Consider the following 461,373-nt stretch of genomic DNA (forward strand, 5'->3'; position numbering starts at 1 on the left):
TCTGCAAGCCCTGTAGAGGGTGAAGACGATAGCGAGCCCGAACAAGAGTAATCTTGCAATGTGATAAAGGGGCCTAATGGCCCCTTTTATTTGGCTTAGTAAGGACTTATTACAAAGGGCGATGAGCAAAATCGCTTTGATTTAACCGCCTAGCGGTGTAAAAGGATCTCTTTATAATAAGGCTTTATTTAGACATTAATGCCGCGACCTAGCGCATCTGCTGGCTAAGGCGAGCCATTAATAAATATATCGATAATTCGCAAATAGGATAACGCAGGGAAATGGCAAACATGGTTTATAACTTCAGTGCAGGCCCGGCTATGTTGCCGGTAGAAGTCATGAAGCAGGCACAAGCTGAGTTTCGTAATTTTAACGGCTTAGGTGTCTCTGTGATGGAGCTCAGCCACCGTAGCAGTGACTTTATTGCAGTGGCCGCGGCTGCCGAGCAAGACTTGCGCGATTTAATGCAAATTCCTGATAATTATAAAGTGTTGTTTTTACAAGGCGGTGGCCGTGGTCAATTTGCAGCTGTCGCCATGAATTTGTTAGGAAAAAATGCCAAAGCCGATTATATCGTGACCGGTCAGTGGTCTAAATCAGCCATTGAAGAAGCAGCCAAATTAGGTGAAATTCGCACGCTCGATGGCTTTGCTGAGGCTGAACAAGGACCGCGTCCTTTGGCGACCAGCTGGGATCTCGACCCAAGTGCCGCTTATGTGCATTATTGCCCAAACGAAACCGTAGATGGGATCGAATATCACTTTGTGCCCAAAACCGGTAACGTGCCCTTGGTGGCCGATATGTCATCTACTATTTTATCGCGCCCCATTGATGTTACGCAGTTCGGTCTGATTTATGCCGGTGCCCAAAAGAACATCGGGCCATCAGGCTTAGCGGTAGTGATAGTGCGCGAGGACTTACTTGACCAAGCAGTGCCACAAACCCCGGTTATTATGGATTACGCGGCTATGGCTAAGGCCGACTCTATGGTGAATACGCCGCCCACCTATGCTTGGTATTTAGCGGGATTGGTTTTTAAATGGTTAAAGCGCCAAGGTGGCTTAACCGCCATGGGTGAGCGCAATAAAGCCAAGGCCGACTTATTGTATAATTACGTGGATGCCAGCGATTTTTACAGCAATAATGTGCATCCTAAAGCGCGCTCTTGGATGAATATTCCCTTTCAGCTGCGTGATGAAAGCTTAAATGAGGCGTTCTTAAAGCAAGCGAAAGCGGCCGGTTTAGTGGCGCTAAAAGGCCACCGTTTAGTAGGCGGCATGCGTGCCAGCGTTTATAACGCCATGCCGATTGAAGGCGTACAGGCGCTGGTGGACTTCATGGATAAGTTTGCCAAGCAACACGCTTAAACCTAAGTCGTCAGTTAAAGATAAAGAACTTTTTGCCACGGAATACACGCAAAAATACAGACAAAAAAGATAATTGATACAGGCATATATTTTATAAGACTTACCTTAGAAGTGTGTGTTTAATTGATGTCTACTTTCAGTGTCATTTCGTGGCGAGAAATCTTTAAGTTTAAAAAGTTAAAGGAATTTTTGTGAGTATTAATTATCTGGCTTTAGCCAACCCAGGCGTGGATAAGCTACACCCTTATCAGCCGGGCAAGCCTGTTGAAGAATTAGAGCGCGAGTTGGGGATCACTAATAGCATTAAGCTGGCTTCTAATGAAAATCCACTGGGTTTAGGTCCTAAAGCTCGCGCGGCCATTGAGCGAGCACTGCCTGAGCTGGCGCGCTATCCTGATGCGAATGGTTTTGCCTTAAAGTCGGCGCTGGCTAAAAAATTAGGGGTAGACACTGAGCAGTTGATTTTAGGAAATGGCTCAAACGAGCTAATTGACTTGGTTTATCATACCTTTGTCAACGCTGAGCATGAGATTGTTTACTCGCAGTACACTTTTATTGTCTATGCACTGGCGACCCAAAGTCATGGCGCTAAAGCCACAGTAGTGCCTGCTAAAAACTTAGGTCATGACTTAGAGGCCATGGCTGCGGCGATTACCGAGCGCACTAAGCTGGTGTGTATTACTAATCCTAATAATCCCACCGGTACTTTTTTAACTAAGTCTGAGCTCAGTACTTTTTTAGCCAAGGTGCCACGCCAAGTATTAGTGATTTTGGATGAGGCTTATACTGAGTATGTCAGCGAGGAGGAGCGCCATCCTTCTATTGACTGGTTGGCACAATATCCTAACTTAATCGTGTCGCGTACTTTCTCTAAAGCTTATGGCTTGGCGGGGTTGCGTGTCGGATATATGGTGGCACATCCGGAATTGATCAGTGTGCTAAACCGAGTTCGCGAGCCTTTTAATTGTAATAGTTTGGCGCTGGCAGCAGCAGAAGCGGCATTAGATGACGAAGCTTATCTTGAGGAAGCGGTTAGCTTAAATCGGCGTGAAATGGCGCGATATGAGCAATTTTTTGATAAGCAGGGGCTGCGTTATGTCAAATCACAAGCAAATTTTATTACGCTTGATTTACAGCGCGATGCCAGCGGCGTTTATGAAGCCTTGCTGCGTGAGGGCGTGATTGTACGTCCCATTGCTGGATATGGTCTGCCAAGTTGTTTGCGTATTAGTATTGGCTTAGAGCATGAAAATCAGCGCTGTATTGCGGCGATTGAAAAAGTGCTGAGCCAAGGCGTATAACGCCCCCTTAAAGGATCACTATCAGCTAAGTAAGCGCTTAGCGTTAAGCGTGGGTGAAAACAGGGCTGCTGTGGCTAAACTTGCCCAAGTTCCGCCGCCCTGTTACCGTCTATTAGTGCTATTGTGTTTATTCTTACCTCTAGGAATCATATGGAAAGCCTTAAACTATCTCCCATTGCTCGGGTGGAGGGCACTATTAATCTGCCCGGCTCTAAGTCTTTATCAAACAGAGCATTGTTGCTAGCCGCTCAGGCTCAGGGCATCACGCACCTGACTAACCTGCTCGACAGTGATGACACGCGTTATATGCTAGATGCGCTTAAGACGCTGGGGGTGCGATATGAGTTATCTGCAGATAAAACAGAATGCACAGTTCAAGGACTGGGACGTGCTTTTAGTAGCAGTGAGCCACATTCACTATTTTTAGGTAATGCAGGGACCGCCATGCGCCCATTATGCGCCGCTTTATGCTTGGGCACCGGTGAATTTACGCTAACTGGTGAGCCGCGCATGTGGGAGCGCCCAATTGGGCATTTAGTGGAAGCGTTGCGTGAAGCCGGCGCTGACATTAGCTATTTAAAAGATGAGGGCTATCCGCCGGTATTTATTAATGCCAAAGGCTTATGGGGCGGCGATGTTTATATCGATGGCTCTGTGTCGAGCCAGTTTTTAACAGCATTGTTAATGGCGGCCCCCATGGCGGCAGGCGATACTCGCGTGCACATTAAAGGCGAATTAGTATCTAAGCCCTACATTGATATTACGTTGCATACTATGCGCCAGTTTGGCGTTGAGCTAGAGCACGATAACTACCAAACCTTTTATATTAAAGGGAATCAAACCTATGTATCGCCAGGGCAATTTTTAGTCGAAGGGGATGCTTCTTCGGCCTCTTATTTTCTAGCAGCAGGCGCGATTAAAGGGAAGGTGCGTGTTACTGGCGTGGGGCGTACTAGCGTACAAGGTGATGTGAAATTTGCCGATGTACTAGAAGCTATGGGAGCTAAAATCACCTGGGGTGAGGATTTTATTGAAGCACAACATGTCGGGCCACTCACCGCAGTGGATATGGACATGAATCACATTCCTGATGCGGCCATGACCATTGCTACTACGGCCTTATTTGCTAAAGGCGTCACTCGTATTACTAATATTTATAACTGGCGGGTAAAAGAAACGGATCGTTTATATGCCATGGCGACCGAGCTCAGAAAGCTGGGTGTAGAAGTAGAAGAAGGGGAAGATTATATTGTAGTGACGCCTAGCGCGCATTTACAAGAAGCTGAAATTGCGACTTATAATGATCATCGAATTGCCATGTGCTTTTCGCTGGTGGCGTTAAGTGATACGCCGGTGGTAATTTTAGATCCTAAGTGTACTGCGAAAACCTTTCCTGATTACTTCGAACAATTAGCGAGCATTAGCCATTAATAAGTGAGGAGTGAGGCGTAAAGAGTAGCGGCTAAATACGGCTCACTCACGTTTAATACCTCGCTCCTCATTTTAAGATTAATGGTGCTTCATCTTTTCTAGGGTGTCGCGAGCTTTGATCTCGGCGGCATCGAGCTCAGCCAGCACTTTAGTAATATCTTCTTGCTGTTGGCGAAGACTGGCACGCTTTTCGGCTATCATGGCAACCATAGAATGAAGTTGGGGGCGAGTTCGATGCTCGGCATCGTAGAGCTCAAATAGCTCGCGCATTTCTGCCAAGCTAAAGCCTAACCGTTTGCCTCGTATGGTAAGAGCCAACCTGAACTTATCTTTATGGCTGTAGATACGGGCATTACCTTTGCGCTTGGGAGATAATAGACCCAGTTCTTCATAATGACGTAAAGTGCGGGGAGTAATTTCAAACTCATGAGCCAACTCAGAAATACTAAAGGTCACTTCCACATTGGGCATGACAACACTCCTTACTCACTATCTTGCTGCAGATGAGGGCAGACCATACACCTATATTAAGAGGCTGTGAAGCCCGACTTAACTTCATCGAGGATATTACGCTAACTAGGCTATTGCCGACAATAGGGGAAGAAAGGTGTTTATATTCAAGGTTCAAGGTATCGACGGTGGACAAGCAGAAATCCGTATTCAAGCGCTAGATTGGAGCGAGCAGGGCAGCACCCAGTTTAGTTGTGATAACGATGAACTGGCGGTGATATTGCTGAGCCAATGTCGCTCAGGATCGGGTTTTTTTGATTTATTAGCCGGTACGCGCCCTATGTATGTAGAGCAGTGGTTAGAATATTTACAAGAAGCGAAGCGGATAAGCAAAGTTGAAGTAAATATTTATAGTCCGCTAGAGGAGGGGTATGCCCAGTTATGTGGCCTAGACTCAGAGCAAATTAAAACCCTACTTAACTTAGTCTATCAAGTAGGGGGCTTTAATCGCTTACAAATTATGCGCTATCTTAAGCATCGGCATAGCCCAGCCAGTATGTCGACACATTATAATGCGGATGAGCTCACCCGCTATCGTTATTTAGGGCAACTGATTAATCAATTAATCCGTTTTAAATCCCCCACGCCGTAAAACTTATAACGCCTTAAAATCTGCGAAATCCATGGGCTTAGCAATTAAGTAGCCTTGGATACCATCGATGTGCATCGACTCTAACAGTATTTTTTGCTCTGCAGTTTCCACTCCCTCAGCAATCACCGCACAGCCTAAGCGCTGAGCGAGATCCACTATCATACGGGTAAACTGCTGGCTGGTATGATCTTGGGCTAATTGCCGTACTAAGGCGCCTTCAAGCTTGACGTAGTCGGGTTTTATTTCTTTAAGTAAACGAAATGAGCCATATCCTCGGCCAAAGCGACTCACCGCATAGCGCGCACCACAACTACGTATCACATCTAACAGTCGTTTGGCGGTGACTAATTGATGCTGTAAGACCTGCTCATCGAGCTCAAATACCAGCTTAGAGGTAATAGCTGGGTCTTTAAGTAAAGTACGCTCTAGCCAAATTAAGAAAGAATTAAGCTGTAAACTAGTAGGGGTTAAGTTAATGGCCCAGCGCTGCTCGGAAAGAGTACTCTGGCCAATTTGGTGTAAGATCCGTTCAATAATTTTTTGCTCAAAAAGCATCGACATATTAAGGCGTTGCAGCATAGCAAACACAGTGCTGGCAGGATAAGTGCCGCCGCTGGCGTTAGGAAAGCGGGTATAAATTTCATTGTAACCAGGCATTTGTGGCTTATAGATATGCACGGGTTGTACTTGAAGTAGCACTTGATTGTCATCGAGCATGGCCTGTAAACGCTGGCGCCACTGGGTTTCACCTAAGCTGTCTTCGTCTGCTTGGCGAAGAACTAAAGCCCAACTATTTGGCTCGTCACTTTGTGCTTGGGCAAGTGCTAAGTCAGCACGGGTTAAAACGTGTTCCGCTTTTTGTCCAGCCAGTACTTGAGTAAAGCCAATATAGGCGGCACAGGCTAATTCATGAATGTGTTGATAGTGAGACAGCTCTTGTTTTAAGCGCTCGCCGAGGCGTTGGGCTAAGGGCTCACATTGACCATTAAATAACACCGCAATATCAGTGCCACTTAAGCGATAAATTTGGGCGGTAAGCTCGGACTGGGTAGTTTTGCGGATGATTTTTACTATGTCTAATAAATACTGATCGCCGGCTTGAAAACCATGGCCAATATTAATGTCTTGTAAGCTGGCGGCGCGCACTATCATCAGCGTATGACTGGCTAGCTGATTTTCCCCATTCAGTAATAATGCTAAGTCGCGACTAAAGGCAAAGCGATTGCCAAGTAAGGTGAGGTTGTCTTGAAAACTTTGTTGCTGAGCAATGTGCAACTGCTGTTTAACTGTATCTAGCTGATGCTTAAAGTCGTGATGTAGGTCGAGTACTAAACCTGCCAGTGGATGAGAGTGAGAAGTAGTGGCAGCGTTAGGATCAAGAATAATGCGTCTTAAATGGCCACTTTCTGCATGATAACCTCGAGCAAAGCGTCGGTATAAGGCGCCAAATAAGATAAGGGTGACTAGCATTAACGGCACTGAGATACTTAACCAAAGCACCGTAGCGGGGCGAGTAATGAGTCGATAATAAAGCTCGGTATCGCCTTGGGAATAATGCTGGTTACCTGCAAGCTGGCCGTACCACCAAGCATGAGTCTCATGAGGTAAAGGCGTAGTGCTCACCGTGCTAATAAAGGGTGTGCTGTTATCAAGCGTGGGGGCGGCGGAAAGCGTTAATTGGGTGTGCACTTGTTGCGCTTGTTGCTTTAAAACCCCATAGCTGCCCCACCAAGGTAATAACAGGCTGAGCAACAGCATAATAAAACCGGCTAACAATATACTTTGGCTAAAGGGATGGTGTTCCCGCATCATCACAATCCTTGTTAAAACGGGCGAGATAAAGAAGTTAAGAATATCACTAAGGGAGTCATAAGAATATATTTACCCTAATGAAACAAGAGGTAAGAACAGAATAGTGTACAGAAGAAGTTGGCTCCCCCTGCTGGACTTGAACCAGCGACATACGGATTAACAGTCCGGCGTTCTACCGACTGAACTAAGGGGGAATAAACAGGTGGTGTATCTGGCTGATTAGGCCGAAATTGGCTCCCCCTGCTGGACTTGAACCAGCGACATACGGATTAACAGTCCGGCGTTCTACCGACTGAACTAAGGGGGAATAAAACGGTACTGCTCTTGGCTTGTTAGGCCGAAATTGGCTCCCCCTGCTGGACTTGAACCAGCGACATACGGATTAACAGTCCGGCGTTCTACCGACTGAACTAAGGGGGAATAAAACGGTACTGCTCTTGGCTTGTTAGGCCGAAATTGGCTCCCCCTGCTGGACTTGAACCAGCGACATACGGATTAACAGTCCGGCGTTCTACCGACTGAACTAAGGGGGAAGTGCACTGTTTGAATGCGAGGCGAATGTTAATAGCTGCCCTCTTAGCTGTCAACACTGAAAATGGCTTTGAGCATGATTTACACCCGTTTGCTGCAAGAGTAGCCAAAAGTCGGCCAAATGTGCAGCAGTCATGTGATTTTTGAATGCTAGGCGAAAAAACTGACGATAGGGCTAAGTTAAATGACGCTCTCAAGTGAAGCGCTTATTAAAGAGGGCTATCTCAAACGAAGTAGGGTTTTCATGAAAGGTGCTTAATCTCAGTTGCGAGTGAGCTTGAATGGCAACAATGTGCTTATAAAGAGGATAAAGCTTGTTGGTAATCGAGCAACGCTTTGCTAGCCGAACAAGATGACTTCACGTAAATTATGCCTAAGTTATAGCTTCTTATTATCGTCTTTCACCAAGCGGGGTAGAGGGTATTAATCCCTAACTAATATCAAAGATTAGCATTACCTATATTAACACTTATTTATTAACTGACTGTTGATTTAGGGTGGTTTAAATTAGCTTTTGTTTGCTTATCTAGCTAGCGTCTATTTAGTGTAAATATTCTAATTATTAAAAATCTACTAGCTAATGTTATATCCTAAAAGAAGCTTAAAAATGTATATAAACTTGACTTAACTTAACAAAGTTTAGCGGGAGCTACTGAATTTAATAAAAAGCAATTAACTATTTCATTTATTAGCAAACTAAGACTATAGTAACGCGATTGTTTTATTCTAAATAACTGACTTTAAAGTCGGTTATTTTTAAAAGTAATACCTAATTAATAACGGCTTAGTATGGAACTAGAGCCGTGCAACACCAAAACAAGGAGTGATTTGATGAAAGGCCAAAAAATTGTACTGGTTACCGGCGCCGCTGGCGGAATTGGTACAGAAGTGTGTCGTATGTTTTTAAGCGAAGGCTATAAAGTCGTTGCGACGCACCGTCCAGGGAAGGAAGAACAAGCTAAGAATTGGTTAGCCCAAGAAAAACTTGAAAGCGGCGATATCCAGTTATTAGCGCTAGATGTGAGTGATCATAAAGCTGTGAGCGAAGTATTAAGTGAAAAACTGCGCGAACTGGGCCAAATTGATGTGCTCGTTAATAATGCGGGTATTACTCGTGACACGACCTTTAAGAAAATGTCGTGGGAGCAGTGGCAAGAAGTCATGGAAACCAACCTTAACAGCTTATTTAGTGTGACCCAGCCAGTATTTAATCAAATGTGCGAGCAAGGTTCTGGTCGAATTATTAATATCTCTTCAGTCAATGGCTTAAAAGGTCAATATGGCCAAGTGAACTACTCAGCGGCAAAAGCCGGCATGATTGGCTTTACTAAAGCTCTGGCCGCAGAAGGCGCACGCTTTGGCGTGTGTGTGAATGCTGTCGCCCCAGGCTACACCGCCACCCCTATGGTGACCGCAATTCGTGAAGATGTGCTGGACTCAATCAAAGCAACTATCCCCCTCAAACGACTCGCAACCACGGAAGAAGTTGCGGGTGCCGTATTGTACTTAGCAGGCGAGCATGGCGGTTATGTGACAGGTGAAACCTTGTCCGTAAACGGTGGTTTGTACATGCAATAAGCAGTTATCTGCGGCGTTATTTTATCAATGGAGTGAAAATTATTTATGTCTGAACCTGTTTATATTGTTGCAGCAAAACGTACCCCTATTGGTAGTTTTTGTGGTGCATTAAAAAGCGTTCCCGCGGCTGAGCTGGCAGGAATTGCGATCAAAGGCGCGCTTGAGCAAGCGGGCTTAAATCCTGAGCATGTTAATGAAGTGATTGTGGGTAACGTAATCAGCGCTGGCCAAGGCATGGGTGTAGGTCGTCAAGCTGCGCTAGCGGCGGGTATCCCCGTAGGCATTCCTGCCTATAGCTTAAACATGGTATGTGGCAGTGGCATGAAAACCTTAATGGATGCCTGTGCTCATATTAAAGCCGGTGATGCAGATGTAGTGGTCGCCGCTGGCTGTGAAAACATGTCACAAATTCCGTTTATTGCTAAAGGCGATTTGCGCAATGGCCACAAAATGGGTGACATGGCGCTAAGTGATTTGCTGATTAATGACGGTCTTACCGATGTGTTTAATAACTATCACATGGGTGTCACCGCAGAAAACGTGGTTGAACAAGAAAACATTAGCCGTGATGAGCAAGATGCACTGGCCGTAGCTAGCCAAACTAAAGCGGTGGCTGCTATTAAAGCCGGTAATTTCAAAGATGAAATTGTTGCCGTTGAAGTGAAAGGTCGTAAAGAAACAGTGACCGTAGATACCGACGAGTATCCTAAAGAGGGCACTAGCGTTGAGTCGCTAGCGCGCTTGCGTCCTGCTTTTAAGCGCGATGGCTCAGTAACAGCCGGTAATGCGTCGGGTATCAACGACGGTGGTAGTGCTATTATTGTTGCTAGCAAGTCAGCCGTAGAAAAGTATGGCTTAACGCCGTTGGCAGAGGTGGTGGGTTATGGCCAAGGTGGTCTTGATCCTGCTGTGATGGGCTTAGGTCCGGTGCCGGCGATTAAGCAGGCTTTATCACGTGCCGAGCTAACGCTGGATCAAATGGAGCGTTTAGAGCTAAACGAAGCCTTTGCCGGTCAAGCGTTGGGTGTGGTGAAACAGCTGTCTCATCAGCATGACATTGCAGAGCAAGCCTTGTTAGATAAGACCAACGTTAATGGCGGTGCTATTGCACTGGGCCATCCGTTAGGTGCCTCTGGCAACCGCATTCTGGTTACTTTGCTCTATGAATTGCAACGCAGTAAAACTGAGCTAGGCTTAGCTTCACTGTGTGTGGGTGGTGGTATGGGGACGGCCGTTATTCTTAAACGCGTTTAATCACCGCCTTTAACTCGTTTCTTTAACAAGGAATAAAGCAATGTATAGCAATATGTTTCAGAATTTTAATGAACACGCTGAAAAAACTTTTGCCCCCGTGTTTAAGTTCAATCAGTTAGTGGCTAATAATTTCACCGCACTGACTAATTTACAATTAGACGCTGCTCGCCAGTATGCAGATATTGGCTTAGCGCAATTTCAAGCGGGCAATCAAATAAAAGATATCCAATCTTTAATGAGTGTGGGCAATAAGCAATTAGAAACCATGACTCGTATTAGCCAGCAAATGATGGAAGATGCTAATAAACTAAGTCATCTTGCTCAAGAGTTTAAAACTGGCTTAGAAAGCTTAGCGGCCGACGCGAAAAAATAATTCGGCTTAAGGTTAACCCTTCAGCTAACTATATTGTAGGGAAGGTGCTTCACGGTGCCTTCCCCTTATTGTTGTAGGGTGTATGCAATCTCTATCAGGGAACAGCAATGCAACAAAATACCTTTAATAATCACGATCCCATAGGGCAGTTTTTTAATTGGAATGAAACTATGTGGTCTGAAATGCAAAAGGCCAAGTGGGGCGATAATCCCGTTAGTCGTGCCTTATCTCAAGTTAACTCTGACGATTTACAGTTATTTTATCAGGCGATCTCTAACAACCCAGTTTTGCTACTCGATATGCAAATGCAGTGGTGGCAAGGTCAACTCGCTATTTGCCAAAATAGCATGTTAAAAAGCCTAGACAGTGACTCGCCAAGCATAGTGCCAGACCCTCCGGGTGAAAGACGCTTTAAACATAAGGCGTGGAAAGAAAATCCACAATTTGATTTTATCCGTCAATCTTATCTGCATTTTTCCAAATCTTTAACCGATATGTTAGAGGTAGTGGAAGGCGTGCCAGAGTCGGTGCGTGAGCGGTTAAAGTTTACTTTTCGCCAAACCATTAATGCTTTGTCACCGACTAACTTCATCTGGAGTAATCCAGACGTCTTACAACGCACTATGGAAGAAAAAGGTGCGAATTTAGTTAAGGGTGTCGAATTATTTCAAGAAGACATGGCCGCCAGTGCCGATATGTTAAAGATTCGTATGACCCGCCAATCGGCATTCACCCTAGGTGAAAATTTGGCGGTCACCCCAGGCGATGTGATGTTTAAAAATGAAATTTTTGAACTCATTCAATATGCGCCTAGCACGAAAACCGTACATAAAACGCCGTTGTTGATTATTCCGCCCTTTATTAATAAATATTATATTCTTGACTTAACTGCACAAAACTCACTGGTGGCGTGGCTAAGAGATCAAGGACATACGGTATTTATTATGTCGTGGCGTAATCCTGGTAGCGAGCAGGCTAAAGTTAGTTTTTCTGATCTGGTTGAGTCTGGCACCATGGCCGCTTTGCAAGCCATTGATAAAGCCACTGGCGAGAAAGAAGTTAATGCCATTGGTTATTGTATTGGTGGCACTTTGTTAGCAGCGACTCAAGCGTTATATGCCGCCAAGAAAATAAAATCACCCGTTAAGAGTGCGACTTATCTCACGACGTTACTTGATTTTACTCAGCCTGGTGAAGTAGGGGTGTTTATTAATCCGCCAGTGATTAATGCCATGGAGCAAGTAAACCAAGCGCAAGGCTATTTTGATGGCCGACAAATGGCCGTTACTTTTAGTTTGTTGCGCGAAAATAGCTTGTACTGGAACTACTACATTGATAACTATCTGAAAGGCCAAGAACCTTCAGATTTTGATATCTTATACTGGAACAGTGATAGCACGAATTTAAGTGCTAACTGCGCTAACTTTTTACTGCGTGACTTATATCTTGATAACAGCTTGAGCCAAGCTAATGCAGTAAAAATAGGTGAGACTGCTATCGACTTAAGTCAGGTCGACACCCCTTGTTACTTCTTATCTACCAAAGAAGATCACATTGCGCTGTGGGATGCTACTTTTAAGGGCTCTCGATTACTTGGTGGCAATAAAACATTGGTGTTAGGTGAGTCAGGACATGTGGCAGGCGTAGTTAATCCGCCCAGTAAAAATAAGTATGGCTATTGGCTGAATGAGGCTGACTTTGAAAGCCAAGAGCAGTGGTTAGCGTCAGCTAAGCGCGAGGATGGCTCTTGGTGGCCACATTGGCAACAGTGGGTGACGCCATTTTTGGGTGAGAAAGCGGTACCAGCGCGTACCGTAGGCACTAGCATTATGCCTGCACCTGGCAGTTACGTTACTCAAACGTTACCAGTGACGATAGCAGAGACGGCGTAAAGCCGTGCTAAAGTAAAAAGCCGCCATAAAGGCGGCTTTTTTATGAGCGCCCAACTGCGCTAGCGCAAGGTCGGCGCTAACAAGTTCAACTAGAATCAATTATTATGCGCTGCTACTTGAGCCAGGGTCATAGATCATGGATCATAGCCTTTTAAAAATGCCATTCCACGTTCGAGGTGTATGAATGAGTCAGGTGGACCCCAGTCCTAACAATTTTATTCGCCAAATCATTAATGAAGATTTGGCGAGCGGTAAGCATCAGTCGATACAGACACGCTTTCCGCCAGAGCCCAATGGGTATCTTCATATTGGCCACGCCAAATCCATCTGTCTTAACTTTGGTATCGCACAAGATTATCAAGGCAAGTGTAATCTGCGCTTTGATGACACCAATCCTGAAAAAGAGAGCGTCGAATACGTTGAGTCCATTCAGCGTGACGTACGTTGGCTAGGATTTGAGTGGAGTGGAGACATCCGCTATTCGTCGGATTATTTTGAGCAACTTTATGGTTATGCCGTTGAATTAATTGAAAAAGGCCTAGCTTATGTTGACGAGCTCTCGCCTGAAGAAATCCGCGAGTATCGCGGCACCTTAACCACTCCAGGGCGTAATAGCCCGTTTCGTGAGCGGTTACCTGCCGATAGCTTAGTTATTTTTCAACGGATGCGCGCCGGTGAGTTTGCCGAAGGTAGCGTGTGCTTGCGAGCAAAAATAGATATGGCATCGCCTTTTATGGTGATGCGTGATCCTGTGTTATATCGCGTGCGCTTTGCTCACCATCACCAAACCGGCGATAAGTGGTGCATATATCCTATGTATGACTTCACGCATTGTATTTCTGATGCGCTAGAGGGCATCAGTCATTCATTATGCACGCTGGAGTTTCAAGATAACCGTCGCTTGTATGATTGGGTATTAGATAATATCAGTATTGACTGCCACCCTCGTCAATATGAGTTTTCTCGGCTTAATCTCGAATATACGGTGATGTCTAAGCGCAAGCTTAACCAGTTAGTCGCTGAAGGCTATGTACAAGGCTGGGATGATCCCCGTATGCCTACCATTTCTGGTATGCGCCGTCGTGGATATACCCCTGCTGCAATGCGTGAGTTTTGCACCCGCATTGGGGTAACTAAGCAAGATAACATCATAGAAATGGGCATGTTAGAAGCCTGTATTCGTGAGGATCTTAACGAAAATGCTCCGCGCGCCATGGCCGTTTTGCAACCGATACGCTTAGTTATAGAAAACCTAAGTGAAGAGCATGAAGAAATTTTACACGCACCTCGCCATCCTAATAAGCCTGAGATGGGCACACGCGAGTTACCTTTTAGCCGTGAAATTTGGATTGATGCTGCGGATTTTCGTGAAGAAGCCAATAAAAAATATAAGCGTTTAGTACTTGGAAAAGAAGTACGCTTGCGTAATGCCTATGTCATCAAAGCTGAGCGGATTGAAAAAGATTCTGCAGGCCATATTAGCACTATCTATTGTAGCTATGATCCACAAACACTGGGACAAGACCCAATGGATGGTCGCAAGGTAAGAGGTGTTATTCACTGGGTGTCTGCTCGCCACTGTGTGCCTGCAGAAGTGCGCTTATACGATCGTTTGTTTAATGTGCCTAATCCGGGCGCTGTAGAGTCGTTTGAAGAGGTACTTAACCCAGACTCACTAAAGGTGCTGATAGGCGCTATGGTAGAGCCTTCTCTAGCCGAGTCTCAGCCTGAGCAAGCGTTTCAATTTGAGCGAGAAGGCTATTTCTGTCGTGATAATAAAAGCGATAAGTTAGTGTTTAACTTAACGGTGGCGCTGCGTGACTCGTGGGGTAAAGAAGAGCAAGCTTAAGAGTTTATTACGCACAGCTGAGCAAGTAACCTCCCGCTTAATCACTAAATGGGGGTTATGGCTCACTTAGCGCTTTAAAATTAGGTATAAAAAAAGCCGCACGAGTGCGGCTTTTTTAGTATAGCGAGTTTATCAGTCTTCGTCGTTATGACGACATGGCTTATCATGGCAGTGGCCATAGAGATATAAGCTATGGTTGGTCAATTTGATATTATATTGACTAGCAATCACGTGTTGGCGTTCTTCGATAACTTCATCATGAAATTCAATTACTTTGCCACAATCCAAGCACACCAAGTGATCGTGGTGTTCTTGAGTTGCTAATTCAAATACAGACTTGCCGCCCTCAAAGTGGTGGCGAGCTACCATACCTGCATCATCAAATTGGTTAAGCACACGATAAACGGTCGCTAAACCAATTTCTTCACCCTGATCCAGCAACATTTTGTATAAGTCTTCAGCACTAACATGTTCTGTGTCGGGATGTTGAAGCAGTTCAAGGATTTTTACGCGGGGCAGCGTCACCTTGAGGCCTGCTCTTTTCAAAGCTTGATTGTTGTCAGCCATAAGAATAAAGTTTCGCAATTCGTGTGTTTATTAACTTCATTGTGCGTCTTCTTCGCCTTAAAGGCAACTGCAATCTAGTTTTGCTTGATGCTGCCATGATCTAGCGCAAATACCCTGATAGTGTTGGTTTTTTTTGCTAATATTCATCCTTATTCATGCTGGTCGGATGAGATATATGCAACGGCTTTTTGCCCGCCCTCGATTACTTAAAACGCTAATGAATTGCTGGCCGCCTTTTTGGGGAGCAGGCATTCGAATTGAACAACTCAGTGCGGATTATCGATTTTGTCGTATTGCTTTGGTGCTGCGCTGGTGGAATAAGAACGCCAACCGTACTCAATATGGCGGAAGTTTATTTTCGATGACAGATCCTGTCTACTCGATGTTATTAATGGGAATTCTCGGCGATGACTACTATATATGGGATAGGGGGGCGAAAATCACCTTTTTGAAGCCCGGTAGAGGTCGCGTTTATGCAGATATCCATTTGAGCCAAGAACAGCTAAGTGAGATACTTAACGCGACCCAAGATGGTCTTAAGCACTTTCCTCAATTTCGTATTAATATTATGGACGAGGGGGAGCACTAATAGCTGAGGTGGAACGAACTCTCTATGTGCGCAAAAAAATTGCTAACTATGATAGTTAAGAACCTTAAGCAAAATTTCCTAACGTCATGGTTTGTAAAATAATTTGCAGTTATAGGGGAACTTCGTCCATACTTAGCATGACTAAGTGGTCTTTCTGACTATCATAGAAACTAGGAGCATGTAATGCGCAATAAAATGATGTTAGTAGCAGTAGCCGGTACTTTGATGTTGGCTGGTTGTGGTTCAAAAACTGAGTCTTCAACTCAGTTAGACGGTATTGCACAAGACGTTCAAGCAATCCAACAGGGTCAGCAAGCTAACTCTGCAAAAATCGATCGTTTGGCTGCTGACGTTGCTGAAGCTCGTGCTTCTGCAGACCGCGCTAACTCTCGTCTGGATCAGATGGGTCGTTACACCAAGTAATTTTATTGGTGCAGCTAAAAAGCCTGACTTCGGTCAGGCTTTTTTTTTAGCTAACTGTTAGTCGCCGAATATTATTATGCGCTTTACCCACTACTAGTTTTATTCGCTAGCCCAATCCAAACCTGCACTAGGTACGCAGAGTACGCGACACATCACCAATACTGTCCAGCTTATGCTGCGATATTGGTTAATGAAGGCAAATTTTATCGCTGCGTTTTGGTAGCGTACTCTTCCAGCTTTTTTAATATATCGAGCTCCAGTTCAGCGCGCTCTAGCTTTTTCTTAAGGCGCTTATTCTCTTGCTCTAGCTGACGAAGGCTTTTATCTGGCCCTTCATTTTTAATGGGCTTATCTCGTTTCGAATCAGATTTATCCATTATCCACTCTCGACGCCAACGGCTTAGTATGTTCGGACGCCCCCCTAGCTCACTGGAAATTTCAGCTAATGTTTTTGGGCGATGAAACAGAGAGCTTAACGGCTTCTCGTTTAAATTCATTACTAAATTTACGTTTAGTTCGGTATTGCATACCCTTCCTCATTCTGAAGAAGGGTCTACTTATTCGGGGCCACTCCAACTCTAATCCCTAATTCCTAACCCTTAACTCTAATCAGGTATCTAGCGGCCATAAAAAAAGCCCAGCTAGAAGCTGGGCTATTTATTAAATCAAAAACAGACGATTTAGTTACTCAATTTGACCGGCTAATTGCGGTGTGCCGCGCTGATGGCCAATAATTTCTCGGATAGTTTGCTCATTGAGCCCTTGAGTCAGTAAAGGCGTTAAATCGCTCATGTCTAAGGGGCGTGTATCGGCATTGCCTTCGGTTGTTAATGGCTCATGAGACTCAACAAACACTTGGCCAAATTCATCGGTACTGACTTTCAATGATTGGTTAATAATTTGTACCGGTGTGCCTTTATCCACTTGAGCAAATAACCACTCTACGTGCTCTGGATACATGCGAATACAGCCAGCACTGGCGCGCAATCCTACATCGAGCGGATCATTAGTGCCATGAATTAAATACTCACCGCTGCCATAGGCTAAGCGCATGGCGTATTCACCGAGTGGGTTATCAGGTCCAGCAGGAACCACGGCGGGTAAGGGTTTTCCCATTTCTTCATATTCGCGGCGGGTATTAGCAGTGGGCGTCCATGTAGGATTTTTGCGCATTTGGCTAATACTGGTCGTCGTTAGTGGTGTTGCACGACCAACGCGGCCAATACCGATGGGAAAGACATACACAGCTTGTTCATCTTCTGGGTAAAAATATAATCTAAGCTCAGCTAAGTTGATCACAATGCCTTTATGAGCCGCTTTCGGTAACAGGAGTTGGTTAGGGATCACCACTTGTTGATTCGGTTTAATCAATAATAAGTCATCATCTGGATTTGCCGCCATTAGCAAAATAGGGCTAACGCCATAATAGCGCGCCAAACTGGCTAAGGTGTCACCTTCTTGAGCGGTGTGTAGCAGTAACTGGCCCACTGGATGTCCTTTATCTTCTGGTAAAGGCAGCGGCGTGATATTGGCCATGACGGTAGTGCAGGGCAGTAGTAGGAGTAATAATGAAATCGCTATCTTTTTCATACTAAATTCTCATTATGTTGGAGTGTCAACATGCTCTTAACGTGGCGTCGTAATAAGTATTGCACTGGATATAAAAAAGGGACGCGCCTTGCATCCCTATAAGACCGAACCGGGTGGATTAAGCTTCCAGCTCTTTTAAGCACATTTCTTCATATATTTGTTTACACCAGTCTTTAACTCGAGCTTGAGTTAACTCTGGCTGGCGATCTTCGTCGATGCCTAAGCCGATAAAGTGCCCATCATCAACTAAGGCGCGAGAGGCTTCAAAGTCATAGCTGTCAGTCGGCCAGTGACCGATAATGATGGCCCCTTTAGGCTCAATAATTTCGCGCAGCGTACCCATGGCATCAAGAAAATACTCGGCATAGTCTTCTTGGTCACCACAGCCAAAAATAGCGACTAACTTATCGTTAAAGTCGATTTCTTCTAGCTCTGGGAAAAAATCGTCCCAGTCGGCTTGTGACTCGCCATAGTACCAAGTTGGAATACCAAACAGTAATAAATCAAAATCGGCAATCTCTTCTTTGGTACTTTTTGCAATATCTTTGATTGCAATAAGGTTTTTACCCAATTCTTTTTGGATCATCTTAGCAATAGCTTCGGTGTTACCGGTATCGCTGCCAAAAAATAGACCTACACTTGCCATAATAATTATATACCTGTCGTAATTGTGAGTGGTTAGGCCTAAGGCCTATTGACTGTCTTGCAGCCCCAGTTGTTGTAGTAATAGGGCGTTAATCAAATCGGCACGACTCAGCTTAAGCTCTGCGGCCAGTAAATTTAATTTGTGGAGCATAACTTGATCCACTTTAAGCTCTATTCTGCTTAAGCCTTTCGCTTTATCGCGTTTTAGCTGGTTGCGCTTATTAAACTTAAGCTGCACTTGGCGTGACAGAGGGTTGGTTTTCGGTCTGCCAGGACTGCGAATATCTGCAAACAAGTCCAAGGTAGTGGTATCTGTTTCTTGCTTTGCCATTGTCTAGCCGACTCCAGCGCCTTCCCACATGGCTTCGATAATGCCTTTAGCAATGAACCCTGAGCAGCCTAAAAAGAGCACGGCCCACACTACATAGCGCCCAAACTTAGGAACATTTCCTCGTTTAAGTACATCTTGAATGGCAAGTCCAATCAAGAGAAAAATGGCGATAAAAAATAATTTAAGACCCCATGTTTCCAACAGCTCGATCTGTGCTAATGACATACTGCTATCCGATCATTTTAAATTTTTGCCACTATAGCATAAAGCAAATGCAGCTGTTAACTGACCTAGTTTAAGAAATCCATCACTAAGCGATTAAACAGTTCAGGCTTTTCAGCATGCAGCCAGTGCCCAGTGTTGGGGATCACTTTAGCGGTGGCTTTAGGAAATTGCCTAAGCACCTGAGGTTGATATTCGGGCAATAGATAATCTGACTCCCCACCTTTAATAAAAAGCACAGGTTTATTAAAAGCAGGGTCAATGCCTGGCCAAGCCATAATATGGGCATAGTTATCTTGTAGCGCCTGCACATTAAAACGCCAACAGTCTGTTTGCGCCTCTGAATGAGGAATGAATGATTTAAGCAAAAATTGGCGAACTTCTGGCATAGTGATGTGCTGGGCGAGCACGGCATCTGCTTGCTTGCGTGTGGTAGGATTGGTTTCCATTACCGCCGTTAATCCTGCAAACACCTCAGTATGCCTCGGCTTTGGATAGGCAACGGGAGCCATATCGGCAATCACTAAGCCAGTCACTAAATGAGGAGCAAGTCCGGCGGTCATCATGGCAATTTTTCCACCCATTGAATGCCCAATAAGCCAGGCTTGGGACAGCTTAAGTTGTTCGATGAGTGTCACTATATCTTGAGCCATTTGCGGATAGTCCATTTGCTCTGTGCGCGGTGAACGCCCATGATTGCGCACATCAACGCTTATCACGTCATAATGTGCAACCAGCGTTTTAGCGAGGGTGTTTAAATTATCTAAGCTGCCAAATAAACCGTGAATCAAGATAACGCTAGGACCTTGTCCTTGGCGTTGGTAGTTCAGTTTCATTATGTAATTCCAGTAGTGATGACTGGGGATATTGTTGCCTGTGCGGCCTTAGGCTGCAACTCACTTGGGCACTTAGACTGAGACATGTATAATCAAATCTCGTCGTCGGGAGTGGACATGCCAAAAAATATGATGAAAACCATAGAGGTAGATGAAGAGCTTTATCGCTACATCGCCAGTAACACACGCCATATTGGTGAAAGTGCTTCAGATATATTAAGGCGCTTGTTACACATTGAGCAGGCGCCGCTCAGCAGCGAAGCGGTCAATGAAGAGGCAAAAGCAGAAGCTGCTCCTCAACTAGGAATAGGTGTGGAGCAGATGCTTAAGGGCGAAGAGTTTGCCAGTCAAGAGTCTGCCATAGACCGCTTTATGCATATTTTGTCGGTGTTATATCAAGAAAACCCCAGCGCCTTTTCCCAAGCTAACGATATAAAAGGGCGTAAACGAATTTATTTCGCCGATGATGAAGCCGCATTATTGGCCAGCGGTAATACCACTAAGCCAAAAGCGATTGCCGGTAGCCCGTATTGGGTGATAACCAACACCAATACTGGGCGCAAACGCAACATCATTGCCCAATTAATGGCGGCCATGGGGTATGGGCATGGTTTAATTGAGCGGGTATCACAAAGTATTTAATACGGATTTATTAAAAGGGAACCTAATGAGCACACACCCCAGAGCGGGTCTGCAGGCAAGCGCTTGTGATCTAATTAATGTGCCGCGCCTTATGGCGGCTTATTACCAATTAACGCCAGATGTAAATAAAGTAGAACAACGCGTTACTTTTGGCACCTCCGGCCATCGAGGCTGTGCACTGGACTCAAGTTTTAACCACGCTCACATACAAGCCATTTGCCAAGCAGTCAGTGAATATCGCCAAGCGCAAGGGGTAACGGGTCCTTTGTATTTGGGTATGGATACTCATGCTTTATCAGAAGCTGCGTGGGGAAGCGCGCTGGAAGTGCTCACTGCTAATGGCTTAGAAGTGCGTATTCAAAAAGACCGTGGCTATACGCCCACGCCGGTTATTTCTCATGCTATTTTAAACCATAACCGCGCCCATCCTCAGCAGCTTAGTGATGGCATTGTGATCACCCCCTCTCATAATCCTCCCCGCGATGGAGGCATTAAATATAACGGGGTCGATGGCGGGCCTGCTTCCAGTGAAGCAACTCGTTGGATTCAAGACCGAGCCAATCAGTTGCTCAGCGAAAAAGGGGAGGGTATTCGCCAAAATGCCTTTAGTAAGGCAGTAGCGCTTGCCAAAGAATTTGATTATATTGAGCATTATATTAGTGAGCTCAATGATGTTATTGATATGGAGGCCATTAAAAAAGCAGGTATTCGTATTGGTGTTGATCCACTAGGCGGCGCCGGTCTTGCTTATTGGACACCGCTTGCTAAGCGCTATGGACTTGATATTACGCTAGTTAACACCAGCCAAGATCCTAGCTTTTCTTTTATGCCTCTCGATCACGATGGCAAAATCCGTATGGACTGCTCGAGCCCTTTTAGCATGGCCAATTTATTGGCGCTTAAAGAGGACTTTGATATTAGCTGTGGCAATGACCCCGACTATGACCGCCACGGCATTGTAGACAGTCAGGGCTTAATGGATCCTAATCATTACCTAGCCGTCTGTATCCACTATTTATTTACCCATAGAACGCACTGGCCTCGTGAGTTAGCCGTAGGTAAAACGCTGGTGTCTTCGTCGATGATAGACAGAGTGGCAAGCTTATTAGAACGGCAGTTAATAGAAGTGCCGGTTGGTTTTAAGTGGTACGTTGAAGGATTAATTGAGGGCAAGTTAGGTTTTGGCGGTGAAGAAAGCGCCGGTGCTACTTTTGTGCGCAAAAATGGCCAAGTGTGGAGTACCGACAAAGATGGCTTTATTCCCTGTCTGCTGGCTGCAGAAATTTTAGCCGTTACTGGGCTGACGCCTCATGCTTATTATGCGAATTTAGTTGAGCAACTCGGTGAGCCTGTGTACCGACGCATTGATGCGCCGGCTACCTTAGCCCAAAAGCAAGTGCTGGCAAACCTAGACCCTGAGACGATTGAAGCCAGTACCCTAGCTGGCGATGCTATTATCGCGCGACTCACTCGCGCGCCAGGCAATGATGCAGCTATCGGTGGCTTGAAAGTCGTGACCGAACAGGGCTGGTTTGCAGCTCGCCCCAGCGGTACTGAAAATGTCTATAAAATTTATGCAGAAAGCTTTCGTGGTAATGAGCATTTAGACTTGCTGATGATAGAAGCGCAAGCGCTAGTAAATCATGCCTTTGCTAAGGCCGGCGTTTAGCTAAGCTGCCAGCCAAGAGTCTGATAACCGTACAATGCGGAAGCCCACCCACAGCGGTGGGCTTTTTATTTTCAGCAATATTCGCCCTTTAATGCGAATTCTGTAATCTTAATGGCTGTGACTTTCGCTCTGCATTTGGAGACCAAATGAATACTGGTCAGCTTACTGATTTTTTAACCATTAGCCGTGCTAACCCTCATGGACTTGCTCCCTCTCAACATCACTTAGCGTGCGGGAGTCGCATTGAAGTGTGGGACAGCGGCGTCCTGTATCTTGAGCCCGCTAGCTCCCAGGATGTGAGTAGCAATAAAGATATTATTATCTCTTGCGGTATTCATGGTAATGAAACCGCCCCGATTGAGATGTGTGAACGGCTGCTTAAACAAATCGTCACCGGCCAATTAGTCTGCCAGCAACGATTGCTGCTTATCTTTGGCAATTTAGAGGGCATGAATTTAGCGGTACGTGAAGTAGATGAAAACCTTAATCGCTTGTTTTGTGGCGAGCACGCTAAAGGCCAGATCTCTAATAATGAGCGCAGACGGGCAGCCAAGTTAGAACACTATGTGAGTCGATTTTATCAAGCACGCAGTACCGCTATACGGCTGCATTATGATTTACATACCGCCATTCGCGCATCAAAATATGAGCAGTTTGCGGTTTATCCTTATCAAGCAAGCAATACTTATTCACGCCGCTTGTTGGCGTTTTTGGCAAACGCCGACATTAAGACTATTTTGCTGTCTCACGCCCCCGCTACCACTTTTAGCTGTTACAGTGCCCAGTACTTTGCTGCCGAGTCATTAACCATCGAATTAGGGAAAGTTGCCCCTTTTGGTAAGAATGACTTAAGTCGCCTTGCCTGCTTACACGCAAGCTTAAAAAATGAGCTAAATGATAGTGAGTGGCAGCCGCAACCATTAGCGCTTAATAAGCTTCGCGTGTTTAAAGTGTGCCAAGAAATTATTAAGCACAGTGAACAATTTTGTTTACATTTTTCAGAAGATGTAGCGAATTTTAGTGCCTTTGCCCCTAATAGCTTGCTCGCAAGTGACGAGCACAGATGCTGGTGTGTGGGCGCCCAAGAAGAAGTAGTGATCTTTCCTAATGCCGCAGTGGCAGTTTCTCATCGGGCCGCCTTGATGGCGGTAGTCACTGAATTAACTGACAAAATGCTTAATTAATCTTTTAAACTGACGAGGGGAGTTAGACTTAAAAAGCTTGCGCTAGATCACGTCCTGTCACTTTGTCGTCATTATTCATAAAATTTTGTGAACAAAATGTAGCTTTTAGGTGTCGCTTTGTGGCACTATTTTCGTGTCTTAAGTTAAACAACAAGTTACAACTAAATGCACGCTGCTGACGCCGTTAAATATAAAAATCAGGACGTCACGTTAATTTAAAGAAAGGGAATCACGAATGAAGCAAATTAGTAAGCGCATTTTAACCGTCTCTGCACTGGCCATGGCCGTTGCCGCTCCTCATGTTAGCGCTGCTAACTGGTCTGATACCTTTGTGGGCTATCGTTACGGTTCAAACTTCACCGAACCGTATAACGATAGCAAAATCAAAAAAAATGTACTGGGGCTAACTCACGCTAGCGGTTATGACTACGGTCAAAACTTTTTTAACGTAGATCTACTACAATCTAATAGCCAAGACCCAGCCAATGGCGACGATAAAGGTGAAGGTGACGGTGCATTTGAAGCTTACGTGACTTATCGTCATCAGCTGCATTTAGGTAAAGTTTTCGATGCGGACATGAGCTTTGGCCCAGTTAAAGAAGTAGCATTAACTGCTGGCTTTGATGCCAACACCAAAAATACAGAATTTGCACCCCGCAAACAGATGTTAGTAGTGGGTCCTACCTTGAAGTTTGATGTGCCAAAAGGTTTTGTCGATTTCTCAGTACTTTATGCACACGAGCGGAATCACAGTAATTCAGGAACACCGTTAGTAAGTAAAGATGTAACCTTTAACGATTACACCATCTACAACCTGACTTGGGGTGTGCCATTTGATTTAGGTGCAGTACCGATGAAATTCCAAGGCTTCGGTAACTGGGCAACGCCTAAAGGTCAAGGTACTACCGATGAGCGCTTAGTACGTACCTCACTAATGGTTGATGTGGGCCAGTTGGCATTCAATAAAGACAACACCTTCTGGTTAGGTGTGGGCTACGAATACTGGCGCAATAAGTTTGGTAACGATGTGAAGTCGTTCCCGAATGGTGATAAAGGTCTAGATACCGATGCCTTTACTGTTAACGCAGAATGGCACTTCTAAGCTAGTGTAAGCAAACTGGTAATTTAGAATGACATTAAAAAGAGCGCTTAGGCGCTCTTTTTGTATTTATAGCTCAGCGAAAAAACCGACCTGAAAGCCAGTTACGGTGCATAAGCTAAGCCATGCAATTCATCCCGATTTATCTTTTATAAGTATTCTGCGCTTAATAATTAGCCACTACATGGCGCTTTCATCATCATCTCCCCTCACTCAAGTCATCATTACCTCTCAGATCAGACCCAGCTTGTGAAGTTCGAAACTTCAAGTTCTTACTTAGCAGACACAGGACAAATTGACTATCACGTTAATTAAGTATGAATTTATCTTAGCTATCTAATTCAGCTAGCTCTCTGTTAAGCGCACTGTTGACTTAGGTTTTAGCCTTAATGATCCTTAAAGAGCCGGCTAGAAAAATCCTTGCTCTGGGATTTCAACCTAGTCGAAATCCTGTTGCAAAGACCAGCTGTGATGAAATTAATGTTTGATGAGCTTCATTATTTTCCCAGTTACCTTAATTTGGCATTCTTGGTCGCGGCGAGCGGCGCCAGCTTAGTGATTGCTTATAATGGAGGCTTAGTTAGGGGTAGTTAGGGATAGTTACGCGTGGGTCGCTTGAGGAAAACGCCAGCGGATAAAGAAGGGAGGGATGGGGGTAACCCCATCCTACTCAAGATTAGTGACTTAACAGGCAGTTAAGAGGATTCATTAATACGGCTTTTAACGGCGGCGGTATTGGCTACTTTAGGCGCCTTTGCTTTATTAACTTTGGCCACTTTGGGACCAAAGGGGTAGCGTCTGTGAGTAAAAATATAGTGATACATACTGGCAAAGCCGACCATAAATAAGGTGCCAAACAGCGTGGGCAAGATAAAGTCCATTGGCACTAGCTCAGGATCAGCAAGATAAATCAAAATGGGGTTGGCGCCCGCTGGTGGGTGCAAGGTATCGGTCAAAACCATGAGCGTAAAGCTTAAACCAAAGCAGATAGCCAAACCTAACATGGGGTCGGGAATAAACTTTAAGCCGATAATGGATAAGATAGTAGTGAGCAGGTGACCTAAAATAACATGCTTAGGGCGAGAGAGAGGTGCTGAGGGCAATAATAGTAATAATACTAGTGTGGCGCCTAAAGGGGCGCTGAGCACCATAAAGTGCGTCCAGTTCTTAAGATAGCTCAGCACTATAACGGCTGTGAACGCGGCTAAGCCGGCAAGAGTCGCATCGCGCAGTCGATGTTTAAAGTGCATATAACCTCATTAGAAAGTACAGATAGGGTACAAGTTGAAATAAAATTGTATGCAATGTCCGCTTAAATTAAAAGTAATGACTAGAATTCTAATGCTATAAGTTAGTGCTTCTAGCAATAAAGCTTAAAGTTGTCGTCAACTGCTTAAATTTTACACTTTAATAAAATGCTAACGGTTAACTTTGTGTGGTAGCAATGACTTATCGGTACGGTGCTTTGGCTTTATAACAATTTAATTCTTCTATAAAGCTCATAGATAGCATTTTTTGCAGCGCGCATTTGCTAAATCAGCACCTGAGTGGTGAATTTATCGGCAAACGCACCGTTAGCTATTTACAGCAGTCTTAACTGCCAGTACTATGCATCTCGTTCGGAGGGGTGGCAGAGTGGTTGAATGCACCGGTCTTGAAAACCGGCATGGGTTTATAGCCCATCCAGGGTTCAAATCCCTGCTCCTCCGCCAAATAAACGAAACTGGCCTTACTGCAAAGTAAGGCCTTTTTCGTGTCATTAATTCGCCATACTTGATGGCCAAGAAGACAGCGTGAGTAAGCGTTGTTTAGGTACTGATTTACGGCTTAACGCTTGCGATTTGCGCAAGATTTTTAGTTTTAAATGTTGGTGTTATTGTTCATTAACTACCATAGTGCCGCTTACCTCGGATCTATGACCTAGCTTAAGCGGCGTTGTCGGTTTATGAGTAGTGTGGTGGACTAGCGGTTGTTAATAGCGCTAATCATGCGATCCAGCGCTTCTTCTAACATGGCTTTAGGGCAACCAAAGTTAAGACGAATAAAGTCACTTCCACCAAACTGGCCTCCCGGCGATACGCCCACCCCAGCTTGCTCAAAAAAGCCGATGGGATCTTCAAGCTCTAGCGCACTAATATCAATCCAAGCTAAATACGTTGCTTCTGGCGAGAGTACTTTTACGTCTGGCACTTTATTTAAGCGCGTGACCAGTAAGTCGCGATTATGGCGCAAATAGTCTAACTGAGCCGCTAGCCAGTCATCCCCCTCGCGATAAGCCGCCTCAGCAGCGACAAAGCCTAATAAGTTAACATCTGCCATAATACCACGAGCGGCGCGGCTAAATTGCTGGCGTAACTTAGCGTTGGGGATAATGGCAAATGAACAGCATAAACCGGCAATATTAAAGGTTTTACTCGGTGCCATTAAGATAATACTGCGCTCGGCGGCATCTTTGCTTATTGCGGCATAAGGAATGTGCGGTTTGCCTGCATCAAGTAATAAATCACAATGAATTTCATCGGAGCACACCACCACATTATGACGCTCGGCTATCTCATTAATGGCTAATAGCTCTGCTTGGGTGTAAATGGTGCCACCTGGATTGTGTGGGTTACATAATAAGAATAAGTCACTGTGTTTGGCTTGTGCTTCTAATTGCTCTAAGTCCAGCAGCCAGCGGCCATCCACTTCCACCATATCCACGTAGGCGGCTTTGCGGCCATGAAAGCCTGGGGCGTGTAAAAACGGATAATAAATGGGTTTAGCGGTAATAATATTGCCATTAGGCTCAGAGAAGGTATCACAAGCTAAATTAAGGGCCGGGACTACGCCTGGCATATAGACTATCCAGTCGGCTTCAATCTGCCATTGATAGCGCTCAGCCATGCGTTTAATAATAAGCGCAGTGAGCTCAGGACTGGGGCGGCTATAACCAAATATGCCATGCTCAACGCGATCCTTTAGGGCGGCAATCACGCTAGGTGGGGCTTTAAATTCGGTGTCGGCTACCCACATTGGCAAAATATCGGTGCCTTCGTATTTTAACCATTTTAGGGCGCGAGTAGGGCGACGGTCTATGGACTCATCAAAGTCAAACATATGGGGTCCTTATCAATAAGAAGGAAACTAGCATAAGCAAGCACTAAGAAGCTGGCAAGCGGGCGCTTAAATAGCACAGGCGCCATAGTGTTTACGGATTAAAGATAATAATAAGTTAGCGGCCGGCCCCACGGGGCGTGAATGAGGCGTGACTAGATAAGAAAAACGCTGGCGCCTCGCTTGAGTCGAAAGGGGTAAGCGCACTAAAATATTGGCTTCTAATAAAGTCATTACCGCTTCTTCTGGTAGCCAAGAAAAGCCTACGCCACGGCGCAATAGCGATAATGTATCGTGCAAATGATTAATATACCAACGCTGATCGGCGCGTTTCCAGCCTTTCTCTGCTTCTTTATTTTCCGACAAAATTAGCTCAAGTTGATTTTCTAAATCCAGTGCACTCACCTCGTTTAATTGTGCTAACGGGTGGGCGGGCGCGCAAACTGGCACATAGACGGTGGTGCGCAGCGCTAAACTATGGGTGTCTGGCGTGACTAAGCTTGTGATAATAAAATCTGCAGCTTCTTGTTTAATCACCGCCTGACAGCCTGCAGGTTGAGCTTCTAAAAGGTGTACCCGACAACCCCGAGAGGCACTCGCAAACTCACTTAAGGCATTATATAAGGGCTGGCGGGGCAAGGAGGCTTCTACCACAACGCGCAGCACCGCCTCCCAACCAGAGGCTAAGACATCTGCTAAAGATTCTAATTCTTTAAAATTATGAGTGATTTTACGAGAGCGATGTAAAAATACTCGGCCTTCATCCGTTAAATAGGCTTTTCGCCCCTGTACCTCTAACAGCGCTACTCCCAAGCTTTGCTGTAACTTAGCGACAGCGTGATTAAGCGATGATTGGCTTTTATTGAGTTTGTCTGCGGCCTGGGCATAGCCACCTTCATCCACCACCGCTTGAAATATTCGCCATTGTTCAATCGTACTTTTGGGTCGATACATATCGAACTATTCCTTGTTGCGATTAAGCTAATAGAGCAGTAAAGGGAGTCAGATAAAGTCATTTATACAGTACTTGCTGGGTATTTAGCCTTGACTGCCAGCAAGTACTAACGCGCTATTTTATGGCCTGCGCATCTATTGATTGTCCGTTGACTTTAAGGCTGTCGTGACCCATTAAATATAAGTAAAGCGGCATAATCTCTGCGGGTGTGCGCAAGGTATTGGCGTCTTCGCCAGGATAAGCACGCGCGCGCATATCGGTACGCGTAGCGCCAGGATTAATGCAATTAACACGAGTTGAGGTGTTGCTAAGCTCATCGGCGAGCACTTGCATCATGCCCTCAGTCGCAAACTTAGAAATAGCATAGCTACCCCAATATGCGCGGCCTTGCTTGCCCACCCCTGAGCTGGTGAAGATAATAGAAGAGTCTGCGGTGGCTTTTAATAATGGCAATAGCGCCTGAGTTAATAAAAACTGTGATTTAAGGTTAACTTGCATCACCTCATCCCATTCCTCTTCGCCAATCATCTCAAAAGGGCCCAGTACACTAAAATGACTGGCATTAAATAGCACGCCATCTAAGCGACCAAACTGCTGCTTAAGGGTGGCTGCCAGATCTTGATAATGGGTTTTGGTGGCGCCGTTTAAGTCCAGAGGAATAATCGCCGGCTCTGGACTGCCTTGGGCTTGCAATTCATCATAAACGGCTTCTAGTTTTTTTACGGTTTTGCCAAGTAACACTACAGTCGCGCCATGGGCGCCATAATGCAAGGCGGCCTCACGGCCAATGCCATCGCCGGCACCTGTGATTAAAATTACTTTTTCGGCTAATAAATTAGGGGCTGCATGATAATCGAGCATTAGGACTGAGTTCTCTGTAAGTTTTTGATAATAAGCAGATCAAACCAGACTCTTAGGTGGTATGCCAGTACTAAACACTAAAAATGCTCGCTCAGCCGTTGCCACCAAAGTGAAAGTGGGCTGAAAAGAGTCATAAAGTAAAATGACGGTTGGTGTTCTTGGCTAACACTTTTACAATGGCTCCTTAAGCGCTATGTCTGTCTCAAGGAAACGTCATGCTAGATTTTTTTTACTTCTATGGTCTTTTTGCTGCCAAAACCCTGACCTGGGTGTTAGCGGTAGCTTTTATTATTGCGTTAATTACTAATGCTGCCAGTCGACAAAAACGCACCGCTAACCGCTTACAAGTTACAGATATGAGCGCTAAGCTTCGCCAACAACAGCAAAGTTTACAGTTAGACTGTGCGATTAATGATGCACAACGTAAACAGTTAAAACAGCAATATAAACAACTCGCTAAAGCCGAAAAAAAAGCAGGGCACGATAAAGCACGTCTTTATGTCCTTAATTTTAATGGCAGTATGGATGCCCATGAAGTTAGCGGCTTGAGCCGTGAAATTACCGGCATTCTACAACTGGCTCAACCAGGGGATGAAGTGTTAGTACGCCTTGAGTCAGGAGGCGGAGTGGTTCATGGTTATGGCTTAGGTGCAGCGGAGTTGGCTCGCTTAAAAGCCCATGGCTTAACGCTGACTGTGGCCGTGGATAAAGTCGCAGCCAGCGGAGGCTATATGATGGCCTGTGTGGCACAGCGCATTATCGCTGCTCCTTTTGCTATTGTGGGCTCCATTGGCGTGGTGGCACAAATGCCTAATTTTAATAAATTCCTTAAAAATAAAGACATCGATGTTGAGCTGCACACAGCCGGTGCGTACAAGCGCACGCTCACTTTATTTGGTGAAAATGACGATGTGGGACGGGCTAAGTTTCAGCAAGAATTAGAAGTTATTCACCAGCGTTTTAAAGACTTTATTGCAGAAAATCGCCCTAATCTAAGCCTAGAGAAAGTGACTACCGGTGAGCATTGGTTAGGTACCGATGCGCTGGCGCTTGGCTTAGTCGATGAACTATCGACGAGCAGTGATTATTTATTAAGCCAAAATGCTCATAAACAAGTGATCAGTGTGCATTACCAACCTAAGAAAAATTTAAAAGATAAGTTGAGCCAAGCCGTGGAGTTAGGGATCAGCCGCGCGGTATTAAAGCTTATCGCCAATGCATCGCGCCCCTTTATGTAACACCGAGGTGGCTTAGCTAATTATTGCTGAAATGGATACACACTGCCTAGCGCCAATAATTGGCTAAGTTCACATAACGCGCGGCGCGACTCCATTAATAAGGCAGGGTCTCGTAAGTCGTTGACACTGAGCTGGTCTCGATAATGCGTATTCACCCATTGGCTGAGCTTAAGATATAGCGCTTCATCTAATAAACACGCTTGGTTGGTCGCGGCCAGCTCGGCGGGAGTTAACACCACGCGCAGGCGCAAACAGGCGGGACCGCCGCCATTGCGCATGCTTTGATTAACATCCAAATATCGTATCCCTTTAAGGGGGTGTTTGCGCTGAGCAGCTCGGTTAAATAGGCTTGAATACTGGGTGTGTGTGCACATTCTTTAGGTGCAATTAACAGCATATCTCTACAGGCAAGCGTGACAATTTGGCTGTTAAATAAATAGCTGCTAATCGCGTCTTGCAAGGGTACTTGCGCCTCGCTCACTTCAATAAAATGCAGTTTTGTGTTGGCTAACTTTTGCTGAATATCTGCTTGAAGGCGTTGGGGTTGTGCAAATGCCGCTTGGTGGTAGAAAAATAAATTTTCATTACCCACGGCAATGACATCATTATGAAAGACTCCGCGATCAATGACCTGCGGATTTTGAGCAACGAATAAGGTATTGGCATCGGTTAAGCCATGCAGCCTAGCTATGGCTTGTGAGGCTTCTTTGGTTTGTCGTGCAGGATAGCGTTGCGGCTGAACCGCTGAGTTATTAAAAGCGTGGCGACCATAAACAAATAACGCTAAGCCAGGCTGCTGGTGGGCACCACATAAGCGCGTGTGATTAGCCGCGCCTTCATCGCCAAAAGCATCGTGGTTAGGTAGCGCTAGGTGATGACAAAAATGCGCTTCGTCACTAAACACGCGACCTAATATTTTTCCGGTAAGAGGATGCTCAATAGAGCGGTGAAATTTGTTATTTAAATTAGCCGGTGTAAAGTGCACTCGTTTATCAGGGGTATCAAGACTGGATGAGACGGTGGCCGCATTAGCAGCCCACATGCTAGAAGCAGAGCTGCAGGCAGCTAATAAGTTAGGATCATAACGATAGACCTTTTCTAGCACCTGTGCATCAGTGCCGCTAAAGCCAAGCTTGCGCAAAGTGGTAATAGCGGGCCTATCTTGAGGGGCAAGAACGCCTTGATAAAGTCCTAAATCGTGTAGGCTTTTCATTTTTTGTAAGCCTTGTAAAGCGGCCTGTTTTGGATTTGAGTGGCTTTGTGCGCTACCTTGAGAAGCAAGATTGCCATAAGCAAGGCCAGCATAATGGTGAGTCGGGCCTACTAAGCCATCGAAATTGACTTCTACCGCTGATGTTAGAGGTGCGTTGCTGGTCATTTATGCCTCCATAGTAAGGTGTTCGCAAGCCACTCAGTAGGCCGCTCAAAGAGTATAGGCGTTGAGAATGAGCTAATGAGGCCTAAATTGAGGACAGTTAAGGCGATAAAATCAGCGCAAAACGGTCACTTTTGCAGTTTACGCTATTAGAGGTGGCTTTCTGTAGTTGATGTAACTTAACATTAACAACCAACACTATATGTGACTGCTTAGGCAAAGTGGTGCATAAAAAGCGCCCGAACAAAACGCCAAACTAAAAAACCGATTGCTTCCCGTTGGTTTCAAGGTGTTAATAAGTAGATAAAAATTCAATTCATTTTCTGCAGGCAAGTTTGCATTTCACGGCATTTTTACTTATACAGCCGTATACCTTGCCGCCGAGCCCCGTTAGGGACAGACCTGAAGGATAGAAACGCGCTCTATGAGTAAATCGCTGGTAATAGTCGAATCGCCTGCCAAGGCAAAAACCATTAATAAATATCTGGGCAAAGAATTTATCGTTAAGTCCAGCGTCGGTCATGTGCGTGATTTGCCCACTTCAGGCTCGGCGGGCGCTAAAAAAGCTCCGGCTAAAAAAACAGACACTAAATCACTCTCTGCTGAGCAAAAAGCCAAACTTAAGGCGCAAAAGGATCAGAAAGCGCTGATTGCTCGAATGGGCATTGATCCCACTAACGGTTGGCAAGCGAATTACCAGATTTTGCCCGGTAAAGAAAAAGTGGTGAATGAATTGCAAGCGCTGGCCGAAAAAGCCGATACCATTTATCTGGCAACGGATTTGGACCGCGAAGGGGAAGCTATTGCATGGCATTTAAAAGAGCTAATTGGGGGTGATGATGCTCGCTTTAAGCGGGTGGTATTTAATGAAATCACCAAAAGTGCCATTCAAGAGGCGTTTAGTCAGCCCTCAGAGCTTAATCAGTATCGAGTTAATGCCCAACAAGCCCGGCGTTTTTTAGACCGGGTGGTAGGATATATGGTCTCGCCTTTATTATGGAAAAAAGTGGCCAGAGGCTTATCCGCAGGGCGAGTGCAATCGGTAGCGGTGCGCTTGTTGGTAGAAAAAGAGCGTGAAATTAAAGCCTTTGTGCCCGAAGAGTATTGGGATATTCAAGCACAACTGGCTAATCAAGATAAGTTAGCCTTATCCATGGCGGTGGCTAAATATAAAGGCAAAGAGTTTAAGCCTGATAATAAAAAAGACACCATGGACGCCGTGGCAACGCTGCAAGCCAGTCGCTTTGAAGTGGTCTCTCGGGAAGATAAGCCTACCCAAAGTAAGCCAAGTGCACCCTTTATTACTTCTACTTTACAACAAGCTGCCAGTACTCGTTTAAGCTTTGGTGTGAAACGGACCATGATGTTAGCGCAGCGCTTATATGAAGCGGGCTACATTACTTATATGCGTACCGACTCCACTAACTTAAGCCAAGAAGCGGTAGTGAGTGTGCGTGAGCTTATTGAGCAGCAATATGGCAGTGATTATTTGCCTAAAGAGCCGCTGGTTTATAGCGCCAAAGCCAATGCTCAAGAAGCGCACGAAGCCATTCGCCCATCAGATGTAAGCCTAATGGCAGAAAGCTTAGATAGCATGGAAGCCGATGCTAAGCGCTTATACGACTTAATTTGGCGCCAATTTGTTGCTTGTCAAATGACACCTGCGTTATATGACAGTACCACCCTCACGGTACGAGCCGATGACTACGACTTAAAAGCACGGGGGCGGATCTTGCGCTTTGCCGGTTGGACTAAGGTACAAGAAGCAGCCAAAGGGCGTAAAGGCGAAGATACGGTGTTGCCAGCAGTACAAGCAGGGGAAATCCTTGAGCTGATCGAATTAGATCCCAAGCAACATTTTACTAAGCCGCCAGCACGCTTTAGTGAAGCCGCGTTGGTAAGAGAGCTTGAAAAACGCGGCATTGGTCGTCCTTCTACCTATGCATCTATTATTTCTACTATTCAAGACCGTGGCTATGTGAAAGTCGAAAGTCGTCGTTTCTACGCCGAGAAAATGGGCGAAATTGTCGCTGATCGGCTGCAAGAAAGCTTCGCTGAGCTCATGAATTACGACTTCACCGCGCAGATGGAAAGTAAACTCGATGAAATTGCCGAAGGGGAGCTAAATTGGACGCAAGTGCTGGATGCATTTTTTGCCGAGTTTAGCGAGGATCTCGCCAATGCCGAGCGTCCTGCAGAAGAGGGGGGATGCGCGCTAATGAAATGGTGTTAACTGATATTCCTTGTCCTACCTGTGAGCGCCCTATGGGGATCCGCACCGCCAGTACCGGCGTTTTCTTAGGGTGTTCGGGATATGCATTACCGCCAAAAGAGCGCTGTAAACAAACCATAAACCTAGTGCCGGGTGATGAGTTTGTATTGGCTAATAATGAAGAGGCAGAAACCGACGCGCTACGTGCTAAGCATCGCTGTGAAAAATGCGGTACTGCGATGGATGCTTATATTATTGATGAGACGCGCAAGCTCCATGTGTGTGGCCAAAATCCCGATTGCGATGGCTATGAGCTAGAAAAAGGCGAGTTTAAGCTTAAAGGCTATGATGGTCCTGTAATTGAATGTGATCGTTGTAGCGCTGAGATGCAATTGAAAAATGGTCGCTTTGGTAAGTACATGGCCTGTACTAATGAAGACTGTAAAAATACCCGAAAGATCCTTAAAAATGGGGAAGTGGCTCCGCCAAAAGAAGATCCTGTGCATTTGCCAGAGTTGCCTTGTACTCAGTCTGATGCCTATTTTGTACTGCGTGATGGCGCGGCGGGTATCTTTATGGCGGCCAGTAATTTTCCTAAATCACGCGAGACCCGAGCGCCGTTAGTAGAAGAGCTGGTGCGTTTTAAAGACCGTTTATCACCTAAGTTTCTCTACCTTACCGAAGCACCGATTACCGATCCTAATGGCAACAAAGCAGTAGTACGCTATAGTCGCAAAAATAAAGAACAGTATGTAATGACTGAAATAGAGAAAAAAGCCACTGGGTGGACTGCTCATTATATCGATGGCAAATGGGTACAAAATCAAAAAGGTAAAAAGTAGCTGTTAAAGGCCAAGCTAGTTTGGCCTTTAGCTAAAAAGCTGTACCACTTTTAACTGCATAAACAGCGGCGCCTAGTAGGCTGCAAAGTTTAGATGAGGAGTGAATATGGATATTCAGCAGTTAAGACCGGGAATGATTTGCTATACCGCTGAAGGAGCAGGGTATGTGCTAGAAGTGGATACAGTGAGTCAGCTGGTATTATTACAGCGAGAAGATGAGACCATTCCGTTTCAAGTCCATCTTAGTGAGTTGCTTGAAGAAAGGCCGACCCTAGAAGACTAACAAAGTGTCACAGTAAAAAAAGGCAGTTATCAGTGATAACTGCCTTTTTTATTTATGCGGGGAGTAGGCGTTGATGCAAGGTGTCAACGACGCGCTCGGCATCGGCTTCTGGTACTAAGAAGCATAAATTATGAGCGCTGGCGCCATAGCAAATCATGCGCACGTTGACATCTGATAAAGCACTAAACACCTGAGTGCCGGTGCCACTGATCTCACTCATTCGATTACCAATTAAGGCAATTAAGGCCAAATCTTGCTCTACCTGTAAATGGCAATGTTTAGCTAACTCGTCACGCACTTCCTCTGTTAATACCTCTGCGCCTGAGTCTAAAGTAAGCGAGACACTAATTACTGAGGTGGTAATTAAGTCTACGGAAATTTTATGTTTAGCTAAAATGCCAAACACTTCTGCTAAAAAGCCATGCACTTGAAACATACTTTGATTAGTCAGTGTCAATAGCACCTGATTACGGCGCAGCGCAATGGCTCTAAAGAGCGGCTGGCTATCAGTTTCATTTCGGATCCAAGTGCCGCCCGCTTGTGGCTCGCGGCTAGAGCCCACAAACACGGGAATTTGCTGGCGCACAGCAGGTTGCAGTGTTGCGGGATGTAAGACTTTAGCGCCAAAGGTGGCCATTTCTGAGGCTTCACTAAAGCTAATTTCTGGTAGCGGTCGCGCCGTGCTCACTAAGCGAGGGTCTGTGGTGTAAATGCCTGGCACATCGGTCCAAATTTGCACGGCTTGCGCTTTAAGTGCTTCAGCTAATAATGCGGCGGAAAAGTCACTGCCGCCTCTGCCTAAGGTGGTAGTACGCCCATCTTGTGCTGATCCAATAAAGCCTTGAGTGATGACTAATTGATTAGCGCAAAGGGGGGCAAGCTCTTTTTCAACTTCAGCTGTTAAGTGGGTTAAGTCGGGGGTCGCACGGCTAAATCGATCATCAGTGCGCATTACTTTTCGTACATCAAACCATACCGCTGGGGTATCGCGACTGCGCAGCAGCTCTACAAATAAGCGGGTGGACATTAACTCGCCTTGAGAAACGATTTCGTCATGCAGTGCTTTAGTAGGGCTAATGGCAGCACTGTCTGAAAGCTCTTTAATGTGAATTAAGATATCTTCAATATGGCGAGTCAGCATTTCTGGCTTACCGAGACTGTCGAGAATGCCTTGCTGAATTTGGGTTAATTGGGTAAGTAAGGTGGCACGGGCTTCAGGCAGTTGCTCACCTGATGCCAGTGCTACTAAGATATTGGTGACGCCTGAGCTTGCGCTTAATACCGCAACGCGTGTGTCTGGGTTTTGCTCAAGAATGAGGGCACAACGACTCATGGCCTCGGCGTCAACGACGCTAGTGCCACCAAATTTAGCAACGGTTAAAAGGCTCAACTGCAGCTCCTTGTTAGATACAAATAATGGGAAACGGCTGCAGGACCCTAAGTCACTTAGAAGCACGCCAGCCCTATGTAGGCGACAGCCTGAAGGATTCAGCCTTCAAAGCCGAGGCATTTACGCTACCCGTAAACTCCTCTCGGCGTTATCTCCCCTCGCCGAGTGTCTTAGGAGTGGTAGCTCCTCGTCTCGGTTACCTGAATAACGCACCTCTTCTGCCCGCGATAACGGGACGCCATCAACTTACTAGATGGTGTTTTAATGTCAATTTATTAATGTACTGCACTTACAGTAAATCTTTCATCATGATTTTAGAACGGCGCTGATAATTGTACAGCGCTTGTTTACCCATCGGTAGTGCACTTACATCCACCGGCTCAAAACCACGCTCTCTAAACCAATGAATAGAGCGAGTAGTTAAAATAAACAGGCGGCTCATACCACGTTTTTTAGCTTGTTCTTCCACTTTATACAACAGCATATCACCGCGACTGCCACGACGATAATCGGGATGAATGGCTACACAAGCCATTTCCGCCATGGCTTCTTCTGGAAAAGGATATAAAGCCGCGCAGCCAATAATGGCACCGTCTTTTTCAATAATAGTAAATTGATCCACTTCCATTTCTAATTGCTCTCGAGAGCGGCGCACTAAAATGCCTTCTTCTTCTAAGGGGCGGATCAAGTCTAGGATGCCACCAATATCATCAATGCGCGCTTGGCGCGCTTGCTCCGCACTTTGGCTAACTAATTGCGTGCCTAGACCATCACGGGTAAACAATTCTTGGATCAAGGCCCCGTCTTCTTTATAGCTCACTAAATGGCTGCGCGGCACGCCGCCTTTACAGCTAGCAATGGCGGCGCGTAGGTAGCGCGCCGTGCCAGAGAGTGTTTCTCCCTCGGCCATTAAGCGCTGTAAATGTTCTTCGGCTTGTTCAGGGAATAGCTCAGGAATAGCTTGCTCATTTTCATCAAGCACGCCGCGCTGTGAACAAAAGCCTATTAATTTAGTGGCTTTAAGCTCAGTCGCTAAACGACGCGCCAATTCCTCTGAGGATAAATTAAAGCTCTCGCCTGTTACTGAAAAGCCAATAGGCGAGATTAACACAGTAGCGCCATTAGCTAATTGATGATTAATGGTGTCGGTATGAATGCGGCGTACGCGGCCTGAGTGTTGATAATCTACGCCATCATCAATGCCTAGGGGTTGGGCGGTAACAAAGTTACCAGTAACCACATTAATACGAGCATTTTGCATAGGCGTATTAATTAGCCCCATGGATAAGCGCGCCATAATATCCATCTGTAAGCCGCCACATACATCTTTAATAATTCGAAAGCTGTGTTCGTCGGTCACTCGGGTATGTTTATGAAACACATTCTCGAGCTTAGCTTCTGCTAAACCACGATCAATTTGAGGGCGCGCTCCAAACACGATCACTAACCGGATGCCAAGACTGGTTAACAAAGCGATATCGCTAATGATATTAGGAAAGTTTTCTTGGTCTATGGCTTCGCCGCCCAGCATCACCACAAAGGTAGAGCCCCTATGTAAATTGACATAAGGGCTGGATTGGCGAAATGCTTTTACTAATGCAGGGTCGGTATCGCGCACAGAAGATCCTTGGCTTAACAACAGAGTGAGTGAGCATATTCGTGAAAAATCATGCAAAAAACAAGGGTAAATAGTTAGTTTTAACTCTTAAACAAAGGAATGTAAGAAGTTTTCGGCTTTTTAATTAGACAAAGTAGGGAGTTGCTGACTAATGGCAGATAGAGGATAGGCAAAGATGCATTAAAAATGCCAGTTTAAGTGCATTGTGAGCTTCCTTGTGTAGCACTTTATGGTAGGCTTCACCTGTACTAGAGAGAGCCAATACTTCTTTTCAGTAACTATAGCTAAAATAACAAAAAAGCGAGAAAAACACATGCAAAGCAAGCTGTCCTTATTCACACTCGGGGGGCTGTTAGCACTGTTCAGCTCCTCCTCAATGGCGGCAGAGTTGCCGCTCGATCTTACCCAAACTAATGTGGGTATTTTTGCATTGGTGGTATTTGGCATCGCCTATATTTTGGTGATGGGCGAAGAATTTCTACATTTGCGAAAATCTAAACCTGTATTAGTCGCGGCCGGTATAATTTGGGTCGCCATTGGTTGGACCTACCTTAATAACGGCTTTAGCGATCTTCCTAAAGAAGCTTTTCGCCATAACCTCTTAGAATATGCAGAGCTATTGCTCTTTTTACTGGTTGCCATGACCTACATTAGCGCCATGGAGGACCGAGGGCTGTTTGATGCGCTGCGCTCTTGGATGATCCGCCGTGGTTTTAGTTATAAGTCACTGTTTTGGTTAACCGGTATTTTAGCCTTCTTTATTTCTCCGGTGGCCGATAACTTAACCACCGCTTTATTAATGAGTGCTGTGGTCATTAAAGTAGCCGAAGGCGATAAAAAATTTATTAATATCTGCTGCGTTAATATTGTGATTGCCTCTAACGCAGGCGGTGCCTTTAGCCCCTTTGGTGATATTACAACACTAATGGTATGGCAGTCGGGCATCATTGAATTTAATGAATTCTTTATATTATTTATTCCCGCGGTGCTTAATTATGTTGTGCCGGCCTTAGTGATGAGCTTTTTTATTGAAAATCGCTGTCCAGTCGCTGTCTATGAACAAGCTGTACTTAAGCGGGGTGCCTTAAGAATTGTATTTTTATTTTTATTGACGGTGGCTACCGCCGTTGCTTGTCAAAGCTTGCTCGACTTACCGCCCGTACTTGGCATGATGACCGGCCTTGGCTACTTACAGTTCTTTGGTTATTACTTGCGCCAAACCCTAGACAGCTCAGTGGCGCGGCAAAAAGTCATGGCAGAAAAACGTGGTGATGAAGCCGCGTTAAAGCGCCTAGGCAGTGTGGTTCCTTTTGATGTCTTTAGTAAAGTGGCACGTGCCGAATGGGATACCTTATTATTTTTCTACGGCGTGGTGATGTGTGTAGGCGGCCTTGGCTTTATGGGATATTTAGCACTGGGCTCAGAGCTTTTGTATGGCAACTGGGATGCCATGTACGCCAATATCGCCATCGGCTTTATTTCAGCAGTAGTAGATAATATACCTGTGATGTTTGCCGTGTTAAGCATGGAGCCATTAATGTCTCACGGTAACTGGCTATTGGTGACGCTTACCGCAGGTGTGGGGGGAAGCTTACTTTCCGTCGGTTCAGCGGCCGGAGTCGCATTAATGGGCCAAGCACGAGGTATGTATACCTTCTTAGGACACCTTAAATGGGCGCCGGTGATCATGCTGGGTTATGTGGCCAGTATCTTGGCGCACTTATGGCTAAATGCAAATAGCTTTACTATCTTCAGCTAATGTTAAGCAGATTACGTAGAAAATAGTGGATAAAGCCTCAACAGTAGTTGAGGCTTTTTTTTATGTCGCTTTATATAGAAGGTTTTAAGATAGAACCTTAGATAACAAGCCCCAACAAGGTTGGGGCTTGAAAGAGGATTATGCCAATGGCGTGCTTAATGGCGGTTGCTCTTTTATTGGTAGACGTCGGCGCTGTAAAAAGATAACTAAGGCCAGTACTAAAAAGCCTGGGATCCACATTAGCTCTTTAATCCAACTTTGGGTAGGCGCTCTCACTAGCAGTATTTGCTGGTCGAAGTCTAAGCCGGCATCAGCGGCGGGACTATTAAATGAGACACTATCAATGAGTACTTTACCCTCTTGCTCATAAAGCATAAGCCCTAGTTTTTCTAAGCGCTCAGCGCCAGTGTTACCGCTAGGAACGGGCAACAACACACTAAACTCTTTCGTATCTCCTACGGCATCTTCACCACTAATACGCAGTCGTAATTGACTATCAGTGGCAAGGGAGTCGAGGACTTGCTCTAGTTGGTTGGGCGCGACATCCCGATAAGGGTCGTGCAATAAGTCCATCCAAAAGCCAGGGCGGAACAAGGTAAAGGCTACTAATAACAGTAAAATACCTTCATACCAACGGCTGCGCACCAAAAAGAAACCTTGGGTGCTTGCAGCAAAAATAAGCATGGCTGCAGTGGCAATAATAAAGATCAAGACACCATGCCAAAAGCTCACATCGATCAGTAATAAGTCGGTATTAAAGATAAACAAAAAGGGCAGGGCAGCGGTACGTAAGCTGTAATAAAATGCCGTGATACCGGTTTTTATCGGATCCCCTTTAGATACCGCTGCTGCGGCAAAAGAAGCTAAGCCCACAGGGGGCGTAACATCCGCCATAATGCCAAAGTAAAACACAAACATATGCACCGCAATTAAGGGCACAATTAAGCCATTTTGCTGCCCAAGAGTCACCACGACCGGCGCTAATAAACTAGAGACTACAATATAGTTTGCGGTGGTGGGTAAGCCCATGCCTAAAATTAAGCTAAACACCGCGACTAATAGCAGCATTAACAATAGATTGCCCATAGAGAGCAGCTCAACCAAATCGGCCAGTACTAAGCCCACACCGGTTTGTGACACAGCTCCTACAATTAAGCCGGCGGCAGCAGTAGCAATGCCAATACCTATCATATTGCGCGCGCCCGCTAAGAGCGCTTCTCGCAAGTCAATTAAGCCATCTTTAAAACTACCATCGCTGTAAGAGTCGTCTTTGCGCATCCAACTTAATAAAGGGCGTTGTGTCAGTAAGATAAAGACCAACATCATGCTGCCCCAAAAGGCGGATAGCCCAGGAGATAAGCGCTCCACCATTAAGCACCATACTAATACCACTACGGGTAATAAAAAGTGTAAGCCGGATAATAAAACAGCGCGTGTTTTTGGCAACGTATCCAGTTTGGCGTTAGGGTCTTCAGGGGGAAGTGGCGCTACACTGGCAGCCACTTTAAGCAGCCCCAAATAGGCAATGGTTAATAATAGGCCCACCCCAGGTAATACGTGCTCGCCCAATACCGGCTTTAACCAACCTAAGCCATAATAGACGGCCAGTGATAAACCACTGATTAGGGCGACACCAAAGGCAAAGCCTGTTAAGCGACGTAGCCAAGGTTTAGGCTCGCGCCCACCAATCGGTTGTAGGCCAAGCTTCATCGACTCTAAGTGCACAATATAAAGCAGCGCGATGTAAGAAATAGTGGCAGGCAAAAATGCATGCTTAATAATTTCGACATAGGGCATGCCAATATATTCCACCATTAAAAAGGCCGCCGCTCCCATGACGGGGGGCATAATCTGACCATTAACGGAGGCGGCGACTTCTACGGCGCCGGCTTTTTCTGCAGAAAAACCGGTGCGCTTCATCATCGGAATAGTAAAAGTGCCGGTGGTCACCACGTTTGCAATTGATGAGCCAGAGATCATGCCGGTTAAGCCAGAAGCCACTACGGCGGCTTTAGCCGGCCCGCCGCGCATATGACCCAATAAACTAAAGGCGAGTTGAATAAAGTAATTGCCAGCACCGGCACGCTCTAAAAGCGCTCCAAAGAGCACAAATAAGAATACAAAACTGGTAGAGACGCCCAAAGCGATGCCAAATACGCCCTCAGTGGTGATCCATTGATGATTTGCTAGAGCACTAAAGGTCACTCCGCGGTGCGCCAATAAACTGGGCATATAGGGACCGGCTAAGCTGTAAGCTAAAAATACCAAAGCGATAATCGCTAACGGGGGGCCTAGGGCACGGCGGGTGGCTTCTAATAATAAGACGATGCCCACACAAGAGGTGACTAAGTCCGCCGTAGTCAAGGTACCGGGTCGCTGAGAAAGCTCTTGATAAAAAATAAACAAATAAGCCGCACTGGCGGCGGCAACTAAGCCGAGCGCAATATCTTGTAATGGCACTCTATTGCGCGGTGAAGACTTAAGCGCGGGGAAGACTAAAAATGTTAGTAACAGCGCAAACGCTAAGTGAATAGAGCGCTGCTCGGTGCTATTAAAAATACCCACGCCCACAATAAAGGGCAGCGGAGAAGCTATCCATAATTGAAACAATGACCACAGTAGCGCTAATGCGGCACTGAATTTTGCCATTAAGCCTTTAGGTGAGCGAGCTCCCACATCTTGGGCGATCAGCTCCTCTACTGACAATTGTTTTTCTGACATAGGTTATACCTAATTAAATAAGACGATAGAAAAGAGCAAACCTCTGACTAATCACTTAGCAGAGGTTTGACTTTAGGTAAGAGTACGTCAGTCAAGGCCTAGGCCGAGTGCAGTATCTTAATGGAACTTACCTCGCCACTCGTTAACGAGTGGCGAGGAGGGCTGGTTTATAACCAACCCTTTTCTTGATAATAGCGCTTAGCTCCTTCATGCAAAGGAGCAGTAATGCCAGCACTAATCATATCTTCAGCTTTAAGCTCTGCAAACGCAGGATGCAGACGTTTAAAGCGCTCTAGATTATCAAATACCGATTTTACTAACTGATAAACGACTTCAGGATCTGTTTCTTCGGTGGTGGCTAATATCGCTTTACCGCCAATAGAAGGAATTGGCTTATCTACCCCAGGATAAAGGCCCCCAGGAATATTGGCTTGAGTAAAGTAGGTGGCCGTTTCCAATAACTTATCAATGCCATCACCGGTGACGGGGATCAATTTAGCATCAGCCGTGGTCAGTGCTTCTTGAATAGCGCCACTGGGGTGACCCACTACATAAGTAATCGCATCAAGGTTATTATCACCCAATGCTGCTGCCATCTCTGCAGGCTTGAGCTCGGCGGCTAAGGAAAAGGTGTTTTTATCCCAGCCATTGGCCTGCATGACTTCATCAAAGGTATCGCGGCTGCCAGAGCCAGGTACGCCAATATTGACGCGCTTGCCTTTTAGATCTTCAAACTCATTAATTTTACTGTCGTTGCGCACCACTACGGTCAATATTTCACTTTGCAAAGAGAACACGGCACGTAGGTTTTTAACGGGCTTTTTATCAAAGGGCGCTTGGCCTTCAATGGCTTTATATTGGTGATCCGATTGGATAAAGCCAAAGTCATAATCTTTATTTTGTAATGCCACTATATTGCTGACGCTGCCTGCAGACGAGGGCGCATTACATTTAATGTTGTGATCACTGGCACCACGATTTAAAAACCGACATACCGACTGCCCCGCTGTGTAATAAACACCAGTTTGGCCGCCAGTTCCTATGGTGACATAACGCGCTTCTGCGCTCACTTGTGTGCTCAGTAAAAGCGCCGCCATGGCGCCCGTCACTAGCTTCATCATCGCCTGATACTCCATATTTATTACTAAGGATGATTGGCCGAATATATCCATATAATGAAGGCGAAAAGCATCCTTTATATAGCGACCTCTGCTAAATAAGGTAATGTAAAGCGAGCGTTATTGCTAATTTATTAAGCCTAAGCGAGAGCAAGCGCATAAAATTAATAATTTTAAACATTTCATTGACTTAAAATTGACCTTGTAAGCCTGTTAGTGCGATAGGGCTGGTTTGTTGATTGATTAGATGCGCAAGTGCCTGTGCGCTGCCACAGGCTAAGGTAAAGCCTAAGCTGCCATGCCCTAAATTAAGCCATAAGTTATCAAGTGCCGTGGCACCAATAATAGGCGTCCCCTGCGGTGTAGCCGGTCTTAATCCGGCCCAAGGGGTGGCGTGTTGAAAATTACCGGCGTTGGGAAAGCTAGCTTGAGCAAACTGGCGCAAGCGTGTAATGCGTTGAGTATCTAAGCTGGGGCTCGCCTTGGGGCCGGCAATATCGACCATAGCGGCCACCCGTAATTGATTGTTTAATCTGGCATACACTATCTTGCGGTCGTAATCGGTAACATTGGTGTCGGGTACTGTGCTTAAATCAGCTACCGGCAAGGTTAAGCTGTAGCCTTTTAGCGGATATAAAGGCACCTTAATCCTGAGCTTTTTCAATAAACTTACGCTGCCCATTCCCGCAGCTATCACCAGTTGTTCAACGGCGTGAGACTGCATAAGACCTTGATCATCTTTAAGGCTAAAGCTGCGCACTTTGCCGTGCTCTTGGTGAAGATCAGTCACTTTGTGTTGGCGATGCAATGTAAAACGGGCGCTCTGCTGTAGCGCGGCGAGTAGGCGTTGACAAAATAATTGGCAGTCACCCACTTCATCACCCGGTGAAAAAATCCCCCCACTGAGTTGGCTGGCTAAATGTTTAAGGGCGGGCTCAACGGCCACACACTCATTGACATTAAGTGCCTGCTGTAGCTCAGGCTGGCTAATGGTGTTAGCTGCATGCTGAAAATGGCGAGCATTGCGATACACCACTAACTTACCATTGGCGCGCCAAGAAAAATCGCCAATACCTTGTGTTTGCCAGTCATGCAATACGGTTTGGCTATAAAGCGCCAGTCGTAGTAAGTGGGCGGCGTTACGTTGGTTAACGCCTTGGCGACATGCCCATAAAAAACGAGCACACCATTGCCATTGACTCAGGCTAAGCTTGGGACTAAAGCGCAGGGGGGCGTCTTTTTTAAACATCCAGGCCAATGCTTGTAAGGGGACGCCTGCATCAGCAAGGGGCGAGACGTAGCGATAACTGAGTTGACCGCCATTAGCGAAACTAGTGGCAAGACCCACAGCTGTTTCTTGCTCGAACAGCTCCACACTGTGGCCTTGATTAATTAATGCGTAGGCCGTAGTTAAACCAATCACGCCGCCGCCAATAATAGTGATGCGCATAGATGAGTCCTAAACAGGGTAATGTTTAAGCATAGCCATTGTCGCGCACCAAAAATAATGAAAAGATTGCACAGTGCCATAACCTAAGGTTATGGCCTTAGAGGAAGCTATCAAGAGGTAAAAATGCAGTTAGCTCATATTCATTTGCTGCACGCTATTTTGCAAACCGGTAGTTTAACGGGGGCCGCCGATTTATTACATATCTCGCAACCGGCGGCAAGTAAACGCTTACAACAAGCCGAGCGAGAGCTAGGCTTTGCTTTATTTTATCGTGAAAAAGGGCGCTTAATTGCCAGTCCTCAAGCTTTACAGTTACAAGCGCCGACCGAGCAAATAGCCAGGGAGGTTCAGCGCTTAACTCAACTTGCTCATAGTTTAGCGCCACAACGCGCTGCTGCGCTGCGCATTATTTGTACGCCTACCTTGGCGCAGCGTCTATTGCCGCTGGCTTTTACATCTTGGCGTACTCATTATCCTGAAATGCAGTGCAGCCTCGGCACCGAACATACCCAAGGTTTAATAGAGGCGCTGCTCACTCATCGCAGTGATCTGGGGTTAACGTTGCGCCGAGTGAGTCATCCTAGTGTACGAAGTACAGCCCTTATCCAAGGACAGATGCAAGTACTCGCACTGGTGGGGGCTTGGCCAGATAAGCAAAGCAAGCTTGCTGTCTCATTAGCACAGCTAAGTGGGAAAAAACTCATTGGCTTAGAGGACAAAGAAGGGCTTGGCGGCTTACTTGAAACCCACCTGCAGCGCTTAGCGCCGCCTGTGCGCATTGCTATTCGGGTACAAACTTATCAATTAGCTAGACATATGGTAACAGCAGGGCAGGGTATTGCCATTGTGGACCCCTTTACCGCAGCACAAGCATCTCCGTCATTGAGTGCCAGAGCGCTAACGCCCTCCATTCCAGTCACTTTATATAGTGTGTCGCGAAAAAACGAAGTGCTTAATGCCAGCCAGCAGTTTTTTATTGAGCAAGTACAACAACAAGCTCATGTGTTACTTAGCTAACAACTGCTTACTTAAGCAGATGTCTAAAGTAAGCAAATTATCGATAAGCGCTATAGCTAGCCGCCCACTTTTAATACTTTATGGCCACTTTTCACTAACAAGTTTTCAATTTCAGGTAAGCGATCGCCTTGTATTTCTATGACTCCTTTTTTAATCGCGCCCCCCGTGCCGAGTTGTTTTTTTAACTGTTTGGCCAGCGGCTCTATTTGCTCGGGTGGTGCGCCATAAATGCACACCACGCCTGCGCCTTTTCGACCTTTTGTCTCTCGGCGCAAACGCAAAATGCCATCGTTTGGAAAAGACGAGCCTTGCGCACCTGAGTTTTCTGCGGGCGTTTGCCAGTTAGGATCCGTACTATAAACCAAATTAGACACACCAACTCCTGTAACTATTAAAGCGGAGCACGAGTGAAGCGCCCCTGTACCAAAGTATTAAGCACTTCCAGTGCGGGGCTGAGTATGACCAAATTAGCCACCTTACCCGGCTCAATACTGCCTAAGTCACGAGCTTTATTAAGGGCGCGCGCGGGATTAAGACTTGCCATATTTAAGGCCTGCTCTAGTGTTAATCCCACTTGCTTAATAAGAAAGCGTACTCCGCCGATCATAGTGAGCGAAGAGCCGCCAAGGGTGCCGTTTTCATCGACACATTGTCCGTTTTTAATAAACACTGTGGTGCCACAAAAATCAAACTCCCTCAGTGAAGAAGGCGCGCCAGCGGCTGCGGTCGCATCGGTAACTAAGCATAACCGCTCTCCTAGCATACGGTGCGCCAAGCGGATATTAGCAGGGTGGACGTGAACGCCATCGGCAATAATTCCCGCGCCTATATGGGGGCTATCATAGACAGCACCCACTACCCCTGGAGTACGGCCACTACTAGTAGTAGGCGTCATGGCATTATACAGATGAGTAGCAAAACTAATGCCATCGTTAAAACTTGCTTTAGCTTGTTCAAAGCTGGCATCAGTATGGCCAATGGCCACTTTAATGTCGGCCGCCACTAATTGGCGAATATGTGAGGAAGAGTGACATTCAGGTGCCAAGGTAAGAGTGGCGATAACCTCACTGTGCTGGCATAAAGTATTAAGCATCGCCTTATCAAGATGTCGTACTTGAGATGCCGGATGGATGCCCTTGCGGGCCAGATTGAGGTAAGGTCCTTCAAGGTGCAATCCTAGTACTTGATGGGGGTGCTCTTTCATAAATTGAGCGGTTACCGCCAGTGCCCTGTGCATATCCGCATCTGAGCTAGTGATGAGAGTTGGCAAGAAACTGGTAGTGCCAGAGGCTAAGTTAGTGCGCTGCATGTGTGCCAGACAAGCGCTGCTAATATCACTATTAAACATGACGCCGCCACAGCCATTGAGTTGCAAGTCGATAAAACCTGCGCTAACCCAAGCGCCTTGTAGGGAGTGTTTTTTTACCTCTGGCGCTAATTTGGCTTCAGGAATAACAGCCACTATCCGCTCGCCATTTATGACGAGCGCGTGCTCTTCAAGCCAATGTTCGCCGGTAAAAATACGACAATCCGTTAGCGCTATCATGCTGTCCTCTTAAAACGGGGCGTTATCGCTATTCAATCAGCTCAGGCATTGTACTTAGCAAATGACAGGCAGGTGCATCACATACAATTAAACTGTGCTTATGTAGGCGCAAGCTAGAAATGGGCCACAAGGGGCTTATCTCGCCCTCTACCGCGGCTTGAAGTGCCTGTGCTTTATGCGCACCGGTGACCAGCAATAGCACTTCTTCAGCGTCCAGTAAGGTTCCTATTCCAATGCTCAGTGCGGTATAAGGTGTTTCATCTAAGCCCTTATCAAAAAAGCGCGAGTTATCTTGGCGCGTTACTTCAGTTAGGGTGGTGATGCGGGTGCGCGAGTCAAACGCTGAATAAGGCTCATTAAAGGCAATATGCCCATTGCTGCCTACTCCACCCATAAATAAATGAATGCCGCCATATTGGCGAATAGTGGCTTCATATTGCTCACACTCCGCCAGCAAGTCAGTCGCGTTGCCATTAGGAATATGAATGTGCTCGGGCAAGATATTGATATGATTGAAAAAGTTCTCAAACATAAAACTGCGATAGCTTTGCGGGTGATCCTCTTCTAAGCCAATGTATTCATCCATATTAAAAGTAATCACATGCTCAAAGCTAACTTCACCTGCTTGATATAAGGTAATTAGCTCTTTATAGGTGGCTAAAGGCGTACTGCCGGTAGGCAGACCTAATATAAACGGGCGCTCTGCGGTGGGCGCGAAGCGAGTAATACGTTCAGCAATATGATGAGCCGCCCATTGACAGACTTGTGTGGCAGTAGCGAAGGGGATTAAGCGCATGAGAGATTCTTTTATTTAAATGATGGCAAAGATTAGCATATTTTTCTTAAGGATTAATTAAGTGATATCAAAAAAGTGAGCTTGCGCAAAAGTTGGTTTTTTAAGGGTTTGGCGACTTTGTCGTTATGAAAGCCTTAAAAAATCAAACTAACTACCAGAAATTGAGGTGTTAGCGATCGCTTAAGTAGAATTTTCTTAAAATTGCCTTCAGTTTATTTTTTCACTGTCAAGGGCACTAAATAATATGCGCGTACAAAAAGCTTATACACATTAGGGGGTAAGCCATGTGGCTCATGGCTTAGCGGCACTTATCCACTATTTCTGTGGATAAGGTTGTGGACTACCTCTGCAAATGTCAGACAAAGCCTGTGGCAGCACGCTTCTCAGATAATATGCTAATTTTTTGACCATAGGCGAAATCTTTGAAAATCAATAACTTAGAAAAAGACATGCTTAAAATTCGTTCGCTATCTATCAGATAACAACGATATAAAGAGGAAAGTAGTAAGTGTGGGATTTTAAGATAAATTAAGGGTCAACTAGTGGATAACTCTGGCCATCAGCGGTAAATTTGGCTCCCCCTGCTGGACTTGAACCAGCGACATACGGATTAACAGTCCGGCGTTCTACCGACTGAACTAAGGGGGAATCTCACGAGGAGGAGGCAGATACTACGCAGCTACCGCGCTTTCGTCAAGGTTAAATCCTCTTTTTTACTATTGCAGCACTTAATACTCGTTTTTGCTTAATTTTAACGCGTTATACGGGGTAAACTATGGCTTAATCAGTAAGGAGAAAGAAAAATGAGCAAAGAATTCCAGCTAGTCAGCCCTTATCAAGCGGCGGGTGATCAACCCACTGCCATTGCCCAATTACTGGAAGGGATTGAAGCTGGTCTCGCTCATCAAACTTTATTGGGCGTCACCGGCTCTGGCAAGACATTTACCATGGCAAACGTGATTGCCACGCTTAATAGACCGACCATGATATTAGCGCCAAATAAAACGCTTGCGGCGCAATTATATGGAGAAATGAAAGAGTTTTTTCCTCATAACTCAGTGGAATATTTCGTCTCCTATTATGATTATTACCAGCCTGAAGCCTATGTTCCTACCACAGATACCTTTATCGAAAAAGATGCCTCTATTAACGATCATATTGAGCAGATGCGCTTGTCGGCCACTAAAGCGCTGATGGAGCGACGAGACGTTATTATTGTGGCGTCAGTGTCAGCTATTTATGGGTTAGGGGATCCGCAGTCTTATTTGAGCATGATGTTGCATTTGCGGGTGGGAGAGCAGTTAAAGCAAAGAGATATGTTGCGCCGCTTAGCGGAGCTGCAATATCAGCGTAACGATGCCGGTTTTCAGCGCGGTACCTTTAGAGTAAGAGGGGAGGTGATTGATATCTTTCCTGCCGAGTCAGATAACCAAGCCGTTAGAGTCGAGTTATTTGATGATGAAATTGAGCGGTTAAGCTTATTTGATCCATTGACCGGGGGCGTTTCTCAATCGCTGGCGCGCTTTACTATTTACCCTAAAACACACTATGTGACACCGCGAGAAAAGCTGCTCTCGGCCGTTGAGCACATTAAAGTGGAATTACAAGCACGTAAAGCACAGTTACTCAGTGCCAATAAACTCATTGAAGAACAACGTATTAGCCAGCGCACTCAGTTTGATATCGAAATGATCCAAGAGTTGGGGTATTGCTCAGGCATTGAAAACTATTCCCGCTATCTATCGGGACGCGGCGAGGGAGAAGCACCGCCCACCTTATTTGATTATTTACCGGCCGATGGCTTGTTAATTATTGATGAGTCTCACGTGACCGTGCCCCAAATTGGCGGCATGTATAAAGGCGATCGCTCTCGTAAAGAAACCTTAGTGGAATACGGATTTCGCCTGCCTTCCGCGCTTGATAACCGACCGATGCGCTTTGATGAATTTGAAGCCTTAATGCCGCAAACGGTGTTTGTTTCGGCCACCCCCAGTGCTTATGAGTTAGAAAAATCGGGAGACGATGTCGCCGAGCAAGTCGTGCGCCCCACCGGCTTATTAGATCCCATCATTGAGGTGCGCCCGGTGGCCACTCAAGTTGACGATGTATTATCTGAAGCACGGCTGCGTATTGCTAATAACGAGCGCATATTAGTGACCACCTTGACTAAACGCATGGCCGAGGATCTGTCTGAATATTTAGCAGATCATGGCCTAAAGGTGCGTTACTTACATTCAGATATTGATACTGTAGAGCGAATGGAGATTATTCGTGATCTGCGCTTGGGCGTATTTGATGTGCTGGTGGGCATTAACTTATTGCGTGAAGGACTCGATATGCCCGAAGTGTCGTTAGTGGCGATTTTAGACGCGGATAAAGAAGGTTTTTTACGCTCGGAGCGCTCACTTATTCAAACCATAGGGCGTGCAGCACGAAACTTAAACGGTAAAGCTATTTTATACGGCGATAAAATTACCCGCTCGATGGCGGCGGCGATAAGTGAAACTGAACGCCGACGCGCTTTGCAGCAAGCGTTTAATGAAGAGCATGGCATTACTCCTCAAGGCTTGAACAAAGCGGTGACGGATGTACTGGACTTAGATGGCACCAAGCGTATTGGTTCTAAGCGTGCTAAAGAGCTATCTCCGCCTGCGCCAATATTAAGTGCTAAAGAGCTGGATAAACAAATTACGGAGCTAGAAAAAGTCATGGTAAGTCATGCACAAAACCTTGAATTTGAACAAGCCGCCGCCACACGCGATCGCATTCATGCGCTACGTGAGCAACTGATCCGCAGTTAATTAAGCAAGGTGAGCAGGGAGGCGTGAGCAGTTAAGGGCGAGTTAAGTACTTCACCCTGTTCTTTTACGCCTAATCCACTAACTCTATATTGAGACTGTACAAAAGAGTTAGTGCTTCGAAACGGGAAAATTTAGCGTTATCGAGTGTGTTTTCGAGAAGGTGAATATTAAAGTTGCTAGAACCGGTGAAGTCACAACTTTGTAAGTTAGTGCGCATAAAGACACTGTGGCTAAAGTCATTATCTATGAGAGTAGAATGAGAAAAGTCCCCTTCTCTAAAGTCCATGTCATGACACTTACACTCAACTAAACGAAGCCCTTGCAAGGTTAAACCAAAAAAGGAGCCATCATTTAGAATACAGCGCTCAAAGCTAAGCTCTGAGTCTAAATGAAAGGGCGGCCAATCGGCTGTCGTCCAGTCTACGCCGACTAATTTGCACTCGAAAAACTGCACGCCAAACCAGCGCGTGCTCTGCATATTAATTAAGCTTAAGTTGCAGTCTTTAAAGGTACAGTCGATAAATTTGCAGTGAGTAAAGATACTTTCAGAAAAGTCGCATTGCTCAAAGATGCAATCTTCAAATTCCAGACGGTTGAGTGCTTCACGAGTCACCGACCGTCGGCGAAACGTTTGCTCTATATACGTCTCGCTCTCAATAAAATATGCCACTTACGCTCCTTAATATAGAGATTATTATTGTTTGTTTTTTGGAAGCGTCGGTTCTTGATAGGCCAAGGTGTTCCACAGGGGAACGGTCGACATAGCGTGCTTGTAGCTGCCTGAGGTTTCTTTAGTGCTGTAGGCTAAATACAGTAAAGATTGACTACTTTCATCATAGATACGGCGTATTTTTAAGCTTTTTAAGAAAATACTCTTGGATTTTTTAAAGACCACCTCTCCACTTTTTGACTTATTAATGTCGGCGATCATATTGGGTGTTATTTCTCCGGTTTGACGGCAACTAATCGACATATCAGAGGGATCGGCTAAGTCTAAGTTAGCCACGATATTTGACATATGACAGGTCACACCTGGCACCAGCGGATCGGCTAATACTTCAATTTTAATGTCTTTGGTGGTGAACATACCTAGCGACACATCGCCCACTTCTTGGTTGTCACAGCCTGTAAGCAGCATGAAACCAAGGGCTACTAATACCGGTTTATACATAATACTTTCCTAATAATAAAAGAGCAGACGGGCTTATAACCAGCCTTTACGTTTAAAGAAGTAATAGGTGCCACACGCCGAAGCTAACATCATTAACAGCGACATGGGATACCCATATTTCCAGCTAAATTCAGGCATAATTTCAAAGTTCATACCATAAATACTGGCAATTAAAGTGGGCGGTAAAAAGACCACCGCTGCTACTGAGAAAATTTTAATTACTTTGCTTTGTTCAAGACTGGTAAAGCCCAGTGCGGCATCGAGTTGGAAGTTAATTTTATCGAATAAAAACTGGGTATGAGGCAATAATGACTCAATGTCATACAGCATCTCATCAATCCAACGGCGTTGCTCTTCATCTGAAGTTTGACGCAAAGAACGACGTAAAAAGCGCAGCGCTCGACGGGTGTCGTAGAGTGCTAAACGGATATGACCGTTGCCATCCTCTTGTTGCATTAAATCGGCCATCGTACTGTGCAAGTTAGTGACATGCAGGACTTGCTTAGCGGTTTGCTCTAAGGTTTTGTAGCCATCTTCAATAAGATCAGAAATATACTCAATTTTAAGCTCTAAGATTTCCAACAATAGATCGGCGGCATTATCCGCTTCAACCCTGTCTTGGCGCATATAATGGCGCAGCAAACGAATTAAGCCTAAGTCGTCCTCACGAAAGCTGATCAGCATGTTATTGCGCAGTGTAAATAGTACGTTAATACCGTCTATTTCTTTCCCTAAGCGTTGCGGAAATAACGAATGGATATGCATGCCGTCTTTATCACGGTAAAAACGTGCCGAAGCCTCAATATCATCGAGTTCATCAAGCTCGGGCATTTCTTCCACAAACAAGCGCTTCATCCAGTGCTGTTCATCTTCGCTTGGCTTTAAAATGTCTAGCCATAAGACATTTGCAGGTAATTCAGCGGCTAAATCAAGTGGTTGAATCTTGAAAGATGTGCCATCTAGGGTATAGGCTGTGATCATAAGGCGTTCCCACCAAATTAATAATGATGGCACTATATAGAGGCAGGCGGAAGATGTCAGTTATCTGGCGAGCTTAGTGCCTTTTTTTGTGACAGAATCTGGTAACTTAACACTAGACTCAAATGACTTGATTAATAGACTTGCCTATAATCAATCCTTTGCACTAAGTTATTTCTTGGAGAGCGATAGTGAAACCACTATTTTGGGCGTTAATTTTATTGATGGCCTTGCCTGCTTGGGCCAATAACATGGTGCTAAAGGCTCGCCAAACCGTCGACATTTACGGCTCTAGTGCGCTTGAACCTAATTTAGCTGATGTGGATTATCGGCTTTCTTGGCAATTATCTGGCTTACACACCGATGCCGGCTGTCGACCTTCACAAGTGGTAGTGTCGCTGACGGCAGCCGTTACTGAACCCTTAGAATGGCCACAAACGCCAGAGTGGCAAAATTATCGTTTAGCACTCACGGGCTATGAGCGCTTAGTTAGAGAGCGCGCCTTATTATCTGCCGAGTGGTTAGAGCATTCTTTATTTCAAATCGCTGCGCAACCAGATTGTGAACAACTGCAATTAGTGGCCGACAGAGTGGGCTATCATCAATTGGGCATTGCCCAAACATTACTGCGTGATTTTCAACAACAAAATGACTATGGTCGCCAATTAGGCTTAATTAAACCGGATTAAGCCACCCTTAGCTTCAGGGCCAGATCCTAGCTCGATTTTATTTCTTTAGCGGCTGTCCCCGTAATAAGCGCCGTGTCCATGAGCGATTGGGCGCTAAGCTATCCAACAAAGTGTGGGGGAGGGATAGGGTTCATCACACAGTTGAGCTGCTAAAATCTCTGCTAATAACGGGGCCGAACACACTCCTCGCGAGCCTAAGCCAGATAACACATATAAGCCTTCATGGTCTTTTGCTAAGGGCATAGTTTGGTTTTTATGCCGTTGAAGGGTGCGATAATCACGCACTTGCGCCTCTTTGTTGGGCACGGCTCCAACCATAGGCAAGTGATCACGACTAGTGGCACGTATGCTGACCCGCCCACTGTGTGCACTTTGCTCCTTAAGCGACAATTCAGGTAGCACTGCTCGTAATTTTTGGTAGTTTTCCCACTCTTCTTTGGCTTGATAGTCGAGGTCAAGCTTATCCCGTTCGTAAGAGGCGCCAATACAATGCAGCCCTTGCCAAGCTGGCGTAACATATCCGCCATAGCAAACTACTGTTTTAAGCGGCGCTAATAGCGGAGTCGAGCTCTGATAATTGACTTGTCCTCGTACCGCGCTTAGCGCTAAGTCGCGAGTGTGAGACCAGGCTAATAAATGATGGCTATTTGCCAAAATAAGATTGTCTGTCCATCGCTCACCTTGGTTAGTATTCAAGTGCCAGCGCCCATCTTGAGCGCTAAAGTCGTGCAATGTGCAATCAAAACGACACTGTAATAAGCCGGTTTGCTTTGCTTCTTCTAATAATGCGTGAGTTAACTCACTGGGCGATAGCCATCCTGCTAATGGATATTCTAAGCCCGGTAGTTGAGTGGCAAGTCCGGTGCGCTGCTGGGCGCGCTCGACACTTAAGGGGGTGACTAAGTTAAGGGGATATTGACCTTGAGTGAGGGCACTAATTTTATTAGCACTGCTTTTATCGTAAGCCAGCTGTACCACACCACACCAATCATGCGCCACTTTTTGCCGCGCTAACACTGGGCTAAGATGGCGGTGCGCATGTAAAAAAGCCGGTAAATAAAACTGGCTTAATTGATCATGATCGCCATTTAATAGTGGGTAGACAGCCGCTTGTCGATTACCGGACGCGCCCTGGGCAGGCGCGGCACTTTGTTCTATTAAGGTGACCTTTAAGCCGCGCCGCGTAAGGGCCCACGCTAAGCTCGCGCCAGCGATCCCCGCCCCCACAATCACCGTCTCACCTAAACGCCCAGCACGTCGCCAAAACCAAGGGCGCGGGTAGTGGGTGCGTTTTGCAAGGCTAAGCGTACCGGCCAGCATTTCGCGTTTTTTAGCAAAGCCTTTGACACGGTGTATTTCAAAACCGGCTGCTATTAAGCCACGCCGCACCAGCGTTGCCGCTGTAAAGGTGGCAAGGGTGGCACTGGCCCTAGAAAGACGCGCTAATTGGCTAAATAAAGTAGGCGTCCACATTTGGGGATTTTTACTGGGCGCAAAGCCATCGAGATACCAAGCATCTACTTTTCCGCTCAAGCCCGCTTCCATCGTTGGCAACAACGTATTTACATCGCCTAGCCATAAATCTAAGCTAACATTTTCGTCTAATTGTAGACGGTGACAGCCAGAAAAAAGCGGTGGATATTCAGCTAACAAACGTTCGCTTAAAGTGCTAAGCTCTGGCCACTGGGCCAGTGCTTGGCCAAGATCTGCGTGATTAAGAGGGTATTTTTCTACGCTGATCAGGTGCAGTCGCTGGGCGTTACCTTGCGGATGTTGCCGACGATAGTCGAGAAAAGCCTGCCAAGTGGCGAGCACATTTAACCCGGTACCAAAGCCGGTTTCCGCCACCACAAATAATGGTCGGTCGTGATCTCGCCAGCGGTTAGGCAAGGCGTTTTGTTGAAGAAAAACATAGCGGCTTTCGGCTAAACCATTGTCGTTAGAAAAGTAGACATCGTCGAATGCAGCAGCGATCGGCGTGCCTTGGTCATTCCAGTCCAGACACGCGGTTGTAATAAAGTGGGGTGACACTTAACCTCCGGGGCCGTAAAAGCGGCTATTTTATGTGAAAGCAGACCACTTTGACCAATTAATATGGTTAGAATTGGCGCCAAATAAAGACAGTAGGGAAGTGAGATGAGAAGAGCAGTCATTACCGGCATCGGTGTGGTATCCAGCATTGGTAATAATCAAGAAGAGGTTTTAGCCTCACTCAAGGCGGGCCGCTCCGGTATTAGCTTCTCCCAGCAATTTGCTGATCATAACCTGCGTAGCCAGGTATGGGGGAATATTAATCTGGCTCCAGCAGAACACATAGATCGTAAAGTGATGCGCTTTATGGGCGATGCGGCTGCGTTTGCCTATCTCTCTATGGAACAGGCAATTAAAGATGCCGGTCTTGATGAGTCTATGGTGTCTAACGAACGAACCGGTCTGGTGGCGGGCTCGGGCGGTGCTTCTTCTAAAAACCAAATTGAAGCCTGTGATATTTTACGCGAAAAAGGCATACGCCGCGTAGGTCCTTATATGGTACCGCGCACTATGTCTTCTACTGTTTCGGCATGCTTGGCTACCCCGTTTAAGATTAAAGGTATTAACTACACCATTAGCTCAGCTTGTGCGACCTCGGCACATTGTATTGGCCATGCGCTAGAGCAAATTCAGTTAGGTAAACAAGATATTGTCTTTGCCGGTGGGGGTGAAGAAGTAGATTGGACACTCGCGCTACAGTTTGATGCCATGGGTGCGCTCTCTAGTAAATATAATGAGACTCCAGAGTTGGCATCTCGTACTTATGATGCAGGGCGCGATGGCTTTGTGATCTCAGGCGGTGGCGGCATGGTGGTCGTTGAAGAGCTAGAGCATGCGCTAAAGCGTGGCGCTAAAATCTATGCCGAAATTACCGGTTATGGTGCTACTTCAGATGGTTACGATATGGTGGCTCCTTCTGGTGAAGGCGCGGTGCGTTGCATGGAGCAAGCCATGGCTACCGCCCCTCATGCTGTGCAATATATTAATACTCATGGCACGTCAACGCCGGTAGGAGACGTAAAAGAGTTAGAGGCTATTAATAATTTATTTGGTGATAATGCGCCCTACATTTCTGCTACTAAAGCCATGACCGGTCATGCCTTAGGTGCTGCAGGCGTGCATGAAGCTGTATATTCATTGTTAATGCTAGAGCATGGCTTTATTGCTCCAAGTATTAATATCACCGAGCTTGATGAAAAAGCGAAAAATTTGCCCATAGTGACCGAGTGCAAAGACATTGAGTTAGACACTGTGATGTCAAATAGCTTTGGCTTTGGTGGCACTAACGCAAGCTTAGTGTTTAGTAAATATAAAGGCTAAACAGCCAGTAGATAGACTCACTAATAAAGGACGCATTAGCGTCCTTTTTTTATAGCTGCTGACTGGCCTCTAGGGCTTTTAATGACGCCGGAGTATTAAGATTAGTAAAGGCGCTAGGCGTATCGCTAAAGTCGACGGGGATGAGTTGGTGTTGGGCATACCAGAGGCGAAGTTTACGCTCACCTTGGTCTAGATAATGCTGTAAAGAAGGCAATAAGGAGGTATGTATTAATGCAGTGGCTGCATGCAGCTGCTCACCATCATGTACTACCGCAATTTGGTTAATATCAGTAATGGCGCTGGCCATACGCGCGGCTAAGTCATTTGGAATGAGCGGACTATCGCAGGGGATAAATAATACCCAGTCATGAGCTGCATGGCGCAAACCCGCTTCCATCCCGGCGAGCGGACCGGCAAAGTCAGTGTTGGCATCTTTAAACACTGGCGCATACGCTTGGTAGCGCTCCAGATTGCGATTGGCATTAATGAGTACTTGGCTAACCTGTGGAGTGAGGCGCTCCAACAGATGTGCCACTAGCGGGCGTTGTCCTAACAGCAGCAAGCCTTTATCGGCGCCTTGCATCCGTCGACCTTCACCGCCGGCTAAAATCACCGCTGTTATGTTTGATGGGGTGAGCATGATCATCCTCAATATTATAGTCGGCAGTTGCGCCAAATAAGCACAGATCTTACCATAGACGCCCGATAGCAGCTTGCCTTGGGTTATGATTGGCAGCGCTGGCGACTCCTCTATCATAAGCTTGGGTAACTGAGCTTCAGCTAATCCTAAATAAGGAATACTATGTCCTCTTCCCATCCCCAAGGGCCGTTTATGGGTCGGCCTTTGATTTCGGCACTGGCGATTGCCGCTTTAATGTTAGCGGCCGCAAACTTACGAGGTGGGCTCGTGGTTGTGGGCCCCTTGGTGGTGGACATTCGCGACAGTCTTGGCATTAGCGCCAGCTCCTTTAGCTTACTAACGACCTTACCCCTTATTTGTTTTGGGGTAATGTCGATTTGTGTACCTTGGCTGACTCGGCGCTGGGCACCGCAATGGATCACCATTGTCGGATTAATAGTGATTAGTTTAGGCGTGGGGTTTCGCCTACTTGATAACTTTTCGTTAGTTATCTTAGGCACGCTCCTCCTAGGATGCGCGATTGCGGTGCTCAATGTCTTGATCCCAGGCTTAGTAAAGGCGTTTTTTCCAAGCCAAGTAGGCTTAATGACCGGCTTATACTCGGTGACATTAAGTATGGGGGCCGGCATCGGAGTGTATTTAGCTGTCCCTTTAATGGAGCAATTTAATAATTGGCGTTTTCCGGTGGCCATGTGGGCGTTATTCCCCTTATTTTGTGTGTTATTTTGGTTGCCGATGCTCAGAGTAAAAAGTGTGGGCCGCCCGGCTAACCCGCAGCGCATTAGCCTGTGGCGAGATAAAACGGCATGGGCCATTACCGTCTTTATGGGCTTACAATCGTTTTATTTTTATTCCATGGCCACTTGGTTGCCAAAAATATTATTAGAGAATGGCTTAGATGCCCATCAAGCTGGCACGGCCACGGCGCTGATAAACTTAGTGAGTATTCCTTTTAACTTATTTGTGCCTATTTTAGCGGCCAAAATGGCCCACCAACGATGGCTAGTGATAGGAACTTTCTTAGTGTCTTTTATAGGCATCTTAGGCGTGTGGTGGCAACCTACAGCGGCGCCCTTATTATGGGCAGCCTTTATTGGTATGGGTTGCGGCGGCTCCTTAAGTTTGGCGTTATCCTTTTTTGTATTGCGCGCCGAGAATACTGCCCAAGCCACGGCATTGTCGGCGATGGCGCAAAGCATAGGCTATTTACTGGCGGCGTTAGGGCCTGTGTCATTGGGTTTATTACACGATATGAGTGGCCACTGGCAGGGGGCGTTATTATTGCTGATGAGTTTACAACTTGTGCAATTAATCAGTGGCTTAATTGCTGGGCGCCCGCTTAAAGTGGTACCCGATCAGCGTACTTAGCTTAATGCTGTTTTTATAAGCGATATTTCCCTCCTATGCTTAACAGATAATGCCAGTCAGCCAAGGAGGGCGACATGCAATATTTTCTTACTTTATTGCCGCTGGCGGTAATATCCATTTCTGTTAATGCCGCGCACCCGAACGCGCCACCCCTGCAGTTAGCTGCTCGCTTTCAACAACAAGACGTTCGCCGCTATTGGGTGAGTGAAAAACTCGATGGCGTGCGGGCTTATTGGGACGGTGAAGCACTGTGGTCACGGGCCGGACATCGCTTTATGGCGCCTAAGTGGTTTATCGCCTCGTTTCCACAGCAGCATTTAGATGGTGAGCTTTGGTTGGGGCGTGGGCAATTTGAGAAAGTATCGGCGGTGGTGCGCCGTTATCAAGCCAGCGATGATGAATGGCGAGAAGTGCGTTTTATGGTGTTTGATATGCCAAACCAGCCACAAAAATTTAGTGAGCGAGTGCTGGCGCTAAACGAGTTAGCCTCCAGCCATTCCAGTCCTTATTTAGCGGTAGTTGCTCAGCGCAGACTACCTAATAATCAAGCGCTGGCCTCCTATTTAGCAAAGATAGTGTCTGGCGCAGGTGAGGGCGTTATGCTGCGCCATCAAGATAGTTTTTATCAGCCAGGGCGCAACCAAGAGTTACTGAAGCTTAAACAGTTTCAAGATGCAGAAGCCAAGGTGGTGGCTTATTTGCCTGGACAAGGTAAATATAAAAACATGCTAGGTGCCCTCGTAGTACAAGATAAAGAAGGGCGCCAATTTCGCTTAGGGAGTGGCTTTAGCGATAAGCAACGCCACTCTCCTCCTGCCATTGGTAGTATCATTACTTATCGCTATCAAGGACAGACTCATACTGGTCAACCGCGTTTTGCGCATTTTTTGCGAGTGCGCGACGATGAGCCTAAACTAGGCGGGAAAAGTAAATAATGTGCATAAGTAAACCTCTTAAATTAACGGCTAATTAGTATAGAGTGAGCCTTCAATCTTTATTAAGGAGCACTCGGTGTGTTTAATTGCGTTTTCTTGGCAGCCTGAACAAGGACGGCTGTTGTTATTAGCTAATCGTGATGAGTTTTATGCCAGACCCACACTTGCGGCTCATTGGTGGCCGGACTCGCCCAACATTTGGGCGGGGCGCGACCAACAAGCGGGGGGCACTTGGTTAGGGGTTAATCACAGCGGCCGGTTTGCAGCGCTCACCAATGTACGAGAAGCTCAGTTGCGGACCGGGCTGCGCAGTCGCGGTGAGCTAGTCAGTAATTTTTTAACCAGCCCCCTTAGCCCAGCGGCGTATTTACAACACGTATTACGCCAAGGCGAAGACTATGCCGGCTTTAACTTATTGTTAGGCGAGATGAACGAGCATCATAAGAGCGTAGGTGGCGTGAAAGCACAGCTTTGGTATGGCAGTAACCGAGTCGGCGGTGAAGCGCGATTATTAACGCCTGGTATTTATGGCTTATCAAATGCAAAACTTAATACACCGTGGCCGAAAGTGGTGCGCCTTAAGCAGGGGCTTAGCCAATTAAAGGAAGTTGATGAAAAAGCCGCCTTTGCTTTATTAGATGATAATCAGCCCGCTGATAAAGCAGACTTGCCCCATACGGGTGTGAGTGCTGAGCTTGAGTTATTACTTTCTAGTGCTTTTATTCAGAGCGCTGAATACGGCACACGGGCGCAGACTTTACTTCATATTGAAGAGGGACATTTGACTATGCTTGAGCGCAGCCGAGGGGCACAGACACAATTACTCAGTACTCAACGTTTGCAGCTTAAGCTTGCGCCTTGCTAATGCATTTTTAATGCTGCTGCAATAGCTAGGCTTACCCACAGCTAAAAAGGGGATTTTTTAGTCAGGCGATATTAAGAATTTTAGTGCGTGGCACCCAGATAAAAAGGTATGAATCATTAAAAAATAAGGCGAGCTCTAAGCTCGCCTTATTATTAAATTTACAAAACTAAAAAAACTACACCAAATTACGCTTTTCTTGCTTTGCTTTTTGCACGTCTTTTAATACTGCGCGACACAGCACCACTAATACCCAGAGGGTGAGTGCTGGCCAAACTAAGATATAAGCGCCTAATATAAATTCGTTCATAATAACTCCTTAGCTATTAGCTTGGCTTGATGAGTGAGCATGAGCAGGACGCAAGCCTTGCTTTACCTTAGGCAGTACTTCATTACGCGTATCATAATGGCTAACGCGCTCATTGATTAAATCAAAATCAAAGCGTTCTTTATTAAATAAGCTCACACCGACACAGACTAAGGTACTGGCGCCGTAAGCCACCAGAGATGAGAGTAATACCGTATACTCACGTAAGAATCCGGTCGCATAGTAGGTCATGGCCAGTGCCGCTAAGGTGCCGGCAATAAAGCCTGCCCACTTACCAAAAAAGCCAAACGCCATCAGTCCAATCACTACCCCAGCCCCAATGCAGGCAAGTAATTCAAAACTTAAGCCAATGGCGCCGTCCATGGGTAATAGGCTAGAGCGTGCTAATAAGAATAAAACTAAGCCCACGACCACAGCACTGGTAAAGGCAAAGTTAGTAATTTTATCCCAGTAACAGCTGGCGATAACTGGAAATACAATGGCTCCCCATAGCGCGCCGACAAATACCAGCATCACTAAAATATCAAATGAATAACTGGCTAAAATAATACCAATCATGGTGGCGGCAACCATGGTTAAGCGACCAATAAATAGCATGCGCTTAGGATCCACTTTGCCTTTAGCTAAGTTTTTACCGTAAATATCGGCCATAACAATGGCAGATAAGGCAGATAAGTCAGAGTCAGCGGTAGAGGATAAGGAGCCAATGACTAGGATAAAGAATAAACCGATGAAAAAGGGTGGCAAATAAGAAGAAACCATTTGCGGGATCAAATTATTATTTACGCCATTTAAAGGCTCTACGCCCAAGGTCAGCGCCATTAAGCCAATCATGCCCAAGCCAATCACGATGGCGCCATACCCAAGCGTGGCGGTAACAAACGTGGATTTAATGTGTTTTTCGTTAACGGCAAATAAACGCTGAGAAATGGTTTGGTTACCTATGGCATAGGCGAGAACTGCAATAAAAAACGGGGCCCCTTGGTTTAAAATGGCGTCGGTCGAGAAAAAGTCGACTTGCTGAGCACTCATGTTTTTAAAACCATCGAGCATGACGCTTGGGCCGCCCATCGCAAACAGCACCGCGGGAATAATAACAATCGCAATGCCCATTAAGGCAATGAGTTGTGCAAAATCGGTAAAGACTGAAGCTCTAAAACCCGACCACAGTGTGTAACTCAATACGCCAACGCCGGCGATAACGATACCCGTTTGAAATGACAGCGGTGATAATACCGCGACCAAAGCACCGGCGGCGGTAAAGTTCACCATCAAACTGATAATACTGCCTAAGACATTAGAGAAGGCTAAAATAAGTTGGCTTGAAGAGCCGTGACGAGCATGAATGAGCTCACCTAGCGTATGCGCCTTAGGCGCTAAATTTCTAAAGCGTCGACCGAAGGGATAGATAAATAAAATCATCAAAGCGCCCCATAAGCCATAATGTAAAGGGCCCGAAATCCCGTATTCATAGCCAGAGGTGGCCGCTGCATAAAAAGAGGCGGCCCAGATCCAGGTCGCCGTCATGCTGGCTGCACCCATGCCATAGCCAATACGCTGGTTAGACACCATAAAGGCATCGGCGTCTTCTTGTTCTTCTTTAATGAGGGTGGTTAAAAAGTAAGTGCCACCGTAAAAGGCGGCCAGCAACACCAAGACAGTGATGCTAGAAAATTGATAGAGTTCCAAAATCCTCTCCAAAACTTGAGCGAGTAAGTACTCGGCAATAGCAAGGCAAACCCCAGCTTACAGTAGGTAAAACACTGTAAAACGAGTTTGATTAGATGACTTGGCTGGCGACAACGGACGCGAACAAGCCCTAAAGAAGGACGGTGTTTAAAAAGCAAAACGAGAGACGTTGACGATAGCCGAGTGATGTGTGGTTGACGACACTGAAGGTCGTAACTTAGGGTAAAGCTTCGATGGCACCCATCATAGGTGAAACACCTCCTGTGACAGCGTTTAATTATGCGTCTGAAATGCATTAAACTTTAAATATCAGCGCATACCTTAACTCCAAGTTCAGGTTTTGTCTAGCCTCGGACAGAATCCGTCTTAGGTGACTAGCCGTAAATCGGCGAGTTAGCTATAATTGCGCACCCCCAGATCCACCGAATAACGTAGCGTGTTTGGCCTAAGGCTTGCGCACTTAATTTCGTGTTAACCAGGAGTAGTCATGCAAGCAAAAGTTGCCGTCATCATGGGCTCAAAAAGTGATTGGCCCACCATGGAAGGCGCCACACAGATTATGGATATATTACAGGTGCCTTATGAAGTGGAAGTGGTGTCGGCGCACCGCACGCCCGATCGCCTCATGAGTTTTGGCGAACAAGCAGTGGAGCGCGGTTTTGAAGTGTTGATTGCCGGCGCCGGTGGTGCGGCGCATTTACCGGGCATGTTGGCTGCTAAAACTCGCTTGCCCGTGTTGGGCGTGCCCGTACAAAGCCGCGCATTAAATGGCATGGACAGCTTATTGTCGATTGCCCAAATGCCCAAAGGCGTGGCTGTAGGAACCATGGCCATCGGCGAAGCAGGTGCATTTAATGCCGGTTTACTAGCGTGCCAAATTTTGGCGAATAACGACTCAGCATTAGCCGAGCGTCTTGAGGCCTTTCGCCAAGCACAAACCGCCACTGTGTTAGCTAACCCTGACCCAAGGAGTGCAGAATGAGCCGGATTTGGGTATTAGGTGCTGGCCAACTGGGCCAAATGTTAAAGCATGCAGGTATGCCGCTTAACTTAGATGTGCAAGCCATAGACATAGAGTCACAAGAAACATTGCCGCTACAAGCCCATGAACAAGTGACTGCCGAACGTGAACAATGGCCCGATACAGTTGCCACACGCCAATTAGCCAGTCATGGCGCTTTTGTTAACTTGCAGACATTCCCGCGCTTAGCGGATCGTTTTAGCCAAAAATCAATTATCGACCAACTAGACTTAGCCACTGCCCCTTGGCAGTTAGTGGACAGTAATACTAGCGCCGAAGGTCTCCATGAAAAATTAGGTGAGCGTGTCCTGCTTAAACAACGCACCGGGGGTTATGATGGTCGTGGCCAGCATTGGTTACGCGAACCAGGACGGGACGCTGTGCCGGATGGTTGGCATGAGATGTGTATTGCCGAACAAGCTATCGACTTTGATGAAGAAATGTCGGTGGTAGGGATGCGCACCCGTGAAGGAGAATGTTTTTTCTATCCCTTAACGCTTAACTTACATGTCGATGGTATTTTGCTGGGCTCGGTGGCACCGCTGCCCCGACTGGGTCACTTGCAAGAAAAAGCCGAGCAAATGCTAGCTAAACTTATGAACCACTTAGATTATGTGGGCGTCATGGCCATGGAATGCTTTAGGCTTGGCGATACGTTACTGGTGAATGAGCTCGCTCCTCGAGTGCATAACAGTGGGCATTGGACTCAAGCCGGCGCCAATATAAGTCAGTTTGAAGCCCATTTGCGGGCGGTAGCTAGCTTGCCGCTAGTGCAACCTACCGTAAAAAATACCAGTGTTATGGTTAACTTAGTGGGTGTGGACTATCAAACAACATGGCTCAGTGTGCCGGGTGCAGAGGTGTATTGGTATGGCAAAGACGTACGACCGGGTCGTAAAGTGGGCCACATTAACTTTTGCCTGACGAGCGGTGGTGAAACTAAGCGCGCGCTTGATCAGTTACAACCCCTACTGCCAGCAATGTATGGAGAAGTACTAGATTGGTTACGCAGCCAGCTGGATTAACCTAGTCGACAAAAGCCTATAAAAAAAAGCCCCAAGCAGACACACTGCTTGGGGCTTTTTTAATAAGCTTAAATAAGAGAGTCAGATGTGATTGGCGCTCTCACCTCTCACATTTGGCTTTAAACCAAAGGCTGGCCCATTTTATCTTGCGCGATGAGGCGCACCACATAGGCGAGCTTAAATAAAGCGGCACTGATCACCAGCGTAATGTGCATAAACACCGTCATGCCTAAGGTTACTTTTTCTTCTTGTAAATAAGCAATGCTCAAGGCGCCACAGGCCACCACTAAAAAGATCACCATAGCGATGTTAGCTACGCGCAGTAATTGAGTATGACTCATAATGTGCACTCCAAATACCAGTTACGAGCATCCTATGCCTATCTAACTCTTGAGTCAAGAATTTATGTGACCTTTAAATAAAACTTTGCTTTGATATAGATCATAAAGAAGACGGCTAATTATCTTTAGTCATTAATAACCTATGCCACTGGCTAACCGGGGGACTCTCTTCAAGCTGTGAGCAGAGTATGAGAACGAGGGCATAGTGTTGTTCCACTTGGCTCTATATTGCTATGCTGGAATATTATTAATCATTGAGGAAGTGGTGATGGCGCCCTCCAAAGCAGGCTCATGGTTAGCTAGCCATAAAAAATTAACATGGTGCGTCGTCATCATTATGTTGCTGATGTTGTGGTGGTGGCGCGGTGACCTACAACAAGCCCAAACTAATGTGCCTCCAGTGCGCCCAGGCAATGAAACACGCGACGCCTTTGTCGTACAAGCCAAGGTCATTAAGGCGCAGCCGTATCAAGAAAATATGGTTGTTCAAGGTAAGCTTATCCCCATATATAGCGTAACTATGCGTGCTCAAGTTAGCGGTACAGTGCAACAACGTGAGCAACTTGGGCAAAGCGTTAGCCACGATCAGGTGCTAATTACACTCAGTGATGAAGGGCGAAGCGCTAGCCTTAAACAGGCGCAAGCAGACTTAGCGCTTCGCCAAGCAGAAGCCAGTGCAGGGGCTCGCTTACGTGCTAAACAGCATATTTCTCAAACTCAGCTCTTAACCCTTAAAGCAGAGGCAGCGGCGGCGCAAGCAACCCTAACCAATGCTCAATTAGCGCTAAAACACAGCCAAATTCGAGCGCCATTTGCCGCTAAAATAGACAATTTAGCGGTAGAGGTGGGGGATTTTGTACAAGTGGGGGAGGAGTTATTAACCTTAGTGGATACCCGTCGCCTTAAACTTAATGCGTCAGTGTCTTCGCAAGAAGTGACTAAGTTAAGTGAAGGTTTGCCGGTGCGGGTGAGGTTATTAGATGGTCGCGAGCTACAAGGTAAGCTGGGTTTTATTGCGCAAGCGGCAGATGAGCAAACTCGCAGTTTTGCGTTAGAAGCTGAGATAGATAATCCACTGGGTTGGCGCGTTGCCGGCGCCAGTGCAGGCTTACATATTAGCCTACCGATAGAAGAAGCGATGCGTCTCTCGCCGGCATTACTTGCCCTAAATGACCTGAGTCAACTTGGAGTATATATCTTAGATGAACAAGATCGTATGCATTGGCAGCAGGTGGAATTATTAAGCATTACCCCAGAGGCGGCGTGGGTGAGTGGTTTGGGTACACAGGCGCGAGTGGTAACGCGAGGCGCAGATTTTGTGACCACAGATACACCACTTAAGGTGAAAATGTTAGAAGAGGCAACGCCTGTTAAAAATACCGCTCCTCTCGCCAGCCCTGAGGAGCCGCGCCCATGAAGGGGGTTATTCGCGGAGCGGTAGAGCGCAGTCGTGCCACTTTAATGGCCTTTATCTTTTTACTCATCGGCGGCGCTGTGGCTTATCAAGCGATCCCCAAAGAAGCAAATCCCGATGTGACCATACCCATGATGTATGTCTCTTTATCACTAGAGGGGATTAGTCCTGAGGATGCCGAGCGCTTATTAGTGAGGCCGATGGAACAAGAGCTGCGCACTCTTGCGGGCATTAAAAAAATGACCTCGACTGCCAGTGAAGGGCACGCGTCGGTGATGTTGGAGTTTGATGCCGGTTTTGACCCCAAGCTTGCCTTACAAGATGTGCGAGAAAAGGTAGACACGGCTCGTAATAAAATACCTCAAGAAGCAGATGAGCCGGAAGTTCATGAAATTAATGTGTCGTTATTTCCGGTGTTGTCGGTCGCGCTCTCGGGGCCGTTATCTGAAACAGAATTAGTAATGATAGCGCGCCGTCTTAAGGATGAAATAGAAGGCGTTAGCCAAGTACTCGAAGTTGATATTGGCGGAGACCGAGAAGATCTATTAGAAATAATTGTCGATCCCCAAGTACTCGACACCTATGGCATTGATTATGGCGTGCTATTTAATTTAGTGTCGAGTAATAACCGACTCGTGGCGGCGGGCAGCTTAGATACGGGAGCGGGGCGCCTAGCGATTAAGGTACCGGGCGTTATTGAAGACCTCGATGATGTGCTAGGGATGCCCGTTAAGGTTAATGGTGATCAAGTGGTCACCTTTGCGGATGTGGCCACCATTCGGCGCAGCTTTAAAGAGCCAGCAGGCTTTGCCCGCATTAATGATAATCCCGGCGTGGTATTAGAGGTGAGTAAACGCGCGGGTGCCAATATTATAGACACCATTGAAGAAGTAAAAGCGCTGTTAGAGGAGGCAAAGCCGCGCTTACCCAGTGGCGTAGAGATTGATTACATTATGGATCAATCCCATCAAGTAGAATCGCTACTGGCTGATTTATTAAATAATGTAGTCACCGCCGTAGTATTGGTGTTAATTCTTATTTTACTCGCCATGGGTTTGCGCTCCGCAGTGATGGTAGGACTGACTATTCCTGGCGCGTTTTTATCTGGCATCTTAGTGATCTGGGCCATTGGCTTTACCATGAATATTATCGTGCTCTTTGGCCTAATTCTGGTAGCGGGAATGTTAGTTGATGGCGCCATTGTGGTCAGTGAGTTAGCAGATCGCAATTTGCACGAAGGGCAATCGCCAAAGCAGGCTTGGATTAATGCCGCCCAGCGCATGAGCTGGCCGGTTATTTCATCTACCGCCACCACCTTAGCCGTATTTGTGCCTTTATTATTTTGGCCAGGCGTAGTGGGTGAGTTTATGAAATACCTGCCTGCCACCGTGATTATTTGTTTATTGGCGTCTTTGGTAATGGCGCTGGTTTTTTTACCTACTATGGGCAGCTTAGCTAAAGCCCGGCCTCCTCAAGAAGCGGTGAATGTGCCCGGTAGTGCGCACTATCGCTCATTACTCTCTTGGTTATTACGCCGTCCTTTAACCAGTTTGCTCACTACCTTACTCTTGGTAGTGGTGGTGTATGCGGGTTATGCGCAGTTTAATCATGGCGTCGAATTTTTCCCTGATATTGAACCCGACAGTGCCCAGCTTCAAGTGCGCGCGCGCGGTGATTTATCGGTATATGAAAAAGATGCGCTATTACAACAAGTAGAGGCCAGATTACAAAATTTAAGTGAGGTTAACGCCGTGTATGCGCGAAGCTTTGCTATGAGTGATGGCCAAATGGGCAGTGACGTGATTGGTGTATTGCAGTTTCAGTTTACAGATTGGTTTGAACGCCGCCCAGTCACCGCCATTAAAGATACTATGCTGTCGTTGGCAGATGATATTCCAGGCATTATCTTAGACTTTAGACAACAGCAAATGGGCCCTACTAGTGGCAAGCCCGTGGAGCTGCGCCTTCGTGGCCTTGATGATACGGCGCTTAATAACGCCACCGTTATGCTACGTAATGCCATGGCAGAGCTAGGCGGCTTTAGTGATGTGGAAGATGATCGCAGTTTGCCAGGGATTGAATGGCGCCTAACGGTAGACCGTGAAGCCGCTGCGCGCCTTGGCGCCGATGTGGTCAGTGTGGGCAATGCGGTACAACTTGTCACTAATGGCTTAAACTTAGCCACTTTTAGACCCGATGATGCGAATGATGAAGTTGATATCCGTATTCGTCTGCCGGCAAGTTTTCGCTCATTTGATCAGCTTTCACGCTTAACGCTACATACCGACCGTGGCCAAGTGCCTTTGAGTCACTTTGTGAGCGTAGCGCCTGCGCCCAAAGTGGGTACCCTACATCGAGTAAATGGCAAGCGCACCATTACCTTACAAGCAGACATAGTCCAAGGCTTTCAACTCGATGAGCGCTTAAATGCACTGCGCCTTAACGTGCCTGCTTTACCTGAGGGAGTAAGCTTAGCGGTGGCAGGAGAAGATGCAGATCAAAAAGAAGCAGGCCAGTTTTTAATAGCCGCCTTTGGAGTGGCCCTTTTTTTGATGACGCTAATTTTAGTGATTCAATTTAATAGTCTTTATCAAACTGGATTAGTACTTTCAGCCATTATATTTTCTACCGCTGGGGTGTTATTAGGGCTACTGCTTAATGGGCAATCTTTTGGCATTGTGATGGTGGGCATGGGCATTATTGCGCTGGCCGGCATAGTGGTAAATAACAATATTGTATTAATTGATACCTTTAACCAATTACGCCAAGAAGGCATGAGCCCCCATGAGGCGGCGTTAGAAACCGGCTGTTTACGCTTGCGCCCCGTGTTATTAACGGCTATCACCACAGTGTTAGGCTTAATGCCCATGGTATTGGGCGTAAATGTAGACTTAATTGGTTTAAATCTCGGCTTGGGCGCGCCCTCTACGCAGTGGTGGACGCAACTTTCTAGTGCTATTGCTGGCGGTTTAGTCTTTGCCACCTTACTCACCTTGCTGTTAACGCCTTGTATGTTAGTACTAGGACACAAGAAAGCTATTAACAGTAAGTAGGGATCGTGACGAGTGGCAGTGACTAACTGAGTGTGAAGGCTAAGAGCTGGGGAAAATTAACATAGATCCTAAGATGTCTTTGCACAGCGCATAAAAAAAGCACCTCGCCTTGTAGGCTGGGTGCTTAGTCTTTTCTAGCTTAGGGCGAGCACTTAAAGAGCAGTTTCTTCGCTAAGCTTTGGATAAATAGTACGGCCTTCTTTAATGGTTGCTACTACCTTGATTTCACGCACGGCATCAACCCCGACTTTAAGTGGATTTTTATCTAGCACCACAAAGTCTGCTAGTAACCCGGCTTGTAGCTTACCTTTGCGCGCTTCTTCAAATACTTGATAAGCAGGGCCAGTCGTCATGGCCTGTAGCGCTTGGTAGGCTGTTACCCGCTCTGGCTCTCCTAGAATTGTCCCGCCGCGGGTTTCTCGCGCCATGGCACTCCACATAACAAAGAAGGGATCGAGAGGGGTAACATTAAAGTCAGTATGATTAGAAACCACTAAGTTTTTATTAATGGCTGAGGTGAGCGGGCTAATAAAACTGGCTTTCTCAAGACCAAGGTTTTCAATGTGCACATCGCCCCAAAAATAGGTGTGATTAGTAAAATAGGAAGGAGTAATACCTAAGCGTACATAGTCATCGAGTTGCTCTGGACGCTGAAATTGTGAGTGTATTACTACGGTACGCGCGTCATCGGCGGCGGTGATGCCTGCGGCCTCCACGGCGTTAATGGCTTCATCAATAGTGGCATCGCCATTAGCATGAATAAAGACTTGCACGTTGTTGTCTAAAGCCTTGGTGACTAACGCGGCAAAATCTTTATAAGGCAGCGTGGTTTGGCCGCGCCAGTCTTGCTCACCATTTGGCCCGCCTGTTAAGTAAGGCTGACTCATAAAAGCAGTTTTCCCTTGCGGCGAGCCATCTTGAGTAATTTTAAGCCCCTGAAGCTTAATACCATCTTGATAGTGACCTAACGAGTAGCGCGGTTTATCTAGCCAATCTGCAAACTCGGTAAAGCTTAACAGCGAGACGATATCTAAATAAACTCGCTTTTGCGCGGCCGCTTTCATTAAAAAATCCACATCCGCCAAGTGACTAAAGCCTTCTTGCGCATGAGTGTAGCCTTGGCTGGCATACATTTGCTGGGCGGCGTCGATTAATGCCAGTTGCTGTGCTTCATCAGCTTTAGGTAAGTTGGCAAATACCGGTAAATACGCGGTTTCCATGACTAAACCGGCCGGCTCATTACTGTTAGGTAAACGTGCAATAATACCGCCCTCTGGGGTAGGAGTGCTGGCATCGATTCCTGCCCACGCTAAAGCTTGAGAGTTTAAAACCCCGCCGTGGCCAGATACATGGATCAGTAATACTTTATAATCAGCAAAGCGCGCATCTAGATCGTCTTTAGTAATAGATCGCTGCTCAGCCAGTGCGCCGTGATCATAGCCCCAGCCAATCAGCCAACCGCCAGGTTCTATCTGCTTAGTTTGCTGAAAATCGGCCAACTGGTTAAGTAGACTTTCTATATCTGTGACTTTGCCCACCGGCGGGCTCGCCACATTCGCCTGATTAACCATATTAAGGGCAAACATAAAATGGCTATGCGCATCAATAAAGCCTGGCAGTAAAGTTTTGCCCTGTAAGTCGACAATTTTAGTATCAGGCCCTTGGTAGGGCTGTAGCGCTTGGTGAGTGCCCAGTGCTTGAATGAGGTTGCCTTTCACCGCCAGTGTCTCTACATACTGAGGACTTGTGCCTTGCATGGTGAGAATATCACCGTTGGTGTAAAGCGTATCCGCATAGAGAAAGGGCAGTTGCGCACTATTAATATGAATATGGGCATGAGGCGTTGGTGGCGTACCCGCTTGGGGAGCAAATGCAAATACCGACGCACTAGCGGTAAGTAAGAAGCCGCGCCAACTGAGTTTTAATACAGAGCTTAGAATATATTGAGTTTTGCTTACGCAAGAGATCATATCATGTCCTTTGATATTAATACCGAAGCGGCTTAATCAACGTTAATGGCATTTAGCGTTTGGCACAAGCAAAACCTAGCATAATAACAAAGGGTAAATAATGAATGCTTAGTCGCAATAAAGCAGGGCTGTTTAAACATTAAGATAATCGCCTGGGGAGCGACCCAGCAGACTTTTAAAAGCGGCAATAAATGCCGACAAACTATCATAGCCACAGGCCAGGGCGACATCGGTTACGCGCTCTCCTGCTTCTAATAAAGGAAGTGCAGCTAATAAACGACTACGTTGGCGCCAATGTCGAAAACTAAGGCCGGTGTCTTGTTTAAATGCTCGGCTGAGGGTTTTTTCACTGATCTGTAACTGCGTACTAAAGTGGGACAGCGGCAGTCGACAATCGGCATGCTGGGCTAAATAATGGCACAACTCACTTAAGCGCGGATCTTGGGGCCAAGGCAGCATTAAATCACTCACCTTGGCTTGAGCGAGTCTATCTAAGAGTACTGCCACTAAACGGCCCTCACTGCCATGTTGATCATACTCCACGGGGAATAGACTAAAGGCGACAATTAGCTCTCGTAATAAAGGGTCTATTTCTAATACTTGGCAGTGTTGCCAAGTTAGTTGCTCAGCGCTGATATAAAGACTGCGGATCACGGTAGCCGGTGGACAATGTACGCCATGTTCAATACCCGGGGGAATTAATACGGCGCGGGTGGGTGGGGCCACAAATTGACCGTCTTGGGTATTAACCGTGACGACCCCTTTTAGAGCATAAGAAAGTTGCGCCCAAGGATGGCGATGAGGCGTACCAATAGCATGATTGGGTAAAGAGACGACTTGCCCTAATAGCGGGCGAGGCAAAGTATTTAGCGCTGCTAACTGGGTTAATAACTGTTGTTGAGAGATGTGCATCACTAAATAATGCAAAAGCCGCGCTCATATAACAAGCTTTGGCAGCTAAAAAGCATAGCGCACCCGTGAAGGCCCGCTCATCTTACTTTTAAGTTGAATTTGTCCTTTAAACGACACTTGTTGCTCTAATGGCGATAAACAGCGAGTCGCTTTTACGTTACAGTGCGTGTCTATTTCTATGGGAGACGCACTATGTTTGGCTATTTACGCCTGCTCTTTGATAATTTTACCTTAATTTTATTAGCGGTCGTCGCCGCCGCCACCTTGTTCCCTGCCCAAGGGCAGGGGGCGGTCTTTTTTGATGGCCTGACAGTAGCGGCGATTGCCTTATTGTTTTTTATGCATGGCGCTAAACTCTCTCGCCAAGCCATTATTGCCGGCATGATGCATTGGCGCTTACACAGCTTAGTATTTGCCTGTACGTTTATTATGTTTCCTATTATTGGTGTATTAGCCAAACCCATTTTAATACCGCTGATTGGCGATAAGCTATATATGGGCATGCTATTTTTATGTGTATTACCCGGCACAGTGCAATCGGCTATTGCCTTTACGGCTTTAGCTAAGGGTAATGTTCCGGCGGCGGTGTGCAGTGCTTCTGCCTCTAGTATTATCGGTATTTTGCTGACTCCTTTATTAGTCGCGTTATTAATGCAAGTGGATGCCAGTGAAGGGCCGTCTGCTTTGCACTCAATTGGTTCCATTAGCATGCAACTGTTATTACCTTTTGTGGTAGGGCATGGTATGCGGCCTTTGATTGGGAACTGGGTTGATAACCATAAAAAAAGCTTAAGCAGACTCGACCAAACTTCTATCTTATTAGTGGTCTATACCGCGCTAAGTGCTTCCGTAGTGGAAGGCTTATGGAATACGGTGTTACCTAAAACATTGTTAAGTCTAACCTTAGTGTGCTGTGTGCTACTGGCCATCGTTTTATGGTTAACCGCTTGGCTAGGCGCGCATTTGGGCTTTAATAGAGAAGATAGGATTACTATTGTCTTTTGTGGCTCTAAAAAAAGCATGGCGACGGGGGTACCCATGGCGCAGGTATTATTTGCCGGACCTTTGTTAGGGCCTGCGTTATTACCATTAATTATTTTTCACCAAATCCAACTTATGGTGTGTGCGGTATTAGCTCAACATTATGCACGACAAGAGCAAGCCCTTAGTGCGAGCAATTAAATAACGCTAATTAATATTTAACTTATATAAGGCGTAAGCAGGATGTGCTTACGCCTTATATTTTGCTTAACACTATGCTTAAGCCACAGATAGTGATTAATAATTTTGTGAGTTTTATATTAAACAGGGCAGAAAGTTTATCTTTATTAAAAAATTAACAATTTAAACATCATCATAACTTAGCGAGCTTAAGAGTTTGTCGCATTATTGCTCTCTTTGCTAAGCGTTTGTTTTTAAATGAGTTGTTATCATTTGAGTCTAGACGTAATGCTGTTTAAGTAAGTGGGTGTAGTGTTTTATGCTAGTAGGAAAGGTGTTTTTTATTGAATTAAGCCCTTGCAACCCTAAAAAAGCTAGGCTAGAAATATAAGGGCAGTCACGAGAAATTATTTAAAATTCTTTTATCTGCATATTTATAAAACAGTGTTCAAATCGCAACGAGAGGAAAAGAACGATGAAAAAAGTAACATTTTCACATTCGATGATAGCAGTTGTGTTGAGCTCCGTTTTAGCCGGCGGTAGTGCTTTTGCTGCAGATGCCACAGACCCTAACGGTAGTATGATGTCTACTAAGAAAGAGAATGCGGCTGAACACGAAAACCACACCATAAATAACGCTGCTAATTCTACAAAAGATGCAGCGCGCACTACAAAAGAAAACGCGGCTGACTCTGCAAGAGAGGCAGCTCACTCCACCAAAGAAACGGCCAATGACGGTATTATCACTACTAAAGTGAAAGCCGAGTTGGTTCAAGCGGATGCTATTAAGAGCGGTGATATCTCAGTTGAAACAGAAAACGGCGTAGTGACCTTATCCGGCTTTGTGGAGAGCCAAGAGCAAATTAAGCACGCGGTCGAGGTAGCAGGTAAGGTTGAAGGTGTAGCTTCTGTTAATGACAAGCTTAATGTTAAAGACAATGCCGACCAAAGCCTTAAAGAGTATGCCGACGACGCTATGATCACCAGTGCAGTTAAAGCCAAGTTCTTAGCTGATGATGTAGTGCCAGGCTTAAGTGTTTCAGTAGAAACTCAAGACGGCGTAGTCCAGCTCACGGGCGATGTTGAAAGCCAAGAGCAAGTGACTCAAGCTGAAAATGTCGCCAAAGGCGTTGATGGCGTACAAAGCGTTAAAAACGACTTAGTTATTAAAAAGAAATAATATTGCACTCAGGCTGAGCTGGCTATTGGCAGCGAGCTCAGCCACAGTTAACTAGGTTTTGTCTGCTATATTAAACACATTACGCACTTCCACTCGAGTTAAGGAGCACTTTATGTTTCGTTGGGGCATTATTTTTCTAGTGATAGCACTGATCGCCGGTGCGTTAGGCTTCGGTGGTATGGCGGGTACAGCTGCTTGGGCTGCAAAACTGGTCTTTGTAGTGGGTATTATTATATTTATTATTAGCTTAATTACTGGGCGTCGCGCCCCCTGAGTAAATTAGACTCAGGTTTATGCTTGCCACTGGGCTGCTTAACTAAAGCCCTTTAGTGATAACAGACGGCAAGCTAAGTGGTAACTGATTACCCTTCTACTAATAGCGAGACTTGGTCTCGCTATTATCGTAATGGCCGCTCGCTCAGAGCAAGCCGCGCTTATTATTTGCATACATTAAGCGCGTGTTATTGAATAACACTTCTTAGGCACCCCGCCCATTATTTATGCTTCAGCTCGCCTCGAGTGCACTTTTAATACCTATTTAGCCTAACGAGCGGTGCACTCGTGCCTTTGACGCTGTTATTTATGCGGGTAGTAAAATAATTTTTATAGCCAGCTAAGAAGTCCCGTTAGGCTTATATCTTTGGGTTGAGCCGTGCTTAGAGGTTAATTGTGCTGTTAGTCGTTATGTTAATATCCTAGGCTCGGGCTTTATTAACCGCTTACAGATTAATTTTTATAAAAAGGGATGCCATGACTCATCATCAAGATAACAGTAAAGAGGACGTTAAAAATGAGCGCCATCAACAACGCCAGCAAAAATTAAAAGACGCCGTGGAGACAAAAGTAGCCAGTGCTCAAGAGGAGCGCGGCGTACTGATGATCATTACTGGTAATGGTAAAGGGAAGAGTACCGCAGGATTTGGAACTTTAACACGCGCCCTAGGCCACGGTAAGCGAGCAGCTGCGGTGCAATTTATTAAGGGGGGCTGGGAATGTGGCGAGCGTAATGTGCTACAAAAGCTGGGCGTTGATTTTGCTATTATGAATACCGGTTTTACTTGGGATACCCAAGACCGTGTGCAAGATACCTTGGCCTGTGAGCAAACTTGGTGTGTGGCTGAAAAAATGCTGGCTGATGCTGAGCTCGATATTGTGCTACTGGATGAGCTGACTTATATGGTGGCTTATCATTATTTAGCGGTGGAGCGGGTTGTGAGCGCCCTAAAAAACCGACCCGCACACCAACATGTCATTATTACTGGACGAGGCTGCCACCGCGCTTTGCTGGAGTTAGCCGATACAGTAAGTGAAGTACAATCTATTAAGCATGCCTTTGAGGCAGGCGTTAAAGCCCAAGCGGGATTTGATTATTAACAGCGGATGTAAAAGTGTGGCTTTATTACGAAAACGTCATCCATAAGTCATCGGTTTGAGCGAATGAAACAGGCAAGATAAGGCATTACAAGAAGTACTGAGCAAGAATGCGCTTAGTAAGAAAGTGCTTTAGTTATTTCATTTTATTTCTTAACTGCTTAATGGAGAGTATTTAATATGGTTTTTCGTCCTTGCCTCATCGCTGTCGCCTTATGTAGTGCTTGTGTATTGAACTCGGCCTTTGCCGCACCTGCTGCTGTAGTTCAAGGCGTGGCACAAAGAGCGGATGTTACATTGGAGCTCGCCAATCAACTGCTTAATGCCACGCTAGCGGCTTGTCATAAGCAAGGCTTAACTGGGGTCGCGGCTGTGGTAGACCGCGGTGGTAACTTAGTGGCCTTGCAGCGTGATGATAATGTCGGCCCACATAATACGCTAGCCGCACAGCGTAAAGCATTTACTGCTTTATCGACCAAAACGACTAGCCGAGAATTGTCTGAGCGAGCGCGAAGTAATAAGGACTCACAAAACCTTAATACGCTAGATGAGCTCTTGTTGCTTGGCGGTGGGGTGCCACTGAAAATAAATAATCAAGTGATAGGAGCCATTGGTGTGGCCGGAGCGGGAGGGGCTGAAACTGATGAGGGGTGTGCGCTTGAGGCCATTAGTCAGTTATTGCCCACCGCTAAGGAATAGTCGCTGTTTTTATGAGCGTCCATTTTTTAACGATAAGCAAGAAGGGCTACGCTGATATCTTGAGCACAGATTAATGAAAGCCAGCTCGCTTAGCGCTGGCTTTGTCGATGGTAGGCACTTTTATTTTGTAACATAATTCACAACAACCCCGCGGTCGTGAGAGTGTATTATTCTGCTGATTTCGGTTAATTTATCAAAACTATCAAATATTTAGCGAACAGCTTAGCATTTTAAACTGCTCAGCCTCGAATTATGCAAAAAATGTTGTAAAATTGCCATAATAAGCACCGATATGTAGTTTTTTTGCATAGATAGTTTTTTAAACTAATTAAAAATTCACTTTCATAAAAGGGTTATGAGTATGATATAACTAGCGTACCTAAAACCCTGTCGGAATGTATTCATTGGATAATCTTGAACATCTCTTCTTACTGACTGGGATCTTGCTGTGTGTGAGTGTGCTAGCCACCTTATTGTCGGCGCGTTCCGGTATTCCTATTCTGCTTATCTTTTTATTCGTTGGCATGCTGGCGGGGGAAAGTGGGCCTGGGGGCATTGAATTTGAAAGTTATACACTGGCTTACAGCATAGGTAACTTGGCGTTAGCTATTATCTTGCTAGACGGCGGCCTTAGAACCCGAATGGATACCTTTAGGGTCGGCTTAAAGCCGGCGCTGAGTATGGCTACTTTAGGCGTGGTGGTGACCAGTGGCGTGACTGGGGTGTTGGCTGTTTATATTTTAGATCTCGGCTGGCTGCACGGTTTGTTATTAGGTTCTATTGTGGGCTCAACCGATGCGGCAGCAGTGTTTTCACTGCTTAGCGGTAAAGGTATGCACCTAAACCAGCGAGTGGGGGCGTCTCTAGAAATAGAGTCAGGAACCAACGATCCTATGGCCATTTTTTTAACGCTGACCTTAATTGGCTTAATTACCGGCAATATGAACGGCTTAGGTGAAACGCTGTTATTTTTGCTCACTCAATTTGGCATTGGCGGCATTGCCGGTATTTTAGGCGGCATACTGTTAGTACAAATGATCAAGCGCTTTGAGTTAGCACCCGGCTTGTATCCTATTTTAGTGATGGGCTTTGGCTTAACGTTATTTGCCTTTACTGCCATTCTTGAAGGCAGTGGCTTTTTAGCGGTGTATTTAGCCGGTTTAGTGTTAGGCAACTCTCGATTGCGTGACATGGAGTCGATATTGCCCGTGTTGGATGGCTTAGCTTGGCTTAGTCAAATAGGCTTATTTTTAGTGCTTGGCTTGTTAATTTCTCCTGCCGACATGTGGGCGATGGCGCTCCCGGCGGTGTTAATTTCGCTGGCCTTAATATTTATTGCTCGCCCTTTAGCCGTATTGGTGTCATTGGTGCCTTTCTTTCGCTTTAATCGACGAGAAATTAGCTTTATTTCTTGGGTGGGGTTGCGCGGGGCGGTGCCGGTTGTATTGGCTATTTTCCCGCTTATGGCAGGATTGCCAGAGGGCATGATGCTCTTTAATGTGGCTTTCTTTGTGGTACTGGTTTCTCTACTAGTACAAGGCTCTACTATTCCCATTATGGCGCGATTATTACGAGTAGAAGTGCCGCCTGAATTGGCGCCACGGCGACGTTCTATGCTGGGTATTTTTCAAGAAGACGATTATGAAATGTTTCTTTATACCGTTAGTAGCGAGTCTATAGATGGGCTTGTGGTTCGTAATTTAACTTTCCCTCCTCATTGTCGAGTGGCAGCGGTGTTTAGAGGAGATAATTTATTACCCGCATCAGGCAGCACACGCTTAGCCATGGGCGATATGTTGTGTGTGATTGGCCGCAGTAATCATCTTAAAACACTGAACAATATGTTTGGCGGCGACTTGGATGCTGCTCGCAGTAAAGCGCGGGCTTTCTTTGGTGACTTTATTTTAGATGGCAATGCTCGCATGCAAGATATTGCGCTGATGTACGGCGTGGATGTAGATGAGCAAGAAACGGAGCTGGGATTAGGTGAGTTTATGCTTAAGCACAGTAATGGTCACCCCGTGGTAGGGGATCATTTTGCTCGCTATGACATGATCTGGACGGTCGCTGATGTAGATGGAGACACTGTGCTTAAAGTGGGCTTGCGTGATGACGAGACAGCACCTGTATAACTTAATGGCTGTGGACTAGCTATAAAACCGCTTAAAAAACGAACCAGAATTAGTCTTTCTCAACGGCGGGTGCACCATTAGGGTTGGGAAAGTTATTCGCATAATCCACTCTTTTCTCTGAGCTTGGCTGGAGGTCATTAGGTTTTAAACGCAAAAGGTTGGGCGTTTGAGTAGCTACAGGCGAGAGGGTTAGCTCATCGACAAGGTGAGAAGTGACTAAGCCTTGTTCTTTAAGTTTGTCGAGCGCGCCTTTGTTTTTCACATCTACATAGCCGAGTACTTGTAGTGCCTCAGTGGCTCGCTTGGCGCTGGTTTTATTTCTGTCATAGAGCTTAAGTGGCGTGTTTTTATCGGGGAAGCGGGCACTTACGCCTCGGGCAATATGGGTATAAGGAATATGGAGCGCCCCTTCTAAGTGTTCTAGAGAATAATCTTGAGCATTGGCTACATCTATCCAAACACTTTCTTTGGCACCAGCTAAACCGGGGCCAAAGCCACAAGTGCCAATCAATAATGCAACTATCCAAGACTTCACAGCACCGCTCTCTATAACACAGATGAGGGCTTATTATAAAACAACGCGCCCCAAAACGGGGCAAAAAAAGGCGGGTTACCGACAGAAGTCGGCACAACAAAAATCCCCCATCGCTGGGGGATCATATCGAGTTCACTTATTCTTTAGCAGGGTAATGGCTAAGAGAGTGCTTAAGATAAGATATAAGATAGGATCTCAACGACTTGCTCAGGCTGGCGACAGGTCGCTTTTGCCGCTTCGTCCACTTCTTTTAATGGATGATCTAACTCAGCATCGTGCAAGGTTACCATGGGTTTACCTAAAGCTACCGCAAAGCCGGCATCAAAAGCGGCGTTCCATTGCTTATACTTAGGCCCAAAACGTACCACTACTAAGTCTGCGGCTTTAATTTGGCTAGAAGTACGAATACTGTTGATACCTGAGGCTTTACGGTCACGCCAAAAGTTATCTTCTTCGTTACCCAAGATATTAACGCCCACCATGTCACTGGCATCGTGATCAGTCACGGCGGAAGTAAAGTTCACTGTTAAGCCTTTTGCTTTAGTGCCTTCAATAATACGCTCGCGCCAATCGCTATGGATCTCACCCGACAAGTACACGTTCCAAGTTTTCTGCGTCATTATTCATTCCTTATTGCTTACAAAATTCATTCAAACATAATACAGTTGATAAATGTTAGCGCATTCTGCACAGAAGATCAGCCCTTGGCGCCGCTCGTGAGTAGCAGTTCAGTACTGAGCTTACCCCGTTAACAGGCGTTAATCTAAGTAAGAGCAGCAGTAATCCACCAGCAGGCTGACCCGTAGCTTAAAGCTACTTTGAGCAGGCACCGAAAAGGACTGCCCCGCGCTAATGACTTGCCAGGATGTTGTCTGCGCTAATTGTACGCTGAGCTCTCCGGTTAAAATTTCCATTAGCTCTGCCTTATCGGTAGTAAAGCTATACTCTCCCGGTAGCATAATGCCTAAGGTTTTACGGCTACCATCGTTAAATAACAGCTCGCGACTGGTGACTTTGCCATTATCGTAGATGTTAGCCTGTTTAATGACGGTGACATTGCTAAATTGACTCATGATATTTCCATTTTATAAAATGAGCGTTTTATAACAGCCCTCACGCTAGTGCAAGGGTTTGTTACGTGTTCATTTTATAATGAATGAAAGTAAGCTTACCCTTTGCGGGTCTGATGTGACTAAGCTATTGCGACGATTTCTTTGGGAGATCGTTCACGTTAATATCAAGGATAGAAATGGAAGAGCTAACAAAGAGGGTGAGTAAGACACTAAGTTTAACTGGGGATTCGGTAGCAGAAAAACGCGCTGAAATACGCCACTATTTTCATCATACTTTTAATTTGTATGAAAGCTTGTTTGATTGCATCAATGATGAACACGCCTATTATATTCGTGCCGAGCCACTGCGCCATCCTTTAATTTTTTATTTCGGCCATACGGCCGTTTTTTTTATTAATAAATTAATCTTGGGTAAATATCAGCATGCTCGAGTAAATGAACGACTAGAGTCGATGTTTGCTATCGGTGTTGATGAGATGTCGTGGGACGACTTAAATAGTGCCCACTATGACTGGCCGAGTGTGAGTGAAACCCGCCATTATCGCCAGCAAGTGCGCGATATTGTCGATAAGCTAATCACCGATATGCCACTTACGTTACCCATTACTCCTGATTCGCCCGCTTGGTTAGTACTAATGGGTATTGAGCATGAGCGTATCCACTTAGAAACTTCCTCGGTGATTATGCGCATGTTGCCCCTGCATTATCTGGATGCTCACCCAAGATGGTCGCCTTGTACCGAGACCGCTGCCGCTCCTAAGAACACGTTAGTCGCCCTAGAGGGGAAAACCATTACGCTGGGTAAACCTAAGAGCGCAGATACCTATGGTTGGGATAACGAATATGGCTGTAAAACGGTCACGGTCGCGCCCTTTAAAGTAGCCAAATATTTGGTATCAAATGGTGAGTTTCTGCAATTTGTTAATGCTAAAGGCTATCAACAACCTCAGTGGTGGACGCAAGAGGGACAAGCGTGGCTGGCTTATAGCCACGCTAAGATGCCACGCTTTTGGTTGTTAGATAATGGAGAATATTTTCAGCGAAACTTATTAAATATAATGCCTTTACCACTCGATTGGCCCGTTGAAGTAAATTACTTAGAAGCTAAGGCTTTTTGTAATTGGCAGGCCGCATTACAGAAGCGTCATGTGCGTTTGCCAAGCGAAGCGGAATGGTGCCTATTACGCCAATTCATTGATAGCGATCAGCCCAACTGGGAACAAGCGCCGGGCAATATCAACCTTGAATATTATGCCTCTTCGTGTCCTGTTAATCGTTTTGAGCAGCAAGGTATTTTCGATATTGTGGGTAATGTGTGGCAGTGGACCGAATCGCCTATTGACGCCTACCCAGGCTTTAAAGTGCATCCATTATATGATGACTTTTCTACTCCTACTTTTGATGGACAGCATAATTTATTTAAAGGCGGCTCTTGGATTTCGACCGGCAATGAAGCCACGCGTTTCGCCCGTTATGCTTTTCGCCGTCATTTTTTTCAACATGCAGGCTTTAGATATATAGAGTCTGACAGCGCCGAGGTGCCAGTGGAAGCAGTCAATACTTACGAGACCGATGAGCTAGTGGCTCAATATTTAGAGTTTCATTATGGCAGTACCTACTTTGAGGTGCCTAATTACCCTAAAGCCTGTGTTAAAGCATTACTCAGTCATACTCCTGAGCTTAAACAGGGCCGGGCACTGGATTTAGGCTGCTCTGTGGGCCGAGCCAGCTTTGAACTCGCTCGCCATTTTGACCATGTGGATGGCATCGATTTTTCGGCGCGTTTTATTCAACATGGCTTTCAGTTAAAAGAAACCGCTCATACCCGTTTTGCTATTCCAACCGAAGGTGAGCTGGTTGAATGTAAGGAAGTCAATTTGACTGAGCTTGGTTTAACTGAGCTAGCCGAAAAAATTGATTTTTTCCAAGGAGATGCCTGTAATCTGAAAGCGCGCTTTACAAATTACGATCTTATTTTTTGTGGTAATTTAATTGATAGATTATATGATCCGCTGTTATTTCTTAAGGATATTCATCAGCGCTTAACAGCAAAAGGCTATTTGGTATTAACCTCGCCTTATACGTGGTTAAGTGAGTACACACCAAAAGAGAAGTGGTTAGGGGGTATTAAAGTGAATGGGGAAAATGTCACTACCTTAGACGGCTTAACTAAGGTGTTAAGTGAGCACTTTCATTTGGTAGCAAAGCAAGATGTGCCTTTTGTTATTCGCGAAACAAAACGCAAGTTTCAGCATACAGTGGCGCAGATGAGTGTGTGGCAATTAAAATAATCATTTAATTAAGCTAAAACGCCGGCCTTGAGTCGGCGTTTTTTTATCTCTGCTAGGGTATCACGCTTAAAGGTCTTACTTTTAGTTGTAGTGGCGAAACATTGCTATTTAGCCCTTTGCTGGTTAAAGAACGGTAGCGCGAACTCCAGTAGACATAAAAAAGCCGGTCGTAAGACCGGCTTTTTGTGCATTATTTGAGCTAAAAAGGGTAGTTCTTAGCTAACTGCTTCAGTGGTCACTTTTTTTTGGACACTGTCTGTGGCAATAGTGCCGTTCATTTCTTGCTCGATAGCTTCACGGTCACGCGCTTCATCGGCCAAGGTCTTCTTCGGCAAGATGATATTTAAAATGAATGACATCAAGGCTGCAATGATAACTGGATTAGTCAAAGACTTCATCATGTCAGGCAAGCCAGCTACTGCGTTTGGTGCAGCGTGGATACCCATTGCCATCGCCAAAGACAGAGCAGCAATGGTCACGTTGCGTGAAGACAGCTCATCTTTAACTAACAACTGGATACCAGTCATGGTGATCATACCGAATACGATGATAGTCGCACCACCAATTACAGGCGCAGGAATCGTGGTCATTACGGCAGAGAACTTAGGCAGTAAACCAGCCAAAATCATAAATACGGCAGCAACACCTAATACATAGCGGCTAATTACTTTAGTCATGGCTACGATACCCACGTTCTGGCTGAACGAAGAAGTAGGCAGTGAACCAAATAATGAACCGATTAAGGTAGTAATACCGTTACCAACTAAACCACCTTCCATTTCTTTGTCTTGCAGCTCACGGTTCATACCACCTACGGCTGTAGCAGACAAGTCACCAATGGTTTGTACTGAGTTAACAATACAGATGATAACCATAGGAATGATGGCTTCGATTGGGAAAGACAGACCAAAGTGCATTGGCATTGGCACCATGGCCCAACCTGCGTCAGCAACTTTAGTGAAGTCAACCATACCGAAGAAGAAGGCTAACGCATAACCGGCAAGGATACCGATGATGATGGCCGCTAAGCGGAAGTAGCCTTTACCAAACTGTGAACAGATCAGTACGATACCCAGTGTAGTTAATGCTACCAACCAGTTGTTACCACTGGCGAAAGTAGGTGAACCTATACCACCGGCCATGTAGTTAATGGCTACGTTATACAGTGATAAACCGATAACCAATACCACAGTTCCTGCTACTACAGGTGGGAACAGGTTACGGATGTGCTTGATAAACAAGCCCACGATGACCATGGCTACACCACCAATGATTTGTGCGCCCATGATAGAGCCCACTACGTCAGCAGGTGCAGTACCAGCGTCTAACCCAGACTTGGCCACGGCCAACAGGGTAGGCAAGTACGCAAAGCCAACACCAAAGATGGTCGGCATGCGTGAGCCGGCTTTACCGATTGGGTAAAGTTGTAACAAGGTGGAAAGACCGGAGAAGAACAATGCCACTTGGATTAGCAATGCACTGTCTGCACCACTTAATCCCAGTGTTTTAGCTAAGATGATAGGTGGCGTAACGGCACCCATGATCATGGCTAAGATATGCTGCAGTGACAGCGGCAGTGCCTTGCCGAAACCTGGCTTACCGTAAAAATCGAATATTGACTTGCTTTGACTATGTTTCATTGCGTTAAGTCCCTGAGTTTTGCTCAAGTGGGGGCCGAAGCTTGTTGTGCATTGTTGCGACAACGTAACGACAACCACCAGTAATGACATTGATCGCCGGAATCCCTAGTGAACCAGTTAACTTTGTATGCACAACTTCTTTTCAAAAGCGGTTTATACAAAGAAAACACACCAAATCCGGCATAAATCAGACGCACAACTGTGATGCGACTTGCGTTGTGTTCGACTGCTTGGTTAAACACTAGGTGCAATGTATACATTTTTGTAAACACCAAAGCAACATTTTGTTTGTTTTTGTATGCAATGTTTAGAGATCGCTCGCAAAAAATGTATACAAAGGACGTGGGCTATTAGTAGAGGCGGTGGCTAATTTAGTAGATGCGACGGCGAATTCCAGCGCGCTCTAAAATCTTTACCGAGATTTCTTCTACCGAATGAAAAGTCGTGTCGATAAAAGGAATGGCTTCTTGGCGAAACAATTTTTCTACTTGGTTAAGCTCATAGCGACATTGTGCAGCGGCGGAATATTGACTATCGGCCATGCGTCTTTGACGTATTTCTTGTAAGCGCTGTGCATCTATAGTGAGGCCGAATAGCTTGTGTCTATTGGTTTTGAGCGCAGTGGGTAGACTCATTTGCTGCATGTCCTGATCGATAAAAGGGTAGTTGGCCACGCGAATTCCAAACTGTAGTGCTAGGTATAAACTGGTGGGTGTTTTGCCGCAACGAGACACGCCAACCAAAATAATATCCGCTTCATTATAGGCTTTAGTGGTCACGCCATCGTCATTTTCTAGCGCATAGTTAACGGCATCAATGCGGGTATCGTAGTGCTTTTTATTGTCCATGCCATGAGTACGATGCACTTGGGGATCCGCTTTAATACCTAATTGTTGCTCTATGGGAGCGACAAAAGTGTTAAGGAAATCATAACATTTGGCTTCGCTGTTGGTAATTATGTTACGTAATTGTGTATCGACTATGGTGTGAAAGACTAATGGGCGTTTGCCACTTTGAGTAAAGCAACTGTCAATTTGGGCTTTTACCAGCTGTGCTTTTTCGACATCGCCGACAAAGGGGATGGTGACTTGCTCAAAGGTCATGGGAAACTGGCTTAGCACCGCATGACCGAAAACTTCGGCTGTGATCGCCGTCCCATCAGAAACATAAAAAACCGTGTGCATTGCGTCTCCAGATCTCACTTTTGTAGTTTGCCAAGAGTTTGACGTTTACCTGTTTTCAACCCGCGATATAGACTCACTCTATTGCTGATGCTGTCTGAGCGTGCAGCATATGTTCTTAATCGCATACTTATAGCATTAATAACCCAAGCACACCTTATTGTTGGAGACGTAGCCGTGGTGGAATATGTAATTTGGTATGAACAGCTCACCATGCACGATGTGGATCGTGTGGGTGGCAAAAACGCATCTTTGGGTGAAATGATCAGCCAATTAGCGGGTGCCGGTGTTGCTGTACCGGGTGGCTTTGCTACCACTGCCTACGCTTTTAACGAGTTTTTGGAGCAAAGTGGTCTTAATGCCAAGATTAACGAGCTACTCGATACATTGGATGTCGATAATATTGCGGCATTAGGTAGTGCGGGACAAACTATCCGTCAATGGATTATTGACACCCCCTTTCAAGCGCCCTTGGAGCAAGCCATTGCCAGTGCTTATGCTGAGCTTACTCAGCAAATGAATGATAACGCGTCGTTTGCGGTGCGCTCCTCAGCCACGGCCGAAGATATGCCTGATGCTTCTTTTGCCGGACAGCAAGAAACTTTTTTAAATGTCAGTGGCTTAAGTGCGGTGATGGAAGCCATTAAACATGTCTTTGCTTCGCTATTTAACGACAGAGCCATTTCTTATCGCGTTCACCAAGGCTACAGCCATCGTGGAGTGGCGTTATCGGCGGGTATTCAGCGCATGGTGCGCTCAGATATTGCCGCCTCTGGGGTAATGTTTACTATCGATACCGAGTCCGGATTTGATCAAGTGGTGTTTATTACTTCCTCCACTGGCTTGGGCGAAATGGTGGTGCAAGGGGCAGTTAACCCCGATGAGTTCTATGTGCATAAGCCGACCTTAAAATCCGGTCGACCGGCGGTGGTACGTAAAACGTTGGGCTCTAAATTACAAAAAATGATTTATGCCACCGACTCTGGACTTGGCCAACAAGTTGCCGTTAAAGAAACCTCTAAAGCCGAGCGTAACCATTTTTCTTTATCAGACATGGAAGTGATGGAGCTGGCTAAGCAAGCGGTGATTATTGAGCGCCATTATGGCCGACCCATGGACATCGAATGGGCAAAAGATGGCGTAGATGGTCAGCTCTATATAGTACAAGCACGACCAGAAACGGTACGTAGTCGCCAAGACAGCAATGTGTTGGAGCGATTTGCGCTGACTGAACAAAGTGAAGTTATTGTTGAAGGCCGTGCCATTGGTCATAAAATTGGCGCAGGTCCTGCAAAGGTGATTGCCTCCCTTAGCCAAATGGATGAAGTGAAGCCAGGCGATGTGCTGGTAACTGATATGACAGATCCCGACTGGGAGCCCATTATGAAACGCGCCTCAGCCATTGTAACGAATCGCGGTGGTCGTACTTGTCATGCGGCGATTATCGCCCGCGAGTTAGGGATCCCTGCCGTAGTAGGCTGTGGTGATGCCACACAACGCATTATGGAAGGCCAAGAAATTACCGTGTCTTGTGCTGAGGGCGACACCGGTTTTATTTATCAAGGTAAATTAAACTTTAACGTTAATACCTCAGAAGTAGGCGCCATGCCGCCATCACCGGTGAAGGTGATGATGAATATTGGTAATCCAGACCGAGCCTTTGATTTTGCCCAATTACCTAATGCAGGCGTGGGCTTAGCGCGTTTGGAATTTATTATTAATCGCATGATAGGCGTCCACCCTAAGGCGTTACTCAATTACCACCAAGCCAGCCCGAGATTACAGCAACAAATCGATGAGATTACGGCCGGTTATGATAATCCGCGGGAGTTTTTTATTGCTAAGCTCACCGAAGGAATTGCTACCTTAGCTTCGGCCTTTTGGCCAGAGCGGGTGATTGTTCGCCTATCAGACTTTAAATCTAACGAGTACGCCAACTTGTTAGGAGGGGATGCCTATGAGCCTGATGAAGAAAACCCTATGTTGGGTTTTCGCGGTGCCTCGCGCTATATCTCTGCAGATTTTCGTGATTGTTTTGCTTTAGAATGCGAAGCCATGAAGCGGGTGCGCAACGACATGGGCTTAACTAACGTTGAGATTATGATCCCTTTTGTGCGTACCTTAACTGAAGCGGCGAGTGTAATTGATATTTTGGCAGAAAATGGCCTTAAGCGCGGTGAAGCCGGTCTTAAAGTGATTATGATGTGTGAGTTACCCTCCAATGCGTTGCTGGCCGATAAATTCTTAGCCTACTTCGACGGCTTCTCTATTGGCTCTAACGACATGACGCAGCTCACCTTGGGGTTAGACCGAGACTCAGGCTTAGTGGCTGCTTCGTTTGATGAGCGGGATGAATCAGTAAAAGCTTTACTATCCATGGCCATTAAGGCGGCCCATAAAGCAGGTAAATACGTCGGCATTTGTGGTCAAGGGCCATCAGATCATAAAGACTTTGCTGCTTGGTTAGTGGAGCAGGGGATTGACTCTGTTTCTCTTAATCCAGATACCGTGATTGATACTTGGCTATATTTAGCCGAGCAAGCGTCCAGTCAAAATCACTAACTCGCCATTTTCCTTCATTAATAGGGCGCAGTGCGCCCTTTTTAGTTATCTGAGCAGCGAAATGAGATGCCTTAAGTAACGTTAAAATGTTAGATTTCAAATATTATTTTTAATCACTGAACATTACTACGGTCGCAGCCTACCCGGAAAAAACAAGGACATCTTGATATGAATGCATTATTAATCTGCTCAGGCGGTTTTGACTCGGTTACTTTAGCGTATCGACTTGCCAAGGAACACAGCCTAGGTGCTTTGCTAACCTTTGATTATGGCCAGCGCCATAAAAAAGAAATTGACGCCGCAAGACTGTGTGCCGAACAGCTCAAGGTTCCGCATTGGGTGCTAGATATTGGCAATATTGGCCAGCAACTGTCGGGCTCTGCCTTAACGGATGATATTGAAGTGCCACACGGCTATTATACTGAACAAAATATGCAGCTGACGGTGGTACCTAATCGTAATGCTATTATGCTAACGATTGCATTTGGAGTGGCCGCCAGTAGAGGGTTTAATACAGTGGCACTGGCGGTTCATGGTGGAGATCATTTTATTTACCCCGATTGTCGCCCCGACTTTATTCGTCTATTTGGCGAGATGCAAAGCCAAGCGCTGGATGGCGTAGCTGAGGTGGGCTTATATGCCCCTTATGTGCATGGCGATAAAACAGACATCGCAAAGGATGCGGCGCAATTTGGCGTGCCCATCGCTAATACTTGGTCTTGTTATGAAGGCGGTGAGCTACATTGTGGCCGTTGCGGCACTTGTGTGGAGCGCATTGAAGCAATAAGTTTGGCGGGTATTATGGATCCTACGCCTTATCAAGATAATCAGTTTTGGAAAGCGGCGAGCATGAGCCGGGTAAGCCAAGAGCAAGGGACTTAGCTACACGTTAATTTATTCAAAATAAGCGCTCATGCCCATTATTAACCCACCTCAGCTTAAACGAGGTGGGGATGAATAAGATAAAAGGCTACCAATACAAGCCATCAATTAGCTCAAGGCTCACAGTCTCACCCGCAGTGACATTGCCTCGGTCTTGCTCAAGATGTAAAAGGCAATTTGCTTCAGCCATAGCACTAAATACTCCCGAGCTTTGTGCCCCTGCTGCCACTACGCCTAAGCTACCGTCGGCTTGAGTACTGACAATGCCGCGTTGAAAGTCCATGCGCCCAGGAGATTTCTTAAAGTCCATGAGCGCTTGAGCCTGCAAAGTGACGGTAGGGGCCAGTGTTTCTCCGCTAAGGGTGGCGAGAGCAGGGCGAACTAATAAATGAAAGGTTACCGCCGCTGATACCGGATTACCTGGCAAACCAAAAAAAGCAGTGTCATTAATATGACCAAAGGCAAAAGGTTTACCCGGCTTTATGGCCAGCTTCCAAAAACCTACGTGCCCCACTTCTTCTAGTATTTGTTTAATATAATCAGCATCGCCGACCGACACGCCGCCTGAGGTAATCACGGCGTCGGCATTACTAGCAGCACTGATTAAGGCGTGGCGAATAGCGTCTGGCTCATCTTTAATAATGCCATAATCTGCTACCTTTACACCGATGCGCTCTAACATGGCGCGTACTGCAATGCGATTAGAGTCATAAATATCACCTGGACCCAGTAATTGCCCCGGTGTTTTTAGCTCATCGCCCGTAGAAAATAAGGCAACCGTTAGAGGCCGATAGACATAGACTTGCTCTAAGCCTAAAGAAGAGAGCACGGCTAACACCCGAGCATTGATGCGCGTCCCTGCCTTAAACACACACTCGCCTTGTGCCAGATCCTCACTGGGGTAGCGCACATTTTGTCCCTCAGTGACTGCAGAGGTCACTATGACTAACGAGTCTTGGACTTGACAATGCTCTTGCATAACCACTGCATCGGCACCCAGAGGAAGAGAAGCCCCCGTCATAATGCGTACACATTCCCCCTCACTCACTCGACCGGTAAAAGGGTGCCCCGCTAAACTGGTACCAATGAGGGTTAATCCTTGGCTAGAAAAATGGGCTGCCTCACTCACATCGGCGGCGCGCAGGGCATAGCCATCCATGGCCGAGTTGGCAAAAGAGGGCACATCGATGGGGGAGTGTACATCGTCGGCTAAAATACGATTTAACAACTGATCGAGGCCGACCAGCTCAGTACGCCCAAGGTGCTGTAGCTGGGTAAGCATGTCGTGCTTGGCATCATAAAAGTTACGCAAGCCAAACTGATTGCAAGGATCAAGTGTTGTCATATGCAGCGTCCTGTAATAAAAATGTGAAGCCAAATTTGGGCATATCTGCGCAATCTATCTCTCAGATCTTGGCCAAGGGGATGATTTTAAACGCACTATAAGGGTATTTTAAAACAGATTGGCACACAGTGCTGTTAAGCACACCCCAAATCAAACATTCACTCTCGACAGTAAATGCACTACCATTTGGCAGCCGATTTTGAATTGAATGCTCCCTTGGAGACTACCATGACTGCTTTGAGCGATGCCGCTATTCGAGTACGTTCTGCCCTTGAACAACGTGGTTTAGAAACCCCAATGAAAGGCAACAGCCTGACCTTGGATGAAAAACAAGCGCGTATTACCGCCTTAATGACCGAAATGATGGATGTATTAGGCTTAGACTTGGCAGACGATAGCTTAGCCGATACTCCACAGCGCATCGCTAAGATGTATGTGCGAGAAATCTTTTCAGGCTTAGATTATAGCTATTTTCCTAAAATCACCTTGATCGATAACAAAATGAAGGTGGATGAAATGGTTCAAGTGCGTGACATCACACTGACCAGTACTTGTGAACATCACTTTGTAACCATAGATGGTACCGCCACCGTCGCCTATATACCGCGAACTAAGGTGATTGGCTTATCTAAAATTAACCGCATAGTGCAATTTTTTGCGCGCCGCCCCCAAGTGCAAGAGCGCCTCACCCAACAAGTGTTAGTAGCCTTGCAGACTTTACTCGAGTCAGAGGATGTGGCGGTGAGTATTAGTGCGACGCACTATTGCGTGAAAGCGCGCGGCGTCATGGATGCGACCAGTAGTACCACTACTACCTCGTTGGGCGGCATTTTTAAGAGCCGAGCCGCCACTCGCCATGAATTTCTAAGTGGTGTGGTGCGCTAAAAATTAATTTGCAGTTAAAGGAGAGAGCATGAAGCCCAGAGTTGAAATTCGCTATTGCTCGTTATGCCGCTGGTTATTACGCTCCGCTTGGTTGGCACAAGAGATTTTATCTACTTTTAATGATGATGTAGCTGAAGTGGCCTTGATCCCTGCAGATAAAGGCCAATTTCAAATTTGGGTGAATGAGCAGCGCCTATGGTGTCGCGTGATTGACGGCGGTTTTCCAGAAGCTAAAGAGATCAAGCAAAGACTGCGTGATTATGTGGATCCTACCCGCAGTCTTGGTCACAGTGATCGCTAAGTCTTTTTAACCTCTTACCCTTTTACGTCCTTGGGCTTGGCACTAACGTAAGATCAATGTTGTCGTTGACTTACTGAGCTATTACCTACTAAAGCCTGCCTTAATGAAGAATGTGTGTTAAGTCACTAATTTGCTAGCGCTCCTGCCACTATACTGGCGAGCGCAAGCTGTGCTGTGTAGACTTTACGGTTTGGCTTGCGGCGACCGAACAGCTGGCATATCTGTAACACCGTTTCTGCTCGTCTCATCGCTTAAGCTCGATATTTCATATCTGCTCTGACCTAAAAAGGGGATTAACACTATGGCCAATTGGTCTGAACAAGATGCGTTAAAAATATATAACCTACCTTACTGGGGGGATGGTTTTTTTCATCTCGACCCCCAAGGGCGTGTGGTGGTGACCCCCGATAAATCTCGCCCAGAAGCGAAAGTAGTATTAGCAGATGTGATTGCTGACTTAAAAGCCCAAGGCTATGCCACACCGGTATTGTTGCGTTTTCCCGAAATTATTAAAAGCCGTATCGATGCGCTGTTTAATGCTTTTAATAACGCCATTACTGAATACGGTTATGAAGGGGATTACCTCACCGTTTATCCGATAAAAGTGAATCAGCAGCGCGGCGTACTCGATGCGGTCACTAAGGCTTATAAAGATAAGCCACGCTTAGGATTAGAGGCGGGCTCTAAGCCGGAATTATTAGCCGTATTAGCGCACAGTCATGAAACTGAGTCGGTGATTGTGTGTAATGGTTATAAAGATAAAGAATATATTCGCCTCGCCTTATTAGGCACTAAGATGGGGCACCAAGTATATATTGTCATCGAAAAGCTATCTGAGCTAGCGATGGTGATGGAAGAGGCAAAATGCATTGATGTAGAGCCAAGACTAGGCGTGCGTGCTCGTCTTGCCTCACAAAGTGCGGGCAAGTGGCAATCCAGTGGCGGAGAAAAATCAAAATTTGGCTTAAGTGGAGCCCATGTACTTAAGCTTATCTCACAGCTGCGTGAAGCCAACTGCTTACATTGGCTACAGCTACTGCATTTTCACTTAGGCTCACAAATTGCCAATATTCGTGATATTCAAAAAGGCGTACGCGAATGTGGTCGCTTTTACGCTGAATTACGCCGCTTAAACGTGCCGATTAATATTGTGGATGTGGGCGGCGGGCTAGGTGTAGATTATGAAGGGACTCGTTCTCAAAGTTATTGCTCAGCTAACTACAATATGCGCGAGTATGCCAATAATGTGGTGTGGGGCATTGGCGATGTGTGTCGTGAATTTGAGCTACCGCATCCGTTAATTATTAGTGAGTCGGGGCGCGCGATTACCGCTCATCACGCGGTATTAATTTCTGATGTTATCAGTATTGAGTCGGCTAAGCCGCAAACACCTACGCCGCCTCGTGATAATGCTGCCATGCTATTGCATAATATTTGGGAAACTTGGCAAGAGATATGTCGTGAAGACCCGCCTTTATTGGAAATTTATCATGATACCGTCGCCGAGCTGGCCGATGTGCATCAGCAATACAATATGGGCTTAATGAGCTTAGAAGAGCGCGCTTGGGCGGAAGAGATCCATCTTAGTATTTGTCTGGCCATTAAGGCTGAGCTTCGAACGGCGAATCGCTCGCACCGACCCATCATTGATGAGTTAAATGAAAAACTCGCCGACAAATGTTTTGTTAATTTCTCTTTATTTCAGTCCTTGCCAGATGCGTGGGGCATCGATCAAATTTTTCCGGTGCTGCCACTGGTAGGTTTAGACAGAGAGCCGACACGTCGCGCCGTGGTGTTAGATATTACCTGTGACTCCGATGGCGCTATCGATCAGTATGTGGACGGCCAAGGCGTAGAAACCACCTTGCCCATGCCTGAGTTTGTACCGGGACAGCCGCAATACCTAGGCTTTTTCTTAGTGGGCGCTTATCAAGAAATTTTAGGAGATATGCATAATCTCTTTGGTGATACCCATAGCGCTGAGGTGTCGTTAGATGCGAATGGCAAAGCACAGCTTAATGATATTAAAGCCGGCAGTACGGTGGCAGATATGTTGCGCTATGTAGATATTGCTCCCTCGGCTATTACGGCAAGTTATGAAACATTGCTTAGTCAACCTCAGCTGGATCAAGAAACTCGCGATATGATGCTCGCCGAGTTAAATGCAGGTTTGGAAGGTTACACCTATCTTGAAGAAGAGCGCTAAGCGTTATCGACTTAGGCAAAAAGTAAAGTGTGCACAGGCAAGCGCTAACTAGCGCCTAGCTTTACAGTAACAATACGCCCCTAAGCTGTTTAGGGGCTATTAGTGATTAGTAAGTAGCGCACCGTTCAACGGCTGCTATTTTATTATTTTTATGTCTTATTGCTTAGTTTTCACGAGATTTAGCCAATTTGCGCTCATAATCTTGGATAACGATGCGCAGTGCCTGTAACGCTAATTCAGGCGCTATTTGATTTACTTCCAATAACGCGATCACATCTACTGCTAAGCGTATCTCTGCTGGCGCTTCCTTTAAGCTCATGCTTGTCCTTTTAGTATCTCAATGACCCACTCAAGTAAGACGAATCTTTACTGCTGCGTGGCCATAATCATGGGCAGCAGTGCTTATCGATTGCTAGTTTATAGATAAAAAAATGCCCAGCAAAGCTGGGCGAAGACTGAGTACTTAATTACAGTGGCATAACATTGGAGGGGAGAGGAGAAGAAAGGTTCCGCGCTTCACACTATTTATCTTATCTCTGAGCTTAGCGGCTTTTAGCTTGACAATAACCGTCTTTAAAACGTAAATTTTAAACAGGTGTTTTATTTGAGGTGGTTGTGGCTAAAGTCGAAACTAAACAGAAGATCCTAAATAGTGCCGAGCAGTTATTTGCACAAGCCGGGTTTAGTGATACTTCATTGCGCCAAATTACCGCGGCCGCTGGCGTTAATCTGGCATCGGTTAATTATCATTTTGGCTCTAAAAAAGACTTAATTAAAGCGGTAATGAATCGTTATTTATCAGTATTTATGCCTAATGCCGATCAGGCTCTGGTGCAGTTACTAGCCCAACCGCGCTGCACGGTTAGCGAGGTATTCCAGTGTTTCGTGGCTCCTTTACTGAGCTTAACCAGTATTCATCGCCAAGGACCGGAGATTTTTTTGCAGCTGCTCGGGCGCGGTTATATTGATAATCAAGGTTTTTTGCGCTGGTTTATTGTTAATCACTATGGGCAGGTGCTCGGCCATTTTAGCCAAGCTATCCATAAAGCAGCCCCCCAGCTAACAAAAGCACAAATGTTTTGGCGGCTGCACTTTACGCTAGGCACGGTGATTTTTACCATGGCGTCCAGTGAAGCGCTTAAAGCCATTGCCAATAATGATTTTAATGAAGAAATAGATGTAGAAGGGCTGGTGAAAAGGTTAATTCCTTATTTGGCCAGCGGTGTCACTGCCGAGGCGTTAGCTGGTTCAGATTAATAGGAGTGTCTTATGAGTTTACGTAAAAAATGGATAACGGGTCCGGCCTTTACCACTTTTAAAAAAATCTTACCTCCCTTATCAGTTACCGAGCAAGAGGCCATGGAGGCGGGCTCTGTGTGGTGGGACGGTCAGTTATTTAGCGGTAACCCTGACTGGTCAACCTTATTAGCCTATGGTCCTTCTCGGCTTACCGATGAAGAACAGTATTTTCTCGATAACCAAGTAGAAACTCTGCTTGGCATGTTAGATGACCATAAAATAGTGAATGAAGACCGCGAGTTGCCTGAAGCAGTATGGGCTTATATTAAAGCCCAAGGTTTCTTCTCTTTAATTATTCCTAAAGAGTATGGCGGCTTAGACTTTTCGGCTTATGCCAACTCCACGATAGTGGCGCGTATTGCATCGCGCAGCTTAAGTGCGGCGGTAACTGTGATGGTACCCAACTCCTTAGGCCCTGGCGAGCTGTTAATGCACTACGGTACGCCTGAGCAAAAACAACGTTGGTTGCCTGGTTTAGCGAATGGCAGTGAAGTGCCCTGTTTTGCCTTAACTGGCCCAGAGGCGGGCTCTGATGCCGGCGCCATTCCCGACTCAGGGGTAGTGTGTAAAGGGGAGATAGACGGCAAAGAAGTACTAGGAATTCGTCTTAATTGGGACAAACGCTATATCACGCTGGCGCCAAGAGCCACCGTATTAGGCTTAGCTTTTAAGTTATTTGATCCCGATGCTCTACTGAGTGATGACCCAGCTCCTGGCATTACTTGTGCATTGATCCCAACTCATCACACAGGTGTTGAGATTGGCGATCGACATTTTCCGATGGGCTTGGCTTTTTTAAATGGCACCACTCACGGTAAAGATGTGTTTATCCCGCTGGATTGGATCATTGGCGGCCCTGAGTTTGCAGGGCGTGGTTGGCGAATGCTGGTGGAGTGTCTATCGGCAGGACGGGGAATATCACTACCGGCATTGGGCACCGCCAGTGGCCATTTAGCCGTGCTCAGCACCAGTGCTTATGCTTATGTGCGTAAACAGTTTGGCTTATCAATCGGTAAATTTGAAGGCATACAAGAAGCGCTAGGCAGCATTGGCGGCTTAACTTATCAATTAGAAGCCACCCGTCGTTTAACTGCTAACGCCTTGGATGCCAATGAAAGTCCAGCCATTGTCACGGCTATCTCTAAATACCACATGACAGAAATGGCGCGCACTGTATTAGATCACGCTATGGATGTCCATGCTGGTAAAGGCATACAAATGGGACCTAAAAATTACCTTGCTCATAATTACATGGGGATACCGGTCGCCATCACGGTTGAGGGCGCTAATATTTTAACCCGCAACTTAATGATTTTTGGTCAAGGTGCTACCCGATGCCATCCTTACGTACTGCATGAGTTACAAGCTGCGGCCAACCCTGATCATGAGGCAGGATTAGCGGCATTTGATAAATTATTATTTCAACATATTGGCTTTGCCACCAAAAACGTATTCGGTGCACTATGGCAAGGTATGACAGGCGCCCGTTTTAACCGAGCGCCGGTGACCGGGCCAACGGCGGTGTATTATCGCCAACTGAGTCGTATGAGTAAGGCACTTGCGCTGTGTGCCGATATGTCGATGTTAACCTTAGGCGGTGATCTTAAGCGCAAAGAAATGATCTCAGCTCGCTTAGGGGATGTGCTCAGTCACTTATATTTAGCCAGTGCTACCTTAAAATATTTTGAAGATAATGGTCGCGCAACGGACGAACTGCCTTTTGTGCATTATGCATTGGGGCGTAACTTACACTTAATAGGCGATGCGCTAGAGGGATTTTTCGATAACTTTCCTAATCGAGTATTGGCTGCTACCTTACGCGCGTTAATTTTTCCACTAGGCAATCCTTATAACAAGCCGCTCGATAGTCATGCCCAGGCGATCAGTGTGTTGTTAATGAACCCAAGCTCAGCGGTGCGCCAGCGTCTTACTCATTTATGTTATGTACCTAGTGCAGATACGCCTGGCTTAGGGGAAGTAGAGGCGGCCTTTTTAGCCATGGTGGGCGTACAAGATATTGAGCAAAGATTACGAGCGGCACAAAAAGCGGGCACCTTAGCGCGCAAGCTCAGCTTTGAGCAGTTACTAATAGAAGGTCAAGCACAACAACTGCTGGATGATGAAGATATTTGCCGTTTAAAAGAAGCTGACAGACTGCGTAAAATCGCCATTGCGGTCGATAGTTTTAAGCCAGGGGAGCTATAAGTCAGCGCGGTGCGTTAAGCGTCTTACTTAATCTTATCTTTAACGGAGAGCGTAAAACGTACCGCGCTTTTCGCTAAGATAAAAAAAGCCGCTCAATGAGCGGCTTTTTATTGACGGCGTTATCGCTGTTAAGAAACTTAAATTTTAAGCTTACTCAACGGTCAAGATTTTGCAGGTATTAGTGCTACCTACTACTTCCATGGTGTCACCATGGGTTAATAACACCAAGTCACCACTGCTGACAAAGCCGGCTTTTTTCAATGTAGCCAGCGCTTCACGGCTCACTTCTGCATTGCTTAGAGTAGTGTCGTGTTTAAAGAACACCGGAGTTACGCCACGGTACATGTTGCTCCACGCCAGCGTTTTTTCTTCGCCAGATAAGGAGAAGATCGGCAGACCTGAACTGATACGTGACAGCAACAGCGGAGTCGTACCAGAATGAGTGAGCGCAACAATAGCTTTAACCCCTTGTAGGTGGTTAGCGGCATACATAGTCGACATCGCGATAGTTTCTTCAACTGAAGTAAAGGTGAAGTTCATGCGATGATTTGAAACATTGATGCTAGGGTGCTTTTCAGCGCCTACACAGACTTCCGCCATGGCTTTCACTGTTTCGATAGGGAAATCACCGGCTGCAGTTTCAGCAGACAGCATTACCGCATCGGTACCATCTAGCACAGCGTTCGCCACGTCCATCACTTCTGCACGCGTTGGTAGAGGAGCGGAAATCATAGACTCCATCATTTGTGTTGCGGTGATCACGACGCGGTTTAAGCGACGTGAAGCGCGGATCAGTTTTTTCTGTACGCCGACCAGCTCAGAGTCACCAATTTCAACGCCTAAGTCACCTCGAGCCACCATGACCACATCAGAAGCTAAGATTACATCTTCCATCGCAGCATCGGTAGCCACGGCTTCAGCACGCTCAACTTTAGCCACCAATTTTGCATTACTGCCTGCAGCGCGCGCCAATTCACGTGCAATACGCATGTCTTCGCCGGTACGCGGGAAAGAGACTGCCAGATAATCAACGCCAATTTTAGCGGCAGTGATAATGTCTTCTTTATCTTTTTCAGTTAGTGCGGGTGCAGATAAACCACCGCCTTTTTTGTTGATGCCTTTATTATTAGATAAAGGACCGGCTACCGTGACTTCGGTAAAGATTTTATTACCTTCCACGCTGTCAACACGCAGTTGTACACGGCCATCGTCTAATAACAGGACATCACCAATTTTAACGTCTTGTGGCAGGTCTTTATAATCGATGCCTACTTGTTGCTGGTCGCCTTGGCCTAAGTCTAAGTCAGCATCCAAGATAAATTTATCGCCTAAAGCCAGCTCAATTTTTTTATCTTTAAAGGTAGAAACACGGATCTTAGGACCTTGTAAGTCACCCAGAATAGCCACGTGTACACCCAGTTTTTTAGCAATATCACGAACTTGATTGGCACGATTCATATGATCTTCAGCGGTGCCGTGAGAGAAGTTCATGCGTACAACGTTTGCGCCGGCTTTAATAATGCCTTCGAGATTGTTATCGCGATCAGTTGCCGGGCCCAGGGTAGTAACTATCTTGGTACGTCTTAACATAAGAGACTCCAGTGTAGAGGTAGATCACATAAAGAAGAGAACTGGCGATCGCGTGATATACGCAAATAAGTAAACTCGCCAATGTAAAGCGGCGTTAATATCAATGAGCAACTCAAGGCTAACGGAGTAACCCGCGCTTGAGAGAGGTCCTTTGCTTTGCTCACGATTAAATGCAGCATCCTTGGTTTATAAATTGTTATGGATAATAGCGTAAGGAAATAGGAAAGTGTAGACCGGGTCACATAAATGCCGGCTTTTATGCCCCTATTTGATCGAAATCAAGGTTTTGCGTTATAAAAAGGTGTTTTTTTATCCTTTTTTTAACGTTTGCCACTTTTTTAACCAACTAAGAATTACTACTTCCTTTTACAATCGTGCTCAGTACAGCAATAACCAACAACTGCGTCAACCTTAGGCGCGCGCTTTAGGGTGCGGATGTCTATTTATTCACCGAGTTGGATATCCAAGCACCACTAATGCTTAAAATTATGCTTAAATAACGCCACTTTTTTTTAAAAAAGCTAAAAAGTGAGGCTGATAAGTGAAGTAAAGAAGTGAGCCACTTAGGTATAAAGATAAGCAACTGCTGTGAGTGTTAAACTTTACAGCTTACTACTAAAAGAAAAGTCAGAGTCAGGTGCGTTTTGCCAAGAAAGAGCTTACCTGCCTTAAAAAGCGACTCAAGTTCAAGAGATAAAGTTTTATTGATGCTAACGCTACTGTAGCGCAAGTGAAGGGCGTAGGTGGAATGGTTAGCGGCTAAGCTGTGAATTTTATAAAGAGAATAAAAACTAAACTGCACAGATAAAAAAACCCCGGCGAGCCGGGGTTTTAAAGCGAGAAATTATTTGGCGAAGTTTTCTGCCGCAAATTCCCAGTTTACTAATGACCAGAAGGCTTTTACATAGTCAGGACGCACGTTGCGATAGTCGATGTAGTAAGCATGCTCCCACACATCACAAGTCAGCAAAGGGGTTGCGTCACCGGTTAATGGGCAACCGGCGTTAGAAGTATTAGCAATGGCTACGCTACCGTCAGCATTTTTCACTAACCAAGTCCAACCTGAACCAAAGTTAGTGACACATGACTTAGTAAATTCTTCTTTAAATGCATCAAATGAACCGAAAGCGGCATTGATTGCATCAGCTAAAGCACCGGTTGGCTCGCCGCCACCGTTAGGTGATAAGCAGTGCCAATAGAAAGTGTGGTTCCAAATTTGTGCTGCGTTGTTAAATACACCGCCTGCAGAAGATTTAATAATCTCTTCTAAAGACTTACCTTCAAACTCAGTACCTGGGACTAAGTTATTGAGGTTAGTTACATAAGACTGGTGGTGCTTACCGTAGTGATACTCCAGCGTTTCAGCTGAGATATGCGGTTCCAGAGCGTCTTTAGCGTAGGGCAGGGCAGGAAGTTCAAATGCCATTATTATATTCTCCATTTTTGATGGTGCCAGCTTAGCGCTGGTCAAGACATTGCTACTTGCTTTGTAATTACGGATGCGACCAACAACATAATAGTCGCACTCCGCTAAATTGCTAAATTCATTGTAGCAGCTACCTAGATGGCTAAACAACAGTCACGTTGAGTTAGATAACGTATTGTTGTAAAACAACTATTTTTTTTTCATTGATCTAGGTCGCTTTATTCGCGTTGCGGCTTAACTGCAATTTTAATCACGGCCACTTGTGACCCCGCAGAGATAACGTAGAATGGCTCGGGAATTGTCATATTCATGACTTGTCTTTTTTAATAGGTTGCTCTAGAAAAGTAACCGTTTTGAGGTGCGCATGGACACAATTGAGAAAATCAAAACCCAAATCAGTGAAAATCCTATTCTTCTTTATATGAAAGGCTCACCTAAATTTCCAAGCTGTGGCTTTTCTGCTCAAGCCTCACAAGCCTTAATGAATTGCGGCGAGCCTTTCGCCTTTGTCGATATTTTACAAAATCCTGAAATCCGTGCCGAGTTACCCAAATATGCCGATTGGCCCACTTTCCCTCAATTATGGGTTGATGGTGAACTAGTGGGTGGCTGCGATATCATTATGGAAATGTTTCAACAAGGTGAGCTCAAACCCTTGATTGCTGAAACGGCAGCTAAATACCCAAAGCCTGAGTAATAATGTGAGAGGAGTAAAGTGGGAGGGATAAAATATCGACCCTCGTGTTTTACTCCTTATTTATTTAAAGGCATTTTGCTGGTTTAGGTAATCCGGCAAGCTTAGTGGCTTGTTTAGCCGGACCTTTAGGAAATAGTCGAAATAAATAGCGACTGTTGCCTTTCTCGACTCCTAGCTCATTCGCCATGGCTTTTACTAAGGCGCGCATCGCCGGTGAAGTATTGTATTTAAGATAGAAAGCCCGCACAAATTCCACCACTTCCCAATGCTCAGCCGTTAATACTATCCCCTCCTGCTCTGCCAACAAGGGCACCATCTCAGGTTGCCAACATTGATGATCGATAAGATAACCTTGAACATCGGTAGCAAAGAGGGCGTGATTAAACTCAAGCATAACTTTCCTTTAGGTGAACCGCTTACAGCTTATTATATTAACGAATTCTTACGGGCGGTGCATGATTGTCGTGAGGAAAATGCTCTGCTAACTGATAGAGATCATAGACCAATAAGCTAATGTGATTAAGAAGCTGAGTACTTAAGCACTGCCATTGTTGCTGTTCATTGTCTAAGTCCGGTGCACAATTTAGCTCCTCGCTCGCTAAGGGCTTGGCGAGTACTGTTTTTTGGCTTAATAACGGTTGCGAATGGCGTAACGCGTGAGCTGAGGTTTTTAACTGACTAACGAGCTGCTCTACTTGTTGTATTTGATTGGCTGCTAATGCCACGCTTTCGCTGCGATGAGCGCCTAGAGCAGAAAGGTAAGACAAAAGCGCGTGATTACGATAGGCAATATCAAAGCACACACTTAACCAGTATTTTGCTACGGGTTCAACGCGAATATGTTGCCAAGCGAGTGCCAATTGATTATCTGCAAGGTGGGCTTGTTTGCGTGCCAGTCGATAATCGAGGTGCTCATGGCGCGCCTTAGCAAACTGTTGCACTATGGCTGATAAATACTCAGCATTAGCGTCCATCGCCTCTGCCATTAATCGTGGCAAGTGACGTTGTTGCCAGTCGGGCCACACCCACCACACGGCGCCAAAAGCTAAGGTACAGCCTAATAAGGTATCAAATAATCTAGGCTGCCAGATAAGCTCACTTGCCCCTCCTTGTAGGTTAAATGCCAGCAACACAAACAAGGTTACAAAGCCCACCGCCCAGCTGTAGTGCACTTTTACTTGCGTGAAAAACACTAACGCGCACACTAATAAAATAACCAATTGCGCGCTAAGGGTAGGAAAGAATGCCAATAAAGGGACGGCTGCTAAAATGCCGCCCAAGGTGCCTAGCGTGCGTTGCACGAGTCGTTGGCGAGTGGCACTAAAGCTTGGCTGACACACAAATAAAATAGTTAATAAAATCCAGTAACCCCGCTCTAAAGAAAACACACTAATCAAAATATAGCCCAAGGCAAAGCAGCTACACAGCCTTATACAGTGGCGAAATAACAGCGCATCGGGATGCAAAAGAGCCTGGAGTTTAGGCCAAAAGGCTTGCTGAGGGGGTGTGGCCAGCTCAATGCGAGGGGGGGCTTACTAGGGTGAGCTTGAGTCAGTGCTTCACCTTGGATCAGTGCTTGATGCAAGTCTGCTAAATTGCGACCAAGATAGCGCATTGATGTCACTAAGTGTGGCGGATAATGTTGTTGTAGGTGGCTATAATCTATCTGGTTTTGTAACGCACTTAGCTCCCAACCAATACGCTTGCTATGGCTAAAAGTACGGTGGCTTAAAATCGCTCGCCCTAGTTTTTCACAAGACTCGCCTAGCTCCATTAATACCACATGGTAGCCCAGCAACACTTGGTGATGTTGTAAGTCACGATTAAGCTCTTGATAAGAGTAGTGACTGGACGCACCGCGCTCATGCATATCTTGTACTAATAAGTACAAAGCCAGTAAACGGTTTAGCTCGGTATCATCAGCACGGCTTTTTCGGCGCCGATTAAGCATACGTTTGGTGTGCTCTAGGGAATTAACTACGTCGATATTGAGCAGGGCTAATTGATGACGTAAGGCTTGATGTTGTTCAGCGGGGCTATCAAAAAAGCGCGCTTTCACCACTAAATAGCGCGCCAGTGCGAAATAGCATTGCGCCAGTTGTTCATGAACTTGTTTATAAGGCCAAATTAATAAAATAAGCCAAGAGAGTAAGCCGTACCAAGTGGCTCCTAGCGTAAGTAATAGCGGTTGATACCAAAAAGAGGGACTATCGGCATGACCTTGCATGGCATATAAAGAAATTAATAAAATACCAAAGCCTAAGTTGCCCTTGGTGCTGCCCCATGCGGCCATTAACATCAGCACTAAGGTACCAATGACCAGAAAGGGTCCGAAAAGCCAAGGAAAGTCGATTAAGAAGGTGACTAAGGTAATAGCGATAAAAAAGCAGATCAAGCTAACAATGAGCTGCTGGAGTCGCGCTTTAGGGTTTTGATCTACTTCACTTAATGCTCCCGCCATAATACCTAGGGTAAGGGTGACCGCCGCGGGGATCTGCTCCAGTGCCAGACCCACTCCCAAAGTAGATGCCATTGCCAGCACCACTTTTAGGGCTAAAAATACATGGCTATTAGTGAAAAAAGCCTTAAGCGCCACACTGACAGTGGTAGTAGAAATAGCCGTGGGCATCGCCATGTCACCTCTTAGTTAATCGAGTTTAGGTCGCCGTAAATCATATTCAGACATAGTAAGTCATTAAATTAAGTGAATAAATTGGGTCTCTCTTTTTAGCATACCCTTGATAACACACAATAAACAGTGTTTAAAAACGAGAGCTAACATAAGAGACCTGGTTGTTTTTTTAAGTGAAGAAAGGGTGGGTTTTTGCCATAAAAAAAGCCCCTTGCGGGGCTTGTTTGCTTTAATGGCGAGTCTTAATCGCGGCTAAGGCCTAATAAGCTCAACAGGCTTAAGAAAATATTAAAGATAGAAACATACAAGGTCATGGTAGCCGAGATGTAATTACGCTCACCACCATGGATAATAGCACTGGTTTGCATCAAGATGGCGCCGGAGGAGAATAAGATAAATAAGGCGCTTAATGCCAAGCTTAATGCGGGCAGATGGAAAAATAAGTTAGCGATAAAGCCCACGATAATCACTACAAAGCCGGCCATCATCATGCCACCTAAGAAAGACATGTCTTTCTTAGTGGTCAGCACATACGCTGAAAGCGATAAAAACGTCAGTGCGGTGCCACCTAATGCTAACATCACGGTTTCAGTGCCGTTGCTCGTATTGAGGTAGTAGTTAATGATGGGGCCTAAGGTGTAACCAGTAAAAGCGGTGAAAGCAAAAATGCACAGTAAGCCTAGACCGCTGTCACGGTTACGCTCTGTTAAGAACATTAACCCGTAAAAGCCGACCAAAGTGATCAGTAAGCCTGGACGAGGTAAGCCCAACATGGCACTCAACCCAGCAGAAAATGCCGCCACTATCAGTGTCATACCCAATAACATATAGGTATTACGCAACACTTTGTTAGTGGCCAGCTCACTCGATTGTGTGCGAGGGATGGAATTTTGGTAGCGCATAACAAGCTCCTTTAGCTTTACTCCCTTATCGGTGATGTGACAGTCACAGTGTTACCAATAAGAATAAATAAATTTATACCACTATTTGGACATAAGACGCCGGTATTGTCGAGCCTTCTGTTTATTGTCGGCGGATCTCGGTTGGCGGACTTTAGCGCAATCTGCGCGTAAAGTGCTCGCTTGCTAAAATTAAGTCATTTATCAGTTTACAAGCAGGTCTGGTATTAGGTAGTATGCACGGCGTCGGAGGGGTGGCAGAGTGGTTGAATGCACCGGTCTTGAAAACCGGCATGGGTTTATAGCCCATCCAGGGTTCAAATCCCTGCTCCTCCGCCAAATTATAAAAAGCCCGCAGCGTTAAGTTGCGGGCTTTTTTCATGCTTGTTGCTCGCTTATTAGAGATTAATCGATGGATATATTGCTCAACACGCCTGATTTTTTGGTGATTAATAAACCCGCTGGTATTGGTATGCACCAAGAAGCAGAGCAACCAGGCTTAGTGCGGTTACTCAGCGAGCAACTGGGGAGCACCCTGTATCCCGTGCACCGCCTCGATAAAGTCACCACAGGTGTGCTCGTTTTGGCGCGCCACCTTAGCGCTAATCGCGAGTTGAGTAAGCAGTTTGCACAGCGCCAAGTCAGTAAAGCTTATTTAGCGTTGTCTGCGGCTAAACCTAATAAAAAGCAGGGCTTGATAAAAGGCGATATGGAAAAAAGCCGCGGTGGTAGCTGGAAGCTGGCACGCACTATGACCAATCCGGCCATTACCCGCTTTTATAGTTGCCATTTGGCGGAGCAATTACGAGGGTTCTTATTACAGCCACAGACTGGAAAAACTCATCAACTACGAGTAGCGCTAAAAAGCCAAGCCAGTCCTATCGTAGGGGATGTGCGCTATGGTAGTGAAAGTAGTGATCGCGTCTATTTACATGCTTGGCAATTAAAGTTTACTTACCAAGAACAGCCCATTTGTGTGCGCGCGCCCTTAATTGCTGGCCAGTTATTTATGCAACATGGTGAAGCCTTAACGCTGTGGGCTGACAGTGTACTTAACCCTTCCTCACCGACGGCCGCTGCCTAACAACCAAACAATCACCACACAAAAAATAAGAAATAATTGTTATATCCTAGCAAGAAAGCCTATCTCTAAAAGGTCTGATAGATAAATGCCATCTGGCAATTAAACGCAAGATAAAGGGAGACAGGCATGCAATATTGGATTATGGGCGCAGGCGGAATTGGGCGGGCATTGACCGAACACTTAGCTCGCCAAGGCGATAATGTGGTGTTATTTAGTCGCACTCTACCTGAGTTATCAAGCGCGGCGTGGCCACAAGTTAGCTGGCAGCAAGTAAATAATACCGACGGCGATGCGCTGTTTAAAGCCTGTCAACATTTGGCGCTGCCCGACACCGTTATTAATACCATAGGTATGTTACAGCAAGCGGCGCAACAACCCGAAAAGCGCCTTGAGCAGCTAAGCCTTGCTGCCTTTAATAACAGTTTACATATTAATACTTGGCCGACGTTATTGATGGCACAAATACTGAGTCAGCGGTTAACGCGCGATCATAAGCTACAGTTTGCTGCATTGTCGGCCAGAGTGGGCAGTATTAGTGATAATAGGGCAGGGGGCTGGTATAGCTATCGCATCAGTAAGGCGGCGCTAAATATGGCCATTAAGACTATCGCACTCGAATGGCAACGCCGCTTTCCTCAAGCCATTATGGTGGGGCTGCATCCAGGGACGGTGGCCACTTCTTTATCTGCGCCTTTTAGAGCCGGGTTAGCTAAGGGGCAGTTACATACCCCTGAGCAAGCAGCAAGTCACCTAATTGCGGTGATGAACTCGCTGACTACTGCGCACTCAGGGAAAATTTGGGCGTGGGATGGACAAGAAATTCCCGCATAAGTCGTCATTAAGAGCTGACTTTCTCAATTATTAGCCAAGCTCTTAATGGCGTAGGTAGCGCAGAGTAATTATTTTTGCGGGGTGTCTTTAAACATATGACCTAACTTGCCGGCTTTGGTGTCTAAATAATGTTCGTTAAAGGGGTTACGGCCTTCTTGCAGTGCAATGCGCTCTACCACTTCAATACCTAAGGTTTCCATGGCCGTGACTTTACGGGGATTATTGGTCATTAATTTTAACTGCTTTACGCCCATGTCGATTAGCATATCGGCACAAATAGTGTAATCACGCATATCCGCATCAAAACCCAGCTCAACATTGGCCTCTACCGTATCTTTGCCTTGGTCTTGTAAGTTATAAGCGCTAATTTTATTGAGTAAGCCGATACCGCGGCCTTCTTGGCGTACATAAAGTAAAACGCCGCGACCTTCTTTAGCGATGCGCTCCATGGCCGCTTGTAATTGAAAACCACAATCGCAACGCAAGCTAAATAAAGCATCCCCAGTGAGGCATTCAGAATGAATACGTGCCAGCACCGCAGGGGAGTCCTCGATATTGCCCATCACGAGAGCGGCATGATCTTTACCTGTCCCTTTCTCTTCAAAACCGATCAGGGTAAAGGTGCCCCAGGGGGTCGGCAGTTTTGAGTTTGCCATCCGGGTAACACTGCTCATGACGTTCCTCTTTAGTAATTAGGTGAGTAGAGATATCAAAAAAATGGCGTTCATTGTAAAGCGGAAGTGCCAGCAGGTATAGACGCAATATGAACTCGCGCCCTCAAGAGGGGATAAATTGTCTGTTTTTAAACGGGCAATGACTGCTTTTTAATAGCTGACTTAGGTATACTGCGCCGGTGCAGCACCTGACTTACCTGGTGCTCAAGCTGATGATTTACTGGAGAAAGCCATGACTGAACAAGCTCCCGTCATTACCGTAGACGGCCCAGGAGGGGCGGGCAAAGGCACGCTTTGCCAGTTGCTTGCCCAAAAATTGCAGTGGCAATTACTCGACTCCGGCGCCATTTATCGAGTCTTGGCCTTAGCCGCCCTGCATCATAATGTTGCCCTCGATGACGAAGCCGGTTTAGTGCCATTAGCGGCTTATTTAGACGTTCAGTTTCCTGTGCTTGCCGGCCAAGTGGCGACTGTGCTCGAGGGCGAGGATGTGTCCCAGGTTATCCGTACTGAAGATATAGGCAATGCTGCGAGTAAAGTCGCCGCGTTTCCTCGAGTACGTGAAGCCTTGTTGCGCCGCCAGCGAGCATTTCGAGTGGCACCGGGGTTAATCGCCGATGGCCGTGACATGGGGACGGTCGTTTTTCCTGATGCACAGGTTAAAATTTTCCTTGATGCCAGCGCTCAAGAAAGAGCCCAGCGGCGCTTGATACAGTTGCAAGATAAAGGCTTTGATGTTAGTTTTGACCGTCTTTTAAGCGAAATTCAAGCACGAGACGACCGTGATCGCAATCGGGCCACCGCGCCTTTGAAAGCGGCTGATGATGCGTTAGTAATTGATTCTACACATTTATCTATTTCAGAAGTTGTAGATAAAGTGTTGGATTATACTCATCAAAAGCTCACTGGTTTGCAAGTGAACGATTAAGTCCTAAGGGCTGTTTCGCAAAAAGTTTACTTATTTATACCCAACGTCAAGATGTCTTGACTCTGCCCTCGTCATGGAAGACGCGGGTCTATGTTAATCACCCCACAGGTGCGGGATTGCCCAGTGGATGTTCAACTTAAAAAGTGTATTCATTAAATATGACTGAATCTTTTGCTCAACTCTTTGAAGAGTCTCTGAAAGAACTTGAAACCCGTCCGGGTTCCATTGTTAAAGGTACTGTAGTTGCTATTGAGAACGGTATCGTTCTGGTAGATGCAGGCCTAAAGTCTGAATCCGCTATTCCTGCTGACCAGTTCAAAAATGCGCAGGGCGAGCTGGAAGTTAGCGTTGGCGACGTAGTAGATGTTGCACTGGACGCGGTAGAAGACGGTTTCGGTGAGACTCTGCTTTCTCGTGAAAAGGCGAAACGTCACGAATCTTGGATCCAGCTGGAAAAAGCCTACGAAGATCAAGAAACCGTTATCGGTGTGATCAACGGCAAGGTTAAAGGTGGTTTCACTGTAGAAGTGAACACTATCCGTGCTTTCTTACCAGGTTCATTGGTTGACGTACGCCCAGTACGCGACACCTTGCATTTGGAAGGTAAAGAGCTTGAGTTTAAAGTCATCAAGTTGGACCAAAAGCGCAACAACGTGGTTGTTTCTCGTCGTGCTGTTATCGAAACTGAAAACAGCGCTGAGCGCGAGCAATTGCTTGAGAACCTGCAAGAAGGTCAAGAAGTTAAAGGTATCGTTAAGAACCTGACCGATTACGGTGCTTTCGTTGACTTGGGTGGCGTAGATGGCTTGCTGCACATTACCGATATGGCTTGGAAGCGCGTTAAGCACCCAAGTGAGATCGTGAATGTAGGTGACGAAATTAACGTTAAGGTACTGAAGTTTGACCGTGAGCGCACTCGTGTGTCTTTAGGTCTTAAGCAGTTAGGTGCCGATCCATGGGTAGAAATCGCTAGCCGTTACCCAGAAAGCACTCGCCTGTCTGGCCGTGTGACTAACTTGACTGATTACGGTTGCTTCGTAGAAATCGAAGAAGGCGTTGAAGGTTTAGTACACGTGTCTGAAATGGACTGGACCAACAAGAATATCCACCCATCTAAAGTGGTTTCTGTTGGCGATACCGTTGATGTAATGGTGTTGGATATCGACGAAGAGCGTCGTCGTATTTCTCTGGGTCTGAAGCAGTGCAAGTCTAACCCTTGGCAGCTGTTTGCGGAAACGCACAACAAGGGTGACCGTGTGTCTGGTAAGATCAAGTCAATCACTGATTTTGGTATCTTTATTGGCCTAGACGGCGGCATCGACGGTCTGGTTCACTTGTCAGATATCTCTTGGAGCGCCGGTGAAGAAGCGGTTCGCGAATTCAAGAAAGGCGACGAAATTGACGCCGTGGTTCTGCAAGTTGACCCAGAGCGCGAGCGCATCAGCTTGGGTGTTAAACAGATCGACGAAGATCCGTTCAATGCTTACTTAGCGGACGTTAAGAAAGGTGCTATCGTTAAGGGTACTATCACTGCTGTTGACGCTAAGGGCGCAGTAGTAGAGATGGGCGAGGGCGTAGAAGGTTATGTCCGTGTAGCTGATATCTCTCGTGATCGTATCGAAGACGCATCTACCGTATTAAAAGTAGGTGAAGAAATCGAAGCACGCTTCATGGGTGTGGATCGCAAGAACCGTACTTTAAGCTTGTCTATCCGTGCGAAAGACGAAGCTGAAGATAAAGTGGTTCTGGATAACCTGAACCAGCAACAACCAGAAGATGTTGGTTTAAGTGCTATGGCTGAAGCCTTCAAGGCAGCCAAAGGCGAATAAGCCTATCCGAGTGTAAAAGGGGGCCTTCGCGGCCCCCTTTTTGTTAGGTAATGATCAGGAGTACAGTAATGACTAAATCCGATCTTATTGAAAGACTGGCTGAACAATACAGTCATCTAGGCACTAAAGAAGTAGAGAACGCCATTAAAGAAATCCTTGAACAAATGTCGGTCAGCCTAGAAAGTGGTGATCGCATTGAAATTCGCGGGTTTGGTAGTTTTTCTTTACATTACCGGGCGCCTCGTCAAGGTCGCAACCCTAAAACGGGTGAGAAAGTGGAATTAAGCGGTAAGCATGTTCCCCATTTTAAACCGGGGAAAGAGCTACGCGAGCGTGTTAATCCCAGCTAATTGTTTTATGTAATAACGCATGTTTAACAAGATTTTCGACCTTGTCCGCTAATAGGCAATTTAAGAGTGCTTTATTTTCTAGTAACTTGACTAGCGGCAATGTGGTTTTTCCGAGATAATGCACATACTCAACATCAGGGAATTGAGAGGGTTAAGTGAAAATAATTATTGGCCTTATTATATTAGCCATACTGTTTGCCGTGGGTATTACACTGGGCACACAAAATGATCAATTAGTTCATGTTAACTATTTGTTAGCACAGGGCGAATATCGTCTGTCTTCATTATTAGCTATTATCTTCGTAGCAGGCTTTGTGGTCGGCTGGTTGGTATTTAGTTTTGTACTGTTGCGTTTGAAAATGAGCAACCGAGGGTTAAATAAGAAAGTTGAGCGCCAACAAAGAGAGTTAACTGAGCTTAGAGCCTTACCGCTTAAGGATTAATAAGCTTTATGCTAGAACTGTTATTTCTGCTGCTACCAGTCGCGGCGGCTTATGGCTGGTACATGGGACGCAGAGGAGTTCGGCAGGACGCTCAAACAAAATCTACTCATTTTTCCCGACAATATGTTACCGGGTTAAATTTTTTGCTGTCTGACGAGCCGGATAAAGCCGTTGATCTATTTATCCAGCTACTGCAAGTGGACAGTGAAACCATAGAAACTCATTTAGCATTGGGTAATTTATTTCGCTCTCGGGGTGAAGTTGATCGCGCTATTCGTATTCATCAAAATTTAGTTGCCCGCCCTAACTTATTATGGGAGCAGCGCCACTTAGCGATGTTGGAGCTGGCGCGCGACTTTCTTGCGGCAGGACTGTTAGACAGAGCCGAGCACATCTTATTAGAGCTTAAAAGTGATCCCGATTACCAAGAAGAAGCGCTAAGCTTATTGCTGGTTATTTATCAGCAGCTAAGAGATTGGGAGCAAGCGATTACTATCGCCGAGCGTTTGAAAAAACGCCAAGGCTTAAAAGCGTTGACACTTATTGGCCATTTTTACTGTGAATTAGCAGAAATAGCGTCGCGTAATCAAGATCCTAAGCGAGCCATTGGCTTATTAAAAAAAGCCCTCAAAGCAGACTCAGGATGTGTAAGGGCGAATTTGCGCTTGGGCGATCTCTACCTTAAACAACAACAATGGTCATCAGCACTTAATCACTTATCACAAGTCATTGTCCAAGACTCCGATTTTATCAGTGAAGTATTAACCCCCTTACAGCAATGCTACCAAGCGTTAAATAATGAAGCCCAATTTATAGAGCAACTTAAACTTTGGGTCAGCCAAGATACGGGCGCCAGTGCGGCTCTTATGCTGGCTGATTATATTGTCAAACAACAAGGTTATTTAGCGGCTGAAAAAATGATGCTGACTCAATTACAGCACCAGCCCACGATGAAAGGTTTTCACCGATTAATGGCGTATCAATCCCATAATGCGGAGCAAGGTCGAGCCCGAGAAAGCTTAGATATGTTGAGTAATTTAGTGGCTGAGCAGATGCGCTTAAAACCTAGCCATAAATGTAGCCAGTGTGGTTTTGCCACTCGCTCTTTATTTTGGCAATGCCCCTCTTGTAAACAATGGGGCTGCATTAGACCCTTGCGTGGCTTAGATGGTGAGTAAACAAATTTAAAGTGAAGTGTGAGGCGTAAATTCACTGTACTCCCCTCACTCTTTACAACTTGTGATATAAATTTTGAAGGTAACTAGTTATGCAAACTCTCAGCAAACCTGATCCAAAAATTCTGATTGCACTCGACTTTGCCGATCAAGCTCACGCCTTGGCACTGGTCGAACAATTAGACCCTCGCCAATGCCGCCTTAAAGTGGGCAAAGAAATGTTTACCTTGTTTGGTCCTGAGTTTGTGCGCAGTTTAGTAAAAGCTGGCTTTGATGTGTTTTTAGATCTTAAGTTTCACGATATCCCCAATACGGTAGCGAACGCAGTCGTCGCTGCAGCAGAGCTTGGGGTATGGATGGTGAATGTGCATGCCAGTGGGGGGCTGCGCATGATGAAAGCGGCTCATGAGGCATTATTGCCCTATGGTGAACAAGCGCCTTTGCTAATTGCGGTAACCGTGTTAACCAGTATGACAGATGAAGACTTAGCACAAGTGGGCGTCTCAAGCTCCCCTGCAGAGCAGGTGTTATCACTTGCGCGCTTAACTCGTGATGCTGGCTTAGACGGCGTGGTATGCTCGGCTCAAGAAGCCAGTTTATTAAAAGCAGAGTTGGGCGCCAATTTTAAGCTTATTACCCCAGGTATTCGCCCAGCAGGCAGTGACGCCGGTGATCAGCGCCGCATTATGACGCCACAGCAAGCCTTGGCCGCAGGCAGTGATTATTTAGTCATAGGCAGACCCATTACCTTAGCGCCAAACCCAGCACAGGTGTTAGCTGACATTAATAACAGTTTGTAGCTGTCGCTATTTTTAAAGGCAGTGAATATTTTTAATAAGGCGCACAGTTAAGTGCGCTTTTTTTTTTTACGAGATACATTTATGAGCTTAGATACCTCTAATTTATTAAGAATCATCAATAAGCCGATGCCTTTTGGTAAATATAGTGGCCGCGCGCTCTTAGCGTTACCGCTTAATTATTTATGTTGGTTAGAGCGCCAAGGCTGGCCAAAAGGTGACTTAGGGGCGGAGTTAGCTCTTATCTATGAGTTAAAACACAATGGTGTCGCTGAGCCCTTGTATGCCTTACTGAGACGCTAATTTTAATAAGGTTTGCAGGCAAGGTGTTGGCTCAACAAGAAGCGACTTACTATGGAAAATGACCTATAAAAAAGGGCCGTTAAGCCCTTTTTTTAAAATTCACTACTTGCCTTATTACTCTTTAATAAGGAAGTCTTCTAAGGTTTTGCTGCCGCTATCAATGGCATTTTTAATAGGCGAGGGCTTGCGGCCTTGACCAGTCCACGTTTTATAGTCGCCATTGTCATCATGGTATTCATACTTAGCAGGGCGCTTTTTACGAGGAGCACTTACCTTTTTAGCCGGCTCAGCTAATTGCAGTAAGTCATTTAAATCAATGCCGTCTGCCGCCATCTGATCCATATATTCTTTTAATTTACGCTCGCGCTCTTTTGCGTCCGCTTCTTCTGCTTCTTTTGTTTCACGTTGTTCTTCAATCACGCTCGTAAGTTTTGCTAGCGCTTCTTCCATTTGCTCTAGGGTAAGTTCACGAGTAGCGGCGCGCAAGCTACGAATGTTTAATAAGGTTTTCAGAAAGTCTGTCATTGCAGTCACCTAAAGAGTTATTTATTTTTTATGGTTTAAATTTACAACTTCATATTAATTGAAGCAAGGTAATTACTAAAATACTTTTATATTTAATGATATTAGTCGATTTTCTATAAAAGATTATGAATATAGCTTTGCATTTTGCGAATGCTAATTGCTAATTAAAAATACTATTTGTCTTAGATATGAGAAAGCTTGGCTTGTTAAGCTAAGAATGGCATAAATAAATATCTAGACTCGTATGAATTAATAGTAAAGACGTTTCACTTCTTCTAGTCAAGCCACGGCCATCAAGTAACCTTAATTAACTTGTTGGTATTGCCAGTTTAATCAATGACAGCTTGGATAAGCGCAAAGTAATTAAAAAAAGAGCCGCGCCAATGGGTGTCGTATCTTGAGATGTAATTGATAAATATAATAAAATTTAAAAATTAAACGCAAATTTAACAAAAAACAATCTCTCTATTTATTAGATAAATTTAACTACCCATAGTCTGCACTGCAGACGCAGCGGGCAGATTAAACAAGGAACTTAGTTGCTGCAGTTGTTATTACCTAGGATAATGCTTAGCCATTAGCGCTTAGTTAAGGCAGCTAAGCCAGCCGCTGATTAAGGTCATTCAGTGGTTTTGGGTCGTGATGTGAGTTGTTGCGATAATCAGATAGTAAACGCTCAGTTTAGGTGTGGTTGTGGAAACGAATTTTATTCAAAGTTATTGGTCACTTTTTCCACCGTTACTAGCCATAGTGCTAGCCGTGGTTACCCGTAAAGTATTGCTCTCTTTAGGGCTAGGCATTATTTTAGCCGCGCTTTTATTAGGTCAGTTCTCGTTGCTTGAGAGCAGCAATTTGCTGATAAGCCATATAGTAGGGCTATTTTGGTCTGATGGTGCGCTCAATGATTGGAATTTAAACATACTCATATTTTTATTACTGCTAGGTTGTATGATCAGTATGTTAAGTCGCACGGGCGCTACCTTAGCCTTTGCGCAATGGGCACAGACTCGTATCAAGAATAGACGCCAAGCTAAAGTAATGACTGGAATGCTGGTATTTATCTTTTTTATTGATGATTACTTTCATAGCTTATCCGTAGGTACTATTTGTCGCCCCGTTACCGATCGCTTTAATATCTCTCGAGCCAAGCTTGCTTATCTTTTAGACTCTACCGCCGCCCCCGTTTGCGTATTAATGCCCATTTCTTCTTGGGGTGCCTATATTATCGCGCTGGTGGGAGGCATTTTGGTTAGCCATGGCATAATCGGTAATAGTGCCTTGGGTGCGTTTATTATCATGGGCAGCATGAATTATTATGCGATTTTTACCCTCGTTATGGTGTTACTCGTGATTCGGGGGGGCTGGGATTTAGGGGCAATGGCGCGTCACGAACAAGCGGCCTTGGCGGGGGAGCTATACGACAAAGCTAAAGGCCTGCCTCCGGGAGTGGCAGAAAATAGCGAGCAAGTAGGCCAAGTCAAGGACTTATTATTAGCCATTGCCTGCTTAACGTTAGTGACCGTCGCTGGGCTGTTAATCACCGGCAGCTTGGCACTCAATGCCAGTAATCAGCCATTTAGCTGGCTAGGAGCGCTAGAAAATACCAATGTGGGTTTATCTTTAGTCTTTGGCGGTGTGGCGGGATTTTTAGTTTGCGCCTTTGCTATGTGGCGCCAAGCGGTGAGTGCGACCAGTTGGCAGCAAACCTTGCAGTTGGGCATAAAGGGCATGCTGCCAGCTATTTATATTTTATTACTGGCGTGGACCATTGCCGGATTAATAGGACAGCTACAGACAGGTCAGTACTTAGCGTCACTTATTCAGCAAAGTATGCCAGTCTTTTTATTACCGGCGGTGTTATTTTTATTAGCAGGATTAATGGCGTTTGCCACGGGCACCAGCTGGGGTACCTTTGGCATTATGTTGCCAATTGCTGCAGATATGACGATGGCCATTGATGCTCAGTTATTATTAGCTGCCATGTCGGCTGTGATGGCCGGCGCTGTATTTGGCGATCATTGCTCGCCTATCTCAGATACTACTATTTTGTCTTCAACAGGTGCTGCGTGTCATCATATGGATCATGTCTTAACCCAGCTTCCTTATGCATTATCTATCGCCTTGGTTAGCTTGGTCGGCTATTTGGCTTTAGGCTATAGCGGCTCGTCATCGGTGGGTTTTTTAGCGGCCTTAGGCGCATTAGCAGTGGTGCTCTTGGCTTGGTCTAGTAAGAGAGTAGCTAAGGCCTAAACGACGACTAGGCTTAGCTAACTAACCAGTTAAGCCTTACTAAACGCTGTTTTAAGAATCGATTACATGCGCAGTGATGGGCATGCATTACGTGGACTCACCTTGGCGTCGCTGGGGTGAATAAATGCGGGGAGGTTAGCTTATTTTTTGTTTGGTCAGTGCTGTACACCATTTCACTGCTTCTTCATAAAAGAAGCCACTTTGTTGTTCAGTTAAATTTACAAACTCTAAACGCTGCTGCAAGACTGGCCAGTTTGCTTGTTCATGATCTTGCATCACGCCCATTAAAAAGCCTAATTGTCCTTTTTGCTCTAATAGTGCTTGTTTTACCGGCTCAGTTACTGAAAGGTGCGGTAAAATATCGGCAATTGGTCTTTCTAATAACACATCTAAAAAAGAGAATAACCCACAAATAAAGGCGTCTTCTTGAAGGCTGGGACAAACTTGCTCTGCGAGTAATTCACACCATTTAGCGCGGATCATCGACAAGCGATATAATTCTACGTTTTTATCTTTGCTAATGTAGGCAGTCATCATTAGCGCAGTAAAACGTTGCAACTCTTTGTGCCCTAAAAAAACTAAGGCGTTACGTAAATTATCAATATGGTGCAGTCGATAGCCTGAATGTAAGCTATTGACATAGCGCAATAAGTAATAAGATAGCGAGACATCGCGGCTAAATAAGGCCGTTAACTTGGTGTAGTCTATTTCTTGTTCATTAATCGCCGACAGTAACTCAAAGGCGGTCATTTCATTGGTCGTTAGAATGCGGCGGCTGATGACTTGCGGTTGTTGAAAATAGTAACCTTGAAAAAAGCTAAAACCGGCATTTTTTGCGGCAATATACTCATCATGTGTTTCCACTTTTTCCGCAATAAAGCGCAGTTGAGTATAAAAGCGGCAGCGAATAATTAAACGCTCACACTCGGCGATGGAAGTTTGACGTAAGTCCATTTTTACAAAATCGACCCAAGGTAAAAATTTTTCCCATTCTTTACTGGGAATATGATCATCGAGGGCGACTTTTAAGCCGAGTTTTTTTAACTGTTTAATGCATTCTAATAATTCATTATCAGGGGTGGCGGTTTCTAATACTTCAATAACTAACCGACGTTGGCGAAAAGAGTCGGCGACACCTTCTCTGAGTAAAGCATCGGTAAAATTAACAAAGCATAAGCCTTCACCCACTAAGTCTTCAATTTTTTGACTTAAAAATTGCTCAGCCAGCAGGCGGCGGGTGGCCACTTCCGAGTCTATATCGGGAAAGCGATTTTCAAGGCTAGTGCGAAATAGCAGTTCATATCCTAGCGGATTACCTAGACTATCTAAAATAGCTTGCCTGGCGACAAAACAATGCATAGGGATCCTAAGAAAATTAAATCAACCGAGTAAATATACAGGAATGCGTTTAGATAAACAAAAGCATAAAAAAGCGCCCAGTGGGCGCTAATATGGCTTATATTTTAACAGCTTGAGTAAATGATGCGCGATTAGAAGGCATAGTTCATTTGTAGGCCAAATAAATAAGCGTCGCCACCGGACTCAAATTCAAAAGGTGCTTCATTTACGGTCACTTTTTTACCGTCCAAGAAAGCAAAGGCGGCATCCATGCTTAAGTTATCATTAATCGCATAGGTGGCACCCAGGGTATACCAAGTACGATCCACATCTGGAATTGAGATAGAGCGCGAGTCTTCTGGTACCGGCGACTTATCGTAGGCAATGCCGCCGCGCAGTGTGAATTTATCGTTTAGCTGGTGGGTAGCACCGGCACTGAGTCGCCAGCTGTTTTCAAAGCCTTCATCCTTTTGAAATAACTCGTTACCTTGCGGACTCACTGCTCTGAGTTCTTTAAAGGTATGCCATTCGGTAAACATAATACCGTAATGCAGTGCCCAGTCTGGCTGCACTTGGTGAAAGCCGGATAACTCCGTTATGGCAGGCAAGCTTAAGTCTAATTTTCCGGGAGAGTTAATCCCGGTTGATTGGCTAGAAAAATCGCCTTCCAGTGTTAAGTCTACTTTAGAGCGATACGTCAGCGCCCAACGATTATCATCGTCGGCTTCTAATAGTAAGCCGACGTTCCAGCCATAGCCCCAATCATCCCCTTTTAAGCTAACAACTTCAGTACTAGGAGCTAGGGGAGCTAATATACCTGCATGACGAGTAACTTCTGCATCGGCATAGACGGCGTTGAAGCCGGCTCCTAAAGAAAGGTGCTCATTCACTTTAAAAGCCACATTAGGATTTAAATTCAAAGTGAGTAAGTCCGTCTTGCCAGCTACCGGCCCTGCATAGTGATTATCTTGATAAGTGGTGGATAAGCCGTAGTTAGTAAAAGCGCCAAAGCCGAGGGCCCATTGTTCATTAACCGGTTGCACGTAGTAGAAAAACGGTGCTACTGCACTGTCGGCAATGTCTTTTGAGCTAGTAGGCAAGCCTGCCGCTTGCCCTACTAAAGCGGTATTGCCTTTTCCTTCTACATCCACATCAGGATTAATATAAATGGCCCCTGCAGAAAGAGCAGGGCCATCAAATAACGTCATAGCGGCGGGGTTTCTGCCCACCACGGAGGCGTTATCGCCAATGGCGCCTTCGCCGGCAAACGCCCGCCCCAGACCGGTGGCATTTTGTTCAGCCAGTTGAAAAGCGGCACTGTGTGCGGGTTCTGTCACTACTAATATGGCCGCAGCCACCAAAGATAATTTAAGTATATTTTTGCTCATGAATGACTCTCTCATCATTATGTTATGCATTGGCCGCTCAGTCTTATCCAGTAAGTCTCTGAGGCCGTTAACTCTAGGTCCTTGAGTTAAGTTTTATTAACCAAGAATATTATTAGCAAAATTGAGCATAAGAATTGGTTAATGAAAAGTAAAACGAATGTTTAAAAAAAGGAGCCTTAAAGCTCCTTTTGTGAACTGGCGCAGCTATTAGAGTTCAGACTCCATGCGGCGAAAGCCCAAAATCACTTCTTGGTGAGGAGGCGTACCTAAGCGGCTAATTACGATGCACGCGATACTGGCAAACACAAAGCTTGGCACGATTTCATACAAATCAAATATAGCGAACGGCCCGCCGCTTAGTTGCTTCCAGCCAATGACGGTTAGCGCACCTATGATGATGCCGCTTAAGGCGCCATTTCTTGTAAGGCGCGGCCAATACACGGCTAAAATAATGACCGGACCAAAGGCACCGCCAAAACCGGCCCAAGCATAACTGACTAAATCAAGCACTGAGGAGCTGGGATTAAGCGCAATAATAATGGCAAAGAGGGCGACCGCGACCACGGCTAATCGACCGACCCATACCAGTTCATTATCTTTGGCATGAGGGCGAAGCCAGCGCTTATAAAAGTCTTCGGTAATAGCAGAGGAGCACACTAATAATTGAGAGTCGATGGTGCTCATAATGGCCGATAAAATGGCTGCAATTAGTAAGCCTGCCACCCAAGGATTAAACACGGTTTGCGCTAAGGCAAGAAACACCGTTTCTGCATTATCTAGTGGCGCATCCACAAAATACACGGCCCCCGCTAAGCCCACAGCCACAGCCCCAATTAGAGATAATATCATCCAGCTCATGGCAATACGGCGCGACAGCGGCACTGACTTGGGTGAGTCAATGGCCATAAAACGCGCCAAAATATGCGGTTGACCAAAATAGCCCAAGCCCCACGCTAAGAGACTTAAGCCACTTAACAGTGAAAAGTCATAAAATAAATCCAGTTTTCTGGCATCAGTGGTGGATAAAGTAGTCAGCGTTTCGCCAATGCCGCCTAGCTCATTCATTACCGCTAATGGCAATACGATAAGCGCTAATAACATTAAAATGCCTTGAAAAAAGTCGGTCCAAGACACAGCTAAAAAGCCACCCATAAAGGTATACGCCATGATCACACCGCCGCCTAATAACAAGGCGCTCACATAAGGTAAGCCAAATACTTGTTCAAATAAGATAGCACCGCCCACTAAACCGGAGGCGGTATAAAATATAAAAAACACTAAAATAGTAATGGCTGAAATGACGCGCAGCACGCCACTGTGATCGGCTAATCGGTTTTCTAGAAAGTCAGGGATGGTTAAGGAGTCGTTAGCAAATTCTGTATACACGCGTAATCGCTTTGCGACCAATAACCAGTTAAGCCAAGCGCCTATGACTAAACCAATACCAATCCAGGCTTGGCTTACGCCATATAAATAAATAGCGCCCGGTAAGCCTAATAATAACCAACCACTCATATCTGACGCGCCCACACTGAGCGCGGCGACGCTCGGGCCTAAGCGCCGGCCGCCTAAAATATAATCACTTAGTGAGCGGGTGGCGCGATAGGCAATGATCCCAATCAGCATGGTTAGTATTAAATAGCCGACAAAGGTAATAAGAATGGGGATGTCTACGGTCATGGAGCCTTCCTTGGTTTAGCACAGCGCTAAGAGGTAAGCGCAAAAATGATTTATTAAAATAACAAGCTAAACAACAGCTTAATTCATAAGGGCGGTTAATTCTCTTAGAAAAAGCCACTTAAGGTAATAGAGTGTGATCCATTTAACTTTTGGGGGCTGAGGGGGGGGCTTTATGGCTATGGGGAGAAAGGTAAGTAAAAGCACAGCCTGCTTAACAGACTGTGCTAGAAGTGAAATATAAGTTAAGTAAGAAGCTTAAATAGCGTGCTTAAGCGAGGCTTGAATTTTGGCGGCCATAAGTTCGATATTTTCATCTTTTTCGCTGATCACCACTAAGTGATTTAAGTCCATGGGGATCACTTCACCGTGATAATGCTCGTCAGAAAAACGCTGTACACCTTCCAGTGTTCGCTTAGGCGGGACCACAAATACATGAACCCGTTGCTGCTCACCTTGAATAACTAAATGCGCGGCCGGGCCATTATCAAATAAGCAATGGTTGGCATAATAAACGTGGCCTACGTCAGTTAAGCTTTGTAGTTGAGTACCATAAGGTTGCAGCTTAGCGTTCACACTCGCTAAGGTGACCTGCTCATCTATGCGCTGGGTCAGTGCTGACTCGGCATACACATGCGCCATTGCCGTTTGTCCCATGGAGCTAAAAGGCGCAGAAGAAGTCTCATTAAAACTAACAAAGCGCGTTGAAAACCCTAACACAAAGGTCAGTGAAGCCGCTATTGCCAAATGGCGCCATGTTAAGCGGGGTGGTGCTGGCGTAACCGAGCCTTTTGGTATGGCTAATAAGCGGTCTAATAGCTGGGCGGGCACGGGCTCTTGCAAGGCATTAGTCAGCTGGAAGTCCAATGCTTGTAGCTCAATTAACAGTGCCTGATTTTTAGGTAAGCGTGCAGCTTTTATAAAATCGGTGCTGTTATCATAAGGATTAGCATAAGCGCGGCGCCTAAACTCTAATTCATCCATGGTTATGGCCTCGGGCTTGAAGATCTTTTTCTAGTGCATCTTTCAATTTGTTACGCGCACGAAAGAGGCGAGTCATTACGGTGTTTTTATTCAAATTCAGTATCTCGGCAATTTCTTCACCACTAAAGCCTCCCAACACTTGCAGCAGTAATGGCTCACGATATTCTTCGGCTAGCTCGCTAATATGGCGGCGTAACCATTCATTTTCCATTCCTTGCTCTAAACTTAACGCGTGTTGATCAGGCACCGCAACCGTGTCTAGGTCTACTAAATCAAATTGTTTACGCTCAAAGCGCCGCGCATTCTCACGACGCAAGATAGTAATCAACCAGGCTTTAGCGGCATTATCGTCCTTAAGGCTGTCTAACGACTTCCAAGCACGCAAAAACGTCTCTTGAACTAAGTCTTCAGCTACTTGGCGATCGCGACACAGCCAATATGCATAGCGAAATAAATCGCCATGCACGGCATACACCAACGCATGATATCGCTGCTGTTTTAACGCCATATCACTAGAGACCGAGTCAGCCTCTGGTTGCTTTCGCCCAAATAAAGAAATCATCATTCACCGTTAACATAGGTTGGCTGGGTCGAGTTTACGCCCAATTATAGTCCCGTGCGAGTATACAAAAGTGAGGAGGGCGCGTGTTGTTAATAACTGCAGCCCACTTAACAACTAAGACAGTGTGCTTATAACTCAGGGCGGCACCGAGTGCTAAATAGTGTTGTCTGAGTATTTTCTTTGTTAGCATGCTTGAGGTCAGACCTGTTAGCTGGCACCTTCATGTTGAGAAAGTTTATGCTTATAACAGGTTAATTTTATTCTTTATGCTCATACAAGGAGCCTGCATGATGGCGACAACCCCTTTAACGACACCCCTTGGTGATCGCATTGCGATTGTGTCGGGATTAAGAACGCCCTTTGCTCGTCAATCCACCGCCTTTCGCGGTATTCCTGCGCTTGAGCTGGGTACCATGGTGGTGAATGAGCTACTGGCTCGCACGCCCATCGAGACAAGCCAAGTGCAGCAGCTAGTCTTTGGCCAAGTGGTGCAAATGCCCAGTGCGCCTAACATTGCCCGCGAAATTGTCTTAGCCAGTAGCTTACCCGTTACTACCGATGCTTACAGTGTCACGCGCGCCTGTGCCACCAGTTTTCAAGCGGTCTCAAATTTAGCTGAATCTATGTTAAGCGGCCAATTAGAAGTGGGTATTGCCGGTGGGGCAGACTCGTCGTCGGTATTGCCGATAGAGGTTTCAGACAGTTTGGCAGAAGCCTTATTAGACTTAAGCAAAGCCAAAAGCTTAAGCGCTAAATTTGCCATCGTCCGCCGTCTTAAATTAGCCGACTTAGCCCCAGTACCGCCAGCGGTAGCCGAATACTCAACTGGGCTAACCATGGGCCAAACTGCCGAGCAAATGGCTAAAAGCCATCATATTAGTCGCCAAGCACAAGATGAATTTGCGCTGCGCTCTCATCAGCTCGCCAGTCAAGCGTGGCAAGAGGGCAGGCTTGATGAGCAAGTGATGACCGCCTATGTGCCGCCTTTTAAAGCGGCGTTTGAGCAAGATAATAATATTCGACCCGACTCTAAACTTGCCGATTACACCAAGCTGAAACCGGCCTTCGATCGCCGCCATGGCACCGTCACTGCGGCCACCAGTACGCCGCTGACCGATGGTGCGGCGGCGATATTAATGATGACCGAAAGCAAAGCTAAAGCCTTAGGCCTAAAACCATTAGGTTATATACGCAGTTATGCTTATGCCGCATTAAGCGTAGAGCAGGATATGCTGCTAGGGCCGTCTTATGCCACGCCGCTAGCCCTTGATAAAGCTGGCTGCACACTGGCAGACATGGACCTAATTGATATGCATGAGGCTTTTGCCGCTCAAACTTTGGCTAACTTACAGATGTTTGAAAGTGTTGAGTTTGCCAAGCGCCATTTACAGCGCAATCAGGCCATTGGCGTCGTGGATATGGCTAAATTTAATGTCTTGGGCGGATCCCTAGCGTATGGTCATCCCTTTGCCGCTACCGGAGCGCGCATGATCACCCAAACCCTAACTGAGCTTAATCGCCGCGGTGGCGGTTTAGCGTTAACTACCGCTTGTGCCGCCGGTGGCTTAGGCGTAGCCATGGTATTGGAGAGCGCACAATGAACCAAATAATCGATTCTCACACCGAATCACCTACCCCCCTTAACACCGCCTCTGCGTTTACTCTGCAAGTACAAGAGGGCATTGGCGTTATCACCATGGATGTACCCGGCGAGCGCATGAACACCCTGCGTGAAAGTTTTGTAGCTGAAATCCAACTTTTATTACAAGACATTGCCGCCAATAACACCATCACAGGCTTAGTATTATGCTCCGGCAAGCCCGACTCTTTTATTGCCGGTGCCGATGTTAATATGTTGGCCGCATGCAGCACGCTCGAGCAAGCTCAAGCGTTATCAAAAGCCGGACAAACCGTCTTTAACGAGCTGGCAGCACTGAATATTCCGTTAATAGCGGCGATTCACGGTGCTTGCTTAGGCGGCGGCCTTGAGCTGGTACTGGCGTGTCATGGGCGGGTGTGCAGTGATCATGAAAAAACCCGCTTAGGACTACCAGAGGTGCAATTAGGTTTGATCCCAGGTTCGGGCGGCACCCAACGCTTACCTCGGTTAGTCGGTTTACCTACCGCGTTGGATATGATGTTAACTGGCAAGCAGCTGCGCCCTAAGCAAGCGCGAAAATGTGGCTTAGTCGATGAGGTAGTGCCTCATAGCATCTTGCTTGATACCGCCATTGCTATGGCGCGCGAGCTAGCTGCCAACATTCAATCAAACACGGCTAAATCAAAAACGAGCGTTAGCCAATGGGCACTGCAAGGCAACCCAGTGGGGCGCAAGTTAGTGTTTGAGCAAGCCACCAGTAAGGTAAAAGCCAAAACTGGCCGCCATTATCCTGCCCCTTATAAACTCTTAGAAGTCGTTAAAGTAGGCCTAGAGCAGGGCATTAGCCAAGGCTTGGCCGCCGAAGCCCAAGCCTTTGGCGAGCTGGTCATGACTGATGAATCAGCCGCACTGCGCCATTTATTTTTTGCCACTACCGAGATGAAAAAAGAAACCCAGTGGCAGGGCGCCGATGCCCAACATTTATCTCATATTGGCGTACTAGGGGGGGGCTTAATGGGTGGCGGCATTGCGTTTGTAACCGCTACCAAAGCCCAGTTGCCCGTTCGCATTAAAGATGTGGCTCATCATGGCATTAATCAGGCCATGAAAAGTGCCCACAGCTTATTGGCTGAAAAAGTGCGAAAAAAGCACCTTACTGCCCCTCAAATGCACCAGCAACTAGGGCGCATTACCGGCACCCTTGATTATCGTGGCTTCGAGCGTGTAGACATGGTGGTAGAGGCGGTGTTTGAAGACCTAGATATTAAGCACCAAATGGTGGCTGAGGTAGAAGCCCATTGTCCCACTCATACTATTTTTGCCACTAATACTTCTTCATTACCGATTGAGCAAATCGCACAAGGTGCCCAGCGCCCAGCACACATACTGGGCCTGCACTATTTTAGTCCAGTAGATAAAATGCCACTGGCAGAAATTATCCCCCATACCGGCACCTGTGCTACTGCCATCGCTACTGCACTCAAGCTCGCCCGAGCTCAAGGAAAAACACCGATTGTAGTTAAAGATAAGGCAGGCTTTTATGTTAATCGCATCTTAGCGCCCTATCTTAATGAAGCGGCTCGCTTATTATTAAGCGGCGAACCCATAGATGCGATTGACCGCGCCCTTAAAAACTATGGTTTTCCGGTAGGCCCAATGACATTACTGGATGAAGTGGGCATCGATGTGGCCGCTAAAATCGCTCCGGTATTAGCTCAAGAGTTAGGGGAGCGCTTTATCGCGCCTGATGCCTTTAATAAGCTGCTAGAAGATAATCGTAAGGGTAAGAAAAATGGCCGCGGATTTTATCGCTATGAAGCAAACAAGCGCCCCAAGAAACATAGAACCGTCGATGAAAGCGTCTATAAGCTGCTGCAGGTTAAGCCACTGAGTCAATTACCTGATCAAGAGCTGGCCGAGCGTTGTGTCTTATTAATGCTTAATGAAGCCGCCTTGGCGCTAGAAGAGGGCATAGTCGCTTCGGCACGCGATGGCGACATAGGGGCTATCTTTGGCATTGGCTTTCCGCCTTTTACCGGTGGCCCTTTCTTTTATATGCACCAAATCGGCATTCAAACCGTGATCGACAAGATGCAAGAATACGTGCACAAGTATGGCGCGCGTTTTACGCCTTGTGAACCCTTGCTGCGTATGGCAGCTGCAGGAAAAAGTTATTATTAACTGCGCAGTGCCCAGTAAGCACGACATTATTAAACTTTGTTCATACCGGGCTCGTCCCGGTATTTTTAGCGCATTAAACGCAACTCAATTCGTTGTTAAAGACTAACGATCTTTTGCCACGCAATACTCGGAACAACACGAAAAAATTAAGTTGGGATAAGTAAGAGCCATCGTCATCTTGGCGAAAGTCAGGATCTAGGTTTTGTTACGTGCCAAGCGTCTAATGGATTTACTAATCCTCAATCCTCAATCCTCAATCCCCAATCCCTTGCAATGCACCGCCATTGAATTTTCATCTTAGCTCTTGAAAAACGGCTCACTACCCCCATCTTTTAGCTATTAGTCAAACAAGCAAAGGAACATCAAGATGTCAGATGCTGTGCAAACCGAAACCCATGGTTTTCAAACTGAAGTAAAACAACTGCTTAACCTAATGGCTCACAGCCTGTATTCCAATAAAGAAGTTTTCTTGCGCGAATTGGTCTCTAACGCTGCCGATGCCGCGGATAAGTTGCGCTTTAAAGCCCTTTCTCAAGGCGACTTGTATGAAAACGACGGTGACTTACGCGTTCGTTTAATTCTTGATCAAGACAAGAAAACGCTGACCATTTCTGATAATGGTATCGGTATGAGCCGCGAGGAGATCATCGATCACCTCGGCACCATCGCAAAATCCGGTACCAAGGCCTTCTTCGGTCAGTTGTCTGGCGATCAAGCGAAAGACTCACAGTTAATCGGTCAGTTTGGTGTGGGTTTTTATTCAGCTTTTATCGTGGCCGACAAAGTAACCGTACTGAGCCGTGCCGCCGGCCAACCGGCAGATCAAGGTGTGCAGTGGGAGTCTGATGGTGATGGTAGCTTTACCGTTACCGATATTAATAAGCCAAGCCGTGGCACCGACGTTATTTTGCACCTGCGGGACAGTGAGCAAGAGTTCTTAGATGACTGGCGCTTGCGCAGCATTATTGGGAAATATTCTGATCACATCAGTGTGGCCGTTGAAATGTGGAAAGACGGTGAGCCTGAGCAAACCGATGAAGAGGGTAAAGTTACAGCCGCTGCTACGGAAGGTGAGTGGGAGCAAGTTAACAAAGCCACCGCGCTGTGGACACGCTCTAAAAACGACATTAGTGATGAAGAATACCAAGAGTTTTATAAGCATATTTCTCATGACTGGCAAGATGCGCTGGACTGGAGCCATAACAAGGTTGAAGGTAATCAAGAATATACCAGCCTATTGTATGTGCCGGCCAAAGCGCCATTTGACTTATATAACCGCGAACAAAGCCATGGCTTGAAGTTGTATGTGCAGCGCGTCTTCATTATGGATGATGCCGAGCAGTTTATGCCAACATACCTACGGTTTGTAAAAGGCGTGCTCGACACTAACGACTTGCCGCTCAACGTGTCTCGTGAAATCTTACAAGACAATAAAGTGACCGCCCAGTTGCGCAAAGCGTGCAGCAAGCGGGTGTTGTCTTTGTTAGAAAAAATGGCCAAAAACGAGCCCGAAAAGTATCAAGGTTTTTGGACCGAATTTGGTAATGTACTTAAAGAAGGCCCCGCTGAGGATTACAGCAACCGCGAACAAATTGCCGGTTTACTGCGCTTTGCTAGCAGCAATAATGACTCAGATGCGCAAACCGTCTCACTGGCTGACTATATAGAGCGCATGCCTGAGGGCCAAGATAAGATTTACTACATTACCGCCGATAGTTTCGCCGCCGCTAACCATAGCCCGCACCTCGAAATTTTCCGCAAGAAAGGCATCGAAGTATTGCTAATGTGGGAGCGGGTTGACGAATGGCTAATGAGCCACCTTAACGAATTCGACGGCAAGCAATTTGTGTCTGTCACTAAAGGTGAGCTGGACTTAGGCGAGCTAGACGACGAAGAAACTAAAAAAGCCCAAGAAGAAGCCAAAGAAGCTTTGGCACCTTTGCTAGAGCGCGTTAAAACTGCGCTAGGCGATGAAGTCAAAGAAGTGCGTTTGACTCATCGCTTAACCAGCACGCCCTCTTGTGTGGTCGCTGGTGAGCACGACATGAGCACGCAGATGATCAAGCTGATGCGCTCCGCCGGCCAAGAAGTGCCAGAGCAAAAGTATATTTTGGAGCTCAACCCTGAGCATACGTTAGTGAAAAAGCTAGAAACCCTTGAAGCCGGTGAGCAATTCAACGAGTGGTCGCAACTGCTCCTTGAACAAGCGCAACTGGCCGAGCAGGGCGGTTTAAAAGACCCCGCTGCCTTCGTAGCGCGCGTTAACCGCTTATTGTTGGACTAAAGCGCTAACATAAAACTCATTAGTAAATAATTAAAACCCGGCCCTGGCCGGGTTTTTGTTTATGCAAAGAAAAGAGAGGCACAAGGGTGACGAATAAAACACATCGTTACATAATAAGCGCACCCTCTTGGCATGTTACGCGTCACTCGCCGCTATTTTAGCTCTTCACCCTAAACAATAAGTCTAAGTTAACCGCGCTGTTACTTGTCCCGTGGTCGGTGTCGTGACACAATCGAGCACTTAATTTTTAAATTAACTAATCAGAAGAGGACGCTGTTATGCGCATCGTTTTGTTGGGTGCTCCCGGCGCGGGCAAAGGAACGCAAGCTCAGTTCATCATGGAAAAGTTCGGGATCCCCCAAATCTCCACCGGTGACATGCTGCGTGCTGCCATTAAAGCGGGAACTCCGCTTGGCTTAAAAGCCAAAGAAGTGATGGATCAAGGCCAATTAGTATCTGATGATCTGATTATTGGATTAGTTAAAGAACGTATCGCGCAAGAAGACTGCGCTAACGGCTTCTTACTCGATGGTTTTCCGCGCACTATTCCCCAGGCTGATGCTATGAAAGAAGCCGGTGTAGCCATAGATAATGTTTTAGAGTTTGCCGTGCCAGACGAAGAAATCGTTAAGCGCATGAGCGGCCGTCGCGTCCACCCAAGCTCGGGTCGGGTATATCACTTGGTGTATAACCCACCTAAAGTCGCAGGCAAAGATGACGTTACCGGCGAAGATTTGGCGATTCGGGTTGATGATGAAGAGGCGACGGTACGTAAGCGCTTAAACATCTATCACGAGCAAACTGAGCCTTTGGTCGCCTACTATCAAGCGGCCGCGAAAGCCGGCGAAACTCAATATAATACGATTGATGGCACCCAATCTGTAGAAGCCATTGGCAAAGAGCTCACCGCTATTTTAGCCTAAGCATGAGCTAAGCCGAGTACGCTCGTACTCGGCTTTTTTATAGGTACATCTAAAGGCCTATTTAATGGCATCAACGTGCGCTTCTTGTCTCACATACATTTAAAATAATGGGTAATAACGTGAAAACAGGTGTGTTACTGGTTAACTTAGGCACTCCCACCGCCCCTACGGCGAAAGCCGTCCGTGCTTTTCTTGGGCAATTTTTACACGATTATCGCGTTGTCGATTTAACACGTATGCTGTGGTGCCCCATTTTACACGGCATTATTTTACCGTTTCGCTCTCCTAAGGTCGCTAAGCTCTATGCCTCGGTGTGGATGGAAGAAGGCTCGCCGCTCATGGTGATTAGTCGTCGCCAGCAAGCAGCACTCGGCCAAATGCTGCAAGAAGCAGGCATTGATATGCCAGTGGCATTAGGGATGAGCTACGGTGAGCCCTCTATTAATACCGCGTGGCAAGAGCTAAAAGCCGCGGGCGTAGATAGAGTGATTATTTTACCGCTCTATCCCCAGTACTCTGTTAGCACCACGGCCTCGGTGTTTGATAGCTGGGCCAGAATTATGAAAAAAGAACGTCGCTTACCCGCGTTTCGCTTTATTCGTGATTACCATGATAATCATGGCTATATTAAAGCACTGGCAGAGTCGGTACGCGCTAGTTGGCAAGAGCACGGTCAAAGCGACTTATTACTCTTGTCGTATCACGGTATTCCTAAGCGCTTTGAAGACCAAGGTGACCCCTATGGTCAACAATGCCACCGTACCTCGGAATTGCTAGCTGCTGAATTAGGCTTAGCGCCTCATCAATGGCGCACCACCTTTCAGTCGCGCTTTGGCCGAGAAGAGTGGTTACAGCCTTATACTGATAAAACCATGGAGAGCTTGCCCGCTGAGGGTATTAAACGCATCAGCGTAGTGTGCCCGGCTTTTTCTGCGGACTGCTTAGAAACGCTGGAAGAAATATCCAGTGAAAACAAAGAGTACTTTATGAAAGCCGGTGGCGAGCAGTATGTGTATATCCCTGCTCTTAATGATAACCAAGCGCATATTCGTATGATGATGGATCTGGTATGTCGAGAAATCGCCTAGTTTAGTGCTACTTTATCCTTTAAAAAACCGAGCCTTGGCTCGGTTTTTTTGTGTAAAGGGCGGTCAAACTTTAGGCATAAATTTAATGTCTAATATTTTTAAGCACAGACTCAGACTGATAGCTCACTAAGGTACGGGTTCTTTTTGCAGTGGCCTTCCAACATACTACGGCCGCAATGCTGGGGCTGCGTCTGGCTTTGGCTACTAGCATGGCGCTAGCTTGCTTGGCATCAATAACGCGCGCCGGATTAATGCCCGCTTTAAGTAGCGCGTGGCGAGACAGCGGCGCAGGCGCATTAGCAATAAAAATCCAACCCTTATTCTGTTGGCTAATTAAGGCAAGGTGCGCTAATAAGCGCGCCTGTTGCTTTGGACTCCAGCGATCAATGTATATTTGCGGGCTAGATGCTTCAGCTATTGTCACTACTGAGGGATCGTGCATGATCTGTGGTGTCCCCCAAGCTAAAGGTGTGCAAAGTGCAGGGCGAGTGTGCAGCATAGTGGCCATAAGCAGTGTAGATCCTGTGGTTAACTACTGTTTATCCATACAGTAAAGATCATTAAGTCAGAGATCAAGTAAACACTGGTTAAATTTACAGTGTTTATAATGAGCGGGGGATAAAAAGACCCCTAAGCCCCCGCCTGCACTGGCGTTGCTAAAAATAAATAACAAAAGGAAAAAAGTCATGGATATGAAACAACTGCAAGGCATGGACACTTTTATGGTGTTAAGTATTTTAAATGAAAAGCTGCGCCTAGAATGTGACAGCTTAACCACGCTCATTGCTCGCTTTGATCTCGATAGTCAGTGGCTTATTAGCACCATGCACAGTATCGATCATCAATATGACAGTGTGAGTAATCAATTTAAGCCCATTATTAGCGCTTAACTAACATGCATACCATGATGGCTAGTAAGTTACCCGTCGCTACTTAACCTTGAGAGATATTTATTATGGACATAGAGTTTTGGCAACAACGCTGGCAAGAAAATCGCATTGGTTTTCATCGCCAAGCCATCAATCCCCGCCTTATTCAGTTTTGGCCATCCTTAAATATTGCTAAGTCCGCGCGGGTATTAGTACCGCTGTGCGGAAAAAGCAACGATATGCACTGGCTGGCCGAACAAGGACACGAAGTGTGTGGCTTTGAGCTTTCCCCAATTGCAGTTACCGAGTTTTTTAGCGACGCGGCGCTTAAACCGCTGCAGTCAACGGTGGGCCCTTATACCTGCTGGCAAGCGCCTCCTTATAAAATCTTCCAAGGAGATTTTTTTCAAGCAGCCAGTCTTAATCAACATTTTACTGCGATGTATGACAGAGCCGCGTTAGTGGCATTGCCTAACAGGTTGCAACCGCAATATGTGGCCTTATTGGCACAACTTTTATTGCCAGGTGCCCAAGGTGTGCTGATCACGGTGCACTATGCGCCTGAACAACAGCAAACGCCGCCATTTTCAGTGAGTGAAGCCAAAGTACGAGAATTATTTGCGCCTTATTTTAGCGTGCAACTGTGTGCTCGCCATGCAGAAAGCCTCAATCATCCTCGTGCGGCCACCGATGATATAGAGTTTTTTGATGAGCTCAGTTTTATCGTGATTAGAAATGAGCAACCCGTAGTGCAACCCCGAGCTGAATAATCATCAATGACGCGCACAGTTAGTAAATAAATCACAGTCTACTATTAGCTAAATATCGCGTTTAATAGCCATAAAATAAGGCTGTTTATGCCTACTTTACGTGTCAGCTAGTTTGTAATAGCGTTTTAGTCTTTAGTAAAAGAAGAAATCGCTGTAAAATAACCATGCATTAAGTGAGTAATTTTACCTTCATTTATTCACTGTTAGCGGTTTTTTATGCGCTTTCTTCGCTTAGCGCCGCTTTCTCACTCTTTTAGCTAAGCATTGGAGCACTCATGCCTAAGTCTCTCGCCCCAGTAGCGACCGTCTCTGTTCGTAATTTGTTGATGTTTATGGTGCCGTCTTTGCTGGGAGTCTTACTCTTTATGACGCCCGTTAGCATTCAAGGGGACTTTACCATCCTGATTGCATTACTGGCTAAAAGCTTACAGGGAGCGCTGGCGGATAGGTTGCCCTTAATTGTCACCTTGCTAATTAGTCTTTCTGCAGTGATTAGTCTAGTAACTACCTTATTTAAACCACAGCGCATGGTGCGCAGTGCCTTTTTAAATACCTTATTTAATCTCAGCCCCATTTGGCTTATTAGTCGTTTAGTGGGCGCGGTTTTTGTGGTGTTAGTCTATGGCCAACTGGGGCCAGAAATTTTATATAGCGCCGATACCGGTGGCTTAGTGCTTCATGACTTACTGCCGGTATTATTTTCGGTATTTATCTTTGCCGGTTTATTGCTGCCGCTACTCCTAGACTTTGGACTGTTGGAGTTTATCGGCACCTTACTCACGGGCATTATGCGCCCCATTTTTCGACTCCCTGGGCGCTCTGCCGTTGATTGTATGGCCTCTTGGCTAGGCGATGGCAGTGTGGGTATTTTACTTACCAGTAAACAATATGAAGGCCATCATTATACGCAGCGCGAAGCGGCCATTATTGGCACTACCTTTTCCGCGGTCTCTATTACTTTTAGTTTGGTGGTGTTGGCGCAAGTTAAGTTAGAGCATTTATTCTTACCCTTTTACGGAGCTGTTTGCTTAGCCGGTATTGTGGCGGCTATTATTGTGCCGCGCTTACCGCCCTTAAGTTTAAAAAAAGACACTTTTATTAATGGCCAAGCTCGTCCGCTACAGGATGAAGCGCTGCCGCTGGGTTATTCAAGAGTGCGCCACGGCTATCAGCTAGCACTGCATCGCGCCAGTCAAGTAAGCAGCTTAAAGTTAGTAGCGCGCACCGGCGTACATAATGCGCTGGACATGCTATTAGGCGTATTGCCGGTAGTGATGGCGTTTGGCACCTTGGCATTAGTGATTGCAGACACGACCCCGTTATTTAGCTGGTTAGGGCTGCCATTTATTCCGCTATTAGAGTGGCTGCAGATCCCAGAAGCCGCGGCGGCGTCGCAAACCATTATGGTGGGCTTTGCCGATATGTTTATTCCCGCTATCTTAGCTAGCGCCATTGAAAGCGATCTTACCCGCTTTGTGATTGCAGCACTGTCAGTGACTCAGCTTATTTATATGTCAGAGGTGGGCGCGCTCTTACTCGGCAGCAAGATACCGGTCAACCTGTTAGAGTTATTTGTAATTTTTATCTTACGCACGTTAGTCACGCTACCTGTGATTGCACTAGTGGCGCACTGGGTGTTTTAAGGACTACTGTACGCTTTACGTTAAAAAAAGGGATGGGCGTGAACGTATGGCGTTTAACATAAGGGGCATGCACCGGAGGTGATGATGATGGATTCGGTACTTAGCTTTTGGTTTGAAGAGCTTAAACCCGCGCAGTGGTGGCGAAAAAGTAAAGCGCTGGATAAAAAAATAAAAGAGCGCTTTGGTGCGCTTTATTCCCAAGCAGTTGCGGGCGAGCTTTGGCAGTGGCGAGATACGGCGAAAGGGCGGTTAGCGGAAATTATTTTATTAGATCAATTTTCTCGCAATTTATTTCGTGACTCACCCCAAGCCTTTGCTGCCGATGCCATGGCGCTAGCCTTGGCACAAGAGGCGATTCGCGCCAAAGCCGATCAACAGCTCACGCCTGCCGAGCGGGTCTTTCTATATATGCCTTTTATGCACAGCGAGTCTAAAAAAATTCATCAGCAAGCCAGTCAATTATTTAGTGACAATGCCGATGCGAGCCAAGGCACTAAAGCTGAGCTTAAAGGCCCTATTAGTAGCTTGAAATCCCAACAGGCGCACAGCGCTATTATTGAGCGTTTTGGCCGCTATCCTCATCGCAATAAAATTTTAGCGCGTGAGTCCAGCAAAGAAGAAATCGAGTTTTTAAAGCAACCCGGCTCGTCCTTTTAAAGGGTTAGCCGTGCTTGCTATATGTGTGAGATACCGGGTCTAGCCCGGTATGACGGTTTATTACTCTGTCATCCTGGCGAAAGTCAGGATCTGTTAGGCTAGATGCTGTATGTGGGAGATACCGGATCCAGTCCGGTATGACGGTTTATTACTCTGTCATCCTGACGAAAGTCAGGATCTGTTAAGGTCAGATGCTATATGTGTGAGGTACCGGATCCAGTCCGGTATGACGGTTTATTACTCTGTCATCCTGACGAAAGTCAGGATCTGTTAGGCTAGATACTGTATATAGGAGATACCGGATCCAGTCCGGTATGACTGCTTATTACCCCGTCATCCTGACGAAAGTCAGGATCTGTTAAGGTCAGATGCTATATGTGTGAGATACCGGGTCTGGCCCGGTATGACGGTTAACTCCTAATCCTGACCTCTTACCCCGTCATCCTGACGAAAGTCAGGATCTGTTAGGCTAGATACTGTATGCGGGAGATACCGGATCCAGTCCGGTATGACTGCTTATTACCCCGTCATCCTGACGAAAGTCAGGATCTATTAGGCTAGATACTGTATGCGGGAGATACCGGATCCAGTCCGGTATGACTGCTTATTACCCCGTCATCCTGACGAAAGTCAGGATCTGTTAGGCTAGATGCTGTATGTGTGAGATACCGGGTCTAGCCCGGTATGACGGTTTATTACTCTGTCATCTTGGCGAAAGTCAGGATCTGTTAAGGTCAGATGCTATATGTGTGAGATACCGGAACTAGTCCGGTATGACAGTTAACTCCTAATCCTGACCTCTTACCCCGTCATCCTGACGAAAGTCAGGATCTGTTAAGGTCAGATGCTATATGTGTGAGATACCGGATCCAGTCCGGTATGACAGTTAACTCATGCAGAGCTTATGGCTTAGTTATTATTGCTGTTGAATTGCCCAAATTTGAAAGGCACGCTGGGTGTCTTTATCGGCTTTATCCCACCAGTGCTTTAACATATCCAGCGCATCTGCATCTACGGGGGCGGCGCCATATTTCGCTTGGGCCGCTGCTACGGCGGCATCGGTGCGACCACTAAAGGCTTTATTATTTTCTTTTAAATAATCTTGAATACCGCGGGTTAAATCTAAGCCGGCAGGGCGGTGAATAGTAAAGATCTCGGCATCGACTGCTTGGTTAGTGCGCTTATCGATCACTGTCACTTGGCTGGCTTGATCTCGCAAAAACTCTTTAGCTTGCTGATAGCTGGCCGGTTTTTGATATTGCAGCGCTAACTCTGTATCGGCATCTGTTACTACGTTAATAATGACAGGATCGCCTTCCATTACGCGAATGTTTTGGCGAGTGGAGTAATCTTCTACATACTCCAACACAAACTGATGTTTACCCGCGCCGACTTGGGCAGAGTGTACTGAGCTTAAGACGCTGTGTTTGGTTTTTTCACCATCTACAAGTAATAATTGATAAGGCTTAGGCGTTTCTATGCTGGCGGCATGAGCACCAAAAGACAACAGACCCACGGCGATAAGGGTTAACGATGTTTTCATTACACTGGGCTCCTTAGCCATAAAGTAATTAACCACTACCACTTTACTAGGATGCGTAAATGGCAGCGTAAATAAGTGTTATCTAGGATTAAATAGCGAGCCGAGGGAGTTGTAAATAGAAGTTTGTAAATAACGTCCAGTCAAGCATTCATAATCAACTAAAAATCGTCTATTGCTGCGCAATATCTAAGGTAAAAGGGGGCAGCGCTTGAAGGAGGGCAGCGCCATAGCGCTTGCTGACTAAGCGCTTATCTAATAACACAATACGCCCAGTATCGCTTTCACTGCGCAGCAATCGACCACAAGCTTGGATCAATTTACGCGACGCTTCAGGCAGCGCAAGTTGCATAAACGCATTACCGCCGGTTTGGTTGATCCACTCGGCCATGGCTTCTTCTACCGGCGAGGTAGGGACGGCAAAGGGCAACTTAGTAATAATTAAATTGGTTAAATAAATACCGGGTAAGTCTAAGCCTTCCGCAAAACTGCCGGTACCAAATAGCACGCTGGGCTGTTTGGCATCGCACTTTTGCTTGTGCAGCACTAATAAGGCGTGGCGACTGGCTTCACCTTGCACTAATAATGACTGCCCCTTAGCGCGCAGCGCCTTGGCCACCTCATTCATTTGTCGATAAGAAGAAAATAATACTAAGCTTGCCGCTTGCTCATCTAACCATTGTGCAATGTGAGTTACTAATAAGTCATTAAAGTCGCCATGACTGGGCTCACACTCTAGCGGTGGAATAATTAAGGCGCTGTTTTGATAATTAAAAGGCGAGTTAAGGCGCACATAATGGCTGCCATCATCAAGGCGCAAGCCTACGCTGCGCCTAAAATAGCTAAAGTCATTTAATGCGGTAAGGGTAGCCGACACCATTACTACTGCCGCTGCTCGCGACCAACACCAAGCTTCTAATAAATGACCGACGGCTAAAGGCGTTACACACAACACCAGTTCTTTGGCATCTTTACTATCTAGCTCTAACCACCGCGCCGGCGGCGTGTGTTTTTCTAAGGTCGGTTTGAGTAATAAGCTGGCGCCATCGTATACTTGCTCGGCTTGCAATAACTGTAAGCTTATCATGGCCAGTGCCGCTTCTATGGTCGCCGCTTTACTGGGATTTATTTTAAGTTGCTCGGCCAGCTGGCTATTAATGGGCCCCAGTGTTCGACAAAAAATCTGGCTGTCTTCTTTTAAGCGCAATAGCGGCTCATCCAAGGCGCAAGGCAAGTCACCGGTACTAAAGCGCAAACAGCCTTGCTCATCAGGTTTAAGCTCCCCTTTTTGCAATGCCGAGACTAACTGGCGATATAAGTCATTAAGACTGGGAATGAGCTGAGCCAAACCATGCTGTAATTTGCCAATGGCGGCTTGGCCGTCACTGCCTAATAGATCATTTAATTTCCCTTGCCACTTATTAAATTGCTCAAGGGAGCGGATAAGGTGGCGTAAAGCCAGCCGTGCTGAGCCTTGCTCGCGCGCCACACTAGCAAGATGATGGGCTTCATCTAGCACATACACACACTGCTCCGGCTCTGGTAATACAAAGCCACCGCCCATACTTAAGTCTGCTAGTAACAGGGCATGGTTAACGACAATGACATCGGCTTTTTCTAACGCAGCGCGCGCTTGATGAAACGGACACTGTTGATGGCCTAACATCGGCTGGCAGCTGTGGCGCTGCGCTTCTATGTGTTGCCAAAGACTGGGCGCAATGGGTGTAGGCCAACTGTCTCTATCGCCTAGCCAGTCGCCTTTAGCATAGGCTTGCCACAGTTCACTGACTTGTTTGAGCTGAGCTTCTGTTAAGGGGGCGGCCATTAATAAAGGCGCATCTGGTGTAAATAATTCAGTTTGGGCGACGCCCGCTTGTAAGTCATATAAGCGCCGCGCACAGCAATAGCGAGCACGACCTTTGGCTAAGGCAAAACTAAAGCTGGGCTTACAGTGCGGGTGAAATAGCGGTAAGTCTTTTTCTATAAGTTGCTCTTGTAAAGCTAGGGTGGCAGTAGAGATCACTAAGGTTTTTTGCTGCATGCGCGCCCATGGAATGCCTGCCTGCAAATACGCCAACGACTTACCAATGCCCGTGCCGGCCTCGGCCACCAAAATTCGCCGCCCTGCATCGTAGCGCCCCGATAACACCTTACTCATTTCAGCCACTAAGTAATTTTGCTCCCGTCTGGGGGTAAAATTGGGCAAGGCTTTACTTAAGCGGCGATAATTTTCGCGCACTAAAGTGGCGTATTCACCAGATTCGGCTGTGGATTTGGGCATAATGTAGGGCTAAATAAGGCCAATAACAGGCATGAAAATTGTGATCAAGGCGTGAGTTTACCAAGTCAACAACAAAATTAGCATTTATTAATTTAAACAAAATTTAAACGTTTTTTATTAAATTCGCATTTTAATAAAGCACCGCAAAGCCTGACAGTATAATGGCTTGGCCTCGTTATGCCAGTTAATGGCTGAGTAAATAGCCAGTAGTGGAACTTAAATTTATTGCGTTGCCAGACTGTGTTTGTCATTAAAAGTTCATTTCGATTTCTTGCAAGCGTTAAATGGCGGTGATAGTCTGCAGTTCGTAGTAACGCAAGACGTTGCTAACACAGGGAAAATAAAGACTTAGTGTTTAATCACAGTAGGCATATAAAAATGAAAAAAACAATTTTAGCTCTGACCATTCCTGCACTGTTCGCAACTTCTGCGGGTGCCGTGGAAATTTATTCCGCTGAAGATGGCTCAAAAGTAGACCTGTACGGTCGTCTGCAGTACCACGCTGGTGGTTTAGCTTATAAAGACGCCCCTAACGCTAATGATCGCGAAAGCTTCGGCGGCGAAGGCCAAGCGCGTTTAGGTGTTAACGTTAAATACGCACTGGACGATGCTACTGCCTTAATCGGTAAATACGAAGCTAACTTCGATGCAGAAAGTAAAGACAACGACAACGAAATCGACACTCGTTATGCATGGTTAGGTTTCCGTTTCATGGATACTACCGACCTGACCTTCGGTAAGAGCGAAGCAGCCCGCGCTCAGTTAACTGACCTGACCGACACCTTCGATATCTTTGGTGGTGAAGTAACTAAGGCCGGTGGTTATAACCGTGTTGATGACCAAGTACGTTTAGCTTATGCCGAAAACGGTGTTGATTTACGTGCTTCTTACTCATTCAACGACGATCGTAAAGATGCAGCTTCTAACGCCAACAACGAAAACAACCGTTTAGGTTTATCAGCGGGCTACACCCTGCCAAATAACTTGGGCTTTGTTGCGTCTTACAGCCAAGATAAAAATCAGAACTTATTTGCAGGTCCTTCTTCTTCAAACCTTAACTTCCCTAACGCAGATAAGTCCACTGAGTGGGGCTTAGGCGCACATTACACAGTAGATGGCTTCTACTTTGCTGGTCTGTACGGCGAGCGTGATGTTAAGTACGTTGGCGTTGCTGACGGTGGCGCACGCTTCTGGGAGCTGCAAGCCGCATACACAGTTCAAGAGTGGACCTTGCTGGCTAACTACGCCAACCAAAGTGCCCGTAATGCAGACGTTGATGCAGCAGCACGTGAATCTAATTTAAAAATAGACGAATATACCTTAGCTGCGCGTTATGCGTTCACGCCTAAGACTAAAGTGTATGCAGAATACGTGATCAACGAAGTTAAAGGTAAAGACGACCTGTACGGCGTTGGTATTCAGTACAACTTCTAAGCTAGCTTAATATTAATTAAGTATGAGTAATGAAGCATAAAGCCGGCGCAAGCCGGCTTTTTTATTGGTTAAGAAAGCGCCCAGCACCGAGCGCCCGGCGCCCAGCTGAATGGGCTCGTTAGTGAAGGTAAAAAGTGAAGAGGCGGGCTGGTGGCGCTTGCATTGCAGCTCAGTCTAAACCCATTAAAGAATGCTAGAGATGGTGCTAGTGAATGGGGAATAGGGATGGGTGATTAGGAAAAACTGACTCTAAAACGAGATCCTGACTTTCGTCAGGATGACGACCACGTTTGCTGATGACGACTATTTACATAGCAAATTTTATCTTCGATCTTATTCTTCTTTTTCCGTGTTCTTCCGTGACTATCTAACCAAGAGGCGTGGCAAAAATATTAATAGGTTTTAGTTGCGCTCATTTAAGTGAACAGAGCTAGCCAACTGAAAACCTAAGATCCTGACTTTCGTCAGGATGACGAATACGTTTGCTGATGACGACTATTTACCCATTAAATTCTCTTTTCGATCTTATCTCTATTTTTCCGTGTATTCCGTGGCAAAAAATATCTTTATTTTTATCTGACCGCTGACCGCAGGGCTATGTTTTGGTTTAGCTCGGCGCTATCCTTCCCCAATCCCCAATCCCCAATCCCCAATCCCTGTTCATTTCGGCACGGTTCTGGATTTTGTAGCACGCCCACTTAAGTGAAGAGCGAAGAGGACTCGCCAACTGAAAATCTAAGATCCTGACCTTCGTCAGGATGACGATAACCTAGGCCCTTACCAATCAAAATTCTGTTTTCGATGTTATTTCTATTTTTTCCGTGTTCTTCCGTGTATTCCGTGGCAAAAATATCTTTATCTGACAGCTTAGAGCTGAACGCTTACCGCTCTCCGAAGGAGTTAAAGCTTCCAGCTCGCAGGCTGGCTATTTAAAAACTTACTGTGGCAAAGGCTACAGCGTTGGCGACAGGGGTCTTGAAATAACAGCTCACGACTGAGCTCTACTTCGCAATCACTGCACAGGCCATAAAGGCCTAGTTGCTGTTGGCACAAAGCCGCATCTACTTTTTTTAATTGTTTAATATAAGGCTGCAGCTGCGGCCATGCATACAGCGCGCCTTGGTCGGCCCACTCGTCGGGAGATAAGAGGGTAAGCTGCCTTGCTAATTCACTATCTAACGCCTGCACAGCCTGCAAAAACGCTTGTCTTTGCTGGGACACTTCTGCTCCTAGGCGCTCTTCCAGTTGAGACTCTAGTATGCTGCTCATAATGTTCCCTATCAGCTAAAAAAGGACCTCATTATAGGCAGCCTTGGTGCATTGCAGCATGACGTACATCAAAGAGCAGCCAGTGTGCGACGAATGTCGTCTGTGTGCGTTAGGGTGCGAATTTCCCTAAAAAGCGTGTTAGCTTCGGGATATTGAATTTTTAAATAGCTTAACCACTGCTTAATACGATTAGGATAATATTCGCCTTTATCGCCGGCGATTTCTTGAGAAGAGTAATCTAATAATAATGCCACCACCTCATACCAGTTCATGGGCGCGATATTATCTTTAATGGTGGCCGCTAAATTAGGCAGCGCTAGCGCACCGCGCCCGAGCATCACATCACTGCACTGACTTTGCGCTTTGGCTTGTTTGGCGTGCTCGCTATTCCAAATCTCACCGTTAATCACTACCGGTATGCTAAGTGCAGCGCGAATGTTAGCCACCATGGGCCAATACGCCGGCGGGCGATAACCGTCTTTTTTGCTGCGCGCATGTACGGCTAGCTCATTAATACCGGCCTCAGCCAAGGCTTGGCTATTTTCTAGGTAGCTTTCGCGGTCTTCTAAGCCTAAGCGAATTTTGGCACTCACCGGCAAGTGGGCGGGCACGGCATCGCGCACTGCCTTGCCAATGCGATATAATTGCTCGCTATCGGCTAACAAAGAGGCGCCGCCACGGCTTTTATTCACGGTTTTAGCGGGGCAACCAAAGTTAAGATCAATGCCATTGGCGCCTAATTCACAAGCTTGAATGGCGTTTTCTGCCAGCCAGTGTTCATCTTGGCCCAGTAATTGAATGCGCACCGGCGTGCCATTAGGTGTGGTACAGCCGCTATGTAGCTCGGGACATAACCGATAAAATACCCGTGGCGGCAAGCGCATATCTACCACCCGAATAAACTCGGTGACACATAAGTCAAAGGGATTGATACGGGTAAGTAAATCACGCATTAGGTGATCTAATACCCCCTCCATGGGAGCTAAAATAAGGCGAGCCGTCATTAAAAAGAAGCAACCAAAAAAAGTGAGGGCGCGATTATAACAGATTAAGCGCCTTGGTTAGCATGAAGGGATATTAACTCTATCAGTGCGAGTAGTGGTCGCTTCGCTTCTTGCAATAATGAGAGCTGACGCTGCCTTATGGTCAGCAATTTTTGTTATTATTTTAATCAGTGGTAGGTTTTTTATTTATAGCTGACTTCAGGCCAGAGTCATTCTATCTCTCCCGTTGCTAGGTGCGCCATGATAGAGCTTAAAACTAAATTATGGTGGCGCGCCACACTGGCATTAGGCTTAGGCTCCATGCTGGTATTTATCAACTTATATATGGCTCAGCCCTTATTGCCACTCATGGCAAACAGCATGGCCGTTTCTCCCTTATCAGCCTCTTGGGTATTATCCATTGCCACACTGGGCTTAGCGCTAGGCTTATTATTTTGGGCAAGGGTGGCAGATAGTTGGGGTAGAAGGCCGGTAATGCTGGGCTGTTTACTGGCCTCTATTATATTAAGTTTACTTATTTCACAACTTACTCACTTTACTCCTTTATTAGTGGCGCGCGGCATTCAAGGCTTTTTCTTGGCCGGCTTGCCAGCTACTGCCATTGCTTATATGAGCGAAGAGTTAACACCCAAAGCACTGGTAACCAGTATAGGTATCTATATTGCCGCCAATTCTTTGGGTGGCATAGCGGGCAGGGTATTAGGTGGCTTAGTAGCCCAGTGGGGAGGGCACTGGCAAAGCCCTTTTTTAGTACTAGGCATGGTGAGTGCGCTGTTGTGGTTAGGCGTATTAAAGTGGTTGCCCGCTTCACAATACTTTTACGCCAGCGAAAAAGGACAAGGCGTAAGTGCGTTATTGCAGCACCTTAAAAACCCTCAATTGTGGCCTATTTATTTAATTGGCGGCCTAAACTTTATGGTGTTTTTAAACCAATACAGTTATGTGGCTTTTTATTTATCGGCACCGCCCATTCAATTAGCCAGCAGTGCTTTAGGTTTATTATTTCTAACTTATTTAACCGGTACTTTAGCGTCCAGTGTGAGTGGTTGGCTAATCACTCGTTTTGGATTATGTCAGACTTTACTGGCGGCCATTGCGCTGTTTGCGATGGGTAATTTAGGCTTATTACGCCCCACATTGCCCTTTATTTTAGTGACGCTCTTAATTGATAGCTTTGCTTTTTTCTTAGCCCATGCCTGTGCCAGTAGTTGGATTGGCCGCAGTGTCAATGAGCACCGCGCCTTAGCCTCTGCTTTATATTTGGTATTTTATTATTTAGGTGCCAGCCTTGGCGGCTTATATCTTTATCCCTTTTGGAACTGGCTGGGCTTAACGGGGGTGATGCTAGGTAGTTTATTGATATTAATAATCACGGCTGGCTTAACGCTGCGTTTATTGGTTAACCAAAGGACAGTGGTTTAAATGCTTGTGAGCTAGGGGTTAATAAAATTGTCCCGCGCTCAGTTAAAAATAATAATTAAAAAATTAAGCACGATTGAACCACGAGCTATACGAAAAAATAGCGATAATATGCACAAAAATAGGTAGATAAAGACTTATTTTTACTGAAGAAATAGTGTTTATAGCCTCTATTAAGCTCGCTAGATGCAGGGCGCTAATTGTTTAAGCAAAATAATCTGTAGGGACGGGGACCACTTGTTGCAGAGCAATTTCTATCGCTATGGTGTCGGCTAAGCTTTGGCAATGAAATTTAATTTGATAAGGCGCTAGAGATAAAGTGAGCTCGGGATGAGAGCTATGGAGTGCACTGCAATTAAAAGGCACCCAAGGGTAGTCGAGTAGTAATTGCTCAAGGCTTAGTACTACTATTTCTCCATGCTCAAGACCGGCAAGATGCCGTTTCCCCGCTTTTGGAGCAGCAAGCTCTAGACACCTTATAGGGCCAAAGGCACTGGGAATGGCGTGGTGTAAGCGATAAGTAATAATAGGGCGTTGACCTATCATGCCCTCTACTAATACTTCGCCAAACATCATTAACCGTGCTCTTAGTTCTAAATATTCTTGAGTTGTCGCTGCCCGGTAACAAATGTGATCCATAGGACCTAGGCGTAGCGAAAGGCCATGTTCTAGCATGCCTTGTTCAAGATGGCCTAAAAAAGGCGCCAGCTTACCCAGCACCTCTTCTATGTTGCTAGCTACCATTTTTTCTTAGGTTCAAACAGCTGATCCAACTCTGATTTTTCATTTTCTTCTTCGCGCGCTAATTGTTCTTGCTCTACTTTTTTTAGCTTAGAAGTGAGCTCGGCTAATTTGGTTTGCATGCTATTTTCTATGCTTTTTAGCTGTTCGTCTTTGTCTGGAATTTGCTCAAGGACGTTTAGGCCTTTTTTAAGCATTTGGCGCGCGGTGTGGTTATCTTTATTGGCCATGGCTAAGCCGGAGCGCTTTGCTAAGTTAATTAAATTAATTTTTAAGCGAATATGCTCAAGGCGCCGGTCTTCTGCCACAAAAGTGGCATTCCCCAGCTTACCCCTACTGTGCTCGCCACGGATCACTAAGCGCAATCGTTTAATAATTTGTAACATTTGAATGGCGTGCTGATCCGACTCTGGCGCTTTAAGCGTGGCTTGTTCTTTTTGATAATTATCTTTTACTTGCTGCAGCTGATGTTCAATGCTGGTAATGCGACTTTTAATTTGGCTGTTTTTTGGCTCTTGGCGCAGCATTTCTTGCAAACTATGCAAAATTCGTTGATACAGCGCATGCACTAGCGCTTGGCTATAAGGCAAGTTGCCTGCGTTTTGCAGTAACTCTTCGGTCTCATTAATGATATTTTTATGCTTAAACAAGGCATTACGTTTTTCTGCTTCTTGTTTTTGCCAATATTGCTGCACAATATTGTAAATAATCACCAGAAACAGCAGGGCGCCTATGGCTATGAGGATCAGGGTTAGCGTCATATAAGGGCGACTCAGTTGGAGTGAAAGATAAAAAATAAATGTTACCCCAGACGCGGGTCTTTAGCTAATTTGCAGAGCATTAAATGCTCATTTCTTGATCTTACCCCCATGTCTCATATAACTTATAGTTATTACGGACTCGCCCTGAGATAAATTATTGGTTCTGCTAGTATGGACGAGAAGATGCCACCCTAAAGTGAGATGCCGAATGAAATTGCAGCAGTTGCGCTATATTGTTGAAGTTGCCAATCATAATCTAAATGTGTCAGCCACCGCCGAAAGCTTATATACCTCACAACCCGGTATTAGTAAGCAGGTGCGTATGCTAGAAGATGAGCTGGGTATACAGGTGTTTGAGCGTAGCGGCAAACACTTAACGCGCGTTACTCCAGCGGGTGTAGATATTATTCGCATCTCTAATGAGATTTTGGGCAAAGTGGAAAGTATTAAAGCCGTAGCCAGCCAGCATACTCATCCCGACCAAGGCTCTCTTAATATCTCTACCACGCACACTCAAGCTCGCTATGCATTGCCGCAAGTGATACAGGGTTTTATTAAGCGCTATCCCAAAGTTTCTTTACATATGCACCAAGGCACACCGACGCAAATTAGTGAGTCAGTAGCAAAAGGGGCCTCAGATTTTGCGATTGCCACTGAAGCGATGCACTTATATCAAGACTTAATCATGCTGCCTTGTTATCACTGGAATCGCTGTATCTTAGTGCCTAAAGGGCACCCGCTGGCGGAAATTGAAAAACCCGGGATTGCCGATATCGCCCATTATTCGCTCGTGACTTATGTATTTGGTTTTACTGGGCGCTCTGAGCTAGATATTGCCTTTAATAAAGCCGGTTTTGAGCCAAAAGTGGTGTTTACTGCCACCGATGCCGATGTTATTAAAACTTATGTTCGTTTAGGGACCGGCATTGGCGTGCTGGCCAGCATGGCTATAGATCCTATTCAAGACTCAGACTTAGTCGCGATTGATGCTAGCCATTTGTTTTCTTCTAGCACCACTAAGATAGGCTTTCGCAAAGGCACTTTTTTACGCAGCTACATGTATGATTTTATGGAGCGCTTTGCTCCGCACTTGACTCGGGAGCGGGTAGATAACGCCATTGCGCTTAAAACCGCAGAAGAGCGTGATGCCTTATTTGAAGATGTGATCTTGCCCTCGCGCTAACAGAGCGCAGCCGTACGTTTAACCTGGTACGCCGTAAGTTAAAGAGAAGAACAGCCCTCTTTTTGCCTACAGCGTGTGGCATAAAACGTACGGCTTTTTTTATTCTCCTAAGCCTTTACCGGCATCGGCTTTAGCGATCAGCTCAATTTTATAGCCGTCTGGATCTTCTACAAAGGCAATCACAGTACTGCCGCCCTTCACTGGGCCTGGCTCACGCACGACTTTGCCGCCGGCGGCGCGGATTTGTTCACACATGGCGTAAATATCGTCGGCTTCAATAGCGATATGGCCATAAGCGGTGCCTTGATCGTAGCTGTCGGTATCCCAGTTATAGGTGAGCTCTAATACCGCTTCATCTTCTTCTTTGCCATAGCCAACAAAGGCGAGCGTATATTGGTACTCCGCATTTTCGCTGGTGCGTAATAATTTCATACCCATAACGTCGGTATAAAAAGCAATCGATTTATCAAGGTGACCTACGCGCAACATAGTGTGCAAAATTCGCATACTTAATCTTCCTTTTAAAATGAACAACTAAATTCGGATAACAAGGCTTATTTTCTTAAGCATTGAGCATGGCATCGCCAGTATAGCATTTTGAGCTGCGACAGAATAAGTCCGAGTTGTTATACAGATGTTGGCAATATGTTTTTAGCTAGGGTAGTCTTATTCATGCCGTCAGTAACAAGAAGCATTAAATAATTAATTATTCTTGTTGGCATTTATTATAAACACTTTTCATCTGAAACTATGTGTAACCTAACCTGAGGATCTTATTATGAATTGGGATATTGCAGAAGGTAATTGGAAACAATTTAAAGGTAAGGTAAAAACACAGTGGGGCAAATTAACTGACGACCAGCTGGATCAAATTTCAGGCAAGCGCCAAGAATTATCAGGGCGTATTCAAGAAGCCTACGGCGTAAGTAAAGACGAAGCTGAAAAACAAATTAAAGAGTTTGAAGACCGTAATCGCGATTTGTAATTAAGCGATACCGCGCGTGATATTCTTTTAAATACGAGCGAATAAACACCCCAGTGCTGCAAAGTACTGGGGTGTTTTTATTTATGCCGCCATCCTAGCTTACATCAGGCTCTTGTGTTAGGGCTTAGTGCTAACAGCGAGATACCGAGGCAAGCTCGGTATGACGACAAGAGCGGTGTTTTTTGTTGCTGCCGTCATCCTGACGAACGTCAGGATCTGCTTTTAGGGCTTAAGTATTAATGCGAGATACCGAGGCAAGCTCGGTATGACGACAAGAGCGGTGTTTTTTGTTGAGTCCGTCATCATGGCGCACGTCAGGATCTGCTTTTAGGCTTTAGTGCTAACAGCGAGATACCAAGGCAAGCTCGGTATGACGACAAGAGCGGTGTTTTTTGTTGAGTCCGTCATCATGGCGAACGTCAGGATCTGCTTTTAAGGATTATTGCTAATAGCAAGCTACCAAGGCAAGCTCGGTATGACGACAAGAGCGGTGTTTTTTGTTGCTGCCGTCATCCTGACGAACGTCAGGATCTGCTTTTAAGGATTATTGCTAATAGCAAGCTACCGAGGCCAGCTCGGTACGACGACAAAAGTGGTGTTTTTTGTTGGGGCCGTCGTCCTGACGGTAAGAGTGGTTTTTACCGTCTGTTATTAAATTTCTGTTTTTTCTTTAAATTCGCATAAGTCTTCGATAATACAAGAGCCACAACGAGGTTTGCGGGCAATGCAGGTGTAGCGGCCATGTAAAATAAACCAATGATGGACATCGAGCTTAAACTCAGCCGGTACCCACTTTAATAAGCCTTGTTCAACCTGATCGACGGTTTTACCTTTAGCAAAGCCGGTGCGATTAGCCACTCTAAATATATGAGTATCTACGGCAATGGTAGGCCAGCCAAAGGCGGTATTAAGCACCACGTTTGCTGTTTTTCTGCCAACACCGGGCAATGCTTCTAATGCTTCACGGCTTTCTGGTACCACACTGTTATGTAGCTCAACTAACATGGCGCAGGTTTTAATGACATTAACCGCTTTAGTATTAAATAAGCCAATGGTTTTAATGTGCTCTTTTACACCATCCACACCCAAAGCTAGCATGGCTGCGGGTGTAGGGCCGGCGGCAAATAAACCTATGGTGGCTTTATTTACACTAACATCGGTCGCTTGTGCCGAGAGCAAAACCGCAATCAATAACTCAAACGGATTAGCAAAATTAAGCTCAGTAGTGGGGTTAGGATTATTTTCTCGCAGCCGCTCTAAAATTTGGCGCCGCTTATCTTTATTCATAATGTAGCTTCTACTTTATAAAGAGGTAACGCGTGCTCGGGTGACTTCAGTTTTAGCTGGGGGCGCTACTTTAGCAGCTAATTTAGTGTCTAGCCAGTTTTTGCTGGCCACTAATAACCCTAGGCCAATAAAGGCGCCGGGTGGCAAAATGGCCAGTAAAAAGCCATTATCTAAATGCAAAATATCCATACGTAGCACAGTGGCCCACTCGCCTAGTAATAATTCGGCACCATCAAATAGGGTACCTTGGCCTAAAAGCTCGCGAAGGCCACCTAATACTAATAATACACAGGTAAAACCTAGGCCCATCATTAAGCCATCCAGTGCCGCTAAGGGGGCGCTATTTTTAGAGGCAAAAGCCTCGGCTCGGCCAATAATGACGCAATTGGTCACAATAAGCGGAATAAAAATCCCCAGTGATTGATATACGCCGTAAGTATAAGCGTTCATAAGTAACTGTACGCAGGTAACGAGGCTGGCAATAATCATGACATAAATGGGAATACGTATTTCATTCGGCACCCATTTTCGCACCAACGATACGCTGGTATTAGAGCACACTAATACTAATAGCGTCGCCAATCCTAACCCCATGGCGTTGGTCACGGTACTGGTAACGGCCAACACTGGGCACAAGCCTAAAATTTGTACTAGCGCTGGGTTATTGCTCCACAGCCCTTGGCGCATGAGGTCTTTATATTGTTCGTTCATAAACTGTCTCCACAAGCTGGCGCTTGGGTTAAGAGTTCGGGATGTTGTTGCACTAATAACAACACTTTACGCACCGCTTTTACTACCGCTCTGGGAGTAATAGTCGCGCCGGTAAAAGCATCAAACTGACCGCCGTCGTTACGCACCGCCCAGCGGGTATCTTTTTCATCGGTCATGGACTTACCATTAAAGCTTAAAATCCACGGTGAGCGTTTAAGCTCAATTTTATCACCAAGCCCTGGCGTTTCATTATGCGTGAGTACGCGTACGCCATTAAGAGTGCCATCGGTTTTGACACCCACAATTAACTTAATATCGCCGCTATAGCCATCAGGCGCTATGGCTTCAATTGCATAGCCTTGAGCTTCGCCGCCCTTAACTGCGGTAAAAACCGGCAGTGCTTGTTTGCTGCCCAAAAACTGTGGGTTAGTGACCATCACACAGTGGGCGAATAAGGGCTCATCATGGTTGCTTTCTGGCAAGAGCTCATCCAACACCCGCAGTAATTGCGCCTGCTCTTGCTCTATAATGGTGCCTTGCGTTAAGCGGTGCGTGAGAGCGACCACCGCCGTGCACACCAGCGCAAAGATGGCGAGCGTGAGGGCATTTTTACGCATCATCTCTAGCATTAGCGCGCGGCTCCATAGGTAGTGGGTTTAGTCAGCGCATCAATCATGGGCACACAAAGGTTGGCTAACAGCACGGCAAAAGCGATGGCATCGGGATAACCACCAAAAGTGCGAATAAGATAAATTAATAAGCCAATTAAAGCGCCATACACTAAGCGGCCTTTAAATGTAGTGGCGGCAGAGACTGGGTCGGTGGCAATAAAAAATGCCCCCAACATAGTGGCTCCCGATAACAAGTGCAGCGTAGGGCCAGCAGTCCCATCGGGGGCCATTAAAAAGCCCACTAAACTGGCTACAAATAGGCTTAATAAGATAGCTAGCGGAATTGTCCAGCTGATCAGGCGCAGTCTTAGCATAAGCAAGCCACCGGCTAAGTAAGCCAAGTTAACCCACTGCCAACCCATGCCCGCCAGGCCGGCAAAAATCGGATTGGCTAAGATTTCATTGGCGGTATTACCTTGGGTAAAGCCAGTTTTTAGGGTGTCGAGCGGAGTGGCTAAGGTAGTGCCATCGGCCAGCTCTCGTAACTGATGAGGACTAAAGCCATCGAGCGTAAAACCGGTGAAAATAGCGGATACACTATCGGCCATACTTACCGGGTAAGGTTGTAACTCCAGCGGCGGTAACCAGCTCGTCATTTGTACTGGGAAAGACACTAACAGTAAGACATAAGCGACCATAGCAGGGTTAAATAAATTTTGACCTATGCCGCCATAAAGCTGTTTTGCCACAATAATGGCAAAGCCGGTACCAATCACCACCAACCACCAAGGAGCTAGTGGCGGTACTGCAATGCCAATTAATAAAGCACTTAACAGCGCTGAATTATCGGTAAGCGGATGCAAGCTTCGCGCGCGCAGTTTTAACACTAAGGCTTCTGCGCCATAGGCGGTGAGCACAGCTAATAAGATTTGCACTAAGCTGCCTGAGCCAAAAAACCACCACTGCGCAGCGATACCTGGCAATAAGCAATAACACACGCGGCGCATCAGCGTGGGCGTATCTAAAGGAATACGATCGTGTGGGGAGCTGCTAACTGTAAACGCCATTATGACTGCTCTTCTTTATCTGAGGTGGGGCTAGACTGCTGGGCTGCCTTACGGGCTTTAGCGCGTGCCACTGCCGCCTTAATGGCGGCTTGTTTGTTAGCCGCGGCATCTGTGGACTCACTGGTTTGTGTAGGCTCATCGGCTGGCGGGGGTTCAACGTGCTCGGCTGCGGGGGCTTGGGCTAGTTTTTTCGCTTTAGCACGAGCAACGGCAGCTTTAATGGCGGCTTGTTTGTTAGCCGCGGCATCTGTGGACTCACTGTTTTGTGTAGGCTTATCGGCTGGCGTGGGTTCAACGTGCTCGGCTGCGGATGCTTGGGCTAGTTTTTTCGCTTTAGCACGAGCAACGGCCGCTTTAATGGCGGCTTGTTTATCGGTACTTGGCTGCCCACTGTCTGTTGGGGTGAGCGTGGCGGTGACCTCTTTTTCAGGCTTAGTTTGCGCCGGCGAGTTAAGCGCGGCCATGGCGGCTTTTAATTCGGCTTCTTGTTTTGCTTTAGCCCGAGCCACGGCCGCTTTAATGGCCGCTTTTTTATGATCCACTTGTTTTTTGCGCGCTGGCGCTTGATCTAGCGCGGGCTGCGCTGCGTCTTGTTCGCCACTGCTTTGCTTAAGGTGAGCGGCGTCTAAGGGCTCAGCTTGCGCTGCCTTGCGCGCTTTAGCGCGTGCAACGGCGGCTTGAATGGCGGCTTTTTTACTGTCTGAATTATGGCGAGTGCTTGACTCAGAGCCTGGGTTTTCTAACTCAGCCTGCTGAGTGTCGGGCTCGGTTTGGGCTGCTTTACGCGCCTTGGCGCGGGCAATGGCGGCGGCGACGGCCGGATTTTTCCCCGCAGCTTGGGGCGCATCGCTAGCGGCGGCTTCATCGCCAGTCATAGCTGAGCCTTGTGCCGCTTTTAGCGCGCGATTGCGCCTGGCTTCTTCTTTACGCGCGGCGCGCGCGGCGGCCATATCTTCTGGTGGCGTCTCGGCGGCTTGGCGAGCTTTGACTCGGGCGAGGGCGGCGGCCACCGGATCTTCACCGGTTTTAGCGGTTTGTTCTGCCATGCGCGCCTTGCGCTCGGCGGCAGCTTTAGCTTGGCGCGCTTGGCGCTCTTCTTTTTCTAAGTTTAAACGGGCTTGGCGAGCTTCAAAGCGCTCCTTAGCGCGCTCCGCTTGCTCAGCTTCTTGGTGAGCTTGGCGAATATCGGCTTTTGCGACCCGATAATATTGCACCAGTGGAATATTACTGGGGCAGACATAAGCACAGGCGCCGCACTCAATACAGTCAAATAAATTATGGCTTTCCAGCTTTTCATGCTCTTCGCTGCGCGCATACCAGTAGAGCTGCTGGGGTAATAAACTCACCGGGCAAGCATCGGCACATTTACTACAGCGAATGCAGGCCATTTCATCCACAGGCGGTGATAGCTCCACCATTGACGGCGCTAAAATGCAGTTACAGCCTTTAATAATGGGCGCTTGGGCGGTGTGTAGAGTAAAGCCCATCATGGGTCCGCCAATAATAATGCGCTGCTCAGGCTCGGGCTTAAGGCCATAACGTGTTAGCAAATAACGAATAGGCGTACCTATATACACCCAGGCATTACCTGGATGTTCAAAGGTATTACCCGCCATAGTGACCACACGGCGGATCAAGGGCTCATCTTCAATAATGGCTTGTTGTACGGCAAACACGGTGCCGACGTTTAGCATCACGATGCCTAAGTCTGACGACAAACCTTTATGGGGGACTTGTAAGCCGGTCAGTATTTCAATTAATTGTTTTTGTCCGCCAGAGGGGTACTTGGTGGGTACGGCCACAATAAGCAAGTTGTCATCGCTGTTAGCGGCTTTTAGGGCGGCAATGGCTTCAGGCTTATTATCTTCAACGGCGATGATGGTGAGCGTTGGTTTTACAATATGGCGCAAGATATCCACGCCCTGCAAAATTTCTGGCGAGTGCTCGCGCATGAGGCGATCATCGGCACTGATATAGGGCTCACACTCTACGCCGTTAATAATTAAAGTTTCTATGGGCTGCTGGCGCGTCGGTTTATCTTTAGCGTGGCTTGCCACTTGGCTGGCTGCAAGTTTCACATGGGTAGGAAAGCCGGCGCCGCCTAAACCTGTGATGCCCGCTTGATGAATGCGTGCTAGCAAAGCTTGAGGTTCAAGCAAGCTATAGTCGCTAACAGGAAAACGCTCGCGCCAGGTATCTTGGCCATCAGGTTTTAGCACTATGCATAAACCACTTAAACCAGAGGGATGGCATAAGGGGCGGTCTTCAATCGCTACAATCGTGCCCGAAGTCGGTGCGTGAACGGCTACCATCATCGGATTAAGCGACTCACTTAAGGTTTGACCTTTAAGTACCTGTTCGCCAACAGTGACTTGTATTTGCGCGGCTTGGCCTATGTGTTGACGTACTTGTAGTACTAATTCCTCAGGTAGGCCAGCGTCACTAATGGGCGTGAGATTAGCAGGCGCCTTGCGCTGTGGCGGATGGATACCGCCATGAAAGGTGTGCAACTGGCCCGCTTTTAAATTTTCTAACCACGCCATGTTAATCTACCTGCTTGATATCAATGGGTTGGAGCTGCCATTTCCAGTTATCTGTGGTCACACTAATGGGCACCATTTCGATACAATCGGTAGGGCAGGGATCCACACATAAATCGCAGCCTGTGCATTCATCGACAATCACAGTGTGCAGCGCTTTAGTGGCCCCCACTATGGCATCGACCGGACAGGCGGCAATGCATTTTGTGCAGCCAATGCACATGTCTTCATGGATAAAGGCCACCCGCTTTTCCGGAGCTGCGGCTTCGGCGCCCATGGCCTGCGGCTCAACGCCCATTAAGTCGGCAATTTTTCGCATAGTGGCATCGCCACCCGGCACGCATTTATTAATGTCATCGCCATCCGCGACCGCTTGGGCATAGGGCCGACAGCCTGGATATCCGCATTGCCCACATTGAGTTTGTGGTAACAGCTCATCAAGCTGTTCAACGATAGGATCTGACTCCACCTTAAATTTAATAGCGGCAAAGCCTAAAATTAAGCCAAAAATGAGCGCCAATAGCGCCAATACGGCAATGGCGATTAAGATATTACTCATTACAACTTCACCAAGCCGGTAAAGCCCATAAAGGCCAGAGACATTAGGCCGGCGGTGATCATGGCCAGCGCCGCACCTTTAAAGGGCGCGGGCACATCGGCGCCGGCAAGTCGCTCACGCATAGCGGCAAATAACACCAGCACTAAGGAAAAGCCTAAGGCGGCGCCAAAGCCATAAATCAAGCTTTGCATAAAGTTATGCTGCTCATTGATATTGAGCAGGGCCACACCAAGCACCGCACAGTTGGTGGTGATCAGTGGTAAGAAAATACCGAGCAGGCGATAAAGCGTGGGGCTGGTTTTATGCACCACCATTTCAGTGAACTGCACCACCACCGCAATCACTAAAATAAAAGATAAAGTGCGCAGATAAGTGAGCTCAAGGGGCAATAAAATATATTGGTTTACCAGATAAGAGCAGGCGGCTGCGAGCGTAAGCACGAAGGTAGTGGCCATCCCCATTCCGATGGCGGTTTCTAACTTGCCGGACACGCCCATAAAGGGGCATAAGCCTAAAAACTTCACTAATACGAAGTTGTTGACCAGCACGGTGCCGACAAATAGCAACAAGTATTCAGACATGATCACTCGGCGATTTAAAATGACAGCGGTCATTATCGGACTTTATGGCGCATTTCACAATGGCACATCCGTCTTGATAACCGGCTGTAGGGATTAAAAAAGCCAGCAATGACGTAAGTTAAGCTATTGATTAACATAATGTTCACAGTGTTAACAACAGCAGGGCAGCGAGCAGTAGTCACCCTTAGGACTTAAGCCATTGGCTTTGCCAAAAACGACAAAACGCGAGGGATGAGCCTCACGTTTTGTAATTGTTCACTGTTTTAATTTAACTGACAGACTAATTAATAACGGCCAACTAAGTGACAGACGCTAGGCTTAATGATTATTGGGCCTGCGTTTGTTGTTCAGCTTGTGCTTCAGCTTCAGCTGCTGCACGTTCTTCTTCTTGGCGAGTATGTTCGCCGCCGCAACCACCACAACATCCGCTCATCTTTATCTCCTATGACTGACTTAACGCTTGGTCTTGAACTGAAGCCAGTATAGTGAAGCCATTAAATAAAAAATGTGATCTAGCGCAAGTAAGTGGTATTTAAAATGCATATTACGGTTTACCGATTAAAAAGCCGCGCTTTTTTACAAATTTTTTCTAGAACAAGACATTCGAAAGCTGATACAGCTCTTCATTAAAGGGGCGCTTTAAGTGCTTAATACAGTCAATGATATCGTGATGCACAATGGCATTACTTTGTAAGCCCACACAGCGCCCACCATAGCCTTCTAATAATAACTCTACTGCGCGAGCACCCATGCGACTGGCTATAATTCGATCCACGGCCGTAGGGGTACCGCCACGTTGAATATGCCCTAAAATAGTGGCGCGAGTGTCACGCCCAGTCGCGGCTTGAATATCATAGGCCAGACGATTGGCATCGCACATATTTTCACAAATGGCGACGATGGCATGTTTTTTACCCTTAGCCACCCCTTCAAAAATTTGCCCAATAAGCTCGCCTTGATCGTAGGGGACCTCCGGCACTATCACGTATTCGGCACCCCCTGCCACGGCGGCTGACGAAGTCAGATCTCCACAGTGGCGGCCCATAATTTCCACCACCGAAATACGATTATGCGAGCTACAGGTATCACGCAGTCGATCAATGGCCTCTACTGCCACATTCAGTGCCGTATCAAAACCAATGGTAAAATCTGTGCCGGCAATGTCGTTATCTATAGTGCAAGGAATGCCAATACAAGGAAAGCCAAGCTCAGTGAGGCTCATGGCGCCCATATAAGAGCCATCGCCCCCTATTACCACTAGGGCATCAATGCCATGGTGTTTAAGATTTTCCACCGCTGTTTGGCGCACACTTTCTTCTTTAAACTCAGGAAAGCGCGCCGAGCCTAAAAAAGTCCCGCCACGGGTAATGACATCTGATACCGAATAGCGATCAAGGGGGCGTATTTCGTTATTAAATAAGCCTTTATAGCCATTTTGAATACCAAATACTTCCAGTTTATGGTGTAAGCCGGCTCGCACCACGGCGCGGATCGCCGCGTTCATGCCAGGCGCATCGCCACCACTGGTTAATACGCCAATGCGTTTAATCATGGCTGCTCTCTTATTGTAAGAATGAATGAAGACTAATTTATAACTCAAGCTTAGACGACGGCGCTGTTAACACTCAGCGCCTGCGTGAGAGTGGCTAAAAATTAAGCACCCGCTTGAATAATAGCGGCGAATTCGTCTGCATTTAAGGCGGCACCGCCCACTAGTGCACCGTCGATGTCGGGCATAGCAAATAAGCCAGCGGCACTGGCGCCTTTAACGGAGCCGCCATAAAGAATTTGCACCTTGTTCGCAATTTCAGCATCACTGTTAGCTAAAAAAGCGCGAATATCGGCATGCACTTGCTGTGCTATCTCGGGGGTGGCGGTTTTACCGGTGCCAATGGCCCACACTGGCTCATAAGCAATCACCGCTTTATTCAAAGCGGTAATGCCACATTTATCGATGACCGCCTGAAGCTGGCGCTCAACCACGGCTTGGGTTTCTTTAGCTTCAAACTGCTCATTGGTTTCGCCAATGCATAATACTGGCGTTAAGCCCGCTTGTTGAATAACGGCAAATTTTTCGGCTACTAAGGCATCATCTTCTTGATGAAGAGTGCGCCGCTCACTGTGGCCCACTAACACATATTGCACATCAAACTCGCTGTACATGCGGGCCGAGTTTTCGCCGGTATAGGCGCCTTCGGTATTTAAGCTGGCATCTTGTGCGCCCAAAATAATGGCACTGTCAGCTAATAGCGTTTGTGCTTGGCCTAAAAATAACACAGGCGGACAAATGGCAACGGCGACCGTGGGGCATTCGGTGGCAGGCACTTTTAACGCTTTAATCAGCTCAGCTACCATGGTTTTACTACCATTTAGCTTCCAATTACCCATCACTAAGGTTTGGCGTGTGTTCTGTGTCATGTCTTGTTCCCTGTGCATAAAATGGAGGCATTATAGGGGCTGGCCTCAAGCAAGGCCATCCCCATCGGTGTAGGCTCAGTCTTGAGCTGGCGTTAGCGATAATATTTACCTCCGTCTGCTCGTGTTTTGTTTAATGCTTGCTAAGAGCTTGGCACCGGGCGCTCGGCACTGGGTTTAAGTTGTTGCCATAACAGTCCTAAATACTCATGCCAAGCCGTTTCACTTCGGGCTAGATAATGGCTACTGGGCAAATAGGTATACAGGGGCAAGGTGGCGTTACTTTCTTTGGCTAAATGACCAACAGGAGCGGCGATGGGATGCGCACCTTGGGCGTTAAATAAGCTCATGCTGCGCGGCATATGGCTAGCGGAAGTAACTAATAACGCACGGCGATTATTAATTAATGGTGCGATTGCTACCGCTTCTTCAGCGGTATCTTTGGGCTTAGGCAGCGCCATTATGCGCTCAGGCGCTATACCAAATTGCTGGGCCACTGCACTATAAAGCTCGGCACTGCTGCGCCCCTCGCCACCGGCATAGCCGCTCACAATTAAACGCGCCTCTGGAAAAGCGAGCGCTAAGTAAATACCCTCACTAATGCGCGCTAATCCCGCATTCCCTAACTGACTTAATAGCGGCAAGTTAGTGTTCGCTACTTGGGCGGCGCCCAGTACAATAATATCTTGTATGGCTTGGGAGTCTGGCGTCACTAAATAAGGAGGATAAGTGCTCTCAAGAGGGCGAATTAAGGCATTGGCCACCGGGCGGGTAGAGAGTAAACACACACTCATCGCAGCGAGGGTCATGAGTGTGAGGCCCGTGCGCTTAGCTTTAAAAAAGAAAAACACCGCGCCTAATAACGCTACTATTAACAATAAGGGCAGCGGCAATAAGCCCGTTCCCAGCCATTTTTTTGCCAAAAAAACCATTCCTACGCCTGCACTCATTTTTTATGTTTATAGAGTGTGACAGAATAGCGGCCCCTGAGTCGTTAAGAAATAGCCGTGCACACCACTTCCAAACTTAATACTAACTTCGATGGCCGAGCGGCAGTCTTTGCCCGCAATATCTATGGCACCACTAAAGGGCGCATTCGCCTTGCGGTAGTAGAGCGCGATCTTAAGGCGCTGTTGGCGAGCCTTCCAGCCCATAAAAAGTTGCGTATTTTAGACGCCGGCGGTGGCTTTGGCCCGTTATCGCAAGACTTGGCCGCATTAGGTCATGAGGTGGTGTTGTGTGACTTATCCGCAGATATGCTGGAGTTAGCGCACCAGCAGGTGAGTGACAAGGGGTTACTTAAGCAGTTTTCTTTTATTCATGGTCCCATTCAAGATTTAAAAGTAGCTGAGCTTGGTCAGTTTGATATTATTTTATGCCACGCGGTGTTGGAGTGGGTGGAGCAGCAAGCGCAATTACTCGCCTGTTTAGCCGCCTTGCTGGTGGAAAACGGCCATTTATCATTAATGTTTTATAACCGCGACGGCCTTATGTATCACAGCTTAGTTATGGGGCATTTTGATTACGTCTACGCTGATTTAGTCAAAAAGCGACGCCAAAAACTCACTCCTAACTGGCCCTGTCGCCCACAGCAAGTGAATGACTGGCTAGGTGCCCTGGGGCTTGTTATAACTGACTGCAGTGGCGTGCGGGTATTTCACGATTATATGGTGGCCAAGCACATTCGCCTAGAACAAGCCGATGAAGTGATAGCCATGGAATTAGCCCATGCCAAGCAAGCGCCTTTTATGCATTTAGGGCGCTACCTGCATTTAGTGGCAAAAAAGACAGTGCCCGGCTCACCGCTAAAAGAGAAAGAGAGCAACACATGACAGACGTGTCCCGCACCCTGCCAGATTGGATCGGCTGGGTAAAAGAAGAGCAATGTCAGCTGAGCTTGCCCCCGAGCGGTTGGCATTATTGCTTGCCATTGAGATTTTTAGTCAACATAGCGAGCAGCCACAACTATCTGAGACTGACTTACAGCACGCCTTTCGCTTTGTCAGCCAAGGTTTTAACCAAGTCGCGGAAACGCTAATTAGCCGAGCTAATAATGCCATTAATGATCTGGTGAGTCAGCGATTACTCAGTCGTTTTCAAGGGCAAGCGGGAGAGGAAGAAAGTCGCTATCGGCTCACCCGCTTAGGGATGGGCATAGTAGATTTTTTTGTTACCCAGCGTGATGTTAGCCAAATTAAGTTATCACTGCAGCTGGAGCAAATTAGCCTAGATTTAGAAAAAATCGCCACCACCATGGCCAGCCAACCCAGTGCTGAACAATGGCAACAAGAAGTAGCAGGGCGCTTAACTTATTCAGTAGCCGAGCAATTAGCGCGCATCGATGACACCCAGCGCGCCATGGATGAACAGCAAAATGCAGTTAAAGCCAATATCGGTGCGCTATTAAATAAAGATTGGCATGAAGCCATTCATGCCTGTGAGCAGTTATTACGAGAAACCGGTCAGACCTTGCGTGAGTTACAAGACACGCTCGACAAAGCTGGGCATGGCTTGCAACTGAGCTTATTAAAAATTGAAGAACAACTGCATGATGATGCGCGAGGGCAGGCATTAGCGCCGTTATGTCAGCAACTGCAAGCGCGCTTAGACGCCATTATTTTATGGGGCAGTCAATGTATTGAGTTATGGTCGCGCTATGACTTACACGTACACCGCTTTATTCGTACCGCCATCGACATGGATAAAAACCGCGCCTTTAGCCAGCGTTTACGCGAGTCGATTCGCCAATTTTCTCAGCATAATTGGCAATTACGCATTGCCGCCTCTGCCCCTTTACTAGAGCTGCGGGCAGAGACATTAGCCGCCTATGCAGAAGAAGTGACCGGCGAGCTACCCAGTGAGCTTGAATATCACGAATTACTGGATGTGAGCGCTGAATTGTCAGGGCGCATTCGCGAGCATTTGCAATATTTTGCCGATGCCAGTCAACCACTGGACTTGGGCCAGGTGCTAAAAGACTATTTAGCTGATTTTCCTCATTACCAACACTTTGATATTGCCCGGCTGCTGATCGATGAAGCGGTGAAGCTTGGCCACGCCAACGCCGAATATTTAGGCGCCGCCCAGCCAGAGTGGCAAACCATTAACGCCCATGGGGCCAAGGTACAAGCACATGTTATCGACCAATACTGAGTTCGCACTCGCGCCGCGCTTGGCCGAGGCCATCGCTAATCCGTTATTTCCAGCACTAGATAATCAACTGCGTATTGGCCGCCATATTAGTGCCGATGAGCTAGAAGCTCATTCTTTACTACAAGAATATTATCCAGAGCTAGAGGCTTTTTATCAGCGTTATCAAGTTGAGCTAGTGCGTGCGCCTGAGGGATTTTATTATCTGCGCCCGCGCACTAATAGCGACATCAGCACCTCTATTTTATCTGAGCTAGAAATGCTGGTAGGAAAGGTGTTGTGCTATTTGTATTTAAGCCCCGACCGCTTAGTGAATGAGGGCGTTTTTTCCCTACTCGACTTACAAGAAGAAGTGTTGAATCTGGCCAATGAAACGGCCTTATTACGCATGGTAAACCAGCGTGCTGGCGGCAGTGATTTAGATAGGCGCAAACTGCAAGAGCGCCTTAAAAGCGCTATTCGCCGTTTAAAGCGCATTGGCATGGTCACCAGCGTGGGGAGCCAAGATAAGTTTCGTATTACCGAGGCCGTGTTTCGCTTTGCAGCGGATGTGCGAACCGATGAAGATCCGCGGGCGCTACAACTGCGCATGATCCAAAACGGCGAAGCCGTAGAGTCAGAGTCCACTGAATTAGCGTTAACGGATCCACTTGACGGTGAGCAAGCCGAGCAGGAGCGTGAGTGATGAATAATCAAGCCAATATTTTTAGTGCTAATGAGCAGACCGCGCCCCTACGCGCCGAGCAGGCCACGGCTGCACCCGACTTAATGCGCAATAAATTTCATTCGTTGACCATGGTGAACTGGAATGGTTTTTTTGCCCGTACCTTTGAGCTAGATAGCTTAGTCACCACGCTGTCTGGCGGTAATGGCGCCGGTAAGTCCACCACCATGGCCGCCTTTATTGCCGCCTTAATTCCCGACTTAAGCTTATTGCATTTTCGTAATACCACCGAAGCGGGCAGTCAATCGGGCAGCCGAGATAAAGGCTTATATGGCAAATTACAGCGTGGTCACTGCTATTCATTGATCGAGATCAATGGCTCGCAAGGAGAGCGGATTTGGTTTGGCGTCCACCTTGAGCAGGTGGCGAATCGGGATAATAAAGTGAATCTTAGCGCCTTTAGTCTGCGCGCTAACGAGGCTAATTTGGCCAGTTTTAAGCCCACGGAATTATTGTTAGCCAAGTTAGAAGATGGCCGTGGCCAAGTGCGCTCCCTCCATGAATTAAAAGCGGCCGCCATAAGTTGTGACTTACAATTTACTCGCTTTACTACCGTCTCTGATTATCATAATTTCTTATTTGAGGTGGGTGTGACGCCGCGTAAACTCAAAGACCAACGAGACAGAGTAAAGTTTTATCGCTTAATTGAAGCCTCTTTATATGGCGGTATTTCCAGTACCATTAGTCGCAGCCTAAAAGATTATTTATTGCCAGAAAATGCCGGTATTCGCCAAGCATTTAATGACATGGAAGCGGCCATTTTTGAAAATCGGCGCACCTTAGAAGCCATTCGTGAAACTCAGCGCCAGCGTGATGTCTTTCGCCAACTTATTACTGAAACTACTCACTATGTGGCTGCCGATTATGTGCGTAACCAATCACAAAAACAGCACTTATCAGAGCAAGCACTGGCGGCACGCAAGGCGCTCAGCCATGAGCGAAAAATTTTAGCAGAAGAAAGAGCGCGCCTCATTTATTTAGCCGATGAACTCGAGCAATTAGGCGCACGTGAGCGCATGTTAACTCAAGAGCTCGACATGGCCTCTGAGCATCTTTCTCGAGTGTTAAATGGCGTTAAGCTGCATGAAAAAATTGACAGCTATGAAGATGAATTATCAGAGCTCAGTGAAAAGCTGGCGATCCAACAAGAAACCTTAGCTGAGTTGCAAGATGAGCACGACAGTGTGGTGGCAAACAAGCTGAGGTGTGATGAAGAAGTGGATAGCTTAAAAAGTCAGCTTGCCGATTACCAACAAGCGCTAGACACCCAACAAACACGAGCCATTCAATATCGCCAAGCGTGCACCGCTCTTGAAGACGCTAAAATTATCTGTGACTTAGCTGATTTAACGCCTGAGAACGCAGCGCAACAAGAACAAGCCCATGTAGCTGCTGAGCACACCCTAACGCAGCAAGTGTTAGCTCAGCGCCAACAATTATCTTTAGCAAAAGCGGCACGGGCGCACTACGATCATGCCCTTGAATTATTAACCAGCATAGATGCCAGTGCGTCTCGTAGCCAAGCGTTTATGCGCGCTAATCAATTGCTTGAGCAGGGGCGAGAATATCAAGCGTTATTAGCGCGCGAAACCCCTATTCACCAGCTCTATCAGCAAGCAGAGCAACAACTTGAAAAACGCCATAAAGCGCAAGCCCTACAAGCAGAATTGGCGCAATTAGGCTGCCAAGTTGTCAATACTGATGAGCTGGAGAGCCTGCTCGCAGAGTTAGATGAACAGCGCAGTGAGCTGGAAGCGCAATTAGGCGAATGTGGCGATCAGCTGCGCCAATCTCAGGCACAGCGTAGCCAAATTGCACCAGAGGTGGCGCGCCTTCGTGCGCACGCCCCCGTTTGGCATAAGGCGCGGCAGCAACTGACTCGGTTACGTGAATTATCGACACTACCCTTAAGCGATGCCAGTGAAGTGACGGCGGCCATGCAACAAGCACTGCGCGCCGAGCACAGCAGTGAGCAAGCTAAGCAAGCCGCTTTACAAAACAAACAACAACTTGAGTTACAAATTCGCGCGCTGCAAGGTGGCAGTGATGCCGACCCGCGCCTGCTTGCTTTATGCGAACAATTAGGCGGGACTTTATTAGCCGATGTTTACGATGACATTAGCGTTGAAGATGCGCCTTTTTATGAAGCGCTGTATGGACCGGCACGCAGTGGCATAGTAGTGGCAGATCCGCAGGCAGCATTGGCACAATTACAACTGCTTGAGTCTTGTCCGCAAGATGTCTATCTCATTCAGGGCAACCCCGATGCTTTTGATGAAGATGTGCTTCAAGTCACTGAGCTAGATAATGCGATTTGGGTAAAAAATGGTGAGCGCCAACTGCGCTATTCCCGCTTTACTAGCGAGCCCTTATTTGGGCGCGCTGCTCGAGAGGCTAAAATTGCCCAGCTTAATCTTGAACTAGACACGTGTAATGCCCACTACGCCGAGTTTTCCTTTACCCAGCAAAAGCAAAGCCGTTTGTATCATCAGCTCAGTGAGTTTGTTAGCCAAGATATGCAAGCCGCCTTTGGCGATAACCCTGAGTGGGAGCTAGAACAGCTCAGTACTCAGCAACACCAAGTGGATGACAGCATCAACGCTCTTGAAGCTGAGCTTAATCAGTGGCAGGCCAAGCGCGAGCAGCTACGTCATCAATATCAGGTAGCGCAGCGTTTATTACCGCTGGCGGAGTGCTTAACAGATACCGAGTGTGAAGCCCGCTTAGCCACCGCTCGCGCCGAGCTGGACGCCTTGGCTCAAGCGCGAGACTTTATGGCCAAGCATGGCCAATCGTTGGGGCGCTTAGCCGAGCAAGTACAAGTACTGCGCCAAGATCCAGGTGAATTTGAGCAATTACAACACAGTGTGCAAGCAGCAGAAGAAGCGTTGACTACGGCGCGTAATAAAACTTATGCACTGACTCAGTTAGTCGCACGCTTACCCTATTTAGCTTACGCCGATGCTCAGCAGTTACTCGATCAAAGCTTTGCTATGAACGACAGCTTAAAAACCAAGCTGGTGGTAGCCGAGGAGGCGCGGCGCAAGGCGCACCTTCGCCAAGAGCAACTTAGCGCTCGCCTCACCGATGCACTACAAGCGCGCACTGCGCTAGTGAGTAGCTTTGATGCTCGCAACCAAACTCTCAGCGAGTTTAAAGAAGAATTTACCGCACTGGGCATTACGCTCGCGGATGATATGGAAGCAAAGGCATTAGCGAATAAGCGCGAGCGAGAAAATGACTTAGTGCACACCCGTAGTCGTCGCAGCCAAACTGATGCCCAGCGCCAAGTATGTAAACGCGAAATTGAGTCACTCAGCCAGCGGCTAAGTAAAGATGGCCAAGGTTATTTTGCGGCTAGAAAAGCACTGGTTAATCATAAAGCCAACTGGGCACAAGTGGTGCGCTTAGCGCGTGATAATGATGTAGAGCGCTGTCTTGCCAAGCCGGAGCTTGCCTATTTAGAAGCGGATGAGCTGCGTTCTATCTCTGATAAAGCACTGGGGGCGCTGCGCTTAGCGGTTGCTCAAGATGAAGAGCTTAGAGACGCGCTGCGCTTTAGTGAAGGCCAGCATAATACGCTACAAAAAGTACAGTTTTATGTATTGGTGTTTCGCCACTTACAAGCGCGTATTCGCCACGATATTATTCGTGCCGATGATCCAGTAGAAGCGCTAGAAGAGATGGAAGTGGAGCTGGCTCGACTTAGTGATGAGCTGCAACAGCGTGAGGGGCAATTATCTTTATCTTCTCATGAAGTGGCGGCAAAAATTAATACCATTATTCGTCGCGAGCAAAACCGGATCCGCCAACTTAATCAGGGCTTACAAAATATCCGCTTTGGCTTAGTGGCGGGCGTGCGTTTAAATGTCAATATTCGTGATAACTATGGGCGCTTATTAAATGCACTGAGCGATAAAGAAGGGCGCCACCAAGATTTATTTTCCAGTAAAGATCTCAGTTTTTCTGAAGCTATGGGTAAGTTGTTTCAGCGTTTAAACCCGCAGCTAGAACAAGGTGAGCGCAGCCCCCAAGTGCTGGGCCAAGCTTTGCTGGATTATCGTAATTACCTCGACTTAGACATTGAAGTACAACGAGGCAGTGATGGCTGGCTGCGCGCTGAAAGTGGCGCGCTCTCTACGGGTGAAGCCATTGGCACAGGTCAAGCTATCTTGCTGATGGTGCTACAAAGCTGGGAAGAGGAGTCACGCCATTTACGCTCTCGGGATATTTTACCCTGTCGATTATTATTTTTAGATGAAGCAGCCCGCCTTGATACGCGCTCTATTGCCACGCTGTTTGAGCTGTGTGAGCGCCAAGATATGCAGCTATTAATTGCCGCGCCAGAAAATATCAGCCCAGAAAAAGGCACCACTTATAAACTTATTCGCAAGGTTCATGGCAAGGTTGAACAAGTACACGTGGTCGGCTTAAAAGGCTTTGCTAGTGAGCTAGCTTAATACCTCAGCAGTTGGTTAAGCTTAAATTCTGTGCTATTAAAATAAGCCTCTGCCCTTTATGGGGGAGAGGCTTTATACATTAGGTGCGTAAAGGCTTGGGCTCTGATTGGTGTTGGTTAAATTGTCTAGGGCTAATAGCCACAATAATTAATACCAATATTGCCATCACTGCTAAGCCAATATATAAACCATACACAGCATCAAATACGCTATGGCGTAAATAACGACTCGCTTCAGCCACTTGATCAGATTGTTGTAAACTTATCACTACCTCGTCTATTTCTTTGGGTAAACTCGCCTTTAAGTGCGCCGGTGCTTGGGCTAATAAATGCGCCAAATTACCATTAAATAATGTACCAAACACCGCAATGCCTAAGCTTTGGCCTAAAAAGCGTGAAAACATGTTTGCTCCTGTGACCACACCTCTTTGTTGCCAGCCCACTGACGCCTGCGCGCCCACTAATAAAGGCGTCGATAATAAGCCAAAGCCTGCCCCTAATAGCACTTGGTCAAGGGCGATTAACCAAATAGATGCTTGATAAGGCAACGCTAAAAAACCAAGAGTGGCCAGCAAAATTAAGACACTGCCAATGAGGGCGGTATTGCGATAGCCAATACGCAAATATAACTTAGCCGATAACGTAGAAGCGCTAGGCCAGCCAATACTAATGGCCGCCAATACCAGACCGGCACTAATGGCATTTAAGCCATACACAGCTTGAGTAAAGGTGGGTAAATATGCAGTTGGCACCATAATAATAAAGCCCATGCCAATCATGGCTAAATTTGCGCCCACTAATGCAGGGTTTCGCCACAGCCAGCCCGGCATGATGGGCTCTTTTGCACGAGTTTGGGTCCACAGTGCAAAGGCTAATAATAATGCGGCCACACTAAAGGCGATAAGGCTGGCGTTTGAGCTCCACGCCCAAGCGGTTCCGCCTTGCATGAGAGCAAAAATTAAACTGCCCACGCCTGCTAAAATCGCCATTGAACCTAAATAATCAATGTGATGGCGCTTTTTAAGCACATCTTCATGTAAAAAAGCCACCAGCAAACCAATGGCCAGCACGCCAATAGGAAGATTTACTAAAAATATCCAATGCCAAGTTACATATTCTACAAAGGTGCCGCCCAGTAAGGGGCCAGAAATAGCAGCTATGCCCCATACACTCGATAAATAACCTTGGACTTTACCGCGCTCTTCTAAGCTATATAAATCCCCAGCCAACGTATTGACGGTGGCCATAATGGCGCCGGCGCCTAAGCCTTGTAAGCCTCTAAATACAATTAGACTGGGCATATCCCATGCCCATGCACAGGCCACTGACCCTATTAAGAAAATGCTGGCGCCAGTAATTAAAATGGGTTTGCGGCCATACAAGTCGGCGAGCTTGCCATAGACGGGAATAGTCACGGTTTGGGTTAATAAATAAATAGAAAATACCCAAGTAAACAGAGAAAAGTCCCCTAGCTCAGCCACTATTTGTGGTACCGCAGTCGAGACAATAGTGACATCCATGGCAGCCAACATCATAAACAACATCAGGGCGGTTAAAATCCAAGGGCGATGAGCGATAGCAGTGGCAGACACAGGCTTTCCTTAGCGTGAGTGTATTAAAGTGAAGGGTTATCAATACCTAACTTAGCGCAGCTGAGCAAGTCACAACGCCAGTTTAGTACTAAAGACTCTTTTGAGTAAGCTATGCTCAACTAATAGCAAGCGGATAAAGGGTGTTTATGCGTTGCGCTAATAAGCGTGATTGAGCACAGTTTAAAAAAAGTGTTAGCGTTTTTCTTACGTCCGGTTTTGCACTTAGGTTAGAATTAGCCAACGCGAGCCCTCACAGAAGGCATGAGTTGGACTCGTGTTTTACAGCATACGCGTTAAATCGATAAGGGGAGTTATATGTATGGCCAACCAGATACATGTTCACGACTAGTCTGTAGCCACTGTGCCGACCAAGGCACATTAGATTTTGATTTTACCATGGCTTTTCAACCTATTATCAATTGCCAGCGCCAAGAGATTTTTGGTTATGAAGCGCTGGTGCGCGGTCTAAACCAAGAGTCGGCTTATTCGGTGATTGCCAAAGTAAATGATGAAAATCGCTATTTATTTGATCAATTATGTCGGGTTAAAGCCATCGCTCTGGCCGCTAAGCTTAAGCTATCCACTATGCTCAGCATTAATTTTTTGCCTAATGCCATCTATCAGCCAGAGCGCTGTATTCGCACCACGCTTGCGGCGGCAAAAGAGCATCAGTTTCCTACCGAGCGTATTATGTTTGAGTTTACGGAAGTGGAAAAACTCGAAGACAATAAACATATTCAGCGGGTAGTGGAATACTACCAAGAGTTGGGCTTTACCACCGCCACCGATGACTTTGGCTCAGGCTATTCTGGCTTAAACTTATTAGCAGATTTTCAAACCGATATTATTAAGCTCGATATGGAGCTTATCCGTAATATTGAGGTGTTGCCGGTGCGCCAAGCCATTGTAAAAAATTGCTTACAGCTTTTTAAGGACTTAAACGTACGACCGCTTGCCGAGGGCATTGAAAGTTTAGGCGAATATAATTGGTTGCGTGAGGCGGGAGTAGAGTTAATGCAGGGTTACCTGTTTGCCAAGCCGGGCTTTGAGTGCTTACCTAGTGTGGATTTTTCAGCCTTTAACTAAGACCACTTAATAACAATTAGCACCTAAAAAAGCCCCGCACTGCGGGGCTGTTATCTTATTAATCAAAAGATAAGGAGTTAATTGTCATCTTTTTCATTAGGCGCATCATCGGTGTCGCTGTTATTTTTAAGCTTCACGGTAAGGGGAGCCTGAGTGCGCTTTGGTTGTTGAGCCAGCGCACTGTCTACGCTTTGCTCAATCACCCGTAAATTGGCCGCCGGCGCATGTCCGGCTTTATCTTCACCAAAATATACGCGGCTGTGAGGGTAGGGGATCTCAATATTTGCTTGTTCAAAGTATTGTTTAACCAAGCGATTATAAGCACGCCCCACGGCCCACTGCATGCCAGGTGTTGACTTAATTCGCACTCGAATATTAACGGAGCTGTCTGCAAGCGCGACGACACCTGATACTTCAAGTGGCGCCAAAATTTCATTTTTCATGGCTTCGCTGGCCGCTAGCTCATCATACGCCAGCTGCAGTTGCTGAATGGCATCATCAATATTTTCCCGATACGCCACTCGGTATTCACCCACATGAAAACCAAAGCCGCGCATGTAGTTAGACACCGTATCCACACTTGAAAATGGAATAATGTGATAGGTGCCGCTTAAGTCGCGAATACCTACCGAGCGAATACTTAAGCGCTCCGCAGTCCCGGTAATGCCACCTAAGGTCACTACATCGCCGGTATTCATGGCATTTTCAATTTGAATAAAGATGCCCGTAATAATGTCTTGTACGAGTTTTTGCGCACCAAACCCCACGGCTAGACCTAACACGCCAGCACCGGCAATTAAGGGACCAATATTAATACCAATTTGGGAGAGCGCTATCATAAAGGTCATGGTCGCGAGTGTGATAGCCAGCGCATTGCGAAACAACAACAGCAAGGTTTGGGTGCGAGCTGAGGGCTGGCCGGTGCCGGTTTCAGGGTTAAGCTTATGCTCAATCAGGCTGGCTAATACCACCCATACCATGGCGGAAATGCTTAAAATAATGGCCACAGCAATGATTTTACTCATCAATTTGCCGCCGGCTTCTGACTCATACCAAGCGGTTAAGTCTACGACATGCCAAGCATTCAAGATGAGTAGCACCGCCATGCTCACGATTAATACACGAATAAAGCGCAGCGCCGTCGGCACATAGCTGTTAAGGCGAGGCTCCAGCAAGGGGAGTTTGCGCCGCAATTCATCCGATAAATGAATATGGCGACCAATGGTTTGGCTTACTAAAGTGGACAGCAAAATAGCCAACACGATTAACCCTAAGGTTTTAAGCGTGGCAATTAAGACAAAGGGCAAGGCCAGCTCAGGGCTGAGTAAGGTGAGTACAAATACTGTACTAAAGTAGGCCAGCGCCAACCAATGCCAAATACGAGATAATAAGATCAAACTAAACTGACTGGCATTCATAGTGCTTTTTTCAGCTTGTAAGCGAATAGCACGGCGCAGTCGCACCCGGTTTTTAAGGATCACTAACACCGCATAAATATACGCCACCACCATTACTAAGGTGTTAACGGCCTGAGCGAGGGTCGCCGACATATTAATGTTAACTAAAGGCTCCACCACTAATACGCCATAGCCCACTAAGCCAATTAATAAGGCAAACCAGCGATTCCAATATCGCGCTTCACTGGCATTAATAGGCAATAAGCGCAGCCCATCGTAGCGAGAAGAAAACAACACCCGCAAGCCTGCTTTTAGTAACTCAATCACCAAAAAGGCATTTAAAAATAGCGAGCCTTGGGTGGTGAGCTCACCGGTAGTGCCAATAATAAAGGTCGCAATCAGTCCGCCTGCCGTATAAGCCAAACCAATAGCAATTACATCCACTAAGGCCGCTAACGCCACGCCCACGACTAAGCGCAGCACCGGCGTTTTGCTTTTTCCATGGCGAGACCAATGACTTAATCTGGCAAACAGCGGCATGCTTAAGCGGCGTAGTAACCAAAACAATACCCAAGTGGCGATAATTACTAAGCCTAGGTTGATGCTGGCATGCATAAATTCTTTACTGTCAAAGTCGCTATTAAGTGCGTCTTTGTCATCCACAAACATCGCTTGGGTTACATTGGCCAAACTATGAAATTGTGCGCCTAAGTCGGTGGCTATTAAGCGTGTCGTGGCGGCTAATTGTTTGGTTTTAGAAGGGCGAGTCGCGGTGTGTTCCGCAACTGGCACTGCTTCTTTGGCATCTTGGGAGGTTTGTTCCCCTTGTTGCTGGGCCAATAATTGCAGTTGTTCAATTAATTGCTGGCGGGTTTGTTCATTTTCTAGCACTTCTACTAACGCTTCGTAGGGAGCACCCGCAGCGGGGGGAGAAGTGTCAGCATGGGCAAGGCTCATAAAAGGAGCACAAAGCAGCCAAAATAGCAGCAAGGGTAGCGTTTTCAGTGAATTCACCAGTGGCCTCCGATCGGCGGTCAGCGTTATGGGTTAGCAAAGCAAAAATGATTACTTTAATAAAAAAAGCAATCCGACTCAGTAGAGTAACACAGCTTTTGGCGTCGTTTATATTTTCAATGGTTTAGTCGGCTTAAAAAATAAAAACTTGCTACGTACCCTAAGTAATTGCTGACTAGATTAGCTTATTAAAGATAAGGAGTGAGTGGACTCTTTATAGTGAGCGGCTTGCTATCGACTAGAATAGGAGCGCAAGCGACAATCTCTGACATCAAGGAGTGTTAATGAAAAAATTACCTATTCCCATTGCTTTATCCGCGCTGGCGCTGAGCGTAGCGCTAAGCCCTCTAAGCCAAGCCGAGGAAGTTAAGGCCGCCTCAAGTGAAGTAGTACGCCATGCCTTGCCTGACTCAGACTTTCCTATTTCATTGGCAGTAGAAATACCGGCCAATAAAACTGTGGTGCACTTAAGTGGCCAAGTGCCCATCGCTATTGACGATAACGCCGATGCGAATAGCATCCGTGCCTATGGCACCCTAGAGCAGCAGACGGTGTCTAGTCTTAAAGCGATTGAAAAAACGCTGGCATCACTGGATCTCACCCTCAGTGATGTTTATCGCATGCAAGTGTTTTTGGTAGCCCAAGAGGGCAAGGTAGATTTTGATGGCTTTATGAAAGGCTATACACAGTTTTTTGGTACTGCTGAGCAAGCTAACTTGCCGGTACGCTCAGCTGTGGAAGTGGCGGCGCTCGCTAACCCCGGCTGGCTAGTTGAAATTGAAGTTTCTGCTGTGCGCCCGTAGCGCTTACTTACACTTTTTGTCCTATATAGTGCCGCCTCACAGGCGGCTTTTTTATCTTAACATTGTTCTTAATGCCCATTTTCTTCGTTATTTTCTATTTTTCACAAAATATTTTTAGTCTGGCATTTTTCACCCCGCGCCAGTGTGGGCGCGGGGTGGCGTACGTGAACGATAGGAGCCAAATAAGTCTTGCGCCTAATCATGACACACTCAAATAAAAGCTGATACTAATCATGTAGTTAACTTGATAATCTAAAACTCGCTATTTGGAAACATTCGCATTCTCATTGTTTTAACACTCGCGAGGTCGGCTTAACTTAAAGATTAAACGCTCTTTTATTACTCACCACCGCCTTTACTCATTCCTTTAATTAGCGCAAGTCTGCTTGCTTAAAACTTAATTAGCTAATACAGGCACGAAGCAGGGACCGTCTCGTTGTTAGTAGTGGCTAACGATTAGCCAGTGCGGTGGCGTTATCCTTTGATTGCAGGACATGGAAGGTCTAAGCAACAGATTAATGGCCCAGCAGCATAATAGAAAGCTTGCCGCTTTAAGCTTGATTTGGCTAATAAACCAAATGGAGTGGTCATTATGTATTATCTGTTTGGAGTAATGTATTTTGAGTAGGAACATATCGCTGGATGTATTAAAGCTAGTTATGGCTTTTATGGTAGTGGGTTTACATGCTGGTTTTTTTAGTGAAATAAGCGAGCTCGGTGAATATCTATTTGTAAATGGTTTCTTTAGAATTGCCGTGCCTATTTTTTTTATTATTAATGGCTTTTACTTCTACACCACTCTAAAAAATGGCTCACCCCAGTTATGGTTTAAAAGAGTGGCGCTATTATATATAGTGTGGATGGCATTTTATTCTTATTATTGGGCCTTTAATCCTGGTTTATCCATAACTGGTATCTTAGAGCTAATAATGAAGTTTATCGTGGGCTACCACCACTTGTGGTATATCTCCAGCATGATGGGGGCGGCCGTGTTAGTGCTAATATTAAGAAAAAGTAGTACAAAATTAATGATATTAATTATTGCAGCTACCTTTATACTTGGTGTGTTTATACAATACACGGGTAATTATCGAGTATTTCAAGGGGGCTTATTAGATCTGTTATTTAATACTACCTGGATGCATCGTAACTTTTTATTATTTTCATTTCCTTTTTTTGCTATTGGCTATCTAGTTAACAAATACTCTGTGCATAAAATGATATCAGAAAAAGTGGTGCTCGTTGGTGCATTTTTAGGGCTAGCCCTGCTTGTAACTGAGTCCTATCTAAATTATCACAATCCTAATAGAGAAGGAGATTTTGATAACTTTATAAGCTTAATTATTGTTTGCCCGTTAATTTTTATCTTGTTTAAAAATAAAGAGGTAAGTGGTAATACCAAAAGTATTGCGCTTTATTCCTCTGCTATTTATTTTGTGCATGCCTTTGTCTTGATCTTCCTAAGAGAAGTGACTCACTTTGAAGGTGTCTCTTTAACCTTGATGGCAATATTACTATCGGCTATGGCATCGGCCTTTATTATTGCTATTAATAATAGAGTGAAAGTCATTTTATAAAATAATATAATAAATACCTAGGCTAGGAATACATCACATTCCTAGCCTTTTTTTAATGGCCATGCTTTTTTCAAGATGGTATTAAGTGCTATTAATTATATTAGAATGCCAACGTACGCACTCATATTAGGTTTTTCTCCGATTGCAACTTAAGGAGGGGCTGATTTAATAATGCCACCGCGCTAGACTGGTCGGTGTTAGTGGTTTTTTGAGGTGCGGCTCTTATAAAGGGGCGCATGCTAAATAGCCATATTGTACAACCACAGGAGCGGTAAGTGTCACAACTACAATTGGCTATTTTACTGGGCATGACGGTCGCGCTAGGCCCGCTAGCACTGGATGCCTATCTGCCGGCGTTTCCTGAGATTGCCTTAGCGCTTGGCGTTGAGCACAATGATGTGGGCTTAACCTTAAGTATTTATGTGGCTGCCTTAGGGTTAGCGCAATTAGTGGGTGGCCCGTTATCAGATCGTTATGGTCGCCAAATTGTTTTAATGAGTGGCTTATTAGTGTTTACGCTGGCCGCATTAATGGTAGCGCAATCTGGTAACTTAAATGACATGCTGATGTGGCGCTTACTACAAGGCATAGGCGGTGCTTTTTGTGCGGTGTCGGTGCCGGCCATAGTGCGTGATCAGTGTCATGGCGTAGCAGCGGCACGCTTATTTGGCCTGATTGGCTTAGTGATGTTTATTGCGCCGGCGGCGGCGCCAAGCATTGGCGTGTTAATGCTGGCGGTCGGGGATTGGTCAACCATTTATCTGTTGTTGGCCGGCTATGCGGTATTTTTGGCCATAATATTGCGCGTAAGTTTATTTAAACGCTTGCCTACTAAAGCGCCGGTTCATACTCCGCTATCAACGCTGGTGACCAATTACGGTTTAGTGTTACGCCATACCGTTACTATGCGCTTTATTGGGCTGCAGGCGTTGTGCTTTAGTGCCATGTTGGTGTTTGTGACTAATGCTTCTTTTATTTACCAAGAATGGTTTGCGCTCTCTAATACGCTCTTTTCTGCTTTATTTGCCGCTAATATTGTGGCCATGGCTAGCCTAAATATTTTTAACCGTTATTTGTTACGCCACTTTGAAGCTGTCTCCATTTTGCGAGTCTCGGTTATCTTGCAGTTTATCGCCTTACTCGTGTTAGTGGCGCTGGCCTGGAGCGGCGCACCTTATTGGTTAATTGCGCCAAGCATTGTGTTAGCGGTGGGTTTTATGGGCTCTATTGTGCCTAATAATATGGCTAATGCTTTGGAGTTTTTCCCACACCTTGGTGGTACCACCGCCGCTTTATTAGGGGCGACTCAGTTTAGTATGGCTGGCGGTATTAGTGCTTTTTCTACCACCTTAAGCACCCACTCCCTATTACCGCTGGTATTACTAATGGCGATCTGTTCATTAGGAGCCTTGTGTTTAGCACTAGGCGCGCCGCGAGCGGTACGAAAAGAAACGGCGCGCTTAAACGAGCTGGGGCGCTCAAGCTAAATTGATAACTTTTGATAATAAGTACTTTTGATAGTAAGTAAAAGGAACAAGCATGGCTAAAAAACCCAGTAACAAGCGTTGGTTTGTCATTATGGCGGGCTTAGCCATTGCCGTGTTGATTGGCAGCCAATTAATACCTAATCAGAATGCGCGACATCAGCAAGGTCAGCTTGCTTATGATGAGCATTGTGCGAGCTGCCATGGCAGTGACTTAACCGGCACCCGCCAAGGGCCGCCATTTCTGCATGTCGTGTATGAGCCGTCCCATCATGGCGATGAGGCGTTTTATCGCGCCATTGCTAATGGGGTGCAGGCGCACCATTGGCGTTTTGGTGATATGCCGGCGGTGCCAAAGGTGAGCCGTGAGCAAGCCAAAGAAATTATTGCCTATATTCGCCAGCGGCAGCGCGAGGTAGGTATTAAGTAGCTTAGCTCTGTCAGTAAGGAATAAGGGAGCTGCGGCTCCCTTTTTACTAAGACTTGAACCCCGTTGCCACAGTAAGTGAACTAAGTATTTTGTCAGGCTGTCAGCTTTACAAGGCTTATCAGAGAAAGATACCGGGGCAAGCTCGGTATGACGGCATGGAGAGGAGGTTAGCTTATTACGCCATCCTGACACAGCTAAGGATGATAACTAAAGGTTACAGCTAATAGCCAAGTGTGACCTTTTTTGTAACTTGGCTACAATGACGGGCTTAGTTCACTTAGCTTGGAGCCATAATGTCTAATACACTGCCGCGCTTATATTCTTTTCGTCGTTGTCCTTATGCGATGCGCGCGCGCCTTGGGCTATTATTTGCCGAACAACAGGTTGAGCTGCGAGAAGTGGTGCTAAAAAATAAGCCTCCCGCCATGCTAGCTCTTAGCCCTAAAGGCACAGTGCCGGTGCTGGAGCTACTTAATGCAGACGGCTCCACCCAAGGAGTGATTGAAGAAAGTATAGAAATAATAGAGTGGGCGCTTAACCAACAAGATCCGCAAGGATTATTAAATACAGACTTAGTTGGTGCTAATGCCTTAGTTGAATACAACGATACTGATTTTAAAGACAGCCTCAATCGCTATAAATATGCCGAGCGTTATCCTGAATTTAGCCAAGTAGAATATCGCCGACAAGGCGAAGTGTTTTTGCAGCAACTTGAAAACTTGCTAGCTAAACACACTTATTTGCTAGGCGCACACATAAGTTTCGCTGATATTGCCATTATGCCCTTTGTGCGCCAATTCGCTCATGTGGATCGCGAGGTATTTTATAGCCTGCCTTACCCTAAGCTGCAGCAATGGTTACAAAATTGGTTAGAGCACCCCGTATTTAAACAAGTGATGGTAAAGCGTAAAGCTTGGGCGCCTGAGGATGACACTGTGATATTTAAGCTTTAGAGCAGATCGGCAAAACGGCGTAATGTTGCAGCAGGTTATTATACCAAACAGTAAAATTAACGGCTTACCTCCGTCGCGTGTTGAAAGTCAGAGTCTTGCTTTAGAAAATACCGAGGCACGCCCAGTATGACTGTTGGTGCTGCAGTACGGTTTTCGGTTAGCTTATTAAAGTCTTTTTTTGCCGCATTAACCGAATCATCAGTGAAGACAGTAACGGACAGTTGAAGGTGCTGTTCGCCTTCTTCTAGTACATAAAAGAAAAACGGCGCTACCCTATCTAATTGCTGTAATTTGTCTTGGGGCAAGTCTAGTGCAGTTGCCACTACTTGAGGGGGAACCAGCTTACAAGGAGTATCGGCTAGGGAAGTATCATAGAGATGACTGGCCGCTGAGGCAGTTCCTAAACTAAAGATAAATGCGCAACTTAGTGAAATAAGAGCAGAGTTAAGCGTCCTTAAGCTCATGTGTTCTCCCTAAATTTTACCTGAATAACAGCCAAATAAATATTAAGCCTAGTTCAAGAATAAAAGACTGCTTACCGTCGAGTAAAATAAGGAGCGATGACAAGCTATTAATAATTAAAGTTATTATGATGCTATAACGACTTACTCTAATGCTAGGTGCTTGCTGGTTAATAGTAATAATTTACAGCAGCTCGAGGTATTTATAACTCTAAGTTCAGAAGGTTTTATCTGATTTTTATAATAAGAAAAGCCAACACAATGTTGGCATTTCTTTAGTCAAATAATATTAGTTAAACAATATAAGTTAAACAATATTTAAGTTATTATTTTATGTTCTAGGCTTAATCAAGGTCATGGCTACAACATAATTAAGGTTAGGATATAAACCACTACCATGGCGGTCACCCCTTGCACTAAGGTGGCCATAGTTTGAGCCCGATAGGCTTGTGGAACACTCATCTTACTAAACTGAGTCACCACCCAGAAAAAGCTATCGTTGGCATGAGACACTGTCATGGCGCCGGCACCTATGGCCATCACGGTAAGCACTCGGCCCATTTCACTGCCTAAGCCAATATCGCCTAACATGGGCGCCACTAAGGCGGAAGTAGTTACTAGTGCCACGGTAGACGAGCCTTGGGCAGATTTTAGTGCCGCTGATACTAAAAACGGCATAAAAATACCTACTCCTAAGCCCGATAAGGTCATGCCTAAATAGCTGCCCACCTCAGTGGCCTTGATCACAGCGCCAAAGGCTCCGCCGGCACCTGTGATTAATAAAATAGGCGCAGCAGACACTAAGCCACTGGCAATATGCTCACTAAATTGTTCAAGCTTATTAGCACCTTTAAGCAAGCTAAAAGATAAAAACAAGCCAATTAATAAAGCATTTAACGGTTGTCCCAAAAAGTTAAGCAATTGATAGGCAGTGTCTTTACCAAAAGGAGCGGCAGGAAAGTTCGCCACTGAGCCTAAGCAAATAAGTAATATTGGAATAAAGATGGGCGCGAAGGCATTAAAGGTGCTGGGCAACACCCCATAACGCTGTTTCATTTGCTCAAATGCTTCGGCTTGCTCTATTAGCTCTTCTGCGCCTTCGCCGTCAGGTTGTTCATGTTTAAAGCGATTTGCCCAAAGCAAGCCGGCGGCGGCCGCAAACGCAGATACCAATAAGCCTACGCCAATCACTACACCAAGGCTGGACTCTAATCCTAAGTTGCCCGCAGCCGCTATGGGGCCGGGAGTCGGCGGCACAAAAGTATGAGTGGCATATAAGCCCGTTGCTAGCGCCACACTCATGGCCACACTGGAGACCTTCATCCGATTAGCGAGTGACTGCTTAAGGGAGTTTAAAATCACGTAGCCTGAGTCACAAAATACCGGGATAGACACTAAATAACCGATAATAGACACGGTAAGCGTGGGAAAACGCGGCCCGAGTAATTTTATCACGGCTTCCGCCATGGTGATGGCGGCGCCGCTTTTTTCTAAGATCACGCCAATAATGGTGCCCAGCACAATTACTAAGCCGATGTAGCCTAAAATACCGCCAAAGCCATCACTAATAGTTTTGGCGGTATCGGCTAGGGGTAAGCCACTACTAAACGACAATAAAAACGCTGCTAATAATAGAGTAATGAAGGGGTGTAGCTTAAATTTAGCCGTCGCTAATACGATAAAAGCGATAATGGCGATTAAAATAAACACGCTAGACATAATGTCAGTTCCTAGTGGTAGGAGAGGCAGGTGATAAAGGCTGCACCTTAGCTTAAATAAGGAGGCGTATCTTTTAACATACTCACACTTTTGCTTAATTACCTATGCATTAATCGGTATAACACAGAATTTGTGGTGTTAAGTTTTGTCTAAGGTTAAATTGATGGTGTTTTATTTGAGGTTGTAGGGCTCTCGTCTTTTGTAAATTATCCTCGCTGTGAGTGAAGTATAGCCCTTCAGGTCACGCCGTTTGCGCTTTAAGCTGCGCCATGTAAGCTGGATAAGCACAATAATATTTATAGTAGTTTCACTTTAATTTTCTTGATGCTTATCTAAGGACGATAAAATGGCTGCAAAAAAGATTCTGATGCTAGTGGGCGATTACGTTGAAGATTACGAAGTGATGGTGCCGTTTCAAGCGCTGCAAATGGTGGGTCATACGGTGCATGCGGCGTGTCCTGATAAGAAAGCAGGGGAGTTTGTTCGTACTGCGATTCACGACTTTGAAGGGGATCAAACTTACAGTGAAAAGCCGGGCCATAACTTTGTGCTCAACTGTGATTTTGCCACCGTGAAAGCCGAGGATTACGATGCGCTAGTGGTACCCGGCGGGCGCTCTCCTGAATATTTACGCCTTAATGACAGGGTGCTGGAGTTAGTAAAAGCCTTTGATAAAGCCAATAAACCCATCGCTGCTGTGTGTCATGGCCCGCAATTACTCGCTGCCGCGGGTATTTTAAAAGACCGTGAGTGCGCTGCCTATCCGGCCTGTGGCCCCGATGTTAGTTTAGCGGGTGGCCAGTACGTGGAGCTGGATGTAAGCAAAGCCCATACCCAAGGTAACTTAGTGACTTCGCCGGCGTGGCCAGGCCACCCTGAGTGGCTAGCGCAATTTTTGCGCCTACTAGGGACTACCATTACTCACTAATTTTATCTGCTCTTTTTTAGCGCCTTGTTATGCAAGGCGCTTTATTAACTAATCCTTCTTTATCCCTTCTTCTGGTTAGCAGTATGGTCTGTTAAAGGTCTGAGTCTTAAAAATGCGCCTTAGCTTGCAAATATTGCCGCATCTTTGTTTTTTCTGACTATGCTCAATCTTCAAGCCCTTGACTTGTTAAGCGATTAATCCGTTTTTTAGGTTAATAACTGCTGCGTGCCAGGATGGCCCGGCAGGGTTCGCCAATGCTTAATGGCGAATAAAAATAGAACATTGTGCTACAAGGAGGTAGAAACTATGTCTCATACTGAGCTTGGCGCTCACCCGTCGCTGTGCCACTTAACAAAACCTTGCGCTCAAATTGATCATGTATTGGCCTGTGTCAATGGTGATGCTTCTAGTGAGGCCGTGTTGCAGCATGCCTGCGCTTTAGCGACGGCGTTTTCTGCACGCCTTAGTCTGTTACAGGTATTAGAAGTGAGTGTCTCGCAAGAGCCCATGGATCCCGTGGAATGGACGCTGCACCATTACGATAAATTAGAGTATTTAGACCGCTGCCTAAGTGATATTAAAGAAGTGAGTGCTGAGGCGGTGATAGTCGCGGGGCGCGCTGGCGAGAGCATTATTAGCTGGTCACAAGAGCACGGCGCCACGCTGATTGTACTGGGTCGAGGCGCTCAGCACGCGCGCCTTGGTGACACGGCGCGCCGGGTAGTAGAGGGCGCCCAGGCTTCGGTATTATTAGTGCCTTCTCAAGCGATGTTAAATCCTAGCCACGCTTATGAGCGATTACTTATCCCCCTTGATGGCTCTTGTCGCGCCGAATGTGCCTTGCCGCTGGGCCTGCGCTTGGCGGCTAAATCTCACTCTACGTTACTGATTATTCATGCCGCTCCTCATAGTGACTTGATTGAGCGCGACCGCCTTAATGGTCACGCTAGCAGCTTACGCGAGCAGTTATATCGCCACAATGAAGCAGCCGCGCAACGTTATTTAGATGAGCTGCGCAGTCGTTTGCCTGAGCAAATTCAAGTGAGCCTGCATATTTTGCCCAGTGCAGATGCGAGGTGCGCGCTATTAACGACCACTCATCAACACGCCCTCGATTTAGTCGTACTCTCGGCCACGGGTAAAAGTGGGCATGGCGATATGCTGCTTGGCAGTGTGGCAGATTATTTAATTCATCGCCTTGATGTCCCGGTATTACTGGTTCGCCAAGCGCAGCCTAAAATGGCAGCGCAAGATAATATTCAAACGCTAAGACGACCAGGGCAGGGCATGTAATGACACCAACACTTCATGATAAACAACCCACGCCCAACAACCCTCATCAGACACTTCCTCACGGAATTACCACCGGGCGCGCCAACGCCGTTCCAGCATGGCAACACCTTGCTGATATGTTGCCTTGGCTTACCCACGTTCATGAGCACTGTCTTAAGCCTAGCGCGCCATTAGCAAAGGCTGCACCTTGGCTATTAAATAATGAGTTTCATCTTCGCCGCGCGATACGCCAAGTGCGCCAAGATATGCCAATGGCGTTCTATCAGCGTCTGCCACGTCTTTACCATCAACAATATCACGGCTTGCCCCGTATCTATTGGCTAGCCCGACGATTGTTCACCAATAGCCAAACCCACCTTAGCCAGTCCTATATTGTAGATTTTGTTAACGATTATCAGGGCGAATCACCGCTTAACTTGGCGGAGCTGTGGGCCTTAGGCGCCATGTTGCGCTTAGTCTGCTTAGAAGTGGTGGTGGCGGCGACGGCTCAGTTATTACCTGATCTCACCCCGCCTTTTAAGATTAGCCATGTTGAGCTGCCAGACGAGATTGAAGCTAGCCTGGCCTTATCGCAGGCGATCATGGTGCTCATTTCGCTGTCGTCAATTTCTTGGCAGCAATGCGTGGAGCAAACCAGTGAAGTAGAGCGCATTTTAAGACAAGATCCCGCCAAGGTGTATGGCGCCATGGACTTTGCTACCCGAGACCGCTATCGCCATGCAGTGGAAAATATTGCCGAGCTGGCAACGCAGCCGGAGTGGCAAGTGGCTAATAAGGCCCTTAGCTTAGCAAAGGCGCGCTGGCCGGCGCGGCGAATTGGTCATGTGGGTTATTGGTTAATTGATGATGGCCGCGCGCGCTTAGAGCGCGAGACGGGCGTGGTGTTAAGCCGCTATCAGCGCCTAAAGCGCAGCCTAAAAGCGCGCCCGGGTGTGGCATATAGCCTAATGTTGGCAAGTATCACCTTGCTTGCTTGGCTGATTCCGGCATTAATTTTATCTCATCTCGGTGCACAAGGGCGTACTTGGTGGTTAGGCCTTGGTTTATTTTTAGCGCCCGCCTTAATTATTGGGGTCACGCTGAGTCATTGGCTGCTAAGTCGCCTTACTAACGCCTGCATCTTGCCCAAAATGAGTGTGGAGCAGGGCTTAAAAGAAGGCTGGGATACGTTGGTCGTGATGCCGATTATTTTACGCCATTGTAATGAGGTGCGCTCCTTTATTGAGCGCTTAGAAATGCATTGGTTATCTAATCCCGATCCTAAAGTAAAGCTTGCGCTATTAAGTGATGTTGCTGATGCCAAGCGCCAGCAATTACCAGAAGATGAAGCCATAGAGCGGGCTTTGGTAGAGGGAGTACGCGCGCTGAATGAACGCTATGGCGTAGCGCAACCTTTTATGTTGTTGCATAGGCGCCGCTGTTGGAATGCCAGTGAAGGGCGCTGGATGGGATGGGAGCGAAAACGAGGCAAGTTGGAGCAGCTAGTCGCCTTAATAATGGGACAAGATGTCAGTGCCTTTGCCATCCAAGAAGGCCAAATTAATGCCTTAGCTACCATGCGCTTTGTGGTGACCTTGGATGCCGATACTTTTAGCCAGTCTAATAATATTAATCGCTTGATCAGCATTTTAGCGCATCCGCTTAATCGCGTAGAGTTTGATGTTAGCACGGGCAAGGCGCTGCGCGGCTACACCTTTATTCAACCGCGTATTGAAATTTCGCCCAAAGCACGAGTGCACTCTTTATTTAGTCAATGGTACTCCGGTGATACTGCCCTTGATATCTATAGCCAAGCGGTATCGGATGTATATCAAGATGTATTTGGTGAAGGTATTTTTACCGGTAAAGGCGCTTTTGATGTGGCGGCATTTCATCGCTGCTTAGACGGGCGCGTTCCTGAGAATGCGATTTTAAGTCATGACTTATTTGAAGGCCTGCATGGGCGCACCGGTTTAGCCAGTGATGTGGTTTTTTATGAAGAGTTTCCCGATACCTATTTAGCGTATGCGCGTCGTGCAGCGCGCTGGATCCGAGGTGACTGGCAATTAACACCTTGGTTAGGGCGCCAGGTCCCCAGTCGCCAGCAATGGGTAAGCAGTCGTTTTAGCTGGCTGGGCCGTTGGCAAATGCTGGATAACCTAAGACGCAGTTTAGTCGCGCCGCTATTGGTATTGTTAGCGCTGTGTGGTTGGCTAGTGTTACCGGGTCATGCCCTATTGTGGACGGGGCTTGCGATAAGTGCACCGGCTATTTATTTAGTTATCGATTTTGCTAGTCGCCTTTCCCGTGTGCGAAAACTAGGCTTTAGCCAGCGCATGTTGCATCCCTTGTCTGAGCATGGGGCGCGTTGGTTATTATCTATTATCTTTTTGGCCCATGAAGCCAGTGTTGCCCTTCAAGCCATGACTTGCGCCCTTTGGCGAGTGCATGTGTCGCGTCGGGGTTTATTAGAGTGGGTGTCAGCGGCACATAGCCGAGATGAAGTAGCGCACACCTTATTAGGCACTTGGCGCGAAATGAAATGGGCGCCACTTGCTGCACTGGCAATGACCTTATTATTGGTCGTGGTGAATGCCAGTGCCCTATGGGGCGCGGCGCCGTTATTGTGCTTGTGGTTTATCTCGCCGCACATAGCTTGGCTGATCAGTCGTGAAAAAACTGCGCCAAAAGCACAGTTAGCTCACCAAGATAGGCGTTATCTGCGCTTAATTGCGCGGCGCACTTGGTTGTATTTTGAAACCTTTGCCGGTCCTGATAATAACTGGTTACCTGCCGATAACTACCAAGCGCCCCCTTATGAAGATACCGCCCATCGCTCCTCGCCAACTAATGTGGGCATGTTATTTTTAGCCGCCCTTAATGCCTGGGATTTGGGGCATATTGGCCGACGAGATTTATTGGCGCGTACCACCTCTGCCTTGGACACGTTAGATAAATTAGAAAGCCATGACGGTCATCTTCTTAACTGGTTTGATACTCGCACTTTAGCCTCACTGGCACCGCGTTATGTCTCAACTGTGGATAGCGGTAACTTGGCGGTGAGCTTGTTAGTGCTCAGCGCCGGTTGTAAAGAAGCAGCGACCGATGCCTTATTGCCGCCCGCGCGCTGGCAAGGGCTAGAAGATTGTTTACAGCTATTATTAAGTGAGCTAATTGCACTTCCTAGCGCCATAAGAGCACCGATCGATGAGCAACTCAGGGCGTTTTTGCATCAAGTCAGAGAGAATGGCGCTTATGCCTCACTTTGGTATAGCGCGCTAATTAAACTTAATGCAGGGGACTGGCAGCACATAAAACAAAGCCTTGCCGAGGGAATTGCGAATTCAGACCGTCCTGGCCATGAAATTCATGTATGGCTAAAGCGCTGTGATCACCATCTAATGACCATGATCCGCGATCTTGAAGCTCTGGCTCCTTGGTACCCACTCCTGAGTGCACCCTCTGCTTTGTGCGCTGAGTTTGCTGAACTGATCAATGCTTTGCCCGCACCCACTATGCCTCTCGTGGAGATGAACGCGCAGTTAGTTAAGACACATCAGCTATTAGAAGGGATACAGAGTTCGCGCACCGAGTCGGCGACTCATGAACACACACTGTGGTTAGACAACATGGCCGCTGCGCTGCAACAAACCAAGTTGGCCGGTGAGCAAATCAGCGCTGATTTTTTACATTGTGCTGCGCGCGCCGAGGCGCGGGCATTTGCCATGGCTTTTGCGCCTTTATATGACCAAGAAACCCATACCTTTGTGATTGGTCATAACCTCGACTCGGGACAGCGAGATGTTCACCACTACGATCTACTGGCCAGTGAGGCGCGCTTAGCCAGCTATTTTGCGATTGCTAAACGTGATGTGCCGCTAAAACATTGGTTTTATTTAGGACGGCCATTAACCCGTGATGGCCGGCAGCTTAGCTTGCTATCGTGGAATGGCTCCATGTTTGAGTATTTAATGCCCACCTTATTGTTGCCAAGCGATGGCCATCGTTTATTAGGTCAAAGTGAGCGCAGTGCCGTTAACTTACAACGCCAATATGGCGCCAAACTTGGACTGCCGTGGGGGATTTCTGAGTCGGCTTTTGCCACCCGCAATGACGCCCAAGATTATCAATACCAAGCCTTTGGCGTGCCGGCGTTAGGATTAAAATATGGCCTTGAGCAAGACTATGTAGTGGCTCCCTATGCCAGTGGCTTAGCGCTTAGTGTGGCGCCCCAAGCTGCCTGTGCGAATTTGCGCCACCTCGAGCAATTAGGGTTGCGAGGCCGCTATGGCTTTTTTGAAGCGGCGGACTTTACGCCCCAGCGCCAATCGGCCAATAACCGCCTAACCATAGTGCGCTCTTATATGGCCCACCACCAAGGGATGATGAGTGCGGCCATTGGTAATGCACTAAATAACAATATTATGGTGCGCCGCTTAAGCCAACACCCCAAAATGCGTGCCACTGAGCTGTTACTACAAGAGCGCATTCCTTGGGAGCGTTATTATGAACAAGCGCAGTTTGGTGAACAACCCCGTCAAGCTAAGCTCGCCACCCCGACGTTATCTCCTATTAGCGTGCCCGAGTTAGGGACTTGGTCAAGCCCCAAAGAGGCGGGCCCCCAAGTGCAGTTGCTGGGTAACGGCCGTTTAGCCGCTTGGCTTACCGCCAGTGGTGAAAGTGCGCTAACGTGGCGCGATATTATGCTCACTCACTGGTCAGCAGATGCCAGTATTGCGGGAGGGGGGGCCAGAATGTATTTGAGTGTAGGAGAAGAGGTGTGGTCTGTGGGCCAGCAACACCCCGGCACGCTACACTTTAGCGGTCATAATCTTGAATTTAATCAGCACTATCAAGGCCTATTAAGCCACCTTGAAATAATGCTAGCCGCTGAAGATGATGCCGAGTTTCGCCGCTTAAGCTTGTTTAATGACACCACTCAGCCTATCACAGTACAAGTGACCAGTTATGCACAGCCGGTCTTGGCTTCACAAAGTGAATATGAGCGCCATCCCGCATTTAGTAAGCTGTTTATTCATAGCGAGCATGATAGCGCGCAAAATTTGCTGCTCTTTCAACGTCGAGCTCGGCGGGTAAACGAGCACACGCCGGTATTAATCCATCGCTTAATTACCGATGATCCCGCCATTAAAGCCATCGGTTATACTAGCTGTCGGCGAGAGTTTTTTGGTCGACAGGGTGATATTTTAGCGCCACTAGGTGCGCGCCAACTGTTACAAGGTGCCACTGGCTGGACGCTAGATGCAGCTATGGTCTTACAAGCCAAAGTCGTGTTGGCCCCTCATGCCCAAGTGGCGCTGGACTTTATAACGGCCGTGGCTGCAACCAAAGAGAAAGCGCTGAATATTAGCAAACGCTACCCCCATAACGCAGCCATTGACTGGGCACGACAAGACGCCATCCAAGCCACGGCCGTTAGCGCCCATGCGCTGGGATTAGACACCGCTACCTTAGCCGACGCCCAAAGGCTGTGCGCTAACTTAGTGTTAACCACTCGGGCGCACAATTTACTTACTCCCATGGCTCATAACTTACCCAGCCAGCCCCAATTATGGAGCTTAGGTATTTCGGGGGACTTACCGATTGTGTTGTTGTGCATTAAAGATGCATTGCACATGCCTTTGCTTGAACCCCTAATAAGAGTGCATAAATGGTGGCAAAGGTGTGGTTTAAAAGTGGATTTAGTGTGTATGCAAGCGCACAGCGCTAGCTATCAAAATCCGGTGAGAGAGCGCTTATTTAGCGTACTACGAGAGTTAAACGCGAATAACAAAAGTGCTGATGCCGCGCTGCACTTAGGCGCAAAGGGCGGCATTCATTTACTGGATGCCCCCAGCTTAAGCGCTGAGTTGCGCGACTCTCTCGCAGCCACTGCACGAATAACGCTGGATGCCAGTGTAGACAGTTTGGCGCATGCTATGCGCTCCTCTTCGCTACCCTTAAGCCCAATGCCGCTATTTCAGCCTTTAATTGTTGAACCTATGGCAGAGGCTGGCTACCAAGTCGCGCCTTTAGTGCGCCCTAATGATCTGCTCTTTGATAATGGCGTGGGCGGCTTTGTCAAAGACAGCGGTGATTATTTAATCCATTTAGATGCTGGCCAAACCACGCCAACTGCGTGGAGTAATATTCTAGCAAATGAGACTTTTGGCAGCTTAGTGACGGAGGCCGGCCTTGGCTTTACTTGGGGCTTAAACAGTGGTGAGCATAGGCTTACTCCGTGGTCGAATGACCCTTTATTAGACGCGCAAGCAGAAGCGCTTTATTTGCGTGATGAACAAACTGGCGCTATTTGGACCCCTACACCCTTGCCCGCAGGTGGCGCTAAGAGCTGTCAGGTCCTTCATCAAACGGGAGCGACCACCTGGCGCCGCCATGAGGAGGGCTTAGAACAAACGCTCAGTGTGTGTGTGGCGCCCCAAGCCTCGGTGAAGTTGATGCTATTAACGCTCACTAATCCGAGTCCTTACCCGCGGCGTATTACGGCCACCTATTATGCCCACTGGCAATTAGGCGCCATTGCACGCGTGGCAACGCCGCATGTGGTGGCGGGCTATAGCGATGAGCATGGCATTTTATTGGCTCGTAATGATTGGGATCCAGAATTTGCAGGGCGCACCGCTTTTTTAGCCTCGAGTCGCGTCGCCCATAGCGTCACCTGCGACCGAGCCAGCTTTATAGGAGCGAATAATGATGCCGCTCGCCCTGCAGGATTAATAGCTTGGAGCCTAGATGGCAATATTAATGAAGTCGTTGATAGTTGTGCCGCTTTTCAGGTGCATATCACTGTGCCAGCGCACGCCATTGCAGAAACCGTGTTTGTATTAGGGGAAGGAGAGGACTCTGCCCATGCCCAAACTCTCGCCAGTACTTGGCGCCAAGTAGAGCGCGTTAAACAAGCACTATTAGAAAATAAAGCACTGTGGCAAGAGCGCTTAAGTCAGGTGCAAGTGAGTACGCCAAACGCAGCATTTAATATTATGGTGAATCGCTGGCTAAATTATCAAAGTTTAGCTTCACGAATTTTTGCTCGCGCCGGCTTTCAACAAGCCAGTGGTGCGGTGGGCTTTCGTGATCAACTACAAGACATGATGTCGTTACTATTAAGTGACCCCACCCGGGTACGCAGCCACCTCTTAGCCTGCGCCGCGCATCAATTTGAACAAGGCGATGTTCTACACTGGTGGCATCCACCCAGTGGGCGCGGCGTAAAAACACGCTGCTCTGATGATATGTTGTGGCTGGTTTATGGCTGTGCGCGCTATGTGATGGCGACTCAGGATATAGGCTTGTTAACAGAGTCGGTGGCGTTTTTATCGGCGCCGCCGTTACATAAGGATGAGCGTGATCGTTATGGCGTGTTTAGTGAAGGCGAAAGTGGCACTGTATTTGAGCATTGTCGGCGTGCGCTAGAGTATGGCATGACTCAAGGCGCTCATGGCCTGCCATTAATGGCGGGAGGTGATTGGAACGATGGCATGGATCGCGTGGGTGATAAAGGCAAAGGAGAAAGTGTGTGGTTGGCGTGGTTTATTGCCGAGTGCGCCGATGGATTTGCAACTTTGTGTGAACTGCTAGTAGAACACAATGAGGGGGCTGCGGATTATGGGACGCTGAGCCATTATTGGCGGGAGCGCGCGCATCAAGTGCGGCTAAACATAGAAGCTACCGCTTGGGATGGAGCTTGGTATGTGCGCGCCTTTGATGATGAGGGGGTTGCGTGGGGCTCAAAGCAGGCAACAGAGTGTCAAATTGACAGTATTTCACAATCTTGGTCGGCGTTGGCCGCCGGCTTATCCCCCAGCGCACGTTAGCGGCACTGAATTCTGCTAGCGAACACTTAATGAACAATGAGGCAGCGATTGTGAAGTTATTAGCGCCCCCCTTTGCCGAGACGCCGCGGGATCCTGGCTACATTCGAGCTTATCCGCCGGGAGTGCGAGAAAATGGCAGTCAGTATAGTCATGCTGCTGCTTGGTTGGGGTTGGCTAACGCTCGGGTAGGAAAGGGCGATATGGCTTATGAAATTTTTACTAGACTCAACCCCATTTATCGCAGTGATAGCCTTATTAAAGCCCAGCACTATCGTGGTGAGCCTTATGTCGTAGCCGCAGATATTTGCGGCCAAGGGCCACACAGTGGCCAAGCCGGTTGGACTTGGTATACGGGCGCCGCCAGTTGGAGCTGGCAATTAGCGGTGGAGGGCATATTAGGCATAAGCTTACATTTAGGCGAAGTGCGTATTGCCCCTTGTTTGCCGCGCGATTGGGGCAGTGCCACAGTGCGCTTGCATAGAGAGACCGCAAGCTTAGTTATTCATATTGAAGACCCGCACCACTTAGGTAGCGGTTGGGTCGCACTGACCGAAGCGGGGCAAGCCTTACAAGGTAACACCCTTGCTTTCCCAAAAGCAGGAGCAGAGCGTACCGTGCATGCCCGACTGTGGCCGAGTGAGCAAGCGGCGGCTCAGGCGCTTAGCGCTAATTCATAACTTAATAGCTATAAAAAATAGCGCCGCCAATGATTGGCGGCGCTTTTTTTTTAGCCCAGTGTTAATGGACAGTTTTAAACATCAAGCTTAAACCACGCCTGTGGTGTCGACGGTTAAGCCTTGCTCGGCAAACACTTCTTTTGCCACACTGAGGGCATTAATGACACTTGGAAACCCGGTGTAAGGTAATAAGTGCATAATACAGCCGACAATTTCTTCTGGCGTTAAGCCAACGGTTAAGCCAGTTTTAATGTGCATTTTAATCTGCGGTTTTCCCTGTGCCACCAGTGCTGTGATAGTGGCGAGCACTTTTTGCTTGTTGTCTAAACCAGGGCGGGAATAAATGCCACCAAAGGCAAACTCTACTACATACTTTTCTAAGTCCGGTGCTATGTCTTTAAACGCCGCGCCTATGTCCATTTCACCGGTAGGGTTCTCATCAGGAGAAGCGGTCAGCTCTTGAATTTTAGCGATGCCTTTTTGATATAAATCGTCAGCCATGATTATGTCCTTTTTAACTAACACTTTGTAAAACATGATGAATTTTAAATAAACCCAGCCAAGTTTACCTAACTACCGCCTTGCAAGACAGCGCCCTTGGCTTAAGTTAGCTAAGGCAAATTTAGGAGAGCGCTTAAGTGTGGTCACATTTTGACTAAGCAAGACGGCGAAATAACGCGGTGGCATCTTGGTTCTGATAAGCTGTCACTTATTATTATTTCTTCTTATTTTAAAAAGACGAGGGAGTGGGCTATATGACTCAACCTGAAGAACTCCATCTTAACTTGCGAAATTTACAAGTTGAGGATTATCCCCAGCTGCAAGTGTTAATGGATCGCGTTTATAACGACATTGGTGGCGCTTGGCCGCAAGACACCATCACTGCGCTGATTGACCAGTTTCCTGATGGCCAGATTTGTATCGAAGACGGCGATCAATTGGTGGCGGTGGCGCTTACCGTATCGGTGAAGTATGAGCGCTTTAGTAACCCTCATACTTACGATGATTTAATTTTAAGTAATGAACAGATCAGGCACAGTGACAAGGGCGACTCCTTGTATGGCTTAGATGTGTTCATTCAGCCAGAATATCGCGGCTTTCGCTTAGGCCGACGTTTATATGAAGCGCGCAAAGAGCTATGCCGCTCACTAAATCTGCGGGCTATTTTAGCGGGAGGCCGTATTCCTGGCTTTCATAAACATGCGGATGAATATAGCCCAGCTCAATATATAGAAAGAGTGGGGCGCAAAGACATTTACGACCCTATTTTAAGCTTTCAGTTAGCCAATGATTTTCAGGTAACGCGCTTAATGCGCAAATATTTGCCAGAAGATAAAAAATCTCTTGGCTATGCCACTTTATTAGAGTGGCGCAATATTTTATATACACCGCCATCTTCCATTCTTAATGAGAAAAAAACCCAAGTGCGCATGGGGGCGGTGCAATGGCAAATGCGTGAGTTTTCCTCCGTTGATGAAGTGTTAGAGCAAGTAGAATACTTTGTTGATGCACTGTCTGATTATAAAAGCGACTTTGCGCTGTTTCCGGAGTTTTTTAACGCGCCCTTAATGGGCTTAACGGATCAGTTAGATCAAACCCGCGCCATTCGTTATTTAGCGCAATACACCGAGCAGTTTCGCGATCGCATGTCAGAAATGGCGGTTAGCTATAACATCAATATTATTGCCGGCTCTATGCCAATTATTGAAAATGACCGCGTTTACAATATTTCTTACCTGTGTCATCGCGATGGCCGAGTGGATGAGCAACGTAAAATCCATATCACGCCTCACGAACAACGCGACTGGGTAATTGAAGGCGGCAATAAGTTTGAAGTGTTTGATACCGATGCCGGGCGGGTCGCTATTTTAATTTGCTATGACATTGAGTTTCCTGAGTTAGGACGCATTGCCGCCAGCCAAGAAGTGGACATTATTTGTGTGCCGTTTTGGACTGATACTAAAAACGGTTATTTACGCGTTCGCCACTGTGCCCAAGCTCGGGCCATTGAAAATGAGTGTTATGTGGTGATTGCCGGCAGTGTGGGTAACTTGCCTAAGGTACAAAACCTAGATGTGCAATATGCGCAGTCTTCGGTGTTTTCGCCGTCCGACTTCTCTTTCCCTCACGATGCGGTAATGGCAGAAACCACACCTAATACCGAGATGATGATGTTTTCTGATCTGGACTTAGCAAAGCTGATGGTGGTGCGAAATGAAGGCTCAGTGACTAATTTAAAAAACAGACGCACCGATTTGTACCATATTGCTTCCTCCCTTACCGATAACACCAAGCCCGAACTGTCGTAAATAATTAACGCGCCTAACACCCGTTAGGCGCTTTTTCTTGCCAGCCAACCTTCAAAGCAGTGTTACACTGCGCGCTTGACTGTGATCAAACTCTTGATGACAGCTTATTTTAGCCAGTGGATTACCTATGTCAGATAAATTTTTCTTTAAAGGCCGCCAAGATGCGCGCCAAAGTCATATTAAATACGGTTATGCCACTCAGGCTAAGCTTCGCCCAGGCAGTAAAAAGCAGCCATTGCAATTAGTGGTCACCAGTGAGGCTCGCCGCCAAGAGATAGCGGCCCAAGTGAGTAGCGCTAAATTATTTGCTGACATTAAGCTCGACACCACTGAGGGGGCTAACGAGTCTATTAGCGAGTTAACTGCGTTGTTAAATAAGCCAAGTGCCGTTAATGCCACTAAGGCACCGGCGCGTAATGAGCCCTGTCCTTGTGGCAGCGGCAAAAAATTTAAACACTGTTGTGCTTAACACTAAGAGCATGGGGGGGTTACCAACAAGCTACGAATGTGAGGATAATAGATGAGCGGGCAAGGTGATGAGTTTATTGCGCCTCGGTGTGAGGGTATTGTCCGTATCTTGTATCAAGATGCGCATTTATTAGTAATTGATAAACCCAGTGGTTTATTAAGCTTGTCTGGTAAAAACCTCCAAAACTGGGACTCTGTTCACTATCGCTTAGTCCACGGCCAAGCGGGCGCGACGCCCGCTTTTAAAGACGCTAAATTGCCCCATCGCTTAGACTTTGGTACTTCTGGCATCATGCTGGTTGCGCTTAATGCGCATGCCGCCAAACAGCTCAATAAGCAGTTTCAAGCAGGCAGCATTACTAAGCGCTATTTGGCCATACTAAATGGCCATGTGAGCCAAGAGAAGGGGGACATTAATGCGCCCATTGCCAAAGATCCCTTATTATTTCCGCGGGTGAAAATTAGCCAGCAAGAGGGCAAGACCTCTATCAGTGACTATCAGGTATTAGCGCGCTTAAATAAGCCTAAGCGCACACTGGTGCAATACAGTCCGCGCACTGGACGCACTCATCAATTACGCATTCATAGCCTGCACTTTGGCCACCCTATTTTGGGCTGTGATCTCTATGGCAATGCTCAAAGCCTGCAACTCGCTCCACGCTTAATGCTGCATGCCAGCGATATTTACTTTACCCACCCCGAAACCGGCCAAGCATTCCACGGCCACAGCCCAAGTCCGTTTTAAGCTTAACCCCTCGGATATATCACCTAACGATCGATCTAGAACGCGAGCATATAAAAATACCATGGCATTCAGTGCTAGATTTTGTGTGGCCGCAGCTACTTGACGCTCCGTGGCTAGCCAACTGAGAAGTGCATTCACACAAGCTCTAGCGAATGTCGAAGACTGTGAAAGCGGATGAAATAACGGATCCAATACCAATAGTTTTTTCGGTTCGAATACGGTAATGATTGAGGCGGGTTACTGAACAGAGTTGTTCATGCAAACGTAACTGGTGAGCTTGGCTATTTATAAAAACTCTATTGCTGTTTTTATAAATAATAGCAATAAGAGGGGCTAACATTGAAGTCAAGCTAATACAGATTGCTGAGCGTGAGAAACTAGTTAAAACATTGTTTTTACAGTGCTTTTATAAAATAGCATTATCTTGTTAATGCGTAGTTATACCGACGCGTGCGTTATATATTAACGCCGCACGCGGTTTAATTACTGTTATATTTTTGTTAGAAATCACAACTCAGAAATATCTTAATCCCTGTTTTAAAGTGTGAATTCTTTCCCACTTTATACGCTGTACAGTTAAGGACGTTTAGATTGTAATGAGTACAACCATTGTATAATGAGGTGGTAACGGTATGAATGTGTTGGAAAACCTTAGAGTACTCAAAAAAGACATGGAAAGTAACGGATGGGTGATCGATGCGTTTCCGTTCACATTTAAAGCGGTAGACTATATTTTACTAGTTAAGCTGTACGATGAAAATGATGCTAAAAGACCAGAATATGCACTTTTGGAGCTAGAGTTTTTGAAAAAAAATGACATTTCAGATAACTTGGTTGCTCCAGCGAATACCATGAGACTTTTGATTACGCCTCAAGAGCTACGAACGTATTTTGGTATTGAATGGTCAGAAAATTTGCGTGATATCTTAAGTCAATTTTATGAATACCTCTCGGGTTTTATCCCTTTATCTGTTGGTTTGCACAGAACTAAAGAAATTGATGTTGCTATGGTTGAATCGTTGTCAAAGAGTGATAGTGAGGATCCAAGAAAATTATACTGTTTTTCAGCTAAGAGAAATCCGAACGATGGGAATAGAAGTCCATATAATGATAATAAAACGCGAATATTAAGACCAATTTTATATTCGAAACTATCAGGTGATCCTCAAGTAAGTTTTAATTACTCATTAGAAGAGAGTAAGAAAAAGTCTGACTCAGAAATAATCAGTAACTTTAGTTCTAGCCACAAATTAACCGCTAGTAGAAAAATATAACAAAGCATTTAAGAGTGATTCTCAACGCTTGGCATTTTTACTGTCATCGTTGGGTCTTGTGTTTATGGGGATATGGTTAAGGTTCGTGGTAGCGTTGCTCACACCTTAATGCGGCGTTATGACTATGCTTCAGTAACAGGCTTTGATGTCTCTGTAAAAGTTTTCATGAGTACCAAGTACCATCAGTTCGAGTGTCATAACGCTATCTTGGTAGCTATAGCCAAGTAGAGTAAGCTGTTTAATCATCTTGAACTTGTGAACACGCAAAAATAAGAGATCTCCTTTTTTTAGTTCTCCTATAAAAGGATCTTCCATGATGGCCTTGATAGCATTATCCAGATCATTTTTCTGATTTGCGTGCAGTTTCTTTACCGTTTTTTTGAAACTTGGTGTTTGTAAAACGCGGTTTACTTTAGCCAAAAGTATATTCCTCAAGCTTACCTGCTTCTTTTTCTGCTTGGGCAATAATGGCTTGTTTAACGAACTCGTAGGGAAGATCAGGGTTGTCTTCCATCATTTCTCCAATTTTTGCCCAGTGCTCAATTTGTTTAGGCGTTGTTCTGCTATAAGCCTTAGCCATGATGGAGGCTTTTTCTACGAGTGCTTGGTCGAGTCTGATGCTTGCTGTAGACATGATTTTCTCCTTGTGTGGAATTATGATTGTAGCGTAACGCTACATTTGTGGCAATCTTTCACAATAAGGTGCTGTACGCGACACTTACGCTAGTCCGTTTTTGTGTTTCGCTGCGCTCAATTTTACACATAAATGTCTTTCGCTCAGTTCGCGTGAGCTTAGCATTATGAGTATCTAGTACTAATGCTCACGCGTCGGCCATGTTTATTGCTGAATTTATCTAAGATAGTGATTCATCTTTATTCGTAAAGGATTACCGTTTTAGGCTACTTATCCTCTGTTCTACAATTCTCTGTTTCCTATCAATACCGACGTCGCTGGGCTTTAGGCGCTTAACCCGCTATCATATAAAACCTTACATTTTATAATGTTATTGTGCTGACTTGCTAATTAAGGGGTAGCTAATTAGCGACGACTACTCATTCTGCCTACTCAGTTTTATTAGGGATATCCACCACATCATGAAGATGAACCGTATTTTTTTACTGGTTTCCAGTGCCATGTTATTGAGCGGCGTGTCTGCTTTTGCATCTGCCACCGAGCACCCTGTTGCTAAGCAGCGTCAAGCATTAGCCAGTAATACTCACGATCAGGGCTTTGGCCCACAATCTCCACGAGATATTAGCCAACTGGCAGGAGAGAATAAGATTGCCTTTAATCCCGCGCCGCCGGCCAGCGCCATGAATTTGTGCAATATTCATTTTCATCGCAACGCTGAGCATGCGGGCGGCGAATTTAGCAGCCCAGCCGAAGATGATAATCAAGCCGGTTTTCGCTACTCAGGCACGCTCACTCGTGCCGAGTTAGCACCCGTTAAGCAAGCTATTTGCCCCAGCGAGCAAAGTAGCTTAGCCACAGGTGATACCATAGAGTTACATTATGTTTACTCTAGCGCTAAGGTCAGCCCTGGCCCCACGCTGGGTGCGTGTTTTAACGATGCCATTAAAAATCCACAGCTGCGTGCCATCGCCCAAGTCTATGTGCTCGTTAACGACGAAAAGGCCTTGGATTTTAACCAGCTAACAGCCGTGAGTGAACAAGATGGCTTGTATCAAGCCATCAATATTCCTACTAACACCGGTGATGCCATTGAATATGCAGGCTCTACTACGGGCCCAACCTACAATGAAATTGGCTCGCCATTTCAAGTGACCTGGAGCGTGAAGCCCAAGGTTGCTAAAGTAAATATTGCCAGTGTAGGGCAGTGGTGTGAGAGTAATATCTTTGAAGAAGACCATGCCCATGGTGTGCGAAACTTAGTAATTAATCCTGATTTATTAGCGCCCATTACTCAGTAGTGGCTATCACTCAGTAAGTTAACAAGCTAACATAGAAAAGCCACGGGGATACTCTTGAGTATCCCCGTTTTTTATTAGCCTTTTTTACGGCGCTTTACTCAGCACCGCTACATACGCTTAAGTTGGTAGAGATTAATAGTGAGCCAAGCTAGCCCTTATAAAATTCGGCCCACCCGCAGTGAGATGCAACAGCTCCCTCCCTTTGCTGGGCTTGACCTCACCAATATTAAGGTGTTATCTGCGCCTGCTGATATTGCAACAGCGCGAGCGCATTTAAGCCAGTGCCAAGTATTAGGGTTTGATACCGAAAGCAAACCGACTTTTCAAGTGGGTGAGCAAAGCTTAGGCCCGCACTTAGTGCAGTTAGCAAGTGATAAGGTGGGCTATTTATTTACTCTAAATGATGACTTAAGTAATCAATTATTAACTGAGTTATTAAGCTCAGAGCAAATATTGAAAGTAGGCTTTGGCTTAAAATCTGATCGCGGCCCCTTGCAGCGTAAACTCGGTATCGAGCTGGCGGGCATGCATGAGCTTTCTAAGCGAGTAAAACAACTGGGTTATCAGCATCCGGTCGGTTTACAAGGGGCAGTGGCGATTTTATTAGAGCAATATTTAGTGAAGTCTAAACGGGTGGCACTCTCTAATTGGGCAAAACCGGTATTAAGCGAGGCGCAAATCCGCTATGCGGCCAATGATGCTTACGCCAGTTTGCGTATTTATCAGGCCTTGGCCGAGCGTGATGCCGTGTGCCAATAGCAGGCGATGAACCTGCAGATTATCGCGTTGCAGGACCGAATCAAAAGCTAAAAAGTAACTGGCAATAACAAGGTTTATATAAGCTAATTACATCGATTATTCAGGGATGGGCACTTCTTTATGGCTGACATCCTCTGCGGCTAAGGTTTCCTTGGCTTGTTGCTTATCCTCTTGGTCGGCGTTTAAGTGCGCTTCACCCGTCGTGTGATGAGGATGCAAACTCAATACGGTGAGTAAGGAAAAATGATCCGAGCCTTTTAAAGACAAGCGCTTAATGCTGATAACTTTAAAGTGACGGCTATGGAATAAATGATCTAGGGGCCAGCGGATAAGCGGGTATTTAGCGTTAAAGGTATTAAACATTCCTCGGCCAATTCGCGGGTCTAATAAACCACTAATTTTTCTAAATAAACGAGTAGTGCGTGACCAAGCCACATCGTTAAGATCGCCCGCCACTAATACGGGTAATTTCGCGTCTTTTACGCTTTTTGCTACCATCACCAACTCGGCATCGCGCGGGCTGACTCATCGTTTTCACTGGGGCTAGGTGGAGCTGGATGTAAAAAGTGCGCTTGTACCTTAATGTTATGCGCCACTTCTATTAAGCAGTGCATTGAGGGCACGTCTTTTTCCACTAAATAGCGAATTTGACCATCATGCAGCGGCAAGCGTGAATAAAGATGCATGCCATACAGATTTTCTAGCGGGCATTGTAAACAATAGGGGTAGTTTGCTGCTAAGGGCGCCAGTTGCTGTTGCCACCATAAGTTAGACTCTAAGGTAATGAGGATATCGGGTTGATGCTCCTTTACTAACTCAAGCAAGCTCTTGGCATGGCGATTGGTGGCTAAGACATTGGCATTGAGCAACTTAAGGCAGTGCTTGGGCGAAGTTTGAGTTTCAGTCTCCGCTTCTTTAGGATACAGCCGAGTGTAGGGCGCAATCCACCAAAGTTGATAGACAAAATATGCGGTATTTAGGGACAAGATCAACCAAGCGCTGAGTTGGCTTAAGTCTAAGCGCCACAGTCCTAAAATAATTACTAGACCAATGACCACACTAAATTGCAAGCGTGGGAAGTCGAGGTCACGTACCCACCACTGAGCACTTTTTGATAAAGGCACTAACGTAACCACGCTGGTGAGTAAGGTGGCGAGCCAAAATAGGGTTAATTCCATAAACACATCCATCCGTTGCAGTGCTAAGGCTCACGCTTTAAGGCGCGTACTTAAAAATATTCATACTGGGCGACTTGGTAGAGAGCAAACATGATATGCAAGAAGCGTTTAGCTTGTCTGCGTATCTCGCGAGCGGCTAGCATAGCGTATTCTGTGCTTAAGGCTGCTAAAAAAATCTTTGGCGCCTAAGCGCTAATCCATAATAAGACGCCACAGCCATTGGCCGCTGTGGAAAATGGGCATTAATTATTATTAAGGGAAAGCGGTGTTTATTTGGGAGGGTGTGTCTGAGTTTGTCGCGGTAGTAGAGCGAGCAAGTTTTACCCAAGCAGCACAGCAACTACAGGTGTCTACCGCGCACGTGAGTCGCCAAGTCAGTGCCCTTGAAGCGCGTTTGGGTATTAAGCTGTTATATCGCACCACGCGTACGGTGTCGGTGACGGAAGCGGGGCAGCAATATTATCAGCACTGTCGAGTTGCGCTAGATGGCTTAGAAGAGGCGCAGCATCAACTAACGCAACGCCAAGCAGAGCCCCAAGGAAAACTTAAGATCACCGCCCCCGTTACCTTTGGTGAAAATACCTTAGCGCCGCTCATTAATGACTTTTTAAAACTCTACCCCAAGCTAGATATCCAGCTGCATTTAACCAATCAACAGCTTGATCTGGTGGCGGAAGGTTATGACTTAGCACTGCGTTTAGGGAAATTAGCAGACTCCAGCATGATGGCCAAGCGCTTAGGGGGACGTACTCAATATGTCTGTGCTTCACCTGAGTACCTTAAGGCGCACGGCCGGCCGCTACATATTACTGATCTCGAACAGCATAATTGTTTATTAGGCAATTTAGACTACTGGCGGTTTCAAGAACAGGGCCAAGCGCGAAAGGTGAGCGTGCGCGGGAATCTGCGCGCTAACAGTGGTTGGGTATTATTAGATGCCGCCCTTAAGGGGATTGGCGTAGTGCAATTACCGGATTACTATCTGCGCGATGCCTTAGCCCACGCGCATTTAGTAGCGTTACTAAATGAGTTTACGCCAGCGGATGATGGCATTTGGGCGCTGTACCCTCATAATCGGCATTTATCTCCTAAAGTGCGTTTACTATTAGATTTTTTTAGCCAACGACTGCCTAATGCCACCCAAATATAATCACTGGCCTCAAGTAGCGCGGCCGCTACTGTTTGGACTTGTCTAGTGCATGACCATTATTTGTGCGCCTGGTCAGTTATCTGGGTAGCAAGCTGTGGCTAATGCCTAGAGTTTGCTATGCTGGCGCTCGCTAAATAAGGAGACAAGATGCGCATCGTTTTTGCATTATTAGGCGGGCTGGCTTTGCTATTAGGGATTATTGGGGTATTTTTACCCGTTATGCCTACGACGCCGTTTATCTTGTTAGCGGCATTTTTATTTAGTAAGTCTTCACCCAAAATTCATGCGTGGTTAGTTAATCACCCTTGGTTTGGCCCATTAATCCAAGACTGGCAAGCTCATCGGGGCGTACGCCCACATATTCGTCGTAGAGCCTTGTGGATGATGGCAATAAGCTTTAGTTTCTCTATGTATGTACTGCCGTTATGGCAATTAAAGTTAGGGTTAGCGTTGGGGTTTGCGATAGTGGTGTTTTGGTTTTTACGCTTACCCGTTATTAGAGACGCTCCTTAAACGATAAAAGTAACGAAAATTGGCAAGGAAGCCAACGAGGTTGCATGGCGTAAAGCGTGTAACTATCTAGGCCTAGTCGTCGCAATGTGTTTCGTCTTGTTATTACAACAGGCAGCCCGGTGGGCAATTAAGGCGGCGTTTATGATGACACTTTCACTATGAAACAAGAAACCTTAAAACTAATTGCAGACAGTATTACTTCTATTGCTGACTATCCTCAACCCGGTGTGGTATTTCGCGATATCACCAGTTTAGTAGAAAACGCCGCGGCCTTTAAAGCCAGCATTGATGCACTGGTTGACTTGTATCGCGATGCAGGGATTAACAAAGTGCTGGGCACGGAAGCGCGAGGGTTCATCTTTGGCGCCCCAGTGGCGGCTGCGCTCGGCGTGGGGTTTATTATGGCGCGAAAGCCAAATAAGCTGCCTCGAGAAGTCATAGAGGTGGCCTACGATCTGGAATACGGCCAAGATAAATTACAAATCCATATTGATGCCATTGCGCCTGGTGAAAAAGTGCTGATTATTGATGACTTGCTGGCCACTGGCGGGACCGTGGAAGCGGCTGTTAAATTGGTGCGCCGTTGTGGTGGTGAAGTGCAAGAAGCGGCGTTTGTCATTGCCCTTCCTGCGTTGGGCGGCTTACCGCGTCTTAATAAATTAGGGATCCGTGTGAACAGTCTTATTCAGTTTGATGGGCAATAACTGCCAATGAATTATCAGGTTCTCGCTAGAAAATGGCGGCCCCAGCGCTTTAATGAAGTAGTGGGCCAGCAGCATGTATTGAGTGCGCTGGTAAATGCACTGGCACAAGGGCGCTTGCATCACGCTTATTTATTTAGCGGCACCCGCGGGGTGGGTAAAACCTCCATAGCTCGACTGTTAGCTAAGGCGCTTAATTGCGAACAAGGTATTACTGCTGAGCCTTGTGGTACTTGCAGTAGTTGTGTTGAGATTGAGCAAGGTCGCTTTGTTGACTTACTAGAAATTGATGCCGCCAGTCGTACTAAGGTGGAAGACACGCGCGAGCTGCTGGATAATGTGCAGTATCAGCCAGCCCGCGGGCGCTTTAAGGTGTACTTAATTGATGAAGTGCACATGCTATCGCGCCATAGTTTTAACGCCTTATTAAAAACTCTAGAAGAGCCGCCGCCGCACGTTAAATTTTTACTAGCCACCACAGATCCGCAAAAACTGCCGATTACGATTTTATCCCGCTGTTTGCAGTTTCACTTAAAAAGCTTGTCGGCTGAGCAAATTAAGGGGCAGTTGCAACATATTTTGCAACAGGAGCAGTTGCCCTTTGAAGAACAAGCCACCGCAGCTTTAGCCCGTGCTGCCGATGGCAGTGTGCGTGATGCACTAAGCCTGACTGATCAAGCACTGGCTTTTGGCAATGGTCAGATAAACTTGATTGATGTGGAAGTGATGCTGGGGAATTTAAACCACAACCAGCTAATGACTTTAGTGAATGCGCTGCTAAGCGGTGAGGGTGGTGTAATGTTGGCCCAAGTGGCAGAGCTTGCCAGTATGGGGCCGGATTACGATCATATTTTAAAAGAAATGGTGGGTTTTTGGCACCAATTAGCATTAGCACAAATTGTTGCAGCGCCTGCAAGCTTGCCCTTTGCGAGCGAGTTAAATCGCTTAGCGCCGCTGATATCAGCAGAGCAAATTCAGCTGTATTATCAAATTTTCTTACAAGGGCGTAAAGATCTGCCCTTTGCCGCAGACGGTCGCGCCGCACTGGAGATGACCTTGCTGCGCGCACTGGCCTTTAGCCCCAAATCGGTAACTCCAGCCCAGCAACAGGGGCATAGTCAGCCACACAGTGCACACTTAACCGTAAAAAAGCCTGAGTCGCAGCCAGCACCGCGCCCGCTGTCTGCGAGCACCCGCAATGAGCCGTTGCCCGCATTAAGCCTTGGCCAAGATGAGCAAGCCGTTGCACCTCAGATCGAGCCCGCACTCGCGCCGCAAATAGGCGACCTGTATCACGAGCAAGAGACAATTTTAGCGCAAGCAGCAAAGTTTGGTTATCAAGAATACAGTGATCACGCGACTTTACCTGCTAAGGCCGAGTTATCTACTGAGAAAACAACGGCCGAGCCGATCACTGAAAATACCACCGAACCAGAGTTAGACGCGAAAAGCCCAGCCATAGAGGCGGCAATGAGCGATGAGGCTGCGGATAACGTGGCGCAAATACGGCGGTTATTACAAACCCGCAATCGCTTGCGCAGCCAAGAAGTCGAGCCCTTGGCTAGTCAACCTACTCGGTCATCATTAGCCGCAGCTAAAGAGCCTCTTGCAAGTAAGGAATCCTCAACAAATAAGGGGTCTTTAGCAAGTGAGGAGCCTTTAGCAAATAAAGAGTCTTTAGCAAGTGAGGAGCCTTTAGCAAATAAAGAGTCTTCAACAAATAAGGGGTCTTTAACAACCGAGCAGCCTTTAGCAGCTGTACCGCCCTTAACACAGCCGCAACAAAATCCTCTAGCTACAGAGCGAGAGTTTGGTCAACGCCAGAGTGCTGAGTTAGTCCCCTTAACCGCCTATGACGACATTAGCCAAGCCGAGTCAGACGACGCGCCGCCTTGGTTAGATGACACAACTTTAGCTGAAAATATCATCGTTGAGCCCCAAGGTGGCGTACAAAAAACTGTCCCCGTATCGAGTACAGTTGCTGTTTTAAAAAGTGCGGATGCGGGCAAAAATAATCCAGGTGCTAAAAGTAGCGCTTTATCGAGTGTGCAACGCCCTAGCACTGTAAGTGCAGCAGGGGAGCCTGAGCCACTTAAAGCCAGCAGTTTGTTAGCGTTTGCTACTGATAAATGGGCGCGCTTGGTATTTGAATTATCGTTAGGCGGTTTATTGCGCCAACTCGCCATGCACTCCAGCCTTGAACAAATGGCAGAGCAGCAGTGGCGATTATGGCTTAAACCTGCCCATAAGCACTTATTTAATGAGGAAAGTACGCGCGAGCTTAAGGGTTTATTAAACGCCCATTTACAGGCCACTATTTCGCTTGAGGTGCAAATAGGCGAGCAAGAGCATCAGCGAACGCCGGCAGATATTGAACGCGAGCTTTATTTAGCCGCTATTGCTAAGGCAAAAGATGAAATTGAGGCCGATGATGCGGTACAATTTTTAATATCGCGCTTTGCTGCTCAGTTAGACAGTGACAGCATAGAGCCTATGAACCCCTAGTGGTCGTACATTAAGTATGTATGCCGAGCTATTTTTAACTAATTGTATTTTTAACTAACTAAGAGTGAGCTGATATGTTTGGTAAAGGTGGAATGGGCAATATCATGAAACAGGCCCAGCAGATGCAAGAAAAAATGCAAAAACTGCAAGAAGAATTAGCACTGTTAGAAGTGGTAGGTGAGTCCGGTGCAGGGTTAGTTAAAGTGACCATGGCGGGCAGCCATTCAGTGCGCCGCGTTGAGATTGACGATAGCCTGTTACAAGATGACAAAGAATTGCTGGAAGACTTGTTAGCGGCTGCCGTTAATGACGCTGTGCGTCGCGTGGAAGAGCAAAATAAAGAGCGCATGGGTGAAGTAACCGGTGGTATGTCATTACCCCCGGGCTTTAAAATGCCGTTCTAAGATAACTTGGGGCTAGCGCTAGCCCCTTATTTTACTGTGCCCAACCTCATTTAATTCCTTATTATTATCCTGATTTTGTTGCTCTTTGGCTTAATCTTAAGATATTCCTCGATGTTATTAAGAGTCTCCCTATGCGCTTTAGTCCTTTGTTGGATGAGTTAATTAAAAGTTTGCAAATTTTGCCAAGTGTGGGTCCTAAATCAGCGCAGCGCATGGCGTTTGCGCTACTAGAGCGCCAACGCAGTGGCGGGCGCCGCTTGGCTCATGTTTTAGATGAGGCCTTAGAAAAAATTGGCCATTGTCGCCAGTGTCGTACTTTTACCGAAGAAGATATTTGCCCCTTGTGCGCTAACCCAAAGCGCGCCCAATCTGGTCAATTATGCATAGTAGAAAGCCCGGCTGATGTTGTGGCTATAGAGCAAACGGGTCAATACTTGGGCCGCTATTTTGTACTCATGGGGCACTTATCGCCCCTCGATGGCGTGGGGCCAGAAGAGCTTGGGCTTGATAAATTAGAACACTGGCTTGGCGATGAGGCGTTTTCTGAGCTGATTTTAGCTACTAACCCAACAGTAGAGGGGGAAGCGACGGCCTATTATATTGCTGATATTGCCAAGCATCATGGGGTGAGTGTTAGTCGCATTGCCCACGGTGTGCCCATTGGTGGAGAGCTTGAGCTAGTGGATGGCAATACCTTGAGTCACTCTTTTATGGGGCGCAAGCATTTTGATAATTCCTAATACCAGATAGGACTATTACTTGCGCCCTTAGTTTATGCGCCTCAGGCGTGGTGCTCACTCGAGGGATCAGAAGCGTGGTTAAGAGCAAGAGGGGGGACAGAGGTACTGACTGTTACTCTCTCTAAGGCGGGCGCTCCTAAACTGGCTAAGAGTTGTATACAGCCATTTGCTTGTGAAATACCTGCGCTGGCCTCAACGAGTACGGCGCGCTCAATATCACAGGCTTGATAACCTTGTAAGTAAAGCTGACTGAGTGCGAGATGCAGCGGACCTAAGCTGGGATTAAAGCCACTATTTTCTAAATAGCGCCCGTGGCAAATTTGTCCATCTGTTAATAACAAGACCACGCCTGCATAATTTCCTGTGTAAGGGGCATAACTGGCACTGGCTTGATCCCACGCCATTAGCGTTAGCGCATCTTCCATGCCCTGTTGGCTCGCTAATAAAGAAGTATTAGAAGAAGTGAGCAAGCCATTAGACTGAGCGGGTTGCGCCGGATTAAAGGCGTGGGGTAATAGCTCTTCTAGCATAGCGTAATGCTCCGGCCAGCTAACGAGCAGCGATGTCTGATTAAGCTCTTGTAGGAACTGGCGACATTGGCCACAAGGCGCATGGCTAATAAAGATTTTTTCTAGGTGTTGCTCGTCCCAAAGCATAGCGTGACCCACCGCTGCTTGTTCAGCATGTACAGTGTGGCTAAGGGATTGATGAGCAAATTCAAGATTAGCGCCTAAATACCAATAACCTGAGCCACCTATAACTAGCGCGCTTACTTGCAGCTTAGAAATGGGCGTGTGTGCTTTAGTTTTGGCCTGTTCTAGTAAGGCAAAGGCGAGCGCATCTGTGCCTAAGTCACAGGTCTCAAGCAGCAGTTGGACTTGCTCTGGGCTATAGCGAATGACGTGACTCAGTCTATGTTGCTCCAGCGTTTTTGCTAAGGTATCACTCATTATTTGCTCCTCTGATGAGTAGTAAAGTAAGCCTGCCTTAAGCTAGGTACTGACTTATCCTATCAACCAAAGATACAAATGAAACAGAGGTGGCGCCAATAAGGCGGTGGCAATGCCACACACCACCATGGCTAAGGAGGCAAAGGCGCCTTGTACCGGCCCCACTTCGGCCGCTGCCCCTGTGCCAATCGCATGCGCGCCTGCGCCCATGGCTAATCCTTGGGCTTCGGGGTGGGTGACACCAGCTAATTTAAGCAAGGGAAAGCCAATAATGGCGCCCATCATGCCCACAATAATCACCAAGCCTGCCGCGATAGCAGGAATGCCCCCATAGTTTCACTCACGCTCATGGCCAGCGGCGTGGTAATAGACTTAGTGGCAATGGAGGCCAGTAACTGAGGATTGGCGTGTAAAATGCCACCCAGTAATAAGGTGGTGCCCACCGAAATAAATACCGAAATGCTACAACACAGCACAATCGGCCACAGCTGTTGGCGGATTTTCGCCAATTGTTGATATAACGGCAGAGCAAACGCCACCACTGCTAATTCTAATAACAAGGCCAACGGCTGGGTGCCTGCTTGATAGGCTCGGCTGTCTTGGCCGGTGAGTAGCAGCAAACCAATAATAATGAGGGCGGGCAGCATAATGGTATTAATAAGTGGGCTTTTATAATGGCGTGCTAATTTTTTAACCGCTAAATATAAGAGCGCCGTTAGCGGCATGGCTAACCAAACCATCATGCTTGCATCCTTTGATATAAACGCCCAACCGCCAGTAAAATAAGGATGAGCCCACTTAAAGCCGCACTTAAAATTAAGCCTAAGCCTTCACTTAACACATCTACATAGCCTAATAACCCCGCCGCTACGGGGATAAATAGTAACGCCATATGGCGCAGCAATAGCTGGCCACTGTGGTGGATCCAAGACAGAGGGATCAACTGACAAGTTAATAAAAAAAACAGCACTAATAAGCCCATAATGCTGGCAGGAAAGGCAAAAGGCAGCAGCAACACTAATGCTTTTCCCAATAACAAGCAGGCAATTAACACCATAAAACCCCGTGTTAAGAGAAACAGGGGATTATTAAGTAGCCGACTAAAGTGCTTGCACATAACGGGCGACGGCCTCCAGTAATGCTATCTTGGTTTCATCTTCTTGATGCGCTAGCGCCAGTTGCTGCAAGTTTTGCATATAAGGCTCAACTTGCCCCGAGAGTTTATCCTGACAGTGTTGGCGCCAGTGCTGCCATTCAGACTCGGTTAAGGTGTGAGGGTAATTACGCGCCCGATAGCGAAATAATAACTCACTGAGACGGGGGTCATTAAATTGCAAAGGTAGATCACCTAAAGCTTCCGGCTGAGCGCTATGAATAAGGGCCATGGCGGCTTTGTCGGCGGCGCCAAAAAAACCACCTTCATAAAGGGCGCCATCTACATCCGTGGTGGGCGCAAAATGATTGGGTAGTTGATATAGCGCCACTACTTTTTCTCTTAGCTCGGGATGGCGACGGATAATATCTAAACTGCGCCGACACTGGGCTCTATCTATGCCGAGCTCATCGGCTCTTTGCTCACTTAAGGCACCGGCTTTGGCGAGCGAAGGGCACTTATTAATGTGCACCAGTTTAATCGGTATCGGTAAATGCTCTCCTAAGTCCGCATGCTTAGTATAAAGCCGCTCTTTGAGTTGTTCCGCAGTCAGCTCCAGCAAGGGGCTAAGATCCATGGCTAAATTAACGCAAATAACGGCATTGTTGTTGTCAGGATGCCAAGCCAGTGGCGCAATCCAAGTCGCACAGCCTTGCCAAGCAGAAAACTGCCCTGAGACATGCACTAAGGGGGTGGCGTTGGCGATATCTATCAGCGCTTTAACTTTATGTTTATTACGCAGCTCAAATAAGTAATCAAATAGTTTAGGCTGAGCGGTGCGTAATAATTTAGCCACGGCGATGGTTGCGCGCACATCAGATAACGCATCGTGGGCATTAGCATGGGCAATATGATTCGCTAAAGTGAGTTGCTCTAACTTAAAGCTGGGTTTGCCATCTTCATCTTCTGGCCACTTAATGCCCTCAGGGCGCAGCGCGTAAAAGGTGCGTACTACATCCAGTAGATCCCAGCGTGAATTACCTTGTTGCCAACTGTAGGCGTAGGCATCATAAAAATTGCGGTATAAGGTGTAGCGGGTAACTTCATCATCAAAGCGAATATTGTTATAGCCCAAAATACAGGTATTAGGCTGACTAAATTGCTGATGAATACGCTTAATAAACTCAGCCTCACACACGCCTTGTTGTTGAGCCTGTTGGGGCGTGATACCGGTAATGAGGCTGGCCTCAGGGGAGGGCAAATAATCGCTGGGTAATTGGCAGTACCACATCTTAGGCTCGCCAATTTCATTAAGCTCACTATCGGTACGAATGGCGGCAAATTGTACTGGTCGGTCATAGGCGGGGTGCAAGCCTGCCGTTTCATAATCATGAAATAAAAAAGACGGTGGATTTGCAGGCTGACTCATAATCACAGTTTCTTAAATGATAGGGATGCACTGTAAGGCAGTGGATCAATAAAACAAAGGTGATAAGGGTATCATGTCGCTAAGGGAGCGGTAAGGGGAAGACGAAGTGGTAATAGAGGGTGGTTAATACTAAGCGCGTCAACTTTTGGTATTAAGATAAGCAGTGATGAGTCTTGATTAAAAGCGAGCTGCTTGAGCACGCTCGCTTTTAGTTACAACTAAGCCTTGGGATTACTCACCGCTATCTTCCACAGGCTCAAAGTCATCATCCGCCGCACTGCCAGAGGTCATAGGCGAGCATAAACGGTGCACGCGCTTAGGCCCAATCACCTTAAGATATTTTAACCATACCTTAGCTTGCTTACTGTCAGTGGCATTGCCTGCTTGCACTTGCTCTAGAAAGCGTTGTTCTTCTGGGCCATTAGGTTGCGCTTGTCCGCTGTATAAGGCTAACAGCGCATGGCCTGACTCTTCCAGCAGTTGGGCTTCTGCTACTGTAAACTCGCCACAACGACGCAAACCGCGAGGAAAATGGGCGAAGTCCTGAAATGGCTTGTTTGACTCAAAGCTCATGTTCTTTCTCACTTTTATTAATGGCTCTTTGATTCGCGCAAAGTATGGCACTCAGCAGAAGGAAGCAAAATCAAAATTTTTAACGTCACGTTAAAAATATTTTAATGCTTCAATTGTAGAAGCATTTTAGGCTAACTGTAAGCTTAGGCTGGTCGCGTCAATCTTAGTCTTAACTGTCGCTATGACTGTCTGTACCTTCATGAGTCAGCTCAATAAACCGTGGGTGTTGGCGTAGCTGATCAAATTCTTCATCATCGGACGCCACTTCTCCTAAGTGCACATTATTTTTAACTGCTAATTCTAAATCAGATAAGGCTTGCTCCTCATGCCCCATTCCCGCATGAGCACAAGCACGTTGATACAAGGCATGAGCGTTTTGTTGATCCACTTGTAAAACGCGATTACATAAGCTGAGCGCCCATTGACGTTCATTCATCATTAGCGCCGCATCTGCTTTGTGGGTCATGGCATCTAAGTCGCCGGGTTTGATATCAAGTATCTGATCATAAATATCAATTTTAGCCTGCGGACTTTGTTCTTGACTGGCGCGCAACCACAAGCCGTGAATTTCTTGAAAACGCTCAATCTCACGATAGTTCTCTGCGATGACTTTGGTCTTGCGCTGCAGTTCACGCTCAATTTGCTTTAATTTATGCTCATAGGTAGTGGTGATTTTTTTCATCTCGGTTTCTGCATAGTCCCGAGCGGTTTTCTTTAGCTCTCTTAAGGACTGCCAACCGATAATGGCTAATACAGAAGCAACCCCTGCTAATAGATAGAAAAAGTAAGTTACCGTCACGTTCGCATAACTTATCGCTTTATCGGCGACGTTCAGTTCTTTTTGCACAATTTCGTCGGTCACTTTTACTTGGAATTTTGCCATCTCGGTGCGCAGCGCCTTAAGTTCATCAAGCATGTAGCGCTCCATAAAAGGAGTGAGGCGGGTGCGAACTTGGCTTTCAGTCTCAGCCTGCGCTTGGGGGAGGAGCTCACCGGGTGGGTCTTGGGCGAGAGAAGAGAAAGAGCATACTAATAAGAAGCTAAAAACTAAAAACTTTGCCATTGGGTACCTAATACAAGTGAAAGCTTGAATACTGTAATGAGGGTAACCTTAGGCTGGCAGAGGTACAAATAATGTTAGGGTAAGGCTAGCGCCTTACCCTAAGGCGTCATCAAGCTAACTCAACTTCTTCAGCTTGCGGACCTTTTTTACCTTGCGTGACGATAAAGCTTACCGCTTGACCTTCTTGTAGCGTTTTAAAGCCATCGCCGTGGATGGATGAAAAATGGACAAAAAGATCCGGCCCCGATGCGCGAGTGATAAACCCAAAGCCTTTTTCTTCGTTGAACCATTTAACTGTGCCTGTTTCTTTTGTGCTCATAATCTGTGTCCGATACTGTCCATAGAGGTGACAACAGGGTATTGCCACTTACTTGAGAATAGCAGCTCTTTCTAAGGGCGCTAATAATGGCGATAAGCCCTGTGAGCACAGGGCTGATAGTTAGCATGGCCGTAGTAATTATTTATTAAATTAAGACCAAAATGCATGGCTCCCTAATTAAAAAAAGCGAACTTCGCTTGCATTTGACCGATGGTTTGTTAGGTTAATAGAGGATTTTTACTTAGCCCACTAACTAAATAAGGTTAGGACTATAAATGATTGCTACTGACACGGACACAGAAACTAAGATTGGCTTGCAACTGATGTTGCGCCACCCAAAATCAACCGACGGTTATCAGATAAACCGCTTAATCGAACGTTGTAAACCTCTAGATACTAACTCCACTTATTGTAACTTACTGCAATGTTTACACTTTGCTGATACCTGTATTTTGGCAGAAAATCAGCATGATGGCGCACTACTGGGGTTTATCTCTGCCTACCGCAAACCTGCTGAGCCAAACACCTTGTTTGTCTGGCAAGTAGCCATAGATAAACGCGCACGTGGTGAAGGCTTAGCCCGCACTTTGCTCACTAACTTATTAGCCTCTGAAGCCTGTGCTGGCGTTACTCATCTTGAAACCACCATTACTGCGGATAATGCCGCTTCATGGGGTTTATTTGAAAGCTTTGCTCGTAGCCAAGGCACCGACTCAGGCAGTCGTAACCTTCTCTTTGATCAGCATCATCACTTTAACGGTGATAGCGCCAGCGAAATTTTATTTCGCATTACCCTTGGCTAATCGTCACCACGATTATTCTCGCTGATCGCTTAATGATTTAATTTTTGATTTGCACTCAGACTTTAAGGAGTCCTTGTGAGTAATATATTTGATGTAATGGAATCAACGGTACAAACCTACGCTCGCTCTTTTCCGGTGACCTTTAATGAAGCCCGCGGCGTCCATTTATTTGATAATACCGGTAAGCGCTATTTAGACTTTTTAGCCGGTGCCGGTACCTTAAACTACGGCCATAACCACCCCGAGCTTAAAGCAGCACTGATTGAGTATATTCAAAATGATGGTATCGCCCATGGTTTGGATATGCACACCACGGCCAAAGCGGCTTTTTTAACTAGTCTGCAGCAGATCATCCTAAAGCCTCGTGGTATGGATCATGTCGCCCAGTTTACTGGCCCAACCGGGACTAACGCCGTAGAAGCGGCGATGAAGTTGGCGCGTAAAGTGACGGGTCGTAATAATATTGTCGCCTTTACTAATGGCTTTCACGGCGTGAGCTTAGGTGCTCTCGCTGCCACCGGTAACCAGCACCACAGAGGTGGCGCCGGGACTTCGATGGCTGATGTGAGCCGCCTCCCTTATGATGGTTACCCAGGAGCGGGTGAAGATAGCCTGTTATTATTTGAAACCATGCTTAACGATAACTCCAGCGGTCTTGATAAGCCGGCGGCAGTATTGTTTGAAGTGGTACAAGGCGAGGGTGGTTTAAACGCTTCTTCCTTTAAGTGGTTACAGCGTTTAGAGAAAATCTGTCGCGCCCACGATATCTTAATGATTGCCGATGATATTCAAGCAGGCTGTGGCCGTACCGGTACCTTCTTTAGCTTTGAACCAGCCGGTATTAAGCCTGACATTATTACCTTGTCTAAGTCACTAAGTGGCATGGGGTTACCCTTTGCGTTAGTACTGCTGCGTCCTGATCTGGACCAATGGGAGCCGGGTGAGCATAACGGTACTTTCCGTGGTAATAACCACGCATTCGTTACCGCACGTAAAGCGCTGGAGCTGTTTTGGAAAGATGACACCTTTGGTGCCGATATTCGTAAAAAAGGCGAAATCTTAACGCAACGCATGCAAGGCATTGTAGATCGCTTCCCTAAACTGTATGAAAAAGTGAAAGGGCGTGGTTTGATGCAAGGTATTGCCTGTCATGAAGGTGAGATGGCAAGCATTATCACTAAAAAATGCTTTGAGCGCGGCTTAGTCATTGAGACCGCTGGCCCAGACGGTGAAGTCGTGAAGTGCTTATGCCCACTGATCATCACTGAAGAGCAGCTAAACCAAGGTTTAGACTGGTTAGAAGAAGCGTCAGCTGAAGCTGATGCAGAGCGTATGCGTAAAGCCTCATAAAGTAGCATTGCTGCCAGCCTCGTTGCTGGCAGTTTTATTTCATTGCTAAGGCGAGTCCTTAGCGCACAGTCACAAATTAAGGAAATCCCATGATAGTACGTACCTTAGCCGAATGTGAGCAAAGTGAACGCCGTGTTAAGTCTGAGACTGGCACTTGGGAAAGTACGCGCATGTTGTTAAAAGATGACAATATGGGCTTTTCATTTCATATCACCACTATTTATGCCAATACCGAAACTCATATTCATTATCAGAACCACTTGGAGTCTGTGTATTGCATGAGCGGCGATGGTGAAATTGAAGACTTGGCTGATGGCAAAATTTATCCCATTAAGCCGGGCACTTTGTATATTTTAGACAAACACGACAACCACTTATTACGTGGTGGCAGTGAAGATATGAAGTTAGCCTGTGTCTTTAATCCGCCGCTAAGCGGTAAAGAAGTACATGATGCCGATGGCGTTTATGCTTTGGATAGCGAATAAGTCTCATGCTGCAAGCGGGAGTCCGCTCCCGCTTACGAGCATTTTCACTGGGCAGGTTCAGGTATGCTTCCAGGCCCAATGAAAATGTGCGACTACAGCTAAGATCTGTTTTTAAAAAAAGGAATAGATGTGTCACACACAGTAGAAAAAATTGGCGGTACTTCGATGAGCGAGTACCAAGCCGTGCGCGATAATATTATTTTGCACAATCGCACTCCCGAGCAGTATTACCAGCGCCTGTTGGTGGTGTCTGCCTTTGGTGGCGTCACCGATGGTTTATTAGAATGTAAGCGCACCGGTGCGCCTGGCGTCTATGCGACCTATGCCGATGCAGAAGATGACAGTGCGTGGGAGCAAGCCCTCGATAATGTGCTTAATCGCATGGCGCAAATTAATGAAGATATGTTTGGCTTAAGCCCAGAGCGAGCGTTAGCCGACTCATTTTTACAAGAACGCATTGCCGGTATCCGGGAATGTTTGCATCACTTGCGCCAAGTTTGCGCCTTTGGTCAGTTTCAATTAGCTGAACAGCTACAAACCATTCGTGAGTTATTAGCAGCCATGGGTGAAGCGCACAGTGCCCATAATATGGTGCTTTATTTACGCCAAAGTGGGGTAAATGCCGTATTAATGGACTTAACGGGATGGCGCAGTGATGAAGCGCTGCCGCTCGATGAGGTGCTAACTCAAACTCTAGCGCGCTATGATCTTAGTAGTCAGTTACCCGTCGTCACCGGCTATGCCCATTGTAAAGAAGGCTTAATGAGTCGCTTTGATCGCGGCTACAGTGAAATGACGTTTAGTCGCTTAGCTGTGCTCAGTAAGGCCCGTGAAGCCATTATTCATAAAGAGTTCCATTTAAGCAGTGCTGATCCTCGCTTAGCCGGTGAAGACCAAGTGATCCCCATTGGCCGTACCAACTATGATGTGACCGATCAGTTGTCTAACTTAGGAATGGAAGCCATTCACCCGCAAGCGGCTAAAGGCCTGCGCCAAAAAGATATTCCACTGCGGGTGCGCAATACTTTTGAGCCGGATCATGAAGGCACCTTGATTACCACCGATTACCGTAGCCCGTCTCCTTGTGTGGAGATGGTCGCAGGGCGGCGTAATATCTTTGCCGTTGAGTTATTTGACCAAGATATGGTGGGGCGGGTTTCTCATTACGCAGAGTGCTTTACCGATGAATTGGATAGCATGCGCTTAAACTTAGTGTCTAAAGACATGAATGCTAATACGCTGACTTACTATATTTCCGGTAACCGTAAAACCGTGCGCACGTTAGTGGCGGCGTTACAGCGTCGTTTTGAAAACGCCGATATTAACACTCATAAAGTTTCTGTAGTCTCGGCGGTAGGCAGTGATATGAGCATTCCTGGTTTATTAGCGCGCTCAGTTGCCGCCCTTAATAAAGCCGGCGTACCCGTGCGAGCCGTTCACCAATCGCTGCGTGCGGTTGAGATGCAGTTTATCGTTGATGATGAATACTACGAGCAGTCAGTGGTGTCGCTACATGATGAACTGGTGCAAACGGATGCAGAAACTGTGGCGTTAGCCGTGGCATGAAATGAATCGCCATAAGCTTGCTAGTTTTTAGCGAACGTTAAACACCGCCTTAGCAGGCGGTGTTTTTGTTTGACTTCCCTGAAGGCGTGATTTTTGGCACACTGCGCCATTAATTGATAAAGGGGATTGGTGATGGCAAAGCGAGCCTGTGCCTTACATATTTTAGTGAACACTGAAGCTGAATGTTTGGCCTTAAAAGAACAATTACGAAAAGGCGCTGACTTTCATAAGCTAGCTAAAAAGCACTCTACTTGCCCCTCCGGTAAACGAGGCGGAGACTTAGGGGAATTTAATAAAGGCGATATGGTGGGCTCGGTAGATAAAGCGGTATTTTCAGGCCCTGAGTTGGCTATTCAAGGGCCGGTGAAAAGTCGCTTTGGTTATCATCTAATTAAAGTCTTGTATCGCACTTAAGTGATATAACCGACCTTTTAAGGAGTTGCGCGCAACTTGTTCGGTCATTCTTACCTGTCAAGGAGTGCGCATGTTTCTTGAACATATCCAAATTCGTAACTTCTTAGGTTTAAACCAGTTGTCGCTTACGCTTAATCAAAGCACCGCTTTAATGGGCGAGAACGCCTGGGGAAAAACTAGCCTCTTTCGTGCTCTGTTTCGACTCATGGGTCAAGGCGGCTGTTGTTATCAATTTTTGGATGATGACTTTTATCGTCATGAGTCTGATGACTCGATCAATGACTTATCCATCACGCTGACTTATCGTGAGCATCGCCCTGGAATTAGTGAGCATTCTTCGCGATTAGCGCGCCTTGCGCCGGCGTGGGTAAAACACAAAGATGGCTTTCATCGTATTCACTATCGCGCCAGTGCTAAGCGCAAGGGTGAAAAAGTCCATAGTTATCACGGCTTTCTAAATGGCGCGGGCGCTGAGTTAATCGTTGATAATAGCGCGTTATTAGTGCACCAACTCATTGAAATGAATCCGGTGTTTCGCCTTCGAGATTCACGCGGTATTCCCCAAGACTTACCGATAGTGAGTTTAAGTGGCGATTATGATCTGTTATTAACGCAATTGAGTGAGCAGCTGGCGGCGTCGGATGAGCTGAGTCAACAAGATATAAAAGCCGGTCTGGATGCGGTGCGCCAATTACTTGAGCACTATTTTACGCCACAAGGGGCCACTAGCCGCGCCCCACGCCGCGCCCGTGATATTGCGATGCACCCAGTGACCTTAAGCCAGTTAGGACGCTTTAATAACTGGCAGCCTAAAGGAGAAGAAAGCGGCTTGTCGCTGGCATTATCCGCCATAGCGCACACTATTTTACAAGCGCGCGGCGGTCGTCCTATTGAGATTGGCGCGCGTCCTTTATTATTAATTGAAGATCCAGAGAGTCGCTTGCACCCGACGGTGCTCGCAGCGACCTGGGGGATATTGGATCGCTTTCCGGGGCAAAAACTCGTTACCACTAATTCAGGTGACTTACTGTCGGCGTTTCCACTGCATCATTTGCGCCGCTTAGTGCGCTATAAAGAGCAAACTAAAAGCTTTCAAATCGGTAATGAAAAATATAACGGCGAAGATATGCGCCGTATCGCTTTTCATGTGCGCATTAACCGTCCCATGTCTTTATTTGCGCGCTATTGGTTATTAGTAGAGGGCGAAACGGAGATATGGTTACTGAATGAACTGGCGCGAATTTGTGGCTATGTGCTACCTGCGGAGGGCATTCGCATTATTGAATTTGCCCAATGTGGCTATAGCCCCTTGCTTAAAGTAGCCAGAGATTTTGGTATTGGTTGGCATTTATTAACTGATGGTGATGAAGCCGGGCAAAAGTATGCGCAAGGTGTGCGCAATCAATTACGCAATGAGCGTGAGGAAGACCGCCTCACCGTGTTGCCAAACGTTGATATTGAACATTATTTATATGCGAATGGCTTAGAGCCTATTTTTCGCCAAGAAGCACAAATTTATGACAGACACACGCCCGTGAGTCGCATTATTGAACGTGCCTTGAGTCGGCGTAGTAAGCCGGGCATGGCCTTAGCAGTGGTTGAGGCTATTGAGTTGCAGGGCAGTCATAAAGTGCCGTTAGAAATTCGTCGTATGTTTGCACGTATGATAGCGAATGCACGTCGTCAACGTTAACTGAGTTATTTTTGGAGATGTCATGACAGACTTACTCGCTGGGCGCTTATTTGCGCCACTCGCGCTTTCGGCCATTGGCGCGTTGGCGTTATTAGTATTGGTATTAATGAAAGGTGACTTATGCCCCGGTCAACGTCGGCGGATTAGTGATGGTCTAGTATCGGTGTGGGCGGTATTGGGCTTAAGTTTAATGCTCGGCGTAGAAGCTAAGGTGCCGTCGCTGATGCTGGGCTGGGGCGCGCTTACTTTAATAATGGGGTTGGCCGTATTAGTTTATCAAGCCCGCCTAGCAGGAAAACGCAGCCTCAGTATCACTTGGCAGTGGCCTGCCAGCTTAATGGCTGCCGGCTTAGCGGTGTGGATTATGTTTCGCGTGGGGCCGGCTGGGCTTTTTATGTTAGGCGCTGGGGGTTGTGTATTTGGCCATTTAATCATGGTACGCGCCAAGCACCGACTACAAGCATTTAATGTGTTACTGCCCCTGGTGGGTGTGGGCTTTAGCCTGCTCTTTACCTTGGTATTAGTAGTACAAGCTAGTATTCAAGCCGATGCGTTAGTGATTGAGTCATTAGTGTGGCCCTTTGGTCAGCTCTGTGGCTTAGTGTTAGCGGGAGCCTTAGTGTGGTTATGGCCGGTATTTAGAAAAGAAGCGACCTCGCCTCCTGTGCTGGCGGTTGCTACCTTGTTAATTTTAGGCGCACTTACCTTGGGGCAAAGCATTATTTGGCAGTTAGCCTAATGGGGTTGGTAACATTAATTAAACAGCAAAAAAACTCATCCTGATAAACAATTTCTCTCGTTGAGCTTGAGCCGTAAGGCTCCTAGAATGCGCGCCTCAAATCCGGAGGCGTCATGCGATTAATTCCCCTTTATCTACACCTTATCTTGCTTACTTTAGGTAATGCGTTTTTGCTAACCTTAGTGGCGGTGTATTTAAGTGCACAGGGAACGCCGGCGGCACAAATTGGCTTAGTGGGCTCCGCTTTTTACTTAGGCATGCTGGGCGCGAGCTTTTTTGCCGATCATTTTATTCAACGCTTAGGGCATATTCGCGCGCTGGTGTGCTGTTGTTTAGTGCTAGGTGTGGCCGCTTGGGCGCTCACTTGGACTAATTTATTACCGGTGTGGCTGTTACTGCGCATGTTAGCTGGCATGGCTGCGGCCATTGGCTTTGTGGCAGTAGAAAGCTGGGTGTTGGGAGCATCTCCCCTTAATAAGCGCTCTTTTGCGATGGCGCGTTATATGTTGATTTATTATTTCAGCTACGGCATTAGCCAGCTATTTATCGACTGGGTCCCAACTCTGGGCGCAACGGGTTTTATGGTGGCTACCGGTTTATGTTTTTTGTCCATGCTCCCGCTGTATTGGGCAAAGCAGCCAGACTTACACACTCAAAGTGCTACTGAGATGGCGGTGATGCCTACGGCGCGCGCCGATCGTACCTTAGGGCTAGTAGGGTGCTTAGTGGCAGGCATGCTACTGGGAACCTTGTCTTCTTTAATGCCGATTCAGCTTGAGCAGTTGGCGTTAGGAGAGGAAGTGGGTTTATATATGGCTTGGCTTATTTTATGTGGCATGGCTTTTCAGTTACCTAATGGCGTCTTGGCCGATACCTTCGGTAAACGCATTATGATGGTCGTACAAACGGCCATGGTAGCAGTGGGCTGTGTAATATTGTGGGAATATGACAGTAAAAGTGCTCAGTTAATTGCCTTTGCCTTATTAGGTGGCGGGGGGTTTACTTTATATCCCACCACTATGTCTTATGCCTGCGGAAAAATGCAGGGGCGAGCCTTAGTTAAAATGGCACAAAAGCTTATGTTCACTTATAGCATTGGCTCGCTCACCGGCCCCATGATCGCCGGCATTATGTTAGAGCGCCAGCAAGGTGGCTTGTTTTTATTTGTGATGTTGCTAGTGAGTGGCTGGGCAGTGGGATTACTCATGATGCGCTTGCTCGCCGATAAGCCAGTGGGCACCACTATTTAATTTATTACTCTTTTATTGTGATTTTTATGAATGAACACCGCGCTTAGCTGTGTTCATTTTTGTTTGTGCGCTATATGTTAGGTAATATGATCGGTCCTTTCACCTTTGCCTTCTTGGAGGCCAGTATGAAATATAAAGCTTACTCAGCAGTGGCATTAGCAGGCGCGCTCGCATTGGCTGGCTGTGCCAACCCCGATGTGTATTCAGGCGATGTGTACGGCAGTCGCGCCGCTAAACAAGCGCAAAGTGTGACCTATGCGACCGTTACTTCTGTGCGCCCCGTACTTATTCAAGCCGGTGATGAAAATCCTAACTTAATTGGTACTGTGGGCGGCGGTGCAGTAGGGGGTATTTTAGGTCACCAAGTGGGTGGCGGAACCGGACAAGCCCTTGCCACCGCAGTAGGTGCGATTGCCGGCTCTATGGTGGGCTCGCGTGCCGAAGATAAATTAAGCCAAGTAAAAGCTTATGAAATTGAAGTGAGAACTGATAGCGGTGAAAATTTAATCGTAGTACAAAAAGCGGATCGGACTTGGCAGCCCGGACAACGCGTACGCTTAGTGGGTTCAGGAAGTAATCTTAGCGTTGCCCCTTATTAATAGGCTTATCACTTAACAAAAAGGCGCCCTAGGGCGCCTTTTTGTTGTAAAGAGGGTAGTAATTATTTCTAGGGTAGTGCTTTTATTATTGTTATTGCTTTTTACAGTGCGGACTTCCTGGGCTCATTTACATCTGTGCCAAGGAAGGCGCAGAGATAGCGACTAATGCAGCGCCGACTGTAAAAATGATAGTAATAATTAACTCTTTCATTTTTTAACCTTCCTCGTTGATTGACTGTGCATTGAATATACGCCACTTCCGTTGGCTTTTCAAACGCTAAATTGAAAATATGAGCGTTATCATCAAAAATAGTGCTCAACGTCTCATTTTTGGTACTAATGCTTTCTGTAGCGGACTTTATAATTCACCTTTCATAGTGATTTTTTCATTTTTATTAATTACAAGTTATTTAATAACAACGACTTAAGTGATTTTATGGTGCCAAAGAAATACTTGGGGTTGAAAGCATTCCGAGAAAATAGTTTATCAATATAGCGCAGCTTAGTAATTTAATTAAGAAGTTACTTATATAAAAAAGACATTTATTGGTTGAAATTCAATCATAGATTTATTTTAAACTGACTTGACTGTCAAAATCTCGCGAAGCTGGTCTTATAAACAAAATAGATGAGTAAATGAGGTACTTGGGGCTTAGCTACCAGCCGGCGGCTAAATAATGGCGGCAGCCAGCCATTAAGATCACTCGAACGTCGTTTTCTGCTACACTGCGCGCCAGTTTTAATCTGAGACTTGGAGTGGGCGTGACGCAGTCGGTGGAGCAGTGGCAAGCACAATTAACAAAATGTCGTGGTAGTGACCGTGCGCGCTTAAGTGCGCGTTTACGGGGAGCGGCAAAACTTGCTCACCCTAAGCAAGCACAAGTACTGCAAAAGCTAGGGGGCGATATTCAACGCTCTATTATTGAGCGCCAACGCCGCCACGCGTTATTAGCCACCGCCATCCAATATCCGATTGATTTACCGGTGAGTGAGCAGCGAGAGTTAATTAAAAGCACTATCGCTGAGCATCAGGTGGTGATCATTGCGGGCGAAACAGGCTCTGGTAAAACCACGCAACTGCCAAAAATGTGCTTAGAGCTAGGCTTAGGAGTCGAGGGCACCATAGCCCATACTCAGCCCAGACGACTGGCTGCTCGAAGTGTGGCGGCGCGCTTAGCACAAGAGTTACAGTGTGAGCTTGGCCAACGAGTGGGTTATAAAATTCGCTTTAATGACCAAGTGAGTGAGCATACTCAAGTCAAACTGATGACGGATGGCATCTTACTGGCAGAAATTCAGCAAGACCGACAGTTGCGTCAATATGACTGCATTATTATTGATGAAGCGCATGAGCGCAGTTTAAACATCGATTTTATTATGGGCTACTTAAAGCAACTGCTGCCTAAGCGCCCCGATCTTAAAGTGATTATTACCTCAGCGACCATAGATCCAGAGCGCTTTGCTGAACACTTTAATCACGCTCCTATTATTAGTGTCTCAGGGCGCACTTATCCGGTAGAAGTGCGCTATCGCCCCTTTGAGCAAGACCGCGATCAACAACAAGCCATAGTGGAAGCCGTCGCCGAGCTCAGCCAAGTGGGTAATGGCGATATTTTAATTTTTTTAAGTGGTGAGCGTGATATTCGTGACACCGCTGATACCCTGCGAAAACTACAGCTGCGCCATACCGAAGTGGTACCCTTGTATTCACGTTTGTCCAATGCCGAGCAAAATAAAATATTTGAACCCCACTCTGGGCGGCGCATTGTACTGGCTACTAACGTCGCCGAAACTTCATTGACAGTACCCGGTATTCGCTATGTCATTGACCCAGGCACGGCGCGCATTAGTCGCTACTCTTATCGTACTAAAGTACAACGCTTGCCTATAGAGCCGATTTCTCAAGCCAGTGCTAATCAACGAATGGGGCGCTGTGGGCGCGTAGCGGCAGGCGTTTGTATTCGTTTGTATAGTGAAGATGACTTTAATAACCGACCTGAGTTTACCGATCCTGAGATCTTGCGTACCAATCTTGCTTCAGTAATTGTACAAATGCTGGCTTTAGGCTTGGGTGATATTGCCGCTTTTCCTTTTGTACAAGCCCCCGAGCGCAAATTTATTAATGATGGCATCCGTCTTTTAGAAGAGTTGGGTGCAGTAAGCGTTTTACAAAACAAACTGGCCTTAACACCGCTAGGTAAAGAGTTAGCGAGTCTGCCGGTAGACCCGCGCTTAGCGCGTATGGTGCTGGCGGCGCGTGAGTTAGGTTGCGTGAAAGAAGTAATGATTATTGTAGCGGCCCTGAGTATCCAAGACCCTCGGGAGCGTCCGCAAGATAAGCAGCAAGCTGCCGCTGAGCAGCATCAACGTTTTGCTGACACCGACTCAGATTTTGCCGCTTATATTAATCTTTGGAATTACGTTAAAGAACAACAAGCCTTGCTGAGTAATAACCAGTTTCGAAAACTGTGTCAGAAAGAGTTTTTAAATTATTTACGCCTGCGTGAATGGCAAGATATCTACAGCCAATTACGCCAAGTGCGCGACTTAGGTTTTTCACAAAACCGTGAGCCTGCTATTAGCGATAATTTACATGAAGCGCTATTAAGCGGTTTATTAAGCCAAGTGGGCATGCGTGATGGCGATAAAAGAGAGTTATTAGGCGCTCGTAATACGCGCTTTATCCTAGCTCCCAATTCTAAACTAGCTAAAAAGCCACCGCGCTGGTTAATGGTCGCAGAGTTAATGGAAACCCATCGCTTATATGGGCGCATTGCGGCAAAAATTGAACCACAGTGGATAGAGCGCCAAGGTGGCCATTTATTAAAAGCCCATTACAGCGAGCCTCACTGGTCAAAAAAGCAAGGGGCGGTAATGGCCTTTGTGAGCCTTAATTTGTTCGGACTGCCGGTAGTGGTACGAAGAAGAGTAAATTACAGCCAAGTTGATCCTACGCTTTGTCGTGAGCTTTTTATTCGCCATGCCTTAGTAGAAGGAGACGTTCATACCCGACATGCTTTTTTTCATCATAACCAAGCATTATTAAGCCAAGCTGAAACATTGGAGCATAAGTCGCGCCGTCGAGATTTGGTGATTGATGATGAAACGCTGTTTGAGTTTTATGATCAAAAACTACCTGCAGACATCGTCTCGTTACGCCACTTTGATAAATGGTGGAAGTCGCAAGCTAAAGACCAAGTACAACTGTGGCACTTTAATACTGAAATGTTGCTCAATGACAGCGCTAAACAGGTGAGTGCCACCGATTATCCTGATACTTGGCATTATGACGGGGTTGCTTTAGCGCTTGAATATCAATTTGAGCCAGGGCTTAAAGAAGATGGCGTTACGGTCACCATTCCCTTGCCCTTGCTTAATCAAATTCAGCCCCAAGCGTTTGTGTGGCAAGTGCCAGGGCTGCGCCGCGAGCTAATTATTGGCTTAATAAAGTCGTTGCCTAAGCCAATGCGCAAGCATTTTGTGCCCGCCCCTAATTTTGCCGATGCACTGTTAGCCGCCATGCCTGCTCAAGAAGGGTCATTATTAGTACAAATGGAAAAGCAGCTGCGCCGTATGACCGGGGTTAGTGTGCCTGAAGAGCAATGGGATTGGTCGGCGCTAGCGCCTCATTTATTAATGCGCTTTAATATTGTGGATGCTAAAGGAGAAACCTTGGCGGTGGGGCGAGATCTTGCGGCGATTAAATTATCTTTGCAAGGGCAGGTGCAAACCGCCCTTAGTGATGCGCTGGATGAAGATCGCCTTGAACAAACTAACCTTCGGGATTTTCCAGCGCGCACCATTCCCAAAACATATGAAGCTAAACGAGCAGGGTTTGCAGTTAAAGCGTATCCGGCCTTGGTGGATCACCAAGATAGTGTGGCCTTAACTTTATGTGAAGATGAAGTGACTCAAGCCCAGACCATGTGGCAGGGACAAAGCCGTTTATTGTTATTGCAACTTCCATCCCCTATTAAATACTTACATGAAAAGCTGCCGAATAAGGCAAAGTTAGGCTTGTACTTTAATCCTTATGGTCGAGTATTGGATTTAGTCGATGATTGTATTCGCGCAGGCGTAGAAGTGTTAATGCGCCGTTATCACGCCCCAGCTTGGAGCCCAGATGAGTTTGCAATACTTAAAGACCAAGTAGGGGGTGAGCTAAATCACACCGTAGCCGACATTGCCTTGCAAGTAGAAACCTTATTAAGCCAAAGCCATGAGATTAAAAAGCGCTTAAAAGGAAAAATTGACCTATCTCAAGCGATGGCCATGACGGATATTCAGGCACAGCTTAATAATTTGATTTTTAAGGGCTTTGTTACCGTGACTGGGGGCGAGCGTCTCTTGGAGGTGAGTCGCTATTTAACGGCGATACTGCGCCGCCTTGAAAAGCTACCCATAGATCCTAACCGCGATCGATTGCAATTATTAAAAATTCAGCAAGTCCAAGACGCTTATCAAGCATTATTAAATAAACAGCCCAAAGGCCAAGCCTTGCCTGCTGAGATTTTAGAGATCCGTTGGATGATTGAAGAGTTGCGCGTGTCCTTTTTTGCTCAAACTCTGGGTACGGCTTATCCCATTTCAGAAAAGCGTATTTTGCAGCAAATAAATAATAGTTAATTGCTCATCTCATAAGCGCGAGAGTAGGTGGCTTTATGTTGTGGGCAGGGAGGGAGCGTGCTATGATTTGCGCGCATTTTATCGGTGAGTGTCGGTCGCAGCACTCACCACCTACTTATAGAGAGAAAATTATGTCATTCGTATTTGAAGCTGAAGTTCGTTCAGACTTGGGGAAAGGTGCGAGCCGCCGCCTACGTCATGAAGACAAAGTACCTGCCATCGTTTATGGCGCAGGCCAAGAGCCAGTAGCTGTTGCACTGGATCATAAAAAAGCCATTATCGCTCAAGCCGAAGATAGCTTCTACTCAGAAGTCTTGACTTTGGTTATCGATGGTAAAGAAGTGAAAGTACAGGTTAAGGACGTACAACGTCATCCTTTCAAACCTAAACTGACTCACTTAGATTTCATCCGCGCTTAATACGAATGAAACGAAAAAAGCCGCCTACAAGGCGGCTTTTTTGTGCTTAGTTTCTTTGGCGTTTAGTGGGCGCTAGTAGTAAGCTTTGCTCAATGGCAATAAACTTATCTGCTGCCTCCATCAAGGCTTTAGCGCTAAGCGCCGCCACGCCATACACTTCGACCCGCTTAGCGTAATGTTGTCTTAAATGCTGTGCTAATATGGCAAAGTCGCCATCCCCAGAGAGTAATACTAGCGTATCGGCTAAGGCCACTGACTCCAACATATCAATCGTAATCCCCACATCCCAATCGCCTTTAGCGCTGCCATCGGTGCGTTGAATAAAAGGTTTTAGTCGTAACGTAAATCCTAATTCCTGTAGCTTATGTTGAAACTGGCGCTGCTTAGCATCGTCTCTGTCTATGGCGTAGGCATAAGCGACGACAAGGTGGCGATTAGCGCTAGCCTGCGCTAAAAAAGCGCTGTAATCAAACTGCTGAGCAAAGGTATGACGACAGGTGTAATAGATATTTTGTACATCCACAAATAGCGCGACTTTTTCCATAGACATAGCTTTACTCATGTAGTGTGGGGCGGGGCCATAGTGCAACTGAAGTCATTAAGGTACAATGAGCTTTATTTTATTAAGCAAAAGCCACTCATGACCCTTATAGACATAGACAAAGTACGTTATCGCCGCCATTTAAATCACGTTTTCATTGGCAGTGGTGTGGCGCTGGCCGTGTTAAGCTTATCTTTGTCCCAGCTGTTAATTTTCTTATTTCCCGATGACAGTGGGAGTCATTTTCACTGGAACGCCCTAGGGGTGGTGATTGCCGCAGCCATTGTCGGCTTTTGCCTTAGTCACTATCGCCATCATACTTATTTACGAGAAGTCTTGTATGTTTGGGAGTTAAAGCGGGCGCTAAACAAAATTACGCGTAAGATGCGCAAAGTTGAAGCCGCCGCTCAACAAGGCAATGAGCAAGCTATGCAAACCTTACAGTTTAGTTACGCCGGCTCACGCCAGCTTTGGCAACTGGATGATAATATAATAATCATGGAAGAGTTAGCCATTAAACAGGCGGAACTGGATGCGCTAGCCGAGCGGTATAAGATCACACTGGACGCTGAGCGCTATCAAGAGCACTTTTTAACTGAGTTTTAAGTTGTAATGCATACTTTGTTTGCTCGCCAACGAGCACTGCGCAATAAACGCTTAACTAAACAGCCCATCTTAGCTTTTTACTCTAGTAAAGGTGAGCAATGGCGCGTTGAATTGCGCTGTGGTCACCACCAGCTTCTTACTCATCAGCCACCTTTTCACCAACGACCTTGGTTGCTAAGTCCTGCCCTTCGCCACGCCATGGTAGGCTGCTGGCTGCCTTGTAAAGAATGCTAAACACGGCGTAATGGCAAGTTTTTTCTCAAAAACACACTTTTATTTTTACTCATACTTAAGCTACGTCAAAGAACAGCCATAAAATAAATATTTTATGGCTGTTTAAGTTTATTTTGCTTTGAAAGTGGCACTTTGTGGATATTATGTTGCGACAATTATTGACTGAGAATAATGTGGCGATGATAAAAAATAAATTAGCGTGTTCTGTGAGCGTAGCGCTCAGCTCTCTAGTGTTAAGTACGTCTGCTTTTGCTACTAATACTTATTTTGATGCTCGTAATAATGCCATGGGCGGCGTAGGCGTTGCCAGCTCTCACTATGGCATAGCAGCGTTAGTAAACCCTGCATTAGTCGCAAAAGATGATAAAAAAACCGATGACTTTTCTTTAGTGCTACCCAGTGTGGGCATTCAAGTGTCTGATAAAGATGACTTGATCGATGGTATTGATAATGTGTCAGACATATATGACCGTTTTGATGCCGCAATTAAAAACAGTGATAACCTTACGGCGCAAATTGAAGCTAAAAATTTAGCCAGTGAGCTGCGCTCAATAGATGCTAAATACGTAGATGGTAATGTAGGCGTAAATATTGTGGCTACTTTGCCCGCTCGTTGGGGCTCAGCCAGTCTATTTGCTAATGGTTATGGCTCAGTGGCCGTAGCTACTAATGTGGCACAAAGCGATTTGGCCTTGTTAGATGCAGCCGCTGCTGATGCTACTGTTGCTGGTGCTCTACCTAATGATCTTAAATTAGACTCTGAAGGCCGTGCCGTGGCCGCCCTGGTTCAAGATTATGGTCTTGCGCTAGCAAAAGTGGTTGAGATACAAGGCTTACCCGTGCATGTGGGTGTGACGCCTAAGCTACAAAAAGTAGATACCTTTAACTATGCCACTCGTGTTGACGACTTTGAGACCAGTGATGTTAATGACAGCCGTTATCGCGACAGTGAAACGGGCTTTAACGCCGACTTAGGTCTGGCCCTTGATTATAGCCAGCTCACTTTTGGCTTAAGTGCGCGCAACTTAATTGCTCGAGATGTGGATACTAAAGTGATTGAGGGCAAGAAGTTTACTTATCAAATTGCGCCGTTAGTGACCACTGGGGTGGCGTATCGTACTGACTTAGGAACCCTAGCCGCAGATCTGGACTTAACCGAAACTAAAGGTTTTAGTCATATTAAGAGCTCTCAGTATGCCAGTGTCGGCGGTGAGCTTGATGCGTGGGGCTGGGCACAACTTCGTGCAGGCTATCGCACCGATCTAAAAGGCGATATGCCTAATATGGTCACCGCAGGGCTTGGATTATCTCCGTTTAAAGTGGTGCATTTAGACTTAGCAGGTATGGTGGGCTCAGATAAAGCGATGGGCGCAGCCGTTACCATGAGTTATACTTTTTAAATAAGATACACTTTGGTTAATAGTTTATAACCCCAGCTCACACCCGTGGCTGGGGTTTTTTACTTATGGCCACTTATTAAGGAGCTAAAATGAAGCTCAGCCAATATTTTGCAATAAGCTATTTTTTGGCCGTAGCCTTGCTAGCGCTCGGCTATTTATTAGAAAATAATGCGCTATGTTTTAAAGTGAGTGTGGCTTATTTATTGGCTTTATTACTGATAAGCGCGCTTACTTTTTTGGTTTATGCTAAAGATAAGCGCGCGGCGCGGTTAGCACTGCGCCGTACGCCTGAGTGCACCTTACATGGCTTAGCTGTGATTGGTGGCTGGCCGGGTGTCTTAATAGCCCAAGCGCGGCTGCGTCACAAAACACAAAAAACTTCTTTCAAAATAAGGCTGTGGCTAAGCATAATCGGCCATCTGGCAGCAGTGGGGCTGATTATTTTTATTAGTGATGGGCTAGGTCCACATAGTTAGCAATAACCGCCCTCATGTAGCCTTGCAGCTTTTAACTCGCCCATTGTTTGGAGAGCTTATGACTGAGCATCACCATTGGCAGTTGATCTCCACTGACGATTATCAATGTCCATCGGCCCCGCTTATCGTGCGGTTACAACGCCAGCGGCGGCGCGTATTACGCACCCTAAAGCTGGTTAAGTCAGATAGCTATGCGCTTGGCGATGTGCAATCTGGCACTGAAGAAGCGAATTTTTCCACAGATAAATTACCCATCGCGCTTAGTACCTATATAAGCGAGACGCCTTGGTCTAGTGCGCTGTGTGTGCTGTTAGATCCGCCTTTTAGTGGCACCAGTGCGATGGCAAAAACTTGGGCTAAGCACCAAGCGCGAAGCACACTGACACCTCCTACTCTTAGTCACATAAAGTATGTCGATATTGACGGCTGGTGGCAGCAGCAATCGGCACACGTACACGCCCAAACCTCACAATTTGAACCAGATAATGCTTGGTTGATCCCAGATCTGACGGCTTATTTTTTACGGTGTACGGGTCACATGGCGTTTATTAACGCTTGGTTACCGCGAGCGTTAGCGGGCGAATTTGGTGCGGGTATTGTGGTATGTAATAGCTGGGCGTTTGCTTTTTTAAGTCATAACTGGCCTGCAGAAGTCGTTAATAGCCATTGTTTAGCACCGGCTACACCGCAACTACTACGCCAACTTGGCTTTAGTGGTAAACACCATCAGCTAGCGCGTTTGCTGGGTGAGGCCAGAGGCAACTTAGGAGTCGCGTGGGAAATCTGGCAACATCATTATAAGCAGCAACAAGCGCTGCCCGAATTGCCGCTAAACACTAATGATAACACCTGCTTTATCTTATATAGCTTGCTTATCCATAACAGCTTGTCCTTTGAGGAGCTGGGACAAGTAATTGCCAATTTAAGTGAACATGAACTGGCGCTACAGTTGTTAAGCTTAAAAGAAACCGGCGTTATCGAACAAAGCAGCGAACGTGAGCCGCAATGGCAGGTTAGGGCGTTAGCCTATATGCGGGTGCGGGAGTTTTTAGGGGGTCGTGACTATTTGTTGGATAAATTCTAAGGGAGCTTATGGATGCGAAGCGGTTTTTAAAATTATTTAGAGATATCTCCTCTGAAGATGTCATTGAAGCAAGCATAGTGGTGGTGGGTGCGCTGTTAATAATATGGCTTATCCAAAAAACACTCCCTTGGGTTGCGAGTCGTTTACACAGTCACCGCCGACTATGGGTATTAGCCTTAGTGCCGACTTTACGCCTAGTCGTGATAGTGGCCACCATTAGTTGGTTGGTGCCATTATTTTTTGAACTGACCGTACAAAACACCATCGCTATCTTAAGTGTGACTGGCCTAGCCATTGGCTTTGCTCTTAAAGATTACGTAAGTAGTATTATTGCCGGTATTGTGGCGGCTTATGAAGTGCCTTATCGCCCTGGAGATTGGATTGAGGTGGAAGGACAATACGGAGAGGTAAAGCGTATCGGTATGCGGGTAGTCGAAATTGTCACCCCTAATGATACGGTTATTTTTATCCCTCACCTTAAGCTATGGGATGGCCTTATTCATAATGCCAACAATGGGGGAGCGAGCCTAATGTGTGTAGTGAGTTTTTACCTCGCCCCCGATCATGACGCCAGTGTGGTGTGCGAGGCACTTGAGGAAGTGGCCTTATCCAGCGCCTATCTTAAGCTCACTAAGCCTGTGGTAGTGCTAGCCCAAGAACAACCTTGGGGTACGCATTATCGAATTAAAGCCTACCCACTCGATCCGCGCCAGCAATTTCAATTTATGTCTGATCTCACTGTTCGCGGTAAAGACAGCTTAAGAAAGCTGCCAGTGAGCTTTGCCCGTATTCCACCAGAGCAGGCCATGGACTTATCGACAAAGAGTGAGTCAAGCGCGCGTTTTTAACTGCTATGATACCCAAAAAGCCACTCTGCCCACCTGCCAAGGGTGAGAGGGCGAGCAACACACCAGCCAAATAGGTAAGCTTAAAAATGTTAAAATTTACGCTTATTTTACCGACTTTCTCTTTAAGCACACCTCGACACTAGGCTTATAAACCATGCAAAATAATAATGACTTAGCACCCGGTCTCATGGTGGTGCATGCCAATCAATTAGAGTCACTTAAAGAATTAGCCGTAGCTTGGATGCGCCGCCACCCTCTAGCCCCTTTAGAAAACGAAGTGATTTTGGTACAAAGCAACGGCATTGCCCAATGGCTGAAACAATCGTTAGCCGAGCAGCGCAATGGGGGGATTGCCGCGGCGATGCAGGTGGAGTTACCGGCGCGTTTTATATGGCAAACCTATCGCAGTGTCTTAGGCAGTGACACCATAGCGCGGCGCTCGCCGTTGGATAAAGCCCCCCTGACTTGGCGCTTAATGCGCTTATTACCCTGCTTAGTCAACGAGGATGTTTTTGAGCCGTTGCAGCGATTTTTACAACAAGATGAAGACGGGCGTAAGCGCTTTCAGTTAGCAGAGCGATTAGCCGACTTATTCGACCAATATCAGGTATATCGTGCCGACTGGCTGAATGAGTGGGAGCAGGGGCGAGATCATATTATAAACGCTCGTCATAAAGCGACGCCCTTAGAAGAGCAAAATAAATGGCAAGCAGCGCTATGGCGCGCGTTATTAGATGATGTGGGTCATGAGCAAGTAGCGGGCAGTCGAGCTGGGGTGCATCCGCGTTTTTTAGCGGAGCTGCAACACGCCAACCAGGCCCCAGCAGGCTTAGTGCGGCGGGTGATTGTGTTTGGTATTTCTTCTTTGCCCGCTCAAACGGTAGAAGCCTTAGCCGCCATAGCCAAGTTTAGCCAAGTGTTATTATGTGTCCATAATCCATGCCAATACCATTGGGGAGATATAGTGGCGGATCAGGACTTGTTGCGCCATCAATTTCGCCGCCATGCTCGAAAAGCCGGCCAACCCGCCTTAATCGCCGAGCATGACTTGCATCAACATGCTCATCCGCTATTGGCAGCTTGGGGTAAGCAGGGGCGAGATTATATTAATTTGCTCGATAGCATGGACGAGCCTGAAAGTTATCGCCAACGCTTTGCGGCAATGGGCACGCGTATTGATATTTTTAATGAAACTAGCCCTGAGCATTTACTCGCGCAATTACAAGATGATATTTTGCACTTACGCCCGCTGAGTGAGACTCGCGAGTGCTGGCCGCCAGTGGCTAGCGAGCAGGCTAGCATTCGTTTTCATATTGCGCATAGCGCCCAGCGTGAAGTAGAAATATTACACGACCAACTGCTGGCTTATTTTAGTGAACACCCCAGTCTGCGCCCACGAGACATCATCGTTATGGTGCCGGATATCAATCTATATGCACCGCACATTGAAGCGGTATTTGGCCAATATCAGCGTGATGATCACCGTTATATTCCCTTTACCTTGGCCGACCAAGGTAGTCGAGGGACAGAGCCGCTCATGATTGCCTTAGAGCAATTATTACGTTTACCTGAAAACCGACAAACAGTCAGTGAAGTTTTAGACTTATTGGAAGTGCCCGCGCTGCGCCAGCGTTTTGGTATTAAAGAGCAAGATGTGCCTATCTTGCATCGCTGGATAGAAGGCGCCGGTATTCGTTGGGGGCTAGATGCTAAGCGCAGAGCCAGCTTAGGACTGCCAAATGACATGGAGCAAAATACTTGGCGCTTTGGGCTGCGTCGCATGTTGCTCGGTTATGCGATGGGCAGTGGGGATGCGTGCTTTGATATTGAGCCCTATGATGAAATAGGCGGCTTAGATGCTGCCTTAATTGGCCCTCTCATGGCCTTGTTATCCATGCTAGATAACTGGCACCAGCAGTTGTCACACTCTCATTTGCCTCAAGCGTGGGGTGAGGCCTTACAGCAATTATTAACTGACTTTTTCTTAAGTGAGACCGAGCGCGAGCACACGCTGTTGAGCCAGCTCAGCCTGACCTTAGAAGATTGGCAACAGCTGTGTGAAAGTGTGGACTTAAAAGAGCCACTGCCCTTAAACGTGGTACGCGAAGCTTGGCTAAGCGCACTTGATCAAGGCCGCCTAAGCCAGCGGTTTATGGCGGGTGCTGTTAATTTTTGTACCTTGATGCCGATGCGCGCCATTCCTTTTCGTATGGTGTGTTTACTGGGCATGAATGATGGGGATTATCCGCGCAATGTGAATGCGCTGGGGTTTGATTTAATGGCGAATGATTATCGCCCAGGCGATCGTTCACGCCGCGAAGACGATCGCTACTTATTACTCGAGGCTTTGCTCTCGGCTCGAGACTTACTCTATATCAGCTGGGTAGGGCGCAGTATTCGCGATAATACAGTGCGCCCGCCCTCGGTGCTGGTTGGGCAACTGCAAGATCATATTGTAGCGGGATGGCAGGCGGCCACGCGTGAGAATAGCTCATCGTCTTGCTTACTGAGTATGCTCACCACAGAGCATCCCTTGCAGCCCTTTAGTGCGCAATACTTTAATCAGCATCCCAGATTATTTAGTTATGCTCATGAATGGGCGGGGTTATATCACGCTAAAGCTACGTCCTCAGCCGAGCCCCTAACGCCATTAATTACCGCCCAAGACCCACCGTTAATTCGCGAGCTGGGGCAGCTCCAGCATTTTTTGCGCGATCCTGTGGGGCATTTTTTTAGTCAACGGCTTAACGTGCACTTAAACGAGCATACGTTAGCAACCAGCGATGATGAACCTTTTGCACTTGATGGCTTAAGCCTGTATCTGCTTAAGCAACAACTCTTAGACGATGCCTGTGAGGCGAAAGATCTTGAACAAGCTCTACTCGCAGGCGCCCAGCGCCTGCGAGGACAAGGCCAGTTGCCTTTAGCGGGTTTTGGCCGTGAGCTACAAGCTCAGATTTTACCGCCGCTACTTAGCCAATTACAGCGCTATCAAGCCTTACAAAAATGCTGGCCAGACACTCTCGGCTCACCGCTGGCGCTGTCGGCCAGCCATGCCAATATGGTAGTGGAGGGCTGGTTAGGGGCGTTGGTTAAACATCAACAAGGTGTCGGGCGGCTGGTATTACAACCGGGGACCTTAGTGCATAAAAAAGAGCCTAAATGGCACCGAGTGTTACCTACCTTTGTTAGCCAAGTGCTGGCCAGTGCTTGTCATATATCACTGACCACTTGGCTGATAGGGGAAGATGAAACCTTGGTGTTTACGCCGCTTGATGCAGAGCTTGCTCATTCCATATTAAACCAATGGTTGTCCAGTTGGCGAGCGGGGCTTGAAACGCCGCTACCTGTCGCCTTACACACCGCTATGGTGTGGCTAAGCCAACAAGATGAAGATAAAGCGCGTAAAAAATATGAAGGCGATGGTTTTTTTGCTCGCGGTGAAGTACGAGATAACGCGGCATTAGCGCGCCATTATCCAAGCTTTAATGCCCTAAATGCCAGTGGAGAGTTTGCACTCTGGAGTGAGCGCTTATATCGCCCTTTACTTGAGCATCCCCCTCAATCGTTAAGTGCGGAGAAGTCATCATGACCGATCTTTTATCTCGCCCGCTGGCACTGCGCTTTCCTTTATATGGCAGTCGATTAATTGAAGCCAGTGCAGGCACGGGCAAAACCTTTACTATTTCTGCTCTTTATTTACGCTTAATTTTAGGTCATGGCAACCAGGCGGCCTTTGGGCGTGAGCTATTACCGCCAGAGATTTTAGTGGTGACTTTTACTGACGCCGCTACCCGAGAATTACGGGATCGGATCCGTGCTCGCCTAGTTGAAGCCGCACGGGTATTTCGTGATGAATTAGTCGGGGATGCGTTATTAGCCGCATTTAAAGCCGACTTTGAGCCAGCCCGTTGGTTAGCCTGTGCACAACGCTTAGACATTGCAGCTCAATGGATGGATGAAGCCGCGGTATCGACCATTCATAGCTGGTGTCAGCGTATGCTGCGTGAGCATGCTTTTGACAGCGGGAGTTTATTTACTCAAACCTTACAAACGGATCACAGCGAGCTTAAGGCGCAAGTTGTGCGCGATTATTGGCGACTGCATTGTTATCCGCTTACAGGCAGCGCGCTGGAGTGGGTTATTAGCCACTGGCAAAGTCCTTCGCAATTACTAAGCGCCATACAGCCGTTGTTACGCCAGCCTAGCGCTCAGGCTCAACCTAAAGAGCCCTTAGTGCCACTGAGTGAGTTGCTTGAGCAGTTATTGCAACAAAGAGCACAAAAGCTGGCTAAGCTAAAAGCCCCTTGGTCAGTGTGGCTAGATGAAATAGCCCGTTTATTGCACAGTGGTATCGCGAATAAACAAGTGCATGGTAAATGGCTACAAGCAAAGCGCACCGATACTTGGCTGGCCGGTATTAAAGATTGGCGAGACAGTGAGGCGATTATCTTGGAGCTAACTGATGCTGCTTGGCAAAGATTAACGCCTGCTGGCCTGAGTGAGGCGTGGAAAGTGGGAGAGGCGCCTGCTCACCCTGCATTTGAGGCACTAGAAACGCTTCGTGAGCAGCTCGCTTGCTTAAATGCACCGCTGGATCCCGCCAGACTTCATGCCGCCACTTGGGTAAGCCAGCGTTTTCAAGAAGAAAAACGCCGTAGAGCAGAAATGGGCTTTGACGATATGCTAACGCGCTTGGATCAAGCTCTACACGGCGAAAACGGTGAGCGCTTAAGTGCCGTTATTCGTAATCAGTTTCCGGTGGCCATGATTGATGAATTTCAAGACACAGATCCTCAGCAATATCGTATTTTTGACCGAATTTATGGACTAAGTGCAGCGAGCAACACCGGTGCGAGTGAACGCTCAGATCGCGGTTTATTTTTAATTGGTGACCCTAAACAAGCGATTTATGCCTTTAGAGGTGCTGATATCCATACGTATTTGGCGGCGCGCTTAGCTACCAAAGGGCGCCATGACAGTCTTGATACCAACTTTCGCTCCTCACAAGATATGGTAAATAGTGTTAATCGATTATTTTTAGCAGCAGAGCAACGCCCAGCACCTGCGCCTTATGGGGCCTTTTTATTTGGCTCTGAAGAAGATAATCCGCTGCCCTTTACGCCGGTTAAAGCAAAAGGGCGAGCCGAGCAATGGTGCCTAAAAAGTGCACCCGATAGCCCTTGGCAAAGACAACCGGCGCTTACCTTGTGGCATGCCGAGCAAAGTGAACCTTTGACGGCAAGCGCATACCGCCAACAGATGGCACTGAGCTGTGCAAGTCACATCACCCATTTGCTTAATTTAGGCCAAAAAAACTGTGCTGGTTTTATTAAAGACGAGACGGTGCTGGCACTAAAGCCCAGTGATATAGCGGTGTTGGTGCGCAACGTCACCGAGGCCCAAGCCATACGGCTAGCCTTGAGCGAGCGGGGCGTACAAAGTGTTTATTTATCAGATAAAGACTCTATTTTTGATAGCCAAGAAGCCCGAGATTTAGTGTTATGGTTGCGCGCCTGTGCTGAGCCCGAGCAAGACCGCTTACTGCGCAGCGCCCTCGCCAGTCGCACCCTTGGGCAAAGTCTCTATGAACTGGAATTGCTTAATCAAGATGAATGGCACTGGGAGCGCTGTGTATTGCAATTTCGTGATTATCAATATCAGTGGCGTCGCCAAGGCGTACTGCCGATGTTGCGCCAATTATTGCACGACTTTGATTTGCCAAGCCGCTTAGTACAGCATAGCGAGGGAGAGCGGGCGCTGACCAATATTTTGCACTTGGCCGAGCTATTGCAGCAAGCGGCAACAAATTTAGATGGCGAGCAAGCGCTGATCCGCTATTTAAGTGAACGCGTCCAAGGCGACGAGCCCGCCGGCGATGAACAAGTATTACGCCTTGAAAGTGATGCCGCCTTAGTGCGGGTGGTCACCATTCATAAGTCTAAGGGCTTGGAATATCCCTTGGTGTTTTTACCCTTTATTTGCGCTCATCGGGAGACTAAAAGCAATGAAGCGGTGAATGTACACGATGGTAAGCAAACCCAGCTTATTCTCACTCCCAATGACCAACAGTTACAACTGGCCGAGCAAGCACGCTTAAGAGAAGACTTACGCTTATTATATGTGGCACTGACTCGCTCTCGCCATGGCTGCTGGTTAGGGCTGGCTGATATTAAAAATCGCGCTAAGGGCTCGGTATTACATAAGTCTGCGATTGGCCAATTACTGGGTGGAGGAGAGGTGTTACACCATAGCGCTGAACTTGCACAGTGGCTAGCACCTTTACTCACTGATAACCCTAGCGAAATTGCCATTACAGCTCTGCCTCAGCCTTGTGAGCAGAGATTACTTAATCTTGCCTCTGGCAAGGCTCTACCTCATTGGCGCGAGCCGCGCCGGCGCGCCGCCGAGCACTGGTGGATTTCTTCTTACAGTGCACTGCGCACCGGTGCCCTAACGACGCCAAAGACGCGCTTTGAAGATATGAGCCCCGAAGATGCGATGGCGGCGAGTGGGATTGATGATGATCAAGAAACCACACAGCCGATAGTGAGCCAACCTTGGACCGGAGCTTCGTTACATGACTTTCCACGAGGACCTAACCCAGGGACGTTTTTACATGGCTTATTAGAGCTGGCAGCAGCAGAGGGTTTTGCTTATGAGGCAGGCGGGTTAAGTGAGCAAATAGCGCGGCGCTGTGCACTAAGAAAGTTAGAGCAGTGGACGCCACACTTACAAGCTTGGCTGAGTGCATTACTACTGACGCCACTGGCGGGGGTTAAGCTTAACGGGGTAGAACTGTGTTTAGGTGAGCTCACGACCTTTCAAGCGGAAATGGAATTTTGGTTAGAGGCCAGTCATGTCGATGTACAACAAATGGATCGCTTAGTACAGCAACACGTTTTGCCGGGCTATACCGGAGCGCCATTATTATCCGATACCTTAAATGGCATGTTTAAGGGATTTATCGATTTAGTGTTGGAAGTGGATGGGCGCTATTTTGTTGTGGATTATAAGTCGAACTGGCTAGGCGCCGACCATGAGTCCTATACCGAGTCAGCGATGAAAGAGCAGCTAATCAAACACAGATACGACTTACAATATGTGCTCTATATTTTAGCGCTGCACCGCCAACTTAAGTTACGCTTAGCGCACTACGATTACGACCAGCACGTAGGCGGCGCTATTTATTGGTTTATTCGCCATCCCCAAGCCCAATACGTGAGCTGCCCACCAAAAGAGTTGATTGAGTCCTTAGATGCCTTATTTAATAATCAATATCAGCCCTTGCCAGCGCCTTATCTAGCAGCCGAGGACAATATCAATGAATAGTTTAGAAGCTCCAGTGGCAGACGATGCTTTAGACGTGGCCGCGCTACAACATAGTGCCGCTTTGTTTAGAGTATTAGGGTATTGGCAAGAAAAAGGCTGGCTACGCGCGCTCGATGTGGCCCTAGCGCACTTTTTTTATGAGTTAGAGCCAAGCTCTTCGCCATTATTATTATTAGCCAGCGCCCTTACTAGTCATCAACTAGGTCATGGTCATGTGTGTTTAGATCTTAACGCAACCTTGACCAATGCCGATTTTGTGCTGGCACTGCCGCCAGAGGGAGAAGCAAAAGCGCAAAGTTTATTGCCTTCACAATTACTCGCTACAGTAAGCTTAAACGAGTGGCGCCAGGCTCTAGCACTGCCAAGCTTAGTTGCTAAAGGCTCTAAGCTGGCACGCCAACACACGGCTACCCCTTTAGTATTAGTGGGTCAGCGACTGTATTTACGCCGCTACTGGCGCTATGAACAAACAGTTGCCAGCCATTTAGCTAAGCGCTTAACACTAGAGCCCACATTGCCTGCTCAGTTACCTTTATTACTTGAGCAGTTATTTCCAGAGCCCTTGTGGCTTGCGGGGCTGCGTCAAACAGATTGGCAAAAGCTTGCTTGTGCCTTAGCGGTGCGCGGCAATTTTTGTATGATCACCGGCGGTCCAGGGACTGGAAAAACCACCACTGTGGTACGACTCTTGGCTTTATTACAACAGTCTCACCTTGAACAACCGCTGCGTATTCGCTTAAGTGCACCCACGGGTAAAGCGGCGGCGCGCTTAAGTGAGTCTATTGCGGCGCAGGTGGCTAACTTAGCGGTGAGTGAAGCGGTGCGCGCTGTGATCCCCAGTGAAGTGACCACTTTGCACCGCTTGCTAGGAAGTGTCCCTAACAGCCGCCATTTTCGCCACCACAGTCGCCACTTATTGCCGCTAGATGTCTTAGTCGTAGATGAAGCCTCTATGATTGACTTAGAGATGATGGCTGCACTGTTGAGTGCTTTACCTGAGACGGCACGCTTAATTTTGCTTGGGGATAAAGACCAGCTCGCCTCGGTAGAGGCAGGGGCGGTGTTGGGTGACTTGTGCAGTGATGCAACAGCAGGGCGCTACGATCCTGCTCTTAGCACTTGGTTAGAGAACGTCAGTGGCGAGTCCTTAGCGCATCCTGATTTAGAAGCGGGAAATCCACAAGATAATCCGCTAGCCCAACGTACCTTAATGCTGCGCCATTCTCGCCGCTTTGGTATTCACTCAGGCATTGGTGAGTTAGCCCAAGCAGTGAATAATCAAGATAGTGCGAGCGCCACGGCATTGTTAAATAAAACGCCAGAAGATGTGCATCATATAGTGCTAAAGGCGGAGCAGGATAAGCAGTTAAATAAACTATTGCTCAAAGGCTGGGGGACGGCACAGGGCTATGGCCATTATTTAACGTGCTTAACACAGACTCGCCCCCTTTTATTGCAAGCCAAAACAGCAAGCGAACAAAAAACGTGGCAGCGCTGGGCGGCTGGTGTTTTAACGGCATTTGATGATTTTCGCCTTTTGTGCGCGCTACGCAAGGGGCCCTGGGGCGTCGCGGGCTTAAATGAGCGTATTGCAGGCTTGCTACATAAACGCGGCTTATTAGAGTCAGATCAAGGATGGTATGAAGGGCGCCCGGTACTAGTCAGCCAAAATGATTATAGTTTAGGCCTAATGAATGGCGATATTGGCATCGCTTTACGTGTGCCCGACGAGACTGGGCGGGTAAGTTTGCGCGTGGCTTTTGCCCAGCATAGCGATGAACAAGCGGTAAAATTTATACTGCCGAGTCGCCTTACGGCGCTGGAAACTGTGTTTGCGATGACCGTTCATAAGTCACAAGGCTCGGAGTTTGCTCATACGGCATTAATCTTGCCCGATAGTTTAAATCCGGTACTGACAAAAGAGCTGTTATATACCGGCATTACACGAGCGAGAAAACATTTTAGTTTAATTGAAAGCCGAGCGGGCATCTTTACTCAAGCGTTACAAAAGCGAGTAGGGCGGCGCAGTGGCTTATTGGAAGAGTTAACTGCTCAAGAATAAAAAGACGGCTCTTAGATGAGCCGTCTTTTTAGCTACGCTTAACTAAAATGTGTATCGCTATTCGCTAGCGCAGATATTGGTGGCTAAATGCCGGCGCCGGTTGAGGGCTACAAATTAAATAGCCTTGTATTAAGTCTACCTGATGATGAGTTAATGCCTCGCGCTGGGCGTTTGTTTCTACTCCCTCGGCCACTACCTTTAACTTTAATCCCTTGGCCATGCCGGTAATGGCAGCAAGTATAGTTTCGCTGCCTAAGTTGTCACCCAATTGTTGAATAAAGCTTTGATCAATTTTTAAGGTCGTAATAGGTAATTCATGTAGATAACTCAAAGAGGAATAACCGGTGCCAAAGTCATCCATGGCAATGTCACAGCCAAGGGCGCGTAGCTCTTTTAATAGCGCGATGGCTTGTGATTGTTTATTCAGTAATACGCTTTCCGTGAGTTCAAAGTTTAATATGCCTTTAGGCAAGGCAAATTCTTGATATAGCGCCTTAATATCTGACACTAAGCTTTGCTGCCAAAACTGTTGAACCGATAAATTAATGGCAACCGGTGGCGGCTGTAGACCCTCATCTAACCATTGGCGTAATTGGCGCGCTAAGCTTCGCATCAATAACTGACTTAATGGCTGAATAAGTCCAGAGCGCTCGGCTAAAGGAATAAAATCGCTGGGTTGAATATCGCCTAATTGGGGGTCGTGCCAGCGGGCGAGAGCTTCTATGCTAACCACTTGATTGCTCGAAAGCTCAACTAGCGGTTGATAATATAAGCTTAAGCCGTGACCGGAGTCGATGGCATTGCGCAGTGCAGTTTCCATAGTTAGCCACAGATGCTCTTGTGCATCTAGGGTGACACTATAAAGGCGATAGCTATTGCGCCCTTCTAATTTAGCGCGATACATAGCGGCATCGGCATGTTGTATCAGCTGATGAGCATCACTGGCATCATCGGGATAAAAGCTAATGCCTAAGCTACAACCCACCCTAAAAGAGCGCTGATTTAAAATAATCGGTTGGCCTACGGCTTCTATTAAACGCCGGGCAATGGCGGTGACTTCTTCTATACCGCTGATATTTGGCAATAACACAATAAATTCATCTCCGCCAAAGCGGGCCAAAATATCGCTTTCTCGTAATCGAGCCGTCATCCGCTTAGACACTTCGAGTAGTAATTCATCGCCTGCGCTGTGGCCTAAGCTGTCATTAACTTGTTTAAAGTGGTCTAGATCAATAAATAAAACGGCCAGTAATTGCTGATGACGATGGGCATGGCGAAGCGCTTGCTCGAGTCTGTCTTCCAATAATCGCCGATTAGGTAATTGGGTCAGCGTATCGTAATAAGCCAGTTTTCGAACCCGCTCTTCATTTTCTCGAATATGAGTAATATCGCTAAAAATAGCGGCAAAGTGACTAATATTGCCCACTTCGTTTTCAATGCTGGTGATGGTTAATAATTCTAAATAAAGCTGTCCCGATTTTCGTCTATTCCAGATCTCGCCTCGCCAATACCCTCTTTCCGCCAATACTTTCCACATGTTTTTATAAAAATTATCATCATGACGACCAGAAGACAAAATAGCAGGGGTTTTGCCGACCACTTCTTCCGCCGTATAGCCGGTGGTATAAGTAAAAGCGGGATTAACAAATTCAATATTGCCCCGAGCATTAGTGATGATTACCCCCTCTAAAGAGGCGGCGATAACACGCTCGGCTAATTGTAAATTTAGTTGGGGGTGGCGCAGTGCTTGATCGCGAAGGTTCATAGCGTGGGTTAAATCGCTAGTATGATGGCTGCGGGCGCCGTCTAAAATATGACGAAATCCTACTAAGCCAATAATACCTCTACCTTCAGGCCCTTTAACGGCTAAATGGCGCAACCTGTTATCAATCAGTAAGTCGCGAGCCCGTAATAAGGTATCTTCTGCAGTTAAGCTTAATAAAGGACGACTGGCTAACTGGCTTAATGGCGTATTCCCTGGATGCTCGGCCACAAAGCGCACCATATCGCGCTCAGTAATAATACCGTATCCGTGTTTGCTACACTCAATAACGGCAGCATCTTGGCGCTTTGCGAGCATAAGCGGCGCGAGATCACCTAAAGTGAGACGACCGGGTAATACTAACGGATTTTTATCCATGGCCTGCGCTATGGTACGCAAACTTAAATACAGCTCTAATCCTTGCTTAAAGAGAATGTCGGTTTGTGACACTATTCCCTGTGGGCTACCCTCATCATCGACCACTAATAAATGGCGCAAGCCTTGTTGGTTAAAGCGCTCAGCGACCTCTGAGATAGGCATAGTTAGGCCTATAGTACTGACCGGACAGCTCATGACCTCTTTAATCGGTCTTAGCATGGCATCAGGATCGCTAAAGTCCAGCCGTAGGCTGTCATGCTCAGTCCAAATTCCAATCGCTTGGCCTTTTTCCACCACTAACATTGAGCTAAAACGCATGTCAGCCATGCGCTCGGCGGCCTGTTTAATCGAGGTCTCTGGGCTGCAGCTTAATAAGCTGCGATGCATAATGCGCTCTACCGCAAGTTGCGCGGTATTGGTCTCTAAGTCTAACACGCCACACCATTAAAAAAATTTAGGCAAAGATTAGCACGTTGCTCTAAAAACGTAGAATAAATTAATTACCAAAATGCGAAAAATAACTTTTGGGTTAAATTTTGGCTAAATAGCAAGTAAACTCAGATTGTTTTATCGCTGTTATAAATATAAAAAATCAACGTCTTATGCTATAAGCACAAGCTTGGCGCAATCGGATCATCAATTCGAAACCAGCCGGCAATGCTTAAGCGATCACGGTGGGCGGGCAGGACTTCATGAGGAAACTCATCGGCTAAAAAGCACACCAAGGTGCCTGCGCTAGGAAGAATGCGATGCACCGGCTCGGTCCCGTTAGCAGCATAGACCACCAGCTCACCGCCATGCTCGACTTGCCAGTCATCATTTAAATACAAGACGGTGGTAATTCGTCGGTTACTACGGCCACGAAACGCATCGAGGTGTTTTTTATAAAAATCCCCTGTTTGGTAGAGCGCATAATGGCATTCGTAATCTTTAAGACCTAGAAATAATTCACGATTAAGAGTGTGCTTTAAGCGACTCATTAACGCTAAATAATACTGCTGGATAGGGCGATCACCCTCAAGCCAACGGGTTTTATCACTGCGAATGTTGCCATTAGTTTGCAGAGCGTGCGCTCTACCGATGCCGGCGGGGGAGAGTTCATGTTCGCCTAAGCTTAATACATCGTGGCGAAGACTGGCCACAATTTGACTATCAATAAAATTGGGAAAGACGCCAATTCCAGGACCGGCTAAAGCCGCTATAATATCGCTAAAATCTACTTCAAACTTTGCCACTGCATTCACGATACACCCTCCATTAGGAGCGCTTATTAACACAGATTGCAACCCGTCTAGCCAGAAAGAAAAATTGCACGTGACACCCTATAATAATGGGCCTTTCTTTCAAAATAGTGGGGCTGCCGCTTGATTGCCTCTCGGCATTCACAAGATAGCGGCTATTGATAACTAATACAAAAAACTATTATTTTACAAAGGCTTGACCTTTTAAATAAGGCCAAAATTAACGAATGCTGCCATTCGCTAGATGAGATAGAGCGGCTTGGGTAAGGGCAGGGGGCCCGATAACAGGAACCTAACATCTTAGCGCAGAATGCTCACCCACCCGAGCATTCTTAAAAGCGTAAGACAAATCAGCAGAAAGCTTAGTGGACGGCGAGAGGAGTCTTAAGAGGCTCATCGTCTTGCATTAAAAAGCCAAGCTCTTCAATTTCTAACAGTAATTGCTGGGTCGCCATCATGGTTTGTTGCATTATCCAAATAAATTGCTGCTCACTCATGCCTACTTGCGTATGCAAGTAATGAGCAACGATTAAACGTGGCAAGTTATCGTCTACAATATCCACAAACACCTTAAGGCTTGGGTAATTCATATTTAAACGCCCCAACTCGGCCATTAATACCAATAGGGCTGTGGGTCTAATTTCAATTTCACTGGTAAGTAGCGCGCCTTCTTGCTCTACAAATAACCGACTTTCTAACACCCCTTCTAAGGCTTGCAGCTCAGAAAAATGAATGCCGTGGCAGTTTTCACACACATAATGTTCAATGTAGCTGGCACTTAGCCAACGCATGGCAGTTTCTGCAGTTAACACGCAAACTCCTAACGGGTACAAAGAGCGTTAGTGTAAACCAAAGGCAAGAGCAGGAGAATCACTGGCTTAAGTTATTAGCCATACTCGGGTCTCAGTTGCTTTTAAAACCAAAACGAGGAATGCTGAGCAAACATCGTTAAGATAAGGAACCCTTAATGTGAAAACTCTGCTAGCTGCAATTGATTTGGAGCCAGGCTCCGCTTTAGTCGTTAAAAGAGCGGCGAAACTTGCCGAGCGGCTCAAGGCAAAGCTGCATTTAGTGCACGTGGTAGATGATGCACTCACCTTATATGAGCCTATGGTGGAGATATCGGTTCGCCATCGTCTTACCCAAGCGGCGCAAACGGCGTTGCACTCTTTTTATAGCTTGTTACCTGAGACATTAATTGCCCATACCAGCTATCAAGTCTTGTTAGGGAAACCTCATCAAGCGCTGGCTAAGTATATTAGTCAATCACAGGCAGACTTATTAATTGTGGGGCGCCATCATATAGAGCCGTTGCGCGATCTGTTTGTGGGTACTACCGCCGAGCGATTATTGCGCCACTGCGATATCCCTTTACTAATGGTCAGCGTTGACTCAGTAGAGCCCTACTTACGGGTGATGGCGGCTACCGATTTTTCTCGTAGCTCCCACCATGCTCTACAAGCGGGATTGTGGTTAGCGCCTGATGCGAATATTCATTTAGTGCATGTTTGCGACCCCCCTTTATGGGCTTTGTACGCTACGACAAAGACGATCTAGAGCGATTATTAGCAGATAAAAAAGCGCGTTTAGCACAAGAAGTGGCCAGTGAAATGGCCTATTTTTTAGCGGATGATGATCAAAGTCGTATTACCAGCCAAGTGCTTACCGGCAATGCGCAACAATGCTTAACGGATACTGTCAACCTAACCCAGCCGCAGTTATTAGTCTTAGGTACGCATGGTCGACAAGGCATCAGTCGCTTATTGATTGGCAGTGTGGCCACTACTTTTTTAAGTACCCTACCTTGTGATGTGTTAGTGGCCAGATAATAAGTGACGGTGTTAATAGGCCCTATTCACTGGTGGCCTATTAAAAAGAGGTTACGCAAACTTAAAGAGCGCAGGCCAGTCTTGGTCGCTATGTCCTACCACCAAAAAATACGGATTGAGTAACTGTTGGGTATTGGCGTAGCTTAGAGGCTGCCCTGCGAGAGTTAACACCTGACCGCCCGCTTGTTCGACCACACATTGCGCCGCTGCCGTGTCCCACAGTGAAGTGGGGCCAAGGCGGGGATAAACATCGGCACTGCCCTCAGCGACTAAACATAGTTTTAACGAGCTGCCCATGGCAATGCATTGATGCTCTCCTAATTTTTCAAGAGAAGCCGGCATGGCGTCACCGGCGTGAGAGCGACTGCCCACTACTTGCCAAGGTCGCTGGCCTTCATAGTGCGCCACTTTTAGGGTATGGCTGTGGCCATGCTCATCAATTTTTTGTGCCCCCAGTCCGCAAGCAGCGCGATAGCAAATATTTAAATCGGGGGCATATACCACGCCTAAAGTAGCTCGACCTTGTTCAATAAGCGCAATATTGACACTAAATTCTCCATTACGTTTTATAAACTCTTTAGTGCCATCGAGTGGATCAATTAACCAATAACGACCTTGTGCATCTGCGCCACTGAACGCGGCAGTATCTTCTTCAGACAGAATAGGTAAAGCAGGGCTGAGGCGGGTTAAGTGTTGCACAATAAGGTGGTGCGCTTGCTGGTCGGCCAGCGTTAATGGTGAGTGATCCGCTTTTTCACTGACGACTATGGGTTGGCGATAAACTTCCATAATGGCAGCGCCGGCATGGCGAGCCAGCTGTTCAATTTCATCGAGTAATTCAGGGCTAATAAGCGTTGGCACAAGGCACTCCCTAAGGGTGGTGTATCTAGGTTATATGCATTTATGATATAAAAAGTTAAAGCTTATGCCTATTTAAACCTTATACCTTTGTGTTCCAAGGGGGGGCTATTTTTATTACGCCGTCATGCAAGCTTTAAGTAGCACAATAATAGAGCAATAAATTCGTCCATACTTTGAAGTTTTCGCCCACAGTCGGTATCCTATTGCACCTTCGGCGTTCGCGCCTATCTTCTTCGTTTGTTAACTGTGAGTTTGCTTCTTGATTTCCTCCAATAATATCACTATGCAATTTGGCGCTAAGCCGCTGTTTGAAAACATTTCTGTTAAATTTGGCGACGGTAATCGCTATGGCTTAATTGGCGCTAATGGTTGCGGCAAATCTACCTTTATGAAAATTTTGGGTGGTGATCTCGAACCCAGCTCCGGCCATGTAAGCCTAGATGTAAATGAGCGCTTGGGTAAATTGCGCCAAGACCAATTTGCCTATGAAGACTTTCGCGTCTTAGATGTCGTTATGATGGGTCACACCGAATTATGGGCGGCCATCCATGAGCGGGATGCTATCTATGCGAATTTAGAAGCGACAGACGATGAATATATGCGCGCCGCTGAATTAGAAGGGTTAGTTGCTGAATATGATGGTTACACGGCAGAGGCACGTGCCGGTGAGCTGTTGTTAGGCGTCGGCATTAGTGCTGAGCAACATAATGGCCCTATGAGCGAAGTGGCCCCTGGTTTAAAGCTGCGCGTATTATTAGCACAAGCGCTTTTTTCCGACCCCGAAGTATTGCTCCTTGATGAGCCCACTAACAACTTGGATATTGACACCATTCGTTGGCTAGAAGGGGCGCTAAACGACCGTAACAGCACCATGATCATTATTTCTCACGACCGTCACTTTTTAAACAGTGTGTGTACGCACATGGCGGATTTGGATTATGGGGAGTTGCGCGTTTATCCGGGTAATTACGACAGCTATATGTTGGCGTCTACTCAAGCGAGAGAGCGCTTAATGTCAGATAATGCGAAAAAGAAATCGCAAATTGCTGACTTACAATCTTTTGTGGCCCGCTTTAGTGCGAACGCGTCTAAAGCACGCCAAGCCACGTCTCGGGCTAAGCAAATTGATAAAATTGTGCTTGAAGAGGTAAAAGTCTCCAGTCGCCAGCATCCTTTTATGCGCTTTGAGCAAGAGAAAAAGCTCTATCGTAATGTACTTGAGCTTGAGGATCTCAGCCAAGGTTACGATGGTAATGTATTGTTAAAAGATATTAATGCATTGGTAGAAGTGGGCGAGCGCGTCGCTATTTTAGGGGCCAACGGCATTGGTAAAACCACACTCGTAAAAACGCTGGTGGGAGAGCTAAAACCCTTAAGCGGGCGCTGTAAATGGTCTGAGAACGTAAAAATTGGCTATTATGCCCAAGATCACGCTACCGACTTTTCTATTGATATGACAGTGTTTGACTGGATGAGCCAGTGGCAGCAAGCCGATGACGATGAGCAAAGTGTACGCAGCGTCTTAGGGCGGTTATTGTTTAGCCAAGATGACATTAAGAAAAAAGTAAAAGTGTTATCTGGTGGTGAGCAAGGGCGTATGCTGTTTGGTAAGTTAATGATGCAAAAGCCCAATATTTTGGTCATGGATGAGCCGACTAACCACTTAGACATGGAATCTATTGAGTCGCTTAATATGGCTTTAGAGCTGTATCCTGGTACCTTAATTTTTGTATCTCATGACCGCGAGTTTGTGTCTTCACTGGCCACCCGTATTTTAGAGCTCAGCGAAGCAGGTCTTAAAAACTTTAGCGGTACCTATGAAGAGTACTTGCGCGAGAAAGGCGTGGTGTAACTTATAATGTGCTAAAAAAAGCCCCGCAAGCTGATGGTTGCGGGGCTTTTTTAATGTGCTATCTAAAAGTCAAGCTTTATTATTTTAATATTAATAAGGTGCAGCTGGACTCTTGTAACATGAGGTCGGTAATACTGCCTAGCAACCACTGGCGGATCCGCGAATGCCCATAAGCGCCCATGATCACTATGTCTATGTCATGTTGTTGCTGATAATTTAACAAATGTTTTTTTACTTCACCTTGTAACAAAGCCGAGACGGCTTTTAAGCCGGCGACTTCGAGTTGCAAGCGAGCGACTTCTAATTGCTCTAAATTCTGTGGATCAGGATCTGCCACCATCACTAAATGACATTCTATGCCTTTAAATAGCGTGGAGCTGGCCAACATATCCACGCCTTTACGGCAGGTTTCACTGGCATCAAAAGCCAGCATCACTTTTTTCGGATCCTTAAAGCGCTCCCATGTTAATAACAACGGCTTATCTGTGGTGCGGATCACATGCTCCACATGACTGCCTAAGCGGCTGGCATCTTCGTCGTCGTTAGCGCCTTGGCGACCTAATACCAATAATTGGCAATAGTCATCATATTGTTCAATTTCATCCACTAAGCGACCCACCCGCTGTACGGTGCGCGGCACCGGATAGCCGCTATCGCTTATATGTAGACTGGCTTGGTCAAGAATTTGGCGGCTGTGCGCTTTTGCTAGCGCTTCGCGCTTTTTATCTAAGTCGGCTAATTCTTGCGTCACATTATCTTGTAGCGTTAAGCTGGCAGCCCCACTGATATTAAATAGCAGAGTCGGCTCAGACTTAGGGATGATATTGAGTAAGACGAGAGAAGCACCCAGTCGGCTACTGGCCCACGCGGCGTAATCGCACACAGTAGCGGTATGCAATGAGCCATCAATACAGGCTAATACGTTTGTCTTCATAGTCTTTATCCCGTTGATTATATAATTGGCGTTAATAGCACGAATCGCGGGGGCGTCGATTCAGATTTAATGTAGCATATATTTAACAATTATTGGCTTTCTCACGTTATTTTTAACAAGCGTGTTTTTAGCCAGCGCATTAGCGCAAAATAAGTAAGGGCACTTTGGCTTGTTTAATCATCGACAAAGTAATGCTGCCCAGTAATAACTGGCGAATTCGGGAGTGGCCGTAAGCGCCCATCACCATCATCTCTAGCTCAAACTCACTTTGATATTCGCTTAATGTGGTCTCTACATTGCCGGATAAGATGCGCGTTAAAACGGTCATATCTGCTTGTTGCAACATGACCTGTGCCCAATTCATTTGCTCTTGATGCTCTGTATTGTCCTCACCCACTAAGACTAAATGGACCTCTAAGCCACTTAAAAGCGGACTATTGGCTAATTGCGTAATGGCTTCGCGAGTGCGCGAGCCACCATCAAAGGCAAATAGTACTTTTTTAGGCGCTTTAAAATAGTCTTTCGTCAGTAAGATGGGGCAGGGCAGCGCGCGGGTAATGGCCTCCACGTGGCGCCCTAAATTGGGTGAGTCCACAGAAGAGTTAGCGCCGTGGCGGCCCAGCACTAATAACCGCGAGCTAGGAGCAAATTCAACTAAGGTCTCTAAAAGATCGCCGTGACGTTGAATGGGACTGGCTAATACGCCACTTTTTAATACATGAGCTTGGGCGGCCTCTAATAATAAGCGACCTCGTTCACTGGATTGCTTGTTTTGCTTAGCATCTAAGTCGCTCAAATAAGCTAAAAGTTGCTCTTGGCTACCTAGCCCTATACTGCCACTGAGATCTGGCGGTATCGGTGCGGGAATTTTATTAGGCACATGCAACAATTGTAATGGCGCCCCAAGTCGCAAACTGGCCCAAGTGGCGGCATCGGCTACCGCATTGGCATAACGCGAGCCATCAATACAGGCCACTACATTGGCTTTATTATTGATAATATTGGTTGATAACGTATTTGGCATACCAGAGTCCCTTATGATTGGGTGAGCTTTATTGTTGCTGCCTCTTGATGAGTACCAAAGCGATCCACTAAGGTTTTACTCGCTTCATTTAAGCCTATAATTTCCACCTCAGCGCCTTCTCGTTTAAAGCTTAATACCACCTTATCCAAGGCAGCGATGGCACTAATGTCCCAAAAGTGAGCGCGACTCACATCGATGCGTACCCGAGTGAGCACTTCTTTAAAGTCAAATGCGGCAATAAATTGCTCAGTAGATGAGAAAAACACTTGGCCAACCACCTGATAGTCTCGCGTGTGCTTTTGCGCTTGATGATGGGTGATACTTAGCAAGCGACTGATCTTATGAGCAAAAAATAGAGCACTTAACAACACACCTACTAATACGCCATACGCCAAATTATGGCTATAAACGACGGTAGCGACTGTGGCTAACATCACGATATTTGAGCTAAGAGGGGTGCTTTTTAAGCTAGTGACCGAACTCCAGCTAAAAGTACCGATGGATACCATTATCATCACAGCGACTAAGGCCGCCATGGGGATCAGCGACACCCAAGGTCCAAGAAAGACCACCATTAATAATAATACGACGCCGGCGGTGAGGGTGGATAAGCGACCGCGTCCGCCTGATTTAATATTAATCACCGACTGGCCAATCATGGCACATCCCGCCATACCGCCAAATAAACCGGTTACCAAATTAGCGACGCCTTGCCCTTTACACTCACGGTTTTTATCACTGTGACTATCGGTTAAGTCATCAAGAATAGTGGCGGTCATCATCGACTCTAATAAACCGACAATGGCTAATGACAAGGAATAAGGGAAAATAATAGCGAGGGTGGCAAAATTAACAGGCACATCGGGTAATAAAAACATAGGTAAACTATTAGGAAGCTCTCCCTTACTGCCCACATTGGGGATGTCGAGTCCTAAATACACGGTGACCAGCGTTAAGCTCACAATGCACACTAAAGACGAGGGTAATACTTTGCCTACCTGTGGGATCAGGGGCAGTAAATAAACAATGGCCAACCCTGCTAGTGCCATGGCATACACATGCCAAGTCCCACCGAGCAGCTCTTCTATTTGCACGATAAAAATTAAAATAGCCAGCGCATTAACAAACCCCGTTACTACCGAGCGGGATACAAAGCGCATTAACTGCGCTAAGCGAAAATAGCCGACTAATAATTGCAGCACGCCACATAATAAAGTGGCGGCAAGTAAATACTGTAAACCGTGGTCTTTAACTAAAGTCACCATTAATAACGCCATAGCGCCGGTGGCGGCTGAAATCATCCCTGGGCGCCCTCCGGCAAAGGCGATCACCACTGCCATGCTAAATGAGGCATATAAACTGACTTTAGGATCGACCCCTGCGATAACGGCAAAGGCTAAGGCCTCTGGGATCAAGGCTAAGGCCACCACTATGCCCGCCAGTACATCGGCACGAATATTAAAAAACCACGTTTGTTTTAGCTGGGCTAACATATTGCTGATTCCTAAAGTACCCATTATTAATTAAATATGTTCACTTAACAGTTAGCCAAGGCTAATTAGCTGCTAAGGTTTGATAGCTTTGATAATTTTTGGGGATTAGACTCAATGACATGGCGAGCAAAGCCACTGCCGGCTTCTTCATAAATATTAAAAATATCATCCGCCCCTAAGTTGCGTAACTGTGCGCCCTCATCGGGATAGCAAATAATGGCCGCGACTCGGCCTTTAAAGTGGTTATAGCGAATTTGCTCTAAGGCGTATAAGTTACCGGCGTGATTTGGCATGGCGAGAAAAATATATTGTAACTGCTCACTGATGCTGGTTTTGTCCCAAAAATCCGAGTCCGAGGCATCGCCCTCAATGGCGTTAATATGCAAATTATTTAATAACGCCACTTTTTTTGAGTCGCTATCTATGCCCAATAACTGGCTTGGATAACGAGACTCGAGCTCCATATAAGCACCTTGGCCGATGCGGCCCATGCCCACAATTAACACCCGCGCATCACCTAAAACAATGGGTCTATCATCTTTATGTAAGTGAGGATGCTCGCTGGGATTAAAGCGTGCCATTAAGCGTCGATATAAGGCTTCATTGTGGCTATTAATAGGCGCTGATACCACAAAAGAAGTGGCCAAGGCTAAAGAGACTACAATTGCCCAGTCATTACTTAATAAGCCTTGTTGGGCGGCAAGAGCGGCCACAATTAAGCCAAATTCGGAGTAATTAGAAAGAGTAAATGTGGCGAGTAACGAGCTACGAATACGCAGTCGTGAGCGGCTATATAACCAGTAATATAAGAGGCTTTTTATCGGCAGTGCCAGCAATAACAGCGCGGCAATCCACACCGCATCCCAAGTGGGGAGTCCCTTTAAACCGATACTCAGAAAAAAAGCGATTAAAAATAACTCTTTCATATTAAAAAATGACTTAGCCAGCGCCGAGGCGCTGTAATGAGAAGCCAGCATCATGCCAACAATTAATGCACCTAAGTCGCCTTTTAAGCCGACTAGCTCAAAGCCGCCCGCCCCAATGACTAAGGCTAAAAACATAGCAAATAAGGTTTGTAGCTCACCATGGCCAATGTGCGCTAAAATTTTAACAGCCAGCCAACGTACCAGCGGCAAAAACACCAATAACCCTAGCGCCCATGGGCTGGGAACTTGTCCTTTAGAGATGGTTAAAAATGCCACGGCAAATAAGTCTTGCATAACCAGCACACCAATAGCGATACGACCATAAAAGGTATTCATATCACTGCGCTCTTCCAGTACCTTGACGGCAAACACAGTACTGGAAAAACTTAATGCAAAGCCCATTAACAGCGCTTGGCGCCACTCCAGCTGCGCGGCTAGGCTAAAGCCCACACTTTTAATGAGCAATAATACCAGCGCAAAAAACAAGGTTGAAAGAATAATATGGCCACTGGCCGTGCCCCATACTTCTTTTCTAAAGAGCACTTTCAGGTCAAGCTTAAGCCCAATACTAAATAGCAATAAGGTCACACCTAAACTCGCCAGTGTCTCTAGGCCTTCATTACTGTGATAACCCATGGCGTTTAAAATAAAGCCGGCAATTAAAAAGCCAATTAAGGGCGGCAGTTTAATTAAATAAACCGCCAAGCCACAGCCAAAAGCCACGGTAATGAAGGTTGCGTCCATAAGCGTATTGCCTTTTTAAAAAACTAAAAAATATCTATTTCAGCCACTGAGCCATACACATGCTGCGGGCGAAAAGGCATGGTGTCGATATCACTCATTTGACTCACGCCACTGAGCACTAAGACGGTTTCCAGACCGGCTTGAAAGCCCGCTAAAATATCGGTGTTTAAATTGTCACCAATGATGAGCGTATCGTCGGAGTGCGCGTCCATGTGATTAAGCGCGGCGCGAATAATCCAAGCACTGGGCTTACCCACATAAAAGGGTTTTTTGCCCGTCATGCGCTCAATGGGCGCGCATAATGCGCCACAGGCAGGGTGCATATGCGGGCCGTGGGTGTCGGGGTTAGTAGCAATAAAACGCGCGCCCTCAGAGACAAAACGAGCGGCCATTTGCATCATGGACCAATTATAATTTCGAGTTTCGCCGACCACTACAAAGTCTGGGTCAATATCGGTAATAGTAAAGCCGGCTTTATATAGCTCATGGATCAAGGCGCCCTCGCCAATCACATAAGCTTTTACACCACTTTGGCGTTGTAAAAAATCTGCCGTCGCCATGGCTGAGGTATAAAAGGATGACTCAGACAGTGTAATTCCCACCGATGCAAAGCGATTTTGCAGATCCTTAGGCGTTTGTGCAGGGTAATTGGTTAAAAATAATAAATTGGTGTTTTGTTCTAGCAGACGTTCTACAAAGGCATCGGCACCGGTGATGAGATCATTGTTGTGTAAAATAACGCCATCAATATCGCAAATTACATTTTTCTTTTTCACTTACTGCTCCTCCCTACTTTATTAATGGCGCACACACTGTAGTAATGAGCCCATTTGATTGGCTCGTACTCGTATGGTGGCGGCGCGACCACTGATATAACCTGAGGGTCGATCGGCATGGTATTGGCGAGGGTTGGGTAACACCGCAGCTAATAGCGCGGACTGATGGGCGCTTAATGCGGATGCTGAAGTATTAAAAAAAGCCTGAGCGGCGGCTTCAGCACCGTAAATACCTGGGCCAAACTCGGCAATATTTAAATAAATGGTCATGATCCTATCTTTAGGGATAATCAGCTCCACCATAGGCGTGTAAGCGGCTTCTAAGCCTTTACGTAGCCAGTTTCGCCCGGGCCAGAGATACAGGTTTTTAGCCGTTTGCATGCTAATGGTACTGCCGCCGCGTAATTTTCCTTGGTTTTTAAATTCTTCTGCTACATCGGCAAAGGCTTGCCAATCAAAGCCATTATGTTGGCAAAACTTATTGTCTTCACTGGCAATCACTGCTGCTTTTAAACTTTGAGCAATTTGCGCACTGGGGCGCCATGTTTTGTGAAGGGCTTCACCTTCAAACAAGCGGATCACCATCAGTGGCGTAATAGGAACCGGTAAAAATCGATACACTAGAGTGAGCAGTAACGGCACTATAATCAGTAGTACCAGTAGCCAACGCACCAGGCGCTTAATAAGTGAAAACATGAATAAAGAGTCCTTTCGAAGAAGCTTGTGCTATTAGCTCACACTTCTCACAGTTAGCCCAGCCTTGTGCTGGCCTAAAATGGTGAATACTTGTTATGTTTAGCTCAACTTTTATAGGTTGAGCCTGCGATTGACGCGGCCTATCACTTGGAGTCATTCATGCCTGATTTTATTGCCGACTTACCAAAAGTAGAGCTTCATTTACATATAGAGGGCACGCTTGAGCCCGAGCTAGTATTTTCGCTTGCCAAACGTAATGGTATCACTCTCAATTACTTAGATGAAAGTGCGCTGCGTGCCGCCTATGAATTTGACGACTTACAATCTTTTTTAAATATTTATTATTTAGGAATGCAAGTCTTGCTGACTGAACAAGACTTTTATGACTTAACCTGGTCGTATCTCAGCCGCTGCCACGCGGAAAATGTGCGCCACGTGGAAATATTTTTTGATCCCCAAGCTCACCTAGAAAGAAAGGTGGCGATGAAGTGCATGGTACTGGGCATTCACCGCGCCTTAGAGCAAGCGCAAAAACAATGGGGGATCAGCAGCTGTTTAATTTTGTCTTTTTTACGCCACCTCAGCGAAGCCTCTGCCTTTGACACGCTGCGCTTAGCCGAGCCTTTTCGCCATTACTTTAGTGGCGTAGGGTTAGACTCTGCAGAAAAAGATAATCCACCCAGTAAATTTTCGCGCGTCTTTAAGGCGGCAAAAGAACAAGGCTATCGATTAGTGGCTCATGCTGGGGAAGAAGGGCCGGCCGAGTATATTTGGCAGGCACTGGACGTATTAAATGTGGAGCGCATTGATCATGGCGTGGCCGCTATTAACGATGCTCCTTTAATGGCGCGCTTAGCGAAAGAGCGGATCCCGCTAACTGTGTGTCCGTTATCTAATTTAAAGCTTAAAGTTATTCAACAAATGAGTGAGCTGCCTATTGCACAGTTTTTAGATGCTGGGGTCTGTGTCACCATAAATTCTGATGATCCTGCCTATTTTGGTGGGTATATGAACGCTAATTATCAAGCGCTACAAGAGGCCATTAATTTAAGCAAAGCGGATATCTTGCGCTTAGCGCTCAATGGCGTAGAGGCGTGCTGGTTAGATGAAGCAGAAAAAATGGTATTAACAACGGAAATCTTAGTTCATGGACGGCGCTTTGGTGTTGAGTTATAAAGCCTATTAACACTATTTTTGTCCTGGCTATCGCGCGCCTTGTTATGCGCTGTGCACCTTGAAAAGGGGGAGGGTCACGATAAAAGTCTAAAGAAAGGGTGCGTGCCGCCGATAGCAATATCAGTGAGCTAGGGGAGAGTGGGCGTGCGCATTTTATTATTAATAGCAGGGTTGGCGCTAAGTAGTGTGACTTGGGCACAACCTCGCGCCTATATTGCTAATTTAGATCAGTCGTTGTGGCGACTGACACAAGACTCAGCGATTGAATGTCGTCTAGAGCATCCCATCCCAAGTTTTGGCACGGGTGCTTTTATTAGCCATGCTGGAAAGTCGGTCAATTTAGTCTTTGCCCTCAGTCCGTTGCGTGCTCAAGCACGTACCCAACAGGCCTCGTTAGTGAGTCAACCACCGCAGTGGCAGCCAGGGCGCGGGGCACATAATTTAGCGAAAGTGACCTTTTATCAACAATTTGATGCCATGGTGGAGCAACAAGCGGCTTGGGTCATGCTTGATGAACTTAGCCAAGGTCGCTGGCCGACCTTTTATTTTGAAGATTGGTATCGCCAAGGCCAAATGACCAGTGTTGGTTTATCTTCTGTTAATTTTCGTGCTCGCTATGCCGCTTTTCTCGATTGTCAGGCTAACTTATTACCATACAGTTTTGAAGATATCGCCTTTAGTGTGCTGAATTATGTGAATAATGCCGATGTGTTAACCGAGCACTCTAACCAGCGCTTAGCGATGATTGCGCAATATATTAAAGCCGATCCTAATATCAAAAAAGTAGATATTAATACCTACACCGACAGTTTTGGCACCGCTTATCATAATAAGCAATTGTCTGAAAAAAGAGCTAACGCCATTAAAAATTACTTCTTAGAATTAGGCTTACCAGAAGAGAGTATTCACTTAGAAGGCCATGGCGAGCGCCGACCTATTGCCGATAATAGAGATGAGCAAGGGCGCGATACTAACCGTCGACTGGTTATCAGTTTAGGCACCAAGTTAGCCATTTAGAGGCTTTTTAGGGGCAGTGACTCCTCCAATAAACCGAGCGTATGCTCGGTTTTTTTATGCTAAGTATTCTCTAAGGTGAGTTTTTATCGTTTGTTAATGCAGGCATAATAGCGCTCTTAAATTTTGTAGCAAACTTGCGACCTTTTCAGTTAGGAAGAAATAATGACGTGGTTAATGTATATCGCCTTAGGCGCTTTTGCTGGCACCTTAGCCGGTTTATTTGGCGTAGGTGGCGGTTTAATTATTGTGCCGGTGCTAATAATTAGCTTTAAATTACAAGGAATTGGCGGTGATTTAGTCACGCATATGGCGGTCGGTACCTCATTGGCCACTATTGTCTTTACCTCCATGAGTGCCATTCATACTCATCATGGACGCAAAGCCATTGATTGGCGCTTAGCGGCTATGATGTCGGTGGGGATTGTGGTTGGAGTGTGGTTAGGGGGATATACCGCCGACAAATTATCTGGCCCATTACTGCAACGCTTAATTGGCTTGTTTGCTTGGGTCATGGCGGCGCAAATGCTATTTGGCTTAGCACCTAAAGGGGGCGCGAGTTTACCAGGTAAGCCCATGCAGGCCGCCGCTGGCGGAGTTATTGGTTGGGCATCGGGGATTTTTGGTATAGGCGGGGGCTCGCTAACGGTTCCTTATTTAACTTGGTGCTCCGTGCCTATGCAACGTGCGGTCGCGGTGTCTGCGGTGTGTGGTTTTCCCATCGCTTTAGTTGGGGCGCTTAGCTATGTGGTGCACGGCATGGGCCATGAAGCACTTCCGCCGCGTTCTTGGGGATATGTTTATTTACCGGCGTTAATCGGTGTAAGTGTAGCCAGTATGCCGTTTGCTCGGTTGGGGGCGACCTGGGCGCATAAGCTATCGGCAGTTGCACTTAAACGCGCATTTGCTGCTTTTTTAGTGATAGTCGGCGCTAAGTTTTTACTTTTTCCAGGCTAATATTAAGAATAAGTCTAGCGAATTACGCCCTAGCGCTTAGCGTTAGGGCGTTTTTCTTTGGCTTGTAACCAATCATCAAGATAAGAAACTAACCACAAGACGCCTAAGCCTAAGGCCATGCCCAGTAGATAACGAAGGGCGTCCATTGTCTTCTCCTTAGTCCAATTATTGCTTTCTAATCGCTCGAATACCGGCTTCGTAGCGGCCTTCATCGGTATCCACTTGAGTTTGGAAGTACTTTAAAAACCACATGTATTGCTCAGGCCACAGGCTTAATAATGCTTCTATTTCAGCGTTCATGGCGCGCGTGTCAGCCATAAGATCGCCACTTGGATAAGGTGCCATGGCAGGGCGCATAATTAGCTCATAACGATGGCGCTCAGTATTGTAAACACTTAATACGGGGATCACCTTAGCTTGCGTTAATTTTACCAGTTTAGGTAACGCCGGAAGCGTCGCTTTGAGCTCGCCAAAGAAGGGCACAAATAAACTGGCTTCGCGACCATGGTCTTGGTCGGGGAGATAAAAGAAATGTTTGCCACTTTTAATGGTTTTAATCACGGCTTTAATACCGGCATCTCTTTCGTAGACAATGCCATTAAAGCGGGCGCGCTGGCGATTGATAAACCAATCAAAAACGGGGTTTTTGGCGCTATGCATCATGGTACACATAGGTAAACCGAGCGAGGTTAAATATAAGCCACCGGCATCTATCGCCCAGGTATGAGGGATCATAAAAATGATTTTATCGCCATTATTCACACAAGCATCTAAGTGCTCTTGGCCTTGTACCACAAACCGAGCTTGCAGATACTCTTTACTGCGCGCGCTCCATTCCCCATAACTGATAAAGGTCATTAAGCCCGCGCGAATTGACTGAGCTAATAACTTATTCACCTCTGATGGGCTAAGAGCGGGAAAACACAATTCAATATTGGTGCGAGCAATGTAGCAGGGCTTTTTCGCCAAGCGGATCACCAGTGGCACAAAGAGATTAGCAAAGCCATCTCGCAGGCGCACCGGAACCCAAGCTAGTAGCCATAAGGCGGCAATGGCTACCCAAGTGGGCCAAAACTTTGGGTGTAAATAATGGCGTTTAAAAGTGAGATCGTAAACGGGGTCAGACACAGCCACAGTGGGTTCCTTTTAATACATCAGCGAGCAGTGTAAGAAAAAATCGCTCATAAATCATCTGTTACGCGCAGGGCGAAAATAATCTTGGTTGTCATAAAAAGTGGCATCTTCATTAGCCGGCCACCAACCTGGGATCCCTAATAGAGGGAGCGGTAGTAAGGGTCTTGGCGTATCAAATAGCGCACTATGGTCAATGTTATCTGCTAATAGAGGATCAAGCTGAGCATATTGCTCGGTACGAGAGAGTAGGAAAAAGTCAGCTTCCACTTCAATAACTATGCATTTTGCCGTTAAGCCAATAAAAGGCGTGAGCGCTTGTTCATACAGCGCATGGCCAAAAATAAAAGGCTGCCAGTCTTGACCAAATCGAGCGCGCTGTTCAATAAACAAACTATGCCACTGATGGTGTTGTAGCAGTGTTTGTGCTTCTTCTTTATTTACTACTGCTAATACTAAGCCACACTCATCGAAATGAGTGATACGATCACGACGCGGCGTACGTTTAAGCCCGTGCGCGTTAATATCTTCCATATGTAAGCGAGTAAGTAATGACTTAGTTTGGGGGAATAAAAACCAAATAATGGCGCCAAAAAAGTCATGCCAGTTAGCATAGCGGGTGGGCACTTTGGCTTGGGCGACGGCTTGTTCATAATAGCAATTGAGTGCCAAAAATTCGGCATCATCAATAAAACGTACCGTAAGCTCAGCACCTGAAATCGCCGGATTAAAGCGCTCATTTAATTGGCTAATGCTTGGCCACTGTGACCAGCTCAGGTTCATAAGCCCTGCTAGCTGGGCTAAGATAGGGTTGCGCGAGCTTATGTTTGCATCCCACTGTAAACTCTCTTTTGTCATCAAGTCCTCTTGGTCTGGGGCCACAGTAAAAAGCGGCTAAGCATACCCAATATGACAGACAACGAGAAGTACTAGCCTATTTACAGAGATATCCGATGGTAGACATACACTACAAACCTCCTCAAAAAGCGCGCTCACTGTTGCTTGGCTATGTGGTGATAATGTCATTATTACTGCTTGGCTACAGTGTTAACCAATATTGGCAATATCAGCATTATCAATTTATGGCTCAAGAGTTGGAGCCCATTATTGATAAGTTAGAAGAGCTGAAATTAAAAGTGGTGAGCAACACTAATAATAACTTAGTACTGCATGATAACACCCATGAGTTATCCTACATTATTCATCAGTTTATAGATAAGGTGGATAATAAGCGTCTTAGCGCTCCTGGCTTAGACAGGCTACTGAATGAACTAGATAGGTATCAGCTTCAACTGCAATTATTACAAGATGCGGATAGGCACAGTCGTTATGCACTTAAAGCCTTTAGTGAACAAGTGCGCGCCAGTCTTGATCAAGACATGACTTATTACACGCTATTATTGCGCCGCAGTCAGTTATATCTTAATGCCCCTAATACTCAATATTTATCTGCGCTTGATGATGATGTTAAGCGCTGGCAAGCGCAGCAAGCGAGCGGTTATGATGAGTTGTTTCATTATTATCAGTTATACCGTAAAAGCTTAACGCCGCTTGTTACCCAGCGCTACGCGCTGATTGCGGATGATAAAAAGGTACTATTGGCACGGCATCAGTTGTGGTTAGACGCCTCTGGCCAGCACTGGCAAGATATGCAAATTGCTATTTTTATTTGGCTGGTGTTTGGCTTTAGCTTAGGGCTGGTTTTATTATTTTCTCATAATCTAGAGCTTAAAAAAGTCAGTCAAGCTTCCATTGAGCTGGCCAACGCTAAAACAGATTTTTTAGCCAATATGAGCCATGAGATACGCACCCCCATGAATGGCGTAATTGGTTTTGCTGCATTATTACAACAAACGCCCTTGTCGCTTATTCAACAGCAATATTTAAAAAAGATCAGTCAATCTTCCGATAATTTATTGTTATTAATTAATGACATTCTTGATTTAACTAAGGTTGAGGCGGGTAAGTTAGAGCTAGAAGATATTGCCTTTGACTTAAATGAGCAGTTAGAACGGCTATCGGCATTATTTGCTGAGTTATCTGAGCATAAACAATTAGAAGTGATTATAGATAAAGCCGCAGATGTTCCTACTTGGTTACAAGGCGATCCGCTGCGCTTAGGGCAAATACTAATTAACTTAGTCAATAACGCGATTAAATTTACCGAGCGCGGTGAGGTGATATTAAAAATAACCATTGAGTCCGCCTGCGCGCCACGCCTGTGCTTCTCGGTAATCGATACCGGTATTGGTATTCTCCCCGAGCAGTTAGCTCGCTTGTTTCATGCCTTTACACAAGGGGATGCCAGCATTACTCGCAAATATGGCGGTACAGGTTTAGGGTTAAGCATTAGTCATCATCTTGTACAACTGATGCAAGGCAGTATAGAAGTGATGAGTCGTCCAGGACTCGGCTCTACGTTTACCGTTAACTTACCCCTAAGAGAAGCTGAGCAAGAAACAGAGGCCGACACAACAGCGTTTATTAATAAAAAAGTGCTGTTAGTGGATGATAATAAATTGGTTTTAGAGGTGGCCCAAAACCAGCTGCATCAATTAGGGTGTGTGGTCTATAGCGCCAGTAATATAGAAGCGGCGAAAAATATTCTTAAAAAACAGGGTGATACTTTAGACTTAGCATTATTGGATTGCTGTTTAATTCAAGATGATGGGCTGGACTTAGCTCGTTTTATTGTCAGCCAAGGCGCATTTTCACACATTAAGGTGGTGATCATGAGCGCCTTTGGCCAAGAGCAAGTCAGTGAAAAAATGCGGCTATTAGGCCTAATTCACTACTTAGCCAAGCCGATGACTGAGCCAAGTTTAGTTGCTTGTCTCAGTCGGGCTTTATTAGCACCAAACGTAAGCCCTATCTTAGCGACGGATAGTAATCAGCAGCAGTTATCTGACTATCACCGCCAGTTAGTGGGCAAGCAAATTTTATTAGCAGAAGATAATCGCATGAATCAACAGCTGATTATCGAGTTTTTAAACCAAGTAGGCGTCAGCGTTACCGTGGCCGATAATGGTCGCCAAGCCGTAGCGCTAATGACTAAACAGCGATTTGATGGCGTATTAATGGACTTACAAATGCCGATTTTAGATGGCATTGAAGCCACCCGCCAAATTCGAAAGCTCCCCAGCCAACACGATATCGCTATTATTGCGCTCACTGCCAGCGCCATGCGCGGTGATCGCGAAATCAGCTTGCAAGCGGGCATGAACAGTTATGTCACTAAACCAGTAGATAGATTTGCTCTGTATCAGGCGCTAGTTACAGAGCTGAGTCAGCCCACTGAGGGGACACCTGTGCTTCAAGGGGATGCGCCGTCTCGCCATCAGCTCTCTGGCACGCAATCTGACTTCTTAGCGCAATACCAAGATATGTATTGGCACTTAACAGCCTTAATACATAATGAACGCTGGGCAGAGGCAACCCTATTCCTCTCTGATTTCATTGCCCAAGCTCACCCACTTGCGCTGGTTGAGTTAGTGGAATTGGCGAAAAAAATGCTGCTTGATATTGAGCGCCACACTCGTCCCTCAGCCCACACGTTAAGCCAGTTAAAACAGGCACTCTATGATGCAACCTAAAGTCGTAGTAGGGCTGGAACAAGGCGCGAAAATAAGTGAGCTTATTAGCTAAAGTTGTTAGGTTTTAATGTTTTTATTTAAGTTTTTTGCGGTTTAATATATCGCTGGATTAGCTAAGCTTTGGTGAGGTAGCGAGTCAAAGTTTAGATGCGCTATAAGGAGAAAGTGACCTTCGACTATAAAGTGTGATTAGTTCTGGATATTGTCATAATTTTAGATGATAGTATTGCCATTAGGTGTGAGTGGGGCTTGTCATGAAAATACTAGTGTTAGGCAGTGGCATAGTGGGCGTAACCAGCGCCTGGTATTTAGCACAACAAGGTCATGAAGTGGTGGTGTTAGATCGCCAAAGCGAAGCCGGCGTGGAAACAAGTTTTGCCAACGCTGGCCAGCTATCTTTTGGCATGAGCTCGCCTTGGGCCGCACCTGGTATTCCTAAAAAAGCCATAAAGTGGCTTTTTCAAGCCCATGCGCCCCTTAAAATTCGCCCCAGCTTAAATCCTGCTCAGTGGCAGTTTATGATGGCCATGCTGGCAAATTGCACTCATAACGCCTACGTCATTAATAAGTCGCGTATGGTGCGTATTTCTGAATACAGTCGCCACTGTATTAATCAATTACAAGATGAGCTACAGCTCCCCTTTGAAGCGCGACAACAAGGCCTGTTACAAGTATTTAAAAGCCAACAGCAAATTGATGATGCTGCTAAAGATATTAAGGTGTTACAAGAATTTAATGTGCGCCATCAACTGCTTAATGTGCAAGAGTGCATTGCTCAAGAGCCCGCCTTAGCGCAAGTAAAGCATACGCTGGCGGGCGGCTTATATTTTCCCGACGATCAAACCGGCGATTGTCATTTATTTACCCAAGCCCTGAGCCAGCGCTGCCAAGCCTTGGGCGTTAGCTTTAAATTTAATACCGATATTCAAGCACTATTAAGTGAAGGGGATCGTATTAAGGCCGTTCAAACCAGTCACGGCTTAGAAGTAGCCGATCAGGTATTGGTGTGCTTAGGCAGCTACTCACCTTTGTTACTGAGTCCTTTAGGAATTCGCTTGCCGGTTTATCCCATTAAAGGCTATTCATTAACCATGGCAGTGCAAAATGACGCCGCAGCGCCTCAATCCACCGTGATGGATGAGACTTATAAAGTTGCCATTACACGTTTTGATAATCGGGTGCGCGCGGCGGGCACGGCTGAACTTGCGGATTTTAATGCCGACTTACCTCGCGCTAGGCGCGCAACCATTGCCGAGTCGGTAGCCAGTTTATTTCCTGAGGCAGGGGAGTTAAGCCGTGCCGAGTTTTGGACAGGCTTTAGACCCATGACCCCAGATGGCACGCCTATTATTGGTGGCACTCGCTATCAAAACTTATGGCTCAATACCGGCCATGGTACCCTAGGTTGGACCATGGGGGCCGGCTCAGCTAAGTTGATTGCCGATTTAATAACGGGCAACCCACCAGAAATAGACCCCAGCGGCTTAGCGATTAATCGCTATCGTTAAATCCTGTATAGCGTCTGTTTCTAGACAGGCCAACAGCAAGGCGCCATAATGGCGCCTTTTTTGTTTTAGATGGTGAGCTCACTTAATTACGGTCATAATTACAGATAAGGACGCTATGTTTGTCACATTAATTAATATTGTAGTGCCGGTATTTGCCGTGGTGGCATTGGGTTGGTGGTTTGGGCGGCGCCAAATTGGCGATATGAATTTTGTAAATGCAGCGAATGTGCTTATTTTTTGTCCAGCTCTCGTTTTTTCGGCGCTATTAGATAATCCCGTACATCTTAGAGAGAGTGGGCTATTAATTTTAGCCGGTTTATTACTGATCCTTATACCGGGCGCTATTTTATATGCCTTGCCAATCTTAGGCCTAGAGCGGCGCACCATGGCCATGGGCGGGATGTTTCGTAATACCGGCAATATTGGCATTCCATTAATGATGCTTGCTTATGGCGAAGATAAACTGGGCGCCATTATTATTTTGTTTGTCTTATCTAACATTGTGCATTTTTCACTGGGCTTATTTATGTTAAGTCACAGCGCAGGACGCTGGCAATGGCTTAAAAACCCGTTAGTGTGGGCCGCCTTATTGGGTATTATGCTCGCAGATCAGCCAGCCATGGTGCCCGACTTTATCTTAACCAGTAGCCGTTTATTAGGCCAAATTTCCGTACCACTGATGTTGTTTGCTCTAGGCGTGCGCTTGTCGCAAGGTGCAATTGATAAGCTTGGGTTTGCCTTGCGGGTAAATCTTATTTATTTGGCGGTGGGCGCGGTGAGCTTTATGCTAGTGGCAATGAGTTTGCCATTAAGTAAAGACTGGCTGCAATTATTAGCTTTATCGGCCTTGTTACCGCCGGCAGTATTAAATTACTTATTATGTGAGCAATACCAGTGTCAGCCCAAGCAAATGGCCAGCATTGTATTATTAGGTAATGTATTGTCTGTTTTTATTATTCCTGTGGTTATTTATCTAACACTTACCTTTATTTAAACTATTAAATTATTTATTTAAAACGCTAATTAAGTAGTGAGTTTTTTAGTGGTGTTTAATGTGAACGTTGTAGTTAAATTTTAATAAAATCCATTCGCTACTTTATTAAAATCTGCCTATTCTCGGGCTTAAAAGTAATGCTACCGACTGATTTGTAAAAGCGCTTTATGTGTTTATACTGGCTCTTTCACTCTTAACGATGCGGTAGCAATGGCATTTTTACCTACTTGGCTAAAGCCCAAACGCAGTGGCACTGCGATCAGTATTTATCTTACTTCCAATCGCTTGGTCGCCATTGATGCGCAAGAGTTAACTCGCGCGCTTGAGCAAGAAATTGACGAGCGTGAGAGTGCTGCTCAGGCACTGCGCGCTTTTATTGACGCTCAGCAATGGCAAGGGCGAGCCATCCACTTAGTATTAAATCGCCACTGGTACCAGCAAACCTTAATTGAAAAACCTGCCATGCCAGAGGCTGAACTAAGCCAAGCACTACCTTGGTGTATGCGCGAGTTGGTCAGTCAGCCAATAGAGAATTTGTTGTTTGATTACATCGACTTGCCGCCTGGCCCTGTGGGGCAGTCGCGAATTGCGGTCTATAGTAGCGAACGGGATCAATTGGCACACTTAGTGCAAGCCATCAACTTTAAGGGTGAGGTGGCCAGTATTGGCGTAGATGAACTGGTTATCGCCAATTTATTGTCACCTGAGGAGCGGGGGCTCTTGTTACATAAAATGCCGGGACAAGAGTTAACAGTGACTTTTATTCATCATCAGCAGTGGCATTTTTCCCGTACTATTCGCGGCTTTCAAGCGCTAGATGATGAACAAATGCCAGTGGATCAATTTGTGTTTGATAACTTATTACTCGAATTACAACGCAGCATTGACTATGCGGTGGGACAACTAAAATTGAATCCGCCCGAGAATTGGTATTTAGCGCTGCCACAGCGAGTCACGCCTGTCATACAAGAAGCCATTCGCCAAGTATTTGACATAGCGCCGCTTTCGCTGACTACCGCCACCTTAAGCCCGTTAAGCTTACCCGCGCTTGGCATGCTTAAAGAAGGGCCACGGCCAACATGAAATCGCGCATTGAGTTCTACCAAGCTGCCCTAAAGCCCGCCACCGACTTTGCCACGCTACACACGGCACTAAAAGTGGCGGGCATTATTATATTGGTGTGGGGCTTAGTATTTGCCAAAGGCTGGCTTAGTCATTTCCATCTGCAACAGCAAAACACTGAGTTAGAAGCTAGGCTTAATCTCGAACGCCAAGAAGTAGATGACTTAAGTGGCGCGCTCAGTGCCCTAAATGCCCAATTGCAAGAAGACGATACGCCGCATCGGCTCGAAGAACATATTCGTGCTCGCCAGCAATTATTACGGTTATTAAATCAACAAAATCTAGTTTCTTATGCCAAAACACTGCAAGATTTGGCGCATATTCCATGGCAAGGTGTGGCTCTTCAAGGCTTAACCTTACACGGCAAGCAAATGGTGTTACGTGGCGAAGCCAGCTCACCCAGTGCAGTGCCGGCTTGGATTTTAGGCTTTGAACAGAGTGACAGTTTGCGCGGTCACAGTTTTGGTCAGTTGGCGATCAGTCAAAATGATGACGGGCGCTTAAGCTTTAGTCTTTATAGCTCAGAGGTGGCGCCATGACATCTTTAAACCCCACCTTAGCGAAAGGGCAGCAGTGGTTTATTGCACTTTCTCAGCGAGAACGTTGGTTAGTCTTAGCTGCAGGCTGGGCGTTATTAGTGTGGTTTGGCCTATTACTGTATGACGCCACCTTAGGCGCTAAGGTTGAAGCACAACAGGCTCACCAGCAACAGCTAAATAGCCAATTAAATGAGCAAGCTCAGTTGCGTGCTGAGTTAAATGAAGGCTTGTTACAGGCTAAAAACGACAGTCAGCATGCCAAGTTGGCCCAGTTAAACCAACAGCTTCAAGAGTTAAATGCCCACGTTGACGATAAAATGCGCACCCTTGTAGAGCCTGAGCAAATGTCTAGCTTATTACTGTCGATGCTGGAGCAAAACCAAGGCTTAGAGCTATTAGAGCTCAGCAATGAAGCGCCGGTATTACTGACTGCAGAAGAAGAGTCGGAGCATTTATATCAGCATAATTTAAGCTTGGTGCTCAGCGGCAGTTATTTATCTTTATTGGAGTATGTGGCCCGCTTAGAAAAATTGTCGGGGCGCATTTTTTGGCGCGGCTTAGAGTTTGAGTTAGAAACTCACCCTAACGCTACCATACGGCTGGACTTTTTTACTATTAGTCAGCACCGGGAGTTATTACGTGGTTAGTGCTCTATTATTGCTGTTGGCCAGCAGTGGTCCTTTACATGATCCCACCGAGCCCTTAGCGCCGCCGACCCTTAACACCGAGCCGGTTAGCATTCATGCGCCTGCGTCTGCTGTGCCAGATTTTACTTTACACGCCATTTTTAGTGGTGGGCACACCAGCGCCATTATTAATAACCAGCGCTTGGTGGTGGGTGACACAATACAACATTATAACGTGCTGCGTATTACCGCGAGCGATGTGGTGCTACAAGGCCCTAAGCAAACGTTGACCTTGACGTTATTTCCCTCTTTATAAACGCCGAGTAACCGATGAACTTGAGACTAAAACCGTTAGCGATTGCCTTATTAAGTACCACACTGGTGGCCTGTGTGAGCCCCCCCGATGGCAGCCTACCTAAAGCGGCGCTCGATGATGCGCTTAATGTGCGCGCCGATGCACTGCCTCAAGATGTTGAGCAAGAGTTATTAAATGTCTCCTCACAGACCCGCAGCCCAGCCTTAGCGCCGCGCCAGCGCCGTTTTAATATTGCCGCTAATAATGTAGAAGCAAAAAGCTTTTTTAATGCGCTGGCCAGTCAACACGGTATTAGTATTGCGGTACACCCCGATGTAGCGGGCACCATTAGTCTTAATTTACGCCAAGCTACTTTAAGTGACACCCTAGCGGCGTTATCGCAACTTTATGGCTATGGCATTGAGCATAAAAACGGTGTCTATCAGGTGTTTCCTAATGGCGTGCGCACCCAAACTTTTAATGTTAACTACTTAATGCTTACCCGCACCGGTCAGTCACAAACCGCCATTAGTGGCAGTAGTCTCAATAACTCAGAGAGCAACAACAGTAATAGTCGCTCAAGCACCACTAATACTAATCATAATAACGACGCCACACGTATTACTACTGAGTCCACCAATGACTTTTGGCAAGACTTAGAGACGGCACTTACTCGTCTGATTGGCGAAAATGAACAGCGAGTGGTGATCACTAATCCACAAGCGGGCTTAGTCACGGTGCGCGCTACCCCCGATGAATTAGCCATGGTAAAAGATTTTTTAAGCCAAGCTGAGCGCCAGCTTAAACGCCAAGTGGTGTTAGAGGCTCGCATTATTGAAGTAGAGCTTAATGATGGCTACGAACAAGGCATTGACTGGAATAATCTACAAGCCGGCACTGGCGCCAACATTTCGCCTCCTCACCGCGTAACCGGCACCACAGTCAAACCGTATCCAGGATTTTTAAGCCCCATTGGCGATATGCTAGGCGGCGGTGTGGTCTTTAATTTTACCGATGGTAATTTTTCGACCATGATCAATTTGTTACAAACCCAAGGCGAGGTTAATACCTTATCCAACCCGCGCATTGCCACAAGTAACAATCAAAAGGCAGTAATTAAAGTCGGCACCGATGAATATTTTGTTACTAACTTTACGCTAGAAAGCACCACCAGCAGTAATGGCAATGTGCAGCAATCGCCGGATATTGAGCTTAAGCCCTTTTTCTCTGGTATTTCATTAGATGTCACGCCCCAAATCTCTGATGACAATCGGGTGTTATTGCATATTCATCCGACTGTTAGTGAAGTGACCGATGGCGATAAGCGCATTGATTTTGGCTCAGGCGCCATTACTTTGCCACTGGCACGCAGCACGGTACGGGAGTCTGACACCATAGTGGAAGCGCGCTCTGGCGAGATGATCGTCATTGGTGGCTTAATGCAAGAAAAGCAAAGAGAAACTACCAGTGGCGTGCCGGTATTAAGCAGTATTCCGCTGCTAGGTAATTTATTTAAAAACCGCAGTGTGGGTAATTTAAAAAGTGAATTAGTAATTTTACTGCGCCCGATTGTGGTAGCGGATAATACCTGGGGCAATGAGTTACAGCGCTCACGAGATTTATTGGAAAAGTGGTATCCCGAGCCACAAGGCGTAGGCAGTATAGAAAATGGCCAAGTGCACGTTAGTGCACCGGTTCGAAAAATGGACACGGGAGCGTTTTAATGGCAAAAGCGAGGGTTTGGCAGCGGGTAAGTTTAGGTATGGTCTTTAGCGTATTAGCGCAGGGCGCTATTATACAAGGCGTGATGGCGCAAGATAATGTGCCTTGGGCCGATTTAATGGTCAACTTGCCCGAAGCCGACATGGACGCCTATGCCCAACAATACCTTGAACAAAGTATTGCGCCTGCCAAGCAGCCAACCACCGCCTCCAGCCCCAGTCATCTTGATATTAATGAAGTGGTGCTCCACAAAGAGCAGTGGATAGATGAGCTCAATCGTCAAGCCGACTTAGCATTGTCGCACAATAACTGGCCGTTAGCCGAGCTTAGACTGGCACAAGTATTGGCCGAATTTAGCGATGCTCATGATACTCGGCTGCGCTTAGCCTCTCTTTTATATGGCCGAGGGGCCCTTGGCCAAACTCGCGCTTTATTACAAGAGGGCATTGAGCTGTCGCCCACTAACCCTGAGCTAAGATTGATATTGGCGCGCTTATTAGCTGAGCAACAGCGCTACTTAGCCGCGTATGAGCAGCTCACTCACCTGCAACCTGCCATGGCCAGTCATCTGGATTATTACAGTTTAAAAGCCGAACTAGAGCGGCGCAGTGCGCAGTGCGAGCAAGCCAGCCAAACCTATCAGCAATTATTAAGTCATGCCTCAGTGGGCGCGTGGTGGCTAGGCTTAGGCTTGTGCCAGCGGGAGCTGGGTCAAGATTTTAGTTATGCATTTGAACAAGCGCGCGCCAGTGCCGATTTAGGGGTGGCTTCGCAGCGCTTTGTTGAGCTACAACTGCAACAAGTCGCTAAGTGAGGTAGTCATGGCTAAACACAGATTAACCAAGCGCCTTGGTGAGCTATTAATTGAGCATAATGTCATTACTAGCGAGCAGTTAGAGTCGGTATTACAAAAGCAGCAACGCGAAGGCGGGCGCATTGGTGCCGTTATGGTACAAATGGGCATTTTAAGTGAGCTAGAACTGCTTGGCTTTGTTGCCGAACAACTAGACTTGCCACTACTAGATCTCAATAAAATAGACATTAACCCGCAAGCGGTGAAGCTCCTCTCTGAAGTTTATGCCCGGCGCCACCGCGCCTTAGTCATTGATGCCGATGATGAGCATGCTACCGTGGTGTTATCGGATCCCGCCGACTTAGATACCCAAGATGCCATTGCCAATTTATTGGCACCGCGCCAAGTCACGCTGGCGGTGGCGCCCCAAAGTCAGCTTTTTAATCTCTACGATCAGCTGTATCGGCGCACCGATGACATTGCGCATTTAGCCGAGCAGCTACAAGGGGAAAACGCGCCGCGCCGCGTTGTCGCAGAAAGCTTAGGCCTAGATGATAACGATGCCACGGTGGCTAAGTTATTATTGTCGTTATTTGAAGATGCACTGCAAGTGGGTGCTTCAGATATTCATATTGAGCCCGATAAAGCCTTACTGCGCTTTCGCATGCGCATCGATGGCCTGCTACAAGAAACCGTATTAAAAGAGCTCAACATTGCGCCGGCACTGGTCTCGCGGCTTAAAATTATGGCCGGGCTAGATATTGCCGAGCGCCGCTTACCTCAAGATGGCCGCTTTGCGCTCACCATTAAAGACAGTGCGCTAGATGTGCGTATCGCCACTATGCCCGTACAATACGGTGAAGCAGTAGTGATGCGCTTACTGGATCAATCTCAAGGCATTCGTACCCTAGATGATGCTGGCATGCCGCCAGCGTTATTAACCGTATTTCGGCGAAAGCTGGCCAGCCCCAATGGCATTATTTTGGTAACCGGCCCCACAGGAAGCGGTAAAACCACGACTTTGTATGGCGCGCTTACTGAGCTTAATACGCCAGAGCGCAAGATTATTACCGCCGAAGATCCGGTGGAATACCAAATGTCACGGGTGAATCAGGTACAGGTTAATGTCAAGGCGGGCTTAACTTTTGCGTCAATTTTGCGCACCAGTTTGCGCCAAGATCCCGACGTATTATTAATTGGCGAAATGCGCGACCAAGAAACGGCCGAAATTGCCATGCGCGGTGCGCTAACCGGTCACTTAGTGTTATCGACCCTGCACACCAACGATGCGCCAAGCTCAGCAGTGCGCCTGATGAACATGGGCGTGCCCGGCTATTTAGTGGCCAGCACCCTAAAGGGCGTATTAGCCCAGCGCCTAGTGCGCCGCTTATGTGAATACTGCAAGCAGCCTCATCAACTTAGCCAAAGTGAAGAGCAGTTTTTACGGTATTTAGCGCCCGACATCCAAGTACAACCGCAATTTTATCACGGCGTGGGCTGTGCCAGTTGTAACCATACCGGCGCTAAGGGGCGAAAGGGCGTGTATGAATGGCTAGAAATAAATCGTGCCATGGCCGACACCTTACGTGAGCAAGATATTGAAGGCTTTAATCGCTTAGTAGCCGCCGATCAACGCTATATTACCTTGGCGCACGCCGCTCTTAAGCTGGCACAAGCGGGCGAGATTGCCTTAAGTGAAGTGTTGCGCCTAAGTGAGTGGCTAGACTAATGGCCTTATATCACTACCGCGCCCGTAATAGCCGCGGCCAACTTAATGAGGGCAAGCTAGAGGCGGCCTCTCCCCAAGCGGTGGCGGATAACTTGCTTAGCGCCGGCCTTATTCCGGTAGAAATTAAGCTCGCCAAAGCCAAGGCCAGCAGTGCCATTCATTGGCAGCAATTTGTCCATGGCCGCGTTAAGTTAGAAGCCTTGCTGATTTTATGTCGCCAATTTTCTTCACTTACTCGCGCCGGCATTCCCATTTTGCACATTGTGGAGGGGTTGCGTGACACCACCGAGCAAAAGCTGTTAAAAGCCGCCCTTAATGAGGTGGCCAGTGCCCTTAATCAGGGCCAAACGCTGGCTAACGCGCTGGGCGCCCACCCGCATATTTTTAATAGTTTATTTATCTCGCTAGTAGATGTGGGCGAGAGCACCGGTCAGTTAGAGCAAGCCTTTAATCAGCTGTCGCATTATTATCAGCTAGAGCTGGATACTCGTCGGCGCGTTAAGGCGGCTACTCGCTATCCCATGTTTGTGATTATCGCCATGGTGATTGCACTGGTTATTTTAAATATCTATGTGATACCCGCCTTTAGTGGCATTTTTGCCGGCCTGGGTGCCGACTTACCGTGGACCACGCGTTTTTTAATTAGCTCTTCAGAATTTTTTAGCCATTATATTTTACATATTTTAGTGTTGCTGTTATTAGCAGGCTTTTTACTGTGGCGCTACGTACACACGCCAAAAGGCCAACTGCGCTGGCACACCTTAGTGCTGCGTATTCCTATTCTTGGCCCGTTAATTAATCGGATCTTGCTGGCACGTTTTTGCCGCAGCTTTGCCATGATGCTCAGCGCCGGTGTGCCCATAGTGCGGGTATTAACGCTGGCCGGCACCGCCACCGGTAATGCCTACTTAACGCGCGCTATTCTTAATATGGGGGAAGAGCTGGCCTCCGGCAGCAGTTTGTCGCGCGTGGCCAGTGACAGCGGCGTATTTACGCCGCTTATCTTACAAATGTTTAAAGTAGGCGAAGAAACGGGGCGCGTGGATCACATGGTGATGGAAGCGGGGCGCTTTTATGAAGAAGAAGTCGACTATGACATTACCAACCTCACCGCCAAAATTGAGCCGATCTTAATTGTGGTAATTGCCGCCATGGTACTAGTACTGGCGCTGGGTATCTTTACGCCTATGTGGGACATGCTGGATCTTATTCAACAATAAATAGCTTTTTCTTTTCTTATTTTCTTCATCATTTAGCGCCACGATCGCGACAAGTTTTTGACCTTGTGCCGAAAAGTTGGCGCGCAACTCCGTTACCCTGACGCAGATGCGCCACCTTCGTCATCCGGACCCTCCCTCGTCATCCTGACGAAAGTCAGCATACACCCGTCATGCTGACGAACGTCAGGATCTGGTTTAAAAGCCAGAGCGAGATACCGGGTCAAGCCCGGTATGACGGGGCTGTGGTTTTTGTCGGCAGGCCCGGTATGACGAGGGAAGGGGAGTCGTCGTCCTGAGGAAGGTCAGCATACACCCGTCATCCTGAGGAAGGTCAGCATACACCCGTCATCCTGATGAAAATCAGGATCTGTTTTTAAAGCCAAAGCGAGATACCGGGTCAAGCCCGGTATGACGGGGCTGTGGTTTTTCGGCAAGCCCGGTATGACGAGGGAAGGGGAGTCGTCATCCTGAGGAAGTTCAGCATACACCCGTCATCCTGATGAAAATCAGGATCTGTTTTTAAAGCCAAAGCGAGATACCGGGGCAGGCCCGGTATGACGGGGCTGTGGTTGTTGTCGGCAGGCTCGGTATGACGGACTTACTGCCGTCATGCTGACGAAAGTCAGCATCTGTTTTGGGATGTCGCGTGCTTAGTTAAACTTGGCATGAAAAGTGCTTTATAAAAATTAGCTAGAGCAGTAGTAATAAGTAAAGGAACGGGCGAACACACTTAAAAAATAAGGCACGGCCTTATTAAGCTAACACATTAACACTAAAGAAAAAGGCGTGGCAGCACAGCAACCGCTGTTTAACGTTTAAATACACCAGGAGCAAGTATGAAAAAAGCAGCGGGTTTTACCCTAATTGAATTAGTTATCGTGATCGTGATTTTAGGTATTTTAGGTGCAGTTGCCGCACCTAAGTTCCTAAATCTGCAAGGTGATGCGTATGGCGCGAACTTACAAGCAGTAAAAAGCTCTTTGGAGTCGGCTTCTACGTTAGTAAATGCAAAAGCTATTTTGGCTGGTAAAGATAAAACCGGCGAAGAGCTTGCAGAGGGTGAGTCTGGTGTTAACAAGGTAGTTAAAATTACTCATGGTTATCCTGCAGCTGATGTTGAAAGCATTAAAAATATTCTAGATATAAAAGCAGATGCTGGTCAGGATTATGTTGTTGAGAATAACACCGATAACAGTGCTGTATATATATATCCTAGTGCTAGAGCTGCAGCAGATGATGCAGAGGAAAATGTAATAGAAAACTGTTCAGTTAAATATGAAGCTCCTGAAAATTTTGGTGACCGCCCAACAATTACAATTAACAAAACTGGTTGTTAAGCTCCCTAAGGCGGCTTCGGCCGCCTTTTGCTGCTGTTTTGGTTAGGAGTTAAATACTCTTCTCTTAAGTAAATCTTAACCAAAACAGCCCGCAGTAACGATAACCGTTAATTGTGTAGGTTCGTCAATTTTTTGTGCTTAATGTAAAGGTGGTGTATGCGCAAATTGTCGGGTTTTACCTTAATTGAATTGGTTATCGTATTAGTGATAATTGGCATTTTAGGCGCGGTGGCTGCGCCTAAGTTTTTAAATATGCAAGGTAGTGCATACACAACTAATTTAAAGGCGCTGCATCACTCTTTGCAAACTGCGAGCATGTTAGCCCATGCTAAAGCCATATCTCGTGGGGTGGATAACGCCCAAGGCGAAGTAAAGCTAGATATGACTAATAACTTTATGCTAACAGACTTGCCCTATGACCACCCAAACGTGGTAACCATGAAGTGGGGGTATCCCAGCGCCACTGGCAACGGCATTATTAAGCTATTAACTAACCCTAGCCAATTTACGTCTGATCCTAATGCTAAGGGTGAGTATCTTTATACTCATAGAACAAGTGATTATACGCGCTTATCTATCGCCATGCGCCAGCGCCATAAGCTGGGTAGTGATGCGGGTAATTGCGAATTAATCTACCAAGCGCCCACCACCTTGGGCCAAGCGCCGGTTATTACCTTATACACTAATGGCTGTTAGCTCAGAGTAGTAGTACCCCTAACATTAAGAGACCGAGCATTGCGCCTAACTCATTACCACATAGCGAATACCCGCTTTAATAACGGCTTTACCTTATTAGAGCTGGTATTAGTGATGGTATTAATGGGCGTAGTAGGGGCGGTGGTGGCACCACGGTTAATGGTGGGGCAGCAATTTTCTGATAATTTAGCCGCCGATAAGCTAATAGGCCTATTGCGCCAAGCGCAATTAAGAGCCATGAACGACCCGCAAGCGGTGACTGAAAATGCGAATTTAGCCCGCTGTGCCACAGTCATTATTAATAGCGTGGGTTTTTCTATTGCCCAAAACTGCGCCCGTGCCTTATTAGATAACAGCGTAATAGACCAAGCGGCCAGGGCGGGTAATTTTGTTGGCTTGCGCTATCCAGCTAAAACCGTGTATAGGGGCGCAGCACTTAGGGTGCAGTTTGGCCAGCCAAGCCCGGAGGCTAACTACTTAAGTGAAGCCAGCTTATTAGGCCGACCTTTTATTAATGGTGAGCCAATAACAAACACTGTTACTATTACGCTGGGTAATAAGCAAGTGAAAATAGAGCCTGAGGGATATATTCATGGCTCTTAATCGCGGTAAGTTAATTACTTACCAAGCAGGCGTCAGCTTAATTGAATTTATTATTGGCTTGGTGCTGTTGGCCATTATTTTATTAGGTAGTACGCTATTTTTTGCCAGTCAACAGCAGCAACTGGATCCGGTGTTTCAATTTAGAGCCGTGGCCTTAGCCGAAGCTCTGGCCGAGCAAATGTTGGCAGTAAAATATGACGCTAATAACAACCCCTTTGAACAAATTCGCTGTGGCATTAAGGATGCTCCGGCTTGTAGTTATGAACGCGAGCCAAGCCATCTCTCATTAGCCGATTTTACTCAGCTGGACGACTTTAATTTATGGTGTGCAGATGCCATGAATGGCGCTAGCCTAGCCGAGCAATTAGGCCTAGATAAATCTGAGCTTTATCAGCGTTTTACCGTAGAAACTTGTATTACTGCCAGTGAGACCAGCACGCCTGTATATAAAAAGGTGGCGATAAAAATAGCCATGGCGGGCGGTGCGGATCTTACTCTTACCATGCGCCGGTATAATATTCGATGACTAAAGAGCGCGGTTTTACCTTAATTGAGCTGGTCATTGTACTGGCGCTAATCGGCATTAGCTCGGTGATTGGCCTGCGCTTTATCTCTGATATGGCACACAGCCAAGTGGCCAGCGCTGAGCGTGCTCAAGCTCTGGCTGGGGCGCGTTTTGCCCTAGAGCGGCTGCGCCGCGAGCTAAGCCAAGCTTATAGCTCCAGTGTACAAATAAGTGCGGCGCAAGACTGTGTTAGCTTTGTGCCGGTGCTGGGTGCTGGCGCTTATACTGGCGTGGTGACTAGCGGTGCGGCGCATTTTATTTTACCGCAAGGGGTGGCGCACTCCTCCTTGCTAAGTGCCTATATGGCCATTAGTGCCCCCTCTGAGAGTGCTTGGCAATATTATCCTGGCGAGTTGCCAAATAATGTAATGAAAATAGATAAAGCGCCCCTTGAACTTAGCTTGGCAAAGGTGGCCTTTAGTGAGTTATTTAACGGTAGCAGTGAATTTAGCGCCGATAATGCGCGCGGTCGTTATACGCTACTGAGCGCTCACACTGTGCGCTATTGTGTGCATGGCCAACAATTAAGGCGCTCGGTTAATGCGCAGTTTTCTTCTGCAACAGAGATATTAATGCTCGATAAACTGAGCCACCAGCAAGTATTTAACTATCAGCAAGACTCGCGCTTATTAAGGGTGGACTTGCGCCTTACTACCGCTGATGGCGAGCTAGTATTAGTTAGCCAGTTACAGGTGAATTATGAACCTTAACAGAGATAGCCAGCAGGGCAGCATGCTAATAAGCGTGTTATTTATTATGGTGGTATTAGCGCTATTAATGGCGGCCATGGTGACAGTTTCTAATCAAAGCAGCCAGCAGTTAGTCTATGAAGTACAAGCGCTAAAAGCGCGCTTGGCCGCTGAGTCTGTGTTAGAGCAACAAATATATGCGCAGCTAGATGATATTAAAGCCGATGAAGTTTATAGCAGTAATAATAAATTTGAAAACCACGGGTGTGACGCTTATATCCAAGCGCTTGAGAAAAGTGCAAGCCAAGTGAAAATAATTGCTACCGGCGAGTGCGCCACTCATCAGTTAACTGTAATCCGAAACATTGAAGTTGAGGTACTGAGTAATGAGAATTAAATTAGCGACCTTGTTATTGTTACTGAGCGGCTCACTCTCTGCGCAGACGGTGGTGGACTTAAATAAAATTCATGCTTCTTTTGTGGATGCCGCTCAAGGGCATTTATCTGACAGTAAACTCGAACTGGATAATGGCGCGGTTATGGTGGGCACTAAAACATTTAATAACCCTAAGGGGCAACAGCACCTGGATTTTGCAAAAGAAGACAGCAGCAATAAGAGCGGTTCTAAATGCTATGTGGGTCTTGATGATAAAGGTAATAAAATAGGTAAAGGTGAGGCTTGTACTATTACCGGCAACGTCGCTAATGATTATATATTAGGTGAGTATGCTGCGCCGCCTTGGCCTTATAGCAAAAATGACAGTAAAAATTTACCTGAATTTAAAATAAAAGAGGATGGGAAATACACCATTAAACCCGGTAGTTACCGAATGAAAGAGCTAAAGCTGAATAATAACAGCCAGTTGACGGTTGATGGTATTGGCGAAGTTAACCTCTATGTGGAGGGTGAGGTACACATTAATGGGCACACCAAGGTAGGCAGCTTAGGTAAGCCTATTAATATTTTTAGCTATGATGCTCACCATGGTATTGAAGTTGAAAATGACAGTATTTTATACGGGAATATCAAGACGCTAGGCGAAATCTCTATTAATAGTGAGTCCAAGGTACAGTTACTTGGTGAGATAGAGGCCAAGAGTTTAAAATTAAATAGCTCGCCTTTAGTCATCGGTACCGGCGCCCACTGGTTTGAAAAGCTAAACATTAACAATCAAGCCAATATTAGTATCGCAGGTGAAGGCGATACGGTATTTAATGTTAAAGATGATATGGAAGTGAATGATGCCACTATTAATTATAATAAAAATGATATTAATGAGCCAAGTCATTCTTTACTGATATTGATGTATAAGAAAGAAAGCAGACATAGGAAAAATGTAGATATTAATAATAACGCCAAGGTAAGCGCTTATATTTACACCCGTAATGAAGTTAAGATTGAAGATGCGACTGTGTATGGCAGCGTGAATGTAGGCCAGTTAGAAATGAACAAAGGCCTAATACAGTTTCAGCGTCATTTCTTTAATAGCTCCACGGGCGTGCACCATTATCGCTTAGATTATCAGCCTAGCACTCACCAGTTAACGGCTAAAGCTTGTCAAGATAACATGTGTAGTACGCTTTTTGAGCAAGCCGTTAAGAAGCTGGTGATTGATGATGCCATTAATAAAAAACAGTTAGCGAGTTTTAAAGATTTTACTGGCCGCTCGGCGCCACAGCGTGTTAGCAGTGATGAAAGCTGCATGCAATTTTCGCTTAAAGATAATAGCCAAGCCTCGCCTTTTCCTACCAGCGAGCCGCCACTGCAGTGCTTTATTGCTAATACTCGCCTAGCGGATTGTCGATTATGTGATGAGCCTATTCCACTATTTGGTTATGTAGAGGGGGAAGCTATTATTGCGCCGGTGTCTAGCAATAGCACCGAGCGCTTTATTATCACTGACTATAAAGGACCGGCGGGATTAAAAACCTTTGCTACTAACGCTACCCCTCTAAAGGTGGGTAGCTCTGTGACTTTGCCCTTAAGTGTGAGCCACTCTCAGGCCACCAAAGTGGAGCTAATATTACAAGGCGAAGATGATCGTCGCTACGCACTCACGTTAGGTTTTGTGCCTAAACAATTGGTGTTAGTGCCCAAATTTGATGACAACGACTGTGGTAGTGAGCGCTTTGAGTACCAGCGCCATAGCACCACTTGCGCCGTGTTAGGTGCACCAGGTCAGCGTGTTAATTTTCAAGTACAGGCTAATGATATAAAAGGTAATAAAATTGCCCACTACCAGGCCTCTTTAGGCGATATTGCCTCTTTTAGTGAGCAAGACAGCAACTTTAGTCGCTATTTAGTCGCGCCTGAGCTTTTACAGGCCGTCACCTTTGATGGCGGCGATTTTGCGCCGCTTTCTTATACGCCGAGCTTGGTTGGAATAGTAACCGCAACCCTTGAGGCACATTGCTCGCCTTATGCTATAACAGCGGATGGCAGCTGTGCGTTAACCACAGATAAAAGCCAAGTGGTATTAGGGCGCACCGCACCCGCTTATTTAGCCATTGAGGGCATAGCGGGGGCAATTAAGCGCGGTATAGCGTATCGCGGCAAAGCCATTGAGTTTGAGCAAGTACCCCGTTTTAAAGTTAGTGCTTGTGCGGCCGATAGCACACAGGGATGTAAAGCACTGCCTAGCTTTAGTGGTGAGTTTGCGAAGGGCTTAACTACCTTAGATAATTTAGCCTTTGCTACTGATGGTCAAGATAATGACTTGCGCTTAACTGCGGTTAGGGGGGTGAGCGTGCAATTAGACGATGAACCAGGCACGCACTTAATTACACCAGATCCTTCTTTAGCACTCATATTTTCGAAAGATACGCCGGTGGCGGAACACCCTATTACGCATGCTTTAGCGCTTACGGTCACTTTAAATCAAGATGCCGTTGCTGCGCAGTTACCCCCTACCGGTGCGGGCTCAGCGGCGCTAGATGATATGTCGGCCACGGTGCGCTTTGGTTTTCTTAAACTATTGGACTTAGATCTTAATACGCAAGAAATGGGATTATTGCCGCTGCATCTTAAGTATTTCGCTAAGGATATAGAAACGGTAAAGCAAGACAGCCAAACGGATTTTGCGCCTGGCTTATCTTCCCCCCTCTTTGTTATTGAGCCGGCGGGCGGGGGACTTAAAGTAGAAGATCTTAGTTTAGAAACAGACACTAATCAGGTGATAGGCGTGAGTGTCAGTGCCCAAGAAAGCGCGTGGGAGGGGGATATTAAATTAAAAGTGGAGTCTTGGTTACAAGATATTGTTGATAAAGACTGTACTCAGAATTGTTTAATTCCACCACGAGCGCATTTAGTGATTAAGGAAAATGCGCCAAAGCGCGATTATGATCGCATTTTTAATCGTCGTGAAGTAGTGCGCTAAATGCGCCTAAGCTGCTAAATTAAAAGAGTAACTTTAAAAGTATGAGCGTGGATAAAGGATGGGTAACACCGCACAGGATGGGTGCAGTTTCACTGTTTGTTAGCAATCACACGCGATGGCTAACCTGTAAATTAAGGACCCAAAAGCGTGAAATATCCAACCTCTAAACAAGGCATGGCGGATGAGCCCGCAGAGGACAATGGGCTGGCGCTATTGACCTGCTCTGAGCAAAGCCGCCATTTATTGAAGCTGTTATTAGATAATATGTTGGAGTCAGTGGTGATAACGGATCACCAAGGCATCATTGTGAGTGTGAACTGTGCATTTAGCCATATGACGGGCTATAGCAGCCAAGAAGCGCGGGGACAGTCGGCGCGCTTTATGCAATCAGATCACCACGATGAGCTGTTTCATCAGCAAATGTGGCAGCAAATTTCTGAAACCGGTGCTTGGTATGGCCAAGTATGGAATCAGCGTAAAAATGGCGAAGTCTATTTACAGCACCTCAATATTTTTAGCATCACTAATGAGCAAGGTGAGGTTACCTCCATGATTGGCTTAGGTAAAGACTTAAGCCAAGGGCAATCGTCACATCATATTATGCCGTTTTTCGGCTTAGAGGACTCGCTAACGGGGTTAGGTAATCGACAATTATTATCCACTCGCCTCGATCAAGCCCTTGCGCAAGCCAAGCAAGATAACAGCCAAGTAAGCTTAATTGTGTTAGATGTTGGGCGGCTGCGTTCAATTAATGAAGACCTAGGGCTCGCTTGGGGTGACGCTACCTTGCGCATGCAAGCAGATATTTTAAAGCAAGCGGTGGATAAAAAAGACACGCTAGTTCGCTTACATGGCGATATGTTTGCCATTATTCGCCATGAACAAGAGCAAGAAGTGCCACTGGCACAATTTGCTAATCATTTGCTAGAGCGATTAGCACAACCCACTTTTATTAAGGGTAAACACCTGCAATATTTACAGCCGAGTTTAGGCATTGCGGTGTATCCAAGAGATGCCCAAGATAATGCCGGCTTATTGCAGGCGGCAGAATATGCACATAGTCTTGCTAAGTTTAATGGGCGCCATCGTTTTCAGTTTGTCGACTTAGAGCTGCATGAGTTACATCATAGAGAGTTAGCGATTCAGCATAGTTTGCAAGAGATATTAACCTCTGCTCATCACGACAGTGGTGAGATGATGTTGTATTACCAACCCCAAGTGTGCCCAAAAACTCAACAAATATTTTCCCTAGAGGCCTTGTTGCGCTGGCATCACCCAAAACTTGGGCAAATTTCGCCAGCCGAGTTTATTCCTATTGCCGAGCAAACGGGGCAGTCGGTGGCGTTGGATCGTTGGGTTATCACTCAAGTGTGTTTACAAAAAGCAACATGGCGCCAGCAATTTACTCATTTACCGGCCGTGTCTATTAATCTAGGGGCCAAGCAGTTAGTACAAGAAGACTTTGCTATCTGGATGCAAGAATGTGCTCTGCAAGCAGGAGTGCGCCCCAGTAATATAAAACTGGAAGTGACTGAAAACACCATGATCCAGTCAGAGTGTGCCCAGATGCTAGAAACGCTGCGCGACTTAGGCTTTAGAATTTCACTTGATGATTTTGGCACCGGTTATTCGGCATTGGCGAGCCTGCATAAATTTTCTTTTGATGAGCTAAAAATTGATCGCAGCTTTGTCTTAGAAGCCAGTACCAGTGCTCGCGCCTTTGTTTTACTGGAAACAGTGGCGCAATTAGCGCACCAATTTTCGCTCGACTTAGTCGTCGAAGGAGTAGAAACCCAAGCCCAACTGGATATGTTAGCCAGCTTAGGGCCCTTAACGGTGCAGGGCTATTATTACTACAAACCCATGCCGGTGGCAGAAATTACTCATTTATTAGCCAAAGACTATCAGGCGCCCACTCACTCCTAATCCCTAGTGCTCATCCCTCATTCCCTCATAAAGCGTCATATAGTTAATGGCGCTGCTTTTCTATTTTCATTTCAAGCTAATCTTAGCGCGTATATGTGATCTGGCTTATATAGCTGCAACAAGATTGGATACAATTTGTTTACTAAATAAATCCTTTTGCTGTAAGATTTGTGTAATGTTTACGCACCGCCAAGTAAGGATACTTGAGTCATGAAGAGTGTAATATCACTGGATGAACACCAAGCGCCCCGCGCATTGGCACTCGATGATCCCCCACTGAGTGCTGTTACAGAGTTATCATTTAACACCCAGCTGCTTGAACATCTACTGCGCCACTCCGTTGAGTCAGTGATGATAACGAATGCGAGCACCAATAAAATTGAGCGTGTCAACCAAGCCTTTACGGATATTACCGGCTATTTGGCTGAAGAAGTGATGGGTGAGACGCCAAGTATTGTGCAATCATCGCGCCATGGCCGTGAGTTTTACGAGCAAATGTGGCACCAGCTTGCACAAACTGGCAGTTGGAGTGGCCAAGTTTGGAATCGTCGTAAGTCTGGTGCCGTCTATTTGCAGTGGCTCACTATTAACACCCTCACTAACCCCCAAGGTGAGGTAACCCACAGAGTTGCCATTGGCCATGATCTAACGGGCTCTAGCATAGATCGTAACGGCCATAATCTCTTTACTTTTAACGATGCGCTCACCCAACTGGGTAATCGCCAGCTATTAACTAGCCGCCTTGATCAAGCATTAGCAGAAGCTGAGCGTACCGGTATCGATATTGGGCTTATGGTATTAGATATTGGCCGCTTTAGACGAATTAATGAACAATTGGGCTTAACTTGGGGCGATGATATTTTGCGCCAGCAAGCCCGCACTCTACAGGCGGTGGTGGATCAAGCGGACACCTTAGTGCGCCTACAAGGGGACATGTTTGCTATTTTGCGCCATAACCGCGCCCAAGATAGTTCATTGGCACATTTAGCCGATAAGCTTATTAGTATTATGGCTAAACCCATAGTGCTAGCCGACCAAAGTGTGGTGAGTTTACAACCTAGCATTGGCATTGCCGTGTATCCGCGAGATGCCCTTGATAATGCCGGTTTATTACAAGCTGCTGAGCATGCGCATGCCATGGCAAAGCGAGCAGGGCGCAGCCGTTTTCAGTTTGTTGATCAGCGCTTACACGATCTTCACCACCGTGAGCTATTAATTGAACACAGCCTGCACCATGTATTTAATACCTTGCACGGGGAGGGCTTAAGTTTGGCGTATCAACCTCAAGTGAGGCCAAGTGATGGCAAAGTCATGGCCCTAGAAGCCTTGTTACGCTGGCAGCATCCCCAACTTGGCGCGCTATCGCCTGCCGAGTTTATTCCCGTGGCAGAGCAAAGCGCGCAGTCGGTACGTTTAGACCGCTGGGTAATAGAGCAGGCCTGTCAGCAAATTGCGCGTTGGCAGCATCATTATCAAGCAGTGCCGGTGGTGTCCGTTAATTTAAGTGCTCAGCAATTTAGCGAGCCTGATTTTGCCGATTGGCTATTAGCCTGTGTGAAGCGCGCCGGTATTAGTGCCGATAAGCTAAAGTTAGAAGTTACCGAAACCACCATGATGGTGCATAAGCAAACGTGCATTAAAATGTTAATCCGCCTGCGCGCCCTTGGTTTTTCCATTTCATTAGATGACTTTGGTACCGGTTACTCAGCGCTCGCTTGTTTACACCTATATCCACTGGATGAGCTAAAAATTGATCGCAGTTTTATGGTGGAAGCCAGTCAAAATACCCGAGCTTTTCTATTATTAAAAACCATCGTCGGTTTAGTACAAGAACTGGGCTTACAGTTAGTGGTGGAAGGAGTTGAGCAACAAGCACAGCTTGACTTGCTTGCAGACTTTGGCTCCTTAACAGTACAAGGATATTTTTATTATCGTCCCTTATCTGTCCTTGAGCTCGAGCCCATCTTAGCGTTAGGCGCCAGTGCCTAGCCAGTTATAAAACTGTCAAGTCAGCTTGTAGCATACGCACTGTCATCCAGACTTTCGCTAAGATGACAAAGGGGACAATTAACTTTATCTTATGCTATAAATGCGTTAATAAAAGCTGCGCCTAAACATCATGTTTAGGCGCAGCTTTTGTTAGATCACCCTGTGGGCAAGCCAATATCGGCCCCCAGATAGGCTTAATAAGCTCGGCTGAGTTCTCTAGCCAGTACATCCGCTTGTTGTTGCCAGGCTTTACCAAGGGCGCGCACCAGCTCTGGGTAGCCATCTTTTGTTAAGGGCGTTAATACGCTAAAGGGCTGTTGCGTTATTAACTGACCTTGTTCATCGAGCAGTTGCCATTGTCCCTCAATAAGAGCATCGCCACTAAATTGCCCTTGTAGGCGGCTAACTTGTACTTGTAATTCTCGTACTGGCATATTGCGCGCTACGGTTTGCCCTTTGCTAACAATAGTGGCGTTGGGTAAATCTTTGGCAAGGCGCTGCTGTAACTGCTGTTGCAATTGCTGGCCAATATCTTGCCCCCACAAATGTTCACGTGCCTGATACACCTCAATGTCATTAAGCTGCATGATAATACCTTCATTATCAATGTGGCTTGCAAGGTGAATGGGCGCCACTTTCACTACTAATTGAGTAGGATAAACCGTGGCAGCGCCCGCGGCTGTGGGCAGCATATAATGAGTAGGGCTGGGCGGTGCGCTGGCACAGCCCACTAGGCTTAGCAAACTTAAACCGAGCGCCATACTTTTCCAGTTAAGGCCAGCAGCGGGCCAAGAAGGGGGTAGTGCTAAAAAATTCATTATTTGGCCCTCGGTTGTGGGTCAGCAGGTAACTTTTTATTAAAAATAAGCGCATTAGGCTGCTCATTTAAGGTGCGAACCACTGGCTGAATATCGCGCATTAATTGCTCTAAACGAGACAAGGTTTGCGTTAATTCATTATAGCCTTTTGAGTCTGGTGAGAAACCCTGCAAGGTGTCGCGTAGTTGGCGCATGGTATTATTCACGTTAGCCGGCAAAGCACTGGTAGCTGGATCGGCGAGGAGTTTATCTACCGAGTCGGCAATGTGATTAACTTTATTCATGGTCTGAGCGGTACTTTCAAGCGTGGTGTTAAGGCTGCTTAAAATTGGCTCAATTTCTAAGCCATTGAGCTTATCTAGCAAATTAGAGACCTTTTGTTCAATTTGGGCAAAGCCACCTGATGTGGTAGGAAACACCGGCGTATTGGCAAATTTCATACTTTGAAACGGCGGCGCATCTTTATAAAAATTTAGATCGACAAATAAGGCGCCGGTCAATAAGTTGCCCGCTTTTAGAGAGGCACGCAGGCCATGACCAAACATGCCATTGAGGCGCTCTTTCCACTGCGCAATATCCACTTCTTGATTAGACTCTTGCTCATCAAAGCGCTGGGGCTCAATACGAATTAATATCGGAATCGCAAAGCGGCTTAAGGAGTCAGGTTGGGGAGCACTAAAATTCCATGGCACCGCCATTACCGTACCAACTCTTACGCCTCGATATTCAACGGGCGCATTTTCGCTTAAGCCGCGCACCGTATCATCGACTAATAACACATACTCTAAATAGTCGCTGTAATGACCTTCTTTGGCGCTGTCTTCATCATTAAATAATACATAAGTGGCGTTTTCTTTCGCCTTAGCGCCCATGGTCATGTTGCTTGGGACACCAAAGGTAATGCCACCACTGACTAATGACTCTAATGAACCGACATTGACCTTAAAGCCTTGGGAGTCAAGTCGAATATCTAAGCCAGAAGCTGTCCAAAAACGGCTGTTGGTGGTGACTAACCCCTCATAAGGCGATTGAATATACAGTTTATGACTCATTTCTCGACTGACAGGATTAAATTCACTGCTCTCTACGCGCCCCACAGTAAAGCCTTGATAGCTTACCGGATCGCCGGTGGTCACCGAATTTCCCACTTGGCTGGTGAGATTAATGCGCAGCCCCGGTGCATCGGGCGGCGCGACGGGCGGTTGGTCTAATACTTGAAAGGTATCTATTTCTACCTCGCTATTGCCTGGCAGTAGTTGGATAAAGGCGCCAGATAAGACGGTGCCTAAGCCACTCACCCCTTCTCGGCCAATGCGTGGCTTAACCACCCAAAATTGGGTTTCTTCATTGAGCATTTTTGACGCTTGTGGGCTCATGCGCGCAATAATTTCAGCATGACTTAAGTCTTGAGATAAGCTGACTTTTTCAACTTTACCTATTTCCACGTTACGGGTTTTAATTAGGGTCTTTCCTGCCTCTATGCCCTCAGCATTATCCATAATGAGGGTGATGGAGGGGCCAAGGCGGCTTAGGTTATCGTAAATCATCCAAGCGCCAATCAGCAGGGCGACAATGGGCACTATCCATACCGGTGATAATGAGCGCTGGATCCTGCGCTGGGCGCGCTGGGGTTCAGACATGGGGGTGTTCCTTGCTGTGGGATGAATAAAAAATAGAGGGCGGCGCCTCATGTAACCAAATACTACGGGGATCAAATAAAATGGCCGCCAGCATAGTCAGTACCACCACCACCGTAAAGGATAAAGCAGCAGCCCCTGGCTCAATGGACATTAAAGTGCCATTGCGGATCAAGGCCACTAAAATAGCCACCACAAACACATCCACCATAGACCAGCGGCCAATAAACTCGGTAATGCGATATAACTGAGTACGTTTAAGCGGTGTTAGTGCCGCTTTAGGTTGGCGAGCCACATAACATAACCACAGCAAAATAAGCATTTTGCATACCGGCACTAAAATACTGGCGGTCAAAATAATAATAGCGATAGGCCAATCGCCACTTTGAAAAAATAATAACACACCACCTAAAATCGTGGACGCTTGAGTGTCGCCTAAAGACGTGGTGATCATAATCGGATATAAGTTGGCAGGTAAATACATCACCAAAGAGGCAAACAGCAGCGCCAAGGTCGCTTGTACATTCACGCCTTGATACGGATGTAAGGTTTCATCACAGCGCAAACAACGCGCTTTTTTACCGGGCGCTACGTTATCAACACGATTAACTAAGCCACAGATATTACAGCCTGCTAGCCCTTGTAAAGAGGCAGAATACCCTAAATGAACTTGGCTTGGTGCCTTGGGGTGGGGGTCTAAATATTGCCATAACCAATCTCTGTCTACGGACTGTATGGTTAATAGTAATAACAAGGCATAGACGCAAAATGTCCAAAACGATAAGCCGAGTTCAATATCGGCCATGCCGATGATTTTGATTAAGCTCACCAGCGTGCCAATAACAAACACATCGGCCATCATCCACGGCGTCATATAACCTAAGGTGCGCGCAATACGTCGACTGCGGGGTAATTTTTTTTGCTGGATCATGCCAATACTTAACCACACCAAACTACATAAATAGAGTGCGGGCAAAATAATGACAGTTAACAGCACACTGAGCGCAATTAAGGGATAGTGCAAACTCACTAAGGTGGCGGCGGTGTCGGTGAGCTCAATGCGATTACCAATGCCGCTGATATTAAAACTTAAAAATGGAAAGGCCACCGACAATGCCAGTGCAATAAGTGTCGATAATGCTAATGCAAGGCTGCGCTCTGCGGCATTAGTATGGCGCTTAACTAGCTGATGCTCGCAACGGGGACAATGGGCATTTTCACCATTTTTTAAGCGAGGCAGCGCTAATAATAAGTCACACTCGTGACAGACCCGCAGCCTACGACGTGAGACCTTAACCGCAGAGTTAGGGGTTAAAGAGGGAGTTGATGTTGGCAATAAAGACTCAACCAAAGAGACGTCCGTCGTCATAAAAGAGACCATGAATAGAGAATAATACGACACTTTGCCTATGGCCACCAGACAAAGCCGTTTGCTGAGTTACAGACATAGCCTACGGTATTTGTGGGCGTTATGTTAGTCACATTCTGTGCGCTAGGTTAAGAAACTTACAGTTAGTCTTATATTATTAACCTATTGTTTACTTTATAGTATGCCTTTAATAGCTAATTCATTTGGAGCCCATCATGACCCTTTCCCCTATCCAGACTTTACTCTTGGTGGATGATAGTAAGGTGGCGCGCTTGAGTTTAATTCGCCAAATTAAAACCTTGGATGCGCAATTTGAGCTTATTCAAGCCAGCAACGCCGATGAAGCTCTCCTGTTGATGAAAACAGGCCACGCCGATGCCGCACTGATAGATTTTAATATGCCAGGGCGTGATGGCTTAGAGTTAGCTAGCGAGCTTAAAGCCAGTCATCCTAGTATGAAAATGGCGCTGGTGACGGCAAATATTCAACAACCCTTAGTAGAGCGCGCACAACGTTTGGGTCTCACCTTTTTAGCTAAACCCACTCATATTACGGAGCTGGCGCAATTTTTAGGAGTGCGCTTATGAATGGCTTATTAACCGCCGATGAACATGATGTGGTGGTGGAATTAATGAACATTGGCATTGGCCGGGCGGCCAGTGCTTTGTCACACATGGTACAAGATGAAGTCTTGTTATCGGTGCCTAAATTACAGTTTTTAAGCCCCAGCCAAGCCAATGCCAGCTTTTGCCAAACCTTGCCGCATTTATTAGCCGGCGTTACCCAAGATTTTAGCGGCTTTATGAGTGGGCGCGCCGCCTTATTGTTTCCAGAAGATCGCAGCCTAGAGTTAGTGCGCGTGATCCTTGGTGAAGATATGTCAGCGGATGAAATCTCTGAGCTAGAGCAAGAGACGTTAGGGGAGCTGGGTAATATTTTGCTTAATAATTGTTTGGCGACCCTTGCAAACCTATTAAACCAACAAATTCATACTGACTTACCGCGAGTCTTTAATGTAAACACCGCTCAACTATTAACGCAGCTATCGCCCCAAGAAAATACCGATAACACTTCTTTTATTATGTTGGTACAGATTAAATTTAACCTTAGAAAAAACGATCTGCAGGGCTATTTAGCATTTTTAATTGATGTTGACTCAGCCGAGGTGTTTGTAAATGCATTGCGCAACTATTTAGCTGAGTGCTCATAATGGCGTCTTCCTTATTACCTGCCCATGCATTAAGCGAGCAGGCGCTGGATCATATTGAATTGGGTGTCGCTTTATTTTGTAGCGAACAAAAAGTTCAATTTTGGAATCAATGGTTAGTGCGCTATAGCGGTATTAGTGCCGAGCACGCCCTAGGTAAGCGCTTAAATGAGCTATTTCCCTCGCTGCCGAGTGTCTTGCTCGAGGCGGTGACCAGTGGCGCTAAGCAAGGGCTATCTCGGGTGTTGTCTCACCAATTACATGGTCAATTATTGCCCTTAAGAAGTGCTAAAGAGCAGCCGGTGTTTCACTCTGTGGTGCTGCGCCCGCTTGCACAAGCCAATGGTGAGCAGGCGTTATTAATGCAAGTGCATGATATTACTAACGCCATTAAGCGTGAACGCCACCTTAAAGACAAACAACAAGCGCTGCATCTTGCTCATCGTACTCAATCTGAAGAAAAGCAATTTATTGATACCGTATTAGAGACCATTAGTGCATTGGTGGTAGTCACAGATACCGATGGCATTATTATTAATATGAACCGCAGTGCTGAGTGGCAGTCGGGTTTTAGCCAAGAGCAATTAGTGGGTCAGCCATTAAAAATGTTGCTCGGCTTAGACAGTTTTAAGCATTTATCCGACAAGCCCTTGGCCAGTAATGAAATTAAAACCTTTAATTGTCGCATGACCAATGTGCTAAACGAGGCCATTGAAGTGCGCTGGACCGTAAAAGCGGTAAAGGAAGATAAAGATCCACTGCGCTACATTATTTATACCGGCCAAGATGTGACTGAGCGTGAGCGCGCCGATGCGCTGTTACGCCTAGAGCGAGAAATGCTAGAAATGACGGCGGGCAATGAGCAGGTGGAGCATATTTTAAATCATGCCTGCTTAACACTGGAGCGCCAACTTGAGTCTTGTCGAGTGGCGGTATTAGATATTACCGATGACAATACTTTACGAGTGCGCAGTGGGCCACAGCTCTCAGCACGCTTTTGTGAGCAGTTGCATCAACTTGCGAATGAGCGCCTAGTGCGCGTATTACAAATTGGCTTAGATGCCGGCCAGCTACAAGTGTTTACCGTGCAGCCCAAAGGGGCGCATTGGCAAGCTTGGTTAGACTTAGCAAAAGAATACAAGATGGCAGGCTGCTGGTTAATGCCTATTCAAGTTAATCCGGCGCGTTCTCAAAATTTACTGGCGGTATTTCCCCGCTATAAAAGTAATCCTTGTCCTCATGAGCGGATGATGATCCAGCGCATTGGCCACTTAACGGCGCTAATTTTAGAGCGCCAGCAACAGCAAGAACAAATTAAGCGCTTGGCGTTGCAAGACTCCTTAACCGGTTTAGCAAATCGAGTGTTACTGGGTGAGCAGCTGCAGCGCAGTATTTCTCGGGCTAAACGCCATGCCAGTGGTTTTGCTTTATTATTTATTGATCTTAATGGTTTTAAAGAAGTGAATGATACCCACGGCCACGATGCAGGAGATGCGTTATTAGCAGGCCTTGCCCAGCGCTTGACTCAGCGATTTAGAGCCACCGATTGCTGTGCGCGCATTGGCGGCGATGAGTTTGTGGTGTTATTAGACGAGGTAGCCAGCAGTGCGGTAGCCTTTTCATTGGCCCAGTCGGTATTAACCTTAGTCGCTAAGCCCTTTATCTGGGGTGAGCAAACGCTGAATGTATCTGCGTCAATTGGTATTGGCTTGTTTCCAGAAGACGGCGACTCGCCGGCCGCCTTACTTACCCGCGCCGACAATGCCATGTATCAGGCTAAAGCGCAGAGTAAACGCACCGGCCAAGGCTGTGTGATGCGCATTATGAATGACTAATTCCTATTAACCTCATAAAAAAGCCCCGCGTTGCGGGGCTTAATCATGCAATTAGTTTACTAATCACTAATCACTTTTTATTACTGACTGGCTGCGATTATAGTACCGTGGCAATGCCATCACATAAGGCATCGATATTGTCTTTGGTAATCCCCGCCACGCTAATGCGCCCAGAGCCAACAATATAAATGGCAAACTCTTCTCTTAGGCGCGCTACCTGTTCTTTATTAAGGCCAGAGAAAGAGAACATGCCATTTTGACGGGCAATAAAGCTAAAGTCGCGACTCACTCCGCGCTCAGCCAATTTTTCTACGAAGAGGCTGCGCATTTCTTGAATTCGCTCGCGCATTTCAGCAAGCTCGGCTAACCAGTCTGCATATAAAGCAGGGTCTTCGGCGATCATGGCAATCACATTAGCACCATGCGCTGGCGGGTTAGAGTAAATGGCGCGAATAATGGTTTTTACTTGGCTAAAAGCGGTATTGGCGGTGTCTGCGTCTTTTGCTACTAAGGTAAAGGCGCCTACGCGTTCATTATACATGCCAAAGTTTTTAGAAAATGAGCTCGCAATTAATAGCTCGACATTATGCTCGGCAAATACTCTTAAACCATATGCATCTTCATCTATGCCTTGGCCAAAGCCTTGGTAGGCAAAATCAAACAAGGGTAACCAGCCATTTTCCGCCGATAGCTTAGCTAATTGCTCCCACTGTGCAGGAGTGGGATCAATACCGGTCGGGTTATGACAGCAACCGTGCAATAACACCGCATCGCCCGCTTTGGCATGGGTTAAATCCGCTAGCATGGCATCAAAGTCTAAGTCTTTACGCTCAGCATCGTAATAGCTGTACTCTTTCACTTCTAAGCCAGAAGCACTAAATACGGCTCTGTGGTTAGCCCAAGTGGGGTTAGAGATCCACACTGTGGTGGTATCGAGCTGGCGGGCAATAAATTCCCCCGCAATGCGCAGCGCCCCCGTGCCACCGGGAGATTGAGCGGTGCGAGCGCGCTGTTCGTTAATAATGGCGGCGTGTTCGCCAAATAATAATTTTTGTACTACATCCGCATAAGCGTGAACGCCTTCAATGCTTAAGTAGTTTTTTGTGGTTTGCTCGTTAACGAGGCGTGTTTCGGCTTTTTTTACGCAACGCAGCACAGGTGTTTGGCCGGCTTCGTCTTTATAAATGCCCACGCCCAAGTTAATTTTATGGGCACGAGGATCGTTACGAAAAATGTCGGTGAGGCCCAAAATAGGGTCGGCCGGTGCAGCTGTGACCTTTTCAAACATAGCGTTAGTCAATCCTTGTGATAGAAGACGAGGGCAAAGCGCTTCGCCTCTGGTAATGAAAAACCCGAACGGGTACGCCTTAGTTATAACATTTGCCAGCCCATTACAAAATGGCTTTAGCTGATTGCGCTAAAAAATTATCTGTTGGGCTGTGTAAAGTAAGCCTCATTGCGCTTAGCTTTTGGGTTGGTAGGGATAAATATGTAAACGGGGGATCACCGGCTCATCGGTAATGGTGGCGGCGCGGCGGGTGCGCACTTGGGCAGGCGGATAATTGCCAAGCTCGGTGATAGCGGGTAATTCATCTTGGCACAGTAACAGTGGCAAATGAGCTTTAACTTGTTGTTGGCGCGGTGTTATGTCTTCTTGCCAGCGCACATTCACCATAGGATGAGTTTTTACGGGGCGGCGTAATCGCAGCTCGGTACTCGCAGGTAAGCGTTTAATATCATAGATTTCTCTATCGACGCATTGCTGCCATGTTAGCGCGTCGGTGAGCGGGGGAGGCGTGTGACGAGCAGCCATTAATTGCTGTACCAACGCCTCTTTATCTATTTTTTTTATAATTTGTTTATTCGCCCACGTAAACCCTAACCGTGAGGCATCATGGGGCAAGAGCACTAAATGGCGATAGACGTGCAGCGTAATTAACCCAGGCAGCGTGTGGTGCACTAAGGCGTATTTTTGATCCCGCGTGCCCGCGCTTTGCACCCGCGCTTTAAACTCACTTTTTAAGTGATTGATTTGGTTAATATGGTGAGCTAACTCAGTTTTAAATTCGCTAGGAAGTAGCAACAGGCCTGGCAGGCGAAAGCTGGCTTTAGTCGAATGGTGAGGCTGAATAAACCACTGCTGATAAGCACTTAGCGCCGCTGCTAGCGCGGGTTCGCCAACTAATGGCTCTACCATAATCTGAGTGATAGGCTCATGCTCTTCTCCCATGGCAATGGGAGGCAGCGCAAAGCAGCGAGCCTGAACTAACTTGCGATTATTGAAGCTGAGCAGCCAATCATTAAGGCCATGATGGGCGTGCTCTAGCTCGCTAAATACTTGGCGCAGCTCGGCTGCAAGAGTAAAAATGGGGTGACTAGACTCAGACATAGGTTATGCCAACATACTGTAAGGGGCTTTAAATTTAGCAGCAACGCCAAGTTTGGGCAAGTCAGTCCGCTAATCAATAAACTTAGGTCCTGTAGCTTATAAGCTGGCGCTTATTCATAGGCCATCACCGGACCGGCAATTTTAAGGCCTAAGCGCTCTCCTGGCATAAAAGTACGTGCGCCACTGATGCGCATTTGTATTTCTTGGGCGCCCGCTTGGTCGCTCGTGAGCACATGCACTAAGGCATCATGTCCGTAATAAATTGTTTTTTGCACGCAGCCACTAAAATGAGGCTCGTCGCTATTAGCTAGTACAAATTGCTCAGGCCGGATCATGATGGTGGCGGACTGACTGTCTCGTACCCCCTCAGTGGCTAAGGCAAGAGGGCCAAAGCAGCTCTGAATTGTTCCTTGGCTTACTTTTGCTGACAAGACAATGGCATCGCCGACAAATTTTGCCACTTTAATATCGCTGGGGTATTTATATAAAGACACAGGATCGCTGACTTGTACGCATTCACCTTGGCGCATAACGGCCACTAAATCGGCCATCGACAGCGCTTCTTCTTGGTCGTGGGTCACCATAATAGCGGTGGCACCAATGGCATTAAGAGTGGCTTTTACTTCTTCTCTTAGTGCGATTCTAAGACCGGTATCGAGGGCTGAAAATGGCTCATCCAGTAATACTAAAGAAGGCGAGGGCGCGAGGGCGCGAGCTAGCGCAATGCGTTGTTGCTGACCGCCTGATAATTCGTGAGGCATACGCTGGCCTAGGCCGGTCATGCCCACCAATTTAAGCATTTCCAACACCCGCTTAGAAATTTGTGCTTTGCTGCTAAAGGCTTCGCCTTGCAGGCCAAAACTAATATTTTTTTCAACGCTTAAATGGGGAAATAGCACGCCATGTTGAGGCACGTAGCCAATTTTTCTGTGCTCAGGTTTAATATTGGCTTGAGGGCCAAATACGGTTTGGCCATTAATAATAATGCGCCCAGTAGTGGGCGTTTCAAAACCGGCGATGGCGCGCAGTAAGGTGGTTTTACCACAGCCTGAGGGCCCCAATACGGCCAGCATTTTGCCTTCTTCTAGCTCAAGGTGGACTTGGTTAAGCGCTGCAACCTCACCAAATTGCTTGGACACATTGTCGATGATTAATTTTTTCATATCTTCCTCGTGTATCCTGCAGGTTAGGCGGTGTTACGGGTAAAAGAGCGCATGGTCAGCAAATAAACCGGCAAACCTGAGATTAAAATTAATAGCGCCGCATAAGGCGCCGAGGCACCGTACTCTGCATTTGAGGTATGCTCCCACACTTTGGTCGCCAGCGTGTCTATGCCGGTAGGGCGTAGCAATAAAGTGGCGGTTAATTCTTTCATAATTTGTAAAAATACCAGTGCCAACCCCGCTCCTAGGCCCGGTGCCATTAAAGGCAAGGTAATGCGTATAAAAACTCGCCATGCTGACTTACCTAAAGAGCGCGCCATTTCTTCTAGTTGGGGCGGAATTTGCATTAAAGTGGCACGAATTGACGATTGCGCCATGGGTAAAAATAGCATGGCATAACCTATCAATAATAAAGGTGTGGTTTGATAAAAGAAAAAGGCATAACGAATAGCAAAAAATACTAATGTTAGGCCAATCACTAATCCTGGCAAACTATGAATAAAATAAGGCAGGCGCTCAGCCAAATTAGCTAATCGGCCTTGAAAGCGTACCGCCAAAAAAACTAATGGCAGTGCAAACACAGTAGCGAGTAGGGCGCCGCTAAAGCCAAAACTTAAGGTGGTGGTTAATGCACTTAATACTTCTTGACCGTGAAAAGCACTGGAGCTACCACTTAGTAGCCAATAACCGATTACCGCAAGCGGCACACCGGCGGCCAGCGTGATTAATAATAATATTGCCAGTAGCAGCCAAGGTTTGGTCCAGCCTAAGATAACTTGGTCTTGTGCGCCTGGGCTACCTTGGCGCTGAGTGGCATGGTTGTGCTTGCCTCTTAGTAATATTTCTAAGCCAATGACGCCTACACACAATATTAGTAATACCAAGGTGAGCATGGCCGCTGAGGCGCCATCAAAGGCCACGTAATATTGATCAAAAATAGCCGTAGTAAAGGTCTCGTAATTTAAAAAAGCTAAGGCGCCAAATTCAGCCAGCATATGTAAAGAGATCAAAATAGCGCCGCCAAGCAGCGCTGGGCGTAACTGAGGTAATAACACCTTAAAAAAGGTTTGAGCGCGGCTAAAGCCAAGAGAGCGAGACGTTTCCTCGAGCGCGGGATCCATGCCACGTAAGGCGGCAGCTACGGGTAAGTGCACTAAGGGATAGTTACATAGCGTTAATACCAATACCGCGCCGCTAAAACCCTCTAGTTGAGGAAAAATAGATATCCAGCTATAGCTACTAATAAAAGCGGGCACCGCAAAGGGTAGAGTGACTAGCGCGTTAAACAGTTTGCGTTTTGGCAAGTCGGTGCGCTCTATCAGCCAAGCACTGGCGACCCCTATCAGGGTACTAATGAGCGTCACTGTTACTAACAGTTGTAAGGTATTGAGGAGTAGTTGATAGACACGCGTGCGAAAAATAAGACTCATGGCATGACTAAGGCCTGCCTCTTGGGCACGCAGCACAATATAGAGCAGCGGTAGGCTAGTAAGCACCACCAATAATATGACTGGGATCATCAAGCCAAGCGGCACGGGTTTTCGGCTTTGTTTAATCACAGCTTTGCTAGACATGTAACTTCTCAATGACAATAAGCACTACTACTAGGATACGCATCATAATGAGGTTAAGCGCACTAAACCAAATTTTTCGCAACCAAAGTGGCGAGCAAGATTGACGACTTTTAATTAAAATAAATTAATAAAAAAGACCGAAGGCATACATGACGCCTCCGGTCTCATTCTAAGTACACCTACTTGGCGGACTGCTCTTCCTTGAGCAGACAAAGGAGTGAGCTTACAACAAACCCACTTCTTGTAACAATTCAATGGCCGCTTTGCCATCGCTATATTCGCCTAAGTCCAGAGTATCGTTAGGCGGAGTCAGCTCTGAGAAGGGCTTTAGGCCATGGGTATCCACATTGGGGTTTAGCGGGTATTGAGCACTGTTATCCGTTAATATTTGCTGACCAGCTTCACTGGTAGCAAAGGCGATAAACTGCTGCGCTTCGTCTTGGTGTTTACTGGATTTTAAGATGGCGGCGCCCGAGACAGTGACCAAATCACCCAAGTCATGAGTACCCATAAAATACAGTGCCGAGTTAAGCTTATCTGCTCCTTGTTCGCGCGCTAAATTATCCCAGTAGTAGTTATTAATAAGAGCAAAAGGAATATCACCGCGCTCTACGGCGTCCATGGCGGCTTTATTATTACGATATTCTTTACCATTTTTCTTTAAGCTTTCTAACCAAGACTTGGCCTTTTCGCGACCATCAATTTTTATCATGGCCGATAATTGCTTTTGGAAAGCACCACTGGTTTTAATAAAGGCGAATTTATCTTTCCATTTATCATCGCTTAAGTCATATACCGAGGTAGGCAATTCGTCGGCGTTAATTAAGTCTTTGTTATAAACCATTACGCGTGAACGCGCTAATAAGCCGACCCAGTAGCCATCAGCATCACGATACTCAGCAGGAATATTGTTAAGTGCTGGCTCGTCAATTTCTGCGAGCAGATCTTTATTAGCGAGCATAATGAGCGGCGTAGACTCTTCGGTGTAAATAATATCTGCCGGCGAGCGCGCACCTTCTTCTACAATTTGGTGGGCGAGTTCATTACTTGAGCCTTGGCGACTTTCTACTTTAATATTGGTTTTTTCGGTAAAGGCATCGATTAAGGCAAGGGTTGCCGTTTTATGTTGGCCGTTATAAATAGTGAGATCGGCATAGGCGCTTAGGGGGCTGAAAGCTAACAAGCTAGAGAGAGCAAGCGTGCTGAGTTTAAATTTGCGAGACATACGGCCATCCTTTGTAAGGCAATGAGAGCACAGCTATTACTATGACTTAATAATACGAGGTTAGAACATAGTTGATAATAGCAATGGTTATCAATTGAGAAGAAAGGTAACACACGTTATTTTCATGTCAAGTCAGTGGCGGGTAAGTGCACAGTAAATGCACAGTAAATGCACAACTTTAGTCAGCGCGGTGGGAGAGGTTGGTTTTAGATAATTATATTTTAATCAAACACTTATAATTTTATGTTTAACATAATAAATGCTGTGGCGCAGTTATCGCTAAGTGTGGCCCTATTAAAAGATGGTAAGTGCAAGTTATAAAAAAAGCGCACTAGCAAACCAGTGCGCTTTTTTTGCCTATATGCAGTACTTAGCGGTGGCGTTCTTGTAATTTAGCTATCACATCACTAAGTTGTAAGCCTTCTTGCTGCAGTAAGACAGTTAAGTGATAAAGTAAGTCAGCCGACTCATTTATTAACTCTTCTTGATCGTGCACCGTGGCCGCCAGCGCAGTTTCAACACCTTCTTCACCCACTTTTTGTGCGATGCGCTTAGTGCCGCTGGCATACAGGCTGGCGGTGTAGCTAGAGCTAGGATCGGCGCCTTTGCGACTGGCGATCACTTGTTCAAGCTCGGCTAAAAAGCTTAAATCGGGCGCTATTTGCTCATTAAAGCAAGATACATGACCTAAGTGGCAAGTTGGGCCAATAGGCTTAACCGTAGCTAATAAGGTATCACTGTCACAATCGGTGCTAATGTCGACCAGCTGCAAATAATGCCCTGAGCTTTCCCCTTTGGTCCACAGGCGATTTTTAGTGCGACTAAAAAAGGTGACCTGCTGGCTGGCCAAGGTCAGAGCTAGCGCTTCTTGATTCATATAACCCAACATTAATACTCGAGCGCTGTGGCTATCTTGCACAATAACGGGCATTAGACCATCGACTTTAGCCCAATCTAGCTGGCTGTCATCAAATTGCGCGGCTTGGGTGATATCAGTCACGAGTAGGAATTCCTTGTTGGGTTAAATATTGCTTTAGCTCAGTAATATTAATAATGCCTTTATGAAATACAGAGGCGGCGAGAGCGCCATCAACATCGGCGGTTAAAAAGGCATCTTTAAAGTGCACCATTTCCCCCGCACCACCGGAGGCAATGAGTGGCACCTTACAAATGGCGCGCACTTTTTGCAGTTGCTCAAGATCATAACCTTGGCGCACCCCGTCTTGGTTCATGACATTGAGCACGATTTCACCGGCACCGCGGCGCTGTACCTCTTCTACCCAGTCTAGGGTGCTCCACTTAGTAACCTGAGTGCGACTTTCATCACCGGTAAACTGATGCACTTGGTATAAGCCGCTGGCTTCATCATAGTAAGAGTCAATGCCCACCACGATACATTGCACGCCAAAGGTCTCGGCAAGCTCGGTGATTAAAGCAGGATTACTGAGAGCAGGGGAGTTAATAGAAATTTTATCGGCGCCATATTCTAAAATTTGTGCCGCATCGGCGACGGACTTAATACCGCCGGCTACACAAAAAGGAATATCAATCACCTCAGCAACGCGGCTTACCCAGCTTTTATCCACAACGCGGTCTTGACTGCTGGCTGTGATGTCATAAAACACCAATTCATCGGCGCCTTCGGCGGCATAACGCTGTGCCAAGGGGACGATATCGCCGATGGTTTCGTGGTTACGAAATTTTACGCCTTTAACGACTAAGCCGTCTTTAACATCTAAACAAGGAATTATGCGTTTTGCCAGCATGCGATTGCCTCTTCTACGGTGAATTTACCTTCTAATAGGGAGCGCCCTAAGATAACGCCGGCCACACCGGTGTTGGTGAGTGCGTTAATGTCATCTAAATTGCCGATGCCGCCTGAGGCTTGCCATAAAATAGTAGGGTAGCGCGCTGCAAGCTCACGGTAGAGGGCCACATTAGCACCACTGAGAGTGCCATCTTTAGAAATATCGGTACACAATACATGGCACAGTCCTGCTGGCAAATAATGCTCAAGCAGCGCTTCAATCGTAATACCGCTGTCTTCTTGCCAGCCGGCAATGGCGATTTTTTTCTCACCGTCTGCAGTAATATTAATATCTAGCGCTAATACGATACGCTCTGGGCCATATTGTTTGATCCAACCGACTACCATTTCTGGGTTTTTTACCGCCGTTGAGCCAATAACCACCCGCTGTACGCCAATATCGAGTAAGTCTTTTACATCTTGTTCGGTGCGAATGCCGCCGCCAATTTGCACCGGCACGGGAGTATTGACTACTAAGTCTTTAATGAGGTCGAGTTGGCGCTGATTACTGTCTTTTGCGCCATCTAAGTCTACAAGATGTAACTGAGTGGCACCGGCGGCGACATATAAGTCAAAGCGTTCTTGAGCTGAGTCAGAATATTGGGTTTTTTGCTGGTAGTCACCTTGATAAAGACGCACTACGTGGCCGTTAATTAAATCAATGGCAGGAATAATCATAATTTACAGCTCCAAGAAGTTTTTTAGCAGTTGTGCACCGGCTCGTCCTGAGCGCTCGGGATGAAATTGCACACCAAAGAAGTTGGCATTGCCAATAGCCGCACTAAAGCTTAAGCCGTGTTGGCTGCTGGCTAGGGTGTAATCTCCCACCGGCACTGCGTAGGAGTGCACAAAGTAAAAGTAACTGCCATCGGCAATATCTTTAAATAAAGGATGATCGGGCATAGAAGTGATTTGATTCCACCCCATGTGTGGCAAGCGTACGCCATCACTGCTTTGCATATGTAAGCAGGGCGCATCTATCAAACCTAAGCAGTCTACATCCCCTTCATCTGAGTGGTTCACCAACATTTGCATACCCAGACAAATACCCAGCACGGGCTGTTGTAATTGGTTAATTAATCCAATTAAGTTGCGCTCGGCCAAGTTTTTCATCGCCTCTGCGGCAGTCCCTACGCCGGGTAAGAGCAGCTTATCTGCTGCTAATAATACTTGGTGATCGCGACTCACCGTCACTGAGTAGCCTAAGCGTTCAATGGCATAGCGCACCGACGATAAGTTAGCGCAGCCGGTGTCAATAATGGCGACCTGCGTCGCCGGATTATTAGCCAAGGTGAGTGGCGTGGTGGTTGGCGTTTGTTCGCTCAAAGAACCCCTTGCTGGAGGGCAATTCATTTCCCTCCACTTTAAGAGCTTGGCGCAACGCACGCCCAAAGCTCTTAAAGGTACTTTCTACCATATGATGGGTATTATCACCCGTCACTTTAAGGTGAATATTGCAGGCCAAACTGTCACTTAAGGATCTAAAAAAGTGCGGCACCATTTCTACTGACATATCGCCGACTTTATCTTGCTTAAACTCACCTTCAAAAGACATATAAGGACGCCCTGATAAGTCTAGCGTCACGGCGGCTTCACATTCATCCATTGGCAATACAAAACCAAACCGACCTAGGCCACGCTTATTGCCAAGGGCTTTGCGCATGGCTTCGCCCATGGCCAGCGCCGTGTCTTCAACGGTATGGTGATCGTCAATGTGCAAGTCACCATCAACATGCACATTAAGTTGAAAACCGCCGTGGGTCGCAATTTGATCCAGCATATGATCAAAAAAGTGCAAACCGGTATTAATTTGGCTGCCACCTTGAGTGTCGAGATCCAGCGATAAAGTAATATCCGTTTCTTTAGTAGTGCGAGTTACGGCGGCCTTACGGCCTTTGCTTAATAATTGAGCGACGATTTCATTCCAACCAATGATACGCCCCTCATTATCGGCATGGCCGTAATGGAAGCTGGGCAGTCCCATGTTATCCGCTAACTGAATGTCGGTGATGCGATCGCCAATCACCCAAGAGTCGGTGAAATCAATGCGCCCGGCTTGTAAATAATCTTTGACCAAGCCTAGGCGCGGCTTGCGACAGGCACAGTCATCTTCTTGAAAGTGCGGACAAATTAAGGTGTCCTGAAAATGTACGCCTTGAGAAGTTAAAATTTGCATCATTAACTGCTGGGGCGCATCAAAGTCTGCTTGAGGAAAGCTGTCAGTGCCTAAGCCATCTTGGTTAGTCACCATGACTAACGTGTATCCAGCCGCTTGCAGTTTTAAAAGGGCGGGAATGACATTAGGCAAAAATGCCAGTTTATCGAGGCGATCTAATTGTTTGTCGACGGCGGGCTCTTCCACCATGGTGCCATCGCGATCGATAAATAAAATACGTTGCTGAGTCACTTATTGCTCCTGTTGCAATACATCGAGTACTGCGTCCATCTCGGCTTGGCTGCCGATAGTAATGCGAATGCAATCTGCAAGGCCTGGGCGGCTAGCAAAATCGCGCAATATAATACCGGCCTTAGCCATGCGTGCAAATAATGCGCCGCCATCTTTAAAGTGCACTAATAAATAATTCCCGTGGGGGGCGTATACTTTCTTCACTTCATGGTGCTTGGCAAGGCGCGCAGCTAAGCTGGTTTTTAAGGCATTTAGCTCAGCGACGCGAGTGCGCATCACGCTTAAGCCTTGTTCGCTCAGCGCTTGAGCGGCAATTTGCGCTACTGGCTCTGGAATCGGGTAGGGCGGGATCACTTTTAATAGCAACGCAATCACTGAGGGGTGCGCCAAACTAAAGCCACAACGCAAGCCGGCTAACCCAAACGCCTTAGAAAGAGTGCGAATAATAACCAGCTCAGGGTATTGTGCTAATAAGTTGGCTTGGCTAAATTGAGGACAAAATTCAATATAGGCCTCATCCACTACTACCAAGGCGCGCCCCTGAGCCGCTGCCAGTAATTGGCATAAGCCTGCTTGATCGACTAAGTCACCGGTTGGGTTATTGGGTGAGCATAAGAAGACAATTTTAACCTGATCTAATTGCTTAATAATGGCGTTAAAGTCAGGCTGGCGCTCACTATTTAACGGCACATCAATAATGCCCACATCATTAGTTTGGGCACTGATGGCGTACATGCCATAGGTAGGTGAGCATAATAAAATATTATCTTGGCCTGGCTCACAAAAGGTGCGGATCAGCAGTTCAATACTTTCATCGCCACCACGACTCACTAATACCTGCTCGGGGCTCACACCCGCATAAGCCGCATAGCTATTAACTACAGTAGGCGGTTGGCACTCAGGGTAGCGATTAAGGCGGGCACAATCGAGCTGATAGTCATTGCTAGTGGGTGCCTCATTGGCATTTAGCCAAATATGGCCGTGTCCACCAATGCGACGTGCTGATTGGTACGGCGTTAGAGCTTGCACTTGCGGGCGAGCCAGTTTAGTTAGTAAGTCAGCAGTCACACTAGCGCTAAGCGCAGCTTCATTCACACTCATTGCTTAGTTCTCCAATTTAGCAAGCCGCAGGCTTACCGCATTTTTATGGGCATCCAAGGTTTCGGTGGCCGCGAGTAATTCGACCGCCGGGCCTATGGCTAATAAACCCGCTGGGGTCAGCTCTTGTACGGTATAACGGCGCTGATAATCTGCTAAACCCAGGCTTGAATAGGTGCGAGAGTAGCCATAGGTCGGCAAAGTATGATTAGTGCCGCTGGCATAATCGCCCACCGACTCTGGCGTCCAGGCACCTAAGAAAATAGAGCCTGCGTTTTTTAATTGCGGCAATAAGGCGCGAGGGTGGTCGGTTTGCACGATTAAATGCTCAGGCGCATAAGCATTAGAAATAAGTGCTGCTTCTGCTAAGTCGCTACAAATAAAGGTGCGGCTTTCAAGTAAGGCTTGGCGTGCGATATCGGCTCGTGAAAGCTGGGCTAATTGCGTGTCGAGTGCCACATTAACGCGCGCGGCTAAATCGCGACAAGGGGTCACTAAAATAACTTGGGAGTCGGTGCCATGCTCTGCTTGAGATAATAAGTCGGAAGCCACAAAATCGGCATCGGCATTGGCATCGGCAATCACTAATACCTCAGAGGGGCCGGCCGGCATATCAATGGCGGCGCCTGCGACATCGCGCGCTACCTGATTTTTCGCTTCCGTGACCCAGGTATTACCAGGACCAAAAATTTTATCTACTTTAGTTACGGTTTCTGAGCCATAGGCCATAGCCGCAATGGCTTGGGCGCCGCCTAGGGTATAAATGGCATCCACACCGCAGCGACCCGCCGTATAAACAATGGCATCATTAATAGGTGGCGGTGAGCACAATATGACGCGCTCACAGCCAGCAAGGCGTGCAGGAATGGCCAGCATCATTACCGTAGAGACCAGCGGCGCCGTGCCACCGGGGACATATAATCCTACTTTTTCAATAGGCTGAAAATGTAGCTCACAATGCACGCCCGGGCTGGTTTCTTGCACTATGGGATGCGGTAATTGGGCGCGGTGAAACGTCTCAATATTAGTCATGGCTAAGTCAATGGCCGCTTTTAACTCTTCACTGACTCTTGCTGATGCCGCTTCAATCTCAGCGCGAGTGAGCTCAAGGCACTCGCGCTCTGCCTTATCAAGGGTACGAGTGAGCTCGAGCAGGGTGGCGTCACCTCCCTTGCGGACAGTAGCGATAATATCGGCTACTTGGGCTTCGCGGCCACTTTGTGCAAGTGCAGGGCGGCGAAGGGCAGCGGCTTGCTCAGCCGCGCTTAGGGTATTCCATTGTAGAATATTCATGACTACTCCATCATCTTCTCGATGGGTAAGACTAGGATGGACGAGGCGCCCAGCTCTTTTAAGCCTTCCATGGTTTCCCAAAACATATCTTCGCTGCTCACCACATGAATGGCTACTTGATTGGTTTCACCTGCAAGCGGCATTATGGTGGGGCGCTCGGCACCGGGTAATAGGTCAATAACTTCTTCAAGGCGCGCTTTGGGTGCATGCAACATAATGTATTTGCTTTCTCGCGCTTGCTGCAAACCTTGAATACGCGGTAGCAACTTATCGATCACCGCTTGCTTGGCAAGAGGTAATTCGGCTGCACTTTGAATAAGCACCGCTTTTGAGCGAAAAATAACATCCGCTTCTACTAAGCCATTGGCTTCGAGCGTGGCACCGGTCGAGACTAGGTCACAAATAGCATCAGCTACGCCGGCACGTGGGGCGACTTCAACAGAGCCATTTAGCATCACACTTTTAAATTTAACGCCCTGCTTATCCATAAAGCGCTTTAATAACCAAGGATAAGAGGTGGCAATGCGCTTGCCTTCTAAGCTTTTTACATCAGGGTAATCTGCATCTTGTGCCACGGCTAATGATAAGCGACAGCCGCCAAAGTCTAAGCGCTTAAGTACATTAAACTCAGCGGCTTCCCCTTGGGCTTGGCGCTCCATCAAGGTTTCTTCTAACACGTTTTCGCCAACTACGCCTAAGTCCACTACGCCATCCATCACCAAGCCTGGAATATCATCATCGCGCACCAGTAATAAATCGATAGGCATATTCTCTGCATGAGCAATAAGGCGCTGTTCACGGATATTGAGCTTAACGCCACAACCTTTAAGCAGTTGCTGACACTCTTTGCTCAAACGGCCTGATTTTTGGATGGCGATGCGTAGTCGTGTGTTATCCGAAGTCATATGCTGTTTCCTTTTGAGTCACCTTGAGGTGGCAAATAATAATGGTAAAAAATAATACACTGCAAAAACGGAAAAAACCCCCGGAGCAAAGCTTCCGAGGGTTAATATTGTTATCCTGCTGGAAGCCGCCAAGCGGTTGGCCTTCCAGAATAATATTCTGAAAGCCTAGTCGAGAAAATGATGGTGATGATGCTTGGCGTTGTGCAGGAAGTTCATAAATTTGGCGGCCTGTGGCTATTAATACTGGGACGAAGCTCACATTAGCAAGCTGGGCTGAGTTTGCCAACCCCACAGTGTAATAAAATTAATTAGCTGGGTACTTGCTAAGCATCTTCTAAAGTTTCTCTTGGTATAGTATTAGCGTTTTATATTGCTTGCAGAGTGTTTTTTGGTTTATTGTGTCCCGCCAATCACTGCTATTAGCGGGAATGGCAGGCCCATCACTGAGCATACCAATGACTCTTCTTAAGTCGAAATAACTCCCTCTATTTTTTGGCTCTCGCTATTTTATTTTCCTATACCTGCTTTTTGCACTGAGCCTGAGAGCGATAAAAACTAATGCTCCTTGTTATCGCCCTCAGACGCTGCTGTTTTTAAGGCCAAGGGCACTTTTTCTAAAAAGTCTGCCTCAAAGAGGGTTTCTAATTCGGCTCTAGCTTGGCGAGCCGTTTGAAAAAGCGCGGCTTCATCGTCATACACTTTATGTTGCTCCATCAGCACTTGGTGGTCGTGTTCACGAAAGCGGCGAATACGAGCGTCAATTTGTTCTTCTTTAAGGCCTAAGCCTTGCATAACCCGCCGACACATTTCGAGGCTGGAGTGAAAGGTTTCTCGCACCGGCATCGCGCCTAAATCCCACAACTTATGCACATGTTGGCGATTACGTGCCCTAGCAATCACTTGCATATGGGGATAGCGGGCGCGCACCGCTTGGGTAGTGGCAAGATTAATTTCAGGATTGTCGGTGGCGACAATAAAAAACTCCGCCTGCTCGGCACCGGCACTGCGTAACACCCCAGGGCGCAGCGGATCGCCATAAAATATAGCAATATTATCAATTTTTCGGGTAATGCTAATGGTGTCGACTTCGGTTTCAAAAGCCACAAAAGGAATGCGTTGGGCGCGAAGTACCCGCGCAATGATCTGTCCCATACGCCCCATGCCCACAATCACGGCGCGGGGTTGGTGATCACTGACTTGGGTATATTCTTCAGGAATCGGCTTGGGAGCCGGTGCCTTAGCTAATAGAGGGGCTAAGGCCAATAATAATAATGGCGTGAGCGCCATAGAAAGAGTAATGGTGAGCACTAATATATTATGTAATTGGCTATCAAATAAGCCGTTGTCTCTGGCTAAGCCAAATAATACAAAGGCAAATTCCCCGCCAGCTGCCAATAATAAGCCCAGTTTTAGCGCACTTAGGCCTTCTAATTTACCAATTTGGCGACCCACTAGGCTGAGCACCGGCAGTTTTAAAATAAGTAGCAATAACGCCAATCCTAATACTTGCAAGGGGTGTGACAGTAACAGGCTTAAATCAGCACTCATGCCCACGCCAATGAAGAACAAGCCTAATAATAAGCCTTTAAAGGGCTCAATTTGTGACTCTAGCTCATGGCGATACTCAGAGTCTGCGAGCAACATGCCGGCTAAAAAAGCGCCCAGCGCCATTGAAACATGCGCCCACTCCATTAAATAAGCGGTGCCCATGACCACCAGTAGCGCCGTGGCAGTGGAGACTTCTTGTAAGCCAGTTTTGGCAACAATACGAAATAAAGGCCGTAATAAATAGCGCCCGCCAATGATCACGACCCCGATGCTGGCGCCAACTTGTAACAAATGAAGGGTGCCATCGCCGCCGACACTTTGCGCACTGCCGAGAGCCGGGACAATGGCAATTAAAGGAATAGCGGCAATATCTTGAAACAATAAAATAGCGAAGGCTTGGCGCCCATGAGGGCTGCTCATTTCTTTACGCTCGGCCAGTAACTGTAAGCCCATGGCGGTTGAAGAGAGCGCTAGCCCAAAGCCTAATATCAAGGCACTTTGCCAGCTTTGGGCAAACACTTGCCACGCGATGCCTGCCAGTATTAATCCGCTAAGTAGCACTTGGGCCAGACCGGCGCCAAACACAGCGCGGCGCATCACCCATAATCGGCGTGGTGATAATTCTAAGCCAATAATAAACATCAGCATAACTACACCAAGCTCAGACAGCTGGGAAATACTCTCGGGCTGATTGATGAGCCCCAGCACTGAGGGGCCAATAAGCACGCCACCTAATAAATACCCCAACACGGCGCCCAGTTTAAGTCGCTTCGCTAACGGCACCATTAAGACGGCGGTGAGTAAGAAGATAACGCTGGCATGAAGTAACCCACTGGTTTCAGACATGATATTTCCTTAGGTGAGCACAGGCTCAATAAATAAGGCGGCCTTATAAGAGGCGCTAAGTTTGTCATGACCGGGCTAAAAACCCAATACTTGGCTGTGGTGTGGCAGCGCTTTTGTTATCATGGCGTTTTCATTAATGGGGTGCTTGGGTTTTGGATGACGATGCTACGCAGTCGGGTAAGTGTTTGACCGCGCTTTTTCAAGCACAAGGGCCCTTGGTGCAGGCGATTCCTGGCTTTAAACCCAGAGCAGCGCAAATTGAAATGGCGGCAGCCGTCAGCCAAGCTTTGTCTTCCCGGCAGCCGCTTGTCATAGAAGCCGGCACAGGTACGGGGAAGACCTTTGCTTACCTGGCGCCGGTATTAGCTTCTGGCAAAAAAGTCATCTTAAGTACGGGCTCGCGAAATCTTCAAGAGCAGTTGTTTCACAGAGACTTGCCCACATTAATGAACGCCATGGACTATCACCAACCCGTGGCATTATTAAAAGGTCGAGCCAATTATATTTGTATTGAGCGGCTTAATTTGCTCAATCACAGTGTCCCTCATTTATCAGAGGCGGGCTTAGCCGACTTACAACGAGTGCGTCGTTTTATGCCCATGACACACAGCGGAGATATTGGTGATATTCCAGGTCTTGCCGAGCGCAGTGACGTTCTCCCTTTAGTGACTAGCAACAATGATAATTGCTTAGGCCGAGAGTGCCCCCATTATGACGACTGCTTTTTAGTTAAAGCTCGGACTAAGGCCATGGAAGCGCAAATAGTGGTGGTGAATCATCACTTATTCTTTGCTGATATGGCAGTACGGGATACCGGTTTTGGTCAGCTTATTCCCGATGCCGACGCTTATATTTTGGATGAAGCCCATCAATTACCCGACATCGCCGGCCAGTATTTTGGTCAAAGTCATTCTAGCCGCCAATGGTTAGACTTAGCGCGCGATTTACGCTTAGCCCAAAAGGTAGAAGCTAAAGACATGGTGCAAATTAGCAAAGTCGCCGAGCAAATAGAGCGCCATGCTCAAGATCTGCGCTTATGTTTTGGTTATGACAGCTCCCGTGGACAGTTGCGCCCGCAATTAGCTAAACCTGAGATAAAACACGCGCTCGAGCGTCTCAACGATAGCCTTAGTTTTGCTTATGAAGTATTAAAGTTGGCACTGGGGCGAGGCGAGCAATTAGACCAAGGGTTTGAGCGATTAGTGAGCCTGCGTAGTCAGTTGGCTAGCGTGATGGATATCGAACAACAAGGCTATTCCTTTTGGTATGAATGCACGCGTTTACACGTCAGTTTTCATAAAACCCCCTTATCGGTCGCAGAGCGCTTTAGTGCTGAGCTAGCAAAAGAGCAGGTGAGTTGGATTTTTACCTCCGCCACCTTAGCGGTGGGCACCAGTTTTGCCCATTTTTGTAAAGACATGGGTTTAGACGACAGCCGTACCGTACAACTTGAGAGCCCCTTTGATTATACCTTGCAGTCGCGATTATGTGTGCCGCGCTATTTACCCGCGGCCAATGCGCCTAATCGAGGGCGTTTATTGGCCGAAAGCTTGCTCGATACCTTAAACCAGGTACCTGGGGGCAGTTTTTTTCTGTGCACCAGCTATAAAGCCATGCATGAAGTAGCTGAGGTGTTGCGCCAACAGTTAGATCGTACGATCTTAGTTCAAGGTGAAGATAATAAAGTGCGCTTGCTCGAAAAGTTTGGCCAAGATGGCCGAGCCATTTTGGTTGCTACCAGCAGCTTTTGGGAGGGCATTGATGTGCGTGGTCAAGCGCTGCAATGCGTAGTGATTGATAAACTTCCCTTTAGTGCGCCAGACGATCCCCAGCTCAGCGCGCGGCTTGAAGATTGTCGGCGCAAAGGAGAAGACGGCTTTGCTAGCATACAACTTCCTAAAGCCATTATTACCTTAAAACAAGGTGTTGGGCGCTTGATCCGCGATGTAAGCGATAAGGGCGTGCTGATCATTACCGATGACCGTTTAGTGAACCGCGCCTATGGCGGTGATTTTCTTAATAGTTTGCCCGCCATGCCTCGCACCCGCAGTTTAAGCGCGCTTACCCCCTTTTTATTAACGCTGGAGTAATATATGAGTCCCATTTCGGCCTCACGAATTTTAGCCATTGATACCGCCACCGAAGCCTGCTCTGCAGCACTGTGCCAACAGGGTGAGGTGCTCACTCGATATTCGATAGCGCCGCGCGGTCATACTGACTTAATTTTACCTATGGTGGCGCAATTACTGGCTGACGCCGAGCTTACTTTAGCGCAATTGGACGCCATCGCATTTGCTCAAGGGCCCGGCTCTTTTACTGGGGTGCGTATCACCTTAGGTGTGGCCCAAGGCTTAGCTTATGGCGCTGACTTAGCGCTACTTGGCGTATCAAACTTGCAAGCACTGGCGCAAGGCGCTTATCGGGTAAGCGGTGCTGAGACGGTGTTAAGTGCCATTGATGCGCGCATGAGTGAAATTTATATTGGCGGCTTTGTTGTTAAGGGCGATGTAATGCAAAGCACTGACCAAGAACAAGTGAGCACTCCCAATGACTGGCTGGAGCACAGTGGCACCTCGAGCTGGGCGGTGGGAGTGGGCTCGGGCTTTGTCACTTATCCAGCGCTTAAAGAAAAGGTGGCGAGCGTTTGTGAGGCATTACCTTATCCTGAAGCTCAAGATTTATTACCTCAGGCATTACAGCACTGGCAACAAGGAAAAGGTGTCAGTGCCGCCTTAGCGCAACCTGTGTATTTAAGAGATAAGGTCACGTGGCAGAAGTTGCCGGGTCGCTAGGGAGTTAAGGTGGTTATTTTTTCTATTAGGCAGCGTATAGAGCAACACGATTTATTGTTTTATAGCCAGCGTCCTTATCATCGTAGTTTGCAGTATCGTCAACGCCGTCGCCGCAGCAATTTACGACGTATTCGCTTATGGCATTTTCGACAGCGTTAGGTGAGTGAGTAATAGCGATAGGTAAAAATAGCTGCGTCTACTATTAACTACACCTCTTACTAGGCATCTTGTGTTACAGTTTGGTTAAATAAAGAGTTAACTCACTCTTAAGTTAGAGTAAAAACTTTAAAATAAGCGTGCTGAATGAGTCTATACTCAGTTATACCTAGATACGCTTAGCTGGCGCTAGTTAAATACATGCTTAGCCGTTTGATGCCTTATATCCTGTTTCAGGAGAATCTTATGGAACGTGCCCCACAACAACCGCAGCCTTTTACAGGTAAACCTTGGCTTAATCGCTATCCAGAGGGCGTGCCTGCTGAGATAGACGCCGATAAGTATGCCTCCTTAATGGACATGTTTGAGCAGGGGATAAAAGAGTTTGCCGATAAGCCGGCTTTTACTAACTTTGGTAAGACGCTCAGCTATCAAGATCTCGACGAGTTAACTCGAGATTTTGCTGCGTATTTACAACACACCTTGCAATTAAAGGTAGGCGATCGCATTGCGCTGATGATGCCCAATTTATTGCAATACCCAGTGTGTTTATTTGGTGCTTTGCGTGCGGGGTTAGTGGTGGTCAATATTAATCCCTTGTATACGGCGCGCGAGCTAAAATATCAGCTGCTGGATGCACACATCGACACGCTAGTGATTGTCGAAAATTTTGCCGACACTTTGGCGCAAGTGATCAAAGACACCTCGGTTAAAAATATTATTTTAACCCGCATGGGGGATCATTTAGGTCCAATTAAGGGCAGGCTGCTTAATTGGGTGGTGAAATATGTTAAAAAGTTAATTCCTGATTATCAGCTGCCCAGTGCCATTGCTTACCAAACCGTGATGCGCGAGGGCAAGCAGTTGTCTTATACGCGTCCTGAGCTTAGCGGTGATAGTTTGGCCTTTTTGCAATATACAGGCGGCACGACCGGGCGCTCAAAAGGCGCCATGCTCAGTCATCGCAATTTATTAGCCAACGTTGAGCAATGCGTGGGCATGTATGGGCCTGTGCTGCGCTTAGGTGAAGAAAAAGTGGTCACCGCCTTACCGCTCTATCATGTGTTTGCCCTGACTGCCAATGGCTTATTGTTTTTTCGCTTAGGTGCCCAAAATTTATTAATTACTAATCCCCGAGATATTAAAGGTTTTGTTAAAGAGCTAAAAGGTTCTAATTTTAGCTGTATTACGGGCGTTAATACGCTATTTAATGCTTTGGTCAATAACGACGACTTCAAGCAATTAGACTTTACTAGCCTAAAGCTCACTATAGGGGGCGGCATGGCAGTACAAAAAGTAGTGGCTGAAAAATGGCAGCGCATGACCGGCAGCCGCTTATTAGAAGGCTATGGCTTAACAGAGTGCTCGCCCTTAGTTAGCGTCTGTCCTTACGACATGGCCGGTTATAACGGCTCCATAGGTTTACCTGTGTGCTCGACCGATATTCGCTTAGTGGACGATCACGATGAAGCCATTACCATGACTCACACGCCCGGTGAGATGGAAGTAAAAGGCCCCCAAGTAATGAGTGGCTATTGGCAAGCAGACACCAACGACACGCTCGATAGTCCTTTTCATGATGGCTGGCTGCGCACGGGTGATATTGCCACTATGGATGAGCAGGGCTTTTTCACCATAGTGGATCGTAAAAAGGATATGATTTTAGTCTCAGGCTTTAATGTATTTCCTAATGAGATTGAAGAAGTTGCCATGCAGCATCCCAATGTACGAGAAGCGGCAGCGGTGGGCGTGCCCCAAGCGGATCATGGTGAAATTGTAAAATTGGTAGTGGTTAAGCAACCCAACACTGAATTGGATGAGCAAACCTTACGGGATTTTTGTCGCCAATATCTTACTGCCTATAAAGTACCAAAAGTGGTAGAATTTCGCGATGAATTGCCTAAAACCAATGTCGGTAAAATACTGCGCCGTGAGCTAAGAGACGAGGCCTCCTAAGGCACTCTCCTTAAGCGCTAACCCCGGGCAACCGGGGTTTTTTATTTCCGTCTATGCTGAGAACTCATGACTTATACATTAATAACTGAACCCCAAGCACTTAGTGACTTTTGCCAAACCTCGGCTCCTATCTTAGCCCTTGATACTGAATTTATTCGCACTCGTACTTTTTATGCCAAGCCCGGTTTATATCAAGTCTTTGATGGAGTGCAAACCGTATTAATTGATCCTTTGGCGGTCAGTGATCTTGCCCCTTTATGGCAACTGCTTGAGGACTCGAACCGGATCTGCGTGCTCCATGCAGGCGGCGAAGATATTGAATTATTACACCAGCAAAGTGGCAGCGTGCCGGCTCGCATACACGATACCCAACTGGCCGCTGCTTTTTTAGGATTGGGAGCGCAAATTGGTTTTGCACCATTAGTGAATGCACTACTGGATGTGCAATTAGATAAAGCTAATGCGCGTACCGATTGGCTGGCGCGGCCTTTATCTGGCTCACAGCTAAACTATGCGGCTGATGATGTCATTTATCTTTACCCCATTTATCAAGAATTAATGACTCGGTTGCAACAACGAGGCTTAATGGCGTGGTTTGAGCAAGAGTGTGAGCGCACAGTTAAACGCCGTATTACTAGTAGCGATCCCGCCCTTGCCTATTTAGATATTAAGCATGCTTGGACGCTAGATAGAAAAGGCTTAGCCATTTTACAGCGCTTAAGTGAATGGCGTCTTAGTGAAGCGCGCCGGCGCGACTTAGCAGTCAATTTTGTAGTAAAAGAAGCGCATTTATTTAAAATAGCCGAGCGCGCACCTACTTGTCTTGAAGAGCTGGCTAAGCTCGAACTCGATGCGATGGAAGTGCGTCGCCACGGCGAAACCTTGCTAAAATTGGTTCAACAAGCGCTGGAAAACACCAGCCAGTGGCCACCTTTAATACAACGCTTAATTGATTTTCCAGCGTATAAAAGTGAGTTAAAACGCATTAAAGGACTGATTGATGAGGCGGCTTTGCAGGCGAGTATCCCCGCGGAAGTGATTGCATCTAAACGGCTGATCCACCAATACCTATCTTGGAAGTGGCGCTTAGAAGAAAACCCAGCCAAGCTACCTGTCTTATTACAAGACTGGCGCGGCGAGCTATTAGCCTCTAGCTTGGGCTAACACACCATTAAAAAAAACGCCCCTCGCTGTTAAAAGCGGGGGGCGCAGTCAATTAAGAAAAACTTAGTCCGCTTTACCGATGAGCTTTTCATCCCCTTCAGGGAACATAATATTGAGCTCTAATACCGATAGATTTTCGCCTTTTTGATCCAGTTGGACTGAAATTTGGTCAATATCGATATTCACATACTTACGGATCACCGCCAAAATATCTTGTTGCATCTGAGGTAGATAGTCCGGCGTATCCCGCTGGCTACGTTCGTGCGCAACGATGATCTGTAAGCGCTCTTTGGCAAGCTGGGCGCTGTTTTGATTCTTTCGCGAACGGAAATAGTTCAGTAGAGACATGCGTTAACTCCCAAAAATTCGGCTGAAAAATCCCTTTTTCTCTTCATCGAGGAAACGGAAAGGGCGCTCTTCTCCTAACAGGCGAGCGACGGCGTCGGCGTAGGCTAATCCGGCATCCGAACCTTCGTCCAAGATCACCGGCTCACCGGCGTTAGAGGCCTTTAATACGGCTTGTGACTCTGGGATCACGCCTAGTAAAGGCACGGCAAGAATTTCTTGTACATCTTGAACCGCCAGCATATCGCCACGATTAACTCGCTCCGGCGAGTAGCGAGTTAACAACAGGTGCTCTTTAATGGGCTCCATATTGTGCTCGGCGCGAAATGACTTAGAAGATAAAATGCCCAGCACCCGATCCGAGTCTCGTACAGAGGAAACTTCAGGGTTAGTAGTAATAATGGCCTCATCGGCAAAATACAGCGCAATTAAGGCGCCTGTTTCAATACCTGCGGGAGAGTCACAAATAATGTATTCAAAATCCATGGCTGCCATGTCTTTTAATACCTTGTCTACTCCTTCGCGAGTCAGCGCGTCTTTGTCGCGTGTTTGTGAGGCGGGCAGAATATATAAATTTTCTACTCGCTTATCGCGGATCAAGGCTTGGTTTAGATTAGCGTCGCCATTAATCACGTTGACAAAGTCATACACTACGCGTCGTTCACAACCCATGATTAAATCTAAATTACGCAAGCCAATATCAAAGTCGATAACAGCCGTCTTATGACCTAACGCGGCTAAACCGGTACCAATGGCCGCACTAGAGGTTGTTTTGCCCACCCCCCCTTTACCCGAGGTGACGACGATAATTCGTGCCATGTTTGCTTCCTAAATCAAAAATTAAAGAGGGTCGAGCGTTAACTGCTCGTCCACCAAAGAAATAGTCACCGCCTGTTCCCAGTGCTCGCCTTGAAGGCCGGCACTAATTTGATAGTGGCCTGCGACTGAAATGAGTTCTGCCATTAGTTGCTGGCAGTAAATGCGCGCCGACTCATTGCCCTTAGCGCCCGCCACAGCGCGACCGCGTAATTGGCCATAAACATGAACGCTATCATCCGCAATGACTTCGGCGCCGTTGCTGACAGAGCCTAAGACCACTAATGAGCCATTAGGTGCATAAACTTGCTGGCCAGAGCGTACTGGACCGCGGTGCACCTTAGTATTAGGCAGATTAATTAGTTCAGCGGGTGATGCCTTAGGTTCGGCTTTAGGCTCGGTATAAGTAGGGGCGGCGGCCGCTTTGCCACTGCTGATCACCGCCAAACCGGCGGCTCTGGCGGCAGCGCGAGTGGCATCGTCTTTTACCCCCGTTACACCCACAGGGACTAATTCGAGCTCTCTGAGTGCATTAGCCAATGCGACAAAGTCAGGAGTCTGCAATAGTTTTTCAATATTAATGACTAAAGGCGCGGCTTGAAAAAAAGCCGGTGCTATTGCAATTTTTTCTGCAAGCAGCCGTTTTACCGTATTAATATCCTGCTCCGTGATATGCACCACAGAAAGGGTAAAGCTGCTGCCTTTTAATTCAATACCTTGCTCCGCCATAAGCGGCTGTCCCCCGAGGATGTAATCCTTTTTGTTATTGGTCGTGCTGATGGTATAGTTTGGCGACCTTACTGGCAATAAAGCCGACGGATTATAGCAATTTCCATGTTATCTGTAGTATATAAAAGCCTTAAAAAGGCAGAAACTTACTTATTTGTTGAAAGACGCGACGACTTTTCTCGCGTCCCCGATGCCTTATTAGCCACCTTTGGGACCCCTAAATTAACGATGATTATTAATTTAGCGACTAAAACCCATTTAGGCCAAGCAGATCTCGCCAAAGTGCGTGAGGCTTTAATAAGCCAAGGCTACTATCTACAATTACCGCCACCACCAGAAAACATGCTTAAACAACTGCGTGAGCAACAAGCAGCCAATCGCCAATAATATCAAATCACGAGTGTCATATTTTTGGCTCGGCTATGACTATAGCTGACAATTGCGCTGTGCTGTAAGTTTATTGCTTGCCATAGCCCGCTTTTGGCGCTGGTTTGCTATCCGCTTGCCTACCCCTCACTTGCCAATAACTGGGAGCGCTATGTATCAGCATCTTGATTTAAAAGCACAACCTTTGCCCTATAGCATCGGTAAAGTGGTGTGTGTAGGACGGAGCTATCGAGAGCATGCGCTAGAATTAGCCAACCCTGTTCCTAGTCAGCCGTTATTATTTATCAAGCCGGCGAGCAGTTTAGTTAATTTAGCAGCGCCTTTGATATTACCTAAAGACCAAGGCGTGGTGCATCACGAAATAGAAGTGGCGCTATTGCTTGGGCATAGATTATGTAAAGCAACGCCACAGCAAAGCTTAGCAGCCGTGGTTGGGGTAGGGCTTGGTTTAGATTTAACACTGCGAGACTTACAAGATGAGCTTAAGCTAAACGGCCATCCTTGGGAGCGTGCTAAAGCCTTTGATGACAGCTGCCCTATGAGTCCCTTTGTCGCAGTTGAGGATATTGGCTCTTTACATGAGCTGCCGTTTTCATTGTCGGTGAATAATGAGCTGCGCCAAACAGGAAACACTCAACAATTAATGTGGCCGCTTGGGCAATTACTGGCCAAGATAAGCCACAGTTTTACCTTATCGCCTGGGGACATAGTGCTCACCGGTACCCCCAAAGGGGTGAGCGCGCTACATGCCGGTGACACGCTCGTGCTTACTCTTGATGGCCAGCATTATTTTAGCGCCCGCGTTGCCCCCTAATAAAGCAGGACAAAACCATGGATAATAATTTTTGGCACACTAAAACCCTTGAACAAATGACAGATAAAGAATGGGAAGCACTGTGTGATGGCTGCGGCAAATGCTGCTTAAATAAACTGATTGATGAAGATACAGATGAGCTTATTCATACGAACGTGGCGTGTGAGTTATTAAATACGCATACCTGTGCCTGCAGTAATTATGAACATCGTTTTGACATTGTTCCGGATTGCTTAAAAATAACTCGAGAAAAATTAGCCGATTATTACTGGCTGCCCTCAACCTGCGCTTATCGCTTATTAGCCGAAGGCCAGTCTTTGCCCTCTTGGCATCCGCTGCGCACTGGCTCTAAAAGCGCCATGCACAAAGCCGGACAGTCGGTGCGGGGTAAAGTGGTACCCGAGTCCAAAGCCGGCCCCTGGGAAGAGCACATTATTACCTGGGCCAGTTAAACGAGGGTATTAAGCTTATAGCGATAAAGCCGACTCGGAGTGAGTTGGCTTTTTTTATAACAAGAAGCCTAACAAGAGACAAAATAAAAGAACTAGAAATTAAATGCCAGCGCTAAGGGTGGCTTTAACACGTACGAGTATAAAAAACAGCGCTAATAATGCCTGAGTAATAAAAATAGCGAGTAGCCATTGCACCATACTCACGCTCATCCAGCTCCAACCTATGGCTGAGCAATCGCCACTGGGCGCAAAGACACTGGGCAACCAGCTATCCAATGCCAACCAAGTAGGAAACTCAGCCACCGTAGTGCACTGGGCAAAGGGGGAGGGGTTCAGTTGGTATTGATGATGCTGATAGGCAAGCACAGCGCCTTGGATGCTGCTGGCAAGCCAAGCGCCCAGCGCTAAATGACTCAGTAGGGGGCTTCGCGGCGAAAGCCAACCTAAGATACCGGCCAGTATTACCCCCATTAATGCGGCTCTTTGATACACACACATCACGCAAGGGGCGAGCTGCATATAATATTGAAAATATAAGGCCACCCCTAACAGGGCGGCAGAGCTTAAACTAAGGGCAGCCCATGCGGTGCGCGAGCGAGAAAAATTTAATAACACTTCGCCAGCTTTCATATTGACCTCTTTAAAACGTTTAGCAAGGTGGCCCCAAGCGGGGGTGCTTGTCGCGCACTGGTCTGCTCTGTTACTATCACGCCTTCAATTTACAAGTGCCGCGTTGAGCTGGTCTTGCAAAATTTACCCATCAACATGAGTGATTTTATGGTTATTAAGGCGCACAGTGTCATTAAAACAGGTGTAGTAAAGCCACACGGTGTTATTAAGGCACAGAGCCCCGCTAATTTTGCGGAGCAATATATCATAGAATCCATTTGGAACGGCCATTTTGCGCCGGGCTCTATCCTACCCGCCGAGCGTGAGCTGTCTGAGCTGATAGGCGTAACTCGCACCACCTTAAGGGAAGTGTTACAGCGCCTAGCGCGCGATGGCTGGCTGACGATACAACACGGTAAACCCACTAAAGTAAATAATTTTTGGGAAACCTCAAGTCTTAATATCTTAGAAACCTTAGCACGCTTAGATGAAGATAAAATGCCCGAGCTCATTGAGCATCTGTTATCTGCGCGCACTCATATTAGTTGTATTTTTATTCGTGCTGCCGTTAAAAATAACCCCGATGCGGTGGCCACCACTACCACAGAGCTGGCGACGCTAGGCGATGAGGCACTGGCGTTTGCCGAATTTGATTACCAATTGCACCACCAGTTAGCCTTTGCGTCGGGCAATCCTATTTATGGCCTTATTTTAAATGGTTTTAAAGGTTTATATTGTCGGGTGGGGCGCTATTATTTTTCTTTGCCTGCGGCGCGCCAACTCGCACGGGAATATTATGTGGCGCTAGCACAGCTTGCGAAACAGGGAAATGTAGGCCAAGTGGTAGAAGTGGTTCGCGAATATGGCAAAGCCTCAGGTAAGCTGTGGTGTGATATGCGCGAGCACTTGCCAGCCAGTTTTGCCGCACCGGCCTAAAAACCGCTTGAGACATTGGCAAGTTAAATAAGTCGATCCTAAGGTCGACTTATTATTGTTTAATCGCCGCCGCTCAAGCGGTGTGGTTCATTATTAATTATCTGGCTCTCGCTTTGGACAACGGCCAATAATATGACTGCTACCCTCATTATTTTCTTGTTCAAGTAACACGTCAAAGCCCCATAGCCGGTGAATATGCTTAAGTACCTCATGACAAGAGGGCGCTAGCGGAATATTATTATGCGCCACATAGCGCAGCGTTAATGAACGGTCGGCTTTAAACTCGACGTTGTACACTTGGATATTAGGTTCAAGGTTAGCCAAATTATATTGATCTGATAATTGTTTTCTTAATTGTTGGTAGCCTGATTCATCGTGAATAGCCGAAATACGCAAATAATTTTGTGTCGCATCATCTGCCACGCTAAATAGGCGTAAGTCACGCATGACTTTAGGCGATAAAAATTGGCTAATAAAACTCTCATCTTTAAAATTTTCCATCGCAAAATGTAAAGTCGCCACCCAATCTGTTCCTGCGATGTCGGGAAACCAGCGCTTATCTTCCTCGGTGGGCTGTTCACAAATTCGCCTTAAGTCCATAAAAATAGCAAAACCCAGCGCATAAGGATTAATGCCTGAGTAGTGTGGACTGTTATAAGCAGGCTGATACACCACATTAGTGTGGTTATGTAATATCTCCATCATAAAGCTGTCGGTCACTAAGCCCTCACTATAGAGCTGCTGACAAATAGTGTAATGCCAAAAAGTAGCCCAGCCTTCGTTCATCACTTGGGTTTGCTTTTGTGGATAAAAATATTGGCTGATTTTACGCACAATTCTGACCAGCTCGCGCTGCCATGGCTCTAATAAGGGCGCATTTTTTTCAATAAAATACAGTAAATTCTCTTCAGGCTCTGCGGGGTAGCGCTGCTGAGTGGCTGCTTGTGCTTCTTCTTGGCGGGGCAGCGTTTTCCAAAGCTCATTTACTTGGCTTTGTAAGTAGCTCTCCCGCGCTTTTTGTCGGCGGCGCTCTTCAGCCAGAGAAAGCTGTTGAGGGCGTTTATAACGATCAACGCCATAGTTCATTAAGGCATGACAACTGTCGAGTATGGCTTCTACCTCGGTAATGCCGTATTTATCCTCGCACTCACTGATGTATTTTTTAGCAAATAATAAATAATCGATTATTGAGGTGGCATCAGTCCAAGTTTTAAATAAATAGTTATTTTTAAAAAATGAATTATGGCCATAGCTGGCATGAGCAATCACCAGTGCTTGCATCGGTAAGGTGTTTTCTTCCATTAAATAGGCGATACAAGGACTGGAGTTAATGACTATTTCATAAGCCAAGCCCATTTGTCCGCGCTTATAATTTTGCTCACTTTGAATAAACTTTTTGCCATACGACCAATGATGATAGCCAATGGGCATACCAATACTGGAGTAGGCATCGAGCATTTGTTCGCCGGTAATAATTTCAATTTGATTAGGATAGGTAGTTAAGCCATAACTCTCGGCAATACGGGCAATCTCTTGGTGATAAATTTCCAATAGTTCAAAGGTCCATTCAGGACCATCACTTAAGGGGCGTACGGCTGGCTGTGTCTCTAGGGTCATGGTCACCTCATGCCGCTTGTTGTTTGAAGAGTTCACGAAATACCGGGTAGATGTCTTCCACGGTTTTGATGTGCTCCATGGCAAAATTAGCATGGTTTGTTACCAAGGATTGATACTCTTGCCATAAACTTTGATGAGCACGGTTAGTGATCTCGATATAGGCGTAGTAGCGCAGCATACTTAATAACTCACTGCTGAGTAACGAGCGACACAGAGGCGAGTCGTCAGCCCAGTTATCGCCATCGGAAGCTTGAGCGGCATAAATATTCCACTGCTCGGCAGGATAGCGCTCTTGTATAATGTCTTTCATTAAATGCAGCGCACTGGAAACAATGGTGCCTCCGGTTTCTTGCGAGTAGAAAAACTCTTGCTCATCTACCTCTTTGGCTTGGGTGTGGTGGCGAATAAAAACCACTTCTACGTTTTTGTAAGTGCGATTTAAAAATAAATATAATAATAAATAAAAACGTTTAGCGATGTCTTTAGTGGCTTGATCCATGGAGCCCGATACGTCCATTAAACAAAACATCACCGCTTGAGTTGAAGGGATAGGGCGCTGTATAAAATTATTAAAGCGCAGGTCAAAGGTATCAATAAAAGGTACAGCGTTAATACGATGCTTAAGCTCGGCTATTTCAGCTTCAAGTGCGAGAATGCGTGCATAATGCTGAGCGGGGTAGCGATTAAGCGTGCCTAATTCTTGTTCAAGCTCTGCGAGTGATTTTCGCTTACCTACTTGTAAGGCCATGCGCCGAGCCAGTGATTGGCGAAGTGAGCGCACAATATTGATATTGGCAGGCACACCATCTGCTGAATAGCCGGCGCGAAATGTTTTCATTTCACTGATTTTATTGAGTTTGTTTTTTTCTAAGTTAGGTAGCGCTAAGCCATCAAACAACAGATCCAAATATTCATCTTTAGAGATATCAAATACAAAGTCATCTTGACCTTCACCTTGATTGCTTGCCTCCCCCGCACCACTACCCGAGCCACCCCCTCCTAATGGCCTGTCTATTTTATCGCCGGCGATAAACTGATCGTTACCCGGGTGGACGTGCTCTCTTAAGCCCCTTTACCTTGGTGAAAAATAGGCTCTGAGATATCGCGAGCCGGTATGGAGACACTTTCTCCATTGTCCATATCTTTAATACTGCGTTTAAGCACCGCATCCGTGACGGCTTTTTTAAGCTGTTGCTGATAGCGGCGGATAAAGCGCTGTCGATTGACCGCGCTCTTATTGCGGCCATTGAGTCGTCTGTCGATAAAATGCGCCATATTCTCCCCCACACTCTGCTGTTAAGTAGACTTGCGCACTCGCAAATACCACTCAGATAACAACCGTACCTGTTTACGGGTATAGCCTTTTTCCATCATCCGCTCCACAAAGTCGTCATGTTTCTTTTGCTCATCGGCGCTGGTTTTGGCATTAAAGGAAATAACCGGTAATAGCTCTTCGGTATTGGAGAACATTTTTTTCTCAATCACGGTTCTTAGCTTTTCATAACTGGTCCAGCTAGGATTTTTACCCGCATTATTGGCGCGAGCACGCAGTACAAAATTGACGATTTCATTACGAAAATCTTTTGGATTGCTAATGCCGGCTGGTTTTTCAATTTTTTCTAACTCAGCATTAAGTGCGCCGCGGTCAAATAACTGGCCCGTATCGGGGTCGCGGTATTCTTGGTCTTGGATCCAAAAGTCGGCATAGATGACGTAGCGATCAAAGATGTTTTGTCCATATTCAGAGTAGGACTCAAGATAGGCGGTTTGAATTTCTTTACCGATAAACTCCACGTATTTGGGGATCAGATGGCCTTTTATAAATTCTAAATAGCGGTCATGGGTTTCTTGAGCAAACTGCTCCCGTTCAATTTGCTGCTCAAGCACATAAAATAAATGCACTGGATTGGCAGCCACTTCCGTGTGGTCAAAGTTAAATACCCGAGACAATATTTTAAAAGCAAAGCGGGTAGATAGCCCGTTCATGCCCTCATCCACGCCACCGTAATCGCGATACTCTTGATAAGACTTCGCTTTAGGATCGGTGTCTTTTAGGCTTTCGCCGTTATAGACGCGCATTTTGGAATACAAATTTGAGTTTTCTGGGCTTTTAAGACGAGATAGCACACTAAACTGGGCTAGCGCTTCTAGGGTACCGGGAGCACATTTAGCATGGGCTAGCTCACTGTTATCTAGCAGTTTTTGGTAAATTTCTATCTCTTCAGTGACTCTTAAGCAATAAGGCACTTTAACGATATACACCCTATCTAAGAAGGCTTCATTATTGCGGTTGTGCTTAAAGTGTTGCCATTCTGACTCATTAGAGTGGGCTAAAATGATGCCATCAAAGGGCAGGGCGGACAGCCCCTCGGTGCCATTGTAGTTTCCCTCTTGGGTAGCAGTGAGCAGTGGGTGGAGCACCTTAATGGGCGCCTTAAACATTTCCACAAATTCCATTAAGCCTTGATTTGCCTTACACAGCGCGCCGGAATAAGAATAGGCATCGGCATCATCTTGGGAGAAATGCTCAAGTTGGCGAATATCGACTTTACCTACTAAAGAGGAGATATCTTGGTTGTTATCATCTCCAGGCTCTGTTTTAGCAATGGCAATTTGATCCAGTACTGAAGGGTAGACTTTCTCCACTTTAAATTGGCTAATATCACCGCCATATTCATGCAATCGCTTTACCGCCCAAGGTGACATTATGGTTCTAAGGTAGCGCTTAGGAATGCCATATTCTTGCTCTAATACACCGCCATCCTCTGTGGCATCAAATAAGCAAAAAGGATGATCGTTTACCGGCGAGCCTTTTAAACGATAAATAGGCATTTTTTGCATTAAAGTTTTAATGCACTCTGCCAGTGAAGACTTACCGCCTCCCACTGGGCCTAATAAATATAGAATTTGTTTCTTTTCTTCTAAGCCTTGGGCTGCGTGCTTAAGATAAGACACGATTTGCTCGACACTTTCTTCCATGCCGTAAAATTCGGCAAAGGCAGGGTAGCGCGCGACCACACGGTTTGAAAATAAGCGGCTTAATCGCGGGGTGTGGGCCGTATCTATCATTTCTGGCTCGCCAATGGCCATTAATAGTCGCTCTGCTGCCGAGGCATAGCAGGCTTTATCCGTTCGGCATAATTCAAGAAACTCTTGCAAGCTATACTCTTCTTCCTTGGCTTTTTCATAGCGTGATTGGAAATGCTCGAAAATACCCATGTGTTATCTCCCTATAGCGCCTACTCAAGCTAATTGTTGGTCATGAACAGTCACGCCAGCCTGAGACAGTTCTTGTTTCTGTTGCCAAAAGGTTAGTCACGATTTGTCGTTCGCGCTTGTGTAACATCCAGAAATAGCTACGATTTTGAGAATCCGGCCACAATTTTGAAAGCCTTGATAAGCAGTCATATATCTTGACCAACAGATATGGTAAAGACGCTAAATGCGCCTTTTTAAATAAAGTATGGTTATTTGTTATCCCTCTTTTATGTGGTTTCCGCTAACGTAAAGTGAGGTGTTTTTTTATGTGGCGTTATTCGCTGTGATTTAAAGATGAGTGGGCGTTGACTTCATCTTGGGTAGCAGTTAAATTGTTAACACATCGGCGCAACCCATTTGTAAGTGCGCGTGTTGGTGTGTAGCTCTGTCTAAGCACGTTTCCGTTTATTTTTTAACCCTCCACAGCGAGGGTTTCTTTTTGTCTGAATTGTAGATTACGTTTACGTTAGCTGCTGATGGAACTGTAGTTTAAAAGTAAAGGCGTGGCTGAGGTCGTATTTTTAGTTTATGCCAACATACTAGATCTTAATAAAAGTTTGATGAAAAAAACCAGCAGCAACCTCATCGCTTTGGAGAAAACAGCTTAAAAAAGGTATCTTAAGCCGGTCTTCGTCCATTTAGCTGGTGTTTAGAAAAATTCATGATTGAAATTGAAGATAGCATTGCTGAAAAAATTATCGCTCGCACTAAAGGGCTGATCCCCTACGATATTAATGTCATGAATAAGCAGGGCAAAGTCGTGGCCTCCACCGATGCTAGCCGGCTAGGGCGCGAGCATGAAGGTGCCCGCTGGGTTATTGAGCATCAAGAGTCCGTGACCGTCGACAGCACCAGTACTCGGTATTTAGCTGGCGCTAAACCAGGCGTTAATTTGCCGATTGAATACCACGGACAGTGCATTGGAGTGGTGGGCATTACCGGCGATCCGAATAAGGTGTGTGAATTAGGCGCTTTGTTAAAAATGACCGCGGAGCTGTTAATTGAACAAAGCCGAGAAAAAGACGCCGCTTTACAGCTTAGTATTGAAAAAGAAAATTGCGTTAAGCAATTACTCCAAGGGCGTGATAACACCCAGGCATTGGCGCAATTAAAGCATTATCAATTAAGCCTGCGTTTGCCGGCGGTGTGTCTTACCCTAAAACCGACTCCCCAACATTATTTTGCACAACACAGGTTGGCGCTCACTCCTGCACTTGAGCTGATGCTTAATAGTCTGTTTTGTTTTAATCGCGACTCTATGAGTGTCATTGTAGAGCAGGGCAGTTCAATGGCCAGTAAAATTGCCCAGTTGACTAACTTGATTAAAGTGCCGTTCATGCTGGGTGTGGGGACCACTGTCTATAGCTATCAAGAGTTGGCCTTGTCTCAAGCAACAGCCAATGCGGCTCTTGCCCATGGCATGGTGAGCGATGCGCAAGTAAAGGATGCAAGAGTAACCAGCTATTACTATGAGCCGCATAAAGAAAAAATTATTATTAATGCCGTTGCCCAAGGGTGGCATTTAGCGGAGTTAACTAAAGAATATCGGGCGCTGATGGCACAAGATAAAAATGGGGTCTTAAGGCTTACTTTAAGCACGCTAATATCTTCTGCTAATGATATGGGCTCTTGTGCTCAGTTACTCAATATTCACCGTAATACTTTGCGTAATCGCTTAGAAAAAATTCAAGCGCTAACAGGAGTTAATTATAAAAATCTCGATCAGCTATTTCGGTTATATCTAGGTAAGCTCATTCTTGATTAAGCGGGTTGCTTTGTTGGGCTCTCTTTAACGACTGGCAAGGTTTTGTAACACGAGTGCACAAAAAGAACGCTTTTTAACTGTGCATTTGCACATAGTCTTTTCTGTTTAAAACACCGATACTGTATTTATCATTTGCCCTCTCACTTAAGGTACTGACATGAAAAAGATTGTTATTGCTCCTGATTCTTTTAAAGAAAGTTTAACCGCATTAGAAGTCGCCCAGGCCGTTAAAGCCGGTTTTCAAACGGTTTATCCCGATGCAGAGTATGTGTTAGTGCCCATGGCAGATGGCGGCGAGGGCACAGTGGAAGCCTTGGTAGCTGTGACCGACGGTAAAATCGTTCGCACCCAAGTGACCGGTCCGGCCGGTAATCAAGTAGAGGCTCATTATGGCTTATTAGGGGATGGCAACACAGCCGTGATTGAAATGGCGTCAGCTTCGGGTTTGCACCATGTGGCCCAAGAAGAGCGTGACCCTTGTACCGCCACTTCACGTGGCACCGGTGAGCTGGTACGCCACGCTCTAGATGCCGGTGTGCGCCACATTATTGTCGGTTTGGGTGGCAGTGCGACTAATGATGCAGGCATTGGTATGCTGATGTCATTGGGTGCTAAATTTAGTGATGCTCAAGGTCATAGTATTAAAGACGGTGGCGCTGCATTAATGGAAGTAGCGACTATCGACTTAAGCGAGTTACACCCGGCCATGGCGGAATGTACCTTTGAAGTGGCTTGTGATGTGGATAACCCTCTGCTGGGTGAGCGCGGCGCCACTGAAATCTTTGGCCCGCAAAAAGGAGCGACTGCCCAAAAGCGTGTCGTATTAGAAAAAGCACTGACTCATCTGGCCGACGTGATTGTAAAAAGTGGGTATAGCGATCAGCGCAATACTTCAGGTGCGGGTGCCGCCGGTGGCATGGGCTTTGGCATGATGACCTTTATGAAGGCCACCTTTAAGCCAGGTATTGAGATAGTCGTAGAAGCCACTAACTTGAAAGAGTGGGTAAAAGGTGCAGATCTGGTGATCACTGGTGAAGGGCGCTTAGATAGTCAAACCATTTTTGGTAAGACGCCAATCGGTGTGGCTAAAACTGCCAAATTGTATGATATTCCAGTGATTGGCATAGCTGGCAGCTTAAGTGCCGATGTGGCGGTAGTAACTGAGCACGGTATTGATGCGGTATTCTCTATTATGCCGCGGGTAATGACCTTAAAAGAAGCCTTTGCTGATGCCGAAGAAAACGTTATTTTTACCGCACAGAACATAGCCACCGTTATGGCGATGCAGGCGAAGTAAGTTTTTTGTGAGCCAAGAGGGATAAGAGGGGAGGAGTAGGGTGACAGGCCTTGCTCCTTACCTGAACATTCCGTGTGTTACTTCTTTTTACTCACCATTGCCTCCTCAGCGGAGGGAAAGCAAAAAGCCCGCTCAATGAGCGGGCTTTTTTATGTTTGGTGCGTCCTAGTGGATTCGAACCACCGACCCCTACCATGTCAAGGTAGTGCTCTAACCAACTGAGCTAAGGACGCAAAAGAGTGCTTATTAAGTAAATTGGTGCGTCCTAGTGGATTCGAACCACCGACCCCTACCATGTCAAGGTAGTGCTCTAACCAACTGAGCTAAGGACGCGTTACTGCTAAGCGAGCGCAATGTTAGCTAAGCCCACTCACGCTGGCAAGTCTTTTCTATTGAGACTCAAGTAGTTGCACAACTTATGCGCTATTTTAGCCAGACTTAGCGGCGCGTTGGTGAAAGTTGACAGCGTTTAAGGAAATGTTGCCACACTTTTGCATGTTCGAGCGTTAAGTCGCGATAACGCACATATATAAGACTGTCTAACCCGCTGGCCAGTGTGGTGCGATATGCGGCCATGCGCTGTGCTTTATGCGCGCTTTGGGGCTCAAGTGGACTAAGGCTGGTGGCGATTAGGGGAGCTAGGGCCACAAATTGGCGATCGAGTTGCGCTAAATAAGCCTGAATATCCTTGATGTAATAATGCTGCATAGCATTATTTAGCCGCTCGCCTTTGATCGCTTGTGCGCCTTGGCAATGAAGGGTGTCCAGCGCGGATAAAAACTCAATGCTTTGCTCAAGATAATGAGCACTGGCGTGTAGAGAGTAAAAAAGCTGGCCTAAATAGTCATTTTTATATAAGCCCTTAAGGGCTTGGCTTAGCTCTTGCTCAAGGCTGGCTGTTTCTTCATCACGGATTATAAAAGGCGCGCTGCTCGCTTGGGCTAAAGACTGATGCAAGCGTTTAAACAATTGAAAAGCACGCAGCGTTTCTTGAAAACCCGGTTGGGCGGAAAAAGCCAGACTCTTACTCGCAGGACTTAATGCGTCGCGAATATCTGGCTCTGCCACCATCATATTCCAGTAATAAAGCGATAACTGCGGCGCCTTTTTCTGAGCCAGATCATTTAACCAACTAATGAGTAGTGGCAGCTCTTCTTCTTGTTCAGTGTTGGGCAGTGCGGTTAGCTGTACTAAACACTGCTGTAGTTGCTGTTGAAACTGAAAATGATAAGCAAATTGCCACGCTGAGGTTTGGCTTTTACCTAATGGACTATTGTGCAGGGCTACTAAGCCTAAAATATCACAATGGTTAAGTTTAAGGGTTTCTATTAAACCAGAGCGAATACGAGGCACTGGGATTGTTAATTTTCGTTGAGCAGGTAACGCCGGTAGCGCGGGCGGCGGCTGTAGCACAGGTGCGGGTGCCTCTAACACCTTAGCTACGCGAGTCAGATAGGTGGTAAAATGTGCCTTGGGCGGATCTGCTGGACTACATGCCATCAACCAAAGGCAAGTGAGCACGACGATTGTTTTCCACACGAGCATAGATAACCCTTAAGCGCCAAAGTAAAGCCGTTGCAGCTAAGGTTAAGCCTGCTAAAAAACCTAACCAAAAGCCATGGGGCCCCATGGCAGGGACCCACCAATTAGTTAAGCCCAAGATCATACCGATAGGTAAACCGCATAGCCAAAATGCGACAAAAGTAATATAAAAAATGGTTTGAGTGTCTTTATAGCCGCGCAAGGCGGCAGCGGCAATTACCTGTGCCGAGTCAGAAATTTGATATAAAGACGCCAGTAATAATAAGCTGGCTGCTAACTCTAGCACTTGGGCATTATCGGTATAGAGGCCGCCAATCCAATAGCGGCCCGCGACGGTCGCCAAGGCACACAACAGGGCTACTGCACAGCCAAAAATAATGCCAATAATGCTAATGCGTTTGGCGCGCTCTGGTTGGTTTTCACCTAAGGTGTGACCCACGCGTATGGTCATCGCCATGCCCAAACTGAGGGGGATCATAAAGATAAGACTAGAAAAATTAATAGCAATTTGATGTCCCGCCACAATTTCTGGTCCAAAGGGGGCCAATAATAAGGCTACTACCGTAAAGAGTGTCACTTCGCAAAAAATAGCCAGCGCAATAGGAAAACCTAATTTAAAGATCCGCGCTATTTGTGGCCAATCTGGCATTGAGAACGAGCTAAAAATATAAAAGTTTTTTAAAGGCGCACAGTAGCGGCTGTAAATGACCATGCCAATTAGTAACACCCAAAACACGAGGGCAGAGGCATACCCACAGCCCACACCGCCAAGAGCAGGAAAACCAAATTTACCGTGAATTAAAATATAGTTAGCCGGCACGTTTACCACCAAGCCAATAAATCCAAGCATCATAGTGGGCCAAGTATGAGACAGGCCTTCACTAAAGTTACGCAGCACTTGATACAGCGCATAGGCGGGCATGCCCCATAAAATAGCATGTAAGTAGCCAGTGGTTTTATGAGCAAGCTCAGGCTCAACATGCATCCAATGCAAGGCCTGCGGCGAATAATAAAGCGCTAACATGGCGGGCACCGTTACCAAGAGCGTAAGCCAAAAACCTTGATGCACAGCACTGGCTATCTCGCTTTCTCGGCGAGCGCCATTTAATTGCGATATGATGGGCGTTAGCGCCATAATAACGCCTTGGACTAATAATATGAGCGGCAGCCAAAAACTGGTCGCTACCGCTACGGCAGCAAGATCGGTAGCACTCACTTGCCCCGCCATTAGCGTGTCCACAAAGCTCATTAAGGTTTGTGCCATCTGTGCCACTAAAATAGGGCCACATAAGCGCAATAAACGGGGAATTTCTCTGAGGTAGGGCATTAACGCCATGGTGTATCTCATTAGTAAAAAAGGCGGGCAAGCGCGCTGTCGCTAAACAAGGTCTGACAGCGAGGGGCAATATAGCCTGTTCCCTGATTATCTTAAACTGAATTTATAAAGGAAAACCATGTTCACCGGAATCGTTCAAGGCCAAGGGCTAATAGTAGAGATTATAGATAAAATAGACTTTCGTACTCATGTGGTCTCGCTCCCTAGTGAGCTGTTACCGGGGTTAGCACTGGGTGCGTCAGTGGCTCATAATGGCTGTTGCCTTACCGTGACAAAAATTAATGACCAACAGGTACATTTTGACTTAATGCAAGAAACGCTGCGGGTGACTAACCTAGGCCGGCTTAAGGTAGGGGATCAGGTTAACCTAGAGCGCGCTGCCCGCTTTGGCGATGATATTGGTGGCCATGCGATGTCGGGTCATATTATGGCGATGTCTGAATTAGCAGAGCGAATAGAAACTGACACCAATACTACTTTGTGGTTTAGTTTACCTAGAGAGCTGGCCAAGTATGTGTTTACCAAAGGTTATATTGGCATCGATGGCATTAGCTTAACGGTGGGGCAGGTGGATAATAACCGCTTTGCCGTACACCTTATTCCTGAAACACTGACCCGCACTAATTTAGGTACAGTTCAACCTGGTTATCAGGCAAATCTTGAAATTGATCCACAAACTCAAGCTATTGTTGACACAGTTGAGCGCGTCATGGCCAGCCGTTAATACCAAGCAGCGGCCACGACCGCTGCTTTAGCGTTAATATAAGGTGCCACATTTAGTTATGCCAACATACAAATGTGTTACTAAATACATCTTACCTAAAATATCTGCTCATCATCGGCATCCACGCGCACTTCCAATTTGTCAGCTAATTCATTGCGCGTAACACGCACATGCATCGGATGACAACAAACCGTGCAATCCTCATAGTAATCTTGATCGCCTTGTGAGCCATCTATGTTTAAGTCGGTTGGCTCACCACAGTGGGGGCAAGCAAGAGTACGTTGTAAAAAATCGCGCATCGCTAACTCCTAAATGTTGAATCATTTTTATTGCTCAGTCCGTTTTAGCCTAACTCAATTTTCACTCTGTGTTTTGCTACGCATCGGGTAAGCCTTGGATTGAGCGCCCCCCATCTAGCGTAATTATCTCTCCGGTTAAATAGCGGGGGCCTTGTAATAAAAACTCTACCGTTTGCGCTATGTCTTGAGGGTCACCTAAGCGCGCCATAGGGATACTGGCTAAAATATGCTTTTTTTGTGTTGCAGTTAACGGCTGCTCTGGCCACAAAATAGCACCTGGCGCAATCGCATTAACGCGCACTTGGGGCGCAAGCTCGCAAGCTAAGCCACGAGTGAGCGTAATTAAGGCGTTTTTGGCCATGCTGTATATTAAATGTTGGCTTAGCCCTTTTTCGGCATGAATATCCACCATATTTACGATAGCCCCTTGGTGCTTAATCAGCTGTGGCGCTAAGCCTTGGCAAAGAAAGTAGGGTGCAGCAGCGTTAGTGCTAAATAAATCATGCCACTGTGCGGGCGTGCTGCTTGCCAAGGGAGTAGCATAAAAGCTAGAGGCATTATTAACTAAGCCATCTACTCGTCCATAACAGCCAATAAGCTTGGCCACTAGACCCTCTAGCTGCGCTAGTTGAGTCAAATCTTGGCAGACTAAACTCACGCTGTTTGCTCGTTTTGCATTAAGCTCCCTCGCTAATTGCTCCGCTTCTGCTGCGCTGCGGTGATAATGCAAGACTAAACGATATCCTTGCTGGTGCAGATGGCGGCTGATTGCTGCGCCAATTCGCTTAGCGGCTCCTGTCACCACTATGACTGCCCCGGACATAAAAGCTCCTTTTTAGAAGAGGGCGAATTAACAATGAGGTTTACATCTTCATAGACATAGGCAAACATCGTAAACACTGAGTGTTAGTGAGCCTTGCTTGCTAATTTACTATGTTACCACCGCCCAAGCAGAGGTGCTTATGCTCAATCAACTCAAACAGTTACTTAGTTTAGATGCACAAAAAGACACCACCGGCCCCAGTAAAGAAATGGCCATGGCCGCCTTGCTAGCAGAAGTGATGCTAGCCGACGGTAAAGCCAGTCAAGCCGAGCATGCGAGAATGGCGCAGTTATTACGCCGTTTGACGGGCCAGTCTGAACACGTTATCCAGCAACTTCTTAACGATACCCTTGCTCAGCAGCAAGATGTGGTGTCTTTATATGAATTTACTACTGAGTTAAAAAACTTACCCATCACAGAGCGTGAGCAATTGTTGTCTTCATTATGGCTACTGGCCTTTACTGATGATTATTTAGATCCGGAAGAAGAGGGCGTGATCCGCCAAGTGGCAGAGCTTTTATATATTCCTCATAGCCGCTTTATTTGGCTTAAAGAGCAAGCGCTACAAAAATCTTAAATTTAAGCTCGCTAGCATGGTCGCCTGAGCGGCTTTCTGCTAAAATATGCGCCCTCAACTCTTGCCAACTCACCCACCGTTAGCTTGGTGGCGTTAAGCTGAGCGTCGCTGACAAAGTGTGTCAGACAGTTGGGCCGTAATGAAGCTTGCACTTAGCTAACAACTTATCAGCTATCGGCAAAATCAGGTTCATTTTTATACACTACATGTGCGCTTTGGTAGGGTGCACCACTGTTAAGGATTATTCATGCCAACAATTACCCTTCCCGATGGCAGCCAGCGCCATTTTGAACAAGCCGTTTCTGTGATGGATGTGGCGAAAGACATAGGCCCAGGTTTAGCCAAGGCCTGTATTGCTGGGCGCATCAATGGTCAATTAGTGGATGCCTGTGAGCTGATAGAGCACGACGCTAAACTTGCCATCATTACCGCTAAAGATGAAGACGGTCTCGCCATATTACGCCACTCCTGTGCGCACTTATTAGGGCATGCTATTAAGCAGCTATGGCCGCAGACTAAAATGGCGATTGGTCCGGTGATTGATAATGGCTTTTATTATGATGTCGATCTTGACCACACCTTGACTGAAGAAGACTTGGTGAAGCTAGAAGCGCGCATGAAAGAGCTGGTAAAGACCGATTACCCCGTTATTAAGAAAAAAGTCAGCTGGCAAGAAGCCAGAGACACCTTTGCTGAGCGCCACGAACCTTATAAAATCGAAATTCTCGATCAAAATGTCAGTCAAGATGATAGACCCGGTCTCTATCACCATGAGGAATATATCGATATGTGCCGTGGCCCTCATGTGCCCAGCATGAAGTTTTGCCAACATTTTAAACTGCAAAAAACCTCCGGCGCCTATTGGCGCGGCGATTCTAAAAATAAGATGCTGCAGCGCATTTACGGTACCGCTTGGGCCGATAAGAAAGCGCTAAATGGTTATTTGTTGCAACTAGAAGAAGCCGCTAAGCGCGATCACAGACGCATTGGGAAACAACTCGACTTATATCATATGCAAGAAGAAGCGCCGGGCATGGTGTTTTGGCATCACGATGGCTGGACTATCTTTCGTGAGCTTGAGCAGTTTGTGCGCGATAAGCTGCGTGAATATGATTACCAAGAAGTGAAAGGCCCATTGATGATGGACCGCGTGTTATGGGAGCGCTCAGGACACTGGGATAAATATTCTGAGTATATGTTTACTACTCACTCAGAAAATCGCGATTATGCGATTAAGCCCATGAACTGCCCCGGTCACGTACAAATTTTTAACCAAGGTTTAAAGTCCTATCGTGACTTGCCGCTGCGTATGGGTGAGTTTGGTAGCTGCCACCGTAATGAGCCCAGTGGCGCGTTACACGGCTTAATGCGGGTGCGTGGCTTTACCCAAGATGATGCCCATATCTTTTGTACCGAAGAGCAGGTGCAGTCAGAAGTGTCTGATTGTATAAAGCTGGTGTATGACACCTACCAAACCTTTGGCTTTACCGATATCGCCGTTAAACTCTCTACCCGCCCAGAAGAGCGTATTGGCAGCGATGAAGCTTGGGACTCTGCGGAGCTTGCATTACAAGAAGCCCTCACTGCGGCGAATATAGAGTATGTCTTACAACCGGGTGAAGGCGCCTTCTATGGTCCTAAAATTGAGTTTACGCTCCATGACTGCCTGAATCGGGCGTGGCAATGTGGTACTATACAACTCGATTTTGCTTTGCCTGGACGTTTGAACGCCAGTTATGTGGGTGAAGACAACGAACGCCACGTGCCGGTTATGATTCACCGTGCTATCCTAGGCTCGATCGAGCGTTTTATCGGTATTCTGATTGAAGAATACGCAGGTCTGTTCCCGACTTGGTTAGCTCCCACTCAGGTGGTAGTGCTCAATATTACCGATAATCAGGCAGATTACGCACTCAATCTCAGCAAAAGTCTGAATAATCTTGGCATTAGAGCTAAAGCGGACTTGAGAAATGAGAAAATAGGCTTTAAAATCCGCGAGCACACTCTGAAGCGGGTACCTTTCATGCTGGTTTGTGGCGACAAAGAAGTCGAAGCCGGCAAAGTAGCGGTTCGTACCCGGAAAGGCCTGGATTTAGGCGTCTTCGATGTTGGAGAGCTGAGCTTGCTAATACAGCAAGAAGTCCAAACTCGCGGAAAGAAAACAGTGGAGGATAGGTTATAAAAGGCGCTAAAAGAGGGAGCAAACCAGCTCCTCGCAATCGACTGAATGAAGAGATCCGACTACCAGAAGTTCGCTTAGTCGGCCTGGAAGGCGATCCTATGGGCGTGGTCCCTATCGCAGAGGCACTAGAAATTGCTGCCACTGCCGGTGTTGACCTAGTTGAGATCAGTCCCAATGCCGAACCGCCTGTTTGCCGTTTGATGGATTACGGTAAATTTCTCTACGAGAAGAGTAAGGCGACTAAAGAACAGAAGAAAAAACAAAAACAGATCCAGGTAAAGGAAATGAAGTTCCGCCCTGGCACTGATGATGGCGACTACCAGGTAAAGCTACGCAACCTGGTTCGCTTTTTAGAAGAGGGCAACAAAGCCAAAATCACACTGCGTTTTCGCGGTCGTGAAATGGCGCACCAAGACCTTGGGTTTGATTTGCTAAACCGTATTAAAGCGGATTTAGATGAATTGGCCGTCGTGGAGGCATTCCCTAAAATGGAAGGCCGCCAAGCAGTCATGGTGCTAGCCCCAAAGAAAAAACAGTAAGGTTTTGCAAGTAGCTGGGCAATTCGCTCAGCTCACCTTAACTGTTTGTTGTTATTAACAATGCGGAGTTGTTATGCCGAAGATGAAATCGAATAAAGGCGCTGCTAAGCGCTTTAAGAAAACCGCGAGTGGTTTTAAGTGTAAACAATCACACACCAGCCATATCCTGACTAAGAAGAGCACCAAGCGTAAGCGCCACCTACGTGGAACTAACTTGGTTGCAGCATCTGATGTTGCACAAGTTCATTCAATGCTGCCCTACGCTTAAGAGGATATTAGATCATGGCAAGAGTTAAACGTGGTGTGACCGCTCGCGCTCGTCACAAAAAAGTACTAAAGCAAGCTAAAGGTTATTACGGCGCTCGTTCACGCGTATATCGCGTAGCGGTTCAAGCAGTAACTAAAGCCGGTCAATATGCATACCGTGACCGTCGTGCTAAAAAACGTCAGTTCCGTCAGCTGTGGATTGCGCGTATTAACGCTGCAAGCCGTCAGAACGGTTTATCTTACAGCCGCTTCATCAATGGCTTGAAAAAAGCCTCTGTTGAAATCGACCGTAAGATTTTGGCTGATATCGCCGTACACGATAAGACCACTTTCACCGCTTTGGTTAGCAAAGCAAAAGAAGCGTTGGCTGCATAATCGTTAAGTCGATGCACTAAAAAAGGAGGCCTTGGCCTCCTTTTTTGTTGTTGCTACTAGGTAGAACGGTAGCAGAAAAGTCATAAATCCTTTATTATCAAGCTCTTCAAATTTTTTACGTGCCTGCATATGCGGGCAAGCAAGAGGAATACATGGATCAGCTGCAAGACGTAATCGTCAAAGCACAGGCGGAGATCCTGGCCGTCGCCACCGCCGCCGAGCTGGATGACATCCGGGTGCACTATATGGGTAAAAAAGGCATTTTTACCGAACAATCAAAAGCACTGGGTAAGTTGTCTGCCGAAGAGCGCCCGGCTGCGGGTCAAGTGATAAACCGTGCCAAGCAAGCGGTGAATGATGCGCTAAATAGCAAGCGTGAAGCGTTGCAGCTTGCCGAGTTAAATCAAAAATTGGCCTCAGAAACCTTAGATATTAGTTTGCCCGGGCGTCGCCAAGCGATAGGCGGACTGCATCCGGTGAGCCGTACTATTAAGCGTATCGAGTCTTTTTTTGGCGAGCTTGGTTTTCAAGTGGCTGAAGGTCCAGAAATTGAAGACGGTTTTCATAATTTTGATGCGCTCAATATTCCTGCACACCACCCCGCGCGCGCTGATCATGACACCTTTTATTTTAATCCCGACTTAATGCTGCGCACTCAAACCTCGGGCGTGCAAATTCGCACCATGCAACATCAAACGCCACCTATTCGCATTATTTCGCCAGGTCGCGTCTATCGTAACGATTACGATCAAACTCATACTCCCATGTTCCATCAAGTGGAAGGGCTCTTGGTCGATGAACATGTCAGCTTCGCTCAATTAAAAGGCGTGTTGCATGACTTTTTGCATAACTTCTTCGAAGAAGATTTAGAAATTCGTTTTCGTCCCTCCTACTTCCCCTTTACCGAGCCCAGCGCCGAAGTGGACGTGATGGGTAAAAACGGTAAATGGCTAGAAGTGTTAGGTTGCGGCATGGTGCACCCGAATGTGCTGCGCTCGGTGGGCATAGATCCTGAACGCTACAGCGGTTTTGCCTTTGGTATGGGCGTGGAGCGACTCACTATGTTGCGTTATGGCGTGAACGACTTGCGTGCCTTTTTCGAAAACGACTTACGTTTTCTTAAGCAATTTAGTTAAGCGACGGGAACTAACATGAAATTTTCAACAACATGGCTAGATGAGTGGGTAAACCCAGGTCTAAGCAAAGAAGTACTGGCTGAGCTCATTACCATGGCGGGTCTGGAAGTCGATGGCATTGAACCCGTCGCCGGTGATTTTAATCAAGTGGTCGTAGGGGAAGTGGTGGAATGCGCCCAACACCCCGATGCTGATAAATTACAAGTGACCAAAGTCAATGTCGGTCATGATGAATTACTCGATATCGTGTGCGGAGCGCCTAATTGTCGCACTGGCTTAAAAGTGGCGGTCGCCGTGGTCGGTGCGGTGTTACCGGGTGATTTTAAAATTAAAAAAGCCAAGCTGCGCGGTCAAGCCTCTAATGGCATGCTGTGCTCTTATGGTGAGCTGGGCATCGATCTCGACTCTAGCGGTATTATTGAACTGCCTCAAGATGCCCCTATTGGCGAATGTGTTCGCGAGTACTTGCAGCTTAATGACAGCATCATTGAGATTGATCTTACGCCTAATCGCGCCGATTGCTTAAGCATGGCCGGTGTCGCTCGTGAAGTGGGTGTGTTAACGCAAACTGCTGTTAACTGGCCAGAGATTAACGCCGTGCCTACCGCTATTGAAGAAAGCGTAGCCATCAATGTAAGCGCACCGGATGCCTGCCCTCGTTATTTATCGCGAGTGGTTAAAAATATTAATATGAATGCCACCACACCACTATGGATGCAAGAAAAACTGCGTCGTAGCGGCCTGCGCGCGATTGACCCTGTGGTCGATGTCACTAACTTTGTGCTGATTGAGTGGGGCCAGCCGATGCATGCCTTCGATCTAAGCACTCTTAGTGGCGACATTAATGTGCGCTTAGCTGAACAAGATGAAAAGCTAGTGCTACTCGATGGCCAAGAAGTGAGCTTAAATAGCGACACCTTAGTGATTGCCGATAACGAGCAAGCCATTGCAATGGCGGGTATTTTTGGTGGTAAAGCCACAGGAGTAACCGACACTACTCAAGATGTATTATTAGAGTGCGCGTTTTTTAATCCGCTTGCCATTACGGGACGCGCGCGCAGTTATGGTTTGCATACCGACTCTTCTCATCGCTTTGAGCGCGGCGTAGATTATCAGCTGCAACAAAAAGTGATGGAGCGTGCGACTGCCTTATTGCTCGACATTTGTGGTGGCCAAGCAGGGCCGATCGTGGAAGCTGTCTCTGAGTCACACTTACCCAGCGCCAAAAAAGTCACTTTGCGCCATAGCAAGCTAAATAGCACCATCGGCATTGAGATCGATGCCGAGCAAGTGACCGACATGCTCAGCCGCCTTGGCTTAAACGTGACCAAAACAGCCGAGGGCTGGCAGGCTCAAGTGCCGAGTTATCGCTTTGATATCAGCATCGAAGAAGACTTGATAGAAGAAGTAGCCCGAGTCTATGGCTATAACAATATTCCTAATCAAGCGCCGGTGGCGGGCTTAACTATGTCTAAACATAGTGAAGCTAGGCTGCCCCTTAATCGCTTAAAAGAAGCATTGGTTGATTTAGGTTATCAAGAAGCCATTACTTATAGCTTTGTAGATCCCGCACAGCAGCAATTATTATTCCCTAACGTTAAGGCCATGGTGTTACCTAACCCCATAGCCGCGGATATGTCAGCAATGCGGGTGTCTTTATGGCCTGGATTAATTCAAGCGGCGGTATATAACCAAAATCGCCAGCAATCGCGGTTACGGTTTTTTGAACAAGGGCTGACTTTTGTACCCGATGACAACGCTGAAAACGGCGTTAAGCAAACGCCTAAATTAGCAGGGCTAATTATGGGCACTGTGCATGGTGAGCATTGGGATATTAGCCAAAAGGCGGCTGATTTTTTTGATATTAAGGGCGATCTAGAATCACTGATTGCCATTAGTGGTCATGAATTAGACTTTAGCCTAGTGCGCACCGATATCACTAGCCTGCACCCCGGCCAAGCAGCCGCTGTGTTATATAAAGGCCAAGAAGTAGGGGTACTAGGCACCTTACACCCTAGCTTATTAAAGAAACTTGGGCTTAAGTCACAAGCCTATGTCTTTGAAATTGAGCTTAGCGCACTTACTCAGCGCCATGTGCCCGAAGCCGTTGAAATATCGCGCTTCCCCGCTAATCGTCGCGACTTAGCATTGGTAGTAAATACTGAGGTAGCTGCAGGCGATATCCTTGATTTAGTTAGGAAAGTTGGCGGAAATCAATTGGTTGGCTTAAACTTGTTCGACGTATACCAAGGTGAGGGTATTAGTGACAACAAGAAGAGCTTAGCGCTTAGCTTGATATTGCAAGATACGCATCGTACCTTGGAAGAAAAAGAAATTGCCGATACAGTTGCACGCATCGTTTCGGCACTTTCGGATGAGTTCAGTGCATCCTTGAGGGATTAATATGGCCTTAACTAAAGCCGATTTAGCCGAACATTTGTTTAACGATCTGGGGTTATCTAAGCGAGACTCGAAGGAGATGGTGGAAGCCTTCTTTGAAGAGATCCGCTTAGCCTTAGAGCAAGGTGAACAAGTGAAAATTTCAGGGTTTGGTAATTTTGAATTGCGCAATAAAGCCGAACGGCCAGGGCGCAATCCTAAAACCGGTGAAGACATACCCATTTCTGCCCGTCGTGTGGTGACATTTAGACCCGGGCAAAAGCTTAAAGCGCGCGTTGAAAATATTGCGCCACCTAAAGCTAATGAGGCTGATAAATAAGATAAGCCAGGCGCTCAGCCTGGCTTTTTTTATACACTAAAGGGCAGGGCAAAGAGGACTATTACTTTAGCCGCCCTTTAATTAAGACTAAGGCCTTATTGGCAGCGGCTAGGGCCTGCTGTTAGCCTATGGCTCATGTTAAGAGTAATCGAAAAAAAGGACTGACCTGTGCGCAAAGGTAATATTGTGATCCTCACCGGCGCGGGAATTTCGGCTGAGTCAGGGATCAGAACATTTAGAGCCAGTGATGGCTTATGGGAAGAGCACCGCATTGAAGATGTGGCCACTCCCGAGGGCTTTGAGCGCGATCCGCAATTAGTGAATCAATTTTATAATGATCGCCGCCAGCTACTGCACACCGTTGAACCCAATGCGGCTCATCTTGCCTTAGCTAAGTTGGAAGCAAATTGGCCTAGTACGGTTACAGTCGTCACGCAAAATATAGATGATCTGCATGAGCGCGCAGGCAGTAGCAATGTATTGCATATGCATGGCGAGCTGCTTAAAGCCCGCTGCCCTCACAGCAATCAAACCATAGATTGGCCTGGTGATTTACATAACACAGATTTGTGCCAATGCTGTCAGTTTCCTGAGCAGCTGCGCCCGCATGTGGTGTGGTTTGGTGAAATGCCTTTATTATTAGATAAAATTTATCACGCCTTAAGTGAAGCCGCTTTATTTATCTCAATAGGGACCTCAGGCAACGTCTATCCAGCGGCCGGCTTAGTGCATGAGGCCGCCATGCACCATGCCCATACCTTAGAAATTAATCTCGAGCCCAGCCACGGCAAAAGCCATTTTGCCGAGCATATCTATGGCCTAGCTACGGTGGAAGTAGTGAAGTATGTGGAGCAATTATTAAGCCAATAAAAAGCCAGACGATGGCTGGCTTTTTAGGTAAGGGTTAACGATTAAAATTGCTCAGCACTTGCTGCCTGCCACAGCTCGGCATAAGAGGCGGGAATATCCTCACCGAGGAGCTGCTTAGGCAATAAAGTATCGACAGACAATATAAATGGCTGCGCTCTGGCATATTCTTGGCGGTGATAAATCATTGCAGGAGTTAACTTATCGGGATGATCTAATCCCATTGCGCCCACTAACTCCCTAAATGCATTTAAGGTATTAGTATGGTAATGGCTGACCGCTATGCCTTTTTCATCTACCTTAATCGCTTTATTACGACTAGGATCTTGGGTGGTGACACCGGTTGGGCATTCATTAGTATGACAACGCCGCGCTTGTATACAGCCTAATGAAAACATAAAGGGGCGCGCCGCATTAAACATATCCGCACCTAATGCTGACTTTAAAACTAAATCAAAGCCCAGCGCCACCTTACCGCTGGCTATTAAGCGAATATGCTCTCTTAGGCCTACCCCAATTAGACATTGATTTACAAAGGGCAGCGCCTCATTAATATAATTTCCTAAACTGTCCGAAAACTCTTGGGGTGCCGCACCTGTGCCACCTTCAGCGCCATCAATGGTAATAAAGTCAGGCAAAATACCTGTTTCTAACATTGCTTTACAAATACTTAAAAACTCAGAGCGTTTTCCTAAACACATCTTAAAGCCTACTGGCTTACCGCCCGATAGTGCGCGTAATTGCTCTACAAACTTCAATAAACCAATGGGCGTGCTAAATTCACTATGACTCGGTGGTGACACACAGTCTTTACCCAATTGAATAAGGCGGGTATCGGCGATTTCTGGCGTTATTTTACTGGCTAATAACAAGCCGCCATGAGCCGGCTTAGCGCCTTGGCTAAGCTTAAGTTCAATCATTTTTACTTGCTTAAGTTGCGCTTTTTCTGCGAATAAATCAGGGGAAAAACGCCCCTCAGGGGTACGACAACCAAAGTAAGCCGTCCCAATCTGCCAGATCAAATCACCATTGTGCTCTAAATGATAAGGGCTAATGCTGCCCTCACCGGTGTTATGCGCAAATCCACCGCGCGCGGCCCCTAAATTAAGAGCTGAAACCGCCGGCGCCGACAGCGCACCAAAGCTCATGGCCGAAATATTTAATCGCGAGGCTAAATAAGGCTGGCTGCACTGCGGGCCGCCAACCTTAATGCGCAGCACCTCACTGGGCACTTCTTTAGGGGCTAAGCTGTGTTCGGCGTAATTAAAACCCGGCGCATCAAAATCATACAGGGTGCCAAAAGGGGAAGCATCGGATTTATTAGCGGCTCTGTGCTCGATTAAAGTGCGTTGCATGCGATTAAAAGGGCGGCCACTAAATTCTGACTCAAAAAAATATTGGCGTAATTCGGGGCGGATAAATTCCAGTAAGTAGCGTAAGTGGCCGATCACTGGGTAATTATTTAATACGTTAGTTGAAGAGCTAAGATCTCTGACTCCAACAATCGTTAATGCCACACCCAGGATTAATAAATACAAACTCGGTGGCCAGTAAATAGTGGCAACAGCTAACAAACTTAAAATAATAATAGATAGTGTAATAAAATGCGTGCGATACATACCAATCCCTATAGTTATGCGCGAAGTTTTTAGTTTGCGTACTTTAATAACGCCCTGCAAGATGTAATTGTTAACGTTTTTTCAACTTAGTTATAACCCGCTCTATAGCTTGCTGCTTTCAGCGTAGCGCATCGCGCCTGCATCGTAATGATATTGCGTTATTTTCTAGCGTGTTATTTGCCAACATTTCCTCATGTTAAGCACGATCCTTAAGCAAAAATCTTAAAAAACACCCTAAATTTTTATCTCTCACACCGAGCAGGGCTGAAATCTCGCTCCCTGTGTGGCTTATAGCGTTGCAGGTTAGTGAGTGTTTAATCTACAAAAAACGCGCATTTTTAAGCTGAAAATTGAGTCTTACAAGCAGCATTTGCTTGATTTAGATCAATCCTGCAAAAAACAGTAGGTCTATGGTGATCACCACATTTAGTGCTTAATAAATTATTAAACACAATATATGGGGTTTTGAGATGGTTTTGCATTACAGCCATGAGCAGATAGTGTGGCAAGAAGTCCCGGGAGAAACCTCTCTCGCTTACACCATCTCCGGTTGTCCGGTGGGATGTAAGGGATGCCATAGCGTAGATACTTGGCCTAAAGGCAGTGGGCAAGCCCTAACTCAAGACTATTTATTAGCGCGACTGATGCTGTATCAAGACTTGATTAGCTGCGTGCTGTTTTTAGGAGGCGAATGGCAACCTCATGCACTCTTACCCTTATTGCGCTTGGCTAAGGAGAAAGGGTTAAAAACTTGCCTCTACACTGGCTTAGACACGGTTTCTGGCGAGCTGCAAGCAGAGCTGGATTATCTTAAGACGGGTCCTTGGATCGCCGCCTTAGGCGGGCTTGATAGCCCTAATACCAACCAGCGCTTTGTCCACCTCGCCAGTGGAGCATGTTTAAACCAGCACTTTTGGCGAGCGCCATAACCGTTTCGCCGCTGTCATTAACGAGAGAGAAATTATGTTACGACTTACCGAAGGGCAAATTGATAATAAGTTGCAATTTATTCAAGACTATTTGCAGGCTGAGAATGCTGCCGATGGCTCTAAGATGGATGCTAACGCTAATGTGACTCAAAAAAACGTGGCCACATTAGAAACAGAATTAATGAAAGACTTTTTTGTACAAGTTAATCGCGCCCAAGTGAGTAACAAAATAAGTGCGCTGTTTGGGGAGGACTTGGCTGCCGAGTATGTACGCCAAATTGAAGACCATGAAATTTATGTCCACGATGAGACCAGCTTAAAGCCTTATTGTGTGTCAGTGACTATGTATCCTTTTTTACGAGATGGTCTGACTAAGCTTGGCGGCGAGTCTCAAGGTCCTAAACACTTAGAATCATTTTGCGGCACCTTCGTGAACTTTGTGTTTGCGGTCAGTGCTCAATTTGCCGGCGCGGTCGCGACCGTTGAATTTTTAACTTATTTTGATTATTTTGCGCGCCGTGATTATGGCGACGATTATCTCAATACCCATCCTAAGCACATTGCTAATCACTTACAGCATGTCGTGTATGCACTGAATCAGCCTGCAGCGGCGCGCGGTTACCAAAGTGTATTTTGGAATATCTCACTGTACGACCGTTATTATTTTGACAGTATGTTTGGCGAGTTTGTGTTCCCTGACTTCACCAAGCCGAGCTGGTCAAGTGTTGCCCAGTTACAAAACTTCTTTCTTGATTGGTTTAATGACGAGCGCAGTAAAACCATTCTCACTTTCCCAGTGGTCACGGCCGCTATGCTAACTCACGAAAACGAGTGCAAAGACCAAGTGTTTGCCAAAGAAATGGCCGACCATATGGCCAAAGGCAGCTCGTTTTTTGTCTACTTATCTGATAACGCCGACTCGCTTGCATCTTGCTGTCGGTTGCGCAGTGAAATTGCCGACAACACCTTTTCCTATACGCTGGGTGCCGGCGGCGTGGCAACTGGCTCTATTAATGTGATTACCATTAACATGAATCGCTTAGTACAAGATGGCCGAGACTTAGCGGTGGAGCTTCGTAAAATCCATCAATATCAAGTGGCCTATCGCCACCTTATGGAGGATTACTTAGCGGCGGGCTTACTCACAGTATACGAGGCAGGCTTTATTAGTTTAGATAAGCAATTTTTAACCATTGGTATTAATGGCATGGCCGAGGCGGCGGAGTCCCAAGGCATTAGTGTGGGTAACAATGCCCCCTATAAAGACTTTGTGCGCCGGCATTTAAAGGTGATTTATGATGCTAACAAGCTAGCTAAAGCTGAGTTTGGCTACATGTTTAATACTGAATTTGTACCCGCTGAAAACTTAGGCGTTAAAAATGCCCAGTGGGATGCCAATGATGGCTATTTAGTGTCTCGCGATTGTTATAACTCTTATTTTTATATCGTTGAAGATGAAGAGACCAATGCGCTTGATAAGTTTATGTTGCATGGGAGAGAGCTAATAGACTATCTCGATGGCGGCTCGGCACTGCATCTTAACCTTGAAGAAGCGCTCTCTAGTGCGGGTTACTTAGCCTTGTTTAATATTGCTGCTCGTACTGGCTGTAATTACTTTTGTATCAACGTAAAAATTACCATTTGTAATGAGTGTGAGCACATAGATAAGCGCACGCTGGCTCGCTGCTCTGCGTGTCAGTCACTAGATATAGATCATGCCTCGCGAGTGATTGGCTACTTAAAGCGCGTCTCTGCTTATAGCGCAGGGCGACGTAAAGAGCATGCCCTGCGCCATTATCACCGCGACTCTCAACAACAAATCCCCGTCGCCAAGGCGAGTTAAGCCGCCCGTTTGTGGTGGCGATCCATCAGTTGTTCGGCGAGCAGGCTAGACCACTGGTGAGCGAAGGCGGGTAAATGGGTTTGCAGCTCAATGGTGTCGAGAAAGTTTTTAAGCTGCAAGCCCAACTCGGTATCACCGCTAAGGCTGAGTTTGCGGCGAAAGAACAAGGTGTCGGGATCCACTTGTTGGGTCATTAACAACATTAAGTCTTCCATATCACCGGCCAGCGCCACATCTGCCTCAGTTAAGTGAGGTTGTACCTTAAGGCTGGGCTGTTGATGGTGATTAACGACTGAGATGGAAAAATGAACGTTAAGATCTTGTACTTTCACGCGTACCCATTTTTGCTCCATAAACTGCAGATCCCCGCCCGCCAGCTCTTTTTTAAAGAACTGGTTAAATAACCGCTCTAAAGTGAACTGGCAAGCAATAGGGGGCAGCCAATTAACGGTGTGTTTGGCCACTTTGGGCAGCGTATTTAGCACATTATGAATTAAAAACTGTTTGGCATTCATACAACTTAACTCACTAAAAGAATAAAGTGCCATGAAGATAACAAATCCCATTGGCTGAGCATTAATGTAAATCAAGTAATTATTGAAGAGGGCGTTATGGAGCTATTGTGTCCTGCAGGCAGTGTGCCTGCTTTAAAAGCTGCCATTGAGAACGGGGCAGATGCGGTTTATGTGGGCTTAAAAGACAAAACTAACGCTAGGCATTTTGCTGGCTTAAATATTGATGCTCATGGTTTGCGCGATGCAGTCGATTATGTGCATAAACACGGTAAAAAATTGCACTTAGCCATTAACACTTTTGCCCAAGCCGCTGAATTTTCCCATTGGCAACGCGCCGTAGATACGGCAGTGGCGGCTAAGGTGGATGTGCTAATTGTGGCTGATATAGCGCTGTTAAGTTACATCAGTACTCAGTACCCAGAGCAAGAAATCCACTTATCGGTACAAGCCTCTACCACTAATAAAGCAGCCATTGATTTTTACCAAACTCAATTTGGCGTAAAGCGCATCGTCTTGCCACGGGTGCTTGCGATGAACCAAGTACGCGCACTGGCACAAAGTACTGATATCGACTTAGAGGTTTTTGCCTTTGGCAGCCTGTGTATTATGGCAGAAGGGCGCTGCTACTTAAGCTCCTATATGACAGGTGAGTCGCCCAACACGGCCGGCGTGTGCTCTCCTGCTTCCCATGTGCGTTGGGAAGAAAAAAACGGCGTATTGGATGCCAGCCTCAATAATGTGCTTATTGATCGGTTTCAACCAGAAGAAAACGCCGGCTATCCCACCTTATGTAAAGGTCGCTTTATTGTCGATGATACTCTTTACCACCCTTTAGAAGAGCCCACCAGTTTAAATACCCTAGATATTTTGCCCGAATTATACCGAGAGGGTATCGCGTCGCTAAAAATAGAAGGCCGCCAACGTTCGCCTGCTTATGTAGCCAGCATTACGCGCGTGTGGCGCTCAGCCATCGATCTGTTATTAGCCTCGCCTGATGATTTTAAAGTGGCTGAGCAGTGGCAACACACGTTAGCGGGATTATCTGAAGGTAGCCAAACCACCTTAGGCGCCTATCACCGCAGTTGGAAATAATACTAAACCTGTAAGATGAAGCAGGTATAAGGATGAGCGATGAAGTTTTCTCTAGGGCCCGTATTATTTTATTGGCCAAAACAAACCATGCAGACATTTTACCAAACGGCCGCCGACAGTCGGGTCGACATTGTGTATCTTGGCGAAACGGTGTGCAGTAAACGCCGAGAGCTTAAGTTTGATGATTATATGGCGTTGGCCCACATGCTGCGCGAAGCGGGCAAGCAAGTGTGTCTATCAACCATGACCTTATTAGAAGCACCGTCAGAGTTACGTGAGCTTAAGCGCTATTGTGATAATGGCGACTTTCTCATTGAAGCTAATGACGTCGGGGCTATTGGCTTATTACACGAGCACCGTTTGCCCTTTATTTGTGGTGCTCCAGTTAGCATTTATAATGCACAGAGTTTGCATCATCTCCTAAGTTTAGGCATGCAACGTTGGGTAATGCCGGTAGAATTATCTCAAGATAACGTAAAAAAACTGCTGAATGATCCATTGTTACAGCCACAGCGCCATCGTTTTGAAACTGAACTGTTCGCCTTTGGCCATTTGCCGCTTGCTTGGTCAGCGCGCTGTTTTACCGCACGCTCTGAACAACGCTATAAAGATCAGTGCGAGTTGTGCTGTATTAAATATCCACAGGGGCGCAAAGTAACTAGCCAAGACGGCCAAGAAGTGTTTGTGCTCAATGGTATTCAGACCTTATCGGGCGCGCGCTATAACTTAATTAATCAACTGCCTCATTTAGGTAAAGAGGTAGATATAGTGCGCATTAGTCCTCAAAGTGAGGGCACTTTTGATTGGCTTAATAAATTTGTAAACAACCAAGATGGCAGTGCGCCACACCCGCTTGGCGCAGATGAGTGTAACGGGTATTGGTTACAGTTGGCCGGTATGGTGCGTGAGCCCAGTCTCGCTCGCTAACTAAAGCGGCTTATTGACGTTAATGCCGCTACGCGCACTCGCTAGCGGCATTATTGTATGCGACGGATTAAGCACGGCGTTTAATGCCTAATGAAGTTGTTTTCGTTACAATGGTGACTTCTTAAGTAAGAGTAACTTTTTTCATGAATAAACTTGGCTTTACTCGACTGCAACAGTCGCTCCAAGGGGGCTTTACCTTAACGCCTAAAGCTATTTTCCAAGAAGCTTGGGCGCGCATTTATGGGGCTAAGATGGCTCTTATTTTGGCTGCGCTGGGGGTAGCGGGCTGCTGGCTGGTACTCAGTCAATTATCGGTGCGCCTAGTGCCTGAACCAGACACAGCCTCTTGGCAATTAAGCGTATTTAATCTCATTATCACTATGGCGCTCGCGCCCATGACTGCGGCACTCGACATGCTAGGCATCTTTCGTGCCGTTGATAAGCCGGTGCGTGCTAATCAAATATTTAATTATTACGGCTACTTATTGCCCCTCGCCTTGGCAAGCTTATTAATGGGCTTTATTAGTGCTGGACTGATGTCTTTATTACCTTTGTTGGGTTTGCCGCCGGTATTATCGCTGGTGCCCATGCTATTACTCAGTGTGGCATTAATGTTTACTTATCCATTAATTCTAGAAAAAGGCTTAACGCCACTGGACGCTATTGCCACTTCTTTAAAACTATTTGCTCGCCAATGGCTGCAATTACTTGCCATTCAGCTGGTCTTTTTAGCGCTATTCATTATGGCTATATTAAGTTTAGGGCTGTTACTAATTTGGGTCGCCCCCTTATATATGGTGACTAAAGGCATTATCTATCGGGAAGTATGTGGTGTTGAAGGGCAAGTCGCCACTTCGTCTGCTTCTGCATTAAATAACAGCAAGGATAATTTTCAAGCATGAAGTTTGCTCTCATTTTACCTCTGATCGCCGTCTTTGCCTCAAGTACATTGCACGCCACCACCTTAGAAATGGACTATAGCGGCTTTTATAAATACATGGCTAAAGTAGATAAAGCCAAAGTAGAGCAAGCGCAGCTTGGATTTTATTTAAGCCGTTATGATGGCGAAGGGCTGTGTACCATAACCTCGGGGGCTATCTTGGTTGACGAAGAAGTTCGCGGCGAGGTTAATGTCTTAGCGCATGGTCAATTTACGCTAACCAAAGATAAAGAGCTGGATCTGGATAAGGCACGGGTGGTGCTAGAAGTAGTGGAAGATACCCAGTGTGATATTTCCATTCAAATTCAAGCTAATTTAGAACAGGGCACTACTAACATGGCCGCCTTGAGGGAGGTGGAAGCCGATATGTATCAGTTATTACAAACCATGGCTGGTTGGCCTGGTAAGTACTTTGTACCTGACTTGCAAGGCATTAAACTTAACCCTGCCCAGCCTGATACGTTAATACAAGGTGAAAATCAGCTTAAACTTAGTCAAAGTCAATTGGCTGAGTCAGGTCAGCTCGACTTGCCAAAGGTGCGCATTACTCCTTGGTTTTAATGACTTATGTAAGGGAAGGTAAATATTAAAAACCAGCTATCACTGGCTGGTTTTTAATGAGCTTGATAGAGAAAGAGTCGCTATTTAATCTCTACTATACTAAGGCGCTCTCCCAGATCATTAGTCTGCTCATCTACAAAGCGATGGGGTAATTCAGGTTTATCAAAGCCGAGATCCCCACCATCAATGATTCCTGACTCGCGGCTAATGTGTTTAAAGTCAAACTGTTCATTATCTAATAAGTGCGAGGGCACCACATTGCGCAGTGAACGAAACATACTTTCAATACGCCCAGGAAAACGCTGATCCCAGTCAGTTAACATCGCCTTAATGTTCTGGCGTTGTAGATTTTCTTGGGAGCCACACAAATTACAAGGAATAATAGGAAAGGCTTTAGCGTGAGCAAATTCAATAATGTCTTTTTCTTTACAATAGGCCAGCGGGCGAATAACCACATGCTGGCCGTTATCGCTCACTAATTTAGGTGGCATCGACTTCATAGTGCCGCCATAAAACATATTGAGCATAAGCGTTTCTAAAATATCATCGCGGTGGTGGCCAAGCGCAATTTTAGTGGCACCCAGCTCAGCCGCCGTACGATATAAAATAGCTCGGCGCAGTCGTGAGCATAATGCACAGGTGGTTTTACCAGCCTCGATTTTATCGGTCACTACCGAATAGGTATCTTCTTCTACTATCTTAAACTCTACGCCAAGCTCGGTGAGGTAAGTGGGCAATACCTGCTCGGGAAAACCGGGCTGCTTTTGATCCAAGTTAACGGCAATAATATCAAAATGGATAGGCGCACGACTTTTAAGATTAAGCAGTAAGTCTAGAAGGGCATAACTGTCTTTGCCGCCCGATAAGCACACCATGATCTTATCTTGGTCTTCAATCATATTGAAGTCAGCGATCGCTTGCCCCATATTATGGCGCAAGCGTTTTTGTAGTTTAGCGAAAGCCGCCGTTTCTAAAGGCGAAGTAGAAGTGGATGGCGCAGTCATAATAACCCCAGCAGAAAAACTGGGGTCATTATAGTGCTTGGCGCCATGAGGGCAAGATAACGAGAGGAATTAGGCTAATTTAGCCAACGAGCGAAGGCTCGCCACTCGCACGCATTACTAAAATATCGCAGCTAAGTTTATCGACTACTTGCTCAGCTGTATTACCTAATAAGGCGGCGGACAAACCGGTGCGACCGGCTGTTCCTAAAATCACTAAGCTGGCATTAATAAGCTCGGCGCAGTGAGGAATGACTTCTTCGGCTAAGCCTTCTTCAAGATGGAGCCGTTCAGGCGCCAGTGAAAAGCGCGCGCCATATTCCGCTAACGCTTTTTCATGCAGTTGTTTTACTGCGGCGTTATAGGCATTAGGATCAAAGTCTGGAAGCTCAAGAGCCATATTAACCGGTGTAAAAGGGTAGGCGTTAACCACATGCAGTTGGGCATTTAATAAACGCGCGACTTCGCCACTTTCGCTAATAATTTTATTGTTTAAGTTTACTTGCTCTTCATCTTCAACGGCACAGTTGATAGCGGCTAATACATTACCGCCCATCGGCCATTGGCGCTCTTTTACTAACAATACTGGGCAGGGGCATTTTCGTAGCAAATGCCAATCGGTGGGGGTAAAAATAAACGTCTGAATGGCACTGTGTTTGTGGCTACTCTTAACAACCAAATCGTGACCGGCATCCATAACCTGTTGAATAATGGCTTCAAAAGGGCGGCTATGCCATACCACTTCAAGGTGAAATTTAATATTGCCATCGTGGTAGGGCGCAACTAGCTCTTTTAGCCATTCTCGGCGCCCTTGTAATACTCCTTCGCGCATTTCTTGGCGTTCATTACTTGAGAGCATTGAGGTCATTTCATAAGAGAAATCATAAATAGGCATAAACAAAGTAATAGTAGCTTGCTGTTGCAAGGCCGCAACAGAGACCGCCCGATGTAGTGCAGGGTGCGTATCTGCTGTGGGATCAATAACCACTAAAATATGTTGATACTTAATCATAATATGCCCCTTATGTATGCTGCTCTGTGCTTTAAGCAGACTTAGTGGGTGCGCCGGCTAAGATGGCTAACTCGATGGCATCTAAGATGCGAATGTATTTGCCGTCCACTTCAATTAGCGCATTCTTTTGAAAGCGTCCTAATAATCGACTGACCGTTTCTACGGTTAAGCCTAAATAGTTACCGATATCGCCGCGCGTCATGGATAAGCGAAACTCTTTAGCAGAAAAGCCACGTTCAGAAAAGCGCGTTGACAGACCGTGTAAGAAAGAGGCGAGACGCTCTTCGGCGGTCTTTTTAGATAATAATAAAATCATCTGCTGATCGCCGTTAATTTCATTGCTCATTAAGCGCATAATTTGCTGGCGTAAGCGGGGCATTTTTCCTGATAAGTCATCGAGTACTTCATAAGGAATTTCACAAACCATGGCTGTTTCTAATGCTTGGGCAAAAGAAGGGTGATTACCACTATTAATAGCATCAAAGCCGATTAAATCCCCGGCGAGATGAAACGCGGTGATCTGCTCATCACCTTGCTCGGTAATGGTATAAGATTTTACGGTCCCAGCACGAATGGCATATAAAGACTTTAGCGGTTCGCCTGCTTTAAATAGCTCTTGGCCTTTTTGGATCGGCTTTTTACGCTCAATAATATTATCGAGTTTATCCAGCTCATCAGAGTTTAGCCCCAGCGGAATGCACAAGGGGCTGATGCTGCAATCTTGGCAACGGATTGCGCAACTGGTCGCCGCTTGTGTGATTTTTATTTGATTTGCCATAGCCCAACACTTTTGTGGTATCAATGCCTGAGCATAGCATCAAATAACAGGGCTTAATAGATTAGTAAAGTAAGCTTATGGCTTGGTAAAGCGTATAAAAACCATAAATAATCAGCACAATACCCGAAGTTTGACGAAAGCGTGGATGATTAAGCCAATGGCGTAATTGGCCTGCTAATCCGCCTAAGGCTAATAAAGTGGGCAAGGTACCTAGCCCAAATAAGGCCATTACCCGCGCGCCCTCAAGGGCGCCGCCAGAAACAGCGCTCCAAGTGAGTGCAGAGTAAACAAGCCCGCAGGGCAGCCAGCCCCAAATCATGCCAAAAGGAAAAGCCGCGACCGGATTTTTAAAAGGGATAAAACGCGCTGCATAAGGCTTAAGGTAGCGCCATAAGCCATTACCTAGTTTTTCTAGATGGAGTAAAAAAAACCACCAGCGCGCTAAATACAGCCCTAATAAAATCATCATGACGCCGGTTAATAAGCGAAAGATAATAAGGGCTTGCTTACCCATGCTCACTTCAGCAAGGCTGGCAAAGACCCCGCCTACCAGTGCTCCAGCAAGGCTATAACTTAAGATGCGCCCCGCGTTATAGCTGAGCAAATACAGCCATTGCCAGCGTCGATGCTCTTTTGGAATCGCCATCGAGAAAGCCGCCGCTACGCCACCGCACATAGCAATACAATGCCCAGCCCCTAAAAAGCCAATTAATAGTGCCGCCCATGCATCAAGCTGAGTGTTCATCTTGCTCCTTGTTCAGCGTTTTTCTGGACTCAGTAGAAGGGTGCTGAGTTTGGGCTTTTTGATGAGCAGAGTCATCGTCATCAAATAAAATATTACTGCCGTGGCGATCGAGATCTTCAAATTGATCACTTTTTACTGACCAAAAAAACAGCGCAATCGCAATCCCGACAAACACCATGGCTACCGGTATCATGAAATACCATACTTCTACGTCGTCTGTCATATGCGTGCCAGCCTTAATGAATTAGTCATGACAATGAGCGAGCTCACCGACATGCCCACCATGGCAAACCAAGGTGAAACATGGCCGGTGGCGGCTAAGGGTAAAATAATCAGGTTATACCCTAACGCCCAGCTAAAGTTTTGTTTGATCACCGCTCTACACCGCGCCGATACGTGGCGAGCCGTTAAAATATGGCGCAAATCATCGGCAAGTAGCAGCGCATCGGCACTGCTTTTAGCAATGTCGGTACCGCCCGCCATGGCGAACGACACATGGGCACCGGCCAGCACAGGGGCATCATTAATGCCATCACCTACCATTAAGCAGACTTCTGCGGCTTTATCGCGTTCGCGTAAATAATTAAGCTTATCGTCAGGGCTGGCATGTTTAACCAATTTATCGACTCCTAACTGACTCGCGACTCGCTCGGCTTGACCTGAGCTATCGCCGGTTAAAATGGTGGTGCTAATCCCTTGCTCACGACACTGGCTGATGAGCGCTTGTGCCTCCTCGCGCAGCGGATCCGCTAAGCTAAAGCGCGCTACCACTCCCGACTCATTGGCCAAATACACACTTAAGTCGGTGGTTTTTTCTAAAGGGGCAAGCCAAGCACCGCTGCCTAAGCGCCACTCTACGCCATCAATTATGCCAGTTACTCCTTGTCCTACTTGGTTGGTGCGCTGGCTTACACTTAAATTCGCATCATAAAAAGGACTAAAAGCGCGGGCAATAGGGTGCTCTGATTGAGTTTCTAGGGCCGCAGCAATACTCTTAGCTTGCGCTTCATCGAGCTCCCCCAACAGCTGGGTGTCGATTAAGCTAATTTCCCCCCGCGTTAAAGTGCCTGTTTTATCAAACACCATACGCGTGACTTTGGATAAGGTATCTAACACATGGGCACGGCGTACTAATACGCCAGAGCGACTTAAACGAGAGGTGGCCACCGTCAATGCAGTGGGTGTGGCTAAAGAAAGAGCACAAGGGCAGGTGGCCACTAATACCGATAGCATGATCCAAAAGGCTTTAGTTGAGTCTAATTGTAACCAGATTACGTAGGTTGCCAGTGTGACGATTAATAACGCCGCCACAAAATAGCGAGATAATTGATCGGCTAAAATAGCCACTTTTGGTTTTTCGGCCAGCGCATCATCTTGGGCACGTAAAATCTCTGATACGCGCGCATTGGCTAAATTGCGCAGCACTTTTAAGCGCAGTGGCGACTCAATATTAGTGGTACCGGCAAAAACGGTATCGCCCACATGGCGCAATACCGGTAAATGCTCACCCGTTAGCATGGACTCATCAATACTGGTACTGCCCTCAAGAATAAGGGCATCGGCAGGAATTTGACTTCCAGGGGCCACCAACACCACTTGCTCTGCTTGCAGCGTTTTTGCCGCTACCTCACTTTCACCCTCATCTGTTTCCACTCTTGCCAGCATAGGCACTAACAGTGTTAGGTTAGCGGTAGTTTCAGAGGCGCGGCGTTTAGCGCGCATCTCAAGAAATCGCCCCGTTAACAGCAAAAATGCAAACATGGACACGCATTCATAATACACATCACCGGTTCCGGTGACAGTGGCATAGACGGAGGCAATAAAAGCAAAAATCATCGCCATCGACACCGGTAAGTCCATGTTCAGTGCGCGATTTTTTAAGCCTCGCCATGCATTGCGATAAAAGGGCAGGGCAGAATAGCCCATCACCGGAATACACAACCACAGACTTATCCAGCGAAAATACGACACTAAACCCGCATCAGTATTAGGAAATAAGTCTTCATATAAGGCGATAGCCACCATCATGACCTGCATACTGGCGATGCCGGCCACGCCCATACGTAATAGATAAGCTTTTACTTCTTTATTATAAGCTTGCTCAAGTTGGTGGGGCTGAAACGGACGGGCTTGATAGCCAATACTGGTGAAGCCTGCCAAGACATTACTTAAGCTAGTGTGTTGCTCATCCCATCGCACTCGGGCGCGTTCAGTGGTGGTATTAACTTGTATTAATGCCACCCCTGGCAAACGGGATAAGTGGCGTTCGATCAGCCAAGCGCAAGCAGCACAACTGATGCCAGAGATCGACAGCTGTACTTCTTTAAGATTGTCTTTATCAATGACAAAGTCTTGTTGAATTTCGGCCAAGTCATAATGTTGGAGCACTTTAAGCTCATCGGGTACCGCATCGGCTTTAGGAGCCGGCGCCGATCTGTGCTGATAATAACTGGCCAAGCCGCAGTCGATAATGGTTTCAGCAACCGCTAAGCAACCTGGGCAGCAAAAAGGTTGAGCCACACCCTCTATGGTTAGCTCAAAGCGCTGACCACTGGGCAGCGCTTCACCGCAGTGAAAACAGCCATCCATCATTAGCTCCCTGCGTTAATCAGCAAAGGCTCGCTAATAGGCAAGTTAATGCGCTTTTGAATGCGCCACGTACCATCTGCGGCTTCAATTTGTAAATTCCATGGTCCATCAATTAAAGGCGTGTCTAATCGAGCACGATAGACGCCTGAGGCATCTGTGGTCATAAATAACAAATGATCTTCTTTCTCAAGGGTAGGGTGAGTAAAGTTAACCCGTATTCCTTCCCCCGCCTTGTGTGCACCATCGAGCTTAATGGTGACTTGTTCATCTTGATAAGATAGGTGAGCCAGCATTTTTAACTCTGCGGCCCGTTTAAGCTCGGTTAAGTCCTTATTATATGCGCGTCCTTTTTTATAGTAGTCATCCACTACCATAGAGTCAGCTCCTGAACTGGCTAAGTAAAAAGTATATAAACTTGCAGACACTGCACACAGAGGCAGGACTATCAAAAACCAAGGCCAGAACTGTTGGTACCAATGACGTTGCATAATTAATTCCTACTACAAAAAAGGAAAGGCGGAGCTCTTGACCCCAGGGACAATATAACAAAAAAAGCCCCGGCAAGCGGGGCTTTTTTATAACAAAGCCCGAGGGCCTTACTTATCGTTTCTTAGGCTATACACATAGGCAGACAATAATTGAATTTTGTCTTCACCTAAAATGTCTTTCCAAGCTGGCATTACACCATGACGGCCGTGGCGAATAGTATCTTCAATCGCGGCACGTGAGCCCCCATATAACCAAATTTCATCGGTTAAATTAGGAGCACCCATGGCGATGTTACCAGTACCATCTGCACCATGACAGGAGGCACATACTGCAAAGCGAGCTTCACCTTTTTGTGCTTCAACTGGGTCAACTTTACGACCAGACAGGCTTAACACATAGGTAGTCACTTCACGTACGCCATCTTCACCGAGTGCATCACCCCAAGCAGGCATTACACCGCTTCGGCCATTGCGCAAGGTAGCCACAATGTGCTCTGGCTCGCCACCATATAACCAATCATCATCAGTTAAGTTAGGGAAGCCAGTACCACCACGCGCATTAGAGCCATGACACTGAGCACAAGTTTGCAAGAATAGACGCTGGCCCACTTTCACCACTTCGTCATTTTGTGCAAGGTCAGGAATCGGCAGATAGTTAGCATCTTTATCCGCTTGGATCAGTTGCTCAATCTTCTTACGCTTCTTCGCACCTTCCAACTTAGCAAACTTGCTTGCATCTAAGTCTTGTTCTGTTTTTGGTGTGTAGCCTGCTGGGAAAATTAATTCACGAAACTTTGCACCAAATACTTCGTCGGCTTTGATCATTTCACGGTCGTACTGCACAAACAGCTCGTCTTCACGGGCCTTATCGGCAGCCTCATTATATTCGTGTAATGAACGTACATCCTGGTTAGAACTGGTCCAGCCTAATAAGCCTTTAAAGTTACCTAAACCTGGATATAGCGCCAAGTAAATCAAGGAGAACACCACCATGAAAATGAACAAATAGCTCCACCACTTTGGTAAAGGGTTGTTCAATTCGGTAATGCCATCATAGGAGTGGCCAGTAGGTGCACCATCTTCCATGCCCATTTTATCGCGAGTACACCAAATCAGCAGACCTAAACAACCAAAAATGGTGCCCAAGCTGATGATGGTGACAAATACACTCAAAAAAGTATTCATTCTTTATTAGCTCCTGCGCGATCCTGCTCAGTCCTTAGAGAGGCACTACTCAGCTTTTCTTCATCTTCATCGAAAATGGAGTGGGCTATCGCATCAAATTTATCTTTACGTCGTCTGCCGTATGCCCACCAAACTAGGCCAATAAACATGACAAACAGCAATAAAGTTTGATAGCCAATAAGAGTAGGTTTTATTGCTTCCAAGGCACTGAAATCCATAATCGACTCCGGTTATTTAAGGGCGTGGCCCAACGATTGCAGATAAGCGACCATAGCGTCTAACTCAGACTTGCCTTTAACAGCAGCCTCGGCGCCTGCAATGTCCGCATCGGTGTAAGGCACGCCAAACTTATCGCGGAATAAACGCAATTTAGCTTCGGTGTCTTTACCATCCAGGATATTGGTCTCTAACCATGGGAACGCAGGCATATTTGACTCAGGCACCACGTTACGTGGGTTAATCAAGTGCACACGATGCCAGTCATCAGAGTAACGACCGCCCACACGGGCCAGATCAGGACCAGTACGCTTAGAACCCCACAGGAAAGGGTGCTCCCAAACGTGTTCGCCAGCTAACGAGTATTGACCATAACGCTCAGTTTCAGCACGGAATGGACGGATCATTTGGCTGTGACACACGTGGCATCCATCGCGGATGTAGAGGTCACGACCTTCCATTTCCAACGCCGTATAAGGGCGCAGACCCTCTAACGGTTCGTTTGTTTGCTGCTGAAAAAACTGGGGAATAATCTCCACCAAACCACCAAAGCTAATGGCAATGACGGTAAAAATGATCAACCAAGTGGTATTAGTTTCGACCAACTCGTGACGATTATTAGGGTTTTTCATTAACTCGTCTCCTTATGCCGGTTGAGGAATGGCTTGCAATGAGCCCTTAGGCGCATTGATGGTACGGTAGGCGTTATAAGCCATCAGTATCATACCGGTTAAGAAGAAGCAGCCGCCTAAGAAACGTACAAAGTAGAACGGATACGAAGCTTGTAGACTTTCAACAAAGCTGTAAGTCAAGGTGCCATCGTCGTTCACTGCACGCCACATTAGACCTTGCATAACACCACTGATCCACATAGATACGATGTACAACACAGTACCAATAGTGGCCAACCAGAAGTGCGTATTAATGAGCTTAACGCTGTACATGCGTGCTTGACCGAACAAGTTCGGGATCAAGTGATACACAGCACCAATTGAGATCATGGCCACCCAGCCTAATGCGCCTGAGTGTACGTGACCTACAGTCCAGTCAGTGTAGTGAGACAAAGCGTTTACGGTTTTGATTGCCATCATTGGGCCTTCAAAGGTAGACATGCCGTAGAACGACAAGGATACGATCAAAAAGCGCAAGATAGGGTCATAGCGTAATTTATGCCAAGCACCAGACAAGGTCATAATACCGTTAATCATGCCGCCCCAAGAAGGAACAAACAGGATCAAAGACATCACCATACCCAAAGACTGAGCCCAGTCGGGGAGGGCGGTGTAGTGCAAATGGTGTGAGCCTGCCCAGATATAAAGGGTGATCAGCGCCCAAAAGTGCACGATAGACAAACGATAGGAATAAACTGGACGGCCAGCTTGCTTAGGAACGAAGTAATACATCATACCTAAGAAACCTGCAGTCAGTAGGAAACCTACGGCGTTATGACCGTACCACCACTGGATCATCGCATCTGCAGCACCGGCATACATAGAGTAAGACTTCATGGCGCTCACTGGAACGGCCATGCTGTTTACAATGTGCAAGACGGCAATAGTAAGAATGAAACCACCATAGAACCAGTTAGCTACATAAATGTGCGACGTTGCACGCTTATAAAGCGTCCCGAAGAACACGGTAGCGTACGCAACCCACACCACAGTAATGGCAATATCAATCGGCCATTCCAGTTCGGCGTATTCTTTGGTGGAGGTATATCCTAGTGGCAAAGAAATAATTGCCGAAAGGATAATTAACTGCCAACCCCAAAATACAAACGACGCCAGTTTTCCACCATAGAGGCGAACCTGACAGGTGCGTTGTACTACGTAAAAAGACGTCCCCATTAGCGCACTTACACCAAACGCAAAGATAACCGCATTCGTATGTAAAGGACGCAGGCGGCTATAAGTTAGCCAAGGCGTTTCAAAGTTAAGAGCAGGCCAAATTAGTTGTGCTGCAATTAGCACACCTATAGACATGCCCACAATGCCCCAGATCACGGTCATGACCGTAAACTGGCGAACTACAGTGTAATTGTAGTTTGGTTGATTATTAGTTTGACTCATCGTTATAGTTCCGCTTCCACTGCTGTTATTCAGGTCTGTGATCGTTAAAATGAACACTTCGGAAGAATTGTTGAAGACAACTGCTTATTTATTTTAATGGCCGCCTAAGCTCACACCACTCTATTAACTTGTTGTTAACAATGAGAATCGAGAAGTGGGAAGCCCTTGGTTGCACGAGGAGGATGATAAAGGACTGGCTTAAAAAATAACAGTATAAACGGTAATATCGTTACTACTTAACTGACTAACTTGGCATATGCAAAACTGCTTTGATCAAGATCAATAATGGTCACACTTTGTGCACAACACAGGAATGGAAAAGCCATGAGAGAGCGTCTTACCGGCCCCAAACTCGGTCAAATTTTCGTCGTATTGCTGATTCTAGCGGGCGCTTTTTTTTATAAAACGTATAAAAATGAAGAAAAAGCTCCTGAAAAGGGGAATTCTATTAATCAATTATGTGACATAGCTCACACTGAGTGTGAGCAGGTTGTGGAAGATTTAACCGCCACCGCGTGGATTTCGAGCACAGATTTAGCACCTGAAACGCCTTTTACCCTCAATATTCGCTTCTCAGAGCCAGATGTTAAATTGTTAAAAAGTCGCTTAGAAGGGCACAGCATGTACATGGGAACCTTGCCGGCTTTATTAGAAGAACAAACACCTAACCATTGGAAAGGGCAAGTGTTAGTGGGAGCTTGCACCGAGCGGGAAATGATGTGGGCTTGGAAATTAGATGTCGAACACCGAGGTGAAATCCAACAGTTAACCTTTCTTTTTGAAGTGACACGCTAGGGTGTGAGGGGGGGCGCGAGGCAAGTATAAATTGGTGTCTTAAGTCGCTGTAGATAAAAATGTTAGATAGGAGGGAGGTACTCAGTAAAATGACGCCACTTTTTAGAAAGCGGCTTTTACACTTACTATTCACACTTTAAGGTTAATGCCGATAACTGTATTTATCGGCACTAGATAACATGAAGTTTTGCTTCAGTAATCATCAGAGAATTTATGACTGTATTCGCCGTGCCGCTTTTTGACGCTCCCCAATACCTTGAAGAGGGAAATAGCCAAGTTAACCAACATATTGCAGAGTTAACGCTGACTGTCGTACCCGATGCGGCCTTTATCTATGAACACGCCATGGATTGGCTGCTAGAAAGTCGCTTTAATGACAATAACTATAAAAGCTATCGCTCTGAGCTCACCACCTTTTTGCATTGGTGTTTTGATGTTGCTCAGAGCTCGCCGCTTAACTTAACGCGCAATAGCATGAATCAATATGTGCAATATTGTTTAGCGCCGCCTAAAGAGTTAATTGCCTATCGTAATGTGGCGCAATTTGTTCTTAATAAAGAGTGGATGGAGCGCTTACCTAATCCGTTGTGGCGGCCCTTTCTTGGCAAGAAGCAAGAAGGGGTAGAACTTGCTTATCGTATGACAGACGCCACCTTAAAAACCAAACTGGCTATTTTGTCTTCCTTTTATAGCTACTTAATTAATGAAGAAATCACCGAGCGTAATCCTGCCGTACTATGGATGCGCCATAGCCGGTTTGGCTCACAGCCCACCCTAGTAGCCGGGCTAGATGAGGCTGATGAAATTCGCGTATTCAGTGATTTACAATGGTCCTATGTAATGAGCACCGCACGCACACTGGCTGAGCAAGAGCCACAACGCCATCAACGCACTTTATTTTTAGTCGCGCTCATGTATGGCTGCTATTTACGTATTTCTGAAGTGGCGGCCAGGCCGGGTTTTGCACCGGTAATGAGTCAATTTCGCCGCGATAGTCATACCGGCATTTGGAGCTTTCATATTCCGGTGAGTAAAGGGGGTAAAAAACGCAGCGTCGCGGTATCTCGGGAATTACTTAGCGAGCTGAAAAGCTATCGCATCAGTTTAAAGTTATCACCCTTACCCAGTCCCACTGAAGCAACGCCGCTCTTTATTCGTCATAAAGCGGCGGGGCGAGGTCGTGATCAAGGCTTATTAAATGCCAATCTGGGGGTTCGACAACTGCGTGACTTACTTAATGAGTTAATAAAGTGCGCAGCTGATAAGGCTGCTGAAGACGGCTTTGAATATGATGGCACTGTTATGCGCAGCCTCACAGTACACAGTATTCGCCATACCGGTATTACCCATGATATTAATTTAAATGGCCGACCCCTGTCACACGTACAAGCCGATGCGGGGCATGACAGCATAGATACCACTTCGCAATATTTACATACCGGTCAAATTGAGCGCCATGAAAGTGCGGCTAACAAGCGTCTTGACCGATTGCAGGAGCAATAGCAGTGATCACTATGGTGGGGTTTTGTATGAAAAACGCCCAATATTATTTAATAAGATTTGACGAGCGCCTTGACTGTGCGTAGAGTTTGGGCTGCACAGAGTTTCAAGTTAGCGCGGTATTTGCACTTCCTTTCTTTGATATTTTTTGCATTTTCGAGCCCTCGCTCATCACTTAAATTAAGGTAGTTCACATGGCTAACGGCACAGTAAAATGGTTTAACGAAGCAAAAGGTTTTGGTTTTATCACTCCTGAAGATGGCGGCAAAGACTTGTTCGCACATTTTTCTGAAATCGTAGGTAGTGGTTTCAAAACCTTGGCAGAAGGCCAAGCAGTATCTTACACCGCAACTGAGGGTGCTAAAGGTCCTCAAGCTTCACAAATTCAAGCTATCTAATTATCTTGAGTCAAAAGATACATCAAACCCGCTGCGGCGGGTTTTTTATTGGTTAAAATCCTAAACGGGTGCTTTTAACTCTTGCTCTGCTATTTGGGTTGCTACACAGGGCACAAAGGCGTGGCTGACCTTATCTTTAACGACGAACCAGACGGCGTTAAGGATTCGCGTTTATTGCGAGATTAATACTCAAAGCAGAACTAAAGCGTTACGCTTACATAAAGTGCCACACAATAGCGCTAAGTAATGAACAAGATAGTTATTATTAAACTGGCCATCACTGCCAGCAAATACCTCAACACTAACCACGCAGTAAAATAGAGAGAATAGGTCAGTATCGTTCATCCGTTAATATCCTATTTAACATAATATACATTATGCGAAGTGTTGTTTGTTATAGAAGGACGGCTATTGCAGCTATTTTAATAATGTTTATCCAAATTGCCGTTGATGAGCTTTCTTGCGCTTTAGATAATCTTGATCGGCGCGAATTTTATCCCAGTATGTTTTAAAAATTTGTGCCGCCTGCGCTTTCTGATTATCGATGTTGCGTTCTTTAATGCTGCCATCCTCATTATATTTACGACCGCCTGGATAATTTGCATAGCGGCGTGCTCGGGTGTAACCCATTTGAATAAATTTACGCGCCATGTCCATACCCACAAAGTCATCGTGCTCACGATACTCTTCAAACATGGCATAGATGGTTTGCGCAGAAATTTGTGCAAGCTCTGGCGTCTTAAATCGCCAATGGCCTAAGATTTCACTTTTATAAGGCTCCACCAATAACACGCCTTGTTCACCTCGGCCGACTTTATAAAGCTCTGGCTGCTCGCGTAAATTTAGCGTGCTGTAATCTAAGTCATAATTAAATGCCATTAAGTTTCCTTTATGTGAACTGCATTTATTTAAATCATAGCTGAGCTAAAAATCACATATACTCGTTTCATACTTAACATCCAGTCAAAGGCGCTTTTTATGGATTATCGAACGGTGATTGAGCTTACTGGCTTTTTTAAAGATGCCTTCAATCAAGTACTTGAAGAGATAGAATTGTTGCTAGAAGAAATGCCGTCCGGTCGCCAAGAAGTGATTGCCCAGCTAAAGCACAATCTGAGCTTAGAAGATGGCACGCTGCAGCTGGGCTTAGAAGGCGCCAATAAGCAGGAAAAGCCCTTGGTAGTAGAAATGCTAACGGTCGCTCTGGCCGGTGCTAAAGAAATGGCCAAAGCCGAAGATGACACTGCTGAGCTTAAGCGGCTTGTAAAATACGAACAGACTTTTACCTTGTTTAAAAATACCAATACCTGGGACACCTCTATTATCGAGCACGCCGATGACGGTGATGAGTAAGACCAGTAAAACCAAGTATTAATCGCGCATATAACTAAGTAAAAGGCGCTGCAAGACACCAGCGCCCTGCTCTGTTTTTAATTATTCTTGATCGAAATTAACCTTTTTTTGTTCACGAATATAAGTAGGAATTTCGATTAAGTCTTTGTCTTCAAAGTCAATTCTCGCCGTGCTAGCGACTCGCCGATGTTGTTCTTGGGATAGCGCCTGTTGTAATTCTTCTGAAGTGATACCAAAGATCTTACCCGCCACCATTAAGCCATTAATAAAGCTCTTTGCCTGCGCGCGCTCTGCAGCAGACTGGCTTATATCGGCAAAATAATCTCTAAATGAGGCTCGCAGGTACTCTAAGTATTCTTGTTTATGATCCATCGTGTGTGCTCCTTGCTGAGAGGGTTTTTAGTTTTCGCCATTTTTTATAATTAGAACTGAATTTTTATAACTTAACGCTGTGTTTCTATAACTCAACATTATGCCTGTTGAGTTTTGCCCATGCCTTTGATCAGCATATCAAACACTAAACTGGCAATGCCCTTAGCTACCAGATCGCTCGATAGCGCTTTCATTGCCATGGCGTTGTGGGTGTCCATACTGTCGATAATGGCAGTTTGAATAGCTTCTGGGAACTGGCCAAGCATCGCTTGTTCTTTGCTGTTGTTGTTAACCTGATCCATGGCCACTTCATTTTCAGAGACTTTGCCCATTATGGTATTGGCATAGTTGAGCATATCGTTTTCTGATAAGCCATCTTCAATAAACAGGTCATTCATGCGCTCGATAATCTCATTGAGCAGTTCAGTTTTAGGGTCTTTTGGGATTGCACCGCCCCTTCTTTGGACGGATCTAAATAGTGCGGTTGGTCTTCACCGATTTTATACCCTAACTGCAAGTCTGCTTCTCGTTGCTCGTGCAAGCGGTAATGGGTCATCACCACATCACTCAAGTCTACGCCCTGCTCTGTTAAATCTAGGCGTAATATGAGATACAAATGTTTGGCGAAGATGCTGAGTTTTTCTAGTTCTAGATCGTTAAAGTCGACGATTTGCGAGCTAAATTCGTAGAAACTAGGAAAAGAAAGTAAGTCCTTCTTAAACACATCCAGAATGTCTCTGGCTTCTTTGGCGTGTTTAACGCTGTTTTCACAGAATTTTACTGCCTTATCACTGCGCTCGATCCTGGCCTTAGCAAGCTCAGCCTGAGCACTTTCTAGCACCTGTGTGGCTTCTTTATAACGCAGCGTAAAACGATCCAGCGCAGGTTTACACAGGTTAGCCAGTTTCGCTTGATTAGCTTGTTTGCTGTTATAGGCCTTGCGATTTACTCGCGCTATCATGCCGGCGTTATGGTCAAACTGATAAATGGTATCTTGTAGCTGACTGTCCAACACGGTGCGGTCAGTGAACACAATCACTGAGTCAAACACCTTATCACCCACTTTTTTACCTAGCTCAGGGTGGTCGCGCTCGATAGACGGAGAAGTGTAGTGCTTTGAAGCGAGTTGATGCGATAGCCAAGCAAATGTTGGAGTCTCTTCTTTAGTAGGCTATCGCATTTCGCCGAAGGCGGAACCGAAAAATCTTGTTTGTCATACAAGAACATTCTTTTTGTTGCGCTTGGCCTTAGGCGTTCGTTTACACCCTCCCCCTAATGCAAGATCCTGACATCGTCAGGAAGCCTGCGTAAACATCCCCCCTTTCTTTAGCTTAGCGCTGTCTTTTTGCAGCAACTGACTAAATTCGTGTTTTATCTCTTATAGACTGCAAGTTATCGTTGATTTTAAGTGAGTGAGTAATACAAAAAACAAGTATGTTGGCATAACATTGATTAAGCCCTAGTTAAGCGCCCTACCCAACATAAAGTTGGCTTATTCCTCTAGCCAAAAAACCAGTAGCAAACGGCAATCGCGGCTACTACGCCTGCTAGCTCGGCGAGTAAGGCGCAGCCTACGGCGTGTCGGGCGCGCTTAATGCCTACCGCGCCAAAGTATACCGCTAATACATAAAAGGTGGTTTCGGTACTGCCCTGTATAGTGGCGGCTACTAAGGCGGCAAAGCTGTCTACGCCTTGGCTTTGCATGGTTTCAATCAGCATGGCTCGCGCTGCACTACCCGAGAACGGCTTAACCAGCGCCGTGGGCAGTGCGTCCACAAAACGCGAGTCCCACTGCAACCACTCTACCAGCCAACGAATGCCATTTAAGCCAAACTCTAATGCGCCGGAAGCGCGCAATACGCCAACCGCACACAGCATAGCAATCAGGTATGGGAGGAGATCTTTGGCGACCTGAAAGCCCTCTTTCGCGCCCTCCACAAAGGTTTCATACACAGGTATTTTGCGCGCCATGCCCAGCAGCATAAAGCCAATAATAATGCCAAATAGCGTGAGATTACCCAGTAATGAAGAAAAGCTCGCTAACGCGGTGGCACTCAGTGTGCCCAAAAACGCCATAAATAAACCGAGCAATAAGGCACAGGGCACTAAATAAGCCAGCACTATGGGATGCCATATTTTAAGGCGCTGCATAACAGCGACTGATAATAAGCCCATTAAGCTTGAGGCACTGGTAGCAAGTAAGATAGGCAAAAATACTAAGGTGGGATCCGCCGCACCCTGTTGTGCCCGATACATAAAAATGGTCACCGGCAATAAGGTCAAAGATGAAGCGTTAAGGACTAAGAACAAAATTTGCGCATTACTGGCACTACTCTCAGAGGGATTAAGATCTTGTAGTGCGCGCATGGCTTTTAAACCAATGGGTGTGGCGGCGTTATCTAGCCCTAAACCATTAGCCGCAAAATTGAGCGTGATTAGCCCTAATGCCGGATGGTTACGTGGCACCTCTGGCATTAATTTTGAAAATAAAGGACCCAGCAATCTAGCGAGCACATCCACTAGCCCCGCCTTTTCGGCAATCTTTAAAAAGCCCAGCCACAGTGTGAGTGTGCCAAACAGCAGTAGCATAATATCTACGGAGAGCTTAGCCATATTAAACAGGCTTTCCACCATGGCGGCCCAAATTTCTGGCTCTCCGCCCCACCAGCGAGTAAGGCCTGCAACAAACGCGACTAAGAAAAAACTGAGCCATAAGCCGTTTAACATAGCGCTGTCCTTAGTGCAGTTGGTGAGTAAGCGATAATAACATGGCCGCCGTTTGTGCATCTGGCTGGCCGTTATGTAGTTGTGGGCGATATTTCATTTGAAAAGCCGCCACTACATTTTGAGTCGCCTTATCTAACTTACCATGACGTGGCACGGCGTAGCCGATCAAGGCAAGTTGTTCTTGAAACCAAGTAATGCTGGGAAGCTGTTGGCTAAACTTAGCGGTATGGCGCGCCACGTCTTTTGGCTCAGGCCATAAAATTAAGCCCTCAGCCGCTAATTTATGCCAAGGAAATAATGGACCCGGATCCACTTTACGCTGCGGAGCGATATCACTATGGCCCACCACACTGCGGGCAGTGAGACCATGGCGGCGCATTATGTCCTTAAGCAAGATGATCAGCGCTTTAATCTGCGGTTCACTCCAGACCTGCCATTCTCTTCTTCCGGCAGCGTTTAGCCGATAACCGTGATTGACCATTTCAATACCAATGGAGCTGGAGTTTAGCCAGGTGCGCCCTGCCCACTCGCTGTTCCCTGCATGCCAGGCCCGCTTATTTTCATCCACTAGCCGATAAACCGTTGCCGGATTATTATTAATCAAATAATGACTGCTAACCTGCCCTTGGGTGAGTACCTTTAATGAGCGTGATAAATCGCTGGAGGTATAGTGCAGCACGATAAATTGTACGCGGCTATCTTGGCCAATTGAGCGATAACTGTCGTTATAGTGGCTACTAGAGCAAGCCGCTAACAACCAAGCGGCGGCAAGTACTATATAGAGTTTCATAAACAATCCATTGTTAATAAACAAATGCGCCTAAAGTAGCCTGTTAAGCCCGTTGTTTCAGTAATTAACGGTTCTTTCTTGTAAGCTCAGATGGCAATACGGTGATGTTACATACAATATTTATCAATACGTTTGTATGTTGGCATAACTAAGCTGCTACTTGAGCTTAGTACTAATAAGTCGCACTCTGTTAAGCACACAGCCTAAAAGGGAGTGATAAATGTTTCACAGTAAACGTGGTGCTCGCGCCCAAACTCGGGGCGAGGAGCGTGCTAATACCTTAAGTCATGGCCTAGGGTTAGTGGTGGCGCTAATTGGCGGCCCCTTGCTAATTATGCAAGCGAAATTAGTGGGTGATACCGCTTTTATTATCGGCGCCAGCATCTTCGCCCTTTCTATCATATTCATGTATTTAAGCTCTGCTATTTATCATGGTTTGGCGGTGGGTCAGGCTAAACTGACCTTTCGGGTGATTGAGCACTGCGCCATATTTTTGCTTATTGCGGGTACCTACACCCCTATTTTGTTGGGAGTATTAAACGGCGCTTGGGGCTGGAGTTTATTAATACTGGTGTGGTCCATTGCTCTATTAGGAATAGGCCTTAAATTATTTGCTCAGCATCTACCGCTTGCTTTGTCTACGACACTGTATTTACTCATGGGCTGGGTCATTATTATTGCCATTGTACCATTAATCGCAGTGATGCCGAGCGCAGGTATTTATTGGTTATTAGCGGGTGGAATAAGTTACACACTAGGAGTTGTGTTTTTTATCCTTGATGATCGCCTTCCCTATGCTCACTTTATTTGGCATTTATGGGTATTAGCTGGGACTTGCTGTCATTATTTGGCTATTTATTGGTATGGGGCTTAAATTTTACTGCCCCCACCAAAGGGACTGCACGCTGCCCCTATTTTAAAGCCAACTCAGCCAAGCTTAGGGCACCTGCCAACGAGGCAGCCGCGGCAATAAAGCGGCCATTATGGCAAAAGCGGGCATCGCTAACGCCGGTAACTTGTTGCAGCTCCTCTTCAGTTAACCCCGCCCAGCTAGCAGGTAGCGATTTTTTATTAGTAAAGGAGTCGGGTGTCACGGCCACCGCTTGTATCATCCACTGCAACGCGGGTGAGGGATAAATAACATACAGTGCTTGCTCACCCTGTTCGTGAATGGCTTGTTTCCAAGGCAAATATTGTTCTAGCACTACAATGCGCGGATCTTCTGCTTGCTCAATAGCTTGAACCACTTGCTGATAGGCGTTGAGTTTTGCCTGATGGCTTGCGATAAAGCGCGTTAATATTTGGCTAGCAAAGGTGACGGCCTGCTTAAAACAACTATCAAACTCTGCAGGCTCTTGCCAAGTAGGGTTAAATAAACCAATGGTCTGGCTTAAGCTCACTCCCCGCTCGCCCTCCCCCGTAATACGCCCCTGACCGGTATAGCCACAATCTATCGCATCAATCACAGACACTAACTCTGTGTCTAGCGCCTGCCAAAGTGGCTGACTTCCTTGGCAAATATCTAAGCCAAAGTGGCGCCAAACTAGACCAAAAGAAGAATAAGGAATGCCATTATCACGCTCACCGGCGCCATGGCGTTGATGGTGATCAAAGCGCCCTTTTGCCGCGTCATATTCTTGGCCAACATCCACTACGATATCACCCGCAGCAATTAGCTTAGCATCACGGGTGCGCACCACCTTGGCATCAGGAAATAACTGCGTGAGGGCTGCCACACTAAATACATCATCGGCATGAAACTTACCGCTATGAGTTACGATGGTTATTGTCATTATTATTACTCTTGATATTAAGAAGGCTCGTTAACCATATAAAAATGCTAAGTAGCTTGCGCTGTTAAACACTACTAACGCTATGGTAAAGCTATTGCCAAAAATTGCACTGTTCATTGGGACTCTTAAGGCGGCACTATAAAGTAATGGTCATCCTTACCGCGTCTTATTTTAATAACACAAGAATGACTCACGCTGTTTAAGCATTTAAAAATTAAAAGCCTGTAATTTTAGCATAAAGCACTACCACCTTTAAAAAAACACCGAGCCTACATTTACAACAACAGAGTTTAACGCTAAAAACAGCACCGTTTTGATAGGGTTTACTTGCTAGAGAGCACTGTTACACTGCGCCTCTTGCTTGATAATCTTAGCCGCCCAAACGGTAATTAATGTGATGAGTGTATAACCATGCCAAACCTATTAGCTGCTAATGTTGCAACGGACTTTTTAAGCCTTGGCCTTGAGCCTCGTTTAGTGGCCGCCCTACCCAGCGCCTGTGAGGTGCCCACTGCGGTGCAGCAACACACCCTGCCCCTTATTATACAAGGGCAAGAAGTAGTGGCATTAGCGCCTACCGGTAGCGGAAAAACATTAGCCTTTGGTTTGGGCGTGTTACAACAGCTTGTTAATCAATCACTCACCTCCTCATTAAGTCCAACCTCAACCGCGGTTAAACCGAGTGCTATAACAGCGGTGATCTTGGTTCCTACTCGAGAGCTGGCTACGCAAATTAGTGCCGTGCTCTTACCCTTAGCTCAAAGCGTCTCATTGAGCGTGGCCACACTGTGTGGCGGCACAGAGATCACCGAGCAAGCAGCAGCCTTAAAACGCCAGCCTGCCCAAATAGTAATAGCCACGCCCGGGCGGTTACTGGACTTATTGCGCCAAAAGTTACTCTCCCTTAAGGACGTCCAACACTTAGTACTGGATGAAGCGGATCGTTTATTAGACATGGGGTTTTGGCCGGATGTGCACACTTTGATGCAAGCTTTGCCGGCGTTGCAACAAACTTTATTATTTTCAGCCACCTTGTCGCAAAATTTAGAGACAAAACTTCAAGAAATAATCCCTAACGCGCATCGCTTTAGCCAGCGTCGTCAAAACACCGTGGTCGCAAACATCACTCAGCGTTGTTACTTAGTCAATAAAGGCAGTAAAGCCCAAGCCTTAATCGCTCTGCTAAAAAATGAGCTTAGCGCGTTGCAAGTCTTAGTATTTATTAATGCCAGAGACAGTGCCGATGCGCTAAGTAAACGCTTAAATAAAGCCGGTATTAAAGCAGCGGCACTGCACGGTGAAAAAAATCAAAGTGAGCGAGATCAGACCTTGCAAGCTTTTAGAGACGATGAGATCAAGGTTTTAGTTGCCACCGACTTATTGGCGCGGGGCATAGATGTGCCCGCCCTGCCAGTGGTAGTGAATTTAGACTTACCGCCTAGCGCGCCCGTGTATGTGCATCGTGTGGGGCGTACCGCTCGCGCCGGCTTAAGCGGCTTGGCGCTGTCTTTAGTTTGTCATGGCGAGGCGAGCGCGCTGGCGGCTATTCGTGAACTCACAGGGGAAGCGCTGCCTTTACTGGCATTAGAGGGGTTTACAGTCACCGATCAAGCCGCCAGTACTACTCCTAATAAACGAGCGCCACGGGATAAAAAAGCCAATCGACGCACCATGAAGCCGCGCAGGTAAGTTAAGCGCTGACTTGCTAATATAGGCCATACCGATTTTTTAAAGAGAGTAACTATGAGCCCCGAGGCGCTAGCAGAATTTTTTAGCCAACTTCAGCATAATTTATTCCAACAATTAAGTCATGACGCCACAGAAACCCGACGGGTGTTTCATGGCCGCGGGCGTTGCTTTGTTGGGCTTGAGCAGCTAACGGCAGACTGGTTAAGTGGCCAACTCCTTATTACGTTGTTTAAAGAGCCAGAGCCGGAATTTTTAGTACTACTCATGCAAGGCTTAGTGGCCATGACCGAACAAGACGTTTGGCAAGTAAGTGGCGCGCAGGCGTTATTGTTACAACATAGAAAACGTGCGGGCTCACCCATGGAGGTGGTGTGGGGGGAGCTTAACGGGCGCCCAGTTATTCAAGAGCAAGGGCTTAAGTATCAATTAAACTTAGGGCGCAATCAAAATCACGGGTTATTTTTAGATATGCGCTTGGGTCGTCAGTGGGTACGCGAGCAAGCCCGGCAAAAACGGGTATTAAACTTATTTGCTTATACCTGTGGTTTTTCCGTGGCCGCCCTCGCTGGCGGCGCAGAGAAAGTTGTGAATATAGATATGGCAAAAGGCATGCTCAATCGCGGTCGAGAAAATCATCTTCTTAACCAGCAGGATGTTAAAAAGGTGACCTTTTTAGGCCACGATATATTTCGCTCTTGGGGTAAGCTGCGCAGTTTGGGGCCCTATGAGCTGATTATTATTGATCCGCCCTCTTTTCAAAAAGGCAGTTTTGCCGCCACTACCGATTACCATAAAATTTTACGCCGTCTCAGTGACTTACTCGCCAAAGACGGACAAGTCTTAGCTTGCGTAAATGCGCCCGCGCTGCCCAGCCAATTTTTAATCGACAGTATGACCGAGCATGCTCCTCAATTAACCTTTGTTGAGCGTTTAGCCAACCCACCAGAATTTGCTGATAGCGAGCCAGAAGCAGGCCTTAAAGCACTGGTGTTTAGAGGCTAAGTACCTACGCATGCTTGAAACGCACCACTAATTCGTGAAGCTCATCCGCTACATCCTTTAAATAACTTAATGAGTCAGAAGCTTGGCTGGCACTGTCGGCACTGGAGTCTGCCAGGCCGGCAATCGTCACCACTTGGCGGTTGATGTCTTCTGCGACCTGAGCCTGCTCTTCTACGGCAGCTGCCATCTGAGTTGACATAGTAGCAATCTCGCCCACTGAGTCGGCAATACCTGCCAACATAGCGGTGCTTTCAATAACGCGCTCCACCCCAACATCAGCATGATGAGTGCCTTGCTCAGCAATGCTTACCGCTTCAGTGGCGCGCTGACTGAGCTCATGAACAATAAGATGAATTTCTTGAGTGGAGTCTTGGGTACGCTGTGCTAGGTTTCGTACTTCTTGGGCGACTACGGCAAATCCTCGGCCCTGCTCACCGGCACGCGCCGCTTCAATAGCGGCGTTTAGCGCCAGCAGATTAGTTTGATCGGCAATTTGCTCAATCATTTGGGCCGCGCTGGCAATACGTGTGGTTTGTGCAGATAGCGCAGAGACTGAGCGACCAATATCGGACACAGTAGTACGTAGTGTTTCTATAGATTGCTTAGTTACTTCGCCAATTTGCGTCCCTTGAGTGACTAAGGTGTTGGCGGTATCGGCCGCTAAAGCAGTATCACTCACATGACGTGATACTTCATGAATAGTCGTACTCATCTGATGCATGGCGGTAGCGACTTGTGCCGTTTCACTTTGCTGGCACTCTATTTCTAAGCGCGTATTTTTGGTTAAGCTAAGGCCTGCATCTGTTTGGGCCGTCACTTGGCGAGCAGCATGTTCAATGCGATAAATCACAGTGCCTAAATGAGATTGCTCACTCATAATGGCCACCTTTAGCGCCCCTAAGCCATCTTTATCATTGGTATAGCTTTTTACGGCTAACTCGTGGCTAAAAGCATGACTTAATAATTGCTCAAGGGAAGTCAGTGCTTTTTGTCGAGCGCGTGCTAGCCACACCCCATAAATCACGCTGCAAGAGGCCAATAACAAATGAGCACTGGAATTAAACCCCGTCTGCCATAACAGTGCCCAAGCCAGCAACGCGCAAATCAAGAGCCAATGGGGTAAGGCGAGATGGGGAAAAGCGGTCTTTTTTTGGCGGGCGTGCTGAGGGCTTAGGTTGTGTAAACGCGCATATAATCGTTCGGTGCGCTCAACATCTGCTCGTTTAGGAATAGAGCGTACCGATTCATAGCCAATAATTTCGTTGTGCCGGGTCATGGGAGTAACAAATGCATCTACCCAATAAAAATCACCGTTTTTACAGCGATTTTTAATGATACCCATCCACGGCTTACCTCGCTTAATATGCTCCCACATCACCGCGAAGGCGGCACTCGGCATATCGGGATGGCGCACAATATTATGGGGTTGGCCTAGTAGCTCTGCTCGGGAAAAGCCGCTCATTTCTACAAAGGCATCGTTACATTCTATTATATTGCCTTGTTTATCGGTGACGGTGATCAGTTTCTCTAAGCCAACAAAGGGCTTTTCTCTGTCGGTAACAGGAAGATTTTTTCGCATGATATATTGCCTTACTACACAGAGAGTAATAACTAAATTTTAAATAATAAGTAGCGAAATTAGCCATTAAGTTAACGAGTATTTAACCGTTTTGCAGGCTAACGCTAATTTATATATGATTGAGACCGGCGTCTCAGACTTCCCTGTGCAGATAACGGCTCACACGACGCATCATGAGCGAGTTAATTATAAATTAAAAACTCTTCACTCCCTATTTTTAATTAACTTTTTTAATGGATAAACCAAAAGTATCTTTTAAAAAGCATATTAAACAATATTGTTTCTTGGCTAATAGCGAATGTTAAACACTAAGCAAGGAGTGGCATGCAGTTCGTTTTATCTATTACTCAACCCTTAGCAAAATGGCTAGCACTCAATTTATCGCCCCCACTTGCTCAGAATGGCAAGCGCATAACGACTCAACAGCTCATCAGTGATAGCCAACAAATGGCTTGGCAATGTCATGTGTTAGCGCAAAATGGTTTACCAACATTAATATTAGCCATGGAAGCTTACAGCCGTTACGTGATTGTCTTGCCCTTTAGCGGGCCTCCTAGCCAAGCTGAGTTGGAGTACGCCTTATTAGCCCGTTGGGGTAATGAAGCGCTGCACTTAGCAATAGAGAGTGGGGCTATTAATGATGATGAACTGCCATTAATGGTCGATGCTTTTAGCGCTCATCCTTGTCAGGCTCAGTGGATACTTAATACCGACTTAAGCATTCAAACTCACCTTAACCAAGCCGCTAATTATTTAGAGCAAGCTTTAGCAAAAGAGCCGCGCCAGCTGTTAGATGAACAAGAGTGCTATATGTTAGGTGCCAAGATGAATCAGCAACAAAAAACAGTAATGGGCGCTAATAAAAAATTTAGGCCCATGGTGCGATTTTTAACACAGACATTATATCGCTTTGGTGAGGGTTTAGCAGAGCGCGAATATCCTAATACAAAAGTGGGTAACTTTCCTTGTCCCTATCCGCAACCCTTAATAAAGGCGAAGGTAATAAAGCTAAGTGATTATAAAAAGCAGCGCTTTAAATAATACTTAAAATAAATCACTGATAACAATGGCGTTATTAATTACTAAATTTAATAGCATAACCATCAGCAGCCCGGCCACATGGGCTGGGCTGTTTGCCAAGGGCTAGTTACGAAAGTCTTTCGGACGCTTACCACTAGGAAAGTCGTAAATTTTGTCTGGATAGTCAGGTCTAGGTTGATGGGTGAAAAATTCAGCCACATCAACGGCATCTTGATCATCTAACACGCCGCCCTCACCCCAGTTACCCTGAGAGTTTACACCCATGGGCATATTATATTTAATAAAGGCTGCCGCTTTATAGGTGCGTGCCATACCCGCCCCAAGATTAAATGACTCCTCCCCCCACAGCGGTGGAAACGCCATTTCGCCACTGGCATCACGAGTTCCTTCACCTTCTTTACCATGACAAGCGGCACATTGCTGAGCATAAATACGCGCCCCGCGAATAGGATCAGGGGTTAAGCTCGTATCAAGCGGGCCACTATTTTGAATTTGCACTTTAGCGCCATGAGGCACCTCTTGCGCCAGCCATTTCATGTAGGCAATCATGGCCTGCATTTCTTTGGAGTCATCGGCTAAAGGTTTGCCATTCATGGAGCGTTGCATACAGCCATTAATTCTATCTTCTAGTTGAAAAATGCGCTCGGCTCTGGGATTCATTTGCGGAAAACTATTAACAGTATTGATATAGGGCGCACCTTGCGGCTTTTTACCTTGTTCAATATGACAGCTATTGCAGTTCATATACGCGCCCACATAATCGGGCATTAAGCGCTTAGTTTCATTTAATAGGCGTTTACCATAAAGAATTTGCTCACTATTTTCATGATTAGCGATGTCAGCATCTTTTGGGATCACATAATCTTGAAGCGCCTTGCCATCTTTATCGAGCACCTTATAACGCACTTCATCGGCGACGCCCTGGCTTGCGGCCAGCATCAGCACCAGCCCTAAGGCGCTCGCAAAGCGAGATTTAAAGACGAAGTTATTCATGTGAGCCTCCTTGAACTAACGTAATAGGCTGATCGCTTGGCAAATTAGGCGATTTATTATGTAGAAAATCACGAATATGACTCACCTGCTTGCTGGTCACCATTGGCGCTTGGTTTTGCCAACCATTACGAATAAAGTTCATCACGCTCACTAACTCTTGATTGGTTAAGTGATTAAAGGCAGGCATGGCAAAGTCCATTAAATCGTATTCATTGCTCGGCATCAGGCCACCTTCAAAGGTAATTTGGATCACCGACTGTGGATTTTTTGCAAAAACAGCAGAATTACCCGCCAAGGCAGGAAAAATACGCGGGATGCCCTTGCCATCGGCGCGGTGACAAACCTGACAATGCTCCACATATAAGGTGGCCCCCTCATCTAAGCTTTTCCCCTCCCGTAACAGTGCGGTAGTGGTATCAGGTTTAGGGGCAAAGTTTAAAATTTTATTTTTAGCAGGCGGTAATTGCTTTAAATAACTCGCCATGGCGCTAATATCTTCGTCTTTCATATAGCGCGTACTGTGCTCAATCACCTCTGCCATGGCACCAAATGCCGCCACCGTATCGGTACGACCGGTTTTAAAAAAGAGCGCCAGCTCCTCATGGCTCCACGAAGCCAAGCCTCGGGCTTCACCCCGCAAACTCTTTGCGCGCCAACCATCGATAACAGCGCCGGCTAAAAAGTCACTGTTATCCCCGGTGGCTAAGCTCATGGCTTTTTCTTGATAAGCCAGTCCACGGGGCGTATGACAAGCGCCGCAATGACCAGGGCCTTCAACTAAGTAGGCGCCACGATTGTCTTGCTCACTTAAACGAGCATCAACAATAAAGTCACGCTGTGGTGCAAAAATTAGCTGCCACCAGCTCATGGGCCAGCGCATATTAAGCGGCCAAGGAATGGTCGACTCACCATTAGCTTGGGTAACAGGCGCCACGGCATGCATAAAGTAGGCGTATAAATCTCGGATATCCTCATCAGGTATGATGGCATAAGATGGATAAGGCATCGCAGGATAGAGCGGTCGGTTATCTGGGGTAACACCATGTTTTACGGCACGATTAAAATCCGCCAAGCTGTAATGGCCAATACCGGTGTCAAAATCGGGCGTAATATTAGTACTATAAATGGCGCCAAGAGGCGTTTGCATGGCTAAGCCACCGGCATAAGGTTGGCCACCTGGGCGAGTATGACAAGCAACACAATCGGCGGTGCGGGCAATGTAGGCGCCCTTAGCAATGCTGGCGCTCGTAGCAGTGTGTTCCGTTAGCGCTAAGTCTTGGCCACGGTGTTTACTCAGAAAATGAGCGCCTATGCCCCCGACCCCACTTCCTACTATGACTAACATGGCCGCTAAGCTCAGTGCTTTTTGCATGGTTCCCATTAGAAATACCTCAAGGTAGGGAATGGCTTATTTAGCCCTAGCATGCAGCCTTAGCGCAGCCCACTCTATTGTGGTTTTCCACATTTAAGTGCGATTATTGAGCTGGCGCAAAAAAAACGTAAATAATGGTCAAAAAATAAGCGCTGCGAGGCTATTTACCTTGTGAAAATGGCTTTTTTAGACTTAATGTTCATCCAAGAGTCGACCCTGTGGCTAGCTACAGTATACTGGCGGTAATTTACCAATAGTGATGAGTTTTTTGAGTGCAGCCACTGAGTCCCGCAGAACTAAATCCGGTTTTTAACTTACCTCCCCTTCATTTATTAAGCGAATTGCCCGTGCAATCGTTTAGTAGGCTTCAAGACAGAGCAGACTCTGCCTTTGCTACCCTGTCGGCGCTGAAAGCCATTAATCCTATTTTATTATTAAATGGCTTTGGCGGCGTGGACTATGAAGAGCTGGTGCACGATTTGGTGGCTAAGCATGCCAACCATGCTAATTTATTTGATCTTTGTTATGCAGAAAATCTCACTCATCCGCAAAAACCCATCTGGTTAAAATTAAAAGCCGGAAGCGGTTTAGTATTTTGTGAGCTGGTGGGCCAATTATTAGAGCTTTCTTCTCGCCACCTTGACGCTGAGCATGTGGTTGAGCGCATCTTAAAAAAACAAGACCAAAACCCTAAGATTGCACATTATCTTTCGTTATTATCTCAACATGTCGCCAGCGGTGAAGGCTTTAGTCATCCCGTATTAATCAATTTAATGGTGCACCGCAGTGATAACACCATGCCCATTGTCTATGCTCGCCAATTTACGCCCGAGCAACTGTTTGGTGCTGTGCATTTTCAAACTGAACAAGGTTCAATATTTAGTCATCATCATTTATTAGAGCCGGGCTTAATCCACCAGGCGAATGGCGGCTATTTAATCGTGCCCATTGAAGAGCTATTAGAACAGCCCAATCTGTGGTTTCGCTTAAAAAACGCCTTGATCACTCGCCAAATTGAGTGGAGTCGTCCGGCAGAAATGGCCGCATTTTATTTTCAGCCAGAAGCGCCGCCGCTTGATATTCATCTTATCTTAGTTGGGGATCGGTTAGCGGTGGCGGAGCTGTACTTATTAGACAGAGAGCTAGATACCTTGGCTTTTTTACGAGCCGATATTCTACCCGAGTGGGACGCCCAACAAGACTTGCCGGCTTACTTAAGCTGGATTGGTCATTTGTGTCATAAACATCAATTATTAGACTTAGATAAGAGTGGTGTAGAGCGCTTGTGCCGCTATAGCAGCCGACTCACGGATCATCAACATCGACTGAGCTTAGTTGAAGCACAGTTAGTGGCCATGCTACAGCTGGCAGATGTGATTGCTCGGCGTGAACAACACACGCTCATTAATGCCAGCCATATTATGCAAGCGCAGCAAGAGCAAGATTATCGTTTAAGTTATCTGGTAGAGCAGACAGATTTAGGCGTGCGCGATGGCCAATATTTAATGCAAACCCAAGGCCAAGCCGTAGGGCAAATTAATGGCTTATCGGTTATTCAAATTACCGGTCATCCTTATGACTTTGGCGAGCCGGTGCGCTTAACCGCCACTGTGCACCTTGGCGATGGTGATGTCTCTGATATAGAGCGCAAAGCAGAATTAGCGGGTCATATCCATGCTAAGGCGATGATGATTATTCACGGCTATTTAGCTAATTTATTTGGCGCCGAGCACCCTTCCCCTTTGTCGGCCAATTTAGTGTTTGAGCAGTCTTATCATGAAATAGACGGTGACAGCGCTTCATTAACCGGCTTGTGCGCCTTATTATCTGCCTTAGCAAAAGAGCCTATTTATCAGCACTTTGCGGTAACTGGTGCCCTAGATCAGTTTGGTAATGTAGAGCCCGTAGGCGGGGTCAATGAAAAAATTGAAGGCTTTTACCGACTGTGTAAATTGCAAGGCTTAACCGGCAAGCAAGGTATTATTTTACCTCTTAGTAACCGATTACAATTAAACTTATCTGATGAAGTAGCCGCGGCGGTCAGCGCGGGGCAGTTTCATATTTATCCCGTGGCGCATGTGGTACAAGCCATAGAATTACTCACCGGTTGTGAAGCCGGTGATATTGAGCAAGCCGACACTTTATTTGGGCGTATTCGCGAGCGACTCGATGAACTTAATGGTCATGGAGTTGAGCACGGATTTTTCCGGCGCTGGTTTCAACGCTAGAGTGATCGGACTTGTCTGGCGAACAAGTGTTCGCTAAAGTGACGCCAATTTATCATCTAGGCCTATGCCTGAACCCAATGGAATATTAACACCATGTCTGAACAACAACTGCCATCACAAAAAGAGCTGGGCAAGCACAGCTTTACCCGCGAAGAACTCTTAGCCTGTAGCCAAGGTGAATTATTTGGCCCTGGCAATAGCCAGCTGCCTGCCCCTAATATGCTGATGATGGATCGCATTACTCAGATCTCTGATGATGGCGGTATTCACGGTAAAGGCGAAATCATTGCCGAGTTAGATATTAATCCTGACTTATGGTTTTTCGGCTGTCATTTCCCCGGTGACCCCGTAATGCCAGGCTGCTTAGGCTTAGATGCCATGTGGCAGCTGGTCGGTTTTTTCTTAGGTTGGAAAGGCGGCCCTGGCAAAGGACGGGCACTGGGTGTGGGTGAAGTGAAATTTACCGGCCAAATTTTACCGACCTCTAAAAAAGTAACCTATAAAATCACCTTAAAGCGCGTTATTTGGCGCAAGCTCATCATGGGTATCGCCGATGGTACAGTAGAAGTAGACGGTCGTGTTATCTATGAAGCAAAAGACTTAAAAGTTGGCTTGTTTACCGATACGTCTAGCTTCTAACTTGGCTTACTATCAGTAACTAGCTAAGATCCCCGCCCTGTGCGGGGCTTTTTATTATCTAGAACAAAAGAAGATACCGAGGCAAGCTCGGTATGACAAGGGTATGTCTGTCCGTCATCCTGAACTTGATTCAGGATCTGTTCTTGCTTTTATTATCTAGCATAAAACCAGCTACCGAGACGAGTTCGATATGACGAGGGAATGCATTAGCCGTCGTTCTGATGTTTACTAGTGGCTGCGTTATATTACAGAGTAAAAAAACAGCCTCATGTGTGGCATGAGGCTGTGTAAACTTTTATTAAATAATACTATAAAAATTAACCATTAGCTTGGGCTTCTAACTCTTCCCAGCGAGTAAAGGCCGTTTCAAATAGCTGCTCGGTCTGCGCCAACTCTTGCAAGGCTTGTTGCGTCACCTCTTCACTTTGAGTAAAAAAATCAGGCGCATTAACGCTAGCTTGTAAGGACTCAATTTTTTGTTCTAATTGTTCAAGCTTAGCTGGCAAACCTTGCAGCTCTTGTTGCTCTTTATAAGAGAGCTTCTTACTGGCCTTGGGAGCGTCGCTCTTAGCTTCAGCTTTAGCAGGCGCTATAGGATCTGCTTTTTCTATCGCTTTAGGCGCGGGGCGAAAAGATAATTGATGCTGCATATCTTGATAGCCACCGACAAACTCACTCACCTTACCCTCGCCTTCAAATAACCAGCAGTGGGTAGCCGTATTGTCGATAAAGTCACGGTCGTGACTCACCAATAATAGCGTGCCTTTATACTCTGCTAATAACTCTTCTAATAACTCTAGCGTTTCTACATCTAGATCGTTGGTAGGTTCATCCAATACCAACAGGTTGCTGGGTTTTAAAAATAAGCGCGCTAATAACAGGCGATTTTTCTCACCCCCCGATAAGGCTTTAACTGGGGTGCGCGCACGTTTTGGCTCAAACAAGAAATCCTGTAAATATCCTAATACGTGGCGGCTGCGCCCATTCACTTCAACTTCTTGTTTACCTTCGGCTAAGTTATCCATCACAGTGCGCTCAGGATCGAGCTGCTCACGGTATTGGTCAAAATACGCCACTTCTAACTTAGTGCCGCATTTTAATGTGCCTGAGTCAGCTTCTAAACGGCCAAGCAAAATTTTAATAAGCGTACTCTTACCACAGCCATTAGGGCCCACTAGCGCAATTTTATCGCCACGCTGGATCAGTGTAGAGAAGTTAGTTAATAACGGCTTATCTTCATAGGCAAAGTTTAAGTTTTCGGCTTCAAATACAATCTTACCGGAGCGGCGGACATCATCGAGCGTCACATTCACCTTGCCCATGCTCTCGCGGCGTTCACTGCGCTCAACTCGCAGCGCTTTTAAGGCGCGCACGCGGCCTTCATTACGGGTACGCCGTGCCTTAACTCCTTGGCGGATCCAGGCTTCTTCTTGAGCCAAGCGCTTATCAAATAAGGCATTTTGTTCGGCTTCTACTCGTAGCGCTTCTTCTTTATTGACTAAATAATCATCGTAATTACCCGGCCAGCTGGATAATTTACCTCGGTCGAGATCCACAATGCGCGTGGCCATTTTACGAATAAAAGCACGGTCATGGCTGACAAAAACAATGGCGCCTTTAAAGTCTAATAAAAAGCTCTCAAGCCAGGCTATGGCATCAATATCTAAATGGTTGGTAGGCTCATCCAGTAATAAAATCTCGGGATCATTGGTCAATGCGCGTGCTAATGCAACTTTACGCAACCAGCCACCCGATAAGTCATTTAAGCGGGTATCGCCATTTAGCTCTAATAAAGTCAGACTTTGATTGATGCGCGTATCAAATCCCCAGCCATCAGCCGCTTCCACCTGCTCTTGTAAGCGCATCAGCTCATTCATGGCTTTTTCAGAACAATCTTGTGCCACGACCTCTAATTGATGATGATACTTTTTAAGTATTTCGCCGGTTTCGGCCAGGCCGCCCGCCACATAATCAAAGACCGTTTGATCATCATCCACTTGCGGTGGATCTTGCTCGAGTCGAGCAATATTTATGCCTTGCAGTAGTTGACGACGTCCGTCATCGAGTTGCAATTCACCCGCTATTACTTTCATTAGCGTCGACTTACCGGCGCCATTACGGCCAACGATACACACCCGCTCGCCCGCTAAAATATTAAACTCTATGCCGTCTAATAACGGCGCATCACCAAACGCTAATTGCGCGTTTTGTAGGGTCAATAAACTCATTAAATCTCTCGATTAAAATCAATAATATCGGCAGCACTAAAGGGCCAGTCCAGCTCTCGGCCATCACTATGGCGTAATACTGGAATGCGCACTGCATAAGCTGCAAGCCACCGTTCGTCGTCAATAATATCTTCAATAACTGTGTCTTGGTTTAAGCCAAGTTGCACCAGCATCAGCCATGCCTGCTCACACAAATGACAGCCATCTGTGGAAAATAAAGTCAGCTTCATGGCGCCTCCTGTCTATTTAGGGTAATTAGGCCCAGCGAATATCCCAGCAATTATGAATATGGGGGTTGCGAGCAAAGTCTTTAGGCAGGCTTTGTTTACTTACCTCAGTGGCATGTAAACCTAACGCGGCTAAGCCTTCAGTATCCATTTTAAAATGTCGCTTATTATTAGAAAAAATTACTAAGCCATCTTGTCGCAAATGTTGGCTTAGTAAGCCCAGCAGCTCAATATGGTCGCGCTGAATATCAAAGTTATCTTCCATACGCTTAGAATTAGAAAAGGTAGGGGGATCGACAAAAATAACATCGTAACTTTCACCGGGCTGGCGCAACCAAGTTAAACAATCCGCTTGTATAAATTGATGAGCGCGCCCTACTAAGCCATTTAGCGCCATATTGCGCTCAGCCCACGCCAAATAGGTGTTAGACATGTCCACTGTGGTAGTAGACTTAGCGCCGCCTAAACCGGCATGCACACTGGCGGTCCCTGTATAGGCAAATAAGTTAAGAAAATCTTTGCCATACGCTAATTCACTAATGCGCTTGCGCGTAGGTCTGTGATCTAAAAATAAACCGGTGTCTAAATAATCAAATAAGTTAACCAATAACTTGGCATTGTGCTCTTGGACTTGCAGCCACTGCTCACGTTTATCTAATCGTTCATATTGCTCGCGCCCCAGTTGGCGGGCACGTACTTTTAGCACCAATTTATTGCCCGTCACGCCGGTCACCGCCATCGTGGCTTGTACTAAGTCATAAAACCGCGCCCGCGCTTTGTGCTCAGGGATCGTTTTAGGCGCGGCATATTCTTGAATAACAATATGGTCTTGATAACGATCTATCGCAGCATTGTACTCGGGCAAGTCCGCATCATATAAACGGTAACAATCAATGTGCTCAGCCTTCGCCCATTTTTCTAATTGCTTAATATTTTTGGTAAGACGATTGGCAAAGTCTTCTGCTAAGGGACGTGCTGTTTTAGCATCGGCGGCAATAAGATAATTGCGAAGCTCACAAGCGAGCGCGCCATTAAATAGTTTATAAGTTTTATCGGGGCGCAGTCGTAAACAACTTAACAGCTCGCTAGAGCTTGAGATCAAGCTGACCCGCCAGCCTTTAAATTGCTCTCGTAACTTATTACCCAGTAACTGATGTAAGCCCAGTAAGGAGGGAAATTCACTTAAGCGCTCACCATAAGGCGGGTTAGAAATAAGCCAGCCGGTGAGAGGCTCATCATTGGAGGCTTGTGTCGCACTTAAGCCAGAATGTTGAGTAAAGGGATTAACTAATTGCTCAACACTGGCGAGGCGAAAATCAATTAACGTTTCCACCCCTGCCGCTAACGCATTTTCTTGGGCAAAGCGCAGCACCCGTTTATCTTGGTCAAACCCAATTAGTTGCACTTGGCATTGTTTTAAGCCTCGTGTCGCACGCACCGTGGCTTGGGCTGATATTTCTTGCCAAGCATTTTTATCGTGCCTACTCCATGCCATAAAACCAAAACGCACCCGCAATAAACCGGGGGCAATATCTGCCGCCATTAAGGCCGCTTCAATTAATAACGTGCCCGAGCCACACATAGGGTCGACTAGGGGCGCGCTTTTGTCCCAACCGCTGCGCAATAAAATAGCGGCAGCTAAATTTTCTTTTAAGGGAGCCTCCCCTGCTTGCTGGCGATATCCGCGCTGATGCAAGGCAGGCCCAGATAAGTCGAGGGTAATGCTCAACTGATTATTGCGCTTAAGATGAGCCAAAATCCGAATATCCGGTGCGCGCTTATCAACATTAGGCCGCTCACCATGGCGTTTAGTGAGGCGATCAACAATGGCATCTTTAATCTTGAGCGCGCCATATTGAGTATTGGTAATGGCCTCATTACTACCCGAGAAATCAACGGCAAAGGTTTGCCCGGGCTGGATATGTTCTTCCCATGCCACATTTGCCGCTCCTAGATATAAGTCCATGTCGGTGCGCATGGTAAACTCACTGAGTTGCAACATAATACGCGACGCTAAGCGCGACCACATACAGGCGCGATAGGCCATTGCTAAGTCAGCTTTAAAGCCAATCCCCGCCACAGTTTCTTGTAGCTGAGTGGCGCCTAATTGAGTGAGTTCATCAAGGAGTAAAGTTTCCAGCCCTTTTGGGCAGGTGGCAAAAAACGGCAGCATAGTCAGGCGTATCCAAACAAAAGAGGCCGACATTATACCTTAATCCACTGCATTACTGTAAAAATTGCCGCTTATTGTACGTAATAACAGCGTCTTGTTGGTATATTAGGCAGACGATAACTAGTTTGGCATCGGGGCTTGCAATTAAAGGGGTAGAGCACTAATATGCACAGCCTGAGGACGCGGGATGGAGCAGCTTGGTAGCTCGTCGGGCTCATAACCCGAAGGTCGTCGGTTCAAATCCGGCTCCCGCAACCAACTCAGTAACAAATGATAAAAAGTAGTAATCACTAATAAATAAAAAATAGTAGCGTTTATGTATCGGACGCGGGATGGAGCAGCTTGGTAGCTCGTCGGGCTCATAACCCGAAGGTCGTCGGTTCAAATCCGGCTCCCGCAACCACTTAAATACCACCACTTTTTATTAGTAAAGATTCATTATAATTTATTAAGTATCGGACGCGGGATGGAGCAGCTTGGTAGCTCGTCGGGCTCATAACCCGAAGGTCGTCGGTTCAAATCCGGCTCCCGCAACCACTTAATCACCAGCACTTTTTATTAGTAAAGATTAATTGTAATATATTAAGTATCGGACGCGGGATGGAGCAGCTTGGTAGCTCGTCGGGCTCATAACCCGAAGGTCGTCGGTTCAAATCCGGCTCCCGCAACCACTTCGATATTTAAAACGCCCTACTTTTCGCTTTCCCTCTCTTTACTTCTCGGTATTTTCTTATTTTTATCTTGTTAGCTTTATAGAAACTCAATAAATACAAACTTCATTTTTACTGTGCAAAAAAATACTAATTAACGCACAGCACAAAGCCAACAGTAGTTACCCTGCTGTTGGCTTTGTGCTATTGACTATCAAACGAGTTAACGTCTGTAAGTTAACCCACTTGCCTTATTTCTTGTAACTCGCTGAGTTTATCTAAGCTGACTAAGCGATCGTTCATCACTTTAATAGCGCCAAAATTTGGTAACTGTTTACTGCCTCCTAATAGGCGTTTGCCTGATAAAGAGATGCACACACACGCCGCCGGTGAAGTTTCTACTACCATCATAATAAGTTGTTCATCAACGAGATCTAGGCCAATTAATTCCCCTAACTCGGGTTGATGATAATCTGCTTGAGGCTCAAAAAACCAACTTTGGGGCATTAATGGTTTATAAAAACGCGCTACCGCCACCCCATTTAATGCCGCTTGCACTCGCTGCGCCGAAGAGCCCATGCCTGTTAGGCTGTCTAAAAATCGATAATATAATCCGGTATCTTCTACTGAAAAGCGTTGTTCTAATGAGCTTGAACACACTAAATGCTTAGCAAGGTAAGGACTGCTAAACAGCATGTCCTCACCTAAGTCCAGCATTAGGTGTTGGTCTTCGCCCATAAACCAGCGCCACTGATCATTTGGTTGAAGTAACATCCTAGTCACACCTTTTTATGGTACGAGAGTCTACTCGATACTTAATACTAGCTTGTTATATGCAAACTAGTTATCGATATGCAATTTATATTGCTGTTTATAACGTATTTAGCATAAAAGGTAAATTGCAACGCTCAAGCAAATACTATAAATGACGCGCGAGTTGTTGAATTAACCTTGGACCTTGATAGATAAAGCCTGAATATATCTGTACTAAACTGGCTCCCGCGGCTATTTTTTCTCGGGCCGCCGTTAATGAGTCTATGCCCCCTACGCCAATAATAGGTAAGCGTCCCGCTAATTGACGCGACAATTCTTGGATAACCAGCGTGCTTTTATTTTGTACAGGCCGGCCACTTAAGCCACCGGCCTCATGGGCATGAGGTAAATCAAATACTAAGTCTCGGTCTAGCGTAGTATTGGTAGCAATGACGCCATCGATATTAAAACGCACTAAGCTATCGGCGACTTGCTCTATTTCCGCCAAGGTTAAATCAGGTGCTATTTTAACCAATAACGGTACTTGCTTATGGTGTTGTAAGGCTAATTCGCCTTGTTTAGCTTTTAAAGAGCCTAATAAATCATCCAGTGCTTCACCATATTGAAGCGAGCGAAGGCCTGGGGTATTAGGGGAAGAAATATTGACCGTAATATAGCTCGCATGGGCATAAGACTTTTCCATACAAATAATATAATCATCTTTACCATGCTCAATGGGCGTGTCTTTATTTTTGCCAATGTTAATACCTAACACACCGCTATATCGCGCGCGCTTTACATTTTCTACTAAATAATCAATACCGTGATTATTAAAGCCCATGCGATTAATGATGGCGTCCGCTTCTTTAATGCGAAATAAACGCGGCTTATCATTACCCGCTTGTGCTTTGGGCGTCACAGTGCCAATTTCAATAAAGCCAAAGCCCATAGCAGCAAACGCATCAATGCAATCCCCATTTTTATCTAGGCCTGCAGCCAAACCTACCGGATTAGCAAACGTTAAGCCCATTAATGATACCGGATTAACGATCGCGGGGCGGCGATAGAGGGCGGCGAGTGCATTGTGCTGCGTTTTTGCTAATCCTTTAATAGTGAGCTCGTGGATATGCTCAGGATCACATTGAAACATTAACGGCTTAGCCAGTGAATACACAGTTATTATCCTTATAAAAAAGCCCTGGTCTGAGCCAGGGCTTTGAATGCGACACCTTAGTTTAAACGGCGTTTAGGCAATGCAAATGCAATAAGTTAAGCTCACGAAGGGCCACAGAAAATTGAGCAAACTCATGGCTAGACGACACCTTAAAGTCTGTCAACAACTGGCGCCAGCGATTAAGGGCATTATCATGCTCTTCAAGCCATTGGGCCAGCATATTAGCGCATTCATCTTCCCCTTTACAATGTTTCAAAATCACCGCCGTGAGATTGCGTTGCTGCTCATCTAAGTCTTCTCTAAAGGCGGCACGCGCTTGGGCTTGCCAATGATTACTGACGGCTTGCTGATTAATTTGCTCTAAGAACCAATGCAACTCTAACTCGGCACCTAAGTGGAAATATAACCGTGCCACACTCGTCAGCTCTTTATCTTGTTGTTTCGCAATTTGAGCTAAGTCAAAAACAGAAAACAAGCGACTTAAAAAGACAATACGCTGACTCACTGTGGGTGAGACCCCCTGCTCTGTCAGCTCATCTATTGCTTCTTGCAAGGCACTCGCCTCAGACGGTACTAACAGCTGAGGTAGTTGTTCGGCTAAACAAGCAAAGGCGGGCTTAAACTGAGCAATATTCTCAGTAATAGATAAGCTACGATCGCGGCTTCGTAATAACCAACGGGTAGCACGGCGAATAATGCGACGCACCTGGTTAAACATGGTCAGCTGCACTTCAGCCGGCGCTTGGTTATCGAGCGCTTCAATATCGCGCAATAAAGCATCCATGCCAAACACATCGCGTGCAATCATAAAGCTGTGTGCAATATCCGCCATACTGGCGCCAGTTTCTTCTTGTAAACGCATGGCAAAGTTAAAGCCCATGTCATTAACCAGAATGTTGGCTAAGCGCGTGGCAATAATTTCACCGCGCAAAGGATGGTGCATTAAGGCATCCCCAAAACGCTCCACTAACAAGCTGGGCATCGTTAAGGGTAATAACTGAGCTATGTAGTCATTGTTGGTAATGTCAGGGATATTGAGGGTGTCTTTTAACGACATCTTGGCATAGGCCACTAAAATCGCCAGCTCTGGGCGAGTCAGCCCACGCCCTGCTGCCATGCGCTCAGATAACTCATCATCACTTGGCAGATATTCTAATTGGCGATCCAATTTACCTTGGCGCTCTAACCATTGAATAAAGTGCTGTTGCTCTTTAAGCGCAGCAGGCCCTTTCGCCTCGGTTATAGAAATAGTTTGCGACTGACGATAGGCATTAGTCAGCACAATTTGAGCCACCTCATCTGTCATGTCATACAGCAACTGATTACGCTGCTCCATCGACAGCTCACCTTTATCGACTAAGGTGGTTAGCAAAATCTTAATATTTACTTCATTATCGGAGCAATCTACGCCGCCTACGTTATCAATAAAGTCGGCGTTAATCCGCCCACCGGCATTCGCGTATTCAATGCGCCCTAATTGAGTACAGCCTAAGTTTCCGCCCTCGCCCACAATACGAGTTTGCAGCTCATTACCGTTAACGCGCACCGCGTCATTGGCACGATCGCCCACTTCACTGTTACTTTCAGAGCTTGATTTTACATAAGTGCCAATACCGCCATTCCATAATAAGTCCACCTTGGCCGTTAACAAATGGCGAATAACTTCGGTGGGTGTCAGGCTGGTTTTATCCGTAGCCAGTAAGTGCTGCATTTCTGGGCTTAAGCTTATGGACTTGGCCGAGCGCTCAAATACACCGCCCCCGCTGGAGATGACGTTTTTATCAAAGTCTTGCCAGCTAGAGCCTGGAGTATTAAACAGTCGCTCGCGCTCTTGATAGCTGGTAGCCGCATCGGGATTGGGGTCGATAAAGATATGCAAATGGTTAAAGGCGCCCACTAAACGAGTATGTTTAGAGCGTAACATGCCATTACCAAACACATCGCCCGCCATGTCACCCACCCCTACCGCGGTAAAATCGGTGGTTTGACAATCAATTCCCAACTCACGGAAATGGCGCTTCACTGACTCCCAACCACCGCGCGCGGTAATGGCCATTTTTTTATGGTCATAGCCCACAGAGCCACCTGAGGCAAAGGCATCGCCTAACCAATGCTGATATTGGGCACTAATCTCATTGGCGATATCTGAAAAAGTAGCCGTGCCCTTGTCAGCGGCAACGACGAGGTAATAATCGTCATCATCAAAGCGCACGACTTCTTTTGCGGGCACCACTTGGCCATCGATAATATTGTCGGTGACATCTAATAAGGCACGAATAAATAAGCGATAACAGGCTTTACCTTCTGCTAAGAAAGCAGCGCGATCCCCTTGGGGCAATTGCTTACAGACGAAGCCGCCTTTAGCGCCCGCAGGCACAATGACGGTATTTTTTACTTGCTGCGCCTTCACTAAACCTAATACTTCGGTTCTAAAGTCTTCACGACGATCAGACCAACGCAAGCCGCCACGGGCCACTTTCCCCCAGCGCAAGTGCACGCCCTCTACCCGAGGGGAATACACAAAAATTTCATACATGGGTAGCGGCTTTGGCATTTCACTAATGGTACTTGGCGCTAACTTATAAGAGATATACGACTTGTACTCACCCTGCTCAGTCGTTTGATAAAAGTTAGTGCGCAGTGTCGCCTCAATGGCCTCCATAAAGCGGCGAATAATACGGTCATCATCGAGGTTGGCCACATTATCGAGCTCTCGCATTAACTGATCATGCAACTGCTGCTGAACGGCTTCATCAAAGGGCTGAACTAAAGAAAAACGCTGCTCAAATAACTTAAAAAGCAACTGCGCGAGAGCCGGATAACGGGCCAGAGTTTCTTCAATATATTGTTGGCTAAAGCTCACGCCAATTTGGCGCATATACTTAGCATACCCACGCAAAACACTTATCTCGCGCCCCGTTAAATCACTGGCTAACAACAAGCGGTTAAAGCCGTCATTTTCCAGCTCCCTGCCCCACACCTTGGCGAAGGCGTGTTGAAAACGCGCTTGGCAATGTTCCAAATCTAAGGGGCCGCCAGGATACGACATGGAAAAGTCTAATATCCAGAAGGTGTCGTCAGCGGTACTCACTTGATGAGGTGTTTCGCCGATAATGCGCAGCCCTAAGTTTTCTAACATAGGCAATACATCGGATAAGTGAATAGGCTCATCTTTGTGATACAGCTTTAAGCGCACCCGATTAGAGTCCGGTGCTTCTTCTTGGGCACGATAAAACAACATCCCTAGCGGTTGGCTGTCACTTAACTCTTCTAGCTTTTCAATGTCTGCTACCGCTGAGCCTGGCATGATCCGCTCTGTGTAAGAACGACCAAAAGCATGGCCATATTTGCTAAATAGCGCACTGGCTTGGGCCTCACCTTTGCTTTGGATGAGCGCTTCACTAAATTGGTCTTCCCAGCTGCGTGCGGCTTCAATTAAATTTGCTTGAATTTTATTCACATCAATGTCCATTGCGTTATCTGACACTCGTATTAAATAATGAGTGCGGGCTAAGACGCCTTCAGAAAAAAAGGTGCTAAATTGCACGGCTTCTTCAGAACCAAAATATTCTTTTAACAGTGCCTGAGTCTTTTTGCGCAGCGCAGTATTAAAACGCTCTTTGCTAACATAAACCACGCAGGAGAAAAAACGGCCATATAAATCACGGCGCACAAAAAGACGTGTTAAATCTCGCTCTTGCATGCCGAGCACACCCAAGCCCACAGCGGCCAGCTCTTGCTCGCTCGCCTGAATTAATTCATCGCGCGGGTAGCTTTCTAAAATATTAGCCAGTGATTTATAAGCATGACTGCCGGCCACTAAGTTGGAGTGGGCGAGCACCCGCTCAATTTTTGCGCCAATCAAGGGAATGGTGCGGGCATTAAGCTGATAAATATTAGCGTCATAAAGACCGATAAAACGGTCTTCACCCACCACTTTACCTTGCTTATCAAAGCGCTTAACGCCGATATAATCGATATATGAGGGGCGATGTACGCGCGATTGATGGTTGGTTTTAGTTAAGATTAATAAATGAGGACTTAGGGCAGCAGCTCGAGCATCAGGACTTAAACTACTCAGTGCTAAAGGTTGTGCTTGGCTGGCATTACGTAATAAACCTAAGCTAGTGTCTAGCTCGGGTAATAAGGTTTGCTGCTCACCCTCGCCGCTTAAGCGATAACGGCGATAACCCATTAACGTGAAATTGTTATTGGCTACCCAGTTTAAGAAATCCAGTGTCTCAGTCACTTCTTGGGCTGGCGCGCTGCTTTGTTGGCTAGGCAAGGTGTTTATCACCTCAGTTAAGCATGTCATCATCGGCTGCCAGTCCGCTACCACTTGCAACACTTCTTTTACCACACTCAGTAATTCTTGCTGAAGAGTGTTACGCGCTTGTTCATCATTTAAGCGACCAATTTCAATTAAGAACGCCGTTTCCAACGGATGAACATTATCCGCTACTTGGCGCGATAGTATGTCGCTAAGTTGGCCCTGTTCATTGCGTATTACTTGCATGGGCTGGTGCAACATAAAATGGGCTTTCATCTCTAAGCGAGCCAAGACCATGCGAATAGAGTCCACTAAAAACGGCGCATCTGGGCACAACACTTCAACTATAGTGTGAGGCGATTGCCAGCCGTGGCGCTGCAGCTCGGGATTATAAACGCGCACATAAGGAGCGGTGTGCTCAAGATTGGCAAACGTTTGCCATAGATTAATGGTGGCACCATACACATCGCTGGCATTGCGATGGTGGAGATCATAGTCGGTAATGCCACTGTAGAGCTCAGTAATAAATTGATTCACTAGCGGAGCAAGCTGCTCTGGAAATTTTTGACTAACCTGCTCCGTTACTTTGTCGAGCAAAACGGATCTTGCTGGGGGTGTAAATGACATCAGTTATCTTCCTCGAATACAAGCAAGAGCCAATAGAGCGTGAGCCCTAGCGCAATGCAACAGTGTATGCCCGCCCTATTTTGAATGCGAGTAAGGGCCGTAGAAATGCGGTCAAAGTATCGACTCGATCACTTGGTTGGCGAATATTTTAAAGTTAGCTACTGTCTCAAACCCGATCGGTATTTGCAAGCTTATGAATAAGTTAGCGCAATTTTTGAATAGTTATTAGAGCGTTTATAAAACGCAGCTGAATAGACGAAAAGATCAGTGACTAGTGATTGGGGATTGGGGATTGGGGATTAGTGAGTAAGACGCAGGAGTTGCTGAAAGGCATTATCATTATCTAGGGTTATTTCAAAATAGCCTTGCAAACCTTGGTGGCTAACAAAAGGACGAAAGTGATGCAGCCCAATTTGCAGCCGCACCCCTTGCTCTGTGTGTACCGACAAGGCCGCATGGCGGCCTTGGTAATAGCTTAATAGCTGCGCTGGCGAAATAGCCAAGTGAAAGCGCAGCCGTCGCATTAGGCAAGAGCCTTAGCGATTTTTTCGTATAAATCCCCAGATAAGTCGGGCAAGTCCATCAACTGTTGTAAGCGTGCTTTAATTAATGACTGGCGCTGATCATCTAGTCGCGCAAATTGAATAAGCGGTGTAATCAGGCGCGCAGCAATTTGCGGATTACTGGTATTGAGCAAGACTAACACCGACACTAACTTATCATAACCACTGCCATCAATGGCATGAAAAGCCAGAGGATTACCATTAGCAAAAGCCCCTATCACGGCACGTACCCGATTAGGATTAGTTAAACTAAAGGTAGGATGAGCCATTAACTGATCAATGCGCGCCACCGCAGCGCCATCTTCCATAGTCGCTTGTAAACGAAACCAATTATCGAGCACTAAGCCATCGTGTTGCCATTTTTGCTCAAAATCCGCCAACATAGCTCCGGCACAGGCAAGCTTAGCGTGAACGGCGGCTTTCATGGCACCTAAAGTGTCGGTCATATTATCTGCTTGCTGATATTGGCGTTGGGCGTGTGTTTCCTCACCCGCCAATGCCAAATAGCCTAGCGCTACATTTTTTAACGCGCGCTTAGCAATATCGGTATGCTCAACTTGATAATTAGGCGTTTGATTTTGCTGATAGGCTTGGCGCCATAACGGTGCCAAGCGAGTGGCTAATTCCTGTTGCAATTGTGCATGAGCTTCTCCCACCACACTAATATCTACTTGCTCAAATAGCTCAAGTAAACTGTTGATAGTGGGCAAGGTAAGCATCTCGGCTGCTAGCGCAGGATCGAGGCTGCTATCTTGTAAGGTGCTAGTAAACACCTCGAGTAAAGACTGAGGTACAGAGCTTAAAGCGCCGCCTTGGCGCTGTGCTACATTAGCAAGCACCGCATTATTAATCAGCGTTTGAATGGCATCCCAGCGTACAAACTCATCAATGCTGTGCATCGTTAGCAAACTCAGTTGCTGATCGCTATAAGGATAATCAAGCTTCACCGGCGCTGAAAAAGATTGTAAAAGTGCGGGCACCGGTTGGCTGGGCACATTATCAAAAATAAACTCTTGCTCCGCTTCTATTACATCCAATACCGGATTAACACTGTGACCTTGTAACGTTAAGGTTAAGGGCTCACCTTGCTCAGTATATAAGGCCACGCTCAGTGGAATATGCAACGCCAGCTTTTGGCTTTGATCATGAGTAGGCGGGGTAACCTGACTCACAGTTAAGCTATAACGCTGGTGATTTGCATCATAGTGATCGCGCACCTTTAATACTGGTGTACCCGATTGACTGTACCAGCGGCTAAAGCGAGTAAGATCGCGCCCACTCGCCTCACTCATGGTCGCTAAAAAGTCCTCACAGGTGGCTGCTTGGCCATCAAAGCGCTGTAAATATAAGCTTAAGCCGCGCTGAAACGCACTTTCACCCACTAGGGTGTGCAACATGCGGATCACCTCGGCCCCTTTTTCATACACTGTCAGCGTATAAAAGTTGTTCATTTCAATGACGGCATCGGGGCGAATAGGATGCGCCATGGGCCCCGCATCTTCAGCAAATTGTAAGCTGCGTAACATGCGTACATTTTGAATCCGATTGACTGAGCGAGAGCCTAAGTCTGACGAGAACTCTTGATCACGAAAAACCGTTAAGCCTTCTTTAAGAGAAAGTTGAAACCAATCGCGACAGGTGACGCGATTTCCCGTCCAGTTATGAAAATACTCATGGCCAATCACCCGCTCTACATCTAAATAATCGGCATCGGTGGCAGTTTTATCATCGGCCAACACAAATTTGGAGTTAAAGACGTTTAAGCCTTTATTTTCCATGGCTCCCATATTAAAAAAGTCCACCGCCACTATCATGTAGATATCAAGATCGTATTCTAACTGACAGCGTTGCTCATCCCATGCCATGGCCGCTTTTAAGCTTTGCATCGCAAAATGGGCGCGGTGTAAGTTTCCTTTATCTACAAAAATTTCTAGTGCTACATCACGGCCACTCAGGGTGGTGAAACGGTCTCGCAGCACATCAAAATCCCCGGCCACCAGAGCAAACAGGTAGGCAGGTTTAGGGAAGGGATCTTGCCACTGTACCCAGTGGCGCCCATCATCTAATACTCCCGCATCAACTTTATTACCGTTAGATAGTAAATAAGGGCAGCTGGTGGCGTCCGCAGTAATGCGCGTGCTAAAGCGGGCCAATACATCCGGTCTGTCTAGATAATAGGTAATGCGGCGAAAACCTTGTGCTTCACATTGGGTACAAAAAGCACTGCCCGACTTATATAAGCCTTCAAGAGCAGTATTAGCACTGGGATTAAGCTCGGTTTTAATGGTTAATACGCACTCTTGGGGCAGTTGCGATAAAATTAAACTGTGCTCGGTTTGCTGATATTGGTTAAACGCAACGCCATTAACCGCGACTTCTAATAAGGTCAGTTGCTCACCGTCTAACACTAATGGCTCATCGTGCTCACCGTGGCGACGAACGCGACTAATGGCGACCACTTGGGTGGCACTATCATGCAGCTGAATATCCAAGTCTAGGGTGTCAATCCAATAATGAGGCGCTTGATAATCTTCACGGTATTGGACAGTAGGATTTATCTGGGTCATATAAAAACCTCAATAGTGGGCAACAGATGCATAACGGGGCGCCAATAAAAAAGCCCAACAGCCTAAAACACGGTGTTGGGCATGATTAATTAGTCTTTATAGTGCGCGAGGTCGGCGGTGATGCGCGCCGCTTCTTCTAGAAAGCCATCATCAGGCTCAAAGTCAGTGGGTGCAGCATCTAAGTCAGACACAGTATCGAGACCCGCCCGTTTTAAACGGTCATTGAGTCTGGCCAATGATTTAGCATCTTGCTCTTGCATCTCAGCTTTGCGCTCTTCTAGATTTAGCGAGACGGACTTTTTATCTTTTAGCTTTTTGTATTCTTTTATGTCTTCAAATACATAAGCAAACTCAGGATCTTGCTCAATCCGCGCTTGGTGGCGCTGGCGAAGTGGCCCAATAACAGAAGATAAGTCTTGGACGGGCTTAAAGTCTAAACTCTCCACTTGATCCCAAGGCAATGCATGTTTTTCTAGGCTTTCACCGGTATCGTCTGCAGCCACGGGGGTGGGAAAAGCAATATCAGGTTTAACCCCTTTATTTTGCGTACTGCCGCCGTTAATACGATAGAACTTGGCAATAGTAAATTGTACAAATCCCATGGGGTGTTCATACAAGTCATACATCCGCGACAAGCTGCGATGTTGTTGTACTGTACCCTTACCGAAGGTGTTTTCACCTAAAATCAGTGCGCGGCCATAATCTTTTAGTGCGGCGGCAAAAATTTCTGATGCCGAGGCCGAATAACGATCCACTAATACTGTCATAGGACCATCATAGGCAATGGCTTCATCATCATCGCCATTCACAGAAATACGCCCTAAGCCATCGCGGATTTGCACCACAGGCCCACTTTTTATAAATAGGCCAGTTAAGGTCGAGGCTTCCGTTAAAGCACCGCCGCCATTGCCCCGTAAGTCAATCACTAAGCCCTTAATGTCTTCTTTTTTAAGCTTAGCGATCTCTTTAGCAACATCAGCACTTAAGTTCACGTAAAAACTCGGTATTTCAATCACGCCAATGTTTTCATCATTGACTTCAATCACTTTGCCACTGGCCGCTCTGTCTTCTAAGCGCACCGTATCGCGGGTAAGTTCAATTTGCTTAGGCGGGCCGGTAACCGCTTTACCTCGTTGAATTTGAAGCCAAACTTGCGTGCCCTTTTTGCCTTTTATAAGCTCCACTACTTCATCTAGGCGCCAGCCTATAACGTCGGTAATCTTATTGGGGTCTTGACCTACGCCAATAATACGGTCATCAGGCTGTAACTCGCCAGACTTCGCCGCCGGCCCACCCGGTACTAAAGAGCGGATCACTGTGTAGTCATCTTCGCTTTGTAATACCGCACCGATGCCCTCTAGAGACAAATTCATTTCCGTCTCAAAGCGCTCAGCATTACGTGGGCTTAAATAGCTAGTATGCGGCTCTATGGCTCTGGCAAAAGCATTAGTAAAGCTTTGGAAGGCATCTTCACTTTCGCTTTGGGCCAAGCGTTTAATGGCATTGTTATAGCGCTTAGTCAGCGTTTCTTTAATTTCATCCCAGTCTTTGTCCGTTAAGGCCAAACTTAGGGCATCGTATTTCACTCTTTTTTGCCAAAGCGCATCCAGCTCAGCTTGGTTTTTAGGCCAGTCTGCTTCACGACGATCAAATTGGTAGTGATCATCTTCATCAAAAGTGATGGGGTTATCGAGCAAAGAAAGGGCATATACAAAACGCTGATAGCGTTTTTTTAAGCTTTCGTTATACATCTGATAAGCCACATCAAGCTGACCGGCTTTAAGCGCATCATCAAAACTATCTTGATAGCGCTTAAAGCGGTTGATGTCGGCTTGCGTAAAGATGTTTTTGCCAAAATCTAAGCTTTCGATATAGCCATCAAAAATCAGTTCAGAAAACGCATCATCAAGTTTAAATTGACGATAATGGGAACGGGTGAACAGCGCGGTAACCCGCTTGCTGGCAGCCGCATGCTGACTTTCTGGTGCCAATACAGGAATGGCTGAAGCATCCGTGGCCGGCGGTACCGCCCAAGCAATACTCGCCGCCATGATGCCGGCGGCTACCAAGGACAAACGAATTCCGTGATTGATCAAACCCTACTCCTTAAAGAATAAGATGCTCAAATTTAACGCGCAGTGAAAGACCGGTTTGTAATTCCACTTGCACATCATCGCGAGTTATTTCTTTCACTGTTCCCGCTACTGGCGTTGAGCCCAGTACCACCCGCACCGCTTGCGCTACTTTTAAGGTGGCAGGATCAACCGGCGTCGCCTTAGCAGAAGGTGAAGCAGCGGTGTCAGACGTTGCTTTGGCTTTTGGCTCGCTCTTAGGCTGTGCTTTTGCTTTAGGCTTAGATTTTTTTGCCGTTGGTTTATCTTTACGAGCACCAAAGACTTTTTCTTTGCTCTCTTTTAGCGCGCCTTTAGCATGCTCTACATGCTCTTCGGTTAACTCACCGCACGCTTGACCTTCTAAGCCTACGCGGACTTGTCCCGCTTTTAAGCCATGAAGATAGCGCCAGCTTGACGTATATTGACGTAAAGCCGTGCGCAATAAGGTCTTGGAGACTTTAGGATCCTCACCTAACTCTGCGGCGAGATCTTGAAAGATACCAATTTTTAAAGGCTTGGCTTCGCCATCAGCGATAAAGCACTGCGGGAAGCGTTCCGCTAAATAAGCGATAACTTCTTTACTGTTTTTTAATTTTTCCGAGTTTTCCATGAAATACCTTGGTTTAAGACCTAAGGGCGCACCGCCCACGAAACTGCACATATTATAAAGAGCGCACAGACAAAAGCGACCCCGACGTTACAGTAAGGAGCTAATGCTCGCCACTAAAAGCCCCAACCCCCTTTCATCTTCTTCATCAAAGCGATCAAATGTGGGACTGTCAATGTCCAACACCCCCCAAATTTCTCCATTTTCTCTCATCGGCAATACAATTTCTGAGTTACTTGCGCCATCACAGGCGATGTGGCCCGCAAACTCATGTACATTAGCAACACGTTGGATGGCACCGCTTATAGCGGCTTTAGCACAGACACCGCCTGTCAAGGGTAGGCGCATGCAGGCAGGCTTGCCTTGAAAAGGCCCCAGCACTAAGCTGTCTGACTCACGAAAATAAAAGCCAACCCAATTAATATCCGGCACTGCTAAATTGAGTAGCGCGGATAAATTAGCCAACTTGGCCAGCCGATTAGGCTCACCTTCACATAAGGCGTGAGCTTGGGCGGTTAAACTTTGATAAAATTCTAATTTGTTAGACATACACAGAACACCGAATAAAGATGACTTAACTTACCTGTCCTTTCTTCAAATGAAAACCCAGTGATGGTGATTGATGGATAATAACAGCGCTGTGCCCCCACTATTACAATGGTCAAATATTGTCACTATGATGCGAAAACGTAAATCTGCGCTGATTTACGCTCATATTTTTGCACTATTAGGGACCTTGCTTGCGGTGCCCGTGCCCTTATTAATGCCCTTATTAGTTGACGAGGTATTGCTTGAGCAACCCGCTAAGTTAGTAGCCGGTTTAAGCTGGATACTTCCCACAACTTTGCAAACCGGCATTGGCTTCATTTTAAGTGTGCTGGTGATCACACTGTTACTGCGCTTATTTTCGTTAGTCTTTAACGTAATCCAAGGTCGCCAATTTGCACGGGTGGCTAAACATCTTACCTTTCAAATTCGCAGCTTATTAGCCGAACAACTCCTGCGCACTCCTTTGCGTGCCTTTGAGTCAGTAGGTGCGGGCAGCGTGAGTTCACATTTTGTCACCGATGTAGAAACCCTAGATAAATTTTTAGGCGAAACCTTAAGTCGATTACTCATTAGCTTATTTAGTGTGATTGGCACAGCTGTGGTGTTATTACTGCTTAGTTGGCAGTTGGCTTTATTTATTTTATTACTCAATCCGGTGGTGATTTATTTCTCTAGCCGCTTAGGCGCCAAAGTAAAGCACCTTAAACGTAATGAAAATACTGCCTTTGAATTATTTCAACAGGCACTGGTGGAAACCCTAGATGGCATCCATGAGATACGAGCGGCGAATAAGGAACGCCATTATTTACTGCGCGTGGTTGACAGTGCGCGCGGCGTACGCGATAGCGCCATTGATTATGCTTGGAAAAGTGAAGCCGCTAATCGCGCCAGCTTTTTATTGTTTTTATCCGGTGTAGAAGTGTTTCGCGCCACCGGCATGATAATGGTGCTGTTAACAGATTTATCGGTGGGAGAGATTTTCGCCGTCTTTAGTTATCTGTGGTTTATGATGGGCCCCATTCAAGACTTACTCAATATGCAGTATTCCTTTTATGCCGCCAGCGGCGCGCTAAAGCGTATTAATGGCTTACTCGCTTTAGGCACCGACGCTGAACAATCACTGCTTAGCCCGTCCTCTTCAGGCATGGGAGTTGATCCTTTCCTAGGAAAAACGACGCTAGCCATCGAAGTGAACAACTTAAGTTTTTCTTATAATGCCGAGCGCAAGATTTTAGACCAAGTGAGTTTAAAAATTAAAGCCGGAGAAAAAGTGGCATTAGTGGGAGCCAGCGGTGGCGGTAAGTCTACATTTATTCAGTTATTGTTAGGGCTCTATCCGGTCGATAGCGGCCAAATTTTATTTGGGGGAGTAAATAGTCAAGATATTGGCTTTCCGATTATTCGTGAGCATATTGCGACCGTCCTCCAGCAACCGGTGCTATTTAACGATACCCTACGGGCAAATTTATGTTTAGGCGATGAGCATAGCGATGCCAAAATTTGGCAAGCACTGAGTGTGGCTCAACTGACAGAGGTCGTCTCTGCTATGCCCGAGGGTTTAAATACCCAAGTAGGACGAAGAGGCATGAAGCTATCGGGTGGTCAACAACAACGCTTAGCGATTGCGCGCATGATCTTAAAAGACCCCGCCATTGTAATTTTAGACGAAGCGACCTCAGCGCTAGATACTGAGACCGAGCATAAACTTCATCAGGCTTTAACCAGCTTTTTAGCGGGGCGTACCACCTTAATTGTGGCGCATCGGCTTAGCTCTGTGCGCCAAGCCGACCGAGTACTGGTGTTTGAAGAGGGTAAAGTCAGTCAATCTGGTACCCATCAAGAGCTGTTAGCCACCCCTGGCTTGTATCGTACCTTATATCAATAATTACGCGACGGCGTGAATGGTCTCGCTACTAGCTGTACCAGCATCATCAGCGACTTCGGTTATGGCGCCCTCTTTAACGGCGGGTTTAGATGACTTTTTTGCAGCGACTTTTTTAGGGCCGCTTAATTGGTCTTGGTGCTGGGCTAAAAAGAGGGCCAAGGCCTCACGATCACTTTCTGCTAATTGCACGGGGGCTTGACTCAGTACCTGGTCGAGGTGCTCAGCTAAGTCCAACAATTTATCAAAAGCATCTGCTTCTTTTTTATTGGTAAACGTCATTTTTTCGATTCCGTTTCTAACCACGAGATATTGTATTGTCACTGCCATAACGGACTCCTTATCTGTATATGTATACAGTAATATTTTGTAGGCGTAGTTGCAAGCGCTCATCTGCTTGGCGAGGCTGCCACTAACTTAAGCGTGATAACATTATGACGCACTTCAGCTTATACTGAGCGGCGCTAACCTAGAGGGGTTAAGCTCAGATGGCTTTTAAATTAAGCTCTTTCACTACTAGATGCTCACCCACAGTTACGCGGTGGGCATAGGAGGAACTCCGGCGTATGTCCGCTCGCGCATCTCTACCTCTTATTATCTTACTGGGTGCGGTTTCTGCCCTCACGCCGCTGGCGATAGATATGTATTTACCGGCTATGCCCGCGATTGCCGAGTCGTTAGCTAGCAACTCCCATCGGGTACAAGCCACGCTCGCCGCTTACACCGGCGGTTTTGCCCTTGGGCAATTATTATTTGGCCCCTTATCGGATGCTAAGGGTCGTCGCCCGGTGTTATTAGGTGGCATGACTGTGTTTGCACTCGTCGCCATGCTGTGTGCCATGACAAATTCCGTAGAAAGTCTCACTTGGTTGCGCTGTGCGCAAGGCTTTGCCGGTGCCGCCTCGGCAGTGGTGATACAAGCATTGGTGCGCGACTTATTTAACCGCGAAGACTTTGCGCGCACTATGTCTTATATCACCCTCGTCATGACCCTAGCCCCGTTAATTGCCCCTATGCTAGGTGGGCACTTGGCTCATTGGTTTGGCTGGCGCTCCATATTTTGGGCATTAAGTGGCTTTACGTTATTAGTGGCTCTGGCCTGTAGTATTCGCCTGCCCGAAACGCTGCCCCAGCTAAGGCGCCAACCTCTGCACTTAGGCTCCATATTGCGCAGCTATTTACGTTTACTGACCAGCTCAGTGGCCTTGGGTTATATGCTATGTGGCGCCCTTTCTTTTGCAGGCATGTTTGCTTTTTTAACAGCTGCGTCGTTTATTTATATTGATATTTACGGCATAGCCGCGCCGCAGGTGGGATATTTGTTTGGCTTAAACGTAATAAGCCTCATGGCTTTTACTATTTTTAATGGCCGCTGGGTCCATCGTTTAGGCTCACGGACTATGCTGCGTTTGGCACTGGGGCTGCAATTATTGGCCGGGCTATTATTGCCCATCGGTCCTTTAATGGGCTGGGGGTTGTGGTCGGTGGTGGCCCCCATTATGTTATATGTGGGCGTTATTTCTACTATTGGCAGTAATAGCATGGCCAGCCTACTCAGTAACTTACCTAACTTAGCGGGCACAGCTTCGTCAATGGCGGGCACTCTTCGCTTTGGCTCGGCAGCCTTGGTGGCCGCTTTCGTTGCTACCCTTCCCGATAATAGCCCGCTGTATATGCTGTTTACTATGACCGCTTGCACCTTGTTGGCCAGCTGTGCCTATTTTTTACTGGCTGAGCGACAGCGCCCCGCTATTTAACAATACTTACACTTTAGGCCCTTTGAGTAAGGCTTCAATGCTGCCAATGGCACCTAAGACGCTGCTGGCTTCAAAGGGCAAGAAGACACGCTCTCCGTTTTTAGCAATATCGGGCAAGGTATTTAAATATTCAAGACCGAGCAAATAACCAATCACAAGCTCTGGCTCTAATTGTTGATTACCTGCTAACAGTACTTCTTCAATGGCTTGGCGCTGACCTTGTGCTAATAAAATAGCCGCTTCTTTACTGCCTTCCGCCATTAAAATACTGGAGCGCTTCGCCCCTTCTGCTTGCGCGATGGCCGCTTCTCGCTCCCCACTGGCGCGCAGTACTAGCGCTCGGCGCTCACGCTCGGCCGCCATTTGTTTGCGCATAGCATCTTCTACTTCTGCAGGGATCACTATGTCTTGAATTTCTACCCGCGTAACTTTAACGCCCCATTTATTACCGGCTTCATCCATAACGACTTGTAATTTATCGTTAATTTCTTGGCGTGATTCAAATAACTTATCCAGCTCCATTTTACCCATTTCGGAGCGCAGTGAGGTTTTAGCTAAAATTTCAATCGCTTGGATCAGGTTTTCCGTTTGATACACCGCACGCTCTGGATCAATCACTTGAAAATACAAAGCGCCATTGACCATCACGCTCACGTTGTCGGCAGTCACTACCGACTGCCCGGGAAAGTCTAATACCGTTTCACGGCGGTCAATGCGCAGCTCTTCTGTGATCACGGCAACACTTTTACCTCCGATGGCTTGGTAACGGCGCACTTTAATGGAGCGCGGTTTATCTATAAAAGGGATCACCCAGTTAATACCCGGCGCTAAGGTTTTGTTATAGCTGCCCAGTCGTTCAATAACCACAGCTTCTGATTGCTGAACTATCATCAGGCCTTTGATGACAAAGACTAGAATCAAGGCCACAAATACTAAGACGATCAATAACGTCGGTTCAAACGCCATACTATGCCCTTTTATTAGTCAATGATGGCGGTAATACCATCAAAGCGAGAAATAATGACCTGCTGCCCCACCTTCAAGGAGCGCTTGGCCGTATTGCAAATAAGGTACAGATCACCATCAAATTTAACGCGTAATTCACCCGTGGACAATTGGGCTATCTCTCCCACTTGCTGCTTAGCTTCACCGGCTAAAAAATGGCGCCGCTGAGAGGGTGAAAAGCGGCGAAAAAGAGACTTTAAGCTCGGTGCGAGTAACAAAGCAGAAAGTGCAAATGCCAGCCATTGCCAGATTAACTCCCCGCCTAGTAGTGCGATTAGCATAGCGACCAAGGCGGCCAGTCCAAAAGCAATGGCAAAAAAGCTTAAGCTAAATAGCTCAAGTAATAACAATATTAATCCTGCTATTAACCAAGCTTGCCATGCCAGCACAGCTCTCTCCTTTTATAATATGATGAGGCGCTAATTAGTGTGGTTATTCGCGTGAGTCGGCTGCACGGGCCTTGCCAGTTTAAATAGCTTAAAGAAATTAGCCGTGGTTTGCGCGGCCACTTCTTCGGTGGAAATGCCCTTAAGATTAGCAATAAACTCCGCCACGGTCCGTGTATAAGCCGGCTCATTTTCTTCACCTCGAAACGGCACCGGTGCTAACCAGGGCGAGTCGGTTTCAACGAGCAATCGCTCTAAGGGTAAGGCTTTTACCACTTCACGCAGCGCAGCCGCGCTATTAAAAGTAACGATACCGGAAATAGAAATATAAAAACCCATTTCAATGGCCGCTTGTGCCATGTCTAATGACTCAGTAAAGCAGTGTAATACGCCACCTACTTTTTCAGCTCCGCCTGCTCGTAATACGGCGAGGGTCTCGTCTTGCGCCTGGCGAGTATGAATGATCAATGGCTTATTTAGTGCCACCGCAACCGCTACGTGTTGCTCAAATGACTGGCGCTGCAATGACGCCGACTCAGGAGCATAAAAATAATCTAAGCCAGTTTCGCCAATCGCGACTACCGCTGGATCGCTGGCAAGGGATAATAATAATTCGGGGTTATTGGCTTCATCATCTTGGTGCAAAGGATGCACACCACAAGAAGCAAACACTTGTGGAAAAGGCTTAATGGCGGCCAGCATGTCAGGAAAAGAGCGTAAACTCACGCCAATACACAACATGTGTTCGACCCCGCGGCGGGCGGCCTTAGCAATAACCTCGGTCATATCTTGGTGTTTATTACCGTAATCTAATCTGTCTAAATGGCAATGGGAGTCAACCAGCAAAACTCTCTCCTTTATCATAAAAAATAACGTTCATTTGGCATTATCTCACTTAATTAACTTATTTAATTAAGCCAGTTATTTAACCATAGCTGCCATTGTAGTGAGCTATTGATAGGACGCCCTACCTCATGTTGCGCCTGTGCGGTTAGCGCCATTAATTGGCTAATTGCCTGCGATAACTTAAGGGGACCAAGCTGGCTAAGTGCTTGGGATAAGTCACGATTATCTACAAGTCGCACGCCTTGTGTTGGTAGTCCAAGCGCGCCTTGTAGCGCATCTTGTAATAACAGCTGTAGCCAAATTCGCGACAGCGGCTCAGCAGTTAAGGCACTATGAAGCGGCGCCAGCATTTCTGGCTGAGTGCGCAGCTGACTAAAATCTCTTAATAATTGATGGCGCGCTGCATCGCGTCCTGCCTTTAGGTAAGCTAAGGTGGCTAACGGTGAGCCTTGATTGACACTTAACGCACCCCGCCAGCTAGCTTGACTCTCAGCAGGCAAGTCTTGGCTGCCAAGCCAGTCGAGCGCTTGCTCAGTGTCGGGTAGCGGCACTAACCATTGTTGACAGCGACTGGTAATAGTGGGTAATAAATACTCTGGCTTAGCACTGATCAAAATCAACGTCGCTTGGCCGTTTGGCTCTTCCAGTGTTTTAAGTAGGGCATTGGCCGCCGCCTCGGTCATTTTTTCTGCATCAATAATTAGCGCCACTTTAGCGCGCCCCAGCCGTGGGCGCTCATTTAACACGGCACATAGTTGGCGAATGCTATCCACCCCTATGCTGCGCGTCTCGCTACTCACTCGGTGCAAGTCACTGTGAGTGCCCGCTTGAAAAAGCAAACAGGAATGGCAGTCTCCACAAGGCAGTGTCTTAGATGCATTGTTTTCAGTGGTTTGACACAATAAACCTTGCGCTAACAAGGTGGCAAATTGCACTTTGCCTAAGCCGGCTGCCCCTTTAATAAGTAAAGCATGAGCTAATTGTTGCTGTGCAACCAGCGGCATCATTTGCGCTGTTAACTCACTTAGCCAAGGATACAAACCAAGTCTCCAAGGCGGTTAATACCGACTCTTTTACGGTAGTTTCATCTTGGCTGGCATCAATTATTCGACATTTAGGCTCTTGTTTAGCCAAGCTTAAATAAACCTCGCGGGTGCGTTCAAAAAAGCTTAACTGCTCTTGTTCGATGCGATCGAGCTCGCCACGAATTTGCGCTCTTGCCAAGCCCACCACTGGGTCTAGGTCTAGATATAAAATAAGATCGGGGGCAAAATCACCTAAGACCGCCCGCTTTATTTGACGAATTAAATCACTGTCTATGCCTCGTCCGCCGCCTTGATAGGCTAGCGAAGACCAGTCGTGGCGATCACCCACCACCCAACAATCTGCGGCTAACGCTGGCTCAATGCGGTTACGCACTAACTGTACCCGCGCGGCGTACATTAATAACAGCTCGGCTTCTACGGTGAGCGGTTCATCATGCACTTCTTTAATTAAGTGGCGCATACGTTCGGCTAAAGGTGTGCCACCGGGCTCGCGAGTACTCACCACACTTATGCCGCGCGCTTGCAGCCATGCGACGACATGAGCGTGAACCGTGCTTTTACCCGCGCCTTCTAAGCCTTCAATGACGATAAACTGGCTCATAATTTACCTTTTAAGAATGTAACGACGCACTGCATTATTATGCTCGTTTAACGATTTAGAAAAATAATGCCGCCCTTCACCCATGGCCACAAAATAATAATAATTGCTGTCTTTTGGATGCAAGGTAGCCAAAATAGCTTCTTTACTCGACATGGCAATAGGACTAGGCGGCAAGCCATCAATCATATAGGTGTTATAAGGAGTATGAGTTTGTAAGTCTTTCTTTCGAATATTACCGTCATAATCCTCACCCATGCCATAGATCACCGTGGGATCGGTTTGCAAGCGCATCGACACTCGCAAGCGATTAACAAATACTGAGGCAATCAAGGGTCGTTCTTCGGCGATACCGGTTTCTTTCTCAATAATGGACGCCAAAATTAACGCTTCATAGGGAGTGTTGATCGGCAAGTTATCTTGGCGCTCAGGCCATGCCTGCTCTATAAACTCCACCATATCATCATAAGCACGTTGCAAAATAGATAAGTCAGTATCACCCGGAGTATAGCTATAGGTCTCAGGTAGCAACCAGCCTTCTAACTTAGACTGTTCTAGTCCCAATTGCTTGGCAATAGCGGCTTCACTTTGTCCTTGTAAGGTAGTTTCTAAATACTCTGCCTTAGCCAGCTTTTCTCGCCAATCACTTAAGCGCAAGCCTTCTACTAAAGTCACCTGCAAGCGATAGGTATCGCCCGCAACAATGGCTTGCAATGCCTCTCGCACCGAGGTGTCTGGCTCAAATTTATAGGTTCCTTGGCGCACATTGGCCAGCTCTGGATGAAAGCGCAACCAGAGTTTTTTAACATAGAGTGGGACGGATTGTTCACTTAAACGATTAATTAACACACTGCTTGTTTCACCGCGCGCCACCACAAATAATGGGGAGTCGGTATCGGCAATAGGCGCATTCTCTAATTGCTGCCATTCTTGATAGCTATATATCGCCAGGCCACCGATGACCAGCACCGCCAATAGAAACAGTCGCCCTAACCACTTAATTAGTCTTTTCATAAGCCTGTTGCAATTCCTTAGTTATCTGAGAATTTTGGTTGTTAAAATCCACTCGGTTAACGGGCAGTAAGGGATTATTGAGAACTGCGGTATCTGTGTTTGGTGGCCCAATAATGGCCTTTATCGCTACTATGCCAAGCAGAGCATTGCTTAGCCAGACTTCATCGGCGCCAAATACCTCACTTAAGGGCGCTTGAGTGAAGGTCAGTCTTGCTCCTAAATAATCCTGGCTCCACGCGCGCATCGTTCCCCATACCCCAAGCTCACTCAACACAGGTGTAAAGATGTGCTCGCCTGTTCGCCAAAATACATTGGCGGTCACCGCTTCTTGTACTCGCCCTTGACTATCACACACTAAGGCTTCGGACCAACCGTGGCGCTCAAGTTCGGTTTTTAATAACACTTGCTCTAAACGATTAATGGTTTTTAAGCCTGCTAATAATGGCGAGCAGCCAAGACGGCCTTGGCACACGCCGATCTCAATACCTTGCTGGCGCCACTGATAATAATGCGCCGGAAAAGAAGACACCGTGATCACCACTTGGGTGCGCTCACAGCCTTGAATGCTATAGCCGCGCCCGCCCCTACCCCGCACCAAGGTAATGCGCACCACTTGATCCGCTGTCGCATCAAGGTGAGCCAGCAGTTGGGACTTAACCTCTTGCCAATTAGGCATCGGCATGTGCAACCGTTCACAGGCATGGCTTAGGCGAGCCCGATGGTAAGGCCAATGACGAATGCGCCCATAAGGAGCATGTAGCGTAGTAAAATGGCCATCGCCTAATTGCCAGCCACGACTTAACGCACAGGTGTCAGTGGGGATTGCCTGCATAACGCCCTCAATAAAAAAGCCCGGCACAAGGCCGGGCTTTAAGCATGGCCAAAGGGCCATTATATGCGTTTAAAAATCAATGAGCCATTGGTGCCACCAAAGCCAAACGAGTTGGATAAGGCGTAGTCAAATTGGCCTTCTTTCGCGGTATGCGCCACTAAGTCTAAATCGCACTCTTCATCTGGATTATCCAAATTAATGGTGGGCGGTGCAATTTGGTCGCGCAATGCCAGTACGCTAAAGATAGCTTCAATCGCTCCGGCCGCACCTAACAGATGACCGGTCATCGATTTAGTAGAGCTTATCATCAAGTGTTTAGCATGCTCGCCAAACACTTGCTTCATGCCGCGCAGCTCTGCCACATCCCCTAAGGGGGTAGAAGTACCATGAGCATTCACATAGCCAATAACATTTGGCGCAATGCCAGCATCCTTTATAGCATTGCTCATGGCTTTGGCACCACCGCAACCCTCTGCAGGAGGCGCTGTCATATGATAAGCATCACCACTCATGCCAAAACCCACTAACTCAGCATACATCTTGGCGCCGCGCGCTTTAGCATGTTCGTATTCTTCAAGTACCATCACACCGGCACCATCGCCTAGTACAAAGCCATCACGGTCTGTATCCCAAGGGCGGCTGGCTTTTTGCGGCTCATCATTGCGCGTTGATAGCGCGCGCGCTGCAGAAAAGCCACCCATGCCCATAGGAGTAGAGGCTTTTTCTGTGCCACCGGCCACCATAGCATCGGCGTCACCATAGGCAATCATGCGTGCTGCCAAACCAATGCTATGGGTACCTGTAGTACACGCAGTAGTGACCGCAATATTAGGGCCCTGTAAGCCTTTCATGATTGATAAATGCCCCGACACCATATTAATAATGGTGGAAGGTACAAAAAACGGGCTTAATTTACGAGGGCCACTGGCCAGCAAATTAGTGTGATTTTGTTCAATTAAACCAAGGCCACCAATGCCGGAGCCTACGGATACACCAACGCGATCGGCATTGGCGTCTGTAATTTCAAGTCCGGAGTCGGCAAGTGCCTGTAAACCGGCTGCCACGCCATATTGGATGAACAAGTCCATCTTGCGGGCTTCTTTCTTTGCGATACCATGATCTTCGGGATCGAAGTCCTTGACCAGGCCTGCGAATTTGGTGTTGTAATCGGTTGTATCAAAGTGTTCGATATTGCTAATGCCACTTTTGCCTGCCAACAAGGCCTGCCAGCTGGCATCAACCGTGTTACCGACAGGAGATAGCATACCGAGGCCAGTCACCACGACTCTGCGTTTGGACACAGGAGCGTCTCCGAATGGGGATTAAAACGGGGCAGCGCCGAAGTAACACAGGGTCACTTCGGCGCAAATTTATTACTCTTGATTCGCGTTGATGTAATCAACTGCCGCTTTAACGGTAGTGATTTTTTCAGCTTCTTCATCAGGAATTTCAGTGTCGAATTCTTCTTCCAATGCCATTACTAACTCTACGGTGTCCAAAGAGTCGGCACCTAAGTCGTCAACAAAAGAAGCTTCAGACTTAACTTCTTCTTCTTTAACACCCAGTTGTTCAATGATGATTTTTTTTACGCGTTCTTCGATGTTGCTCATGACCAATATTATCCTTTAGAAATACGCAAGTGCGTGTCGTTGCGCTAGTGTATTAAATTAACCGTCGTTTGCAAGACTATTTAGGGCTGGTCTAACCAGAATTCATGCCTAAAATGCTGCATTTTCCACCAAACAGCCGCCAACTGCGGAGATTTCCATCACACCATGTACATGCCGCCATTTACGTGCAGCGTTTCACCCGTGATATAAGCAGCTTCTTCTGAGGCTAAAAAAGCCACAGCCGAAGCAATTTCCTTGGCTGCTCCTAAGCGACCTGCAGGAACTTGAGATAAGATCCCCGCCTTTTGATCATCACTTAGTGCCTGTGTCATGTCAGTTTCAATAAAGCCTGGCGAGACGACGTTGACGGTAATGCCACGTGAGGCAACTTCTCTCGCTAATGACTTACTAAAACCAATTAAGCCGGCCTTAGCGGCAGCATAGTTAGCTTGGCCGCCATTGCCCATAGTGCCCACCACTGAGCCAATAGAGATAATGCGGCCAAAGCGTTTTTTCATCATGGCGCGCAATACCGCTTTAGACAACCGAAATACCGAGGTTAAGTTAGTGTCTATGATATCTTGCCACTCGTCATCTTTCATCCGCATGAGCAGATTATCACGCGTAATGCCGGCGTTATTGACTAAGATATCTATTTCGCCAAATTGTGATTTAACATCACTTAAAAACTGCTCTAAAGAAGCGGCATCGGTGACATTTAACACTAAACCACTTCCTTGCTCCCCTAAATACTCACTGATCGCTTGGGCGCCCTGCTCGCTGGTAGCAGTACCAACCACAAAGGCACCGCGCGCCGCAAAGAGCTCTGCTGTAGCGCGACCAATGCCACGACTGGCACCAGTCACCAATACCAGCTTTTTACTAACGCTCATAATTACTCCTTTAATAATGAAAAATCGGCGGCGCATTCACAAAACAAATGGCACATAGTCATGAAATGGCATGTGGCATGGCTCAATTGACGCCACCGACTTTACTCATTTTATCGATTATTACGCACCCGCGACGTCAGCTAAGGCCCGCTCCAGACTGGCATTATCATTCACTGCGAGTCCTTCTACCCGTTTATCAATGCGCTTGGCTAAGCCTGATAATACTTTGCCTGGACCAAATTCAAGCGATAAGGTCACTCCTAACCCTACCATGGCCTCTACCGTCTCAGTCCAACGTACTGGGCTATAAAGTTGGCGTACTAAGGCGTCTTTAATGGCAGCACTGGTATTTTCTTGAGCGACGTCCACGTTATTAATCACGCTCACCACTGGCTCATTAAAGACCATATCGGTTAAGGTATGTTCCAGTTTTTCTGCAGCACTGCGCATTAATGCACAATGGGAGGGTACGCTCACCGGTAACGGGAGCGCGCGCTTAGCCCCACTTTCTTTCATTAAAATATTAGCGCGCTCGACCGCGGCTTTATTACCCGCAATCACCACTTGGCCAGGAGAGTTAAAATTAACCGGCGACACCACCTCGCCTTGTTCGGCTAGCGCACAGTTCGCAATAATGGTGTCATTATCTAAGCCAATAATGGCAGACATGGCGCCACTGCCTTCTGGTACGGCTTCTTGCATGAGCTGGCCGCGCAATTCGACTAACTTAACGGCATCTGCCAGTGATAACACCTCAGCACAGACGAGGGCGGAATACTCACCCAAACTATGACCGGCCATCACATCGGGCATAGCCCCGCCTTGCTCGCGCCATAAACGCCAAATTGCTACCGAAGCGGTTAATAATGCCGGCTGGGTTCGCCACGTCTGATTCAATGCCTCAGCCGGACCCATTAATACCAGCTCACTCAGGTCATAGCCTAAAGACGCAGATGCTTCAGCAAAGGTGTGCTTAATAATGTCATGCTCAGCAAACAGCTCACTGAGCATACCCACGGTTTGGGAGCCTTGGCCGGGAAAGGTAATGGCAAATGTCATTGTAGATCCTTATCTATGTAGTAAGCGCATCTATTGCACCCAAGCGCTTGCCTCGCTGATGAGCGAATGCTGCTTAACTTAAAATCGAATGAGCGCTGAGCCCCAAGCAAATCCACCGCCAAAGGCTTCAAGCAACACTAAATGGCCGCGCTGAATACGTCCATCGCGTACCCCTTCATCGAAGGCGATCGGTACGCTGGCAGCAGAGGTATTGCCGTGGCGATCTAAGGTTAGGATAACTTTATCAATTGACATACCCAACTTGCGGGCAGTGGCGTTAATAATACGATAATTAGCTTGGTGAGGCACTAGCCAGTCTAGCTCTGACTTATCAATATTATTGGCTTCTAAGGTCTGGGTCACAATTTCGCTTAACCGTGAGACCGCCACCTTGAAAACATCGTTGCCTTTCATGCTCATATAGGCATTCATATCATCGCCGCTGATACCGCGCTGGCGATGAGGCAGTTTTAGCATGTCGCTATAGCGGCCATCGGCATGTAAATGGGTGGATAAGATACCGGGCTCTTCTGAGGCGCCAATCACTACCGCACCGGCACCATCGCCAAATAAGATAATGGTGCCACGATCTTGTGGGTCACACATTCTAGATAGCGCATCCGCGCCGATTACTAAGATATGGCGCGCGGCACCACTTTTAATAAATTGATCCGCCACACTTAAGGCATAACTAAACCCGGCGCAGGCAGCAGCAATATCAAAAGCTGCAATGCCTTGTACGTCTAGTAAGGCTTGAACTTCACAGGCGGCAGCAGGAAAGGCATTTTCACCACTGGTGGTGGCAAGAATAATCATATCTAAGTCGCTAGCCGCTAATCCGGCGGCCTCAAGGGCGCGCAACGATGCCTGATAAGACATAGTAGTGATAGATTCATCTGCACCGGCAATACGGCGTTCGCGGATGCCCGTACGCTCCACTATCCAAGTATCATTTGTCTCTACCATTTTTTCTAAGTCGGCGTTAGTACGTATCGCCGCAGGCAGGTAGCTGCCGGTTCCCAAAATTTTACTGTTCATAGGCGTTATCTTGCGTGACTGTCCTGTGGGGCAGTGTCGAAACGATGCGCGATATTCGCTGGCAAATCTTGTTTAATTTCAGAAATAGCCTGCAAAATCGCATTAAAGAAGGCAGGTGAGCCCGCACTGCCATGGCTTTTCACCACACTGGCGCGCAATCCTATCAGACTCGCACCGTTATACTGGTCGGGGTTCAGATGAGAGAGTCGTTTTTTTAACCAAAAAGACAATATCTTACTTAATAAGCCGCGCTTTAGGGGCTGACCAATTAACAGCCGTGCAATACCTTCACTGGTTTTAAGCGCCACGTTACCAACAAAACCATCGCAAACAATCACGTCTGCTTGGTTAATGAACAACGACGTCCCTTCAATGTAGCCCGAATAATTAAGTCCGGATATCGCACTTAAGCGTTTACTGGCTTCGCGTACAGTTTCATTACCTTTAGTCGCTTCCATACCGACATTGAGTAAGGCAATGCGCGGCTGGCTCAATCCTAAAATGCGCTGCGCGGCTTGCTCGCCCATTAAAGCAAATTGCACTAATTGCTGGGCGCTGCAACTAATATTGGCGCCCACATCAAGCAATAAGGCATGCCCTGCTCCTTCTTGAGGCAGGCGCGTAATTAAGGCGGGGCGATCAACACCGGGCACAGTACTGAGTACCTTTACTGCCATAGCCATTAAGGCGCCTGTGTTACCGGCACTCACGCACGCTTGTGCGCGCCCAGATGCTAAAGCATCTAGCGCGTGGCGCATAGAAGAGTCGGTTAGATGGCGCAGGGCAAATGCGGCTTTATGATCATTGCCCACCTGTTGGCTGCAAAAGCAGGTTTTTACTCTGGGATGTTGGTCTAACTTAAGACGTGATAGCCAGGGAGAAAGCTGGGCTTCCACACCAAACATCAACAGATTTAGATCAGGCAGAAGCGACAGTGCCTGCGCGGCGGCAGGCACTGTAATTGAGGGGCCAAAATCTCCCCCCATCATATCTAACGCAACCGTGAGCTGCGACAAGGTTATTATTACTTATTAATAACCTTAACACCGCGGTAAAAACCATCCGCAGTGATGTGATGACGACGGTGCAATTCACCTGAAGTTTTGTCTTCAGACAATGCAGCAGTAGTCAAAGAGTCGTGTGAACGACGGCTTCCGCGCACAGCACGTGATACTTTATTCTTTTGTACGGCCATTTGACCTCACTCCTAAATCAGTTACTTACGTTTTAAGCCTTCCAGCGCTGCGAAAGGATTAGGACGATCTTCTGCGGTGGGAATTGTACCAAAGCTTTGATCAAACTTACCCAATGAACACTGCTCATTTTCATGAGCCGGTATTAAGGGCAAGCTGAGGATAAGTTCATCCTCAATTAATTCAACCAAGTCTATTTCGCCAACATCATCCACTTCAACCGTATCGTAATCTTCCGGCATGTCTGGCACTTCTGCGTTTTTACGCAGCGGTGTGTATGTAAATTCGGATTCTATAGTAGTATCAAACGGCTCGTTACATCTTTGACACTGGAGCGACACTGTCATGCAGGTTTTACCTTGCATAACGAGCAGCCCTTGGGCGTCGGCGCCAAAGTTTAGAGATACGTTGATATCACCACGGATACCTTGGGTTGACTCCGCTACTCTGGGCATAAGCGACGCGCTAAAAACGCCATCATAATGCAGACGATTTAGTGCGCAGCGAGCGGGATCTACCTTTTTGGGCAACTTTACCTTTTCCATAAGGCGCGCATGTTATAGAGCCAAGGCGCTGGAGTCAAAGGGAAAATCATTTCTGCGCGTAAATTTTACTGCGCACTCCTTTTCAACTAAACGAGTCAGTTAAGGCTTATCATGATGTTTAAACAGCAAGGGTCGCAAATCGTGGCTGGGCTTAATACACTGTAGTGCTATGTTGTTTTAGTTTGGGTTTATTATGTCCGCAATCACACCCTCGCTGGTACTGGCGTCGTCTTCAGCCTATCGTCAGCTTTTATTAAACAAATTAGGACTGAGTTTTCACAGTCAAAGCCCCGATATTGACGAGCGACCGCAGCCATTAGAGTCTGGGCCTGCACTGGTACAGCGCCTAGCGGAGCAAAAAGCCTACGCACTGCGTGCGCAATTTCCTCATAGTCTGATTATTGGCGCCGATCAGGTATGTGTTAATAATGGCCACATTGTGGGTAAACCTGGCACGCTGGAAAAAGCGAAAGCCCAATTACTGGCCGCCAGTGGCCAGCACCTCACTTTTTACACCGGTTTGGCGGTGTATGATGTCACCAACAATAACATGCGCTCTATGATTGAGCCCTTTAGCGTGGTATTTCGCACCTTGTGTAGCGCGACCATTGACCGCTATCTGGCTATCGAACCCGCTTTGGACTGCGCTGGGGCCTTTAAATGTGAAGGCTTAGGCATTAGCTTATTTGAGCGTATGGAGGGGCGCGATCCTAATGCGTTGATCGGCCTACCGCTGATTGCCTTGGTGGACTTACTGAGTGAGTTTGGTGTGCAAGTGCCCTAATTTATAGTGAGGCGCGAATCGTGAGGCAGGAGGCGAATGCATCGCACTGTCAGACGCTGGGGCGCCTCCTCACTCTTTAGCATACTTAAACCCACTGGCGTAATTGGCGAATATCATCAATCAGTGCCACTGGTTGGTGCTGCTGTAATCGAGGCGCATCGTGCACGCCATAGGTCACCCCAATACGCGGCATAGCGATGGCTTGGGCCATGGCCAAGTCGTAACTGGAGTCGCCCACCATCACCGCCTCTGACGCGCTAACATTAAGCTCGTCTAAGATCTGTTGCAGCATTAACGGATCGGGCTTAGACACCGCTTGATCGGCACCGCGCAGTGCATGAAAATACTCAGTGAGCTGCGTTTCCATTAGCACCTGATCAAGGCCGGCTCTTTGTTTACCGGTAGCCACTGCGAGTTGATAACCGCGCTGATGTAAGTCTTTGATAAGCTCAGTGGCACCGCTAAATAAAGGAGCGGGCGTGTTATCAAGCTCCATATAATAGCGACGATACACCTGAAGCAGCTGCTCATTTTGCGAAGCCGTCAGCGCGCCAAACAATAAAGGAAGGGCCTTATATAGGCTAAGACCAATAATATTTCGCACCGCACTCGCCTCAGGAATAGGCAAGGCACACGCCTGAGCGCTAGCTTGCATGCTCGAGACAATGCGGTCCACCGAGTCCATTAAGGTGCCGTCCCAATCAAAAATAACTAATCGATAATTCATCTTTTTTTCAACTTAGTCAGCAGTGTTTCTAAACTTGGCTCTAAGGGCGCTTCTATGGTCATCTGCTCTTGAGTCACTGGGTGGAAAAAGCGCAACCGACAGGCATGTAAAAATAATCGCGTCAGACCGAGCTGGCGCATTTGGCTATCAAACTCTTGATCCCCATATTTATTATCACCGGCAATAGGATGGCCGCCGGCTAAGGTATGCACTCGAATTTGATGCGTGCGCCCAGTGATGGGGCTGCAATCAAGTAACGTGGCTTGTTCATATTGTTGAACAATTCGAAAACGAGTATCTGAAGCTTTCCCTTCTCGGGTATCTACACTTACCACGCGATCACCTGAGGGCAGCTCTATTTTTCTTAAGGGCGCTTTTATGGCTCGTTGTTTTGCCGGCCAGTGCCCTGCTACCAGTGCAAAGTAGTGTTTTTCAACGGTCTTTTCTCGCAGCTGCTCATGCAAATTGCGCAACATACTGCGCTTTTTTGCCACGAGCAATAAGCCCGAGGTATCTCGGTCCAAGCGATGCACTAGTTCTAAAAAACGCGCCTCAGGGCGCAGCGCACGCAAGCCTTCAATTAAGCCATAACTTAAGCCACTGCCGCCATGTACTGCCATGCCGGCCGGCTTATTAATAATAAGTAGCGCTTCATCTTCATATAAAATGGCCGCCTCTAGGGGCTGTACCTCATCTAACTTATTAGCAGGCACCGGCGCGGCGCGCTCGGCTACCCGCACGGGTGGGATACGCACCACATCTCCGGCCTGTAGTTTATACTCCGGTTTAATCCGCTTTTTATTAACGCGAACTTCGCCTTTGCGAACAATTCGGTAAATGAGAGTTTTAGGGACCCCTTTGAGTTGGGTACGTAAAAAGTTGTCGATGCGCTGCCCTTGATATTCATCGTCTATAGTGAGCAGTTGTACGCTATGCTGTTGTTCTGGTTTCATGGCTGTATTCTATCATTAGAAAGTGTGAGTAGGGGCAGAAAAGGCGCCTTGCTAAGATTACAGTTAAAGTGTGATAATGGCTCAGATTTTTGTGCTCACCTGCCTCTCTCTCAAAAATGCAGGCGGGTGCGCCCCGTATACCCCTAGCATCTTGTTTTATTCGCGACTTTTGGGCTCTCCCTTACCCGTGAAAAACACCTGAATAAGCGCCTCAAGCGTACCCAGCCGGGAGGCTGTATCCATTACGCTACCAGACTCGAGGCCGGTGCTCGTCGGAATAGACAGCGGTGCTAGGGAAACACCAACACTGTAAAAACAGTAAAAACTTTATAAAAGAGCTATTAATGAAAAGAATGTTAATCAACGCAACTCAAGAAGAAGAGTTGCGTGTTGCCCTAGTAGATGGGCAAAAACTCTATGATTTGGATATTGAAAGCCCAGGTCACGAACAAAAGAAAGCCAATATCTATAAAGGAAAAATTACCCGTGTTGAGCCTAGCCTTGAAGCCGCGTTCGTGGATTATGGTGCGGATCGTCATGGTTTTTTACCCTTAAAAGAAATTGCTCGTAACTATTTCCCTGCAGGCTACACCTATCAAGGCCGCCCTAACATCAAAGAAGTGGTGAAAGAAGGCCAAGAAGTGATTGTACAAATTGATAAAGAAGAGCGCGGTAATAAAGGTGCGGCGCTCACTACCTTTATTAGTTTAGCCGGCTCTTATTTAGTGTTGATGCCCAATAATCCTCGTGCTGGCGGTATCTCGCGTCGTATTGAAGGTGATGAGCGCACCGAGCTTAAAGAAGCACTGTCTCAATTAGACTTACCCGATGGCATGGGTCTTATCGTGCGCACTGCAGGTGTCGGTAAATCCGGTGAAGAGCTAGAATGGGACTTGCATGTATTGCAAGCGCACTGGAACGCCATCCAAGAAGCGGCACAAGGTGGTACGGCGCCCTTTTTAATTCATCAAGAAAGTAACGTCATTGTCCGCGCTATTCGCGACTACTTGCGCCGGGATATTGGTGAAATATTAATCGATAACCCGGTGGTATTTGAACGGGCGCAAAAGCACATTGAGCTGGTGCGACCCGACTCCTTAAAGCTGGTTAAACTCTACGATGGCGATGTGCCTATGTTTAGCCATTATCAAATTGAAAGCCAAATAGAGTCAGCATTTCAACGCGAAGTGCGCCTCCCCTCAGGTGGCAGTATTGTTATAGACCCAACCGAAGCGCTGACCAGTATTGATATTAACTCTTCACGCGCCACCAAAGGCGGTGATATTGAAGAAACTGCCCTACAAACTAACTTAGAAGCCGCCGAAGAAATTGCTCGTCAGTTGCGCCTGCGAGACCTAGGTGGCTTGGTGGTCATCGACTTTATCGACATGACGCCGGTGCGCCATCAGCGAGAAGTTGAAAATAGACTGCGTGATGCGGTGCGCCAAGACAGAGCGCGTATTCAATTAGGTCGCATTTCGCGCTTTGGTTTATTAGAAATGTCTCGCCAACGGCTGCGTCCTTCTTTAGGTGAGTCCAGCACTCATGTTTGCCCACGCTGTTTAGGCCAAGGCACCATTCGTGATAATGAGTCGCTAGCACTGGCTATTTTACGATTAATTGAAGAAGAAGCACTAAAAGACAATACCGGACAAATTCATGGTCAAGTGCCAGTGGATGTAGCGGCTTATCTATTAAATGAAAAACGCAAGTCCATCGCGACTTTAGAGCAGCGCTATAACGTTGAAATTTATATTATTCCTAATGAGCAACTCGAAACGCCGCATTTCTCGGTAGAGCGAGTGCGCAGTGGTGAAGAAGAAAGCGCCACCAGCTATAGCTTAAAAACTCCTGTGGAAAAACGTGTTTACACGCCTCGTGATAGCCAAAATGGCCCTCGTAGCGAGCAACCCGTGCTACAAGGCTTTAGCGCACCGACTCCTGCCCCCCAAGCCACACCCACGGTAGCGGCCACGGCTGCGAGGCCAGGTTTGCTTAGCCGTTTGTTTGCCACTTTAAGTCAGTGGTTAACAGGCGATAACTCAGCCCAAGCTATTCCAGGTGCGACCAGTAATAATACGACAGCACGCCCTAGCCCATCGGCTAACAACGGCCAAAGCGCACGTAACAATGAGCGCTCAGCCTCGCGTACTCAGCCGCGTCGTGAGCGAAGCGATACTCGCAACCCGCGCAATGCGCCGCGCAAGCCGCGCGAAGATGAACGTAGCGCTACCGCGCAATCAGAGCAAAAGCCCGCCACTAAGGGAGCTGCGAGCGAAACACGTAATGAGCGCCCCCGTCGCGAGCGCAGAAAACCGCGCCGTGAGCCAGTTGCCGCTCAGACGCCTGAGACTAGCACCTCACCGACCCAAGCCACTGTGGCTCCTGAGTCTCAGGAGAAAAACTTAGCGGAGCGTCGCCAACGTCGCCAACTAAGAAAGCAGGTTCGAGTCGGTGCAGATAATAGCACTGCAAGTAGCGCAACTTCTCAAAACCAGAGCGCCGAAGCGCCCGCCAAAGAAGCGCTTAAGCGCAGTACTATGCCTAAGCGCAAGCGCATTAACGAAGACAGCCGTCGTCGTCGTCGCGAAGACAGCATCGCCGCTTTAGTGGCCAGCCAAGGTGAAGATAAGTGGATAGCCAGCGAAGACGCACTGGCCGCCGCGCAACCTAAGGCCACTACAGACTCATCTGTTACTCCTACTGAAACATCGGCAAAGGTAGCAGAGCATAAGGCCGCCTTGCAGGCACCACCTGCTAACACACCTGCTGAAACTCAGGAATCAAATGCCCCACAATCTGCAGTAGCAAATCCAGCACAGACAAAAGTGGCAGCGACTAAGCCTGAAGTAGCTAACATTGAGCCAGTGACAGCCTCTGAAGCAACTCAGCCAGAAGCGGTGACAGCTACCCAACCTGAAGCGCCTAAACCTGAAGCGGTTAAGCCAGAGCACGCTAAGGTAGAGGACACTAAGGCAGAAGACACACCTGTCATCTCAGCGCCAGAAATAACGGCTAAGCCCATTCCCGAGACTCAGCCTGAGGTAGCAGAAAGCTCACCTCAACCTAGCGAGCCTCAGCCTAGCGAGCGTCCTACAGAAATTAAGGCCGAAGTGGTAAGCGATGCCAAGCCAGTAGCAGAGGCGTCTAAGTCTAGTGCAGTGGCTGAACAGCCGAGTGCAAACATGGAGCCGACCGCTGCCACTAAGCCAGTGGCAGCGGCGCACCCTAGCGCCGCTAGCGGTTTATACCAAGGCTCACGTCGTGTATCAGCGCCTATGGTTAAACCAGAAGTCATTGCCCAACCGCCTTTTGTAAAGCCAGACTACCCTGCTTTTACTCGGGAGCAGGTAATAACCAGTGGTCGCCATGCGGGCAGTACAGCGGCGCAGCATACCGCCTCTGCCGCCATGACGTCACCTCGCCAGCTCTGATACTATAAACACTAATACAAAGGCTCCTAAGGGAGCCTTTTTTATGCCAGTCAATAGGGGGCATCGCTAATCCCTTCAGCTAAACAGGCTACACTTGTTTAATTGAGCTTATCGTCTTTATTTTGGTTATTACTGCCTCTTTCTCGTTTATTAAAGGATAAAGAGATGGATAAACATAACGCCTCTCAATCGCAGAGCCATACTAAGCAAGCCCGTGAAAAGCGCGAACAAACGCCAACTTCCAGTGAGCAAGCACTGACGGATAAAGAACGAGACTCTGTCGCCGAGAACGGTAACTTATCTTCACTTACTGTCTATTCAATCATTTGGCGCGAGGGTGAAAATGAGTTAGAACGCCCTAAGGCTTCCTTGTGGTGGTCGGGGGTGGCGGCGGGGATTGGTATTTCAACCTCGGTGCTGGTTGAGGGCATTATTCGGACTAATTTAGGGGAAGATCATGACTATTTAGGACTGTTCGAGAGCTTAGGTTACACCTTTGGTTTTGTGCTAGTGATCTTATGTCGGTTACAGCTTTTTACTGAAAATACTATTACCGTTATTTTACCTCTCTTAGCAGAGCCTACTCGCCGGCGGTGTTATTGCGTGGCCCGTTTATGGAGCTTAGTATTTTTGGCCAACTTAGTGGGCACCTTTTTGGCTGCCGCACTGAGCTTTTATGCCCACATACTCTCCCCCTCAGTCTTACATGCGATTATCACTATTTCTCAAGAAGTAGGCAGCTTGAGTTGGTCCGAGTCGCTCTTACGTGCCACGCCTTCGGGTTTTATTATTGCCGCCTTAGTGTGGATGTTACCTTCTGCTAAAAATAGCCAGCTGAGTGTCATTATTATGTTTACTTGGTTGATTGCCGCCGGCGGCTTTACTCATGTTATCGCAGGCTCTTATGAGATCTTTATTTTGGTACTCAATAATGATCTAAGTCTGTTTGACAGCCTTATTTATCATATATTGCCGGTATTGTTGGGTAATATTATTGGTGGCACCGGATTATTTGCGTTGCTTGCTTATGGCCAAGTCCATGAAGAAATGACTTAACTAAACTTGAGCTGTTTTTGCTTCAATGCGCGCTAAAAAGTCTGCGATATCGCTAAAAGCAGGCTCATGAGTGCGGGAAAAAATATGCCAAACATGCACTTTGTTGGGGTAGCGCTGTAACTCCACACTAGAGCCAGCGGCGCGCGCTTTCTTGGTATAGGCTTCAATACCTTCTAATAAAATTTCACTATCACTAGCTTGAATAAGGGTGGGCGTTAATTGCTGTAGCTCTGCCCGAAGCGGTGATACCCAAGGATGTCCGGGGCGAGTACGCATCAGTAACGCTAGGCCCAGCCACAATAGCGGTTTAGGCAGCCACGCCAATGGCGCCACTATAGGCCCTAATAAGGGGTCGCGAGCAACATTAGGGCCTTTGCGCAGCGAGTCTCGTAATAAGTCGGTAGCAGGCGATAACGCAACGGCCGCGCTAGGGCTTGGCAAAGCCCTATCTCTTATCCAGGTGAGCAGCGCCAAGGTATGACTGCCGCCTGCCGAGTCGCCGGCGATCACCATAAAATCGGCGGCTCCGGGTCCCTGTGGACCATGCTCTAGTAACCACAGATAAGCCTGTTGGCAATCTTTTAGCCCAGTAAGATAACTATGCTCAGGGATCAGTCGATAATCGATGGCAAAGACACAAGCATTAGCTAATAAGGCAAATTGATCGGTAATGCGTCTATGACTTTGCGGGCTACCGGCACTCCAGCCGCCACCATGGATATATAAAATACGGCGTTTAGGATTTGCATGTGGGGGGAGTAGCCATTCTCCTTTAGGTGCGCCCTCACCGCCACTTGGCACAATGGTAGAGACGGTGTTGACTTCTTGACCTAAGCGCTCCATCACCTCGCGGTAAAAAGAAATTTTTGACCATAAGGGTTTGGTATCGGCTTCGACGTGAATAGCCGCTATCTCAGCCAAAATATGCGCTTGTTCAGCATCCACTTTATAGTCGGCTTGGTAATAATAGGGCTGGCGCGTCACGCACCACCTTAGCCACAGCACCAACACAGCAATGACCAGCACACTTAAAATGGACATATTCCCGCCTCTGTAAATGCACTATTACATTTTAACGTACGTCCGCTAACCAGGCATCACACGCCGACTCAACTAAATCTAACACCTGCTCGAAGCCTTGCTCAGTGCCATAATAAGGATCTGGTACTTCTTGTCCTTCGCCCCCCTCACTCTTACTTAATAATAAAGCAATTTTATGACGATGCTCCGCTGGGCAAATCGCGCTAAGATCAGCTAGGTTTTGCTTATCAGCCGCCAAAATATGGCTGAAATAACTAAAGTCACTCGCCGTGATTTGGCGAGCATAGATATTGCTAAAGTCATAGCCTCTGCGCTCACCTGCGGCTTGGGCGCGAGCGTCGGGACGCGCGCCCGCATGACCACCATAAGTGCCAGCTGAGTCAACTTCTATGGCAAGCCCCGCGTCTTCAGCGCGCTTTCGAAACACAGCTTCTGCACTGGGCGAGCGGCAAATATTGCCAAGACAGACAATTAACACCCGAGGAGATGAATGAGACAGTGACGCAGACATAACAGACTCCTTAACAAAAAAGCGTATTACAGCCCTAATTTATCTAATAAGCCGGGCAGTTTATCTCCCAGTTTTTTTTCTAATTTATCACCGAGTTTACCGTCTAACTTTCGCTTTAAACGATCCATTTCCTTGTCGGTTTTATCACCTAGGTAAATATCAAATACTTGTTGTAAATCGAGGCGATATTGCGGCTCTTTATAGGTACCGCTAATACGAATAGGCAAGATAATGTTTTTTAACTCATCTATCTCTTCACCCTCTTGGTCTTTTATGCTTCCTACCACAGCGGTATTTAATAAGATATCCATGGACTCATCGGCCAGCTTAGTCTGACCTTGGCCATCGATACGTAATAAGGGGGACACAAGATGTAAATTATCGGTACTGACCACGCCTTTGTTTAAGGCAAAGTCTGCCGCTAGCTCACTAAAGTCAGTTTTTTGTGCTGCCGTTGCTACCGGTACCGGCAACCCTTTGACTTTAGCGTGGGCACGCTGAATAAGCTCTGTAACATTCACGCCCTCTAGCGCGCCATCACGCATCTTTAACTCGGCGCTGGCGTTAAGATTTTTTTGTAACTGGGTATCACTAAAGCCCTCACCGGTCGCAATTAAGCTGATATCGGTCAGCCCTTCTAAATAATCAATATCCGTGGTCGCACTCAGTAGGGCTTTAGCATTCACTTGGCTTAACTGTTGCTGTAGTCGAAAAGTCGTGGGCTGCTCACTAAAATTCAGAGTAGCTTGACCTTTGGTATGTCCCTCATACAACTGCGCTTGGATAGGGTTTAGCTCAAGCTTTCCTTGCTTAGACTTAATGTGCACTGCAAGTTGCTCTAACTCAACGCCTTGAATAATTAGCGTGTCTGCAGCTAAGTCTCCTTCAAGATCCAGCGTATGCAACCAGGTTTTGCTGGCCTCACTGGTAGGGGTGGAAGAAGATAAAGTGGCAGGCACAGAGGTCGGCGTGATGGGCGTGGCTTTTTGTTTACTGTTAGAAGCGCTGGATTGGCGATTGGCTTTACTCGCAGATTTTTTACTCACTCCAGGCGTGCCCGTTTGCCACTCCTTTTGTAGCGCATCTAAGTTTAGCGATGGCGTATGCAAGTTAAAGCTTAACTCAGGCACACTTTGTTGGCGAAGTGCCAGCTCACCGCTTACATTGAGCTCACCTACCGCTAAATTAAGCTCACTAAACTCTGCCAGCTTTTGTTCAATATCATAACTTAGCTGACCTTGGAGCTTAAGTTGTTTATTGCCTGGAATAGCACGACCTGTAGCACTGGTTTCTAAGACTAAGTCGTTAATAGAAAAACGGTTAAGCTCAGGCGCTAACCAAAATTTTCCATCAAGGGTAATGTAGGCCTGAATATCATCGCTAAATAAATTAGCCGATAAATTTAGCGGGACGACGTTATCGGGAGCAAATTCATCTAATTTAACATTCACTTTCGTTAAACGAGTGAGCTTACCCGTGCCCTGATTTTGCATCACCACTTCGCCATCTTGTACTTGTACCCCAGCTAACGTCACATCTAGGGATTTTTTCTGTGCATTTGGCGCGTTGTTTTCTTGGGGTAAGCTTAGGGTCTTATCACTCGTCTCTATTTGTTGAGCAGCGGCTTCTTTATGCTGAGCAAGCTCACGCAAATCATCGATATTAGTTGTGCCATCGGCGCGAGTAATTAAATGAAGCCGGGCATTTTTAAGCACAGCTTCGCCAATTTCCAAGCGCTGATTAAATAAAGGTTGAAGGGCGACATCTAAGCTTAGCTCCCCCACCGCTAAGGTATTACCGCCCTCAAATTGGGGGGGATTAAGTAAGGCTGCATCGGTCACCGTAAAGCCAATGGACGGGAAAAAACGCCAGCTTAAGTCACCATTGATCACTAAGGTGCGACCGGTTTTTTCTTTGGTTTGCTCAACTAGCAATCGTTTCACGCGGTCGGTATCCACCCATTGTGTTAAGACAATGGCGGCCAGTAAGATCAGCAGGACTAAACCCGCCAATCCATAGAGTAGCTTCTTCATGCGTATTTCCCGTATGGTTATTTTTAGTCTTGATTAATGCGACTGGCGTCGGCCCCTTGCTGGGCTTTGTACTTAGCACTGGCACGACTCATATAAGGTCGCTCAGCAGAGCCTGACATAGTTTCAAAGTTAATGGCGCCAATCACCATGTGTGGGCGCAGCGCCAGCGGTAACTTACCGCCGTTATAAAACTCCAGCACAATTCGCCCAGACCAGCCCGGATCAATGCGATGTGCCGTGGCATGCACCATTAACCCTAAGCGTGCCAATGAGGAGCGCCCATCCAGCCAACCGACAATATTATCGGGCAAGGTAATAGATTCAAGAGTGACCGCTAGCGCTAATTCGCCAGGATGAAGGAAAAACGCCTCACCATCGGCAATAAAAATTTCTTCACTCATTACGCTATCAATGGCGGCCGCCACTTCGGCTCTTGGGCCACTTAAGTCAATATAGGGGGCACTGTGTGCCGCAAATACCCTAAACTCATTGCCTAACAGCACATCAACGCTAACACCACTAATACGCTCAGCATCAGGCTCAGGCGTAATATTAATAATACCGTCGGCCAAATAACGCTTAATGTCGCGATCACAAAGACGCATGAAAATTCCTCAACTAACGATAAAGACTCATATTGCTCGCGACGGCTTTTGCCGTTCATCGCTATGCCAGAGCGTGACCACAGGCCCTTCTAGCATAGCTAATGAACGCGGCTATCTAAGCATTATGCAACTGATTAAACGAGGCGAGTATACAGGCTGGTGGGGATGGCCTTACCGCTAAAATATAAGCCACACGCAATGCGCGCCGCTATGGTTAAATACTGCTCGGCTATCTCGCCATCTGGCTCGACTAGCATGGTGGGGCGACCTTTATCCATGTCTACCCCAATACGGGCATTCAACGGAAGCTGGCCAAGTAAAGGCACTTGGTTTTTTTGCGCCACCCGCGAGCCACCGCCTTCACCAAAGAGCGCTTCTTGATGCCCGCATTGGCCGCAAATATGGTAACTCATGTTTTCAATAACCCCCAGCACCGGCACATTCACTTTGCGAAACATACTAATGCCTTTAACGGCATCTGCCAGTGCCACATTTTGTGGCGTGGTCACCACCACTGCGGCCGTAGTGGGGACACTTTGTGAAATAGTAATTTGAATATCGCCTGTGCCTGGTGGCAAGTCCACGATTAAATAATCCAGCTCTCCCCAACGGGTTTCATGCAAAATTTGTGTGAGCGCTTTACTGGCCATAGGGCCGCGCCAAATAGTGGCATCTTGTTCGTTAACCAAAAAACCTATGCTGTTAGCGAGCAGACCATGTGCTTGGATCGGCACCATCGTTTTACCATCATTAACCGGTCTGGCCCCCATCATCCCTAACATCATAGGAATTGAAGGTCCGTACACATCCGCATCTAAAATGCCGACTCGCGCGCCGAGTTTTTGTAGTGCCAAAGCCACATTCACCGCCGTAGTGGACTTACCTACGCCGCCTTTACCAGAAGAGATGGCAATAATATTGCGCACACCCGCCACCCCTTGGGCATCATTTGCCCGAGCTAATGTGGCCACATCCACGCTCACTTGCCACTCTACTCGCTGAGCGCCACTCACTTGGCACAGCTTAGAGTCAAGCTGGCGTAAGCTTGCATCGAGTTGATAGTCAACAAAAGGCAAGACCAATTTAAGCACTAAGGTATCTTGTGCTAAATGGGTATCTCGCACCACGCCACTGCTTGCAATATCTCTTGCCCAGTGTGGGGGAACAAACTGGCCTAGCACCGCCATAATATCGTTATTATTCATGCACTCTTGCCTCTTGATGAAGATGCTAGCCACTCTAGCAAAAAGCCTACAGCGACGAAACGCACAACACTCTACAAAGCGCAAAATTACGCCATTAGCGCGTCTTTATTTTCTTAAACACTAAAATATGCTGACTTTTACCGCTATCCGGCGGAAAAAGTTAGCCATCTATGTATAAGCGAAAAAAACTCGGGTAACATAGCGCCCCCACCTTAATTGACTTATATAGAATGGAAATTATGGCTATCGAACCACGTAAGATACTTGTCACCTGCGCCCTACCCTATGCCAATGGATCTATTCACCTTGGCCATATGTTGGAGCATATTCAGGCTGATATCTGGGTTCGTTATCAGCGAATGCGCGGCCATACTGTTCATTTTATTTGCGCCGATGATGCCCATGGTACGCCCATTATGCTCAAGGCCAAGCAGTTAGGGATAGCGCCTGAAGAAATGATCGCCCAGGTGAAAGCCGAGCATGAAGCTGACTTTGCCCGTTTTAATATCGGCTTTGATAACTACCACACCACTCATAGCACTGAGAACCGTGAGCTGGCTGAGCTTATTTATGGGCGCTTAAAAGAAAACGGCTATATAGAAAACCGTACTATCTCTCAGCTTTTTGATCCTGAGCAGAATATGTTTTTGCCAGATCGCTTTGTTAAAGGCACCTGTCCAAGCTGTAAGTCAGAGGATCAATACGGCGATAACTGTGATGTCTGTGCCGCCACCTATAGCCCTACTGAGCTGATTAACCCGCACTCGGCAGTGTCGGGGGCAACGCCCATCATGAAAGACAGCGAGCATTTTTTCTTCGACTTACCGCAATTTAGCGCCATGTTAAAAGCCTGGACTCGCTCTGGCGCGCTACAAGAAGAAATGGCTAACAAATTAGAAGAGTGGTTTGAAGCCGGTCTACATCAATGGGACATTACCCGAGATGCGCCCTACTTTGGTTTTGAGATCCCTGGCGCGCCTGGCAAGTATTTCTATGTATGGTTAGATGCGCCCATTGGCTACATGGGCTCGTTTAAGAACTACTGCGATAAGCGCGGCGATGTGAGCTTTGATGAATACTGGCAACCAGACAGCACCACTGAGCTTTATCATTTTATTGGTAAAGACATTGTGTATTTCCATAGTCTGTTTTGGCCGGCCATGCTTGAGGGTAGCGGCTTTAGAAAGCCCACCAATGTCTTCGTCCATGGCTATGTCACCGTCGATGGCGCTAAAATGTCAAAATCAAAAGGCACCTTTATTAAGGCGGATACCTATCTCCAGCACCTCGACCCTGAGTGCTTGCGCTACTATTACGCTGCTAAGCTCTCAAGTCGTATTGACGATCTTGACTTAAACCTCACTGATTTTGTGGCTCGCGTAAATAGCGATGTGGTTAATAAGCTGGTTAACTTGGCCTCACGTAATGCAGGCTTTATCACCAAGAAATTTGCAGGAAAACTCGCTGCCACTTGCAGTGAGCCACAGTTATACGCGGACTTTGCCGCCGCGGCCGAGCGCATCGGCCACTTTTATGAGCAACGCGAATTTGGCCGCGCCATTCGCGATATTATGGCACTGGCCGATAAAGCGAACCGCTATGTCGATGATAAAGCGCCGTGGGTCTTGGCTAAAGAAGAGGGTAAAGACCAAGAGTTACATGAAGTCTGCTCCATGGGCATCAATTTATTTGCAGTATTAATGACTTATTTAAAACCGGTTATGCCACTTTTGACCGAGCGTGCCGAGGCTTACCTTAATACTCATTTAACGTGGGATGGCGTAGCTAGCCCCTTAGTCGACCATCAGCTAAGTGCCTTTAGCCCCTTATTTAAGCGCATGGATCCGCTGCACATCGCTAACATGATAGAAGCCTCTAAAGAAGACTTAGCCGCCGAGCTAGAAGTGACCGCCGCCCCGCTTAGCGGACCGTTATCCGACGACCCTATTAGTGAGACCATCAGCTTTGATGACTTTGCTAAAATTGATCTACGCGTCGCCTTGATCAGCAAAGCTGAGGCTGTGCCTAAGGCCGATAAACTGCTGCGCTTAGAATTGGACTTAGGCGGCGAGACTCGCCAAGTATTTGCCGGCATTAAGTCCGCTTATAAGCCCGAAGATTTAGAGGGCAAACTGACGGTGATGGTGGCCAACTTGGCTCCGCGCAAGATGAGCTTTGGTATGAGTGAAGGCATGGTGCTGGCAGCCGGCCCAGGTGGTGAAGACCTGTGGATTTTAGAGCCTCACGCCGGCGCAAAGCCCGGCATGCGAATTAAATAATGCCCCCCTCTGGGCGCATTAGCTTTACGCGAAAGCTTGATATCTGGCAGCAAATCGTCTTTTTCTTAACGCGTAAAGCGCTTAACCTCTTTTAAAAAAACAGCGAGCCGCGAGGCTCGCTGTTTTTTATTCGTATGGCTTATCACTCCCCGCAGTGGCTAACACTGGGTAATATTCACGGCCAAGCCGCCGCGGGCGGTTTCTTTATATTTACTCTTCATATCAAAGCCCGTTTCGCGCATGGTTTTAATGACTTTATCTAGCGATACCTTATGCTGGCCATCACCGCGCAGCGCCAAGCGACTCGCATTAATGGCTTTTACCGCGCCCATGGCATTGCGCTCTATACAGGGCACTTGTACAAGACCGCCCACGGGATCGCAAGTGAGCCCCAAATTATGCTCCATCCCTATTTCTGCTGCATTTTCAACTTGCACAACACTGCCGCCTTGTAGAGCACACAAGGCCGCCGCCGCCATTGAGCAAGCCACCCCCACTTCGCCTTGACAACCTACTTCGGCACCCGAAATCGAGGCATTTTCTTTATATAGGATGCCAATGGCGGCGGCCGTTAAAAAATAAGTGAGCAAGTGAGCCTCGGTCACCGGATGCACAAAATGGTGATAATAATGCAGTACCGCAGGAATAATACCCGCAGCACCATTAGTAGGAGCCGTAACCACGCGCCCCCCCGCGGCATTTTCTTCATTCACCGCCATCGCATATAAGTCCACCCACTCCATGACGTGCAAGGGATCTTGGCTTGGTTCACTATTAAGTTTAATAAATAAGTCATGGGCTCGCCGGCGAAGCTTTAAACTCCCGGGTAAGACTCCCGAAGTTTCACAGCCTCGCCTGACGCAAGCTTGCATGACCTGCCATAACTCAGTTAAGCCGTGAATTATCTCTGACTCACTGCGCTTTACTTGTTCATTAGCCAGCATTAGCTCGCTTACACTGAGCTGGTGCTGCTGACACAGTGCAAGCAATTCATCTCCACTACTAAATGGATAAGGCACGATCGGGCTGCCAGAGTGGGCGATGGCCGTAGCGTTGGTAAAATCTTGTGCTTTAACAATAAAGCCGCCCCCTATGGAATAATAAGACTGCTCATGCAAAACCTTATCACTTGGCTTACCAAACACCCGAAAGGTCATGCCATTACTGTGCAGCGGCAGCGTTTTGCGCTGATGAAAAACAATCGCATTGCGACGCGGAAAAACGACGCTGTGCAGTTGATTGAGTAACAACTGCTCCTTGCGGTCAACCTCGGCTAAAAACTCTGGGATAAGATCAATATCGACCGTATCAGGAGCAAAACCTGCTAGGCCTAAAATCACCGCCTTGCCGGAGCCATGGCCATGACCGGTTTGCCCTAAAGAGCCAAAAAGCTCTACTTCTATTCTTGTTACTGCGCTTAATTCATCTTGCTGGCTTACATGCTGAATAAAATCTAGCGCGGCGCGCATCGGCCCCACAGTGTGTGAAGAAGAAGGGCCTATGCCAATACTAAACAGTTCGAATACGCTGATCATCGCCACTCCTAGCTAAACGGGCCGTCATAGCCGCCTAACTTTAATCAGAATATTGTAGGGATATATGATGCAGAGAAAAATTTATTTTAGTAAAGAGACATTTTGGCAGTGGAATATGTGAGCTCGATCGCGAACTAACGAGCAATCTGCTTAGAGAAGTTATGAATAACGCGTGCAGTAATGCCCCAAATCCACACTTGCTGCCAGCGAATAAATATCACCTCATGCTCTTGTCCCTGACGGTTAAGGCGAAAAATATGGTGATGGCGCAAGTCCAGTAAATAATCCAGTGGCACTTGAAAGACTGCCGCCACTTCACTGGGATTAAGTTTAAAGCTGGGCTGACCTGAAACTAAGCCAATAAAAGGCGTAAGCGCAAAGCCAGACACTGTATATTGCGCCTCGAGTTGGCCTAGCGGTTGGCATAAATGCGGTAATAAGCCAATTTCTTCCCAGCTTTCACGAAGTGCCGTGTGCCAAAGACTGGCATCGGTGCTATCAAAACGCCCGCCAGGAAAACTCACCTGCCCTGGGTGGTGGCGTAACTCTAGACTACGGCGCGTCAGTATTAACTCTAAGCCACAGCTGCCTTCAACAATCGGCATTAATACCGCCGCTGCATGAGCATGGCGTGGCAGAGTGGGATCAGGTCGCGGCGTTAATAAATTAATGCGGGTTTTTAATTCACTTAAAGTCATCATTTTTACTTGTTAAGGCAAACATGTACTGGAGCATGGCGCATGTTAGGTACCCTCAACGGGCGAGATAGCACTTAAGACCGGCAAAATTTTCGCTAGTTTATCAAATAACTCTTGATACTCAGACTGAGCCTCTGAGTCCGCGACTATGCCCCCGCCTGCCCAACAATAAAGCGACGGCTGTTTTGCGACTAAAGTCCGAATGGTAATACTCGTATCCATACGACCATGAGCACTAATATAACCAATACTGCCACAATAAGCATGGCGACGGTGCGTCTCTAGCTCTTCAATAATCTCCATCGCACGTACCTTGGGCGCTCCCGTAATGGAGCCGCCAGGAAAAGTGGCGGCTAATAAGTCCACGGCGCTTAGCGCCCCATCCAGCTCACCGGTAATAGTAGACACCAAATGATGCACGGCTGGAAACGACTCTATGGCAAATAAAGAGGGGACTTTTACCGAACCTGGTACACACACCCGCCCAATATCGTTACGTAATAAGTCCACTATCATTAGGTTTTCGGCGCGATCTTTAGGCGCCTGTTGTAACTCAGTGGCCAGTTGCTGATCAAGCAGCACATCACGACTTCGCGCCCGCGTGCCTTTAATGGGTTTAGTTTCTACATATTGGTCATTAAGGGCAATAAAACGCTCTGGTGATACGCTTAATAAGGTAGTGCTAGGTAATTGTAAAAAAGCAGAGAACGGCGCTTGATTTTGTGCACTTAATTGACAATAGGCTTGCCAGCTGTCACCGGTATAGGTGGCCTTAAAGCGCAGCGTTAAGTTAATTTGATAGCAATCCCCCGCCGCTAAATAAGACTGTACCTGATTAAAGCTGTGCAGATATTGGGCTTGGCTCTTACTGGCTTGCCACCCACTGGTGAGACTAAAAGGCAGGCCCGGTTTAATCTGTTGTTGCTGCCACCATAATAAGCGCGCTTTAAGTGCTTGCTCGTCTCCCACCACCACTAAATATGCGCATTGACTCTGGGTATCAATCACCCAGGCCCAGTCGACAATGGCCACCGCCATGTCGGGGGTTAGTTGATCATTGATGGCGCGAGTGGGGAGTTGTTCCAGTCGTCGCCCCAAGTCATAACTAAATAGGCCTATGGCTCCTCCACAAAAGGGCAGATGGGCAAACTCTGCGGGCAAGCTTACTTTGCCAATGAGTTTATCTTGCCAGTGCTTTACGAGTGCAAAAGGTGAGTCGTTAGTGATCTGGCGCTCGCCTTGATAGTCAATATAGGTGAGCTCACCGTCAGTGGTTAAGGTCGCTAGCGGCTCAGCACTGATAATATGAAAGCGACTATCGACACTTAAGGGCGCGCCAGACTCCAGTAACATGGCCCATGGCAGATGCGCAATAGGTGAAAAAAAATCGTGCACAGCCCCACTAAATGCTTGGCTATGGATGTGTAAAGACATTTGCATACTGTAATCCACTCGACAATTTTAACATCCTTAACCAGCGAGACTGGCCAGCCTAGGGCGGTGAAGCGTATCATAGCCCCCTATTAACAATACAGAGCCGGTTCTGGATGGGTGTGCTTATTTTTTTAACTAACTTGTATTCACCCTATTTGCCTCAACCTAGCCCCCGCCGACCCGCAAGAGGAAGCCATGAGCATTATTAAGAAGCAGGATTTTATCGAGTCGGTTGCCGATGCACTGCAATATATTTCTTATTATCACCCGCTGGACTTCGTACACGCGCTAGAAAAAGCGTATTTAAAAGAAGAAAGCCGTGCTGCAAAAGACGCGATTGCGCAAATCTTAATTAACTCGCGTATGGCCGCCGAAGGACATCGCCCCTTATGCCAAGACACTGGCATTGTGACCTGTTTTGTAAAAATTGGCATGCAAGTGCAGTGGGACAGTGATTTAACAGTACAAGAAATGGTGGATGAAGGGGTGCGCCGTGCTTACTTAAATGCCGATAATCCACTGCGCGCCTCTATTGTGGCCGACCCTGCCGGCAAGCGCATTAATACCAAAGACAACACGCCAGCGGTAGTGCACATCGATATGGTAGCTGGCTCAAGCGTTGAAGTCGCGATTGCCGCCAAAGGGGTGGTTCTGAAAATAAGTCTAAAATGGCCATGCTTAACCCCTCCGACGACGTGGCAGAATGGGTATTAAAAACGCTGCCTACTATGGGGGCGGGTTGGTGCCCACCGGGCATGTTGGGCATTGGTATTGGCGGCACCGCCGAAAAAGCCGCGGTGCTGGCCAAAGAGTCACTCATGGATCCAGTAGATATTCACGAGCTTATAGAACGGGGCGCCGAGTCCACTGAAGAGAAATTGCGCTTAGAAATCTTTGAAAAAGCCAATAAGCTGGGTATCGGTGCCCAAGGTTTGGGTGGCTTAACTACAGTGGTCGACATTAAAATTAAAACCGCCCCCACCCATGCGGCCTCTAAGCCGGTGGTCATGATTCCAAACTGTGCGGCCACGCGCCATGTGCACTTTACTCTTGATGGCTCGGGTCCCGCCGAGCTAAGCCCGCCAAAGCTTGAAGACTGGCCACAAGTGACGTGGGAGGTGGGCGACAGTGCGCGGCGCGTTAACTTAGACACTGTGACACATGCCGACATCATGGAGTGGAAAATGGGCGAGACGGTATTGCTCTCCGGTAAATTACTCACTGGGCGAGATGCGGCCCACCAGCGAATTCAGCAAATGTTAGCTAATGGCGAAGCCTTGCCGGTGGACTTTAACGAGCGCTTTATTTATTACGTGGGCCCCGTTGATGCTATCGGCGACGAAGCCGTGGGCCCTGCTGGCCCCACCACCGCCACTCGCATGGATAAGTTTACCGACATGATGTTAGAAGATGCCGGTTTACTGGGCATGATTGGCAAAGCCGAGCGTGGCCCCGCGACCGTTGAGTCCATTAAGCAGCATAAAGCCGTGTATTTGATGGCGGTGGGGGGTGCTGCTTATCTGGTGGCGAAAGCGGTGAAAAAAGCGCGCGTGGTGGCCTTTGCCGACTTGGGCATGGAAGCCATCTATGAGTTTGAAGTAGAAAATATGCCCGTCACAGTGGCGGTAGACAGTGAAGGCAATAACGCGCACGTCACCGGCCCCGCCATTTGGCAAGCTAAAATTGAAGAGTTGGATGCCCGATTAAGCAAGTAAATACCGCTGTACGTTCTACGCTGTACGAACAACACCGTGCCTCGGCTCGGTGTTGTTGTTTAATTAGCCAAAACACAATAAACCTAAACTCTCTGGCAACTAAATCCACGAAACAGTTTAAAAAACGTGGTACGCCAAGCGTTGAGCGCTTTACGTAAAACCAACCCCAAATCGGTGTCTTTCTTTAACGTAAGGCGTAAAACGTCCCGCTTCCCGAAGAGGGGGAGTGTATTGTCCCCTTCACGCCCTACTCTTAACAAAGCGGGTTTTTATTACTCATCAGTAGCAAAATAATCTCGGGTGTGATTAGCAAACCACACTAAGGACAACATCACCGGTACCTCCACTAGCACGCCCACTACGGTGGCCAGTGCCGCGCCTGAATGTAGGCCAAATACGCCAATAGCCACGGCGACTGCTAGCTCAAAAAAGTTGGAGGTACCGATCATGCACGCCGGTGCCGCTATGGTGTGCGGCAGCTTCATGCGCTTGGCTAGCCAATAAGCCAGTGCAAAAATGCCATAGGTTTGCAGCAATAAAGGAATAGCAATTAAGCCAATCACTAAGGGATTAGCTAAAATAGTCGGCGCTTGTAAGCCAAACAACAAGACCACTGTGGCTAATAACCCTAAGATTGACCAAGGCTTACAGCGCTGTGCTAAATAAGACACCGCTAAGGGTTGGGCACGCTTTTCTTGAGCCTGAGTCCAAAGCTTGCGGGTAATAATGCCGGCCCCTAGCGGCAATACCACATACAACAACACCGATAATAACAAGGTATTCCAAGGCACTTGAATGGCGTTTATGCCCAGCAACAATGCCGCTAAAGGTGCGAAGGCAAACATCATGATGAGATTATTCACTGACACTTGCACCAATGTGTAATTGGCATCACCTCGAGTGAGCTGGCTCCACACAAACACCATGGCGGTACAAGGAGCCACACCAAGCAAGATCATACCGGCGATATATTCTCCCGCCGTAGCAGCATCAACCCAAGGTGCAAATAGTACTCTAAAGAATAACCAACCCAGTGTCGCCATGGTAAAGGGCTTAATAAGCCAATTGACAACCAGGGTCAGCAGTAATCCTTTAGGTTTTTTACCGACATTTTTAACGGCACTAAAGTCGATTTGCAGCATCATGGGGTAGATCATCAACCAAATAAGTAGCGCCACCAGCAAGTTGACATGGGCATACTCTAATTGCGCAATCTGGCCAAAGACTCCCGGAGCCCATTGTCCCAATAAGATCCCCACTACTATGCTTAAACCCACCCACAACGACAAATACCGCTCAAACACACCCATATTTACACCTTTTTTTTAACGCCATACGCCATACGCAGTACGAGTCAAACAAACACCGTCTTTTTAGATAAAGCGTACGGCGTATAGCCTACGACGTGAGTTCTAAAGAGCGCTTTGATTAACTCGGGCCATGAGTTGTTCGGCCGTTTCTACTCGCTCCGAGTAACGGTCGGTTAAATAGGCGCTGTTATCTCGGGTCAGCAATGTGAACTTGAGCAGCTCTTCCATCACATCCACAATGCGATTGTAATAAGGCGAGGGCTTCATGCGCTTATTTTCATCAAATTCATTAAACGCCTTGGCCACCGAGGATTGATTAGGAATGGTGATCATACGCATCCAACGCCCTAGTACTCGCAATTGATTAACCACATTAAAAGACTGCGAGCCGCCACACACTTGCATCACAGCTAAGGTTTTACCTTGAGTGGGGCGCAGCGCACCCAAAGATAAAGGGATCCAATCAATTTGTGTTTTCATTACGCCGGTCATGGCACCGTGGCGCTCAGGAGAGCACCACACTTGACCTTCAGACCAAGTGACTAGCTCTCTAAGCTCTTGTACTTTAGGGTGTTCGGCATCGGCGCCATCGGCGAGCGGCAAACCAGTAGGATCATAAATTCGTACATCTGCGCCCATAAACAGTAATAATCGAGCACACTCCTCTATCACTAAACGGCTAAACGAGCATTGGCGTAATGAGCCGTAGAGCAATAAAATCCGCGGCTTATGGGAGTGACTTAATTGTGAAAAATGCGGTATTTGAAAATGTTGTTCATCAATATTAGGTAAGCTGATATCGGGAAGTTGACTGTCTGTTAGGCTCATAAAAGGCTCTCTTAGCAAAATAAGCTCGCTCACCTTGTGGTGAGCTGGCATTACGAATGGGATAATAAAGCCAAGGCATCCGGCCATTGCTCTGGCGCTTGGCGGGCAATCACTAATAACTGCTCAACTCGCTGTTTAATGTGGGTGATGGCTTCGCCAAATGCCAGCGCCACTTGTTCATCACTACCATTAATTTTTGAAGGATCAGCCAGCGGCCAATGGATCACTTGGCTTTGACCAAACCACACTGGGCAGCTTTCTGCGGCGGCACTATCACACACAGTCACGACTACATCGGGGGCAAACTCGGCAAGATCATCCCAAGATTGACTGCTCAGCTCGCCAGTTGCTATAGCCGCTGCTTGCAAATAAAAAAGTGTTAAAGGATGAACTTCGCCTACCGGCTGACTGCCGGCACTGCGCGCAATAAGAAGGCCTTGACCATAATGATTGGTGAGCGCTTCTGATAAAATACTGCGACAGCGATTATGGGTACAAATATAAAGAATTTTCATCTTAGCTCTCAGTGGTTAATCCACGCAGCTCAATGCTCTGGTGATGCGCTGTCGATAGGGGTGCAGATAAAGATTATGTTGGTGATGCACAGTGCCTAAAATATCCCTCGCCCACGGGGAGAGTTGGGAATGTAAGCGATAATACACCCAGCGCCCACGTCGCTCATCTTCCAGTAACTGATGTTTTTTTAGCTCAGCTAGGTGTCGAGAAACCTTAGGTTGGCTTAGCTCTAAAGCCTGCTGCAAATCACACACACATAACTCTTGGTACTCAAATAACAGCAACAAGGAAGTTAGACGAGTGTCATCGGCTAAGCACTTAAAAAAGAGTAACGGCGTTAAGGTCGTTTCGGTCATATTCGGCTCAGTCATGCTTACATATACGAAATATCATATATGTAAGCATGCAGTGTCAACCTTAATGTTGATAAAAATGAGCAAACCTGCTGAAGAGGAGCATTAATGAAGTTCGTTTTCCACTACCCACACCGCCGCTTCGGTGCGAGAGCGCATGCCGAGTTTATTTAATAACCGCTTAACGTGCACTTTCACCGTCCCCTCAGCAATGGTTAGGTGGCGGGCAATCATTTTATTGCTGTGCCCTTTGGCAATCAGTTTTAAGACTTCTTTTTCTCGCTTAGTGAGCAACATAGGGCTCACTTTGGTGCTCTTATTTCGACCACGAATCGCTTCAGCCAGCACGTGAGTTAACTCCGGACTCAGCGCTAACTGATCATGAGCAGCTAAGCGAATTTGCTCAATTAACTCTTCTGGCTCTATATCTTTTAGCAAATAGCCATCTGCGCCTGCTTGTAGCGCTTCTAGCACATGCTGCTTGTCATCAGAGACACTAAAAATAATGATCCTTGCCTCTATGTCACTGTTGCGCAGTGCATGAAGGGTTTCAATACCATCCATACCCGGCATATTAAGATCGAGTAAAATTAAGTCTAAATTTAGTGCATTCGCCAAAGCCACGGCTTCTTCACCTGAGCCGGCTTGGGCCACGGGTAATAAGTCCGCCTCCATGGATAATAAATCACTTAAGCCTCGGCGTAACATGGGGTGATCATCCACTAGCATAATACGTGTCGCACGGGGGGTGTTTGGGGTTGGCTATTATTCACAACGAGCTCCTTAATGTTATTGGCAGCGCTTATAATGGGGCAAAAATTGCACATAAATCCCCGTGCCCTGCTCCAGCGCCTCTATGGTAATATCGCCAGATAAACTGTGTGCTCGTTCAGTTAAAATACTCAGGCCATAGTGTCCTGCTGGGCTATCGCTACTTGTAATACCAATGCCATCATCCTCGATACATAAATGAATCGTACCTGACTCCTCTTGATAAAGAGTCACCATACAATGTTGAGCTTGGGCATGTTTAACCACATTGCTCAACGCTTCTCGAATAATTTGCAAACAATGAATTTCTTCATTGGGAGTCAGCGGGCAATGCTCTAAGCGATATTGAGTCTGAATGTTAACCTCTGTTAGCTCAGAAAATTCTCCCACAGTACTGTGCAACGCCGCGCCTAAGCCTGGGGTATCTAATTTAATGCGAAACGTAACCAGTAACTCCCGAAGTTGGCGATAGGCACTGCTAAGTCCAGTTTGTATCTCGATGACGGTGTCGTTAATCTCAGCTGGTGGGGCTTCTAGGGCGATTTGCTTTTTAAGCCGCGCTAGCTGAATTTTTTGATAAGACAACACTTGGGCTAAAGAGTCGTGTAGCTCTCTGGCAATCACGGCTCGCTCTTCCATTAATGCAATACGGGCTTGGTTATGACCTAAATGATGCAAATTTAAAGACGCAGAAAAAAGCTCCGTTAAGGCTGTTATTAACTGCTGCTGCCAATGCTCAAGTACAGTCCCTAGTGGCACTTCCACCCTAAGCTGCCCTAAGTCATCGCGCGCACCACGAATAGCAAAACTAACCACTTGAGTACCGTGCTCAGTCAGACCTTTATTTATAAAAAGCGGGCATTGTGCACAATTAGGTAACTGACAATAATCTGGTGCATGACCTGGAGTAGAGGTTAAAGCACTGTGCGCTTCATGGTTAGGGTTGTCTAAAGTACTAGTTAAACATAAAGAGACGGGCCCTAAGTTCAGGGTTTGCTCAATGGGCTTGAGTAATTCAGCAAAAATGGGCTGAGGATTAGCACCGCTGTGATTATAAAGGCGTTGTGCACTATTAAATAATAGGGCTAAAGAACGGTTACTCAGTTGTAACTCTTGAGTTTTTTCATCCACTTTTTGCTCAAGATGAGTATAGAGCTCACTCAATTGTGCACTCATTTGATTGAGGGTGTCCGCTAATACGCCTAATTCATTGCGCGCTATGACCTTAACGCGGCCCTCAAAAGAACCACGCCCTATTTTTTTGGCTAAATTAACCAGCTCTTTTAACGGTATTAGCACATTATTATGGACTCTTAAGGTCACGATTATTCCGAGCATGACACAAATAAATAACGTGCCTACTTGCAGGCTACGGATCACGTGTAGCTTGTACTCTGACTCCAGCTGCAACTCTTTAACGAGCTCATCTAACAAGGTAACAAAAATAGGCACCTCCACATTAAAGTCACGCTGTTGAAGGGGTGTTTTCTGTAGCAGCGGCAACATCAGCTCCTGCCACTGATACACTACCCGCGCATATTGAGACGAAAGTGCAGGCTGATCATTTTTCTCAATGGCACTTAGCAGCGCACTCGTATTTAAGGTATTTTCAAATTGCACAATATAGTCTGCAATAATCTGGGGATTTGACTCACGACTTAACAATGCCAAGCGATAAGCTTGCATGCGCAAACTACCCGACTTATTAATGGCTTCAGCATCACCGCGTATCGCCTCTCCTTGGTACATGCCCCCCAACATGCTCACTAAAGTCACAGCAATCACTAACATAAAAGCCAGCAAAGTGCGCATAGCAGTAGAGTGAGTTAAGCGCACCAACGGTATCTGTTCTCTGGCCATAAATTACCCTTAACAGTGGCACATCGAATTAAAAAGCTGCCTATTAATAGCATTAATTTTCCTTAATATGAGCAAGTACTCCTTTATATCCACAGCAGGCTTTGATTAACTAAAAAATCCGCAATAATTCACTAAGCGTTTGTAATTACTAGATATATTTAAATATTCGCTCGTAACCCTAAATAGGTAGTTCACCGTTTATAACTAATTACTCCTCCTGTAACCCTGACTCAGATCAATTAACTCCCCTCCCCTGCCCCTACTATGCGAGCAGATGCAAAACACCCTTTTGCAGTGTGTATTTAGGAGTGGCAGATAATGAGCAACAACATAGAAAAATGGGATGTTGAAGATCCCATATTCTGGGAGTCCACAGGCAAAAAAATTGCTAAGCGTAATTTATGGCTCTCAATTCCTAATTTATTACTGGGTTTTGCCATTTGGCTAATGTGGGGAATTATTACCGTACAAATGCTCAATTTAGGCTTTCCATTTACGCCCGTTGAGCTATTTACTTTAACCGCCATTTCTGGCTTAGCCGGCGCCACCTTTCGTATTCCCGCCTCTTTTATGATTCGTATCTCAGGTGGGCGAAACACCATCGTCTTTACCACCATTTTGTTAATGGTACCCGCCATTGGCACGGGCCTCGCTTTACAAGATACCCAAACGCCCCTGTGGGTCTTTCAGCTGCTGGCGCTGTTATCGGGCATTGGTGGCGGTAAGTTTGCCTGCTCTATGAGCAATATCAGTGGCTTTTTCCCTAAAAGCCAACAGGGGCTGGCGCTGGGCTTAAATGCTGGTTTAGGTAATTTTGGCGTCACCACCATGCAAATCTTAATCCCGCTGGTGATGACCATGAGTATCTTTGGCAGTTTAGCCGGTGGCTCCATGGAGCTAATGAAAGATAGCGGCACCTTAATTGGCAGTATTCCCGCAGGCTCTCAAACTTGGATTCAAAATGCCGGTTGGGTGTGGTTGATATTTCTTATTCCATTAATTGGCATGAGTTGGGTAGGCATGAATAACTTACTGCCCATTACTCCCGAACCGGGCTCTGTGGTCGGCGCTTTTAGTAAAGTCTTAGGTTTATACGGCATTAGTTTTATTACCTCAGTAGTGGGTTTGTATCTCTACTTACCTGAGCCGATGGGCATAGGGGTATTAAATATGTGGTTAGCCATGCCGCTGATTATGATCAGTAGTTTAGGTCTACTGCGCCTCATTCCTGGCAGCATTAAACCCAATATAAAGCGCCAATTTAGCATCTTTAAAGACAAACATACTTGGTCAATGAGTGTGCTTTACATTTTAACCTTTGGCTCATTTATCGGCTTTTCAATGGCGCTGCCCCTGTCTATTACGGTAATTTTTGGTTATCTGAATGAGGTCGCCGCAGATGGCACTGTGAGTCGCGTCATTAACCCTAATGCACCTAGCGCCTTAACGTATGCCTGGATTGGGCCTTTTGTCGGCGCACTGGCTCGCCCCATTGGCGGTTGGATTTCTGACCGTTTTGGTGGCTCTTTAGTCACCCAAATTATCACCTTTATTATGGTGGTGGCCTCTGTGGCACTGGGCTACACCTTAAAACTTGCTTATAGCTCCGCCCATCCTGAAGTCTACTTTTTTACCTTTATTAGCTTGTTCTTAGTGCTGTTTGCCGCCTCCGGCATTGGTAATGGCTCCACATTTCGAAGCATTGGCGTGATTTATAACCGCGAGCAAGCCGGTCCCGTATTAGGTTGGACTTCCGCTATTGCCGGTTATGGCTCTTTCGTGGCGCCCATTGTTATTGGTGAGCAAATTAAAGCCGGTACCCCAGAAATTGCCATGTACGGCTTCGCTGGGTTTTACGCCCTGTGCTTGCTCTTGAACTGGTGGTTCTATTTGCGAAAAAACGCCTACGTGAAAAACCCGTAACCGTTTTTTCTTAGCACCCTTTGCCCATTACTTATGAGTTATTAACACGTTGCCTTAGATAACGGAGCTTGCTCATGAAAATATCTGACTTATTTAATTACAAAAAACCAGAAATAAAGGCGCTACACCTGACGTGGATTGCCTTTTATATCTGCTTCTTCGTGTGGTTCAATATGGCACCCTTAGCGACCAGTATGCTAAAAGATCTCGGCTGGTTGACCGCCGAAGATTTACGACTCTTTGCTATCGCCAACGTCGCCTTAACCATACCCGCACGCATTTTGGTGGGGATGGGATTAGATAAGTGGGGACCAAGGCGGGTGTTCTCGGTGCTCATGGTGACCATGGCTATTCCCGCTATCGCCTTTGCCTTTGGCGAAACGCGCACCCAATTATTAGTATCACGCTTAGTATTGAGCTCTATTGGTGCCGGCTTCGTGGTGGGTATTCATATGACCGCCATGTGGTTTAAGCCAAGAGACATAGGTTTTGCCGAAGGCTTTTATGCAGGCTGGGGAAATTTTGGCTCTGCCGCCGCCGCCATGACCTTGCCGATGCTGGCTTTTAATGTCTTTGGTGGGGTAGATGGCTGGCGCTACGCCATTGCCAATACTGCCATCTTAATGGCACTTTATGGGGTGTATTACTGGTTTGCTATCACCGATGGCCCTGCCGGCACAGTGCATCATAAGCCACGTCAAGTGAGCGCCATGGAAGTCAGCTCTTGGGCCGACATGGTGAAGTTAATCATTTGGACTATTCCTATGATTGGCATCTTATCGTTACTGGTATGGCGTATCGCCGATATGGGCTATCTGAGTAGCACGTGGACTTGGGCCTTTCATGGCGTCATTGCGCTCATCGTACTTTATCAAGTGGTACAAATCCTGCGCGTTAACCTACCCATTTTGCGCCGTGGTGTGCCTGAGGATGATAAATACCCATTTAATTCAGTAGCAGCGCTTAATTCTACCTACTTTGCTAATTTTGGCGCCGAGTTGGCAGTCATCTCCATGTTACCCATGTTCTTTGAAATGACCTGGGGCCTCACACCCACTACCGCCGGCATGATAGCCGCCTCGTTCGCTTTTATTAACTTAGTCGCCCGCCCCATCGGGGGTTTAGTGTCTGATAAGTGTGGCAACCGCCGCTTAGTGATGCTGGTCTACATGATTGGTATTGCCATCGGTTTTGCACTGATGGGCTTGATGAACGCAAGTTGGTCGTTAGTGCTGGCCGTCGCGGTTACTATTTTATGTTCTGTGTTTGTCCAAGGCGCCGAAGGAGCCACCTTTGGCATTATTCCCTCTATTAAACGCCGCTTAACCGGGCAAATCTCTGGTATGGCCGGTGCTTACGGTAATGTGGGCGCCGTGTTTTATCTCACGCTTTACACCTTTGTTACGCCCTCCCAATTCTTTTTCATTATCGCTGCAGGAGCCCTGCTAAGTTTTGCCGCCTGTTTCTTTTGGCTCAAAGAGCCAGAAGGCGCCTTTGGCGAAGAATATGTCATTTCGTCGGTGGATCTTGAGCTTGCAGCCAACCCACAGGCCAGCAAGTAATTAAGGTGATATCAGCTAATAGTCGTACACAGCGCGTTACGCGCCGTTGTTGAGTAGTTTTTCAAGAGGATAGAACTATGAGTCGAATTTTAGACCAACTGCACTTTCTAAAAAGAAAGCAAGGCGAGTTCGCCGATGGCCATGGCGAAACTCGTAAAGAGTCTCGTGAATGGGAAGACGGTTATCGCGACCGCTGGCAATACGACAAAATTGTCCGCTCCACCCATGGCGTAAATTGCACCGGCTCTTGTTCATGGAAAATTTACGTTAAAAACGGGCTGATCACCTGGGAAACGCAACAAACGGACTATCCGCGCACCCGCCCCGACTTACCTAACCATGAGCCTCGTGGCTGTCCGCGTGGCGCCAGCTACAGCTGGTATATTTATAGCGCCAATCGCGTTAAATACCCCAAGGTGCGCAAGGCACTATTAAAGCTATGGCGCGAAGCCCGAACCACCTTAGCACCGGTGGATGCTTGGCAGAGCATTGTTGAAAGCCCAGAAAAGTCCAAAGCCTATAAGAGTCAACGCGGTTTAGGTGGTTTTATTCGCTCAAACTGGGATGAAGTAAATGAAATCATTGCCGCAGCTAACGTCTATACCACCAAGGCGTATGGCCCCGACCGCGTAGTGGGCTTTTCGCCGATACCGGCCATGTCGATGATCAGTTACGCTGCCGGCTCACGTTACTTATCACTGATGGGAGGCGTGTGTTTAAGTTTCTATGACTGGTACTGCGACTTACCGCCCGCCTCCCCCATGGTATGGGGTGAGCAAACTGACGTTCCTGAGTCTGCTGATTGGTATAACTCCAATTACATTATTGCTTGGGGCTCAAACGTGCCACAAACCCGTACCCCAGATGCGCACTTCTTTACTGAAGTTCGCTACAAAGGTGCCAAAACCGTGGCGGTGACCCCCGACTATGCCGAAGTGGCCAAGCTGACCGACTTATGGCTAAACCCTAAGCAAGGCACAGACGCGGCCTTAGCCCAAGCCTTCTGTCATGTGATCTTCAAAGAATTCCACTTAGATAACCCCAGCGCCTACTTCACCGATTATGTGCGTCGTTATTCTGACTTCCCTATGTTAGTGGTGTTAGAAGACTTTGAAAGCGGCTTTAAACCCACCCGTTTCTTACGCGCCTCAGATCTTACCGACAATCTTGGTCAAGAGAATAACCCTGAATGGAAAACCATTGCCATTGACAGTTTATCCAATGAGCTGGTCTCGCCTTTGGGCTCCATTGGTTATCGTTGGAATGAAAAAGGTAAATGGAATATTGAGGCGCGCGAAGGCACAGACGGTAAAGACGTTGAGCTGCAATTATCACTACTGGATGAAGGCAATGAGGTTGAAGTGGCGTTCCCCTATTTTGGCGGTGATTTGCACGATCATTTCCAACACGTTGAAGGGGAAGGCGTGCAGTTTCGTCGCGTGCCAAGCCGTGAGCTGACGCTCATTGATGGCAGCAAGGTGCGCGTGGCAACTGTGTTTGATATCAGTGCCGCCGGACTCGCCATTGACCGAGGTTTAGGCGATAACAACGTCGCCAGTAGCTACGATCAGGCAGATATTCCTGGCACCCCTGCCTGGCAAGAAGCCATTACCGGTGTCAGTCGTGAGCTGGTGATCCAAGTGGCCCGTGAGTTTGCCGACAATGCCGATAAAACCAAGGGTAAGTCGATGATTATCGTCGGTGCCGGTATGAACCACTGGTATCACATGGACATGAACTATCGTGGCTTGATCAACATGTTGATCATGTGTGGTTGTATCGGTAAGAGCGGCGGCGGTTGGGCACACTATGTGGGACAAGAAAAACTGCGCCCTCAAACCGGTTGGTTGCCGGTGGCCTTTGGCTTGGACTGGAGTGCACCGCCGCGTCATATGAACGGCACCAGCTTCTTCTATAATCACAGCTCCCAATGGCGCCATGAAAGCATGGATATGCACGAGATTTTATCTCCCATGGCCGACAAGTCGCAGTTTCCAAAGCACGCCCTGGATTACAACATTCAAGCCGAACGTGGCGGTTGGTTACCCAGCGCACCCCAATTAAACCGCAACCCACTAGCCGTGTGTCGAGAAGCCAACGCCACCGGTATGGACGTGAAAGACTATGTGGTGAAATCATTAGAAGAGGGCTCATTGCGCTTTGCCTGTGAGCAACCAGATAATCCAGATAACTTCCCACGAAACATGTTTATCTGGCGTTCAAACCTGTTGGGCTCCTCCGGTAAGGGGCATGAATATATGCTCAAATATTTACTGGGCACCCCTAAGCACGGCGTGATGAACCAAGACACTGGCCAGCAAGGCTTTAAGCCCACCGAGGTGGATTGGGCAGAAGAGGCAGCCATCGGCAAAATTGACTTGGTCACCACGCTCGACTTTAGAATGTCTTCTACCTGTGTTTATTCCGATATCGTGTTGCCGACCGCCACTTGGTATGAAAAAGACGACATGAACACCTCGGATATGCACCCCTTTATTCATCCTTTATCTGCGGCTATCGATCCGGCGTGGGAGTCTCGTACCGACTGGGCCATTTTTAAAGGCTTGGCGAAAAAATTCTCAGAGCTCACTGACGGCCACTTAGGCGTTGAGCAAGACATTGTCACCATCCCGATGCAGCACGACAGCCAAGGCGAGCTTGCACAACCTTTTGGTGGCACCGATTGGAAGTCCGCCGGCGAACCTTTAGTGCCAGGTAAAAATGCGCCCAATATGGTGGTGGTGGAGCGGGACTTCCCGAACACCTATAAAAAATTCACCTCGCTGGGCCCCTTGCTCAACACTAAGGGTAATGGCGGTAAAGGCATTAGTTGGAATACCGATGATGAAGTCACTTTCTTAGGCCAGCTTAACAAAAAGGTACTTGAAGAAGGCGTGAGTAAAGGCAGACCGCAAATTGACTCTGCCATTGATGCCTGTGAAACCGTCTTGTCATTGGCACCGGAAACCAACGGCCATGTGGCGGTGAAAGCCTGGGCCGCTTTATCTGAGTTTACTGGGCGCGATCACTCGCACTTAGCCGTAGGTAAAGAACACGAGTCGATTCGCTTTAAGGATATTCAAGCTCAACCAAGAAAAATCATCTCCAGCCCTACTTGGTCGGGCCTTGAAGATGAACATGTCAGCTATAACGCCTGTTACACCAACGTGCATGAGCTGATCCCGTGGCGCACCATTACTGGCCGCCAGCAGTTTTACCAAGACCATCCTTGGATGCAGGCTTTTGGTGAACAATTGATGAGCTATCGCCCGCCTGTCAACACGCGCACCATCGACCAAGTAAAGGGGCAACGCAGCAACGGCAATACCGAGATTGTCTTGAACTGGATTACGCCGCACCAAAAATGGGGCATTCACAGTACCTATTCTGACAACCTATTAATGCTCACCCTTAGCCGCGGTGGCCCCATTATTTGGCTATCTGAAACCGACGCGAAAAAAGCCGGTATTGAAGATAACGATTGGGTGGAATGCTTTAACGCCAACGGCGCTCTCACCGCGCGCGCTGTGGTTAGCCAACGCGTAAAAGAAGGCATGGTCATGATGTATCACGCTCAAGAGCGCATTGTTAACGTGCCCGGCTCTGAAACCACTAAAACCCGTGGCGGACACCATAACTCAGTGACTCGCGTTGTACTCAAACCGACTCATATGATTGGCGCTTATGCCCAGCAATCTTACGGCTTTAACTACTACGGCACCGTGGGCTGTAACCGCGATGAGTTTGTGGTGGTACGCAAGATGAGCAAAGTTGATTGGTTGGATGGCTCAAATACCGATGATCTGCCACAACCATTACCGCAAAATCTTTAAGGAAAACGCCATGAAAATCCGTTCACAAGTTGCCATGGTTCTAAATCTCGATAAGTGCATTGGTTGCCACACTTGTTCAGTTACCTGTAAAAACGTGTGGACCAGCCGTGAAGGTATGGAGTACGCCTGGTTCAATAACGTAGAAACCAAACCCGGTATTGGCTACCCCAAAGAATGGGAAAACCAAAATAAATGGAAAGGCGGCTGGGTGCGTAACGCCGATGGTTCTATTCGCCCGCGCATTGGCGGTAAATTTCGCGTGTTAGCTAATATTTTCGCTAACCCCGACTTACCCGAAATCGACGATTACTACGAACCCTTTGATTTTGATTACCAACATTTGCATACCGCTCCCGAAGTGGCGCACCAGCCCACCGCGCGTCCACGTTCGGTGATCACCGGTAAACGGATGGAAAAAATTGAATGGGGTCCCAACTGGGAAGAAATTTTAGGCACCGAGTTTGCTAAGCGCCGCAAAGATAAAAACTTTGACAACATTCAGGCAGATATTTACGGCGAATATGAAAATACATTTATGATGTATTTGCCCCGTCTGTGTGAGCATTGCCTTAACCCAACCTGTGCCGCAGCCTGCCCTAGCGGTGCCATCTATAAGCGTGAAGAAGACGGCATTGTGTTGATTGACCAAGACAAGTGCCGGGGCTGGCGGATGTGCATTAGTGGTTGTCCGTATAAGAAAATTTACTACAACTGGAAAACCGGAAAGTCTGAAAAATGTATTTTCTGTTATCCACGCATCGAAGCGGGCATGCCAACCATTTGCTCAGAAACCTGTGTGGGACGCATTCGCTACTTGGGCGTTTTATTATATGACGCCGACCAGATCCATGAAGTGGCCAGTACTCCCAATGAACATGACTTGTATCCCAAACAATTAGCCATGTTCTTAGATCCCAACGATCCCGCTGTGATTGCTCAGGCCAAAAAAGATGGCGTGCCGGATTCTGTGATCACCGCCGCCCAACGCTCGCCTGTGTATAAGATGGCCGTAGAGTGGAAACTGGCACTGCCACTGCATCCTGAATATCGCACCTTGCCGATGGTGTGGTACGTGCCGCCATTGTCGCCGATTCAGAACGCCGCCGAAAATGGCAAAATTGCCATGAATGGTGTGCTGCCTGACGTAGACAGCTTGCGCATTCCGTTACGCTATTTAGCTAACTTACTCACCGCCGGTGATGAAAAGCCGGTGAAACACGCCCTCAAACGCCTGCTGGCCATGCGCGCTTATAAACGTGCCGAGCACGTAGACGGCGTTGAGGACTTAACGGCGTTAGAAGAAGTGGGCCTTAGCAAAGAGATGGCTGATGAAATGTATCGCTACTTAGCGATTGCCGATTATGAAGATCGCTTCGTGATCCCCACCGCACACCGTGAAGAAGCCATGTCCGATGCCTTTGCCGAGCGCAATGGCTGTGGCTTTAGTTTCGGTAATGGCTGTGGTGGTGGCGGTGAAGAAGAGACTGCCAATATGTTTGGTGGCAAAAAACACACCGCTCGTGAAGTGATGAAAACTGTACAAGTGTGGGAGAAATAAACATGCAAATACTCAAAGTTATTTCGCTGTTATTGGACTACCCAGCTCAAGTCGTACTGGAGGCACGAGATGAGCTAGCTGAAGCTATCTCTACCACTCGTGTGATCAGCCCCGAGCAACGTAGTGCCCTATTGGCGCTACTCAGTCAGGTTGCTGAACGCGATCTCATGGATAGCCAAGAAGCTTACGTCAAGCTTTTTAACCGGGGTCGTCATTTATCGCTGTTGTTATTTGAACACGTGCATGGTGAGTCACGAGACCGTGGCCAAGCCATGGTCGACTTAATGGCACAGTACGAAAAAGACGGCTTCGATATTGGGGTCAAAGAGTTACCGGATTACATTCCGCTGTATTTGGAATACCTGTCTTATTGTGATGAACCCACGGCGCGCGCCGGCTTGGCCGATGTTGAGCATTTATTGGCTTTACTAGCGGCACGGTTAGCCGAGCAAGACAGTGCCTACAGCGCCTGTTTTCAAGCGCTGTTACAAATCGCCGGCTTTGAGCCGACCCAAGCCATTAACGAGGTAAAAGAGCAAGTCAGTCAAGAAGAATATGATGACAGCCTTGAGGCTCTCGATGCGCTATGGGAGGAAGAAGCCATCACCTTTATGGGCGGCAACCAAAGCGCAAGCTGTGGTTCGAGCGGTGGTAAGCCGGTACAGGTGACCCCTGAAGCAGTCGCCGTGCCACTGCACTGGCTTGATTTTAGCCGTGATGCCAGCGCATCCACATCCAGTAAAATGTAGGAGAACACCATGTCTAATTTTAATTTGTTACTGTTTGGTGTGTACCCATATATTGCGCTTGCCATCTGCTTAATAGGCAGCTGGGCACGCTTTGATTTATCGCAATACACCTGGCGTGCTGGCTCCAGCCAAATGCTCGATGGCAAAGGCATGCGCTTAGCCAGCAACTTATTCCATGTGGGCATTATCTTTGTGTTAGCCGGGCACTTTGTGGGCTTGCTCACGCCGCACGCTGTTTATCAACACCTGATCAGTAGTGAACACAAACAGCTCGTGGCCATGATCACAGGGGGATTTTTTGGTGTGCTTTGCCTGATCGGGTTAGTGATGTTGATTAAGCGGCGCTTAACCAATCCACGTATTCGCGCTACTTCCAGCACCTCAGATATGATGATTTTGGTTGTGCTATTGGCACAGCTGATTTTAGGCTTGCTAACAATCGGCGCTTCCACACAGCACTTAGATGGCTCTGTCATGATTTTGCTCGGCGATTGGGCACAAAGTATTGTGACCTTTCGCCCCTTAAGTGCGGCCAATGCCATTGCGAGCGTGGGTGTCATCTACAAGCTGCATGTGTTTTTAGGGATGACCTTGTTTGTGTTATTTCCCTTTACGCGATTAGTCCATATCGTCAGTGCACCTGTGTGGTATTTAGGCCGCCGCTGTCAAATTGTTCGTCAAAAAGGTTAAGGAGCGCGTGATTATGCAACCGACAACAAAACCGCTATTTACCGATGTCACTCATACCGAGGCAGCTGCCATCGATATGAGTGATCCATTGCTGATTGCTACCAGCAATACCAACGACTTGCCGACGATACGCGTGAATGGCGTCAGGCTCAGCGACACGGCCATTGCTCAAGAAATGCAATATCACCCGGCTGACACTCAACGCCAGGTTATTTTTCTGGCGGCTCAAGCCTTAGTGCTGCAAGAGCTCTTAAGGCAAAGAGCTGCAGAAATTAGCCTTAACGTACAAGCGCAGGACTCAGAAACGCCTGCAGAAGCCAGCACCCGTTGCTTGCTCGAACAAGAAATCCGTACGCCCCTCATTGGTAATGAGGCCTTAGAGACTTTTTATAACAGTAATCCGCGCAGCTTCACCATGCCCCCGCTGGTTTCTGCTAAGCATATTTTAATTGCCGCTGATCCTGAGGATGATCTCGAGCGCAGTACGCAACGTGATATCGCGCTCAATATTATTGAGCAGCTTCAAGATGGTGCCGATTTTGCGGCGCTGGCCATGGCTCACTCTGCTTGTCCCTCAAAAGAGCAACAAGGTGCCTTAGGCCAGTTATCTAAGGGCCAAACCGTGCCTGAGTTTGAGCGCCAATTATTGCGCTTAGAGCTGGGGCTTGCCAGTCAACCCATAGAATCACGCTACGGCTATCACATCGTCGTAGTTGAGCAACGTGTAGAAGGTGAGCTACTGCCGTTTCATATGGTGAAAGAGCGTATTAGTGCACAACTGAGCCAAAGGGTCTGGCAAAAAAGTGTCACTCAATATCTACAAATGTTGGTCGGACAGGCCGATATCGAAGGCATCACGCTGCAAGGCGCCGACTCGCCTTTGGTTCAATAAGATACTGGCCAAGCACGGACGTAGTACACGGGCGTTGTTAGTCACAACGCCCTCATAAGTAATAAGGAGTAGTGTCATGTCCTCAACACTCATTGATGGCTTTGGTCGAAAAGTCGATTACCTACGGTTATCAGTCACCGACCGCTGTAATTTTCGCTGCATCTACTGTATGTCTGAGGACATGACATTTTTACCCCAAGAGCACATCTTAAGCCTCGAAGAAATTCAACGCTGTGCTGAGCTCTTTGTCGCTAACGGGGTACGAAAAATTAGATTAACCGGCGGTGAGCCACTAAATCGCAAAGGCATTGTAGGCTTGTGTGAAAAAATCAGTGCCACCCCCGGTTTAAAAGAGTTGGTGATGACCACCAATGGCTCACAACTTACCAAATATGCACGCCCACTTGCCGCGGCGGGAGTACAACGATTAAACATCAGTTTAGACTCTCTGTGCCCCAAAAAATTTAAAGCCATGACGCGAGTAGGCGAGCTACAACATGTACTGGATGGCATTCAAGCCGCGCGCCAAGCGGGGTTTAAAAACGTAAAGCTCAACTGTGTAGTCATTCAAGGTCTCAATGATGATGAAGTGTTAGCTCTCACTGACTACGCCATTAATCATCAACTCGACATTACCTTTATTGAAGAAATGCCACTGGGCAATGTAGGCCGCTCTCGCGCCACCTCTCTTTTTAGTAGTGATAAAGTACGAACCCGTCTTGCCCAACACTATGCGCTACTCGATAGTACCGAAAGCAGCGGCGGTCCGGCACGCTATCTGCGCTTAAGAGATCATAGCGCGACTCGTATTGGTTTTATCTCGCCCCATAGTCATAATTTTTGTAGCACCTGTAATCGGGTGCGTATAACGGTAGAGGGTAAGCTGTTATTGTGTCTGGGCAACGAGCATTCACTTGACTTACTGACACTGCTGCGCCGCTACCCAGCAGATAACGCGCCCATATTAGAGCGTATTCATAGCGCCTTATATAATAAGCCTGAAAAACACCACTTTAACTCAGAGGGTGAGGTACAAATACTACGATTTATGAATGCCAGTGGTGGTTAACGCCCCCTGTTATCTTCTTCATTTACTCAGAGAGTCACCATATGACTATTGCCAGTTACGATGATCTATTACACGCAGCCCGTTCACAGGCAGAGCCCCAATTGCTGCTATTCGTTTTTACTCAAGCCCAACTTCCAGAAGACGCTACAGAGGCAGAGAAAGTCAATTTTGAACAAGGCATGGGCGGCACCCTAACACCGGTAGTCTGTGTAGATAAAAGCCCTGATGAATTAGGCAGCTTCGCTGACTTATTAGCCGAGTCTAAAAAAACCGGCCAAGCATGGGATGTGGTCTTTATTAGTACTATGTCCGGCCACGGCGGCATTGCCCCCAACTCAGACCAAGCCGAACAACCGCTACAAATGATGGTGCAATCTATTCAAGCGGGCAGCATCAATGGCTTTTTAGCTTTTAATAATACCGGCGAGATTTTAGAATTTTCTTAACAACCATTGAGGCGATTGGGGTTGGGAAATTGAACAAGACCTTTACCCTATCCGTGCCTTCTACTCACTTGCGTGACAAAAAAGCAATTGATTAGGGCTCTTTATTCACAGCCTTGCTTGTTAGGAGTAGTATTAGGATATTCTGTCTGTGAATTAAAGGAAGCCCAAGTGGAACCCATACGACTTACTCAATACAGCCACGGCGCCGGCTGTGGCTGTAAAATATCGCCAACCGTGCTCGATACTATTTTACACAGTCAACTTCCTGTCTTTACGGACCCAAGCCTGATAGTGGGTAATGATAGCCGCGATGATGCCGCAATCGTCGATATTGGCAATGGACTCGGCATTATCTCCACCACCGACTTTTTTATGCCCATCGTCGATGACCCATTTACCTTCGGGCGTATCGCCGCCACTAATGCCATTAGCGATGTCTACGCTATGGGAGGCACGCCGGTGGTGGCTATTGCTATTTTGGGCTGGCCTATCAATGTATTAGCGCCAGAGATTGCCCAACAAGTCATCGACGGCGGGCGCCAAGCTTGCCACGATGCCGGAATTTCCTTGGCAGGTGGCCACAGTATCGATGCACCGGAGCCAATTTTTGGCTTAGCAGTCACAGGAAAAATTGCGCTGGACCAAGTAAAACGCAATGATACCGCTCAGGCGGGAGATGTGTTGTTTTTAACCAAGCCGCTGGGCATTGGCATTTTGTCTACCGCTCAGAAAAAAGGGGTGTTGCGAGAGGAGCACGCCACGCTTGCCAGTGATGTCATGTGCCAACTCAATAAACCCGGCCAAGATTTCGCACATTTAGCCGGTGTTAGCGCCATGACCGATGTGACCGGCTTTGGCTTAATGGGTCATTTAAGCGAAGTCTGTGAAGGGGCTAACCTCAGTGCCACATTATATATGGATAACATTCCGCTATTACCCGAGCTTGATTATTACTTAGCTGCAGGCGCCGTGCCGGGGGGTACCCAGCGAAACTTTGCGGCCTATGGCCATAAATTAGCACCCCTTAGCCCTCGCCAGCGCGATATATTATGTGACCCCCAAACCAGTGGTGGCTTATTGGTGGCGGTAAATCCCAATGCCGTATCTGATTTCTTACAACTCGCCCAACAACATGATTTAAATTTAACGGCCATAGGTGAGCTAACTCCAGCTCAATCTCATCGCATCGAGGTGCTGGGTGAATGAGTCAACAACCCACCCCTTGTTAACGGATGATTATGACTACTTACTAAGCCAAGATATTGCTTTGCTTGACTTACGCGCCCCCGTTGAATTTAGCGAGGGCAGCTTTCCCTGTGCCAGCAACTTAGCATTAATGACGGATGAGGAGCGCGCTCAAGTCGGGACTTGCTATAAGCTGCGTGGTCAACAGGCGGCGATTGAACTTGGCCACCGTTTAGTGGCGGGCGAGTTACGCGAGCATCGTTTGCAACGCTGGTTAGCCTGGCTTGAAGCTAATCCTTTAGGCGTTATTTATTGTTTTAGAGGGGGGCTTCGCAGTCAAACGGTACAACAATGGCTTCAAGAAGCCGGCCACCCCGTTACCCGAGTAAAAGGTGGCTATAAAGCATTACGCCAGCGTTTGATCCAAGAGCTTGAACAGGGTTTTGAACAACCCGGTTTTATTCTGTCTGGGCTCACGGGCAGTGGTAAAACCGATTGGTTACCCCGCAGCCCTTTGTCGTTGGACTTAGAGGGATATGCTCATCATCGTGGCTCCAGTTTTGGGCATTGGGCAGAGCCACAGCCCACCCCCATTAATTTTGAAAATCGCCTTGGCATTGCTCGCTTAAAACAACGGCGAAACGGAATTTCCTCTTGGTTAGTAGAAGATGAAAGTGCCATGATTGGCCGCTGCCCCCTGCCAAAGCGCCTTTATGCGCGCATGCAGCAAGTCCCGGTTTTATTATTAGAAGTGCCCTTTGAACAAAGAGTGCGCCAAATTCAACATGATTATATTGACACTATGCTGGCGCGCTTTAATGGCAACTTGGACATCTTAAGTGACTATTTGCAAGACAGCTTAAAGCGCTTATATAAACGCTTAGGCGATAGAGATTGGCGCCACCTCTCACAATTAATGACAGAGGCAATCCACCAGCAAACCCAAGGCTTTAGCAGTGAGGGACATCAGCCCTGGATCAGAGAGTTGCTGGCTCGCTATTACGATCCCATTTATCGCCGCCACCAAGACAGTAAAGAGCATCGCATTATCGCGCGCGGCAATGAAGATGAGCTAGCAGATTGGCTAGCCCGTCATACGGACTAACACTTCGCCAGCCCAACTATTATGTTAAACAAAACTCAAAGCCAAGTGCGCTTAAGCCAGTGAGTGCAAGGAGCTGGCAAAAAAGCGCTGTCTCTTAGGCTTTGGTATTTTATTTAAAAGGAAATGACAACATGTTGAATCGCATCACGCTGCCGGTCACGGCCTTTGCCCAAAACTGCAGTCTGGTGTGGTGCTCAGCCACCAACAAAGCCGCTTTAATTGACCCAGGCGGTGAAACCCAGCGTTTATTAGCCGAAATCGAACAACGCGGCCTCACACTGGAGTCGATTTTATTGACTCACGGCCACTTGGATCACGTCGGTGCCACCGGCGAGCTAGTGGCGATGAAAGCGATACCGGTAATAGGACCCAGTATCGAGGATGCTTTTTGGATCCAAGCCTTAGATCAACAAGCGCAAATGTTTGGTTTGGCAACAGTGCCCGCCTTTGTGCCTGATCGCTGGCTTAATGAAGGCGAATTAGTGCGGGTGGGTGAAGAAGTGCTAGAAGTCTATTTTTGCCCCGGCCATACGCCAGGGCACGTGGTATTTGTGCACGCTAGCCAGCGCTTAGCCTTCGTGGGTGACGTACTTTTTAATGGCGGCGTGGGACGCAGTGATTTTCCACAAGGGGATCACGCCAAGCTCATTCACTCGATTAAACATACCTTATTGCCATTAGGGGATGACATTACCTTTGTACCCGGTCATGGTCCAGAAAGTACCTTTGGCCATGAGCGCTTACATAATCCGTATTTAAGATAAACGCTAAGCGCCAAGCTAAGAAGAAAAAGCCGTACGCTTTAGCAATACGATATTTACCTTTATCATAAGGCGTAAGTCTTTAAAACAACCCTGCTTCGCAAGGGAGCGAGTCTCTAAGGGACGAATCATTTCAACTTAATCGAGTATCCAGAGAATACTGCACTAGGTTGAAATGGTAAGTATCAATGGCTAAATATAAAAGGCGCTATTGTAACTTACGGCATTTCGCTTAAAGCTGTCTGTTAGCCGTTGCCTCGGCGAAAGTCAGCACTTTGCTTTAGCTGGGCGCTACCTTTAGTCCCAATCATCGTCATCATCATCTTCTTCAACCACCTCGGGTGCCACCACTGTGGGAGCCAGTACCGAAACGGCGGCTAATAGTTGACGACGGTTGCGCCAATTTGCCACAAAGCCAAAGCGATAACGGTCATCTTCAAGCTTAAATCTGTCTTCAACTTGCGAGTCAAGTGTGTCTTGGATCATCGCCAGCTCAGACTCACTTAATGCTAAATCGAGGGTGAAGGTAATAATGGCGCCATCATGACCGGGCAACTTTCCTTTGTTTACTGCACACACTCGTTCGCGTGGTAATGCAACGGCCTGATCAGTTAGGCCATTCACCAAATACAGCTGTTGCTCATCAAAAGCTAAGTTAATTAATCGCTGTCGATTCCAACTCGCCGGCCAGAGGCTCATGGCTAACACGGCCCCACCAAATATAATGCCTACCCAGTGAATTAAGCCAAAACCGGCTTGTCCATCCCATACCGTCCACACCACTACTGCCAAACTGACCAGCAGCGATACCGCATGGGTCAGATAAAAACGCAAGGCAGGAGGGATAAGCACAAACGTTAAAGGCTGCTTTAATAATGAAGTTAACGACAAGCGCTGCACTGTCATGGTGTGTTCCAATCAATAAAAGTGCCCTACCCTAACAAAAAATTGCCTCGCTATAAATAAGGGTGCCAACGCTGCGCGAACATGCAAATATAGTGAGAGAATATCATCGGATAGCAAAAAACCAGTAACGCACGCCGCTTAACCTTATCTAAGGGCTGAGAGTTAAAAAATTGCGGTGATAAGTTTAGGGTTTAATGCAAGGAGTGCAACATGAAAAAATGGATGGCGGTATGCGCACTGCTGCTGATAAGCAGTTTCATACCGCGCTTGGTTTGGGCACAAGCCGTGGGCGGTTATGCTGCAGGGTGTCAATTTGATAGCCAAGCGCTACCACTGCAAGGGCCAGGTTTTAAGGTGATCCGCGCCAGTCGCGAACGCTTCTATGGCCAACCCGCGCTCATTAACTATCTGCAAGTACTGGGTAAAAAAGTGCAACAAGCACAACTCCCTTCAATGCTTATTGCTGACATAGCCATGGAGCGCGGTGGGCCTTTTCCATATGGTCATCGCAGCCATCAAACTGGGCTGGATGCGGATATTTGGCTGCGCAGCCCACCGGTACCTGCTCACCAGCTAGAGGACATACCCGAGATCGATATGGTCAATCACTCGCTGTATACCCTCACTCGTCACTTTAAAGATCAGCAGCGCCAATTAATTGCCCTAGCGGCGACAGACCCGCGGGTAAGTCGTATTTTTGTGCATCCTTTAATTAAGCAAGCCATGTGTCAGGCTTATCCACACGCACCTTGGCTGCCACGACTGCGTCCTTGGTATGGCCACTCGGGGCATTTTCATGTACGACTGCATTGCCCCAAAGAAGATATACATTGTGTACCTCAAGCGCCCGCTCCCCCTGGGACGGGCTGTGGTAGTGAATTAACCAGTTGGTTAAAAGATAAAACCGGTGCCTTAAGTACGACAGGCAGCCGCACTCCCTATCGCCCCGAGCTGCCCTTGCGCTGCCAGTCGTGGGTGAAGCAGTAGTCTTGTGCTAATGAGGAGTGTTTTTAAAATTAGGAGCCTGTATGTCAACTAAAGCCCGTTATATTATCGCGCTCGACCAAGGAACCACGTCATCAAGAGCGCTTATTTTTAATGAACAAGCGCACCTTCAAGGCAGTGCGCAACGTGAGTTTAGCCAAATTTATCCTCAATCTGGCTGGGTAGAGCACGACGCCATGGAAATCTGGGCCAGCCAGCGCGCCACGTTAAGCGAAGTGTTAGCTAAAACTGGCATTACTCCTAACGAGATTGCAGCCATTGGCATTACTAATCAGCGTGAAACCACAGTGTTGTGGAATAAACTCACCGGACGCCCCATTTATAATGCGATCGTTTGGCAATGCCGACGTACGGCAAACTTATGTGAACAACTAGCCGCACAAGGCTTAACTGAGCAAATTAGCAAAAAAACAGGCTTAGTGCTGGATGCTTATTTTTCAGGCACCAAAATAAAATGGCTACTCGATAATGTAGAGGGTGCACGCGCACAGGCTGAGCGCGGTGAGCTCTTATTTGGCACCATAGATACTTGGCTAATTTGGAAGCTTACCGAGGGACGAGTACATGCCACGGATTACACTAATGCCTCGCGCACAATGTTGTTTAATATTAATACTTTAGACTGGGATGAAGACTTACTCACCGCACTGGATATTCCGCGCTCACTACTACCTAACGTTCAGGCGTCAGGTGATACTTTTGGCTATGCAGAGTTAGGTGGCAGTCAAGGTGCCCAAATCCCCATTGCAGGCGTAGCAGGCGATCAGCAAGCAGCTTTATTTGGCCAACTTTGTCTACAGCCAGGCATGGCCAAAAATACCTATGGCACCGGCTGTTTCTTATTAATGAATACGGGTTTAAAAAAAGTAAAGTCTCAATATGGACTACTCACCACCTTAGCCATTGGCGCCAAGGGTGAGGTCAATTACGCGCTGGAGGGCTCAGTCTTTATGGGCGGCGCCATTATTCAATGGTTACGGGATGAGATGGGTTTGCTTAAGTCATCCCGTGATTCAGCCGCTCTCGCCGCTAAGGTAGCAGACACACAGGGCGTATATTTAGTACCCGCCTTTACTGGTTTGGGCGCCCCTTACTGGGATCCCTATGCCAGAGGCATGTTAGTGGGCTTAAGTCGCGGTACCAATCGCTATCATATTATTCGCGCCGCCCTTGAAGCCATTGCATTTCAAAGTCACGATGTATTAGTAGCCATGCAACAAGATGCTCAAGTACCCCTCACCGAGCTTAAAGTGGACGGCGGTGCCTGCGCTAATAACTTACTCATGCAAATTCAAGCGGATATCAGTGCCATCGAGGTCTCTCGTCCCCAATTATTAGAAACTACGGCCCTCGGTGTGGCTTTTTTAGCAGGCTTAACCGTAGGAATATGGCAAGATACCGAGCAACTGGCTGAATTAATTAAACGTTGTCAGCCATTTTCTCCTACTATATCGGACAAAATGCGCGAGGCTCACTATCAAGGCTGGCAAAAGGCCGTTGCTCGCGCTCGAAATTGGATAGAGTAATCCATTTTATTTATCCCCGTCAGATCTTTAAGGAAGCATCATGCCCACAACAAATAAACCATTAGATGTGATTGTGATTGGTGGCGGGGTGAATGGCGTAGGCATTGCGCTGGATGCGGCGGGTCGTGGCTTAAACGTCTTACTTTGTGAAAGTCACGACCTCGCCAGTGCCACTTCTTCTAGTAGTAGCAAGCTTATTCATGGTGGTTTGCGCTATTTAGAGCAGTATGAGTTTTGTTTGGTCAAAAAAGCGCTGGCTGAGCGCGAATTACTGCTTAATAACGCTCCTCATATTATGTGGCCGCTGCGCTTTCGCCTGCCCCATCAGCCTCACTTACGCCCAAGCTGGATGCTGCGTATTGGCTTATTTTTATACGATAACTTAGCCAAGCGCCAACGTTTAGCGGGCTCAAACAGCATCAATTTTTCCGCTAACAGCCCTTTGGTGAGTGAGTTAACTCAAGGATTTGAATACTCTGATGGTTGGGTAGATGATGCCCGCTTGGTGGTGTTATGTGCTATGGCTGCCAAACAACAGGGTGCTGATATTAAGCCGCGCACCCGTTGTATTAAGGCACGGCGCCAGCAAGACTTGTGGCAAGTGACGCTCCAAGACACACAAACTGGGGCAATTAGCCACTATCAGACTCGGGTATTAGTTAACGCAGCCGGCCCTTGGGCCAGTAGTATTTTTAACGATGTGATAGCAATGCCCGCTCCAAAAGCGCTGCGTTTAGTAAAAGGCAGCCATATTGTAGTGCCACGCTTACATGATGAGCCTCACGCCTATATTTTACAAAATAGCGATCAGCGCATCGTATTTGTTATTCCTTATGAAGGAGAATTTTCTTTAATTGGCACTACAGATATTGACTATGTCGGCGACCCCGCTCTGGTAGCGATAGATGAACAAGAGCAAACATATTTGTGTCAGGTAGCTAATGAGCATTTTAAGAAAAAAATTAGTGCTCACGACATTGTCTGGTCCTACTCAGGCGTGCGGCCATTAATTGAAGAACACGCTAGCGCACAACCCCAGCAAGAAAGTAGCCAACAAGCGCAACATGTCACGCGTGACTATACATTTCACTTAGATACGAAAGATGGAGCTCCTTTATTATCAGTGTTTGGCGGCAAGCTAACCACCTATCGTTTATTAGCTGAAGCTGGCGTTAATGCCATTAGTCCCTTCTTTAGCCACATTAAACACCCGTGGACCCAAACCGCCATTTTACCTGGCGGCCACTTTAGAGATCATCAACACTTACAAAGTGAGCTTTGCCAAGACTACCCTTGGCTACCTCAGCACATGGTAGCGCGCTTTGTGCGCAGCTATGGCACGCTTTGCCACCACTTCTTATATGGGGCTCATCAACTGACAGACTTAGGCATTGATTTTGGTGGTGGCTTATATCAAAAAGAAGTGGATTATTTAGTCCAAGCCGAGTGGGCTTATCATAGTGAAGATATTTTATGGCGGCGCTCTAAACTAGGCTTAGTATTAAATGATGAACAGCAGCAGCAATTACAGCACTATCTCACTCAGCGTCGCAGTTGATTAAGTGCGTTTAAAATAATATTAAGCGCCTAACTAATATTATCTTTAGGCAGCGAGTTTCGCTTTAGCTCGTCGTCTAAGTGTAATTGTATATTACGATAGGGCATTTCAATGCCCGCTTTCGCCACCGCATGCTGAATTTGCTCCAGCAGCTCACAAGAAATACGTCCTTTAACCTCAATGTCTTTAGCATGCACCCACACTTGGGCACTTAACATCAAGGCAGACTCCCCTATTTCACGCATTTGGACACGCGCTGTTAATCGCTCATCACTGACTACCATGGGGTGGGCATTTAATATAGGCATAATTAAGCGGCGCACCTCTTCAACTGACTCTTTATAGCCAATTCCTAAAGGTATGCGAATACGAGTGCAGCCTTCCACACTAAAATTCACAATATCGGAAGTTGCCACACTTTCATTGGGGATCATGGTGAAAATGTTATCGCGCGTGCGCAGCCAAGTCGTACGAAAAGCAATACGAACTACCCTGCCCTCTTCCCCATGAATTTTAACCCAATCACCTATACGAAACGGGCGCTCAATCAGCAAAGTAATGCCGGCAATAAAATTTGCCAACGTAGATTGAGCAGCAAAACCCACCGCAATTCCCACTATGCCAAGACCGGCAATAATCGAGACCACATCAAAGCCAAATTGTGCTAATACCGTAATGCAGCCTAGCGTAATAAGCGTCACCGATAAGCTGTTTTTACATAATTGTTCAAGGGATGAGTCAATATGATGACGAGATAGGTTAGAAGCCAGTGCGCGTGAGAGCAATAACCAGACAATATAAATAGACAGCGCCATTAAGCCAGCCCGAGCCGCCGCTTTAAGCACCACATCAGAAGCACCATATTGCGCTAACAAGGCCACCATCAGCACTAAAATAAACAAATAACGTAGCACTAAGCGCACCGCCACCATAAAGCGCGTGCCATACTCCCAACGGATCATGGTCCATTTTAATAGGGCTGCCAGCGCCCAATATAAAGCGGCAAACACTAATATAATCATTAACGACACTAATACTTGCCCAAAACTTTTAAAAAAGATCACTTGCCAGTTAATGCCATTAATCCCTAACGCATCACTGGTATGTTTAAAGCTTTGTTCAAACTGTTGCCATAATAAAGACCAACTTGAAGTTGTCATAGACGCGCCTATCAAGCTTAGAAGATAAAGTCATAGCCTTAGCCATTTGCTTCATTGTGCTAGCTTATCTTTATCAGCATAGCGTCATATTTAATGGCGTTATATATAGGCAGGTTTATTTGCGGACTAAGCCACAAATCCAGTTAACATTAGTCAGCTTGTTATCAAGAGCGCCCTAAAATCAGCCTAGCCTAGAAATTACTCTATCTTTTCTTTCTTTTAAAACTCGCTTAGCTGTGGCCTTACATTTTCTGACAGTAGGGCTCTTCAATTTAACGTCACCCTCTGTCGCGACTGCTAAAATCGGCTTGTTGTTCAATAATTTCTCATTTATGGGTTAAGTTTTTCTAAAAAAGACTGTTTTCTAACTCAAATTAAGTCAGCTTGCTTATAAATAAAGCCATAAAGCACAATAAATACAGAAACTTAGTCACTAATATACTTCAAGTGAGTCGTTAAAATTTTCAGTGCTTTTTTTTACTGTTTAGTACCGATAAGAAACAAAACTGACTAATATTTGTTAATTTATTGAACTTTTTTGAAGCACTAATTTGACATCACTACCGTAAATGCATAAACCTAGATGGTGAGTGCAGCGGGTTGTCTCATTAAGTGAGACAAGTTCATCATGATAGCTAAGCTATATTAAGAAACATGTTGTTCACCCCTTTTACTAAAAACCTGTAAGTCGATATGAGGATTTTTTCCATGAAAACATTTAAAAAGCTGTCTTTAGCTGTATGTGCAAGCGCCTTATTAATCCCAACTCTGTCTCAGGCTCAAGGTACTTACGAGGGTGTGGGCCCTAAAGAGGGCGACCGTGAGTTCTCCATCAGTGGTTCTGGTCAAAGCGACAAGAAATTCGATAACGGCAGTATGGGTTTGTCTGGTGAAATGGGTTGGTATTTAAATGACCAAACCGTAGCCGGTGTTCGCCAAAGTGTGGGCTGGGGTTCAGTAAGTGGCGGCAGCGATGATTGGTCAGGTGGTACTCGAGGTTATATCGATTATCACTTCGGTCAGGCTGAGTTTCGTCCCTTCGTTGGTGCTAACTTAGGTTATAAATACTATAACCACGCCAAAAACTCCGGTGTTGCAGGTTTGGAATTAGGTGCTAAGTACTACGTACTGCCTTCAACTTTCGTACAAGCGCGTGCTGAATACGGCTTCTTGTTTGATAGCAAAAACAGTGCTAAAGACAACTCGTCTAACGGTAGCTGGGAATACACAGTAGGTATGGGTTATAACTTCTAATATCCCTATTCCTATTTAGTTTAACCTTTAAGTTAAATTAATAAGCACCATAAATAGCCAGCGTCTGCTGGCTATTTATTTGTAAGTCGCTAATTAAGGTTAGGTTTCCTCACGATAAGGAGTCTCACCTTGCATACGCGCACTGTTAAGCAATACACATAAACTACTTAAAGACATAGCCACCGCTGCAATCACTGGATGGATCCAGCCAATAATAGCCATGGGGATCACACAGCCGTTATAGGCTAGCGCCCAAAACAAATTTTCATACATTAATTTTCGTGCTCGTTTTGCCAAGCGTAAACTGGTAGGTACTTGCTCGATGCCGTTAGGCAAATAAATAGCCGCCGCTAAGCCTGTGGCAGAATTAGCCTGTCCCACAGCAATTCCTAAGCCTGCCGCTGCAAGCGCTAAGCCATCATTAAGTCCATCGCCTACAAAGCATACTTTTGTTTTTCGCTCTAATGCTTCAATAAAACGATGCTTTTGCTCTGGACTACGCTCCGCGAGTACTTGAGCGGAGGGAATATTAAGACGAGAGGCAATAGCGCTACAAGCTTGTGCAGTATCGCCACTGAGTAAATAGATAGCATAATCTCGGGCTTGTAAGGTACGCAGCACGGACACCGCTTCAGGGCGCAGCGTTTCTTCAAACTCGATACAGCCTGCATACTCTCCTGCTAGGGATAAATGCAGCTGCATCCCCCCCTCGCTCACTTTGGGGATATCAACGCCTTGTTGCGCGAGCCAAGTAGCTCTGCCGGCTAACGCTAAGCCTTGAGCACTGTGCCATTGCGTGCCTAGCCCAGCTAAACTCTGACGCTCGCCACTGTCATTTAAAGCAGGTACTGCGCTAGCAGTATTGGTAATGAAATAGGCGTGAAGACCTTTAGCGACAGGGTGCACACTGTCTTGCATTATGCTGGCTGCAAGTTGTAAAAGTCGTGGTTCAGTCCATTTGTATGTTGGAATAACACGACTTACACTTGGCGTGTCGGTCGTTAAGGTGCCGGTTTTATCAAACACCACCACTTTACTATCTGCTGCTGTCTCAAGGGCGGCGGGATCTCTTAAAATAATACCGTTATTGATCATGCGCGCATGGCCCATGGTAATGACTAGCGGGATCGCCAAGCTCAGCGCACAAGGACAGCTTACAATTAATACCGCGACCGCACGTCCTAGTGCTTGGGTAATATTCAGTCCTTGAAAGAGAGATAAGGCAATCGCCAATCCGCCAGCAATCAAGATAGTGGGAATCAGCCAACGGGCAATGCGGTCTGTTAATTGTTGCAGCGCCGTTTTTTTACTTAAGACTCGACTAATAGACTGCGATAGTCGATCAATGCGTCGCTCGCCTTGCGTAGCGGTCACAATTAACGTTACGCAGCCTTCAATCAAAGTACAGCCCGCAAGTAATTCGTCACCCTCATTAAGCATTTGAGGTTCATGTTCGCCGGTTAATAAAGAAAGATCCGCCTGTCCACTCCCTGTTTCTACCACGCCATCGAGTGCTAATTGCTGCGCACTATTCAAACGGATCCTCTGCCCTAAGGTCACTTCTTCTATAGCCAGCGTGCTCTCATTGCCGTGCTCGTCAAGCACTTGCACCCGCGCTGGCATATCTTGCAAATAACGACGTACCACCTCAGAGGCCCGGCGCCGAACACTGGTATCTAAGAGGCGTGCCACCAACTGAAAAGTGATAAGCATCACTGCTGCATCAAAATAAACATGCGCCGAACCTTGGTATAACCGCCAACAAGAGATAATAACCGCAGCCCACACCGCTAGCGTAATTAAACTATCTAGCCCAGGCGAGCCGGCTATAAAGGTGCGCCAACCCACTCGATAAAAATGACTGGCAGAATAGACCAAGACCGGAAATGCAAAAAGGCCGCTAGCAAGTGCTAGCGGCCACATAAATTCAGGTTCTACTGTCCCAAAGGGTGCAAGATAAAGCAAGATGGCAGGCATCATGCTCCACATGCCAAATACCACAGCGACGGCTAAGCGTAATTGCAATTGCTTGCGCATCTTGAGTGCTTGCTCGGCACTGCGTTTAGGATCAATAGAAGTATGGAGTTGGTAACCTAAGCGCGCTACTGCGCGCTTAAGTTGATTAATATCTGGCTTTTTATCTTGCCAGCTGATCATGGCGATATCGGCGGCAAAATTCACCGCCGCATCGCTAACATTGGCTTGCCTTTTTAAGCGTGCCTCTACTGCAATAGCGCAGCTTGCACAACGCATTCCCTCTACCATTAATACCACACTGTGTGCGGGTTCGAGAGAGGATAACTCTTCCCCCTCTAATAGAGGCGACGCGCTCAAAGCCATTGCATTATGGTTTGCCAAAGGTTTCTACTAGCTCCTCTTCAGACCAAGGACCGCGCTCTCCAAAACGCTCCACGTGCTCGTCAACTAAGGCAGGCTCTACCGCACTGCCATCATTTCCCCACTCGCTTCTAACATGACTGAGTACAGCGGCAATCTCTTCATTAGATAAGGTCGCACTAAAGTTGGGCATCACACCGGCATAACTGGTGCCCGCTACCTCAATGGCACCTTGTAGGCCATCATGAACAATGGAGACAGCAATCGCTGGGTCTGCCAATAGCCATTCACTACCCGCTAAGGGTGGAAAGGCCCCAGGAATACCCATACCGGTGGCTTGGTGGCAGGCGCTACAGTTCGCACTATAAATAGCGCCCCCATCCGGCCCACCTCCCGCATCTGCGCCAGTTTCTGCTACCACAGGCACACTACGACTATCCCCACCTAACATAGGTTTGCCTATTT

The 461,373-nt window shown here is 46.8% G+C and carries 395 protein-coding genes, 13 tRNA genes, 6 pseudogenes, 1 riboswitch and 1 other annotated feature (2 of these 416 only partly in view); of the genes and pseudogenes, 209 read left to right on the forward strand and 205 right to left on the reverse strand.

Annotated features, from left to right (window positions below; genetic code table 11):
* The 4 genes from gyrA to aroA all read left to right on the forward strand — a co-directional run.
* A protein-coding gene (gene gyrA, locus CBP12_RS01870) for a DNA topoisomerase (ATP-hydrolyzing) subunit A (protein ID WP_086962426.1) crosses the window boundary here: on the forward strand, positions 1-51 show its end. It extends 2,712 nt beyond the left edge of the window; only the last 51 of its 2,763 coding nucleotides appear in the window; the start codon falls outside the window, past its left edge; it ends in the stop codon at positions 49-51.
* A 230-nt stretch (positions 52-281) separates the two neighbouring features.
* The gene (serC, locus tag CBP12_RS01875; protein ID WP_086962428.1) at positions 282-1,367 is read left to right on the forward strand and encodes a 3-phosphoserine/phosphohydroxythreonine transaminase; all 1,086 of its coding nucleotides are present in this window, start codon (positions 282-284) and stop codon (positions 1,365-1,367) included.
* A 191-nt stretch (positions 1,368-1,558) separates the two neighbouring features.
* A complete protein-coding gene (hisC, locus tag CBP12_RS01880) occupies positions 1,559-2,668 on the forward strand; it encodes a histidinol-phosphate transaminase (RefSeq protein WP_198341835.1) in 1,110 nt (369 codons plus the stop codon).
* A 150-nt stretch (positions 2,669-2,818) separates the two neighbouring features.
* Positions 2,819-4,099 carry a 3-phosphoshikimate 1-carboxyvinyltransferase gene (aroA, locus tag CBP12_RS01885; RefSeq protein WP_086962430.1) on the forward strand — a complete coding sequence of 427 codons (1,281 nt, stop codon included), beginning with the start codon at positions 2,819-2,821 and terminating at the stop codon, positions 4,097-4,099.
* Positions 4,100-4,177: 78 nt separating this feature from the next.
* Here aroA and CBP12_RS01890 read toward each other — a convergent pair whose 3' ends face one another.
* A complete protein-coding gene (locus tag CBP12_RS01890; protein WP_086962432.1) occupies positions 4,178-4,570 on the reverse strand; it encodes a MerR family transcriptional regulator in 393 nt (130 codons plus the stop codon).
* A 136-nt stretch (positions 4,571-4,706) separates the two neighbouring features.
* Here CBP12_RS01890 and CBP12_RS01895 point away from each other — a divergent pair, with 136 nt between their 5' ends.
* Complete coding sequence (locus CBP12_RS01895) at positions 4,707-5,201, forward strand: hypothetical protein (RefSeq protein WP_086962435.1); 495 nt, start codon at positions 4,707-4,709, stop codon at positions 5,199-5,201.
* 3 nt (positions 5,202-5,204) lie between these two features.
* Here CBP12_RS01895 and CBP12_RS01900 read toward each other — a convergent pair whose 3' ends face one another.
* From CBP12_RS01900 to CBP12_RS01920, 5 genes are all read right to left on the reverse strand, one after another.
* The gene (locus CBP12_RS01900) at positions 5,205-7,013 is read right to left on the reverse strand and encodes an EAL domain-containing protein (RefSeq protein ID WP_232455111.1); all 1,809 of its coding nucleotides are present in this window, start codon (positions 7,011-7,013) and stop codon (positions 5,205-5,207) included.
* Positions 7,014-7,131: 118 nt separating this feature from the next.
* Positions 7,132-7,207 (reverse strand) — tRNA-Asn (locus CBP12_RS01905).
* 37 nt (positions 7,208-7,244) lie between these two features.
* Positions 7,245-7,320 (reverse strand) — tRNA-Asn (locus CBP12_RS01910).
* A gap of 37 nt (positions 7,321-7,357) precedes the next feature.
* Positions 7,358-7,433, reverse strand: a tRNA-Asn gene (locus CBP12_RS01915).
* A gap of 37 nt (positions 7,434-7,470) precedes the next feature.
* Positions 7,471-7,546, reverse strand: a tRNA-Asn gene (locus tag CBP12_RS01920).
* Positions 7,547-8,375: 829 nt separating this feature from the next.
* Here CBP12_RS01920 and phbB point away from each other — a divergent pair.
* The 5 genes from phbB (at position 8,376) to glnS (ending at position 14,490) form a co-directional block, all read left to right on the forward strand.
* Positions 8,376-9,122 carry an acetoacetyl-CoA reductase gene (phbB, locus tag CBP12_RS01925; protein WP_086962437.1) on the forward strand — a complete coding sequence of 249 codons (747 nt, stop codon included), beginning with the start codon at positions 8,376-8,378 and terminating at the stop codon, positions 9,120-9,122.
* A 45-nt stretch (positions 9,123-9,167) separates the two neighbouring features.
* A complete protein-coding gene (locus CBP12_RS01930) occupies positions 9,168-10,376 on the forward strand; it encodes an acetyl-CoA C-acetyltransferase (protein ID WP_086962440.1) in 1,209 nt (402 codons plus the stop codon).
* A 40-nt stretch (positions 10,377-10,416) separates the two neighbouring features.
* A complete protein-coding gene (locus tag CBP12_RS01935) occupies positions 10,417-10,749 on the forward strand; it encodes a phasin family protein (protein WP_086962442.1) in 333 nt (110 codons plus the stop codon).
* A gap of 107 nt (positions 10,750-10,856) precedes the next feature.
* The gene (phaC, locus tag CBP12_RS01940) at positions 10,857-12,641 is read left to right on the forward strand and encodes a class I poly(R)-hydroxyalkanoic acid synthase (RefSeq protein WP_086962444.1); all 1,785 of its coding nucleotides are present in this window, start codon (positions 10,857-10,859) and stop codon (positions 12,639-12,641) included.
* Positions 12,642-12,825: 184 nt separating this feature from the next.
* Complete coding sequence (gene glnS / locus CBP12_RS01945; RefSeq protein WP_086962446.1) at positions 12,826-14,490, forward strand: glutamine--tRNA ligase; 1,665 nt, start codon at positions 12,826-12,828, stop codon at positions 14,488-14,490.
* 132 nt (positions 14,491-14,622) lie between these two features.
* Here the strand turns inward: glnS and fur are convergent, their stop codons facing one another.
* Positions 14,623-15,057, reverse strand: coding sequence for a ferric iron uptake transcriptional regulator (fur, locus tag CBP12_RS01950; protein ID WP_086962449.1), 435 nt, complete (start codon positions 15,055-15,057; stop codon positions 14,623-14,625).
* Positions 15,058-15,232: 175 nt separating this feature from the next.
* On the opposite strand from fur, the gene CBP12_RS01955 reads away from it, so the two are divergent.
* On the forward strand, positions 15,233-15,646 hold the full coding sequence (locus tag CBP12_RS01955) for a DUF4442 domain-containing protein (RefSeq protein WP_332454891.1): 414 nt from the start codon (positions 15,233-15,235) through the stop codon (positions 15,644-15,646).
* A 183-nt stretch (positions 15,647-15,829) separates the two neighbouring features.
* The gene (locus tag CBP12_RS01960; protein ID WP_086962451.1) at positions 15,830-16,069 is read left to right on the forward strand and encodes an LPP leucine zipper domain-containing protein; all 240 of its coding nucleotides are present in this window, start codon (positions 15,830-15,832) and stop codon (positions 16,067-16,069) included.
* 203 nt (positions 16,070-16,272) lie between these two features.
* On the opposite strand, the gene CBP12_RS13435 is transcribed toward CBP12_RS01960, so the two are convergent.
* The 6 genes from CBP12_RS13435 to CBP12_RS01985 all read right to left on the reverse strand — a co-directional run bounded on the left by CBP12_RS13435 (position 16,273) and on the right by CBP12_RS01985 (position 19,693).
* The gene (locus tag CBP12_RS13435; protein ID WP_157420027.1) at positions 16,273-16,566 is read right to left on the reverse strand and encodes a transposase; all 294 of its coding nucleotides are present in this window, start codon (positions 16,564-16,566) and stop codon (positions 16,273-16,275) included.
* Between the two features lie 187 nt (positions 16,567-16,753).
* Positions 16,754-17,659 (reverse strand): L,D-transpeptidase family protein, encoded by a 906-nt coding sequence (locus tag CBP12_RS01965; protein WP_086962453.1) that lies wholly within the window; start codon positions 17,657-17,659, stop codon positions 16,754-16,756.
* Positions 17,660-17,777: 118 nt separating this feature from the next.
* Positions 17,778-18,305, reverse strand: a complete 528-nt coding sequence (gene fldA / locus CBP12_RS01970) for a flavodoxin FldA (RefSeq protein WP_086962455.1) — start codon at positions 18,303-18,305, stop codon at positions 17,778-17,780.
* A gap of 45 nt (positions 18,306-18,350) precedes the next feature.
* Positions 18,351-18,635 carry a LexA regulated protein gene (gene ybfE, locus CBP12_RS01975; RefSeq protein ID WP_086962457.1) on the reverse strand — a complete coding sequence of 95 codons (285 nt, stop codon included), beginning with the start codon at positions 18,633-18,635 and terminating at the stop codon, positions 18,351-18,353.
* A gap of 3 nt (positions 18,636-18,638) precedes the next feature.
* Positions 18,639-18,860, reverse strand: coding sequence for a DUF2788 domain-containing protein (locus CBP12_RS01980; RefSeq protein ID WP_086962458.1), 222 nt, complete (start codon positions 18,858-18,860; stop codon positions 18,639-18,641).
* Between the two features lie 65 nt (positions 18,861-18,925).
* Positions 18,926-19,693 carry an alpha/beta fold hydrolase gene (locus tag CBP12_RS01985; protein ID WP_086962460.1) on the reverse strand — a complete coding sequence of 256 codons (768 nt, stop codon included), beginning with the start codon at positions 19,691-19,693 and terminating at the stop codon, positions 18,926-18,928.
* Positions 19,694-19,825: 132 nt separating this feature from the next.
* On the opposite strand from CBP12_RS01985, the gene seqA reads away from it, so the two are divergent.
* The 4 genes from seqA (at position 19,826) to CBP12_RS02005 (ending at position 24,290) form a co-directional block, all read left to right on the forward strand.
* Positions 19,826-20,335, forward strand: coding sequence for a replication initiation negative regulator SeqA (gene seqA / locus CBP12_RS01990; protein WP_086965294.1), 510 nt, complete (start codon positions 19,826-19,828; stop codon positions 20,333-20,335).
* Between the two features lie 25 nt (positions 20,336-20,360).
* A complete protein-coding gene (gene pgm, locus CBP12_RS01995; protein ID WP_086962462.1) occupies positions 20,361-22,004 on the forward strand; it encodes a phosphoglucomutase (alpha-D-glucose-1,6-bisphosphate-dependent) in 1,644 nt (547 codons plus the stop codon).
* A gap of 146 nt (positions 22,005-22,150) precedes the next feature.
* Positions 22,151-23,188 (forward strand): succinylglutamate desuccinylase, encoded by a 1,038-nt coding sequence (gene astE / locus CBP12_RS02000; RefSeq protein WP_086962464.1) that lies wholly within the window; start codon positions 22,151-22,153, stop codon positions 23,186-23,188.
* Positions 23,189-23,423: 235 nt separating this feature from the next.
* The gene (locus CBP12_RS02005) at positions 23,424-24,290 is read left to right on the forward strand and encodes a hypothetical protein (protein ID WP_086962466.1); all 867 of its coding nucleotides are present in this window, start codon (positions 23,424-23,426) and stop codon (positions 24,288-24,290) included.
* Positions 24,291-24,982: 692 nt separating this feature from the next.
* Here the strand turns inward: CBP12_RS02005 and CBP12_RS02010 are convergent.
* Positions 24,983-25,537 carry an HPP family protein gene (locus CBP12_RS02010; protein WP_086962468.1) on the reverse strand — a complete coding sequence of 185 codons (555 nt, stop codon included), beginning with the start codon at positions 25,535-25,537 and terminating at the stop codon, positions 24,983-24,985.
* Positions 25,538-25,908: 371 nt separating this feature from the next.
* On the opposite strand from CBP12_RS02010, the gene CBP12_RS02015 reads away from it, so the two are divergent.
* Positions 25,909-25,999: transfer RNA gene (locus tag CBP12_RS02015), tRNA-Ser, on the forward strand.
* A 250-nt stretch (positions 26,000-26,249) separates the two neighbouring features.
* Here the strand turns inward: CBP12_RS02015 and CBP12_RS02020 are convergent.
* From CBP12_RS02020 to CBP12_RS02030, 3 genes are all read right to left on the reverse strand, one after another.
* On the reverse strand, positions 26,250-27,386 hold the full coding sequence (locus CBP12_RS02020; protein WP_086962470.1) for a MalY/PatB family protein: 1,137 nt from the start codon (positions 27,384-27,386) through the stop codon (positions 26,250-26,252).
* Between the two features lie 66 nt (positions 27,387-27,452).
* Complete coding sequence (locus CBP12_RS02025; RefSeq protein ID WP_086962472.1) at positions 27,453-28,337, reverse strand: LysR family transcriptional regulator; 885 nt, start codon at positions 28,335-28,337, stop codon at positions 27,453-27,455.
* 115 nt (positions 28,338-28,452) lie between these two features.
* The gene (locus CBP12_RS02030; protein ID WP_086962474.1) at positions 28,453-29,199 is read right to left on the reverse strand and encodes a YciK family oxidoreductase; all 747 of its coding nucleotides are present in this window, start codon (positions 29,197-29,199) and stop codon (positions 28,453-28,455) included.
* A gap of 215 nt (positions 29,200-29,414) precedes the next feature.
* Here CBP12_RS02030 and sohB point away from each other — a divergent pair, with 215 nt between their 5' ends.
* Positions 29,415-30,437 carry a protease SohB gene (gene sohB / locus CBP12_RS02035; protein WP_086962476.1) on the forward strand — a complete coding sequence of 341 codons (1,023 nt, stop codon included), beginning with the start codon at positions 29,415-29,417 and terminating at the stop codon, positions 30,435-30,437.
* 20 nt (positions 30,438-30,457) lie between these two features.
* Here the strand turns inward: sohB and astB are convergent.
* A pseudogene (astB, locus tag CBP12_RS02040) lies at positions 30,458-31,815 on the reverse strand (N-succinylarginine dihydrolase).
* A gap of 421 nt (positions 31,816-32,236) precedes the next feature.
* On the opposite strand from astB, the pseudogene topA reads away from it, so the two are divergent.
* Positions 32,237-34,866 (forward strand): annotated as a pseudogene (gene topA, locus CBP12_RS02045) (type I DNA topoisomerase).
* Positions 34,867-34,972: 106 nt separating this feature from the next.
* A complete protein-coding gene (locus CBP12_RS13495) occupies positions 34,973-35,149 on the forward strand; it encodes a hypothetical protein (protein ID WP_198341836.1) in 177 nt (58 codons plus the stop codon).
* A gap of 52 nt (positions 35,150-35,201) precedes the next feature.
* On the opposite strand, the gene lysC is transcribed toward CBP12_RS13495, so the two are convergent.
* Together lysC and argA are read right to left on the reverse strand one after the other, a co-directional pair.
* Entirely contained in the window at positions 35,202-36,539 is a 1,338-nt protein-coding gene (gene lysC / locus CBP12_RS02050; protein ID WP_086962477.1) for a lysine-sensitive aspartokinase 3, read from the reverse strand.
* Between the two features lie 52 nt (positions 36,540-36,591).
* A riboswitch (Lysine riboswitch) is annotated at positions 36,592-36,765 on the reverse strand.
* 63 nt (positions 36,766-36,828) lie between these two features.
* Entirely contained in the window at positions 36,829-38,157 is a 1,329-nt protein-coding gene (gene argA / locus CBP12_RS02055; RefSeq protein WP_086962479.1) for an amino-acid N-acetyltransferase, read from the reverse strand.
* Between the two features lie 313 nt (positions 38,158-38,470).
* On the opposite strand from argA, the gene nhaD reads away from it, so the two are divergent.
* Positions 38,471-39,916 carry a sodium:proton antiporter NhaD gene (gene nhaD / locus CBP12_RS02060; protein ID WP_086962481.1) on the forward strand — a complete coding sequence of 482 codons (1,446 nt, stop codon included), beginning with the start codon at positions 38,471-38,473 and terminating at the stop codon, positions 39,914-39,916.
* 138 nt (positions 39,917-40,054) lie between these two features.
* Here the strand turns inward: nhaD and CBP12_RS02065 are convergent, their stop codons facing one another.
* The 3 genes from CBP12_RS02065 to CBP12_RS02075 form a co-directional block, all read right to left on the reverse strand.
* The gene (locus CBP12_RS02065) at positions 40,055-42,637 is read right to left on the reverse strand and encodes a TRAP transporter permease (protein ID WP_086962483.1); all 2,583 of its coding nucleotides are present in this window, start codon (positions 42,635-42,637) and stop codon (positions 40,055-40,057) included.
* Between the two features lie 167 nt (positions 42,638-42,804).
* A complete protein-coding gene (locus CBP12_RS02070; protein WP_086962486.1) occupies positions 42,805-43,773 on the reverse strand; it encodes a TAXI family TRAP transporter solute-binding subunit in 969 nt (322 codons plus the stop codon).
* Between the two features lie 172 nt (positions 43,774-43,945).
* A complete protein-coding gene (locus CBP12_RS02075) occupies positions 43,946-45,205 on the reverse strand; it encodes a D-amino acid dehydrogenase (RefSeq protein ID WP_086962488.1) in 1,260 nt (419 codons plus the stop codon).
* Positions 45,206-45,328: 123 nt separating this feature from the next.
* Here CBP12_RS02075 and CBP12_RS02080 point away from each other — a divergent pair, with 123 nt between their 5' ends.
* Positions 45,329-46,222: a LysR family transcriptional regulator gene (locus CBP12_RS02080; protein ID WP_086962490.1), complete on the forward strand. Its 894-nt coding sequence runs from the start codon at positions 45,329-45,331 to the stop codon at positions 46,220-46,222.
* A gap of 56 nt (positions 46,223-46,278) precedes the next feature.
* Here the strand turns inward: CBP12_RS02080 and CBP12_RS02085 are convergent, their stop codons facing one another.
* From CBP12_RS02085 to CBP12_RS02100, 4 genes are all read right to left on the reverse strand, one after another.
* Positions 46,279-46,596 carry a translation initiation factor gene (locus CBP12_RS02085; RefSeq protein ID WP_086962491.1) on the reverse strand — a complete coding sequence of 106 codons (318 nt, stop codon included), beginning with the start codon at positions 46,594-46,596 and terminating at the stop codon, positions 46,279-46,281.
* Between the two features lie 17 nt (positions 46,597-46,613).
* The gene (gene nagA / locus CBP12_RS02090) at positions 46,614-47,768 is read right to left on the reverse strand and encodes an N-acetylglucosamine-6-phosphate deacetylase (RefSeq protein WP_086962494.1); all 1,155 of its coding nucleotides are present in this window, start codon (positions 47,766-47,768) and stop codon (positions 46,614-46,616) included.
* A gap of 28 nt (positions 47,769-47,796) precedes the next feature.
* Positions 47,797-48,564 carry a glucosamine-6-phosphate deaminase gene (gene nagB, locus CBP12_RS02095; protein ID WP_086962497.1) on the reverse strand — a complete coding sequence of 256 codons (768 nt, stop codon included), beginning with the start codon at positions 48,562-48,564 and terminating at the stop codon, positions 47,797-47,799.
* Between the two features lie 572 nt (positions 48,565-49,136).
* Positions 49,137-49,212: transfer RNA gene (locus tag CBP12_RS02100), tRNA-Asn, on the reverse strand.
* A 155-nt stretch (positions 49,213-49,367) separates the two neighbouring features.
* Here CBP12_RS02100 and uvrB point away from each other — a divergent pair.
* Positions 49,368-51,365, forward strand: a complete 1,998-nt coding sequence (gene uvrB / locus CBP12_RS02105; RefSeq protein WP_086962500.1) for an excinuclease ABC subunit UvrB — start codon at positions 49,368-49,370, stop codon at positions 51,363-51,365.
* Between the two features lie 70 nt (positions 51,366-51,435).
* Here the strand turns inward: uvrB and CBP12_RS02110 are convergent, their stop codons facing one another.
* From CBP12_RS02110 to corA, 3 genes are read right to left on the reverse strand one after another with little or no spacing between them, the layout of a single operon-like run.
* The gene (locus tag CBP12_RS02110; protein ID WP_086962502.1) at positions 51,436-52,035 is read right to left on the reverse strand and encodes a pentapeptide repeat-containing protein; all 600 of its coding nucleotides are present in this window, start codon (positions 52,033-52,035) and stop codon (positions 51,436-51,438) included.
* A gap of 24 nt (positions 52,036-52,059) precedes the next feature.
* A complete protein-coding gene (locus tag CBP12_RS02115) occupies positions 52,060-52,536 on the reverse strand; it encodes a CreA family protein (protein WP_086962504.1) in 477 nt (158 codons plus the stop codon).
* Positions 52,537-52,569: 33 nt separating this feature from the next.
* Entirely contained in the window at positions 52,570-53,517 is a 948-nt protein-coding gene (gene corA, locus CBP12_RS02120; RefSeq protein ID WP_086962506.1) for a magnesium/cobalt transporter CorA, read from the reverse strand.
* A gap of 188 nt (positions 53,518-53,705) precedes the next feature.
* Here corA and CBP12_RS02125 point away from each other — a divergent pair, with 188 nt between their 5' ends.
* Positions 53,706-54,203 (forward strand): DUF922 domain-containing protein, encoded by a 498-nt coding sequence (locus CBP12_RS02125; protein WP_232455115.1) that lies wholly within the window; start codon positions 53,706-53,708, stop codon positions 54,201-54,203.
* Positions 54,204-54,296: 93 nt separating this feature from the next.
* Here the strand turns inward: CBP12_RS02125 and mnmC are convergent, their stop codons facing one another.
* Positions 54,297-56,234 (reverse strand): bifunctional tRNA (5-methylaminomethyl-2-thiouridine)(34)-methyltransferase MnmD/FAD-dependent 5-carboxymethylaminomethyl-2-thiouridine(34) oxidoreductase MnmC, encoded by a 1,938-nt coding sequence (mnmC, locus tag CBP12_RS02130; protein ID WP_232455116.1) that lies wholly within the window; start codon positions 56,232-56,234, stop codon positions 54,297-54,299.
* A gap of 105 nt (positions 56,235-56,339) precedes the next feature.
* Between mnmC and fabB the strand changes: the two genes are divergently transcribed.
* Positions 56,340-57,554 carry a beta-ketoacyl-ACP synthase I gene (gene fabB / locus CBP12_RS02135; RefSeq protein ID WP_086962508.1) on the forward strand — a complete coding sequence of 405 codons (1,215 nt, stop codon included), beginning with the start codon at positions 56,340-56,342 and terminating at the stop codon, positions 57,552-57,554.
* 49 nt (positions 57,555-57,603) lie between these two features.
* On the opposite strand, the gene mobA is transcribed toward fabB, so the two are convergent.
* On the reverse strand, positions 57,604-58,194 hold the full coding sequence (gene mobA / locus CBP12_RS02140) for a molybdenum cofactor guanylyltransferase MobA (protein ID WP_086962511.1): 591 nt from the start codon (positions 58,192-58,194) through the stop codon (positions 57,604-57,606).
* Between the two features lie 162 nt (positions 58,195-58,356).
* Between mobA and CBP12_RS02145 the strand changes: the two genes are divergently transcribed.
* The 3 genes from CBP12_RS02145 to CBP12_RS02155 all read left to right on the forward strand — a co-directional run bounded on the left by CBP12_RS02145 (position 58,357) and on the right by CBP12_RS02155 (position 61,362).
* Positions 58,357-59,562, forward strand: a complete 1,206-nt coding sequence (locus CBP12_RS02145) for a CynX/NimT family MFS transporter (RefSeq protein WP_086962513.1) — start codon at positions 58,357-58,359, stop codon at positions 59,560-59,562.
* Positions 59,563-59,636: 74 nt separating this feature from the next.
* Entirely contained in the window at positions 59,637-60,497 is an 861-nt protein-coding gene (locus CBP12_RS02150; RefSeq protein WP_086962515.1) for a DNA ligase, read from the forward strand.
* 76 nt (positions 60,498-60,573) lie between these two features.
* Positions 60,574-61,362, forward strand: a complete 789-nt coding sequence (locus CBP12_RS02155) for an NRDE family protein (protein ID WP_086962517.1) — start codon at positions 60,574-60,576, stop codon at positions 61,360-61,362.
* 175 nt (positions 61,363-61,537) lie between these two features.
* Here the strand turns inward: CBP12_RS02155 and CBP12_RS13640 are convergent, their stop codons facing one another.
* Both CBP12_RS13640 and CBP12_RS02160 read right to left on the reverse strand, forming a co-directional pair.
* Positions 61,538-61,669 (reverse strand): putative transporter small subunit, encoded by a 132-nt coding sequence (locus CBP12_RS13640; protein ID WP_232455117.1) that lies wholly within the window; start codon positions 61,667-61,669, stop codon positions 61,538-61,540.
* A gap of 9 nt (positions 61,670-61,678) precedes the next feature.
* A complete protein-coding gene (locus CBP12_RS02160) occupies positions 61,679-63,376 on the reverse strand; it encodes a sodium:solute symporter family protein (RefSeq protein ID WP_232455118.1) in 1,698 nt (565 codons plus the stop codon).
* A 487-nt stretch (positions 63,377-63,863) separates the two neighbouring features.
* Here CBP12_RS02160 and purE point away from each other — a divergent pair, with 487 nt between their 5' ends.
* On the forward strand, positions 63,864-64,358 hold the full coding sequence (gene purE / locus CBP12_RS02165) for a 5-(carboxyamino)imidazole ribonucleotide mutase (RefSeq protein WP_086962519.1): 495 nt from the start codon (positions 63,864-63,866) through the stop codon (positions 64,356-64,358).
* Positions 64,355-65,422 (forward strand): 5-(carboxyamino)imidazole ribonucleotide synthase, encoded by a 1,068-nt coding sequence (gene purK / locus CBP12_RS02170; RefSeq protein ID WP_086962521.1) that lies wholly within the window; start codon positions 64,355-64,357, stop codon positions 65,420-65,422. The genes purE and purK overlap by 4 nt, the downstream gene beginning before the upstream one ends.
* 119 nt (positions 65,423-65,541) lie before the next feature.
* On the opposite strand, the gene CBP12_RS02175 is transcribed toward purK, so the two are convergent.
* Positions 65,542-65,763: a hypothetical protein gene (locus CBP12_RS02175; protein ID WP_086962523.1), complete on the reverse strand. Its 222-nt coding sequence runs from the start codon at positions 65,761-65,763 to the stop codon at positions 65,542-65,544.
* A 268-nt stretch (positions 65,764-66,031) separates the two neighbouring features.
* On the opposite strand from CBP12_RS02175, the gene CBP12_RS02180 reads away from it, so the two are divergent.
* The gene (locus CBP12_RS02180) at positions 66,032-67,180 is read left to right on the forward strand and encodes an efflux RND transporter periplasmic adaptor subunit (RefSeq protein WP_086962524.1); all 1,149 of its coding nucleotides are present in this window, start codon (positions 66,032-66,034) and stop codon (positions 67,178-67,180) included.
* Positions 67,177-70,230, forward strand: a complete 3,054-nt coding sequence (locus CBP12_RS02185; protein ID WP_086962526.1) for an efflux RND transporter permease subunit — start codon at positions 67,177-67,179, stop codon at positions 70,228-70,230. Before CBP12_RS02180 ends, CBP12_RS02185 begins: the two co-directional genes overlap by 4 nt.
* A gap of 152 nt (positions 70,231-70,382) precedes the next feature.
* Here CBP12_RS02185 and CBP12_RS02190 read toward each other — a convergent pair whose 3' ends face one another.
* Both CBP12_RS02190 and CBP12_RS02195 read right to left on the reverse strand, forming a co-directional pair.
* Positions 70,383-72,200 carry an amidohydrolase gene (locus CBP12_RS02190; RefSeq protein WP_086962527.1) on the reverse strand — a complete coding sequence of 606 codons (1,818 nt, stop codon included), beginning with the start codon at positions 72,198-72,200 and terminating at the stop codon, positions 70,383-70,385.
* Between the two features lie 132 nt (positions 72,201-72,332).
* On the reverse strand, positions 72,333-73,112 hold the full coding sequence (locus CBP12_RS02195; RefSeq protein ID WP_086965300.1) for an AraC family transcriptional regulator: 780 nt from the start codon (positions 73,110-73,112) through the stop codon (positions 72,333-72,335).
* A 210-nt stretch (positions 73,113-73,322) separates the two neighbouring features.
* Here CBP12_RS02195 and CBP12_RS02200 point away from each other — a divergent pair, with 210 nt between their 5' ends.
* The 6 genes from CBP12_RS02200 (at position 73,323) to CBP12_RS02225 (ending at position 79,655) form a co-directional block, all read left to right on the forward strand.
* Positions 73,323-74,294 carry a bile acid:sodium symporter family protein gene (locus CBP12_RS02200; RefSeq protein WP_198341879.1) on the forward strand — a complete coding sequence of 324 codons (972 nt, stop codon included), beginning with the start codon at positions 73,323-73,325 and terminating at the stop codon, positions 74,292-74,294.
* A 454-nt stretch (positions 74,295-74,748) separates the two neighbouring features.
* The gene (gene osmY / locus CBP12_RS02205; RefSeq protein WP_086962531.1) at positions 74,749-75,453 is read left to right on the forward strand and encodes a molecular chaperone OsmY; all 705 of its coding nucleotides are present in this window, start codon (positions 74,749-74,751) and stop codon (positions 75,451-75,453) included.
* A gap of 112 nt (positions 75,454-75,565) precedes the next feature.
* Positions 75,566-75,727, forward strand: coding sequence for a DUF1328 domain-containing protein (locus CBP12_RS02210; protein ID WP_086962533.1), 162 nt, complete (start codon positions 75,566-75,568; stop codon positions 75,725-75,727).
* Positions 75,728-76,203: 476 nt separating this feature from the next.
* Complete coding sequence (gene cobO / locus CBP12_RS02215) at positions 76,204-76,827, forward strand: cob(I)yrinic acid a,c-diamide adenosyltransferase (protein WP_086962535.1); 624 nt, start codon at positions 76,204-76,206, stop codon at positions 76,825-76,827.
* Between the two features lie 177 nt (positions 76,828-77,004).
* Positions 77,005-77,523 carry a GlcG/HbpS family heme-binding protein gene (locus tag CBP12_RS02220; protein ID WP_086962537.1) on the forward strand — a complete coding sequence of 173 codons (519 nt, stop codon included), beginning with the start codon at positions 77,005-77,007 and terminating at the stop codon, positions 77,521-77,523.
* A 404-nt stretch (positions 77,524-77,927) separates the two neighbouring features.
* Positions 77,928-79,655: a potassium/proton antiporter gene (locus CBP12_RS02225; RefSeq protein ID WP_198341838.1), complete on the forward strand. Its 1,728-nt coding sequence runs from the start codon at positions 77,928-77,930 to the stop codon at positions 79,653-79,655.
* Between the two features lie 49 nt (positions 79,656-79,704).
* On the opposite strand, the gene CBP12_RS02230 is transcribed toward CBP12_RS02225, so the two are convergent.
* The 3 genes from CBP12_RS02230 to ppnP all read right to left on the reverse strand — a co-directional run bounded on the left by CBP12_RS02230 (position 79,705) and on the right by ppnP (position 81,263).
* Complete coding sequence (locus CBP12_RS02230) at positions 79,705-80,190, reverse strand: rhodanese-like domain-containing protein (RefSeq protein WP_086962541.1); 486 nt, start codon at positions 80,188-80,190, stop codon at positions 79,705-79,707.
* Between the two features lie 170 nt (positions 80,191-80,360).
* Positions 80,361-80,810, reverse strand: coding sequence for a YtoQ family protein (locus tag CBP12_RS02235; protein ID WP_086962543.1), 450 nt, complete (start codon positions 80,808-80,810; stop codon positions 80,361-80,363).
* Positions 80,811-80,948: 138 nt separating this feature from the next.
* Positions 80,949-81,263, reverse strand: a complete 315-nt coding sequence (gene ppnP, locus CBP12_RS02240) for a pyrimidine/purine nucleoside phosphorylase (RefSeq protein ID WP_086962545.1) — start codon at positions 81,261-81,263, stop codon at positions 80,949-80,951.
* A 176-nt stretch (positions 81,264-81,439) separates the two neighbouring features.
* Here ppnP and ovoA point away from each other — a divergent pair, with 176 nt between their 5' ends.
* Positions 81,440-83,554, forward strand: coding sequence for a 5-histidylcysteine sulfoxide synthase (gene ovoA, locus CBP12_RS02245; protein WP_086962547.1), 2,115 nt, complete (start codon positions 81,440-81,442; stop codon positions 83,552-83,554).
* Between the two features lie 215 nt (positions 83,555-83,769).
* On the opposite strand, the gene CBP12_RS02250 is transcribed toward ovoA, so the two are convergent.
* On the reverse strand, positions 83,770-85,194 hold the full coding sequence (locus CBP12_RS02250; protein WP_086962549.1) for a uracil-xanthine permease family protein: 1,425 nt from the start codon (positions 85,192-85,194) through the stop codon (positions 83,770-83,772).
* 371 nt (positions 85,195-85,565) lie between these two features.
* A complete protein-coding gene (ppsR, locus tag CBP12_RS02255) occupies positions 85,566-86,378 on the reverse strand; it encodes a posphoenolpyruvate synthetase regulatory kinase/phosphorylase PpsR (protein WP_086962552.1) in 813 nt (270 codons plus the stop codon).
* A 174-nt stretch (positions 86,379-86,552) separates the two neighbouring features.
* Here ppsR and ppsA point away from each other — a divergent pair, with 174 nt between their 5' ends.
* Positions 86,553-88,937 (forward strand): phosphoenolpyruvate synthase, encoded by a 2,385-nt coding sequence (gene ppsA / locus CBP12_RS02260; protein WP_086962554.1) that lies wholly within the window; start codon positions 86,553-86,555, stop codon positions 88,935-88,937.
* A gap of 168 nt (positions 88,938-89,105) precedes the next feature.
* Positions 89,106-89,819 (forward strand): 7-cyano-7-deazaguanine synthase QueC, encoded by a 714-nt coding sequence (gene queC / locus CBP12_RS02265; RefSeq protein WP_086962556.1) that lies wholly within the window; start codon positions 89,106-89,108, stop codon positions 89,817-89,819.
* Positions 89,820-89,907: 88 nt separating this feature from the next.
* Here queC and moeA read toward each other — a convergent pair whose 3' ends face one another.
* Positions 89,908-91,164 carry a molybdopterin molybdotransferase MoeA gene (gene moeA, locus CBP12_RS02270; protein ID WP_232455119.1) on the reverse strand — a complete coding sequence of 419 codons (1,257 nt, stop codon included), beginning with the start codon at positions 91,162-91,164 and terminating at the stop codon, positions 89,908-89,910.
* Positions 91,165-91,392: 228 nt separating this feature from the next.
* Between moeA and folE the strand changes: the two genes are divergently transcribed.
* The 3 genes from folE to speA all read left to right on the forward strand — a co-directional run bounded on the left by folE (position 91,393) and on the right by speA (position 94,556).
* Positions 91,393-92,049, forward strand: coding sequence for a GTP cyclohydrolase I FolE (gene folE, locus CBP12_RS02275; RefSeq protein WP_086962559.1), 657 nt, complete (start codon positions 91,393-91,395; stop codon positions 92,047-92,049).
* 28 nt (positions 92,050-92,077) lie between these two features.
* Complete coding sequence (locus CBP12_RS02280) at positions 92,078-92,350, forward strand: SelT/SelW/SelH family protein (RefSeq protein WP_086962561.1); 273 nt, start codon at positions 92,078-92,080, stop codon at positions 92,348-92,350.
* Between the two features lie 301 nt (positions 92,351-92,651).
* Positions 92,652-94,556, forward strand: coding sequence for a biosynthetic arginine decarboxylase (gene speA / locus CBP12_RS02285; protein WP_086962563.1), 1,905 nt, complete (start codon positions 92,652-92,654; stop codon positions 94,554-94,556).
* Between the two features lie 163 nt (positions 94,557-94,719).
* Here the strand turns inward: speA and CBP12_RS02290 are convergent, their stop codons facing one another.
* Positions 94,720-94,875, reverse strand: coding sequence for a DUF2496 domain-containing protein (locus tag CBP12_RS02290; protein ID WP_086962566.1), 156 nt, complete (start codon positions 94,873-94,875; stop codon positions 94,720-94,722).
* A 296-nt stretch (positions 94,876-95,171) separates the two neighbouring features.
* On the opposite strand from CBP12_RS02290, the gene CBP12_RS02295 reads away from it, so the two are divergent.
* A complete protein-coding gene (locus CBP12_RS02295) occupies positions 95,172-95,813 on the forward strand; it encodes a TetR/AcrR family transcriptional regulator (protein WP_086965304.1) in 642 nt (213 codons plus the stop codon).
* 12 nt (positions 95,814-95,825) lie between these two features.
* The gene (locus tag CBP12_RS02300; protein ID WP_086962568.1) at positions 95,826-98,060 is read left to right on the forward strand and encodes an acyl-CoA dehydrogenase; all 2,235 of its coding nucleotides are present in this window, start codon (positions 95,826-95,828) and stop codon (positions 98,058-98,060) included.
* Positions 98,061-98,210: 150 nt separating this feature from the next.
* Here CBP12_RS02300 and pyk read toward each other — a convergent pair whose 3' ends face one another.
* Together pyk and sodB are read right to left on the reverse strand one after the other, a co-directional pair.
* On the reverse strand, positions 98,211-99,650 hold the full coding sequence (pyk, locus tag CBP12_RS02305; RefSeq protein WP_086962570.1) for a pyruvate kinase: 1,440 nt from the start codon (positions 99,648-99,650) through the stop codon (positions 98,211-98,213).
* An 844-nt stretch (positions 99,651-100,494) separates the two neighbouring features.
* Complete coding sequence (gene sodB, locus CBP12_RS02310) at positions 100,495-101,076, reverse strand: superoxide dismutase [Fe] (protein ID WP_086962573.1); 582 nt, start codon at positions 101,074-101,076, stop codon at positions 100,495-100,497.
* A gap of 364 nt (positions 101,077-101,440) precedes the next feature.
* Here sodB and CBP12_RS02315 point away from each other — a divergent pair, with 364 nt between their 5' ends.
* On the forward strand, positions 101,441-101,773 hold the full coding sequence (locus CBP12_RS02315; protein ID WP_086962576.1) for a Grx4 family monothiol glutaredoxin: 333 nt from the start codon (positions 101,441-101,443) through the stop codon (positions 101,771-101,773).
* 64 nt (positions 101,774-101,837) lie between these two features.
* Here the strand turns inward: CBP12_RS02315 and CBP12_RS02320 are convergent, their stop codons facing one another.
* The 4 genes from CBP12_RS02320 to CBP12_RS02330 form a co-directional block, all read right to left on the reverse strand.
* Positions 101,838-102,167, reverse strand: a complete 330-nt coding sequence (locus tag CBP12_RS02320; RefSeq protein ID WP_086962578.1) for a TusE/DsrC/DsvC family sulfur relay protein — start codon at positions 102,165-102,167, stop codon at positions 101,838-101,840.
* Positions 102,168-102,204: 37 nt separating this feature from the next.
* Positions 102,205-103,182, reverse strand: a complete 978-nt coding sequence (locus tag CBP12_RS13645; protein ID WP_232455120.1) for an FUSC family protein — start codon at positions 103,180-103,182, stop codon at positions 102,205-102,207.
* A gap of 20 nt (positions 103,183-103,202) precedes the next feature.
* Positions 103,203-104,408 carry a YccS/YhfK family membrane protein gene (locus CBP12_RS13650; protein ID WP_232455121.1) on the reverse strand — a complete coding sequence of 402 codons (1,206 nt, stop codon included), beginning with the start codon at positions 104,406-104,408 and terminating at the stop codon, positions 103,203-103,205.
* Between the two features lie 239 nt (positions 104,409-104,647).
* Positions 104,648-105,307: a Bax inhibitor-1/YccA family protein gene (locus tag CBP12_RS02330; protein WP_086962580.1), complete on the reverse strand. Its 660-nt coding sequence runs from the start codon at positions 105,305-105,307 to the stop codon at positions 104,648-104,650.
* A gap of 245 nt (positions 105,308-105,552) precedes the next feature.
* Here CBP12_RS02330 and CBP12_RS02335 point away from each other — a divergent pair.
* The 3 genes from CBP12_RS02335 to CBP12_RS02345 all read left to right on the forward strand — a co-directional run bounded on the left by CBP12_RS02335 (position 105,553) and on the right by CBP12_RS02345 (position 107,219).
* A tRNA-Ser gene (locus CBP12_RS02335) sits at positions 105,553-105,643 on the forward strand.
* A gap of 73 nt (positions 105,644-105,716) precedes the next feature.
* A complete protein-coding gene (locus tag CBP12_RS02340; protein WP_086962582.1) occupies positions 105,717-106,388 on the forward strand; it encodes a TIGR01621 family pseudouridine synthase in 672 nt (223 codons plus the stop codon).
* A 126-nt stretch (positions 106,389-106,514) separates the two neighbouring features.
* The gene (locus tag CBP12_RS02345) at positions 106,515-107,219 is read left to right on the forward strand and encodes an SDR family NAD(P)-dependent oxidoreductase (RefSeq protein ID WP_086962583.1); all 705 of its coding nucleotides are present in this window, start codon (positions 106,515-106,517) and stop codon (positions 107,217-107,219) included.
* A 68-nt stretch (positions 107,220-107,287) separates the two neighbouring features.
* Here the strand turns inward: CBP12_RS02345 and ribA are convergent, their stop codons facing one another.
* Positions 107,288-107,893, reverse strand: coding sequence for a GTP cyclohydrolase II (gene ribA / locus CBP12_RS02350; protein WP_086962585.1), 606 nt, complete (start codon positions 107,891-107,893; stop codon positions 107,288-107,290).
* A gap of 232 nt (positions 107,894-108,125) precedes the next feature.
* On the opposite strand from ribA, the gene cmk reads away from it, so the two are divergent.
* From cmk to CBP12_RS02385, 7 genes are all read left to right on the forward strand, one after another.
* Entirely contained in the window at positions 108,126-108,821 is a 696-nt protein-coding gene (gene cmk, locus CBP12_RS02355) for a (d)CMP kinase (protein ID WP_086962587.1), read from the forward strand.
* A gap of 158 nt (positions 108,822-108,979) precedes the next feature.
* Positions 108,980-110,650, forward strand: coding sequence for a 30S ribosomal protein S1 (rpsA, locus tag CBP12_RS02360; RefSeq protein WP_086962589.1), 1,671 nt, complete (start codon positions 108,980-108,982; stop codon positions 110,648-110,650).
* Between the two features lie 68 nt (positions 110,651-110,718).
* Complete coding sequence (ihfB, locus tag CBP12_RS02365) at positions 110,719-111,000, forward strand: integration host factor subunit beta (RefSeq protein WP_086962591.1); 282 nt, start codon at positions 110,719-110,721, stop codon at positions 110,998-111,000.
* A 155-nt stretch (positions 111,001-111,155) separates the two neighbouring features.
* Positions 111,156-111,443, forward strand: a complete 288-nt coding sequence (locus CBP12_RS02370) for a LapA family protein (protein WP_086962593.1) — start codon at positions 111,156-111,158, stop codon at positions 111,441-111,443.
* 8 nt (positions 111,444-111,451) lie between these two features.
* Positions 111,452-112,621, forward strand: a complete 1,170-nt coding sequence (gene lapB, locus CBP12_RS02375) for a lipopolysaccharide assembly protein LapB (RefSeq protein WP_086962595.1) — start codon at positions 111,452-111,454, stop codon at positions 112,619-112,621.
* A gap of 89 nt (positions 112,622-112,710) precedes the next feature.
* Positions 112,711-113,418, forward strand: coding sequence for an orotidine-5'-phosphate decarboxylase (gene pyrF / locus CBP12_RS02380; RefSeq protein ID WP_086962596.1), 708 nt, complete (start codon positions 112,711-112,713; stop codon positions 113,416-113,418).
* A gap of 81 nt (positions 113,419-113,499) precedes the next feature.
* Positions 113,500-113,718, forward strand: coding sequence for a DUF3820 family protein (locus CBP12_RS02385; protein ID WP_086965306.1), 219 nt, complete (start codon positions 113,500-113,502; stop codon positions 113,716-113,718).
* Positions 113,719-113,832: 114 nt separating this feature from the next.
* On the opposite strand, the gene CBP12_RS02390 is transcribed toward CBP12_RS02385, so the two are convergent.
* Positions 113,833-114,243 (reverse strand): H-NS family histone-like protein, encoded by a 411-nt coding sequence (locus CBP12_RS02390; RefSeq protein WP_086962598.1) that lies wholly within the window; start codon positions 114,241-114,243, stop codon positions 113,833-113,835.
* A gap of 693 nt (positions 114,244-114,936) precedes the next feature.
* Here CBP12_RS02390 and CBP12_RS02395 point away from each other — a divergent pair.
* Positions 114,937-116,493 (forward strand): Na+/H+ antiporter NhaC family protein, encoded by a 1,557-nt coding sequence (locus tag CBP12_RS02395; protein WP_086962600.1) that lies wholly within the window; start codon positions 114,937-114,939, stop codon positions 116,491-116,493.
* Between the two features lie 135 nt (positions 116,494-116,628).
* On the opposite strand, the gene CBP12_RS02400 is transcribed toward CBP12_RS02395, so the two are convergent.
* The 5 genes from CBP12_RS02400 to CBP12_RS02420 form a co-directional block, all read right to left on the reverse strand.
* The gene (locus CBP12_RS02400) at positions 116,629-117,852 is read right to left on the reverse strand and encodes an EAL and HDOD domain-containing protein (RefSeq protein WP_232455122.1); all 1,224 of its coding nucleotides are present in this window, start codon (positions 117,850-117,852) and stop codon (positions 116,629-116,631) included.
* Between the two features lie 131 nt (positions 117,853-117,983).
* The gene (locus CBP12_RS02405; protein ID WP_086962604.1) at positions 117,984-119,219 is read right to left on the reverse strand and encodes an outer membrane protein transport protein; all 1,236 of its coding nucleotides are present in this window, start codon (positions 119,217-119,219) and stop codon (positions 117,984-117,986) included.
* 207 nt (positions 119,220-119,426) lie between these two features.
* Positions 119,427-120,899, reverse strand: a complete 1,473-nt coding sequence (gene putP / locus CBP12_RS02410; RefSeq protein ID WP_086962606.1) for a sodium/proline symporter PutP — start codon at positions 120,897-120,899, stop codon at positions 119,427-119,429.
* 255 nt (positions 120,900-121,154) lie between these two features.
* Positions 121,155-121,880, reverse strand: coding sequence for a DUF3379 family protein (locus CBP12_RS02415; RefSeq protein WP_086962608.1), 726 nt, complete (start codon positions 121,878-121,880; stop codon positions 121,155-121,157).
* The gene (locus CBP12_RS02420) at positions 121,873-122,388 is read right to left on the reverse strand and encodes a sigma-70 family RNA polymerase sigma factor (protein WP_232455180.1); all 516 of its coding nucleotides are present in this window, start codon (positions 122,386-122,388) and stop codon (positions 121,873-121,875) included. The genes CBP12_RS02415 and CBP12_RS02420 overlap by 8 nt, the downstream gene beginning before the upstream one ends.
* A gap of 341 nt (positions 122,389-122,729) precedes the next feature.
* Here CBP12_RS02420 and fadI point away from each other — a divergent pair, with 341 nt between their 5' ends.
* The 5 genes from fadI (at position 122,730) to hemH (ending at position 130,518) form a co-directional block, all read left to right on the forward strand.
* Positions 122,730-124,043: an acetyl-CoA C-acyltransferase FadI gene (fadI, locus tag CBP12_RS02425; protein ID WP_086962612.1), complete on the forward strand. Its 1,314-nt coding sequence runs from the start codon at positions 122,730-122,732 to the stop codon at positions 124,041-124,043.
* On the forward strand, positions 124,040-126,223 hold the full coding sequence (gene fadJ / locus CBP12_RS02430; protein ID WP_086962614.1) for a fatty acid oxidation complex subunit alpha FadJ: 2,184 nt from the start codon (positions 124,040-124,042) through the stop codon (positions 126,221-126,223). Before fadI ends, fadJ begins: the two co-directional genes overlap by 4 nt.
* Positions 126,224-126,590: 367 nt before the next feature.
* A complete protein-coding gene (htpG, locus tag CBP12_RS02435; protein ID WP_086962616.1) occupies positions 126,591-128,507 on the forward strand; it encodes a molecular chaperone HtpG in 1,917 nt (638 codons plus the stop codon).
* Between the two features lie 278 nt (positions 128,508-128,785).
* The gene (gene adk / locus CBP12_RS02440) at positions 128,786-129,430 is read left to right on the forward strand and encodes an adenylate kinase (protein WP_086962618.1); all 645 of its coding nucleotides are present in this window, start codon (positions 128,786-128,788) and stop codon (positions 129,428-129,430) included.
* A gap of 119 nt (positions 129,431-129,549) precedes the next feature.
* A complete protein-coding gene (gene hemH, locus CBP12_RS02445) occupies positions 129,550-130,518 on the forward strand; it encodes a ferrochelatase (RefSeq protein WP_232455123.1) in 969 nt (322 codons plus the stop codon).
* An 82-nt stretch (positions 130,519-130,600) separates the two neighbouring features.
* Here hemH and CBP12_RS02450 read toward each other — a convergent pair whose 3' ends face one another.
* Positions 130,601-131,026 (reverse strand): hypothetical protein, encoded by a 426-nt coding sequence (locus CBP12_RS02450; protein WP_086962622.1) that lies wholly within the window; start codon positions 131,024-131,026, stop codon positions 130,601-130,603.
* Positions 131,027-131,204: 178 nt separating this feature from the next.
* Between CBP12_RS02450 and CBP12_RS02455 the strand changes: the two genes are divergently transcribed.
* From CBP12_RS02455 to CBP12_RS02470, 4 genes are all read left to right on the forward strand, one after another.
* Positions 131,205-131,408: a DUF4250 domain-containing protein gene (locus CBP12_RS02455; RefSeq protein ID WP_086962624.1), complete on the forward strand. Its 204-nt coding sequence runs from the start codon at positions 131,205-131,207 to the stop codon at positions 131,406-131,408.
* A gap of 65 nt (positions 131,409-131,473) precedes the next feature.
* A complete protein-coding gene (locus tag CBP12_RS02460) occupies positions 131,474-132,157 on the forward strand; it encodes a thiopurine S-methyltransferase (protein ID WP_086962626.1) in 684 nt (227 codons plus the stop codon).
* Between the two features lie 275 nt (positions 132,158-132,432).
* Positions 132,433-133,800 (forward strand): YjiH family protein, encoded by a 1,368-nt coding sequence (locus tag CBP12_RS02465; protein ID WP_086962628.1) that lies wholly within the window; start codon positions 132,433-132,435, stop codon positions 133,798-133,800.
* 81 nt (positions 133,801-133,881) lie between these two features.
* Entirely contained in the window at positions 133,882-134,457 is a 576-nt protein-coding gene (locus CBP12_RS02470) for a DUF924 family protein (RefSeq protein WP_232455124.1), read from the forward strand.
* A gap of 916 nt (positions 134,458-135,373) precedes the next feature.
* Here the strand turns inward: CBP12_RS02470 and CBP12_RS02475 are convergent.
* Positions 135,374-136,000, reverse strand: coding sequence for a YccT family protein (locus CBP12_RS02475; RefSeq protein WP_086962631.1), 627 nt, complete (start codon positions 135,998-136,000; stop codon positions 135,374-135,376).
* Between the two features lie 169 nt (positions 136,001-136,169).
* Complete coding sequence (gene dinG / locus CBP12_RS02480) at positions 136,170-138,278, reverse strand: ATP-dependent DNA helicase DinG (protein ID WP_086962633.1); 2,109 nt, start codon at positions 138,276-138,278, stop codon at positions 136,170-136,172.
* 378 nt (positions 138,279-138,656) lie between these two features.
* On the opposite strand from dinG, the gene CBP12_RS02485 reads away from it, so the two are divergent.
* Positions 138,657-139,712: a porin gene (locus tag CBP12_RS02485; RefSeq protein ID WP_086962635.1), complete on the forward strand. Its 1,056-nt coding sequence runs from the start codon at positions 138,657-138,659 to the stop codon at positions 139,710-139,712.
* A 900-nt stretch (positions 139,713-140,612) separates the two neighbouring features.
* Here CBP12_RS02485 and CBP12_RS02490 read toward each other — a convergent pair.
* Positions 140,613-140,981, reverse strand: a complete 369-nt coding sequence (locus CBP12_RS02490) for a transcriptional regulator, TraR/DksA family protein (RefSeq protein ID WP_086962637.1) — start codon at positions 140,979-140,981, stop codon at positions 140,613-140,615.
* 68 nt (positions 140,982-141,049) lie between these two features.
* Positions 141,050-141,985, reverse strand: coding sequence for a tRNA-dihydrouridine synthase (locus CBP12_RS02495; protein ID WP_086962639.1), 936 nt, complete (start codon positions 141,983-141,985; stop codon positions 141,050-141,052).
* Between the two features lie 240 nt (positions 141,986-142,225).
* Here CBP12_RS02495 and CBP12_RS02500 point away from each other — a divergent pair, with 240 nt between their 5' ends.
* A complete protein-coding gene (locus tag CBP12_RS02500; RefSeq protein ID WP_086962641.1) occupies positions 142,226-143,407 on the forward strand; it encodes an MFS transporter in 1,182 nt (393 codons plus the stop codon).
* A 201-nt stretch (positions 143,408-143,608) separates the two neighbouring features.
* On the opposite strand, the gene CBP12_RS02505 is transcribed toward CBP12_RS02500, so the two are convergent.
* Positions 143,609-144,148 carry a VOC family protein gene (locus tag CBP12_RS02505; protein WP_086962643.1) on the reverse strand — a complete coding sequence of 180 codons (540 nt, stop codon included), beginning with the start codon at positions 144,146-144,148 and terminating at the stop codon, positions 143,609-143,611.
* Positions 144,142-144,906: a DNA repair ATPase gene (locus tag CBP12_RS02510; protein WP_086962645.1), complete on the reverse strand. Its 765-nt coding sequence runs from the start codon at positions 144,904-144,906 to the stop codon at positions 144,142-144,144. Before CBP12_RS02510 ends, CBP12_RS02505 begins: the two co-directional genes overlap by 7 nt.
* Positions 144,907-145,114: 208 nt before the next feature.
* Here CBP12_RS02510 and cysB point away from each other — a divergent pair, with 208 nt between their 5' ends.
* Positions 145,115-146,089: an HTH-type transcriptional regulator CysB gene (gene cysB / locus CBP12_RS02515; RefSeq protein WP_086962647.1), complete on the forward strand. Its 975-nt coding sequence runs from the start codon at positions 145,115-145,117 to the stop codon at positions 146,087-146,089.
* A gap of 99 nt (positions 146,090-146,188) precedes the next feature.
* Here cysB and gloA read toward each other — a convergent pair whose 3' ends face one another.
* A complete protein-coding gene (gene gloA / locus CBP12_RS02520; RefSeq protein WP_086962649.1) occupies positions 146,189-146,596 on the reverse strand; it encodes a lactoylglutathione lyase in 408 nt (135 codons plus the stop codon).
* A gap of 271 nt (positions 146,597-146,867) precedes the next feature.
* Between gloA and CBP12_RS02525 the strand changes: the two genes are divergently transcribed.
* The gene (locus tag CBP12_RS02525) at positions 146,868-147,074 is read left to right on the forward strand and encodes a CsbD family protein (protein ID WP_086962651.1); all 207 of its coding nucleotides are present in this window, start codon (positions 146,868-146,870) and stop codon (positions 147,072-147,074) included.
* Positions 147,075-147,725: 651 nt separating this feature from the next.
* On the opposite strand, the gene nth is transcribed toward CBP12_RS02525, so the two are convergent.
* The 10 genes from nth to elyC all read right to left on the reverse strand — a co-directional run bounded on the left by nth (position 147,726) and on the right by elyC (position 157,777).
* A complete protein-coding gene (nth, locus tag CBP12_RS02530) occupies positions 147,726-148,361 on the reverse strand; it encodes an endonuclease III (RefSeq protein WP_086962653.1) in 636 nt (211 codons plus the stop codon).
* 15 nt (positions 148,362-148,376) lie between these two features.
* Complete coding sequence (locus CBP12_RS02535; RefSeq protein WP_086962655.1) at positions 148,377-149,072, reverse strand: electron transport complex subunit E; 696 nt, start codon at positions 149,070-149,072, stop codon at positions 148,377-148,379.
* On the reverse strand, positions 149,069-149,701 hold the full coding sequence (gene rsxG / locus CBP12_RS02540; RefSeq protein ID WP_086962658.1) for an electron transport complex subunit RsxG: 633 nt from the start codon (positions 149,699-149,701) through the stop codon (positions 149,069-149,071). Before rsxG ends, CBP12_RS02535 begins: the two co-directional genes overlap by 4 nt.
* Positions 149,701-150,750, reverse strand: a complete 1,050-nt coding sequence (rsxD, locus tag CBP12_RS02545) for an electron transport complex subunit RsxD (protein WP_086962660.1) — start codon at positions 150,748-150,750, stop codon at positions 149,701-149,703. The genes rsxG and rsxD overlap by 1 nt, the downstream gene beginning before the upstream one ends.
* Positions 150,750-153,293, reverse strand: coding sequence for an electron transport complex subunit RsxC (rsxC, locus tag CBP12_RS02550; protein WP_086962662.1), 2,544 nt, complete (start codon positions 153,291-153,293; stop codon positions 150,750-150,752). Before rsxC ends, rsxD begins: the two co-directional genes overlap by 1 nt.
* A gap of 1 nt (position 153,294) precedes the next feature.
* Entirely contained in the window at positions 153,295-153,849 is a 555-nt protein-coding gene (rsxB, locus tag CBP12_RS02555) for an electron transport complex subunit RsxB (protein WP_086962664.1), read from the reverse strand.
* Positions 153,849-154,430 carry an electron transport complex subunit RsxA gene (gene rsxA, locus CBP12_RS02560; protein WP_086965308.1) on the reverse strand — a complete coding sequence of 194 codons (582 nt, stop codon included), beginning with the start codon at positions 154,428-154,430 and terminating at the stop codon, positions 153,849-153,851. Before rsxA ends, rsxB begins: the two co-directional genes overlap by 1 nt.
* A gap of 589 nt (positions 154,431-155,019) precedes the next feature.
* Positions 155,020-155,982 carry a 6-phosphofructokinase gene (pfkA, locus tag CBP12_RS02565; RefSeq protein WP_086962666.1) on the reverse strand — a complete coding sequence of 321 codons (963 nt, stop codon included), beginning with the start codon at positions 155,980-155,982 and terminating at the stop codon, positions 155,020-155,022.
* Positions 155,983-156,083: 101 nt separating this feature from the next.
* Complete coding sequence (tpiA, locus tag CBP12_RS02570; RefSeq protein WP_232455125.1) at positions 156,084-156,848, reverse strand: triose-phosphate isomerase; 765 nt, start codon at positions 156,846-156,848, stop codon at positions 156,084-156,086.
* Between the two features lie 140 nt (positions 156,849-156,988).
* Positions 156,989-157,777, reverse strand: a complete 789-nt coding sequence (gene elyC / locus CBP12_RS02575; protein ID WP_232455126.1) for an envelope biogenesis factor ElyC — start codon at positions 157,775-157,777, stop codon at positions 156,989-156,991.
* Positions 157,778-157,852: 75 nt separating this feature from the next.
* Here elyC and CBP12_RS02580 point away from each other — a divergent pair, with 75 nt between their 5' ends.
* Genes CBP12_RS02580 through mukB form a run of 4 tightly spaced genes read left to right on the forward strand, consistent with a single transcriptional unit; the run spans position 157,853 to position 165,179 of the window.
* On the forward strand, positions 157,853-158,677 hold the full coding sequence (locus tag CBP12_RS02580) for a methyltransferase domain-containing protein (RefSeq protein ID WP_086962670.1): 825 nt from the start codon (positions 157,853-157,855) through the stop codon (positions 158,675-158,677).
* A gap of 52 nt (positions 158,678-158,729) precedes the next feature.
* Positions 158,730-159,998: a chromosome partition protein MukF gene (mukF, locus tag CBP12_RS02585; protein WP_086962671.1), complete on the forward strand. Its 1,269-nt coding sequence runs from the start codon at positions 158,730-158,732 to the stop codon at positions 159,996-159,998.
* The gene (mukE, locus tag CBP12_RS02590) at positions 159,979-160,680 is read left to right on the forward strand and encodes a chromosome partition protein MukE (RefSeq protein ID WP_086962673.1); all 702 of its coding nucleotides are present in this window, start codon (positions 159,979-159,981) and stop codon (positions 160,678-160,680) included. The genes mukF and mukE overlap by 20 nt, the downstream gene beginning before the upstream one ends.
* Positions 160,680-165,179: a chromosome partition protein MukB gene (mukB, locus tag CBP12_RS02595; RefSeq protein WP_232455182.1), complete on the forward strand. Its 4,500-nt coding sequence runs from the start codon at positions 160,680-160,682 to the stop codon at positions 165,177-165,179. The genes mukE and mukB overlap by 1 nt, the downstream gene beginning before the upstream one ends.
* 79 nt (positions 165,180-165,258) lie before the next feature.
* Here the strand turns inward: mukB and CBP12_RS02600 are convergent, their stop codons facing one another.
* A complete protein-coding gene (locus CBP12_RS02600; protein ID WP_198341839.1) occupies positions 165,259-166,770 on the reverse strand; it encodes an MDR family MFS transporter in 1,512 nt (503 codons plus the stop codon).
* 315 nt (positions 166,771-167,085) lie between these two features.
* Here CBP12_RS02600 and CBP12_RS02605 point away from each other — a divergent pair, with 315 nt between their 5' ends.
* Entirely contained in the window at positions 167,086-167,856 is a 771-nt protein-coding gene (locus CBP12_RS02605; RefSeq protein WP_086962674.1) for an EAL domain-containing protein, read from the forward strand.
* A 77-nt stretch (positions 167,857-167,933) separates the two neighbouring features.
* Here the strand turns inward: CBP12_RS02605 and ybiO are convergent, their stop codons facing one another.
* Positions 167,934-170,267 (reverse strand): mechanosensitive channel protein, encoded by a 2,334-nt coding sequence (gene ybiO / locus CBP12_RS02610; protein ID WP_232455127.1) that lies wholly within the window; start codon positions 170,265-170,267, stop codon positions 167,934-167,936.
* Positions 170,268-170,551: 284 nt separating this feature from the next.
* Here ybiO and CBP12_RS02615 point away from each other — a divergent pair, with 284 nt between their 5' ends.
* The 5 genes from CBP12_RS02615 to CBP12_RS02635 all read left to right on the forward strand — a co-directional run bounded on the left by CBP12_RS02615 (position 170,552) and on the right by CBP12_RS02635 (position 175,514).
* Positions 170,552-171,070 (forward strand): RidA family protein, encoded by a 519-nt coding sequence (locus CBP12_RS02615; RefSeq protein ID WP_086962676.1) that lies wholly within the window; start codon positions 170,552-170,554, stop codon positions 171,068-171,070.
* A 659-nt stretch (positions 171,071-171,729) separates the two neighbouring features.
* Complete coding sequence (locus CBP12_RS02620; RefSeq protein ID WP_086962678.1) at positions 171,730-172,647, forward strand: acyltransferase family protein; 918 nt, start codon at positions 171,730-171,732, stop codon at positions 172,645-172,647.
* Positions 172,648-172,922: 275 nt separating this feature from the next.
* On the forward strand, positions 172,923-174,134 hold the full coding sequence (locus CBP12_RS02625; RefSeq protein WP_086962680.1) for a multidrug effflux MFS transporter: 1,212 nt from the start codon (positions 172,923-172,925) through the stop codon (positions 174,132-174,134).
* A gap of 52 nt (positions 174,135-174,186) precedes the next feature.
* The gene (locus tag CBP12_RS02630) at positions 174,187-174,561 is read left to right on the forward strand and encodes a c-type cytochrome (protein ID WP_086962682.1); all 375 of its coding nucleotides are present in this window, start codon (positions 174,187-174,189) and stop codon (positions 174,559-174,561) included.
* Between the two features lie 293 nt (positions 174,562-174,854).
* On the forward strand, positions 174,855-175,514 hold the full coding sequence (locus CBP12_RS02635) for a glutathione S-transferase (RefSeq protein ID WP_086962684.1): 660 nt from the start codon (positions 174,855-174,857) through the stop codon (positions 175,512-175,514).
* Between the two features lie 56 nt (positions 175,515-175,570).
* Here CBP12_RS02635 and CBP12_RS02640 read toward each other — a convergent pair whose 3' ends face one another.
* The gene (locus CBP12_RS02640) at positions 175,571-175,978 is read right to left on the reverse strand and encodes a hypothetical protein (RefSeq protein ID WP_086962686.1); all 408 of its coding nucleotides are present in this window, start codon (positions 175,976-175,978) and stop codon (positions 175,571-175,573) included.
* Between the two features lie 357 nt (positions 175,979-176,335).
* Positions 176,336-177,694, reverse strand: a complete 1,359-nt coding sequence (locus CBP12_RS02645; protein ID WP_086962688.1) for a GntP family permease — start codon at positions 177,692-177,694, stop codon at positions 176,336-176,338.
* Between the two features lie 346 nt (positions 177,695-178,040).
* Between CBP12_RS02645 and CBP12_RS02650 the strand changes: the two genes are divergently transcribed.
* The 3 genes and pseudogenes from CBP12_RS02650 (at position 178,041) to CBP12_RS02660 (ending at position 188,406) form a co-directional block, all read left to right on the forward strand.
* Positions 178,041-178,622, forward strand: coding sequence for a DJ-1/PfpI family protein (locus CBP12_RS02650; RefSeq protein ID WP_086962691.1), 582 nt, complete (start codon positions 178,041-178,043; stop codon positions 178,620-178,622).
* A gap of 306 nt (positions 178,623-178,928) precedes the next feature.
* On the forward strand, positions 178,929-179,915 hold the full coding sequence (locus tag CBP12_RS02655; protein WP_198341840.1) for a universal stress protein: 987 nt from the start codon (positions 178,929-178,931) through the stop codon (positions 179,913-179,915).
* A gap of 1,556 nt (positions 179,916-181,471) precedes the next feature.
* Positions 181,472-188,406: pseudogene (locus tag CBP12_RS02660) on the forward strand (GH36-type glycosyl hydrolase domain-containing protein).
* An 87-nt stretch (positions 188,407-188,493) separates the two neighbouring features.
* Here the strand turns inward: CBP12_RS02660 and CBP12_RS02670 are convergent.
* Entirely contained in the window at positions 188,494-188,907 is a 414-nt protein-coding gene (locus CBP12_RS02670; protein WP_086962699.1) for a carboxymuconolactone decarboxylase family protein, read from the reverse strand.
* Positions 188,908-189,161: 254 nt separating this feature from the next.
* Here CBP12_RS02670 and CBP12_RS02675 point away from each other — a divergent pair, with 254 nt between their 5' ends.
* From CBP12_RS02675 to CBP12_RS02685, 3 genes are all read left to right on the forward strand, one after another.
* Positions 189,162-190,715, forward strand: a complete 1,554-nt coding sequence (locus CBP12_RS02675; protein ID WP_086962701.1) for a bifunctional GNAT family N-acetyltransferase/carbon-nitrogen hydrolase family protein — start codon at positions 189,162-189,164, stop codon at positions 190,713-190,715.
* Positions 190,716-190,842: 127 nt separating this feature from the next.
* Positions 190,843-191,184, forward strand: a complete 342-nt coding sequence (locus CBP12_RS02680; protein WP_086962703.1) for a PBPRA1643 family SWIM/SEC-C metal-binding motif protein — start codon at positions 190,843-190,845, stop codon at positions 191,182-191,184.
* A gap of 51 nt (positions 191,185-191,235) precedes the next feature.
* A complete protein-coding gene (locus CBP12_RS02685; protein WP_086962705.1) occupies positions 191,236-191,928 on the forward strand; it encodes an RluA family pseudouridine synthase in 693 nt (230 codons plus the stop codon).
* Here the strand turns inward: CBP12_RS02685 and CBP12_RS13870 are convergent.
* Positions 191,845-192,066, reverse strand: a complete 222-nt coding sequence (locus tag CBP12_RS13870; RefSeq protein ID WP_198341841.1) for a phage integrase N-terminal SAM-like domain-containing protein — start codon at positions 192,064-192,066, stop codon at positions 191,845-191,847. The two genes, CBP12_RS02685 and CBP12_RS13870, sit on opposite strands and share 84 nt — an antisense overlap.
* A 494-nt stretch (positions 192,067-192,560) precedes the next feature.
* Between CBP12_RS13870 and CBP12_RS02695 the strand changes: the two genes are divergently transcribed.
* Positions 192,561-193,202 (forward strand): DUF6037 family protein, encoded by a 642-nt coding sequence (locus CBP12_RS02695; RefSeq protein WP_086962707.1) that lies wholly within the window; start codon positions 192,561-192,563, stop codon positions 193,200-193,202.
* Positions 193,203-193,331: 129 nt separating this feature from the next.
* On the opposite strand, the gene CBP12_RS02700 is transcribed toward CBP12_RS02695, so the two are convergent.
* A complete protein-coding gene (locus CBP12_RS02700; RefSeq protein ID WP_086962709.1) occupies positions 193,332-193,622 on the reverse strand; it encodes a type II toxin-antitoxin system RelE/ParE family toxin in 291 nt (96 codons plus the stop codon).
* Positions 193,615-193,836 carry a TA system antitoxin ParD family protein gene (locus CBP12_RS02705; protein WP_086962711.1) on the reverse strand — a complete coding sequence of 74 codons (222 nt, stop codon included), beginning with the start codon at positions 193,834-193,836 and terminating at the stop codon, positions 193,615-193,617. The genes CBP12_RS02700 and CBP12_RS02705 overlap by 8 nt, the downstream gene beginning before the upstream one ends.
* A 461-nt stretch (positions 193,837-194,297) precedes the next feature.
* On the opposite strand from CBP12_RS02705, the gene CBP12_RS02710 reads away from it, so the two are divergent.
* Together CBP12_RS02710 and CBP12_RS02715 are read left to right on the forward strand one after the other, a co-directional pair.
* Complete coding sequence (locus CBP12_RS02710) at positions 194,298-195,134, forward strand: delta-class carbonic anhydrase (protein WP_086962712.1); 837 nt, start codon at positions 194,298-194,300, stop codon at positions 195,132-195,134.
* A gap of 138 nt (positions 195,135-195,272) precedes the next feature.
* A complete protein-coding gene (locus tag CBP12_RS02715) occupies positions 195,273-195,893 on the forward strand; it encodes a 3'-5' exonuclease (RefSeq protein ID WP_086962715.1) in 621 nt (206 codons plus the stop codon).
* Positions 195,894-195,989: 96 nt separating this feature from the next.
* Here the strand turns inward: CBP12_RS02715 and CBP12_RS13505 are convergent, their stop codons facing one another.
* Entirely contained in the window at positions 195,990-196,391 is a 402-nt protein-coding gene (locus tag CBP12_RS13505; protein WP_198341842.1) for an endonuclease/exonuclease/phosphatase family protein, read from the reverse strand.
* Complete coding sequence (locus tag CBP12_RS13510) at positions 196,391-197,071, reverse strand: endonuclease/exonuclease/phosphatase family protein (protein ID WP_198341843.1); 681 nt, start codon at positions 197,069-197,071, stop codon at positions 196,391-196,393. Before CBP12_RS13510 ends, CBP12_RS13505 begins: the two co-directional genes overlap by 1 nt.
* Before the next feature lie 265 nt (positions 197,072-197,336).
* On the opposite strand from CBP12_RS13510, the gene CBP12_RS02725 reads away from it, so the two are divergent.
* The 6 genes from CBP12_RS02725 to recR all read left to right on the forward strand — a co-directional run bounded on the left by CBP12_RS02725 (position 197,337) and on the right by recR (position 203,084).
* The gene (locus CBP12_RS02725) at positions 197,337-198,221 is read left to right on the forward strand and encodes a LysR substrate-binding domain-containing protein (protein ID WP_086962717.1); all 885 of its coding nucleotides are present in this window, start codon (positions 197,337-197,339) and stop codon (positions 198,219-198,221) included.
* 147 nt (positions 198,222-198,368) lie between these two features.
* The gene (locus CBP12_RS02730) at positions 198,369-198,734 is read left to right on the forward strand and encodes a YbaN family protein (protein ID WP_086962719.1); all 366 of its coding nucleotides are present in this window, start codon (positions 198,369-198,371) and stop codon (positions 198,732-198,734) included.
* A 158-nt stretch (positions 198,735-198,892) separates the two neighbouring features.
* On the forward strand, positions 198,893-199,438 hold the full coding sequence (apt, locus tag CBP12_RS02735; protein ID WP_086962721.1) for an adenine phosphoribosyltransferase: 546 nt from the start codon (positions 198,893-198,895) through the stop codon (positions 199,436-199,438).
* A 6-nt stretch (positions 199,439-199,444) separates the two neighbouring features.
* On the forward strand, positions 199,445-201,940 hold the full coding sequence (gene dnaX / locus CBP12_RS02740) for a DNA polymerase III subunit gamma/tau (protein ID WP_157420031.1): 2,496 nt from the start codon (positions 199,445-199,447) through the stop codon (positions 201,938-201,940).
* A gap of 74 nt (positions 201,941-202,014) precedes the next feature.
* Positions 202,015-202,344, forward strand: a complete 330-nt coding sequence (locus CBP12_RS02745) for a YbaB/EbfC family nucleoid-associated protein (protein ID WP_086962723.1) — start codon at positions 202,015-202,017, stop codon at positions 202,342-202,344.
* A gap of 131 nt (positions 202,345-202,475) precedes the next feature.
* Positions 202,476-203,084 carry a recombination mediator RecR gene (gene recR / locus CBP12_RS02750; RefSeq protein WP_086962726.1) on the forward strand — a complete coding sequence of 203 codons (609 nt, stop codon included), beginning with the start codon at positions 202,476-202,478 and terminating at the stop codon, positions 203,082-203,084.
* A gap of 41 nt (positions 203,085-203,125) precedes the next feature.
* Here recR and cdd read toward each other — a convergent pair whose 3' ends face one another.
* The 7 genes and pseudogenes from cdd to CBP12_RS02785 form a co-directional block, all read right to left on the reverse strand.
* Positions 203,126-204,034, reverse strand: coding sequence for a cytidine deaminase (cdd, locus tag CBP12_RS02755; protein WP_086962728.1), 909 nt, complete (start codon positions 204,032-204,034; stop codon positions 203,126-203,128).
* A gap of 54 nt (positions 204,035-204,088) precedes the next feature.
* Positions 204,089-204,777 (reverse strand): annotated as a pseudogene (locus tag CBP12_RS02760) (LrgB family protein).
* Positions 204,774-205,091, reverse strand: a complete 318-nt coding sequence (locus CBP12_RS02765) for a CidA/LrgA family protein (protein ID WP_232455128.1) — start codon at positions 205,089-205,091, stop codon at positions 204,774-204,776. Before CBP12_RS02765 ends, CBP12_RS02760 begins: the two are co-directional and overlap by 4 nt.
* 43 nt (positions 205,092-205,134) lie before the next feature.
* The gene (sbcB, locus tag CBP12_RS02770) at positions 205,135-206,556 is read right to left on the reverse strand and encodes an exodeoxyribonuclease I (protein ID WP_086962733.1); all 1,422 of its coding nucleotides are present in this window, start codon (positions 206,554-206,556) and stop codon (positions 205,135-205,137) included.
* 231 nt (positions 206,557-206,787) lie between these two features.
* Entirely contained in the window at positions 206,788-207,129 is a 342-nt protein-coding gene (gene maoP, locus CBP12_RS02775; RefSeq protein WP_086962735.1) for a DUF413 domain-containing protein, read from the reverse strand.
* A gap of 169 nt (positions 207,130-207,298) precedes the next feature.
* Entirely contained in the window at positions 207,299-208,192 is an 894-nt protein-coding gene (locus tag CBP12_RS02780) for a tetratricopeptide repeat protein (protein WP_086962740.1), read from the reverse strand.
* A gap of 109 nt (positions 208,193-208,301) precedes the next feature.
* On the reverse strand, positions 208,302-208,511 hold the full coding sequence (locus tag CBP12_RS02785; RefSeq protein WP_086962742.1) for a cold-shock protein: 210 nt from the start codon (positions 208,509-208,511) through the stop codon (positions 208,302-208,304).
* A gap of 275 nt (positions 208,512-208,786) precedes the next feature.
* Between CBP12_RS02785 and ectA the strand changes: the two genes are divergently transcribed.
* From ectA to rplY, 11 genes are all read left to right on the forward strand, one after another.
* Complete coding sequence (gene ectA, locus CBP12_RS02790; RefSeq protein ID WP_086962744.1) at positions 208,787-209,314, forward strand: diaminobutyrate acetyltransferase; 528 nt, start codon at positions 208,787-208,789, stop codon at positions 209,312-209,314.
* Positions 209,315-209,389: 75 nt separating this feature from the next.
* Positions 209,390-210,664, forward strand: a complete 1,275-nt coding sequence (gene ectB / locus CBP12_RS02795) for a diaminobutyrate--2-oxoglutarate transaminase (protein WP_232455129.1) — start codon at positions 209,390-209,392, stop codon at positions 210,662-210,664.
* An 89-nt stretch (positions 210,665-210,753) separates the two neighbouring features.
* A complete protein-coding gene (locus CBP12_RS02800; protein WP_086962746.1) occupies positions 210,754-211,149 on the forward strand; it encodes an ectoine synthase in 396 nt (131 codons plus the stop codon).
* Positions 211,150-211,278: 129 nt separating this feature from the next.
* Positions 211,279-212,715, forward strand: a complete 1,437-nt coding sequence (locus CBP12_RS02805) for an aspartate kinase (RefSeq protein ID WP_086962748.1) — start codon at positions 211,279-211,281, stop codon at positions 212,713-212,715.
* A 132-nt stretch (positions 212,716-212,847) separates the two neighbouring features.
* Positions 212,848-213,129, forward strand: coding sequence for a peptidylprolyl isomerase PpiC (ppiC, locus tag CBP12_RS02810; RefSeq protein ID WP_086962750.1), 282 nt, complete (start codon positions 212,848-212,850; stop codon positions 213,127-213,129).
* A 70-nt stretch (positions 213,130-213,199) separates the two neighbouring features.
* Positions 213,200-214,822, forward strand: coding sequence for a DUF2813 domain-containing protein (locus CBP12_RS02815; RefSeq protein WP_086962752.1), 1,623 nt, complete (start codon positions 213,200-213,202; stop codon positions 214,820-214,822).
* Between the two features lie 22 nt (positions 214,823-214,844).
* Positions 214,845-215,561, forward strand: a complete 717-nt coding sequence (locus CBP12_RS02820) for a hypothetical protein (protein ID WP_086962755.1) — start codon at positions 214,845-214,847, stop codon at positions 215,559-215,561.
* 113 nt (positions 215,562-215,674) lie between these two features.
* Positions 215,675-216,811 carry an MFS transporter gene (locus tag CBP12_RS02825; RefSeq protein WP_086962757.1) on the forward strand — a complete coding sequence of 379 codons (1,137 nt, stop codon included), beginning with the start codon at positions 215,675-215,677 and terminating at the stop codon, positions 216,809-216,811.
* A 125-nt stretch (positions 216,812-216,936) separates the two neighbouring features.
* On the forward strand, positions 216,937-217,410 hold the full coding sequence (locus CBP12_RS02830; protein WP_086962759.1) for an outer membrane lipoprotein: 474 nt from the start codon (positions 216,937-216,939) through the stop codon (positions 217,408-217,410).
* A 762-nt stretch (positions 217,411-218,172) separates the two neighbouring features.
* Positions 218,173-222,036 (forward strand): ATP-dependent RNA helicase HrpA, encoded by a 3,864-nt coding sequence (gene hrpA / locus CBP12_RS02835; RefSeq protein ID WP_086962761.1) that lies wholly within the window; start codon positions 218,173-218,175, stop codon positions 222,034-222,036.
* Positions 222,037-222,167: 131 nt separating this feature from the next.
* Positions 222,168-222,455: a 50S ribosomal protein L25 gene (gene rplY, locus CBP12_RS02840; RefSeq protein ID WP_086965320.1), complete on the forward strand. Its 288-nt coding sequence runs from the start codon at positions 222,168-222,170 to the stop codon at positions 222,453-222,455.
* A gap of 46 nt (positions 222,456-222,501) precedes the next feature.
* On the opposite strand, the gene CBP12_RS02845 is transcribed toward rplY, so the two are convergent.
* Positions 222,502-223,005 carry a LabA-like NYN domain-containing protein gene (locus tag CBP12_RS02845; protein ID WP_232455130.1) on the reverse strand — a complete coding sequence of 168 codons (504 nt, stop codon included), beginning with the start codon at positions 223,003-223,005 and terminating at the stop codon, positions 222,502-222,504.
* A gap of 90 nt (positions 223,006-223,095) precedes the next feature.
* Here CBP12_RS02845 and CBP12_RS02850 point away from each other — a divergent pair, with 90 nt between their 5' ends.
* The 9 genes from CBP12_RS02850 (at position 223,096) to recD (ending at position 237,038) form a co-directional block, all read left to right on the forward strand.
* Positions 223,096-223,602 carry a DUF3087 family protein gene (locus tag CBP12_RS02850; protein WP_086962766.1) on the forward strand — a complete coding sequence of 169 codons (507 nt, stop codon included), beginning with the start codon at positions 223,096-223,098 and terminating at the stop codon, positions 223,600-223,602.
* Between the two features lie 6 nt (positions 223,603-223,608).
* Positions 223,609-223,836, forward strand: a complete 228-nt coding sequence (locus tag CBP12_RS02855; protein ID WP_086962768.1) for a DUF3565 domain-containing protein — start codon at positions 223,609-223,611, stop codon at positions 223,834-223,836.
* 143 nt (positions 223,837-223,979) lie between these two features.
* A complete protein-coding gene (gene traF, locus CBP12_RS02860) occupies positions 223,980-225,236 on the forward strand; it encodes a conjugal transfer protein TraF (protein ID WP_232455183.1) in 1,257 nt (418 codons plus the stop codon).
* Positions 225,237-225,325: 89 nt separating this feature from the next.
* Positions 225,326-225,712, forward strand: a complete 387-nt coding sequence (locus CBP12_RS02865) for a DUF1294 domain-containing protein (RefSeq protein WP_086962770.1) — start codon at positions 225,326-225,328, stop codon at positions 225,710-225,712.
* Positions 225,713-225,770: 58 nt separating this feature from the next.
* On the forward strand, positions 225,771-226,796 hold the full coding sequence (locus CBP12_RS02870) for a hypothetical protein (protein ID WP_086962772.1): 1,026 nt from the start codon (positions 225,771-225,773) through the stop codon (positions 226,794-226,796).
* Between the two features lie 8 nt (positions 226,797-226,804).
* Positions 226,805-227,644 (forward strand): mechanosensitive ion channel family protein, encoded by an 840-nt coding sequence (locus CBP12_RS02875; RefSeq protein WP_086962774.1) that lies wholly within the window; start codon positions 226,805-226,807, stop codon positions 227,642-227,644.
* Positions 227,645-227,798: 154 nt separating this feature from the next.
* Complete coding sequence (recC, locus tag CBP12_RS02880) at positions 227,799-231,236, forward strand: exodeoxyribonuclease V subunit gamma (RefSeq protein ID WP_086962775.1); 3,438 nt, start codon at positions 227,799-227,801, stop codon at positions 231,234-231,236.
* Complete coding sequence (gene recB, locus CBP12_RS02885) at positions 231,233-234,976, forward strand: exodeoxyribonuclease V subunit beta (RefSeq protein ID WP_086962778.1); 3,744 nt, start codon at positions 231,233-231,235, stop codon at positions 234,974-234,976. The genes recC and recB overlap by 4 nt, the downstream gene beginning before the upstream one ends.
* Positions 234,969-237,038 carry an exodeoxyribonuclease V subunit alpha gene (gene recD / locus CBP12_RS02890; RefSeq protein WP_086962780.1) on the forward strand — a complete coding sequence of 690 codons (2,070 nt, stop codon included), beginning with the start codon at positions 234,969-234,971 and terminating at the stop codon, positions 237,036-237,038. Before recB ends, recD begins: the two co-directional genes overlap by 8 nt.
* Before the next feature lie 64 nt (positions 237,039-237,102).
* Here the strand turns inward: recD and CBP12_RS02895 are convergent, their stop codons facing one another.
* The 3 genes from CBP12_RS02895 to CBP12_RS02905 form a co-directional block, all read right to left on the reverse strand.
* A complete protein-coding gene (locus tag CBP12_RS02895; protein WP_232455131.1) occupies positions 237,103-239,613 on the reverse strand; it encodes an EAL domain-containing protein in 2,511 nt (836 codons plus the stop codon).
* Positions 239,614-239,783: 170 nt separating this feature from the next.
* Positions 239,784-240,422, reverse strand: a complete 639-nt coding sequence (locus CBP12_RS02900) for a 2OG-Fe(II) oxygenase (protein ID WP_232455132.1) — start codon at positions 240,420-240,422, stop codon at positions 239,784-239,786.
* Between the two features lie 359 nt (positions 240,423-240,781).
* Positions 240,782-241,210 carry a YbjN domain-containing protein gene (locus CBP12_RS02905; RefSeq protein WP_086965328.1) on the reverse strand — a complete coding sequence of 143 codons (429 nt, stop codon included), beginning with the start codon at positions 241,208-241,210 and terminating at the stop codon, positions 240,782-240,784.
* Positions 241,211-241,388: 178 nt separating this feature from the next.
* On the opposite strand from CBP12_RS02905, the gene CBP12_RS02910 reads away from it, so the two are divergent.
* On the forward strand, positions 241,389-241,976 hold the full coding sequence (locus tag CBP12_RS02910; RefSeq protein ID WP_232455133.1) for a universal stress protein: 588 nt from the start codon (positions 241,389-241,391) through the stop codon (positions 241,974-241,976).
* Entirely contained in the window at positions 241,928-242,248 is a 321-nt protein-coding gene (locus tag CBP12_RS13655) for a universal stress protein (RefSeq protein WP_232455134.1), read from the forward strand. The genes CBP12_RS02910 and CBP12_RS13655 overlap by 49 nt, the downstream gene beginning before the upstream one ends.
* A gap of 51 nt (positions 242,249-242,299) precedes the next feature.
* On the opposite strand, the gene cysQ is transcribed toward CBP12_RS13655, so the two are convergent.
* A complete protein-coding gene (cysQ, locus tag CBP12_RS02915) occupies positions 242,300-243,037 on the reverse strand; it encodes a 3'(2'),5'-bisphosphate nucleotidase CysQ (RefSeq protein ID WP_408634968.1) in 738 nt (245 codons plus the stop codon).
* A gap of 331 nt (positions 243,038-243,368) precedes the next feature.
* On the opposite strand from cysQ, the gene CBP12_RS02920 reads away from it, so the two are divergent.
* Positions 243,369-244,961 carry an ABC-F family ATPase gene (locus tag CBP12_RS02920; RefSeq protein WP_086962784.1) on the forward strand — a complete coding sequence of 531 codons (1,593 nt, stop codon included), beginning with the start codon at positions 243,369-243,371 and terminating at the stop codon, positions 244,959-244,961.
* Positions 244,962-245,040: 79 nt separating this feature from the next.
* Here CBP12_RS02920 and CBP12_RS02925 read toward each other — a convergent pair whose 3' ends face one another.
* From CBP12_RS02925 to mtgA, 6 genes are all read right to left on the reverse strand, one after another.
* Complete coding sequence (locus CBP12_RS02925) at positions 245,041-245,895, reverse strand: universal stress protein (RefSeq protein ID WP_086962785.1); 855 nt, start codon at positions 245,893-245,895, stop codon at positions 245,041-245,043.
* Positions 245,896-246,034: 139 nt separating this feature from the next.
* Positions 246,035-246,919: a universal stress protein gene (locus CBP12_RS02930; RefSeq protein ID WP_086962787.1), complete on the reverse strand. Its 885-nt coding sequence runs from the start codon at positions 246,917-246,919 to the stop codon at positions 246,035-246,037.
* Between the two features lie 11 nt (positions 246,920-246,930).
* Entirely contained in the window at positions 246,931-248,412 is a 1,482-nt protein-coding gene (locus CBP12_RS02935) for a SulP family inorganic anion transporter (RefSeq protein WP_086962789.1), read from the reverse strand.
* 65 nt (positions 248,413-248,477) lie between these two features.
* Positions 248,478-250,082 (reverse strand): cation:proton antiporter family protein, encoded by a 1,605-nt coding sequence (locus CBP12_RS02940; protein WP_086962791.1) that lies wholly within the window; start codon positions 250,080-250,082, stop codon positions 248,478-248,480.
* A 23-nt stretch (positions 250,083-250,105) separates the two neighbouring features.
* Positions 250,106-250,858, reverse strand: coding sequence for an HAD-IIA family hydrolase (locus CBP12_RS02945; protein ID WP_086962794.1), 753 nt, complete (start codon positions 250,856-250,858; stop codon positions 250,106-250,108).
* A gap of 21 nt (positions 250,859-250,879) precedes the next feature.
* On the reverse strand, positions 250,880-251,554 hold the full coding sequence (gene mtgA, locus CBP12_RS02950; RefSeq protein WP_086962796.1) for a monofunctional biosynthetic peptidoglycan transglycosylase: 675 nt from the start codon (positions 251,552-251,554) through the stop codon (positions 250,880-250,882).
* Positions 251,555-251,713: 159 nt separating this feature from the next.
* Here mtgA and CBP12_RS02955 point away from each other — a divergent pair, with 159 nt between their 5' ends.
* The 3 genes from CBP12_RS02955 (at position 251,714) to CBP12_RS02965 (ending at position 254,701) form a co-directional block, all read left to right on the forward strand.
* Positions 251,714-252,730, forward strand: coding sequence for an adenosine deaminase (locus CBP12_RS02955; protein WP_086962798.1), 1,017 nt, complete (start codon positions 251,714-251,716; stop codon positions 252,728-252,730).
* Between the two features lie 144 nt (positions 252,731-252,874).
* The gene (locus CBP12_RS02960) at positions 252,875-253,747 is read left to right on the forward strand and encodes a flagellar protein MotY (RefSeq protein WP_086965330.1); all 873 of its coding nucleotides are present in this window, start codon (positions 252,875-252,877) and stop codon (positions 253,745-253,747) included.
* 162 nt (positions 253,748-253,909) lie between these two features.
* Positions 253,910-254,701 (forward strand): sulfite exporter TauE/SafE family protein, encoded by a 792-nt coding sequence (locus tag CBP12_RS02965; protein ID WP_086962800.1) that lies wholly within the window; start codon positions 253,910-253,912, stop codon positions 254,699-254,701.
* Between the two features lie 165 nt (positions 254,702-254,866).
* Here the strand turns inward: CBP12_RS02965 and lpxM are convergent, their stop codons facing one another.
* Both lpxM and CBP12_RS02975 read right to left on the reverse strand, forming a co-directional pair.
* Positions 254,867-255,835, reverse strand: coding sequence for a lauroyl-Kdo(2)-lipid IV(A) myristoyltransferase (gene lpxM / locus CBP12_RS02970; RefSeq protein WP_086962802.1), 969 nt, complete (start codon positions 255,833-255,835; stop codon positions 254,867-254,869).
* A gap of 54 nt (positions 255,836-255,889) precedes the next feature.
* Positions 255,890-256,690: a DUF3025 domain-containing protein gene (locus CBP12_RS02975; protein ID WP_086962804.1), complete on the reverse strand. Its 801-nt coding sequence runs from the start codon at positions 256,688-256,690 to the stop codon at positions 255,890-255,892.
* A gap of 95 nt (positions 256,691-256,785) precedes the next feature.
* Between CBP12_RS02975 and CBP12_RS02980 the strand changes: the two genes are divergently transcribed.
* The 20 genes from CBP12_RS02980 to CBP12_RS03075 all read left to right on the forward strand — a co-directional run bounded on the left by CBP12_RS02980 (position 256,786) and on the right by CBP12_RS03075 (position 281,155).
* The gene (locus CBP12_RS02980; protein WP_086962807.1) at positions 256,786-259,425 is read left to right on the forward strand and encodes a response regulator; all 2,640 of its coding nucleotides are present in this window, start codon (positions 256,786-256,788) and stop codon (positions 259,423-259,425) included.
* A gap of 254 nt (positions 259,426-259,679) precedes the next feature.
* A complete protein-coding gene (locus CBP12_RS02985) occupies positions 259,680-260,933 on the forward strand; it encodes a D-amino acid dehydrogenase (RefSeq protein WP_086962809.1) in 1,254 nt (417 codons plus the stop codon).
* A 115-nt stretch (positions 260,934-261,048) separates the two neighbouring features.
* Positions 261,049-261,927 (forward strand): AEC family transporter, encoded by an 879-nt coding sequence (locus CBP12_RS02990; protein WP_086962811.1) that lies wholly within the window; start codon positions 261,049-261,051, stop codon positions 261,925-261,927.
* A gap of 210 nt (positions 261,928-262,137) precedes the next feature.
* Complete coding sequence (locus CBP12_RS02995) at positions 262,138-263,010, forward strand: MSHA biogenesis protein MshI (protein WP_086962813.1); 873 nt, start codon at positions 262,138-262,140, stop codon at positions 263,008-263,010.
* Positions 263,007-263,588 carry a hypothetical protein gene (locus CBP12_RS03000; RefSeq protein WP_086962816.1) on the forward strand — a complete coding sequence of 194 codons (582 nt, stop codon included), beginning with the start codon at positions 263,007-263,009 and terminating at the stop codon, positions 263,586-263,588. The genes CBP12_RS02995 and CBP12_RS03000 overlap by 4 nt, the downstream gene beginning before the upstream one ends.
* Entirely contained in the window at positions 263,585-264,235 is a 651-nt protein-coding gene (locus CBP12_RS03005; protein WP_086962819.1) for a hypothetical protein, read from the forward strand. Before CBP12_RS03000 ends, CBP12_RS03005 begins: the two co-directional genes overlap by 4 nt.
* Positions 264,228-264,530 carry a hypothetical protein gene (locus CBP12_RS03010; RefSeq protein ID WP_086962821.1) on the forward strand — a complete coding sequence of 101 codons (303 nt, stop codon included), beginning with the start codon at positions 264,228-264,230 and terminating at the stop codon, positions 264,528-264,530. Before CBP12_RS03005 ends, CBP12_RS03010 begins: the two co-directional genes overlap by 8 nt.
* A 14-nt stretch (positions 264,531-264,544) precedes the next feature.
* A complete protein-coding gene (mshL, locus tag CBP12_RS03015; RefSeq protein ID WP_086962823.1) occupies positions 264,545-266,233 on the forward strand; it encodes a pilus (MSHA type) biogenesis protein MshL in 1,689 nt (562 codons plus the stop codon).
* A complete protein-coding gene (locus CBP12_RS03020) occupies positions 266,233-267,045 on the forward strand; it encodes a tetratricopeptide repeat protein (protein WP_086962826.1) in 813 nt (270 codons plus the stop codon). The genes mshL and CBP12_RS03020 overlap by 1 nt, the downstream gene beginning before the upstream one ends.
* A gap of 7 nt (positions 267,046-267,052) precedes the next feature.
* Positions 267,053-268,753, forward strand: coding sequence for a GspE/PulE family protein (locus tag CBP12_RS03025; protein ID WP_086962828.1), 1,701 nt, complete (start codon positions 267,053-267,055; stop codon positions 268,751-268,753).
* On the forward strand, positions 268,753-269,973 hold the full coding sequence (locus tag CBP12_RS03030; RefSeq protein ID WP_086962829.1) for a type II secretion system F family protein: 1,221 nt from the start codon (positions 268,753-268,755) through the stop codon (positions 269,971-269,973). The genes CBP12_RS03025 and CBP12_RS03030 overlap by 1 nt, the downstream gene beginning before the upstream one ends.
* Before the next feature lie 836 nt (positions 269,974-270,809).
* The gene (locus CBP12_RS13810) at positions 270,810-271,310 is read left to right on the forward strand and encodes a type II secretion system protein (protein ID WP_086962831.1); all 501 of its coding nucleotides are present in this window, start codon (positions 270,810-270,812) and stop codon (positions 271,308-271,310) included.
* 156 nt (positions 271,311-271,466) lie between these two features.
* Positions 271,467-272,006 carry a type II secretion system protein gene (locus tag CBP12_RS03040; protein WP_086962833.1) on the forward strand — a complete coding sequence of 180 codons (540 nt, stop codon included), beginning with the start codon at positions 271,467-271,469 and terminating at the stop codon, positions 272,004-272,006.
* A gap of 39 nt (positions 272,007-272,045) precedes the next feature.
* Positions 272,046-272,609: a prepilin-type N-terminal cleavage/methylation domain-containing protein gene (locus CBP12_RS03045; protein WP_086962835.1), complete on the forward strand. Its 564-nt coding sequence runs from the start codon at positions 272,046-272,048 to the stop codon at positions 272,607-272,609.
* Positions 272,599-273,135, forward strand: a complete 537-nt coding sequence (locus CBP12_RS03050; RefSeq protein ID WP_086962837.1) for a prepilin-type cleavage/methylation-like protein — start codon at positions 272,599-272,601, stop codon at positions 273,133-273,135. The genes CBP12_RS03045 and CBP12_RS03050 overlap by 11 nt, the downstream gene beginning before the upstream one ends.
* A complete protein-coding gene (locus CBP12_RS03055) occupies positions 273,132-273,884 on the forward strand; it encodes a PulJ/GspJ family protein (protein ID WP_086962839.1) in 753 nt (250 codons plus the stop codon). Before CBP12_RS03050 ends, CBP12_RS03055 begins: the two co-directional genes overlap by 4 nt.
* Complete coding sequence (locus CBP12_RS03060; protein WP_232455135.1) at positions 273,874-274,260, forward strand: hypothetical protein; 387 nt, start codon at positions 273,874-273,876, stop codon at positions 274,258-274,260. Before CBP12_RS03055 ends, CBP12_RS03060 begins: the two co-directional genes overlap by 11 nt.
* Positions 274,250-277,240 carry a hypothetical protein gene (locus CBP12_RS03065; protein ID WP_086962841.1) on the forward strand — a complete coding sequence of 997 codons (2,991 nt, stop codon included), beginning with the start codon at positions 274,250-274,252 and terminating at the stop codon, positions 277,238-277,240. Before CBP12_RS03060 ends, CBP12_RS03065 begins: the two co-directional genes overlap by 11 nt.
* Before the next feature lie 147 nt (positions 277,241-277,387).
* Positions 277,388-279,166, forward strand: a complete 1,779-nt coding sequence (locus tag CBP12_RS03070; protein ID WP_086962843.1) for a putative bifunctional diguanylate cyclase/phosphodiesterase — start codon at positions 277,388-277,390, stop codon at positions 279,164-279,166.
* Positions 279,167-279,376: 210 nt separating this feature from the next.
* Positions 279,377-281,155, forward strand: a complete 1,779-nt coding sequence (locus tag CBP12_RS03075; protein WP_086962845.1) for a putative bifunctional diguanylate cyclase/phosphodiesterase — start codon at positions 279,377-279,379, stop codon at positions 281,153-281,155.
* A 194-nt stretch (positions 281,156-281,349) separates the two neighbouring features.
* On the opposite strand, the gene CBP12_RS03080 is transcribed toward CBP12_RS03075, so the two are convergent.
* From CBP12_RS03080 to CBP12_RS03090, 3 genes are read right to left on the reverse strand one after another with little or no spacing between them, the layout of a single operon-like run.
* A complete protein-coding gene (locus tag CBP12_RS03080; protein ID WP_086962847.1) occupies positions 281,350-281,973 on the reverse strand; it encodes a PqiC family protein in 624 nt (207 codons plus the stop codon).
* Positions 281,973-283,613, reverse strand: coding sequence for an intermembrane transport protein PqiB (gene pqiB / locus CBP12_RS03085; protein ID WP_086962850.1), 1,641 nt, complete (start codon positions 283,611-283,613; stop codon positions 281,973-281,975). The genes CBP12_RS03080 and pqiB overlap by 1 nt, the downstream gene beginning before the upstream one ends.
* Positions 283,606-284,979 (reverse strand): paraquat-inducible protein A, encoded by a 1,374-nt coding sequence (locus CBP12_RS03090; RefSeq protein ID WP_086965334.1) that lies wholly within the window; start codon positions 284,977-284,979, stop codon positions 283,606-283,608. The genes pqiB and CBP12_RS03090 overlap by 8 nt, the downstream gene beginning before the upstream one ends.
* Before the next feature lie 215 nt (positions 284,980-285,194).
* Here CBP12_RS03090 and CBP12_RS03095 point away from each other — a divergent pair, with 215 nt between their 5' ends.
* Genes CBP12_RS03095 through CBP12_RS03105 form a run of 3 tightly spaced genes read left to right on the forward strand, consistent with a single transcriptional unit; the run spans position 285,195 to position 288,021 of the window.
* Positions 285,195-285,566 (forward strand): response regulator transcription factor, encoded by a 372-nt coding sequence (locus tag CBP12_RS03095; RefSeq protein WP_086962852.1) that lies wholly within the window; start codon positions 285,195-285,197, stop codon positions 285,564-285,566.
* Positions 285,563-286,189 carry a chemotaxis protein CheC gene (locus CBP12_RS03100; RefSeq protein ID WP_086962854.1) on the forward strand — a complete coding sequence of 209 codons (627 nt, stop codon included), beginning with the start codon at positions 285,563-285,565 and terminating at the stop codon, positions 286,187-286,189. Before CBP12_RS03095 ends, CBP12_RS03100 begins: the two co-directional genes overlap by 4 nt.
* On the forward strand, positions 286,189-288,021 hold the full coding sequence (locus CBP12_RS03105; protein WP_086962856.1) for a sensor domain-containing protein: 1,833 nt from the start codon (positions 286,189-286,191) through the stop codon (positions 288,019-288,021). The genes CBP12_RS03100 and CBP12_RS03105 overlap by 1 nt, the downstream gene beginning before the upstream one ends.
* Before the next feature lie 97 nt (positions 288,022-288,118).
* Here the strand turns inward: CBP12_RS03105 and CBP12_RS03110 are convergent, their stop codons facing one another.
* The 14 genes from CBP12_RS03110 to CBP12_RS03175 form a co-directional block, all read right to left on the reverse strand.
* The gene (locus CBP12_RS03110) at positions 288,119-289,309 is read right to left on the reverse strand and encodes an amino acid aminotransferase (RefSeq protein WP_086962858.1); all 1,191 of its coding nucleotides are present in this window, start codon (positions 289,307-289,309) and stop codon (positions 288,119-288,121) included.
* Positions 289,310-289,483: 174 nt separating this feature from the next.
* Positions 289,484-290,410, reverse strand: a complete 927-nt coding sequence (gene tus / locus CBP12_RS03115; RefSeq protein WP_086962860.1) for a DNA replication terminus site-binding protein — start codon at positions 290,408-290,410, stop codon at positions 289,484-289,486.
* A gap of 110 nt (positions 290,411-290,520) precedes the next feature.
* Positions 290,521-291,573: an ABC transporter ATP-binding protein gene (locus CBP12_RS03120; RefSeq protein WP_086962862.1), complete on the reverse strand. Its 1,053-nt coding sequence runs from the start codon at positions 291,571-291,573 to the stop codon at positions 290,521-290,523.
* Between the two features lie 23 nt (positions 291,574-291,596).
* Positions 291,597-293,147, reverse strand: coding sequence for an ABC transporter permease (locus tag CBP12_RS03125; protein WP_086962864.1), 1,551 nt, complete (start codon positions 293,145-293,147; stop codon positions 291,597-291,599).
* A gap of 223 nt (positions 293,148-293,370) precedes the next feature.
* Positions 293,371-294,372, reverse strand: coding sequence for an extracellular solute-binding protein (locus tag CBP12_RS03130; RefSeq protein ID WP_086962866.1), 1,002 nt, complete (start codon positions 294,370-294,372; stop codon positions 293,371-293,373).
* 370 nt (positions 294,373-294,742) lie between these two features.
* The gene (hisIE, locus tag CBP12_RS03135) at positions 294,743-295,303 is read right to left on the reverse strand and encodes a bifunctional phosphoribosyl-AMP cyclohydrolase/phosphoribosyl-ATP diphosphatase HisIE (protein WP_086965337.1); all 561 of its coding nucleotides are present in this window, start codon (positions 295,301-295,303) and stop codon (positions 294,743-294,745) included.
* 61 nt (positions 295,304-295,364) lie between these two features.
* Positions 295,365-296,138 carry an imidazole glycerol phosphate synthase subunit HisF gene (gene hisF, locus CBP12_RS03140; protein WP_086962868.1) on the reverse strand — a complete coding sequence of 258 codons (774 nt, stop codon included), beginning with the start codon at positions 296,136-296,138 and terminating at the stop codon, positions 295,365-295,367.
* Positions 296,120-296,857, reverse strand: coding sequence for a 1-(5-phosphoribosyl)-5-[(5-phosphoribosylamino)methylideneamino]imidazole-4-carboxamide isomerase (gene hisA, locus CBP12_RS03145; protein ID WP_086962870.1), 738 nt, complete (start codon positions 296,855-296,857; stop codon positions 296,120-296,122). Before hisA ends, hisF begins: the two co-directional genes overlap by 19 nt.
* A 3-nt stretch (positions 296,858-296,860) precedes the next feature.
* Complete coding sequence (gene hisH / locus CBP12_RS03150) at positions 296,861-297,505, reverse strand: imidazole glycerol phosphate synthase subunit HisH (protein WP_232455136.1); 645 nt, start codon at positions 297,503-297,505, stop codon at positions 296,861-296,863.
* Positions 297,462-298,544 carry a bifunctional histidinol-phosphatase/imidazoleglycerol-phosphate dehydratase HisB gene (hisB, locus tag CBP12_RS03155; RefSeq protein ID WP_232455184.1) on the reverse strand — a complete coding sequence of 361 codons (1,083 nt, stop codon included), beginning with the start codon at positions 298,542-298,544 and terminating at the stop codon, positions 297,462-297,464. The genes hisH and hisB overlap by 44 nt, the downstream gene beginning before the upstream one ends.
* Positions 298,545-298,586: 42 nt before the next feature.
* The gene (hisC, locus tag CBP12_RS03160) at positions 298,587-299,687 is read right to left on the reverse strand and encodes a histidinol-phosphate transaminase (protein WP_086962877.1); all 1,101 of its coding nucleotides are present in this window, start codon (positions 299,685-299,687) and stop codon (positions 298,587-298,589) included.
* A 3-nt stretch (positions 299,688-299,690) separates the two neighbouring features.
* Positions 299,691-300,977, reverse strand: a complete 1,287-nt coding sequence (hisD, locus tag CBP12_RS03165) for a histidinol dehydrogenase (RefSeq protein WP_086962878.1) — start codon at positions 300,975-300,977, stop codon at positions 299,691-299,693.
* Positions 300,978-300,979: 2 nt separating this feature from the next.
* The gene (hisG, locus tag CBP12_RS03170) at positions 300,980-301,882 is read right to left on the reverse strand and encodes an ATP phosphoribosyltransferase (RefSeq protein ID WP_086962880.1); all 903 of its coding nucleotides are present in this window, start codon (positions 301,880-301,882) and stop codon (positions 300,980-300,982) included.
* Positions 301,883-301,953: 71 nt separating this feature from the next.
* Positions 301,954-302,072: a sequence feature (His leader region), on the reverse strand.
* Between the two features lie 365 nt (positions 302,073-302,437).
* Positions 302,438-304,276 (reverse strand): monovalent cation:proton antiporter-2 (CPA2) family protein, encoded by a 1,839-nt coding sequence (locus CBP12_RS03175; RefSeq protein ID WP_086962882.1) that lies wholly within the window; start codon positions 304,274-304,276, stop codon positions 302,438-302,440.
* Positions 304,277-304,428: 152 nt separating this feature from the next.
* Between CBP12_RS03175 and CBP12_RS03180 the strand changes: the two genes are divergently transcribed.
* The 5 genes from CBP12_RS03180 (at position 304,429) to rnd (ending at position 310,344) form a co-directional block, all read left to right on the forward strand.
* Complete coding sequence (locus CBP12_RS03180) at positions 304,429-306,366, forward strand: ATP-dependent DNA helicase (protein WP_232455137.1); 1,938 nt, start codon at positions 304,429-304,431, stop codon at positions 306,364-306,366.
* A 12-nt stretch (positions 306,367-306,378) separates the two neighbouring features.
* Complete coding sequence (gene tsaB, locus CBP12_RS03185) at positions 306,379-307,068, forward strand: tRNA (adenosine(37)-N6)-threonylcarbamoyltransferase complex dimerization subunit type 1 TsaB (RefSeq protein WP_198341881.1); 690 nt, start codon at positions 306,379-306,381, stop codon at positions 307,066-307,068.
* 9 nt (positions 307,069-307,077) lie between these two features.
* On the forward strand, positions 307,078-307,227 hold the full coding sequence (locus CBP12_RS13445; protein WP_157420033.1) for a hypothetical protein: 150 nt from the start codon (positions 307,078-307,080) through the stop codon (positions 307,225-307,227).
* Positions 307,228-307,470: 243 nt separating this feature from the next.
* Positions 307,471-309,180 (forward strand): long-chain-fatty-acid--CoA ligase FadD, encoded by a 1,710-nt coding sequence (gene fadD / locus CBP12_RS03190; RefSeq protein ID WP_086962886.1) that lies wholly within the window; start codon positions 307,471-307,473, stop codon positions 309,178-309,180.
* A 66-nt stretch (positions 309,181-309,246) separates the two neighbouring features.
* Complete coding sequence (gene rnd, locus CBP12_RS03195) at positions 309,247-310,344, forward strand: ribonuclease D (protein ID WP_086962889.1); 1,098 nt, start codon at positions 309,247-309,249, stop codon at positions 310,342-310,344.
* Between the two features lie 63 nt (positions 310,345-310,407).
* Here rnd and minE read toward each other — a convergent pair whose 3' ends face one another.
* The 3 genes from minE to minC are packed head-to-tail and all read right to left on the reverse strand — an operon-like array spanning position 310,408 to position 312,234.
* Positions 310,408-310,692, reverse strand: a complete 285-nt coding sequence (gene minE, locus CBP12_RS03200; RefSeq protein ID WP_086962891.1) for a cell division topological specificity factor MinE — start codon at positions 310,690-310,692, stop codon at positions 310,408-310,410.
* A 3-nt stretch (positions 310,693-310,695) separates the two neighbouring features.
* Complete coding sequence (gene minD, locus CBP12_RS03205) at positions 310,696-311,508, reverse strand: septum site-determining protein MinD (RefSeq protein ID WP_086962893.1); 813 nt, start codon at positions 311,506-311,508, stop codon at positions 310,696-310,698.
* A gap of 21 nt (positions 311,509-311,529) precedes the next feature.
* Entirely contained in the window at positions 311,530-312,234 is a 705-nt protein-coding gene (gene minC / locus CBP12_RS03210; protein ID WP_086962895.1) for a septum site-determining protein MinC, read from the reverse strand.
* Between the two features lie 105 nt (positions 312,235-312,339).
* Between minC and CBP12_RS03215 the strand changes: the two genes are divergently transcribed.
* The 3 genes from CBP12_RS03215 to CBP12_RS03225 all read left to right on the forward strand — a co-directional run bounded on the left by CBP12_RS03215 (position 312,340) and on the right by CBP12_RS03225 (position 313,887).
* A complete protein-coding gene (locus CBP12_RS03215; RefSeq protein WP_086962897.1) occupies positions 312,340-312,621 on the forward strand; it encodes a YcgL domain-containing protein in 282 nt (93 codons plus the stop codon).
* Positions 312,622-312,772: 151 nt separating this feature from the next.
* Positions 312,773-313,435, forward strand: coding sequence for a fumarylacetoacetate hydrolase family protein (locus CBP12_RS03220; RefSeq protein ID WP_086962901.1), 663 nt, complete (start codon positions 312,773-312,775; stop codon positions 313,433-313,435).
* A 17-nt stretch (positions 313,436-313,452) separates the two neighbouring features.
* The gene (locus CBP12_RS03225) at positions 313,453-313,887 is read left to right on the forward strand and encodes a YcgN family cysteine cluster protein (RefSeq protein WP_086962903.1); all 435 of its coding nucleotides are present in this window, start codon (positions 313,453-313,455) and stop codon (positions 313,885-313,887) included.
* Positions 313,888-313,986: 99 nt separating this feature from the next.
* Here the strand turns inward: CBP12_RS03225 and dsbB are convergent, their stop codons facing one another.
* Positions 313,987-314,517: a disulfide bond formation protein DsbB gene (dsbB, locus tag CBP12_RS03230; RefSeq protein ID WP_086962906.1), complete on the reverse strand. Its 531-nt coding sequence runs from the start codon at positions 314,515-314,517 to the stop codon at positions 313,987-313,989.
* A 147-nt stretch (positions 314,518-314,664) separates the two neighbouring features.
* Here dsbB and fadR point away from each other — a divergent pair, with 147 nt between their 5' ends.
* The gene (gene fadR, locus CBP12_RS03235) at positions 314,665-315,432 is read left to right on the forward strand and encodes a fatty acid metabolism transcriptional regulator FadR (protein ID WP_086962908.1); all 768 of its coding nucleotides are present in this window, start codon (positions 314,665-314,667) and stop codon (positions 315,430-315,432) included.
* A 93-nt stretch (positions 315,433-315,525) separates the two neighbouring features.
* Here fadR and CBP12_RS03240 read toward each other — a convergent pair whose 3' ends face one another.
* From CBP12_RS03240 to CBP12_RS03250, 3 genes and pseudogenes are all read right to left on the reverse strand, one after another.
* Positions 315,526-317,049, reverse strand: a complete 1,524-nt coding sequence (locus CBP12_RS03240; protein WP_086962909.1) for a SpoVR family protein — start codon at positions 317,047-317,049, stop codon at positions 315,526-315,528.
* 7 nt (positions 317,050-317,056) lie between these two features.
* Positions 317,057-318,324: pseudogene (locus tag CBP12_RS03245) on the reverse strand (YeaH/YhbH family protein).
* 21 nt (positions 318,325-318,345) lie between these two features.
* Positions 318,346-320,268, reverse strand: a complete 1,923-nt coding sequence (locus tag CBP12_RS03250) for a PrkA family serine protein kinase (protein ID WP_086962911.1) — start codon at positions 320,266-320,268, stop codon at positions 318,346-318,348.
* A 700-nt stretch (positions 320,269-320,968) separates the two neighbouring features.
* Between CBP12_RS03250 and CBP12_RS03255 the strand changes: the two genes are divergently transcribed.
* Together CBP12_RS03255 and CBP12_RS03260 are read left to right on the forward strand one after the other, a co-directional pair.
* A complete protein-coding gene (locus CBP12_RS03255; RefSeq protein WP_086962914.1) occupies positions 320,969-322,072 on the forward strand; it encodes a sugar diacid recognition domain-containing protein in 1,104 nt (367 codons plus the stop codon).
* A 157-nt stretch (positions 322,073-322,229) separates the two neighbouring features.
* Entirely contained in the window at positions 322,230-323,369 is a 1,140-nt protein-coding gene (locus tag CBP12_RS03260) for a glycerate kinase (RefSeq protein WP_086962917.1), read from the forward strand.
* Between the two features lie 156 nt (positions 323,370-323,525).
* On the opposite strand, the gene CBP12_RS03265 is transcribed toward CBP12_RS03260, so the two are convergent.
* The 4 genes from CBP12_RS03265 to CBP12_RS03280 all read right to left on the reverse strand — a co-directional run bounded on the left by CBP12_RS03265 (position 323,526) and on the right by CBP12_RS03280 (position 326,238).
* Positions 323,526-323,602, reverse strand: a tRNA-Val gene (locus CBP12_RS03265).
* 23 nt (positions 323,603-323,625) lie between these two features.
* Positions 323,626-323,702 (reverse strand) — tRNA-Val (locus CBP12_RS03270).
* A gap of 105 nt (positions 323,703-323,807) precedes the next feature.
* The gene (locus CBP12_RS03275; RefSeq protein WP_232455138.1) at positions 323,808-324,890 is read right to left on the reverse strand and encodes a DUF3080 family protein; all 1,083 of its coding nucleotides are present in this window, start codon (positions 324,888-324,890) and stop codon (positions 323,808-323,810) included.
* The gene (locus CBP12_RS03280) at positions 324,859-326,238 is read right to left on the reverse strand and encodes an MATE family efflux transporter (RefSeq protein WP_198341882.1); all 1,380 of its coding nucleotides are present in this window, start codon (positions 326,236-326,238) and stop codon (positions 324,859-324,861) included. Before CBP12_RS03280 ends, CBP12_RS03275 begins: the two co-directional genes overlap by 32 nt.
* A gap of 127 nt (positions 326,239-326,365) precedes the next feature.
* Here CBP12_RS03280 and CBP12_RS03285 point away from each other — a divergent pair, with 127 nt between their 5' ends.
* Positions 326,366-326,971: a riboflavin synthase subunit alpha gene (locus CBP12_RS03285; protein ID WP_086962921.1), complete on the forward strand. Its 606-nt coding sequence runs from the start codon at positions 326,366-326,368 to the stop codon at positions 326,969-326,971.
* Positions 326,972-327,066: 95 nt separating this feature from the next.
* Here CBP12_RS03285 and CBP12_RS03290 read toward each other — a convergent pair whose 3' ends face one another.
* Both CBP12_RS03290 and CBP12_RS03295 read right to left on the reverse strand, forming a co-directional pair.
* On the reverse strand, positions 327,067-327,270 hold the full coding sequence (locus CBP12_RS03290) for a CPXCG motif-containing cysteine-rich protein (protein ID WP_086962923.1): 204 nt from the start codon (positions 327,268-327,270) through the stop codon (positions 327,067-327,069).
* 76 nt (positions 327,271-327,346) lie between these two features.
* The gene (locus CBP12_RS03295) at positions 327,347-328,093 is read right to left on the reverse strand and encodes a pteridine reductase (protein ID WP_086962925.1); all 747 of its coding nucleotides are present in this window, start codon (positions 328,091-328,093) and stop codon (positions 327,347-327,349) included.
* Between the two features lie 139 nt (positions 328,094-328,232).
* Between CBP12_RS03295 and CBP12_RS03300 the strand changes: the two genes are divergently transcribed.
* From CBP12_RS03300 to cobB, 9 genes are all read left to right on the forward strand, one after another.
* The gene (locus CBP12_RS03300) at positions 328,233-328,670 is read left to right on the forward strand and encodes a tellurite resistance TerB family protein (protein ID WP_086965343.1); all 438 of its coding nucleotides are present in this window, start codon (positions 328,233-328,235) and stop codon (positions 328,668-328,670) included.
* 247 nt (positions 328,671-328,917) lie between these two features.
* Positions 328,918-330,852, forward strand: coding sequence for a threonine--tRNA ligase (gene thrS / locus CBP12_RS03305; RefSeq protein WP_086962927.1), 1,935 nt, complete (start codon positions 328,918-328,920; stop codon positions 330,850-330,852).
* Positions 330,853-330,893: 41 nt separating this feature from the next.
* On the forward strand, positions 330,894-331,391 hold the full coding sequence (gene infC / locus CBP12_RS03310) for a translation initiation factor IF-3 (protein WP_269765823.1): 498 nt from the start codon (positions 330,894-330,896) through the stop codon (positions 331,389-331,391).
* A gap of 73 nt (positions 331,392-331,464) precedes the next feature.
* The gene (rpmI, locus tag CBP12_RS03315; protein ID WP_086962931.1) at positions 331,465-331,659 is read left to right on the forward strand and encodes a 50S ribosomal protein L35; all 195 of its coding nucleotides are present in this window, start codon (positions 331,465-331,467) and stop codon (positions 331,657-331,659) included.
* 14 nt (positions 331,660-331,673) lie between these two features.
* Positions 331,674-332,033: a 50S ribosomal protein L20 gene (gene rplT / locus CBP12_RS03320; protein ID WP_086962933.1), complete on the forward strand. Its 360-nt coding sequence runs from the start codon at positions 331,674-331,676 to the stop codon at positions 332,031-332,033.
* A gap of 152 nt (positions 332,034-332,185) precedes the next feature.
* Positions 332,186-333,169 carry a phenylalanine--tRNA ligase subunit alpha gene (pheS, locus tag CBP12_RS03325; protein WP_086962935.1) on the forward strand — a complete coding sequence of 328 codons (984 nt, stop codon included), beginning with the start codon at positions 332,186-332,188 and terminating at the stop codon, positions 333,167-333,169.
* Positions 333,170-333,184: 15 nt separating this feature from the next.
* A complete protein-coding gene (pheT, locus tag CBP12_RS03330; RefSeq protein ID WP_086962937.1) occupies positions 333,185-335,572 on the forward strand; it encodes a phenylalanine--tRNA ligase subunit beta in 2,388 nt (795 codons plus the stop codon).
* A gap of 1 nt (position 335,573) precedes the next feature.
* A complete protein-coding gene (gene ihfA / locus CBP12_RS03335; protein WP_086962939.1) occupies positions 335,574-335,888 on the forward strand; it encodes an integration host factor subunit alpha in 315 nt (104 codons plus the stop codon).
* A gap of 168 nt (positions 335,889-336,056) precedes the next feature.
* Positions 336,057-336,758 carry a Sir2 family NAD+-dependent deacetylase gene (gene cobB / locus CBP12_RS03340; protein WP_086962941.1) on the forward strand — a complete coding sequence of 234 codons (702 nt, stop codon included), beginning with the start codon at positions 336,057-336,059 and terminating at the stop codon, positions 336,756-336,758.
* Positions 336,759-336,799: 41 nt separating this feature from the next.
* On the opposite strand, the gene CBP12_RS03345 is transcribed toward cobB, so the two are convergent.
* Positions 336,800-338,374 (reverse strand): FMN-binding glutamate synthase family protein, encoded by a 1,575-nt coding sequence (locus tag CBP12_RS03345; protein ID WP_086962943.1) that lies wholly within the window; start codon positions 338,372-338,374, stop codon positions 336,800-336,802.
* A 470-nt stretch (positions 338,375-338,844) separates the two neighbouring features.
* Here CBP12_RS03345 and nrdG point away from each other — a divergent pair, with 470 nt between their 5' ends.
* On the forward strand, positions 338,845-339,303 hold the full coding sequence (gene nrdG, locus CBP12_RS03350) for an anaerobic ribonucleoside-triphosphate reductase activating protein (RefSeq protein WP_086962945.1): 459 nt from the start codon (positions 338,845-338,847) through the stop codon (positions 339,301-339,303).
* 34 nt (positions 339,304-339,337) lie between these two features.
* Positions 339,338-341,146, forward strand: a complete 1,809-nt coding sequence (gene nrdD, locus CBP12_RS03355) for an anaerobic ribonucleoside-triphosphate reductase (RefSeq protein ID WP_086962947.1) — start codon at positions 339,338-339,340, stop codon at positions 341,144-341,146.
* Here nrdD and ubiT read toward each other — a convergent pair.
* Positions 341,143-341,694, reverse strand: coding sequence for a ubiquinone anaerobic biosynthesis accessory factor UbiT (ubiT, locus tag CBP12_RS03360; protein ID WP_157420035.1), 552 nt, complete (start codon positions 341,692-341,694; stop codon positions 341,143-341,145). The genes nrdD and ubiT overlap by 4 nt on opposite strands.
* A gap of 63 nt (positions 341,695-341,757) precedes the next feature.
* On the opposite strand from ubiT, the gene ubiU reads away from it, so the two are divergent.
* The 4 genes from ubiU to CBP12_RS03380 all read left to right on the forward strand — a co-directional run bounded on the left by ubiU (position 341,758) and on the right by CBP12_RS03380 (position 345,181).
* Positions 341,758-342,753 carry a ubiquinone anaerobic biosynthesis protein UbiU gene (ubiU, locus tag CBP12_RS03365; protein WP_086962951.1) on the forward strand — a complete coding sequence of 332 codons (996 nt, stop codon included), beginning with the start codon at positions 341,758-341,760 and terminating at the stop codon, positions 342,751-342,753.
* 39 nt (positions 342,754-342,792) lie between these two features.
* On the forward strand, positions 342,793-343,680 hold the full coding sequence (locus CBP12_RS03370) for a U32 family peptidase (RefSeq protein ID WP_086962953.1): 888 nt from the start codon (positions 342,793-342,795) through the stop codon (positions 343,678-343,680).
* Between the two features lie 143 nt (positions 343,681-343,823).
* Positions 343,824-344,582, forward strand: coding sequence for a hypothetical protein (locus CBP12_RS03375; protein WP_086962956.1), 759 nt, complete (start codon positions 343,824-343,826; stop codon positions 344,580-344,582).
* Positions 344,579-345,181 carry a DUF2987 domain-containing protein gene (locus CBP12_RS03380; protein ID WP_086962959.1) on the forward strand — a complete coding sequence of 201 codons (603 nt, stop codon included), beginning with the start codon at positions 344,579-344,581 and terminating at the stop codon, positions 345,179-345,181. The genes CBP12_RS03375 and CBP12_RS03380 overlap by 4 nt, the downstream gene beginning before the upstream one ends.
* Positions 345,182-345,261: 80 nt before the next feature.
* Here the strand turns inward: CBP12_RS03380 and ttcA are convergent, their stop codons facing one another.
* From ttcA to ccoN, 11 genes are all read right to left on the reverse strand, one after another.
* Positions 345,262-346,185, reverse strand: coding sequence for a tRNA 2-thiocytidine(32) synthetase TtcA (gene ttcA, locus CBP12_RS03385; protein ID WP_086962961.1), 924 nt, complete (start codon positions 346,183-346,185; stop codon positions 345,262-345,264).
* 79 nt (positions 346,186-346,264) lie between these two features.
* A complete protein-coding gene (gene uspE / locus CBP12_RS03390; protein ID WP_086962963.1) occupies positions 346,265-347,194 on the reverse strand; it encodes a universal stress protein UspE in 930 nt (309 codons plus the stop codon).
* Between the two features lie 31 nt (positions 347,195-347,225).
* Positions 347,226-347,972, reverse strand: coding sequence for an FNR family transcription factor (locus tag CBP12_RS03395; RefSeq protein WP_086962965.1), 747 nt, complete (start codon positions 347,970-347,972; stop codon positions 347,226-347,228).
* Positions 347,973-348,033: 61 nt separating this feature from the next.
* On the reverse strand, positions 348,034-348,717 hold the full coding sequence (locus tag CBP12_RS03400) for a sulfite exporter TauE/SafE family protein (RefSeq protein ID WP_086962967.1): 684 nt from the start codon (positions 348,715-348,717) through the stop codon (positions 348,034-348,036).
* Entirely contained in the window at positions 348,701-348,940 is a 240-nt protein-coding gene (gene ccoS, locus CBP12_RS03405; RefSeq protein WP_086962968.1) for a cbb3-type cytochrome oxidase assembly protein CcoS, read from the reverse strand. Before ccoS ends, CBP12_RS03400 begins: the two co-directional genes overlap by 17 nt.
* Positions 348,937-351,306, reverse strand: a complete 2,370-nt coding sequence (locus tag CBP12_RS03410; RefSeq protein ID WP_086962970.1) for a heavy metal translocating P-type ATPase — start codon at positions 351,304-351,306, stop codon at positions 348,937-348,939. Before CBP12_RS03410 ends, ccoS begins: the two co-directional genes overlap by 4 nt.
* 2 nt (positions 351,307-351,308) lie before the next feature.
* Entirely contained in the window at positions 351,309-351,794 is a 486-nt protein-coding gene (locus CBP12_RS03415) for a FixH family protein (RefSeq protein ID WP_086962972.1), read from the reverse strand.
* A gap of 108 nt (positions 351,795-351,902) precedes the next feature.
* Positions 351,903-352,979 (reverse strand): cytochrome-c oxidase, cbb3-type subunit III, encoded by a 1,077-nt coding sequence (ccoP, locus tag CBP12_RS03420; RefSeq protein WP_086962974.1) that lies wholly within the window; start codon positions 352,977-352,979, stop codon positions 351,903-351,905.
* On the reverse strand, positions 352,976-353,197 hold the full coding sequence (locus tag CBP12_RS03425; RefSeq protein ID WP_086962976.1) for a cbb3-type cytochrome oxidase subunit 3: 222 nt from the start codon (positions 353,195-353,197) through the stop codon (positions 352,976-352,978). The genes ccoP and CBP12_RS03425 overlap by 4 nt, the downstream gene beginning before the upstream one ends.
* A 12-nt stretch (positions 353,198-353,209) precedes the next feature.
* On the reverse strand, positions 353,210-353,827 hold the full coding sequence (ccoO, locus tag CBP12_RS03430) for a cytochrome-c oxidase, cbb3-type subunit II (RefSeq protein WP_086962977.1): 618 nt from the start codon (positions 353,825-353,827) through the stop codon (positions 353,210-353,212).
* Between the two features lie 12 nt (positions 353,828-353,839).
* Positions 353,840-355,264, reverse strand: coding sequence for a cytochrome-c oxidase, cbb3-type subunit I (ccoN, locus tag CBP12_RS03435; protein WP_086962979.1), 1,425 nt, complete (start codon positions 355,262-355,264; stop codon positions 353,840-353,842).
* 324 nt (positions 355,265-355,588) lie between these two features.
* Between ccoN and CBP12_RS03440 the strand changes: the two genes are divergently transcribed.
* The 3 genes from CBP12_RS03440 (at position 355,589) to CBP12_RS03450 (ending at position 357,957) form a co-directional block, all read left to right on the forward strand.
* Complete coding sequence (locus tag CBP12_RS03440) at positions 355,589-356,059, forward strand: hypothetical protein (protein WP_086962980.1); 471 nt, start codon at positions 355,589-355,591, stop codon at positions 356,057-356,059.
* Positions 356,060-356,272: 213 nt separating this feature from the next.
* Positions 356,273-357,562, forward strand: a complete 1,290-nt coding sequence (locus CBP12_RS03445) for a tyrosine-type recombinase/integrase (RefSeq protein WP_086962981.1) — start codon at positions 356,273-356,275, stop codon at positions 357,560-357,562.
* 191 nt (positions 357,563-357,753) lie between these two features.
* Entirely contained in the window at positions 357,754-357,957 is a 204-nt protein-coding gene (locus CBP12_RS03450) for a cold-shock protein (RefSeq protein ID WP_086962983.1), read from the forward strand.
* Positions 357,958-358,389: 432 nt separating this feature from the next.
* On the opposite strand, the gene CBP12_RS03455 is transcribed toward CBP12_RS03450, so the two are convergent.
* Positions 358,390-358,836, reverse strand: a complete 447-nt coding sequence (locus CBP12_RS03455) for a DUF4385 domain-containing protein (RefSeq protein ID WP_086962985.1) — start codon at positions 358,834-358,836, stop codon at positions 358,390-358,392.
* 99 nt (positions 358,837-358,935) lie between these two features.
* On the opposite strand from CBP12_RS03455, the gene CBP12_RS03460 reads away from it, so the two are divergent.
* Positions 358,936-359,310 (forward strand): hypothetical protein, encoded by a 375-nt coding sequence (locus CBP12_RS03460; protein WP_086962987.1) that lies wholly within the window; start codon positions 358,936-358,938, stop codon positions 359,308-359,310.
* 81 nt (positions 359,311-359,391) lie between these two features.
* On the opposite strand, the gene CBP12_RS03465 is transcribed toward CBP12_RS03460, so the two are convergent.
* The 5 genes from CBP12_RS03465 to CBP12_RS03480 form a co-directional block, all read right to left on the reverse strand.
* On the reverse strand, positions 359,392-359,682 hold the full coding sequence (locus CBP12_RS03465; RefSeq protein WP_086962989.1) for a hypothetical protein: 291 nt from the start codon (positions 359,680-359,682) through the stop codon (positions 359,392-359,394).
* 98 nt (positions 359,683-359,780) lie between these two features.
* Positions 359,781-360,080, reverse strand: coding sequence for a hypothetical protein (locus CBP12_RS13515; RefSeq protein ID WP_198341846.1), 300 nt, complete (start codon positions 360,078-360,080; stop codon positions 359,781-359,783).
* Positions 360,077-360,721 (reverse strand): hypothetical protein, encoded by a 645-nt coding sequence (locus CBP12_RS13520; RefSeq protein WP_198341847.1) that lies wholly within the window; start codon positions 360,719-360,721, stop codon positions 360,077-360,079. The genes CBP12_RS13515 and CBP12_RS13520 overlap by 4 nt, the downstream gene beginning before the upstream one ends.
* Before the next feature lie 461 nt (positions 360,722-361,182).
* A complete protein-coding gene (locus tag CBP12_RS03475) occupies positions 361,183-362,409 on the reverse strand; it encodes a nucleoside recognition domain-containing protein (protein WP_086962991.1) in 1,227 nt (408 codons plus the stop codon).
* A 10-nt stretch (positions 362,410-362,419) separates the two neighbouring features.
* Positions 362,420-363,199 carry an N-acetylmuramoyl-L-alanine amidase gene (locus CBP12_RS03480; RefSeq protein ID WP_086962993.1) on the reverse strand — a complete coding sequence of 260 codons (780 nt, stop codon included), beginning with the start codon at positions 363,197-363,199 and terminating at the stop codon, positions 362,420-362,422.
* Positions 363,200-363,419: 220 nt separating this feature from the next.
* On the opposite strand from CBP12_RS03480, the gene trhA reads away from it, so the two are divergent.
* On the forward strand, positions 363,420-364,073 hold the full coding sequence (gene trhA, locus CBP12_RS03485; RefSeq protein ID WP_086962995.1) for a PAQR family membrane homeostasis protein TrhA: 654 nt from the start codon (positions 363,420-363,422) through the stop codon (positions 364,071-364,073).
* A 37-nt stretch (positions 364,074-364,110) separates the two neighbouring features.
* Here the strand turns inward: trhA and CBP12_RS03490 are convergent, their stop codons facing one another.
* Positions 364,111-364,992, reverse strand: coding sequence for an MYG1 family protein (locus CBP12_RS03490; protein WP_086962997.1), 882 nt, complete (start codon positions 364,990-364,992; stop codon positions 364,111-364,113).
* A 411-nt stretch (positions 364,993-365,403) separates the two neighbouring features.
* Here CBP12_RS03490 and CBP12_RS03495 point away from each other — a divergent pair, with 411 nt between their 5' ends.
* A complete protein-coding gene (locus tag CBP12_RS03495; protein WP_086962999.1) occupies positions 365,404-366,681 on the forward strand; it encodes a DEAD/DEAH box helicase in 1,278 nt (425 codons plus the stop codon).
* A gap of 54 nt (positions 366,682-366,735) precedes the next feature.
* Positions 366,736-367,683, forward strand: a complete 948-nt coding sequence (locus CBP12_RS03500) for a class I SAM-dependent methyltransferase (protein WP_086963002.1) — start codon at positions 366,736-366,738, stop codon at positions 367,681-367,683.
* A 4-nt stretch (positions 367,684-367,687) separates the two neighbouring features.
* Here the strand turns inward: CBP12_RS03500 and CBP12_RS03505 are convergent, their stop codons facing one another.
* Complete coding sequence (locus CBP12_RS03505) at positions 367,688-369,262, reverse strand: methyl-accepting chemotaxis protein (RefSeq protein ID WP_086963004.1); 1,575 nt, start codon at positions 369,260-369,262, stop codon at positions 367,688-367,690.
* A gap of 324 nt (positions 369,263-369,586) precedes the next feature.
* Here CBP12_RS03505 and CBP12_RS03510 point away from each other — a divergent pair, with 324 nt between their 5' ends.
* Positions 369,587-370,303 carry a hypothetical protein gene (locus CBP12_RS03510; RefSeq protein ID WP_086963006.1) on the forward strand — a complete coding sequence of 239 codons (717 nt, stop codon included), beginning with the start codon at positions 369,587-369,589 and terminating at the stop codon, positions 370,301-370,303.
* Positions 370,304-370,405: 102 nt separating this feature from the next.
* Here CBP12_RS03510 and CBP12_RS03515 read toward each other — a convergent pair whose 3' ends face one another.
* A complete protein-coding gene (locus CBP12_RS03515; protein WP_086963008.1) occupies positions 370,406-371,296 on the reverse strand; it encodes a c-type cytochrome in 891 nt (296 codons plus the stop codon).
* Positions 371,289-372,677: a c-type cytochrome gene (locus CBP12_RS03520; protein ID WP_198341848.1), complete on the reverse strand. Its 1,389-nt coding sequence runs from the start codon at positions 372,675-372,677 to the stop codon at positions 371,289-371,291. The genes CBP12_RS03515 and CBP12_RS03520 overlap by 8 nt, the downstream gene beginning before the upstream one ends.
* 263 nt (positions 372,678-372,940) lie before the next feature.
* Between CBP12_RS03520 and CBP12_RS03525 the strand changes: the two genes are divergently transcribed.
* Both CBP12_RS03525 and fabA read left to right on the forward strand, forming a co-directional pair.
* A complete protein-coding gene (locus CBP12_RS03525) occupies positions 372,941-374,896 on the forward strand; it encodes a Lon protease family protein (protein WP_086963010.1) in 1,956 nt (651 codons plus the stop codon).
* A 93-nt stretch (positions 374,897-374,989) separates the two neighbouring features.
* On the forward strand, positions 374,990-375,535 hold the full coding sequence (fabA, locus tag CBP12_RS03530) for a 3-hydroxyacyl-[acyl-carrier-protein] dehydratase FabA (protein ID WP_086963011.1): 546 nt from the start codon (positions 374,990-374,992) through the stop codon (positions 375,533-375,535).
* A 317-nt stretch (positions 375,536-375,852) separates the two neighbouring features.
* Here the strand turns inward: fabA and uup are convergent, their stop codons facing one another.
* From uup to rlmKL, 3 genes are read right to left on the reverse strand one after another with little or no spacing between them, the layout of a single operon-like run.
* A complete protein-coding gene (gene uup, locus CBP12_RS03535; protein ID WP_086963013.1) occupies positions 375,853-377,763 on the reverse strand; it encodes an ATP-binding cassette ATPase Uup in 1,911 nt (636 codons plus the stop codon).
* Positions 377,763-377,993 carry a glutaredoxin family protein gene (locus tag CBP12_RS03540; RefSeq protein WP_086963014.1) on the reverse strand — a complete coding sequence of 77 codons (231 nt, stop codon included), beginning with the start codon at positions 377,991-377,993 and terminating at the stop codon, positions 377,763-377,765. Before CBP12_RS03540 ends, uup begins: the two co-directional genes overlap by 1 nt.
* A gap of 25 nt (positions 377,994-378,018) precedes the next feature.
* Positions 378,019-380,163, reverse strand: a complete 2,145-nt coding sequence (gene rlmKL, locus CBP12_RS03545) for a bifunctional 23S rRNA (guanine(2069)-N(7))-methyltransferase RlmK/23S rRNA (guanine(2445)-N(2))-methyltransferase RlmL (RefSeq protein ID WP_086963016.1) — start codon at positions 380,161-380,163, stop codon at positions 378,019-378,021.
* A 181-nt stretch (positions 380,164-380,344) separates the two neighbouring features.
* Between rlmKL and CBP12_RS03550 the strand changes: the two genes are divergently transcribed.
* From CBP12_RS03550 to CBP12_RS03565, 4 genes are all read left to right on the forward strand, one after another.
* A tRNA-Met gene (locus CBP12_RS03550) sits at positions 380,345-380,421 on the forward strand.
* Positions 380,422-380,489: 68 nt separating this feature from the next.
* Positions 380,490-380,566: transfer RNA gene (locus CBP12_RS03555), tRNA-Met, on the forward strand.
* A 57-nt stretch (positions 380,567-380,623) separates the two neighbouring features.
* Positions 380,624-380,700: transfer RNA gene (locus tag CBP12_RS03560), tRNA-Met, on the forward strand.
* Positions 380,701-380,757: 57 nt separating this feature from the next.
* Positions 380,758-380,834 (forward strand) — tRNA-Met (locus CBP12_RS03565).
* Between the two features lie 216 nt (positions 380,835-381,050).
* Here CBP12_RS03565 and CBP12_RS03570 read toward each other — a convergent pair.
* The 8 genes from CBP12_RS03570 to CBP12_RS03605 form a co-directional block, all read right to left on the reverse strand.
* Positions 381,051-381,587, reverse strand: a complete 537-nt coding sequence (locus tag CBP12_RS03570) for a cell division protein ZapC (RefSeq protein WP_086963019.1) — start codon at positions 381,585-381,587, stop codon at positions 381,051-381,053.
* Positions 381,588-381,732: 145 nt separating this feature from the next.
* Entirely contained in the window at positions 381,733-382,716 is a 984-nt protein-coding gene (gene pyrD / locus CBP12_RS03575; protein WP_232455185.1) for a quinone-dependent dihydroorotate dehydrogenase, read from the reverse strand.
* Between the two features lie 85 nt (positions 382,717-382,801).
* Positions 382,802-387,637: an NAD-glutamate dehydrogenase gene (locus CBP12_RS03580; protein WP_086963023.1), complete on the reverse strand. Its 4,836-nt coding sequence runs from the start codon at positions 387,635-387,637 to the stop codon at positions 382,802-382,804.
* Between the two features lie 299 nt (positions 387,638-387,936).
* Entirely contained in the window at positions 387,937-388,161 is a 225-nt protein-coding gene (locus CBP12_RS03585; protein ID WP_086963025.1) for a DUF2835 family protein, read from the reverse strand.
* Positions 388,161-390,767, reverse strand: a complete 2,607-nt coding sequence (pepN, locus tag CBP12_RS03590; protein ID WP_086963027.1) for an aminopeptidase N — start codon at positions 390,765-390,767, stop codon at positions 388,161-388,163. The genes CBP12_RS03585 and pepN overlap by 1 nt, the downstream gene beginning before the upstream one ends.
* An 89-nt stretch (positions 390,768-390,856) precedes the next feature.
* Positions 390,857-392,863 (reverse strand): carboxy terminal-processing peptidase, encoded by a 2,007-nt coding sequence (gene prc, locus CBP12_RS03595; protein WP_086963029.1) that lies wholly within the window; start codon positions 392,861-392,863, stop codon positions 390,857-390,859.
* A 10-nt stretch (positions 392,864-392,873) separates the two neighbouring features.
* On the reverse strand, positions 392,874-393,491 hold the full coding sequence (proQ, locus tag CBP12_RS03600) for an RNA chaperone ProQ (protein WP_086963031.1): 618 nt from the start codon (positions 393,489-393,491) through the stop codon (positions 392,874-392,876).
* Positions 393,492-393,578: 87 nt separating this feature from the next.
* The gene (locus CBP12_RS03605; RefSeq protein ID WP_086963033.1) at positions 393,579-394,037 is read right to left on the reverse strand and encodes a GAF domain-containing protein; all 459 of its coding nucleotides are present in this window, start codon (positions 394,035-394,037) and stop codon (positions 393,579-393,581) included.
* Between the two features lie 73 nt (positions 394,038-394,110).
* On the opposite strand from CBP12_RS03605, the gene CBP12_RS03610 reads away from it, so the two are divergent.
* Positions 394,111-395,922: an ABC transporter ATP-binding protein gene (locus CBP12_RS03610; RefSeq protein WP_086963035.1), complete on the forward strand. Its 1,812-nt coding sequence runs from the start codon at positions 394,111-394,113 to the stop codon at positions 395,920-395,922.
* Here CBP12_RS03610 and CBP12_RS03615 read toward each other — a convergent pair whose 3' ends face one another.
* Positions 395,923-396,249, reverse strand: a complete 327-nt coding sequence (locus CBP12_RS03615; RefSeq protein ID WP_086963037.1) for a YebG family protein — start codon at positions 396,247-396,249, stop codon at positions 395,923-395,925. It lies immediately after the preceding gene.
* Positions 396,250-396,485: 236 nt separating this feature from the next.
* Here CBP12_RS03615 and CBP12_RS03620 point away from each other — a divergent pair, with 236 nt between their 5' ends.
* Positions 396,486-397,676: a Bcr/CflA family multidrug efflux MFS transporter gene (locus tag CBP12_RS03620; protein WP_086963039.1), complete on the forward strand. Its 1,191-nt coding sequence runs from the start codon at positions 396,486-396,488 to the stop codon at positions 397,674-397,676.
* A 6-nt stretch (positions 397,677-397,682) separates the two neighbouring features.
* Here CBP12_RS03620 and CBP12_RS03625 read toward each other — a convergent pair whose 3' ends face one another.
* The 15 genes from CBP12_RS03625 to yceD form a co-directional block, all read right to left on the reverse strand.
* Positions 397,683-398,642 carry an SPFH domain-containing protein gene (locus CBP12_RS03625; RefSeq protein WP_086963041.1) on the reverse strand — a complete coding sequence of 320 codons (960 nt, stop codon included), beginning with the start codon at positions 398,640-398,642 and terminating at the stop codon, positions 397,683-397,685.
* A 14-nt stretch (positions 398,643-398,656) separates the two neighbouring features.
* Positions 398,657-399,070: an NfeD family protein gene (locus tag CBP12_RS03630; RefSeq protein WP_086963042.1), complete on the reverse strand. Its 414-nt coding sequence runs from the start codon at positions 399,068-399,070 to the stop codon at positions 398,657-398,659.
* A 30-nt stretch (positions 399,071-399,100) separates the two neighbouring features.
* Positions 399,101-399,931 (reverse strand): TatD family hydrolase, encoded by an 831-nt coding sequence (locus CBP12_RS03635; RefSeq protein WP_198341849.1) that lies wholly within the window; start codon positions 399,929-399,931, stop codon positions 399,101-399,103.
* A 44-nt stretch (positions 399,932-399,975) separates the two neighbouring features.
* On the reverse strand, positions 399,976-400,953 hold the full coding sequence (holB, locus tag CBP12_RS03640) for a DNA polymerase III subunit delta' (protein WP_232455139.1): 978 nt from the start codon (positions 400,951-400,953) through the stop codon (positions 399,976-399,978).
* Positions 400,934-401,560, reverse strand: coding sequence for a dTMP kinase (tmk, locus tag CBP12_RS03645; protein WP_198341850.1), 627 nt, complete (start codon positions 401,558-401,560; stop codon positions 400,934-400,936). The genes holB and tmk overlap by 20 nt, the downstream gene beginning before the upstream one ends.
* A gap of 3 nt (positions 401,561-401,563) precedes the next feature.
* Entirely contained in the window at positions 401,564-402,571 is a 1,008-nt protein-coding gene (gene mltG, locus CBP12_RS03650; RefSeq protein ID WP_086963048.1) for an endolytic transglycosylase MltG, read from the reverse strand.
* Positions 402,555-403,403: an aminodeoxychorismate lyase gene (gene pabC, locus CBP12_RS03655; RefSeq protein WP_086965349.1), complete on the reverse strand. Its 849-nt coding sequence runs from the start codon at positions 403,401-403,403 to the stop codon at positions 402,555-402,557. The genes mltG and pabC overlap by 17 nt, the downstream gene beginning before the upstream one ends.
* 59 nt (positions 403,404-403,462) lie before the next feature.
* Positions 403,463-404,704, reverse strand: coding sequence for a beta-ketoacyl-ACP synthase II (gene fabF / locus CBP12_RS03660; RefSeq protein WP_086963050.1), 1,242 nt, complete (start codon positions 404,702-404,704; stop codon positions 403,463-403,465).
* Between the two features lie 72 nt (positions 404,705-404,776).
* Positions 404,777-405,013: an acyl carrier protein gene (acpP, locus tag CBP12_RS03665; RefSeq protein ID WP_086963052.1), complete on the reverse strand. Its 237-nt coding sequence runs from the start codon at positions 405,011-405,013 to the stop codon at positions 404,777-404,779.
* 158 nt (positions 405,014-405,171) lie between these two features.
* Positions 405,172-405,906, reverse strand: coding sequence for a 3-oxoacyl-ACP reductase FabG (gene fabG / locus CBP12_RS03670; protein WP_086963055.1), 735 nt, complete (start codon positions 405,904-405,906; stop codon positions 405,172-405,174).
* A gap of 120 nt (positions 405,907-406,026) precedes the next feature.
* Complete coding sequence (fabD, locus tag CBP12_RS03675) at positions 406,027-406,965, reverse strand: ACP S-malonyltransferase (RefSeq protein ID WP_086963057.1); 939 nt, start codon at positions 406,963-406,965, stop codon at positions 406,027-406,029.
* Between the two features lie 78 nt (positions 406,966-407,043).
* Positions 407,044-408,003, reverse strand: a complete 960-nt coding sequence (locus CBP12_RS03680) for a beta-ketoacyl-ACP synthase III (RefSeq protein WP_086963059.1) — start codon at positions 408,001-408,003, stop codon at positions 407,044-407,046.
* Positions 408,004-408,008: 5 nt separating this feature from the next.
* Positions 408,009-409,019, reverse strand: coding sequence for a phosphate acyltransferase PlsX (gene plsX / locus CBP12_RS03685; protein ID WP_086963062.1), 1,011 nt, complete (start codon positions 409,017-409,019; stop codon positions 408,009-408,011).
* 8 nt (positions 409,020-409,027) lie between these two features.
* Positions 409,028-409,198, reverse strand: a complete 171-nt coding sequence (gene rpmF, locus CBP12_RS03690) for a 50S ribosomal protein L32 (RefSeq protein ID WP_086963063.1) — start codon at positions 409,196-409,198, stop codon at positions 409,028-409,030.
* Between the two features lie 21 nt (positions 409,199-409,219).
* Complete coding sequence (yceD, locus tag CBP12_RS03695) at positions 409,220-409,741, reverse strand: 23S rRNA accumulation protein YceD (RefSeq protein WP_086963064.1); 522 nt, start codon at positions 409,739-409,741, stop codon at positions 409,220-409,222.
* A gap of 202 nt (positions 409,742-409,943) precedes the next feature.
* Here yceD and CBP12_RS03700 point away from each other — a divergent pair, with 202 nt between their 5' ends.
* Entirely contained in the window at positions 409,944-410,525 is a 582-nt protein-coding gene (locus tag CBP12_RS03700) for a Maf family protein (RefSeq protein WP_086965351.1), read from the forward strand.
* Positions 410,526-410,610: 85 nt separating this feature from the next.
* Here CBP12_RS03700 and CBP12_RS03705 read toward each other — a convergent pair whose 3' ends face one another.
* Positions 410,611-411,252, reverse strand: coding sequence for an HAD family hydrolase (locus CBP12_RS03705; RefSeq protein ID WP_086963066.1), 642 nt, complete (start codon positions 411,250-411,252; stop codon positions 410,611-410,613).
* The gene (gene rluC, locus CBP12_RS03710) at positions 411,249-412,205 is read right to left on the reverse strand and encodes a 23S rRNA pseudouridine(955/2504/2580) synthase RluC (RefSeq protein ID WP_086963068.1); all 957 of its coding nucleotides are present in this window, start codon (positions 412,203-412,205) and stop codon (positions 411,249-411,251) included. Before rluC ends, CBP12_RS03705 begins: the two co-directional genes overlap by 4 nt.
* 344 nt (positions 412,206-412,549) lie before the next feature.
* Between rluC and rne the strand changes: the two genes are divergently transcribed.
* Together rne and CBP12_RS03720 are read left to right on the forward strand one after the other, a co-directional pair.
* On the forward strand, positions 412,550-415,639 hold the full coding sequence (gene rne / locus CBP12_RS03715; RefSeq protein ID WP_086963070.1) for a ribonuclease E: 3,090 nt from the start codon (positions 412,550-412,552) through the stop codon (positions 415,637-415,639).
* A 165-nt stretch (positions 415,640-415,804) separates the two neighbouring features.
* Positions 415,805-416,695, forward strand: a complete 891-nt coding sequence (locus CBP12_RS03720; protein WP_086963073.1) for a formate/nitrite transporter family protein — start codon at positions 415,805-415,807, stop codon at positions 416,693-416,695.
* Here the strand turns inward: CBP12_RS03720 and CBP12_RS03725 are convergent, their stop codons facing one another.
* From CBP12_RS03725 to apbC, 5 genes are all read right to left on the reverse strand, one after another.
* Positions 416,696-417,736 carry an alpha/beta hydrolase gene (locus tag CBP12_RS03725; RefSeq protein WP_086963075.1) on the reverse strand — a complete coding sequence of 347 codons (1,041 nt, stop codon included), beginning with the start codon at positions 417,734-417,736 and terminating at the stop codon, positions 416,696-416,698. It lies immediately after the preceding gene.
* Between the two features lie 31 nt (positions 417,737-417,767).
* Entirely contained in the window at positions 417,768-418,247 is a 480-nt protein-coding gene (locus CBP12_RS03730) for a low molecular weight protein-tyrosine-phosphatase (protein WP_086963077.1), read from the reverse strand.
* A gap of 26 nt (positions 418,248-418,273) precedes the next feature.
* Positions 418,274-420,280 carry an AsmA family protein gene (locus CBP12_RS03735; protein ID WP_086963080.1) on the reverse strand — a complete coding sequence of 669 codons (2,007 nt, stop codon included), beginning with the start codon at positions 420,278-420,280 and terminating at the stop codon, positions 418,274-418,276.
* Positions 420,281-420,303: 23 nt separating this feature from the next.
* Positions 420,304-420,885: a dCTP deaminase gene (dcd, locus tag CBP12_RS03740; RefSeq protein WP_086963082.1), complete on the reverse strand. Its 582-nt coding sequence runs from the start codon at positions 420,883-420,885 to the stop codon at positions 420,304-420,306.
* Positions 420,886-421,019: 134 nt separating this feature from the next.
* On the reverse strand, positions 421,020-422,090 hold the full coding sequence (gene apbC / locus CBP12_RS03745) for an iron-sulfur cluster carrier protein ApbC (protein WP_086963084.1): 1,071 nt from the start codon (positions 422,088-422,090) through the stop codon (positions 421,020-421,022).
* A 239-nt stretch (positions 422,091-422,329) separates the two neighbouring features.
* On the opposite strand from apbC, the gene metG reads away from it, so the two are divergent.
* Complete coding sequence (gene metG / locus CBP12_RS03750) at positions 422,330-424,369, forward strand: methionine--tRNA ligase (protein ID WP_086963086.1); 2,040 nt, start codon at positions 422,330-422,332, stop codon at positions 424,367-424,369.
* 158 nt (positions 424,370-424,527) lie between these two features.
* Here the strand turns inward: metG and CBP12_RS03755 are convergent, their stop codons facing one another.
* The 3 genes from CBP12_RS03755 to pabB all read right to left on the reverse strand — a co-directional run bounded on the left by CBP12_RS03755 (position 424,528) and on the right by pabB (position 428,042).
* Positions 424,528-425,904, reverse strand: a complete 1,377-nt coding sequence (locus CBP12_RS03755) for an L-serine ammonia-lyase (RefSeq protein ID WP_086963088.1) — start codon at positions 425,902-425,904, stop codon at positions 424,528-424,530.
* A 134-nt stretch (positions 425,905-426,038) separates the two neighbouring features.
* A complete protein-coding gene (locus CBP12_RS03760; RefSeq protein ID WP_232455141.1) occupies positions 426,039-426,605 on the reverse strand; it encodes a CoA pyrophosphatase in 567 nt (188 codons plus the stop codon).
* A gap of 42 nt (positions 426,606-426,647) precedes the next feature.
* Positions 426,648-428,042: an aminodeoxychorismate synthase component I gene (gene pabB, locus CBP12_RS03765; RefSeq protein ID WP_086963092.1), complete on the reverse strand. Its 1,395-nt coding sequence runs from the start codon at positions 428,040-428,042 to the stop codon at positions 426,648-426,650.
* Between the two features lie 189 nt (positions 428,043-428,231).
* Between pabB and CBP12_RS03770 the strand changes: the two are divergent.
* Positions 428,232-429,751 (forward strand): annotated as a pseudogene (locus CBP12_RS03770) (fumarate hydratase).
* Positions 429,752-430,023: 272 nt separating this feature from the next.
* Here CBP12_RS03770 and arsB read toward each other — a convergent pair.
* From arsB to CBP12_RS03800, 6 genes are all read right to left on the reverse strand, one after another.
* Positions 430,024-431,061 (reverse strand): ACR3 family arsenite efflux transporter, encoded by a 1,038-nt coding sequence (gene arsB, locus CBP12_RS03775; protein ID WP_086963093.1) that lies wholly within the window; start codon positions 431,059-431,061, stop codon positions 430,024-430,026.
* A gap of 102 nt (positions 431,062-431,163) precedes the next feature.
* Positions 431,164-431,889: an arsenical resistance protein ArsH gene (gene arsH, locus CBP12_RS03780; RefSeq protein WP_086965353.1), complete on the reverse strand. Its 726-nt coding sequence runs from the start codon at positions 431,887-431,889 to the stop codon at positions 431,164-431,166.
* Positions 431,890-431,939: 50 nt separating this feature from the next.
* Positions 431,940-432,404, reverse strand: coding sequence for an arsenate reductase ArsC (locus CBP12_RS03785; RefSeq protein ID WP_086963096.1), 465 nt, complete (start codon positions 432,402-432,404; stop codon positions 431,940-431,942).
* A 15-nt stretch (positions 432,405-432,419) separates the two neighbouring features.
* A complete protein-coding gene (locus CBP12_RS03790) occupies positions 432,420-432,761 on the reverse strand; it encodes a metalloregulator ArsR/SmtB family transcription factor (protein WP_086963098.1) in 342 nt (113 codons plus the stop codon).
* Positions 432,762-432,863: 102 nt separating this feature from the next.
* Positions 432,864-433,487, reverse strand: coding sequence for a two-component system response regulator NarL (gene narL, locus CBP12_RS03795; protein WP_086963100.1), 624 nt, complete (start codon positions 433,485-433,487; stop codon positions 432,864-432,866).
* Positions 433,488-433,547: 60 nt separating this feature from the next.
* On the reverse strand, positions 433,548-435,389 hold the full coding sequence (locus CBP12_RS03800; RefSeq protein ID WP_198341852.1) for a histidine kinase: 1,842 nt from the start codon (positions 435,387-435,389) through the stop codon (positions 433,548-433,550).
* A 318-nt stretch (positions 435,390-435,707) separates the two neighbouring features.
* Here CBP12_RS03800 and CBP12_RS03805 point away from each other — a divergent pair, with 318 nt between their 5' ends.
* From CBP12_RS03805 to CBP12_RS03860, 12 genes are all read left to right on the forward strand, one after another.
* Entirely contained in the window at positions 435,708-437,312 is a 1,605-nt protein-coding gene (locus CBP12_RS03805) for an MFS transporter (protein ID WP_086963102.1), read from the forward strand.
* Positions 437,313-437,386: 74 nt separating this feature from the next.
* Complete coding sequence (locus CBP12_RS03810) at positions 437,387-438,874, forward strand: MFS transporter (RefSeq protein WP_086963104.1); 1,488 nt, start codon at positions 437,387-437,389, stop codon at positions 438,872-438,874.
* A 77-nt stretch (positions 438,875-438,951) separates the two neighbouring features.
* A complete protein-coding gene (locus tag CBP12_RS03815) occupies positions 438,952-442,707 on the forward strand; it encodes a nitrate reductase subunit alpha (protein WP_086963106.1) in 3,756 nt (1,251 codons plus the stop codon).
* Between the two features lie 10 nt (positions 442,708-442,717).
* Entirely contained in the window at positions 442,718-444,265 is a 1,548-nt protein-coding gene (narH, locus tag CBP12_RS03820) for a nitrate reductase subunit beta (protein ID WP_086963108.1), read from the forward strand.
* A gap of 2 nt (positions 444,266-444,267) precedes the next feature.
* Positions 444,268-445,014 carry a nitrate reductase molybdenum cofactor assembly chaperone gene (narJ, locus tag CBP12_RS03825; protein ID WP_086963110.1) on the forward strand — a complete coding sequence of 249 codons (747 nt, stop codon included), beginning with the start codon at positions 444,268-444,270 and terminating at the stop codon, positions 445,012-445,014.
* 9 nt (positions 445,015-445,023) lie between these two features.
* Positions 445,024-445,704 carry a respiratory nitrate reductase subunit gamma gene (gene narI, locus CBP12_RS03830; protein ID WP_086963113.1) on the forward strand — a complete coding sequence of 227 codons (681 nt, stop codon included), beginning with the start codon at positions 445,024-445,026 and terminating at the stop codon, positions 445,702-445,704.
* A gap of 13 nt (positions 445,705-445,717) precedes the next feature.
* On the forward strand, positions 445,718-446,596 hold the full coding sequence (locus CBP12_RS03835; RefSeq protein ID WP_086963115.1) for a peptidylprolyl isomerase: 879 nt from the start codon (positions 445,718-445,720) through the stop codon (positions 446,594-446,596).
* A 76-nt stretch (positions 446,597-446,672) separates the two neighbouring features.
* Complete coding sequence (gene moaA, locus CBP12_RS03840; RefSeq protein WP_086963117.1) at positions 446,673-447,665, forward strand: GTP 3',8-cyclase MoaA; 993 nt, start codon at positions 446,673-446,675, stop codon at positions 447,663-447,665.
* A 41-nt stretch (positions 447,666-447,706) separates the two neighbouring features.
* A complete protein-coding gene (locus CBP12_RS03845) occupies positions 447,707-448,111 on the forward strand; it encodes a ribonucleotide reductase subunit alpha (protein WP_086963119.1) in 405 nt (134 codons plus the stop codon).
* Between the two features lie 168 nt (positions 448,112-448,279).
* On the forward strand, positions 448,280-449,317 hold the full coding sequence (selD, locus tag CBP12_RS03850) for a selenide, water dikinase SelD (RefSeq protein WP_086963121.1): 1,038 nt from the start codon (positions 448,280-448,282) through the stop codon (positions 449,315-449,317).
* Positions 449,310-450,401, forward strand: coding sequence for a tRNA 2-selenouridine(34) synthase MnmH (gene mnmH, locus CBP12_RS03855; protein ID WP_232455142.1), 1,092 nt, complete (start codon positions 449,310-449,312; stop codon positions 450,399-450,401). Before selD ends, mnmH begins: the two co-directional genes overlap by 8 nt.
* 131 nt (positions 450,402-450,532) lie before the next feature.
* Positions 450,533-451,165 carry an MBL fold metallo-hydrolase gene (locus CBP12_RS03860; protein ID WP_086963123.1) on the forward strand — a complete coding sequence of 211 codons (633 nt, stop codon included), beginning with the start codon at positions 450,533-450,535 and terminating at the stop codon, positions 451,163-451,165.
* 294 nt (positions 451,166-451,459) lie between these two features.
* Here the strand turns inward: CBP12_RS03860 and CBP12_RS03865 are convergent, their stop codons facing one another.
* Complete coding sequence (locus CBP12_RS03865) at positions 451,460-452,068, reverse strand: hypothetical protein (protein ID WP_086963125.1); 609 nt, start codon at positions 452,066-452,068, stop codon at positions 451,460-451,462.
* Positions 452,069-452,278: 210 nt separating this feature from the next.
* Here CBP12_RS03865 and CBP12_RS03870 point away from each other — a divergent pair, with 210 nt between their 5' ends.
* Genes CBP12_RS03870 through glpD form a run of 3 tightly spaced genes read left to right on the forward strand, consistent with a single transcriptional unit; the run spans position 452,279 to position 456,157 of the window.
* A complete protein-coding gene (locus tag CBP12_RS03870; RefSeq protein ID WP_086963127.1) occupies positions 452,279-453,055 on the forward strand; it encodes a penicillin-insensitive murein endopeptidase in 777 nt (258 codons plus the stop codon).
* Between the two features lie 41 nt (positions 453,056-453,096).
* Positions 453,097-454,599: a glycerol kinase GlpK gene (glpK, locus tag CBP12_RS03875; RefSeq protein WP_086963129.1), complete on the forward strand. Its 1,503-nt coding sequence runs from the start codon at positions 453,097-453,099 to the stop codon at positions 454,597-454,599.
* 40 nt (positions 454,600-454,639) lie between these two features.
* Positions 454,640-456,157, forward strand: a complete 1,518-nt coding sequence (gene glpD, locus CBP12_RS03880) for a glycerol-3-phosphate dehydrogenase (protein WP_086963131.1) — start codon at positions 454,640-454,642, stop codon at positions 456,155-456,157.
* Positions 456,158-456,186: 29 nt separating this feature from the next.
* Here the strand turns inward: glpD and CBP12_RS03885 are convergent, their stop codons facing one another.
* Complete coding sequence (locus CBP12_RS03885) at positions 456,187-457,317, reverse strand: mechanosensitive ion channel family protein (protein WP_086963133.1); 1,131 nt, start codon at positions 457,315-457,317, stop codon at positions 456,187-456,189.
* 708 nt (positions 457,318-458,025) lie between these two features.
* Here CBP12_RS03885 and CBP12_RS03890 point away from each other — a divergent pair.
* Entirely contained in the window at positions 458,026-458,571 is a 546-nt protein-coding gene (locus CBP12_RS03890; protein ID WP_086963135.1) for a porin family protein, read from the forward strand.
* 99 nt (positions 458,572-458,670) lie between these two features.
* Here the strand turns inward: CBP12_RS03890 and CBP12_RS03895 are convergent, their stop codons facing one another.
* The gene (locus tag CBP12_RS03895) at positions 458,671-460,905 is read right to left on the reverse strand and encodes a heavy metal translocating P-type ATPase (RefSeq protein ID WP_198341853.1); all 2,235 of its coding nucleotides are present in this window, start codon (positions 460,903-460,905) and stop codon (positions 458,671-458,673) included.
* A gap of 10 nt (positions 460,906-460,915) precedes the next feature.
* A protein-coding gene (locus tag CBP12_RS03900) for a c-type cytochrome (protein ID WP_198341854.1) crosses the window boundary here: on the reverse strand, positions 460,916-461,373 show its 3' portion. It continues 136 nt past the right edge of the window; only the last 458 of its 594 coding nucleotides appear in the window; its start codon lies beyond the right edge, outside the window; the stop codon is at positions 460,916-460,918.

This window comes from Oceanisphaera avium, from assembly GCF_002157875.1.
Lineage (GTDB): Bacteria > Pseudomonadota > Gammaproteobacteria > Enterobacterales > Aeromonadaceae > Oceanimonas > Oceanimonas avium.

Coding starts and splice junctions, on each gene's coding strand:
- serC (WP_086962428.1), top strand. CDS start 282: ATGGCAAACATGGTTTATAACTTCAGTGCAGGCCCGGCTATGTTGCCG.
- aroA (WP_086962430.1), top strand. CDS start 2,819: ATGGAAAGCCTTAAACTATCTCCCATTGCTCGGGTGGAGGGCACTATT.
- CBP12_RS01890 (WP_086962432.1), bottom strand. CDS start 4,570: ATGCCCAATGTGGAAGTGACCTTTAGTATTTCTGAGTTGGCTCATGAG.
- CBP12_RS01900 (WP_232455111.1), bottom strand. CDS start 7,013: ATGATGCGGGAACACCATCCCTTTAGCCAAAGTATATTGTTAGCCGGT.
- phbB (WP_086962437.1), top strand. CDS start 8,376: ATGAAAGGCCAAAAAATTGTACTGGTTACCGGCGCCGCTGGCGGAATT.
- CBP12_RS01930 (WP_086962440.1), top strand. CDS start 9,168: ATGTCTGAACCTGTTTATATTGTTGCAGCAAAACGTACCCCTATTGGT.
- CBP12_RS01935 (WP_086962442.1), top strand. CDS start 10,417: ATGTATAGCAATATGTTTCAGAATTTTAATGAACACGCTGAAAAAACT.
- phaC (WP_086962444.1), top strand. CDS start 10,857: ATGCAACAAAATACCTTTAATAATCACGATCCCATAGGGCAGTTTTTT.
- glnS (WP_086962446.1), top strand. CDS start 12,826: ATGAGTCAGGTGGACCCCAGTCCTAACAATTTTATTCGCCAAATCATT.
- fur (WP_086962449.1), bottom strand. CDS start 15,057: ATGGCTGACAACAATCAAGCTTTGAAAAGAGCAGGCCTCAAGGTGACG.
- CBP12_RS01955 (WP_332454891.1), top strand. CDS start 15,233: ATGCAACGGCTTTTTGCCCGCCCTCGATTACTTAAAACGCTAATGAAT.
- CBP12_RS01960 (WP_086962451.1), top strand. CDS start 15,830: ATGCGCAATAAAATGATGTTAGTAGCAGTAGCCGGTACTTTGATGTTG.
- CBP12_RS13435 (WP_157420027.1), bottom strand. CDS start 16,566: ATGAATTTAAACGAGAAGCCGTTAAGCTCTCTGTTTCATCGCCCAAAA.
- CBP12_RS01965 (WP_086962453.1), bottom strand. CDS start 17,659: ATGAAAAAGATAGCGATTTCATTATTACTCCTACTACTGCCCTGCACT.
- fldA (WP_086962455.1), bottom strand. CDS start 18,305: ATGGCAAGTGTAGGTCTATTTTTTGGCAGCGATACCGGTAACACCGAA.
- ybfE (WP_086962457.1), bottom strand. CDS start 18,635: ATGGCAAAGCAAGAAACAGATACCACTACCTTGGACTTGTTTGCAGAT.
- CBP12_RS01980 (WP_086962458.1), bottom strand. CDS start 18,860: ATGTCATTAGCACAGATCGAGCTGTTGGAAACATGGGGTCTTAAATTA.
- CBP12_RS01985 (WP_086962460.1), bottom strand. CDS start 19,693: ATGAAACTGAACTACCAACGCCAAGGACAAGGTCCTAGCGTTATCTTG.
- seqA (WP_086965294.1), top strand. CDS start 19,826: ATGAAAACCATAGAGGTAGATGAAGAGCTTTATCGCTACATCGCCAGT.
- pgm (WP_086962462.1), top strand. CDS start 20,361: ATGAGCACACACCCCAGAGCGGGTCTGCAGGCAAGCGCTTGTGATCTA.
- astE (WP_086962464.1), top strand. CDS start 22,151: ATGAATACTGGTCAGCTTACTGATTTTTTAACCATTAGCCGTGCTAAC.
- CBP12_RS02005 (WP_086962466.1), top strand. CDS start 23,424: ATGAAGCAAATTAGTAAGCGCATTTTAACCGTCTCTGCACTGGCCATG.
- CBP12_RS02010 (WP_086962468.1), bottom strand. CDS start 25,537: ATGCACTTTAAACATCGACTGCGCGATGCGACTCTTGCCGGCTTAGCC.
- CBP12_RS02020 (WP_086962470.1), bottom strand. CDS start 27,386: ATGTTTGACTTTGATGAGTCCATAGACCGTCGCCCTACTCGCGCCCTA.
- CBP12_RS02025 (WP_086962472.1), bottom strand. CDS start 28,337: ATGTATCGACCCAAAAGTACGATTGAACAATGGCGAATATTTCAAGCG.
- CBP12_RS02030 (WP_086962474.1), bottom strand. CDS start 29,199: ATGCTCGATTATCATGCAGCCCCTAATTTATTAGCCGAAAAAGTAATT.
- sohB (WP_086962476.1), top strand. CDS start 29,415: ATGCTAGATTTTTTTTACTTCTATGGTCTTTTTGCTGCCAAAACCCTG.
- CBP12_RS13495 (WP_198341836.1), top strand. CDS start 34,973: ATGGATATTCAGCAGTTAAGACCGGGAATGATTTGCTATACCGCTGAA.
- nhaD (WP_086962481.1), top strand. CDS start 38,471: ATGCAAAGCAAGCTGTCCTTATTCACACTCGGGGGGCTGTTAGCACTG.
- CBP12_RS02065 (WP_086962483.1), bottom strand. CDS start 42,637: ATGTCAGAAAAACAATTGTCAGTAGAGGAGCTGATCGCCCAAGATGTG.
- CBP12_RS02070 (WP_086962486.1), bottom strand. CDS start 43,773: ATGGAGTATCAGGCGATGATGAAGCTAGTGACGGGCGCCATGGCGGCG.
- CBP12_RS02075 (WP_086962488.1), bottom strand. CDS start 45,205: ATGCGCATCACTATTATTGGCGGCGGCGTGATTGGTTTAACTACGGCC.
- CBP12_RS02080 (WP_086962490.1), top strand. CDS start 45,329: ATGCAGTTAGCTCATATTCATTTGCTGCACGCTATTTTGCAAACCGGT.
- nagA (WP_086962494.1), bottom strand. CDS start 47,768: ATGATAGCGCTAACGGATTGTCGTATTTTTACCGGCGAACATTGGCTT.
- nagB (WP_086962497.1), bottom strand. CDS start 48,564: ATGCGCTTAATCCCCTTCGCTACTGCCACACAAGTCTGTCAATGGGCG.
- uvrB (WP_086962500.1), top strand. CDS start 49,368: ATGAGCAAAGAATTCCAGCTAGTCAGCCCTTATCAAGCGGCGGGTGAT.
- CBP12_RS02115 (WP_086962504.1), bottom strand. CDS start 52,536: ATGTATAAACCGGTATTAGTAGCCCTTGGTTTCATGCTGCTTACAGGC.
- corA (WP_086962506.1), bottom strand. CDS start 53,517: ATGATCACAGCCTATACCCTAGATGGCACATCTTTCAAGATTCAACCA.
- fabB (WP_086962508.1), top strand. CDS start 56,340: ATGAGAAGAGCAGTCATTACCGGCATCGGTGTGGTATCCAGCATTGGT.
- mobA (WP_086962511.1), bottom strand. CDS start 58,194: ATGCTCACCCCATCAAACATAACAGCGGTGATTTTAGCCGGCGGTGAA.
- CBP12_RS02145 (WP_086962513.1), top strand. CDS start 58,357: ATGTCCTCTTCCCATCCCCAAGGGCCGTTTATGGGTCGGCCTTTGATT.
- CBP12_RS02150 (WP_086962515.1), top strand. CDS start 59,637: ATGCAATATTTTCTTACTTTATTGCCGCTGGCGGTAATATCCATTTCT.
- CBP12_RS13640 (WP_232455117.1), bottom strand. CDS start 61,669: ATGAACGAATTTATATTAGGCGCTTATATCTTAGTTTGGCCAGCACTC.
- purE (WP_086962519.1), top strand. CDS start 63,864: ATGCAAGCAAAAGTTGCCGTCATCATGGGCTCAAAAAGTGATTGGCCC.
- purK (WP_086962521.1), top strand. CDS start 64,355: ATGAGCCGGATTTGGGTATTAGGTGCTGGCCAACTGGGCCAAATGTTA.
- CBP12_RS02175 (WP_086962523.1), bottom strand. CDS start 65,763: ATGAGTCATACTCAATTACTGCGCGTAGCTAACATCGCTATGGTGATC.
- CBP12_RS02180 (WP_086962524.1), top strand. CDS start 66,032: ATGGCGCCCTCCAAAGCAGGCTCATGGTTAGCTAGCCATAAAAAATTA.
- CBP12_RS02185 (WP_086962526.1), top strand. CDS start 67,177: ATGAAGGGGGTTATTCGCGGAGCGGTAGAGCGCAGTCGTGCCACTTTA.
- CBP12_RS02190 (WP_086962527.1), bottom strand. CDS start 72,200: ATGATCTCTTGCGTAAGCAAAACTCAATATATTCTAAGCTCTGTATTA.
- CBP12_RS02195 (WP_086965300.1), bottom strand. CDS start 73,112: ATGCACATCTCTCAACAACAGTTATTAACCCAGTTAGCAGCGCTAAAT.
- osmY (WP_086962531.1), top strand. CDS start 74,749: ATGAAAAAAGTAACATTTTCACATTCGATGATAGCAGTTGTGTTGAGC.
- CBP12_RS02210 (WP_086962533.1), top strand. CDS start 75,566: ATGTTTCGTTGGGGCATTATTTTTCTAGTGATAGCACTGATCGCCGGT.
- cobO (WP_086962535.1), top strand. CDS start 76,204: ATGACTCATCATCAAGATAACAGTAAAGAGGACGTTAAAAATGAGCGC.
- CBP12_RS02220 (WP_086962537.1), top strand. CDS start 77,005: ATGGTTTTTCGTCCTTGCCTCATCGCTGTCGCCTTATGTAGTGCTTGT.
- CBP12_RS02235 (WP_086962543.1), bottom strand. CDS start 80,810: ATGACGCAGAAAACTTGGAACGTGTACTTGTCGGGTGAGATCCATAGC.
- ppnP (WP_086962545.1), bottom strand. CDS start 81,263: ATGAGTCAATTTAGCAATGTCACCGTCATTAAACAGGCTAACATCTAC.
- ovoA (WP_086962547.1), top strand. CDS start 81,440: ATGGAAGAGCTAACAAAGAGGGTGAGTAAGACACTAAGTTTAACTGGG.
- CBP12_RS02250 (WP_086962549.1), bottom strand. CDS start 85,194: ATGAAACATAGTCAAAGCAAGTCAATATTCGATTTTTACGGTAAGCCA.
- ppsR (WP_086962552.1), bottom strand. CDS start 86,378: ATGCACACGGTTTTTTATGTTTCTGATGGGACGGCGATCACAGCCGAA.
- queC (WP_086962556.1), top strand. CDS start 89,106: ATGAATGCATTATTAATCTGCTCAGGCGGTTTTGACTCGGTTACTTTA.
- moeA (WP_232455119.1), bottom strand. CDS start 91,164: ATGACAACACTTGATCCTTGCAATCAGTTTGGCTTGCGTAACTTTTAT.
- folE (WP_086962559.1), top strand. CDS start 91,393: ATGACTGCTTTGAGCGATGCCGCTATTCGAGTACGTTCTGCCCTTGAA.
- CBP12_RS02280 (WP_086962561.1), top strand. CDS start 92,078: ATGAAGCCCAGAGTTGAAATTCGCTATTGCTCGTTATGCCGCTGGTTA.
- speA (WP_086962563.1), top strand. CDS start 92,652: ATGGCCAATTGGTCTGAACAAGATGCGTTAAAAATATATAACCTACCT.
- CBP12_RS02290 (WP_086962566.1), bottom strand. CDS start 94,875: ATGAGCTTAAAGGAAGCGCCAGCAGAGATACGCTTAGCAGTAGATGTG.
- CBP12_RS02300 (WP_086962568.1), top strand. CDS start 95,826: ATGAGTTTACGTAAAAAATGGATAACGGGTCCGGCCTTTACCACTTTT.
- pyk (WP_086962570.1), bottom strand. CDS start 99,650: ATGTTAAGACGTACCAAGATAGTTACTACCCTGGGCCCGGCAACTGAT.
- sodB (WP_086962573.1), bottom strand. CDS start 101,076: ATGGCATTTGAACTTCCTGCCCTGCCCTACGCTAAAGACGCTCTGGAA.
- CBP12_RS02315 (WP_086962576.1), top strand. CDS start 101,441: ATGGACACAATTGAGAAAATCAAAACCCAAATCAGTGAAAATCCTATT.
- CBP12_RS02320 (WP_086962578.1), bottom strand. CDS start 102,167: ATGCTTGAGTTTAATCACGCCCTCTTTGCTACCGATGTTCAAGGTTAT.
- CBP12_RS13650 (WP_232455121.1), bottom strand. CDS start 104,408: ATGGCGATGCCCACGGCTATTTCTACTACCACTGTCAGTGTGGCGCTT.
- CBP12_RS02330 (WP_086962580.1), bottom strand. CDS start 105,307: ATGCGCTACCAAAATTCCATCCCTCGCACACAATCGAGTGAGCTGGCC.
- CBP12_RS02340 (WP_086962582.1), top strand. CDS start 105,717: ATGGATATATTGCTCAACACGCCTGATTTTTTGGTGATTAATAAACCC.
- CBP12_RS02345 (WP_086962583.1), top strand. CDS start 106,515: ATGCAATATTGGATTATGGGCGCAGGCGGAATTGGGCGGGCATTGACC.
- ribA (WP_086962585.1), bottom strand. CDS start 107,893: ATGAGCAGTGTTACCCGGATGGCAAACTCAAAACTGCCGACCCCCTGG.
- cmk (WP_086962587.1), top strand. CDS start 108,126: ATGACTGAACAAGCTCCCGTCATTACCGTAGACGGCCCAGGAGGGGCG.
- rpsA (WP_086962589.1), top strand. CDS start 108,980: ATGACTGAATCTTTTGCTCAACTCTTTGAAGAGTCTCTGAAAGAACTT.
- ihfB (WP_086962591.1), top strand. CDS start 110,719: ATGACTAAATCCGATCTTATTGAAAGACTGGCTGAACAATACAGTCAT.
- lapB (WP_086962595.1), top strand. CDS start 111,452: ATGCTAGAACTGTTATTTCTGCTGCTACCAGTCGCGGCGGCTTATGGC.
- pyrF (WP_086962596.1), top strand. CDS start 112,711: ATGCAAACTCTCAGCAAACCTGATCCAAAAATTCTGATTGCACTCGAC.
- CBP12_RS02385 (WP_086965306.1), top strand. CDS start 113,500: ATGAGCTTAGATACCTCTAATTTATTAAGAATCATCAATAAGCCGATG.
- CBP12_RS02390 (WP_086962598.1), bottom strand. CDS start 114,243: ATGACAGACTTTCTGAAAACCTTATTAAACATTCGTAGCTTGCGCGCC.
- CBP12_RS02400 (WP_232455122.1), bottom strand. CDS start 117,852: ATGCATTGTTTTGTCGCCAGGCAAGCTATTTTAGATAGTCTAGGTAAT.
- CBP12_RS02405 (WP_086962604.1), bottom strand. CDS start 119,219: ATGAGCAAAAATATACTTAAATTATCTTTGGTGGCTGCGGCCATATTA.
- putP (WP_086962606.1), bottom strand. CDS start 120,899: ATGACCGTAGACATCCCCATTCTTATTACCTTTGTCGGCTATTTAATA.
- CBP12_RS02415 (WP_086962608.1), bottom strand. CDS start 121,880: ATGGATGAATTAGAGTTTAGGCGCCGCGCTTATGCTAATCCTTATGAT.
- CBP12_RS02420 (WP_232455180.1), bottom strand. CDS start 122,388: ATGGCGTTAAAACAGCAGCGATATCATGCGTTGGTGTATGCCGTGCAT.
- fadI (WP_086962612.1), top strand. CDS start 122,730: ATGATGGCGACAACCCCTTTAACGACACCCCTTGGTGATCGCATTGCG.
- fadJ (WP_086962614.1), top strand. CDS start 124,040: ATGAACCAAATAATCGATTCTCACACCGAATCACCTACCCCCCTTAAC.
- htpG (WP_086962616.1), top strand. CDS start 126,591: ATGTCAGATGCTGTGCAAACCGAAACCCATGGTTTTCAAACTGAAGTA.
- adk (WP_086962618.1), top strand. CDS start 128,786: ATGCGCATCGTTTTGTTGGGTGCTCCCGGCGCGGGCAAAGGAACGCAA.
- CBP12_RS02450 (WP_086962622.1), bottom strand. CDS start 131,026: ATGGCCACTATGCTGCACACTCGCCCTGCACTTTGCACACCTTTAGCT.
- CBP12_RS02455 (WP_086962624.1), top strand. CDS start 131,205: ATGGATATGAAACAACTGCAAGGCATGGACACTTTTATGGTGTTAAGT.
- CBP12_RS02460 (WP_086962626.1), top strand. CDS start 131,474: ATGGACATAGAGTTTTGGCAACAACGCTGGCAAGAAAATCGCATTGGT.
- CBP12_RS02465 (WP_086962628.1), top strand. CDS start 132,433: ATGCCTAAGTCTCTCGCCCCAGTAGCGACCGTCTCTGTTCGTAATTTG.
- CBP12_RS02470 (WP_232455124.1), top strand. CDS start 133,882: ATGATGATGGATTCGGTACTTAGCTTTTGGTTTGAAGAGCTTAAACCC.
- CBP12_RS02475 (WP_086962631.1), bottom strand. CDS start 136,000: ATGAAAACATCGTTAACCCTTATCGCCGTGGGTCTGTTGTCTTTTGGT.
- dinG (WP_086962633.1), bottom strand. CDS start 138,278: ATGCCCAAATCCACAGCCGAATCTGGTGAATACGCCACTTTAGTGCGC.
- CBP12_RS02485 (WP_086962635.1), top strand. CDS start 138,657: ATGAAAAAAACAATTTTAGCTCTGACCATTCCTGCACTGTTCGCAACT.
- CBP12_RS02490 (WP_086962637.1), bottom strand. CDS start 140,981: ATGAGCAGCATACTAGAGTCTCAACTGGAAGAGCGCCTAGGAGCAGAA.
- CBP12_RS02495 (WP_086962639.1), bottom strand. CDS start 141,985: ATGACGGCTCGCCTTATTTTAGCTCCCATGGAGGGGGTATTAGATCAC.
- CBP12_RS02500 (WP_086962641.1), top strand. CDS start 142,226: ATGATAGAGCTTAAAACTAAATTATGGTGGCGCGCCACACTGGCATTA.
- CBP12_RS02505 (WP_086962643.1), bottom strand. CDS start 144,148: ATGGTAGCTAGCAACATAGAAGAGGTGCTGGGTAAGCTGGCGCCTTTT.
- CBP12_RS02510 (WP_086962645.1), bottom strand. CDS start 144,906: ATGACGCTAACCCTGATCCTCATAGCCATAGGCGCCCTGCTGTTTCTG.
- cysB (WP_086962647.1), top strand. CDS start 145,115: ATGAAATTGCAGCAGTTGCGCTATATTGTTGAAGTTGCCAATCATAAT.
- gloA (WP_086962649.1), bottom strand. CDS start 146,596: ATGCGAATTTTGCACACTATGTTGCGCGTAGGTCACCTTGATAAATCG.
- CBP12_RS02525 (WP_086962651.1), top strand. CDS start 146,868: ATGAATTGGGATATTGCAGAAGGTAATTGGAAACAATTTAAAGGTAAG.
- nth (WP_086962653.1), bottom strand. CDS start 148,361: ATGAATAAAGATAAGCGGCGCCAAATTTTAGAGCGGCTGCGAGAAAAT.
- CBP12_RS02535 (WP_086962655.1), bottom strand. CDS start 149,072: ATGAACGAACAATATAAAGACCTCATGCGCCAAGGGCTGTGGAGCAAT.
- rsxG (WP_086962658.1), bottom strand. CDS start 149,701: ATGCTAGAGATGATGCGTAAAAATGCCCTCACGCTCGCCATCTTTGCG.
- rsxD (WP_086962660.1), bottom strand. CDS start 150,750: ATGGCGTTTACAGTTAGCAGCTCCCCACACGATCGTATTCCTTTAGAT.
- rsxC (WP_086962662.1), bottom strand. CDS start 153,293: ATGGCGTGGTTAGAAAATTTAAAAGCGGGCCAGTTGCACACCTTTCAT.
- rsxB (WP_086962664.1), bottom strand. CDS start 153,849: ATGAGTAATATCTTAATCGCCATTGCCGTATTGGCGCTATTGGCGCTC.
- rsxA (WP_086965308.1), bottom strand. CDS start 154,430: ATGTCTGAATACTTGTTGCTATTTGTCGGCACCGTGCTGGTCAACAAC.
- pfkA (WP_086962666.1), bottom strand. CDS start 155,982: ATGATTAAACGCATTGGCGTATTAACCAGTGGTGGCGATGCGCCTGGC.
- tpiA (WP_232455125.1), bottom strand. CDS start 156,848: ATGACACAGAACACACGCCAAACCTTAGTGATGGGTAATTGGAAGCTA.
- elyC (WP_232455126.1), bottom strand. CDS start 157,777: ATGGTTTTTTTGGCAAAAAAATGGCTGGGAACGGGCTTATTGCCGCTG.
- mukF (WP_086962671.1), top strand. CDS start 158,730: ATGTCAGCTGAGCTTGCCCCCGAGCGGTTGGCATTATTGCTTGCCATT.
- mukE (WP_086962673.1), top strand. CDS start 159,979: ATGTTATCGACCAATACTGAGTTCGCACTCGCGCCGCGCTTGGCCGAG.
- mukB (WP_232455182.1), top strand. CDS start 160,680: ATGAATAATCAAGCCAATATTTTTAGTGCTAATGAGCAGACCGCGCCC.
- CBP12_RS02605 (WP_086962674.1), top strand. CDS start 167,086: ATGTATGGCCAACCAGATACATGTTCACGACTAGTCTGTAGCCACTGT.
- CBP12_RS02615 (WP_086962676.1), top strand. CDS start 170,552: ATGAAAAAATTACCTATTCCCATTGCTTTATCCGCGCTGGCGCTGAGC.
- CBP12_RS02620 (WP_086962678.1), top strand. CDS start 171,730: ATGGCTTTTATGGTAGTGGGTTTACATGCTGGTTTTTTTAGTGAAATA.
- CBP12_RS02630 (WP_086962682.1), top strand. CDS start 174,187: ATGGCTAAAAAACCCAGTAACAAGCGTTGGTTTGTCATTATGGCGGGC.
- CBP12_RS02635 (WP_086962684.1), top strand. CDS start 174,855: ATGTCTAATACACTGCCGCGCTTATATTCTTTTCGTCGTTGTCCTTAT.
- CBP12_RS02640 (WP_086962686.1), bottom strand. CDS start 175,978: ATGAGCTTAAGGACGCTTAACTCTGCTCTTATTTCACTAAGTTGCGCA.
- CBP12_RS02645 (WP_086962688.1), bottom strand. CDS start 177,694: ATGTCTAGCGTGTTTATTTTAATCGCCATTATCGCTTTTATCGTATTA.
- CBP12_RS02650 (WP_086962691.1), top strand. CDS start 178,041: ATGGCTGCAAAAAAGATTCTGATGCTAGTGGGCGATTACGTTGAAGAT.
- CBP12_RS02655 (WP_198341840.1), top strand. CDS start 178,929: ATGTCTCATACTGAGCTTGGCGCTCACCCGTCGCTGTGCCACTTAACA.
- CBP12_RS02670 (WP_086962699.1), bottom strand. CDS start 188,907: ATGGCTGACGATTTATATCAAAAAGGCATCGCTAAAATTCAAGAGCTG.
- CBP12_RS02675 (WP_086962701.1), top strand. CDS start 189,162: ATGACTCAACCTGAAGAACTCCATCTTAACTTGCGAAATTTACAAGTT.
- CBP12_RS02680 (WP_086962703.1), top strand. CDS start 190,843: ATGTCAGATAAATTTTTCTTTAAAGGCCGCCAAGATGCGCGCCAAAGT.
- CBP12_RS02685 (WP_086962705.1), top strand. CDS start 191,236: ATGAGCGGGCAAGGTGATGAGTTTATTGCGCCTCGGTGTGAGGGTATT.
- CBP12_RS02695 (WP_086962707.1), top strand. CDS start 192,561: ATGAATGTGTTGGAAAACCTTAGAGTACTCAAAAAAGACATGGAAAGT.
- CBP12_RS02705 (WP_086962711.1), bottom strand. CDS start 193,836: ATGTCTACAGCAAGCATCAGACTCGACCAAGCACTCGTAGAAAAAGCC.
- CBP12_RS02710 (WP_086962712.1), top strand. CDS start 194,298: ATGAAGATGAACCGTATTTTTTTACTGGTTTCCAGTGCCATGTTATTG.
- CBP12_RS13505 (WP_198341842.1), bottom strand. CDS start 196,391: ATGGTAGCAAAAAGCGTAAAAGACGCGAAATTACCCGTATTAGTGGCG.
- CBP12_RS13510 (WP_198341843.1), bottom strand. CDS start 197,071: ATGGAATTAACCCTATTTTGGCTCGCCACCTTACTCACCAGCGTGGTT.
- CBP12_RS02730 (WP_086962719.1), top strand. CDS start 198,369: ATGCGCATCGTTTTTGCATTATTAGGCGGGCTGGCTTTGCTATTAGGG.
- apt (WP_086962721.1), top strand. CDS start 198,893: ATGAAACAAGAAACCTTAAAACTAATTGCAGACAGTATTACTTCTATT.
- dnaX (WP_157420031.1), top strand. CDS start 199,445: ATGAATTATCAGGTTCTCGCTAGAAAATGGCGGCCCCAGCGCTTTAAT.
- CBP12_RS02745 (WP_086962723.1), top strand. CDS start 202,015: ATGTTTGGTAAAGGTGGAATGGGCAATATCATGAAACAGGCCCAGCAG.
- recR (WP_086962726.1), top strand. CDS start 202,476: ATGCGCTTTAGTCCTTTGTTGGATGAGTTAATTAAAAGTTTGCAAATT.
- cdd (WP_086962728.1), bottom strand. CDS start 204,034: ATGAGTGATACCTTAGCAAAAACGCTGGAGCAACATAGACTGAGTCAC.
- CBP12_RS02765 (WP_232455128.1), bottom strand. CDS start 205,091: ATGGTGTTAATTGCCTGCTTGTTATTGGGAAAAGCATTAGTGTTGCTG.
- sbcB (WP_086962733.1), bottom strand. CDS start 206,556: ATGAGTCAGCCTGCAAATCCACCGTCTTTTTTATTTCATGATTATGAA.
- maoP (WP_086962735.1), bottom strand. CDS start 207,129: ATGAGCTTTGAGTCAAACAAGCCATTTCAGGACTTCGCCCATTTTCCT.
- CBP12_RS02780 (WP_086962740.1), bottom strand. CDS start 208,192: ATGGCAAAGTTTTTAGTTTTTAGCTTCTTATTAGTATGCTCTTTCTCT.
- CBP12_RS02785 (WP_086962742.1), bottom strand. CDS start 208,511: ATGAGCACAAAAGAAACAGGCACAGTTAAATGGTTCAACGAAGAAAAA.
- ectA (WP_086962744.1), top strand. CDS start 208,787: ATGATTGCTACTGACACGGACACAGAAACTAAGATTGGCTTGCAACTG.
- CBP12_RS02800 (WP_086962746.1), top strand. CDS start 210,754: ATGATAGTACGTACCTTAGCCGAATGTGAGCAAAGTGAACGCCGTGTT.
- ppiC (WP_086962750.1), top strand. CDS start 212,848: ATGGCAAAGCGAGCCTGTGCCTTACATATTTTAGTGAACACTGAAGCT.
- CBP12_RS02815 (WP_086962752.1), top strand. CDS start 213,200: ATGTTTCTTGAACATATCCAAATTCGTAACTTCTTAGGTTTAAACCAG.
- CBP12_RS02820 (WP_086962755.1), top strand. CDS start 214,845: ATGACAGACTTACTCGCTGGGCGCTTATTTGCGCCACTCGCGCTTTCG.
- CBP12_RS02825 (WP_086962757.1), top strand. CDS start 215,675: ATGCGATTAATTCCCCTTTATCTACACCTTATCTTGCTTACTTTAGGT.
- CBP12_RS02830 (WP_086962759.1), top strand. CDS start 216,937: ATGAAATATAAAGCTTACTCAGCAGTGGCATTAGCAGGCGCGCTCGCA.
- rplY (WP_086965320.1), top strand. CDS start 222,168: ATGTCATTCGTATTTGAAGCTGAAGTTCGTTCAGACTTGGGGAAAGGT.
- CBP12_RS02845 (WP_232455130.1), bottom strand. CDS start 223,005: ATGTCTATGGAAAAAGTCGCGCTATTTGTGGATGTACAAAATATCTAT.
- CBP12_RS02850 (WP_086962766.1), top strand. CDS start 223,096: ATGACCCTTATAGACATAGACAAAGTACGTTATCGCCGCCATTTAAAT.
- CBP12_RS02855 (WP_086962768.1), top strand. CDS start 223,609: ATGCATACTTTGTTTGCTCGCCAACGAGCACTGCGCAATAAACGCTTA.
- traF (WP_232455183.1), top strand. CDS start 223,980: ATGTTGCGACAATTATTGACTGAGAATAATGTGGCGATGATAAAAAAT.
- CBP12_RS02865 (WP_086962770.1), top strand. CDS start 225,326: ATGAAGCTCAGCCAATATTTTGCAATAAGCTATTTTTTGGCCGTAGCC.
- CBP12_RS02870 (WP_086962772.1), top strand. CDS start 225,771: ATGACTGAGCATCACCATTGGCAGTTGATCTCCACTGACGATTATCAA.
- CBP12_RS02875 (WP_086962774.1), top strand. CDS start 226,805: ATGGATGCGAAGCGGTTTTTAAAATTATTTAGAGATATCTCCTCTGAA.
- recC (WP_086962775.1), top strand. CDS start 227,799: ATGCAAAATAATAATGACTTAGCACCCGGTCTCATGGTGGTGCATGCC.
- recB (WP_086962778.1), top strand. CDS start 231,233: ATGACCGATCTTTTATCTCGCCCGCTGGCACTGCGCTTTCCTTTATAT.
- recD (WP_086962780.1), top strand. CDS start 234,969: ATGAATAGTTTAGAAGCTCCAGTGGCAGACGATGCTTTAGACGTGGCC.
- CBP12_RS02905 (WP_086965328.1), bottom strand. CDS start 241,210: ATGCGTTGGCTAAGTGCCAGCTACATTGAACATTATGTGTGTGAAAAC.
- cysQ (WP_408634968.1), bottom strand. CDS start 243,037: ATGGAAGTTTATCGCCAACCCATAGTCGTCAGTGAAAAAGCGGATCAC.
- CBP12_RS02925 (WP_086962785.1), bottom strand. CDS start 245,895: ATGAAGACAAACGTATTAGCCTGTATTGATGGCTCATTGCATACCGCT.
- CBP12_RS02930 (WP_086962787.1), bottom strand. CDS start 246,919: ATGCCAAATACGTTATCAACCAATATTATCAATAATAAAGCCAATGTA.
- CBP12_RS02935 (WP_086962789.1), bottom strand. CDS start 248,412: ATGTTAGCCCAGCTAAAACAAACGTGGTTTTTTAATATTCGTGCCGAT.
- CBP12_RS02940 (WP_086962791.1), bottom strand. CDS start 250,082: ATGGACGCAACCTTCATTACCGTGGCTTTTGGCTGTGGCTTGGCGGTT.
- mtgA (WP_086962796.1), bottom strand. CDS start 251,554: ATGTTTTCACTTATTAAGCGCCTGGTGCGTTGGCTACTGGTACTACTG.
- CBP12_RS02955 (WP_086962798.1), top strand. CDS start 251,714: ATGCCTGATTTTATTGCCGACTTACCAAAAGTAGAGCTTCATTTACAT.
- CBP12_RS02965 (WP_086962800.1), top strand. CDS start 253,910: ATGACGTGGTTAATGTATATCGCCTTAGGCGCTTTTGCTGGCACCTTA.
- CBP12_RS02975 (WP_086962804.1), bottom strand. CDS start 256,690: ATGACAAAAGAGAGTTTACAGTGGGATGCAAACATAAGCTCGCGCAAC.
- CBP12_RS02980 (WP_086962807.1), top strand. CDS start 256,786: ATGGTAGACATACACTACAAACCTCCTCAAAAAGCGCGCTCACTGTTG.
- CBP12_RS02985 (WP_086962809.1), top strand. CDS start 259,680: ATGAAAATACTAGTGTTAGGCAGTGGCATAGTGGGCGTAACCAGCGCC.
- CBP12_RS02990 (WP_086962811.1), top strand. CDS start 261,049: ATGTTTGTCACATTAATTAATATTGTAGTGCCGGTATTTGCCGTGGTG.
- CBP12_RS02995 (WP_086962813.1), top strand. CDS start 262,138: ATGGCATTTTTACCTACTTGGCTAAAGCCCAAACGCAGTGGCACTGCG.
- CBP12_RS03000 (WP_086962816.1), top strand. CDS start 263,007: ATGAAATCGCGCATTGAGTTCTACCAAGCTGCCCTAAAGCCCGCCACC.
- CBP12_RS03005 (WP_086962819.1), top strand. CDS start 263,585: ATGACATCTTTAAACCCCACCTTAGCGAAAGGGCAGCAGTGGTTTATT.
- mshL (WP_086962823.1), top strand. CDS start 264,545: ATGAACTTGAGACTAAAACCGTTAGCGATTGCCTTATTAAGTACCACA.
- CBP12_RS03020 (WP_086962826.1), top strand. CDS start 266,233: ATGGCAAAAGCGAGGGTTTGGCAGCGGGTAAGTTTAGGTATGGTCTTT.
- CBP12_RS03025 (WP_086962828.1), top strand. CDS start 267,053: ATGGCTAAACACAGATTAACCAAGCGCCTTGGTGAGCTATTAATTGAG.
- CBP12_RS03030 (WP_086962829.1), top strand. CDS start 268,753: ATGGCCTTATATCACTACCGCGCCCGTAATAGCCGCGGCCAACTTAAT.
- CBP12_RS13810 (WP_086962831.1), top strand. CDS start 270,810: ATGAAAAAAGCAGCGGGTTTTACCCTAATTGAATTAGTTATCGTGATC.
- CBP12_RS03040 (WP_086962833.1), top strand. CDS start 271,467: ATGCGCAAATTGTCGGGTTTTACCTTAATTGAATTGGTTATCGTATTA.
- CBP12_RS03050 (WP_086962837.1), top strand. CDS start 272,599: ATGGCTCTTAATCGCGGTAAGTTAATTACTTACCAAGCAGGCGTCAGC.
- CBP12_RS03055 (WP_086962839.1), top strand. CDS start 273,132: ATGACTAAAGAGCGCGGTTTTACCTTAATTGAGCTGGTCATTGTACTG.
- CBP12_RS03060 (WP_232455135.1), top strand. CDS start 273,874: ATGAACCTTAACAGAGATAGCCAGCAGGGCAGCATGCTAATAAGCGTG.
- CBP12_RS03065 (WP_086962841.1), top strand. CDS start 274,250: ATGAGAATTAAATTAGCGACCTTGTTATTGTTACTGAGCGGCTCACTC.
- CBP12_RS03075 (WP_086962845.1), top strand. CDS start 279,377: ATGAAGAGTGTAATATCACTGGATGAACACCAAGCGCCCCGCGCATTG.
- CBP12_RS03080 (WP_086962847.1), bottom strand. CDS start 281,973: ATGAATTTTTTAGCACTACCCCCTTCTTGGCCCGCTGCTGGCCTTAAC.
- pqiB (WP_086962850.1), bottom strand. CDS start 283,613: ATGTCTGAACCCCAGCGCGCCCAGCGCAGGATCCAGCGCTCATTATCA.
- CBP12_RS03090 (WP_086965334.1), bottom strand. CDS start 284,979: ATGACGACGGACGTCTCTTTGGTTGAGTCTTTATTGCCAACATCAACT.
- CBP12_RS03095 (WP_086962852.1), top strand. CDS start 285,195: ATGACCCTTTCCCCTATCCAGACTTTACTCTTGGTGGATGATAGTAAG.
- CBP12_RS03100 (WP_086962854.1), top strand. CDS start 285,563: ATGAATGGCTTATTAACCGCCGATGAACATGATGTGGTGGTGGAATTA.
- CBP12_RS03105 (WP_086962856.1), top strand. CDS start 286,189: ATGGCGTCTTCCTTATTACCTGCCCATGCATTAAGCGAGCAGGCGCTG.
- CBP12_RS03110 (WP_086962858.1), bottom strand. CDS start 289,309: ATGTTTGAAAAGGTCACAGCTGCACCGGCCGACCCTATTTTGGGCCTC.
- tus (WP_086962860.1), bottom strand. CDS start 290,410: ATGTCTGAGTCTAGTCACCCCATTTTTACTCTTGCAGCCGAGCTGCGC.
- CBP12_RS03120 (WP_086962862.1), bottom strand. CDS start 291,573: ATGAAAAAATTAATCATCGACAATGTGTCCAAGCAATTTGGTGAGGTT.
- CBP12_RS03125 (WP_086962864.1), bottom strand. CDS start 293,147: ATGTCTAGCAAAGCTGTGATTAAACAAAGCCGAAAACCCGTGCCGCTT.
- CBP12_RS03130 (WP_086962866.1), bottom strand. CDS start 294,372: ATGTCTCGCAAATTTAAACTCAGCACGCTTGCTCTCTCTAGCTTGTTA.
- hisIE (WP_086965337.1), bottom strand. CDS start 295,303: ATGCCCGTTATTGTGCAAGATAGCCACAGCGCTCGAGTATTAATGTTG.
- hisF (WP_086962868.1), bottom strand. CDS start 296,138: ATGCTGGCAAAACGCATAATTCCTTGTTTAGATGTTAAAGACGGCTTA.
- hisA (WP_086962870.1), bottom strand. CDS start 296,857: ATGATTATTCCTGCCATTGATTTAATTAACGGCCACGTAGTGCGTCTT.
- hisB (WP_232455184.1), bottom strand. CDS start 298,544: ATGGTGGAAGAGCCCGCCGTCGACAAACAATTAGATCGCCTCGATAAA.
- hisC (WP_086962877.1), bottom strand. CDS start 299,687: ATGAGTGTGAATGAAGCTGCGCTTAGCGCTAGTGTGACTGCTGACTTA.
- hisD (WP_086962878.1), bottom strand. CDS start 300,977: ATGAATATTCTACAATGGAATACCCTAAGCGCGGCTGAGCAAGCCGCT.
- hisG (WP_086962880.1), bottom strand. CDS start 301,882: ATGACTTCGGATAACACACGACTACGCATCGCCATCCAAAAATCAGGC.
- CBP12_RS03175 (WP_086962882.1), bottom strand. CDS start 304,276: ATGTCTGAAACCAGTGGGTTACTTCATGCCAGCGTTATCTTCTTACTC.
- fadD (WP_086962886.1), top strand. CDS start 307,471: ATGGAACGTGCCCCACAACAACCGCAGCCTTTTACAGGTAAACCTTGG.
- rnd (WP_086962889.1), top strand. CDS start 309,247: ATGACTTATACATTAATAACTGAACCCCAAGCACTTAGTGACTTTTGC.
- minE (WP_086962891.1), bottom strand. CDS start 310,692: ATGTCTCTACTGAACTATTTCCGTTCGCGAAAGAATCAAAACAGCGCC.
- minD (WP_086962893.1), bottom strand. CDS start 311,508: ATGGCACGAATTATCGTCGTCACCTCGGGTAAAGGGGGGGTGGGCAAA.
- minC (WP_086962895.1), bottom strand. CDS start 312,234: ATGGCGGAGCAAGGTATTGAATTAAAAGGCAGCAGCTTTACCCTTTCT.
- CBP12_RS03215 (WP_086962897.1), top strand. CDS start 312,340: ATGTTATCTGTAGTATATAAAAGCCTTAAAAAGGCAGAAACTTACTTA.
- CBP12_RS03220 (WP_086962901.1), top strand. CDS start 312,773: ATGTATCAGCATCTTGATTTAAAAGCACAACCTTTGCCCTATAGCATC.
- CBP12_RS03225 (WP_086962903.1), top strand. CDS start 313,453: ATGGATAATAATTTTTGGCACACTAAAACCCTTGAACAAATGACAGAT.
- dsbB (WP_086962906.1), bottom strand. CDS start 314,517: ATGAAAGCTGGCGAAGTGTTATTAAATTTTTCTCGCTCGCGCACCGCA.
- fadR (WP_086962908.1), top strand. CDS start 314,665: ATGGTTATTAAGGCGCACAGTGTCATTAAAACAGGTGTAGTAAAGCCA.
- CBP12_RS03240 (WP_086962909.1), bottom strand. CDS start 317,049: ATGACCCTAGAGACACAGCCAGCCGTACGCCCCTTAAGTGATGGTCCT.
- CBP12_RS03250 (WP_086962911.1), bottom strand. CDS start 320,268: ATGGGTATTTTCGAGCATTTCCAATCACGCTATGAAAAAGCCAAGGAA.
- CBP12_RS03255 (WP_086962914.1), top strand. CDS start 320,969: ATGATTGAAATTGAAGATAGCATTGCTGAAAAAATTATCGCTCGCACT.
- CBP12_RS03260 (WP_086962917.1), top strand. CDS start 322,230: ATGAAAAAGATTGTTATTGCTCCTGATTCTTTTAAAGAAAGTTTAACC.
- CBP12_RS03280 (WP_198341882.1), bottom strand. CDS start 326,238: ATGCCCTACCTCAGAGAAATTCCCCGTTTATTGCGCTTATGTGGCCCT.
- CBP12_RS03285 (WP_086962921.1), top strand. CDS start 326,366: ATGTTCACCGGAATCGTTCAAGGCCAAGGGCTAATAGTAGAGATTATA.
- CBP12_RS03290 (WP_086962923.1), bottom strand. CDS start 327,270: ATGCGCGATTTTTTACAACGTACTCTTGCTTGCCCCCACTGTGGTGAG.
- CBP12_RS03295 (WP_086962925.1), bottom strand. CDS start 328,093: ATGTCCGGGGCAGTCATAGTGGTGACAGGAGCCGCTAAGCGAATTGGC.
- CBP12_RS03300 (WP_086965343.1), top strand. CDS start 328,233: ATGCTCAATCAACTCAAACAGTTACTTAGTTTAGATGCACAAAAAGAC.
- thrS (WP_086962927.1), top strand. CDS start 328,918: ATGCCAACAATTACCCTTCCCGATGGCAGCCAGCGCCATTTTGAACAA.
- rpmI (WP_086962931.1), top strand. CDS start 331,465: ATGCCGAAGATGAAATCGAATAAAGGCGCTGCTAAGCGCTTTAAGAAA.
- rplT (WP_086962933.1), top strand. CDS start 331,674: ATGGCAAGAGTTAAACGTGGTGTGACCGCTCGCGCTCGTCACAAAAAA.
- pheS (WP_086962935.1), top strand. CDS start 332,186: ATGGATCAGCTGCAAGACGTAATCGTCAAAGCACAGGCGGAGATCCTG.
- pheT (WP_086962937.1), top strand. CDS start 333,185: ATGAAATTTTCAACAACATGGCTAGATGAGTGGGTAAACCCAGGTCTA.
- ihfA (WP_086962939.1), top strand. CDS start 335,574: ATGGCCTTAACTAAAGCCGATTTAGCCGAACATTTGTTTAACGATCTG.
- CBP12_RS03345 (WP_086962943.1), bottom strand. CDS start 338,374: ATGTATCGCACGCATTTTATTACACTATCTATTATTATTTTAAGTTTG.
- nrdG (WP_086962945.1), top strand. CDS start 338,845: ATGGTTTTGCATTACAGCCATGAGCAGATAGTGTGGCAAGAAGTCCCG.
- nrdD (WP_086962947.1), top strand. CDS start 339,338: ATGTTACGACTTACCGAAGGGCAAATTGATAATAAGTTGCAATTTATT.
- ubiT (WP_157420035.1), bottom strand. CDS start 341,694: ATGGCACTTTATTCTTTTAGTGAGTTAAGTTGTATGAATGCCAAACAG.
- ubiU (WP_086962951.1), top strand. CDS start 341,758: ATGGAGCTATTGTGTCCTGCAGGCAGTGTGCCTGCTTTAAAAGCTGCC.
- CBP12_RS03370 (WP_086962953.1), top strand. CDS start 342,793: ATGAAGTTTTCTCTAGGGCCCGTATTATTTTATTGGCCAAAACAAACC.
- CBP12_RS03375 (WP_086962956.1), top strand. CDS start 343,824: ATGAATAAACTTGGCTTTACTCGACTGCAACAGTCGCTCCAAGGGGGC.
- CBP12_RS03380 (WP_086962959.1), top strand. CDS start 344,579: ATGAAGTTTGCTCTCATTTTACCTCTGATCGCCGTCTTTGCCTCAAGT.
- ttcA (WP_086962961.1), bottom strand. CDS start 346,185: ATGACTGCGCCATCCACTTCTACTTCGCCTTTAGAAACGGCGGCTTTC.
- uspE (WP_086962963.1), bottom strand. CDS start 347,194: ATGATTAAGTATCAACATATTTTAGTGGTTATTGATCCCACAGCAGAT.
- CBP12_RS03395 (WP_086962965.1), bottom strand. CDS start 347,972: ATGGCAAATCAAATAAAAATCACACAAGCGGCGACCAGTTGCGCAATC.
- CBP12_RS03400 (WP_086962967.1), bottom strand. CDS start 348,717: ATGAACACTCAGCTTGATGCATGGGCGGCACTATTAATTGGCTTTTTA.
- ccoS (WP_086962968.1), bottom strand. CDS start 348,940: ATGACAGACGACGTAGAAGTATGGTATTTCATGATACCGGTAGCCATG.
- CBP12_RS03410 (WP_086962970.1), bottom strand. CDS start 351,306: ATGGATGGCTGTTTTCACTGCGGTGAAGCGCTGCCCAGTGGTCAGCGC.
- CBP12_RS03415 (WP_086962972.1), bottom strand. CDS start 351,794: ATGCAACGTCATTGGTACCAACAGTTCTGGCCTTGGTTTTTGATAGTC.
- ccoP (WP_086962974.1), bottom strand. CDS start 352,979: ATGAATACTTTTTTGAGTGTATTTGTCACCATCATCAGCTTGGGCACC.
- CBP12_RS03425 (WP_086962976.1), bottom strand. CDS start 353,197: ATGGATTTCAGTGCCTTGGAAGCAATAAAACCTACTCTTATTGGCTAT.
- ccoO (WP_086962977.1), bottom strand. CDS start 353,827: ATGAAAAACCCTAATAATCGTCACGAGTTGGTCGAAACTAATACCACT.
- ccoN (WP_086962979.1), bottom strand. CDS start 355,264: ATGAGTCAAACTAATAATCAACCAAACTACAATTACACTGTAGTTCGC.
- CBP12_RS03440 (WP_086962980.1), top strand. CDS start 355,589: ATGAGAGAGCGTCTTACCGGCCCCAAACTCGGTCAAATTTTCGTCGTA.
- CBP12_RS03445 (WP_086962981.1), top strand. CDS start 356,273: ATGACTGTATTCGCCGTGCCGCTTTTTGACGCTCCCCAATACCTTGAA.
- CBP12_RS03450 (WP_086962983.1), top strand. CDS start 357,754: ATGGCTAACGGCACAGTAAAATGGTTTAACGAAGCAAAAGGTTTTGGT.
- CBP12_RS03455 (WP_086962985.1), bottom strand. CDS start 358,836: ATGGCATTTAATTATGACTTAGATTACAGCACGCTAAATTTACGCGAG.
- CBP12_RS03460 (WP_086962987.1), top strand. CDS start 358,936: ATGGATTATCGAACGGTGATTGAGCTTACTGGCTTTTTTAAAGATGCC.
- CBP12_RS03465 (WP_086962989.1), bottom strand. CDS start 359,682: ATGGATCATAAACAAGAATACTTAGAGTACCTGCGAGCCTCATTTAGA.
- CBP12_RS13515 (WP_198341846.1), bottom strand. CDS start 360,080: ATGAATGACCTGTTTATTGAAGATGGCTTATCAGAAAACGATATGCTC.
- CBP12_RS03475 (WP_086962991.1), bottom strand. CDS start 362,409: ATGTTAAACGGCTTATGGCTCAGTTTTTTCTTAGTCGCGTTTGTTGCA.
- CBP12_RS03480 (WP_086962993.1), bottom strand. CDS start 363,199: ATGAAACTCTATATAGTACTTGCCGCCGCTTGGTTGTTAGCGGCTTGC.
- trhA (WP_086962995.1), top strand. CDS start 363,420: ATGTTTCACAGTAAACGTGGTGCTCGCGCCCAAACTCGGGGCGAGGAG.
- CBP12_RS03490 (WP_086962997.1), bottom strand. CDS start 364,992: ATGACAATAACCATCGTAACTCATAGCGGTAAGTTTCATGCCGATGAT.
- CBP12_RS03495 (WP_086962999.1), top strand. CDS start 365,404: ATGCCAAACCTATTAGCTGCTAATGTTGCAACGGACTTTTTAAGCCTT.
- CBP12_RS03500 (WP_086963002.1), top strand. CDS start 366,736: ATGAGCCCCGAGGCGCTAGCAGAATTTTTTAGCCAACTTCAGCATAAT.
- CBP12_RS03505 (WP_086963004.1), bottom strand. CDS start 369,262: ATGCGAAAAAATCTTCCTGTTACCGACAGAGAAAAGCCCTTTGTTGGC.
- CBP12_RS03510 (WP_086963006.1), top strand. CDS start 369,587: ATGCAGTTCGTTTTATCTATTACTCAACCCTTAGCAAAATGGCTAGCA.
- CBP12_RS03515 (WP_086963008.1), bottom strand. CDS start 371,296: ATGAATAACTTCGTCTTTAAATCTCGCTTTGCGAGCGCCTTAGGGCTG.
- CBP12_RS03520 (WP_198341848.1), bottom strand. CDS start 372,677: ATGGGAACCATGCAAAAAGCACTGAGCTTAGCGGCCATGTTAGTCATA.
- fabA (WP_086963011.1), top strand. CDS start 374,990: ATGTCTGAACAACAACTGCCATCACAAAAAGAGCTGGGCAAGCACAGC.
- uup (WP_086963013.1), bottom strand. CDS start 377,763: ATGAGTTTATTGACCCTACAAAACGCGCAATTAGCGTTTGGTGATGCG.
- CBP12_RS03540 (WP_086963014.1), bottom strand. CDS start 377,993: ATGAAGCTGACTTTATTTTCCACAGATGGCTGTCATTTGTGTGAGCAG.
- rlmKL (WP_086963016.1), bottom strand. CDS start 380,163: ATGCTGCCGTTTTTTGCCACCTGCCCAAAAGGGCTGGAAACTTTACTC.
- CBP12_RS03570 (WP_086963019.1), bottom strand. CDS start 381,587: ATGTTACTTCAACCAAATGATCAGTGGCGCTGGTTTATGGGCGAAGAC.
- pyrD (WP_232455185.1), bottom strand. CDS start 382,716: ATGTTTCAATGTGATCCTGAGCATATCCACGAGCTCACTATTAAAGGA.
- CBP12_RS03580 (WP_086963023.1), bottom strand. CDS start 387,637: ATGTCATTTACACCCCCAGCAAGATCCGTTTTGCTCGACAAAGTAACG.
- CBP12_RS03585 (WP_086963025.1), bottom strand. CDS start 388,161: ATGCGACGGCTGCGCTTTCACTTGGCTATTTCGCCAGCGCAGCTATTA.
- pepN (WP_086963027.1), bottom strand. CDS start 390,767: ATGACCCAGATAAATCCTACTGTCCAATACCGTGAAGATTATCAAGCG.
- proQ (WP_086963031.1), bottom strand. CDS start 393,491: ATGGAAAACTCGGAAAAATTAAAAAACAGTAAAGAAGTTATCGCTTAT.
- CBP12_RS03605 (WP_086963033.1), bottom strand. CDS start 394,037: ATGTCTAACAAATTAGAATTTTATCAAAGTTTAACCGCCCAAGCTCAC.
- CBP12_RS03610 (WP_086963035.1), top strand. CDS start 394,111: ATGGATAATAACAGCGCTGTGCCCCCACTATTACAATGGTCAAATATT.
- CBP12_RS03615 (WP_086963037.1), bottom strand. CDS start 396,249: ATGGCAGTGACAATACAATATCTCGTGGTTAGAAACGGAATCGAAAAA.
- CBP12_RS03620 (WP_086963039.1), top strand. CDS start 396,486: ATGTCCGCTCGCGCATCTCTACCTCTTATTATCTTACTGGGTGCGGTT.
- CBP12_RS03625 (WP_086963041.1), bottom strand. CDS start 398,642: ATGGCGTTTGAACCGACGTTATTGATCGTCTTAGTATTTGTGGCCTTG.
- CBP12_RS03635 (WP_198341849.1), bottom strand. CDS start 399,931: ATGATAAAGGAGAGAGTTTTGCTGGTTGACTCCCATTGCCATTTAGAC.
- tmk (WP_198341850.1), bottom strand. CDS start 401,560: ATGAGCCAGTTTATCGTCATTGAAGGCTTAGAAGGCGCGGGTAAAAGC.
- mltG (WP_086963048.1), bottom strand. CDS start 402,571: ATGAAAAGACTAATTAAGTGGTTAGGGCGACTGTTTCTATTGGCGGTG.
- pabC (WP_086965349.1), bottom strand. CDS start 403,403: ATGCAGGCAATCCCCACTGACACCTGTGCGTTAAGTCGTGGCTGGCAA.
- acpP (WP_086963052.1), bottom strand. CDS start 405,013: ATGAGCAACATCGAAGAACGCGTAAAAAAAATCATCATTGAACAACTG.
- fabG (WP_086963055.1), bottom strand. CDS start 405,906: ATGAGCGTTAGTAAAAAGCTGGTATTGGTGACTGGTGCCAGTCGTGGC.
- fabD (WP_086963057.1), bottom strand. CDS start 406,965: ATGACATTTGCCATTACCTTTCCCGGCCAAGGCTCCCAAACCGTGGGT.
- CBP12_RS03680 (WP_086963059.1), bottom strand. CDS start 408,003: ATGAACAGTAAAATTTTGGGAACCGGCAGCTACCTGCCTGCGGCGATA.
- rpmF (WP_086963063.1), bottom strand. CDS start 409,198: ATGGCCGTACAAAAGAATAAAGTATCACGTGCTGTGCGCGGAAGCCGT.
- yceD (WP_086963064.1), bottom strand. CDS start 409,741: ATGGAAAAGGTAAAGTTGCCCAAAAAGGTAGATCCCGCTCGCTGCGCA.
- CBP12_RS03705 (WP_086963066.1), bottom strand. CDS start 411,252: ATGAATTATCGATTAGTTATTTTTGATTGGGACGGCACCTTAATGGAC.
- rluC (WP_086963068.1), bottom strand. CDS start 412,205: ATGAAACCAGAACAACAGCATAGCGTACAACTGCTCACTATAGACGAT.
- rne (WP_086963070.1), top strand. CDS start 412,550: ATGAAAAGAATGTTAATCAACGCAACTCAAGAAGAAGAGTTGCGTGTT.
- CBP12_RS03720 (WP_086963073.1), top strand. CDS start 415,805: ATGGATAAACATAACGCCTCTCAATCGCAGAGCCATACTAAGCAAGCC.
- CBP12_RS03725 (WP_086963075.1), bottom strand. CDS start 417,736: ATGTCCATTTTAAGTGTGCTGGTCATTGCTGTGTTGGTGCTGTGGCTA.
- CBP12_RS03730 (WP_086963077.1), bottom strand. CDS start 418,247: ATGTCTGCGTCACTGTCTCATTCATCTCCTCGGGTGTTAATTGTCTGT.
- CBP12_RS03735 (WP_086963080.1), bottom strand. CDS start 420,280: ATGAAGAAGCTACTCTATGGATTGGCGGGTTTAGTCCTGCTGATCTTA.
- dcd (WP_086963082.1), bottom strand. CDS start 420,885: ATGCGTCTTTGTGATCGCGACATTAAGCGTTATTTGGCCGACGGTATT.
- apbC (WP_086963084.1), bottom strand. CDS start 422,090: ATGAATAATAACGATATTATGGCGGTGCTAGGCCAGTTTGTTCCCCCA.
- metG (WP_086963086.1), top strand. CDS start 422,330: ATGGCTATCGAACCACGTAAGATACTTGTCACCTGCGCCCTACCCTAT.
- CBP12_RS03755 (WP_086963088.1), bottom strand. CDS start 425,904: ATGATCAGCGTATTCGAACTGTTTAGTATTGGCATAGGCCCTTCTTCT.
- CBP12_RS03760 (WP_232455141.1), bottom strand. CDS start 426,605: ATGATGACTTTAAGTGAATTAAAAACCCGCATTAATTTATTAACGCCG.
- pabB (WP_086963092.1), bottom strand. CDS start 428,042: ATGCAAATGTCTTTACACATCCATAGCCAAGCATTTAGTGGGGCTGTG.
- arsB (WP_086963093.1), bottom strand. CDS start 431,061: ATGGGTGTGTTTGAGCGGTATTTGTCGTTGTGGGTGGGTTTAAGCATA.
- arsH (WP_086965353.1), bottom strand. CDS start 431,889: ATGAGCCTAACAGACAGTCAACTTCCCGATATCAGCTTACCTAATATT.
- CBP12_RS03785 (WP_086963096.1), bottom strand. CDS start 432,404: ATGAAAATTCTTTATATTTGTACCCATAATCGCTGTCGCAGTATTTTA.
- CBP12_RS03790 (WP_086963098.1), bottom strand. CDS start 432,761: ATGACCGAAACGACCTTAACGCCGTTACTCTTTTTTAAGTGCTTAGCC.
- narL (WP_086963100.1), bottom strand. CDS start 433,487: ATGCTAGTGGATGATCACCCCATGTTACGCCGAGGCTTAAGTGATTTA.
- CBP12_RS03800 (WP_198341852.1), bottom strand. CDS start 435,389: ATGGCCAGAGAACAGATACCGTTGGTGCGCTTAACTCACTCTACTGCT.
- CBP12_RS03805 (WP_086963102.1), top strand. CDS start 435,708: ATGAGCAACAACATAGAAAAATGGGATGTTGAAGATCCCATATTCTGG.
- CBP12_RS03810 (WP_086963104.1), top strand. CDS start 437,387: ATGAAAATATCTGACTTATTTAATTACAAAAAACCAGAAATAAAGGCG.
- CBP12_RS03815 (WP_086963106.1), top strand. CDS start 438,952: ATGAGTCGAATTTTAGACCAACTGCACTTTCTAAAAAGAAAGCAAGGC.
- narH (WP_086963108.1), top strand. CDS start 442,718: ATGAAAATCCGTTCACAAGTTGCCATGGTTCTAAATCTCGATAAGTGC.
- narJ (WP_086963110.1), top strand. CDS start 444,268: ATGCAAATACTCAAAGTTATTTCGCTGTTATTGGACTACCCAGCTCAA.
- narI (WP_086963113.1), top strand. CDS start 445,024: ATGTCTAATTTTAATTTGTTACTGTTTGGTGTGTACCCATATATTGCG.
- CBP12_RS03835 (WP_086963115.1), top strand. CDS start 445,718: ATGCAACCGACAACAAAACCGCTATTTACCGATGTCACTCATACCGAG.
- moaA (WP_086963117.1), top strand. CDS start 446,673: ATGTCCTCAACACTCATTGATGGCTTTGGTCGAAAAGTCGATTACCTA.
- CBP12_RS03845 (WP_086963119.1), top strand. CDS start 447,707: ATGACTATTGCCAGTTACGATGATCTATTACACGCAGCCCGTTCACAG.
- CBP12_RS03860 (WP_086963123.1), top strand. CDS start 450,533: ATGTTGAATCGCATCACGCTGCCGGTCACGGCCTTTGCCCAAAACTGC.
- CBP12_RS03865 (WP_086963125.1), bottom strand. CDS start 452,068: ATGACAGTGCAGCGCTTGTCGTTAACTTCATTATTAAAGCAGCCTTTA.
- CBP12_RS03870 (WP_086963127.1), top strand. CDS start 452,279: ATGAAAAAATGGATGGCGGTATGCGCACTGCTGCTGATAAGCAGTTTC.
- glpK (WP_086963129.1), top strand. CDS start 453,097: ATGTCAACTAAAGCCCGTTATATTATCGCGCTCGACCAAGGAACCACG.
- glpD (WP_086963131.1), top strand. CDS start 454,640: ATGCCCACAACAAATAAACCATTAGATGTGATTGTGATTGGTGGCGGG.
- CBP12_RS03885 (WP_086963133.1), bottom strand. CDS start 457,317: ATGACAACTTCAAGTTGGTCTTTATTATGGCAACAGTTTGAACAAAGC.
- CBP12_RS03890 (WP_086963135.1), top strand. CDS start 458,026: ATGAAAACATTTAAAAAGCTGTCTTTAGCTGTATGTGCAAGCGCCTTA.